Origin of the sequence: Methylotenera sp. N17, assembly GCF_000799155.1 — a bacterium.
Taxonomy (GTDB): Bacteria; Pseudomonadota; Gammaproteobacteria; order Burkholderiales; family Methylophilaceae; genus Methylophilus.
In genome coordinates, this window is sequence record NZ_JUGE01000001.1 from 171,677 (window position 1) to 633,049 (window position 461,373).

At 46.2% G+C, this 461,373-nt stretch carries 412 protein-coding genes, 7 tRNA genes, 3 rRNA genes, 1 pseudogene and 1 riboswitch (2 of these 424 only partly in view); of the genes and pseudogenes, 227 read left to right on the forward strand and 196 right to left on the reverse strand.

The genetic code is table 11. The features are described 5' to 3' along the window. The 3 genes from FG11_RS00950 to FG11_RS00960 all read left to right on the forward strand — a co-directional run. Nucleotides 1-1,267: the 3' portion of a proline--tRNA ligase gene (locus tag FG11_RS00950; RefSeq protein WP_047532603.1), read on the forward strand. 443 nt of this gene lie to the left of the window's left edge; only the last 1,267 of its 1,710 coding nucleotides appear in the window; its start codon lies beyond the left edge, outside the window; its stop codon occupies nucleotides 1,265-1,267. 20 nt (nucleotides 1,268-1,287) lie between these two features. Next, nucleotides 1,288-1,881 carry a lytic transglycosylase domain-containing protein gene (locus FG11_RS00955; RefSeq protein WP_020183760.1) on the forward strand — a complete coding sequence of 198 codons (594 nt, stop codon included), beginning with the start codon at nucleotides 1,288-1,290 and terminating at the stop codon, nucleotides 1,879-1,881. A gap of 211 nt (nucleotides 1,882-2,092) precedes the next feature. Beyond that, nucleotides 2,093-2,596, forward strand: a complete 504-nt coding sequence (locus FG11_RS00960; RefSeq protein ID WP_020183761.1) for a DUF1097 domain-containing protein — start codon at nucleotides 2,093-2,095, stop codon at nucleotides 2,594-2,596. Between the two features lie 66 nt (nucleotides 2,597-2,662). Here FG11_RS00960 and FG11_RS00965 read toward each other — a convergent pair whose 3' ends face one another. Next, nucleotides 2,663-3,520, reverse strand: coding sequence for a hypothetical protein (locus tag FG11_RS00965; protein ID WP_029647242.1), 858 nt, complete (start codon nucleotides 3,518-3,520; stop codon nucleotides 2,663-2,665). A 131-nt stretch (nucleotides 3,521-3,651) separates the two neighbouring features. Next, complete coding sequence (gene queA / locus FG11_RS00970) at nucleotides 3,652-4,683, reverse strand: tRNA preQ1(34) S-adenosylmethionine ribosyltransferase-isomerase QueA (RefSeq protein ID WP_047532606.1); 1,032 nt, start codon at nucleotides 4,681-4,683, stop codon at nucleotides 3,652-3,654. 49 nt (nucleotides 4,684-4,732) lie between these two features. Here queA and FG11_RS00975 point away from each other — a divergent pair. The 6 genes from FG11_RS00975 (at nucleotide 4,733) to FG11_RS01000 (ending at nucleotide 10,028) form a co-directional block, all read left to right on the forward strand. Continuing rightward, nucleotides 4,733-4,819 (forward strand) — tRNA-Leu (locus FG11_RS00975). Nucleotides 4,820-5,006: 187 nt separating this feature from the next. Further along, nucleotides 5,007-5,468, forward strand: a complete 462-nt coding sequence (locus tag FG11_RS00980) for a DUF2244 domain-containing protein (RefSeq protein ID WP_020183764.1) — start codon at nucleotides 5,007-5,009, stop codon at nucleotides 5,466-5,468. Nucleotides 5,469-5,490: 22 nt separating this feature from the next. Next, nucleotides 5,491-6,657 carry a cytochrome c oxidase subunit II gene (coxB, locus tag FG11_RS00985; RefSeq protein WP_025223730.1) on the forward strand — a complete coding sequence of 389 codons (1,167 nt, stop codon included), beginning with the start codon at nucleotides 5,491-5,493 and terminating at the stop codon, nucleotides 6,655-6,657. Nucleotides 6,658-6,700: 43 nt separating this feature from the next. Next, nucleotides 6,701-8,293 (forward strand): cytochrome c oxidase subunit I, encoded by a 1,593-nt coding sequence (ctaD, locus tag FG11_RS00990; protein WP_047532607.1) that lies wholly within the window; start codon nucleotides 6,701-6,703, stop codon nucleotides 8,291-8,293. 207 nt (nucleotides 8,294-8,500) lie between these two features. Then, nucleotides 8,501-9,046 (forward strand): cytochrome c oxidase assembly protein, encoded by a 546-nt coding sequence (locus tag FG11_RS00995; protein WP_020183768.1) that lies wholly within the window; start codon nucleotides 8,501-8,503, stop codon nucleotides 9,044-9,046. Between the two features lie 70 nt (nucleotides 9,047-9,116). After that, on the forward strand, nucleotides 9,117-10,028 hold the full coding sequence (locus FG11_RS01000) for a cytochrome c oxidase subunit 3 (protein WP_020183769.1): 912 nt from the start codon (nucleotides 9,117-9,119) through the stop codon (nucleotides 10,026-10,028). 62 nt (nucleotides 10,029-10,090) lie between these two features. Here FG11_RS01000 and FG11_RS01005 read toward each other — a convergent pair whose 3' ends face one another. Further along, on the reverse strand, nucleotides 10,091-10,291 hold the full coding sequence (locus tag FG11_RS01005; RefSeq protein ID WP_020183770.1) for a twin transmembrane helix small protein: 201 nt from the start codon (nucleotides 10,289-10,291) through the stop codon (nucleotides 10,091-10,093). A 120-nt stretch (nucleotides 10,292-10,411) separates the two neighbouring features. Between FG11_RS01005 and FG11_RS01010 the strand changes: the two genes are divergently transcribed. The 6 genes from FG11_RS01010 to FG11_RS01035 all read left to right on the forward strand — a co-directional run bounded on the left by FG11_RS01010 (nucleotide 10,412) and on the right by FG11_RS01035 (nucleotide 16,210). Further along, the gene (locus FG11_RS01010) at nucleotides 10,412-11,113 is read left to right on the forward strand and encodes an SURF1 family protein (protein WP_235276313.1); all 702 of its coding nucleotides are present in this window, start codon (nucleotides 10,412-10,414) and stop codon (nucleotides 11,111-11,113) included. A 3-nt stretch (nucleotides 11,114-11,116) separates the two neighbouring features. Beyond that, complete coding sequence (locus FG11_RS01015; RefSeq protein WP_047532610.1) at nucleotides 11,117-11,722, forward strand: SCO family protein; 606 nt, start codon at nucleotides 11,117-11,119, stop codon at nucleotides 11,720-11,722. A 7-nt stretch (nucleotides 11,723-11,729) separates the two neighbouring features. After that, the gene (locus FG11_RS01020) at nucleotides 11,730-12,713 is read left to right on the forward strand and encodes a COX15/CtaA family protein (RefSeq protein WP_047532612.1); all 984 of its coding nucleotides are present in this window, start codon (nucleotides 11,730-11,732) and stop codon (nucleotides 12,711-12,713) included. A gap of 35 nt (nucleotides 12,714-12,748) precedes the next feature. Beyond that, nucleotides 12,749-13,648, forward strand: coding sequence for a heme o synthase (gene cyoE / locus FG11_RS01025; RefSeq protein ID WP_051086479.1), 900 nt, complete (start codon nucleotides 12,749-12,751; stop codon nucleotides 13,646-13,648). 96 nt (nucleotides 13,649-13,744) lie between these two features. Then, a complete protein-coding gene (gene galE, locus FG11_RS01030; protein WP_047532614.1) occupies nucleotides 13,745-14,761 on the forward strand; it encodes a UDP-glucose 4-epimerase GalE in 1,017 nt (338 codons plus the stop codon). A gap of 57 nt (nucleotides 14,762-14,818) precedes the next feature. Next, the gene (locus FG11_RS01035) at nucleotides 14,819-16,210 is read left to right on the forward strand and encodes an undecaprenyl-phosphate glucose phosphotransferase (RefSeq protein WP_020183776.1); all 1,392 of its coding nucleotides are present in this window, start codon (nucleotides 14,819-14,821) and stop codon (nucleotides 16,208-16,210) included. A 9-nt stretch (nucleotides 16,211-16,219) separates the two neighbouring features. Here the strand turns inward: FG11_RS01035 and FG11_RS01040 are convergent, their stop codons facing one another. Beyond that, nucleotides 16,220-16,528 carry a hypothetical protein gene (locus FG11_RS01040; protein ID WP_020183777.1) on the reverse strand — a complete coding sequence of 103 codons (309 nt, stop codon included), beginning with the start codon at nucleotides 16,526-16,528 and terminating at the stop codon, nucleotides 16,220-16,222. A 72-nt stretch (nucleotides 16,529-16,600) separates the two neighbouring features. Here FG11_RS01040 and FG11_RS01045 point away from each other — a divergent pair, with 72 nt between their 5' ends. From FG11_RS01045 to FG11_RS01065, 5 genes are all read left to right on the forward strand, one after another. Beyond that, complete coding sequence (locus FG11_RS01045; RefSeq protein WP_081978162.1) at nucleotides 16,601-18,079, forward strand: sensor histidine kinase; 1,479 nt, start codon at nucleotides 16,601-16,603, stop codon at nucleotides 18,077-18,079. Nucleotides 18,080-18,116: 37 nt separating this feature from the next. Beyond that, nucleotides 18,117-18,806, forward strand: coding sequence for a response regulator (locus FG11_RS01050; protein ID WP_026361902.1), 690 nt, complete (start codon nucleotides 18,117-18,119; stop codon nucleotides 18,804-18,806). 85 nt (nucleotides 18,807-18,891) lie between these two features. After that, the gene (locus tag FG11_RS01055) at nucleotides 18,892-20,769 is read left to right on the forward strand and encodes a potassium transporter Kup (RefSeq protein ID WP_047532619.1); all 1,878 of its coding nucleotides are present in this window, start codon (nucleotides 18,892-18,894) and stop codon (nucleotides 20,767-20,769) included. A gap of 401 nt (nucleotides 20,770-21,170) precedes the next feature. Further along, a complete protein-coding gene (locus FG11_RS01060) occupies nucleotides 21,171-24,818 on the forward strand; it encodes an EAL domain-containing protein (RefSeq protein WP_235276314.1) in 3,648 nt (1,215 codons plus the stop codon). 201 nt (nucleotides 24,819-25,019) lie between these two features. After that, nucleotides 25,020-26,006 carry a sensor domain-containing diguanylate cyclase gene (locus tag FG11_RS01065; protein WP_047532623.1) on the forward strand — a complete coding sequence of 329 codons (987 nt, stop codon included), beginning with the start codon at nucleotides 25,020-25,022 and terminating at the stop codon, nucleotides 26,004-26,006. Nucleotides 26,007-26,013: 7 nt separating this feature from the next. On the opposite strand, the gene FG11_RS01070 is transcribed toward FG11_RS01065, so the two are convergent. The 4 genes from FG11_RS01070 to FG11_RS01085 form a co-directional block, all read right to left on the reverse strand. Further along, complete coding sequence (locus tag FG11_RS01070; protein ID WP_088177884.1) at nucleotides 26,014-27,201, reverse strand: HPP family protein; 1,188 nt, start codon at nucleotides 27,199-27,201, stop codon at nucleotides 26,014-26,016. A gap of 89 nt (nucleotides 27,202-27,290) precedes the next feature. Next, the gene (locus FG11_RS01075) at nucleotides 27,291-28,067 is read right to left on the reverse strand and encodes a ferredoxin--NADP reductase (RefSeq protein WP_047532626.1); all 777 of its coding nucleotides are present in this window, start codon (nucleotides 28,065-28,067) and stop codon (nucleotides 27,291-27,293) included. 11 nt (nucleotides 28,068-28,078) lie between these two features. After that, on the reverse strand, nucleotides 28,079-29,038 hold the full coding sequence (locus FG11_RS01080) for an electron transfer flavoprotein subunit alpha/FixB family protein (RefSeq protein WP_047532627.1): 960 nt from the start codon (nucleotides 29,036-29,038) through the stop codon (nucleotides 28,079-28,081). Beyond that, the gene (locus FG11_RS01085) at nucleotides 29,035-29,787 is read right to left on the reverse strand and encodes an electron transfer flavoprotein subunit beta/FixA family protein (protein ID WP_047532628.1); all 753 of its coding nucleotides are present in this window, start codon (nucleotides 29,785-29,787) and stop codon (nucleotides 29,035-29,037) included. Before FG11_RS01085 ends, FG11_RS01080 begins: the two co-directional genes overlap by 4 nt. A gap of 103 nt (nucleotides 29,788-29,890) precedes the next feature. Here FG11_RS01085 and FG11_RS01090 point away from each other — a divergent pair, with 103 nt between their 5' ends. From FG11_RS01090 to FG11_RS01105, 4 genes are all read left to right on the forward strand, one after another. Next, on the forward strand, nucleotides 29,891-30,817 hold the full coding sequence (locus tag FG11_RS01090) for a LysR family transcriptional regulator (protein WP_047532629.1): 927 nt from the start codon (nucleotides 29,891-29,893) through the stop codon (nucleotides 30,815-30,817). Nucleotides 30,818-30,855: 38 nt separating this feature from the next. Next, nucleotides 30,856-32,511 carry an electron transfer flavoprotein-ubiquinone oxidoreductase gene (locus FG11_RS01095; protein WP_047532631.1) on the forward strand — a complete coding sequence of 552 codons (1,656 nt, stop codon included), beginning with the start codon at nucleotides 30,856-30,858 and terminating at the stop codon, nucleotides 32,509-32,511. 215 nt (nucleotides 32,512-32,726) lie between these two features. Next, nucleotides 32,727-35,867 carry an EAL domain-containing protein gene (locus FG11_RS01100; protein ID WP_025223742.1) on the forward strand — a complete coding sequence of 1,047 codons (3,141 nt, stop codon included), beginning with the start codon at nucleotides 32,727-32,729 and terminating at the stop codon, nucleotides 35,865-35,867. A gap of 227 nt (nucleotides 35,868-36,094) precedes the next feature. Then, nucleotides 36,095-36,424, forward strand: a complete 330-nt coding sequence (locus FG11_RS01105; protein WP_047532633.1) for a hypothetical protein — start codon at nucleotides 36,095-36,097, stop codon at nucleotides 36,422-36,424. Nucleotides 36,425-36,499: 75 nt separating this feature from the next. Here the strand turns inward: FG11_RS01105 and FG11_RS01110 are convergent, their stop codons facing one another. Then, nucleotides 36,500-36,709 (reverse strand): hypothetical protein, encoded by a 210-nt coding sequence (locus tag FG11_RS01110; protein WP_025223744.1) that lies wholly within the window; start codon nucleotides 36,707-36,709, stop codon nucleotides 36,500-36,502. Nucleotides 36,710-36,763: 54 nt separating this feature from the next. On the opposite strand from FG11_RS01110, the gene FG11_RS01115 reads away from it, so the two are divergent. The 6 genes from FG11_RS01115 to FG11_RS01140 all read left to right on the forward strand — a co-directional run bounded on the left by FG11_RS01115 (nucleotide 36,764) and on the right by FG11_RS01140 (nucleotide 45,169). Next, complete coding sequence (locus FG11_RS01115) at nucleotides 36,764-37,849, forward strand: efflux RND transporter periplasmic adaptor subunit (protein ID WP_020183793.1); 1,086 nt, start codon at nucleotides 36,764-36,766, stop codon at nucleotides 37,847-37,849. Between the two features lie 33 nt (nucleotides 37,850-37,882). Further along, nucleotides 37,883-41,074 carry an efflux RND transporter permease subunit gene (locus FG11_RS01120; RefSeq protein WP_020183794.1) on the forward strand — a complete coding sequence of 1,064 codons (3,192 nt, stop codon included), beginning with the start codon at nucleotides 37,883-37,885 and terminating at the stop codon, nucleotides 41,072-41,074. 37 nt (nucleotides 41,075-41,111) lie between these two features. After that, on the forward strand, nucleotides 41,112-42,518 hold the full coding sequence (locus tag FG11_RS01125) for a TolC family protein (protein ID WP_235276315.1): 1,407 nt from the start codon (nucleotides 41,112-41,114) through the stop codon (nucleotides 42,516-42,518). A gap of 152 nt (nucleotides 42,519-42,670) precedes the next feature. Then, complete coding sequence (locus FG11_RS01130) at nucleotides 42,671-43,099, forward strand: Rrf2 family transcriptional regulator (RefSeq protein ID WP_020183796.1); 429 nt, start codon at nucleotides 42,671-42,673, stop codon at nucleotides 43,097-43,099. A gap of 77 nt (nucleotides 43,100-43,176) precedes the next feature. Continuing rightward, entirely contained in the window at nucleotides 43,177-44,370 is a 1,194-nt protein-coding gene (locus FG11_RS01135) for a globin domain-containing protein (protein WP_047532635.1), read from the forward strand. A 127-nt stretch (nucleotides 44,371-44,497) separates the two neighbouring features. Next, entirely contained in the window at nucleotides 44,498-45,169 is a 672-nt protein-coding gene (locus FG11_RS01140; protein ID WP_235276316.1) for a lamin tail domain-containing protein, read from the forward strand. Nucleotides 45,170-45,316: 147 nt separating this feature from the next. On the opposite strand, the gene pdxR is transcribed toward FG11_RS01140, so the two are convergent. Next, a complete protein-coding gene (gene pdxR, locus FG11_RS01145; protein WP_047532638.1) occupies nucleotides 45,317-46,771 on the reverse strand; it encodes a MocR-like pyridoxine biosynthesis transcription factor PdxR in 1,455 nt (484 codons plus the stop codon). Nucleotides 46,772-46,996: 225 nt separating this feature from the next. Here pdxR and FG11_RS01150 point away from each other — a divergent pair, with 225 nt between their 5' ends. Genes FG11_RS01150 through FG11_RS01175 form a run of 6 tightly spaced genes read left to right on the forward strand, consistent with a single transcriptional unit; the run spans nucleotide 46,997 to nucleotide 52,408 of the window. Beyond that, complete coding sequence (locus FG11_RS01150) at nucleotides 46,997-48,046, forward strand: AAA family ATPase (RefSeq protein ID WP_020183800.1); 1,050 nt, start codon at nucleotides 46,997-46,999, stop codon at nucleotides 48,044-48,046. Between the two features lie 28 nt (nucleotides 48,047-48,074). Further along, a complete protein-coding gene (locus FG11_RS01155; protein WP_047532640.1) occupies nucleotides 48,075-48,962 on the forward strand; it encodes a DUF58 domain-containing protein in 888 nt (295 codons plus the stop codon). Between the two features lie 23 nt (nucleotides 48,963-48,985). Next, on the forward strand, nucleotides 48,986-49,930 hold the full coding sequence (locus FG11_RS01160; RefSeq protein WP_235276317.1) for a hypothetical protein: 945 nt from the start codon (nucleotides 48,986-48,988) through the stop codon (nucleotides 49,928-49,930). Further along, nucleotides 49,930-50,895 carry a vWA domain-containing protein gene (locus FG11_RS01165; protein ID WP_047532642.1) on the forward strand — a complete coding sequence of 322 codons (966 nt, stop codon included), beginning with the start codon at nucleotides 49,930-49,932 and terminating at the stop codon, nucleotides 50,893-50,895. Before FG11_RS01160 ends, FG11_RS01165 begins: the two co-directional genes overlap by 1 nt. Next, nucleotides 50,892-51,455, forward strand: coding sequence for a hypothetical protein (locus tag FG11_RS01170; RefSeq protein ID WP_047532644.1), 564 nt, complete (start codon nucleotides 50,892-50,894; stop codon nucleotides 51,453-51,455). The genes FG11_RS01165 and FG11_RS01170 overlap by 4 nt, the downstream gene beginning before the upstream one ends. Then, nucleotides 51,452-52,408 carry a vWA domain-containing protein gene (locus FG11_RS01175; RefSeq protein WP_025223755.1) on the forward strand — a complete coding sequence of 319 codons (957 nt, stop codon included), beginning with the start codon at nucleotides 51,452-51,454 and terminating at the stop codon, nucleotides 52,406-52,408. Before FG11_RS01170 ends, FG11_RS01175 begins: the two co-directional genes overlap by 4 nt. Before the next feature lie 118 nt (nucleotides 52,409-52,526). Here the strand turns inward: FG11_RS01175 and FG11_RS01180 are convergent, their stop codons facing one another. The 16 genes from FG11_RS01180 to FG11_RS01255 form a co-directional block, all read right to left on the reverse strand. Further along, on the reverse strand, nucleotides 52,527-54,155 hold the full coding sequence (locus tag FG11_RS01180; RefSeq protein ID WP_047532646.1) for a TadG family pilus assembly protein: 1,629 nt from the start codon (nucleotides 54,153-54,155) through the stop codon (nucleotides 52,527-52,529). Beyond that, on the reverse strand, nucleotides 54,133-54,408 hold the full coding sequence (locus FG11_RS01185; RefSeq protein WP_047532648.1) for a DUF3613 domain-containing protein: 276 nt from the start codon (nucleotides 54,406-54,408) through the stop codon (nucleotides 54,133-54,135). Before FG11_RS01185 ends, FG11_RS01180 begins: the two co-directional genes overlap by 23 nt. A gap of 17 nt (nucleotides 54,409-54,425) precedes the next feature. Further along, nucleotides 54,426-55,115: a tetratricopeptide repeat protein gene (locus FG11_RS01190; RefSeq protein WP_025223758.1), complete on the reverse strand. Its 690-nt coding sequence runs from the start codon at nucleotides 55,113-55,115 to the stop codon at nucleotides 54,426-54,428. Continuing rightward, complete coding sequence (locus FG11_RS01195) at nucleotides 55,112-56,026, reverse strand: type II secretion system F family protein (protein WP_047532650.1); 915 nt, start codon at nucleotides 56,024-56,026, stop codon at nucleotides 55,112-55,114. Before FG11_RS01195 ends, FG11_RS01190 begins: the two co-directional genes overlap by 4 nt. 2 nt (nucleotides 56,027-56,028) lie before the next feature. Next, nucleotides 56,029-56,988 (reverse strand): type II secretion system F family protein, encoded by a 960-nt coding sequence (locus FG11_RS01200; RefSeq protein ID WP_235276318.1) that lies wholly within the window; start codon nucleotides 56,986-56,988, stop codon nucleotides 56,029-56,031. Next, a complete protein-coding gene (locus FG11_RS01205) occupies nucleotides 56,943-58,211 on the reverse strand; it encodes a CpaF family protein (protein WP_020183811.1) in 1,269 nt (422 codons plus the stop codon). Before FG11_RS01205 ends, FG11_RS01200 begins: the two co-directional genes overlap by 46 nt. Before the next feature lie 5 nt (nucleotides 58,212-58,216). Continuing rightward, complete coding sequence (locus FG11_RS01210) at nucleotides 58,217-59,431, reverse strand: AAA family ATPase (RefSeq protein WP_047532655.1); 1,215 nt, start codon at nucleotides 59,429-59,431, stop codon at nucleotides 58,217-58,219. A 5-nt stretch (nucleotides 59,432-59,436) separates the two neighbouring features. Continuing rightward, nucleotides 59,437-60,792 (reverse strand): type II and III secretion system protein family protein, encoded by a 1,356-nt coding sequence (locus FG11_RS01215; protein ID WP_235276319.1) that lies wholly within the window; start codon nucleotides 60,790-60,792, stop codon nucleotides 59,437-59,439. A gap of 24 nt (nucleotides 60,793-60,816) precedes the next feature. Further along, nucleotides 60,817-61,755, reverse strand: a complete 939-nt coding sequence (gene cpaB, locus FG11_RS01220; protein WP_047532660.1) for a Flp pilus assembly protein CpaB — start codon at nucleotides 61,753-61,755, stop codon at nucleotides 60,817-60,819. A gap of 38 nt (nucleotides 61,756-61,793) precedes the next feature. Further along, a complete protein-coding gene (locus FG11_RS01225; RefSeq protein WP_020183815.1) occupies nucleotides 61,794-62,285 on the reverse strand; it encodes a TadE/TadG family type IV pilus assembly protein in 492 nt (163 codons plus the stop codon). Beyond that, nucleotides 62,282-62,737, reverse strand: a complete 456-nt coding sequence (locus tag FG11_RS01230; protein ID WP_047535611.1) for a prepilin peptidase — start codon at nucleotides 62,735-62,737, stop codon at nucleotides 62,282-62,284. Before FG11_RS01230 ends, FG11_RS01225 begins: the two co-directional genes overlap by 4 nt. 53 nt (nucleotides 62,738-62,790) lie before the next feature. Next, nucleotides 62,791-62,967: a Flp family type IVb pilin gene (locus tag FG11_RS01235; RefSeq protein ID WP_025223766.1), complete on the reverse strand. Its 177-nt coding sequence runs from the start codon at nucleotides 62,965-62,967 to the stop codon at nucleotides 62,791-62,793. A gap of 427 nt (nucleotides 62,968-63,394) precedes the next feature. Continuing rightward, a complete protein-coding gene (locus FG11_RS01240; RefSeq protein ID WP_047532662.1) occupies nucleotides 63,395-64,540 on the reverse strand; it encodes a GGDEF domain-containing protein in 1,146 nt (381 codons plus the stop codon). Nucleotides 64,541-64,926: 386 nt separating this feature from the next. Beyond that, the gene (locus FG11_RS01245; protein WP_047532664.1) at nucleotides 64,927-65,466 is read right to left on the reverse strand and encodes a hypothetical protein; all 540 of its coding nucleotides are present in this window, start codon (nucleotides 65,464-65,466) and stop codon (nucleotides 64,927-64,929) included. An 84-nt stretch (nucleotides 65,467-65,550) separates the two neighbouring features. Beyond that, entirely contained in the window at nucleotides 65,551-65,976 is a 426-nt protein-coding gene (locus FG11_RS01250; RefSeq protein WP_152604027.1) for a hypothetical protein, read from the reverse strand. 69 nt (nucleotides 65,977-66,045) lie between these two features. Then, a complete protein-coding gene (locus FG11_RS01255) occupies nucleotides 66,046-66,726 on the reverse strand; it encodes a hypothetical protein (RefSeq protein ID WP_025223770.1) in 681 nt (226 codons plus the stop codon). Nucleotides 66,727-67,008: 282 nt separating this feature from the next. On the opposite strand from FG11_RS01255, the gene FG11_RS01260 reads away from it, so the two are divergent. The 4 genes from FG11_RS01260 (at nucleotide 67,009) to FG11_RS01275 (ending at nucleotide 69,974) form a co-directional block, all read left to right on the forward strand. Continuing rightward, nucleotides 67,009-67,608, forward strand: coding sequence for a TetR/AcrR family transcriptional regulator (locus FG11_RS01260; RefSeq protein ID WP_047532666.1), 600 nt, complete (start codon nucleotides 67,009-67,011; stop codon nucleotides 67,606-67,608). Between the two features lie 102 nt (nucleotides 67,609-67,710). Continuing rightward, a complete protein-coding gene (locus tag FG11_RS01265; RefSeq protein ID WP_047532668.1) occupies nucleotides 67,711-68,544 on the forward strand; it encodes an oxidoreductase in 834 nt (277 codons plus the stop codon). Between the two features lie 9 nt (nucleotides 68,545-68,553). Next, nucleotides 68,554-68,934 carry a hypothetical protein gene (locus FG11_RS01270; protein WP_047532670.1) on the forward strand — a complete coding sequence of 127 codons (381 nt, stop codon included), beginning with the start codon at nucleotides 68,554-68,556 and terminating at the stop codon, nucleotides 68,932-68,934. Between the two features lie 35 nt (nucleotides 68,935-68,969). After that, nucleotides 68,970-69,974, forward strand: coding sequence for an NADP-dependent oxidoreductase (locus FG11_RS01275; protein WP_327036990.1), 1,005 nt, complete (start codon nucleotides 68,970-68,972; stop codon nucleotides 69,972-69,974). A 401-nt stretch (nucleotides 69,975-70,375) separates the two neighbouring features. On the opposite strand, the gene FG11_RS01280 is transcribed toward FG11_RS01275, so the two are convergent. Both FG11_RS01280 and FG11_RS01285 read right to left on the reverse strand, forming a co-directional pair. Beyond that, nucleotides 70,376-73,375, reverse strand: coding sequence for a PAS domain S-box protein (locus tag FG11_RS01280; RefSeq protein WP_047532672.1), 3,000 nt, complete (start codon nucleotides 73,373-73,375; stop codon nucleotides 70,376-70,378). 19 nt (nucleotides 73,376-73,394) lie between these two features. After that, nucleotides 73,395-73,904 carry a chemotaxis protein CheW gene (locus FG11_RS01285; protein ID WP_047532674.1) on the reverse strand — a complete coding sequence of 170 codons (510 nt, stop codon included), beginning with the start codon at nucleotides 73,902-73,904 and terminating at the stop codon, nucleotides 73,395-73,397. Nucleotides 73,905-74,230: 326 nt separating this feature from the next. Between FG11_RS01285 and FG11_RS01290 the strand changes: the two genes are divergently transcribed. Then, the gene (locus FG11_RS01290) at nucleotides 74,231-75,922 is read left to right on the forward strand and encodes a sensor domain-containing protein (RefSeq protein ID WP_052184891.1); all 1,692 of its coding nucleotides are present in this window, start codon (nucleotides 74,231-74,233) and stop codon (nucleotides 75,920-75,922) included. 77 nt (nucleotides 75,923-75,999) lie between these two features. Then, nucleotides 76,000-78,282: an EAL domain-containing protein gene (locus FG11_RS01295; RefSeq protein WP_052184892.1), complete on the forward strand. Its 2,283-nt coding sequence runs from the start codon at nucleotides 76,000-76,002 to the stop codon at nucleotides 78,280-78,282. 77 nt (nucleotides 78,283-78,359) lie between these two features. Here FG11_RS01295 and FG11_RS01300 read toward each other — a convergent pair. Next, nucleotides 78,360-78,436: transfer RNA gene (locus FG11_RS01300), tRNA-Arg, on the reverse strand. Nucleotides 78,437-78,559: 123 nt separating this feature from the next. Here FG11_RS01300 and FG11_RS01305 point away from each other — a divergent pair. Together FG11_RS01305 and FG11_RS01310 are read left to right on the forward strand one after the other, a co-directional pair. Further along, nucleotides 78,560-79,075, forward strand: coding sequence for a c-type cytochrome (locus FG11_RS01305; RefSeq protein ID WP_047532676.1), 516 nt, complete (start codon nucleotides 78,560-78,562; stop codon nucleotides 79,073-79,075). Nucleotides 79,076-79,174: 99 nt separating this feature from the next. Then, entirely contained in the window at nucleotides 79,175-79,990 is an 816-nt protein-coding gene (locus FG11_RS01310) for a symmetrical bis(5'-nucleosyl)-tetraphosphatase (protein ID WP_047535627.1), read from the forward strand. A 31-nt stretch (nucleotides 79,991-80,021) separates the two neighbouring features. On the opposite strand, the gene FG11_RS01315 is transcribed toward FG11_RS01310, so the two are convergent. From FG11_RS01315 to FG11_RS01350, 8 genes are all read right to left on the reverse strand, one after another. After that, nucleotides 80,022-80,792, reverse strand: a complete 771-nt coding sequence (locus tag FG11_RS01315; RefSeq protein WP_025223775.1) for a lysophospholipid acyltransferase family protein — start codon at nucleotides 80,790-80,792, stop codon at nucleotides 80,022-80,024. A 2-nt stretch (nucleotides 80,793-80,794) separates the two neighbouring features. Continuing rightward, nucleotides 80,795-81,544 carry a GNAT family N-acetyltransferase gene (locus tag FG11_RS01320; RefSeq protein ID WP_025223776.1) on the reverse strand — a complete coding sequence of 250 codons (750 nt, stop codon included), beginning with the start codon at nucleotides 81,542-81,544 and terminating at the stop codon, nucleotides 80,795-80,797. 113 nt (nucleotides 81,545-81,657) lie between these two features. Beyond that, entirely contained in the window at nucleotides 81,658-82,110 is a 453-nt protein-coding gene (locus FG11_RS01325; protein WP_020183831.1) for a glycine zipper 2TM domain-containing protein, read from the reverse strand. A gap of 26 nt (nucleotides 82,111-82,136) precedes the next feature. Beyond that, nucleotides 82,137-83,093 carry a carbohydrate kinase family protein gene (locus tag FG11_RS01330; protein ID WP_047535628.1) on the reverse strand — a complete coding sequence of 319 codons (957 nt, stop codon included), beginning with the start codon at nucleotides 83,091-83,093 and terminating at the stop codon, nucleotides 82,137-82,139. A 79-nt stretch (nucleotides 83,094-83,172) separates the two neighbouring features. After that, nucleotides 83,173-83,733, reverse strand: coding sequence for a TetR/AcrR family transcriptional regulator (locus FG11_RS01335; RefSeq protein ID WP_025223778.1), 561 nt, complete (start codon nucleotides 83,731-83,733; stop codon nucleotides 83,173-83,175). Between the two features lie 61 nt (nucleotides 83,734-83,794). Further along, complete coding sequence (locus tag FG11_RS01340; RefSeq protein WP_047532678.1) at nucleotides 83,795-84,568, reverse strand: hypothetical protein; 774 nt, start codon at nucleotides 84,566-84,568, stop codon at nucleotides 83,795-83,797. 14 nt (nucleotides 84,569-84,582) lie between these two features. Continuing rightward, entirely contained in the window at nucleotides 84,583-84,993 is a 411-nt protein-coding gene (locus FG11_RS01345; protein ID WP_047532680.1) for a CopD family protein, read from the reverse strand. Then, nucleotides 84,993-85,490, reverse strand: a complete 498-nt coding sequence (locus FG11_RS01350; protein ID WP_442922018.1) for a TlpA disulfide reductase family protein — start codon at nucleotides 85,488-85,490, stop codon at nucleotides 84,993-84,995. Before FG11_RS01350 ends, FG11_RS01345 begins: the two co-directional genes overlap by 1 nt. Before the next feature lie 109 nt (nucleotides 85,491-85,599). On the opposite strand from FG11_RS01350, the gene FG11_RS01355 reads away from it, so the two are divergent. Continuing rightward, nucleotides 85,600-89,469 carry a DUF3683 domain-containing protein gene (locus tag FG11_RS01355; protein ID WP_047532682.1) on the forward strand — a complete coding sequence of 1,290 codons (3,870 nt, stop codon included), beginning with the start codon at nucleotides 85,600-85,602 and terminating at the stop codon, nucleotides 89,467-89,469. A gap of 49 nt (nucleotides 89,470-89,518) precedes the next feature. On the opposite strand, the gene FG11_RS13375 is transcribed toward FG11_RS01355, so the two are convergent. Next, nucleotides 89,519-89,641 carry a DUF3149 domain-containing protein gene (locus FG11_RS13375; RefSeq protein WP_020183838.1) on the reverse strand — a complete coding sequence of 41 codons (123 nt, stop codon included), beginning with the start codon at nucleotides 89,639-89,641 and terminating at the stop codon, nucleotides 89,519-89,521. Nucleotides 89,642-89,765: 124 nt separating this feature from the next. Here FG11_RS13375 and FG11_RS01360 point away from each other — a divergent pair, with 124 nt between their 5' ends. From FG11_RS01360 to FG11_RS01370, 3 genes are read left to right on the forward strand one after another with little or no spacing between them, the layout of a single operon-like run. Beyond that, nucleotides 89,766-90,551, forward strand: a complete 786-nt coding sequence (locus FG11_RS01360; protein WP_047532684.1) for a hypothetical protein — start codon at nucleotides 89,766-89,768, stop codon at nucleotides 90,549-90,551. A gap of 15 nt (nucleotides 90,552-90,566) precedes the next feature. Then, nucleotides 90,567-91,583: a quinone-dependent dihydroorotate dehydrogenase gene (locus FG11_RS01365; RefSeq protein WP_047532685.1), complete on the forward strand. Its 1,017-nt coding sequence runs from the start codon at nucleotides 90,567-90,569 to the stop codon at nucleotides 91,581-91,583. Next, nucleotides 91,583-92,194 carry a glutathione S-transferase gene (locus tag FG11_RS01370; protein WP_081978164.1) on the forward strand — a complete coding sequence of 204 codons (612 nt, stop codon included), beginning with the start codon at nucleotides 91,583-91,585 and terminating at the stop codon, nucleotides 92,192-92,194. The genes FG11_RS01365 and FG11_RS01370 overlap by 1 nt, the downstream gene beginning before the upstream one ends. 88 nt (nucleotides 92,195-92,282) lie before the next feature. Here FG11_RS01370 and clpA read toward each other — a convergent pair whose 3' ends face one another. From clpA to tgt, 7 genes are all read right to left on the reverse strand, one after another. Next, nucleotides 92,283-94,547, reverse strand: a complete 2,265-nt coding sequence (gene clpA, locus FG11_RS01375; protein ID WP_020183842.1) for an ATP-dependent Clp protease ATP-binding subunit ClpA — start codon at nucleotides 94,545-94,547, stop codon at nucleotides 92,283-92,285. 133 nt (nucleotides 94,548-94,680) lie between these two features. Then, nucleotides 94,681-94,992, reverse strand: a complete 312-nt coding sequence (gene clpS / locus FG11_RS01380; RefSeq protein WP_020183843.1) for an ATP-dependent Clp protease adapter ClpS — start codon at nucleotides 94,990-94,992, stop codon at nucleotides 94,681-94,683. An 87-nt stretch (nucleotides 94,993-95,079) separates the two neighbouring features. Further along, nucleotides 95,080-96,351, reverse strand: a complete 1,272-nt coding sequence (locus tag FG11_RS01385) for an HlyC/CorC family transporter (RefSeq protein WP_047532690.1) — start codon at nucleotides 96,349-96,351, stop codon at nucleotides 95,080-95,082. A gap of 93 nt (nucleotides 96,352-96,444) precedes the next feature. Further along, the gene (gene secF, locus FG11_RS01390; protein WP_047532692.1) at nucleotides 96,445-97,389 is read right to left on the reverse strand and encodes a protein translocase subunit SecF; all 945 of its coding nucleotides are present in this window, start codon (nucleotides 97,387-97,389) and stop codon (nucleotides 96,445-96,447) included. Nucleotides 97,390-97,449: 60 nt separating this feature from the next. Next, complete coding sequence (gene secD / locus FG11_RS01395) at nucleotides 97,450-99,294, reverse strand: protein translocase subunit SecD (RefSeq protein WP_020183846.1); 1,845 nt, start codon at nucleotides 99,292-99,294, stop codon at nucleotides 97,450-97,452. Between the two features lie 40 nt (nucleotides 99,295-99,334). Further along, nucleotides 99,335-99,655 carry a preprotein translocase subunit YajC gene (yajC, locus tag FG11_RS01400; RefSeq protein WP_047532693.1) on the reverse strand — a complete coding sequence of 107 codons (321 nt, stop codon included), beginning with the start codon at nucleotides 99,653-99,655 and terminating at the stop codon, nucleotides 99,335-99,337. 70 nt (nucleotides 99,656-99,725) lie between these two features. Further along, nucleotides 99,726-100,832: a tRNA guanosine(34) transglycosylase Tgt gene (gene tgt / locus FG11_RS01405; protein ID WP_047532695.1), complete on the reverse strand. Its 1,107-nt coding sequence runs from the start codon at nucleotides 100,830-100,832 to the stop codon at nucleotides 99,726-99,728. A 194-nt stretch (nucleotides 100,833-101,026) separates the two neighbouring features. Here tgt and pssA point away from each other — a divergent pair, with 194 nt between their 5' ends. The 5 genes from pssA (at nucleotide 101,027) to FG11_RS01430 (ending at nucleotide 106,753) form a co-directional block, all read left to right on the forward strand. Further along, nucleotides 101,027-101,812, forward strand: coding sequence for a CDP-diacylglycerol--serine O-phosphatidyltransferase (gene pssA, locus FG11_RS01410; protein WP_020183849.1), 786 nt, complete (start codon nucleotides 101,027-101,029; stop codon nucleotides 101,810-101,812). Nucleotides 101,813-102,191: 379 nt separating this feature from the next. Continuing rightward, the gene (locus FG11_RS01415) at nucleotides 102,192-103,748 is read left to right on the forward strand and encodes a 2-isopropylmalate synthase (protein ID WP_047532697.1); all 1,557 of its coding nucleotides are present in this window, start codon (nucleotides 102,192-102,194) and stop codon (nucleotides 103,746-103,748) included. A gap of 158 nt (nucleotides 103,749-103,906) precedes the next feature. Further along, nucleotides 103,907-104,782, forward strand: coding sequence for a drug/metabolite exporter YedA (gene yedA / locus FG11_RS01420; RefSeq protein WP_047532699.1), 876 nt, complete (start codon nucleotides 103,907-103,909; stop codon nucleotides 104,780-104,782). After that, the gene (locus FG11_RS01425; protein ID WP_047532702.1) at nucleotides 104,779-105,453 is read left to right on the forward strand and encodes an HAD family hydrolase; all 675 of its coding nucleotides are present in this window, start codon (nucleotides 104,779-104,781) and stop codon (nucleotides 105,451-105,453) included. Before yedA ends, FG11_RS01425 begins: the two co-directional genes overlap by 4 nt. Before the next feature lie 100 nt (nucleotides 105,454-105,553). Then, entirely contained in the window at nucleotides 105,554-106,753 is a 1,200-nt protein-coding gene (locus FG11_RS01430) for a DUF2235 domain-containing protein (protein ID WP_052184893.1), read from the forward strand. Between the two features lies 1 nt (nucleotide 106,754). On the opposite strand, the gene FG11_RS01435 is transcribed toward FG11_RS01430, so the two are convergent. Next, a complete protein-coding gene (locus FG11_RS01435; RefSeq protein WP_025223790.1) occupies nucleotides 106,755-107,576 on the reverse strand; it encodes a cytochrome C assembly family protein in 822 nt (273 codons plus the stop codon). Between the two features lie 78 nt (nucleotides 107,577-107,654). Here FG11_RS01435 and ffh point away from each other — a divergent pair, with 78 nt between their 5' ends. From ffh to FG11_RS01460, 5 genes are all read left to right on the forward strand, one after another. Continuing rightward, entirely contained in the window at nucleotides 107,655-109,019 is a 1,365-nt protein-coding gene (ffh, locus tag FG11_RS01440; protein WP_025223791.1) for a signal recognition particle protein, read from the forward strand. A 164-nt stretch (nucleotides 109,020-109,183) separates the two neighbouring features. Continuing rightward, nucleotides 109,184-109,259, forward strand: a tRNA-Lys gene (locus tag FG11_RS01445). A gap of 242 nt (nucleotides 109,260-109,501) precedes the next feature. Further along, nucleotides 109,502-110,005: an RNA polymerase sigma factor gene (locus FG11_RS01450; RefSeq protein WP_020183857.1), complete on the forward strand. Its 504-nt coding sequence runs from the start codon at nucleotides 109,502-109,504 to the stop codon at nucleotides 110,003-110,005. After that, nucleotides 110,005-110,979: a FecR family protein gene (locus FG11_RS01455; protein ID WP_047532704.1), complete on the forward strand. Its 975-nt coding sequence runs from the start codon at nucleotides 110,005-110,007 to the stop codon at nucleotides 110,977-110,979. The genes FG11_RS01450 and FG11_RS01455 overlap by 1 nt, the downstream gene beginning before the upstream one ends. Before the next feature lie 87 nt (nucleotides 110,980-111,066). Continuing rightward, nucleotides 111,067-114,858, forward strand: a complete 3,792-nt coding sequence (locus FG11_RS01460) for a TonB-dependent receptor domain-containing protein (protein ID WP_047532706.1) — start codon at nucleotides 111,067-111,069, stop codon at nucleotides 114,856-114,858. A 137-nt stretch (nucleotides 114,859-114,995) separates the two neighbouring features. On the opposite strand, the gene FG11_RS01465 is transcribed toward FG11_RS01460, so the two are convergent. Continuing rightward, on the reverse strand, nucleotides 114,996-115,928 hold the full coding sequence (locus tag FG11_RS01465; protein WP_052184894.1) for a DMT family transporter: 933 nt from the start codon (nucleotides 115,926-115,928) through the stop codon (nucleotides 114,996-114,998). A gap of 333 nt (nucleotides 115,929-116,261) precedes the next feature. Between FG11_RS01465 and rplU the strand changes: the two genes are divergently transcribed. The 7 genes from rplU to FG11_RS01500 all read left to right on the forward strand — a co-directional run bounded on the left by rplU (nucleotide 116,262) and on the right by FG11_RS01500 (nucleotide 121,665). Then, nucleotides 116,262-116,576 carry a 50S ribosomal protein L21 gene (gene rplU / locus FG11_RS01470; protein ID WP_020183861.1) on the forward strand — a complete coding sequence of 105 codons (315 nt, stop codon included), beginning with the start codon at nucleotides 116,262-116,264 and terminating at the stop codon, nucleotides 116,574-116,576. A 24-nt stretch (nucleotides 116,577-116,600) separates the two neighbouring features. After that, nucleotides 116,601-116,858, forward strand: a complete 258-nt coding sequence (gene rpmA / locus FG11_RS01475; protein ID WP_020183862.1) for a 50S ribosomal protein L27 — start codon at nucleotides 116,601-116,603, stop codon at nucleotides 116,856-116,858. 63 nt (nucleotides 116,859-116,921) lie between these two features. Then, the gene (gene cgtA, locus FG11_RS01480; protein WP_020183863.1) at nucleotides 116,922-117,998 is read left to right on the forward strand and encodes an Obg family GTPase CgtA; all 1,077 of its coding nucleotides are present in this window, start codon (nucleotides 116,922-116,924) and stop codon (nucleotides 117,996-117,998) included. Further along, entirely contained in the window at nucleotides 117,964-119,094 is a 1,131-nt protein-coding gene (gene proB / locus FG11_RS01485; RefSeq protein ID WP_025223795.1) for a glutamate 5-kinase, read from the forward strand. The genes cgtA and proB overlap by 35 nt, the downstream gene beginning before the upstream one ends. A gap of 60 nt (nucleotides 119,095-119,154) precedes the next feature. Beyond that, the gene (gene purE, locus FG11_RS01490) at nucleotides 119,155-119,655 is read left to right on the forward strand and encodes a 5-(carboxyamino)imidazole ribonucleotide mutase (RefSeq protein ID WP_025223796.1); all 501 of its coding nucleotides are present in this window, start codon (nucleotides 119,155-119,157) and stop codon (nucleotides 119,653-119,655) included. Next, a complete protein-coding gene (locus tag FG11_RS01495) occupies nucleotides 119,652-120,812 on the forward strand; it encodes a 5-(carboxyamino)imidazole ribonucleotide synthase (protein ID WP_047532708.1) in 1,161 nt (386 codons plus the stop codon). The genes purE and FG11_RS01495 overlap by 4 nt, the downstream gene beginning before the upstream one ends. Before the next feature lie 22 nt (nucleotides 120,813-120,834). Further along, nucleotides 120,835-121,665 (forward strand): prohibitin family protein, encoded by an 831-nt coding sequence (locus tag FG11_RS01500; protein ID WP_052184895.1) that lies wholly within the window; start codon nucleotides 120,835-120,837, stop codon nucleotides 121,663-121,665. A gap of 108 nt (nucleotides 121,666-121,773) precedes the next feature. Here the strand turns inward: FG11_RS01500 and rpsT are convergent, their stop codons facing one another. Beyond that, nucleotides 121,774-122,178 carry a 30S ribosomal protein S20 gene (gene rpsT, locus FG11_RS13380; protein WP_020183868.1) on the reverse strand — a complete coding sequence of 135 codons (405 nt, stop codon included), beginning with the start codon at nucleotides 122,176-122,178 and terminating at the stop codon, nucleotides 121,774-121,776. A gap of 158 nt (nucleotides 122,179-122,336) precedes the next feature. Here rpsT and murJ point away from each other — a divergent pair, with 158 nt between their 5' ends. From murJ to FG11_RS01535, 6 genes are all read left to right on the forward strand, one after another. After that, nucleotides 122,337-123,881, forward strand: coding sequence for a murein biosynthesis integral membrane protein MurJ (murJ, locus tag FG11_RS01510; protein ID WP_047532710.1), 1,545 nt, complete (start codon nucleotides 122,337-122,339; stop codon nucleotides 123,879-123,881). Nucleotides 123,882-123,943: 62 nt separating this feature from the next. Beyond that, nucleotides 123,944-124,846 (forward strand): bifunctional riboflavin kinase/FAD synthetase, encoded by a 903-nt coding sequence (locus tag FG11_RS01515; RefSeq protein WP_047532712.1) that lies wholly within the window; start codon nucleotides 123,944-123,946, stop codon nucleotides 124,844-124,846. Between the two features lie 22 nt (nucleotides 124,847-124,868). Next, the gene (gene ileS / locus FG11_RS01520) at nucleotides 124,869-127,703 is read left to right on the forward strand and encodes an isoleucine--tRNA ligase (RefSeq protein WP_047532713.1); all 2,835 of its coding nucleotides are present in this window, start codon (nucleotides 124,869-124,871) and stop codon (nucleotides 127,701-127,703) included. After that, nucleotides 127,696-128,160: a signal peptidase II gene (gene lspA, locus FG11_RS01525; RefSeq protein WP_020183872.1), complete on the forward strand. Its 465-nt coding sequence runs from the start codon at nucleotides 127,696-127,698 to the stop codon at nucleotides 128,158-128,160. The genes ileS and lspA overlap by 8 nt, the downstream gene beginning before the upstream one ends. A gap of 42 nt (nucleotides 128,161-128,202) precedes the next feature. Next, nucleotides 128,203-128,859 carry a sulfite oxidase-like oxidoreductase gene (locus FG11_RS01530; RefSeq protein ID WP_020183873.1) on the forward strand — a complete coding sequence of 219 codons (657 nt, stop codon included), beginning with the start codon at nucleotides 128,203-128,205 and terminating at the stop codon, nucleotides 128,857-128,859. Between the two features lie 108 nt (nucleotides 128,860-128,967). Further along, the gene (locus tag FG11_RS01535) at nucleotides 128,968-129,465 is read left to right on the forward strand and encodes a PEP-CTERM sorting domain-containing protein (protein ID WP_047532715.1); all 498 of its coding nucleotides are present in this window, start codon (nucleotides 128,968-128,970) and stop codon (nucleotides 129,463-129,465) included. On the opposite strand, the gene FG11_RS01540 is transcribed toward FG11_RS01535, so the two are convergent. Beyond that, the gene (locus FG11_RS01540; protein WP_047532717.1) at nucleotides 129,462-130,421 is read right to left on the reverse strand and encodes a DUF808 domain-containing protein; all 960 of its coding nucleotides are present in this window, start codon (nucleotides 130,419-130,421) and stop codon (nucleotides 129,462-129,464) included. The two genes, FG11_RS01535 and FG11_RS01540, sit on opposite strands and share 4 nt — an antisense overlap. 62 nt (nucleotides 130,422-130,483) lie before the next feature. Between FG11_RS01540 and FG11_RS01545 the strand changes: the two genes are divergently transcribed. From FG11_RS01545 to FG11_RS01555, 3 genes are all read left to right on the forward strand, one after another. Next, the gene (locus FG11_RS01545) at nucleotides 130,484-130,912 is read left to right on the forward strand and encodes a DUF2946 domain-containing protein (protein WP_020183876.1); all 429 of its coding nucleotides are present in this window, start codon (nucleotides 130,484-130,486) and stop codon (nucleotides 130,910-130,912) included. 65 nt (nucleotides 130,913-130,977) lie between these two features. Beyond that, nucleotides 130,978-133,320, forward strand: coding sequence for a TonB-dependent receptor (locus FG11_RS01550; protein ID WP_047532718.1), 2,343 nt, complete (start codon nucleotides 130,978-130,980; stop codon nucleotides 133,318-133,320). A 28-nt stretch (nucleotides 133,321-133,348) separates the two neighbouring features. Next, entirely contained in the window at nucleotides 133,349-134,713 is a 1,365-nt protein-coding gene (locus FG11_RS01555) for a PepSY-associated TM helix domain-containing protein (RefSeq protein WP_047532720.1), read from the forward strand. A gap of 64 nt (nucleotides 134,714-134,777) precedes the next feature. Here the strand turns inward: FG11_RS01555 and FG11_RS01560 are convergent, their stop codons facing one another. Together FG11_RS01560 and FG11_RS01565 are read right to left on the reverse strand one after the other, a co-directional pair. Continuing rightward, nucleotides 134,778-136,079 carry an HD-GYP domain-containing protein gene (locus FG11_RS01560; RefSeq protein ID WP_047532722.1) on the reverse strand — a complete coding sequence of 434 codons (1,302 nt, stop codon included), beginning with the start codon at nucleotides 136,077-136,079 and terminating at the stop codon, nucleotides 134,778-134,780. Further along, a complete protein-coding gene (locus FG11_RS01565; protein WP_047532724.1) occupies nucleotides 136,069-139,086 on the reverse strand; it encodes an EAL domain-containing protein in 3,018 nt (1,005 codons plus the stop codon). Before FG11_RS01565 ends, FG11_RS01560 begins: the two co-directional genes overlap by 11 nt. Before the next feature lie 200 nt (nucleotides 139,087-139,286). Here FG11_RS01565 and FG11_RS01570 point away from each other — a divergent pair, with 200 nt between their 5' ends. From FG11_RS01570 to FG11_RS01600, 7 genes are all read left to right on the forward strand, one after another. Further along, nucleotides 139,287-140,495: an exo-alpha-sialidase gene (locus FG11_RS01570; RefSeq protein WP_327036991.1), complete on the forward strand. Its 1,209-nt coding sequence runs from the start codon at nucleotides 139,287-139,289 to the stop codon at nucleotides 140,493-140,495. A 53-nt stretch (nucleotides 140,496-140,548) separates the two neighbouring features. Next, nucleotides 140,549-143,134 carry an ATP-dependent chaperone ClpB gene (gene clpB / locus FG11_RS01575; RefSeq protein WP_047532727.1) on the forward strand — a complete coding sequence of 862 codons (2,586 nt, stop codon included), beginning with the start codon at nucleotides 140,549-140,551 and terminating at the stop codon, nucleotides 143,132-143,134. Between the two features lie 42 nt (nucleotides 143,135-143,176). Then, nucleotides 143,177-144,133, forward strand: a complete 957-nt coding sequence (locus FG11_RS01580) for a transglycosylase SLT domain-containing protein (RefSeq protein ID WP_235276320.1) — start codon at nucleotides 143,177-143,179, stop codon at nucleotides 144,131-144,133. Beyond that, nucleotides 144,130-144,681: a hypothetical protein gene (locus FG11_RS01585; protein ID WP_047532731.1), complete on the forward strand. Its 552-nt coding sequence runs from the start codon at nucleotides 144,130-144,132 to the stop codon at nucleotides 144,679-144,681. Before FG11_RS01580 ends, FG11_RS01585 begins: the two co-directional genes overlap by 4 nt. 18 nt (nucleotides 144,682-144,699) lie before the next feature. After that, the gene (locus FG11_RS01590; RefSeq protein WP_047532733.1) at nucleotides 144,700-145,119 is read left to right on the forward strand and encodes a secondary thiamine-phosphate synthase enzyme YjbQ; all 420 of its coding nucleotides are present in this window, start codon (nucleotides 144,700-144,702) and stop codon (nucleotides 145,117-145,119) included. A gap of 9 nt (nucleotides 145,120-145,128) precedes the next feature. Continuing rightward, entirely contained in the window at nucleotides 145,129-145,515 is a 387-nt protein-coding gene (locus FG11_RS01595; protein ID WP_047532734.1) for an eCIS core domain-containing protein, read from the forward strand. 160 nt (nucleotides 145,516-145,675) lie between these two features. Then, nucleotides 145,676-145,966, forward strand: a complete 291-nt coding sequence (locus FG11_RS01600; protein ID WP_020183887.1) for a hypothetical protein — start codon at nucleotides 145,676-145,678, stop codon at nucleotides 145,964-145,966. A 176-nt stretch (nucleotides 145,967-146,142) separates the two neighbouring features. On the opposite strand, the gene FG11_RS01605 is transcribed toward FG11_RS01600, so the two are convergent. Both FG11_RS01605 and gpmI read right to left on the reverse strand, forming a co-directional pair. Next, on the reverse strand, nucleotides 146,143-147,399 hold the full coding sequence (locus tag FG11_RS01605; protein WP_081978166.1) for a murein hydrolase activator EnvC family protein: 1,257 nt from the start codon (nucleotides 147,397-147,399) through the stop codon (nucleotides 146,143-146,145). A 49-nt stretch (nucleotides 147,400-147,448) separates the two neighbouring features. Next, the gene (gene gpmI, locus FG11_RS01610; protein WP_047532739.1) at nucleotides 147,449-148,993 is read right to left on the reverse strand and encodes a 2,3-bisphosphoglycerate-independent phosphoglycerate mutase; all 1,545 of its coding nucleotides are present in this window, start codon (nucleotides 148,991-148,993) and stop codon (nucleotides 147,449-147,451) included. A 147-nt stretch (nucleotides 148,994-149,140) separates the two neighbouring features. On the opposite strand from gpmI, the gene FG11_RS01615 reads away from it, so the two are divergent. The 5 genes from FG11_RS01615 (at nucleotide 149,141) to FG11_RS01635 (ending at nucleotide 151,962) form a co-directional block, all read left to right on the forward strand. Continuing rightward, nucleotides 149,141-149,557, forward strand: a complete 417-nt coding sequence (locus FG11_RS01615) for a rhodanese-like domain-containing protein (RefSeq protein ID WP_020183890.1) — start codon at nucleotides 149,141-149,143, stop codon at nucleotides 149,555-149,557. A gap of 23 nt (nucleotides 149,558-149,580) precedes the next feature. Next, complete coding sequence (gene grxC, locus FG11_RS01620; RefSeq protein WP_020183891.1) at nucleotides 149,581-149,838, forward strand: glutaredoxin 3; 258 nt, start codon at nucleotides 149,581-149,583, stop codon at nucleotides 149,836-149,838. A gap of 92 nt (nucleotides 149,839-149,930) precedes the next feature. Further along, nucleotides 149,931-150,407, forward strand: coding sequence for a protein-export chaperone SecB (gene secB / locus FG11_RS01625; RefSeq protein ID WP_020183892.1), 477 nt, complete (start codon nucleotides 149,931-149,933; stop codon nucleotides 150,405-150,407). 4 nt (nucleotides 150,408-150,411) lie between these two features. Further along, nucleotides 150,412-150,861 carry an SH3 domain-containing protein gene (locus FG11_RS01630; RefSeq protein ID WP_026361914.1) on the forward strand — a complete coding sequence of 150 codons (450 nt, stop codon included), beginning with the start codon at nucleotides 150,412-150,414 and terminating at the stop codon, nucleotides 150,859-150,861. A gap of 108 nt (nucleotides 150,862-150,969) precedes the next feature. Then, nucleotides 150,970-151,962, forward strand: a complete 993-nt coding sequence (locus tag FG11_RS01635) for an NAD(P)H-dependent glycerol-3-phosphate dehydrogenase (protein WP_020183894.1) — start codon at nucleotides 150,970-150,972, stop codon at nucleotides 151,960-151,962. Nucleotides 151,963-151,982: 20 nt separating this feature from the next. Here FG11_RS01635 and FG11_RS13160 read toward each other — a convergent pair whose 3' ends face one another. Together FG11_RS13160 and trmL are read right to left on the reverse strand one after the other, a co-directional pair. Further along, nucleotides 151,983-152,417 (reverse strand): hypothetical protein, encoded by a 435-nt coding sequence (locus FG11_RS13160; protein ID WP_160277114.1) that lies wholly within the window; start codon nucleotides 152,415-152,417, stop codon nucleotides 151,983-151,985. An 82-nt stretch (nucleotides 152,418-152,499) separates the two neighbouring features. Further along, nucleotides 152,500-152,964, reverse strand: a complete 465-nt coding sequence (trmL, locus tag FG11_RS01645) for a tRNA (uridine(34)/cytosine(34)/5-carboxymethylaminomethyluridine(34)-2'-O)-methyltransferase TrmL (RefSeq protein WP_047532740.1) — start codon at nucleotides 152,962-152,964, stop codon at nucleotides 152,500-152,502. Between the two features lie 79 nt (nucleotides 152,965-153,043). Between trmL and FG11_RS01650 the strand changes: the two genes are divergently transcribed. From FG11_RS01650 to FG11_RS01730, 17 genes are all read left to right on the forward strand, one after another. Beyond that, nucleotides 153,044-154,762 carry a GspE/PulE family protein gene (locus FG11_RS01650; RefSeq protein ID WP_020183897.1) on the forward strand — a complete coding sequence of 573 codons (1,719 nt, stop codon included), beginning with the start codon at nucleotides 153,044-153,046 and terminating at the stop codon, nucleotides 154,760-154,762. Between the two features lie 5 nt (nucleotides 154,763-154,767). Continuing rightward, nucleotides 154,768-155,994 carry a type II secretion system F family protein gene (locus FG11_RS01655; RefSeq protein WP_020183898.1) on the forward strand — a complete coding sequence of 409 codons (1,227 nt, stop codon included), beginning with the start codon at nucleotides 154,768-154,770 and terminating at the stop codon, nucleotides 155,992-155,994. Between the two features lies 1 nt (nucleotide 155,995). Next, complete coding sequence (locus FG11_RS01660; protein WP_047532741.1) at nucleotides 155,996-156,283, forward strand: hypothetical protein; 288 nt, start codon at nucleotides 155,996-155,998, stop codon at nucleotides 156,281-156,283. A gap of 61 nt (nucleotides 156,284-156,344) precedes the next feature. Next, nucleotides 156,345-156,890: a type II secretion system protein gene (locus FG11_RS01665; RefSeq protein WP_047532742.1), complete on the forward strand. Its 546-nt coding sequence runs from the start codon at nucleotides 156,345-156,347 to the stop codon at nucleotides 156,888-156,890. Nucleotides 156,891-156,950: 60 nt separating this feature from the next. After that, nucleotides 156,951-157,397 carry a prepilin-type N-terminal cleavage/methylation domain-containing protein gene (locus FG11_RS01670; RefSeq protein ID WP_020183901.1) on the forward strand — a complete coding sequence of 149 codons (447 nt, stop codon included), beginning with the start codon at nucleotides 156,951-156,953 and terminating at the stop codon, nucleotides 157,395-157,397. Between the two features lie 21 nt (nucleotides 157,398-157,418). Further along, complete coding sequence (locus FG11_RS01675) at nucleotides 157,419-157,889, forward strand: pilus assembly FimT family protein (protein WP_047532743.1); 471 nt, start codon at nucleotides 157,419-157,421, stop codon at nucleotides 157,887-157,889. Beyond that, nucleotides 157,879-158,487: a type IV pilus modification PilV family protein gene (locus FG11_RS01680; RefSeq protein WP_047532744.1), complete on the forward strand. Its 609-nt coding sequence runs from the start codon at nucleotides 157,879-157,881 to the stop codon at nucleotides 158,485-158,487. Before FG11_RS01675 ends, FG11_RS01680 begins: the two co-directional genes overlap by 11 nt. Next, the gene (locus FG11_RS01685; RefSeq protein WP_052184896.1) at nucleotides 158,471-159,301 is read left to right on the forward strand and encodes a type II secretion system protein; all 831 of its coding nucleotides are present in this window, start codon (nucleotides 158,471-158,473) and stop codon (nucleotides 159,299-159,301) included. The genes FG11_RS01680 and FG11_RS01685 overlap by 17 nt, the downstream gene beginning before the upstream one ends. Beyond that, nucleotides 159,298-159,858 carry a hypothetical protein gene (locus tag FG11_RS01690; RefSeq protein ID WP_088177887.1) on the forward strand — a complete coding sequence of 187 codons (561 nt, stop codon included), beginning with the start codon at nucleotides 159,298-159,300 and terminating at the stop codon, nucleotides 159,856-159,858. The genes FG11_RS01685 and FG11_RS01690 overlap by 4 nt, the downstream gene beginning before the upstream one ends. A gap of 106 nt (nucleotides 159,859-159,964) precedes the next feature. After that, the gene (locus tag FG11_RS13165; protein ID WP_052184897.1) at nucleotides 159,965-162,949 is read left to right on the forward strand and encodes a DUF6701 domain-containing protein; all 2,985 of its coding nucleotides are present in this window, start codon (nucleotides 159,965-159,967) and stop codon (nucleotides 162,947-162,949) included. Between the two features lie 19 nt (nucleotides 162,950-162,968). Beyond that, a complete protein-coding gene (pilM, locus tag FG11_RS01700; RefSeq protein WP_020183907.1) occupies nucleotides 162,969-163,883 on the forward strand; it encodes a type IV pilus biogenesis protein PilM in 915 nt (304 codons plus the stop codon). Continuing rightward, entirely contained in the window at nucleotides 163,880-164,617 is a 738-nt protein-coding gene (locus tag FG11_RS01705; RefSeq protein WP_047532745.1) for a PilN domain-containing protein, read from the forward strand. The genes pilM and FG11_RS01705 overlap by 4 nt, the downstream gene beginning before the upstream one ends. Before the next feature lie 5 nt (nucleotides 164,618-164,622). Continuing rightward, a complete protein-coding gene (gspM, locus tag FG11_RS01710; protein WP_160277116.1) occupies nucleotides 164,623-165,297 on the forward strand; it encodes a type II secretion system protein GspM in 675 nt (224 codons plus the stop codon). Further along, nucleotides 165,282-165,761: a hypothetical protein gene (locus FG11_RS01715; protein WP_152604031.1), complete on the forward strand. Its 480-nt coding sequence runs from the start codon at nucleotides 165,282-165,284 to the stop codon at nucleotides 165,759-165,761. Before gspM ends, FG11_RS01715 begins: the two co-directional genes overlap by 16 nt. Further along, nucleotides 165,758-167,494 carry a secretin N-terminal domain-containing protein gene (locus FG11_RS01720; RefSeq protein WP_235276321.1) on the forward strand — a complete coding sequence of 579 codons (1,737 nt, stop codon included), beginning with the start codon at nucleotides 165,758-165,760 and terminating at the stop codon, nucleotides 167,492-167,494. Before FG11_RS01715 ends, FG11_RS01720 begins: the two co-directional genes overlap by 4 nt. A 2-nt stretch (nucleotides 167,495-167,496) precedes the next feature. Continuing rightward, a complete protein-coding gene (locus FG11_RS01725; protein WP_047532747.1) occupies nucleotides 167,497-168,393 on the forward strand; it encodes an ExeA family protein in 897 nt (298 codons plus the stop codon). Nucleotides 168,394-168,420: 27 nt separating this feature from the next. Further along, nucleotides 168,421-169,641, forward strand: a complete 1,221-nt coding sequence (locus FG11_RS01730) for a tetratricopeptide repeat protein (protein WP_047532748.1) — start codon at nucleotides 168,421-168,423, stop codon at nucleotides 169,639-169,641. Between the two features lie 13 nt (nucleotides 169,642-169,654). On the opposite strand, the gene FG11_RS01735 is transcribed toward FG11_RS01730, so the two are convergent. Continuing rightward, on the reverse strand, nucleotides 169,655-170,302 hold the full coding sequence (locus FG11_RS01735) for a ComF family protein (RefSeq protein ID WP_235276322.1): 648 nt from the start codon (nucleotides 170,300-170,302) through the stop codon (nucleotides 169,655-169,657). A gap of 131 nt (nucleotides 170,303-170,433) precedes the next feature. Here FG11_RS01735 and bioB point away from each other — a divergent pair, with 131 nt between their 5' ends. The 6 genes from bioB (at nucleotide 170,434) to FG11_RS01765 (ending at nucleotide 175,838) form a co-directional block, all read left to right on the forward strand. Beyond that, nucleotides 170,434-171,468, forward strand: coding sequence for a biotin synthase BioB (bioB, locus tag FG11_RS01740; RefSeq protein ID WP_020183915.1), 1,035 nt, complete (start codon nucleotides 170,434-170,436; stop codon nucleotides 171,466-171,468). A gap of 1 nt (nucleotide 171,469) precedes the next feature. After that, the gene (gene bioF / locus FG11_RS01745; RefSeq protein WP_047532750.1) at nucleotides 171,470-172,636 is read left to right on the forward strand and encodes an 8-amino-7-oxononanoate synthase; all 1,167 of its coding nucleotides are present in this window, start codon (nucleotides 171,470-171,472) and stop codon (nucleotides 172,634-172,636) included. 31 nt (nucleotides 172,637-172,667) lie between these two features. After that, nucleotides 172,668-173,432: a pimeloyl-ACP methyl ester esterase BioH gene (gene bioH, locus FG11_RS01750; protein WP_020183917.1), complete on the forward strand. Its 765-nt coding sequence runs from the start codon at nucleotides 172,668-172,670 to the stop codon at nucleotides 173,430-173,432. Continuing rightward, nucleotides 173,433-174,332, forward strand: a complete 900-nt coding sequence (gene bioC / locus FG11_RS01755) for a malonyl-ACP O-methyltransferase BioC (RefSeq protein ID WP_020183918.1) — start codon at nucleotides 173,433-173,435, stop codon at nucleotides 174,330-174,332. A 6-nt stretch (nucleotides 174,333-174,338) separates the two neighbouring features. Beyond that, nucleotides 174,339-174,953, forward strand: a complete 615-nt coding sequence (gene bioD / locus FG11_RS01760) for a dethiobiotin synthase (RefSeq protein ID WP_047532751.1) — start codon at nucleotides 174,339-174,341, stop codon at nucleotides 174,951-174,953. A 267-nt stretch (nucleotides 174,954-175,220) separates the two neighbouring features. Continuing rightward, on the forward strand, nucleotides 175,221-175,838 hold the full coding sequence (locus tag FG11_RS01765) for a PEP-CTERM sorting domain-containing protein (RefSeq protein WP_025223834.1): 618 nt from the start codon (nucleotides 175,221-175,223) through the stop codon (nucleotides 175,836-175,838). Nucleotides 175,839-175,920: 82 nt separating this feature from the next. Here the strand turns inward: FG11_RS01765 and nadD are convergent, their stop codons facing one another. From nadD to FG11_RS01825, 12 genes are all read right to left on the reverse strand, one after another. Continuing rightward, the gene (nadD, locus tag FG11_RS01770) at nucleotides 175,921-176,562 is read right to left on the reverse strand and encodes a nicotinate-nucleotide adenylyltransferase (protein WP_047532752.1); all 642 of its coding nucleotides are present in this window, start codon (nucleotides 176,560-176,562) and stop codon (nucleotides 175,921-175,923) included. A 79-nt stretch (nucleotides 176,563-176,641) separates the two neighbouring features. Further along, nucleotides 176,642-177,898 carry a glutamate-5-semialdehyde dehydrogenase gene (locus FG11_RS01775; RefSeq protein ID WP_047532753.1) on the reverse strand — a complete coding sequence of 419 codons (1,257 nt, stop codon included), beginning with the start codon at nucleotides 177,896-177,898 and terminating at the stop codon, nucleotides 176,642-176,644. Nucleotides 177,899-177,907: 9 nt separating this feature from the next. Continuing rightward, nucleotides 177,908-178,927, reverse strand: a complete 1,020-nt coding sequence (gene holA, locus FG11_RS01780) for a DNA polymerase III subunit delta (RefSeq protein WP_020183923.1) — start codon at nucleotides 178,925-178,927, stop codon at nucleotides 177,908-177,910. Between the two features lie 19 nt (nucleotides 178,928-178,946). Beyond that, nucleotides 178,947-179,429, reverse strand: a complete 483-nt coding sequence (locus FG11_RS01785) for an LPS-assembly lipoprotein LptE (protein ID WP_020183924.1) — start codon at nucleotides 179,427-179,429, stop codon at nucleotides 178,947-178,949. A 4-nt stretch (nucleotides 179,430-179,433) separates the two neighbouring features. Next, nucleotides 179,434-182,049 carry a leucine--tRNA ligase gene (leuS, locus tag FG11_RS01790; protein ID WP_025223839.1) on the reverse strand — a complete coding sequence of 872 codons (2,616 nt, stop codon included), beginning with the start codon at nucleotides 182,047-182,049 and terminating at the stop codon, nucleotides 179,434-179,436. A gap of 81 nt (nucleotides 182,050-182,130) precedes the next feature. Continuing rightward, nucleotides 182,131-185,163 carry a hypothetical protein gene (locus tag FG11_RS01795; RefSeq protein ID WP_152604032.1) on the reverse strand — a complete coding sequence of 1,011 codons (3,033 nt, stop codon included), beginning with the start codon at nucleotides 185,161-185,163 and terminating at the stop codon, nucleotides 182,131-182,133. A gap of 194 nt (nucleotides 185,164-185,357) precedes the next feature. After that, nucleotides 185,358-186,620 carry a hypothetical protein gene (locus FG11_RS01800; RefSeq protein ID WP_047532758.1) on the reverse strand — a complete coding sequence of 421 codons (1,263 nt, stop codon included), beginning with the start codon at nucleotides 186,618-186,620 and terminating at the stop codon, nucleotides 185,358-185,360. Between the two features lie 95 nt (nucleotides 186,621-186,715). Then, the gene (adk, locus tag FG11_RS01805; protein WP_025223842.1) at nucleotides 186,716-187,369 is read right to left on the reverse strand and encodes an adenylate kinase; all 654 of its coding nucleotides are present in this window, start codon (nucleotides 187,367-187,369) and stop codon (nucleotides 186,716-186,718) included. A 44-nt stretch (nucleotides 187,370-187,413) separates the two neighbouring features. Continuing rightward, nucleotides 187,414-188,178, reverse strand: a complete 765-nt coding sequence (rsmA, locus tag FG11_RS01810; protein WP_020183929.1) for a 16S rRNA (adenine(1518)-N(6)/adenine(1519)-N(6))-dimethyltransferase RsmA — start codon at nucleotides 188,176-188,178, stop codon at nucleotides 187,414-187,416. Next, a complete protein-coding gene (pdxA, locus tag FG11_RS01815; protein WP_047532761.1) occupies nucleotides 188,175-189,161 on the reverse strand; it encodes a 4-hydroxythreonine-4-phosphate dehydrogenase PdxA in 987 nt (328 codons plus the stop codon). The genes rsmA and pdxA overlap by 4 nt, the downstream gene beginning before the upstream one ends. A 29-nt stretch (nucleotides 189,162-189,190) precedes the next feature. Continuing rightward, nucleotides 189,191-190,501, reverse strand: coding sequence for a peptidylprolyl isomerase (locus FG11_RS01820; protein WP_047532762.1), 1,311 nt, complete (start codon nucleotides 190,499-190,501; stop codon nucleotides 189,191-189,193). Then, on the reverse strand, nucleotides 190,498-192,801 hold the full coding sequence (locus FG11_RS01825; RefSeq protein ID WP_235276323.1) for an LPS-assembly protein LptD: 2,304 nt from the start codon (nucleotides 192,799-192,801) through the stop codon (nucleotides 190,498-190,500). The genes FG11_RS01820 and FG11_RS01825 overlap by 4 nt, the downstream gene beginning before the upstream one ends. Nucleotides 192,802-193,077: 276 nt before the next feature. Between FG11_RS01825 and FG11_RS01830 the strand changes: the two genes are divergently transcribed. Genes FG11_RS01830 through FG11_RS01855 form a run of 6 tightly spaced genes read left to right on the forward strand, consistent with a single transcriptional unit; the run spans nucleotide 193,078 to nucleotide 199,210 of the window. After that, complete coding sequence (locus FG11_RS01830; protein ID WP_047532764.1) at nucleotides 193,078-194,070, forward strand: aminoglycoside phosphotransferase family protein; 993 nt, start codon at nucleotides 193,078-193,080, stop codon at nucleotides 194,068-194,070. Further along, the gene (gene murU / locus FG11_RS01835; RefSeq protein ID WP_047532766.1) at nucleotides 194,070-194,762 is read left to right on the forward strand and encodes an N-acetylmuramate alpha-1-phosphate uridylyltransferase MurU; all 693 of its coding nucleotides are present in this window, start codon (nucleotides 194,070-194,072) and stop codon (nucleotides 194,760-194,762) included. The genes FG11_RS01830 and murU overlap by 1 nt, the downstream gene beginning before the upstream one ends. Nucleotide 194,763: 1 nt before the next feature. After that, nucleotides 194,764-196,074 (forward strand): Xaa-Pro aminopeptidase, encoded by a 1,311-nt coding sequence (pepP, locus tag FG11_RS01840; protein ID WP_047535654.1) that lies wholly within the window; start codon nucleotides 194,764-194,766, stop codon nucleotides 196,072-196,074. Then, a complete protein-coding gene (locus tag FG11_RS01845) occupies nucleotides 196,071-197,228 on the forward strand; it encodes an FAD-dependent monooxygenase (protein WP_047532769.1) in 1,158 nt (385 codons plus the stop codon). Before pepP ends, FG11_RS01845 begins: the two co-directional genes overlap by 4 nt. Then, nucleotides 197,228-198,424, forward strand: coding sequence for an FAD-dependent monooxygenase (locus FG11_RS01850; protein ID WP_047532778.1), 1,197 nt, complete (start codon nucleotides 197,228-197,230; stop codon nucleotides 198,422-198,424). Before FG11_RS01845 ends, FG11_RS01850 begins: the two co-directional genes overlap by 1 nt. 57 nt (nucleotides 198,425-198,481) lie before the next feature. After that, nucleotides 198,482-199,210 (forward strand): DsbC family protein, encoded by a 729-nt coding sequence (locus FG11_RS01855; protein WP_020183938.1) that lies wholly within the window; start codon nucleotides 198,482-198,484, stop codon nucleotides 199,208-199,210. 83 nt (nucleotides 199,211-199,293) lie between these two features. Here the strand turns inward: FG11_RS01855 and FG11_RS01860 are convergent, their stop codons facing one another. Both FG11_RS01860 and pilB read right to left on the reverse strand, forming a co-directional pair. Next, nucleotides 199,294-200,508, reverse strand: coding sequence for a type II secretion system F family protein (locus FG11_RS01860; protein ID WP_047532780.1), 1,215 nt, complete (start codon nucleotides 200,506-200,508; stop codon nucleotides 199,294-199,296). 36 nt (nucleotides 200,509-200,544) lie between these two features. Beyond that, entirely contained in the window at nucleotides 200,545-202,263 is a 1,719-nt protein-coding gene (gene pilB / locus FG11_RS01865) for a type IV-A pilus assembly ATPase PilB (protein WP_047532784.1), read from the reverse strand. A 340-nt stretch (nucleotides 202,264-202,603) separates the two neighbouring features. Here pilB and FG11_RS01870 point away from each other — a divergent pair, with 340 nt between their 5' ends. Next, a complete protein-coding gene (locus FG11_RS01870) occupies nucleotides 202,604-202,807 on the forward strand; it encodes a cold-shock protein (protein ID WP_020183941.1) in 204 nt (67 codons plus the stop codon). Between the two features lie 77 nt (nucleotides 202,808-202,884). Here FG11_RS01870 and icd read toward each other — a convergent pair whose 3' ends face one another. After that, nucleotides 202,885-204,138 carry an NADP-dependent isocitrate dehydrogenase gene (icd, locus tag FG11_RS01875; protein WP_047532786.1) on the reverse strand — a complete coding sequence of 418 codons (1,254 nt, stop codon included), beginning with the start codon at nucleotides 204,136-204,138 and terminating at the stop codon, nucleotides 202,885-202,887. A 15-nt stretch (nucleotides 204,139-204,153) separates the two neighbouring features. On the opposite strand from icd, the gene FG11_RS01880 reads away from it, so the two are divergent. Genes FG11_RS01880 through FG11_RS01900 form a run of 5 tightly spaced genes read left to right on the forward strand, consistent with a single transcriptional unit; the run spans nucleotide 204,154 to nucleotide 208,404 of the window. Next, nucleotides 204,154-204,708, forward strand: coding sequence for a pseudouridine synthase (locus tag FG11_RS01880; protein ID WP_025223851.1), 555 nt, complete (start codon nucleotides 204,154-204,156; stop codon nucleotides 204,706-204,708). Between the two features lie 10 nt (nucleotides 204,709-204,718). Further along, the gene (locus FG11_RS01885; protein WP_025223852.1) at nucleotides 204,719-205,426 is read left to right on the forward strand and encodes a type 1 glutamine amidotransferase; all 708 of its coding nucleotides are present in this window, start codon (nucleotides 204,719-204,721) and stop codon (nucleotides 205,424-205,426) included. Between the two features lie 41 nt (nucleotides 205,427-205,467). Beyond that, nucleotides 205,468-206,559 carry a chorismate synthase gene (gene aroC / locus FG11_RS01890; RefSeq protein WP_020183945.1) on the forward strand — a complete coding sequence of 364 codons (1,092 nt, stop codon included), beginning with the start codon at nucleotides 205,468-205,470 and terminating at the stop codon, nucleotides 206,557-206,559. A 23-nt stretch (nucleotides 206,560-206,582) separates the two neighbouring features. Next, nucleotides 206,583-207,755: an MFS transporter gene (locus FG11_RS01895; RefSeq protein WP_025223854.1), complete on the forward strand. Its 1,173-nt coding sequence runs from the start codon at nucleotides 206,583-206,585 to the stop codon at nucleotides 207,753-207,755. A gap of 4 nt (nucleotides 207,756-207,759) precedes the next feature. Then, nucleotides 207,760-208,404, forward strand: coding sequence for a retropepsin-like aspartic protease family protein (locus tag FG11_RS01900; RefSeq protein WP_025223855.1), 645 nt, complete (start codon nucleotides 207,760-207,762; stop codon nucleotides 208,402-208,404). Between the two features lie 92 nt (nucleotides 208,405-208,496). Here FG11_RS01900 and folE2 read toward each other — a convergent pair whose 3' ends face one another. The 9 genes from folE2 to FG11_RS01950 all read right to left on the reverse strand — a co-directional run bounded on the left by folE2 (nucleotide 208,497) and on the right by FG11_RS01950 (nucleotide 216,424). Then, complete coding sequence (folE2, locus tag FG11_RS01905) at nucleotides 208,497-209,312, reverse strand: GTP cyclohydrolase FolE2 (protein ID WP_020183948.1); 816 nt, start codon at nucleotides 209,310-209,312, stop codon at nucleotides 208,497-208,499. A gap of 182 nt (nucleotides 209,313-209,494) precedes the next feature. Then, a complete protein-coding gene (dxs, locus tag FG11_RS01910) occupies nucleotides 209,495-211,351 on the reverse strand; it encodes a 1-deoxy-D-xylulose-5-phosphate synthase (protein WP_047532788.1) in 1,857 nt (618 codons plus the stop codon). 13 nt (nucleotides 211,352-211,364) lie between these two features. After that, entirely contained in the window at nucleotides 211,365-212,264 is a 900-nt protein-coding gene (locus FG11_RS01915; protein WP_047535657.1) for a polyprenyl synthetase family protein, read from the reverse strand. A 7-nt stretch (nucleotides 212,265-212,271) separates the two neighbouring features. Beyond that, on the reverse strand, nucleotides 212,272-212,505 hold the full coding sequence (gene xseB, locus FG11_RS01920) for an exodeoxyribonuclease VII small subunit (protein ID WP_029647287.1): 234 nt from the start codon (nucleotides 212,503-212,505) through the stop codon (nucleotides 212,272-212,274). Between the two features lie 90 nt (nucleotides 212,506-212,595). Further along, complete coding sequence (locus FG11_RS01925) at nucleotides 212,596-213,246, reverse strand: alpha/beta hydrolase (protein ID WP_047532790.1); 651 nt, start codon at nucleotides 213,244-213,246, stop codon at nucleotides 212,596-212,598. A 149-nt stretch (nucleotides 213,247-213,395) separates the two neighbouring features. Beyond that, complete coding sequence (locus FG11_RS01930; protein WP_047532792.1) at nucleotides 213,396-213,806, reverse strand: pilin; 411 nt, start codon at nucleotides 213,804-213,806, stop codon at nucleotides 213,396-213,398. Nucleotides 213,807-213,929: 123 nt separating this feature from the next. Next, nucleotides 213,930-214,340, reverse strand: a complete 411-nt coding sequence (locus FG11_RS01935; RefSeq protein ID WP_047535658.1) for a pilin — start codon at nucleotides 214,338-214,340, stop codon at nucleotides 213,930-213,932. A 458-nt stretch (nucleotides 214,341-214,798) separates the two neighbouring features. Beyond that, entirely contained in the window at nucleotides 214,799-215,323 is a 525-nt protein-coding gene (locus tag FG11_RS01945) for an SRPBCC family protein (RefSeq protein WP_047532796.1), read from the reverse strand. A gap of 186 nt (nucleotides 215,324-215,509) precedes the next feature. Beyond that, entirely contained in the window at nucleotides 215,510-216,424 is a 915-nt protein-coding gene (locus FG11_RS01950; protein ID WP_088177888.1) for a YVTN family beta-propeller repeat protein, read from the reverse strand. Between the two features lie 140 nt (nucleotides 216,425-216,564). On the opposite strand from FG11_RS01950, the gene FG11_RS01955 reads away from it, so the two are divergent. Beyond that, a complete protein-coding gene (locus FG11_RS01955) occupies nucleotides 216,565-217,080 on the forward strand; it encodes an RNA pyrophosphohydrolase (RefSeq protein WP_047532802.1) in 516 nt (171 codons plus the stop codon). Between the two features lie 44 nt (nucleotides 217,081-217,124). On the opposite strand, the gene asd is transcribed toward FG11_RS01955, so the two are convergent. From asd to ilvB, 4 genes are all read right to left on the reverse strand, one after another. Further along, nucleotides 217,125-217,976: an archaetidylserine decarboxylase gene (asd, locus tag FG11_RS01960; protein WP_047532804.1), complete on the reverse strand. Its 852-nt coding sequence runs from the start codon at nucleotides 217,974-217,976 to the stop codon at nucleotides 217,125-217,127. Between the two features lie 133 nt (nucleotides 217,977-218,109). Continuing rightward, a complete protein-coding gene (gene ilvC, locus FG11_RS01965; RefSeq protein ID WP_020183961.1) occupies nucleotides 218,110-219,126 on the reverse strand; it encodes a ketol-acid reductoisomerase in 1,017 nt (338 codons plus the stop codon). 72 nt (nucleotides 219,127-219,198) lie between these two features. Continuing rightward, the gene (gene ilvN, locus FG11_RS01970) at nucleotides 219,199-219,690 is read right to left on the reverse strand and encodes an acetolactate synthase small subunit (protein ID WP_020183962.1); all 492 of its coding nucleotides are present in this window, start codon (nucleotides 219,688-219,690) and stop codon (nucleotides 219,199-219,201) included. Continuing rightward, a complete protein-coding gene (gene ilvB / locus FG11_RS01975) occupies nucleotides 219,687-221,435 on the reverse strand; it encodes a biosynthetic-type acetolactate synthase large subunit (RefSeq protein ID WP_020183963.1) in 1,749 nt (582 codons plus the stop codon). Before ilvB ends, ilvN begins: the two co-directional genes overlap by 4 nt. 156 nt (nucleotides 221,436-221,591) lie before the next feature. On the opposite strand from ilvB, the gene FG11_RS01980 reads away from it, so the two are divergent. The 11 genes from FG11_RS01980 to FG11_RS02025 all read left to right on the forward strand — a co-directional run bounded on the left by FG11_RS01980 (nucleotide 221,592) and on the right by FG11_RS02025 (nucleotide 229,433). Next, entirely contained in the window at nucleotides 221,592-221,906 is a 315-nt protein-coding gene (locus FG11_RS01980) for a hypothetical protein (protein ID WP_020183964.1), read from the forward strand. Nucleotides 221,907-221,945: 39 nt separating this feature from the next. Next, nucleotides 221,946-222,563: a 30S ribosomal protein S4 gene (gene rpsD / locus FG11_RS01985; protein WP_047532807.1), complete on the forward strand. Its 618-nt coding sequence runs from the start codon at nucleotides 221,946-221,948 to the stop codon at nucleotides 222,561-222,563. 171 nt (nucleotides 222,564-222,734) lie between these two features. Beyond that, on the forward strand, nucleotides 222,735-222,956 hold the full coding sequence (gene hemP, locus FG11_RS01990; RefSeq protein WP_025223867.1) for a hemin uptake protein HemP: 222 nt from the start codon (nucleotides 222,735-222,737) through the stop codon (nucleotides 222,954-222,956). Between the two features lie 39 nt (nucleotides 222,957-222,995). Then, nucleotides 222,996-223,793 (forward strand): energy transducer TonB, encoded by a 798-nt coding sequence (locus FG11_RS01995; protein ID WP_047532810.1) that lies wholly within the window; start codon nucleotides 222,996-222,998, stop codon nucleotides 223,791-223,793. Nucleotides 223,794-223,854: 61 nt separating this feature from the next. Then, on the forward strand, nucleotides 223,855-224,616 hold the full coding sequence (locus tag FG11_RS02000) for a MotA/TolQ/ExbB proton channel family protein (protein WP_047532813.1): 762 nt from the start codon (nucleotides 223,855-223,857) through the stop codon (nucleotides 224,614-224,616). Further along, nucleotides 224,613-225,038, forward strand: coding sequence for an ExbD/TolR family protein (locus FG11_RS02005; protein ID WP_020183969.1), 426 nt, complete (start codon nucleotides 224,613-224,615; stop codon nucleotides 225,036-225,038). The genes FG11_RS02000 and FG11_RS02005 overlap by 4 nt, the downstream gene beginning before the upstream one ends. Before the next feature lie 34 nt (nucleotides 225,039-225,072). Further along, on the forward strand, nucleotides 225,073-225,219 hold the full coding sequence (locus FG11_RS13590; protein WP_020183970.1) for a hypothetical protein: 147 nt from the start codon (nucleotides 225,073-225,075) through the stop codon (nucleotides 225,217-225,219). Between the two features lie 108 nt (nucleotides 225,220-225,327). Beyond that, entirely contained in the window at nucleotides 225,328-225,810 is a 483-nt protein-coding gene (gene azu, locus FG11_RS02010; RefSeq protein WP_020183971.1) for an azurin, read from the forward strand. Nucleotides 225,811-225,846: 36 nt separating this feature from the next. Then, entirely contained in the window at nucleotides 225,847-226,992 is a 1,146-nt protein-coding gene (locus FG11_RS02015; protein WP_020183972.1) for a PepSY-associated TM helix domain-containing protein, read from the forward strand. 24 nt (nucleotides 226,993-227,016) lie between these two features. After that, complete coding sequence (locus FG11_RS02020) at nucleotides 227,017-227,205, forward strand: hypothetical protein (protein ID WP_020183973.1); 189 nt, start codon at nucleotides 227,017-227,019, stop codon at nucleotides 227,203-227,205. 89 nt (nucleotides 227,206-227,294) lie between these two features. Continuing rightward, on the forward strand, nucleotides 227,295-229,433 hold the full coding sequence (locus FG11_RS02025; RefSeq protein ID WP_047532814.1) for a TonB-dependent siderophore receptor: 2,139 nt from the start codon (nucleotides 227,295-227,297) through the stop codon (nucleotides 229,431-229,433). Between the two features lie 79 nt (nucleotides 229,434-229,512). On the opposite strand, the gene FG11_RS02030 is transcribed toward FG11_RS02025, so the two are convergent. From FG11_RS02030 to FG11_RS02045, 4 genes are read right to left on the reverse strand one after another with little or no spacing between them, the layout of a single operon-like run. Next, nucleotides 229,513-230,736 carry an ABC transporter permease gene (locus tag FG11_RS02030; RefSeq protein ID WP_020183975.1) on the reverse strand — a complete coding sequence of 408 codons (1,224 nt, stop codon included), beginning with the start codon at nucleotides 230,734-230,736 and terminating at the stop codon, nucleotides 229,513-229,515. Further along, entirely contained in the window at nucleotides 230,729-231,463 is a 735-nt protein-coding gene (locus FG11_RS02035) for an ABC transporter ATP-binding protein (protein WP_025223872.1), read from the reverse strand. Before FG11_RS02035 ends, FG11_RS02030 begins: the two co-directional genes overlap by 8 nt. Nucleotides 231,464-231,479: 16 nt before the next feature. After that, nucleotides 231,480-232,760, reverse strand: a complete 1,281-nt coding sequence (locus tag FG11_RS02040) for an efflux RND transporter periplasmic adaptor subunit (protein ID WP_020183977.1) — start codon at nucleotides 232,758-232,760, stop codon at nucleotides 231,480-231,482. 30 nt (nucleotides 232,761-232,790) lie between these two features. Further along, on the reverse strand, nucleotides 232,791-234,269 hold the full coding sequence (locus FG11_RS02045) for a TolC family protein (RefSeq protein WP_052185062.1): 1,479 nt from the start codon (nucleotides 234,267-234,269) through the stop codon (nucleotides 232,791-232,793). A 370-nt stretch (nucleotides 234,270-234,639) separates the two neighbouring features. Here FG11_RS02045 and FG11_RS02050 point away from each other — a divergent pair, with 370 nt between their 5' ends. From FG11_RS02050 to FG11_RS02085, 8 genes are all read left to right on the forward strand, one after another. After that, nucleotides 234,640-236,970, forward strand: coding sequence for a catecholate siderophore receptor Fiu (locus FG11_RS02050; protein WP_047532816.1), 2,331 nt, complete (start codon nucleotides 234,640-234,642; stop codon nucleotides 236,968-236,970). 73 nt (nucleotides 236,971-237,043) lie between these two features. After that, the gene (locus FG11_RS02055; RefSeq protein ID WP_047532818.1) at nucleotides 237,044-237,721 is read left to right on the forward strand and encodes a Fe2+-dependent dioxygenase; all 678 of its coding nucleotides are present in this window, start codon (nucleotides 237,044-237,046) and stop codon (nucleotides 237,719-237,721) included. Then, the gene (locus FG11_RS02060) at nucleotides 237,721-238,827 is read left to right on the forward strand and encodes an alpha-hydroxy acid oxidase (RefSeq protein WP_047532819.1); all 1,107 of its coding nucleotides are present in this window, start codon (nucleotides 237,721-237,723) and stop codon (nucleotides 238,825-238,827) included. The genes FG11_RS02055 and FG11_RS02060 overlap by 1 nt, the downstream gene beginning before the upstream one ends. 169 nt (nucleotides 238,828-238,996) lie before the next feature. Beyond that, a complete protein-coding gene (locus tag FG11_RS02065) occupies nucleotides 238,997-239,623 on the forward strand; it encodes a PepSY-associated TM helix domain-containing protein (RefSeq protein WP_047532820.1) in 627 nt (208 codons plus the stop codon). Nucleotides 239,624-239,659: 36 nt separating this feature from the next. After that, nucleotides 239,660-240,190 carry a DUF2271 domain-containing protein gene (locus tag FG11_RS02070; RefSeq protein WP_020183983.1) on the forward strand — a complete coding sequence of 177 codons (531 nt, stop codon included), beginning with the start codon at nucleotides 239,660-239,662 and terminating at the stop codon, nucleotides 240,188-240,190. Nucleotides 240,191-240,222: 32 nt separating this feature from the next. Then, nucleotides 240,223-241,023, forward strand: a complete 801-nt coding sequence (locus FG11_RS02075) for a DUF4198 domain-containing protein (protein ID WP_047532822.1) — start codon at nucleotides 240,223-240,225, stop codon at nucleotides 241,021-241,023. A 4-nt stretch (nucleotides 241,024-241,027) separates the two neighbouring features. Next, nucleotides 241,028-242,035: an FAD:protein FMN transferase gene (locus tag FG11_RS02080; RefSeq protein WP_047532824.1), complete on the forward strand. Its 1,008-nt coding sequence runs from the start codon at nucleotides 241,028-241,030 to the stop codon at nucleotides 242,033-242,035. Then, nucleotides 242,032-243,633: a sulfite reductase subunit alpha gene (locus FG11_RS02085; RefSeq protein WP_081978169.1), complete on the forward strand. Its 1,602-nt coding sequence runs from the start codon at nucleotides 242,032-242,034 to the stop codon at nucleotides 243,631-243,633. Before FG11_RS02080 ends, FG11_RS02085 begins: the two co-directional genes overlap by 4 nt. A gap of 36 nt (nucleotides 243,634-243,669) precedes the next feature. Here FG11_RS02085 and FG11_RS02090 read toward each other — a convergent pair whose 3' ends face one another. Beyond that, a complete protein-coding gene (locus FG11_RS02090; protein WP_020183987.1) occupies nucleotides 243,670-245,457 on the reverse strand; it encodes a GspE/PulE family protein in 1,788 nt (595 codons plus the stop codon). Nucleotides 245,458-245,505: 48 nt separating this feature from the next. Further along, nucleotides 245,506-246,381 carry a carboxylating nicotinate-nucleotide diphosphorylase gene (gene nadC / locus FG11_RS02095; protein ID WP_052184900.1) on the reverse strand — a complete coding sequence of 292 codons (876 nt, stop codon included), beginning with the start codon at nucleotides 246,379-246,381 and terminating at the stop codon, nucleotides 245,506-245,508. A gap of 44 nt (nucleotides 246,382-246,425) precedes the next feature. On the opposite strand from nadC, the gene FG11_RS02100 reads away from it, so the two are divergent. Further along, a complete protein-coding gene (locus tag FG11_RS02100) occupies nucleotides 246,426-247,049 on the forward strand; it encodes a glutathione S-transferase family protein (RefSeq protein ID WP_020183989.1) in 624 nt (207 codons plus the stop codon). Between the two features lie 4 nt (nucleotides 247,050-247,053). Here FG11_RS02100 and FG11_RS02105 read toward each other — a convergent pair whose 3' ends face one another. After that, a complete protein-coding gene (locus FG11_RS02105; RefSeq protein ID WP_020183990.1) occupies nucleotides 247,054-247,404 on the reverse strand; it encodes a hypothetical protein in 351 nt (116 codons plus the stop codon). A 132-nt stretch (nucleotides 247,405-247,536) separates the two neighbouring features. Further along, nucleotides 247,537-248,448, reverse strand: coding sequence for a LysR family transcriptional regulator (locus FG11_RS02110; protein ID WP_020183991.1), 912 nt, complete (start codon nucleotides 248,446-248,448; stop codon nucleotides 247,537-247,539). 116 nt (nucleotides 248,449-248,564) lie between these two features. On the opposite strand from FG11_RS02110, the gene metE reads away from it, so the two are divergent. The 3 genes from metE (at nucleotide 248,565) to FG11_RS02125 (ending at nucleotide 255,539) form a co-directional block, all read left to right on the forward strand. Next, on the forward strand, nucleotides 248,565-250,847 hold the full coding sequence (metE, locus tag FG11_RS02115; protein WP_047532829.1) for a 5-methyltetrahydropteroyltriglutamate--homocysteine S-methyltransferase: 2,283 nt from the start codon (nucleotides 248,565-248,567) through the stop codon (nucleotides 250,845-250,847). Between the two features lie 198 nt (nucleotides 250,848-251,045). Next, a riboswitch (cobalamin riboswitch) is annotated at nucleotides 251,046-251,268 on the forward strand. Nucleotides 251,269-251,434: 166 nt separating this feature from the next. Continuing rightward, the gene (locus tag FG11_RS02120; protein ID WP_047532832.1) at nucleotides 251,435-254,254 is read left to right on the forward strand and encodes a ribonucleoside-diphosphate reductase subunit alpha; all 2,820 of its coding nucleotides are present in this window, start codon (nucleotides 251,435-251,437) and stop codon (nucleotides 254,252-254,254) included. Nucleotides 254,255-254,405: 151 nt separating this feature from the next. After that, entirely contained in the window at nucleotides 254,406-255,539 is a 1,134-nt protein-coding gene (locus tag FG11_RS02125; protein WP_025223883.1) for a ribonucleotide-diphosphate reductase subunit beta, read from the forward strand. A 92-nt stretch (nucleotides 255,540-255,631) separates the two neighbouring features. Here FG11_RS02125 and mnmA read toward each other — a convergent pair whose 3' ends face one another. From mnmA to FG11_RS02140, 3 genes are all read right to left on the reverse strand, one after another. Next, nucleotides 255,632-256,726 (reverse strand): tRNA 2-thiouridine(34) synthase MnmA, encoded by a 1,095-nt coding sequence (gene mnmA / locus FG11_RS02130; RefSeq protein WP_047532835.1) that lies wholly within the window; start codon nucleotides 256,724-256,726, stop codon nucleotides 255,632-255,634. After that, nucleotides 256,723-257,154 (reverse strand): NUDIX hydrolase, encoded by a 432-nt coding sequence (locus FG11_RS02135; protein ID WP_033425165.1) that lies wholly within the window; start codon nucleotides 257,152-257,154, stop codon nucleotides 256,723-256,725. Before FG11_RS02135 ends, mnmA begins: the two co-directional genes overlap by 4 nt. 82 nt (nucleotides 257,155-257,236) lie before the next feature. Continuing rightward, nucleotides 257,237-257,872 (reverse strand): YchE family NAAT transporter, encoded by a 636-nt coding sequence (locus FG11_RS02140; protein WP_020183997.1) that lies wholly within the window; start codon nucleotides 257,870-257,872, stop codon nucleotides 257,237-257,239. An 88-nt stretch (nucleotides 257,873-257,960) separates the two neighbouring features. On the opposite strand from FG11_RS02140, the gene FG11_RS02145 reads away from it, so the two are divergent. Both FG11_RS02145 and rng read left to right on the forward strand, forming a co-directional pair. Then, nucleotides 257,961-258,548 (forward strand): Maf family protein, encoded by a 588-nt coding sequence (locus tag FG11_RS02145; RefSeq protein WP_047532838.1) that lies wholly within the window; start codon nucleotides 257,961-257,963, stop codon nucleotides 258,546-258,548. Beyond that, nucleotides 258,548-260,011, forward strand: coding sequence for a ribonuclease G (gene rng / locus FG11_RS02150; RefSeq protein ID WP_020183999.1), 1,464 nt, complete (start codon nucleotides 258,548-258,550; stop codon nucleotides 260,009-260,011). The genes FG11_RS02145 and rng overlap by 1 nt, the downstream gene beginning before the upstream one ends. Nucleotides 260,012-260,058: 47 nt before the next feature. Here the strand turns inward: rng and FG11_RS02155 are convergent, their stop codons facing one another. The 4 genes from FG11_RS02155 to FG11_RS02170 form a co-directional block, all read right to left on the reverse strand. Continuing rightward, nucleotides 260,059-262,053: a dynamin family protein gene (locus tag FG11_RS02155; protein ID WP_020184000.1), complete on the reverse strand. Its 1,995-nt coding sequence runs from the start codon at nucleotides 262,051-262,053 to the stop codon at nucleotides 260,059-260,061. 83 nt (nucleotides 262,054-262,136) lie between these two features. After that, the gene (locus FG11_RS02160; protein WP_047532841.1) at nucleotides 262,137-262,712 is read right to left on the reverse strand and encodes a YggT family protein; all 576 of its coding nucleotides are present in this window, start codon (nucleotides 262,710-262,712) and stop codon (nucleotides 262,137-262,139) included. A gap of 2 nt (nucleotides 262,713-262,714) precedes the next feature. After that, nucleotides 262,715-263,542 carry a pyrroline-5-carboxylate reductase gene (gene proC / locus FG11_RS02165; RefSeq protein WP_047532844.1) on the reverse strand — a complete coding sequence of 276 codons (828 nt, stop codon included), beginning with the start codon at nucleotides 263,540-263,542 and terminating at the stop codon, nucleotides 262,715-262,717. Between the two features lie 36 nt (nucleotides 263,543-263,578). After that, the gene (locus tag FG11_RS02170; RefSeq protein WP_047532846.1) at nucleotides 263,579-264,301 is read right to left on the reverse strand and encodes a YggS family pyridoxal phosphate-dependent enzyme; all 723 of its coding nucleotides are present in this window, start codon (nucleotides 264,299-264,301) and stop codon (nucleotides 263,579-263,581) included. A gap of 79 nt (nucleotides 264,302-264,380) precedes the next feature. Between FG11_RS02170 and FG11_RS02175 the strand changes: the two genes are divergently transcribed. Both FG11_RS02175 and FG11_RS02180 read left to right on the forward strand, forming a co-directional pair. Continuing rightward, entirely contained in the window at nucleotides 264,381-265,424 is a 1,044-nt protein-coding gene (locus tag FG11_RS02175) for a type IV pilus twitching motility protein PilT (protein ID WP_025223890.1), read from the forward strand. A gap of 46 nt (nucleotides 265,425-265,470) precedes the next feature. Continuing rightward, a complete protein-coding gene (locus tag FG11_RS02180) occupies nucleotides 265,471-266,607 on the forward strand; it encodes a PilT/PilU family type 4a pilus ATPase (protein ID WP_020184005.1) in 1,137 nt (378 codons plus the stop codon). A gap of 129 nt (nucleotides 266,608-266,736) precedes the next feature. On the opposite strand, the gene FG11_RS02185 is transcribed toward FG11_RS02180, so the two are convergent. From FG11_RS02185 to FG11_RS02225, 9 genes are all read right to left on the reverse strand, one after another. Then, on the reverse strand, nucleotides 266,737-267,495 hold the full coding sequence (locus FG11_RS02185; RefSeq protein WP_025223891.1) for an OmpA family protein: 759 nt from the start codon (nucleotides 267,493-267,495) through the stop codon (nucleotides 266,737-266,739). 14 nt (nucleotides 267,496-267,509) lie between these two features. After that, nucleotides 267,510-268,097: a hypothetical protein gene (locus tag FG11_RS02190; RefSeq protein WP_047532849.1), complete on the reverse strand. Its 588-nt coding sequence runs from the start codon at nucleotides 268,095-268,097 to the stop codon at nucleotides 267,510-267,512. Nucleotides 268,098-268,293: 196 nt separating this feature from the next. Continuing rightward, complete coding sequence (locus tag FG11_RS02195) at nucleotides 268,294-269,571, reverse strand: dihydroorotase (protein WP_047532852.1); 1,278 nt, start codon at nucleotides 269,569-269,571, stop codon at nucleotides 268,294-268,296. Next, nucleotides 269,568-270,524: an aspartate carbamoyltransferase catalytic subunit gene (locus FG11_RS02200; protein WP_020184008.1), complete on the reverse strand. Its 957-nt coding sequence runs from the start codon at nucleotides 270,522-270,524 to the stop codon at nucleotides 269,568-269,570. The genes FG11_RS02195 and FG11_RS02200 overlap by 4 nt, the downstream gene beginning before the upstream one ends. Next, complete coding sequence (gene pyrR, locus FG11_RS02205; protein ID WP_047532854.1) at nucleotides 270,517-271,074, reverse strand: bifunctional pyr operon transcriptional regulator/uracil phosphoribosyltransferase PyrR; 558 nt, start codon at nucleotides 271,072-271,074, stop codon at nucleotides 270,517-270,519. The genes FG11_RS02200 and pyrR overlap by 8 nt, the downstream gene beginning before the upstream one ends. Further along, nucleotides 271,071-271,556 (reverse strand): Holliday junction resolvase RuvX, encoded by a 486-nt coding sequence (ruvX, locus tag FG11_RS02210; RefSeq protein ID WP_235276395.1) that lies wholly within the window; start codon nucleotides 271,554-271,556, stop codon nucleotides 271,071-271,073. Before ruvX ends, pyrR begins: the two co-directional genes overlap by 4 nt. A gap of 1 nt (nucleotide 271,557) precedes the next feature. Further along, complete coding sequence (locus tag FG11_RS02215; RefSeq protein ID WP_020184011.1) at nucleotides 271,558-272,142, reverse strand: YqgE/AlgH family protein; 585 nt, start codon at nucleotides 272,140-272,142, stop codon at nucleotides 271,558-271,560. A 52-nt stretch (nucleotides 272,143-272,194) separates the two neighbouring features. Then, the gene (gene ribBA / locus FG11_RS02220) at nucleotides 272,195-273,313 is read right to left on the reverse strand and encodes a bifunctional 3,4-dihydroxy-2-butanone-4-phosphate synthase/GTP cyclohydrolase II (protein ID WP_047532860.1); all 1,119 of its coding nucleotides are present in this window, start codon (nucleotides 273,311-273,313) and stop codon (nucleotides 272,195-272,197) included. After that, entirely contained in the window at nucleotides 273,313-273,921 is a 609-nt protein-coding gene (locus tag FG11_RS02225; protein WP_047532862.1) for a riboflavin synthase, read from the reverse strand. The genes ribBA and FG11_RS02225 overlap by 1 nt, the downstream gene beginning before the upstream one ends. A 132-nt stretch (nucleotides 273,922-274,053) precedes the next feature. Between FG11_RS02225 and FG11_RS02230 the strand changes: the two genes are divergently transcribed. The 10 genes from FG11_RS02230 (at nucleotide 274,054) to kdsB (ending at nucleotide 285,189) form a co-directional block, all read left to right on the forward strand. Beyond that, on the forward strand, nucleotides 274,054-275,709 hold the full coding sequence (locus FG11_RS02230) for a hypothetical protein (RefSeq protein ID WP_152604033.1): 1,656 nt from the start codon (nucleotides 274,054-274,056) through the stop codon (nucleotides 275,707-275,709). A 55-nt stretch (nucleotides 275,710-275,764) separates the two neighbouring features. After that, nucleotides 275,765-277,042, forward strand: coding sequence for a lipoprotein-releasing ABC transporter permease subunit (locus FG11_RS02235; RefSeq protein WP_088177916.1), 1,278 nt, complete (start codon nucleotides 275,765-275,767; stop codon nucleotides 277,040-277,042). Next, a complete protein-coding gene (lolD, locus tag FG11_RS02240) occupies nucleotides 277,035-277,727 on the forward strand; it encodes a lipoprotein-releasing ABC transporter ATP-binding protein LolD (RefSeq protein WP_025223899.1) in 693 nt (230 codons plus the stop codon). The genes FG11_RS02235 and lolD overlap by 8 nt, the downstream gene beginning before the upstream one ends. A 3-nt stretch (nucleotides 277,728-277,730) precedes the next feature. Next, a complete protein-coding gene (locus FG11_RS02245; protein WP_047532872.1) occupies nucleotides 277,731-280,163 on the forward strand; it encodes a DNA internalization-related competence protein ComEC/Rec2 in 2,433 nt (810 codons plus the stop codon). Between the two features lie 85 nt (nucleotides 280,164-280,248). Next, a complete protein-coding gene (locus FG11_RS02250) occupies nucleotides 280,249-280,854 on the forward strand; it encodes a MotA/TolQ/ExbB proton channel family protein (protein ID WP_025223901.1) in 606 nt (201 codons plus the stop codon). 129 nt (nucleotides 280,855-280,983) lie between these two features. Further along, the gene (locus FG11_RS02255; protein ID WP_020184019.1) at nucleotides 280,984-281,406 is read left to right on the forward strand and encodes an ExbD/TolR family protein; all 423 of its coding nucleotides are present in this window, start codon (nucleotides 280,984-280,986) and stop codon (nucleotides 281,404-281,406) included. Between the two features lie 57 nt (nucleotides 281,407-281,463). Continuing rightward, nucleotides 281,464-283,221 (forward strand): lipid A export permease/ATP-binding protein MsbA, encoded by a 1,758-nt coding sequence (gene msbA, locus FG11_RS02260; RefSeq protein WP_047532883.1) that lies wholly within the window; start codon nucleotides 281,464-281,466, stop codon nucleotides 283,219-283,221. Nucleotides 283,222-283,231: 10 nt separating this feature from the next. Further along, complete coding sequence (gene lpxK / locus FG11_RS02265; RefSeq protein WP_052185064.1) at nucleotides 283,232-284,248, forward strand: tetraacyldisaccharide 4'-kinase; 1,017 nt, start codon at nucleotides 283,232-283,234, stop codon at nucleotides 284,246-284,248. Then, nucleotides 284,248-284,433: a Trm112 family protein gene (locus FG11_RS02270; protein WP_047532889.1), complete on the forward strand. Its 186-nt coding sequence runs from the start codon at nucleotides 284,248-284,250 to the stop codon at nucleotides 284,431-284,433. Before lpxK ends, FG11_RS02270 begins: the two co-directional genes overlap by 1 nt. 9 nt (nucleotides 284,434-284,442) lie before the next feature. After that, the gene (kdsB, locus tag FG11_RS02275; RefSeq protein ID WP_025223904.1) at nucleotides 284,443-285,189 is read left to right on the forward strand and encodes a 3-deoxy-manno-octulosonate cytidylyltransferase; all 747 of its coding nucleotides are present in this window, start codon (nucleotides 284,443-284,445) and stop codon (nucleotides 285,187-285,189) included. Nucleotides 285,190-285,191: 2 nt separating this feature from the next. Here kdsB and FG11_RS02280 read toward each other — a convergent pair whose 3' ends face one another. From FG11_RS02280 to FG11_RS02310, 7 genes are all read right to left on the reverse strand, one after another. Continuing rightward, the gene (locus FG11_RS02280; protein ID WP_020184025.1) at nucleotides 285,192-285,536 is read right to left on the reverse strand and encodes a DMT family protein; all 345 of its coding nucleotides are present in this window, start codon (nucleotides 285,534-285,536) and stop codon (nucleotides 285,192-285,194) included. 132 nt (nucleotides 285,537-285,668) lie between these two features. Beyond that, nucleotides 285,669-286,007 carry a P-II family nitrogen regulator gene (locus tag FG11_RS02285; protein WP_020184026.1) on the reverse strand — a complete coding sequence of 113 codons (339 nt, stop codon included), beginning with the start codon at nucleotides 286,005-286,007 and terminating at the stop codon, nucleotides 285,669-285,671. Nucleotides 286,008-286,075: 68 nt separating this feature from the next. Further along, nucleotides 286,076-287,680: an NAD+ synthase gene (locus FG11_RS02290; RefSeq protein ID WP_047532892.1), complete on the reverse strand. Its 1,605-nt coding sequence runs from the start codon at nucleotides 287,678-287,680 to the stop codon at nucleotides 286,076-286,078. A 9-nt stretch (nucleotides 287,681-287,689) separates the two neighbouring features. Next, entirely contained in the window at nucleotides 287,690-288,649 is a 960-nt protein-coding gene (locus FG11_RS02295; RefSeq protein WP_020184028.1) for an ankyrin repeat domain-containing protein, read from the reverse strand. A gap of 11 nt (nucleotides 288,650-288,660) precedes the next feature. Next, nucleotides 288,661-289,551, reverse strand: a complete 891-nt coding sequence (gene sucD / locus FG11_RS02300) for a succinate--CoA ligase subunit alpha (RefSeq protein ID WP_025223907.1) — start codon at nucleotides 289,549-289,551, stop codon at nucleotides 288,661-288,663. Beyond that, nucleotides 289,551-290,726, reverse strand: a complete 1,176-nt coding sequence (sucC, locus tag FG11_RS02305; protein ID WP_020184030.1) for an ADP-forming succinate--CoA ligase subunit beta — start codon at nucleotides 290,724-290,726, stop codon at nucleotides 289,551-289,553. Before sucC ends, sucD begins: the two co-directional genes overlap by 1 nt. A 193-nt stretch (nucleotides 290,727-290,919) precedes the next feature. After that, nucleotides 290,920-291,693 (reverse strand): cytochrome c, encoded by a 774-nt coding sequence (locus FG11_RS02310; protein ID WP_020184032.1) that lies wholly within the window; start codon nucleotides 291,691-291,693, stop codon nucleotides 290,920-290,922. 185 nt (nucleotides 291,694-291,878) lie between these two features. Between FG11_RS02310 and serB the strand changes: the two genes are divergently transcribed. Further along, complete coding sequence (serB, locus tag FG11_RS02315; RefSeq protein WP_047532896.1) at nucleotides 291,879-292,718, forward strand: phosphoserine phosphatase SerB; 840 nt, start codon at nucleotides 291,879-291,881, stop codon at nucleotides 292,716-292,718. A 2-nt stretch (nucleotides 292,719-292,720) separates the two neighbouring features. On the opposite strand, the gene FG11_RS02320 is transcribed toward serB, so the two are convergent. Genes FG11_RS02320 through FG11_RS02330 form a run of 3 tightly spaced genes read right to left on the reverse strand, consistent with a single transcriptional unit; the run spans nucleotide 292,721 to nucleotide 295,611 of the window. Further along, complete coding sequence (locus FG11_RS02320; RefSeq protein ID WP_020184034.1) at nucleotides 292,721-293,533, reverse strand: ferritin-like domain-containing protein; 813 nt, start codon at nucleotides 293,531-293,533, stop codon at nucleotides 292,721-292,723. Continuing rightward, nucleotides 293,523-294,944, reverse strand: coding sequence for a HAMP domain-containing histidine kinase (locus FG11_RS02325; protein ID WP_020184035.1), 1,422 nt, complete (start codon nucleotides 294,942-294,944; stop codon nucleotides 293,523-293,525). The genes FG11_RS02320 and FG11_RS02325 overlap by 11 nt, the downstream gene beginning before the upstream one ends. Then, on the reverse strand, nucleotides 294,937-295,611 hold the full coding sequence (locus tag FG11_RS02330) for a response regulator (protein WP_020184036.1): 675 nt from the start codon (nucleotides 295,609-295,611) through the stop codon (nucleotides 294,937-294,939). Before FG11_RS02330 ends, FG11_RS02325 begins: the two co-directional genes overlap by 8 nt. A gap of 143 nt (nucleotides 295,612-295,754) precedes the next feature. Between FG11_RS02330 and FG11_RS02335 the strand changes: the two genes are divergently transcribed. Continuing rightward, on the forward strand, nucleotides 295,755-295,943 hold the full coding sequence (locus FG11_RS02335; RefSeq protein WP_025223911.1) for a hypothetical protein: 189 nt from the start codon (nucleotides 295,755-295,757) through the stop codon (nucleotides 295,941-295,943). Between the two features lie 51 nt (nucleotides 295,944-295,994). Beyond that, nucleotides 295,995-296,135, forward strand: a complete 141-nt coding sequence (locus FG11_RS13595; RefSeq protein WP_155930866.1) for a hypothetical protein — start codon at nucleotides 295,995-295,997, stop codon at nucleotides 296,133-296,135. A gap of 93 nt (nucleotides 296,136-296,228) precedes the next feature. On the opposite strand, the gene FG11_RS02340 is transcribed toward FG11_RS13595, so the two are convergent. The 14 genes from FG11_RS02340 to FG11_RS02400 all read right to left on the reverse strand — a co-directional run bounded on the left by FG11_RS02340 (nucleotide 296,229) and on the right by FG11_RS02400 (nucleotide 310,602). Beyond that, nucleotides 296,229-297,101: an SMP-30/gluconolactonase/LRE family protein gene (locus tag FG11_RS02340; RefSeq protein WP_047532899.1), complete on the reverse strand. Its 873-nt coding sequence runs from the start codon at nucleotides 297,099-297,101 to the stop codon at nucleotides 296,229-296,231. A gap of 31 nt (nucleotides 297,102-297,132) precedes the next feature. Next, entirely contained in the window at nucleotides 297,133-297,717 is a 585-nt protein-coding gene (locus FG11_RS02345) for a hypothetical protein (RefSeq protein ID WP_020184040.1), read from the reverse strand. Nucleotides 297,718-297,756: 39 nt separating this feature from the next. Beyond that, a complete protein-coding gene (locus FG11_RS02350; RefSeq protein WP_047532901.1) occupies nucleotides 297,757-298,968 on the reverse strand; it encodes a PQQ-dependent sugar dehydrogenase in 1,212 nt (403 codons plus the stop codon). 52 nt (nucleotides 298,969-299,020) lie between these two features. Continuing rightward, nucleotides 299,021-300,319, reverse strand: coding sequence for an NAD(P)/FAD-dependent oxidoreductase (locus FG11_RS02355; protein WP_052184901.1), 1,299 nt, complete (start codon nucleotides 300,317-300,319; stop codon nucleotides 299,021-299,023). Next, nucleotides 300,309-300,686, reverse strand: coding sequence for a c-type cytochrome (locus FG11_RS02360; RefSeq protein ID WP_235276324.1), 378 nt, complete (start codon nucleotides 300,684-300,686; stop codon nucleotides 300,309-300,311). The genes FG11_RS02355 and FG11_RS02360 overlap by 11 nt, the downstream gene beginning before the upstream one ends. Before the next feature lie 88 nt (nucleotides 300,687-300,774). Then, nucleotides 300,775-301,263 carry an ankyrin repeat domain-containing protein gene (locus FG11_RS02365; protein ID WP_047535665.1) on the reverse strand — a complete coding sequence of 163 codons (489 nt, stop codon included), beginning with the start codon at nucleotides 301,261-301,263 and terminating at the stop codon, nucleotides 300,775-300,777. A 44-nt stretch (nucleotides 301,264-301,307) separates the two neighbouring features. After that, nucleotides 301,308-305,243: a phosphoribosylformylglycinamidine synthase gene (purL, locus tag FG11_RS02370; protein ID WP_047532904.1), complete on the reverse strand. Its 3,936-nt coding sequence runs from the start codon at nucleotides 305,241-305,243 to the stop codon at nucleotides 301,308-301,310. Nucleotides 305,244-305,370: 127 nt separating this feature from the next. Then, nucleotides 305,371-306,333 (reverse strand): glycosyltransferase, encoded by a 963-nt coding sequence (locus FG11_RS02375; RefSeq protein ID WP_025223917.1) that lies wholly within the window; start codon nucleotides 306,331-306,333, stop codon nucleotides 305,371-305,373. 122 nt (nucleotides 306,334-306,455) lie between these two features. After that, nucleotides 306,456-308,249, reverse strand: a complete 1,794-nt coding sequence (gene feoB, locus FG11_RS02380; protein ID WP_020184047.1) for a ferrous iron transport protein B — start codon at nucleotides 308,247-308,249, stop codon at nucleotides 306,456-306,458. A gap of 9 nt (nucleotides 308,250-308,258) precedes the next feature. Continuing rightward, nucleotides 308,259-308,486: a FeoA family protein gene (locus tag FG11_RS02385; RefSeq protein WP_025223918.1), complete on the reverse strand. Its 228-nt coding sequence runs from the start codon at nucleotides 308,484-308,486 to the stop codon at nucleotides 308,259-308,261. 121 nt (nucleotides 308,487-308,607) lie between these two features. After that, nucleotides 308,608-309,423 carry a peptidylprolyl isomerase gene (locus FG11_RS02390; RefSeq protein WP_025223919.1) on the reverse strand — a complete coding sequence of 272 codons (816 nt, stop codon included), beginning with the start codon at nucleotides 309,421-309,423 and terminating at the stop codon, nucleotides 308,608-308,610. A gap of 32 nt (nucleotides 309,424-309,455) precedes the next feature. Then, complete coding sequence (locus FG11_RS13385) at nucleotides 309,456-309,734, reverse strand: BolA family protein (protein WP_081623283.1); 279 nt, start codon at nucleotides 309,732-309,734, stop codon at nucleotides 309,456-309,458. Between the two features lie 3 nt (nucleotides 309,735-309,737). Continuing rightward, nucleotides 309,738-310,037: a YciI family protein gene (locus FG11_RS02395; protein ID WP_020184050.1), complete on the reverse strand. Its 300-nt coding sequence runs from the start codon at nucleotides 310,035-310,037 to the stop codon at nucleotides 309,738-309,740. 1 nt (nucleotide 310,038) lies between these two features. Continuing rightward, on the reverse strand, nucleotides 310,039-310,602 hold the full coding sequence (locus tag FG11_RS02400; RefSeq protein ID WP_020184051.1) for a septation protein A: 564 nt from the start codon (nucleotides 310,600-310,602) through the stop codon (nucleotides 310,039-310,041). A gap of 112 nt (nucleotides 310,603-310,714) precedes the next feature. Here FG11_RS02400 and FG11_RS02405 point away from each other — a divergent pair, with 112 nt between their 5' ends. The 6 genes from FG11_RS02405 (at nucleotide 310,715) to scpB (ending at nucleotide 315,585) form a co-directional block, all read left to right on the forward strand. Continuing rightward, nucleotides 310,715-311,569, forward strand: coding sequence for a 3',5'-nucleoside bisphosphate phosphatase (locus tag FG11_RS02405; protein ID WP_025223920.1), 855 nt, complete (start codon nucleotides 310,715-310,717; stop codon nucleotides 311,567-311,569). 38 nt (nucleotides 311,570-311,607) lie between these two features. Further along, nucleotides 311,608-312,231 carry an L-threonylcarbamoyladenylate synthase gene (locus FG11_RS02410; RefSeq protein WP_025223921.1) on the forward strand — a complete coding sequence of 208 codons (624 nt, stop codon included), beginning with the start codon at nucleotides 311,608-311,610 and terminating at the stop codon, nucleotides 312,229-312,231. Nucleotides 312,232-312,269: 38 nt separating this feature from the next. Continuing rightward, nucleotides 312,270-312,908, forward strand: coding sequence for a site-2 protease family protein (locus FG11_RS02415; RefSeq protein ID WP_020184054.1), 639 nt, complete (start codon nucleotides 312,270-312,272; stop codon nucleotides 312,906-312,908). A gap of 114 nt (nucleotides 312,909-313,022) precedes the next feature. Beyond that, a complete protein-coding gene (locus FG11_RS02420) occupies nucleotides 313,023-314,225 on the forward strand; it encodes a tryptophan--tRNA ligase (RefSeq protein ID WP_047532907.1) in 1,203 nt (400 codons plus the stop codon). 9 nt (nucleotides 314,226-314,234) lie between these two features. Further along, nucleotides 314,235-315,023, forward strand: a complete 789-nt coding sequence (locus FG11_RS02425; RefSeq protein WP_025223922.1) for a segregation and condensation protein A — start codon at nucleotides 314,235-314,237, stop codon at nucleotides 315,021-315,023. 10 nt (nucleotides 315,024-315,033) lie between these two features. Next, nucleotides 315,034-315,585, forward strand: coding sequence for an SMC-Scp complex subunit ScpB (gene scpB, locus FG11_RS02430; protein WP_020184057.1), 552 nt, complete (start codon nucleotides 315,034-315,036; stop codon nucleotides 315,583-315,585). Nucleotides 315,586-315,602: 17 nt separating this feature from the next. Here the strand turns inward: scpB and FG11_RS02435 are convergent, their stop codons facing one another. The 4 genes from FG11_RS02435 to nadB all read right to left on the reverse strand — a co-directional run bounded on the left by FG11_RS02435 (nucleotide 315,603) and on the right by nadB (nucleotide 318,841). After that, entirely contained in the window at nucleotides 315,603-316,052 is a 450-nt protein-coding gene (locus FG11_RS02435) for a hypothetical protein (RefSeq protein ID WP_152604034.1), read from the reverse strand. A 112-nt stretch (nucleotides 316,053-316,164) separates the two neighbouring features. Next, a complete protein-coding gene (locus tag FG11_RS02440; RefSeq protein WP_020184059.1) occupies nucleotides 316,165-316,644 on the reverse strand; it encodes an FKBP-type peptidyl-prolyl cis-trans isomerase in 480 nt (159 codons plus the stop codon). A gap of 71 nt (nucleotides 316,645-316,715) precedes the next feature. Further along, nucleotides 316,716-317,195, reverse strand: coding sequence for a thermonuclease family protein (locus tag FG11_RS02445; protein ID WP_025223924.1), 480 nt, complete (start codon nucleotides 317,193-317,195; stop codon nucleotides 316,716-316,718). Nucleotides 317,196-317,200: 5 nt separating this feature from the next. Continuing rightward, nucleotides 317,201-318,841 (reverse strand): L-aspartate oxidase, encoded by a 1,641-nt coding sequence (gene nadB / locus FG11_RS02450; protein ID WP_025223925.1) that lies wholly within the window; start codon nucleotides 318,839-318,841, stop codon nucleotides 317,201-317,203. A gap of 212 nt (nucleotides 318,842-319,053) precedes the next feature. Here nadB and rpoE point away from each other — a divergent pair, with 212 nt between their 5' ends. From rpoE to FG11_RS02475, 5 genes are read left to right on the forward strand one after another with little or no spacing between them, the layout of a single operon-like run. After that, the gene (rpoE, locus tag FG11_RS02455) at nucleotides 319,054-319,683 is read left to right on the forward strand and encodes an RNA polymerase sigma factor RpoE (RefSeq protein WP_081623312.1); all 630 of its coding nucleotides are present in this window, start codon (nucleotides 319,054-319,056) and stop codon (nucleotides 319,681-319,683) included. A 39-nt stretch (nucleotides 319,684-319,722) separates the two neighbouring features. Further along, entirely contained in the window at nucleotides 319,723-320,199 is a 477-nt protein-coding gene (locus tag FG11_RS02460) for a sigma-E factor negative regulatory protein (protein ID WP_020184063.1), read from the forward strand. A 2-nt stretch (nucleotides 320,200-320,201) separates the two neighbouring features. Next, a complete protein-coding gene (locus FG11_RS02465) occupies nucleotides 320,202-321,173 on the forward strand; it encodes a MucB/RseB C-terminal domain-containing protein (RefSeq protein WP_047532910.1) in 972 nt (323 codons plus the stop codon). A 17-nt stretch (nucleotides 321,174-321,190) separates the two neighbouring features. Continuing rightward, on the forward strand, nucleotides 321,191-321,682 hold the full coding sequence (locus FG11_RS02470) for a SoxR reducing system RseC family protein (RefSeq protein WP_047532918.1): 492 nt from the start codon (nucleotides 321,191-321,193) through the stop codon (nucleotides 321,680-321,682). Between the two features lie 24 nt (nucleotides 321,683-321,706). Beyond that, a complete protein-coding gene (locus tag FG11_RS02475; RefSeq protein ID WP_020184066.1) occupies nucleotides 321,707-323,128 on the forward strand; it encodes a DegQ family serine endoprotease in 1,422 nt (473 codons plus the stop codon). Between the two features lie 91 nt (nucleotides 323,129-323,219). Here FG11_RS02475 and FG11_RS13630 read toward each other — a convergent pair whose 3' ends face one another. Beyond that, nucleotides 323,220-326,030 carry an AsmA-like C-terminal region-containing protein gene (locus FG11_RS13630; protein WP_200884554.1) on the reverse strand — a complete coding sequence of 937 codons (2,811 nt, stop codon included), beginning with the start codon at nucleotides 326,028-326,030 and terminating at the stop codon, nucleotides 323,220-323,222. Nucleotides 326,031-326,471: 441 nt separating this feature from the next. On the opposite strand from FG11_RS13630, the gene lepA reads away from it, so the two are divergent. The 14 genes from lepA to sixA all read left to right on the forward strand — a co-directional run bounded on the left by lepA (nucleotide 326,472) and on the right by sixA (nucleotide 338,618). Beyond that, entirely contained in the window at nucleotides 326,472-328,265 is a 1,794-nt protein-coding gene (lepA, locus tag FG11_RS02485; protein ID WP_025223930.1) for a translation elongation factor 4, read from the forward strand. 36 nt (nucleotides 328,266-328,301) lie between these two features. Then, nucleotides 328,302-329,102 (forward strand): signal peptidase I, encoded by an 801-nt coding sequence (lepB, locus tag FG11_RS02490; protein ID WP_020184069.1) that lies wholly within the window; start codon nucleotides 328,302-328,304, stop codon nucleotides 329,100-329,102. 24 nt (nucleotides 329,103-329,126) lie between these two features. Next, nucleotides 329,127-329,492, forward strand: coding sequence for a DUF4845 domain-containing protein (locus tag FG11_RS02495; RefSeq protein ID WP_047532921.1), 366 nt, complete (start codon nucleotides 329,127-329,129; stop codon nucleotides 329,490-329,492). Between the two features lie 21 nt (nucleotides 329,493-329,513). After that, a complete protein-coding gene (gene rnc, locus FG11_RS02500) occupies nucleotides 329,514-330,182 on the forward strand; it encodes a ribonuclease III (protein WP_020184071.1) in 669 nt (222 codons plus the stop codon). Then, nucleotides 330,179-331,063 (forward strand): GTPase Era, encoded by an 885-nt coding sequence (gene era / locus FG11_RS02505; RefSeq protein WP_020184072.1) that lies wholly within the window; start codon nucleotides 330,179-330,181, stop codon nucleotides 331,061-331,063. Before rnc ends, era begins: the two co-directional genes overlap by 4 nt. A gap of 38 nt (nucleotides 331,064-331,101) precedes the next feature. Continuing rightward, nucleotides 331,102-331,557 carry a hypothetical protein gene (locus FG11_RS02510; RefSeq protein ID WP_025223932.1) on the forward strand — a complete coding sequence of 152 codons (456 nt, stop codon included), beginning with the start codon at nucleotides 331,102-331,104 and terminating at the stop codon, nucleotides 331,555-331,557. Nucleotides 331,558-331,583: 26 nt separating this feature from the next. Then, nucleotides 331,584-332,327 (forward strand): DNA repair protein RecO, encoded by a 744-nt coding sequence (recO, locus tag FG11_RS02515; protein WP_020184074.1) that lies wholly within the window; start codon nucleotides 331,584-331,586, stop codon nucleotides 332,325-332,327. A 35-nt stretch (nucleotides 332,328-332,362) separates the two neighbouring features. Next, nucleotides 332,363-333,097 (forward strand): pyridoxine 5'-phosphate synthase, encoded by a 735-nt coding sequence (pdxJ, locus tag FG11_RS02520; protein WP_020184075.1) that lies wholly within the window; start codon nucleotides 332,363-332,365, stop codon nucleotides 333,095-333,097. After that, nucleotides 333,094-333,471, forward strand: a complete 378-nt coding sequence (acpS, locus tag FG11_RS02525) for a holo-ACP synthase (RefSeq protein ID WP_025223933.1) — start codon at nucleotides 333,094-333,096, stop codon at nucleotides 333,469-333,471. The genes pdxJ and acpS overlap by 4 nt, the downstream gene beginning before the upstream one ends. 2 nt (nucleotides 333,472-333,473) lie before the next feature. Then, complete coding sequence (locus FG11_RS02530; protein ID WP_047532927.1) at nucleotides 333,474-334,277, forward strand: tRNA threonylcarbamoyladenosine dehydratase; 804 nt, start codon at nucleotides 333,474-333,476, stop codon at nucleotides 334,275-334,277. Nucleotides 334,278-334,287: 10 nt separating this feature from the next. After that, entirely contained in the window at nucleotides 334,288-334,461 is a 174-nt protein-coding gene (locus tag FG11_RS13735) for a DUF2256 domain-containing protein (protein ID WP_081978170.1), read from the forward strand. Next, on the forward strand, nucleotides 334,458-336,008 hold the full coding sequence (locus tag FG11_RS02535; RefSeq protein ID WP_200884555.1) for a cryptochrome/photolyase family protein: 1,551 nt from the start codon (nucleotides 334,458-334,460) through the stop codon (nucleotides 336,006-336,008). Before FG11_RS13735 ends, FG11_RS02535 begins: the two co-directional genes overlap by 4 nt. 71 nt (nucleotides 336,009-336,079) lie before the next feature. After that, a complete protein-coding gene (ppk1, locus tag FG11_RS02540; RefSeq protein ID WP_047532928.1) occupies nucleotides 336,080-338,122 on the forward strand; it encodes a polyphosphate kinase 1 in 2,043 nt (680 codons plus the stop codon). Nucleotides 338,123-338,135: 13 nt separating this feature from the next. Beyond that, nucleotides 338,136-338,618 carry a phosphohistidine phosphatase SixA gene (sixA, locus tag FG11_RS02545; protein ID WP_047532931.1) on the forward strand — a complete coding sequence of 161 codons (483 nt, stop codon included), beginning with the start codon at nucleotides 338,136-338,138 and terminating at the stop codon, nucleotides 338,616-338,618. 49 nt (nucleotides 338,619-338,667) lie between these two features. On the opposite strand, the gene FG11_RS02550 is transcribed toward sixA, so the two are convergent. The 3 genes from FG11_RS02550 to FG11_RS02560 form a co-directional block, all read right to left on the reverse strand. Beyond that, complete coding sequence (locus FG11_RS02550; protein ID WP_047532934.1) at nucleotides 338,668-339,225, reverse strand: hypothetical protein; 558 nt, start codon at nucleotides 339,223-339,225, stop codon at nucleotides 338,668-338,670. Nucleotides 339,226-339,364: 139 nt separating this feature from the next. Beyond that, the gene (locus FG11_RS02555; RefSeq protein WP_020184082.1) at nucleotides 339,365-340,891 is read right to left on the reverse strand and encodes a Ppx/GppA phosphatase family protein; all 1,527 of its coding nucleotides are present in this window, start codon (nucleotides 340,889-340,891) and stop codon (nucleotides 339,365-339,367) included. Between the two features lie 49 nt (nucleotides 340,892-340,940). After that, nucleotides 340,941-341,207 (reverse strand): hypothetical protein, encoded by a 267-nt coding sequence (locus tag FG11_RS02560; RefSeq protein WP_047532937.1) that lies wholly within the window; start codon nucleotides 341,205-341,207, stop codon nucleotides 340,941-340,943. A gap of 157 nt (nucleotides 341,208-341,364) precedes the next feature. Between FG11_RS02560 and htpG the strand changes: the two genes are divergently transcribed. From htpG to rrf, 9 genes are all read left to right on the forward strand, one after another. Further along, the gene (htpG, locus tag FG11_RS02565) at nucleotides 341,365-343,254 is read left to right on the forward strand and encodes a molecular chaperone HtpG (RefSeq protein WP_047532939.1); all 1,890 of its coding nucleotides are present in this window, start codon (nucleotides 341,365-341,367) and stop codon (nucleotides 343,252-343,254) included. Nucleotides 343,255-343,389: 135 nt separating this feature from the next. Continuing rightward, a complete protein-coding gene (locus FG11_RS02570) occupies nucleotides 343,390-345,900 on the forward strand; it encodes a glycogen/starch/alpha-glucan phosphorylase (protein ID WP_025223939.1) in 2,511 nt (836 codons plus the stop codon). 49 nt (nucleotides 345,901-345,949) lie between these two features. Continuing rightward, nucleotides 345,950-346,633, forward strand: a complete 684-nt coding sequence (locus FG11_RS02575; protein WP_020184086.1) for a DUF4197 domain-containing protein — start codon at nucleotides 345,950-345,952, stop codon at nucleotides 346,631-346,633. Between the two features lie 172 nt (nucleotides 346,634-346,805). Next, nucleotides 346,806-346,882: transfer RNA gene (locus tag FG11_RS02580), tRNA-Met, on the forward strand. A gap of 258 nt (nucleotides 346,883-347,140) precedes the next feature. Continuing rightward, nucleotides 347,141-348,681: ribosomal RNA gene (locus tag FG11_RS02585) — 16S ribosomal RNA — on the forward strand. A gap of 99 nt (nucleotides 348,682-348,780) precedes the next feature. Next, nucleotides 348,781-348,857: transfer RNA gene (locus FG11_RS02590), tRNA-Ile, on the forward strand. Between the two features lie 19 nt (nucleotides 348,858-348,876). Beyond that, nucleotides 348,877-348,952 (forward strand) — tRNA-Ala (locus FG11_RS02595). A 379-nt stretch (nucleotides 348,953-349,331) separates the two neighbouring features. Continuing rightward, nucleotides 349,332-352,212: ribosomal RNA gene (locus FG11_RS02600) — 23S ribosomal RNA — on the forward strand. Nucleotides 352,213-352,399: 187 nt separating this feature from the next. Continuing rightward, nucleotides 352,400-352,513 (forward strand): 5S ribosomal RNA (gene rrf / locus FG11_RS02605). The 16S, 23S and 5S rRNA genes sit together here with 3 tRNA genes alongside, the layout of an rRNA operon. Before the next feature lie 142 nt (nucleotides 352,514-352,655). Here rrf and FG11_RS02610 read toward each other — a convergent pair. After that, nucleotides 352,656-353,498 (reverse strand): GlcG/HbpS family heme-binding protein, encoded by an 843-nt coding sequence (locus FG11_RS02610; RefSeq protein WP_047532941.1) that lies wholly within the window; start codon nucleotides 353,496-353,498, stop codon nucleotides 352,656-352,658. Nucleotides 353,499-353,743: 245 nt separating this feature from the next. Between FG11_RS02610 and FG11_RS02615 the strand changes: the two genes are divergently transcribed. Further along, nucleotides 353,744-354,361, forward strand: a complete 618-nt coding sequence (locus FG11_RS02615; RefSeq protein WP_047532944.1) for a lytic transglycosylase domain-containing protein — start codon at nucleotides 353,744-353,746, stop codon at nucleotides 354,359-354,361. An 11-nt stretch (nucleotides 354,362-354,372) separates the two neighbouring features. Here the strand turns inward: FG11_RS02615 and FG11_RS02620 are convergent, their stop codons facing one another. The 14 genes from FG11_RS02620 to FG11_RS02685 all read right to left on the reverse strand — a co-directional run bounded on the left by FG11_RS02620 (nucleotide 354,373) and on the right by FG11_RS02685 (nucleotide 373,430). Beyond that, entirely contained in the window at nucleotides 354,373-354,858 is a 486-nt protein-coding gene (locus FG11_RS02620; protein ID WP_025223942.1) for a type II secretion system protein, read from the reverse strand. Continuing rightward, a complete protein-coding gene (locus tag FG11_RS02625) occupies nucleotides 354,833-355,228 on the reverse strand; it encodes a type II secretion system protein (protein ID WP_025223943.1) in 396 nt (131 codons plus the stop codon). The genes FG11_RS02620 and FG11_RS02625 overlap by 26 nt, the downstream gene beginning before the upstream one ends. Then, nucleotides 355,215-355,700 carry a type II secretion system protein gene (locus FG11_RS02630; protein ID WP_047532947.1) on the reverse strand — a complete coding sequence of 162 codons (486 nt, stop codon included), beginning with the start codon at nucleotides 355,698-355,700 and terminating at the stop codon, nucleotides 355,215-355,217. Before FG11_RS02630 ends, FG11_RS02625 begins: the two co-directional genes overlap by 14 nt. A gap of 6 nt (nucleotides 355,701-355,706) precedes the next feature. Beyond that, nucleotides 355,707-357,734, reverse strand: coding sequence for a secretin N-terminal domain-containing protein (locus FG11_RS02635; protein ID WP_235276325.1), 2,028 nt, complete (start codon nucleotides 357,732-357,734; stop codon nucleotides 355,707-355,709). A gap of 43 nt (nucleotides 357,735-357,777) precedes the next feature. Beyond that, on the reverse strand, nucleotides 357,778-358,395 hold the full coding sequence (locus tag FG11_RS13175; protein ID WP_020184093.1) for a hypothetical protein: 618 nt from the start codon (nucleotides 358,393-358,395) through the stop codon (nucleotides 357,778-357,780). Further along, complete coding sequence (pilO, locus tag FG11_RS13180; protein ID WP_052184903.1) at nucleotides 358,392-358,970, reverse strand: type 4a pilus biogenesis protein PilO; 579 nt, start codon at nucleotides 358,968-358,970, stop codon at nucleotides 358,392-358,394. Before pilO ends, FG11_RS13175 begins: the two co-directional genes overlap by 4 nt. Nucleotide 358,971: 1 nt before the next feature. Continuing rightward, complete coding sequence (locus FG11_RS13185; RefSeq protein ID WP_052184904.1) at nucleotides 358,972-359,532, reverse strand: hypothetical protein; 561 nt, start codon at nucleotides 359,530-359,532, stop codon at nucleotides 358,972-358,974. After that, on the reverse strand, nucleotides 359,529-360,341 hold the full coding sequence (locus FG11_RS02655; protein WP_152604035.1) for a hypothetical protein: 813 nt from the start codon (nucleotides 360,339-360,341) through the stop codon (nucleotides 359,529-359,531). Before FG11_RS02655 ends, FG11_RS13185 begins: the two co-directional genes overlap by 4 nt. After that, entirely contained in the window at nucleotides 360,322-362,028 is a 1,707-nt protein-coding gene (locus FG11_RS02660; protein ID WP_052184905.1) for a GspE/PulE family protein, read from the reverse strand. The genes FG11_RS02655 and FG11_RS02660 overlap by 20 nt, the downstream gene beginning before the upstream one ends. Next, the gene (locus FG11_RS02665) at nucleotides 362,025-363,200 is read right to left on the reverse strand and encodes a type II secretion system F family protein (protein ID WP_020184098.1); all 1,176 of its coding nucleotides are present in this window, start codon (nucleotides 363,198-363,200) and stop codon (nucleotides 362,025-362,027) included. The genes FG11_RS02660 and FG11_RS02665 overlap by 4 nt, the downstream gene beginning before the upstream one ends. A 15-nt stretch (nucleotides 363,201-363,215) precedes the next feature. Beyond that, nucleotides 363,216-363,653, reverse strand: a complete 438-nt coding sequence (gene gspG / locus FG11_RS02670; protein ID WP_020184099.1) for a type II secretion system major pseudopilin GspG — start codon at nucleotides 363,651-363,653, stop codon at nucleotides 363,216-363,218. 197 nt (nucleotides 363,654-363,850) lie between these two features. Then, a complete protein-coding gene (locus FG11_RS02675) occupies nucleotides 363,851-371,818 on the reverse strand; it encodes an Ig-like domain-containing protein (protein ID WP_160277119.1) in 7,968 nt (2,655 codons plus the stop codon). A 79-nt stretch (nucleotides 371,819-371,897) separates the two neighbouring features. Beyond that, complete coding sequence (locus tag FG11_RS02680) at nucleotides 371,898-372,542, reverse strand: SCO family protein (protein ID WP_081978172.1); 645 nt, start codon at nucleotides 372,540-372,542, stop codon at nucleotides 371,898-371,900. Between the two features lie 348 nt (nucleotides 372,543-372,890). Next, the gene (locus FG11_RS02685; protein WP_047535674.1) at nucleotides 372,891-373,430 is read right to left on the reverse strand and encodes a peroxiredoxin; all 540 of its coding nucleotides are present in this window, start codon (nucleotides 373,428-373,430) and stop codon (nucleotides 372,891-372,893) included. Between the two features lie 149 nt (nucleotides 373,431-373,579). Between FG11_RS02685 and FG11_RS02690 the strand changes: the two genes are divergently transcribed. Next, nucleotides 373,580-373,655 (forward strand) — tRNA-Arg (locus tag FG11_RS02690). Between the two features lie 106 nt (nucleotides 373,656-373,761). Here the strand turns inward: FG11_RS02690 and FG11_RS13400 are convergent. The 3 genes from FG11_RS13400 to FG11_RS13190 all read right to left on the reverse strand — a co-directional run bounded on the left by FG11_RS13400 (nucleotide 373,762) and on the right by FG11_RS13190 (nucleotide 375,610). Next, nucleotides 373,762-374,109 carry a GFA family protein gene (locus tag FG11_RS13400; RefSeq protein WP_081978173.1) on the reverse strand — a complete coding sequence of 116 codons (348 nt, stop codon included), beginning with the start codon at nucleotides 374,107-374,109 and terminating at the stop codon, nucleotides 373,762-373,764. Between the two features lie 195 nt (nucleotides 374,110-374,304). After that, a complete protein-coding gene (locus FG11_RS02695; protein ID WP_047535675.1) occupies nucleotides 374,305-374,784 on the reverse strand; it encodes a VOC family protein in 480 nt (159 codons plus the stop codon). A 247-nt stretch (nucleotides 374,785-375,031) separates the two neighbouring features. Continuing rightward, nucleotides 375,032-375,610, reverse strand: a complete 579-nt coding sequence (locus FG11_RS13190) for an FxDxF family PEP-CTERM protein (RefSeq protein ID WP_160277121.1) — start codon at nucleotides 375,608-375,610, stop codon at nucleotides 375,032-375,034. Between the two features lie 320 nt (nucleotides 375,611-375,930). Here FG11_RS13190 and FG11_RS02705 point away from each other — a divergent pair, with 320 nt between their 5' ends. Next, nucleotides 375,931-376,257, forward strand: coding sequence for a YkgJ family cysteine cluster protein (locus tag FG11_RS02705; protein ID WP_025223958.1), 327 nt, complete (start codon nucleotides 375,931-375,933; stop codon nucleotides 376,255-376,257). Here FG11_RS02705 and FG11_RS02710 read toward each other — a convergent pair. The 23 genes and pseudogenes from FG11_RS02710 to FG11_RS02820 form a co-directional block, all read right to left on the reverse strand. Beyond that, nucleotides 376,254-378,167 (reverse strand): ATP-binding cassette domain-containing protein, encoded by a 1,914-nt coding sequence (locus FG11_RS02710; RefSeq protein WP_047532959.1) that lies wholly within the window; start codon nucleotides 378,165-378,167, stop codon nucleotides 376,254-376,256. The two genes, FG11_RS02705 and FG11_RS02710, sit on opposite strands and share 4 nt — an antisense overlap. A gap of 112 nt (nucleotides 378,168-378,279) precedes the next feature. Then, on the reverse strand, nucleotides 378,280-380,193 hold the full coding sequence (locus tag FG11_RS02715) for a polysaccharide biosynthesis protein (protein ID WP_047532962.1): 1,914 nt from the start codon (nucleotides 380,191-380,193) through the stop codon (nucleotides 378,280-378,282). Between the two features lie 13 nt (nucleotides 380,194-380,206). Continuing rightward, nucleotides 380,207-380,776 (reverse strand): sugar transferase, encoded by a 570-nt coding sequence (locus FG11_RS02720; RefSeq protein ID WP_047532965.1) that lies wholly within the window; start codon nucleotides 380,774-380,776, stop codon nucleotides 380,207-380,209. Nucleotides 380,777-380,781: 5 nt separating this feature from the next. After that, on the reverse strand, nucleotides 380,782-381,675 hold the full coding sequence (locus FG11_RS02725; protein WP_025223962.1) for an NAD-dependent epimerase/dehydratase family protein: 894 nt from the start codon (nucleotides 381,673-381,675) through the stop codon (nucleotides 380,782-380,784). A gap of 3 nt (nucleotides 381,676-381,678) precedes the next feature. Beyond that, entirely contained in the window at nucleotides 381,679-382,812 is a 1,134-nt protein-coding gene (wecB, locus tag FG11_RS02730; protein WP_047532967.1) for a non-hydrolyzing UDP-N-acetylglucosamine 2-epimerase, read from the reverse strand. Then, a complete protein-coding gene (locus FG11_RS02735) occupies nucleotides 382,805-383,815 on the reverse strand; it encodes a polysaccharide biosynthesis protein (protein WP_025223964.1) in 1,011 nt (336 codons plus the stop codon). Before FG11_RS02735 ends, wecB begins: the two co-directional genes overlap by 8 nt. Before the next feature lie 15 nt (nucleotides 383,816-383,830). Further along, a complete protein-coding gene (locus FG11_RS02740; protein WP_025223965.1) occupies nucleotides 383,831-384,682 on the reverse strand; it encodes a dTDP-4-dehydrorhamnose reductase family protein in 852 nt (283 codons plus the stop codon). Further along, nucleotides 384,679-385,908 (reverse strand): glycosyltransferase family 4 protein, encoded by a 1,230-nt coding sequence (locus tag FG11_RS02745; RefSeq protein ID WP_047532969.1) that lies wholly within the window; start codon nucleotides 385,906-385,908, stop codon nucleotides 384,679-384,681. Before FG11_RS02745 ends, FG11_RS02740 begins: the two co-directional genes overlap by 4 nt. A 20-nt stretch (nucleotides 385,909-385,928) precedes the next feature. After that, nucleotides 385,929-387,356: a hypothetical protein gene (locus FG11_RS02750; protein ID WP_052184907.1), complete on the reverse strand. Its 1,428-nt coding sequence runs from the start codon at nucleotides 387,354-387,356 to the stop codon at nucleotides 385,929-385,931. After that, nucleotides 387,353-389,725 carry a hypothetical protein gene (locus tag FG11_RS02755; RefSeq protein WP_052184908.1) on the reverse strand — a complete coding sequence of 791 codons (2,373 nt, stop codon included), beginning with the start codon at nucleotides 389,723-389,725 and terminating at the stop codon, nucleotides 387,353-387,355. Before FG11_RS02755 ends, FG11_RS02750 begins: the two co-directional genes overlap by 4 nt. A 102-nt stretch (nucleotides 389,726-389,827) precedes the next feature. Further along, nucleotides 389,828-390,976, reverse strand: coding sequence for a glycosyltransferase (locus FG11_RS02760; RefSeq protein ID WP_047532972.1), 1,149 nt, complete (start codon nucleotides 390,974-390,976; stop codon nucleotides 389,828-389,830). Further along, nucleotides 390,973-391,923: an NAD-dependent epimerase/dehydratase family protein gene (locus FG11_RS02765; protein WP_047532975.1), complete on the reverse strand. Its 951-nt coding sequence runs from the start codon at nucleotides 391,921-391,923 to the stop codon at nucleotides 390,973-390,975. The genes FG11_RS02760 and FG11_RS02765 overlap by 4 nt, the downstream gene beginning before the upstream one ends. Beyond that, the gene (locus FG11_RS13195; protein ID WP_052184910.1) at nucleotides 391,920-392,810 is read right to left on the reverse strand and encodes a glycosyltransferase family 2 protein; all 891 of its coding nucleotides are present in this window, start codon (nucleotides 392,808-392,810) and stop codon (nucleotides 391,920-391,922) included. The genes FG11_RS02765 and FG11_RS13195 overlap by 4 nt, the downstream gene beginning before the upstream one ends. A gap of 4 nt (nucleotides 392,811-392,814) precedes the next feature. After that, entirely contained in the window at nucleotides 392,815-394,311 is a 1,497-nt protein-coding gene (locus FG11_RS02775; protein WP_047532977.1) for a lipopolysaccharide biosynthesis protein, read from the reverse strand. 16 nt (nucleotides 394,312-394,327) lie between these two features. Then, the gene (locus FG11_RS02780) at nucleotides 394,328-394,969 is read right to left on the reverse strand and encodes a hypothetical protein (RefSeq protein WP_052184912.1); all 642 of its coding nucleotides are present in this window, start codon (nucleotides 394,967-394,969) and stop codon (nucleotides 394,328-394,330) included. A 15-nt stretch (nucleotides 394,970-394,984) separates the two neighbouring features. Continuing rightward, nucleotides 394,985-395,719, reverse strand: a complete 735-nt coding sequence (locus FG11_RS13200) for a formyltransferase family protein (RefSeq protein ID WP_052184913.1) — start codon at nucleotides 395,717-395,719, stop codon at nucleotides 394,985-394,987. Beyond that, nucleotides 395,716-396,822 (reverse strand): DegT/DnrJ/EryC1/StrS family aminotransferase, encoded by a 1,107-nt coding sequence (locus tag FG11_RS02790; RefSeq protein ID WP_047532979.1) that lies wholly within the window; start codon nucleotides 396,820-396,822, stop codon nucleotides 395,716-395,718. The genes FG11_RS13200 and FG11_RS02790 overlap by 4 nt, the downstream gene beginning before the upstream one ends. Further along, entirely contained in the window at nucleotides 396,819-398,045 is a 1,227-nt protein-coding gene (locus FG11_RS02795; protein WP_047532981.1) for a class I SAM-dependent methyltransferase, read from the reverse strand. The genes FG11_RS02790 and FG11_RS02795 overlap by 4 nt, the downstream gene beginning before the upstream one ends. Beyond that, nucleotides 398,042-398,602 carry a dTDP-4-dehydrorhamnose 3,5-epimerase gene (gene rfbC / locus FG11_RS02800; protein WP_047532984.1) on the reverse strand — a complete coding sequence of 187 codons (561 nt, stop codon included), beginning with the start codon at nucleotides 398,600-398,602 and terminating at the stop codon, nucleotides 398,042-398,044. The genes FG11_RS02795 and rfbC overlap by 4 nt, the downstream gene beginning before the upstream one ends. A gap of 10 nt (nucleotides 398,603-398,612) precedes the next feature. Next, complete coding sequence (rfbG, locus tag FG11_RS02805; protein WP_047532987.1) at nucleotides 398,613-399,668, reverse strand: CDP-glucose 4,6-dehydratase; 1,056 nt, start codon at nucleotides 399,666-399,668, stop codon at nucleotides 398,613-398,615. Continuing rightward, nucleotides 399,668-400,441, reverse strand: coding sequence for a glucose-1-phosphate cytidylyltransferase (gene rfbF, locus FG11_RS02810; protein ID WP_047532990.1), 774 nt, complete (start codon nucleotides 400,439-400,441; stop codon nucleotides 399,668-399,670). The genes rfbG and rfbF overlap by 1 nt, the downstream gene beginning before the upstream one ends. A 32-nt stretch (nucleotides 400,442-400,473) precedes the next feature. Next, entirely contained in the window at nucleotides 400,474-401,928 is a 1,455-nt protein-coding gene (locus tag FG11_RS02815) for a mannose-1-phosphate guanylyltransferase/mannose-6-phosphate isomerase (RefSeq protein ID WP_047532992.1), read from the reverse strand. Between the two features lie 312 nt (nucleotides 401,929-402,240). After that, nucleotides 402,241-404,028, reverse strand: a pseudogene (locus FG11_RS02820) (UvrD-helicase domain-containing protein); the annotation flags it as partial. Between the two features lie 133 nt (nucleotides 404,029-404,161). Here FG11_RS02820 and FG11_RS02825 point away from each other — a divergent pair. Beyond that, nucleotides 404,162-405,331 carry a GGDEF domain-containing protein gene (locus FG11_RS02825; RefSeq protein WP_157355006.1) on the forward strand — a complete coding sequence of 390 codons (1,170 nt, stop codon included), beginning with the start codon at nucleotides 404,162-404,164 and terminating at the stop codon, nucleotides 405,329-405,331. Between the two features lie 10 nt (nucleotides 405,332-405,341). Here the strand turns inward: FG11_RS02825 and ylqF are convergent, their stop codons facing one another. Then, the gene (ylqF, locus tag FG11_RS02830; protein ID WP_047532999.1) at nucleotides 405,342-406,268 is read right to left on the reverse strand and encodes a ribosome biogenesis GTPase YlqF; all 927 of its coding nucleotides are present in this window, start codon (nucleotides 406,266-406,268) and stop codon (nucleotides 405,342-405,344) included. Nucleotides 406,269-406,662: 394 nt separating this feature from the next. Here ylqF and FG11_RS02835 point away from each other — a divergent pair, with 394 nt between their 5' ends. Then, a complete protein-coding gene (locus FG11_RS02835; RefSeq protein ID WP_235276328.1) occupies nucleotides 406,663-407,073 on the forward strand; it encodes a hypothetical protein in 411 nt (136 codons plus the stop codon). A gap of 176 nt (nucleotides 407,074-407,249) precedes the next feature. On the opposite strand, the gene FG11_RS02840 is transcribed toward FG11_RS02835, so the two are convergent. From FG11_RS02840 to FG11_RS02855, 4 genes are all read right to left on the reverse strand, one after another. After that, nucleotides 407,250-407,711 (reverse strand): DUF3106 domain-containing protein, encoded by a 462-nt coding sequence (locus FG11_RS02840; RefSeq protein WP_020181558.1) that lies wholly within the window; start codon nucleotides 407,709-407,711, stop codon nucleotides 407,250-407,252. A 125-nt stretch (nucleotides 407,712-407,836) separates the two neighbouring features. Then, on the reverse strand, nucleotides 407,837-408,235 hold the full coding sequence (locus FG11_RS02845; RefSeq protein ID WP_047533001.1) for a DUF3619 family protein: 399 nt from the start codon (nucleotides 408,233-408,235) through the stop codon (nucleotides 407,837-407,839). Further along, nucleotides 408,232-408,768, reverse strand: a complete 537-nt coding sequence (locus tag FG11_RS02850) for an RNA polymerase sigma factor (RefSeq protein ID WP_304412179.1) — start codon at nucleotides 408,766-408,768, stop codon at nucleotides 408,232-408,234. Before FG11_RS02850 ends, FG11_RS02845 begins: the two co-directional genes overlap by 4 nt. A gap of 48 nt (nucleotides 408,769-408,816) precedes the next feature. Then, nucleotides 408,817-409,245: a hypothetical protein gene (locus tag FG11_RS02855; RefSeq protein WP_025223979.1), complete on the reverse strand. Its 429-nt coding sequence runs from the start codon at nucleotides 409,243-409,245 to the stop codon at nucleotides 408,817-408,819. A 141-nt stretch (nucleotides 409,246-409,386) separates the two neighbouring features. Here FG11_RS02855 and FG11_RS02860 point away from each other — a divergent pair, with 141 nt between their 5' ends. The 4 genes from FG11_RS02860 to FG11_RS02875 all read left to right on the forward strand — a co-directional run bounded on the left by FG11_RS02860 (nucleotide 409,387) and on the right by FG11_RS02875 (nucleotide 415,707). Next, entirely contained in the window at nucleotides 409,387-410,205 is an 819-nt protein-coding gene (locus tag FG11_RS02860; protein ID WP_047533004.1) for a class I SAM-dependent methyltransferase, read from the forward strand. 23 nt (nucleotides 410,206-410,228) lie between these two features. Next, the gene (locus FG11_RS02865; RefSeq protein ID WP_200884556.1) at nucleotides 410,229-410,666 is read left to right on the forward strand and encodes a hypothetical protein; all 438 of its coding nucleotides are present in this window, start codon (nucleotides 410,229-410,231) and stop codon (nucleotides 410,664-410,666) included. Between the two features lie 128 nt (nucleotides 410,667-410,794). Beyond that, a complete protein-coding gene (gene hrpA / locus FG11_RS02870) occupies nucleotides 410,795-414,787 on the forward strand; it encodes an ATP-dependent RNA helicase HrpA (protein ID WP_047533007.1) in 3,993 nt (1,330 codons plus the stop codon). A gap of 5 nt (nucleotides 414,788-414,792) precedes the next feature. Beyond that, nucleotides 414,793-415,707 (forward strand): hypothetical protein, encoded by a 915-nt coding sequence (locus tag FG11_RS02875; RefSeq protein ID WP_020181565.1) that lies wholly within the window; start codon nucleotides 414,793-414,795, stop codon nucleotides 415,705-415,707. A gap of 61 nt (nucleotides 415,708-415,768) precedes the next feature. Here FG11_RS02875 and FG11_RS02880 read toward each other — a convergent pair whose 3' ends face one another. From FG11_RS02880 to FG11_RS02895, 4 genes are all read right to left on the reverse strand, one after another. Then, complete coding sequence (locus FG11_RS02880; protein WP_047533010.1) at nucleotides 415,769-416,785, reverse strand: CobW family GTP-binding protein; 1,017 nt, start codon at nucleotides 416,783-416,785, stop codon at nucleotides 415,769-415,771. A gap of 43 nt (nucleotides 416,786-416,828) precedes the next feature. Continuing rightward, nucleotides 416,829-418,043, reverse strand: a complete 1,215-nt coding sequence (zigA, locus tag FG11_RS02885; protein ID WP_047533012.1) for a zinc metallochaperone GTPase ZigA — start codon at nucleotides 418,041-418,043, stop codon at nucleotides 416,829-416,831. An 86-nt stretch (nucleotides 418,044-418,129) separates the two neighbouring features. Continuing rightward, the gene (locus tag FG11_RS02890; RefSeq protein WP_020181568.1) at nucleotides 418,130-418,588 is read right to left on the reverse strand and encodes a Fur family transcriptional regulator; all 459 of its coding nucleotides are present in this window, start codon (nucleotides 418,586-418,588) and stop codon (nucleotides 418,130-418,132) included. An 8-nt stretch (nucleotides 418,589-418,596) separates the two neighbouring features. Continuing rightward, nucleotides 418,597-420,183: a protein adenylyltransferase SelO gene (locus FG11_RS02895; protein ID WP_047533014.1), complete on the reverse strand. Its 1,587-nt coding sequence runs from the start codon at nucleotides 420,181-420,183 to the stop codon at nucleotides 418,597-418,599. Between the two features lie 103 nt (nucleotides 420,184-420,286). Here FG11_RS02895 and FG11_RS02900 point away from each other — a divergent pair, with 103 nt between their 5' ends. The 5 genes from FG11_RS02900 (at nucleotide 420,287) to FG11_RS02920 (ending at nucleotide 427,091) form a co-directional block, all read left to right on the forward strand. Beyond that, the gene (locus tag FG11_RS02900) at nucleotides 420,287-422,209 is read left to right on the forward strand and encodes a ribonuclease catalytic domain-containing protein (RefSeq protein WP_047533016.1); all 1,923 of its coding nucleotides are present in this window, start codon (nucleotides 420,287-420,289) and stop codon (nucleotides 422,207-422,209) included. Between the two features lie 9 nt (nucleotides 422,210-422,218). Further along, a complete protein-coding gene (locus FG11_RS02905) occupies nucleotides 422,219-423,034 on the forward strand; it encodes a polyamine aminopropyltransferase (RefSeq protein ID WP_047533018.1) in 816 nt (271 codons plus the stop codon). 49 nt (nucleotides 423,035-423,083) lie between these two features. Then, a complete protein-coding gene (locus FG11_RS02910; protein WP_020181572.1) occupies nucleotides 423,084-424,241 on the forward strand; it encodes a THUMP domain-containing class I SAM-dependent RNA methyltransferase in 1,158 nt (385 codons plus the stop codon). A gap of 202 nt (nucleotides 424,242-424,443) precedes the next feature. Next, nucleotides 424,444-426,720: a putative bifunctional diguanylate cyclase/phosphodiesterase gene (locus tag FG11_RS02915; protein ID WP_235276329.1), complete on the forward strand. Its 2,277-nt coding sequence runs from the start codon at nucleotides 424,444-424,446 to the stop codon at nucleotides 426,718-426,720. 8 nt (nucleotides 426,721-426,728) lie between these two features. Next, nucleotides 426,729-427,091, forward strand: coding sequence for a nucleotide pyrophosphohydrolase (locus FG11_RS02920; RefSeq protein ID WP_020181574.1), 363 nt, complete (start codon nucleotides 426,729-426,731; stop codon nucleotides 427,089-427,091). A 91-nt stretch (nucleotides 427,092-427,182) separates the two neighbouring features. Here the strand turns inward: FG11_RS02920 and tpx (FG11_RS02925) are convergent, their stop codons facing one another. The 3 genes from tpx (FG11_RS02925) to FG11_RS02935 all read right to left on the reverse strand — a co-directional run bounded on the left by tpx (FG11_RS02925) (nucleotide 427,183) and on the right by FG11_RS02935 (nucleotide 429,607). Continuing rightward, on the reverse strand, nucleotides 427,183-427,683 hold the full coding sequence (gene tpx, locus FG11_RS02925; RefSeq protein WP_020181575.1) for a thiol peroxidase: 501 nt from the start codon (nucleotides 427,681-427,683) through the stop codon (nucleotides 427,183-427,185). Nucleotides 427,684-427,831: 148 nt separating this feature from the next. Next, a complete protein-coding gene (gene tpx, locus FG11_RS02930) occupies nucleotides 427,832-428,335 on the reverse strand; it encodes a thiol peroxidase (RefSeq protein ID WP_047533020.1) in 504 nt (167 codons plus the stop codon). 111 nt (nucleotides 428,336-428,446) lie between these two features. Then, nucleotides 428,447-429,607 (reverse strand): FIST signal transduction protein, encoded by a 1,161-nt coding sequence (locus FG11_RS02935; protein WP_020181577.1) that lies wholly within the window; start codon nucleotides 429,605-429,607, stop codon nucleotides 428,447-428,449. Nucleotides 429,608-429,874: 267 nt separating this feature from the next. Between FG11_RS02935 and FG11_RS02940 the strand changes: the two genes are divergently transcribed. From FG11_RS02940 to tilS, 8 genes are all read left to right on the forward strand, one after another. Further along, entirely contained in the window at nucleotides 429,875-430,228 is a 354-nt protein-coding gene (locus tag FG11_RS02940; protein WP_200884590.1) for a response regulator, read from the forward strand. 29 nt (nucleotides 430,229-430,257) lie between these two features. After that, nucleotides 430,258-430,623 (forward strand): response regulator, encoded by a 366-nt coding sequence (locus FG11_RS02945; protein WP_020181579.1) that lies wholly within the window; start codon nucleotides 430,258-430,260, stop codon nucleotides 430,621-430,623. A gap of 3 nt (nucleotides 430,624-430,626) precedes the next feature. Then, nucleotides 430,627-431,145, forward strand: a complete 519-nt coding sequence (locus FG11_RS02950; protein WP_020181580.1) for a chemotaxis protein CheW — start codon at nucleotides 430,627-430,629, stop codon at nucleotides 431,143-431,145. A 45-nt stretch (nucleotides 431,146-431,190) separates the two neighbouring features. Then, entirely contained in the window at nucleotides 431,191-432,927 is a 1,737-nt protein-coding gene (locus FG11_RS02955; RefSeq protein WP_020181581.1) for a methyl-accepting chemotaxis protein, read from the forward strand. A gap of 39 nt (nucleotides 432,928-432,966) precedes the next feature. Continuing rightward, complete coding sequence (locus FG11_RS02960; protein WP_047533024.1) at nucleotides 432,967-438,189, forward strand: Hpt domain-containing protein; 5,223 nt, start codon at nucleotides 432,967-432,969, stop codon at nucleotides 438,187-438,189. A gap of 129 nt (nucleotides 438,190-438,318) precedes the next feature. Continuing rightward, entirely contained in the window at nucleotides 438,319-441,789 is a 3,471-nt protein-coding gene (dnaE, locus tag FG11_RS02965) for a DNA polymerase III subunit alpha (RefSeq protein ID WP_047533027.1), read from the forward strand. A gap of 27 nt (nucleotides 441,790-441,816) precedes the next feature. Next, nucleotides 441,817-442,812: an acetyl-CoA carboxylase carboxyltransferase subunit alpha gene (locus FG11_RS02970; RefSeq protein ID WP_020181584.1), complete on the forward strand. Its 996-nt coding sequence runs from the start codon at nucleotides 441,817-441,819 to the stop codon at nucleotides 442,810-442,812. Then, the gene (gene tilS, locus FG11_RS02975; protein ID WP_047533030.1) at nucleotides 442,781-444,181 is read left to right on the forward strand and encodes a tRNA lysidine(34) synthetase TilS; all 1,401 of its coding nucleotides are present in this window, start codon (nucleotides 442,781-442,783) and stop codon (nucleotides 444,179-444,181) included. The genes FG11_RS02970 and tilS overlap by 32 nt, the downstream gene beginning before the upstream one ends. Nucleotides 444,182-444,193: 12 nt before the next feature. On the opposite strand, the gene FG11_RS02980 is transcribed toward tilS, so the two are convergent. Then, nucleotides 444,194-444,826, reverse strand: a complete 633-nt coding sequence (locus tag FG11_RS02980) for an arylesterase (protein ID WP_052184914.1) — start codon at nucleotides 444,824-444,826, stop codon at nucleotides 444,194-444,196. A 2-nt stretch (nucleotides 444,827-444,828) separates the two neighbouring features. Between FG11_RS02980 and FG11_RS02985 the strand changes: the two genes are divergently transcribed. The 9 genes from FG11_RS02985 to FG11_RS03025 all read left to right on the forward strand — a co-directional run bounded on the left by FG11_RS02985 (nucleotide 444,829) and on the right by FG11_RS03025 (nucleotide 458,822). Beyond that, entirely contained in the window at nucleotides 444,829-445,581 is a 753-nt protein-coding gene (locus FG11_RS02985) for an ABC transporter ATP-binding protein (RefSeq protein WP_088177894.1), read from the forward strand. Then, nucleotides 445,578-448,106, forward strand: a complete 2,529-nt coding sequence (locus tag FG11_RS02990; RefSeq protein ID WP_081978176.1) for an ABC transporter permease — start codon at nucleotides 445,578-445,580, stop codon at nucleotides 448,104-448,106. Before FG11_RS02985 ends, FG11_RS02990 begins: the two co-directional genes overlap by 4 nt. Before the next feature lie 220 nt (nucleotides 448,107-448,326). Continuing rightward, a complete protein-coding gene (locus FG11_RS02995; protein ID WP_020181589.1) occupies nucleotides 448,327-450,723 on the forward strand; it encodes a TonB-dependent receptor in 2,397 nt (798 codons plus the stop codon). A gap of 27 nt (nucleotides 450,724-450,750) precedes the next feature. After that, a complete protein-coding gene (locus FG11_RS03000; protein ID WP_025223998.1) occupies nucleotides 450,751-452,151 on the forward strand; it encodes a sigma-54-dependent transcriptional regulator in 1,401 nt (466 codons plus the stop codon). A gap of 105 nt (nucleotides 452,152-452,256) precedes the next feature. Continuing rightward, complete coding sequence (gene purT, locus FG11_RS03005) at nucleotides 452,257-453,456, forward strand: formate-dependent phosphoribosylglycinamide formyltransferase (protein ID WP_047533038.1); 1,200 nt, start codon at nucleotides 452,257-452,259, stop codon at nucleotides 453,454-453,456. Between the two features lie 5 nt (nucleotides 453,457-453,461). Further along, on the forward strand, nucleotides 453,462-453,881 hold the full coding sequence (locus tag FG11_RS03010; RefSeq protein ID WP_020181592.1) for a group II truncated hemoglobin: 420 nt from the start codon (nucleotides 453,462-453,464) through the stop codon (nucleotides 453,879-453,881). Between the two features lie 104 nt (nucleotides 453,882-453,985). Next, nucleotides 453,986-456,298, forward strand: coding sequence for a sensor histidine kinase (locus FG11_RS03015; RefSeq protein ID WP_052184915.1), 2,313 nt, complete (start codon nucleotides 453,986-453,988; stop codon nucleotides 456,296-456,298). A 2-nt stretch (nucleotides 456,299-456,300) separates the two neighbouring features. Then, entirely contained in the window at nucleotides 456,301-456,675 is a 375-nt protein-coding gene (locus FG11_RS03020) for a response regulator (protein ID WP_020181594.1), read from the forward strand. After that, nucleotides 456,675-458,822, forward strand: coding sequence for a two-component system response regulator (locus FG11_RS03025; protein WP_020181595.1), 2,148 nt, complete (start codon nucleotides 456,675-456,677; stop codon nucleotides 458,820-458,822). Before FG11_RS03020 ends, FG11_RS03025 begins: the two co-directional genes overlap by 1 nt. Here the strand turns inward: FG11_RS03025 and FG11_RS03030 are convergent. Both FG11_RS03030 and FG11_RS03035 read right to left on the reverse strand, forming a co-directional pair. Continuing rightward, a complete protein-coding gene (locus tag FG11_RS03030) occupies nucleotides 458,819-460,240 on the reverse strand; it encodes a DEAD/DEAH box helicase (protein ID WP_200884557.1) in 1,422 nt (473 codons plus the stop codon). The two genes, FG11_RS03025 and FG11_RS03030, sit on opposite strands and share 4 nt — an antisense overlap. A gap of 21 nt (nucleotides 460,241-460,261) precedes the next feature. Then, nucleotides 460,262-461,373, reverse strand: partial view of a DEAD/DEAH box helicase gene (locus tag FG11_RS03035; RefSeq protein WP_047533042.1) — the 3' portion only. 565 nt of this gene lie beyond the right edge of the window; 1,112 of the gene's 1,677 nt are visible here — the last part of the coding sequence; the start codon falls outside the window, past its right edge; its stop codon occupies nucleotides 460,262-460,264.

Sequence of the window (461,373 nt, forward strand, 5' to 3'; positions counted from 1 at the left end):
CGTGATGCGCGCCCGTGAGTTTTTGATGAAAGACGCGTATTCGTTTCATACCAGCTACGACTGTTTGCAGAACACCTATAGCGAGATGCACCAAGCCTACAGCAATGTATTTACGCGTTTGGGGCTGAAATTCCGTGCGGTCAAAGCAGATTCAGGCGCCATTGGTGGAGATGGCTCACAAGAGTTTCACGTGCTGGCCGATAGCGGTGAAGATGCGTTGGCTTACTGTGAGCAATCCGATTACGCCGCCAATGTGGAATTGGCTGAAGCTGTGACGACGATAACCCGCGCAGCGCCCAGTGAATCCATGCGTGAAGTCGATACGCCAAAACAAACCGCCTGTGAAGATGTGGCAAAACTGTTAGGGGTTGGCATTGAACGCACTGTGAAAGCGGTGGCCTTTGTTGCACAAGAAAAGTTTTACCTCGCATTGTTACGTGGTGACCACATGCTGAATGAAGTAAAACTGACAAAATTGTCAGGTTTGACCGATTTTAGGCTGGCCACTGAAGAAGAGATTCGCGCCAATTTAAATTGTCCACCCGGCTTTATTGGGCCGGTCAATGTAGGCGCAAACGTGCATGTGATTGCAGATAGCACGGTTGCAGCCATGAGCGACTTTATTTGTGGGGCGAATAAACCTAAATTCCATTTGGCTGGCGTGAATTTTGCTCGTGATTTACAGGAGCCTAGCGTGGTGGCCGATATCCGCAATGTAGTTGCGGGTGATATCAGCCCAGATGGCAAAGGCACATTGTCTCTTTGTCGTGGTATTGAAGTGGGGCATATCTTCCAATTGCGTACCAAATATGCCAAGGCCATGAATGCGACTTATTTGGACGAGCATGGTCAATCGCAAGTCATGGAAATGGGATGTTACGGCATCGGCGTATCTCGTATCGTGGGTGCTGCCATTGAGCAAGGCAATGATGACAAAGGGATTATTTTCCCATTGAGCATGGCACCGTTTGAAGTGGTAATTTGTCCAATTGGGATGGATAAAAGCGATCAAGTGAAAACAACGGCTTTACAGCTTTATGCAGATTTAACAGCGGCCGGTGTCGATGTGTTACTCGATGATAGAAATGAACGCCCGGGCGTCATGTTTGCGGAAAGCGATTTGATGGGTATACCACATCGGGTTGTGATTGGTGATCGCGGTTTGGCTGAGGGTAATGTGGAATATAAATCACGTAAATCGCCTGATGCACAAACGATCGCGTTACCAGATACTTTAAATTTTATTCAACAGGTATTAATCAGTTAAAAAAGTGACTTAATAGATCCATGCGTAAAACTCTTTTCATTGTGCTGATGTGTCTCGTGGCTACTTGCTTTGCAGGTGGTCAGCGTGAAGAGCCGCTATCGAATAGTGTGAAGGCGGTGATGCAAAAATCCATCAGTGATTTGGCGGCGCCGCAGTTGATATTTGATAATCCGGCAGAGGGTGAGGCTTGGCTTGAGCAAATGTCAGTGAGGCTGCAAAAGCGTATTCCTGATGAGACATACAGAAGAGATTTCTTGAGATCAGTTCATTACGAGGCCACGCGGGCAGGGTTGGATCCGCAAGTGGTATTAGGGTTAATCCAGGTGGAAAGTGGGTTCAAAAAATATGCGGTATCGAGTGTGGGCGCGCGTGGTTATATGCAAGTGATGCCATTTTGGGTGCGTAGTATCGGCAGTCAAGATCATAATTTGTTTGATATGCGCCTAAACTTACGCTATGGATGCACAATTTTAAGGCACTATTTAGACATTGAGCGTGGTAATTATTTCCGTGCACTAGGTCGCTACAATGGTAGCCTTGGTAAGCCCCAATACCCTAATTTAGTTGTCAATACTTGGCGTAAGCACTGGGATTACGTAACCGCATCACGTTAAACACCTCGCTTCAAACTCTCCAACTCGCCCTAGATTGGGGCGGTCAAATTTAAAAAAACTTGCAACATGCACCAAAATGAGACTAGACTGCGTTTCAGTTAGCGCATGGCGTTCTTGTGCTTAAAGTTTTAAACAAGGGCTGTATGCACTAACGATTTAGCATAGAAGACTTTTTTAAAAATGAGCAGGACCAAAACAAAGGGAGAACAGAATGTCGAAGTTAACAGCATTGGCAGTAAGTATCGCGGTTTTAGGGGGCGTTTGGGCATTTTTAGCTTTTAATCCATTGGCAAGTGTTGCGCTGGTGTGGGTTGGGTTTATTGCATGGGGGTGTTTTTTCCATACGGGTGGAGACACAGCAGCATTACAAAAAACAATCGCAGGCATGGTGTATGGTGCAGTGATTGCCGGGGTTGCGCTGTACTTGGTGAACTCAGGTATGCTGGCTGGTTTGGGTGTATTGGCAGTGCCAGTCATTATTGCCGTCACTGTATTTTTGTTGGTAATTGTGGCGGGCTGTAACCTTTTGTCTGTTGTGCCTGCTAATGTCTACGGCTATGCAGCTGCTGCTGGTTTGGCGTTAACCGCTGGCTCTGCTGCCAATGTGACTGCATTAGATGCTACTAACCCTGTGATTATGGTGATTATTTCAACTGTCATTGGTGCGTTGTTCGGGCTGGCCTCTGGTAAGCTTGCAGGTGCGCTTGGTAAATAGCTTGTTCCTGTAACAAAAGAAAAACCGCATCTCGATGCGGTTTTTTGTATCTGTTGCGATTGCATTTTATTTGACGACTTTAAACCCACAATAGGTGCCAAACTCGCCTTCGGTTTCGTGATACACAAACAACATATCATTGGTATAGCCGAGTCCGTTGTAATGGTTTTGTGCACGCAACTTCATGTCTTTGGGTAATTCGCTTTTGGCAATAAATTTCCCGGTCAGGTCAAACACCAGCGCTGCTTTGTGATCGACATCCAGCAACACAAGCTCATGGCCTTTCACGCCGGTATACGCAATAAAATGATCGCTGATATCATCGTGCAGAACATTTGGGGTTTTAAAATCCAAGCTAATCTCACTCAGTTTTTCGCGATTCTTTGGATCTACAATCCACACAATATTGCTGCGCTCTTGTTTGGCAAAGTAGCGCTTATTCTCAGCGTCGTAGGTGGGCATGGTAGCAGCATCACCAAACGCAGGGTTAAATTGAATCACTTCGCCAGAGGTGTCTTTGACTTCACCGGTCTCAGCCAAATCGATCGAGTAAATGCCGGTGTTCGGTGAGAAGCCAACACTACTGGAAATATTGTAGGTCACCGTTTCTAGCTTGCCAGTATTGGGGTTGAAGTAGATCGAGCGATTGTCATAGCCTGGCTTTGCCGAGTTGATGTATTTGCCCTCTTTGGAGTATGCATGAATCTCAGACTTGGAGCTGGGTGCTTCAAACTCAGAGCCTATCGGCGCCAATCCGCCATCGGCAATGTAGTAAGTCTGATTGAAAGGGACATAGGCAACGGTCATCGGACGTGTGGTTGGTTTTTTAACCAATGGAATCTTAATGCCTAGTTGCGCCTCGGAGATAACTTCAGCTTGCAGAGACGGCGTGCATAGCGCGCCTGTTGAAATGAAGATAGCCATTAGGCTTGGCTTGAATACAGAGTGGCGCAATTTGAATCCCCGTGTAATAAATACGTATGATAAATAAATGATTGTGATAAATAGTAGTGCAATCGAATAGTCAATCGACATGGTTTAAGTCAACATAGTTCCTACAGTGTTGCACGTTCAATCAGCATGGCATCCCCATAACTAAAAAAGCGGTATTGCTGCCTAATAGCATGTTCATACGCCGACATGATGTGGGTATAGCCAGCAAAGGCTGACACTAACATCATTAAGGTGCTTTTGGGCAGGTGAAAGTTAGTCAGCAAGCGATCCACCACATTAAAAGAATAGCCTGGCGTAATGAAAATATTGGTTTCGCCACTGCCGGCTGACAGTGGTCCGTGTTGTGCTGCGCTTTCTAAAGCCCTCAGCGCGGTAGTGCCAACGGCCAAAATGCGTCCGCCATTTTGACGAGTGGATTGAATCAAGGCCACGGTTTCTTCTGGAATTTGGTAGCGCTCACTGTGCATTTTGTGGGCGCTAATCTCATCTACCTTGACTGGCTGAAAGGTGCCTGCCCCTACGTGTAAGGTCACATAAGCAATACGAACACCCATCGCCTGTATATTACTTAGCATGGTTTCATCAAAATGCAGACCGGCAGTTGGTGCGGCGACTGCGCCAGCATGTTTCGCATATACGGTTTGGTAGCGTGTTTCGTCTTCAGATTCGGCTGCATGTGTAATATAAGGTGGCAGTGGCAAATGCCCATACTGATCCAGCAGATTAAAGATAGACGATGCGTGATGAAATTTGAGTAAAAATAAATCATCTTGGCGCGCGGTGACTTCTACGTCAATGGCGTTCTCTAACAGTAGTCGCGCACCGGGTTTGGGCGCACGCGATGCGCGTACATGGGCTAGCGCTTCGTGGTCATTCAGTACACGCTCGATCATGATTTCCACAGCACCTCCTGTCGACTTTTGTCCAAACAGCCGCGCTTTGATCACGCGCGTGTCATTGAAGATAACGAGGTCATGCGGAGATAACCACTCTGTCAGGTGTGCAAATGTACCGTCCACCAGTTGACCGGAATTGCCGTCCACATGTAACAGGCGGCTACCATTACGTTTTTCTGCCGGAAATTGTGCAATTAACTCAGAAGGTAAATAAAAATCGAATTCTTGGGTTCGCATAATGCGAATAGCTTGTTATAATAGCGAAGTTGCACATTATATACCTCCTGCCGGGATGGCGGAATTGGTAGACGCACGGGACTCAAAATCCCGCGTTGGAAACAACGTGCCGGTTCGATTCCGGCTCCCGGCACCAGCAATCGTAAAATACATCTGCGATGGCTAGATATTAAGTAAATATAACCGCATAAAATCATCATGGTACGACGCAAGGGCTTGAAAAAGCCCTTTTTTTGTGCTATTTTTCACGGGCTTGTAACAGTTTGTAACAAGTCTTAAGTATGTTGTTACAAGATTGGTTGTCTGTCACTGGGATTTGTTCCATGCTATCAGTGTTTGATTACAAAATTATTGCGCGACCAAATAACTCCCTGACTTCTGAGGGTGCTTATAAGTTGTTAGCGATTCTTGCAGTGATTGCATTGATGGTTGCGGTGGGGTTTACGCATATTGGGGCATGGTTAGTGTTGCCGTTTGCTGGGTTGGAATTGTTGGCATTTGCGTTAGCGTTCTACTACATTAGGTTGCATGCTGCTGATTTTGAGAGCATTACAATCGATGGTGACCAAGTGCTGGTCGAAAAAAAACACAATCGAGATGTGAGTGCGACAGTGTTTCAGCGTTATTGGACACAGGTCAGTGTGAAAGAATCCGCAGGCGGTAAGCATGCTCTAATGATTGGATCGCATGGCAAAGAGGTGGAGTTTGGCAAGCATTTTATCGACGATGAGCAGCGACTTGCTCTGGTGCGAGAACTAAAAAAGAAATTAAGAAACATTAACTAAATTTGATTTTGGAGTAATGGAGATGCAAGTGTTTAAAAAAATTGGGGTAGGTTTAGCTGCATTGCTGGCTTCGCTCAATGTATATGCGGATTACAGTTGGAACTTTCCTGAGCCAGTGACCCCAATGGCGTTGGATACATTGCATGTGCACAACAAATTCATGATTATTACTGCGATTATTTTCTTCGCAGTGCTCGCAATTATGATCTATTCAATTTTTGCACACCGTAAAAGCAAGGGTTACAAAGCCGTTGCAGACAAAGCGCCATCTACAGCCGTAGAGATTTTTTGGACACTGATCCCTTTTGCAATTCTGCTCTTAATTGACTTTGTGATCATGGGTATTCCGGCGTACCACAGTGTGGTGATGATGGAAGACACGCGTGATCAATCGAATATGGTCATTAAAATTACCGGTTCACAATGGCGTTGGCAATATGAGTACTTAGATGGTGACGCAAAAGGCATTAAATTCGTCAGCAACTTAGTGACGACAGATGACCAACTGCACAATAAAGCAGAAAAAGGTGAGCACTACTTATTAGAAGTGGATAATCCTTTGGTGTTGCCAGTGGGTGAGAAGGTGCGTATTTTGATGACAGCATCTGATGTGCTACATAACTGGTGGGTGCCTCAGTTTGGTTCATCACGTGTGGCAGTGCCTGGTTTTATTCGTGAAACATGGGTGCAAGTGGAAAAAGCTGGTACTTACCGCGGCCAATGTAAAGAATTGTGCGGTAAAGGTCATGGTTATATGCCTGTAGTGGTCAACGCCGTGCCGATGGAAGAATACAAGGTTTGGGTTGCTAAAAAGCAAGAAGAACAAAAAGCGGCAAGCGAAGTCAAAGAAATGACTAAAGAAGACTTGGTTGCGCAAGGTAAAACTGTATACGAGAAAAACTGTGCTGTATGTCACCAAGTGACGGGTGCTGGTTTGCCTCCTGCTTTCCCTGCATTGACAGGCAGCAAAATCGCAACTGGGCCGATTTTTGGCGCAGATGGAAAATATTTAAAAGACAGTCATCTGGATCGTTTGTTAAACGGTAAAGGTGTCATGCCGGCTTGGAAGGCAACGTTGAATGATACTGAGATTGCTGCAGTGATTACTTACGAAAGACAAGCGCTAGGTAATGCAGCAACTGTAGACCCAATTGTTCAGCCTACGCAAGTTAAAGCGGCACGTGAATAATTAGTATTTTTTTAAATAGTTCTAAGGCGATTAGGAGAGCATTATGAGTACTACAACTGTAGCGCATCATGAAGAGCACAGCGATCACCCAACCGGTATCATGCGTTGGTTGACAACAACAAATCACAAAGACATTGGTACGATGTATCTTACCTTTTCTTTAATTATGTTCTTGGTAGGGGGCTCAATGATTTTGGGTATCCGTGCCGAGTTATTTAAGCCAGGTCTTCAGTTGATGAACCCTGACTTTTTTAACCAGTTGATTGGCGTGCATGCGTTGATCATGATTTTCGCAGCCTTGATGCCTGCAGCCACTGGGTTTGCTAACTGGATGATCCCGTTGCAAATCGGTGCACCAGATATGGCGCTTCCGCGTTTGAATAACTGGGGCTTCTGGTTACTTCCTCCTTCAGCAATTCTACTTACCTTACCATTTACCTTGGCTTTGTTTGGTATTGGCGATGGTGCACTGGCGACAGGCTGGACATTCTATCCGCCACTGTCTGTGCAAGGCGGTATCGGCGTAGACTTCGCGATTTTTGCCGTTCACTTGTTGGGTATCTCTTCTGTAATGGGTTCTATTAACATCATCGTGACGTTATTCAATATGCGCGCACCTGGCATGACGTTGATGAAAATGCCAATGTTTGCATGGGGCTGGTTGATTACTGCATTCTTATTGGTTGCTACTATCCCTGTATTGGCTGGTGCAGTGACTATGTTGTTAACGGACCGTCACTTTGGTACGCACTTCTTTGATGCTGCTGGTGGTGGTGACCCAATCATGTTCCAACACTTGTTCTGGTTCTTTGGTCACCCAGAAGTGTATATTTTGTTACTGCCAGTATGGGGTTTCATTCCACAAATCTTACAAACATTCTCACGTAAACCAATGTATGGCTACAAAGCACAAGTGTACTCACTATGGGCAATTGGTGCGTTAGCTGTGGTTGTTTGGGCGCATCACTTCTTTACAGCGGGTATGCCTGTGCCTGCATTGCTCTACTTTATGTATAGCACGATGGCGATTTCACTCCCATTGGCCGTGTTGTTCTTCTGCTGGATTAAAACCATGTGGAAAGGCTCCATGACCTTTGAAACACCGATGTTGTTTGCGGTGGGTTGGATTATCTTGTTCGGTATCGGTGGTTTAACCGGCTTGGTATTGGCGGACGTAGCAGCTGATGCGCAATACCACAACAGCTACTTCGTTGTAGCGCACTTCCACTACACACTGTTTGCTGGCGGTATCATGGGTATCATGGCAGGCGTGTACTACTGGTTGCCAAAAATGACTGGTCATATGTATAACGAGAAGTTAGGTAAACTGCATTTCTGGTTAACTGCTATTTCTTTCAACGTGACTTTCATTCCACAATTCTTTGTTGGTTTAGCAGGTATGCCACGTCGTATTCCTGACTATGCATTGCAATTTGCCGAGTTCAATATGATCTCGACAGTAGGTGCCTTTATCTTGGGTCTATCGCAATTGTTGTTTGTGTATAACATCATCAGTTGTGCTCGAGGCGGTCAAAAAGCAACAGATAAAGTGTGGGAAGGTGCAGAAGGCTTGGAATGGACATTACCATCTCCACCGCCATACCATAGCTTTAACGAACAACCTGTTATTAAGTAATTTATTGTTGAGTAACTAAGGAAATATGGGGCTTGGTACAGCCAAGCCCTGTTTTAAATGGAACAAAAAGAAGCTTTAAAAAACGCACGCAACAAAAAAATTGCCATCATTATTGGTGCCATTGTGTTCGTTTGGTATGTGGTTTCGATATTTACTGTTTGGCATCAGTGATTTTGACCGGTAAATGTCATTGTAGGTGTTGGTTCAATGGCTGAGCATCATTCGACAGAGCAGAAAGCTGCCAACAAAAAATTGGCCATCAAAGTACTGTATGTGGTCATTGGCTCGTTGCTGTTTGCTTTTGCATTAGTGCCTTTGTACGATGTGTTGTGTTCGATTACCGGTTTAAATGGTAAAACTGACAATACCGCGGCGACGTTGGCAAAAGCAAAAGTAGATGCTTCAAGAATGGTGACGGTACAGTTTGTGTCTGCAGTGATGCCTGGTTTGGGTTGGAACTTTTATCCCAAGCAAACGAGTGTGACGCTACACCCTGGTCAGATTGAAACGGTATTGTTTGTAGCAAAAAATACGACCAGTGAAACTGTGTCTGGTCAGGCGGTGCCAAGTGTAACGCCAGGTAAAGCATCAACGCACTTAAAGAAAATCGAGTGTTTTTGTTTCGTGAATCAGGCCTTAAAGTCTGGTGAAACAAAAGAAATGCCGTTAAGGTTTTTTATCAGTCCTGATTTGCCAAAAGATGTGAAGGAATTGACGCTGTCATACTCATTCTTTAAAGCACCGGGTAAGTAATGAAGCAGTAAAGTAATACGCAGTTTAATCGTTGTTAAATATAAATATTAGTATGCTTGGGAGTTAGCGCATGGCAACACATTCTGAAAATCAATATTTTGTGCCACACGGAAGTATTTATCCTTCAATACTTTCTGCTGGTTTGTTATCAATGGCTTCAGGATTTATATTTTCTGTCGCAACGGATCGTGGCGGCAAGTCGCTGGCTTACCTTGAAGGTCCTGGCCACTGGATGATGTACTTTGGTTTAGCCGTTGTGGTATTCATGATGTTCAAGTGGCTGGGCACTGTGATTACTGAGAGTATGACCGGTAAATACAAAAGCTGGGAAGACAAGTCATTCCGCTGGGGTATGGTGGTCTTTATTGCTTCAGAAGTGGCATTTTTCTCAGCCTTCTTCGGTGCTTTATTCTACATGCGCGTACTGTCTGTACCCGATTTGGCGAGTTACGCACCAGACATCACGCCCTACAAAGACTTTTTGGCTGTTTGGCCTTCACAAGGTCCGGGTGGTCATGTACTAGGTGCAGAATACACACCAAACCCTGCTTTTAAGCCAATGCACTGGTCTGGTTTGCCACTGATTAACACCATTTTGTTATTAACTTCTGGCGCGACCATTACTTGGGCACATTGGGGTTTGATTAAGAACAACCGTACGCAATTAATTATTGGTATGTTCTTAACAGTAGCACTGGGTATTGCTTTCTTGATTTGCCAAGGCATGGAATATCATCATGCGTATACTGAAATGGGTTTAACGCTTGGTAGCGGTGCTTATGGCGCTACGTTCTTTATGCTGACTGGCTTCCATGGTTTCCATGTGACCATTGGTACGATTATGTTGATTGTGATCTTATTACGTTGCATGAAAGGCCACTTTACGCCTGAGCATCACTTTGGTTTTGAAGGTGTGGCTTGGTACTGGCACTTTGTGGATGTGGTGTGGTTAGGCTTGTTTATCTTTGTTTACATGCTGTAATCAGTAGAATGAAAAAAGGGCGATGCAATGCATCGCCCTTTTTATTTATGTTGGCATTTGCGTTAAAGCGAGTGTCCGATAAGCCCAAAATAAGCGGCGATAATCAAGGCAGCAAATAAGGTAATGGATAACCCAATTCTCACAGTTAGCGCTTTTACTGTACGGTCATTGCCTCTTTTGTCTTTCATTAGAAAAAACAGTGCCGAGAACAGACTGCTGACAATGATGATTAACACGAGTACGGTTGCAATTTTAATCCACATGATAATGTCCAATATGTTTACTTTAAAGATTATGCGACTGGCTAATTAAAAATGCAATTTAACTTTCTGCACAATTCGTTTAACAGCAACTGGCGGTTTGAAACAAATTGGATCAGCACAATGATTGTGCTGGTGTGTATTCCACTGTTTATCAAACTTGGTTTATGGCAATACCATAAAGCGGCGACTAAACAGGCGATTCAAGACCAATATCAAACCAGCTTAACGAAAAAAATTGTCCAGTTAACAGATCATTTGAACGCGCCTGAAGCATTACAGTTTCAGCAAGTGCAGGTTTCCGGCCATTATGAGACGCAGTATCAGATACTGATTGATAATCAGGTTGAGGATAGTCAGGCCGGTTTTCATGTCGTGACGCCTTTTAAAATAGAGGGTACTGAGCGCTATGTGTTGATCAATCGTGGCTGGGTTGTAGGCGCTGCTGATCACCAAGCCTTACCTGTATTTGATACATCGACAACAACACAAGAAATTAAGGGCATGGTGTGGATTCCTTCTAGTAAAATATTTACGCTTGAAGAAAAACCGAATACGGCGGCTGAACAGAATAAACCATGGACGCTGGTGTGGCAGCATTTGGATATGAAAAAATATCATCAGCTGGCACCCATTCCGATATTGGATGTCATTATCAAACTGGACCCAACCGTGGCAAAAGATGGGTTTGTAAGAAACTGGCAAATGCCACCCAGTAAAATCATGACCAATCTGGGTTATGCCTATCAATGGTTTGGATTTGCTTTCGCTACCCTAGCGATTTATTTATATACCAGCGTGAAACGCGTGCAAACAAAAGAGTAGATTATGCAAAATGAATTGAATATAGAGGCTGCGCAGCAACGTCGCGGCCGCATGATATTTTTGATGATGGCGGTTTTCTTTATCGTGCCCATCGTTGTGGTCGTCACCATGATTAAAATGGATTGGCGACCTGGAGGCCAAAGTCTTGGTGAGTTAGTGCAACCACCACGCCTACTTCAGGCCGATGCACACTTATTGAATGTGAAAGGTACGGCGCTGCCCAAGTTTTGGGGCGACAAATGGAATATGGTGTATGTGGCCAATGCCTGTGAGCAATCATGCTTAAATAAACTGCACGATATGCGTCAAATCCATGTGTCGACGTATAAAGACATTATCCGTGTGCAACGCGTACTGATAACGCATCAAGCTGATGTGAATGCAATACAGACGATGTATCCGGATATGCTGATTTTGAATCAATCCGTAGAGAGTATTGATGCGCTTGCCAAACAATTTAATATTCAGGCCGAAGATGCCTTAGCGGGCAATCGCATTTATTTTGTGGATCCGCTAGGTCATCTGATGATGAGCTATCCGCAAACGACCCCAGCAGCCAATATTCGGAAAGATTTGGTTCGACTACTCAAATTCTCTTGGGCGGGATAAACGTATCATGATATTTAAACGATTAAGTCTTATCGCCATGCTCACTGCCCTATGTTTAGTGTCGTTGGGGGCGTATGTTCGATTGTCTGATGCCGGACTGGGTTGCCCGGACTGGCCAGGCTGCTATGGCGCTTTGACAGTGCCACAAAGTGTAGACGCTATTGCGCAAGCGCAAACGGTGTACCCCCATGCGCCGGTAGAGGCTGGGAAAGCTTGGAAGGAAATGGCACACCGTTATGTTGCTGCTGTATTGGGCTTGATGGTGCTTGCATTGTTTATATTGGGCTGGAAAAACAAATCATCCATTCGCACCTCGCCTTGGGTGACCACTGGCTTAGCTGGCCTCATTGTGTTTCAAGCCTTATTGGGCATGTGGACAGTCACCCTATTATTAAAACCAGTAGTGGTCAGTGCACACTTATTAGGCGGCATGAGCACGTTGGCCATATTAGTATGGATTGCGCACCGGCATTGGGGCACACAAATTGGACGCCATCTGATTCCAGCCAGCTATTACTGGCTGATACGGGTTGCCTTATTGGTCTTGTTTGCCCAAATCTTTTTGGGTGGATGGACCAGTACTAACTATGCAGCATTGGCGTGTACTGACTTCCCTACCTGTCACGGACAATGGCTGCCGGCCATGGATTTTAAAGATGCGTTTCACTTACATCGTGAATTAGGTGAAAGTGCGGATGGTGGAAATCTTACCTTAGCATCCCTTACTGCGATTCAATGGACACACCGTATCGGTGCAGTCATTACATTGATTTATTTAGGTTTTATGGCAGTAAATGGTTTAAAATACGGCCAATTAAAAACATTAAGTATTGCGTTGTTGTGCGTGCTGTTAGCCCAGATTAGTTTGGGTATCGCTAACCTGTTATTGCATCTGCCTTTGGTGCTGGCGGTTGGCCACAACTTTGGTGCGGCGTTACTCGTTGTGATGGTCGTATTGTTGAATTCAAAAATTACCGCGCAGTCGCGTTAGTGCAATGCGGCATTAAAGACAGAAAAGAGTTTGAATTGAGTGTGAGTTTTGCAAATCAGTTAGATGCGTTTGGCGTCAGTGTTAAAAATTTCTATGCGCTATGCAAGCCACGTGTAACAGCGCTGATTGTATTTACCGCACTCATCGGCATGTTTATGGCCACACCGGGAATGGTGCCGTGGGATATTCTTATCGCTACCACCATCGGCGTTGCATTTTCATCCGGTGCTGCTGCTGCTTTTAACTGTTTGATTGAACACAAAATTGATGCAGTGATGGCGCGCACGCGTGGCCGACCTTTGCCAACCGGACAGGTTTCCAATAAAGAAACCATGGTATTTGCCACCATTTTGGGTGGTGTAGGCTTGGCGATTCTATATCTATTCGTGAATCCACTGACCATGTGGCTCACTTTTGCCACCTTTGTTGGCTACGCAGTGATTTATACCGTGTTTCTTAAGCCCGCAACGCCCATGAACATCGTGATTGGCGGCGCCTCTGGTGCAATGCCACCGATACTGGGCTGGGCAGCGGTGAACAATAACGTATCACCTGAATCACTCATTATGTTCTTGATTATCTTTGCTTGGACGCCGCCGCATTTTTGGGCGTTAGCATTGTATCGCCGTGAAGAGTACGCCAAAGTAGGTATGCCGATGCTGCCGGTCACCCACGGCGAAGCATTTACCTTGCTGCACATCCTGCTCTACACCATTATTTTAGTGGTGGTTTCACTGATGCCGTATGGCTTAGGCATGAGTGGTCTGATTTATTTGGTGTCTTCTCTGGTATTGAATGCCGTATTTTTGGCTTATGTGATTGGCTTGTATCGTCAATATTCGGATGATCTGGCTAAAAGAACATTCAAATACTCGATTCTTTATTTGAGCTTGATCTTTGCTGCCTTGTTGGTGGACCACTACTGGAAATATTAATTCTGTTTGATTTCATACGATACAAACGGGCTATGGTAATTCAAAACAATTACTTGTAAGCTTTTGATTACTTATTACTAGAATTAGCATTTATCTATGACCGTATTAGTCACCGGCGGCGCCGGCTACATAGGCTCCCACACTTGCCTGCAATTGCTACAATCTGGCCAAGAGATTGTCGTATTGGATAACTTCTCTAACAGCCAATCTACATCGCTGGCGCGCATTCAACAGATATCAGGTGTCGAGTTCCCAACGATTATCGGCGATATTCGTGATAAAACCGTCCTGAGAGACCTGTTTAGCAAGTACTCGATTTCAAGTGTGATTCATTTTGCAGGCTTAAAAGCAGTGGGCGAATCCACTGAAAAGCCCATGATGTACTACGATAATAACGTGGCAGGTAGCTTGAGTTTATTGCAGGTCATGGCTGAGTTTGATGTCAAAACCATCGTATTTAGTTCATCTGCCACCGTGTATGGTGACCCCGCTTCGGTGCCGATTCGTGAAAATTTCCCTTTGAGTGCGACTAACCCGTATGGGCAAACTAAGCTGATGATTGAGCATATGCTCCGGGATATTTATCAGGCTGATAATACTTGGCGTATTGGGATCCTGCGTTACTTTAACCCAATAGGCGCGCATGAGAGCGGCATGATTGGGGAAGATCCCAATGGGATTCCGAACAACTTGCTACCCTATGTAGCCCAGGTTGCTGTGGGTAAGTTAAAAAAATTAAGAGTATTTGGCAATGACTATCCCACCCATGACGGTACCGGCGTGCGTGATTATATTCATGTGGTGGATTTGGCCGAGGGGCATTTGGCAGCGTTGCGCTACTTGGAAAAAGCGCCTAACCTATTGACGGTGAATTTAGGCACAGGTCATGGCTACAGTGTATTGGACGTGGTGAACGCATTTTCCAAAGAATCTGGCATTGAAATTGCTTATGAGTTCATGCCGCGTAGAGCTGGAGATGTTGCGTTGAATTATGCTGATCCAGCATTGGCAAAAACTTTGCTGGGATGGACTGCATCAAGAGATCTCGCGCAAATGTGTGCTGATACGTGGCGTTGGCAATCTCATAACCCATTAGGATATAAAACAGAATAATTGAAGCGGTGCGCGTAAAATAGATTCAACCGCACCAACTTGTTACTCAATAATATAATGAAGTCATCACAGCCGTTAGTTTATAGTAAAGAACTGACTATCCAGTCTTTGATCAAGATGCTGGCAGACCCAGTATTGATGATTGCTTCTCTCGTCATGCTCAGCGTGTACTTTGGTGAGGAGCTGGATGAAAAGTATTATCTGATCGCCATGCTGATTTTTGCCATTAGCTTTCCTGGCACTTGGTATAAAAACACCTCCATCTGGCAACAGTTTATAGGTATCCTCACCGACTGGTTTTTCATCGTTGCGGTCATTTTATTCTTCGGTTATTCCACCAGTTACCTCAATGTATTTCCACGCAATATGATTATGTATTGGGTGCTCATCACACCCATACTGATTTTATTGGTACATATTGCGGTCGATAGCTACCTGACCAGTAACCTGTATCGCGAAGCTGTCACGCGCAATGCGGTGATTGTGGGTGTGGGTAATCAGGGCATGCAATTACGTGACCGCATGGATAGTGATTTGGAACTAGGTCTACAATTCAAAGGCTTCTTTGATGACCGCGATCTCAGCCGTACTGTGCTGGAAGATCATAATAGTTTGCAGCTGATGGGAAGAATCAGCGAGCTGTCTGACTATGTGCGTAAAAACAGCATTGATATTATTTACATCGCGTTGCCGATGACTTCGCAGCCTCGGGTGCTCGATTTACTGGACGGCTTAAAAGACACCACAGTGTCTATTTACTTTGTGCCGGATATTTTTGTGTTTGATTTGATCCAAGCACGTATTGACGATGTCGGTGGTATTCCTGTGGTGGCGGTGTGTGAAACACCATTCTCTGGCTTCAACGGCTTTATTAAACGCGCGAGTGATATTGTGCTATCACTGATTATCCTGTTACTGATTTCACCCGTTTTATTGGCAGTGGCGATTGGCGTGAAGCTAAGCTCTAAAGGGCCGGTGTTGTTCAAGCAGCGCCGTTATGGCTTAGATGCCGAAGAAATTTTGGTCTATAAATTTAGATCCATGACGGTAGAAGAGAATGGCGATAAAGTCACACAGGCCACTAAAAACGATGTACGCATTACACGGTTTGGCCGCTTTATTCGTAAGACTTCTTTGGATGAATTGCCGCAGTTCATCAATGTGTTACAAGGCCGCATGAGTATTGTCGGGCCAAGGCCGCATGCGGTTGCGCACAATGAGATGTATCGTAAAGTGATTAAAGGCTACATGATTCGCCACAAAGTGAAACCGGGCATTACAGGCTGGGCACAGGTGAATGGCCTGCGCGGCGAGACAGATACTGTCGATAAAATGGAAGCGCGTATTGAGTTCGATTTAGACTACTTGAGAAGCTGGTCTTTGTCTTTAGACTTGAAAATTATCGTGCGTACCATCTTACTGGTATTTAAAGACAGAAACGCTTATTAGCGCAGTATTTTAGCGCTCTACACGTTGTTGGTATAAACGTTCGTAAGTATCCATTTCTGCATGTAAACGCACAATGTCATATACAGTAACAGTGCCCAAACCAATCGCCTCATGCGCATAATTTGCACGATGCATTTCCATGGCTTGTATGCGTTCATTTCTTAAATCACGTAACTTATTCAATAATTTCATCGTATTCTCCTGTGAAGTTTTCTTGTTGAATAGCGCCAGTCTACGTATCAATTGTTTCAGTTTGATGAGCATTTCGTCGATAGTCCGCTCTGTACTGCCTAAAAATTCTGCAAGACTTGATTGCATCGTATGGCTTGGCGTATGCTCATTGCATGACTGAACGAGAGCGATGATGTTGACTTGTATGAAAGATAAGCGTTGAAACCTCACCCTAGGCTAATTCAGTGGGCAGCCATATGCCTATTGCTAACACTCGCTACTTGGGTTGGCCATCATTACCAACAAGTGTTGAGTACCACAGGCGTGGTCATGATGTATTTACTTGTGGTGGTGGTCGCGGCTTATTTCTTTGAAATAGCCCTTGCACTGATCTCGGTTGGCGCCGCTTTTGTGGCGATTAACTATTTTTTCATTGCGCCTACCTATACATTCCAAGTGGGGAGTGTGGCGTCATGGGCAAGCCTCATCAGTTTTCTGGTGGTAGCTGTGGTCATTGCTTCTTTGGTTAAGCGGTTACAGTCTCAAACCGCCTTATTTATGGCAGCTTCTAAGCATGCGGAGTTTGCGAGAAAGTTATCTGAACGGCTAGCGGTGATGGATGATCTGCAACTGCTCGCGCAAGAAGCCTGTGAGCTGCTATCAGGGCAGTATCACATGGCATTTCAAGTGGTAGGCGCACAGCACGCACTCACTGATGTACTGCAAGGGCCAGATCCGCATGCATTGGCTTGGGTGACTTCGACTGGGCAAACGATTGGCCCATTTACACAGAACTGGCCAGAAAGTCGTTATTGGCTGATTCCATTTAGCCGATTGCCCAGTACCTTGCCGAGTATGTGGATTGCACATGAACAGCTCCCCGATGTGGCGGCGCTGAATAAAAGCACATTGGCTGCTATCCAGTCCCATGTCGAGCAAGTGTCACAAGCATATCAACGGGTGCAACATCATGCGCGTGCAAAACAAGCGGAGTGGCAGGCGCAGCAAGAGGCGATGCAAAATGCACTGCTCGCCTCTATTTCGCACGATATGCGTACACCATTGACAGCCATTTTAGGCGCATCGACCGCATTGCAGCAGTTTCCGCTGATTCAGCAAGACAAGCAGATCAGCCATTTGGCTACGATGATTGCCACGCAGGCGACGTATTTAAGTACCACGACAGAAAATATCTTATCGCTCATCCGTTTAGAGGCTTCTACGCCATTGAGTATTCCCATGGATTGGCAATCGCCGGAGGAAATTATTGGGATTGTAATGACCCATTATCAACAGCGTGGCGAGGCTTTGAATATCCAAACGCGCATAGATGTCAGCGATGCACTGTTCAAAGCCAATGCCCATTTATTGACACAAGCGCTTATTAACCTGGTTGACAATGCCAAGCAAGCCAGCACGGTGGACGCGCCAATTGTGCTGGAGGTGAGTGCAGAAGATGCATGGTTAGATGTGTCTGTAATAGACCAAGGCCCAGGCTTTGCTGCAGGGTTTGAAGTGACGCAGATTAAAAAATTTTCGACCAAGCGCGCACACGGGTTAGGCTTGGGCCTGCCGATTGTACAATTGATTGCAAAGTTACATGAGGCACAGCTCATCATTGAAAACCATCCGGCGGATTCAAGCCAGTCTGGCGCGCGCGTCACGCTGCGCTTTCAACGTATGCGGTTTGAGGCTTGACGATGCGACCTATAGTAGAGACTGAATGGCTGCTAACATGTTAGAAAAACCATTGATCCATGTGATTGAAGACGATGTACAAATCAGTGATTTTCTACAGCTCAGTTTGCAGTCGCAGGGGTATGTTGTGAAAACCAGCCGCACGTTAGCGCAGGCGACCGCCGCATTTTTTGAAACCAAACCCGCGCTGGTGATTTTAGATTTGAATTTGCCGGATGGCGATGGCCGCCAGTTTATCCGTGAAGCGCGACAGCAATCAGATATTCCCATTTTGGTGCTATCGGCAAGGCAAATGGAGCAGGAAAAAGTAGATTGTTTTACCGATGGTGCAGATGATTATTTAGCCAAGCCATTTGGGGTGCATGAGTTAGTCGCGCGCGTCAAAGTAGCATTAAAGCGCAGTACCATGATGTCTTTACGCGATCATATTGTGCGCATAGGTCCTTTGATGATTGATCGAGAGCATCAAGCGGTCACGCTCAACGATGAAGCCTTACACCTTACGCCGATAGAGCTGAAGCTGTTACTCATTTTGGCTAGAAAACCGGGTAAGGCTTATTCGCACCGACAACTGCTCACGGAGGTGTGGGGTGCAGAATATGTGGATGATACGCATTACTTACGAATACACATGGGGCGCCTGCGCGCGCGCATAGAAACCAATACGGCAGCGCCTAGTTTTATTCTGACAGAAGCGGGCGTTGGCTACCGGTTAGCGTCTGCCTAACGCACTTTAAAATATAGGCAATGTTTATGTGATTGATATATCTCCACTGATTGAATGGCATGGTCATCATTCATCAAGGAAATATATGCATACACAAACCGCATCCAAAGGGCTTGCCGGACTGACCTTAGGCGCCATTGGCGTTGTTTATGGAGATATCGGCACCAGCCCGCTGTATACCATTAAAGAAATCTTTAGCACATCGACCGGCATCGCCCTTACACAAACCAATATTATTGGTGCCATCTCAGCCGTGTTTTGGGCATTGATGCTGGTAGTCACGCTCAAATACGTGGTGCTGGTGTTGCGCGCAGATAATCGTGGGGAAGGCGGCATCATGGCGCTGCTGGCACTCGCCGTATCTAGTGCTAGTCAGACGCCACGTAGTAAAAAGCTCTTGCTAGGTTTGGGCGTGTTTGGGGCTGCCTTGTTTTATGGCGATAGCATTCTTACCCCGGCAATCTCTGTGCTATCTGCCGTAGAGGGGTTGAGTTTAATCACACCTAATTTAACTACCTGGGTAATGCCGATATCGATTGGGATATTGATGGCCTTATTTGCCATTCAACGGCACGGCACGCATACGGTTGGCAAGTTATTTGGCCCCATTATTGTGGTTTGGTTTGCTGTGTTGGGCGCGGTTGGGGCTTACCACGTCATGCAGAATCCTGTGATATTACAAGCACTGAATCCGTTGTATGCCGTACAATTTTTAGCAGCACGTGGCGCAGGTGTGTTTTTAGCAGTAGGGGCTGTGGTGTTGGCCATCACTGGGGCAGAGGCCCTGTATGCGGATATGGGGCATTTTGGCAAACCGGCCATCCGGATTGCTTGGACCGGCTTGGTGTTGCCAGGTCTTGCCCTTAATTACTTAGGCCAAGGGGCGCTGCTGTTAGCCAATCCGGCAGCAGTGAGTAACCCGTTCTATTTGGCATTTCCACCATCGTTACTTATCCCGGCAGTGATGCTGGCAACAGTCGCCACCATCATTGCATCGCAAGCTGTGATTTCCGGTGCGTATTCCATCACGCAGCAAGCCATTCAATTGGGCTTTTTGCCTAGAATGAAAATCACCCATACCTCTGCCAGTGCATCCGGTCAGATTTATATTCCTATGATCAACTGGCTGTTGTTGATTGCAGTGGTGGTCACTGCAATTGCCTTTCAAAATTCATCGGCGATTGCTGCTGCCTATGGCATTGCGGTGACCGGTACCATGCTCATCACCACAATCCTGACGTATTTTGTGTTACGCCATCAGTGGCATTATCCACTGTGGCTGACATTGAGCGCTACCAGTCTATTTATATTGTTAGATGTGTTGTTGTTGGCATCCTGTTCGGTTAAGTTTTTCAAGGGCGGTTGGTTTCCGGTGGCGCTCGCCATGTTGCTGGTACTGGTGATGTGGACATGGAAACAAGGGCGTGAGATATTGTTTCAACACATGCATGAGGGTGACCCAAAGCTAGAAGATTTTGTGCGCATGATTACACAAGATAAGCGGGTGAGAGTTGCACGCACAGCTGTGTTTTTAAGCGCCGATGTAGATGTTGTGCCACAAGCGTTGCTGCACAATATGAAACATAATCAGGTGCTGCATGAGCGTAATATTGTGTTGACCGTGCTGTTTAAAGACGTGCCCAAAGTAAACCCTTTACAAAGGATGCAGATACATGGCTTGGGTAATGGGTTCTGGCAAATTAAATTAGCCTATGGCTTTATGGAAATTCCGGATATTCCACAGGCGCTGACAGGCTGTGAAATAGGGGATTATCGTTTAGATGCTTTTAACACCTCTTATTTCGTGAGTCGCGAAACGGTAGTGCCTGGCCCTGGTGGAAAAATGGCCCATTGGCGAGATCAACTGTTTGCGACTATGTCGCGCAATGCAGGCAGTGTAGTGAGTTATTTCAATATCCCTAGCAATAGTGTGATTGAGTTGGGCACACGCATCCATATCTAACACATCCCTGATCTAATCACTCTCTAGGCTCAGACTTAAACAATTGGCATGTGTTGTTGTGGCACATGCCAATTGCATTCACATATCGGTTTCTTTGCCAAATTCTCATGATACAAAGTAATGCCAATAAATGACTTGTGCGGTAAACTATTTGCGCAATAGCTATATTAAGCAGGTTTTTCTGTAGCTATTCGATAAGACTTTGTGATGGAATACGCGTAAAGTCTTCACTGGTATAAGCAAATGGTTGGGTATGCCTATGGGTAGTGGTGGCGTGTTTAATTTATATCGTATTACATGTGATCAAAATTGAATGTACATCATTCATTAGGGTGCCTGAATCAATGCGCGTGTTGCAATTTAAGCTTTATTTAACTACTTGGTGTGTGGGTTGTCTGCTTATGGCTACTGGCATGCAAGCGGACGCGCGCAGTCAAGTGAAGCTGCAATTAAAGTGGCACCATCAATTTCAGTTTGCTGGTTATTATGCTGCCTTAGAAAAAGGCTACTACCGGCAAGAAAATCTAGATGTGGAGATTATTGAAGGTGGCAAGCAAAGGCCGCCTGTCAAGCAACTGCTGGCCGGTGCTGCAACCTATGCCATTGGCGATTCCGATATTCTGATTGACCGTGTGGCAGGCAAGCCGATTGTTGCAATTGCCTCTACTTTCCAACACTCTCCTTATGTGCTGTTGAGCTTGCGCGAGCAGCAAATATTTAGTCCTCAAGATTTAATTGGCAAACGCATCATGCTCTCGAATGGTTTGGGCGAAGCGCAGTTTATAGCCATGATGAATAAGCAGGGCATTGATATGAAGCTGCTGAAGATCGTGCCTCACACTTGGAACTTGAATGACTTAACGCAAGGTAAGGTGGATGTCATGTCTGCTTATGCTTCTGTTGAGCCGATACAGCTGGAATTACAAGGTTATTCGCCTGCCATATTAAGTACACAAAAGTTTGGGGTGGATTTCTATGGCGATATTCTGTTTACCACTGAGCAAGAAATTCGCACCCATCCTGAGCGTGTAGAAGCATTTTTGCGCGCCACCAAAAAAGGCTGGAATTATGCATTTAGCCATCCGGAGGAGTTGGCTGACCTCATTCTCAAAAAAGAAAGTGTTTCAAAAAACGGTATCACCCACGACACCTTATTGAGAGAGGCTTATGCCATGAGGCCATATGTGATGTCTGACATTGTTGAAGTGGGGCATATGAATCAAGAGCGTTGGGCGCATATAGCAAAAACACTGTCAGACCTCAACATGATCCCCAAACGCTATGTGTTGGATGGCTTTATCTATCACCCCAAAAGCAATATGGATGCAAGTGCTGCACGCTGGTTAGGTGGGTTAGGGCTGGCGTTACTTGCATTGATAGGTACTGTATCGGTATGGAATTTACAGATTCGTAGAAAAGTACGTATTAGAACAAAAGCCCTTCAAGACGAAGTCCTAAGGCGAGAGCACGCAGAGGAGCTACTCAAAATTGCCGGTGAGGCGGCAAGGTTAGGGGGGTGGATTTTAGAGCTAGAGGAACAGCGCGTGCTGTGGTCGGATGAAGTCGCGGCCATTCATGATTTGCCGGCCGGCTATACGCCCAGTATTGAAGAGGGCGTAAGTTACTTTGTGCCAGAGCATCGCCATATCATTCAAAAAGCTGTGCACGACTGTATTCACCAAGGCGAGCCATACGACTTGGAGCTGGAAAAAATCACGGCTTTAGGTCGCCGAATTTGGGTGCGCACTATTGGGCAACCAGTGCGCGATGCGTATGGCAATATTGTCCGATTGCAAGGTGCTTTTCAAGACATATCCGAACGTAAGAAATTAGAAGCATTTAAAATGGGGCAACGTGCCATTTTAGAAAAAATTGCCGTCGATGCAACTCTGAATGAGATATTGCATGCCGCAGTAGCATTGATAGAGGCGCAGTTCCCACACTGTTTGTGTTCTGTCATGTTGCTGGATCATGACGAAATGCATCTGGCGGATGGCGTCTCGATTAAGTTGGACTCTCGCTATGTGACACAACTGCACGGACTCACCATTGGTGCGCGGGCAGGCTCGTGCGGAACTGCCGCATATGAAAAAAGACGGGTCGTTGTCACTGACATTGCACAAGACCCGCTGTGGGAAAGTTATCAACACTTGGTGACAGACTTTGGTCTAAAAGCCTGTTGGTCCTCTCCTATCTTTTCGAGCAAACAAAAAGTACTAGGCACGTTTGCCGTGTATTACCAAACAGTGGCGGGGCCAACCGATGCTGAGCTTGAGTTAGTGGATGCACTTTCCCACTTGCTTGGTATTGCCATCGAGCGCCACCAGTCGCAACAACATTTACGGTTATTAGAGACCGGCATTGCTAGGCTCAACGATATTGTGATGATTACCGAGGCAGAGCCGATTGATGGGTTAGGGCCGCGTATTCTTTTTGTTAACGATGCCTTTGAGCGGGTGACCGGATATAGCCGCGAAGAAGTGATTGGTAAATCGCCACGCATATTGCAAGGCGAGCATACGCAAAAAGAAGAGTTAAGAAAAATCAAACAGGCACTTCAGGATTGGCAGCCAGTACGGGCCGAGGTGATTAACTATAAAAAGTCCGGCGAAGAGATTTGGCTGGAGTTGGATATTGTCCCAATCAGCGATGACACTGGCTGGTATACCCATTGGGTGGCAGTAGAGCGTGATATTACGCAGCGTAAGCAGGCCGAAAGCAAAATTCAGCAGTTGGCGTTTTACGACCCAATGACCAACTTGCCCAATCGGCAATTGTTGCTTGACCGCTTAGAACAGCGCCTTGCTTCCAGCACACGCACACATCATGCTGGCGCGGTTATCTTTATTGATTTGGATAATTTTAAATCACTCAACGATACGCACGGGCATGATGTGGGTGATTTATTACTGATTGAGGTGGCGCAGCGCGTGGTGGCGTGTGTACGGGAAACCGATACCGTGAGCCGGTTGGGCGGCGACGAGTTTGTGGTGATTATTGACGAGCTTGATGAAAACCTGCAAGAGGCGGCAGTACAGGCCAGCGCAGTGTGTGAAAAAATACTCAATAGCTTTAAAAAGCCGTTTCATTTAAAGCAATATGTGCATCACAGCTCGCCTAGTATTGGCGTTACGCTGTTTAACTACCAACAGCCCACCACTGTGGATGAACTATTAAGGCGTGCAGATTTGGCGATGTACAAAGCCAAAAGCTCCGGCCGCAATACCTACCGATTCTTTGACCCGCAAATGCAAGCCGTGGTCAATGACCGTGTATCTCTTGAGGGAGATTTGCATTTGGGGATTCGCTATCAGCAGTTTGAGTTGTATTACCAGCCACAGATGGATAGCGCACGGCATGTGATTGGCGCAGAAACTTTGATTCGCTGGCATCATCCTGACCGTGGATTGGTGATGCCAGGCCAGTTTATTCAATTGGCAGAAGACTCAGGCCTGATCTTGCCGATTGGCCAGTGGATACTTGAAACCGCCTGTAAACAGTTATTGGCTTGGGCCGCACAGCCGCATACTGCACACTTGGTGCTTGCTGTGAATGTGAGCGCGCGTCAATATTTACAAGCGGATTTTGCAGAAAAGCTGATTGCACTGCTAGATAGAACAGGTGTAGACCCTACCAAGCTGAAGTTAGAACTGACGGAAAGTATGTTGGTGGAAAATGTAGAAGACATCATTGTTAAAATGTCTGCACTCAAAGCCAAAGGCGTGGGCTTCTCTTTAGATGATTTTGGTACGGGTTATTCTTCGCTTTCTTACTTAAAACGTTTGCCACTCGATCAGCTAAAAATTGACCAGTCCTTTGTGCGTGATGTGATGACTGATCCCAATGATGCTAGCATCGTACGCGCGATTATTACCCTAGGGTTAAATTTGGGCTTGGATGTGATTGCCGAAGGCGTGGAGACAGAGGCGCAATTGCAAATATTGCTGGCCAATGGCTGTAAAGCATTTCAAGGGTATTTGTTTAGCAAGCCTGTGCCTATTGCACAATTCGATAGCTTGCTAAATGCAGCCACACTTCCAGCCAATTAATTTAGGCACACTGCTTAATCACTGAAATCACTATTGCAGCCGTTTTGTATCAGCACAACAATGCAATAATTTATACGGTAAATAAATAGTGAGCGAATATTTGATGGGCTCGCTAAAAATGTGTAAAGTAAAGCCATCAGCCGCGTCTGCGTTGGCTCGCACGCTGTTAAGTCTTTGTGACTGTGTTAAGGAGTGCTTTCAATGCGCCAATCAGTATCATGTCCAGTACCTGCCAATGAGCCTCAGCGCGTTGCGTCATTGTATGCGTATGATATTTTGGATTCGTTGCCAGAAATGGACTTTGATACGCTAGCCAGTGTTGCAGCCAATGCTTTGAAAATGCCAGCCGCCGTGATTGGGCTGATGGATTCCGAGCGATTATGGTTTAAGTCACAAATCGGTTTGGGTGTCACACATCTTGATCGTAGTATTGCATTTTGTGCGCATGCCATTATGCGACCAGATGAGGTGCTGGTCAGCGAAGATTTAACAAAAGATGCTCGGTTTGTGCATAACCCGCTGGTGACCAACGCCCCCAATTTAAGATTTTATGCGGGCGCGCCACTCATCAATCAACAGGGCTATGCGCTTGGGACCATTGCCGTAGCCGATACAAAACCCAGAACACTGTCCGATGCAGAAAAGCAGTTGTTAAAAGACTTTGCCAAACTTGTGATTCTGGCAATAGAAAGCCGTAAAACTGCCACGCAGCTGCAAAAATTGGCCATGACAGATCAATTGACCGGCTTACCTAATCGTGTGCACTTTGAGCGTGTGCTCAATGCGGAAATCTCACATGCCAAACGTAGCAAGATTGCCTTTAAGTTGTACTTGATGGATTTGGATAATTTTAAATGGATCAATGATACCTTTGGGCACCCCGCAGGAGATGAGGTGTTACAGGAAGTGTCGCAACGCATGCTCAATGAAATTAGGGCAGAAGATTTGCTAGCGCGTTTAGGTGGCGATGAGTTTGGTTTGATTGTGCGTGGCGACTGTAGTCAGTTTAAAGATACCATTACCTCGAGGATGGCCTATGCGGTATCTGCGCCACTGACGTTATCCAATGGCAACGAAGTGAATATAGGTATGTCTATCGGCAGCGTTGCGTTCTCTGATTCTGTTGATTCTATTGGCGAGCTATTGGGCGTGGCGGACGAGTTGCTGTACCAACAAAAGCGAAAGTAATCCGCTGTTAGGATGACAAGCCCAGCGTTCTGAGGTTGGCCAATCGCCCGTGATAGAGCGCAGAGACCAAATCTGACTGTGTAACGATACCCACAAGCCTCTGCTCACTATCGACGACCGGAATATGGTGCAATACTCGGCCTTGCGTCATCAGTGGAATCAGCTCAATGATATGCATATCGGCGCTCGCCGTGACTACGGGTGAGCTCATGATTTGACCGACAACTTCTGGTTTGTCTGCATGGTGGCCAGCGGTGCGCCGAATGAATTGCTTGAGTTTGACTTCAAAATTATCATACACCTCAAGGTTTGCATTTTTCATAAAATCAATTTGCGTGATGATACCAATGACCAAGTTGCTTTTATTGACCACGGGCAGCGCCTTGATTTTATGCTGGCGCATCAGCGCCCAGGCCTCTTCCAGTTCTGTACCAAACTCTACGCTAATTACCTCTGTCGACATGATGTCGCGGCATTTGATTTCACCAAAGCGTCTGCGATACGCATGCATCTCGGTTTGTTGAAACAGTTTTTCCAGATCATCACGGCTGATGTACAACAGCTCGTTATTTTCTTTCAATACTTCATTCAAGTCATCTGAGGTAAATCCAAACCGCAATTCTGGTGGAATGGTTTCGTTGGCCGTTTCTTTTTTTCTATGCCGAGCATGATGTGGGTATTCGTGCCGGGTGGTGGTATGAAAAACGATGGCGGTGATAATCAGAATGACAGAATTCAGTGCTACCGGCGCAGCTACAAACCAATACCCTAACGCATGAATGGCTGGCCCGCCCAACACTGCGGTGAGTGCAACCGCGCCACTTGGGGGGTGCAGGCAACGCATGCATAACATCAGTAAAATGGAGGCGCCCACAGCAATCGAAGCTGCCAACATGGGATTGGGAATCCATATGGCGCAGGTGACGCCGACTAATGCGGCAACCAGATTGCCACCTAATAAAGACCATGGTTGTGCTAATGGGCTGGCTGGTAATGAAAATAGTAGTACCGCGGAAGCCCCCATAGGGGCAATCAAGTAAGGCACACTGGAGAGTTCGCCGGTGATAAGGTATGTAGATACGGCTGTTAGCGCGATACCTGCAAATGCACCGATAGCAGCGCGCAAGCGCTCACGGTTGGAAATGACGATGGCTTCTGGTACAAAGCCAGACAGCCAATCATATAGTCTGATCATGTAAAGCTCGTTGGATTCAATAGACGCTGATTTTACACTGTGCACTTTTTCAGTGCATGTGTTATTTTCTGCGTCAGTTGATCTCCTGATTATTTTTCAACGAATGCGCGCTCAATCACATAGTCTGCCGGGTCGCCAATACGTGGCGATACACGGAAACCGCGTGCATCCAGTAGCGCTTCTGTGTCTTTGAGCATTTGCGGGCTACCGCATATCATGGCTCTGTCATGCTCAGGGCTTAATGGCGGCAGGCCAATATCGTCAAACAGTTTGCCACTGTTGATCAGATCGGTAAGTCGGCCTTGATTACGGAAAGGCTCTCTGGTGACGGTTGGGTAGTAAATGAGCTTTTGTTTGACTTCATCACCAAAAAACTCGTTATTGGGCAGTACGTTTTCAATAAAGTCTGCGTAAGCCAGTTCATTCACATTTCGCACACCGTGAATTAACACCACTTTTTCAAAGCGTTCATATACTTCAATGTCTTGAATCAAACTCATGAAAGGCGCCAAGCCAGTGCCGGTAGAAAGAAAGTAAAGGTGTTTGGCAGGCGTTAAGTCATGAATCACCAACGTACCGGTCGGTTTTTTGCTGACGAGCAACTCGTCACCGACTTTCAGGTGCTGGAGCCTTGAAGTGAGCGGGCCATTGGGCACTTTAATGCTAAAGAACTCTAAATGCTCTTCATAGTTTGGGCTGGCAATACTGTAAGCGCGGGTGAGGGGGATGCCATCCACCTCAAGCCCAATCATCACAAATTGGCCATTTTCAAAACGCAGGCCAAGGTCACGCGTTGTTGTAAAACTAAATAAAGTATCGTTCCAGTGGTGAACACTCAATACGCGTTCAGAAGTGTATTTGCTCATGAATTAAATTCTTATGGTTGTGATTGAATGGAGGCAGTGAGTGATGGCACGACTTCAAATAAGTCACCCACCAAGCCGTAGTCTGCTACTTGGAAAATAGGGGCATCAGGGTCTTGGTTAATCGCCACGACCACTTTGCTGTCTTTCATGCCGTAGGTATGTTGTACGGCACCGGAAACACCTACTGCAATATACAGCTCAGGCGCAACGGTAACACCGGTTTGGCCGACCTGAATATCATTCGGTGCAAAACCTGCATCTACTGCGGCGCGCGTAGCGCCGAGTGCAGCGCCTAATTTAGAGGCCAATGGCGCAAGAATTTGCTCAAAATGTTCTGCGCTACCCAATGAGCGGCCACCAGAAATGACCACTTTAGCGGAGCTGAGTGGTGGGCGTTCTGATTGGCTACGGAATTCAGAAACCCAGCGTGATGCATTGTTGGACGGCAATGCATTAATGCTATGAATTTCAGCCGGTGCTTGCGTACGGGCAGCCTGCGGAAAACGGCTGCTATGTATCGTCAGTATCTGCAATGTATCGCTACTTTGTACGGTGGTGTAAATATTGCCTGCATATACGGCACGTACATACGTTTGGTTCGCTTGAATTTCCAATACGTCAGAGATCATGGCGACATCCAGCAATGCGGCAGCACGCGGCAGAATATTGCGGCTAAAGGCAGAATGCGCAGCAAGGATAACGGAATAATCACGCCCTAATTGTGAAATCAGCTTGGCTGCATCTTCAGCGAGCGTGTGCGCAAATGCTGTGCTATCGCTGTAGATAACGCGGCTTACGCCTTGAATCGTGGCGGCGGCCTGTGCAATAGAGTTTGCATCATGCCCCAGTACCAATAACTCTACAGGCTGGTTCCAAAAAGCGGCCGCGGCCACGGCGTGATATACGCCCTCTGATAAGGAGCGGCCATCATGCTCTGCCAAAATCAATGCTTTGTTAGCGGTAGTGCTCATAGTGATATCCCTTCATGCGCGCGCAATTTTTCTAATAACTCAGTCACGCTATTGACCTTAATCCCCGCTTTTCTTGCAGGCGGTTCGGCAACACTTAATAAGCGTACGCGTGGTGTGATGTCGTCTGACAGCGTATTCGCTGCAAGCGTTTCAATCACTTTCTTTTTCGCCATCATTAAATTGGGCAGTTTGACAAAGCGCGGTGCGTTCAAACGTAAATCTGCAGTGACAACAGCGGGCAATTGCAAAGCCAGTGTTTCCGTGCCGCCATCTACTTCGCGCGTCACAGTCGCTTCATTGCCAGCAATCTCAATGGCAGAAGCAAACGTCCCTTGTGGGTAATCCAAGAGTGCGGCAAGCATTTGACCCACTTGGCCAGCATCATCATCCACAGCTTGTTTGCCCAGTAAAATCAGCTGCGGTTGCTCTTTTTCTACCACGGCTTTGAGTAACTTGGCGACAGCTAATGGCTGTACCTCGCTTTCGTTTTCTACCAATACGGCACGGTCAGCCCCCATCGCCAGTGCGTGTCTGAGCACATCTTGATGTGCAGCATTGCCGATGCATACCGCGACAATCTCGCTGGCGATGCCTTTTTCTTTGAGGCGAATTGCTTCTTCAATGGCATTTTCATCAAATGGATTGATGCTCATTTTTACGCCCTGCGTATCCACATCAGAGCCATCTGCTTTCACGCGTACTTTGACGTTATAATCAACCACACGTTTGACTGCGACCAGTATTTTCATGTCAGAAATCCTTTGTAATTGCTGCGTATTTTACAGTAGCGTATAATATTTACCAAATGGATTGTATTGATAAAATGTATCTATAAAATAGATACAAAGGACGATGAAATTTAGCTTAAGACAATTAGAGATATTTGTGGCGATTAGCCGCACTGCCAGTGTGTCACGCGCTGCAGACGATTTGTCATTGTCTCAATCAGCGACCAGTACGGCATTAAGCGAATTAGAACGCCAATTCGATTTGCAACTATTTGATCGTGGAGGTAAAGCGCTGCGCATCAATGAAACGGGATTGCAGCTATTACCACGCGCTGTGGAGCTGTTAGATCGTGCCAAAGAGATCGAACACTTACTACAAGGCCATGCTGGATTTGGCCATATGCGCATTGGCGCGACACTTACCGTAGGCAATTATTTGGCTACCATATTGGTTGCCAAGTTTTTACAAGATCATCCGGAAAGCCGTATTCAGTTGCAAGTGCACAACACGCAAACCATTGTGCAGCAAATTGCTAACCACGAGTTAGATCTAGGCTTGATTGAGGGCGATTGTAATCATCCGGATATTGCTGTGCAGCCATGGATCGCCGATGAGCTGGTCGTGTTCGGCGCACCCAATCACCCATTGGCCAATCAGAAAAAGGTGAGTGTGGAGCAACTATTACAAGAGCCCTGGATTTTGCGCGAAAAGGGATCTGGGACGCGTGAAACGTTTGATAAAGCTTTTCACAGCATGCATTCCAGACTCAAAATTCGATTAGAGCTTGAACATACAGAAGCGATTAAGCGCGCAGTTGAATCTGGCTTAGGCATTGGCTGTATTTCGCGCTTGGCGCTCAAAGATGCATTTAGACGGGGCAGTTTGGTACCGCTTGCCACGCCAAGTTTGGATCTCAGTCGTAATTTTTATTTTTTGTGGCATAAGCAAAAGTATCAAACAACTGGCATGCGCGAGTTTTTAGCGTTGTGTAATGCGTTTACCGCGGGGGTAACGCGCAGCGATCTAGTGAACTTGCCGGATGTAGCATAACGGTGATAGAAATACGGATATAGAAATAAGGAACAGCGATGGAACGTGATGTGATGAATTATGATGTGCTGATTGTCGGTGCAGGCCCCGCAGGCCTATCGGCAGCGATTAAAATAAAACAGCTGGCACAGCAACAGGGACAAGAGATCAGTGTGTGTGTACTTGAAAAAGCGTCAGAAGTCGGTGCGCATATCATGTCCGGCGCCGTCATCGATCCCATTGCACTGAATGAGTTGATTCCCGATTGGCAAGAGAAAGGTGCACCACTGAAAACTGCGGTGCAGGATGATCAATTCTTGATTTTGGGTAAAACCAAGCACTGGACGATTCCACACTGGCTATTACCACCGCTGATGAAAAACCACGGTAACTATATTGTGAGCCTTGGCGATGTTTGTCGTTGGTTGGGCGAGCAAGCTGAAGCACTTGGCGTGGAAATTTATGCGGGCTTTGCTGCGCAATCTATGTTGTACGATGAGAGCGGCGCAGTGGTGGGGATTATCACTGGCGATATGGGGCGTGATGCACAGGGCGAACCGACTGCACAATTTACACTAGGCATTGAAATCAGAGCTGCGTACACACTGATTGCTGAAGGTGTGCGTGGTTCGCTGACACGTGAGTTAGAAACCAAGTTTGATCTACGTAAAACAGCATCGCCACAGAAATATGGATTGGGCTTTAAAGAAATATGGCGTGTGCACGCGGAACAACATCAGCCAGGGCTGGTGCAGCACAGTTTGGGCTGGCCATTAAACGCAGATGCTGGCGGCGGCTCGTTTATCTACCACTACGGCGAGCAATTGGTGTCGATAGGCTTTGTTGTGCATTTGGATTACACCAATCCACATTTATCTCCTTTTGAAGAATTCCAGCGCTTTAAAACGCATCCGGCCGTCAAGGCACTATTAAAAGAGGGTAAACGTTTAAGCTATGGTGCTAGAGCGATTAGCGAAGGTGGCCTACAGTCATTGCCTCAATTGATCTTTCCGGGTGGCGCACTCATTGGCTGCAGTGCTGGGATGGTGAATGTGCCACGCATCAAAGGCAGTCATAACGCAATGAAGTCCGGCATGCTTGCCGCAGAGGCTGTATTGAATGCTATACAATCGCCCAATACGGCGGGTGAACGTTTATTGCATGCCTATCCGCAAGCGTTGCAAGATTCTTGGGTATGGCAAGATTTGGATGCCGTGCGTAATGTAAAACCTTGGTTATCTAAACTGGGGAGTTGGGGTGGCATGCTGATGGGCGGTATGGAGATGTGGTTGCGCGCACTGCACGTGCGTTTACCGTGGACCTTACAGCATCAACAGGCCGATCATACGTGCACACAGCCAGCCAACACAATGCCCGTCATCTCTTATCCAAAACCAGATGGTGTGTATAGCTTCGATCGATTGACTTCCATTAGTTTAAGCAATATTGCGCATGAGGCGAACCAGCCTTGTCACTTACAGCTACTAGATAACACTGTGCCCATTCGTATTAATTTGGCAACCTATGATGCGCCTGAGCAAAGGTACTGCCCAGCTGGTGTGTATGAAATTGTGCAGCAAGCATCAGCACCGGTATTGCAGATTAACGCGCAGAACTGCATCCATTGTAAAACTTGCGATATTAAAGACCCCACCCAGAATATTGTATGGGTACCGCCGGAAGGTGGCAGCGGCCCGACTTACACAGGCATGTAGTTTTCACTGGTATATAACTTCGTATTCAAGTAAAGCCGCCCCGATTTGGTGTTGAGCTTGTGGCTCAATACCTAGAGTCATGTAGGGGGATGCTTGAATGCGAGAAACAACCCCATATTTTGCATCTCACCTCGCTTTTGAATCCATGGAATATAGAGTAAAGTGGCTTAACAAGATTCACCATGAGAGAGATGTGATGGGGTACTGATCGGCTTATGAAAAATCTTTCATCATTTTCACGCAACATTTTACTGACACTGATCTGGTTTGTTTTTGTGGTCATTGCATTCTCTGTGTATGTGTACGCAGAGAAAAAAGTGGACAGTGTCAACGCGTTGCGCGTGAATTCCTTTAAGTTGGCAGAAGAGTTACGTCAATCATCGGAAGACCTTACCCGTATGGTGCGTGCTTACGTACTCACGGGCAACCCGGATTATAAAAAATACTTTCAAGAAATTGTCGATATTCGCAATGGGGATGCGCCGCGTCCGGTAAATTACCAAGGGATATACTGGGATTTAGTGTTGAAGAACGACCAGCGCCCACGCCCCTATAGTCAAAAAAAAATCCCATTATTACAACTGATGCGAGAGCAGGGTTTTACTGACGCAGAGTTTTCTAAATTGACAGAAGCCAAAGATAATTCTGATTTCTTGGTCAAGTTGGAGTTGGATGCGATGGCTTTGGTGGAAGCCAATCCGAATAACCCCGACAGCAAAGCACAAGCAGTGCAAATGTTATATAACGACGCTTATATGCAAGGCAAAGCCAATGTCATGCGGCCGATTGACGCGTTGAATCAAATGGTAGACAAGCGTACGCAAACTGCAGTTAACCAAGCGATGCAAGCGGCAAAGTATTTCAGGTGGATGTTTATTTTGTTTGGCGTGGTGCAGCTATGGATGCTGTGGCGTACTTACCGCTTGCTTGGTAACACCTTGGGGACTTCTGTTGACGCCTTGCATGAGCATATCGCGCGATTAGGCAGAGGCGATATTCATACGCCGATTCCCGTACCGGAGGATAAGGCAGGAAGCGTCATGGGATGGTTATCTGAAACGCAAGTGAATTTAGCAAAGATAGATGCTGAAGAAAAGGCTGCGAGAATCCATAATGAGCGACTCACGCAGTTGTATGCTGCTTTAAGTCAATGTAATCAGGCTATTGTGCGTTGCAATAACGAGTCCGAATTGTTTCCGCAAATATGCAATGTGGCGGTGACGTTTGGTGGTGTCAAAATGGCTTGGATAGGTTTGGTGGATACACATAGCCAGGATAGCCAAGTCATGCCAATTGCCTGTTATGGAGAAGGCGTTGAGTACTTGGAAGGGCTGCAAGTGTCTATCGATAGGCATCACCCTGCTGGGGGCGGCCCCATTGGTCAGGTGCTAAGAGAAGACCGTGCCTACTGGTGTCAAGACTTTATGCGCGACCCGGCCACTGTGCCTTGGCATCAGCATGCCGAGAAGTTTGGTTGGGGATCGTGTGCTTGTTTGCCACTACATAAGCGTGGCAAGGTGATTGGTGCATTTACGTTGTACTCTGCAGAAATCGATGCGTTTGATGATAGTGCGCGTAAGTTGCTTGAGGAAATGGCATCGGATATTGATTATGCGTTAGACCGCTTTACGGTAGAGGTTGAGCGTGAGTTGTATCGAGAACATTTAGCGCATAGCGAAGAAAGTTTTCGCTTGATGTTGGAAAACTCCCTAGATGCCGTCATTAATATGGGCGTCAATGGCTTAATCAGTGAGTGGAGTGGAGCCGCAGAAAAGATTTTTGGTTATCGTCGCGAAGAGGCTGTAGGCAGGCCATTGGGTGACTTAATTGTGCCACCGCAGTATCGTGAGGCGCATGCCAAAGGTATGCAGCGCTTATTGACCACGGGCGAAAGTAAAATCATCGGGCAACTTATCGAAATCATCGCCATACGGCGAGATGGCACAGAGTTTCCGGTAGAGATGTCGATTGCACAAGTGAACCGTGGCAATGAAGTGTTTTTTAGCTCATTTATACGAGACATTACTGAGCGTAAAAAATCTGAAGCACGTATCCAATATCTCGCTAATCATGACGCCTTGACCGGATTGCCAAATCGGAACCAGTTACATGAGCGTGTGAAATACTCTATTAGTTTGACCCATCGCACGCATGAAAAAATTGCGATCATGTTCTTAGATATTGATCACTTTAAAGATGTCAACGATACCTTAGGGCATAGCATTGGCGATTTGTTATTGCTTGAACTTGCTAAACGCTTGAAATCAATTTTACGTGAAGAAGATACCGTCTCACGTTTGGGCGGCGATGAGTTCATCTTTATGCTGCCTAATTCGGACGAATATGCGGCGGCACAGGTAGCCCAAAAGCTATTGCAGGTGATAGATCGGCCGATGCTGATTGAAAATCACCAACTATCAGTCACGGCTTCTATAGGCATAGCGCTGTATCCCAATGATGGTATGGATCTAGAAACCTTGCTGCGAAATGCTGATGTGGCGATGTATAAAGCCAAGCAAGAAAACCGCAACGGCTATCGTTTCTATACGGCCAAAATGCAAAGCCAATCGGCACGTAATCTTTTATTGGCCAGTGCGTTGCGGCAGGCGGTAGAGTTGAACCAGTTGGAAGTGCATTACCAGCCGCAGATGTCACTCAAGGGCCAGTGTGTTATTGGCGCCGAAGCATTGCTACGTTGGCATCACCCTGAGTTTGGATTGGTCATGCCTTCTGAATTCATCCCAGTGGCTGAGGCCAGCGGCGTTATCTTGCCGATAGGTGAATGGGTGCTCAGGCAAGCGGTGCGTCAAGCCAAGCACTGGTTACAAGATGGTTTTTCACCGCTGGTGATGGCGGTAAACTTATCGGTTGTGCAGTTCCGTGATCCGAATTTGCCAGATTTGGTGACGCGCATTTTGGAAGAAGAAGGCTTACCGCCGGAATATCTAGAATTGGAGCTGACCGAAGGCGTAGCATTGGCTGATCCACAAGGCGCTATTGCATTGATGGATGCGCTACACGCGCGAGGCGTACGTATGTCGATTGATGATTTTGGCACCGGCTACTCTTCATTGAGCCATCTTAAAAAATTCAAGGTCTATAAGCTTAAAATTGACCAATCGTTTGTACGTGACATCAGTACAGACGAAGAAGATAAGGCGATTGTCACGGCCATTATTAATATGGCACGCAGCCTCGGTTTAAAAACAATCGCAGAAGGGGTGGAGACTGCTGGTCAGTTAGCTTTCTTGCAAACGCAGAACTGTGATGAAGTGCAAGGCTACTACTTTAGCCGGCCATTGACGGTGGAAGCATTTGAAGCGTTTTTACGTAAGCAGCCATCATCGTTGAGCTAGGGCAATGCACTAAGGTATTGGACCAAGGTGTTGAACCAAGTAAGGCAATGAACTAAGGCAATTGACGTATTGTCAACTGCATGTGGATGGCTTTCAATGCATCATTGTAAGAACAGTTTATTTCAGATAGCATACGGTCCGGTTTGCAACCACTTGCGAAATAAGCAAGTACTTGATTGCAAGCGATAACTGGAATTCTGCGTAAATAACCCCTTGTTAAAGCCTATATGAAGCACAACTTCAATTCAGTGACACTCCAAATCAGACTGTTAATATTAACAGCGCTGATTAGCGTACTTGGATTGGCGGTGTTCTCGCATTATTCAGAAAAAACCTCCTACAGTGATGATACCGCGCGAGTGCGCGTGGCTGAAATACAAGAGATTTCCGGCGATGGTGAGTTGCCGCAGTATGATGACTATACGCCCGCTGCCATACTCAGCAGTGTCTTAATTCTTAGCATCAAAACGTTCATCACGCTGGTGCTGTTTCGCAGCAAGCGTATTGCACGTTATTCTTTTTTACACCATATCCGTCCTCGTTCTCCCCCGCTTTAATTTCGCTTCTACGCGTTTTGCCTAGGTCTCTAGAGTGCATCACATCACCAAGGTGCGCTCCCTCATTTGATTGCCTTATTCAATACCAGCTGTGTTGCTAGCCGCAATACAAGGTGTTATCCGGACATCTGTGATATTCAAAAAGATATTCAGATGTGACGGGCTAACGGTAATCGATGTGCGCCCAAGCAACGCGTTAGATTGATATTTCAGCGAAATACCATCTGCTGCACCTTGGCTAATGATTGTCGTGTTGTAAGCACCATGTAAGGTATGTGCGCTCAAAATATCAATCGTGTTATCACTTCTTTTATATTTTTACAGGCATTACGCACACTTATGATCAATAAATTAGTTACAGTTTTAGGCTTAACGACGATCGTGTTGTTAAACGGTTGCCACAAGACAGAGGCACCTAAAGAAGAGGCCCCCAAGCTTCAGGTCAGTTCACCACTACGCAAAGATACAGTCATTACCAAAGAGTACGTGTGCCAAATACATGCGTACAGACACATCGAATTAAGGGCGTTAGAAAAAGGCTATCTACAAAGTATTTTTGTAGATGAAGGGCAAACGGTGACGCAAGGCCAGCCCATGTTCAAGATCATGCCTAATATCTATCAATCTGATTTGCTGAAGGCCAAGGCTGAAGCCGATGTGGTTTCCATCGAATATCAAAATACCAAAGCACTGGCCGAAAAGAATATTGTTTCCGCCAATGAGCTAGCACTGGCAAAAGCCAAGCAGGATAAAGCGTATGCCGAAGTGAAGTTGGCTGAGACGCATTTGGGCTTTACCAATATCAATGCGCCATTCGGTGGCATTATGGATCACCTCAACGCCAGAAACGGCAGCTTGGTGGATGAAGGTGATTTGCTCACCACATTGTCTGACATCAGCAAAATGTGGGTGTATTTTAATGTGCCAGAGGCCGAGTATTTGGACTACAAAGCTAATAAGGGCGATCAGTCTTCCACAAAAGTACAGTTGAGAATGGCCAATGGCGAGGTGTTTGACCAAGCTGGCGTGGTGGAAACCATCGAAGCGGATTTTGACAACAAAACTGGCAATATCGAATTCAGAGCCACCTTCCCCAACCCTAATAAGGTACTCAGACACGGGCAAACCGGCAATATCTTAATGGCTAAGCCGTATAAAAATGCCTTGATGATTCCGCAAAAAGCTACGTTTGAAATTCTCGACAAAACCTATGTGTATGTGGTGAATAAAGACAACAAGCTAGAGCAACGGTTGATCACAATTGCTGCCGAACAGCCGCACGTGTTTATTGTGAAATCTGGCCTCAAAGACAAAGACAGAATTTTGTTAGAAGGTTTACGCCGTGTACATAGCGGTGAAGAGATCGAGGTCAATTATCAAGCGCCGGAGAAAGCCATGGCGTCACTCAACCTTTACGCAGAATAGTCGCGCAGAAAGTACACAGAGAGTACCTACATTATGCTGAATATTTTTATCAAAAGGCCGGTGTTGGCGATTGTGTTATCGCTGCTCATCGTCTTTTTAGGATTTTTATCCATCCGTACGCTGGCAACTTCACAGTTCCCAGATATTGCGCCGCCACGCGTGATTGTGTCACTGGCTTACCCCGGGGCAAGTGCCGATGTATTGGTGCAGTCTTCGCTCATTACCATTGAGCGTGCCATTAACGGTGTGCCGGGTATGAAATACATTGTGTCTGACGCCACCAGTGCCGGTGAAGCGACCATCCAGGTGATCTTTGCCTTGGGTACAGACCCCAATCAGGCCATGATTAACGTGAAAACACGTATCGACCAAGTGATGAGCCGCCTGCCAGAATTGGTGCAGTTAGAGGGTGTAGTGGTTGAGCGTGTGCAGCCAAGTATGCTGATGTACATCAACTTGTTTAGTAAAGATAAGAACGCGGACGAAAAGTTTTTATACAACTATGCCAACGTCAACGTGATTCCAGAGATACAACGTGTGAACGGGATTGCCAGTGCCAAGATTTTGGGTAGCCGCCAATATGCGATGCGTATTTGGTTAAACCCAGACCGCATGCGCGCTTACAAAATATCTATTGAAGATGTGATGAAAGCGATTAGCGAACAAAGCATTATTGGCCGCCCAGGTCGTTTAGGACAAAGTTCCGGTATTTCTGCGCAATCTAAAGAATATGTATTGGTATACAAAGGCCGCTACAACAAGCCGGAAGAGTACGAAAACATTATTATCCGTGCCAATTCAGAAGGGGAAATCCTAAAACTGAAGGATTTGGCCAAAGTGGAGTTGGGCAGTGAGTTCTTTGATATTTACTCCAATAAAGATGGCCTCCCGTCATCTGCCATTATCTTGAAGCAGAACTACGGTAGTAATGCGAGTGAGGTGATTGAGCAAGTGAAAGCCAAAATGAAAGAGCTGAAAACTTCTTTCCCAGAAGGCATGGAATACGAAATTGATTACGACGTTTCTAAGTTCTTGGATGCTTCGATTGACAAAGTATTACACACCTTAGTAGAGGCATTTATTTTGGTGGCCTTGGTTGTATTTATCTTTTTGGGCGATTGGCGCTCGACGTTGATCCCGATTTTGGCGGTACCGGTTTCGTTGATTGGCGCATTCTTTTGTATGCAAATGTTTGGTATCACCATTAACCTGATTACCTTGTTTGCGCTGGTGCTGGCGATTGGTATTGTGGTGGATAACGCCATTGTGGTGGTTGAAGCCGTACATGCTAAGTTTGAAGAAGATGCGCATATCACACCGTATCGTGCCACGCAGAAAGTGTTGGGCGAAATCGGTGGTGCGATTGTGGCCATTACCTTGGTGATGACCGCGGTATTTATTCCAGTCGCCTTTATGTCAGGGCCAGTGGGTGTGTTCTATCGCCAGTTCTCAATCACCATGGCGTCTTCTATTGTGATTTCCGGCGTGGTTGCGTTGTCACTGACGCCGGTGTTGTGCGCAATGTTGCTGAAAAATAATCACGGAAAACCGAAAAGCAGAACGCCGATTAGCTTTTTCTTAGACAGGTTTAACCGCATGTTCGACAAAATGACCGGTGGATACACGCGTTTCTTAAGCAGTATTGTGACCTTGCGTTCAGTCACCTTTATTGCGCTGGCAGCGTTTGTGTTTGGTACTTTTGTAGTGAACAAAACCTTACCTGCAGGCTTTATTCCAGGTGAAGACCAAGGCCAGATCTATGCCATTATCCAAACGCCGCCGGGTAGTACCTTGGAAGCAACAAATCAAGTAGCACGTGCCTTGCAAAAAGAAGCAGAAAAGGTTGAAGGTGTTGCCTCAGTTTCTTCACTGGCGGGCTATGAAATTCTGACCGAAGGGCGCGGTTCAAACGCAGGTACTTGTTTGATTAACTTGAAAGACTGGTCTAAACGCAAGAAATCCGTGCATCAGATTATTGAAGAGTTGGAAGAAAAAACCAAAAACTTTGGTGCGGTGATTGAGTATTTTGAACCGCCAGCGGTACCTGGTTATGGTGCAGCTTCTGGTTTGGCCTTGCGTTTGCTAGATAAAACCAATGGCACCGATTACCATGAGTTTGACAAAATCAACCAAGAGTTTATGGCGAACTTGGGCAAACGCAAGGAGTTGACTGGTTTATTCACATTCTATGCTGCCAATTACCCGCAGTATGAGCTAGAAATTGACAACAAATCGGCCATGCAAAAAGGCGTGTCTATCGGTAAAGCCATGGACAACCTGAATATCTTGATTGGTAGTACTTACGAGCAAGGCTTTATTCGCTTTAATAACTTTTTTAAAGTGTATACGCAAGCCAGTCCGGAATTCCGCCGTTATCCAAGCGACATTCTGAATTATTACGTGAAAAATGAAGAGGGTGAAATGGTGCCTTATTCTGCCTTCATGAAGCTCAAAAAAATCCAAGGCCCTAACGAGATTACACGTTATAACTTGTACAACTCAGCCACGATTCGTGCAGTTCCTGCCAAAGGCTACACCACGGATGATGCGATTAAAGCAGTGAAAGAAGTGGCCAAAACTACCTTGCCGCATGGTTACGATGTGGGTTGGGAAGGGTTGTCATTTGACGAGGCACAACGTGGGAACGAAGCGGTAGTGATTTTTGGCATCGTATTGATTTTCGTGTACATGGTATTGGCTGCGCAGTATGAAAGCTTCTTATTGCCATTAGCCGTGATTCTATCGCTCCCTGCTGGTGTGTTTGGTTCGTTCTTATTGCTTAAAACGCTTGGGCTTGCCAATGATATTTATGCACAGGTCGGGCTGGTCATGCTGGTCGGCTTGCTGGGTAAAAACGCGGTGTTGATTGTGGAGTTTGCCGTGCAGAAACATGAACAAGGCATGTCGGTAAAAGATGCGGCGATTGAAGGCGCTAAAGCGCGGTTCAGACCAATTTTGATGACATCGTTCGCCTTTATTGCCGGCCTCATTCCATTGGTGGTTGCCACTGGTGCTGGTGCTGTCGGCAATAGAACAATTGGTACGTCTGCGTTGGGCGGCATGCTGTTCGGTACCGTATTTGGTGTGATTTTGATTCCAGGTCTGTACTACGTATTTGCCAAAATGATTGAAGGTAAATCATTGATCAGACACGAAGAGTTTGAGCCATTAACCGAGCTATATCACTATAGTAGTAAAGAAGAAGATGACGATGAAGACAAATAACCACTATGTAAAATTAATCGCTTTGGGGTGCCTAAGCATGATGTTGCAGTCATGCGGCATTCCAACGCTGATCTCCAAAAAAGCGGATACGCATCTGCCTGAGCAATTTACGAGTACTGCACAGCAGGCTACTAGTGCGCAGGACACTACCAACGCTGCAGATGTGAACTGGAAAGACTTTTTTGACGACCCTAATCTGGCTAGCTTGATAGACACAGGCGTTGTGAACAATAAAGAGGTCAATATATTGTTGCAACGCATCAGTGTGGCGCAGAACGAGATCCAAGCACGCAAAGGTGAGTATTTGCCTTTTGTGAATTTTGGCGCCGGGGCCGAGATTGAAAAAGCTGCGCAGTACACACGTAACGGTGCGGTTGAGGAAAACTTGGAAATCAAAGAGGGTAAGAAATTTCCTAAGTATCTTGGCAATTATCAGTTCGGGCTCTACTCCTCTTGGGAGCTAGACGTTTGGAAGAAACTGAGAAATGCGACCAAAGTGGCGACGCTGGAATACATGGCATCCATCGAAGGTAAGAATTTCCTTGTGACTAATTTGGTGTCGGAAATTGCGCACGCCTACTACGAGCTGATCGCGTTGGATAATCAGCTGGAGAACTTGGATCAGAATATTCAGCTGCAACAAAACGGTTTGGATATTGTGAAAGAGCTGCAAAAGTACGCTAGATCCAATGCTTTAGCGGTGAAACGTTACGAGGCTGAGGTGAAGAAAAACCAAAGCAAGCGCTATGTGCTCAAACAACAAATTGTTGAGGCAGAAAACCGCATCAACTTTCTGCTGGGTAGAACACCACAGCCAATACAGCGTGCATCTATTGGGTTTATGGAGTTAAAGCCTAAACTGATGCAAGCGGGTATCCCGTCGCAGCTGTTAGCCAATAGACCAGATATCCGCAAAGCAGAGCTGGAGTTAAAAGCGGCGAGTCTGAATATTGATGTGGCCAAAGCCAACTTTTATCCTTCATTTGCCATCAAGGCCGGGGTAGGGTTCCAAGCGTTTAATCCTAAGTACTTGCTGAGCACACCTGAGTCTTTGGCCTTGTCTTTGGCTGGCGATGTCATGGCACCGTTGGTGAATCGTAATGCGATTATTGCGCAATATAAAAATGCCAATGCGGGACAAATTCAGGCGGCGTATGATTATGAGCAAACCATCATCAACGCCTATGCTGAAGTGGCTACCCAGTTGTCCAATATCGATAATCTGGATCAAAACTTCCAACTTAAAACCAAGCAAGTGGATGCGTTGACGCAGTCTATTGATGTAGCCAACCAGCTGTTTAAGTCTGCCAGAGCGGATTATTTAGAAGTGCTGCTGACACAACGTGATGCGCTGGAAGCCAAAATGGAGTTGATTGAAACCAAGCAAAAACAGATTGTTGCCATAGTCGATCTGTACAAAGCACTAGGCGGCGGTTGGAAGTAAACGCTAGAGATGTGCAAAGAGGGCAGTTTAAATAAGGCGGGTTTCCCGCCTTATTTTTTGATTAATGCATGTTTGTATGCTTTGTTAAAATGTTACTCCTTCCTACATTTACATATGTTGCATATAATATGAAACATATGTAAGATGCACCTATGCAGATCAATAAATTCACCGATTTAAGTTTAAGAGTGCTGATGTACCTTTCCAACGAGGAAGCAGGGCATGTCATCACGATTAGTGAGATTGCAGAGAAGTTTGATGCACCGAGAAACCATTTGATTAAAGTTGTCACCAATTTGAATAAACTAGGATTTATCTTAGCAACCAGAGGCCGGAACGGTGGATTGAAGTTAGCTAAACCATGCGCAGACATCAAGCTTGGCAATGTGCTGCAACTGTTAGAGCACGTGACGTTGATTGATTGTAATCACCCGGTTTGCCCCATTAGAGGCGTGTGTAATCTGAAGCATATTTTAGATAAAGGTTTAAGTATGTTTTATCGTGAAATGGATCAATATTCTCTCAAAGATATTCTGGATAATCAGACAGAAACTGCGCTGATTGCACTACATAGAAAGTAATGCAAACTGGTAAGAAACGGTTTGCTTTTTTTTTACTTAAAAGTTTCATTTAATATACAACATATAAGGAGATCAACATGTTATCACCTGCAGCAAAACCCTATATCGAAGCCAGTGTCCCAGTATTGAGAGAGCATGGGCTGGCGATTACCACCGTGTTTTATAGCAATATGCTTGCAGCGCACCCTGAGTTGTACAACCTGTTCAACTTGGGCAATCAAGCCAATGGTTCACAACAGCAATCGCTGGCTTCCGCTGTGTTTGCCTATGCAGCTAATATTGATAATCAAGCAGCGTTAACCCCAGTAATAGAGCGGATAGTACATAAGCACGTGTCGATTGGGATATTGCCAGACCACTATCCCATTGTCGGCAAGTATCTACTCGGCGCCATTAAGCAAGTGTTGGGCGATGCAGCCACGCCAGAGTTAATGGCTGCATGGGATGAGGCCTATTGGTTATTAGCTAGCGCGCTGATTGCAGCAGAGGCACGACTTTACGCAGCCAATGATGGTGTAGAACAGCAGTGGATGCAGATGGTGGTGACCCATAAAGCACATATTACGGAGGATATGATTGCGATTACTTTAGAGCCGGAGCAGCATCAAAAGTTACCTACCTTTAAACCGGGCCAATATGTGAGTGTGGCTGTGCATCTGGATGCGCTTAATGTGCGGCAAATCCGGCAGTATAGTTTATCGGATGTGGACGATGGTCAGCGTTACCGCATTACCGTTAAGCGAGAAAAAGGCGACGAGTTTAAACCCAATGGCATGATCTCACATTGGCTACACCAGCATGTGCGTGTCGGTAGCAAGTTAAATGTCAGCCACCCTTACGGCACATTTGTGCCAGATTTAGATAAAGCGGAACCCATTCATTTGATTTCAGCGGGGGTAGGCATTACGCCTATGATTTCTATTTTAAAAACATTGGCAAGCAAGCAAGCTAAACGGAAAGTAGTGTTTGCGCACGCAGCGAGAACGGTACACCACATTCCACATTTAAGTGAGATAGAGCAGGCTAAGACGAACAACCCTCAGCTAGCGCTTGCTATATTTCTCAACCAGCAGACAGATCATCAATACATTCAAGGCAGAATGGATTTAAAGACAATCGTGAGTAAGCAAGATTTGGAAGGCGATTATTATATTTGCGGGCCGATTGCATTTATGAATGACCAATGGAAAACATTGGTGGAACTAGGGGTGGATGCAAGCCGCATCAACCGTGAAGTGTTTGGGCCGGAAAGCTTAAATCATCTGCTTTAAGAACGGCTATGGTTACGCATCTATAGTCCAAGCGGACTAGATGCTATAACTTACTGAGTAATATTGGCGCAGTACATTCAGCTGTTGAATCATCTTAATCGATTTAATCATTCAATAATTGGAGCACATGATGAGAAAAGCATTACCTTACCTATTATTAGCATTCACGACGACAGTTTCATTTCAGGCCAATGCGGGCGTTGCCATTACAGAGGTAGCAGCATGGGGCAGCGGTAATGCACCTTACGAGGCTGACTGGTTTGAATTGACCAACACCGGTACTTCAGCTATTAATCTCTCAGGATGGAAAGTGGACGATAGCTCCAATGCCTTTGCTTCTGCATTGGCACTGAACGGCATTACCAGCATCAGCGCCGGCCAGTCTGTTATCTTTATTGAAAGTGCAGGCGGCAGTGCAATTCCTTCGTTTATCAGCACTTGGTTTGGTAGTGGCGCAACACCATTGGTTGGCTACTATAGCGGTAATGGTATTGGCTTGAGCACATCTGGCGATGCAGTGAATGTTTTTAATGCAAGTGGTGTAGTACAAGCCAGTGTGACATTTGGCGCATCTGACGCAACTTCACCTTATCAAACGTTTGATAATGCCGCAGGGTTGAACGGTGCAATTTCTACACTGAGCGTGATTGGCAAAAATGGTGCGTTTGTTGCGGTCAATGATGCGACTGAAATTGGCTCGCCAGGTACGATTACAGCAGTACCAGAGCCAGAGACTTATGCGCTGATGATCGCTGGCCTAGGCATTATGGGCTTGTCTGCACGCCGTAAACAATCATAGTGGTTTGCAAATTAGATGAAGTAGCTGAGTAAATAACTAAGCAGGATAAAACGATAAGAATGAGGTAGCGTTGCTACCTCATTTTTTTACTATATTCATGATAGCGTTTACTAAACACGAGGCCAGAATAGGGCTTATTGTTAAATTTTATACAAAAGCACGTTTTAGCCGTTGAATGCCCGTTGTAAGTTCAACTGCATTAAGGCTGCCAAACCCAAGCCGGATAGCATGAATGTCTGGAGGTGAGTCTGAAAATAATGACGCTGGTAGCACTCTTACTTTTTCAAGCAAAGCATGTTGAACGATTTTGTTAATTTCAATGCCGTCATTCAACCGTAACCAAATGGCCAAGCCACCGTTGGGCGAGTCAAAGTTTACAAACTCGCCCAATTCACTGCGAAGTAAATCTATTAAGATATTTCGGCGCTCATTGTATGTTTTTAAGATGCGTCGGATGTGGCGTTTGATTTCACCGGAATCCATTAATGCGGCAACCGCAAGTTCAGTCACAGAATTGCCTTGTCTATCAATAAGCATGACTTCAGCTGCGCATTGATCGATGATTTCTTTGGAGGCGACTAAGTAGCCAACGCGCAGGCCGGGCGCTAATACTTTGGAAAGCGACCCCACATAAATGACTCTACCCGCATGGTTAGTGCTGGCAAGTGGAAACACCGGATGATTTTGGAAATGAAATTCATGGTCGTAATCATCTTCAACAATCACAAAATCATATTGTTGAGCCAGCATCAATAATTTTAATCTACGTTCTGCTGTCATCATCACCGTGGTCGGAAACTGATGATGCGGGGTGACATAAATTGCGCGGATAGGATATGTTTTACATAACTGTTCCAATTCAATGACGTTGATTCCGTCACGGTCTAAGCCTACCGTCAGGATTTTTGCTCCGCATGATCTGAATGCTTCACGTGCAGGAGGATAACTCAGACTCTCCACCACCACATATTCGTTTGGTTTAGCTAGCACACGTGCAGATAAAAATATCCCCATCTGGCTACCCCGCGCAATACATATATTGTCGACCTCCACGCTTAGCCCTCTTTCCATGTTAAGCATTTCTGCAATCGAGTGACGTAAACTCAGTACGCCTTTAGGGTCGCCATAACCCAATTTATTGCTTCTGATCGGCTCTATTAGCGCGTGTCTAAAAGCTTTTGATAGCGTTTCAAATGGGATTAAGCGTGTGTCCGGTATACCGTCATTAAAGTCAATGATATGGGTCTCAGCGTTAGACTGAATGGTTGCCGCATAATGATCTAGTCTAGACGTTGGTAATTGGCTCACACTGGGTTTTGAGTGATTGGGCGCTAAAAAAAGCGGGAGTTTAGCTGACACAAATGTACCACGCCGACTTTCTGTAGTCAGCCAACCTTGTGCAATCAGCTCATCATAAGCCAGCACAACAGTCTTTCTGTTGACACCAAGGTTTTCCGCTAATTCTCTAGTGCCTGGCATGGCCGTGGATGGGGGTAAGCGTCCACGTTGAATTTCATCAATAATTTGTTGTGCAATTTGTAAATAGACCACTAAGCCAGATGCTTTAGTGATATGCAGCTTGAGATCCCATGAGCGTAACATTTATTCTTCCTAAAGATTTCTGGATTATTAAAACGCATTATTACACCAAATTTTACTGGACCACTAGAATTGTTCAATCTGGATGGCCAGCATTTAATTACACTCTGTTACATTTCTGTAAAGATTTGTTGCAACTCACAGTACATCACTACGAATAGTCGTGTGTCATTCAATAAATCAGGTTGATTCATCCTTCAAAACGATTAGAGATTACAGAGGAAATTTATGTCACCACCACTAGATCATCAATTAACGGACTGGCGTAGCCATGCATTAAAGCTAGAAAAAGAAGTTAAAAATGTCATCGTAGGCCAAGATAAAGCGATTCGGCTCATGAATATCGCCATTTTTGCACGCGGGCATGTATTGCTTGATGGTGGTGTGGGCGTAGGTAAAACGACATTACTGCAATCCATTGCGCGTGGCATTGGTGGGGCCTATGAGCGTATTGAAGGTACGGTCGATTTAATGCCCAACGACTTGATTTACCATACTTTTCTGGGGCCAGATGGTCGCCCACAAATTGATGAGGGCCCACTGTTGCGCGCTGGCGAAAAATTATCGGTGTTCTTTTTTAATGAGATTAATCGTGCTCGGCCACAAGTGCATGCGCTGATGTTACGGGTCATGGCAGAACGCCATCTCAGTGCTTTCAAAAAAGAATATCGCATGCCGCACATGATTGTGTTTGCTGACCGTAACCAAGTAGAAAAAAATGAGACATTTGAAATTCCTTCAGCTGCGCGCGATCGTTTTATGATGGAAATTCCGATTGAAATTCCAACGGATCGTGACTTAAAGAAATCTCTGATTTTCAATACTAAATTCCAACATGCAGAAAAACTGACTCAGCAAGTTGAAAGTGGGATTCTACAATTTGATCAACTGAATGCTTTCTCTGACCTGTTACAAAACCACATCAAATCAAGTGATGTATTGGAAGAGTATGCCCTAGATTTATGGGATGCAACTCAACATCCTGAGAAGTTCGGCGTGACAATGGAAAGTGTCGATGTTTTACGCGTTATTCAAAACGGCGCAAGTCCACGTGGTATGGGTATGCTGCTTAAAGCCGCACGCGTAAATGCTTGGTTAAATGGACGTGACAGTCTGTTTCCAGAAGATATCCATGCAGTATTCCATGAAGTGATTTCGCACAGGTTGGTATTTAACTCCATGTATGAAAACCGTAGAACCGCTCTGGCAAGGGAGCTCACGGCCAATATTATGAGTACCGTAGCTGTGCCTAGCACTACTTTTAGCAAAGCGGCTTAAGCCATTCTGGTAAAAATAGGGCAATCAAATGAGCTTATCTATACGTAATGCAGCAGACCCAACTTATGCCAAACCTTTTGAATATGTAGTCTCCTGGAAATCCACAAGCATACAGTTGGGGGACCATCGCGGCACTCAGCGCGGTCTAGGTTTGGAGTATCGCGGCAACGTTAACTTGGTGGATTACCCCGATGCAAGGCGTATGGATATCAGGCAAACGCTACGAGACCCTTTTGAGCAAGTGCAGGTACGGCAGTTTAATCAAGAGAGCACCACGCCGATCTATGCTGTTTGTGATTTATCTAGTTCCATGCAATTTAAGGGGCGCCAACGCAAGCTGGATAAAGCGATTGAGGTTTCGATGGCAGTCGCTAGCTCGGCCTATCAAACGGGCGACTTATTCAGTTTTATTGGCTACAACACCCATGTGCTTGAAGATTTCACGCTTCCGTTAAGTCGTAACTTGCATCAATCAAAAGAAGCAATTGCGCAGTTGCATCACTATCAAACAATGCGCGTTGGGGTAGAGGGTTTGAACGATGTGCCTAATTTTATCGGACAAAGCCGAGGCTTGGTGTTTTGGATATCAGATTTTCACATGCCACTGAGTTTGATTGAGAAAACACTGACTGCTATGTCCGCACATCAGGTGATACCAATCGTGCTGTGGGACGATGAAGAGTATAAAAAATTACCCAAGTTTGGCTTTGGCACCATGATAGACCCAGAAACTGGCCTGAACCGTACGTTGTTTTTTAGAGCAGAAGTCAGAGCGAAATTTATTTCAGTATTCAATGCACGTAGACACGCGCTGGAGGCTTTGTTTTTGAAATTTGATAGCCCAGCGCTTTTTATGCACGGTGATTACAAGCCAGAAACCATGACCCATTATTTTGAACAAAATATGAACCTATGAAATATAACCTGATGAAAAAATTGATGGCAACCATTCGCAATACAGCGCATTTCCCAGCGTGTCTATTAGCCGCAAGCTTGGTATTTAATGTATCTGTAGTCAGTGCAGAAAATAGCGTATCAGAACCAAAAATACGTTTGCTAAGCAATCCAAGCAAAAATTATAGTGTGCATATTGGTGATCAATTAAACCGAAAAATTGTGTTTGATGTGCCAGCGCCTTACCAACTGGTCAGTACTGCTTTACCCAAAAAAGGCACTAAAGATAAAGGGATTGAGTTGGTCGCAATCAGGATAGAAACTGAACAACAAAAAACTAGCACCACCTATACCGTTGATCTCAGTTATCAACCTTTTATCAACGCCAACTCACCAACAGTCATGCAATTGCCAGCAGAGAAATTCACGTTTACAGGTGCTGAGAAAAGCATGGCAATAGCGCTACCAGCTTGGGGTTTTTGGTTCTCGCCGTTAGTTACTGGCGGCATTGAAACCGCTATTAAGAGTATGCAGCCAGAGTTTAGGCCTCCACTTGTCGATATCAGCACACATCAAACTCGTCTCACTATATTTGCTGGCATGTTGATCATCAGCTTACTCACGTTGCTGTATATGAATGCCGATGGTCAGTGGTTACCATTCATGGGAGGCGCCTTTGCAAAAGCGCATAGACAATTAAAGCGCTTATCCAGAACATCCGCTGTGAAAACGACAGAAGATGAGAAACAGGCATTGGTTTATATCCACCAAGCCTTTAATCAGCACTATGGTGCAAATATTTTTGCACGTGATATAGAGCGGTTCATCACGTTACGTCCAAGTTTTAGGAAAATGAAAAATGACATTGAGCAGTTTTTTAATGACTCCAATCAATCCTTATACGCAGTAGAAACACGTGATAGTGCAAAAATCATCACAAATCTAGTGCTATTAAGTAAGCAACTGCGTGATTGTGAGCGAGGCATTTAATGGAAATTCTTAACCCTTGGGCTTTTGCGCTCTTACCCATTGCTCTGCTGCCGTTTTGGCTTAAAGGCCATCAAGGTAAGATGTACACGTGGCTGGAGATGCTGCCTGAAGATTTGCTTTCAGACAGGCTAAATCTAGCAGTGAAAGTCATTACCGCCTTGCTTCTGGTGACCATTGTCATTGCCTTGGCATCACCTCGTGGCCATGATGAAAAAATACAGCGCACAGGTAAAGGTGCGCAAACAGTCATGGTGATCGACCGCAGTGTGAGTATGGACCACCCTTTTGCTGGAGACTCCTCAGGCAATGCAGCGGAAATAAAATCTGACGCTGCACGTCGCATCATCACACAGTTTATTGATTCTCGCCCAGTAGACATGATGGGGGTCGTTGGGTTTACGAACTCTGCGCTATATGGCATAAAAATCACTACCAATCGTGATGCAATTCATGCCGCTATTCTAGCGGCTACTAGTCCATCACTTAACCAAACCAATATCGGTGCAGGGTTGACTGAGGCCGTAGGCTTGTTCGATAAAATTCAAAGTTCTGGTTCTAGGGCCATTATTTTGCTCTCAGATGGCGCAGGCAAGCTGAGTCCGCGCGTTAAATTTTTATTAAGCGAGCGTTTGAAAAGCCGTGGTTTAAGTATCTATTGGATTATGTTGCGTGAGCCAGGAGAGCCCAGCATTTTCTCAAAAGAAGAATATGAGGAAACGCGCGTACCCAACTCTATCGTGTTACACAAATACTTTCAGTCATTAGGTCTTAAGTACAAAGCTTACGAGGCAGATAACCCTGAAACCTTGCAATCGGCCATTAGCGATATTGATGCGCGTGAGAAAAAAGCCATTAAATACAATGAAACAATCGCGGGCTATGACTATTCAAGGCTGTTCATCATCATAGCGTTTGTATTGGGTTTATTTATTGTAGCAATCAAGAACTTGAGGGTGTATGCATGACGAATAGAATAAATCGTAAGAATCAGCTACTAGGTTTGGTATTGTTGGCAGGGTTATTATGCACTGCCTATGAATGCTATCAAATCAATAAAATAGGTAAAGTGAACCGTGCATTACTTTCTGGGGACGTGGTAAATGATGAAAGTTACCCATTTCATAAAAAATTCTCAGATGCCTACCAGCAAGGAAAAAACGGTCACTTTAAACATGCTATACAGGGGTTTGGTCAGTTGCTTGCACCACCTAAAATGCAGCAAGAAGACACATTTGCCATCAATCAAAATCTAAAGTCACAGATTCATTTCAATATAGCCAACAATCTATTTCGCTCTGGTTTACAGCGGTTAGTGACAGCAGAAGGTGAAATTCAAGAAGAGGCAAAATTTGATTATATGCAGGCAAAAGCCTCTTATGAGCAAGCGTTAAAGCTAAACCCTAATGCACAGGAGGCCAAATTTAACTTAAGTTTATTGCTCTCCGTCATTCCGGGAAATATAAAAACAGTCGCTCAAGATCCATCCGGTATGGAGATTAGTAATTTGCCACAAGGTTTGCCATGAAAAAACTTGTTTCCACGTTAAAAGAAAATTATGAAACAGCCCTGTTGGTGTTGGCTTTACTGTTCTTGTTGCTCGCGCTCATTAAACCGCAGATACAACTGAAGCAAGCCGTACATAACTACTTGTTAGTTGCCGATATATCGCAAAGCATGAATGCAGAAGATATGAAGGTCAATGATCAGCTAGTCAGCCGTCTGGCCTACACACAACACCTCATGAAAGAGGTTGTGAAAAGCTCACCTTGTGGTACTTATGTCAGTGTTGGTGTATTTGCTGCTGAAAATGTGGCCTTGCTATTTATGCCGTTAGAGGTATGTGCGAATTTCGATATCATTACCGACGCTATAGAGCATCTGGAATGGCGCATGGCGTGGAGTGGCAATAGCCGCATGACTTTTGGGGTAAAGGCAGCTGAGGCTACCTTTGAGTATCTAAATATCCCGGCACAAATGCTCTTTTTTACAGATGGCGACGAAGCCCCTAAAGCCAACGGTATTAATCGGCTCGATATTAGCAATGTGCGTATTGGTCAGCATGTTATTTTTGTGGGGGTAGGTGGCCATGAACCAGTGCCGATTAAACGCTTTAACGCCAATAACAAATTTGTAGGGTATTGGGGTACAGATGCCGCGGCTGAAAGTGCTGGTGGGGGCATTATGTATAACGATGCAAGTAAAGATGATCCGGATCCGCCAGTTGCTTATGCAGAGTTTGATCGCTTTCTATCAAAACTAGATGTAGAACATTTGAAAGATATGGCGAGTGAAATCAAAGGTCAATATATAGAAGCAACAGATAAACCAGAGTTTTATGCATTTGTTCAATCACAAACGCCCGCCGCAAAATTTGTAACGGCGTATTCTGTGCGTTGGATATTTTTATTGTTAGCTGCATTGCTGGTCATTGCTACTTATGTACCGTATTTACTCTCACATCACTTTGGTCGGCGCTAACCATCTATCAAAAGTTGGAGACCTGATCACTGACTAGATATCCCAGAATAAAAAAATGCATTTTATAGCGATTAGTAACTAGGTTTTCTAACTTAACTGCTTGAAATCTGTGTGGGATTTATATCACCAAGGGCTTGGCCTGACGGTATTGCAGATCATCAAGCGTGACATCCATACCACCCACACGGATACCTAGCAGACTGAGCAGTGGGTCTAGCAACACCCGTCCTATCTCTGACAATAGCGGCCTAACAAGCGTAGAAACAACATTATTGATCAGCCCTAGATTCAATACACTCAAGACAGTCACATTCACCGCGCTAGGCTGCCCTAACGCGTTTTCCAGGCTGCTGCCAATTGGGCTGGCAACTGACTGTGTTTGTGGCAAATGATCTTCCACCGGGTGTGCGACGGAATACTCAAGCATTTGTGGCGTGGGTGGCTGGATAGGCAGGTTCAATCCAATATCTGCAACTGGTAGATTCAACAGCGTTGATACTCTCGCAGGCCCCGTTCCGGCATTATTGGTGAGTGTGAGTGCAGCAATGCCAGGGCTAGCCTCTATTTCGACATCCGTTTCGCTACCATTTTGCTGAATGGAGCGCAGCCCGGCGGAGCCTTGTGCAACCTCTGCATTCAGCGCAAGGTCAATACGCGCAAGCAATGGAATGCTGACTAGCACACCGACGCGCGTTCTGATTTGTGCTGTCCGCGCGATGGTGCATACATTGCCATTACCTGCTGCAGGGCCGACCGTGAGTTGTGGTGGTTCAATGACGGTCACTTGTGCATTAATACTGGTGATGGAGGGCAGGTTAATCCCCAACGGTAGGTTTATGGCATTGGTGCCATTGGCAATCATTGCTGTCGTAGTAATCAGTGATAACGCATTGAGACCTACCGTGGCAGCGGCACTGGTATCAGGCGTGGTCACGGCAAGTACATCCCCTAGTGTTAACGTCGCATTTTTTACGGCTACAGCCGCAATACTTTGCATCGCTGACACTGCCTGTACATCAGCCGCACCACTTTGCCCTGCTGCGTTGGCAAACAGTTCGAGCAAGTCTGCAACTTGCATATTGGCATCTAATAAATCCTCTAAGGTGCCAACCTGCCCAGAAACAGCCAGCATGTCTTGCAATGTGATTTGGGTGCCTGCGATTCCGCGATAGCTCAGCACATCCAAGTTGAGTGGCCCACCCAGCATGCCACCTAACAGCCCATTCAATAGCACGGATTGTTGACTGCTAAGACTCACAGTAAAACTACCCACACCAAAAGCTGCCCATGGTGCATCTGCTACTGACACCGCCTCGGCACGCAAGGTGACTGTGCCACCCATCAGTCCGCCGGCAATCAGGCTACTGGGCACCTCTGTTGTTGTTCTAACGTAAACGGCTTCACTGCTGCCATCAGCGGTAAACTGCCGTATGCCTTGTACTGTATCGAGCCTGCCTAGCAAGACTTGATTGGGGTTGGCAGAAAGTTGCCCACCAAAGCCGTTATTGCTGGCCGCTAGCTGCGCCATTTGGATGATGTTTTGCAGGTTGGCGTTACAGCCAAGATGGCGTGAAGCATGGATGGCAGCCATATCCGCGATGGATTGCAGATGCCTTTGTTGCATCCAGAGGCGTCCACTGTCTACTACTAAGGCAGTTAACAGCAATACCGTCAGCAAAACCAATATCCCCGCGAGCCCAATAGCGCCGCGCTGATACTGGTACTTAGCGGCTGATCGGCGTCTCATGCTCGTAAAACTCCGGAATCGGTTTTTCAAAGCTCTTGAGGTAGCGTTTATGTACTTTATCCATCACCTCACCCGAGATTGGCTGTGCTTGGGGTGAGGCGGATTTTCCTGAGCGTTGTAGCTCCAACCATTGTTGCGTGGACGATGGCGCATGCGCTTCTATCGATGGCGTTAGCGTTGTCTGCACATCGTCTGCCATGGCGTTGTTCATACAGAACAATCCACTTAGCATGAGCATAATGATTCGTTTCATGATGACCTCCGTGCCGTTTAGGGCATTGCTTCGTTGTTTTCTTGCGCTAGTTTTTTCAATTGTTGCATTGCTTCCGAGGCGACCCCGAACTGCTTGGCAAACGCCTCAGCCTTGGCAGTGTCTCCCTGTTGGTAAAGCAGCATCACTAGATTATTGGCAGCCTGTCGATAATCCGGCGCAAGTTCCACAGCAGTAAGAAACTCATGCAAAGCAGCTGTGGATTCGCCAGATTGCATCAGCACATACCCATAATCATTGCGGATGGTGTGTTCGGTTGGCAGGGCATTGCTGGCTGCTTTGAGATGGCGAAGCGCTTCCTGTTGATTACCGGTTTCGCTGGCAATCAACCCCAGACCACGGTACGCATATCCGGATACGCAGCTATTCACCAACTGCGCATAAATGGTCTGTGCCTGTAACGCACGCCCGGTTTGGCGTAAAGCATCTGCACGCAGTAGTTCTGCGTGTTCATTTTTGATGTTGGCTGCATCAAGGTGTGCAATGGCGGCATGTGGCTTGCCTTCTGTTAGCATCTGTCGAATCAGCGCAAGCCTGGTCGCTTCTTCCGTAGAGATTTCTGCACATGCCTTACCAGTGCTGCCTTTTGTCTGCTGCACGGATGTTGTCTTATTATCGGCTGCCATTGCATGTGGCAAGCCATACGTCAATGCCCATGCGAGCGCCATCCATAGTGTGATCATTTTCATAAGCCACTCACTCCTTTTAATGCTTTGGCCAAGCCCATAAATCCGGGGCCTGCCAGAAATATCATCAGCGCCGGGAACAAGAATAGAATCATGACAACCGTCATTTTGGCAGATAGCTTGCTGACATATTCACGCAACTCCGATACTTGGCGTTGCTCCACCAATGTCGTATATTCTGCTAAAGAGTCTCGGATGTTACCGCCATAACGCGTGACCTGTTTAAGCATTGCAATCGTGTCATTCAGCTCAGGCACCTCCAGTGGTGCGGCCATCTCAACCAATGCATCTGCTCTGTCCTGACCAGTTTGTATGCGTTTGATGACCAGATGTAACTCATCCGCGAGATTCGGAATTAGATCTTTTCCCTGTTGCTCAATCACCAACAATATATGCTCCATCGATAGACCTGCTTCAAATAGCATACGCAGTAGATGCAGAAATGGAATGACTTCTTTGCGAATAGCATCACGCCGTTTTTGCGCTTGCCAACGTAGCAAGCGACGAATGGCTACGAACGTGGCTGCGAACACAAACAGAAAATGAAACAGTACATTCACCCAAGTGTCCTGATTCAAGATGGCATAAAACATTGCAATGACGCCAAGCGCGACAGGCAGTACCCATGCCATCAGTAGGAATATTAACCTTGCCTTTGCGCCATGCCATCCGGCTTGCACCAGTAAGCGATGTATTTCCGCCATTTCACTTCGGGACACTTTTTCTAAGACATCATGCAGCGCTTCTTCAAGGTCTAGCGGCCCGAGATGCGAGATGTGTATCCCTTCTTGCTGCAAGGCTTCCCGAAAACGGCGCTGAATATGCTTTGGATGGCTGTTCTGTTGTGTGCTGTATAGCAAGAGTCCTGCCGCCAGCAGCATGAGCGTTATGGTGATCCACCACAAAAGGCTCATCTTCAAACGCTCCGCAACATCCGCCAAAGAAGGAATGCACCGCAACCTTGCAGTGCCAGCGCGGTAATCATCATGGTTTTGCCTGTCTCGTCATGTAGCAGCATGTTCAAATAACTAGGGTTCATCACCATGATATAAGCTGCAATTGCAATCGGCGTTAATCCAAGTACCCATGCTGATATTCTGGTTTCTCCTGTCATGGCTGCCAGTTCTCGACGCGCCAGTTCCTGCTGGCGCACCATTTTTACCACGCTATCTAACATGTCACGCGGGCTGCTGCCGTAGTTGTTGCTGATACGCATGGCCAACGCAATCAGGTTAAGCTCACGTAGGCTATGTAGTTTGGCAGCCTCGGTGAGATTCTCCACCATGTCGGCTCCTAAGTCTGCTGCCCGAATCACGCGATCCAACACGTAGCGTAGCGGAGGTGGTGTTTCGTCCGAGGCAAAACGAATGGCATTTTCTAAGCTGCGACCAGTACTGAGGCTACGTAATATCTGATCAATAAACAGGGGGACTTGGGCAATGATTTGCATCTGACGGCGATGCAAGCGGCTGTATGGCAGCAAAAATCCAAAAATAAATATCGCCATGCCAGAAAACAGGACAGCACCAATCACACCATAAACAAGCCAGCCCACTATGCCAATAGAAACAAATGCAAGCGAGATGGTAATGACATGTTTTTTTTGTAATTCAAATCCAGCATAGATAGAGGCGCGCACTTTCAATCGATGCCAGTGACTCTGACGAATGCCCGGTGCTACACCTGATACAGTAGCACCTAGAGGTAGCACCTCCATGAAATGGCGCATCATACGTTCTCGCAGGCGCCTTTCCTTAATGCGACTATGTACGCCAATGGACAGTAGCAACATCACTGCTGCTATCAAAATCAATGATACTGCCATCGTATTCATAGCAGCCCTCTGATGGGTAAGTCCTGCAATTTTTGATTGCATGGGCGAACCCCAGGGTGTGCAAAACGCCCTGTCGTTGCGTCATAGGCATATAGCTCATTGAGTACAAAATGGCCATCGCGCACACCCACAACCTCAGTAATCGAAATGACTTTGCGCTGCCCATTGGGCATGCGGGAAATTTGCACGACTAGCTCAATCGCAGCTGCAATCATTTTGCGCAAGGTGCTTTCTGTACCTTGAAATTTGGCTAATCCAGCCAGCATTTCAAAGCGTAGCATGGCATCTTCGGGGCTGTTTGCATGCACCGTACTCATACAACCATCGTGCCCAGTATTCATTGCCTGAAGCACATCCATCACTTCTTCACCACGCACCTCGCCCAATATGATACGGTCGGGTCGCATGCGTAAAGAGTTTTTTACCAGATCGCGCGCAGTAATTTCGCCACTGTCATCTATATTGGGTGGTCTAGTTTCAAGCCGCACCACATGGTCGTGTTCCAGTTGCAGTTCAGCCGCATCCTCGATAGTGACAATACGCTCAGTATGCGGAATGAAACGGCTCAATACATTCAATAGTGTTGTTTTACCTGCACCCGTACCGCCACTCACAATGAGATTACAGCGACGATTCACTGCAGCTGTCAGAAAAGCCAGCATGTCATTGTCAAGCGTGCCGTACTGCAATAAATCGCCAGAAAGCAAGGGCTGCTTGCTGAATTTACGAATAGATAAACATGGGCCATCTAACGCCAAGGGAGGAATAATGGCATTCACACGGCTACCATCTGGCAAGCGCGCATCCACCATGGGGCTAGCTTCATCTATACGGCGCCCCAAATGGGCAAGAATACGTCGGATAACGCGCAAGACATGCTCATCATCAATAAATCGCAGTGTGGTGGTTTCAAGCCGTCCATCCCGCTCTATAAAGATCTTTCTAGGACCGTTCACCAAGATGTCATTAATGCGATCATCCCTGATCAAGCTTTCCAGTGGGCCATAGCCTGCCAGCTCATCTACCACATCTTCTACAAGGTTTTCTAGATCGTAGCCACTAATCGGTAGATGCCGTTCTGCAATATACGCAATCACCTTTTCTCTTACATAAGCCGCTATTTCACCGCGCGCCAGATCAAGCAGCCCAACATGGTCGCGCTCAATTTCTGCAATCAAGTGCTGATGTAGTTGAAATTTGAGCTCTTGATAGTCCTGTGCTTCTTTCAGGCCATAATCAACACCCTTTAGCAGAAAATTCATCATAAGCCTTAATGCCTTTCACTCGTGTGAGTGACTGCGGAAATCAATTTGTGAAGTAGGCCGTGTTTTTTCTCTGTATGCGAGGTAGGGGCATCCAGCAGTTTTTCTGCCAATTTGCGCACACTTAAGCTATAGGGATCATTGGGCGATAAATCAAACATGCTCTCGCCAGAGTTCATGGTGGCCAAGCGCGCCATACCGGAGGATGACAGGGTAGTAAGCAATGGCAGACCAAACGATTGCGCAATACTCTCAGCGTCTGGCGGCATTTTGGATAAGTAATGATCCACCACCACGCCTGCGTTATTCAATAGCACTTTTTCCTCGCGCAGATGCTTGATAAGGTGCATATTTTGGCGGCAACTGGGTACGCTTTGCTCAACAAGTAAAATGACTTGATCCACATTGCCCAATAACAGCAGTAGGAAATCAGAACCAGCCATACCGCCAAGATTTACGATGATTCTGGAAAAATGTCGGCGCAAACTGCGTAAAAGCACATAGACATCTGCTGCGGTAAATTGTGCGCCCGTCCAAGGATCTTCCGGCATGGAGAGCACGGTTAAGCCACTTTTGTGTTTACCAAAGCCGTTTTGAATAAGCGTGGAATCGATTCTTCGCAAGCTACGAATAGCATCAATAAAACTGTAAGAAGCAGTTAAGCCAAGGTATAACATGGCATCGCCATGTGGTATGCCTAGGTCTAGCAGAAGTGTAGGTTCTGTCTCTTGCACGGCTAAGGCAAGGTGTAGCGCAAGCATGGGGGAGTCGCTACCTGGTCGCGCGCTAATCACCGCAGTAATCTTACCTCCCTGATCTGCTTGCGTTGCATGCAGGGCAGCATCACGTGGAATCAAGCGTTTGACCACAGCGGACACTTCGCTTACTCGCGTGCCGATTTTAATAAAGTCACGCGCACCCAAACGCATCACGGTGAGTAGCAAATTCTGATCAAAAGAGTCAGCAACAATAATCACTGGCAGAAAAGGCTTGGCTGCAATAATGCCTTCTATCAGCAATGTTTCTTGTCGGTAGTCCAGCGGGTTAAGCTGCACAAAAATGGTAGAGGCACCAATGGCATCCGAGAGTTGTACCACGCGCTCTATGGAAGGTGCGTCAGCGGGAATCACCTCGCCCTCATCCTTGAGCGATTGGCTTAACCATTGCATGCATTCCTGCGTACTTGTAATGGCAATAAAGCAGTTGCGTTCACGTTCGCTCATCTTTATTACCTCGAAAAACCCGTGGCAGGGGTTCCAGTATCTGGTTTGATGCCTTTTTGAAAGAATAAATCACTAAAGCTAGGGTTGTATTCACGCAGATTTCCACCCGGCAATGCAGGCATCGCTGCGTCTTTGGCAATTGGCTTCACGAGATGAGGTGTCACAATCATCAGCAATTCCTTATCCTCACGATCGAATCGGGTAGAGCGGAAAAAAGCACCGATGATAGGCAAGTTACCTAATCCCGGAAACTTGTCCACGTTCTGCAATGTGTTGCGACTGACCAGCCCACTGATGACAAAGCTTTCGCCATCGCCAAGCGAGACACTGGTGTCGGTTCTACGTACACGCAGGCCCGGCACTGCAACCCCGCCGCTTTGCACCGCATTAGAAAAGTCTATTTCACTGACTTCAGGCGACACTTTAAGGAAAATTCTGTTGGTATCTAGCACCGTGGGGGTCAGCATCAGGCGCACACCATATTCTTTGTAACGAATCGTGACGGTGCTGTCACCACCGGCGCCTGCGCGAATCGGTACCGGAAACTCACCACCGGCCAAGAAGCTAGCACTTTGGCCAGAAAAAGCAGTGAGACTTGGTTCTGCCAATGTGTACGCAAACCCGTTGGCCTCCAGTATGCTCAACGTGCCGAGTAATCCTCGGCTTGCATTGCCTGCTACAAAATTAAATGCACTCGCATTAGGTAAAAATCCTGAAGCACTATCTAAGATAAATCCACCACCCTCGCTATGTACACCGCTAAGATTGCCTGGAGACCCAATGCCAAGCGTTGTATTTCGACTATTTTTTCCCAAGAAAAAGCCAGCGCGCATCATATTTTGGCGGCTGACCTCCACCACTTTGATATCAATCTGCACTTGATTGTCAAAGCTGCTCAAGGTCGCATCCATAGGGACTGTGCTCGCTTTATCAATGGCTTGGCGCGCTAGGGCGTGGTCTTCCAAAGACTCGGCCTCACCAGAAATGGCCGCCTGATTGCCAGCCGGTAGCAATTTGATTGCTTTTGAAAACTGCAGGCGCTGCTTTTCAAGCGCAGTATTGAGGCTGACAGCCACCTTAATTTGTCTGGCAGGTGCTGCCGCTTTTTCACTCTCCCAGATTGAAATCTCGGTCACACCCACTTGCTTGCCTGTAATCATGATATTGCGTGATGTCAGCATGGTGATGCCTACAACCTCTGGGCTTCCTACTGCAACGCGCTTAACTGGTTTGGCATGTACATAAACATGCTGTTCTCCAGTCACCAGCTGTAGTTCATCCGCATCTCCGGCCTGCGCATCCAGCGCAAAACTGCCTATGCAGGTAAACAGTATTAACCAAACATATTTCATATTCGACATGTTGAGCCCTTGGTTTTCTTGTTGTTATCTTGCCACGTTGACGACTTTTACTTGTTCGCCGCGATGCACAATGACGCGCGCGCGTTTAGTTGCCGATGTGGTTGTTTTCTTTTTCACCACAGGCACTGTGGCGGGTGACAACGTGGTATTGGCTGGGGTTGAATGCTGAATGCTTGATGAATGAGAGATATCTCCCAGACGAATAAACTGACTATCTGATACGACATGAGCGTTAGCGTTAGGCAATGATTCACCGCGTAGCGCCAAACGTAACACGCCAGTGCTTTCAGCCAGCATCAGTGTCGAAATGTGCTGCTCCGCTACCGCCAAGATGGCAGAACGGCTGTCTTTTTCTTTATTACTGTCAGCGCGGCTATTGCTGGTGCCCAGTTTGTTTGAGGCAGATGGCATCAACTCATTCTCTTGGCTGGGCTCCGTTTCTGTTGTTAGCGCGCCGTAGGCAAGCACTTTCACATTGGTGAGCACAACTTGGGCTGAACTGATATCACCAGTCTCGCGATCAGCACGCAAATACAGCAGTACATCCACATGGTCTCCTGGCTTGATAAACCCGCCGACCCCAATCACTTCATTTACCTTAATCGCTACTGCACGTTCATGGGGTGCAAGTGCCTGTCCCAGCAAACTGTAAGTAGGAAAATGCGATGTTTTGATTGGGGTGCCTTTTGTCACAGCCACAGATGTGACTTTCCCAACGAGATGTTGCGTGTCGCTAAAGGTCCGCTTATCTGGTTGTTGTGTAGTGACGCTCTCTAAATCTTCCGCAGTCAGTAGATGGCCAGCCGGAATATCATTTCGCGCGACAACTTGTGAAAAAGTAGGCACCACAACTTTTAATGTGTCCACAGGCTTTTTGTTGCTTATCTGATAGCCTAAATAGGCAGTCACAATGGCAGCAATCAACATCAATACTGCTAATACACGTAGAAATGTACTGTTCATGATGGCTCCGCTCTTTGATATTCTTCTTATTTATTTTTCTAAAGCTCAATCACTGCTGTGCCCGTCAAATCGGTAGGCACCTTGGGGATTTGCCCAATGATAGGTAATGTCAGCATCGGTATCAGTGGATCGTTCGCATAACCACTGTAAACAACGCGTACCGTGAGTTGATTACCATTCATGGCCAGTTGTACTTGGCTGTTACCGGCGCCAAGCACTTTACTTTTTGGTTTGGCAGGCAACCAGTTCAGCGAACTGCCAACAACACTGCGCACCCTTGGATCCACGCCATTGCTAAGGTAGGCCACATTACTGGCATACGCTAGGCGGTCTACAGCAATCGCAGCACGTGCACCTTCTTCAGCCGCATGGATAAATGCAGATTGCATCAGCATCACAACCGCATAATTCACCATGGCATAGAACAAGCCAAAGAACAGAAGGAATAGCATCACAAACTCAATCGCTACCGCGCCTTGTTGTGACCGTGAAAGCGGTTGACGATCAGTCGGCTTCACTGGCGTGATCATGTCGCCATCCCTATTGCGCACAGTAGTCCGGCACTTAGGGCTGCACCAAAAGGAATCCATCTTTTTGGCTTGTTTTGCTGTGTGTTAAATCGGGTGAAGAGGAGGTGAGCAACGCTTAATAGCATGGCTAAGATAGATGCAATCACAAAGGCAAACAGCGTTAGATACCAGCCCCCGATAAGTGCAATGGCCAGTATTATTTTGACGTCAGCAGCACCTAGTAGGCGTGCTGCATAAGCGGGTAATGTTAAAAGTAGGCTGACGCCTACGCCAATGGCTACAGACTGCCAGTTTGCACCGAGCAATGTATGCCCCGTAATCAATAAGCAAATGATGGCAATTAAGCAAGCCCCAAGTGCCAAGGTATTTGGGATACGTCTTGCGTAGAGATCGGCTAGGCCAACACTTAGGCACCAAGCGACCACGATCAATTCTACGGTGGTAATCATCATATGCATTCAACAATCAATCGCCTAATGTTGGTGGCGATTGCATGAGCGCTAGATTACGTGAGCGCACCTTGAATTTGTGTAAAGATGGCGCTAATGGCGAGATTGATAGGCTGGACGAATGCGACAAGTGCAATCGCCACCATCGCAGCAATCAATGCGTATTCGATGGCACTAGCACCTTCTTCGTCGCGCAAGAAGTTTAAAATAGCTGTTTTAATAAAGTGATTCATGTTGATTCCCCTGTAATTAATAGGGTGTAGCCTTGATTAATTATCGGCATAGCCCTAAATTAAATTCACCCATCACAAAACGGTATTACCTCAAGAAGTATTTCAATTACTCAAGTAAAGCGCTAAAAACAAGCTAGTTTGCCTTGCTAAAGTTTTCTACTCAGTATTTATTGCTTTTGTAAATTTATGTTAAGCAACTAGTGTGCCCGCTATCTATTTATATGATTGGTATTTAGCAAAAAATAATGTTAACTATTTGATTTTTAATTGATTTAAATTAAAACTACATTTTTCACATTCAAAAATAATAGCGGTTAGTGTATTCGCAAGGCTGTCTAAAATATAACAAAATGTGACGAAATATGACAGCGATGTATGTATAAGTTGTATATAAGTCTTCGTAGTGTTTATAGGTGTTGTAAAAAACTCAATTTCTTTTTACATTGCCCAAAATTTTCCACTCCGCACGATTGCGTCCATTCTCCTTCGCGCGATAAAGGGACTTATCCGCTTCTTCTATGAACTGTTGCACATTGTCATCAACTGTAGGCACAATAGTTGTAATGCCCATCGAAATGGTGACGATTTCATGTGACGATTGTTCGTGCCGGATATTGAGTTTTCGAACGGCTGCCAGCATGTTCTCACCGATATTCCGTGCCTCGTTCAGTGAGGTATGAAACAAGACCGCGGCAAACTCCTCGCCGCCGTAACGGGTAACCGAATCGCCAGCCCGGCGTGCGCAACCATCCAGTGCTGTTGCAACCTGCCGTAAGCACTCGTCCCCTGCCTGATGGCCATAGGCGTCGTTGAATTTCTTGAAAAAGTCCACATCCACCATCATGAGTGAGAGCGGCACTTTGGCGCGCGATGCTTGCGCCCAAGTAGTAGCCATATTGGCATCAAAGCTTCGGCGGTTACCAATGCCGGTCAAACGATCCTCCCAAGAAGCCTGTTCTGACGAAACCTGCTTGAGCAGTACATCAATCAGAATCTTGCGTATCTCTCGTGCCGTAGCCCACAGAGTAGCGCCAACCAACACGAGCATGAACAGCACCATGTGCAAGGTTTCATAATCCAAAAACGGGGTAGTCAGCAAAAGGGGGATGTATACACCAGCCGCAAAGGCAAAGAAAATAGGTAAAAATACCACCAGACGCGGCAGCGCCATAATCACGCCGATCAGCATGATCATAAGAACGGCCGCCTTACTCGGGCGGCTCAGTAAGGGCAGGGCAATTGAGAGGGCACCCCAGCCCAAGCCGGCAATGGCCGCAGCCATCACATGGCGATTGATACGCGCCAACTCGATACTGACATTGGCAGATGCCCAATCTAGGCGACCTAACCACCAGTGCCAGGCATGTGCGATTAACAGCCAGGCATACCAGACACCAGCATAAAACCAACCGATATCCCATGCCAACATGCCAGCGACAATAGCCCCGCTAAACAATACAATCAGCTTGCCGCTACTTTTGCCCCGGTAAACATGTCGTAACTCTTCGCAGGCAAGATCGTGCGGATCAAACTTCAGATCTTTGATGACGTTTTCTCTTATTCTGTTGATCAAGTTCAATCCTATCCCAGTACGTTCACTGTTTGAAAATCGATAGTACACGCTGCTGAATACTGCCTAATCTGAATGAGACTCGATGTTGTAGCAGGGCAGGTTTGATTATTATGCGGTATTTTGCGTCGTTGCGACTGTCAAGCTGAAGCGAATTGTGCAGGTATTTGAGTATTGATGTTCGTATAACTACAAAAGCGTGTGATTGGCACTTGGGACTGGGCACTGGATATTGGTCGAATCAATTACAATTGAATCGATAGTCTCAAAAAACTTTATCAGCTGACATTGTTGCTTGGCGAAGCCAACCTAAAAGTGGCATGGATGCTCCTTTAGATTGGCTAGGTGTGTTGGTAAAAGCCCAAATTACTTTCTGTACTAAATGCATATTAGGCTTTTTTAGCGGCATCCTCCATGGCTGCACGTAACACTCTACGACGCCCTGTTAGCCAATAAAAGAAACCTGCCGTAGCTGCTAATGGAATAATCGAACTGCCTATGCTTCCACCCAATAAACTAAATGCGCCAATCACACCCACAATTACAAATACGATAATCAACATGTTGTATAAATGCGGGCCGCATAAATCGTTCACGGATTTTGCAATATGCCCAATATTACCGGTGTCATGGTTGTAAACAGTGGTATATGGCCCCTTGTCTTTGTTGCCTAGAATTCCCCATAATACAGTGACCGTATTGCCCGACCGCACCGGTACACCGGCAGAAGCCACCTCTACGGAAATTTCCTTACCGTCTTTATCACGTAAAAATATCTCGTTATAGTGAGAGGTATAAGAGCTCACTTGGCCATTACTATGAGAGGTAATGCTGGTTTCAGATGAACGCTGACTATCGATAACCTCTCCAGTAAAGCGATATATGCTAATGCTTCGCCCACCCACGCTTACATTATTCACTGCTGCCATTTTCTTCTCCCTTGTTTAAAAAAGCTGAATGGACACGCAGATTCATTCTAATGATTGTGATGCGTGTGATTTTAAAATGTGCAATTAGCGCTCACATTTTTTATAAATATCGTATTGGGCTCCGTTCCAGCGCCAAATCGGAAAGCAACTGCCTGGACCACCAATTTCGATATCCGGGTAACCTTTATTTCGTGTCTTTAGGATGGAGTACGTCCCTGGAAATCCAAACTGTGCTATCCATTTTCCAGCATTGTTTTTAATATACAAGTCAACCTGCACTCCAGCAGCGCCGCCTATGCAAGTGCCATAGTAATTTGTAAATACTTCAGGTGTTCCATCTTTATTCAAGTCGATGACTTCTGTATCAAATGCTATTTCCTCGTTGCAGGATGCCTCAAAGAACTTTCCTTTCGTGCTTTTTAACACACCATTGGTGGCTTGAGCGACCACTTGGCTATTATCACTAGTCAATCTAGTCAATGGATGTGTTTCTGCAATAGCGGAGCTCATAAGCGTTAGCATGCACACGCCACAAAAGTGGTGCATGAGAGATTGATTCAAGCGGGTGTTCATCCTAGGTTAAGTTTTACAAGAAACAATAAAGTTAGCAACGCCAGATTTACTGCCCGCCACTTGCGTAATGCTATTCAAGGTCAATGCGCAATGCTGATTTTTTTCATTCGTGAAATAGGTGCCTTGTCCTGCTGTAAGATATTTATTTTTGGTATTGTCAGCTTGGTTAAGCGAAGTCAGCGTGACATAGCTCCCTTTGCGGAATATTGAATGTCCAAAGGACACCTGACTATCAATCTTAAAGCCAGATTTGTCTGGCACCATCAAGTCTACGCCCCCGTAAACACCTTTTTGCGACTTGAGCGTTTGCTTGAGTGATGCATTCTCTTCCTGCAGTGCCGCTAGTTTGATGGACAGATTCTCACTATCTTGCTTGATGCTACTCACTGCGTCTAATGCAGAATTTAAATAAGCTTTGTCCTGACCGCTGATGGCACTTTGTAGCTTTTTAAGATTTTCTTTCACTGCATCAAACTGCTGATTTTGATTCGCAATAATGGCGGCAGAATCATCTAATTGAGGAAAGAAATATTCGGTTGCTCTGCCAATTAAACTTTCGGCAATAGCAGCAAAGGAGAAGAGAATGCCGGCGAGCAGTACCGTTATCAGCCTATTTTCTTTGATAACGGCGATGAATGCTTGTAAGCCTCTGATTTTATGACCACAAAATGCAATGATTTTTTTCATTTTATTGCAGACACCCTATCATAAGGCCTTGATAAAACAATAAACTAAATCATTCTGCATTTCAAGTTTGTTCATAACTTACATCAGATAAAACTGCTTCAGCACAGAAATCACCAAAGCGGATGTTCAAGGGTAAAAATTTATCTGTGTGAATTTAGTTGCTTCCAATTAATGGTTAGAAAAATAGTTGGACTTCACCGCCAAAATAGATATTTGAAATGCTTATCAAATATTTTCTATTGACTAAGCTATTTTACTTGCTAATTATGATGGTCGTCATATATGATGATCGTCATGAAAAAATCTATTGGCAAACAAAATACTTCCAGCCGTAAGGAAATTACGCATATGCGAATTGTGGAAACTGCTGCTCGGGCTATCCGTAGAAGTGGTTATGATGGCACAGGCGTAGCCGATATTATGAAAGAAGCAGGCCTCACGCATGGTGGTTTTTACGCACATTTCGCATCTCGTGATGCAATGCTTGCGGAGGCTGCTGATAAAGCCGGTGAAGAAACGGTTGCTATTGCTGAACATATATTCGCTAATGTTCCTGAAGATCAGGCACTGCAAGCTTTGATGCATGCATATTTATCAAATGAGCATATGGGCAACATTGAAAAAGGATGTTCCTTCGCAGCACTAGGTTCTGAGATGCCGCGCCAAGCCCCTGAGGTGAGGAAGGCTTCTACTTGCCGCATCAAGGAAATGATAGGCCTAATTAAAAATAAACTAGCAGACGAATCGAATCCATATGAAAAAGCATTGGTCATGATGTCCACCATGGTAGGAGCATTACTATTATCTCGTGCAGTCGATGACAATACACTTAGCGAAGATTTCCGTCAGGCAGCGTTAAAACACTACGATGCCAAAGAGTGATTAATTACTTACTAAGCACTTAGGCTTTTTTTTGACCATAAATATGATGGTTATCATATTTAAGCAACATGTTTTTATTCACTGAATTAAAAGGAGATACATATGAAAAGCAAGATCGCAATTGTGACAGGTGCATCATCAGGAATCGGTGCGGCAACAGCAGCGTTGCTCGCAAACTCTGGTTATAAGGTTTATGGGACGAGCCGAAAAGGAGCACAAGCCGCCCAACGCGCATACAGGATGATTGCGCTAGATGTAAATAGCGAGGCATCTATAGAAGCTGCCTTAAAAGAAGTAGTGCAAATTGAAGGCAGGATTGATTTGGTGGTGAACAATGCAGGCTTCGGTGTAGCGCCTGGTGGTGCCGAAGAGAGTTCAATTGAACAAACCAAAATGATTTTTGATACTAATTTTTTTGGGATTGTCCGCATGACGCGCGCTGTTGTGCCCTATATGAGAAAGCAGGGCGAAGGACGCATCATCAACATCGGCTCGATACTAGGATTGATACCTGCACCATACATGGCAACTTATGCTGCTACCAAGCATGCAGTAGAAGGCTTTTCAGAATCGCTAGATCACGAGTTGCGAACAAGAGGTATCCGTGTTTCTGTGGTAGAACCCGGTTATACCAATACGCATTTTGAAGCCAACACACTAGAAGTAGACGCAAAAATAGATGAGTACAATATTGCGCGAAAAGCGCTCGCAAAATTAATGAAAGTAGCTGTGGCAAACGGTGATGATCCAAAAGTTGTTGCCAATGTGGTATTGAAAGCCGCCAATGCCAAGCATCCAAAGCTCCGATACGCTGCTGGAAAATTAGCTTGCCGCTTGAGTTTTTTGAGAAGATTTGCGCCTGCTGTATTAGTTGATGGCGGCATTCGTAAAGAACTGAAGCTTGATTCTCTAGATAAAGTTGCTAGTCAACTATAGGAGACAATCATGAAATTATTATCTTTTTACCGACTTTCAGTGTTCAGTTCAATCCTATTTACAGTATTGTCTATTATCTTGATGTTTGCACCAGTTGTTATGCTATCAGCCTGGGGAGTGGAGTTAACAGATTCGGTAGGCTTGGTTGCTAGACGAATAGCAGCACTCTACGCTGGCATCGCTGTGATGTATTTTTTTGCAAGGAATGCAGAGCATTCAGCAACCCGAACAGCGCTCATCGTGGGCACCATCACCGCCTGCTTAATATTGGCGCTACTTGGCGTTTATGAGTTTGTTGCAGGGCATGCGTCGGGTGGCATTCTAGGATCTGTCCTGATCGAAGTCGTTCTTGTACTAGCATTTTTATATGTTGGCGCGCGCAAGAAATAAGCATTATCAAAACATCACCAAAACACTGGGAAAATATGATGAAAGCACTTATCTTAAAACGTTATGGAAAATCCGATCAACTTGCGTTCTTGGATATTCCCCGTCCTACAATTAAGTCAAACGAAATGCTCGTTCAGGTTCATGCCGTCGGGTTGAATCCAATCGATTACATGATTCCGAAAGGAGCATTTAAGCCCATCCTCAAGTTTAAGCTACCGGCAACAATGGGTAGTGATTTGGCCGGTGTCGTGGTGGAAGTGGGAAGTCGCGTGACGCGCTTTAAGACAGGCGATGCCGTTTTCGCCAGCATTTTCGACCTAGGCACGGGATCGCTCGCTGAATTGGCTGTCGTGCCCGAGACTGCGGCCGCGATCAAACCAGCAAATCTGGATTTTGTACAAGCTGCTTCAATCCCAATGGTCGGGCTCACATCATGGCAAGCACTTAAAGAACGGGCGCATCTCAAACCCGGCCAGAAGGTATTCATCCCAGCTGGTTCTGGAGGCATTGGCACATTCGCAATCCAGCTTGCAAAATATCTTGGCGCAAAGGTGGCAACAACTACTAGCGCAGCTAATGTAGGCTTAGTGCAGCGCCTTGGAGCCGATGAAGTGATTGATTATAAGAAGCAGGAATTTGAAGAGGTGCTACGGGACTATGACGTAGTACTAGGTACCATCAGGGGCGACGGAATCGAAAAATCTCTTCGGATTTTGAAACCCAAGAGCTGTGTCGTTTCACTCATCGGCCCGCCGGATGCTGCGTTCGCTCGCGCTAGAGGCATGAACTTTTTAATGAAGTTTATATTCGGGTTGATTAGCAGCAAGATCATCCGCCAAGCCGGGAAGCGCGGTATCCATTATTCGTTCTTATTTCTACATCCTGACGGCCATCAGCTTGCAGAGATTGGCAAGCTTCTCAACGCGGGTCACATCCATCCGGTGATTGACAAGGTGTTTCCGTTCGATGAAGCAAAGAATGCTCTTGCCTATCTTGAAGCAGGTCGAGCCAAAGGTAAGGTGGTAGTAAAAATCATTTGATTGCTACTAAACAATCAAACTAAATTATAAGGAACTGTTGATATACAAGGTCTGCTTCGGCCGGTAACTTAATTCTGCATGCTTGATCTGAACGGAACTTTGCCCCTAAGTTGACTGTAATCTTTGTAAAAGTGCCCAAACTCATCACTTAGGGTGGCAAATAAAAAAGGCTGAAACCCTGTGTCGGAAGTAATATAAATTTTTAACAAAAAAATATCATAAACTCTCACTTAGAAATTAAGTGCTTTTATTTAAGCAAAAATTAAATTTTGGTTTGGAAGCATAATCCTAACTAAAGTCCTACATTAGAACCTTTAATGTGTCTTGATGATTTCAGTGAAAAGCTTTTACAGCTGATCTGCCGCTTTGGGAACAAAGCAGAAGTACAGTGAGCCCTTCTATTAAAATTCCTCCCACTCACCATCATCGGTTCCTGTTCTGGCGAATGATTTAGGGAATGCAATTTTCTCTGTTTTAAATTCGGATTTATGATGAGCCTTGCTTGCGTTCGCCCGCATTGGACTCTTGGGTGAGCGTCTTTCAAACTTTGCTGTATTTTCTAACTTAAACACACTTACTGCCTGAACTAGACTTTCTGCCTGATCGACGAGAGATTCAGATGCAGCAGCAGCTTGCTCAACTAAAGCGGCATTTTGCTGTGTCACTTCATCCATGCTTGTTACAGCTTGATTCACTTGATTAATACCAGTGCTTTGCTCAGCTGATGCAGCTGCAATTTCTCCCATAATGTCAGTAACGCGCTGCACGGAAGATACAACCTCTTTCATGGTTTTGCCCGCTTGTTCAACCAGTAGCGTACCTTCAGCAGTTTTTGTGACTGAATCATTAATTAAGTCTTTGATTTCTTTTGCTGCGGATGCTGAACGTTGGGCTAAGTTACGTACTTCTCCTGCTACTACAGCAAATCCACGGCCTTGCTCTCCAGCACGTGCAGCTTCGACAGCGGCGTTTAATGCAAGTATATTGGTTTGAAAAGCGATACCATCTATAACAGAAATAATGTCCTCAATTTTCTTCGCACTTTCATTGATGGCGCTCATTGTCGTGACCACCTCATCTACAACTTCGCCACCTTTTAATGCCACACCTGAGGCTGCTGTCGCCAGCTGATTGGCTTGTTTAGCATTATCAGAGTTCTGCTTCACTGTGGTTGCTAGCTCTTCCATACTTGCGGCGGTTTCTTCTAAGCTTGAAGCTTGTTGCTCAGTGCGACTTGAAAGATCGTTATTACCGGTAGATATTTCTCCGGCTGCAGTATTGATCGTTTCGCCGGCTTCTCGTACTTGTACAATGATTTCAGTCATTTTATCCAACAGAGCATTTACACCATCACATAAACTAGCAATGGCCCCAGTTTTACCATCCAATGAAACACGACTACTCAAATCACCAATTTTAGCGCTTTCAATAATTGCTTTAGTTTCTTCCACTGCGTTGGCTAGAGTTTGTGCATTATTATGTTGCTCTGTGATATCAGTTGCATATTTAACTACTTTGAATGGCTTTCCATTCATGTCTGTAATCGGGTTGTAGATAGCTTGCATCCAGATTGTATTGCCAGCTTTATCTATCCGTTTGACTTGCCCCACTTGTGCTTCGCCCCGATTCAGAGCATCCCAAAACGCTCTGTAGTCATTGCTAGACCTGTAAGCAGGCTCTACAAACATGCTATGATTTTTACCTGTAATTTCAGATTCAGAATAACCAGATAGCTTCAGAAAAATATCATTAGCAGAGAGGACTTTTCCTGACAAATCAAATTCGATAACGCCTTGGCTTTTATGGATACCAGAAATTTGCCCAGCATTATCAGCTGCAATTAATTTGGATTGGGTGATGTCCATCGTGTAATTCACGATTTTGAAGGGGTTGCCTTTTAAATCATAGATTGGATTGTAAGAAGCTTGAATCCAGACTTCATGCCCATCTTTTGCAATGCGTTTGTATTGTCCAATATCTGAGCCACCTTTCACCAATTTATTCCACAAGGTTTTATAAGCTTCGCTTGAGGCAAAGGCTGGATCCAACACTTTTGCAACGTTGTTCCCAACCAACTCACCTTCAGTATAACCAAGCATGTCTAAGTAGGTTTGGTTGACTTTTAGCACAGTGCCATCTAAGGCAATTTCAATCACGCCTTGTGATTTACCAATGGCCGTGATTTGACCTTCAAAGTCAGCATTTTTAAGCTTTTGTTCGGTGATGTCGGTGGCATATTTAACTACCTTATAAGGCTTGCCCTCTGCATTCAATATTGGATTATATGTGGCATCTAACCACACCTCTTTTCCATTTTTACCTTTGCGTAGGAATTGTCCTGTGATCGACTCACCTTGATTGAGTTTCTCCCAGAATTTTTTGTATTCACCACTTTTAATAAACTCAGGTTCAACAAAGTCACTATGCGACATCCCAATGGCTTCTTGAAGCGTAAACCCTAAGATATTTAAAAATATATCGTTGGCTGCAGTTACCTTACCGTCTAAAGAAAACTCAATAGCCCCAGTAGACTTATTAATGGCAGAAAGCTGATTCTCAAATAATGCAGACTGCTCACGAGTCTCAATAGCGGTTTCTTTCAGCGTATTTTCATTCACACTCAATAAAGTCTGCATTTTCTTTAACGCCAGCAGCACATTACTGATTTCGTTATTTCCTTTTACATCGATGGGAGTGGTGTAATTTCCTACAGCTATCTGGTTGATCGCCTTCAAAGCAAGAGATAATGGATTAATAATTGAACGCGTAACGATCAGCCCCAATGCAATAATTGCTGCCATTTCTAAGCCCAATAGAGCCAATGAAGGGCTCTCTCCTCCCAACCAGACTTGCATACCTACAACTGCAACTGTTAAAAATGGCAAACTCAACAAACGCTGCTTTACCGATGCAATGCTGAGTAAATTCTTAATCTTATTGAGATAAGATATTTTGACCACTTTCCCATCGACGATAGCTAGACCCTTTGCATTCCCATCTTTGAATAGTTGATAAGCAGTTGTTGCTTCTAGAATTTGCTGGCGAGTAGGTTTTCTGCGTGCGGAAAGATAACCAGTCACCTGATTGTTTTCCATTACAGGAGTTGCATTGGCGACAACCCAATAAAAATCACCATTCTTAGTTCGATTCTTCACTAAACCAGTCCAGGGTTTGCCAGCCTTTAAATTTCTCCATAAATCTGCAAAAGCCTCGGCCGGCATATCCGGATGTCTAACAATGTTATGACTACTTCCAACCAACTCAGACTCTGAAAATCCGCTAATTTGGATGAAGTCTTTATTTGCATACGTGATCACGCCTCTAAGGTCTGTTCGAGTGAGCATGAATTGCGAATCATCAAACTGAACTTCATTATTGGTAATAGGCATATTTAATTTCATGATTGTCTTCTTTCAATTGTTAGTTGATGAGTGTTGCATCAAGAAATGCGAATTCTTGTGGACTCATAAGTTTTTCTATATCAACAAGGATTAACATTTGCTCATCTATGGTGGCCAGACCCACCAAATGCTTGGTGTCGATTGTTGATACTAATGAGGGGATATTGCGAATTTGTTCTGCTTTTAGGTCAATCACATCGGAAACACTGTCTACTACAATCCCGACATCACGGCCATTGAGGTTTAAAATAATGACCACTGTTAATTCGTCGTATTCCGCTTGTTGTAAGCCAAACTTAACTCTGAGGTCTACAATCGGGACAATTTTCCCGCGCAAATTAACTACGCCTTTAACGAATTCCGGGGTGTTTACAATTTTTGTTACGGTATCGTAGCCTCGTATTTCTTGGACCTTAAGAATCTCCAGAGCGTAACTCTCACTCCCAAGTGAAAAGGTAAGATATTCACCCGACGCGTTTTCAGCGTTAAAAGTGGATTTGTTCGACACGACTGCAGGACGTAGTTCCATGATTAAACCTCTAGGATAGATTTATATTTAAATCATATAACCATAATTAAAAAATGGGAATTGGTGAATGTCTGTTATTAATTACAGCGTTCGTCTGACATCTATTTTTAAAACTTCCTTATAAAATATGCCCCATGTATATGATCGTTAATGTAATGGTATTTAGTTCACACATTATTGATCTATATCAAATGATTGATTAAAAAATACCTTAAATTTACGCTGTAAAAATCCGTAAGAGATTTATATTCTACTAACCCACACCTTATAAATTAAAACAATACAAAAGGTTTTCCGACAATATAATTGGCAAGGGATCTTTTATTATGCAAAGCGAATTAAGCACTTATACAGATGGCGACAGGGACGTCTTAGCTAGTCATTACGCTGCGATTATCAAAGACGCGGATGATGCGATTATTGCGAATGACTTAAATGGAGTAATAACAAGCTGGAATAGTGCTGCAGAACAAATCTATGGGTATACCGCTGAAGAAATCATGGGAAGATCAGTATTTGTCCTATTCCCACCGGACAAGTTAAATGAAGAGGCTAGTATTCTTTATGACATTTCAAATGGAAAAAAACTAAAACATTACTACACCACTAGGCTACACAAAAATGGTGAGCTTTTGAACATCTCACTCACTTTGTCTCCAATTATTGATACTGACGGTAAAATCGTTGGTATATCAAAGATTGCTAGAAAACTCTGCGATACATCGAATCAAGCATGGCTTGCTGATAACCTTACACAACATACGGACTACTATGCTGCAATTATCGAATCCTCTGAAGATGCAATCATCAGTAAATCTCTGGATGGAATAGTTATCACATGGAACAATGCAGCTGAGAGAATTTTTGGATATTCCGCTAATGAAATGATTGGAAAGCCGATCACCACAGTGTTCCCTGAAAATAAATATGAAGAAGAGGAAATGATCTTAAGAAAAATTTCCAACGGTGAAAGATTTAAACATTTCCGCACGCAGCGGATTACGAAAGGACAAAAAACTATTGATGTTTCTGTCACTATCTCGCCCATTAAGGATGAGGATGGGAAGGTTGTAGGGGTTTCTAAAATAGCCAGAGATGTTACAGAGCTCGTTTTAAGAGATTCTATGGCAACCAAGCTTGCAATCAGATCCAATCACTTCAGCGCGATCGTCGAGTCTTCGGACGATGCAATTGTCAGCAAAACATTAGATGGTGTAGTCACAAGTTGGAATTCCGCTGCAGAATCTATTTTCGGGTATACAGCAGAGGAAATGATAGGCGAACACATGACCAAGATATTTCCAATCGACCGGCTTCAAGAAGAAGAAGAAATCTTAGAAAAAATAAAAAATGGAAATAAAGTAAATCATTTTCAAACTGTACGTCTACATAAAGACGGGCATGAAGTACATTTGTCCGTCACCATATCACCCGTAGTAAATAACGATGGGAAAATCATAGGCGCATCAAAGATAGCACGCGATATCACTGAAAAAATAAAATCTGAACGAAAACTTTGGCAATTAGCAAATAATGATAATTTGACAGACCTTCCAAATCGGCGACTTTTTATGAAACGGATAGAGTCTGAGGTACTAAAGGCAAGCAGTGAGAATGATAAGTTTACTGTTATGTATATGGATTTGAACGGGTTTAAACAAGTCAATGACAGTTATGGTCATGCAGTTGGCGATCAGCTGTTAATTCAAGTAAGCAGTAGATTATTGAGTTGCTTTAGACAATCAGATACGTTAGCTAGATTGGGTGGAGATGAATTTGCTGCATTGTTACCAGGCCTATCTAAACAAGAAGATGTATTAAATATGCATAACAAGATACAAGCAGTAATTTTGACGCCGTTTGAAATCAATAATTACAAAATACAAATTTCGGTCAGCATTGGTATTGCTACTTTCCCAGATAATGGAGAAAGCGTAGAGGCATTACTTCATTGTGCAGATACAAGAATGTATTATGAAAAATCAACAATAAAAGAATACGCTTATTTAAAAAAGTAAATAGTAGAGAATCAACATCCCGATAGCGATAAAAAATAATTCTTACATTTAGTAAAAACATTATTAAGGATATTGCTTTGCTATATCGCTCGTCAGCCATCAATTTATCAACACTCTTAAGAGCTTCATTCATTTGTGCTATATGTATTAATTTACTGGTAAATACTCTCGCAAGAGCTCAAGGGCAACTGAGCTCGGAAATTGAATTAGAAGTTAAACAACTAAATCTCTCACAAGATGAAAAAGATTGGGTCAACTCTCATGGACAAGTGAAAGTTGGAGTAAAAAGTGGGTGGATGCCAATAGAATTTCAACTTGAAAGCGAAGTGCATCGAGGTGTTACAATCGATTATTTGGCTCGGATATCACAGCTTACAAACATCGATTTTAAGTTAATAGATTATGCAGATAGCATTGATTACAAATCCATTGAAATGATTTCTAGCGTTAGTGGCAGCAATGTCCGCGATAACCACTATCATTTACTAAGCGCGCCCTTCTTAAGCATTCCGAATGCAATTTACATTAACAAAAAAAATCACTCAAAACTCAACGGACTTGAATTAGGTGAAATGGGTGCAGTCAGGATAGCCATTTATAAAAATGGTCCTATAGCACAAAAAATTCGTGAAAATTACCCTGATATCAAGCTGGTTTACGTAGATATTGCGGATGAAGCATTTGAGTATCTCAAGAACGATAAAATCGATGCTTATGTTGGCAATGAGCTGGTCATTGACTACCATATTGAATTTCATCGTTTAAATTTTGCCGAAAAATCAGGATTAACACCATACAACTCTGATATTTCAATGGCAGTCAGGAATGACCTACCTCATCTATCATCTATCCTACAAAAATCGCTTGCAGTAATAGGGAAAAATAACGATAGCCTGATTAGTTACTGGAAATATAATACAACCAATGATGAGGTTGTTTTAAAGCAGACTTTATTAGCTGTAATAGTAATTTTTCTTATCGTGCTGTACTTTTTTTATCAAGTAAAAAAGAAAGCAAACTTACAAAACGCAGAAAATCAGCAACAACTATGGCGCCAAGCAAATTATGATGCATTGACCAATCTTCCCAACCGAGAGTTATTAATAGAAACATTAACATTTGCAATTAACGAGTCAAAAAAAACCAACACAAAGATCGGAGTGTTTTTTATTGATTTGGATAGCTTTAAAGACATCAATGACATTTCTGGTCACGCAATTGGTAGTAAATTACTACAGGAAGTCTCGGTTAGGATATCAAACTGCTTAAGGGTAAATGACTTTACAGCAAGATTTGGCAGTGATGAGTTTGTAGTTATCATCCCTAATGTCAGAGATTTACTAGTGCTGGAGGGGTTGTGTCAAAAAATTCTCAATATCTTGAGATTACCATTCCAGATAGATAACGAGCTGCTTTTCATTTCTGGCAGTATTGGCATTGCGATTAGCCCTGATGACAGCATTGATGCAGAAGAGGTATTAAAATTTGCAGATCAAGCAATGCGCGAAACGCAAAAAAATGGGAAAAGTGGTTACCAGTTCTTTTCAAAGCCAATCCACTTAGCGAAGACTAATAAACTCACTTTAATTAATGATCTCAGATCTGCTGTGCATGAAAGTCAGCTCGAGCTTTATTATCAGCCTGTAATAAGGTTGTTCGACAAAAAAATTGTGAAAGCTGAGGCCTTAATTCGTTGGAACCATCCTACACGTGGATTTATCAGACCTGATGAGTTTATATCCATCGCTGAAGAATCAGGATTGATTGTTGATATCGGGGAGTGGATATTCAACCAAGTGATTGCTGACTTTAAAACGATTAAAGATAACTTTCAGGCCCCATTCCAGATTGGCATCAATGTATCTCCCATTCAATTCTTTCATCCAAATATATTAACCGAGTTTTTGGATCAACTCGGAGCAAATGCCATTACTCCAACACATGTTTGTTTGGAAATAACCGAAGGATTATTAATGGAGTCAACTTTGGAGATAGAGGCATTAATCAGAAGATTAAAAGGATCTGGGATTAAGCTGTCAATCGATGACTTCGGTACCGGCTATTCCGCTCTCGCTTATTTGAAAAAATTTGATATTGATTTTATAAAAATAGATAAATCTTTCACTAAAAACATTGAATCTGACACATATGATCAAAAACTGTGTAGTTCAATCATTCAAATGGCACAGCAGTTGCAAATAAAATCTATAGCAGAGGGTGTTGAAAGAAACAGTCAGGAAGCTATATTGCAAAAATTGGGTTGCGATTATGTGCAAGGGTATTTATATGGGAAACCACAGCCGTTAAGACATTTGATTCAATTAATGAATCACGATACTTTGGATACGCATATGCACTAAAACATGTACGTTTAGCCAAAATGTTAAATTTAGACATATCTTATATCGTATGTATTGATAATTCACTCTTCAATTTGTGGCGCGCTCGGCGGGAGTCGAACCCACGACCTTTGGCTTCGGAAACCAACACTCTATCCAGCTGAGCTACGAGCGCAACCTGCGGATTATAACAAAATAGAACTGTATACATCGCCAATCTTTTATGCATTTAAAGTTAAATGTATAATGGGTGCTTATTTTAATATTCAACTTAATATTTATACGGGGAAGATAGGCGATGGCAAAAAAAGAAGAGGGTTATTCAAGTTCAAGTTTTTGGCAGTTAATGCTTGTCATTCCGGGCACTATCATTGGATTTACATTGCTAATTTCAATACTTGCTCACTTTTTTGGTAGTGGTGAGTCAGCGGCGCCAGCACCTGCGGCGGCTGCACCAGTGGCTGCTGTTGAAACCAAAGTGGATGAAGCGATTAAGCCAGTGGCTGAAGTGCAAGTAGCTGATGCTTCTGGTGCCAAAGTTGAGAAAACTGGTGAAGAGGTCGTGAAAGCAGTATGTTCTATGTGTCACGCGGCAGGCTTAATGGAATCTCCGAAACTGGGCGATAAAGGTCAATGGGCACCACGTATTGCACAAGGCTATGAAACTTTAGTGAAGCACGCAATCGAGGGTATTCGTAATATGCCAGCACGTGGCGGTAACCCAGATTTAAGCGATACTGAAGTGGCGAGTGCGGTAGCGCACATGGCAAATGCAGCGGGTGCAAATTTTGACCCAGCAACACTTAAAAAGTAATCAGTAAGGTCAGTGAATTGAAAAAGCCGCTTAGCAACTAAGCGGCTTTTTTTGTGGGCAGATTTCCCCACGGTATTACTTTTGGATTTACTATTAACTATGGCAACTTATGCAATTGGTGATGTACAGGGCTGTTTTTATGCGTTTCGGGCCTTACTTGCCAAGCTAAACTTTGATACCCAGTGTGATAGGCTGTGGCTGGTAGGCGATATGATTAATCGCGGTACAGGCTCGCTTGAAATGCTGAGGTGGTGTGTGGAGCATCAACACGCCATTGATGTGGTATTGGGTAACCATGATTTGCATGCTATTGCAGTCGCACATAGCGTGCGCCCACCTCACCGTAGTGATACTTTGCAACCGATACTTAATGCGCATGATGGCCCGGATTTGCTGGCATGGCTGAGACATCAGCCGTTGATGCTGCAAAAAGAGAATGTGGTGATGGTGCATGCAGGTTTGCTTCCGCAATGGACGATAGCAGATGCGCTTGGATACGCAAGGGAAGTCGAAGCTGTACTGCAACATGCTGAGTATGAAGAATTTCTCCATCAGATGTATGGAAACTACCCAAGTCTTTGGCAGGATGATTTAGGTAGTGTAGACCGACTACGTCTGATTACGAATGCATTTACCCGTATGCGTATATGTACACAAGATGGCGAGCTGGACTATGCGTTTAAGGGTGAGCTTGCTGATATCCCAGACGGCTATATGCCTTGGTTTACCGTGCCTAGTCGTCAATCAAAAGAGGCCACGATTATCTGCGGGCATTGGTCTGCATTGGGTTTGTATCAGCACAATAATATTCATGCATTAGATACTGGCTGCTTGTGGGGTGGGCAATTAACGGCAATGTGTCTGGAGGATAAGACCATTACCCAGGTCGACTTTGATCCGAGGGATAAAATCTAAGAGATAAAACCTAGGAGATAAAACCTAGCCATCATGGTTGCTGGTGGCTCAATCGCTGGTTAAAGGCTGCAGAAATCATCTGATATGCAAGCTGCGTCACATGCTGGCGCGTGTGGCCGACACAGGGGATAGGTGTGAGAAAGTGCAATTCCACCACTGGATTTTTTAAGCGCAAGATTTGATCCATCGATTCGATCATGCTGGTTTCTCCCGCATAGGCCATGGTTAAACTAGGCTGTCCATTAGGCTGCGGATAGTAAATGGCAATTGGCCACAACGTGGCTTGCGCATCTACGGCAGCTTGAACAATGCTGCTTTTAAACGGAAGCATGTGCGTCCCGTCTGTGGTTGTCCCTTCCGGAAAAAAGCAGACATTTTCTAAATTACGCAGACTTTCTGAGGTGATTTCCACAATCCTAGCGGCATCTCTGCGGATGGTCCGATTAATAAACAAAGTGCCGGACTTGGTCACCAAATAACCAAACACTGGCCAAGTCCTGATTTCTAATTTTGCAATAAACCGCACGGGTATCAGGCTATTTAGGGCATGAATATCCGTCCAGGAAATATGATTAGCAACAAACATGGTGCTGTGGGTTGTGCTGTCTGGGCGTACGCCAAACACACGTACTTGTATGCTAAAACACTTGAGTAGCGATTGACACCACCAGCGTATGATACGGCCACGCCGATACGCACTCACCAAAGGCAATACTGCTGCGGCAATGGCGAGACCTAATAGCGTGTGAACAATCACCCGTGCAATACGGAAATAGCGAATAAGCGTTGGTGTTTGTTGCAAATTTATTTTAAGAAATGCGCGGCATATCTTTTGTTGATTCTAGATAATGGCAACATTACCAGCATATCTGCGGTATTGAAATAGGCATCCCATGCTGGCTCGCTACAAATGTAGGCGCCCAGTCTTAAATAGCCTTTAATCAGCGGCGGGCAGGCTACTTGAATGTCTTGATTCAAGGCTTCGATCGGTAATGGGTTGTGTGGGAACACGCGATATTCTGGTGGTGATAGATAGTCATCTTTGAGGCGATTAAAGAGTGACGCGGCAGCATGGCCACCATCGTTCATCGGCACGCTAGCGCATCCAATCATATACTCGTAATGATGCATTTGCATATACTTGGCCAAGCCCGCCCACAACATTGTAATGGTGCCGCCGCTGCGGTAATCTTGATGCACGCATGCGCGACCGACTTCTACGGTACGATCAAATAAATGTGTAATCCGGCTCAAGTCAAATTCGCCGGCAGAATAATAACCGCCAGCTTGGGCAGCTTGATGTGGATTCAATATACGGTAAGTGCCAATTACTTGATGAGTGCTGCTTTCGCGCACTAATAAGTGATCGCAGAAGGCATCAAATCCATCAATATCTAATCCGCCGGTACCACTGACTTGCGCGCCCATCTCTTCGGCAAATACTTTGTAGCGTAAGCGCTGGGCTTCTGCAATCTCTGCAGGGGTGCGTGCAATAGATAGGTATAAGCGGCTTTGCGCTTGGCTGGATTCTTGATTGAGTGCTTTTTGAAACATATCATCTCTCCGTGAATTTGAAGAGATGATAGGTAGGCTAGATGAAATTTAAATGACGGCGTGGTGACAGTTTAATGAAACGCTATCACCACTGTTTGCAGTGTCACTGACGATTAGTGGGAGACTCTTGAAGTCTCGCCATTCTCTACGATGCGTACTTTTTCGCCCGGACTAAATGCTTCATCTGCTTCTTGCACAATTGCAATCAAGCCGCCGCCATCCAGTTTTACCGTGATTTCAATACCGTCTTTACGGGTCACGACTTCTTCAGCAGCTGAGCCGGCAAGGCCGCCTGCCACAGCACCAATCACGGCGGCAATTGCGCTGCCACGGCCACCACCAATTGAGCTACCAGCGATACCGCCGATGGCACCACCTGCAACCGTACCCACAGGGGATTTAGTGCCTTCCAATTTCACTTGGCGCACACTTTCTACAATGCCGGTTTTAACGGTTTGTACTTTGCGCGCATCGTCACGTTTATATACGCTACCAGAGTTTGAGCTTGCACAAGCAGCAAGGATGCTGGTGATGACGATGAGGCATGCTAATTTAATGTAACGCATACAGAACTCCTTTAACTATTGTTTCATTATTGAGTGAGTTTTTCTTTTGCTGCCACTTCTTTGACCAGTGCATGGCTATAGACGTTCTCAATTTCTTCGCGTGTTGGTCGATGATTTTGTCCGCCTCTACTTGCGATTTTAATTGCCCCCATAGTGGACGCCAGTCTGCCGCACGTTGGCCAATCCCAGCCTCTTACCATGCCATAGAGCAGCCCGGCACGGTACGCGTCTCCACAGCCAGTAGGATCTACAATCTTATCTGCGTTAACGCATGGAATCTCAAACAGTTGACCATCGGCATAGATTTGGGAGCCGTTGGCGCCTAATGTCACAATCAGCGCCTTCACTTTTGCCGCCAGCTGCTCCAGGTTCAAACCGGTTTTATCCTGAATGACTTGTGACTCATAATCATTGACGGCCAAATAATCGGCCATGTTGATAAAATGTAATAACTCTTCACCGTTGAACATGGGTAAACCTTGGCCAGGGTCGAACATAAACGGGATGCCAGCTTCAAAACATTCGCGTGCATGTTGGAACATGCCATCTCGGCCATCTGGAGCAATAATGGCAAGGCTCACATCCTGAGTGTTTTTGACACTGTTTTGATGTGATTCCACCATTGCACCCGGGTGGAACGCTGTAATCTGATTGTCCTCAGTGTCGGTCGTAATAAAAGCCTGCGCAGTAAAGCTATGATCAATGGATTTTACATGCGCTTGATTCAGCTGATTTTGCTCAAGCCATTTGGCGTAGGGTGTAAAGTCTTCACCCACGGTTGCCATAATAAGAGGGTTGCCTTCTAGCAATTGCAAGTTGTAGGCAATATTGCCGGCAGTACCACCAAACTCTCTACGCATCTCCGGTACATAAAAAGCGACGCTTAATTTATGAATTTTGTCCGGCAAGATATGGTTTTTGAATTGGTCTTGGAACACCATGATGGTGTCGTAAGCAAGCGAGCCACAAATAAGAATATGCATGATAAACGTACGGAATAATAATCCGTCATTATCGTGTAGCTTAATGGCGTAAAGCAAGCATTAAGCATTTAGTGTGGAATTATTTGCGTGCGCCGTCGATTAGAATTTTGGCAGCTTGTTTCGCGTACTTGATGGCGCCAGAGCCACGTTTCATTTGCTCAGCTTGTACAGCGCCTTCAAACAGCAGTGAGAGCTGCAATGCCAAGCCGTCTGCATCCTGAATATTGGCATCTGCTGCTAGTTTGGCAATATACAGTCTGAAATCTCTGGATTGTTGCGAAGAAAGTTGATGAATAGGGTTCTGCTCATCTGGAAATTCTGCAGAAGCTTTGATAAAGCCCATGCCTAAAAAGCTAGGAGAGCTGACCCACTCTTCAATGAAGTCAAATAATTGCTGTATTTTTTCTGTGGGTTTTTGATTGCTTGTGCTGAATTTAAGATCTAGCCAGCTTTGGAAATCAGACTGACTTTTTCTTAATACTTCTAAAATCAACTCTTCCTTGGTGCGGAAGTATTTGTACAGTGTCATTTTAGTAGTGCCAGCCTCGGCTACAATGGTGTCTACGCCAGTCGAGTTAATCCCTCTCGTTTGAAAAAGATCGGTCGCCGTACTTAATATTCGTTCGCGTAACACAGACATAATTTCATTATACTAATCTGTATATATAGTGCAAGTGTAATTTTAAAGTGTGATTTTAGGGTTAGTTTTTGGAGTTGGCCATTAGCATGGGTGTGTAATTACACCTCACCATGTCGAGTAGCTGATTGGTCAGTCGTTGATCTTCACGGTTCACGGAAATTTGGCCTAGTATAATATTTTCAAAATACACTTTTTTATAAGAATCAGGCAGTTGCAAAGCCTCTATTAATTGACAATTGCCTTTACGCATTTGTTCGATTCGGGCAAATAGTGCTGCCGTTTGCTCCGGGCTGGCGGTGAGGTGGCTGGCATCGGCCACCATGCCAGTGGCTGGACCCATGTTTGGCATGGTGTCACTTGCAAATTGCGCTGTGTGTGCAACTGGGTCAATGGCGTTGTATTTCCAGAACTGGTACCCAATCATGCTGCTAATAATGAGTATGGTGCTGGCCGCTACCGCATAGGCTGGTTTTTTAGGTACGTGAAACTCACGTTTGGTCTGCGCTGCAATCAAGGCCTTCGCCGCGCTTTTTGCATGCGATAAGCTAGCCGGGTTTTGGTGATGCAGCTTTTCTTGTGCGGCAGCAATCGCCATAAAATACAGTTGGTTTGCCAATAGCTCAGGCATGGCTGCACCTGCTTTGGCAGCTTCTAGCGTAAGGTAATGTACCAGTGGTGAGTCGCCTTGAGATGGTTTGAAGTCAACACGGGGCTGCATTTTGGGCGCATCCAGCCAGTCATCAAGCAGATCGAATAAATGCAGTAGACGGCTGTGTGGTGTGCTGCCCGATTTTTTAAGCATGGCGATTAACCATTCGGAGTTGAGTATATCCATGCTGTTCCTTTCACCTAAAAAGGTTTGACGACCACTAGAATCACGATTGCAAATAATACTAACACGGGGATTTCATTAAACCAGCGATACCACATATGGCTATGTTGATTTTTGCCAGCGGCAAAGTCTCGCATCAGTTTGCCGCAGTATAGATGATAAGCCACTAAGCCTATTACCAGCGCCAGTTTGGCATGTAGCCAGCCGCCCGTGATGCCATAGCCCAACCACAGCCATAGCCCAAATGCCAATGCAAGCACTGCAAGCGGCAGCATGAATCGGTATAGCTTCTGTTCCATCAGCGCCAATCGTGCTTTTGTATTGGCATCATCTACCATGGCATGATTCACAAATAGGCGTGGCAAATAAAACAGGCCGGCGAACCAACTAATCACAAAAATAATATGGAGCGCTTTAATCCACAGCATTAGTGCAGTTCTTTATCTAATAACTGACGCAATTCTGCAAAGTTTAGCTCGCCAATAATGCGTTGCACGCGATTTCCCTGCTTATCGTAAAGAAACGTGGTGGGGGTTAGGTTAACACCGCCAAACGCATGCACCATTTCGCTCAGTCCATCGTGCATCACTGGGAAAGGTAGCGATTTTTGTTGCGTATAGTTAAGTACTTGCGCGGGCGGGTCGTATGGCATTGCCACTGCAATCACTTCAAACCCTTTTTGTTTGTATTCATTGTATGTATTGATCAAATCTGGCATTTCTTTGATGCAGCCTGGGCAATCGGTGGCCCAAAAGTTAACCAGTACCACTTTGCCTTTTAATGCGGCCATGGGTATCTTTTCACCACGAATGGTCGTGAAAGTGACATCCGGAGATTGTGCTGTTTGCGATAAGCTGAATATCAATGCACCTAATAACGCAGCCAGCGCAAGTGGGATAAGAATTTTTTTAAAATGTGTCATCATAAAATTGTAACGTTTTTTGCTGAAATGGTGTCAATAACCACAGGCGGTTAGTAGTTTTTGTGCAGTCTACAGCATGCTATAATTGGTTTTTGTTTGTAATGAACTATCAATGAACGCACCGACACCTGCTGCTTTTCTTCAATCTGACGCATTGCCTGTCACGCGCTTGCGCGAGATCCCCTATAACTACACCTCATTCTCAGACCGCGAAATTGTCATTCGGTTTCTTGGCGAGGAAATTTGGGAAATCCTGAATACATTACGCGAACAGCGTAAGACTGGACGTAGTGCGCGCATGTTGTTTGAAGTGCTGGGTGATTTGTGGGTAGTGAGTCGCAACCCCTATCTACAAGATGACTTGCTAGATAATCCTAAGCGTCGTAAAGCCTTGATTGATGCGCTATATCACCGTATTGCTGCCATTGATGAGCGTAGCGCGGGCAATGCTAACGTACAAAAGCTGGTGGCAGCTGCCAAACAAGCAGTACAAAAATTTAGCGATGACTTCCGTCAAACGTACGATTTGCGTAAGAAAGCGTTAAGCAAGCTAAGCAAATATACCCGCAAGGACAATATCCAATTTGATGGACTGGCGCGTGTCTCACACGTGACGGATGCGACTGACTGGCGTGTGGAATATCCGTTTGTCGTATTGAATCCGGATACCGAAGCGGAAATTGCCTATTTGGTCAGGGCTTGTATCGAGCTCGGGCTAACCGTGATTCCACGCGGCGGTGGCACTGGCTATACCGGTGGCGCAATTCCGCTCACACCACTGTCAGCGGTAATTAATACAGAAAAATTAGACCAGCATACTGGCGTGCAAATGCGCACCTTGCCTGGCGTTGCGCGTCAGGTGGCGACCATTGAGTGTGGCGCCGGTGTGGTGACGCGTCGCGCCATGGAAGCGGCGACGGATGCTGGACTTGAGTTTGCATGTGACCCGACTTCTGCAGATGCTTGTTGTATTGGCGGTAACGTGGCCATGAACGCTGGTGGTAAAAAAGCGGTGTTGTGGGGTACTGCGTTGGATAACCTAGCCTCATGGCGCATGGTGACGCCCGATGCTACATGGATGGAAGTTGAGCGCTTAGACCATAACTTGGGCAAGATTCATGATATTGAAATGGCGCGCTTTAAAATTAGCCGTTATGACATCGACATGAAAACTTTGTTGTCTGAGCCGGAAATCATTGCGATTCCTGGGCCAAGCTTCCGTAAAGTAGGCTTGGGTAAAGATGTGACGGATAAATTCCTGTCAGGTTTGCCAGGCATTCAAAAAGAAGGCTGCGATGGTCTCATCACCAGCGCGACTTTTATTCTGCACCGCATGCCTAAGCATGTGCGTACGATTGCCTTGGAGTTCTTTGGCAATGTATCCCATGCAGTGCCTGCGATTGTTGAGATCAAAGATTATTTAGACGCGACTGCCAAGCAAGAGCCTGCTGTCATCATGGCTGGCTTGGAGCATATGGATGAGCGTTATATTAAAGCCGTAGGCTACGCTACTAAAGCAGCGCGTCAGCAACGCCCAAAAATGGTGTTGTTATGTGATATCGCATCGGACGACGAAAACGCAGTGGGGGAAGTTGCTTCTGCTGTAGTACGGATGTGCAATGCGCGTAATGGCGAGGGTTTTATTGCTGTTTCTTCTGAGGCGCGTAAAAAATTCTGGTTAGACCGCTCACGTACGGCTGCGATTGCTAAGCATACTAACGCATTCAAAATCAATGAAGACGTGGTGATTCCATTGCCAAAACTGGGTGAATACTCAGATGGTATTGAGCGTATCAACATTGAATTGTCAATTCAAAACAAGCTCAAACTGGTGGATGCACTAGAGACGTTCCTGCAAGGGGATTTGCCGATTCAGCCAGACGAAGAGGGCAATGCGGATGCTGAGAGCGTACAGTCTAAACAAGTGATTGCTTTGCAGTTGTTGCGTGATTTGCGTGCCAAATGGCGTTTAATTTTAAATACGCTGGATGAGCCTGTTGCTACATTGGGCGAGTTGGGCAAAGGCCACGCGCAATACGAAAATGTATTCCGCGCGGTACAGTCTTACGATTTGCGTATTTCTTGGAAGCGCGAATTAAAGCGCCCCATGGCCGATATTTTTGCTGGGCGTGAGTATCAAAAGATATTGAATGAATTGGACGTCATTCATAAAAAAGTGCTGAAAAGCCGCGTGTTCATTGCGTTGCACATGCATGCGGGTGATGGCAATGTGCATACCAATATTCCGGTCAATTCAGACGATTACGGCATGATGCAAGACGCACATGCTGCGGTTGCGCGCGTGATGGCATTGGCTAGACACTTGAATGGTGTGATCTCTGGTGAGCACGGTATCGGCATTACCAAAATGGAGTTCTTGGATCAATCCACTATTGATACTTTTACTACCTATAAAAATAAAGTGGACCCCAATGGTCACTTTAATAAAGGTAAATTGCTGGCTGGCTCTGGTTTAGACAATGCCTATACGCCAAGCTTTGGTTTGCTGGAACAAGAATCTATCATCATGGAGCAATCAGCCATTGGTGAGATTGCCGATGATATTTCTGACTGCTTACGATGCGGTAAGTGTAAGCCCGTGTGCTCTACGCATGTGCCACGCGCTAATTTGTTGTATTCACCGCGCAATAAAATTTTAGGCACTTCATTGCTGATCGAGGCGTTTTTGTACGAAGAGCAAACGCGTCGTGGTATCTCACTCAAGCATTTTGATGAGTTTAACGATGTGGCGGATCACTGCACGGTGTGTCATCGTTGCGAAAAACCGTGTCCGGTCGATATTGATTTTGGTGATGTATCGATCAAAATGCGTAACTTTTTGCGCGAGCAAGGCAAGAAGAAATTCAACCCTGGTACGGCGGCAGGCATGCTGTTCTTAAACGCAAAAGACCCGGCCACCATTAAGTTCTTGCGTACCACCATGATTGGTTGGGGCTATAAAGTGCAAAATATCGCGCATAGTCTCGCTAAGCGATTCGGCTTGCTAAAAGACAAAAAAGCACCGCCAGCGACAGTCGGTAAAGCGGATATCAAAACACAGGTGATTCATTTTATTAATCGCCCAATGCCAAGAAAAATGCAATCTAAGACTTCACGCGCGATGCTGGGTGTGGAAGATGATCACATGATCCCGGTGATTCGTAACCCGCAAAAAGTAACGGAAGATTCAGAAGCTGTATTCTATTTTCCTGGTTGCGGTTCTGAGCGTTTGTTCTCTAATGTGGGTTTAGCTACGCAAGCCATGTTGTATGAGGTCGGCGCCATTACGGTACTGCCGCCTGGCTATTTGTGCTGCGGCTACCCACAAACTTCAGCAGGTAATCATGATAAAGGGCAAGAAATCACGGCAGACAATCGCGTGTTGTTCCATCGTGTGGCTAACACCTTGAACTATCTGGATATCAAGACAGTGATTGTGTCTTGCGGTACTTGTATGGACCAATTACAGAAGTATGAGTTTGAGAAGATATTCCCGGGTTGCCGTTTGTTAGATATTCACGAGTACCTGATGGAGAAAGACCAGAAATTATCTGGCGTTACGGGTACGCGTTATATGTACCATGACCCATGTCATAGTCCAATGAAAACCTATAAACCGCTGGAAGTGACGAATAAACTGATGGGTCAGGATGTTGCGTTGAACGACCGCTGCTGTGGTGAGAGCGGCACGTTTGCAGCTGCACGCCCGGATATTGCCACGCAGGTCAAATTCCGCAAGCAAGAAGAACTGGCTAAAGGCATGGAGAAAATGGGTCTGACTGTGGGCGCGCCTGAGCAGCCTGTGAAGATCCTGACCTCATGCCCAAGCTGCTTGCAAGGGCTGGCGCGCTACGGCGATGACACTGGTATTGAAGCAGACTATATTGTGGTGGAAATGGCGAAGCATATTCTTGGCGAGAACTGGATGCAAGACTATGTAGAAAAAGCCAATAATGGTGGTATTGAGAAAGTGCTGCTGTAGATAGCTTAGCCGTACGCGTCAAATGACGGTGCGGCATCCTTGGGTGATGCTATTTCATGGCTTTGTATATGGCGTAACAGGCAAGGCCCAGCATGGTGAATGCGATAACTGCAATCACAATCAAGCTCATTAGACCGTAGTCTGTGGATAGTAGGTCACTGATTATTTTCATGATGGTCTCCTTCGGGTGCGTTCAGTGCATACTTTGACATGCTGCCTTTTGTTTGGCTTTGATGTAGCGCAAGAAATGCGAACTTTGCAACAATCGTTAACCTAATCAGTGATTAAGATAGCCTATGCCTCAATTAATACTTGGTGTTGTGTTGTGTGGATTTAGTCAATTGTTGTTTGCAGCAACGCAAGATGGTCGATGGCATTTAGGGATTGGTGACCCAACGGTCTGGGGATGGTTAACCGTTGTTGTGTACCTAGCGGCAGTAGCGCGCTGCTTTATAAAAGCCAAACGCGGTCGAGATGACGGCATGCCTTATCAATTTTGGTTATGGCTAGGTGTACTGCTGTTATTGCTTAGTATTAATAAGCAGTTAGATTTGCAAACCTGGCTGAGTCAAACCATACGTGATTTGTCAGTCGCACATGGTTGGTACGAACAACGCAGACTGTTGCAAATGGCATTTGTGGTGACGGTTGGAGCCGCTATGGTGATATTGCTACTCACATTGCGTATCTACTTATGGAATCTGTGGCGTAATTACAAGCTAGTGTGGTCTGGGCTTATTTTGCTGTGCGCGTTTATTTTAATCCGCGCAGCCTCATTCCATCATGTCGATATCCTGATTCGCCAGTCACTATTTGGGCTAGAGCTCAATGTCTTACTTGAAAATCTCGCACTTGTGATGATCATCCTCGGCACATTTATACACCGTAAGCCATCTTCATTTCCGCCTACGGTGCCCAATGAAAAAACGCTCACCAATACCGGCTATTACGAAGCTAAGGAAGAGGGTGCGGATGTGTATTGTCCGCGTTGTGCAACCAAAGCCGTCTCCAAAGCCGCACACGGGCGTGCATTTAAGTGCAAATATTGTGCACATAAATATCTGGTGTATGTTCCCCACTAACCATTGAAGTCATGTATGAATATCTACCCAATCCTTAAACCTTTATTGTTTCAGTTAGATGCCGAAGTTGCACATGATGTCACCTTGGCCAGCTTAAAATGGGCCGAGCGTTTGCACTTGCTAGGTGCTAATACAAACCAATATCACACTACGCCGCGTCAGGTCATGGGCCTTACGTTTCCCAACGCAGTGGGATTGGCGGCAGGCTTGGATAAAAATGCAGCCGTCATTGATGGCATGGCCACCTTGGGTTTTGGTTTTATCGAAGTGGGCACCGTGACGCCACGGCCACAGCCAGGCAACCCTAGGCCACGATTATTTCGCGTGAAACAAGCACAAGGCATTATCAACCGTTTTGGGTTTAATAATCTGGGTGTCGATCATCTGGTTGAGAATGTAAAGTCTGCCAAATACAAAGGCGTACTCGGTATCAATATAGGCAAAAACTTTGATACGCCGAACGAGCGCGCTGTAGATGATTATCTGCATTGCATGCGTAAGGTATATGCGCATGCTAGCTATATCACAGTCAATATTTCATCGCCCAACACTAAGAACTTACGCGCGCTGCAAGAGAAAGAAGCATTGTCCGCTTTACTGGCAAGTTTGAAATTTGAACAAACCAAACTGACGGAACAGCATAGCCAATACGTGCCTGTGGCTTTGAAAATTGCGCCGGATCTAACGCCTACCCAAGTCGCGGAAATTGCAGACCTATTGATGCAGCACCAAATCGACGGGGTGATTGCCACCAATACCACCTTATCGCGCGATGCAGTACAAGGCATGGCACATGCTGAGGAGACGGGCGGATTGTCTGGCGCACCGGTGAAGCATGCTTCCACCGCTGTCATACAGCAGTTATCACAACGCCTGCAAGGCGCATTACCTATTATTGGCGTGGGGGGCATTATGTCTGGTGCTGACGCAGTGGAAAAAATTGCGGCCGGCGCAAGTCTGGTACAGCTTTATAGTGGGCTTATCTACCAAGGGCCAAAGTTGGTAAACGATGTTTGTAAATCACTAGGTTGATGCAGTTACCTATTCTCTATTCTTATCGAAGATGCCCTTATGCCATGCGCGCGCGCATGGCGCTACATGTGTCCAATATTCAGGTCGAGATCCGCGAAATATCGCTACGTGATAAACCCACACATATGCTGCAAATGTCCCCAAAAGGTACTGTGCCTGTGTTGGTGTTGGAAAATGGATTGGTACTTGAACAGAGTCTGGACATTATGATGTGGGCATTGCAGCAACATGATCCGGAAGGCTGGCTGCACGCCAATCATGAGCAAACGATGCAGTGGATTACAAACAACGATGGTGATTTTAAGCAAGCCTTAGATCACTATAAATATCCGGAGCGGTTTCCTGAACAGCCACAGGTTGTGTATCGCGCGCAATGCGAGATATTTCTGCAAACACTAGAATCTGCATTACAAGCGCAGCCTTATTTAATGGGGCAGCAGGTCAGTATCGCTGATATCGCTATCTTTCCGTTTATCCGTCAGTTTGCTGCAGTGGATGTAACTTGGTTCTCGCAGTCGCCATACGTGGCTGTGGCACAGTGGTTAAGCGCGTGGGTAGAAAGTACATTGTTTGTAAGCATTATGCAGAAATACCCCGTTTATCAGTCTTAAACTATGTGTTTTAAGCTAAGCGACAGGCATTAAAAAAGGCGCATATGCGCCTTTTTTAATTTGAAACTCATCACGCAAACTGCGCTGTTTATACAGGTGCGGCGGCGGTTTCTTCTTCATTGAACACCAGTTTGATTTGGTCTTCGCTGTCGATATCCACATGCACTGAACCACCGTTTGCCAATTTACCAAACAGTAACTCATCTGCCAAGGCCTTACGGATGGTGTCTTGAATGAGTCTAGCCATCGGGCGTGCACCCATGAGCGGATCAAACCCCTTTTTGCCAAGGTAGGTTTTGAGTGCATCACTGAACGTTACGTCCACTTTTTTCTCATGCAACTGATCTTCTAATTGCATCAAGAACTTATCGACCACACGAATGATAATCTCGTGTGACAGAGCGCCAAATGACACAGTAGCATCCAAACGGTTGCGGAACTCAGGGCTAAAGAAGCGCTTGAGGTCTGCAGCTTCATCCGTCACATCTTTTGCATTGGTAAAGCCAATGCTGGCTTTAGACATGTTTTCCGCACCTGCATTGGTGGTCATGATAATGGTCACATTGCGGAAGTCTGCTTTGCGGCCATTGTTATCCGTGAGCGTACCATGGTCCATCACTTGCAACAGAATGTTGAAGATATCCGGATGTGCTTTTTCAATTTCGTCGAGCAACAGTACGCAGTAAGGTTGTTTGGTGATGGCTTCTGTCAATAAACCACCTTGGTCAAACCCTACATAGCCTGGAGGCGCGCCAATTAAGCGGCTCACTGCATGACGTTCCATGTATTCACTCATGTCGAAGCGAATGAGTTCAATGCCCATGATATAAGCCAACTGCTTGGCGACTTCAGTTTTACCCACGCCAGTAGGGCCGCTGAATAAGAAACTACCAATCGGTTTGTTGTTTTGACCTAGTCCGCTACGCGCCATTTTGACGGCTGAAGCCAAGGTATCAATCGCTTTGTCTTGACCAAATACGACTGCTTTCAAATCGCGTTCCAATGTTTTGAGCGCATTGCGATCATCGCTGGAAATGTTTTTTGGCGGAATACGTGCAATCTTGGCAATGATGTCTTCAATCTCTTTATTGCCAATGACTTTTTTCTGTTTGTTTTTGGGCAAGATGCGTTGCGCAGCACCCGCTTCATCAATCACGTCAATCGCTTTATCTGGCAAATGACGGTCGTTGATGTATTTGGCAGACAGTTCAGCCGCTACAGTCAAAGCACTCGCGCTATATTTAACACTATGGTGCTCTTCAAATTTAGATTTCAGACCTTTTAAAATCTCAATGGTCTCAGCCACACTCGGTTCCACCACATCGATTTTTTGGAAGCGGCGTGACAGGGCATGATCTTTCTCAAAAATACCGCGGTATTCTTGATATGTCGTTGCGCCAATGCATTTAAGTGTGCCATTGGATAGTGCTGGTTTGAGCAAGTTGCTGGCGTCTAAAGTACCGCCGCTTGCTGCACCTGCACCTATCAAGGTATGAATCTCATCTATAAACAGAATAGCGTCTGGTTTTTCGGCCAATTGCTTCATCACCGCTTTTAAGCGTTGCTCAAAATCACCACGGTATTTTGTACCTGCCAATAGTGCACCCATGTCTAAAGAGTAGACCGTGGCATTGGCTAAGACATCTGGAATGTCTTGTTCCACAATACGGCTAGCCAATCCTTCAGCAATCGCTGTTTTGCCCACACCAGCTTCACCCACCAATAGTGGATTATTTTTACGGCGACGGCAAAGCGTCTGAATCACACGCTCCAGCTCTTGACCACGGCCGATTAAAGGATCAATTTTGCCTGCGGCCACTTGTACGTTTAAATTGAGTGTGAAGTTTTCCAGTGCGCCTGCTGGGGTCGGTTCTGCCTCACTTTCAACATCGCTGCTGTCAGCCTTTTCTTCACCCTCAGGTAATTTTGCCACGCCATGCGAGATGAAATTCACCACATCTAAACGGGTGATGCCTTGCTGGTGCAAGAAGAACACAGCATGAGAATCTTTTTCACCGTAAATAGCCACCAATACATTGGCGCCAGTCACTTCTTTTTTGCCAGAGGATTGCACGTGCAACATGGCACGTTGAATCACACGTTGGAAACCTAGCGTAGGTTGTGTATCCACTTCACCCTCACCATTCACGGTAGGGGTGTGCTCCTCAATATATTGGTTGAGTTCGGAGCGTAACACATCAAATTTTGCACCACAGGCACGTAATACTTCAGCCGCGGTAGGATTATCTATCATGGCCAGTAAGAGATGCTCTACCGTAATGAGCTCATGGCGCTTTTGACGCGCATCCATGAACGCCATATGTAGGCTGACTTCTAACTCTTGAGCTATCATCTTATTACCTTAACTTTCACTTTATTTTGTCTATAAACAACTGCCACCATCAACACATACCATCTTAGCATCGGCAATTGATTGCAATTTAAATTTTAAGCCTGCTTTTCTCTACTTGTTCAACAATACAAGGTTAGGCGGGTTCAATGACGCATTGCAGTGGGTGCTGAGACTCTCTTGCATGCGTTAACACCTGATTCATTTTTGTTTCTGCAATGTCTAGCGGGTATACACCGCATACGCCCATGCCTTCTGTATGTACTTTGAGCATAATTTGTGTCGCTTGTTCACGGCTTTTATTAAAAAACCGTTCAATCGTTTCTACAACAAACTCCATAGGAGTGTAATCGTCATTTAGTAGCAATACTTTAAACATTTCAGGCAGCTTAGGTTTTACTGCGTTTGGCTTAATTGCGGTATCGCCGTCTGAATGTGGTTGTGCCATTTACTTTACTACTTAAGATTACTTGTTAACTCTTATTTTGAGCCGAATGCTAAAAAATTCAAGCCCAATTTGAATAGGGTTAAGCGATTATGGAAAGATTTTGACGATTTTGACGATTCTGTCTTGTGTTTGCACAATTTCTAGCGTGTGTTCGCCCATTCTGAAGCTGGTATTCGGCTCCGGAATATCTTCAAAATACTCGATGACTAGGCCGTTAAGTGTACGAGGCCCTTCGGTTGGCAGTGATAAATGTAGCTTTTTGTTTAAGTCGCGCAGAGAGCTACTGCCATCCACCAACCAACCGCCATCTTCGTCTTGGCGATAGCTGCCGATTCTGCTGGGGGATTGGGTCGTGAAGTCGCCAATCACTTCTTCCAAAATGTCTTCAAGCGTCACTAAGCCTTTAAACTCGCCGTACTCGTCAACAATAAGCGCAATGCGTTCTTGGTTTTCCTGGAATTGCTGAATTTGCGTATACAGAGGCGTTCCTGCCGGAATGAAGTAAGGCTCGCTGATAATCTCACGTAACGCTTCTTTATCAAGTGGGTCGTCATGTTGGTAACCGCGGATTTGATTCATCACTTTTCTGATGTGTAGAATACCAATCATCTCTTCGTTATCGCCCTCGCGTACGGGCAAGCGGGTGTGGTGGCTGGTAGAGATGCGCTGCAAAATATCTTCAATGGGCTGATCAAAGTCAATAATTTCAACCATGGTATGTGCCGTCATCACATCATCCACCGTGATTTTCTCTAAATCGAACAAATTCAGCAAAATAGTGCGGTGCTTTTTAGGCATAAAATGCCCTGCATCGGTGACGATGCTGCGCAGCTCATCCATGGTGAGAGATTGCGCGGACTCGCTGAAATTGACATTGACTCTGAATAGCTTCAGCAGTCCTTCCACAAACAGATTCACAAACCACACAGCAGGGTAGAGTAGTTTGAGTAGGGGATAGAGCACATAGCTACACATGATGCCCAATTTTTCGGGGTAAGCGGCGGCAATGACTTTAGGAGAGATTTCACTGAACACTAAAATGGCAAATGTCACTGACAATGTGCCGATCATCAGTACCCACTCACCTTCGCCAAACAACTCAACAATAATCACTGTAACTAACGTAGCAGAAGCGGCGTTGGCAAAGTTATTACAAAGCAAAATCACGCCGAGCAATTTATCGGTCTTAGCAAGCAGTGCGCTGGCCAGTTTAGCGCCGCGATTACCCTCTTTGACCAGATGCCTTAACCGGTAACGGTTGAGCGACATCAAACTGGTTTCGGCGATTGAGAAAAAACCTGAAATAAGCAGTAGCAAGGCCAATACGGCTAATTGCCAAGAGATAGGAATATTATCCAATGGGGGGTGACTGGGTGACTAAGAAGGCTTAGAGTCTAACTGAAGCAAGCCTTCTCAATCAAGTGTTTAGTGTAATTGGCGGGGGTTGAAAGTTTAAGGTGCGACTTCTGCAGAAGCATCCGTTGGTTTTTTCTCAACATCACCAATCAGGTTGGCGCGATTCACACCCAGCCACATGGCAATCGGGCAAGCCACGAGTACGGAAGAGTAAATACCAAACAAAATGCCGATGGTCAGCGCTAATGCAAAGTTATGAAGTACCTCGCCGCCAAATAGCAACATAGAGCCGACCATGGTTTGCGTCATCAAGTGTGTAATCACAGTACGAGACATCGTGCGCGTAATTGCATTGTCAATCACTTGTACCGCATTGGCTTTACGCATTTTACGGAAGTTCTCACGTACTCGGTCAAATACCACAACAGACTCATTCACCGAGTACCCTAGCACTGCCAAAATAGCGGCCAGTACAGTGAGGTTGAACTCCCACTGGAAGAACGCAAAGAAGCCCAAAATGATCACCACATCGTGCATATTGGCAATAATGGCGGCCACGGCAAAACGCCATTCAAAGCGGATTGCTAAATAAGCCATAATCCCCAAACAGACCAAAAGAAGCGCCAGCCCGCCGTTTTCATACAGTTCTTCACCTACTTGCGAACCTACGCTTTCCACACGGCGTACATCAGCTTGTGGATCAGCGGCTTTCAGTGCAGAGCTTACCTTTTCTGACAGTTGTGCAATCGACATGTCTTTTTTGATCGGTAGGCGAATCAACACATCATGGCTGGTGCCAAAATTTTGTACGGTGGCATCTTTAAGTCCGATGCTATCTACTGCCTGACGAATGTTATCGATATTGGCTGATTGCGGATAGTTGACTTCCATGACGGTACCGCCAGTAAAGTCCACGCCGTAATTGAGGCCGCGTGTGGCAAGAAAAAACACGGCTAAGATAAATGTCACGAGTGAAATAGTAGTAGTTAAACGACCATAGCTCATAAACGGGATGTCGTTTTTAATTCTAAATAATTCCATAGTCTTTACTCTTTAATTAATGGCGCTAAACGTCAGCGCCCATCGTTGTTAGGTCGCTGCTTATGCTTTATAAATTTGCCCGATGGCTAATTTTTCAATTTTTCTACGGTAGCCATAAACGAGGTTGACGATAGCGCGTGAGACCAAGACTGCACTGAACATCGAAGTCAAAATGCCTAGTACGTGCACCACCGCAAAGCCTTTAATTGGCCCGGTACCAAACATAAATAAGGCCAGACCAGCAATCAGCGTAGTGACGTTGGAGTCCACAATGGTATGCCAAGCGTTTTTATAACCTTCACTAATACTCGCTTGCGGCGTATTGCCATTGCGTAGTTCTTCACGGATACGCTCATTAATCAATACGTTAGCGTCAATCGCCATCCCTAATGCTAATGCAATCGCTGCCAAACCTGGTAAGGTAAGGGTAGCTTGTAGCATAGATAAAATAGCAACCAATAGTAATAAATTAACACCCAGTGCTAATACGGAAACACCACCAAATGCCATATAGTAGATGACCATCATGACTGCAATGGCAGCAAAGCCCCATAGGGTTGAGTGCACACCACGTTTGATGTTTTCCTCACCCATGCTTGGCCCAACTGTTCTTTCTTCGATAATTTCCATCGGGGCAGCGAGTGCGCCAGCGCGTAATAGTAGTGAGATGTCTGTGGCTTCTTGTGCGTTGGCCATGCCAGAGATTTGTACACGACCGCCGCCAATTTCTTCATTAATCACGGGCGCGGTAATCACTTCGGTATTGCCTTTTTCAATCAGCAAGATAGCCATGCGTTTGCCAACGTTGTCTCGGGTGACATTTTTAAAGATGCCGGCACCACGTCCATCCAAAGTCACATTCACTACGGAGCTGCCGTTTTGACCATCCACACCGGGGCCGGCATCGGTAATGCGGTCGCCAGTCAATACCACACTTTTCTTCACTAAGATTGGACGGCCGGAGCGGTCTTTATACAACTCATCACCAAATGGGACTTGGCCATTGCTGGCTTTTTCCATGGTGGCAAAGTCGGTTTTCTCTTCATCGACTAAGCGAATTTCCAATGTAGCGGTACGGCCTAAAATCTCTTTTGCTTTGGCGGTATCTTGCACGCCAGGTAATTGCACCACAATGCGATCAAAGCCTTGTTGTTGCACAATGGGCTCGGCCACGCCAAGCTCATTAATACGGTTATGCAGGGTTTGTAAGTTTTGTTTGAGTGCAAATTCTTGTGTGCGCTTTTGTGAGGCTAAGCCCATGTTGGCGGTCAGTGATAAATCTTTGCCAGAGCCAGTGACTGCATAGGTGAGGTCTGGATAGTCTTTGCTTAAGATACGAAGCGCTTTGTTAGCTTCTGCCGCGTTGTCAAACTTAACAACAACTAGCTGGCCTTCACGTGAAATACCAAAGTAGTTGATTTTTTCTTTACGTAACGCAGTACGGAAGTCACCCACGCTGCTTTCTGCCGCTTTATCCAAAGCCGCTTTCATGTCCACTTGTAATAGAAAGTGCACGCCGCCACGTAAATCTAAACCCAAATACATGGGTTTGGCACCAATGGCTAACAGCCAGTTTGGGGTTTGTGACAGCAAGTTAAGTGCAATGGTGTAATCTTTGCCTAAGCTTGCATTCAGCTTGTCTTTGGCTTTGATTTGGTCTTCCGGATTGGCCAGTCTTACCTTGACACCAGTGGCATCCAAATAGATGCCATTGAATGGAATGCTGGCAAGCTGTAAAGTGTTTTCCACTTTTTGCAGTAGTGCATTGTCTGATTTAAGGGTGGACTTAGCCGGGCTAACTTGTACAGCTGGGGATTCCCCAAAGAAATTGGGGATGGTGTAGAGCAAGCCAATCAAGATGACGATTGCAATTAAAATATACTTCCATAACGGGTAACGGTTCATAGCTTGGCTCGCTCAGGCGTTGAATGATTAAAACAACAGATTAAATGGCTTTAATAGTGCCGGGTGGCAGTAAAGTTTGCACGGTGTGTTTTTGCACATTCACCACAGTGTCTGCTGCAATTTCGATACTCACGAAGCTGTCGCCCACTTTGGTCACCTTGCCAATAATGCCACCTGAAGTTGCGACTTCGTCGCCAGCTTTCAGTGCATCTATCATGGCTTTTTGCTGCTTGGCTTGCTTCAGTTGCGGACGAATCAGCATAAAGTAGAACAGAATAAAAATAATGACCATCGGCAAAATGCCACTTAATAAATCCCCACCTGGTACGGATGGCGCTGCAAATGCATTACTGATAAACATAGACAAGCTTCCTAAAAAAATGAAACAAATGAACACACGATTCTAACATAGACTATTTTAGATAATCTGATTAGCCATTTAGTTGGGCACGTTTACGTGCAAATTCAAGTTTAAATGCTTCAAAAGTACCATTTTCAATGGCGCTACGCATAGACTGCATGAGTACTTGGTAATAATGCAGATTGTGGATGGTGTTCAAGCGCGCACCTAAAATCTCGCCCACTTTATGCAAATGGTGCAAATAAGCACGTGTAAAATGTTGGCAGGTGTAACAAGCGCAGTCCGCATCCAGTGGTGCAGTATCTTGTTTATAAAACGCATTTTTAATTTTGACATCGCCATATTGTGTGAACAGCCAGCCATTGCGCGCATTGCGCGTTGGCATGACACAATCGAACATATCCACGCCTTGGCTCACGGCCGCGACCAAATCCTCTGGTGTGCCTACGCCCATTAAGTAGCGCGGCTTATGTGCAGGCATTTGCGGCGCCGTGTGTGCCAAAATGCGCAGCATGTCTTCCTTAGGCTCGCCTACCGATAAGCCACCAATCGCAAATCCATCAAAGTCGATGTCCACCAGCCCATTTAGAGAGATGTCGCGCAAGTCTTCATACATGCCGCCTTGGATGATGCCAAACAGGGCGTTGGGGTTGCCTTGATGTGCTTGTTTACTCCGTTTGGCCCAGCGCAAACTCAACTGCATAGAGTCGTTCGCTTCTTTGTGTGTGGCTGGGTAGGGTGTGCATTCGTCAAAAATCATGACGATGTCGCTGTTTAATACCTTTTGAATGCGCATGGATTCTTCAGGGGTTAAAAAGCAGCTATCACCATTGATGGGCGATCTGAATTTCACGCCTTCTTCAGAAATTTTTCTTAAATCACCCAAGCTCCAGACTTGAAAGCCGCCTGAATCGGTGAGGATAGGTTTATCCCAGCCCATGAATGTATGTAGGCCGCCATGTGCGGCAACTACCTCTAAGCCTGGGCGTAACCAAAGGTGAAAAGTATTGCCCAGCACAATGTGTGCATCAATCTCGTTGAGTTCTTGTGGCGACATGGCTTTTACGGTGCCATAAGTGCCTACAGGCATAAAGGCGGGCGTTTGTACGTCGCCATGGGCAAGATGCACAGTACCGCGGCGCGCACGGCCATCTTGCTGGTGTAAAGTAAATTGCATGTGGTGAAGGTCGTTCAAAGTAGACTAAGTAATCCTTGTGATTTTAACATAGTCGCACTTGGCTCACTTTGAATCTTTCAACTTGGAATCTTTAGCTTGTGCCGAAGCCTTAGGCTTTGATACGTAAAATGATGTGGATGCGCCAGACTTGATTTATACTTAGCCCATCACGTTAATCTACGATTGTGTAAAACATGGCAGAACCAAGACAGCGTCTATCCAGAAGAAATGCAGATAACCCGAGCTTGCGCGAGCGCGGCATCTATTTATTGCCCAATTTATTTACCTCTGCGGCTTTGTTTGCTGGATTCTATGCGATTGTACAAGCCATGAACGGGCACTTTGAGCAATCGGCCGTTGCGATTTTTATTGCCATGGTGATGGATGGTTTAGATGGACGTGTTGCGCGTATGACCAATACGCAAAGTGCTTTTGGTGCAGAATATGACAGCTTATCGGATATGGTGTCGTTTGGTGTAGCGCCGGCGTTGATTATGTACGTATGGGCACTCAAACCCATGAATAAATTAGGATGGATTGCCGCCTTTATCTATTGTGCTTGCGCAGCTTTAAGGTTGGCACGATTCAACACTAAATTAGATGACCCGCATCAAGATAAGCGTTTTTTCCAAGGCTTACCTAGCCCGGCTGCCGCTGCCTTGTTGGCGGGATTCGTTTGGGTTTCTTATGAATACAATGTGGATGGCCGCGAGATATTTTTTGGTGCCTTACAAATGAAATGGATCGCTTGGGGAATTACGGTGTTTGCAGCAGGTTCAATGGTGTCGGATTTACGCTTTTACAGTGGTAAAGACATTAATTTAAAAGCCAGTATTCCATTTGTAGCCGTGCTGGCCATCATGCTGGCATTTGTGCTAATTTCTTACAGCCCACCAGAAGTGCTGTTTACCGTAGTATTTGTCTACTCGCTCTCAGGCTACTATTTGTGGCTTAAACAGAAGGTTAAAAAGGAAATTTAGCGCACGCAGCGATGGCTGCAGTGGTCTTGTCGGCCACGCGGATTTCATGATTTTTATGATTGAAGTTCTGCGCAAAGTCAGTTATAGTTAATCCATGTTCAATCCAAGCACAGATCAAACAGTGATTTCTCAGGCAGCCGCCTTGGCCGCTTGTACTGTTTCGCCTGCTGCAACTGAATTTCATTTAGCACACCTGTCAGTTACTCTGCTGCGCCGTATAAACGCGCTACACCCAGCTTTGCTGCTGCGCGCAAGCGCACACTAAAACCAACCCAAAATCTCTAAGTATTTCCGTGTCCGCGCCGATAAAACGCGTGACTTAAACTCGAAGTTTTTTTGCATTGCGAGTAAAATCGCTGCAACTGATTAGGAATCCTGTATGAAAGACCAAAACCAAATTATTATTTTTGACACTACCTTACGTGATGGCGAACAAAGCCCAGGCGCTGCCATGACCAAAGAGGAGAAAATCCGTATTGCGCGCCAATTGGAAAAGTTGGGTGTTGATGTGATTGAAGCAGGCTTTGCCGCTGCAAGTCCTGGTGATTTTGATGCTATCCATACCATTGCTGGCTTAATTACTAAATCCAAAGTGTGCTCATTAGCACGTGCGAGTGAGAATGACGTGCGCCGCGCCGGAGAAGCGATTCAACCCGCCATGCAGCACACGGAAAAAAATGGCCGTATCCATACCTTTATTGCGACCAGCAAAATCCACATGGAGAACAAACTCCGTATGACGGAGGAGCAAGTGTTAGCACGTGCGGTGCAAGCGGTGAAATGGGCGTTGGAATATACGCATGATGTAGAGTTCTCTGCCGAAGATGCAGTGCGTTCAGATATCAATTTCTTAGTGCGTGTGTTTGATGCAGTGATCGAAGCCGGCGCTAAAACCATTAATGTGCCTGATACTGTGGGCTATAGCATCCCAGCCGTATGGGGTGAGCGCATGGCGACGTTGATTCAACGCGTGAAGAATAGCGATAAAGTGGTGTGGTCGACGCATTGTCACAATGACTTAGGCATGGCCGTAGCTAACTCTTTGGCTGCCGTGATGAATGGTGCACGCCAAGTGGAATGTACCATCAATGGCTTAGGCGAACGTGCGGGGAATGCCAGCTTGGAAGAAGTGGTCATGGCGATTAAAACACGCAGTGATATCTTCAACTTAACTACACGTATCGATACCACACAAATTGTGCCTGCAAGTAAATTGGTTTCAACCATCACCGGTTATCCGGTACAGCCGAACAAAGCGATTGTGGGCGCCAATGCGTTTGCACACGAAAGTGGTATTCACCAAGATGGCGTGTTAAAACACCGCGAAACCTATGAAATTATGCGTGCTGAAGACGTAGGCTGGAATGCCAACAAATTAACATTAGGTAAATTGTCTGGCCGTAATGCGTTTAGAACGCGCTTGAAAGAGTTAGGCATTGAGTTATCGAGTGAAGATGCGTTAAATGCAGCGTTTGCTCGCTTTAAAGATTTAGCAGATAAAAAATCTGAGATTTTTGACGAAGACTTACATGCCTTAGTAAGCGATGAGTTTGTACATGAAGCTTCAGAAAGCTACAAATTAGTATACTTACAAGTGGCTTCGCAAACTGGTGAAACGCCGCATGCGTTAATCACTTTGTCGGAAGAGGGGGCTGAGAAACGCTCTGAATCCAACGGTGGTGGGCCAGTGGATGCAACCTTTAAAGCCATTGAGAAAATTGTGAATAGCGAAGCTGAGTTATTGCTTTACTCTGTGAACAACATTACCAGCGGCACGGATGCGCAAGGTGAAGTGACGGTACGTTTGGCTAAGGGCGGCCGTATTGTCAATGGACAGGGTGCCGATACCGATATCGTGGTGGCTTCTGCCAAGGCTTACTTAAATGGCTTAAATAAACTTTATGCTAAATCTGAGAAATTGAATCCACAGGTTTAATCAGCATGCTGAGCGACTGATCTATGGCGAGTGCCGATTGTGTAGCTACGGTCTCGCTTGTTGTCATCCGCTTGGCTTTTCTCACTTTGGTCAGGTGCAAGCTAGCATGGTTGACGCCATGTTGCTTGCATTTTTCATGACTCTAAAAATGCGTGACTATGTCTAGTAAAAATCAAACATTGTTGATCGTTGCCGCACTGTTCTGCACCTATTTTATTTGGGGGTCGACTTATCTCGCCATCCGTTTTGGCATTGAAAGTTTTCCGCCATTTTTGATGGGTGGCATTCGCTTTACGCTGGCCGGGATCATCATGTATATCGTCATGCGTTGTTTGGGTAGCCCAAATCCAACGCGCCAAGAATGGCTGGGTGCGACTATCGTCGGTATTTTATTGCCAGCCCTTGGCAACGGTACGGTGTGTTATGTACAACAAACCGTCAGCTCCAGCGTGGCGGCGCTTGCCATTGCCACCGCCCCCATTTGGATGGCAATATTCTCTTCGTTCTGGGGGCATAAAATTACAGGGCGCGAGTGGCTAGGCATCGCCATTGGGGTGCTAGGTATTGTGTTATTGAATATTGGCGGTAGTTTGCACGGTGATATTACTAGCGCGCTATTGTTAATTTTTGCTGCTGCAACGTGGTCATTCGGATCGGTCTGGGGTAAGCATTTGGCCATGCCTAAAGGTTTGATGGGCGCAGGCTGTCAGATGTTGGCCGGTGGTGTTGCCTTGATGTTGGCGAGTACTTACACTGGTGAGACTTGGCCTCAAACCATTAGTGTGAAGTCTTGGGGCGCTATATTGTTTTTAATCGTATTAGGTTCGTTAGTGGCTTACAGTGCTTATCAATACTTGCTTAAGACCGTGCGCCCATTAGTTGCCAGCAGCAATACATTTGTGAATCCAGTGGTGGCATTTGCACTGGGTATTTGGCTGGCCGATGAGCAAGTCACCCACAATGAATATGTCGCGCTAGCCGTAATTTTAGTTGGCGTGTTTTTAGTATTAACCACAGAGAATAAAGAAGTATGACCACACAGAATTTAGCCTTATTTGATTTAGACAACACCCTGCTGGCAGGCGATAGTGACTACAACTGGAGTTTGTTTTTAATAGAAGAAGGTTTGCTGGACGCCAAAACGCATCATGATCGTAACGAGCAATTTTATGTCGATTACAAAAACGGGTGTTTGGATATTTATGCATTTTTGAAATTCCAGTTACAGCCTTTGTCGCAGCACCCCAAAACATTTTTGGATAAACTGCACCTTAAGTATATGGAAAAAGTCATTCGTCCGATGATGACTGATAAAGCAAAAGCATTGGTGGATGCGCACAAAGCCAAAGGTGATTTATGCTTGGTGATTACTGCCACCAATAGCTTTGTCACTAAGCCGATTGCAACCGCCTACGGTATTGAGCATCTGATAGGTACAGATCCTGAAATGGTGAATGGTGAATATACGGGTGGGGTGAGTGGCATGCCTAGTTTTCAGGCAGGTAAAGTTACGCGCTTAAATCAATGGTTAACCGAGCGTGGTAAACAACTGAAGGATTTTCCTATCAGCTATTTTTACAGTGATTCACATAACGATTTACCGCTCATGCAATTGGTGACGAATCCGGTGGCGGTAGATGCAGACCCAACGTTGACTGAGTATGCCAATGCTCACCAGTGGCCACATATCAGCTTAAGAGACTAAATGTAATCTAGTCCCTCCAATTTAGGTGCTTGTGTTTTACGATAATTAGCCCTAGGCTTCGCATTATCAGTACTTCACGATTCACAATTGCGGAGGGTGTATGGCTAAGAATATTGTTTTCTGCGCAGATGGCACTTGGAATAACGCAGGCCAAGATGCAAAGAATGATGATGCCACCAATGTATTAAAGCTCTATCAGTTATTGGCGGGTGACATTGTCGGGGGGAGTGAGTTTTTACGGGGTGATCCGCCAGAGATTGTCGAAGGCGAGAAAGTGCTGAAGGCTGCAGACGGTAGCACGTTGCAGGTTGCCAAATACATCAACGGCGTTGGTAATTCAGCCAATATTATCAAAAAGCTATTCAGCGGCGCATTCGGCGCCGGTGTCGTGCAGCGCATTGTGCGCGGCTACACATATATCTCTAGAAACTATCAACCGGGCGATCATATTTTTATCATTGGCTTTAGCCGTGGCGCCTATACTGCACGCGCACTTGCAGGCATGATCGCCACACAAGGCTTACTCAAAACATCATTCAAAAGCGGTAGCCAGGAATCGTATCAAGCCGCCACAGATGCTTGGTTTTATTATCGCAATACGGTCAAAGTCAAAGATGAGGATTTATTGGCTGACTTGATGACGGCCGTATTGAACAAAGGCTTATGGTCTTTGGTAAAGAGTGTATTTAACCCGCATCTTTCATCCGATGATTTTATTGCGGTGGATCACATTGCCAGTGTGGCTGTCTGGGATACGGTTGGCGCGATGGGAATACCCAAATTCAATATACAGAATAAAGAATTGGTCGATGCCTTTAGGTTTGCAGATGAAGTACTCAGTAAAAAAGTGCGATTAGGTTTGCATGCGATTGCGTTAGACGAAAAGCGCGAGCTATTCAAACCTACGCTTTGGAATGCGGGTGGTAATGTGTTGCAACGTGTATTTATCGGCGGGCATGCCGATGTGGGTGGTGGGTATACAGAAACAGGTTTGTCAGACATTGCATTGGAATGGATGGCCACACAGTTGACCCAAGCGCCTTTGCTGATTGGCTCTCCCGCGCTATTTGCCCCAAACTACAATACAAAACTACAGCCTAATTTTAAAGCGCCTGCACACCAAGAGCTCCATAATCTGGCGAAATACATCCGTCAATTTAGACTGGCGAGCCAAATCGAAGCACATGCTTCAATCAAGCAGCGCAAGGGGGCTGGCAATGTGGTGCACCGACGAGACGATGAGCATAATAAAGATTATGATGTCAGGCCATACGATCCAACCAATTGGCCGCCGGTTTAGCTTATCTTCCGAGCAATATGTGGAGTACGAAACGGCTGCCGACGTAAGCCAATAGCAAGAGTACAAAGCCAAATAGCGTCCAGCGTATAGCGGTCTTTCCGCGCCATCCATAACGGTAACGCCCATAGAGTAGCCAAGCGTAAATTAACCAAGAGGCAATCGAGAAGATGGTTTTGTGATTCCATTGCAGCGGTTTACCAAACACTTGCTCTGAAAACAGCATGCCACTGATGAGCGTAATAGTAAGCAATACAAAGCCCAACTTAATGACTTTAAACAGCAGACTATCCATCACAATGAGCGGTGGAAAGCTGGGGAGTTTGATCAGTGTGGGTTGTTTGTGCAAGGTGCGTTCTGCAATGGTCATGAGTAATGCATGCAGCGCCGCAAACGTAAATAAGCTATAGGCGAGGATGGCAATCGCAATGTGCGCCATAAATAAATTCGCTTCTGCAGTCGGTAGGTAATAGTTTTCGATAGCAAATGCGGGTAACAATACAAATATTGCTGCTGGCGGTAACACAAAAGCCTGTAGGCTATGCAGCGCATGTTTCAAATCTGCTATCCAGTAAATCAGCACCGTGAGCCAAAGAATGGCAGAGAGTGCGTAATAAAACCCTAGGTTGAACCCACCTACTGCAAATATATCGCGGTACAACAAGTAACCATGCAGCATCAACCCCAGCGCAATCATGGCGCTATGTAGGCTGTGTGAACTGGCGCTGGCGCTCATATCTAAACTGGATTTGGCAGAACGCCAAAAATCAGCCGCTACGGCAATATAAATGAATGCGACGACAAGATAAGGAATGTATTGATGCATGGTGCAATTATGGCAAAAGTCGCGATAAACGCATAGCATGATGTAAAATTACTGCTCTTCAATAAGGTAACTATAGATATGTTAGAAAACTTAACGGGTCGTCTTCAGGGTGTGATTAAAAACCTGCGTGGTCAAGCGCGCTTAACCGAAGAAAATATCGCGGATGCGATGCGCGAAGTACGCATGGCCTTGTTAGAGGCAGACGTCGCGTTGCCCGTGGTGAAAGATTTTGTTGCCAAAGTGAAAGCGCGTGCGCAAGGGCGTGAGGTATTGCAAAGCTTGACACCTGGTCAAGCGGTGATTGAGGTGGTGAACGAAGAGCTGACCGAGTTGATGGGCAAAGCCAATACGCCGCTCAATTTATCTGCGGTGCCGCCGGTGATTATTTTAATGGCGGGCTTACAGGGCTCCGGTAAAACCACTACATCTGCCAAACTGGCTAAATTGCTGAAAGAGCAGAAAAAGAAAGTGCTGCTGGCCAGTGCCGACGTCTATCGTCCCGCAGCCATCACCCAACTACAAACGCTTGCCAAACAATTAGAAGTAGATTGCTTTGACAGCAATGCGCAGCAGAAACCGAGTGAGATTGCAGCGCAGACACTAGAGTACGCCAAAAAGAACTACTACGAAGTCGTCATTTTTGATACGGCAGGCCGATTGGGTATTGATGAAGTCATGATGGCGGAAATCAAAGCCTTACATTCACAACTGAATCCAACAGAGACTTTGTTTGTGGTCGATGCGATGCAGGGACAAGACGCCATCAACACTGCCAAAGCCTTTGGCGAAACCTTACCGTTGACCGGTGTGGTGCTGACCAAACTGGATGGTGATGCACGCGGTGGTGCTGCATTGTCCGTACGTCACGTGACGGGCAAGCCGATTAAGTTTATTGGCGTCAGTGAAAAGGTCGATGGGCTAGAGCCATTCCATCCCGAACGTATGGCGGGGCGTATCTTGGGTATGGGTGACGTGCTTGGGCTAATTGAGCAAGCACATAAAAATGTGGACATGGCCGAGGCGCAAAAAGTCGCCGATAAGATTAAGTCCGGCAGTAAGTTTGATTTAGAAGACTTTAAAAGTCAGATGATGCAAATGCGTAAGATGGGCGGCATGGGTGCGTTGATGGATAAGATGCCAGCGCAATTAGCAGGCATGGCACAAAAAGTGAATAACGAAGATGCGGATAAGTCTTTGCGTCGTATAGAAGGTATTATTAATAGCATGACGCCGTTGGAGCGTCGCAAGCCGGAGCTGATTAAGGCCACGCGCAAAAAGCGCATTGCAGCCGGTAGCGGTGTGCAAGTGCAAGAAGTGAACCGTTTGTTGAACCAGTTTGAAGAAACGCAAAAAATGATGAAGATGTTCAGCAAAGGTGGCATGGCAAAAATGATGCGTGGCATGGGCGGATTGATGGGCGGCAAGTTCCCGGGGATGCGCTAATGCCATTTCTAGCGCGTGCAGAATTTCTGCAAATATTAAAAAATATACGATTTACACAGAAAATGTGACAAAAAGCGAAAACAGCCATTGACCAGGTAGCCTCTTTAACGCATAATCGCGGTCTTGCATTTTTGGGCAACAACTCAAAAGCAAAGTACCAAAATGGGGTGTTAGCTCAGCTGGTAGAGCAGCGGACTTTTAATCCGTTTGTCGTGGGTTCGATCCCCGCACACCCTACCAAAATTTAAACGGGTTCCAGTAATGGAACCCGTTTTTCATTTCTGATGAATGCTACTTGATTGTAGTTCGCAAGCTTTTGAATCTAGCTGTATATATAAATGGCCAAAAAGTCAGTCAATAGCCAATAAATGGCTGAAATAAACCAGCCTTGGCTAAAGTCAGCCAATTGAAAATAGTGGATGTATAAAAATCAAGTGATTATACGCATCTAGGGTTGGCACTTTAATTGCAGTTATTCAAGTATGGATAACAAGTTATATTGGTGCGGTGTGGATTTGCTATGGGCATATAAAACGCTATTGCCCAGTATCGCCAGAAAAACGCAATGCAAGCATCATGCAAAAGATATACTACATGACGGTTTTTTGTGTTTTGCTTTATCCAGCAACCCTAGCCGATTGCAAGAGCCGCACGCATACTTACGCACAATCGTTCAGCATTTGGTGGTTGAAAAGTACCGTAAAGACACACGCTCACAAAATTATTTAGATTCTATCGAGTTTGAAGAGGCGAGTGTTCCATCTCCAGAGCACTTGGCGGATATAAAACAGCGACTCATGTTGTTAAACCAAATTATTCAAGATCTTCCACCGCGCTGTCGTGAAGCATTTATTCTTTTTAAAATCGAAGGTCTCAGTCAAAAGCAGATTGCAGTCAATCTTGGTATCAGTTTGAATATGGTAGAGCGTCATCTTATTCGTGCTTTATTAGATATTCGCTCTGCTAGAGAGCAATTGCTTAGCTGATGAGTAAGCAAACTAAATTAAGAACAACAGCTGCGCGTTGGTTTATTCGTATGCAAGAGGCAGAGCCAGATGCCCCCGAGCGCACACAGTTTGAAGCTTGGCTGCTACAAAGTCCGTTGCATCAACAAGAGTACGCAAGCTTCAGCCAAAGTTGGGATGATATAGACTCAATTGCAGAACTAAAGGCAATGGTGCATGCTAAAGAGGTGGCCCATTTTATTGGTAAAGATAAACGCGTAAAAAAAGTCAAAAATGCGGCAGCCGTACTCGGTACTTGTTTAGTGATGCTTGTGGGGGGGGTGGTCGGTCAGCAGCAATATAAAGAATGGCAAACTTCTCCCACTCTGCAGCTTGCAGCACAAACCACTGCATCGCAACTTACCACCAAAACTTTTGAGGATGGAACACAGGTAACCCTTAATGCAAGTAGCAGTATGGATGTAGCCTATTATCGCCATCAACGCCATGTGCAGTTAAATCAAGGAGAAGCCATCTTTGAGGTAACAAAAGATACCCAGCGACCATTTATTGTTGAAACGGATACGGCCAAAATAACAGTGCTGGGCACTCGTTTTGCTGTAAACAAACTAGATAACTTTGTGCGCGTCAGCGTGGATCATGGTCAAGTGCGCGTGGAATCTAAAGATTCGCTAAGCACGGTTTTGCTTGGCAATGGGCAGGTTGCCGAGGTACCAAAACATCAACCTATTCAGCGTAAGAATACACAAGCAAATGATTATTTTAAATTTGTAGATGGCTTAATTGTGTTTAATCAATCAGATATATATGAGATTGCAGAAGTGCTCTCTCGATATCGCGCAACGAAGGTCATTGCGCAAGGCACGCCCCATGAAAAGATCAGTGCAATTATAGAAGTTAAAGATATGGAAGTGTTTATAGATACGCTCCCAAAAATTGCCAACGTTAAAGTGGTGAATGCTGCAACGCAACGCGTTATTCAAGCAAAGGAATAATATTTAAAATTTTTTGATACCAATATCAGGGTTTTGCATTTTCAAACATCAAGCCAATAAGAACCGATTTTTCTGAAAGGCAATTCCTTGAAATCTACTCGCCCAACTGTGCGTGCAATCGTAGCTATCGCCAGTATTAGCACTGCTGGTTTTACGCTCTCTATCGCAAATGCCGCAACGCTAAATACAAAACTCCCCAGCGAGTCTCAAGCGATATTAAATTTACCGGTTACGGTTAATCAACCTAGTCAGCCCTTAGCCTCAGCGCTCAAAGTATTGAGTGCCGCCATGGGGGTGAATATCACGTTTAATGACGCTTTGACCTCTGGTAAAAATGCACCAGCCATCAAGGGAGTCATGACTAGAAAAGAGGCGCTGCAAAAGCTACTGGGTAACTCTGGGCTAGAGGCAAAACTCAACGAAACCACTATTTATATTCAGCAAGTAGCAGATACTACAGATAAAACACTTCAGCTTGATCAAATCAGTGTCCGTGCCAAGCGTTCTTATGATGTTGGGCCGTTGCCAGGCTTAGGCCTCACCAAAGAGGAGATCCCCGGTAACGTACAAAGCATCACTGCAAAAGAAATTAAAGAATCGCATTCGCTCAGTATTGCGGACTTAATGAATAGTAAGTTGCAGTCGGTCAGTGTGAATGATTACCAAGGCAATCCCTTTCAAATGGATGTTAACTATCGTGGGTTCACAGCATCTCCTCAATTAGGTACTGCACAGGGCATTTCAGTATTTTTGGATGGTATTCGAGTCAATGAGCCCTTTGGTGATGTTGTCAATTGGGACATGATTCCAATGAATGCACTAAGTAGTTTGGATATTTTTCCTGGTTCCAATCCTATATTTGGGTTAGGCACGCTGGGTGGGGCACTAACCATGCGTACCAAAAGCGGATTCGACGGAAAGAGTTTAGATGCAGAAGTGCTTGCAGGCTCATATGGGCGCAAACAACTGCAAATATCTGCGGGTGGTAATAACGGAGTGATTGCCGGTTTTGCTTCTGGCAACTTTTTTCTAGAAGATGGCTGGCGTGATAATTCACCGAGTAAAGTCAATCAGGTATTTGGTAAGGCGGAGTGGCAGAATGAGCGTGCTCGCTTAGGCTTATCCATGCTATATGCGGGTAATAAACTTACTGGCAATGGCTTGTTGCCAGAACAAATGGCGGCTGAAAACCGTAGTCAGGTTTACACTTCGCCTGACGAAAGCAAGAACGATCTATTGCAGTTTCAATTGAGTGGCATTTGGGATGTTTCAGACACCTTTAACATTTCGGGCATGGTTTACCATCGAAATAGTAAGCGTAAATCTCGTTCTACAGATGTTAATAATGATTTTGAAGGATATGCAACTGATAGAGCCACTGGTAGGCAGGTGCTAGCAGGTTTTCAAGATATTAATAAAGATGGTCTGCCAGATTACAATAATGTGGCATATAACGTTGCAGCAGACATTAATGGCAATCCTTTAGATAAAAACGGCAATGTATGCTTTGATCCCAATGATCCTTGTATCAATAATTTAGCGATTGGCACAGATTTTGGTACTAGAGCACTGGATGCTTTTGGTAACCCCCTTGCAGCACAGGCCGAGGTCGCCCCTGCAAATGATGGATTCGGAAATCCAGTCGTACCAGGTAATATATTAAATTGGACTTACGATCCAAGGCAAAGTCCATTTGAATTTACCGCTTCAACTCAACCTGGTGTATTCAATGGTGCATTATCAGATCAGTTTTACCAATTTGCGCTGGGTGTTTGGAAAAGAAAAGCGCTTGACGCAATTACGTCTTCTACCGTAGACCCACAAGCATATGGTGGATTGCATCCATCAAATGGATTTACAGCCAATCAATTTAAACCTAACCCAAATTCTAATAGCATTCAAGGTGCCAACTATACGGATGCTGTTGGTTTTTATCACGAACTTGCAATATTGGATGTGGCAAATCTAGCAATACTAGACCCAAGCTATAGACAGCTATTCGTCGGAGGTGTTCCTTATGGAGTAGCCGTGCTCCAGCCTAGCCCAACGGTGCCGGGTGATTTTATTCCAATTGCCAGAGATGGTGGACAAGCAGATATTTATACAGGAACACGAGGAGTGAATCCAGGTTATATAGATGGTACGCCTACTGCATTAATCACTAATACTCAAATTGACCAGATAGGTACAGGGGGTTCTCTGCAGCTTAATTGGAACCTAGACCAACATAAGTTTATGGTGGGGGGCGCTATAAATAAAGCTGACGCTAGTTATAAAAGTGCTGAGTATTTAGGCCTTTTGGATAGTAAGCGCAATGGTGCCGCCGCACCAGACCAATTAGGGTATGAGTTTTACGCGCGCGACAAAGATCATGCGATTAGCTTAAATGATTTTAAGGGAGATTCCATCACAAAAAGCTTGTATGCAAGTGAAACATGGGCACCTATTAAAAACTTGAACATAACTGCCGCTGCCCGCTACAACTACACAACTATTAGTAATCTACTAGCTGTTAACCGCTCATCAAGTGCAGGTGCTGGCACTTTTTTTAATATCTTGGACGCTTTCACGTTGTGTACAGATACTAACAATAATGGCGTGGTTGAAGGTACAGAATGCCCAACAGGTATTCCAACAGAAAATCTAATTAGTCCTATAGGTAATGAGGATTTTAGGAATCGCTCTTTAGTAGGTGATGCGAGGGAAACATTTCACTATCGCTCATTTAACCCTGCATTAGGTGCCACTTGGCAAGCTACCGAAGCTTTAAATATATATAGCAATTGGAATCGTGGTGCTAGAACGCCTACAGTAATTGAGTTGGGTTGTGCCCTTGATGATACGTTGATCCCAGTTGAAGGCGCGCTTGTCAATGGTGAGCAAGTCTATCAAGAGCGTTCTATTGTGCAAAGGCGCAATTGCAACTTACCAAGCACCATGGCAGGTGACCCCTATTTAAAACAAGTGCGTTCGGAAACTTTTGAGGTAGGTGCAAGAGGGAGTTGGACTCGCTATATAGAGTGGAATGCCAGCGTTTACCGTACTGATTTGCAAGACGATATCTATTTTGTCAGCGTGGCACCAAGTCGAAGTTTCTTCCAGAATATCGGAGATACCCGTCGACAAGGTATAGAGATGGGGTTTAAAGGCAAAATAGGTAAAGCTAGTTTCGGTTTGAATTATGCGCTTACCGATGCCACCTTTCAATCAGCCTTTAGACTAGATAGTCCTTATAACAGCTCGGCCGGCACGGTTATTCCAGACCCCACTAATCTTGCTGGCAATGACTATAAAGTTATTGATGGGAAATTGGTATATGTAAGCGATTATCAAAAAATTAAAGTTAAATCTGGCAACCGAATGCCAGGCATACCACTTCATAACCTAAATGCTAATTTTAGCTATGAGTTAACGGATAAGTGGGCGGTTGGGTTAAACGCCGTTACGCATTCTAGTGCGTTTGTACGTGGCAATGAAAATAACAAACATAAGGCAGGACCTGTTCCCCCAACTATAGCCCTGTGTAATTTATTTGATCCAAACACCGGGACTACAACTCAAGTTGCATGTGAAGTGCCGCATGCGAATTACAGAGGGGGTAAAACACCTGGTTACACTGTGTTTAATTTTCAAACCAGCTATAAGCTAAGCCCGGAGTGGACTTTCGGCTTATTAATTAACAATCTGTTTGATAAAAAGTATGCCAGTGCCGGACGCTTGGGTTTGAATGCATTTTCTCCATCAATCAACGGTGCGATCGGAACAAGCGGTTTTAACTACAACAGTACGGAGTGGGAAGGTGCCAGCTTTTTGGGGTTAGGTGCACCGAGATCAGCCTTTTTTACGTTGAGTTATCAGTTTAAACCGGATGCATTATAATTAAGTTGAGGGATGGTTTAATGGTGGAAGTGGTGGATGGTTAGTATATTTGTTATGAGTTACCTTCTTCACACCCTACCAAAATTTAAACGGGTTCCAGTAATGGAACCCGTTTTTCATTTCTACCTAGTCTGGCGTTAATTCTCCTGCTGTTGGGTTGGTAGCGAGATAGACAGAACTCCAGCCAATACTAAAGCAGTGCCAATTATCTGATTGAAGGTCACGGGCTCACCAAGAAATATAGCAGCCAGTAATATGGTGGAAACCGGTCCTATACTACCAATGAGCGATGCTTTGCTGCTGCCTACTCTCCGTATGCCAGCATTGAGCAAGATCACTGGAAGTATTGTGGACACAATTGCCATTCCCAGCCCTAATTGATATACACCCATAGGCAGTTTTAACGAGGCCACCGAATGTGTGAGGGCAAAGTGGGTGACACAGGCAGTGCAAGCAATAATCATCGTATATGCGGTAAATCGCTGCGTGCCAATCTTATGAAGCATGTTGCTACTTCCTACCAAGTAGCAGGCGTATGTCAATGCACTGAGTAATATAAACCCAGCCCCTAGCACGGTGGTGCTGGTACTGCTAAATGAAATGTCATGCATAGCAATCAAGATGATTCCAGCGTAGCTTAGCGCTAGCGCCAATATTTCGCGTTTACCTATGGGTCTCTTCGCCAGTAGCGCAGTAATGATGACGACAAATGTGGGATAAAGGAAAAGGATGGTGCGCTCTGTGCCAGCGGATACGTAGCTTAAGCCAATGAAATCGAACAGGGATGATAAGTACATTCCGCCTAAGCCCAATGCAAACAGGGAACCCCAGTCATTCATGCTCAAGCGTGAGGAGGAGGTATTGTTTTTAGTTGCAATCACTGCCATCACTATAAAAAATGGTGTCGCAAGTAACATTCTTAATGCGAGCAAGGTGACGGCGTCTACGGGATATTGGTAAGCCAGTTTGATAAAAATTGCTTTGGTAGAAAATGCAATTGCCGAGATGAATACGAAGGAAGCGCCTATGAGTGCCTGATTATTTTTTGACGTGATGGTGTTGTTGTGCATGTAGCCCCTTCTTTTGCGGGCCATCTCTGCAGAGGTCTTGTGTTCACCAACCGCGGAGAGGCTCGCGGTTGCTTGTTTAAAATACTAAGAAAAACAGCAGTTGTCGCGAGTGGAAACGGCCAGTAGCCATAGGGCCTGACGATATTGTTTGCTGACAACTTGAGTGCTGATAGACATGCCAATAATTCTACCTTTAAATGCTAGAGTGTCAAACTGTAGATGTCAGCAAACAAGCCGTAAAATAATGTGCTAAAAATGCAATTGAGATTTGCATTCTGTAGTGAATTGCGTATAATGCCCAGTTCTCTAAAAGATGATGTTTAAGGCTTTATTATGTACGCAGTAATTAAAACAGGCGGCAAGCAATACAAAGTGGCTGCTGGTGACAAGCTAAAAGTTGAAAAATTAGTGGGTGACGTGGGTAGCAAAGTAGTCATCGACAAAGTGTTGTTGATTGCAGATGGCGAAAAAACCACCATTGGTGCTCCGTTAGTTGCTGGCGCGAAAGTAAACGCAACAGTAGTTTCACACGGCCGTGCTGATAAAGTGATGATTTTCAAATTCCGCCGTCGTAAACATTATCGTAAAACACAAGGCCATCGCCAAAGTTTTACAGAAATTCAAATTGATACGATTGCTGCTAAATAAGCAGTTTAGAAATAAGGACTCGACATGGCACACAAAAAAGCAGGCGGTAGTTCACGTAACGGTCGCGACTCACAGGCTAAACGTTTAGGCGTTAAAGCATTCGGTGAAACAGTAGTTTCTGCAGGTAGCATTATCGTGCGTCAGCGCGGTACAAGAATGCATGCCGGTGAAAACGTAGGCATGGGTAAAGACCATACACTTTTCGCAAAAATCGACGGTAAAGTCACTTTTGCAGTAAAAGGCGCGTTAAAACGCCACACTGTTAGTATCGTTGCAGTTTAAGTTTGTTTGATTTTGCAAAGCCTCATCGTTTGATGAGGCTTTTTTATTTGGTACACTCTAATTATGAAATTTATCGACGAAGCAACCATTAAAGTCTACGCTGGGGACGGCGGTAACGGTGTTGCAACGTTTCGCCGTGAGAAATATGAGCCGATGGGTGGCCCCAACGGAGGCGATGGTGGTAAAGGCGGCTCTATTTATGTGGTTGCTGACCGCAACATCAACACACTTGTAGATTATCGCTACACACGTACTTTCCGTGCACAGCGCGGTGAGAATGGTCGTGGTGCAGAGTGCTATGGCGCCAAGGGTGAGGATACGATTTTACGTGTGCCAGTCGGTACGGTGATCTCTGACAAAGCCACTGGCAATATGTTTGTCGATCTAAATGTGCATGGACAAGAAGTGCTGCTGGCCAAAGGTGGTGCCAACGGCTTGGGTAACGTCCACTTCAAATCCAGTATTAACCGTTCACCACGCCAATGTACCAAAGGCGAGCCGGGCGAATCATTTGAACTGTATTTAGAGCTTAAAGTATTGGCGGATGTGGGCTTGTTAGGTATGCCGAATGCAGGTAAATCGACGTTTATTCGTTCAGTCTCTGCTGCAAAGCCTAAAGTGGCTGATTACCCATTTACGACCTTGCACCCTAACTTGGGTGTGGTACGCGTGGATGCAAACCGTAGTTTTGTGATTGCGGATGTGCCTGGATTGATTGAAGGCGCTGCTGAGGGCGCAGGCTTGGGGCACCAGTTTCTGCGCCACTTAGCGCGTACGTCCTTATTGCTACATTTGGTCGATATCGCGCCTTTTGATGATGCGGTCAGTCCAGTTGATGAGGCTAAAGCCATTGTCAATGAGCTGAAAAAATACGACGAAGACTTGTATAACAAGCCTCGCTGGTTGGTGTTAAACAAAATAGACATGGTGCCAGACGCAAAACAGGTGGTTGCCGATTTTGTAAAAGCCTATGGCTGGGAAGGTCGCGTGTTTTCGATTTCCGCCATTAGTGGTGTCGGTTGTAAAGAGCTCACTTATGCCATCATGGAACACTTGGAGCAAGTACGCGTACAACAACTAGAACAAGACGAAGAAATCAAAAGCAATGCAAGTATCCAAAGTATCGTTACTTCAGAATAGCAAAACACTGATTGTAAAAGTGGGGTCTAGCCTTGTCACCAATAATGGTGAGGGTTTGGATCGCAATGCAATTGCTGCTTGGGCTGAGCAAATTAGCGTATTGATCAAGCAGGGTAAGCATGTGGTGTTGGTGTCTAGCGGCGCGGTTGCAGAAGGGATGCAAAGGCTTGGTTGGAAAAAGCGCCCAGTAGAAGTGAATGAGCTGCAAGCTGCGGCGGCAGTCGGCCAAATGGGCTTGGTGCAAATGTATGAGAGCTGCTTTGCACAACATGGTCTGCATACTGCGCAAATCTTGCTCACGCACGAGGATTTAAGTGATCGCAAACGTTATTTAAATGCGCGTAGTACGCTTAAAACGCTGCTAGCGCTAAAAGTGATTCCGATTATTAATGAAAATGACACGGTCGTGACTGAGGAAATTCGTTTCGGTGATAACGATACCTTAGGGGCTTTGGTTGCCAACTTAATTGAGGCTGATGCGCTGGTAATATTGACCGATCAACAAGGGCTGTATTCTGCTGATCCACGTAAAGACAGTAATGCAATGTTTGTCAATTTTGAAATGGCGGGCAATCCACTGTTAGAGCAAATGGCGGGCGGTGCAGGCAGTAGTGTCGGTACCGGTGGCATGCTCACCAAGATACTGGCCGCTAAACGTGCAGCAAATAGCGGTGCACATACCGTCATTGCCTCTGGTAGAGAGCCTAATGTGCTGGTGCGTTTGAGTGCTGGGGAGGCTATTGGTACACATCTGGAAGCTGGGCAGATGAAGATTGTAGCTAAAAAACAATGGTTGGCTGATCATCTGCGTTTAGGCGGTAAGTTGATATTAGATGCTGGTGCTGCAACTGTGCTGACTAAAGAAGGTAAGAGCTTGCTAGCCATTGGCGTTGTAGATGTACAGGGTACGTTTGAGCGCGGTGATGTGGTGGCTTGTGTGAACGGTGATGGTGTAGAGCTGGCCCGCGGGATCGTGAATTATAATTCACAAGAAGTAGCGCGCATCAAGCGCAAACCAAGCCATGAGATTGAACAGATTTTGGGCTATGTAGAAGAATCTGAACTCATTCATCGTGATAACTTAGTCGTACTTTAGCAAGAATAAACTTTTGATTGATTTCGATAAAGCATGAAAGCCTCCTGATTAAGGAACAATATGGATAATAAACAAGCATTAGTAGCCATCATTATGGGCTCAGACAGCGATTGGCCAGTGATGAAAAATGCTGCGCAAATGTTGGCTGATTTTGGGGTGCCGTATGTGGCCAAAGTCGTGTCTGCACATCGCACACCAGACTTGATGTTTACTTTTGCAGAAAATGCAGCCGGTTTGGGCTATCAGGTGATTATTGCTGGTGCTGGTGGTGCTGCGCACTTGCCAGGAATGGTTGCAGCCAAAACGACTTTACCCGTGTTAGGCGTACCCGTACCATCCAAACATTTACAAGGGCAGGATTCTTTACTCTCTATCGTACAAATGCCAAAAGGTATTCCGGTTGCAACTTTTGCGATTGGTGATGCCGGTGCAGCCAATGCAGGCTTATTTGCGATTTCTATGTTGGCCAATCATGACGCAACTTTGGCCGGCAAGTTAGCGCAGTTTAGAGCAAAGCAATCAGAAAAAGTACATGCAATGGAGTTAAATGACCAACCATGAAGTCAGTAGAAGTTAAAAAAACAGGCGTGATTAACCCACCGGCTATGTTGGGTATGTTAGGTGGCGGTCAGTTGGGCCGCTTTTTTGTGATTGCAGCACACGAGATGGGCTACCAAGTGACCGTGCTGGATCCAGATCAAAATAGCCCAGCAGGCAACATTGCCGATGTGCATTTGTGTGCGAATTATGATGATGCTCATGCGCTTAAGCAAATGGCTGACACTTGCCAGGCGGTGACTACAGAGTTTGAAAATGTACCAGCGACTACACTAGAGCAGTTAGCGCAAGCAACCACCGTGCACCCAAGCGCACAGTCTGTGGCAATTGCACAAAACCGCGTGCTGGAAAAAAACTTTATCCGTGATGCGGGTTTGCCCGTAGCGCCGTTTGTGGTCATCCAACAGGTAGCTGACTTGCCGGCCGATGGTGATGCGATCTACCCTGCGATATTGAAAGTCGCGCGCTTTGGCTACGATGGCAAAGGCCAAGCGCGTGTCAAAAATCAAGCAGAAGCATTAGCTGCATTTGCCTCTTTTAAACAGGAGGTATGTGTATTGGAACATATGCTGCTGCTGGATTTGGAAGTATCTGTAGTGCTGGCGCGCGATGTGCATGGCAATATCGCTGCTTTCCCAACCGCTGAAAATAGCCATTTAAATGGTATTTTAGATGTGAGTATTGTGCCTGCGCGTTGCTCCGAAGTGATTAAAGCGAATGCGCAAGAGTTAGCCAAAAAACTGGCCAAAGAGCTAAATTATGTGGGCGTACTAGGTGTAGAGTTTTTTGTGGTGGGCACACAGTTGCTGGTCAATGAGATTGCGCCGCGTCCGCATAATTCTGGGCATTACACCATTGATGCTTGTGTGACCAATCAGTTTGAACAGCAAGTACGTGTAACAGCCGGTTTGCCGTTGGGTGATGCGCATCTGCATAGTGAGGCTGTCATGGTCAATATTCTAGGGGATAGCTGGGTGGATGGTAAAAATCCAGATTGGCATAAAGCGTTTGCACACCCCAACCTAAAATTACATCTATATGGCAAACATGAGCCGCGTAAGGCTAGAAAAATGGGGCATTTTACGGTGATTGGCAAAGACAAAGAAGCAGTATTGAACGTGGCAAGGATTGCACGTGGCGAATTACATATCGGGGTTTAACACATTCTAACAGGGGGCAACAATGGCAATCATCAGTCCGAATCTTCAAGTAAGCGCATTTCCGAATGTCATTAAATATGTTGTGCTGGCGATAGTGGTGTTAGTGTTGCTGTCTTGGTTGAATCCTTTTGTTGTGATTAATGCCGGGCATCGCGGCGTGATTACTACGTTTGGTAAAGTGAATCAGACAGTACTAGAGGAAGGACTGCACTTCCGCATTCCTATCGTGCAGCAAGTGCGCGAGATTAATGTGCAGATTCAAAAGGCGGAAGGTGATGGTGATGCAGCTTCACGCGATTTACAACAAGTGCACACCAAAATCGCATTGAATTACCATTTGATTCCAACCCGCGTGGCAGAGACATTCCAATTGGTAGGGGATTTAAGTTCTGTGGGGGACCGCATTATTGTGCCAGCAGTGCAAGAGGCCTTTAAAGCGACCACCGCAAAATATACGGCGGAAGAGCTCATCAGTAAACGTCCTGAGGTGCGCGATCAAATTAGTCAGTTTATGAAAGATCGACTATTGCGACATGGCATTGCGATTGATGAGTTCAGTATCGTGAATTTCCGCTTCTCAGAAAGTTTTAATCAGGCGATTGAAGGCAAGACCACGGCGGATCAGCTGAAATTAAAAGCTGAGCGCGATTTAGAGCGCATCAAAGTTGAAGCTGAGCAAAAGATTGCATCTGCAAAAGCAGAGGCGGAATCGTTAAGATTGCAAAAACAAGAGATCACACCAGACTTGCTGAAACTGCGTGAAATTGAAAATCAAAGGTTAGCGTTGGAGAAGTGGAACGGGCAGTTGCCACAAGTCACCGGTGGCTCTGTGCCGCTGATTAATATTAAGTGAGCTGATTCTTCTCATTGGCTCGAATATCGAACGCTTAATTGAGCATAATAAAAAAGCCGAACATTTGTTCGGCTTTTTTGAGTCTGGTTGTTTAATCCCAGTGCTACATTACTCAGCTTTTGCTTTTTTTGGTTTAGCAGCGGCTTTTGGTTTTGCTTCAGCTTTTGGCTTAGCCGCCGCTTTAGCTGGTTTTGCGGCAGCTTTAGGCGCTACCGCTTTTTTAACAGAAGCCAAAGTCACAGATGCGTCACCGGCTAATGCTTTGATTGCAGCAGTTAAACGGCTCTTATGACGAGCAGCTTTATTTTTATGAATGATTTTTTTATCGGCAATGCGATCAATGATGCCAACATTCTCTTGGTATGAAGCTACTGCAGCAGCTTTATCACCTGTTTCAATCGCTTTAATCACTTTTTTAATTGCAGTACGCAAAGTAGAACGCAACGCTGCGTTGTGCGCATTCACTTTTACGGACTGGCGCGCGCGTTTGCGTGCTTGTGCGGTATTTGCCATGTTTGATTATCCTAATGCTGTAAGGGTATAAATACGAAACCGTGCATAATAATGTTTTTGTGTTTGTTTTGCAAGGTTTAATTATGTTTCTGCATGCAGCAACAAAGCCTAGCATGATAAAATCTCGCCATTAAAATAATTATCCATTCCATCTCTTCATGAACTTGCTCAAAGTCCTCGCCAAAGTAGGGAGTATGACGTTTGTCTCGCGCATTTTAGGCTTTGTGCGTGATACGTTGATTGCGCGTGCTTTTGGTGCGAGCATGCTGAGCGATGCGTTTATTGTAGCGTTTAAAATTCCCAATCTATTGCGGCGTATTTCAGCAGAGGGCGCATTCAGTCAGGCTTTTGTGCCTATTTTGGGTGAGTATAAAACGCAGCGGGGGTTTGATGAAACGCATGCACTTATCAATCGGGTGGCCACTTGGCTAGGCCTGATTTTGGTGGTGGTGACGTTGCTGGGTATGTTAGCCGCACCGTTTATCGTGACATTGATTGCACCTGGTTTTCAAGCCAACCCAGTCAAAATGCAACTGACGATTGAGCTGTTGAGAATTACCTTCCCTTATATCTTTTTTATCTCGCTGGTCTCGATGGCGGGTGGCGTGCTGAATACCTACAATAAATTTGGTATCCCCGCATTTACACCAGTATGGCTCAATGTATCTATGATTGCGGCGGTATTGTTCTTTGCCGATTATTTTGCAGAGCCCATCAAAGTATTGGCATGGGCCGTGTTTGTGGGTGGCTTTTTACAACTGATATTTCAAATCCCATTTTTAAAACAAATTGGCTTATTGCCCCGCTTGGACTTTAAGCGAGACGATGAGGGTGTCTGGCGCATATTGAAACTGATGGGACCTGCGTTGTTAGGCGTGTCTGTGGCGCAAATCTCATTGATTTTAAATACCATTTTTGCTTCGTTCTTGGCCACGGGCAGTGTGAGCTGGCTGTATTATGCAGATCGTCTGATGGAGTTCCCGACAGGGGTATTGGGCGTTGCGTTGGGTACCATTTTATTGCCTAGTTTATCTAAAGCCTATGCTAGCAAAAACGAAAGTGAGTATGGCCAGCTATTGGATTGGGGTCTGCGGCTCACGTTTATTTTGGCGGCGCCAGCTGCAGTTGCACTTGCAATACTGGCAACGCCACTGGTCTGCACACTATTTTATTACGGTAAATTTACGCCAACAGACGTTGCTATGACACAGCAAGCATTGATTGCCTATAGTGTTGGTTTACTGGGGATGATTCTAGTCAAGATTTTAGCGCCTGGTTTTTATGCACGGCAAAATATTAAAACACCCGTCAAAGTGGCTATTTTTACTTTGGTATTAACACAAGTCATGAATGTGATATTTGTCTATGTGTTGCATTTGAATCATGCAGGTTTGGCCCTTGCGCTTGGCTTGGGTGCCTGCGCAAACGCTGCATTGCTGTATTACCATTTGCGCAAATCAAAGTTATATCAGCCCCAAGCTGGCTGGTGGGTGTTTTTATTCAAACTTGCTTTTGCTTTGGCAGTGATGGGCACAGTATTACATGTTGCAATGGGTGATGCTGCGACTTGGCTAGAGTTCAGTGTCATGAAACGGTTAATGCATTTGTCCTTATTAGTTGTGTTGGGCATGGGTGTCTATTTTGCGGTGTTATTTATCTTGGGCTTCCGCCCCAAAGATTTTTCGCGCAGAGCGCTCCATTAGCTTATGGACTTAACACTACGGACTTAACCTAATACTACGGACTTAATCTCAGGCCATTCATTTTGCAAGTATTCAGACATTCACCTACCACGCATCCAGCACCATTGGCATTGGCCATTGGTAACTTTGATGGTTTGCATTTGGGGCATCAGGCGTTATTGGCTAAATTGGTAGAGACTGCGCGTCAGTATCAAATCACACCTGCCGTGATGACCTTTGAGCCGCATCCACGCGAGTTTTTTACGCCACATAATGCGCCTGCGCGTTTATCCTCCATGCGTGAAAAGCTGGAATGTTTTGAAGAGGTGGGTGTGGAAAAAGTGTTCGTATGCCGCTTTAATCAAGCGTTTGCAGCCATTACTGCAGAAGCGTTTATGCAGGATGTTTTGCGCCATGATTTAAATGCCAATACGATTTTGGTGGGCGGCGATTTTTGTTTTGGCGCCAAACGTCAGGGCACTACACAAAGTTTTATTGATAACGGCTTTCAATTGGTTGATTTTCCACCAGTGCAAGTGGCGGGCCAGCGCGTGTCCAGCACCCTAGTGCGGGAGGCTTTGGCGGCGGGTGATTTAATACGTGCTGAAGCTTTACTGGGCAGGCCTTACAGTATTAGTGGCAAAGTGGTGCATGGCGCAAAACTCGGGCGCCAGTTGGGCTACCCCACGGCCAATGTGCATATGCGTCACGAACGGCCTGCATTAACCGGGGTTTATGCGGTAAAATTAGACGGTTTGAATGGCGTTGCTAATTTGGGTGTGCGGCCTACCATTGGCGGTGTGCCAAAGTTGATGTTGGAAGTATATGTCTTTGATTTTGATGGTAATTTGTATGATCGCCATGTGCATGTACAGTTTTTCCATAAAGTCCGCGATGAAATGAAGTTTGAAAGTTTAGATGCACTCAAGGCACAAATTGCGCGGGATGCAAGCGCTGCAAAAGATTATTTTAAAAACCGTAGTTAAGAATATAGTTAAGAATTAAGTCATGACTGACAACAAAGATACCAAATACAAACTCAACTTACCGGAAACCAGTTTCCCCATGCGCGGCGATCTCGCCAAACGTGAACCGGCATGGCTGGCGCAGTGGCAAGCAAAAAAGCTGTATGAAAAAATCAGAACAGCGCGCAAGGGTGCAAAAAAATTCATTCTGCATGATGGCCCGCCGTACGCGAATGGTGATATTCACATTGGTCATGCCGTCAATAAAATCCTGAAAGACATCATTGTTAAATCCAAAACCATGAGTGGTTTTGATGCGCCTTATGTACCAGGCTGGGATTGTCACGGGTTACCCATTGAGTTGGTGGTGGAAAAAGCGCATGGCAAAAATATTGAGCCAGCCAAGTTCCGCGAGCTTTGCCGTGCTTATGCGGCTGAACAAGTGGAAAGACAAAAAAAGGATTTCGTGCGTTTGGGGGTGTTGGGTGATTGGGATCATCCTTACCTGACCATGGATTTTAAGACCGAAGCCGACATCATGCGTGCTTTGGGCAATATCTATCAAAATGGCTATCTCTATCAAGGCAGCAAGCCCGTGCATTGGTGTGTAGATTGTGGCTCTGCCTTGGCTGAGGCCGAGGTTGAGTATGAAGATGTGAATTCACCCGCGATTGACGTGGGGTTTAAAGTGGCAGACACCGCAGCTTTAAGCAAAGCGTTTGGTGTGGAAGTGACAGATGATGCATTTGCAGTGATCTGGACAACGACGCCTTGGACATTGCCGGCGAATCAGGCGGTTAGTGTGCATCCTGAATTGACATATGACTTAGTGCAGACGAGTAAAGGCTTATTGATACTGGTACATGAGTTAGTGGAAGCGACACTCAAGCGTTATGGCGAAGAGAATACACAAGTATTGGCAAGCACCATAGGCGCGACTTTGAAGGGCTTGTTGCTACAACACCCGTTCGATAACCGCCAAGTGCCTATCATTACTGGCGACCATGTGACGACTGAAGCCGGTACTGGCTTAGTCCACACCGCTGCTGCACACGGTAACGACGACTGGCTGGTGATGCGTGCCAATTTCCCCAATGAAAAACCACGCGTATTGATTGGTGGCGATGGTAAATTCTTTACCAGTGATTTGGTCGAGTTTGCGGAAATTCGTGGCTTAAGTCGCCAAGAAGCGAACAAAGTGATTTTGGCCAAGATGCAAGAGAATGGCACCTTGTTGGCCAGTGCACGTTTGAATCACAGTTTTCCACATTGCTGGCGCCATAAAACGCCGTTGATGCAATTGGCCACACACCAATGGTTCATTGGTATGAATGCACAAGATGCAAACGGCAAGTCTTTACGAGAGCATGCCAATAACGCAGTGGATGCGACTGAATTTTTCCCAAGTTGGGGACGCGCACGCTTAGAGGCGATGATTAAAAACCGTCCAGATTGGTGTGTATCGCGCCAGCGTAACTGGGGCGTGCCAATGCCATTATTTGTGCATAAAGAAACAGGCGAATTGCATCCGCAAACGCCAGCGCTGCTAGAAAAAGCCTGCTTGCAGGTTGAGCAGCAAGGGGTTGAGGCTTGGTTTAGCCTGGATGGCGCCGCTTTCTTAAACGCCAACGCGCCAGAGAATGCAGATCAGTACAAAAAAGTAACGGATACTTTAGACGTCTGGTTCGATTCTGGATCCACGCATGCTGCAGTATTAAAGCGTCGCCCCGAATTGCAGTTCCCAGCTGACTTATATCTCGAAGGTTCAGATCAGCATCGCGGCTGGTTCCAATCTAGTTTACTGACGGGTTGTGCCATTGATGGCCGTGCGCCGTATCACGCATTGCTAACGCATGGCTTTGTGGTGGATGGCGCTGGTCACAAAATGAGTAAATCTAAAGGTAACGTAGTCGCGCCGCAAAAAGTGATGGATACCTATGGTGCAGATATTCTACGTTTATGGGTGGCCAGCACGGACTACTCAGGCGAGTTAACGATTTCTGATGAAATCTTAAAACGTGTGGCAGATAGCTATCGTAAGATTCGCAATACCTTACGCTTCTTGTTAGCGAATGTGGCTGATTTTGATGCAAGCACACAGTCCGTATCCTATGAACACTTATTAGAAATTGACCGTTATGCGCTAGGTTTATTGAGCGAGCTTTCCAATACCTGTCATGGCGCATATGACGTGTATGAGTTGCATCGCGTGGCGCAAGCCTTGCAGCATTTCTGTGCAGAAGATTTGGGGGCCTTCTATTTAGATATTCTGAAAGACCGTCTGTATACCAATGCAGAAAATTCGCATGACAGACGTGCAGCACAAACCGTGCTGCTAAAAATCACACAAGTGTTAGCTGGCTTGATGGCGCCTATTTTGAGCTACACCGCAGAAGAAATTTGGCAAACGCTGACACCTAATACCGAAGACTTTGTAGTGTTACACAATTGGGCAGATAGCCAAGATGTGATTAGTGCGACACAGCATGCCGACTATGTTGTATTAAAGACAAAATGGGATGCTATACGTGCACTGCGTGCGCAAGCGGCAAAAGAGATCGAAGTGTTGCGTGGTGCAGGGCAGGTTGGGTCGTCATTACAAGCTGAACTTGATTTCAATGTGACTGCAACAGACTTTGATGCGTTGACTAGCTTAGGTGAGGATTTGCGTTTTGTGACAATCACTTCCGCAGCAAACGTGTATAAAGTAGCAACTGACGCTGAACAAGCAATACTGGTCAAACCAAGCCAGCATACCAAGTGTGAGCGTTGCTGGCATTATGTGGCCGACGTAGGCAGTCATGCTGATCATCCCACCATTTGTGGTCGTTGCGTAAGCAATATCTCTGGCAAATCACAGTCACGTAAATATGCATAAATGGTTAAGTGTTAGCGCGGTGGTGATTGCGTTGGATTTATATACCAAGCACTTGGTGCAGCAAGCGTTTGCCTATGGTGAGCATCTAGCAGTGACGCCATTTTTTGATTTGGTGCGTTACCATAATGAAGGCGCTGCTTTCAGCTTTTTGGCAGATGCGGGTGGCTGGCAGAAGTGGTTTTTTACTGCAATTTCTGTCGTGGCGTCTGTCGTCATTGTCTATCTGTTAAAAAAGAATGCGAACAACAAACTTTTTTGCTGGGGGCTGGCCTTAGTATTAGGTGGCGCATTAGGTAATTTATATGACCGCATTACGCTAGGCTATGTAGTTGATTTTCTGTATTTTTACTATCAACAGTTTGCATGGCCGGCATTTAATGTAGCCGATAGTGCTATTTGTGTAGGTGTGGGGATTTTGCTGCTAGACAGCGTTGTTAACAATAAAACACAACAATAAGAATATTGCTAGGCTCGTACCAGGCGAGTCAAAAGGGGTGATATGCCGGATTGGAAAAAACTGATTGAAGGTAAGATCGCGCTAGCCAAAAAAGGCCGGTTGCTGGGGAACAAAACCAGCAAGCCTAGTGAAAATGCACGTATTCCATCAGGTCAAAAGCAAGTCACTAACTTTCCCGTACTTGATTTGGGCATTCGCCCCAATCTCAACACCACTAACTGGTCGCTGCGCATCTATGGCTTGGTTGAGCATGAGCTGAACCTAAAATGGATGGATTTCCGCGATCTGCCGCAAATTAAAGATACCTCAGACTTTCACTGTGTGACACGCTGGAGCCAATTAGACATGGATTGGGAAGGCGTTTCTGCACGCGAGTTGTTGATGCAGGCGAACCCGTTGCCGAATGCTAAATTTGTTACCTTGCATAGTTACGATGGCTATACCACTAACCTACCGTTGGAAGCCTTGTTGGACGATGATGTCATCATTGCGCATAGTGTATTTGGCAAATCGCTCACTGCAGAACATGGCGGGCCGGTGCGTATGGTAGTGCCAAAACGCTATGCCTGGAAAAGCGCAAAATGGCTAAAAAGTATTGAGTTGCATGAATTTGACCGCCCCGGTTTTTGGGAAGTGCGCGGCTATCACAATGATGCGTTTCCATTTTTAGAGCAGCGCTTTACGGATGACGATTATTAGTTGACGGTTTTGTGACAAGAAACTGCAAATCTTAGTCTGATTGGCGCATGGATTGATGTGTGTAGCGTAGGTAATATCAGAAGCTGTTTTGTCTTAAAGTCTCATGCCATGAAAGCTGTTTCCAAGCTTGTTTTTGTTGTTGCTATGACAATCTTTCCTGCCATCGCAACAGCTTCTATTGAAACATTGAGCCTTAGCTGCTCTTCTAATTTGGTAGTGTCCACAGAAAATGGCTATCAAGCAAACTGTGATGGAGATTTTATCTTTTACAGTGGTACGTTGAGGGATGATATATCTATTAGACTATTTTCTCTTGGGATGTTGAATATCAAGTCAAATGTTAGTCTGATTGCGCCGTTAATCGAGCTGTCTGGATCGTCTGGTTTTATAGAGCCAGGTGCTATCTTAGATGCAGGTTATACTGGTTTGCCAAATAACAATCCTGAAATTCTGATACCTCATGTGGGTGTTATCAAAGACCCTTTTATCCTATCTCAAGATTCCCTTATTCTATCTCAAGTCCCCGAGCCTACTAATTTAAGTATGCTAGCGCTGGGGTTGTTGGCTATTAGCTTAGTTAATCGTCGTAAGTTCCAGAAATCTTAAGCTTTACTCGGTATTAACTTCTTACCCAACTCAAAAAACGCAACACAAATCGCACCTACTTTTAAACCGATAATCCCATCAATGATGATCGGTGAAATTGCAGACAACGCGCCTCCCACCACTGGTAGTGTTTGTAAATAACCTGAGATGTCCTCGGTGAAATGGTGAAGCACGGGGATACCATGGCCGATAATGCTGCCACCCACCATAAACATGGCGGCAGTACCTAAAATAGAGAGTAAGCGCATTAAATAGGGTGTGACTGCGAGTAGCTTTTCACCCACTTTGCGCTGCACTTGGCGATACACGCTTTGCCCTTTTTTCAGCATTAAATGCAAGCCTAAGTCATCTAACTTAACAATGCCTGCCACCAAGCCATATACGCCAACCGTCATAATGATAGCAATGGCCGAGACCACAGCCACTTGTTTACCAAAGCTGGCAGCAGCTACTGTGCCCAAGGCAATGACAATGATTTCTGCCGATAAAATAAAGTCGGTGGTAATGGCGCCTTTGATTTTTTCTTTTTCCAGCGCAACCAAATCTACGTTGGCATCTTCAACCGCATGCGCCAATGCGGATTGATGGGCTGCGTCTTCCTCTTTGTGCAAGAATTTATGCGCGATTTTCTCAAATCCTTCAAAGCACAAAAATGCGCCGCCTATCATTAGTAGTGTTGGGATAATCCAATGAATGCCGAATTTAGCCGAGAAATAACTCAGTAATAAGGCTGTGGGGACTAAGATAAGTTTGTTGATAAACGAGCCTTTAGCCACGGCCCATACTACGGGTAATTCACGCTCTGCTGCCACGCCGGAGACTTGTTGGGCATTCAACGCCAGATCATCGCCCAATACGCCAGCGGTCTTCTTAGCCGCCACTTGGGTCATGACAGAAACGTCATCTAAAATCGTTGCAATGTCGTCTAAAAGTGCAAGTAAGCTACCAACGGCCATCATATTCCCAGGATTGATTATAGAAGTTTTGAATTTTACGCGACTAGGGCTAAAATGCGCGTATGTTGTCGCAAAAATTATTCCGCTGGATGCATCGTATCGCGTTGATCGCGATGATGTTTGCGTCGCTGGCACCTAGCGTATCGCACGCGCTGGCCGGACAAGGCAGCACGAGCGGATTTTTGCAGGAAATTTGTAGTACCGGCGGCAAAAAACTATTTATTCAAGTAGTGACCACGCAAGGCAACACCTTGCAAGCTGGTTTGGATGTCAAACCAAGTAGTCAGCCAGCGTCTATCAGTCATCACCTTAATCATTGTCCGTTTTGCCATGCCGGCACTGCGGATGTTGCGTTACCCAGCTTCAACCCAGCATTTGCACTGTATTTAGCAGCACAAGAAAAAGCCGTTCGCTTTGATTATGCTGCGCCAGTACAACTCCATTTTGTCCACACTGCGCATCCCACGCGCGCACCTCCCGTTTTACTCTAAAAATAAATCACTGCATTGCACCCGATGATTGTGGGTGCGTTTTATATTTTTTGGAGTAACACACCATGTTAAAACAACAAGGTTTAAACAAACAGATTTTAACGGCCGTATTAGCAGTGCTACCGGCGCTGGCATATGCCGACCACAACGAAGCCATTGAATTAGATGATATTCACGTGACTGGCACGATTGATAGCCGGATCATCAAACATCCTGCCACGGTAGAGACATACACCAAGCAGCAGATTCAAGAGTCTGTCAATGCGACTACCTCACAACAAACGCTCAAATACTTACCCAGTTTTCAGGTACGTGAGCGCTATATTGGTGATCGTAACGGGCCATTAGCCACACGTACTACAGGCACGCTCTCAAGCGCGCAAACCATGGTGTATGCCGATGGCATTTTGCTGTCCAATTTGTTGGGTAACTCGTTCAGCTTTCCGCCACGCTGGGGCATGGTCAGCCCAGAGGAAATTGAGAGTGTGAGCATTTTATACGGCCCATTTTCAGCGCTGTATGCGGGTAACTCGTTTGGCGGAGTGGTGAGCATGAACACCCGCATGCCGACCAAATTTGAGGCGCATGCCACAGCACAGGCATTTGCACAGAATTTTGAGTTGTACGGTACCGACAAAACCTTTAAGGGCAATCACGAGACCGCTTCATTTGGCGATAAAGTTAACGACTTGAGTTTTTGGCTAGGCGTAGACCGTTTGGAAAATGAGAGTCAGCCTATGCAGTTTGCCAATGCGCTGCTATCGACCACTGCGCCTGCTGGTGCGCCGGTAGTGACAGGTGCTTATTCGGACCGCAATGAGAGAAACCAAAACAGAGTAACCTTTGGTGCGACAGGCATAGACCATACCGAACAACTGAATGTGAAGCTAAAGGCAGCATACGATATTAGCCCGACCGTACGTGCGACCTATACGTTGGGGCTGTGGGATTTGGATAGCCGCACCGATGTGGACAGCTATATTAAAGATGCTGCGGGCAACCCGGTGTATAACGGGCGTGTCAGTGTTAATGGGCAGCGTTACGATATTTCAGGATTCAGTCCGGCAGAAGTTGAAGCTTTTCATGTGATGCAGGCCATTGATTTAAAAAGCAATACCAAAGGATTTTTTGACTGGAATCTGACGCTGTCTGACTACGATTATCAAAAAGATAAAAATAGCAGTGCAAATGCGCCTTCTACCGGCACAACTGCGGCGGGTAATCCTTATATCAATAAAATCGGCCGAGTGGTTGACCAAAGTGGCACTGGCTGGACAGTACTGGATGCGCGCGGCACATTGCGTCCTACGGATGGTAATGGTGACAAACATGAGATTGATGTGGGCTACCACGTTGACCTATATAAACTGGTCAGTGATACGAATAACACCGCGGATTGGTCTACTGGCAACAAGGGGACATTGAATGCAAGCTCGCGTGGTGAGACCCAAACGCAGGCGATTTATGCGCAAGATAAATGGCAATTGAATCCTGCATGGGCGGTGACGTTTGGCGGACGTTTTGAGCATTGGGAAGCTAATGATGGACTTAATCAAACGACGACTGGCACTGGCTTGCAAACTAGTCGCTATGCTGATAAGACTGACAATAAATTCTCGCCCAAGCTTTCCATTAGTTTTGAACCGATGCCAGAGTGGGGATTTAGAGCGGCATTTGGTCAGGCATTTCGCTTTCCAACGGTCAGTGAGTTGTATCAACAAATTACCACTGGTACTGCGCTAGTACAAAACAATCCGGATTTGAAGACGGAAGAAGTGATCTCCAGTGAGCTGACAGCAGAGCGTAGGTTTGCCACTGGCCTAGTGCGTGGCAGTTTCTTTCATGAGAATAAATATGATGCGCTCGTCTCGCAAACCACGACTAACGGTAACCCGGTTCCATTTGGCACCGGTACGTGTACGGCAGGGGCAGCGGGATGTACTTTTATTCAGAATATCGACCAAGTGCGTACTTACGGCGTGGAACTTGCCAGTGAGTGGCAAGACGTAGGCGTACATGGTTTGGATTTAATGGGCAGTGCTACGTTTACCCATGCTGAGATTGTGAAGAATGATGCCAACCCGCAGTTTGAAGGCAATAAGCCATTACGCATCCCAAGGGCGATGATCAAAGGCGTAGCTACTTACCACCAAGGCAGTAATATCTCCTATAGTTTGGCGGCGCGCTACAGTGGCAGGCAATATTTTTATCTAGATAATAGCGATAGCAACCCAGATGTGTTTGGCGGGGGTAGCAAATTTTTTATCATGGATGTGAAAGCCAATTACAAGTTCGATAAGCGTTGGACAGCTTCTGTTGGTGTGGACAATCTGAATAATTACAAAGCGTATATCTTTCACCCATATCCGCAACGTACCGGTTATGTGCAAGTAAAGTTTAATTACTAGCACGCAGCACAGCAGATTGGATGACATCATGAAGTTACGTCGCTGGCCGGCCCATCAAATTGTTTGGCGTTGGCATTTTTATGCAGGATTATTCTGTATCCCTTTTATGTTGTTGCTGTCGGTCACTGGTGGCATCTACCTGTTTAAACCGCAGGTAGAAGCTGCGCTGGATGCGCCTTACGAGCATCTAGTCCTGACAGGGGCTGCTGCATCTGCGCATCAGCAGGTGCAGGCAGCACTAGAAGCTGTACCGGGTGCTGTGTTGCATGCCTATGAATTGCAGGCCAACCCGCAATCGGCAGTACGGGTGTTGGTCAAGCAAGGGGCTGTGATTTCACGCGTGTATGTGCATCCGCAGACTTTGCAAATACTCAATATTGCACGCGAGGATAGCAAGCTGATGCGCATTGTGCACGAGCTGCATGGCAATTTATTGCTAGGCGCGCGCGGATCTTACTTGGTAGAGCTGGCTGCCTCTTGGGCAATTGTCATGGTCATCACTGGCTTGTATTTATGGTGGCCCAAAGCAGGGCAGGGTCTGGCGGGTGTGGTCTATCCGCGCATGCGCAAGAGCAGCAGAGTGTTTTGGCGTGACCTGCACGGTGTGGTGGGATTTTGGATATCGTTCTTCACCTTGTTTCTATTGATTTCCGGGCTGCCATGGACCAAATCTTGGGGTGGCATGTTAAAAGAAATCCGGCAAATACAAACGATGCATGTCCAAACGGGGAACATCAAAATACAGCCCCAAGACTGGACGGTAGGTGGCGTAGCCGCTGGCGAACATGCAGCGCATGAAGGACATGCCATGCAGTCGCATGCGCACCACCATGCACAGGATTATCGCCTGTTGGATCAGCTGGTGGCTACGGTCGCACCATTACAATTGGCGCCGCCAGTGCTGATTGCGCCACCTTCTAATAAATCTGCAGATTGGACAGCGCGTTCTGATGCGCAGAATAGACCTTTGCGTGTGAATATCCGTTTTGATACCGTCGGTAACATGATTGAACGGAAAAACTTTGCTGACAGACCATGGTTGGACCGCCTGATTGGCATGGGTGTCGCCATACACGAAGGCCAATTATTCGGGTGGTTCAATCAGTTGCTAGGTGTGGTCACCGCTTTGGGCTTGGTGTTGCTCTCCGTGAGTGCAGTGGTGCTGTGGTGGAAGCGCTTAGCCAACGCTTCGCTATTCCGTACGTTGGGAGCGCCACCCAATAGCCAACGTCCAGCACGCTTTGCTTGGGCAATGATCGCGGTAGTGCTTAGTTTGGGTGTATTGCTACCGTTTTTTGGGCTATCGTTATTGCTGGTGTTGCTGATGGAGCGCTACGTCATGCCTTATTTTCCAATGCTGGCAAACTACCTTGGGCTACGTCAGGCCAAATAAATAAAGGCTATCTTATTTGTTAGTAAGATAGCCTGTTGTTCGTACCAGAAATAGTAAAGCGAGTTTAAGCTGCCGCTGTTTCTGGCGCTTGATCCACAAAGTAACTGACCCGTTTGCGCGGATTGATTTGCTTCAATACCTCGGCTGGGATTTGCGCATGTTTTAAGCAAGCAGTAATGTTGATATTCACTTCTTCACGTAAATCCACAATTACATCCTCTTCATCCTTGCCTTGTTTTGAATGTATTTTGACATAAGGTTTCAGCGGGTAATTGGGGTTCACTGAGACTACCGTTGCATATTGCTCATTAGACAATTTGACTATGCTGCCTGGCGGGTACACGCCCAGTGATTTGATTAAGCGTTTGAGTAAGTCTTCATCAAACTTGGAGCGTTGGTGTGCAAACATATAGGCCAACGCTTCATAAGGCGTTTTAGCCCCAGACATATTTTTAGGGTTGCATAGGCTGTCGTAATTATTGGCCAAGACAATGATTCTGGCCAACGGATCCGTTTGTTCTGCCTTCAGCCCTGCAGGATAACCAGAGCCATCAGCCAGTTCATGATGTTGCAGTACAATTTTGGAGATTCTGGGCGAGAGGCCTATGGACTTGACCATGCGCGCACCAAATTCCGAATGCAATTGATAGTGGGCATGCTCGCCGTGGGTGAGCGGATCTTTCTTCAATAAAATCTTATCGCTGACTTCTAGCTTGCCGATGTCGTGAAGAATAGCGGCCAACCCAAGCAGTTGCGCATCTTCTCTGGAGATTTCAATCGATTTTGCCAAAATCATCGATAGCACTGTGACGTTGAGCGCGTGCTGATAATGCGCATCACTAGAACGATTGCCATTGAGTGCATGAATAGCAATATCACCTTCGCACAGTGTGCTTTCCACAATGTCATTGACGAGTAGTGTCGCTTGTTCCAGGCACTGCTTGGAGGATGACAGGATATTGCGTTGAATATTTTTAATGGTATCACTGGCGACGACAAACTTTTTCTCACTTTCATCAATTGCATGGTGTAATTGTTTGTGCCGCAATAACTTTGCGTCAATCACAGGCTCAGTTGTTTCTGCCAGTACGGCAGACTCTTCGGCATGCGCTAGTGCTTGCTCCGCTGCCAGTACTGGTTTGATCAGATTTAAATTGGATTTGACAGGGAGCGGTGGGCAATCACTTCGTTTTGGATCATAACGTAGCGTTTTTAAACCAATGCCTTTGATTTTTTGAATTTGTTCTTCATTGTGTAATTTAAAGTTGCTTAGTGTAAATGGGTGATCCATCCATCCTAAATCCAGATGGACGTACAATCCAACTCGCAGTTGATTCACATCAATGGTGCAAGTACTAGTAGACATGGTAACTTCCTTTTTCTTCTTTATTTTTATTAATCAATAGCGAAAATTCATCTGCTGTAATGGGTTTGCTATAGAGGTAGCCCTGTGCCTCAATACATCCCATTTTTCTTAAAAACTGTACTTGCTCTGCGGTTTCTACTCCTTCTGCAATCACTGAAAAACCAAGGCTGTTGGCCATGGCATAAATAGCGCTGGCAATGGCCGCGTCGTCTAAATCATCGGGTAAATCACGTACAAAAGATCGGTCAATCTTCAACTTGTCTAAGGGTAAGCGTTTAAGGTTGGAGAGCGAAGAGTAGCCGGTGCCAAAGTCATCAATAGCAAGGCGCACGCCCAAACTTTTAATGCGGTCAAAAGTGCTAATCACATGCTCGGTATTCTGCATGACCGTACTTTCGGTAATTTCTAACTCTAACATCGATGGCACGCAGTCTGAATGAATCAGCACACCGTAGACCGTATCGGCAAAATTACTTTGCATGATTTGAATGCCGGACACATTCACAGCAATCCGCTTCAGCGAGTTGCTGCCATCTATCCACTCTTTTGCGCGCATAGCCGCTTGTGTCAGTACCCATTCGCCTATCTGTAAAATAATGCCGGTCTCTTCTGCCAAAGGGATAAATTTGGCCGGTGAAACAAGACCATATTCCGGATGATTCCAACGCACCAGCGCTTCTGCGCCAATGATTTCCCCAGTCTGTAGAGAGACTTGCGGTTGGTAGTACACCTCAAACTGTTGGCGTTCTAATGCGCGCCGCAGTTGATTCTCAAGATTAAAGCGTTCCAGTACATCGGCACTGTGTTTTTTGGTGTAATAGCAATAGTTGTTTTTGCCCATGTTCTTGACTTGATACATGGCTATATCGGCCGCTTTAATCACACTGTCCACATCTTTGCCGTCGTCCGGATATAGCGAGATACCAATGCTAGCGCTGATATACAACTCTTTATTATCAATCAAAAACTCCGATTGCAGGGCGGTGAGAATACTCTTGGCTTTATGCGCAGCGTCGTCTATGTCATGCAAGTTATCCATCATGACAATAAACTCATCGCCGCCCAAACGGCCGACCACATCACTCTCGCGGATGGATTGCTTGATTCTGCGCGATACTTCAAACAACAACTGATCGCCTACCGGATGCCCCAGACTATCGTTGATGGCTTTGAAGCGATCCAGATCAATAAACAGCAACGCAATTTGGCGTGATTCACGTTCCGCGCGTTTAATGGCGTGTTCCAATAACTCGTTGATGAGTCGCCGATTTGGCAACCCGGTGAGTGGGTCATGATTCACCAACTCGTAAAGTTTGTTTTGTGACTGCTTCACCTCGGTGACGTCAGCAAACACCCCCACGTAATTGGTAATCTGGTGCTCGTGGTTTTTGACGACAGTAATCGTCAGCCACTCATGATATTCCTCACCGTTTTTGCGATGGTTAATCACTTCGCCGCACCATTTGCCTTCACTAGATAGGCTTTTCCACAAATCGTGTTTGCCTTGCTGAAATACAATCGGCGTAGCACCCAAAATCTCTTCTTCACTATAGCCGGTAATATCGCTAAAGCCTTTGTTGATACCAATGATGCTGCCGTTGGTGTCAATAATCATAATGCCTTCGCTCGCACTATCAAACGCAATTTTAGCCAAATTTAAGCTACGGCCAGTGTGTTCCCGCTGAATGGCTACGCTGAGCGAGCGGCCTATTGCCATTAGAGAGCCTAGTTCTTGCGAGCTGGTTTTGTCTGTATCGTAACAACGTTCAATGATGATATTGCCCCACCACTGATGCTCCACAAACAGCGGGACAATCGCAATGCAGATGCTGTCGTGTTGCTTCAGTAGCTGACGCTCTGCTTTGGGTAAATCGCTCATCTCGCTAAAGACCGGATTGCCTTTTTGCAGAATCTCTTTCCAGCGGCTCAAGCGCGTATCGTCAAAATTAATGGCTTCCAGGTTGTTCACTGGTACCATAAATCCAGGGGTAGACCATTGATACAGTAGCTTGGAGTAAGTATCCGTGCTCTCGTCATATGGTATATTTTTAAGGATAGCAGCGCGCGTAAAGCGTAGTGCCAGACAAGATTGCTGCAATACGGTTTTAGCGACTGAGTGCCAAGAATCCGCAGAGTGTAATAACCAGTCGCAAGAAATCAGCGCATCCAGAATCGCGCTGCGGTTGTGCAATTGCTTTTCAATAAACTTCTGTTCGCTGATATCCTGGGCGTACATCACCAAATGCTGGCGTGAGGCATCACTGTTAAACGTGGCAATCTTGCTCACATCCAATGTTTTTTCAGAGCCTTGCGGTAAATAGATGATTTCCTCATTGCGATACGCTTTTTGTGTTCGCCAAGTCGTTTCATCGGATTTTTCTGAGTACTCAAACGCGGTTTTAAATACCGGGTGAATGCCAGATGCAATATCAAAATTAGTTTGATACGCGTAATCTTGCATGGGTATTTGGAATAAGCTGAGTAACTTTTGATTGGCGCGAAGCCAGCGATTGTTGCCATCTTTGATGCAAATGTAATCCGGACTGGTATCAATCACGGTTTGTAATAATTGCTCGGTTTGCCGTAGCTTAATTTCAGATAGCACTTGGCCGGTAGTATCGAACATATACAGCAATTGCAAGTGCTCTTGCTGATTCAGCAGATCAATCACATAGACTTTGAGGGTGCGCACTTGCCGTTCTAGGGCATATTGCAACGTGAATTCAGATTGCCGTTCCTTAATCTTTTCCAGCAGATGCTCCAGCATGCTGGTGGCTGGATGACGCTTGCGTGACTTGCTCGCAGGTTGGTCAAGATTAAAAATTCTACGTGCAAATGTGTTGGTGTAATTAATCGTGCCGTCATCTCTGAGCGTCATTACCGCCACTTCATGCAAGGCATCCAGCAATTGCCAAGCCAATGGCTGACCATCCTGTGGTATCGCCTCAGCGTCCACCGGCTTGACCTTGTCGGTTTGAATCTTGTGAATTTTCTTTGAATGCTGCACTGCTCACATTGCCTCGTTAGATTGCATACTGCAAGGCTGCTAGTTAGCAATGCCTTGACGCCCATTTTTTTGATACTTGATATAGATAGCTTAACGGTGCAATTTACATAAAACTTTAGGCCACCAATCGATAAAATTACACAATTTAAAAACGTACATTTCTCTGAAAAAAGCAGATGAAATGCGTTACCATATTGACCATGTATACATCAATCCTTATCCCAGTATTGGCGCTGTTTATGGCCGTGTTTTGCCATGTCGCTAATGCGCATGAAGCCCATACCCAATATCAAGCCAATCACCTTGCCATTAGCGTGACCATAGACCCACAGGGCCAGCTATGGCGGGCAAGTGTTAAAAACGGCTATGTGTGGGTAGATAAAAGTGCAGATTTAGGTAAGACTTTTGCTGCTGCGGTGAAAGTAAATCCGGTTGCCATGAAAGTCGCTGCGGATGGTGAAGCAAGACCTAAAATTGCGGTTTCTCCAGAAGGGTTTATCTACCTGAGTTGGACCGAATCACTCAAAGCGCCCTATGCCGGCTATATCTGGTTTGCGCGTTCTACCAGCCAAGGCAAGCAATTTGATGCGCCCATCATTGTGCATCAAGACCGTGCTGAGATTACGCATCGTTTTGATGCCTTGCATGTTGCACCCAATGGCCGTATCACGGTGACATGGGTAGATAAACGCGACTTACTGGCGGCAAAGGCTGCGAACAAACCGTATGAGGGCGCTGCCATTTACTATGCAGTATCTACCGATAAAGGCAGCTCTTTCCAAGTAGAACAAAAGTTAGCGGATAACAGTTGCGAATGCTGCCGCATTGCCACCACACACAAACCCGATGGCACGGTGGTTGCCTTATGGCGACATGTGTTTGAGGGGAGCGAGCGCGACCATATGATTGCAGAGATTCCTATACAAAAACAAACGGTTATGCCGCATCGTGCAACGTTTGGACGTTGGAAAATCGACGGTTGCCCACATCATGGGGCAGCATTGGCCAGCGGTGGTGAGGGCGCTGATTGGTGGGGTTACCACATGGCTTATTTTGATGGTAACGATAAGAATCCTGGTTTGTATTACAGCCGCATGGATGGTGTTGCTTGGGTGTCTTCACCAGCCAAAAAGTTTGGCGACAATACCAAGCAAGCTGGACACCCGGCCGTGGTCAGTGTGGGTAAACAAGTGTGGCTAGTATGGCGTGAAATCAAAGACGGCCAATACAGCATCTGGGGCATGCAGTCAGATGATGAGGGCAAGACATGGCAAGCCCCTAAGTCGTGGTTGACCAGCAGCCAGAAATTAGACTACCCCGTATTATTGGTGCATCGGCAGCGACCTTATTTAGCCTGCAATGGCGAACAGTTTGGATTAACCCTACTTTCATTGTTGACATCGTATTGAAAAATGCAAAAACCGCCCCACCTTAATAACAGACAAAGATTAAGGAGGCGATAATGCGTTTCGATAAGTTAACCACTAAATTCCAACAGGCCTTGGCCGATGCACAAAGCATTGCGCTGGGTGCCGATAACCCCACCATAGAAGCACAGCATTTATTACTGGCCATGTTGAATCAAGATGACGCCAGTACTGGCGCACTATTGGCGCGTGCTGGTGTGCAAGTCAATCCACTAAAAGCAGCATTAAATCAATCCATTAGTAATTTACCTAAAGCCACAGAAGCCAATGGCGAAATTGCTATCTCTCGTGATTTAAACAACTTACTGAATGTGACAGACAAGCTCGCACAAAAGCGCAATGATGCATACATTGCCAGTGAGATGTTCTTATTAGCATTGGCCGAAGACAAAGGCGAGACGGGTAAGCTACTAAAATCTAATGGCCTGACCAAAGCGGCACTAGAAGCAGCGGTGCAAACGGTACGTGGCGATCACCATGTGGACAGCCAAGAAGCGGAAGGACAACGCGAAGCACTGAAAAAATACACCATGGATTTAACCGAGCGTGCACGCATGGGTAAGCTAGACCCAGTGATTGGCCGTGACGATGAGATTCGCCGTGCGATTCAAATTTTAGGCCGCCGTACCAAAAATAACCCCGTGTTGATAGGTGAACCAGGCGTCGGTAAAACTGCCATTGTTGAAGGCTTGGCGCAACGTATTGTGGATGGTGAAGTCCCTGATACCCTCAAAAACAAAAAAGTATTAAGCCTAGACATGGCCGCTTTATTGGCGGGTGCTAAATATCGTGGCGAGTTTGAAGAGCGCTTGAAATCCGTGCTCAAAGAGTTGGCACAAGATGAAGGCCAAACCATTGTGTTTATTGATGAAATTCATACTATGGTGGGCGCCGGTAAAGCGGAAGGTGCGATGGATGCTGGCAATATGCTCAAGCCTGCCTTGGCGCGCGGTGAGCTGCATTGCGTGGGCGCGACCACTTTGGATGAGTACCGTAAATACATCGAAAAAGATGCGGCGCTAGAACGCCGTTTCCAAAAAGTGCTGGTGGATGAACCTTCAGTAGAAGCCACTATTGCCATTTTGCGCGGCTTGCAAGAGAAGTACGAATTGCACCATGGCGTAGAGATTACTGACCCGGCGATTGTCGCAGCGGCGGAATTGTCACATCGTTATATCACCGACCGCTTTTTGCCAGACAAGGCCATTGATTTGATTGATGAGGCAGCCAGCCGCATCAAAATGGAAATCGACAGCAAGCCAGAAGTCATGGATAAGTTAGATAGACGCTTGATTCAATTGAAAATTGAGCGTGAAGCCGTGCGCCGTGAAAAAGACGAAGGTAGTAAAAAGCGTTTTGAGTTGATTGAAGAAGAAATCACCAAACTCGAAAGAGAATATGCGGATTTAGAGGAAATCTGGAAAGCAGAAAAAGCGCAGGTACAAGGTTCTGCGCATATTAAAGAAGCCATTGAAAAGATTAAATTTGAGATGGAAGAAGCCACACGCAAAGGCGAATGGCAGAAAGTATCGGAGCTGCAATATGGCAAATTACCAGCGTTAGAAGCACAGTTAAAACAAGCCTCTACCGCAGAAGCCAACGTGGGTGAAGTGAAACACAAAATGCTGCGTACCGAAGTCGGTGCTGATGAAATTGCCGAAGTGGTGAGCCGTGCCACAGGCATTCCAGTCAGCAAAATGTTGACGGGTGAGCGCGATAAATTGCTGACCATGGAAACCAAATTGCATGAGCGTGTAGTGGGGCAAGATGAGGCCGTGCGTTTGGTGTCGGATGCCATTCGACGCTCTCGCTCAGGTTTGGGCGATCCGAATCGCCCCTACGGCAGCTTTTTGTTTTTGGGCCCGACTGGCGTGGGTAAAACAGAGTTATGTAAAGCCTTGGCTGGTTTCTTATTCGATTCGGAAGACCATCTGATTCGTATCGATATGAGCGAGTTTATGGAGAAGCATTCGGTTGCACGTATGATTGGTGCGCCTCCTGGCTATGTGGGTTATGAAGAAGGCGGTACGCTGACCGAAGCAGTACGTCGCAAACCGTATTCCGTGATTTTGCTGGATGAGGTGGAAAAAGCGCACCCCGATGTATTCAATGTATTGCTACAAGTGTTGGATGATGGCCGTTTAACCGATGGACAAGGCCGCACGGTAGATTTTAAAAATACCGTGATTATCATGACCAGCAACTTGGGTAGTCAGATGATCCAAAGCATGACCGGCGATGACTATCAACTGGTGAAACTGGCAGTGATGGGCGAAGTGAAAAGTCATTTCAGACCGGAGTTCGTTAACCGGATTGACGAAGTGGTAGTGTTCCACGCACTAGGCGAAGCGCATGTGAAATCGATTGCCAGTATCCAGTTGCAATACTTGGCCAAACGCTTGAATGCAATGGATATGCAATTGACGGTGACTGATGCTGCCATGGCAGAAATCGCCAGTGCCGGCTTTGATCCGGTGTATGGTGCAAGACCATTGAAGCGTGCAATCCAGAGCGAAATCGAGAATCCATTGGCACGCGAAATTTTAAGTGGGAATTTTGTGGCCAAAGATACTGTCGTAGTAGATTGTAAGGCAGGAAAAATGATGTTCAGCAAAGGTTAAGCCACACGCAGTAACCACATAGGGGTGATACGCACGACGCATATGATGAATACGAAGGGCTATATCACCTCTATTTTATTGGCTGTGGGATGTGCCAGCGCACCGGCGTGGGCATTTACTTCTAGCCAGCTGGAAACATTCGATAATGAGCCGCCGCTGGTGCGCGGTATGCTAGAGCGCGCCAGTTTATTGTTAGATGAGGACGAAGAAGAGGCTGCCTGGAAAGCGGCCGATTTGTATTGTCAGGCTTCACGCTATGGTAGCGCAGAAGGCGCATACCGCTTAGGTATGTTGTACGCAGTGGGGCGTGGTGTGCCAGCAAACCGTGATTATGCCGCCAATTTGTTTGGCATTGCCTCGGCGCATGGCCATGCAGAAGCACAAAAAATGCTGGAAACCGTGGCGTTGACCACGCAACAAGCGCCTGCATGCGTACTGAGTGAAGTTTCCCCAGAAAAATCACCAGATACAACTGCACCGCGACAATCTGCAGCGATTGATGCCTACATTGCTACATTGCCCAGGCATAAACGCTGGGTGGTGGAGTTGGCAGACAAAATTGCCAGTTGGCATCAGGTAGATAGCAAACTGGTGCTGTCTATCATTACGGCAGAATCAAACTTTACCATTGCCGCACAATCCAACAAGGATGCACAGGGGCTCATGCAATTGATTCCGGCGACTGCAGAACGCTTTAATGTAAAAAATGCTTATAACGCTAGCCAAAATATTAAAGGTGGTGTGAAATATTTGCGTTGGCTGTTGTCTTATTTTAGGGGGGATGTAGCCTTAGCCGTGGCCGCCTATAATGCAGGAGAGCGTACCGTTGATCGCTACCATGGCATCCCGCCTTATAAAGAAACGAAAGCCTATGTGAAAAAAGTCATGGGCTTGTACCAGTCGCCGTACCACGTGTTTGATGCCAGTATTACAGCGCCATCGCCGATCATCAGCACATTAAAAACACAGTCCAAAGCAAAGAAAGCGAGAGTGTTATGAAACAACTATTATCGATATTGATGGCTACATCCGTACTCTTGATGCTGGCGGGTTGTGCCACCACAGGTAACAGCCCGACACAAGCTGAAGTAGAACGTATTTCGCCGGAGGAGCTGGAGAAGTTGATCCCACCGGCCGTTGCCACTGTAAGTTTGGAAGAGTTGGTGGCCGATGCCAAACAGGGGAAAACACCAGATGAGATTATCGAAAAAATTAAGTCCAGCAATTCGCGCTATGACCTCACGCCCGCGCAAAGTCTAGATTTGAACAAACGGGGCTTGGATATTAAAGTGTTAGAATATATTCATCAATCCAACGAGCTTGCACGCCAAAATGCGTTGGCAGATGAAATCAATAAGCGTGAACAAGCGCGTAGGCTGAGCGAGAAAAAGTTGAAACGTGAACGCGACCTTGCACAGATGCGTGGGTATGATCCCTATTGGGGCTTTTATTATGGCAGGCCTTGGTATGGTGGACCGTTCGGGTATTCTCCGTTTGGCTACCGCTATGGACCAAGATTCGGCTGGGGTATGGGTTATGGTTGGTAAGTCATTGTTTGGAGTCACATGCGTCAAAGTACAGAAACACTGGTAGTCAAAGCACAAGGCCGTCGCTTATACGATATCACACCGCAAGTCATGCAATGGGCGAATGCGCAAGGATTACAAACCGGATTGTTGACGCTGTATATTCAACATACGTCGGCCAGCCTGCTGATGAATGAAAATTACGACAGCGATGTACTGGTCGATATGGAAGCATTTTTTAATCGGCTAGTGCCAGATGGTGACGAGCTATTTATCCATACGGTGGAAGGCCCTGACGACATGCCTGCGCATGTGCGCACAGCGCTCACGCAAACCAGTCTATCTATCCCGCTATTAGAAGGCAAAGTGGCATTGGGGCAATGGCAGGGTATTTTTTTGTTTGAACACCGGCATATGCCAGCGACACGACGCGTGTTGATGCATGTGATTGGTGCGTAGCGTTTCTCCGTGTTAAATGGTTGGATAAGTGGGGTGCGACAGCAAGGGCGTCCGCTGACGGTTAGTGAGCGTGATACGTTTAAACCCTATTTTTCTAGTGTTGTGATTGAACAAGCGCGCATCATTGAAGGCGCCGTGCCAATGTGGCTAAGTCAGCGTATGTGTGCGGTGGTGTTGCAACATCGTATTTTTTTCAGGGCTGGCGTGTATCAGCCTAATACAAGGCAGGGTACAGAACTGCTGGGGCATGAGTTGGTGCATGTATCGCAGTTTCTACATGGCATGACACTATTAAAGTACCTTTGGTCCTGTCGGCGTGGTTATCGACATAGTGTCTACGAGCTAGAAGCTTATGCAAAAGGCGCGATGATAGCGCGAGATGTAGGAGCAATCTGACTTAAATTTAGAGAGTTCACCTACTGTTTTTGTGTGGTGCGCAATGTAGGATTGTTGATACTAATCACAATATCGTGGTATTGTGTTAGAAACATTGGCTAAGTCTTTGTATATAAATAGTATATAAATAAATATTTGCAATTATTTTTTTGGAGGGTATATGAAATTTACATCATCAGTTTTGGTTTCTGCATTATTGGCAAGCTTGTTATTAACTGCTTGTGGTGAGAAGGCGGAAGAAGCACCAGCGGCACCTGCTGCTGAGGCGGCACCGGCAGCTGCAGCGCCAGAAGCGGCTCCAGCAGCGCCTGTGGCAGGTGGTTACGAGCCAACAGCAGAAGAGCGCGTACCAGGCATCACATTAACTGCAGAAGAGTTGGCAGGTGCAGCACCAGCAGAAGCACCGGCTGCGGAAGCGGCACCAGCAGAGGCCCCTGCAGAAGGTAGCTAAGTATTAGCTTGCTGCAGTCTCACTGAGCTATAGTCTTATTTAGCAATATATCCACTTAATCGTCTCACTTAATCGTATTAAGTGGATATCGGTAATAAAAAAGCGCACTTGCAGTGCGCTTTTTTATGTGGGCTTTACTCAGTATGCATCGCACAACACCCATGCACTATTATCTACTAGCGCACATTGCTCCAACTCAACGGGTCAAACGGTACGCTGTTTCTGCGCAGCTCATAATACAGTCCATTGCTTTCATTGCCACCACTATTGCCTACTGCCGCAATCGTGTCACCACCGCTGACTTTCTCCCCCACGTTTTTGAGCAAGGCTTGATTATTGCCGTATAAACTCATATAGCCGCTGCCGTGATCCACAATGATTAAATTGCCAAAACCACGCATCCAATCTGCAAACACAATGCGGCCACTAGCAATTGATTTCACTTCATTGCCTTCATTGGCACGAATAAATAGGCCTTTCCAGCTCACACCGGTGTCAGAGCGTACCGCGCCAAAACGATTGCTTACTTCGCCGCGTACAGGCAACCGCAATTTTCCGCGCAAGCTGGGAAAGTGCACACCATCCACATCATTGTCCGGCAAGGTCTCGTTACGTGCGATGGTTTGATTTTCTGGTGCTGGTTGCGTTGTATTAGATGGCGTTGTGTTGGGTCGACCAGAAGCTTTTTTTGCGGATTTTGCTTTGGCTTTTTGCTGGGCGAGTTGTTTTTTCTTTTGTGCAGCCGCAAGTTTTGCTAACCGTTCAACTAGGTTGGACAGATTTTTCTCATCACGTTTGAGTTTGCTGATTTCACTGCGCTGCGCTGCGATTTTTTGTGAGAGTGATTGGACGACTTTGGCTTTTTCTTGCTTTTGTTGCAGTAACGCTTTCTTTTCTTCTTCCTGTTTTTGTTTGAGTGCGGCCACTTCATTCAACTTTGCCGCAGTTTCATCATTCAGGCTTTCTACTTTACGCAAATTGCCCTGCATCTCATTTATTAACTGGCTGCGTGCCTTGGCAATATAGGCAAAGTATTTCAAATCACGTGCGATTGCATTGGGGTCTTTGTTTTCCAACATCAGTTGCGTATAGCTTTGGTTGCCATGTAAATATTGTTGATATAGCTGTTGGCTTAACTGCTGTTGTTGGTCAGATAGCGCGTCATTGATGCGCAGCGATTGCTGCTTGAGTTGTGTGAGTGTGACACTATTCTGTTTTTGCTTGAGACTGATTTCGTGTAATTTTTTTTGCGCTTTGCTAATGGCAGTTTCTGATGCTTTGAGTGCGTCCGCCGCATCTTTATGCGCATCGGTAGACGCGTCTAATTCTTTCTTAAGCGACTCGATTTTTTCATGCACATCTTTTAAATCATCTTTGGCAGCATCTGCTTTCTTGGCTGCCAACACAGAGTGCGCAGCTAACAAACCAAGCATAAGCCAAGTACATCGCCAAAACACTTTTTTTAGTATCATCAACGGTGCTTCAACTACCGAAATGCACTAAACTTTTGCCTGTCATTTCTTTGGGCTGTGCTATCCCCATTAACTGCAACAGGGTAGGGGCAATATCCGAGAGAGCGCCCGTGTTTTGCAGCGTGGCCGGTCTACCCACGTAAATAAACGGTACTAAATTGGTAGTGTGCTGTGTGTGCGCCTGATCACTGCCTGGGTCATACATCATTTCTGCATTGCCATGGTCTGCGGTAATAATCACTTCCGCACCTGTAGCTTGTGCAGCAGCTACTACACGCCCTAAGCACGTGTCTAATGTTTCCACTGCCTGAATCGCCGCTTGCAGGTTGCCAGTGTGGCCGACCATATCGCCATTGGCGTAATTGCAAATCACGGCTTGGTAATGTTTAGATAAAATGGCTTCCACCAATTTATCGGTCACTTCTGGTGCGCTCATTTCCGGCTGTAAATCATATGTGGCCACTTTAGGGGATGGCACCATAATGCGGTCTTCGCCAGCAAACACCGTTTCTTCTCCACCATTAAAGAAAAAAGTCACGTGTGGATATTTCTCGGTTTCGGCAATGCGTAATTGGTTAAGTCCAAGTTGAGACACATATTCGCCAAAGGTATTCGGTACGCTAAATGGTGCAAATACGGGCAGTGCTTTGGTTTGATTTTGATCGTACTGTGTCAGCGTAAAATAGTAGGACAGAGCAGGCACACGACCACGCTCAAAACCATTGAAAGCCGGGTTAAGTAGCGCATCGGTCATTTGGCGCGCGCGGTCACTTCTAAAGTTCATATAGATCACGGCATCGCCATCCTCCATAGTGATGGCTGGGCTGCCTGCATCGTGAATCGCTGTACATTTAACGAACTCATCTGACTCATTACGTGCATAAGCTTGTTCTAATGCCGCGGTCGCCGTGGGCGCCACGAATTCCGCCACACCATCTACTAACATATGGTAAGCAGGCGCGACACGCTCCCAGCGCTTATCCCTATCCATGCTATAAAAGCGACCACTGACAGAGGCGATTTTGCCAACACCGATAGACTGAATGTGAGCCTCCAGCGCCGTGATATAAGGCTTAGCACTAATCGGCGGTGTATCACGGCCATCTAAGAATGCGTGTACATATACTTTTTGCAGGCCTTGCTGTGCTGCCATGGTCAGCATGGCGTGAATATGCGATTGGTGGCTATGCACACCGCCATCGGATAATAAGCCAAAAATATGTAAGGCTTTATTGCTGGCTTTGAGCGTTTGAATGGTATTGACGAGCGCGGGAATTTGATAAAACTCACCGCTACTGATGCTGTTATTGATGCGCTCGAAATCTTGAAATACGATACGCCCCGCACCAATGTTCAAATGCCCGACTTCTGAGTTGCCCATCTGTCCATCCGGTAGCCCGACATAATGCTCGGAAGCATTAATCAAGGTGTTCGGGTAAGTCTTTTTCAGCGCGTCCAAATGTGGCGTGTTGGCTTGTGCAACAGCATTGTTTTCCCATTGGGTGCTGTACCCAAAGCCATCTAAAATTAATAGAATTACAGGAGTGGTTTGCATGCGGTAATCTCGTCTGTTTCAGGTTATTTCCATTATAATGGTTAGCTGTGCTTAACGCATACTATCCGGCTAGGATTGCGCAATTTTCCTTGAAAATCTGCAGTGCCGTCACCATATTGAAATCAATCACACATTAAAGGATACGCGTTGGAATTTATTAAAGAAAATGCCTTGCTCATTGGCTTGGCGATTGGTTCTGGCCTGACATTGTTATGGCCTATGCTCAACCGTGGAGCAGCCGGTGTGCCCAATATCTCACCAACCGAAGCCGTGATGTTGATGAGTCGCTCCAAACCGTTGGTGTTGGATGTACGCGATGCGGCAGAGTTTGAAGCCGGTCATATCCAAGGTGCTAAGCATATTCCACTGGCTGAGTTGCCTAATCGCCTGAAAGAAATTGAAAAATTCAAACAAAAACCAGTGCTGGTGCATTGCCAAAAAGGTATGCGTGCTAAAACAGCATGTACCATTCTGCGTGCGCAAGAATTCACGCAGTTGCATCAATTGCAAGGTGGCTTGGCTGCATGGCAAGAAGCCAAACTGCCCATCGTTAAAACGGCTTAGTTTATTGGATATCGGAATCAGGTATGTCTAAAGTACGCATGTACACCAGCGCAGTTTGCCCATATTGCATCAATGCAGAACGTTTGTTGCGCAATAAGGGCGTCAATGAGATTGAGAAAATTCGTGTAGATTTACAGCCGGAACTTAGGCAGGAAATGATGGAGAAAACAGGCCGTCGTACTGTACCGCAAATCTACATTGATGAGCGCCATATTGGCGGCTTTGATGATTTGCGTGCCTTGGATTTGGCAGGCGAGTTAGACCCATTATTGACGGTGTAAATTTTAATAGTTTTGTCATGGATTAAACGTTAAAATACGGCACACTTTTTATCAACAAACAGCAGTAAAGAATTTAACTTCAGGGATTTAACATGGCAAAAGAAGATAACGCAAACCAAGCCGCAGTGAATGAACAACCAGCGTTTGGTATTGAAAAACTATACATTAAAGATGCTTCTATCGAAGTGCCTAATGCCCCACAGATTTTTACCGATCGTACACCACCGCAAGTGAGCGTTGAGTTGGCCAATGCCGCACAAAAGCTAGAAGAAGGCATTTTTGATGTGTCAATTAAAGTCACTGTGACCGCAAAAGTTGGTGACAAAACTGCATTCTTGGTAGAAGTGGCGCAAGCAGGTATTTTTGTCATTCGCAATATGCCAGAAGAAAATCTGGAGCCAGTGTTGGCTGTAGCATGCCCAAATATCTTGTTCCCATATGCCCGTGAAGCTGTGTCAGACATGGTGACACGTGCAGGTTTTGCGCCAGTATTGCTCAACCCAATTAATTTTGAAGCATTGTATATGCAGCAAAAGCAAGCGGCTGAAACTGGTGCGCAACTCAACTAAATACGTGCGTTCTGCGCTTTACATTGGCTTTGCTGCGTTAGGGCTATTGCTCGCTGTTCAGGTGCAAGCGCTGGAGTTCCGTTCAGTGGCTATCAGCAAAGCGGTGTTGTACGATGCGCCTTCTACCGAGGCCAAAAAGCTCTATCTGATTGGCAGTGGTTACCCGGTCGAAGTGATTGTGAATTTGGGTGAGTGGATTAAAATCCGCGATCACTTTGGCACTCTCAGTTGGGTGCAAGGCAAACAGTTGAGCGCTAAACGTACCGCATTGATTGTGGGCGAACAAGCGGAACTTAAACAAGCGGATGAAGACGGCGCGCCGCTAGTGGCCACGTTGGAAAAAGATGTAGTCGTAGAGATTATTACAGCGTCCACAAAAAGTGGCTGGATCAAAGTAAAACACCGCGATGGTCTCTCTGGTTTTGTGCGCACTACCGCCGTGTGGGGCAATTAATCTTTTAGCAGGTATGCGCAATCAATTAAGTACGTGCGCGGACATAGCACTACAGTCTTTACGTATAGTCGACATTAACAATAACGATGAATAGCAGGGGTTTCAATCATGGCTAAAGTGGCGGTGCTTGGCGCAGGCGCTTGGGGTACCGCGCTGGCGATGCATATCAGTCAGCAACATGATGTTGCGCTGTGGGCACGTAATAGCGGCCACGTTTCCGGCATGCGTAAAGCACGCGCCAATCCGCTTTATCTGGGCGATTTCACTTTTAATGACCGCTTGCAAGTGGAAGATGACTTGGCTACGGCCATTCAACATGCCGATATCGTGTTATCAGTGGTACCTACCGCTGGTTTTCGTCCGATACTTAAAGCGCTGGCCGATTTACATGCCACCCAACCGATTATTTGGGCACACAAGGGCTTGGAACCAGAAACTGCCAAACTCCCATTCGAGGTGGCACAAGAAGAGTTGGGTCATGACCGCCATTGGGGTGCACTCTCTGGCCCCAGCTTTGCTGCGGAATTGGTACGCGGTTTACCTACGGCTGTCACGCTGGCCGCCAACAATGCAGACTTTGCGCAACACGCGGCTAATCTGATTCATGGTGGCTGTTTGCGCGTATATAACAGCACCGATGTCGTTGGCGTGTCGGTGGGTGGTGCCATCAAAAACGTGATGGCGATTGCTGCCGGTATTTCCGACGGCATGGGGTTTGGCAACAATGCACGTGCCGCAATGATTACACGCGGGTTGGCCGAAATTACACGGTTTGGTATTGCACTAGGTGCAAAAGCCGAAACTTTTATGGGGTTGGCAGGCGCGGGCGATTTAATTCTCACTTGTACCGGACAGTACTCCAGAAACCGCGAAGTCGGTTTGCAATTGGCCACAGGCAAGCCGTTAGAGGATATCTTAAAAGGATTGGGTCATGTTGCGGAAGGCGTGAATACCGCACGCGAAGTGATGCGCAGAGCTGATTTAATTAAGGTAGATATGCCCATTACTTATGAAGTGAATCAAGCACTTACGCACGGTAAGTCGGCGCGTGATGCCGTGATGGATTTGCTGGGCCGCGAGCAAAAACCAGAGGGAATTTAAGGTTAGGCAGGGCTGCGTAACTAAATGCCGTGACTATAGCTTTTGGTAGAGCCTTTTAAAAAGTGGTTGATGGAGGCTTTTCTGCGGTCTTTGCGGATGCGTTTATCTGCATAAATCTTGGCATTCATCACTGCATCTGCGGAACGATCGCGGCGATCTTCACCAGAACGACGGTCATCAAATCGCAAAAATTTACAGTTACATTGCGCAACGTTGCATTCTGCCAAAGGCAATCTTGGCGCATCGTTGACCAAAATAGGTTTGGCTTGGTACATGTGCACTTGCTGGCACGCTTGTTGGCCAATTTCAATTTTCACACAACGGTAGCTCGGCTTTGCGAGCGAGGCTTCTGAAGCTTCAAGCATTTCGTTGAGGCGACGCTCAGCACTACGCATGGTGTGCCAATAATAGGCCACGCACAGTACAAATCCCCCAAGAATGATGACTTCGATCATATGTTGATGTGTAATAGCAAAAAGGCTCATAACATTAGCGAGATTTTTGAAAAAAATCAATGACTTTGCATCGTTTTAACAATTATTGACCATGGACAAAATCAATCTGCCGCCATGCCTCATACAGCAAAATGGCGGCGGAGTTAGATAGATTCAGGCTACGGCTATCGGGCAGCATCGGTAGGCGCACACGGTGCTCCGCTAAAAACTCATCTCTAATTTCCTGTGGCAATCCGCGTGTTTCCGGGCCAAATACAAACACATCGCCTGCTTTAAATTGCAGATTGGTATGGCGCGTACTGCCTTTGGTGGTGAGTGCAAACATGCGTTTACCAGCCAGTGCCACTTTGCATGCAGCCCAGTCTTCGTGCACCTGTAAACTGGCGTATTCGTGATAATCCAAGCCAGCGCGCTTGAGCTGTTTGTCTTCCAAACTAAACCCTAATGGTTTGACCAAATGTAGTTGTGCGCCGGTATTGGCACATAGGCGGATGATATTGCCTGTATTGGGTGGAATTTCCGGCTCATAAAGCACAATATCAAACACATTCAGCCCTTTGTTCTTGAAATTAAGATGGTAGTGAGAGCGCTATGATAATTCAGAGTGAACAATTATTGGGTGGATTATGGCGCGTCCGGAAAAAATTAGATTAGGCGAAATTCTGATACAACAGAATTTGTTGTCGCCTGAGCAGCTGGAACTTGCGCTGGTCGAGCAAAAACGTACTGGGCGTAAACTAGGTCGCGTATTTATAGACAGCGGCTTTGTCACGGAAAAGCAAATTTCCGAGGCATTAGCACGCCAACTCAATATTCCCTTTATCGATTTAAATGATTTCAATGTGAAATCACACGAAGTGCAGAAGTTGCCTGAGGCGCAGGCGCGTCGGTTCCGAGCCATTGTGTTAGAAGACAGGGGCGGTACTTATTTTGTGGGGATGGCAGACCCCTCTGATTTATTTGCTTACGATGAACTGACCCGCGTACTCAAGCACGAAATTGAGTTAGCTGTGGTGCAGGAAAGCATGTTGCTGCAGGTGATTGACCGCACTTATCGTTTGACTGATGAAATTAGCCATTTAGCCATGGAGCTGCAACAAGATCTAGGCGAGAACACCTTAGATTTTGTGAGCTTAGGCACAAGCAATAGCGCAGAGGAAGCGCCGGTTGTTAAGTTATTACAAACCATTTTTGATGATGCCGTACAAGTACGTGCATCGGATATCCATATCGAACCACAAGAAAACAAGCTACACATTCGTTTCCGTATCGATGGCGTGATGCATCTGCAGACACAATCGGATATGAAAATTGCGACCGCACTGGTGTTGCGGCTTAAGCTTATGTCTGGCCTAGATATCTCAGAGAAGCGCCTGCCACAAGATGGCCGTTTTGGCATCAAAGTGAAAGCCTTGCCTGTCGACATTCGTATTTCCACCATGCCCACGCAGTATGGCGAATCCGTAGTGATGCGGTTGTTGATTCAAAATGCAGGTAATTTTGCACTAGACAAACTGGGCATGCCAGCCGATATGTTGGCACGCTTTAGAAAATTGATTCATAGACCCAGTGGCATGGTGCTGGTGACTGGCCCGACCGGCAGCGGTAAAACCACAACCTTATATGCAGCGCTGAATGAGCTGAATTCACATGCCAATAAAATCATCACGGTAGAAGACCCGGTGGAATATCGGTTGCCTGGCATTAACCAAGTGCAAGTGAATGAAAAGATTGATTTGGATTTTCCGCGTGTATTGCGCACCACTTTACGTCAAGACCCGGACATTATTCTGGTGGGTGAGATGCGTGATGAAGCCACAGCACAAACTGGCTTGCGTGCTGCGATGACCGGCCACTTAGTGCTCTCTACTTTGCATACCAATGATGCCATCACCGCGCCGGTGCGCCTGATTGACATGGGTGCGCCACGATTTATGGTGGCCATGTCTTTGTTGGGTGTAGTTGCCCAGCGCTTGGTGCGCATCGTGTGCGATCACTGTAAATCATCTTATGTGCCCACGCCGAATGAACAGCTTTGGTTAAAGCAAGAACTCAGTCATCAGGCGCTCGGCAATCAGACACAGGAGCAGTCCTTTGTGCATGGTAAAGGGTGTAGTCATTGTAATCAAACCGGCTATCAAGGGCGCGTGGGCGTGTATGAGTTGCTAGAGATGACCAATGAATTGGTGGAAGCCGCTAATCATCAGGATACCAACACGTTTATTCAGCAAGCACGTGCGCGCATGCAGGGGCAAACCTTACGTAGCCAGTCTATCCAGCTTGCATTGGATCAGCGTACTACCGTGGCTGAAATCATGCGTATTAATAATCAATTGGATGCCTAAACTAAATGCCAGCATACGCATATAAAGGACGGGATGCCAACGGCGCGCAAGTGAACGGCGTCATGGAGGCAACGGATACCAATTCGATGGTGAACCTGCTGCTGACCAGCAATATTACGCCGATTGATATTGTGGCCACCAACAATAAAACTGCCGCTCCAAAAACTGCAAAGCAGGGCTTGTTTCAAGAGAAAATTACTTCGCTAGACATCATGTTATTTAGCCGGCAAATGTACACCTTGTTGAAAGCTGGCATTCCCATTATGCAGGCCTTAGGTGGTTTGCAGGCCTCTACCAAAAACGCGCGTATGGCCGCTGTGGTGGGGGATTTAAGACAGAGTTTAGACGGTGGGCGCGAGTTGTCCGCAGCCATGACAGAACACCCAACCGTATTCAGCGGTTTTTACGTCAGCATGGTGCGTGTGGGGGAAACCACAGGCTTGCTGGACAATATTTTCTTACGGTTATTCAACCACTTAGAGTTTGAGCGCTTTATGCACGGCCAAATCAAAGCGGCGCTACGCTACCCCAGTTTTGTGGTGATGGCGATGGCCGTGGCGATTGTGGTGATTAATATTGTTGTCATTCCGGCATTTGCCAAAGTGTTTGACAGCATGCATGCCGAGCTACCGTTACTGACACGCATGTTGCTAGGATTTTCTAATTTCATGTTGGCCTATTGGCCCATATTGATTGCAGCTAGCGTGGGCATCGCATTTCTATTCAAGCGCTATATCAGTACCACAACAGGTCGCTTTAAGTGGGACACCTTCAAACTCAATATCCCGATTGCTGGAAAAATTGTACAAAAAGGCACCATGGCACGCTTTGCCAGAAGCTTTGCGCTGGCCAGCAAAAGTGGGGTGCCCATTACCAACGCGCTAAAGTTAGTGGCGCAAACGGTCGATAACGAATATATCGCCAGCAAAGTGGACGGCATGCGCGCGGGTATTGAGCGCGGCGAGAGCATTTTGCGTACTGCGAATAATGCCGGGGTATTTAACCCCTTGGTGTTGCAGATGATTGCCGTGGGCGAGGAATCTGGTGCATTGGATGATCTGATGCAAGAAATTGCTGATATGTATCAACGCGATATGGAATACGAGATAAAAACATTAGGCGCACAGATTGAGCCGATTTTGATCGTGTTCCTCGGCGTGATGGTACTGATACTGGCCTTGGGTATTTTCTTGCCGGTATGGGATTTAGGCAAAGTAGCCTTGCATAAATAGTATGCGGTTACCGAGTTATTTAATGCGTGATTCCTTGGTGGGTGTAGCACGCGGGGTGTATGTCGCCGCCGGTGTGTTGATGTGCATCGTGATGGGCTATCTGCTGGTGTATATCGCATCACTCAATGCGGATATAGCACAGGCCAATACACAGGCAGATTTAGAACGGCAGTGCGCGCATGCGCTAGAAGCATGGGTACACCGACAGGTAGCACCGGGAGAGTTGACCCAGCCTGAGGCATTGGATGCAGTAAAGGATAAAGCTTGCAGAACGAAGTTAGTGCTGTAGGCAGCGTTTGATGGTGGCTTTTGATGACTAAGACTTTTGATTATTAAGTGGAGTAGGTGAAATGAAAAAACTGAGTGGCTTTACCCTGATTGAATTGATTGTGGTGATTGTGATTTTGGCGACGTTGGCAGCGCTAGCACTACCTAGATTTACCAGCCTGCAGCGCGATGCCCGCATTGCCAAACTGAATGCGGCACGCGGCGCTGTGGCTACAGCCTCTGCTTTGACGCATGCCACGGTCATTGCCAAGAACAATATTGCTGACCCTGCTGCCTGCCCTGCGGGTGGCGGTACGGCCAATAACTTGAATGGCGCAGCGGGCACACTGTGCACGGAAGCAGGCATTGTGCGCATGGTGTTCGGTTATCCGGATGTCACCGCGATTGGTACGGCTGGCTTACTTTCAGCCGCAGGCTTATCGGCAAGCTTTAACCCAACGTTGGCGGAATTGAATGCAGATGGTTACAACTATACCGCGACTGGTACAGCGGCCACCTTTCAGATTCAAGGTGCGACCACGCCAGCCAGTTGCCAGTTCACTTACACAGAGCCAGCTGCCGCCAATGCCGCGCCTGTGATTAGTGCGATTACGACGACAGGTTGCTAGGAATATCAATGTAGTGGATATGAGATGTTTAATGAAGTGTCATTTTTAAGGAGCAATATCATGAATAAGCAGTCAGGTTTTACGTTAGTGGAGTTAATTGTAGTGATTGTCGTATTGGGCATTTTGGCAGCGACTGCGTTGCCTAAATTTGTGAATGTGAGTAAAGAGGCTAGAGTCGCTTCAGTCAATGGTATCGCTGGCGCTCTCAGGTCATCGGTGGCTTTGGTGCAAGCTAAATATTATGCCTCTGGTGCTACTACTAGCCCAGTGACTATGGCTGACGGTGTAACCACTGTAGCCGTTGGAACTACCCCTACCACTGCAGGTATTCCAACAGGTGCATCAGCTGGTATTGGAAATGCATTGCAGTCTTTGGATGGATTTAGTCCTGATTACACTACAGCTACTGCAGTGACATTTAGTCCATCCAATGGTGGCGGCTCTGGATGTCAGGCTACTTATAACGGTAGTACTGGCTTAGTAACAGTGTCGACTGGTAATTGCTAGTTGTCACTTAGGTGAGAGCTTATGCACAGGTGCCACTATCAACATGGGTTTACCCTTGTTGAACTGATTGCTGTTATCACTATTGTCGGGATAGTGTCGGCGGTGGCTGGGCCAAAGTTTATCGGCAGCGCCACCTTTGAAACGCGTGGTGCGCAGGGTACATTGCTCGCGGCCTTGCGTTACGCCCAAAAAACGGCGGTGGCGCAGCGACGATATGTATACCTTAACTTGAATACCACTACGCGTACATTATGTTTGGGGTATACCAGTAATTGCAGTAGCGCAGTCACTGATCCATCCACGCAAGTGGCGTATAGCAAAGTGCTGCCGAGCACAGTTGCGCTTAGCACAACACAGGCGGCGTTGGCGTTTGATGGCTTAGGTCGCCCTGTACCCAACGCGAGTGCAAGTTATAGCCTGCAAAATGCCACTGACTTGAGCGAGGCGCCGCGCAACATCGTGGTGGAAGCAGAGACCGGTTATGTCCGCTAATCTGCTCAAGTCAACAAGTCGTCAGTCTGGTGTCACGCTGATTGAGCTGATTGTATTTATTGTGATTGTCGGTGCCGCTTTGGCTGGCGTACTCAAAGTATTGCAAGTCACTAATCGCGATAGCGTAGACCCGTTGGTGCGTAAGCAAGCCTTATCCATTGCAGAATCTTTGCTGCTAGAAGTTACCCAGCAACCGTTTACCTTGTGCGATCCGGATGATGCCAATGCTGCATCAGCGACTACGATGGCGGATTGTACCAATTCGCAAGACAAAGGCGGTGGTGCGTTAACTTCACCCACGCCTGCGGCAGAGAGCCGTTACAGTAGTGCAGACCCTTTTGATAATGTGGCCGATTATGGCGGTTTTGTCATGCCCGGCGGTGGTTGCGCGGGCATCTGCATACCGGGGGATAACACACCATTGGCAGGCCTCACTGGCTATGCGGTCAGTGTCAATATCGCACGCGCTGGCGGGGTAGCACCCTTTGCTGGTCTAGCTGCAGATGCTGTCCTTAAAATTACTGTCAATGTCACCGGCCCAGCCAATACGTTAGTGGCGCTAGTGGCTTACCGATTACGTTATGCGCCGACCATCTAAACCATACTTTGCTGCTGTAGCCAAAGGATTCACCATTGTCGAGATGATCGTGGTGATTACGGTAGTAGGCATTTTGGCAGCTGGTGCGGCCACGTTTATTCGTAACCCTACCCAAGCTTATTTTGATGTGGAAAATTACGCCAATCTGACCGACCGTGCAGATACGGCCCTGCGCCGTATGTCGCGTGAGATGCGCAATGCCTTGCCCAACAGCGTGCGCGCTACTACCAATGGCGCCGATAGTTTTATAGAGTTTATTCCAGTGACGGCTGCTGGACGTTACCGCGCAGAGGTTGGTACGAGTGCCAGTGATAATCCGCTGGATTTTAGTTTAAGCGCCGATAGCTTTGATGTATTGGGCACGCCGTTGCTGATTGCCGGTGGGCAGCAGTTGGTGATTTATAACTTAGGCGTGACGGGTGTAGATGCTTACGAAGGCACTAACCGGCGCGCACTGACCACTGCGGGCACACTTAGCACGCTCAGTTTCAGTGGGGGGGCTTTTCCTCAGCCATCTCCTTCCAGCCGTTTTTATGTGGTGGCTACTGCCACTACGTTTGCTTGCGATATGACCAATCGTCGACTGATGATGTATAGCGGATACGCCATTCAAAGCGCGCAACCCACAAATATTGGCGCACTGAATGCATTGACAACCGGTCGTCAAATTGCGGCCAATGTGGCCAGTTGTCAGATGCGCTATATTCCGGGGGCGCTACAACGCAGCGGTATTGTGGTGATTTATTTAGGTCTGTCACAAGATACGGCCAGAGTGAATTTGATGCATCAAGTCAATGTGGTGAACTCGCCATGAAAAACATCAATCCTGATTTAAGCACACCTATTGTTGTTGCACCTTGCCGTGCAAGACGTACTGACTTCGGTGCGCCGTCCCGCCTGCGCCTCAATCAGATTAGGCGGACAGCAAAATACGCACAAGGTTTTCTATTGCCCGCTGCCATTTTCTTGGTGGTCATATTGGCTGCCTTGGGTGCATATGCAGTCAATATCAGCACTTTGCAACAGGCGGGTTCCGCACAAGATGTGCAGGGTGCGCGCGCTTATCAAATGGCAAGGGCAGGGGTGGAGTGGGCGGCTTTTCAAGTGCTGGCGCCGGGTACGGCCAGTTTAGGTAATTGTCCGGCCAGCCCAACAGTATTGAATATGGAAGGGTTTGCTGTGAGTGTGACATGTACACGCTCGGCAGATTACTTTGAGCAAGGCGCCGACCATACCATTGCAATGTACGATATTGTGGCCACTGCAGATTTTGGTACTGTTGGAACCGCCGGTCATATCCAACGGCAAGTGATCGTGACATTGAGCAAATGCCGCGGTACCGATGCCAGCCCGGCATACCAATGCGGCTAAGGCTGCGCAGCTGATTTACGGCATAAACCTCCCCTTGTTTTAGGCTTTAATCTACACCGCCTAGTAGCATAATTTCTCAATCTACCATGATTGGGACTATGAGACTTTGGAAGCAACGCGATTACAACAGTGGCTGAACAGGCGTGCCGGCGATGCGCAGGCGGTGCAGCGTGCTGCCTGTTGGTTATTGCTGATGGTGTTATTTTGCGCGTATCAGCCTGCGTTAGCAGCTACCGTTGAATTCAATAGCACTGGCGGCACCTCTGCCACCAATGGTTTGCATTTCTATATCAATGACAATACACAGTTACAAGTGCGTCGCTTAAATAATACGGGGCAAGTGTATTCCCCCACCGTACTGCCAGCCAGCACCAACTTAGATAACGGTATTTTCTTGCGTGCAAACGGTAACATTTATGGGCCTGATCATAATGTCACCACCTTTGCTGCCACCGGTGGTATGTATAGCACGGCTACGATATCTGCTGTGTCTCCCCCAAACCCTTCTAGTGCTGGCGATCAGCAAATAGCCACTAGCAATTTTGGTATTACTTTAGGGCCACAAGTCAGTGTGGTTTGGAAATATACCAACCCCTATGATTTTATTACGGCAGAAGTCACCATCGTGATACCACTGCTATATGCAGTGAGTGCTTCCAACCCTGTGCGTTACTATCATGTGGTCGATACGTATCTGGGCGGGAGCGATAACGGTTGTGGTGTACGCTACACCGATAGCAATGGTAAACAGGTGGTAGGTACCTATCCACCGGCTTCTGGTACTACATGTCCTTCCAGTACTGCCATTCCAGCAGGCGTTAGCATTGTAGAATCGTTTCGTGAGCGCAGCGGTATGACGTTTTCTAATTATTGCGCCAACACTTGGAGCAGCTTTTGGGTCAACGGTGGTGTCAATTGTTCTATCTTGCAGGCGGCCAACCTAAGCAATGCTATCAGCTCCACTTATCAAGATACCGGTGTAGGGATTCAATACAACTTTACGGCACCAGGCACGTATACCTTTAGTTATGATTTTGTGGTGGGATCACCCGCTGTACCGCCTTACGATCATTTGGAGATTCGCCACCCCGGTAGCACCACTTTGTGCCCAACCAATGTCACCGTATTGGCCTGCACTTCCGCCACTGTGCCTTGCCCAGCGGCTAATATTGTCAGCTCCGGCAGCCTGTCTGGCAGTATTCGCGCTACGCCTGCCGCACCAACCATTAACGAAAATCCAGACCCATTTACCGTTGGTTCAGGCTCACCGATTACCACTGTCAGCTTGACCGGCACCGGTGCTGGCACTTTCACGTTGTCCAGTAACGGGCTCACTACAACTCCGCTCAATGGCACCAAATGCTGGAACACCAGCAACAACACAGCGAGCTGCGCATACACTATTAGCAATGTGGCATGCGTGAGTAATTTTGAGTGCTTGGAGACAGGTCTCACCTATCAAAATCTCAATAGCAGCCCATCCTCTCGCAATCCACTTTACACCGAAGTATCAGGCACTGGGTTTAAGTTTGATGTGGTGGCGCTGCAAAGTGATGGCTCGCAAGCCACAACCTATACCGCTAGCTCTGGTGTGACGGTAGAGTTGTTTGATGACAGCGTCACGCCGCAGCCTGCATGTAGTGCTTACAGTGGCGCCATTGCCAGCCAGAGCGTCACCTTCACCTCAGGCAATAGTGGCCGTATTACGGTGCCCGCCAATTTTGTCTTAAACAATGCCTATCGCAAATTACGCTGCCGCGTGCGCGATACCGGTGTTGCTGTGTCCGGCTGCTCTTCAGATCAGTTTGCAGTGCGCCCCTCAAACTTTACCTTGACGGCTACAGGTAGTGCCGATGCAGATGCCACTGGCGTGAGTACAACGGCGACACCACGCGTGCGTGCAGGTGCCAATTTTAGCTTGACTGCAAACAGTGGGGTGGTGGGCTATAACGGCATACCACAAATCGATACTAGCAAAGTATCTGCACATACTGGTGCAGTACAAAATGGCACGGTTGCAGGCACTTTTAGTACAGTCAACGGCAATACAGGCACCGCCACCGGCAGCGCATTTACCTACAGTGAGGTCGGCTATTTTAGGTTGTCCCAGTATGGCGTATTTGATAATACGTTTACCTCGGTAGATTCAACAAATGGTGATTGTGCCACCGGCTTTAACAGCAGTGGCAGCAAAGTGGGCTGTAGCTTTGGTAATACCGCCAACACATCTTATTTTGGACGATTTATCCCAGATCATTTTGCGGTGACTTTGCCAGCAGCAACCCCTGCTTGTGGCACGAGCTTCACCTATTTTGGACAAGACGGACTCGGCACAGGCTTTACGTTGACTGCACATACTGTGACCAACACCACCACGCAAAATTACACTGGCACTTATGCCAAGTTGGGTGTGAATAGTTGGTTAAACTTTAATTTTACTGCCGCTACATTGCCATCTGGCAGTGCGCTGAGTGGTAGTGCTAACGCGCCTATTGGTAGTTGGGCTGGTGGCGTGGCCAGTGTAGTAGCCAAACATATTGTGGGCAGACCCACCGCTGCAACTGCACCAACCAATATCACCATCAGTGCTGCACCTATCGATGCTGATGGCGTGACCATGCCAGTCACGGCTGTGGCGCCGGCTAGCCCATTCCGTTTTGGACGCTTATTTATAGCCAATAGCTATGGCTCTGAATTACTGCCCTTAACGGTGCCTGTGGAAGCGCAGTATTGGACTGGTTTGGCCTACCAGCGTAATCAAGATGATAGCTGTAGCGCTGTGCCCGCAACCAGTTTGGAAATGCGCAACTACCGCGTCAATCTCAATCCGTGTGAAACCCAATTAAGCGGTGCAGGCAGTATGAGTAATGGCAAGGCCAATTTACGTTTAAGCAAGCCGGGTGCTGGCAATAGCGGCAGTGTGGAGTTGAAAGCAAATCTGAATACGGCTACTGGCCAAACCTGTAATGGCGCTGTAGAAAGCTCGGCAATTTCTGCGGCAACCCCTTGGTTTGGTAACGTCAACCCAACGGCCCGTGCCACATTTGGTATTTATAAAAGCCCGGTGATTTATTTACGTGAGAATTTTTAGAGTTTGAAAAGGCAACGATATGCAATGGTTTAAACAACAGAAGCAGCAGGCATGGACCGCTATTCGTACCACCGGAGAGGTGACGACGATTGTGCAAGTGATGCGACGCACGGGCGAAAAGCCGCTGGTGAATTTTGCGCATATTGAGCCCAGCAATGCGCGTGAAACCAAAGACGCAATCGCCCTTGCCAAAAAGTACAAACTCAAACATGCACGTTGCAGCTTTGTGCTCAACGCCAAAGATTACCAATTGCTGCAAGTGGAATCGCCCAACGTACCGGAACAAGAACGTAAGGAAGCATTGCGCTGGAAGATCAAAGACATGGTGGATTACCCAGTTGAGCAAGCCACGTTGGATTATATGAAGATTCCGCAAGATCCGGCTTACCCCAATAAGCAAGACTATGTGTATGCCATGGTCGCTAAAAATGCATTGGTGAGTCAGTTATACAACACCTTTGCCGATGCCGATATTCATCTACAGGCAATAGATGTGCGGGTGGCCGCGCAACGTAATATTGCCGCGTTATTGGAAGAGAAAGACCGTGGATTGGCCATGCTGAGCTTTGGGCGCGATGGCGGCTTACTCACTTTTACATCGGGCGGAGAGCTTTACCACACCCGTTTTATTGAGATTGAAGAAGAACGCAGTGCCGGTGCGTATGAGCGCATTGCCTTAGAGCTGCAACGCTCGCTGGATAATTTTGACCGCCAGTTTCCATTCATTACGGTGAATAAGTTACTGGTCGCGCCTTGCGAAGACCGCGATGCTTTGTTACAGCATTTGAAAAGTGCGTTGTATACACAGGTAGCCAGCTTTGAATTGGAAGATGTTGTGGACTTTGCATCTGGTGTTGCTGTCGACGGATTGACCAAACAGGCTTTGGTGTTACACACCATAGGCGCGGCATTGCGTGAGGAGGTAGCAGCATGAGTCAACAGATTAACCTCATAAATCCAGCTCTTATCAAGCAAAAGGATTATTTGACAACGCTTAATATAGTAAGCGTATACGGCGCATTGGGTTTGCTGATATTGGGGTGGTATGGCTATACCGCACAACAGGTACACACACTCAAAACGTCAAGAGATCAGTTGGTGGGCCAGCTGCAACAACAGCAAGCCACTTTGGAAGCAATGAATGCCGCGAGAGCGCCAAAAGCGCCAAATCAGGCCTTGGTTGCAACGTTACAATCGTTAGAGGAAAAACACCGCATGCAAACGCAAATATTGCAGGTGATGCAGCAAGGCAAGCCCTCACAAGACAAGGGTTTGGCTAACTATATGTTAGGGCTGGCGCGCCAAAGCACAGATGGGCTATGGCTCACCGGCTTTAGTATCGATCAAACGCATCATGCGGTGTCTTTGCGTGGGCGCAGTTTAGATGCGTCCTTATTGCCTGATTATATGCATCAACTTGGGCGTCAAGCTGTATTTGCCGGCCAAGCATTCAGCGGATTACGTATTCAGCAACCAACAGAACAAGCCGCTAACCCTGCACCTGCTGTAGCGTCCACAAGCGCTGCATCTACACCTGCCGCAGCGCCGGTACCCAGTGCATTTGTCGAGTTTGAGTTACAAGCGAAAGAAATCCTACCTATCTCTGCTGCATCCTTACCAGCAACACTGGAAGCAGTAGCGCCTACACCAAACGAGGTGAAGTCTTGAACGCCATGCTGCAGACAGTTTCTACCAAGTTTGCTGCGTTAAACGCACGCGAACGTTGGATGGTGTTTTTTGCCGGATTGGCGCTGGTGTATGCCGTGCTCAGCAGTTTGTTGATGAGCCCAGTTCAGCGCCAGCAACAACAAATGCAAACAGAAATGGCGCAATCCAGTGCGCAATTGGCGGATATAGCACAGCAAGTGGCTACGCTATCAGAGCACCCGGTCATGAGTGTGGATGAAAGTAATACGCAAAAAATTGCACAACTCAATGCCAAGATTCATGCGCAACAAACAGAAATGTCTGCTTTGCAAGATACCTTGGTGAGCCCGGCACAAATGCCTAGCTTACTCAAAGATTTGATTGAGCATCACGCCGGCTTGCGGTTGATTGACATGAAAACGCTGCCACCGGAAAACTTCTTAACTGCTCAACCAATCACGGCACAAGATGCCGAAGCCACACAGACGCATAGCGGTCAGCCACTCATTTATCGCCATGCCATCACCATGACCTTGGCAAGTAACTACATGGAATTGATGCGTTATGCGCAAGCCTTGCAAGCCATGTCTGCACAAGTGTTGTGGGATAAAGCCGTGCTGGTAGCAAAAACTTACCCTGAGAATGAACTCACGATCACAGTGTATACACTGAGTTTGGATGCCACATGGCTAAGTATCTAATGGGTTTGATTGGGCTTGGCCTATTTACATCCACGCTGATGGCTGAGGTGTTGCGTGACCCTACCATGCCACCCCCACAGTCTGGCTTGGTGTCGGCGGAGCGTTTGCCAACTGTGGCGCCACCACCAATGTTGCAATCCATTACCTTAGGCTCTAGTGCCAAGTTTGCCATGATCAATGGACAAACTGTGATGTTGGGCGGTAGCTATGAGGATTGGACATTGATACGGTTAAGCGCTAACGAAGCGGTGTTGCGTGCAAAAGATGGCAAGACCAAAGTGCTAGTGATGGATTACGCCATTCAAAAGCGCAGTGCATCCGCACAGCCCGCCAAGCTACCAATGCGAAACAGCACCAAAGCCACTTCTCAAGAAGTGGTAGAAACCACGACACGAAATAACTTAACGGAACGTCCTCATGCGCAAGTGCGCGTGCAGGCAGAAAGTCTATGGGTGAAGCAATGAACACACATTTTAAACTAAGCACGGTGATGGCCATGTTGTTGCTGGTGGGTTGCGCAAGCAATGCCCCACAAAACAACGGGCAGCTCAATAGCAAAATGCAGCAAACCTTAAAAGAGGCGGCTAAAGCTAAACCTGCTGCGGCCTTGCCAGAAGTGGTGAATGAAGCGTTATTGCCACCGCTCAAAGTAGAGCTGCCTAAGAGCAATGCCAAAAAATTAGAGCCACGTTTTGATTTGGTGGTGAACAATGCACCCGCTGCACAAGTGTTGATGGGCATCGTGAGCGGTACGCGCTACAGCATGTTGCTACACCCAGACATGGCTGGCAATGTATCCGTCAATTTAAAAGATGTGACCGTATTTGAAGCGTTAGATGCCTTACGTGATTTATATGGCTATGAATATAAAGTAGACGGCACACGCATTATGATTGAGCCGCAAACACTGCAAACACGCGTGTTTCAGGTCAATTATATTGTAGGCCAACGTAAAGGTTCGTCTGATACACAAGTGACTTCTGGCTCATTGGGCGCATCCAATAGCAACACAGCGTCACAAAATCCATCCACGGCTACGACCTCTACACCAGGTCAAACCAATCAAGTGGCGCTGATTTCCAGCAGTATTTCCACTAATACCAGTAACGATTTTTGGACGGATTTAGGCTTGTCTTTAAACGGCATTGTCGGATCAGAAGCGGGTCGCAAAGTAGTGGTCAACTTGCAGTCTGGCGTCATCATGGTACGTGCCATGCCTAAGGAAATCCGTAACGTCGAATCTTTCTTGCGCTTGATGCAAGTAAACATTGAGCGCCAAGTGATTTTAGAAGCCAAGATCTTGCGCGTAGGCCTCAATTCAGATTCTCAAAGCGGTGTGAACTGGTCTGTATTAGGGAGCCGTGGCAGCAGCCGGGCGTTGGTAGGTAATATCAACAACAACAGCGTGGTCAATACCAATGGCAATGGCCCGCAAGTCTCTGGCTCGTTAGGTGCAGATTTGAATGGCGTTTTGGCGAATGCTGCTACCACTGCGATTGGTGGGCCTTTGTTTGCCGTGGCATTACAAGGCGCTAATTTTGCTGCGCTGATGCAATTTTTAGAAACACAAGGCGATGTAGAAGTGCTCTCTAGCCCAAGAATTGCCACCATCAATAACCAAAAAGCCGTGCTTAAAGTAGGTACGGATGAGTTCTATATTACTGGCGTGAGACAAAGCACCACAGCCTCTGTGGGCGCAACGACTACGATTCCGGAAGTCACTTTGCAACCATTCTTCTCTGGCATCTCGTTAGATGTAACGCCGCAAATTGATAAAGATGACAACATCATCTTGCATATGCATCCATCCATTAGCCAAGTGACGACCGTGACCAAACAATTTACCTTAGGCGGCACGTCTAATCAGTTTAACTTGCCACTGCCTTCCAGCAGCGTGAATGAGACCGACAGTATTGTGCGCACCCGTGATGGTAACGTGATTGCGATTGGCGGCCTGATGACAGAGAGCAATACCAAAACCGGATCAAAAGTGCCTGGTTTGGGCGATGTCAAAGGCATAGGCAAAGCCTTCCGCCAGCATAGCGAGCAATCCAGTAAATCTGAGTTGGTGATTTTACTGAAATCGACCGTAGTGCAAGGCAATGAGAGCTGGTCAGAAGACATGCTCAGCGCACAACAACGTTTAGAAGGTATGCGCCAACAACAATACGGACAAGCCAAAGCTGGAGGTAGCTAATTATGTACCTCGCGCATTTTGGTCTGAAAGAATTCCCGTTCAAGTTGACGCCGGACACCAGCTTTTATTACGCCACGCAAAGCTATCAAGAAGCATTGAATACGCTGCTGATTGCGATTAGTTCGGGTGAAGGCTTTATCAAAATTACTGGCGAAGTTGGCACTGGTAAAACCTTGCTATGCCGCAAGTTACTCAAAAGCTTGGGTGATGGCTTTAAAACAGCATTTATCCCCAATCCTTATTTAGACCCACAAGCATTGTTGATGGCGCTGGCGTCCGAACTTGGGTTGAGCTTGCCTGCACGCTTAAGCCACCATGAGTTACTAGACGCATTGTCTCAACGATTAATGGCATTGGCCAACGAAGACAAACAAGTAGTGGTGTGTTTGGATGAAGTGCAAGCCATGCCGATTGAAACGCTAGAAGCTTTGCGTTTGTTGAGTAATTTAGAAACCGAGAAACGCAAATTATTACAGGTGGTGATTTTTGGCCAGCCCGAGCTGGAAGAAAAGTTAGATCAGCCTTCGATTCGCCAATTGCGTCAACGCATTAGCTTTGAGTATCGCTTGGGTGCTTTGCAATGGCATGAGCTGAGTTTTTACCTCAATCACCGTATGCATATTGCTGGCTATAACGGCTGGCGTGTGTTCACACCGGCCAGCTTGCGCTTACTACACCAACATTCTGCGGGTATCCCCAGATTGGTCAATATTTTGGCACATAAAGCATTGTTGTCTGCCTATGGCAAAGGCTTGCGCGAGGTGACCGTGCGCGAAATGCGCGATGCCGTATTAGATACACATGCCAGTGTGCGTGCACAACATGGCTGGTCTTATTCAATCTTTAAATGGTGGCTTGCCATGGGTGTTGCGCGTGCCACGTTATTTTTATCTCACTAATTATCTAAGTGCGATAAGGCGGACAATATGAGCTTAATCAATCAAATGCTACAAGAGTTAGAGCAGCGCAAGGCCTCTTCGGATGCGCCTAGTGTACTGACGCAGATGGCACATCCAGTGCATGCAGTAGCGGTACCACGTAAAAACAGGGTGCTGCAATATGCAGTGCTCGGGGCCTTATGTATCGGCGGCGTCTATGGCGTGCAACTGTTGTCGCAACGTATGCTGTCTACACATGCAACACTGGATTTACCAAGTAACGCCGGCATGATTACGGAGGCCAATGCCAATATGATGCCTCCTGTTGCCGCTGCGCCTGTACCAACATCTGCCGAAATCACTGAAGACGTGGTAGAAGCCACAGTGAGTTTTACGCCAAGCTTGGAAAAGACATTGCATCTGTCACAACAAAGCGGTGCACTAGCAGCAGCCCAATCCAATCAGGTCACACAAGCAACAGCATTATCCAAGACCGTGGTGGCTGCTAATGCCCATGGTGCATCTGTCTTAGATGTGGCGGCACCTGCGGTACAGCCTAGCACAGTACAATCTGAAGTGGTGCAGCCTGCAGCGCGTGCGCAGGTGGCCATTGCCAATACAATGCCTTTGCCTAAACAAACTACGCCTAACGCCATAGAGTCTAAATCGGTGGTGAATAAATCCATGACTGCTGAGCAAAAATCAGCCCATGCTTATCAGCAAGCCATTAGCTATTTGCAACAAGGGCGTGTGGCCGAGGCACAAGATCAACTAGTGAGTGCGCTGGAGTTATATCCTCAGCATGAAGATGCGCGCCAGACTTTGGTGGGTTTGTTGGTCGATAACAAACGGTTAGACCAAGCCATGCAGGTATTAAAAAGCGGATTGCAACTGACCTCTAACCAAGCGCCCAACCATGGCAGCTATGCACAAACGTTGGCACGCTTACAATTGGATGCGGGTTTGGTGGAAGATGCATTGCATACATTGGAGACGCATAGCGCCTATGTGCAACAACCAGACGCTTATTACGCCTTAATGGCGGTGGTGCTACAAAAAACAGGGCAGCATGCGCAAGCCATTACACGTTATCAGCAGGCCTTGAGCCGTGGCGCTACTACACCTGCTTGGCTGATTGGCATGGCGGTATCGTTGCAGGCCGAAGGGCGTGCAGCAGAGGCTAAGCAAGCTTATCAACAGGCACAAGCCAGCCAGCTCAGTCCTGAGCTGGCGTTGTTTGTGTCGCAACGCCTCAAGCAAGTGCAATAGCGCAACTGTTGGCTCAATAAGTTCTCGCCATTACCCAACAAGTCACTTTAGCCGCACCAGCGGCTTTCAGTGTTTTGGCTAGCTCGTTTAAGCTGGCGCCGGAAGTCATGACATCATCCACAATCGCTACATGCTTACCCACAAAATAATCATCACAGGTAAACGCAGCTTTGATGTTGCTGACTCTACTTTTTAGCGGCAGGCTGGCTTGTGGCGGTGTATTTCTAATGCGCTGACAGTGATGCGTTGCCAATGGTTTATGCAACAACTTGGTGATACGTTTGGCCAGTTCTAATGATTGGTTGAATCCGCGTTGCTGTATTCTCGCTGGGTGCATTGGCATCGGTAACACACAATCAACATCGCTAGTACTCACGTGTTTTAAGCTGATGGCTGCAAATAGCCGCGCCAAATGCAATGCATGTTGATACTTGAGTGCTTGTAATAATGCGTTGATCGGGTATGCATACTCAAAGAGCGCATGCGTGGCATCAAAGAAAGGCGGATCAGTTAAGCAACTGCCACAGGTGTTGCCAGCAGCAGGCAGTCCGCATTGTGGGCAACCACTCAGTGCTTGCCATGGCAAATCTTGCCAACAATCTGCACAGATGCCGAGTGTGTGATGCGCTTTGGCCTCGCATAATATGCATGTGGGCTGCATGAGTTGGTTGAAAAATGGCTTAATATTGAACATATGATTAATTTTTAAACAGTTGTTTAATGTTTGCTTGGTTAAGCCTTAACAGCATATAATTCGGCATCTATTCAAATAACTACGTGTAAAGGGATGCCATGTTAGACACATCATCAGTCACGCCACCCACCGCTATTATAAACACAGATGCACTTACCCAAGGTAAAGGACAAAGTTGCCATACAGACCACGGCTACTCAGTGAATCGCTGGTCGGTCGATGAGATTGTGGCACTCTTTGAGTTGCCATTCAGTGATTTAATCCATCGCGCACAAACCGTACACCGTGAACACTTTGATCCAAATGCTGTACAAGTCAGCACATTACTTTCTATCAAAACTGGTGGCTGTAGTGAAGATTGCGGTTACTGTCCACAAGCGGCACGCTACCATACAGATGTAGAAAATGAGCCGCTAATGAAGTTAGATGACGTGTTAGCCGCAGCACAAGCAGCCAAAGACAATGGTGCCAGCCGCTTTTGTATGGGCGCAGCATGGCGTGGTCCAAAACAACGTGATTTAGAGCCAGTGTTGAAGATGATTTCTGAGGTTAAAGCCATGGGTTTAGAAACCTGCGCGACCTTAGGCATGCTGAAAGAGGGGCAGGCGGAACAGTTAAAAGATGCGGGCTTGGATTATTACAACCACAACTTAGATACCGCCCCTGAATTTTATGGCGATGTGATTACCACGCGCACCTATCAAGACCGTTTAGAAACGCTAGACCGCGTGCGTAGTGTGGACATCAACGTATGTTGTGGCGGCATTATTGGTATGGGTGAGTCACGCAACCAACGCGCTGGCTTGTTGGCACAATTGGCCAATATGGAGCGTCCGCCGGAAAGCGTGCCAATTAATCTGCTCACGCAAGTAGAAGGTACGCCATTGCATGGTACAGAAGAGCTAGACCCGTTGGAATTTGTACGTACTATTGCTGCTGCACGTATCACCATGCCACAGAGTTTTGTGCGTTTGTCAGCAGGTCGTCAAAGCATGCACGAGGGCATTCAAGCCTTGTGCTTTATTGCCGGTGCGAACAGTATTTTCTACGGTGAGAAATTGTTGACCACAGGCAATCCGGAAGCGGAAACGGATAAGAAGCTATTTGCCAAATTAGGCATTCACCCAATCTAGTATGTTACAGGCTCTACAACAGGAGTTAGATAAGCGCAAAGTAGATGGCCTGATGCGTCAGCGCCGCTTGCTGGATTCGCCACAAGCAGAGCACATCGTTGCAAATAATCAGGCATTTTTATCGTTTTGCAGCAACGATTATCTTGGTTTAGCCAATCATCCCAAGCTCATTGCTGCCATGCAAGAAGCAGCTGGTTTATCCGGTGTCGGTAGCGGTGCCTCTAACTTGATTACCGGCCATCATCGTTATCACGATAAGCTGGAAAAACGTCTTGCCCAATTTGTAGAAATGCCTGCCGCGTTACTATTTTCTACCGGCTATATGGCCAATATTGGCGTACTGGGTGCGTTAGCAGGCCGCGAAGATGCGATTTTTGCCGATAAGCTTAACCATGCCTGTTTAAATGATGGCGGTTATTACTCTTTGGCTGATTTCAAACGCTTTCCACACAACGATGTACAAGCACTAGAAATATTATTGAAAGCGAGCACTGCCAAGCATAAGCTGATAGCAGTCGATGCAGTCTTTAGCATGGACGGGGATATTGCGCCTTTGGCAGAATATCTAGCTTTATGTGAACGTTACGATGCCTATTTATATGTAGATGACGCGCACGGCTTTGGTGTGCTGGGTCAGCATGGGCAGGGGTCACTGAACCATTTAGGTTTAAAGTCACCGCGCTTGATTATGATGGCCACCTTAGGTAAAGCTGCTGGTGTGGCTGGTGCATTTGTTGCGGGTGAGCAAGTGGTGGTGGATTATTTGATTCAAAAAGCCAACAGTTATGTGTACTCCACACCTGCGCCGCCAGCATTGTCGGCCACGCTGCTTGCCTCTGTTGATTTGATTGCGCAAGGCGATGCGCTACGCAACCACTTGCAAACCCTCATTGCTACCCTCAAGCAGCATTTGCAGGTATCACGCTGGCAGCTCATGCCCTCCATCACAGCCGTACAACCTTTGCTGGTCGGCAATAATTACGAAACGTTGGCGCTGAGTGAACACTTGCAAGCACAAGGTATTTTGGTGCCAGCCATTCGCCAGCCAACTGTGCCAGTGAATACATCACGCTTGCGTATCTCGCTATCGGCAGCGCATCGTGTCGAAGACGTCATACGCTTGGCGGACACTATCAACCAAGCAGAAGCTGTGGTGCAAGTAGCATGAACTTTCTATTGATAACGACAAGGGATCAAGCATGAGTTGCCATGTAGAAATTATTGGTCAAGGGCAACCCTTGGTGTTGCTGCATGGCTGGGGTATGCACAGTGGTGTATGGCAACATCTAGTCAAGCGCTTGTCCGCACAATACATGCTCTATTTGATTGATTTGCCCGGCATGGGCAGCAGTCGTCCGGTGGAGCCATATCATCTGCATGCATTGGCAGATGAAGTAGCGCAAGTTATTCCAGGAGTTTCTGACATCATGGGCTGGTCACTGGGCGGTTTGGTCGCGCAACGTATTGCGCTCAATCAGCCAGACCGTGTGCGCCGCCTGATTTTGGTGGGCTCAACTCCTTGCTTTGTTTCATCGCAAGATTGGCCGCATGGTATCTCACCCGTGCATTTTCACAACTTTGCAGAAAGTGTGAACCGGGATTACAAGGCCACCATGTTGCAATTTTTAACCTTGCAATGCATGAAAGCCAGCGATGCGCGCGCAACGTTGCGTCAACTACGCGCTAGCTTTGAGCTGAAACCAACGCCTACGCAAACGACTTTAAATCGTTCACTCTCTATATTGCTAGACTCCGATTTACGCGAAGAGATCGTTACATTACGCAAGCCTACATTGTTAATTCATGGGGATCGCGATACCTTAGCGCCAGTCGCGGCGGCGCATTGGATGTCACAACATTTGCCGATCGCATTTTTACGTGTGATGGCGGGGGCTGCCCATGCGCCGTTCTTGTCGCATACCGATCAGTTTGTTGATACGCTTAACCAGTTTCTAGAGCCATAGATGCAAGATGCCTCAATGAAAGACGCCTATTGGATAGACAAAGCACGCGTACGTGCCTCGTTTGAGCGTGCAGCCCACACTTACGATGCCGCCGCCGTGCTGCAAAAAAATGTGCGGGAAGAAATGTTGGATCGACTCGATCTCGTCAATATCAAACCGCAAGCTATCTTAGATGCAGGTTGTGGTACTGGACACGGCAGCTTTGCCTTGCACAAGCGCTTTCCAGATGCGCATATGGTTTCTTTAGATTTAGCGATGGGCATGTTGCAACAAACCTATGCGCAGCAACCCACCTTAACACGCTGGATGTCACAACTCACCGGCAAAAAAAACTTGGTCTGTGCAGACATTGAGGCACTACCACTCGCCAGTGCCAGTGTTGATATCGTCTGGTCTAATCTGGCATTGCAGTGGTGTAATGATCTAGATCAAGCATTTACAGAAATCAAACGTGTGTTAAAGCCAAACGGATTGCTGATGTTCAGCACCTTTGGGCCAGATACGTTGAGAGAGTTGCGTATTGCCAGTGCGGAAAATGACACAACGACACACGTTAGCCGTTTTATTGATATGCATGACATTGGCGACGCCATGACGCGTGCTGGCTTTAATGCGCCAGTGCTGGATGTGGAGCATTTCACACTCACTTATGACGATGTGAAAAGTGTGATGCGCGATTTAAAATCTATCGGTGCGCATAATGCAACAGCAGGGCGGGTGCGTGGGTTGGTCGGCAAGGGATTTTTTCAGCAATTGGCCACACGTTATGAGCAATTCAGGCTACAAGATGGCAAGCTCCCTGCCACGTTTGAAGTAGTTTATGGGCATGCATGGAAATCAGCCGCTACTTCGGACCTCCCCTCTGGTGTGTCGCCTATAGCGTTTCGCGCACGCGGATAGTGAACAATGAAGCAGGCCTTTTTTATTACCGGTACAGATACAGGCATTGGTAAAACCTTTGTGGCATGCCAGTTAATACGCCAATATGTAGCACAGGGCTATCGTGTGGTGGGCATGAAGCCTATTGCCGCAGGCTGTGATCTTGTGGATGGACAATGGGTCAATGAAGATGTGAAGCTATTGATGCAAGCAAGTAATGTAGATGCACCGCTGCATTGGGTGAACCCCTACTGTTTTAAAGCCCCGATTGCACCCCATATCGCCGCGCAGCAAGAAAATATCGCTATTCAGCTTGAGGTCATTCTGCAAGCTTACCAAGCACTCACCGCATTGGCAGACATTGTGGTGGTGGAAGGCGCGGGTGGTTTGCTGGTGCCATTGCATGCTGAATTGACTATAGCCGAGTTAGCTGCTGCATTGAATATCCCGATTATTTTTGTAGTGGGGATGCGTTTAGGCTGCATTAACCACGCGCTACTTTCACTTGAAGTTATGCAAGCGCGTCATCTGCCGATACAAGGGTGGGTGGCCAACCCGATAGAGCCCGCCATGCAATGTTACGCAGAAAACCTTGCTACGCTACAGCAGCACTTTAAAGGCATTCCACAGTTGCAGTGTTAGTGCCTCGCACGCTTATATTGCAGTAGTGTGTACAACATGCGTGCTTGTCTTATTGCCTATGACCCATCAGGGCTATTGAGCGCGTAGCGTATGCCCATTATGATGCACCCAATCGCAGTTGTTACAGGTCAATCGTCAGCGAACCTAAGCACATAACAGTGATGATCAGTGAGTTTACCCGTATGGGCTATTGAGGGAAAAAGGGATAGCCCATATACTGGATTCAAGATTTTTAAATTTAACGTTTGTATAACTGGAGTAAAAAATATGAAGAAATTGTTGTTAGCGTTAACCATCGCGTTATCTGCAACTGCGGCGCAAGCAGAAGTGGTCAACCACTTAGCATTAAGCACAGCTGGTTCAGTAACATTCACAACAGAAGCAGCTGGCTACACACAAGGTCATGACGTCATTACTGGCGCAACTGGCGGCGTGTTTGGTCAATTATCTGCAACACAAGATACTGCTTTAACAGTAACGTTCTTGGGTAAAGAAGCTTGGAATGTAAACTTCTATATCGCTAACGGTTCAGAAGTTGCTGGTACATCTACTAGCGTAGTAAACGTAGGTGATTCATTCACATTCAACGTAGCAGCAGGTTTGATTGACTTTGGTTTTGGTGGTTCAAGTACTTCAGCTGCAGCTTCAAACTTAACAAACTACATCGGTAAAATTGCTTACATCGAAAACGACGGTTCTTACAAAGATGCGAACGGTAACCCATTTGCATTCTTAATCGGCTTCAATGACAGCGGTTCACCAGATGGCGATTACGATGACTACGTTGTTGGCGTAAGCGCAGTGCCAGTACCAGCAGCATTACCATTGTTGGCTTCAGCATTGGGTATGTTCGGTGTTGCACGTCGCCGTAAAACTTTAGCTTAATTCGCTAAAGTAATTAAAAAAACCTGCTACGGCAGGTTTTTTTACGTCTATATTTTGCGCAATGAATATTGCTTAGGGCGAATCAATCTCTATATAAGCCATGCTGCTGTATATATCCAATCACGGCTTGTGGGCATAGATAATCCGGATTTTTCTGAGCGCGGATAAGGCCACGAATCTGGCTGGAAGAGATATCTAAAGCGGTCACATCATGCATCGCAATCAGCCCATGTGATTGTTGTGATAATTGCGTGAGGTTGTGTGTTTGATGTTGTTGCAGCCATTGACGTAGCGGTTCACTTAGGTTGATCAAACTCCCACCATGTGGACGTGAAACGACGATGAGGTGGCAATACTCTAGAACAGATTGCCAGCGGTGCCATTGGTCAAAACGTGCGAATGCATCTGTACCGACGATTAAACATAGTGCATCTTGTGGATGTTCTGCATGCAAAGATATCAACGTGTCGATTGTGTATGACGGCCCGGTGCGCTCCAGCTCACGTGTATCCAGATGAAAAAGTGGGTTAGCTGCGATGGCAAGTTGCACCATCTCGGCCCTGTGCTTGGCCGCTACATCAGGCTCGGCTTTCAATGGTGGCTTGGCGGCGGGTAAAAACTTTACTTGGCTCAGTGCAAATGCCTCGGCAACCTCTTGTGCGATTCTCAAGTGTCCGTAATGTATCGGATTAAACGTCCCACCAAACACGCCAATGCGCTGCATGATTATCGTTACCCTTGCGCGGTGAGCCAGTGAAATGGTGCTGAAAGCTGACCCACCATCATCTTAGTTGCAGGATGGATTAGGCACGTACTTCACCATTACCAAACACAACGTATTTGAGTGAAGTCAGCCCATCTAAACCCACTGGACCACGCGCATGTAGTTTGTCCGTGGAAATGCCAATTTCAGCTCCTAGCCCATATTCAAAGCCATCGGCAAAACGTGTAGAAGCATTGACCATCACGCTGCTGGAATCCACCTCACGCAAGAACTGGTGTGCCTTGGTGTAGTTTTCCGTGATGATCGCCTCGGTATGTTGTGATGAGTGCTGGTTGATATGGGCAATCGCTTCATCTATGCCTGCCACTACTTTAGAAGAAATAATGGCATCCAAATATTCCGTGTAAAAATCCTCTTCCGTCGCAGGAATGGCTTCTTTCACAATTGCACAGGTTTCTTCGCAACCACGAATTTCAATGCCTTTACTCACCAGCATCTGTGCGAGCAATGGCAACGCTGTATGCGCAATGCTGCGTGCAACCAATAACGACTCTGCAGTATTGCAGGTGCCTAAGCGTTGTGTTTTTGCATTCTCTAAAATACGCACCGCTTTCTGTAGGTCAGCATCATCGTCCACATAGACATGACAATTGCCATCCAAGTGTTTAATCACTGGGATGCGCGCCTCATTGGAGATGCGCTCAATCAAACCTTTGCCGCCACGTGGCACAATCACATCCACAAAGGCTTTCATGGTAATCAGCTCGCCTACCGCGGCACGGTCGGTGGTCTCTACCACCAATACTGCGTTTTCAGGCAGCCCAGCTTTGGCAAGGCCTTCGTGGACTAGTTTAGCTAAGGCTTGATTACAATGAATCGCCTCAGAGCCACCGCGCAGAATGCATGCGTTTCCAGACTTGATGCATAAGCCTGCCGCATCAATCGTCACGTTCGGTCTGGCTTCGTAAATAATGCCAATCACGCCTAAAGGCACACGCATTTTGCCAATCTGAATGCCAGAAGGGCGGTACTTAAAATCACTCATTTCACCAATCGGGTCTGGCAGGCTCGCAATTTGTGTGAGGCCCTCTGCCATATTGGCAATGGATTTCTCTGTTAAGGTGAGGCGATCTAGCATGGCGTCATCCATGCCATTGGCTTTTGCAGCGGCGATATCTTGCTGATTTGCAGCCAGCAAAGCTTGTGCTTCGCGTTGAATCGCTGCAGCAATAAATAACAATGCTTGGTTTTTGGTCTGCGTATCCGCTTTAGCCATCGCGCGCGAAGCCTGGCGTGCCTCTTGCCCAAGTTGTTGCATGTAATGTTGAATGTTCATTCTGCCATTTTACCTTGTTCTTGATTTAATGCGAGCAAGGCCAAAACATAGCCGTGAAATTTCCAGCCAAGCATCCCCTTGCATCACGCCTTTGGCCATACGGTCAATGTCGCTGAGCTTTTGTAAAGCGGCTTCTACCTGACGCATGCTAAGTCGCTGCGCTGCTGATTTAATCAGGAGTTGCCTATCCCCAAACAAGCGCGCACTGGCCATGGCGGATTGTAAATTTTCACCTTGGGCTTCGGCTTGTTTAATGCGTAGTAACGGACGTATCAGCCAAATGAGTGGGTTCATCACGGCCACGGCTTGCTCACCTTCGTCTTGTAAGCCTTGCAATATGCGCACTGTGCGCTCGCTATCCCCTTGCAACATAGCCTCGCCCAATTGAAATGCATCAAAACGTGCTACATTCAGTACCGCTTCTTTGATTTGTGCAGCGGTGACCTCACCGGCCGGATATAACAACGCTAGCTTTTGAATTTCTTGGTGCGCTGCTAGCATATTGCCTTCTACCTGTTGCGCCATAAAAGCGAGCGCATCGTCATCCGTATGCTGCTGTTGTAACGCTAGCCGTTGTTTAATCCATGCAGGCAATTGACCAATCGTGACCTCTTTTAGTTCTACCACTAATGCGTGTGTCTGCAAGTTTTGATACCAAGCGCTATTTTTGCTCTCACGCTCTAGTGCAGGTAGGGTAATGATGGAGGTGGTATCCGGCATAGGCTGTTGCGCCAGTTCTGCCAGTACTTTTGCACCGTCAACACCAGGTTTTCCGCTGGGGATATGAATTTCCAGAATGCGGTGCGAAGAAAATAACGAAAAATGCTGATTAAATTGCGTGACGGTTTGCCAGTTAAATTGGCGTTCTACCAATAGGCTGGTGCGTTCTTCTGCACCGAGTTTGCGCGCATATTGTCTTATACAGTCTAGACATTCTGCTTTGGCCAGTGGCTCATCGCCGACCACAACCACCACTGGTGATACGGTGGTGGCAAGTTGTTTTGCTAAAGCGGCCGCGGAAATTTGCACGGATGTTGGTAGTTTCGGCTTATGGTTTTAGTTTGGATAGTCGACGAATGATGTTATTCATCACATCTTTTTGCATATTGAGATTGAGCTGCCTCTCCTCATTTTGCTTGGCCAATAAATTCGCATCGCTGTACGAAAAGTCCCTACGCGCTTCTACAGTTTGTGGTTGACTCCACAGTGCATCTTTCGCTGGTTTTGTACGGTAAATCACACGGTAATACAGCTCATACTCGCGTACCACACCATCGCCGCTCAATGAAAGGATGCGCTTCTCGCTTTCTTCCTTCATTAAATCAATTTCCATTTCGGCCTGACTTGGGTCGGTTGTCACGACTACGCCATTGGCTGTGATGGATTTCTTAAGCGCTTTGGTGATTTGCGTCTGGCCATTGACAAAAATGCTGGTAAACGCAAACTCGCTTGCACCGCGCAAATGAAATCCGCACGCAATCAGCGTTAAGCACAATACCGTTAGCGTTACATTTCGCATCCATTGCATCATCGTTTTATCCCACCACAATATTAATGAGTTTATTGGGTACTACAATAATTTTACGTACACTGGCATTTTCCAAATGCTTTTGCACAAATGGCTGGTTGACCGCAATCGCCTCAATTTGCGATTTTTCCATGCTCTTGGCAAGTGTAATGCTACCACGCAATTTGCCATTGACTTGCACCACGTACTCGACTTCATCTTGCACCATGGCGGATTGTAACGCTTCCGGCCAAGTGGCTTTGAGAATGTCCTCGCCAAACCCAAGCTCTTTCCACAATGTTTGCGTAATGTGTGGGGCAATGGGCGATAACAAGCGTAGCAAAATAGAAAAACCTTCAAATGCAACGGCTTGCCACTGTGGTTCGGCATCTTTTTGCACTTTTTCCAACGTATTGAGCAATTTCATGCTGCCAGAGGCCACAGTATTAAACTGCTGTCTGCCTAAGTCATAGCTGGCTTGTTTAAGTGTCATATGCACTTCACGTCTGGCTGCAGCTAGCCCGCCATTTAGTTTGCCGGAAATGGTTTGTTTTTCTTCGGGTGCTAGTGTGTAAGCAAAACTCCATACGCGTCTTAAAAAGCGATGCGAGCCTTCGACACCACTGTCTGACCACTCCAGCGTTTGTTCCGGCGGTGCTGCAAACATCATGAAGAAACGCGCGGTGTCTGCACCGTACTGTTCAATTAAGGATTGTGGATCGACACCGTTGCGCTTCGACTTGGACATGGTGCCCATGCCTTGGAAATCGACAGGCAAACCATCTTTAAGGGCTTTGGCGCCTGTAACTTTGCCATGTGCATCATGCAACAACTCCACTTCTTCTGGCGCAAAATACTCAATGCCGCCTTTGTCGGTACGGCGCGAGAAGATATGGTTGAGCACCATGCCTTGGGTCAGTAAGTTGGCAAATGGTTCGTCGTAATTCACCAAGCCTAAATCTCGCATCACCTTGCTCCAAAAACGGGAGTACAGCAGGTGTAAAATAGCGTGCTCAATGCCGCCAATATATTGGTCTACCGGCATCCAAGCGTTGGTCTCGCTATCCACCATCGCATCCGATTGAAAGCCACTGGCATAGCGTGCGTAGTACCAGCTGGAATCCACAAAGGTATCCATGGTGTCGGTTTCGCGCTGTGCAGGCTTTCCACAAGTCGGGCAAGTGCAATTGACAAAACTTTCTAATTTATTCAACGGGTTGCCTGAGCCATCAGGGACGCAGTCTTCCGGCAGTTTCACTGGTAACTGGTCATCGGGCACTGGTACATCACCACAGCTATCACAATGGATAATGGGGATAGGGCAGCCCCAATAGCGTTGACGTGACACGCCCCAATCACGTAGACGCCAATTGGTTTGCTTGTCGCCTAGGCCTTTGGTGTTGAGGTCAGCAGCAATCATGTCGACTGCCTCTATATAGTTTAAGCCATCGTAGGCACCGGAATGTACGCAAATACCTTTGGATTTATCGCCGTACCATTCCATCCATGCATAATCGGAGAATGTCTCACTCCCTACCTGCACTACTTGCTTGATGGGCAATTGGTATTTTTTTGCAAAGCCAAAATCACGTTCGTCATGCGCGGGCACCGCCATTACTGCGCCTTCGCCGTAGGTCATCAGTACATAGTTACCTACCCATACTGGGATGCTTTCCCCAGTGAGTGGGTGCGTCACAGTGAGGCCGGTGTCCATACCTTCTTTTTCCATGGTGGCCATGTCGGCTTCCATGACGGAGCCTTGTTTGCATTGCTCAATAAAAGCGGCCAATGCCGGATTGTTTTGTGCGGCGAGCGTGGCAAGTGGATGCTCAGCGGCCACCGCGCAAAATGTCACGCCCATGATGGTATCGGCACGGGTGGTGAATACCCATAGTTTGCCATCATCAATCAGCGCACCTTGTTTATCGGTAATGTTGTGGGTAAAAGCAAAGCGTACGCCCACGCTTTTGCCAATCCAGTTGGCTTGCATGGTTTTGACACGCTCTGGCCAGCCCGGTAGCTTGTCTAGGTCATCCAGTAATTGCTGCGCATAGCCGGTAATGTTGAAGTAATAGCCAGGAATTTCACGCTTTTCTACCAATGCACCCGTGCGCCAACCACGGCCATCAATCACTTGTTCATTGGCGAGTACAGTTTGGTCAACAGGATCCCAATTGACGACTTGGGTTTTTTTGTAGGCAATGCCTTTTTCTAGCATGCGTAAAAACAACCATTGGTTCCATTTGTAATATTCAGGTTGGCAGGTAGCGAGCTCTCGTGACCAGTCAATGGCAAAGCCAAGTGACTTGAGTTGCTTACGCATATACGCAATGTTGTCATAAGTCCACTTTGCTGGCGGTACATTGTTTTGAATCGCCGCGTTTTCAGCCGGTAAACCAAATGCATCCCAACCCATTGGCTGTAATACGTTGTAGCCTTTCATGTGATGAAACCGACTTAGCACATCGCCAATGGTGTAATTGCGCACATGCCCCATGTGTAATTTACCACTGGGGTAGGGGAACATGGACAAACAGTAGTATTTGGGTTTATCACTCGTGTATTTTGCGGCAAAACTTTGCTGCGTGTCCCACTGTTGTTGGGTTTGTTGTTCGATTTCTTTGAATGGATACTGCTGTTGCATGGTGGTTGAGCGCGAATTTGAATAAAACCGAATTATACCTTGAAACCCTTGCAGCGAATGAGGCTTGCAAGGCTAAATCCCTTAGTCTTGCTGGTAAGTCACTGTTAACTTTGTATCTGTGGGGAATGTGTTGGCCAATTTGACTGAAATCGGCTGATGGCCATCAATCACTACATGCATGGTGCCGTTGCGCCAATGCCAGTCTATGGTATATGCACCTACTTTAAGTCGCTCTACATCCATGTCGTGCGACATCCAATCTTGCGGAATACCACCGCCAATGACGAGTGTGTTTTTGTCGTGGCGGTGGTCAATATAACCCAGCATATCCATTTGCAGTAACGCCATTTCGGCTGCAGTCCAATAGTGTGGGTTGACGCCTTTGGGCTTGACCCAGCCGCGCACATTTTGCCAGATCCCAAAGCTGTTTTCTTCGCCATCGCCTTCCCACCAGCTATAGAGATTGGGTGCACTTTGGTGTGCCCAGAACCATGTTAATGTGGACCAAGCGCGCTCTGGGTGCCCCAAGTATAGCCATTGGTGTGACTCGGCTAGCTGGAAATATGTCCAAAGTGGGCGTTGCTTGAGTTGCTGAGCAGTGTCGTGCTGCGTGAGCCAGCGCTGCTCCAGTAGCGATTGCAATTTTGGTTCAACACCGGTAGCAATCCAGCTCGGCCAAAGTGCGCTGATGTAGGTGCGTTCATTGTCAATGTGAGGAGGAATAAAGGCTTTATCCCAAGCTGATTTGAGTTGTTTAGCGAGCCGTTGCCAGTGTTTTGCATCTTCATGTTTCTCTAAACGCGTTGCCAGATCTGCGGCCTCCATCAGTCCAAGATAGCTTACGGCATTCACAAACAACAGCGGACGGTGGTGATCCATAATGCCAATGATGAGTCCATCTTTGGCTGGTTCAGCAATCAGATGTTTATATGGGTCTCCCAGAAGTTGGGGGACCACTTTACCTTTAAAGTTTGCATCAATCTTGGTGGTCGTCGTTAGCATGCGCTCAATCAGTTGTGCTTTGCGTTGCACATGCGGCCACAGCCACTGGTCATAACTGGCATCATTGAGCTGCGCGGCGACCTGATTCAGTGCCCATATTGCTAAACCTGGCGCATCTGCCTCTGCACCAAACCCACCAAAGAAATCTGTTTCGGCAAACTCTTGCGCCAGCGCTTTTGCTTTTTTAAGTTGCCCGGCTTTGGTCAGTGCCACTAGTGTATATGTGCCATCTCGTTGCCAAGCCAGCGGGTAATTGGTTGGGTCGCCGGGGCGGGTTTCGTTGTTCACCAGTCCCATCATCATATGGGCAATTTGTGCATTCAGGCTCTCAGAAAAACGCGCGTCAGGTAGATTGAGCTTGATATTTGCGCCAATGGCTTGCGTTGGCAATGTGTACGTTGCGAGTGATTTCAACGCTTGCATATTGACAATCGTTGGCTGGCTGGTATCCACTTGGATGCGTGCGAAAGCCCAGCCATCGTCACTTTTGATGGCCGTACGTTGGTTGCGCCCATACCAGCTATCTATGCCTTCGAGTCCTAATGTCACAAACTGCGGCTGGGGATTAAAAGTGACAGCCCAAGTATCATTAATAATCAGCTGTTGTTGCTCCCAGCGTATGCTATGAATTGGACCACCGGCCGGCCCTACGCTTCTAATTAGCATAGAGGCATCCAGCGTGCTAGGGTTGAAAAAATGCGTCTCATATTGCCAAGACTGATTTTCTTGAACACTGGCCGTGTTTTTGTAATAGGGTGTTTGCGTGGTGATAGCAGGCATGCCGGTGGCTGACCAATTGAACGATTGTTGTGTTTGCGACGAGGGCAATGTATCGCTGCTAGCCACTAAGGCATGCTGGGCGTCATTTAGCCAAATCGATAAGCCAAAACTTCCGACTTTCGGGCTAAAGCTACCACCCGGCTCAATATAAGATTTATCGCCTTCTGTGCTACCGGGAATAGCCAAGATGGCGTGGCTATTGTAGATAGACCATGGGTCGTTGGGACGCAGTTCTCGATGGTTAAGAACATCCTGGCGCGGTGAGACAGCAATGTCACTGGCTTTTTTAAACTGCTGCCAATTGTTAATCATGGATAATGGAATAAGTGCCAGCGTAAGCGTAATGGCGACTGGACGCAGATTGCCAGTAAAGCTAAATGCAGCTAGGCCAATGAGCAGCGGAAGAAAGTGGAGTGAGTATAAAAAGGTTTCTTCGCCATAAAGAATATGCAGGCCAATTTGCCCTAGCAGGGTAAGCCCTAAGGTCAGTTTGTAAGCTTTGGGGATATTTGAAATTAAGCAAGCGCCAACGCCCAGCCCCAACAACCCAGCCCAAAGTACGGTAGCAACTTTGCCCTGTAGCGTGGCAGAACCTAAGCTGGCCTCTTGAATAGAGACCATGGTCCAGTTAAATCCACCTTCGCCAAATATATGCGTATTAGGGAGCGTCAAGATGTCTGGTGTGATCATACTGTGCGAGAAGATATTCACTAGCACCGCATAAATACGGTGAAAGTAGGGGTAGTACATATAATTGGCTTCTTCGTCATCGCCAATAAAAAAGCCGGCTGCGGGGAAAATCTGCTTTTCAACAAGCCAAAGTACTGTCACCAGTGCAAGTGCGGCAATCGTCAGCATAATTGCTCTGCGCTTAGGTTGCGTGGTGAACGTTGCAAGTAGCCCAGACATCCAGTTGGTAATGGTGACGCTCATGGTAAATGCACTCATCCCAATATACGCTAGGGGTGATAGGCGGTGCTTACTGGCTAGCATGGCTGCCATTAGTGCCGCCATGATACTGATTGAGCCCAGTGCGTAAGATTCTGGAGTTGGTAGCCAAAATAGCGTGGCGGCGCTGGACCACGCGAGCATGACGAGCAAAATAGCATCAATGCGACGACAGCCAAACACACACAGTAAGGCATAGAGCGTTAAACTCCACAACCCCGCAATGGCGGTGCTAACCAGCTGAATGGCCTCATAATCACTCAGGCCAAGTTTCATCAGAGTATAGGTAGGCGGGTAGGTTTCAAACGAGAGTAACGGATGCACTTTTAATCGATTGTGCCCCCAAGCAAACCGATCAGTCATATTGTCGGTGATGCGTGGCATATCGCCTTGAAACCAAACATCTTCACCGTCTAACAGTAGGTGTGTTTCATGTAGGTTGTATACATGAAAATAAAATAGGCAACTGAATATAAAAATCGCACAACAGATAGCAAAGTCTTTTCCGCTTACCAGCCGTTGTAGCCGTTTGCGTAGAGATATATTGTTATTGTTAGTTGGCATTCGTTAGGGTGTGTTTAACTGGGAGAGGGGGTGCCTACAATGAGTTGGGCATGATGATGCAAGGGTTTAAATGTGTCTGTGGCTTGGTAAAACTGGTTGAGGTTATTGCATAGCAATATCGGGATCAGTACCAGAGCAAACGTCATGGCAATCTTTCGATATTGCGTCAGTGTGGTCAATGCCGTCAGTACAATGAGCAATGGCAGGAAGTGCAGGGTGTACAAAAAGGTTTCTTCACCATAGATAGAATGCAACAAGAACTGGCACAGCAGTGTCAGGCCTAATGTGAGTTTAAACGCGTTACTCAGTCTACATGTGAATAGAGACCACGCGCCTAGGCCCAACATGACACTCCATAGGCTGGATGCAAGCGCACCTAATGTGCCAGACGAACCAATGGCAGAGGATTGCATGCTTAGCATGGGCCAATTAAATTGGTTGTATTGGGTAATATTGAGTGCAGGCGTAATGGCGGAGTGAAAGAAAAACGTACTCAACACCGCGCCTAAACGTGCCATGGTGGGAGCAAATAAAAATTTATGCTCTTCACTCTCGCCGATAAAAAATCCACTGGTGGGAAAAATCAGCTTTTGTAGCCCCCACAGCAGGGTGACCGCTAGTAGCGCAATCACAGAAACTTTCACCGCCCGTTTGAATGGAAGCGAGGTAAACGTACTAAATACGCCAGCCATCCAGTTGGTCACAGTGACGCTAAACGTGAATGCGCTGACGATGGCGTAAACCCGATCGGGGACCTTTCTGTGCTGCGAGATGACGGTTAGCGTCAGTGCCAGCATGATACTGATGGAGCCTAGGGCATAGGTTTCCGATACACTTAACCAAAATAAGGCAGCCGAGCTACTCATGCCCAGTAGCGAAAATACAAAGGCATCTGTTCTGATGCATCCCATCAGGCGCAACAAACGATATAAACAGTATAACCACAGCGTAGCAATGCCAACGGTGACATACTTAATGGCTTTAGCATCGTCGGAGAAGATGTTTTTTAATACAAAGGTGGGTGGGTAGGTTTGCAGTGAATAAAGTGGGTGAACTTTTGCGCGGTAATGGCCAAATGCTAGGCGATTATTCATGTTGCCATACACGCGCCCAATATCGCCCTGAAACCAGACATTGTCACCATATTGAGGCAGGTCCGTATCGTGCTGATCATATAAGTAACTGAAAGCAAAGAATAAGCAGAGCGTGGCCGCTAGCGCGAGCAATCGCTTTTGCCAGCGATTTTTTTCTAGCCAAGTAGTTAAATCAACAGTCATCAAAGAAGAACACTCCTCATGAATGGTGCGTACACTGTGTTGTTACATGGCGTTATGCACCATGGAAAATACGGTATTTCCCATGGTCGTCACGGCTATTTTAATTGCATAAAAATTTGATCGCGAATGGTATTCATGTCGCCAATGCCATTCACTTTTACGTACTTAGGCGCACCGCCAGTACCAGAATTTGCCCAGTCTGAATAATAACCTACCAATTGCTTGGTTTGTGCGTGATAAACGTTTAACCGATTCTTCACGACCTCTTCTTTATCATCCTCGCGTTGTACCAAATCTTCACCGGTGATGTCGTCTTTGCCTTCTACTTTAGGTGGGTTGAAAACCACGTGATACGTGCGGCCTGAAGTAGGATGTGAGCGGCGACCGCTCATGCGTTCTACAATCGCGGCATCAGGCACATCAATTTCAACCACGTAATCAATCATCACGCCAGCTTGCTTCATGGCTTCTGCTTGTGGAATGGTGCGCGGAAAGCCATCAAATAAAAACCCTGCTTGGCAGTCAGCATCTTTGATACGCTCTTTCACTAGGCCAATAATCACTTCATCTGGCACTAAACCGCCTGCATCCATAAACTTTTTGGCTTCTAAACCCAATGTGGTGCCGGCTTTCACTGCCGCACGTAACATGTCTCCGGTAGAGATTTGTGGGATGCTGAATTTTTCTTTGATGAAGGTTGCTTGAGTGCCTTTGCCCGCGCCTGGCGCACCTAGCAGAATTAAACGCATGATGAGTTCCTTAAATTACGATTGTTTACAAAAATACCATTATATCAGGCGAGGAAATTTGCAATAGCCACAAATTGGGCTACGCTTAAATTTTCAGCGCGTAACTGTGAGTCAATGTCCAGTTGTGCAAAGCCGGCATCGTCCAGCAATCCTTTCAGTGTATTGCGTAAGGTTTTTCTGCGCTGACCAAAGGCCGCCAATACCACTTTGGCAAATAATTGCGGATCTTTTGCCACAAAAGGTACGGTTTGATAAGGCACGCAACGCACAAACGCAGACTCTACTTTCGGCGCGGGGTCAAATGCTTCCGGAGGCACCGTGATTAAATATTCCATTTGCAAATGGTATTGCAGCATGACCGAAAGTCGGCCATACGCCGCAGTAGAGGGGGCGGCGACCATGCGCTCAACCACTTCTTTTTGCAGCATAAAGTGCATATCAATAATACCCGTTACGTTATCCAGTAAGTGAAACAGAATTGGGCTGGAAATGTTATACGGTAAATTACCTACTACCCGAATACGTTCGCCAATGCTGCGGAAGTCGAATTTCAGTACATCGGCATGATGGATGTTCACTTTGTCGGCTGGATAGGTCTTCTGCATCCATTGAATAATGTCGCGATCAATCTCCACCACATGCAGTTGCTGCAGTTGTTTCAGCAAGGGCTGCGTCAATGCGCCGAGTCCAGGCCCAATTTCCACCATCAAATCATTCACTTCAGGGTGAATTGCCTCTACTAGGCTATTGATAATGGCTTGGTCGGTCAGGAAGTTTTGGCCGAATCTTTTTTTAGCGAGATGTTTCATTGTGTGTGTTGTGCGATGTCGATGGCGAGTTGAATGGCTGCGAGTAAGCTACCCACTTCTGCTTTGCCTGTGCCGGCAATATCGAGCGCCGTGCCGTGATCGACCGAGGTGCGGATAATCGGTAAGCCCAAGGTCACGTTAACGCCCGCGCCGAAACTGGCATACTTCAATACTGCTAGTCCTTGGTCGTGGTACATGGCCAAGAATGCGTCAGCTTCTTCAATATTTTTTGGGGAATACATCGTGTCTGCAGGTAACGGGCCAATCAGTTGCATGCCTTGTGCGCGCAAGCTGTTAAGCACGGGAGTAATCGTAGTAATTTCCTCGTTGCCCAAATAGCCGCCTTCGCCGGCATGTGGATTTAATCCGGCCACAAAAATTTTGGGGGATGCAATGCCAAATCGTTGCTGTAAATCGTGATGCAGAATTTGAATCGTCTGCGTTAATGACTCAGTCGTAACAGCAGCGCTAACTTGTGTCAGGGGTAAGTGAATTGTAGCCAGCGCAACGCGCATGCCGCCACCTACCAGCATCATCACCACACGTTCCGTATGCGTATACTCTGCCAAAAATTCAGTATGCCCAGTAAACGCAATGCCTGCATCGTTGATAATACTTTTTTGTACGGGGGCAGTCACCATTGCATCGAAGCTATTTTCTAAACAACCATCCATCGCCACTTTGAGCGTATGCAATACATAAGGACTATTGTTTGCGTCGAGCTTGCCAGTCACAATCGGGGCTGCACTGGGTACATGCGATACACGCAATGTGCTGTTTCCGGAATGCTCAGGCTGTGATGCAGAGTAGGGATGAATCGTCAAAGGTAAGTGGAGTTGCGCTGCACGCGCTAATAGCGCATCTGCATCTGCAATGACGGTAACCTGCGCACTTAGCGGGGTTTGTGCCAGCATGACACATAAGTCTAACCCAATACCTGCAGGCTCCCCAGCGGTAACGGCGATACGTGGTAGTGCGTTCACAGGGCGCCTAAGTCGTGGTGATGAATGCGTTAAAATTTATCTTCAAGACGCATCTCAACGTAGGCTTTATCACGCAGTTCGCGAATCCAATCGTTGTAAGCTTCTTCTGCCTTGCGTGCGCGAATCTCTTGGCGTGCTTTTAAACGCGCCGCTTCTTTGGACATGTCTTGTTCGCGGCGCTCTAACACCTGGATAATGTGCCAGCCAAATGGCGTTAACACTGGCGGGCTAATTTCGCCTAAACCTAAGCTGTTCATTTCTTTTTCAAAGGCAGGTACGGTGTCGCCTGGGTTAACCCAGCCTAGATCGCCGCCATTACTGGCGCTGCCGTCTTCTGAATACTGTCTGGCCATTTCTTCAAACTTTGTGCCGTTTTCAATACGTTCTTTAATGCCTTCGATCTTGCGCTTGGCTTCGCTCTCGGAAACCACTTCACTTTGTTTGAGTAAAATATGGCGTACATGGGTTTGGTTGACCACTAAACTTGAGGCACCGGTACGTCTATCATTTAGTTTGAGAATGTGAATGCCGCTTTGGCTACGGAAAGGTGGTGAGACGGCGCCAACGGCTAATGTCTTTACCGCCTCAAAAAAAGCGGGGGGTACCTGACTTGCATTACGCCAACCAAGGCCGCCGCCATCCAATGCATTGGGTGCATCTGAGTAGGTGGCTGAAGCTTCGGAAAAGCTCATGCCGCCGTCAAGTGCTTTCAGCATTTCTTCTGTTTTTGTACGCGCTTTTTGAATATCTTCGGGTGTGGCGTCTTCTGGCAAGCGGATTAGAATATGAGAGATATCAAAATCGTCTTGCTCGCCCGTGCGGCTGGCTTGCGTGGTTAAGTAGTTATCCACTTCGCCTTCGGAAATCGTTACGCGATTATCCACTTCACGTTCTCTAAGTCGAGAAAGGGTGATTTCACTACGAATGTCTTCACGGAATTTAATGAAGCTGACGCCGTCAGCCTGTAATACTTTTTTGAACTCGGCCAAGCTTAATTTATTTTGTTCGGCAATGCGCTCCAATGTTTTATCAAGCTGCCCATCGTCGACCTTGATACCGGTTTGCGCTGCCAGTTGTAATTGCAGGCTATCTACAATCAAACGTTCCAACACTTGTTTTTGCAATACGTCTTTTGCCGGAAGCTCGCCGCCACGCTTTTCGATTTGAGAGGTGATGCTTTTCATTCGATCAATCAACTCTTGCTCAGTGACGACCGACTGGTCAACCACTGCGATGATGCGATCCATTTTTTCAATGTCAGCAGGCTTTGCAAACAACTGGTTATTTGCAATCAAGCCAAAAAGTAAGCCAATAGCGGCAATAGAATGTGTTAATTTCATTGGTTGTAATTTTGCTGTCTGTAATTACTCGGAATCTCGCCGCTAGATAGATAGCCCGGAATATCCCGACGTAATAAATTGAGTGGATTGGAGCCGATGGACGCTAGCCCACCTAACTCAAGTTGAAAGAAAAACCCATAGTTGGCGTCCGCTGTGGCGGTTTCTACACGTTGCACTACAGCACGCGCTTGCCAACAGCCAGCGTCATATTCTACCCCAGCCAAGCTCTCAATGGCATTTTTATCACGTATGGAGTAGTTGTAACGTCCAACGCCATACCAGCCCTTGCCCAAGGGCCATTGACCAGAGACGTTAATTTGTTCCAGAAAGTTTTGTGTGTAGCGGTAACCCATGTTCAATAGTTTGCCTGGCTCCGGATTGTAGCGGGCGAGTAAGTTAGACCGCGTCATACTTGAGGCATCCGGATCATATTGCCAGAATGCATCTAGATTCCACTTGCTGGAAAGCCTTGCCGTAAACCCAGCAATGATGTCCGATGTTTTGCGGTTTGTTGCGGTAACGCCCGGTAAATATACCTTTTGATCTTGGAAATAATAACGTTGACCAACCGTCGCAGAAATACGTTCAATGCCAGTATCGCTATCAATAAAGCGCGTGGTCATTGCAAGACTCACTTGATTGGCATTGTTAACGCGATCGCTCCCCGTGAACTGGTTCTCAGTAAACATTGTCGTCAGGTTAAGGTCGGCCAGCGATGAGTCAAAAACGGGAATGCGGCTTTGGTCATCATAGGGGATATACACATAGTACAGTCTTGGCTCTATGGTCTGCGTATATTCTTTACCCAAAAAAGTAGACTCTTTATCAATGTATAAGCCACTATCCAAGCTAAAAATCGGCAAAGTACGCGTGAGCGTGTTTTCACTCACGGTTTGCCCATTCACCGTAAAGTCGTTGTCCTTTAAATGATAGCTGGATGCATGTAACCCAAGTTTAGGTGTGATAAAACCGTAGCTACTGGTGAACGGTACGTTGATAGACGGGTAAGCGACAATCCGATTGCCGGTGGCGGCTTTAGGCGCGTTATTGTTGCGGTCAAAATAAGTCCATTGGCTAAACAACTCGCCATTGGCGTATTGCCATTCTTTATTGCCAGACAGTGTCAGCTGTGGCAGACGCTCGTACGGAAACGATAAATCATCCAAGGTTTGGTATTTTTGCGCCAAGGCGTTGAAGCTCCAGACGTCATCCTGATAATCCACAAAGCCTTCTTGTGGTAAGTTCACCCGGCTGGTGCTGACGATGCGCGTCGACATTTCAGAGAAGTATTGATCGTCTGATACTTTTTCAATGTTATAACCCGCTGACCACCCTCCGCCAAAAAGATGGCGATGCATGAAGTTGGCGTAGTAACGGTTTTCGTTGCTCAGGCTATCTTTATTCAGATATTCCAAGCTATTAATACCGGAGTAGGACTCATCCAAATAGCGGAACTCGCCTTGCAGTTGTAGGCCGCGCTTACTTAAATAGCGCGTAGCAAGTGTGGCGTCCATGTCTGGACGGATATTCCAGTAGTAGGGCGTTAATACCTCAAAACCGCTGCGGGACGTGGTACCAATCGTGGGTGCCAATAAGCCCGATTTACGCTGATTGTTAAATGAGAAGCTCAGCCAAGGCGTGTATAACAGCGGTACACCTTTAAATTCCACATATGCATTTTTGGCCACACCGGATTGCGTGTAATCGTCTAATTCTAAATCGTTGGCTTTAATATACCAATCATCCACCCCTGCTTCACAGGTGGTATAACGCGCACCTTTTAAGCGTTTTTTGTCTTGCCCTTCAAACAGCACCAGCTTTGCATCGCCACGAGAGCCTTCCAAATTGCGGGTCAGCGTTGGCGTGTTGCTTAAAGCGTTGTTGTTATCTAGATAACGTTTTGGATCGCTAAAAATAACCGATTGATCATTCAGCAGTGTGGAGGAGTTGCTAGTGTTGTCTGGTTGCGGGCTTTTGTTAAAGGTAATGGAGGCATCGCGCATTTCGCCGATACTTTCACTCAAGCGCATCTTAAGTGCAGGCCCTGTGATGTTGCCATTGTCGATCTCAATTTTTACATTGCCATTGACTTGCAACTCATCGTTTTGTACATCGTATTCAATTTGATCGCCATAGACTTTTTGATCGCCTCTGGTGATGACTGCATTGCCACTGGCACGCATTTTTCGGTCTAAGTATAAATCCAGCTTATCGCCTTCAATTTCAATGGCGCCGGGTAACGCAACGGATTCTTGTGAATCTTCAGAAGTGGCAGGCGTGTCTGTGCTCGTTTCTGCCATAGAGACACTGCTCATTGCCAGCGTCAGCATAGCAAGAATGAATAGCATTCCTTGATTGTGAAATTGAGATTGGTGTGTTAACAAAGCAGGATTTTTTAAATGACTGGTAATAAATAGTCGCGTTAATTTTTAAGAATAATACAGTGTATTTCGCATGAGTGATAAAATCGCATAAAACCTCGTTTTAATCAATAAAAAATTCGTGTTTCAGCATAAGTCAGGCTACTCAAATACTAGTCGGCAATGCTGATGTGGCTTACTTAAATAGGGCAAAGTGTGGATAGAAAACAGCAATTAGAAGCCTGGCTTCAACAAGTATTGGGTAATGATGATTTTACTTTGACGACAGCATCGGCGGATGCCAGTTTTAGACGTTATTTCAGAGTACATACTGCCAGTCGCACCATGATTGCCATGGATGCACCACCACCACAGGAGGATTGTCGGCCTTTTGTACGTATCGCTAAATTGCTGCTGGCCGCGGAGCTTAATGTACCGGAAATTTTGGCAGAAGAAATCCAATTGGGCTTTTTGTTGTTAAGTGATCTGGGTGATACGACATATCTTTCAGTATTAAATGTAGAGAATGCACCGCGCTTGTATGGCGATGCAACGCAAGCATTGATTAAAATGCAGTTGGCGAGTCAGCCAGACGCATTACCACTCTATGATGAGGCGTTATTAACCAGAGAGATGCAGCTGTTTCCAGACTGGTATTTGGTGAAGCATTTAAATGTAGTGCTCGATGAAGCGCAGACAAAAGTATTGCAACAGACGTTTGCTTTACTCAATCAAAATATTTTGGCACAGGCTAAGGTCACGGTGCACCGTGACTACCATTCGCGCAATTTGATGGTATGTGATCACAATCCTGGCATTCTCGATTTTCAGGATGCAGTCTACGGCCCAATTACCTACGATTTGGTGTCTTTGTTGAAAGATGCCTATATCGTTTGGGATGAAGAACAAGTGATTGATTGGGTTGCACGGTATTGGCAATCCGCCAAAAAAGCGGGCCTGCCAGTGTCGGCAGACTTTGGTGAGTTCTATCGCGATTTTGAATGGATGGGGGCACAGCGTCATATTAAAGTGCTTGGTATTTTTGCGCGCTTGTATCATCGCGATGGCAAAGATGGGTACCTAAAAGACATGCCATTAGTGATGGCGTATTTGCGAAAAGTGTGTGGGCGTTATGTGGAGCTGAAGCCAATGCTGAAGTTATTGAATGCATTGGAAGGCTTGGAAGACAAAGCAGGGTTTACGTTCTGATGAAAGCTATGATCTTAGCGGCTGGTCGTGGCGAGCGTATGCGTCCGTTAACAGATCACACACCTAAGCCCTTGCTCAACGTAGGTGGCAAGCCGCTCATTGTTTGGCATATAGAGCGTTTGGCGCATGCAGGATTTCGTGAGATCGTGATCAATCATGCCCATCTAGGTGCGCAAATTGAACAGGCGTTGGGGAACGGCGCACAATGGAACGTGTCCATTCAATACAGCCCAGAGGCAGTAGCGCTAGAAACAGCGGGTGGTATTGCTAATGCGTTGCCTTTGCTAGGAGATGCGCCGTTTTGTGTGGTGAACGGGGATGTATTTAGCACTTATGATTTCACGCAACTAAGCGTTAAGGCGCACGCCGTGTTGCGTGGCGATGCACTGGCGCATTTGGTGCTGGTCGATAATCCATCGCAGCATCCAAACGGTGATTTTGCGATTACGGATGGGATGTTGCAAAATGCAGGGGAGGCAATGCTGACGTTTTCTGGTATTGGCGTGTATCAGCCGACGTTATTTGCAGAGATTGTGAGGGGGCATGCCGCCAAGCTGGCACCTTTAATTAGGCAAGCCATCACACAAGGTAAGGCGACCGCTGAACACTATACGGGTATTTGGCATGATATTGGCACCCAGCAAAGATTAACAGAATTAGATATTTGGTTAACTAAAGATGACAATCAATAGCATGGCAATCAATAGCGAAGAATTTAAGCGGCGTCGGCAAGCACTGATGGCGCGCATGGGCGATGGGATTGCTGTGATTCCGACTTCGCCGGAAGCGATACGTAATCGTGATAGTCATTATCCATACCGGTTTGATAGTTATTTTTATTATTTAACTGGGTTTACTGAACCAGAGGCATTGCTAGTTGTAATTGCTGGTCAGCAGCCCAAGACCATCTTGTTTTGCCGCGATAAAGACATTGAGCGTGAGATTTGGGATGGTTTTCGCTTTGGTCCCGATGCCGCTAAAACAGAGTTTGCGCTTGATGAGGCCTATTCGATATCACAAATTGACACGCTGCTGCCACAATTATTGGCCAATCAACCCACACTATTTTACAGCTTGGGGGCAGATGCTATTTGGGATGCAAAGGTCACACAGTGGCTCAATACCGTCAAAATGCAGGCGCGTACTGGTGTGAGTGCGCCGGATACAATGATTGATATACGTCAGTATGTTGATGCGATGCGCTTGATAAAATCGCCCTTTGAAATTGACTTAATGCGGCGTAGTGCCAATATTGCAGCACAAGCACATAACCGTGCCATGCAAAAAGCCGCGCCAGGCAAAATGGAATATGAAATTGAAGCAGAATTTTTACATGAGTTTTACCGCCACGGTGCACAAGCACCTGCTTATACCAGTATTGTTGCAGGTGGCGCCAATGCCTGCACGTTGCATTACAACGCCAACAATTGTGTACTCAATGATGGAGATTTGTTGTTGATTGATGCGGGCTGTGAACTACATGGCTATGCCAGTGATATCACACGCGCATTTCCAGTGAATGGTAAATTCTCCGGACCACAAAAAACCTTATATGAGATTGTGTTGGCAGCACAATTGGCAGCGATTGAAGCGGCCAAACCGGGCAATCACTGGAACGCCCCACACGAAGCTGCATTGGACGTATTGGCGCAAGGCTTTATTGATGAAAAACTATGCCATGGTAGCAAAGAGGCTGTGATTGAAACTGCGAGCTATCGTCAGTTTTATATGCATCGCACCGGACATTGGCTAGGATTAGATGTACATGACGCGGGTGAGTACAAATCCAAGGCAGGTGACTGGGCGATATTGGAAGCGGGTAATGCGCTGACCGTTGAGCCGGGCTGCTATGTGCGGCCAGCTGAGAATGTGCCTGAACACTTTTGGAATATTGGGATTCGAATCGAGGATGATGTGTTGATTACATCGCAGGGCAACGAAGTGCTGACGCAAGCTGCGATTAAATCTGTCGCCGATATTGAAACCTACATGCAGGGTACATGAACACGACCGATACCATTGTGATTGTAGGCGGAGGGCCAGTAGGGTTGGCGTTAGCGCTGGCACTGCAACAAAAAGCGATACCGTTCAAAGTATTGGAGGCGCGCCCGCAAGGTGCTGCACATCAAGATACGCGCGCCCTTGCTCTCTCTTATGGTACTAAGTTGGTTTTAGAGCGGTTGGGCGTGTGGGCGCAGGTCGAACCACATGCGACGGCAATTCAAACCATTCATATTTCGCAGCGTGGCGGTTTGGGGCGCACCAAGCTGCAAGCGCAAGAACATCAATTGCCGGCGTTGGGTTATGTGGTTTCCTACGGTGCATTAATGCAAGCATTAGATAGTGCGATTGATCATCAGCATGTGTTGTATCAAGCAGCAGCGCGCGCAATTTTGCCGAGAGATCATCACGCCGAAGTAAGTTTTGAAGTGGCAGGTAAGACAGAGCAATTGCGTAGCGCCTTGCTAGTGATTGCCGATGGCGGGCGCAGCCTAGAAGAGGTTCCGGGATTGATGCGCGAAACCAAAGCGTATGGTCACGATGCATTGGTAAGTAAAGTCAAAGCTGAGATGCCTCACAACAATGTTGCCTATGAGCGGTTTACCGCTACCGGACCAATGGCGTTGCTACCAAACGGTGCAAGTGATTTCTCACTGGTCTGGACTGGTGAGAAAGACATGGTTGATCGTTTGTTGACATTGGATGATGCAACATTTTTATCTGAACTGCATGCAGCATTTGGCGATCGTGTTGGCCAGTTTTTGAGTATTGAAAAGCGCATGAGTTTTCCGCTAAAGCTTAGTAGCTTAAGCATGACGGATGCCGCGCATGTGGTGGTGATTGGTAATGCCGCACAGACCATGCACCCGGTTGCGGGGCAAGGGTTTAATGTGGGCATGCGTGATGCTTGGACACTTGTGGATTTGATTGCAAATACAAGTGCAGCGCAATTGGGCGGTGCACCCATGCTGGCAGAGTATCGTCAACGTAGACAAGCCGATACCCGTGGCGGATTGTTATTCACAGACTTTTTGGTCAATGTATTCACCAATCAAACACTAGGCGTTGCAAGCTTGCGTGGCTTGGGGTTGGCAATGTTGCAGCATTTCCCGCCTATTAAACGTGTATTGGTCAATAAAATGAGTTTTGGTAAATAATGACCAGCACAGCAAAAAAAACAGCGCAAATCATTGAAGCCGATATCGTGATTGTTGGTGCCGGTCTTGTTGGCTTGACTGCTGCGATTGCCATGGCAAAGCAGCACAAGCGTGTGGTGTTGGTGGATAGTCGTCCGCCAAAAAATGATGTGCCATCTTCTCATTCATGGGACGCTAGAATCTATGCCCTCACCGAAAACACGATAGCATGGCTGAAAACATTGGATATTTGGGCCAAGCTAGATACCGCACGTGTTAATTCTATTGACGCCATGGAGCTATGGGATCCGCAGCACGGTGCTCAACTGATGTTACGCGCTGAAGATGCCAACCTATTGCATATGGGCTGTATTTTAGAAAATAGCAATTTGATGCGTGCGTGTATACAAGCGCTGGCCGATTTGCATTTGGATGTCACAATCGCCAACCCTATCAGCATTCAACATCAAGCGCAGTGCGTAGATTTGCTGCTAGATAACAAGCAAACTGTGCGCGCCAAACTGATGATTGCTGCGGATGGTGTGCATTCCTGGGTGCGCCAGCAGATGCAGATCGGCGTGTCTTTGAAATCATTTCAACAAACAGCGATTGTGGCCAATTTTCATGCGGAACTCCCGCATCGCGATGTTGCCAAACAGTGGTTCCAGTCACATGAAACATTAGCCTTATTGCCGCTGCCTAATCAAGTGGTATCTATGGTGTGGTCTGTGACACATGCGCGCGCGCAAGCCTTATTGGTATTATCAGAAGAGGCTTTAGCGCAGGCAGTGAGAGGTAGTAGCCATGATGTAACCGGGGCGCTTACACTGAGTGGTGAGGTATTATCGTTTGATTTAAATCAGCAAACTGCGCAGACTTTTATCGGCGATCGTGTAGTGTTGGTAGGCGATGCTGCGCATCAGGTGCATCCTATGGCCGGGCAGGGCGTTAATTTAGGGTTTCGTGATGTAATGCAATTGACTGAAATGACGACTAAGCTAAGTGTCATGCATGATATGGGCGATAGTGGCTTTCTGCGTAGCTACGCGCGTGCGCGTCAGTTAGATATTACTCGCATGAATACACTAACGTCAGGTTTGGATGCCTTGTTCGCAACCTCTGCTGGCTGGCTGCAAGCACTGACAGGACATGGCATGCAGGCGATTAATCGCCAAGCATGGTTGAAAAAATATTTGGTGCAGGCGGCCACTTTATAACGCTATACTGGCTAATTACAAGATTGGTAGATGGCGAATTTTTTAAGAAAGTGAAGTATGAAATTTAAACAATATGTACTAGCCGCGTTAATGGCTATGAGCGTTTCCGGAATCAGTGTGGCGGATGAAGCTTCGCTTAAAAAAGCGATTGAAGCGGCTTACCCTAAATTTAAAATAGATAGCGTCACCAAAACGCCTTATCCTGGTTTGTACGAAGTCTTCATGGGCGGCCAAATTGTTTACACCGATGAACGGTTGAGTTTTTTAATTGCCGAAGGCCGCTTGGTGGACCCGAAAACAAAGAAAGACATCACTGGTGAGCGATTGGAAGAGTTGACTAAGATTGATTTTAATACACTGCCGTTGAATCAGGCAATTAAAGTAGTCAAGGGAAATGGTAGCCGCAAATTGGTCGTGTTTTCTGATGTGGACTGCCCATTTTGTAAACGTTTAGAGCAGAATGAGCTGACTAATATTGACGACGTGACCATTTACACATTCTTGTACCCAATCGAAAGCTTGCATCCAGATGCGGCCAATAAATCGAAAACTATTTGGTGTGCGCCGAACCGTGTCAAAGCTTGGAACGACTGGATTTTTAATAATCAATTGCCTGCCTCTGCTGCCAAGTGTGAGGTGCCACTGGAGCGTGTAGGTGAATTGGCGAGAAAAGTAGGGGTGACTAGCACACCTACGTTATTCTTTGCAGACGGCAAACGCATGCTGGGCGCGCAGCCGCATAAAGAAATTGAACGTTATTTACAAGCAGCAACTAAAGCAAAGTAATTGGTATTGTCGTCGGTAGATATAAAAAAGGCCAACTGAGAACAGTTGGCCTTTGTCTTTTTTGATGGTATGTCCTATTCGGATTAGCCGACTACTTGACCCAGTTTGAAGATCGGCATGTACATGGCAATCACCAAGCCACCAATGAGGCCACCAAGTACCACCATGATGACAGGCTCCATTAGGCTGGAAATGGCCGCTACCGCATCGTCTACCTCAGCTTCATAAAAGTCAGCCACTTTGGATAACATAGAGTCTAATGCCCCTGACTCTTCGCCAATGGCTGTCATTTGCAGCACCATGTTGGGGAAGACATCAGCATTTTGCATGGCTACGGTTAAGCTTGTTCCGGTACTGATCTCACTTTGGATACGCTTAGTCGCATCGTAATAGACACGATTTCCTGATGCGCCAGCTACAGAGTCCAACGCTTCGACCAAAGGTACGCCAGCCGCAAACATGGTGGAAAGCGTTCTAGCAAAACGTGCAATGGTAGCCTTTCTAATGAGTTCTCCAAAAATAGGTGCTTTGAGAATTAATCTATCCATGGTGTGTTGCATTTTTTCTGACCGTTTCCACGTGTAGAAAAAGAACCATAAGCCAAATCCAATGGAGCCGAAAATGGCCCACCACCATTCTACAAAGATATCGGAAATGTTCATGACAATTAGCGTGGGCGCTGGGAGCTCGGAACCAAAACTACTAAAGAGTTCTTTAAAAGCCGGAATCACAAAAATCATAATGACTGCAGTAATGATAAACGCCACTACAATAATGGAGATAGGGTAAACCAGTGCTGACTTGATTTTGCCTTTGATGGCGAGAATTTTTTCTTTATAAGTGGCTAGCCGGTCCAGTAAAGTATCCAAAATACCGGCTTGTTCACCAGCACCCACTAAATTACAAAACAAGTTATCAAAATAAAGCGGATACTTTCTAAAAGAAGCACTCAGGCTACTGCCGGTCTCAACATCAGCTTTAATGTCAGCCAATAATTTAGAGACTTGGGGGTTGCTATGACCTTTGCCCACAATATCAAATGCTTGTAGTAATGGCACGCCTGCCTTCATCATCGTAGCAAGCTGGCGTGTAAACAGGGTAATGTCTTTATCTGTAATTTTCCCCTTAGAGGTAAAGCTACTTTGTTTTTTGACTTTGGTGACCGTAATGCCTTGACGTCTCAAGGTTGCATTAACGACAGCCTCTCCAGAAGCGCGTATCTCGCCTTTGATAATTTTGCCTCTTTTGTCTTTGCCTTCCCACAAAAAGGTAATCTGTTTTACTGTCTTAGCCGCCATCTATTCTATCCTTCTCATCTTTGAGGTGTGCTAGTGTTATTCATTGGTCACAGCTTCCACTTCTTCAATGGAAGTGAGCCCTTGCTTGGCTTTAAGTAAGCCAGATTCACGTAAGTCTTTAACACCTTCGCGCTTCGCCTGATCCGCAATGTCATGCGCGTTACCATTGGTCATAATGATGCGGCTAATGGCGTCAGTAATGGGCATCACTTGGTAAATCCCCACGCGGCCTTTATAACCACCATTACACATTTCGCAGCCGCCTTCTTTGGGGCCATAGAGTTGCCAGCTACCATCTAAATCTGCTTCTTTATAACCCACGCTCAATAAAGCTTCTTTAGGCAGCGTCACCGGGACCTTGCAGTTTTTACATAGCCTTCTGGCTAAACGTTGCGCAGTAATCAGTGAAACCGCTGATGCAATATTAAACGGCGCAACGCCCATATTCATTAGGCGGGTCAGAGTGGATGGCGCATCATTGGTATGCAAAGTAGACAACACCATATGGCCGGTAGAAGCAGCTTTGATGGCCATATCGGCAGTTTCCAAGTCGCGAATTTCACCAATCATGATAATGTCAGGATCTTGGCGCAGGAATGATTTAAGCGCAGCTGCAAACGTTAAGCCTTGCTTGTCATTGACGTTGACTTGGTTAATCCCTGCCAGTGGAATCTCGGCCGGGTCTTCTGCCGTAGAGATATTCACACTAGGATTGTTAAGAATATTTAAACAGGTATAGAGCGAAACTGTCTTCCCTGATCCGGTTGGCCCAGTCACCAGTACTAAACCATAAGGGCGACTGACCGCTTTTAATAGCGCTTCTTTTTGTTCTGGCTCATAGCCCAATGCTTCAATCCCAAGCGTGGCACTGGTCGGATCCAGAATCCGCATCACAATCTTTTCTCCATGGATAAGCGGCAATGTGCTCACGCGGAAATCAATAGTACGGGTTTTGGATAGCGTCAGTTTCATCCGCCCATCTTGCGGAATGCGTTTCTCAGAGATGTCCAGATTTGAAATGACCTTGATGCGGGAGGCCAGTTTATCTTTAATCGCCAATGGCGGCTGTGCGATATCTCTTAATTCACCATCTACGCGGTAACGAATGCGATAAAACTTTTCATAAGGTTCAAAATGCAAGTCGGAGGCGCCCATGTTGATGGCATCCAATAACATTTTTTGTAGAAACTTAACAACCGGCGCATCGTCCACTTCAAGGGCGATCTCAACTTCATCTTCCTGATCGTTGCCGCCCATGTCCAAATCAAAGTCGTCCCCCACATCCAAAGATGACATAGAAGTGTCCTTGGATTCAACGATGCGGTCTATCCATTTGCTAAGCTTGTCATCTTCCACCACCACGGGTGAGAGTGTCATGCCCATCTGGAATTGCACACTATCTAAAGCATGCAGATTGGTGGGGTCTGAAATGGCTACATACAGCACATTATTGCGGTTTTGTAGCGCAAACACACGGTTGGCTTGCATCAGTTTCGGGTCTATCGACTTGGCTGGCAAGTAATCGGTATTGATGGCATCTAAGTTTATATAGGGAAAGCCAAAAGCGCGTGCAGAAGTTTCTGCGATTTTTTCCGCAGATATTTTTTTACTGGCAATAATTTGAGAGATAAATGGAGTTTTTTGAGTGTTGGCTTGGCTCTGCACAGTGTTTGCTTCTTCTTCGGAAATGAGTTTTTCCTGAACAAGCATGCGTGCAATACCGCTTAATTTACTGGGTGGTGATGTGGTCGCCATTCGTAATAATTCGCTTTTAATCTCTATTTTAATTCTTTGTTGTTAAAGAATATTTTAATTATCGAGCAATAATGCACTTTAACTTTTTTTTTGTAAAGTTAATGCCGTTGTTTTTACAAGGTTTTTGTATTTTAGCTACGATTTCACTTGACAAATTAGCAACACTGTAAAAAAGTCTTGACTTTTTACAATTTGTAACATATAAAGTTCGCAGGTGTTTGCGTTCGAGTTTTTTGTAGCCGTCTTTAATTTAAGTTTTTTGAATTTGCATTATTGCGACTTGAGTTCTTGAGACAAACTTTTTGGGGCGCCCCCCTATGTTTTATGTAAGGAAGTAGAAATGGCAACAGGTACCGTAAAATGGTTTAATGATTCAAAAGGGTTTGGTTTTATTACTCCAGATGATGGCGGCGATGATTTATTCGCACACTTTTCAGCAATTGTTGAATCTGGCTACAAGAGCCTAAAAGAAGGCCAGCGCGTGAGCTTTGAAGTGACCGAAGGTCCTAAGGGCAAACAAGCATCAAATATTCAAAAGGCTTAAGTCTTTTATAGCAATATCAAATAATAAAACGGCTCGCGATGCGAGCCGTTTTTTTCATTGCTACATTGCGTGGTCAATTACATATTGGCAATAATTTCATCGCCAAATTGCGCGGTGCCCACTTGTGTCGCGCCTTCCATCTGCGATGAAAAATCGATAGTGACATGTTTGCTGGCAATGGCTTTGCTTACACCATTGAGAATCAAATCGGCTGCTTCAGTCCAACCCATATGACGCAACATCATCTCGGCTGATAAAATCAATGAGCTTGGGTTGGCCAAATCTTTACCGGCAATTTTTGGGGCAGTACCATGTGTGGCTTCAAACATGGCAACTGTGTCTGATAAGTTTGCGCCTGGTGCAATACCAATGCCACCGACTTGCGCCGCTAAGGCATCGCTCATGTAATCGCCATTAAGATTAAGTGCGGTTACGACATCATAATCGCTTGGGTGTAACAAAATCTCTTGCAAGAATGCATCGGCAATACAGTCTTTAATTACAATGCCATTTGGCAGTTGACACCATGGGCCACCATCAATCGGCACCGCACCAAATTCTTCTTTGGCTAATTCATAGCCCCAGTCTCTAAAACCACCTTCGGTAAATTTCATAATGTTACCTTTGTGGGTGATGGTCACGGATTTACGATTGTTATCAATGGCGTATTGAATCGCCTTGCGAATCAAACGCTTACTACCATCGATAGACACCGGTTTAATGCCGATGGCGGAAGATTCTGGAAAGCGGATTTTCTTGAGCGTGCCCATATCGCTTAAAAAGTTGATTACTTTTTTGACTTGTTCACTGCCGGCTGCCCATTCAATGCCTGCATAGATGTCTTCCGTATTCTCGCGGAAAATCACCATGTCGGTTTTTTCTGGATGTTTTACCGGGCTAGGTACGCCGGTAAAGTATTGAATCGGGCGTAAGCAAACATATAAATCAAGCTCTTGACGCAGTGTCACGTTGAGTGAGCGAATGCCGCCGCCTACAGGTGTAGTCAACGGGCCTTTAATAGAAATGACATAGTCTTTCAGCACTTTCATAGTTTCGTCAGATAACCATGTGTCTTTGTCGTAAATCGTCGTGGATTTCTCGCCAGCAAATACTTCCATCCAGCTGATTTTGCGTGTGTTGCCGTAAGCTTTATTGACCGCTGCATCCACCACTTTAATCATGGGTGGCGTAATATCAATTCCAATGCCATCCCCTTCAATAAATGGGATAATAGGATCATTCGGTACGTTAAGCGTATTGTCGGCGTTGACTGTGATTTTAGTGCCGATAGCAGGAACCTGATACTTTGTAGATTGATTTTTTGATGCCATTACTAAATTCCTAATATGTTGATTTTGTTTAATAAGCCATTTAACGTTGTATGTCAGTTTAGCACTCATCGATTGCAAGATGGTACGGTCGGGCATCCAACGTTAAAAGACTTTATTGCTATCCCAAACGTCTACGCGGCAGGTAGGCTTGATACCGATTCCGAAGGATTGCTTATTTTAACTGATGACGGCGCAATACAACACCGTTTAAGCCATCCAAAACACAAAGAAATCAAGACCTACTGGGCGCAAGTAGAAGGCGTTCCCACTCAAGCAGATTTGATGCCACTTTTAAGCGGGGTGGATTTAGGCGATTTTGTCACGCAACCGGCACAAGTGCGGATAATTGAAACACCGGATCAGTTGTGGCCAAGAACCCCTCCGATTCGAGAACGCAAGGCAATTCCCACTACGTGGCTGGAAATCAGAATCAGTGAAGGTAAAAACCGCCAAGTAAGGCGGATGACGGCAAACATAGGCTTTCCAACCTTGCGTTTGATCCGATATGCAATCGGGCGTTATAACTTGGACGGAATCTTGCTTGGTCATTACAAAGTGATTGAAAGTTAAAAGGGTAACAATGAAACCGGTTTGTATTTTTAGGCATGCCCGAACGGAAGGTGCAGGCTATTTAGGCACTTTTTTGGAGCAAAATGCGATTCCTTGGTGCGAGGTGCGCATTGATTTAGGCGAGGTGATGCCACCTTCTGCCACTGCATTTAGCGGTTTGGTCTTTATGGGCGGACCGATGAGTGTGAATGATGATTTGCCATGGATTAAACATGCGGAGGTGTTGATTCAAGAGGCTGTGAGGCTGGATATTCCAGTGCTTGGGCATTGCTTGGGTGGGCAATTGATGAGTAAAGCGCTCGGTGGTGTGGTGAGTGCAAACCCTTATAAAGAAATTGGCTGGGGCAATGTAGTGGTGGGTGATCATCCAGAAGCGAAGAGATGGTTTGGTGACACCAAGCAATTTTTAAGTTTTCACTGGCATGGCGAAACCTTTACCCTGCCTGAGGGCGCAACACATTTGCTGACGAGCGAGCATTGCGCTAACCAAGCATACGCCTTGGGTAAGCATTTGGGCTTTCAATGCCATATTGAAATGACCTCAGACATGGTCAAAGTATGGTGCGAAACTGGCCGTGCCGAAGTGGAGGCCTCTATTACGAGCAATGGCGTGCAAGCACTTGACGAGATTCAGCGCATATTGCCTGAGCGGGTCACGGCTTTGAATGCTGTTGCGCAGTCTGTATATACAGTGTGGATACAAGGGCTGAAAAGCTGAGATATGCTAGAATAATCGATAAACGTTATCGAAAGTGATTTATGTCTGGCAATACCTTTGGCACCTTATTTACGCTCACTTCGTTTGGTGAATCACATGGACCCGCAATTGGCGGTGTAGTGGATGGATGTCCCCCAGGATTAGCGCTGTCTGCAGAGGATTTACAGATAGATTTGGATCGCCGTAAACCAGGGACCTCTCGTCATGTGACGCAGCGTAATGAGGCGGATACGGTGGAGATTCTATCGGGGGTGTTTGAAGGTAAAACCACAGGTGCGCCTATTGGCTTGTTGATTCGTAATACAGATCAACGCAGTCAGGATTACAGCAAGATCATGGACACGTTCCGCCCGGGACATGCCGACTATACCTACACCCAAAAATACGGCATTCGCGACTATCGCGGCGGCGGCCGTTCAAGTGCACGAGAAACAGCAGTGCGTGTTGCTGCAGGTGCGATTGCCAAGAAATGGCTCAAGCAAAAGTACGGCATACAAATTCGCGCATACCTCAGTCAGCTCGGTGAAATTGATATTCCGTTTGTTAGCTGGGATTGTTTAAATGATCCGGAAAATAAATTATTTTCGCCGAATATGGATATCATGCCTAAGTTAGAAGCGTATTTAGACACAATACGCAGTGAGCGTGATTCTGTCGGCGCTAAAATCACTTTGGTGGCTGAACATGTGCCAGTCGGTTTGGGTGAGCCGATATTTGATCGGCTGGATGCTGAAATTGCTTATGCCATGATGGGCATTAATGCGGTAAAAGGGGTGGAAATCGGCGCAGGATTTGCCTCTGTTGCTCAGCGCGGCAGTGTACATTCTGATGAATTGACGCCAACAGGTTTTGCAACCAATCATGCTGGTGGCGTATTGGGCGGCATATCCAGTGGGCAAGAAATCGTCGTCAATATTGCGTTTAAGCCAACCTCCAGTATCCCGCAGCCACGTAACTCCATCGATAAAACCGGTGAGCCGATACTGATGCAAACCACAGGCCGACATGACCCTTGTGTGGGTATTCGTGCGACACCGATTGTAGAGGCAATGCTTGCCCTAGTGCTGATAGATCATGCGTTACGCCATCGTGGCCAAAATGCAGATGTGGTGACGACCACACCAGTGATTTAAGCTAATCAGCGATTTTACTTGCTGTGAGTCACGCTCTCCACGCGAATCTTTCCCGCTTTTACTTTATCTACTATTTCTTCGTAGGTGCTTTTGTACCTTACTGGGGTTTGTATTTACAGTCCGAACAATTTTCGGCTGCTGATATCGGTATCCTGATGTCGCTATTTCAAATTAGCCGTATTTTTGCGCCCAATTTCTGGGGTTGGCTGGCGGATCATACTAAGCAGCGTGTCGTTTGGATTAAGCTCACGGCTTCGCTTGGGTTGATAGGCTTTATAGCAGTATTTTGGGCGCATGGTTTTTGGGCGTTATTTTTTGTGATGGCGGCGCTCAGTTTATTTACCAGTTCTACTTTACCTTTGTCTGAATCATTAGTGCTGGCACATTTGGCCACCACCAATGGACACTATAGTCGCATACGCATGTGGGGCTCGCTAGGCTTTATTGTGGCTGCGGTTATTTTAGGTTTTTTAATCGATGCCTTTGGCATTCAGAGCCTACTTTGGTTTTTATTGTCGGTGCAGGTTGTATTGTACCTGCTCACCTTCAAGTTACCCGAGGCTGTTGTTGCCCCGCATAGCCATGATCAGTTTTCAATGTGGCAAATTATCAAACAGCCTGCTGTCATTGCCTTATTGGTGGGTTGCTCGCTGATGGTGACTGCGCATGGCGTGCTCTATAATTTTTACTCCATTTACTTGGCCGAGCATGGTTACAGCAAAACGATGATTGGGTTTTTGTGGGCCATCGGTGTCATCTGTGAAATTGTGGTGTTTATGCTGATGCCAAAAATCATGGGGCGCTTTACGCTCAAGACCATTTTACTGATTAGCCTAGCGTTAGCCGTTATCCGCTTTAGTATGATTGGCTTAACACCGGATCATGTCTATCTATTGTTATTGGCGCAGTGTTTACATGCATTTACGTTCGGTAGTTTTCACGCTGCATCGGTAGAGGTCATCACCCAGTTCTTTAATGGACGCCATCAGGCGAAAGGGCAGGCCATTTATAACAGTGTTGCTTATGGCGTAGGTGGCGCTGTCGGTGGATTGGCAGGTGGCTTTGCCTTGCAATATTTAGGCGGGCAGTATACCTTTACGCTTGCTGCCGCGTTTCCATTATTAGGGTTTGTAGTCATTATGATGGGCTTGAAATTAGCGCAGCCATTTGCATCGAAGGGAATGTTCAGTGAGTAAATTAATGCAGTTCGGCATCAGCGCTGTTCTAGTGTTGGGTATGACAGGATTGGCCAGTGCTGATACACAAGTAAATGTAGTGGGACTGTTTGCTGGCAAGGCTTTGGTCACCATCAATGGCAGCGCTCCACAGACCTTGTCTGTAGGGCAGACAAAAAATGGAGTGAAGTTGGTAGCCGCTGACAGTCAGCAAGCCACACTGTTGATTGAAGGTAAGACTAAAGTGCTGGGAATGGGACAAGGCGTTTCGGCTGGCGGCGGGGCAGAGTCAACACAAAATCAACCAGTTAATTTGTACGCAGATTCTGCGGGCCATTTTTTTGGTAATGCGACGGTGAATGGTGCTAATTTACGCTATGTGGTAGATACCGGTGCAACTTCAGTCGCACTTAATAGTGCGGATGCGAAGCGTGCTAATATTAATTACTTAAATGGCGAGAAAGGCATCGCATCTACTGCGGGCGGTAGAATTGTGGTCTATCGTGTGACATTGAATACACTCAAAATTGGTAGCATTGTGTTGAACAATGTGGAGGCAGTAGTAAATGAGGGTGGATATCCGGAAGTGGTCCTGCTGGGCATGTCAGCATTGAACCGTATGGATATGAAGCGCGATAATACTACGATGACGCTTACAAAAAAATATTAGTGGTGCTCTTCGCTAGCAACCCAATTACCTAACAACAAATAAAACAAAAAAACGGGCATTCGCCCGTTTTTTTATTAGTCACAATGACCGACCTACTTAATGCGTTTGTCTTTCTCAATTAAAGCGTAAGCACTATGGTTGTGAATGCTTTCAAAGTTCTCAGACTCCACCACATAAGCATCGATGCGCTTCTCAGCATTCAATTGTGCTGCGACATCGCGTACCATATCTTCTACAAACTTCGGATTGTCATAGGCGCGCTCCGTCACAAATTTTTCGTCAGGGCGTTTGAGCAAGCCATATAACTCACAAGATGCCTGTTTTTCTACAAGCTCAATCATGTCTTCCAGCCACATAAAGTCATTGAGTAGAGCAGTAACGGTAACGTGTGAACGTTGGTTGTGCGCACCGTAATCAGAGATTTTTTTACTACATGGGCATAGGCTGGTCACAGGCACCAATACTTTTACCGTGATGCTGAATTCGCCATTTTTGATTTCACCGATGAATGTCACATCGTAATCCAGCAAGCTTTTTACGCCGGAAATCGGTGCGGATTTATTAATAAAATATGGGAAATGCATTTCCACGTAGCCTGACTCTGCCTCTAGGCGTTTGACCATTTCACGCAAAATGGTCTCAAAAGACTCAATCGAAATGGCATGTTCGTTCATGTTGAGAATCTCAACAAAACGTGACATGTGGGTGCCTTTAAAGTTGTGCGGTAGATGCACGTACATATCAAATACGGCCACAGTGGCTTGCTCGCCGCCAGATCTGTCTTTGACAATGACAGGGTGGCGGATAGACTTGATGCCAACTTTGTTAATATCAAGGTGGCGTACATCCGGCGTGTTCTGAACGTCTTCAATGCCTTGTAGTGTGGGTAGATTCATGATGTAGGTCATCTCCAAAAGCGGCGGCAGCTATTTTAATTGGGCCGCCTAAGTTAACGCGTTAATTCGGATGCGTCAACGTATTGTATGCGTTGTAATGTTAATTGAAACTATTTATCCGTTATATTGAGGCGTCTTCCCTAAACTCAATACCTATCGTGCAAATTATATTGGTGAAGCAATGATACTGCGCGTCATTTGATGTTCAGCACGCTTAGTTTTGTACGGATAGTTTCAATCATGGCTTCTGCGTTCAGACCGCATTGGGACAGCATAGTTTCATGTACGCCGTGCTCAATAAATGTATCGGGCAAACCAAGGCAAAGTGTAGGGCAATAAATAGATAGGCTTTGGAGTGCTTCCAAGACTGCAGCACCTGCGCCGCCCATGGCTGCATTTTCTTCAACCGTCACAATCAGTTGATGTTGCTTGGCCATAGATTCAATCATGGACATATCTAATGGTTTTACAAAGCGCATATTCACTACCGTTGCATTCAATGCCGCTGCCGCGAGTAGGCTCTCAGCCAGCATACTGCCAAATGCTAAAATAGCTACTTGCTTGCCTTGGCGTTTTAGCTCAGCTTTACCGATTGGCAATGTTGTTAACGCTTGATTAATAATTGCGCCAGTACCAGTGCCTCTGGGGTAGCGCACTGCTGCTGGCCCAGGGTGCATATAGCCTGTAGTCAGCATTTGTCGGCATTCGTTTTCATCACTAGGGGCCATGATGACCATGTTGGGGATGCAGCGTAAATAGCTTAAATCAAAGCTGCCAGCATGGGTGGGGCCATCGGCACCGACCAGCCCAGCGCGATCAATCGCCAGTAAAACATCTAGTTTTTGGATGGCGATGTCATGCACTAGTTGGTCGTAAGCGCGTTGTAAAAATGTGGAATAAATGGCCACGACAGGTTTCAGTCCATCACATGCCATGCCCGCAGCAAACGTGAGCGCATGTTGTTCAGCTATGCCGACATCAAAATAGCGATGCGGATATTTTGCAGCAAATGCATTGAGTCCAGATCCGTCACACATGGCTGGGGTAATGCCCACCAGTGCCGGATCCTGATCTGCCATATCGACCAACCAGTCTCCAAACACTTGCGTATAGGTTTTTTGGCTAGCACTGGCTGTTGTCAGGCCGTTACATGGGTCGAATTTGCTCACGCCATGGTATTTGTTGGGGTCGTCTTCTGCCGGGGTAAAGCCTTTGCCCTTTTGCGTCACAATATGCAAGAACTGCATGCCTTTGAGTTCGCGAATATTGCTTAAGGTGTCTAGTAGCGCTGGTAAATCATGGCCATCAATGGGGCCAATATAGTTAAAACCAAACTCTTCGAACAATGTGCCTGGTGTCACCATGCCTTTGGCATGCTCTTCTGCACGCTTGGCAAACTCTTTGACCGGCGGCACGATATCGAGCATTTTCTTACCACTGCGTCGTACGCTGTCATAAAAGCGGCCCGATAGTAGGCGTGCTAAATAGTTATTCAACGCACCCACATTGTTAGAGATACTCATGTCATTGTCATTGAGAATCACCAACAAATTGGCATCCATGTCGCCCGCATTATTCAGTGCTTCAAACGCCATGCCAGCTGTCATTGCACCGTCACCGATAATGGCCACGCTGCGTCTGTCGGACTTGGCTTCGCGAGCGGCTATTGCCATGCCTAAAGCGGCTGAAATAGAGGTGCTGGAATGCCCGGTGCCAAAGGTGTCGTAAATGCTTTCGCTACGTCTGGGGAAGCCCGCAATGCCATTTGGCTTGCGTAGATTATCCATCGCATCACGCCGGCCAGTCAGAATTTTATGCGGATATGTTTGGTGGCCAACATCCCATACCAAACGATCTTCAGGCGTGTTAAATACATAGTGCAGCGCAATGGTCAGTTCTACCACGCCTAGATTTGAGGCCAGATGCCCACCCGTTTTTGCCACACTTTCTACTAAAAAAGTGCGTAGTTCCGCAGCGAGTTCCGGGAGCTGGTGGCGCTCTAGTTTTTTGAGGTCTAGCGGGGATGAAATGTTGGCGAGCAGAGTAGACATAACTATATGCGGCTTAAAATTGACGTTGAGTGATGAAACTTGCCAGACTTCTTAGCATGTCCGCTTCTTGTGCGTACGCTTCTAGTGGCGCAAGCGCTTGCTGATACAACGATTGTGCCAGTGATTTGGCGGTGTCCAATCCTAACAGGGTTACATAAGTGGATTTATCTTGCACAGCATCTTTACCCGCTGTTTTACCCAAAGTAGCGGTATCTGCTTCAGCATCCAAAATATCGTCCACAACTTGAAATGCCAGTCCAATTGCCTTGGCGAATGTATCCACTGCTTGATACTTTTGTGTGTCAGCATTCGGCGCCGTATAAGCACCCATCATGGCGGCGGCATGCATCAAGGCGCCTGTTTTTAAAGCATGCATGTGCGCAAGTTGCGGTTGAGATAACTTGATGCCAGTACTTTCTAGGTCAATAGATTGTCCGCCAGCCATACCGCGAGAGCCGGTTGCAAAGGCCAAACAGTACAATATATTGACTTTTTGACTAGCCTCAATGGACAGTTGATTGCTAGCAATCAGTTCAAATGCCAAACTTTGTAGCGCATCTCCAGCCAGTAAAGCGGTGGCATCCCCAAATTGTTTATGGGTAGAGGGCTTGCCGCGACGTAAGTCATCATCGTCCATGCATGGCATATCATCATGCACCAATGAGAATGCGTGAATCAATTCTACGGCAGCCGCAGATAGATCAATATGCGCTAAAGTTGCGCCACAAAACTCGCCTGCTGCGTACGCTAATAAAGCTCTTACACGTTTACCTCCACCCAGCACAGCATAGCGCATGGCTTGATGCAAGGTTATAGGTGTTTCAGTGTCGGCAGGCATCGTAGTCGTCAACACGTGCTCAATGCGCGATTGCATGGCGTGTGACCACTGCTCAAACTGCAAAGGAGTCGTCATGGAAGGGCTATTCACTGGCAACATTGTAGGGCGCTAAAGCATTTGCTTCGGTCAGTATGCTGACTTGCTGCTCAGCCTCTGTCAGCGACTGTTGGCATTGCTTAAGTAGCTCAGCGCCGCGTTTATAGGCTGCGAGTGACTGCTCAAGCTGTAATTGACCGGACTCTAATTGCGTAACAATAGATTCCAATTCTGCAATGGCAGATTCGTAATGAAGGGGTTCGCTATTTGGCGCGCTCATGAGGTGCTTGGCAATATATTGACTTAGAATTTGTCTAGATTTTAACAAAACTCTCGCAACTTGCGGCGTTTATCACGCCATAAAGTCGGATTAGGGCAAAATCTTCAGTAAAAATTGACGAATATCCGCTATCTCATTGGCGTTCACGGAATGCGCCATCGGATATTCATGCCACTCCACAGCGTATCCGGCATCCTGTAGTTGCTGGCGGGAGCTCAACGCTGTATCGATGCGAATCACTTCATCTGCAATGCCATGCGCCATGAAAATCGCAATAGATTGATTCTCAATAGATTTTTGCGCAGGTAGGGTGTGTTTTAATGGCAAGTAAGTCGAAAGTGCCAGCACTCCCGCCAAAGTCTGTGTATGTCTGAGTGCTGTATGGAGTGCAATGGCACCACCTTGCGAAAATCCGGCAAGCGCAATGCGATTGGTCGGAATGCCAAGCGTGTTTGCATGGGCGATAAGTGCCTTAATTTCGGTTTGGGATGCCTTGATGCCTACAGCGTCTTGCGGACTGTCTTTGTCTAAACCAAACAAATCGTACCAAGCACGCATTTCATAACCATTGTTCATGGTAATTTTTTTGTAGGGTGCATGCGGCAACATAAAGTGAATGTGCTGCAGGTTTAGCATCTCTACAACAGGCTCAAAATCATACCCGTCAGCACCTAGGCCGTGTAGCCAGATAACGCAAGAGGTTGAATTGTTAATGGTATTTGTTTTTAAGTAGTCGAGCATTGTTGCATCATTACTGCATTATAAGTGTGCACATTGTATACCTCTAAATGCTGCTATTTAGCCTCGCCAGTAATCAGATTACATCTAGGGATTTACTTTTCAATCAATACCTTTAAGCAAATTGTAATACTTTAGCGTTTGCAGATTTCTTAAGTGCAACTTTTTGGTCTGTATTGTGGTGAGAACTCGGAAGAGTCGCAGCTCCATGGTGAAGATGCGGTTGGGCGTGATAATCGAATGGTCTTATTTAATACTTGACTTGGTGCGTTGAGAATCGTGCATGAGATTTCAGTATTAGTGACTTCAATATCGCAATTGAGAGTGTCTGCGTCAGATAGACCAATATCCGAAGGTGTTGTGACTGTTAATCCATCATTTCTTTTTAGCTCAAAAGCTACTTTTCCTCCAGCTATTTCCGCTAGCCCAACTGAGACTTTGGTTTTAGCTTGGTAATCAGAATAGCTAGGTATAGCTATTGCGGCGAGAATTCCGATGATTGCAACAACTATCATTAGCTCGATTAAAGTAAAGCCATTACACTTACCGTATTTAATAATCATTTGTGGTTTTTCGTGTTGGATTTATGTAACTATCTATTTTTAAGTGCTCTGTGATTAAAAGTACTTAAAAATAGAGCGCGATTTTTAGGTCGCGCTCATTGTTGTATCAGCTATATGGCTAAATTATGCTTGTGGGCAAGACTTCGGTGCGTACTTCTTGTCTGACGCGCCAGTCGTTGCGCATGACCACACACCGGTCGTAGCATTGCGTGTCCATGTGATAGTCGCAGATCCTACTTGCGTTGGGGCATTTTTAATTGCACATGATAGAGTGGTGGCTGCAGCAGTTAAGCCACAGTTAGCAGTATCCGTTGTTGGCATGCTGATATCACCGTTGCCAGAAACTGTTCCACCATCATTTGTAAATAATTCGTGAGCAGTTTTATAACCTGAAACCTCTGCTAAGCCAGCGGCTAATTTTGCTTTAGATTGATAGTCAGAATACGCTGGAATCGCAATCGCTGCCAAAATACCGATAATCGCAACTACGATCATTAACTCGATTAATGTAAAGCCTTTTTGTACTTGTTTCATCATGTTGATTTCCTTTATTTAATTAAGTGTTAGTGCATACACACTGTGTGTTGTTTAAATCAGTGCTTGTAAGGCTAAAAGCAATGGCTGTGCCAACTTCCAATTCTTTTTTTAAACTGTTGATTTGTAATCATAAGTTCAAGTTGAATGGCAACGTTGGTGTGGTTGTAGTAAGTTTTTAATTGGGAGAATAGAGACGAAAACTGCCCTCTTTTCAGTGTTTTGCTGACAAAAAGTGTCACTTTTCTACATTTAGGGCAGTTGCAATTGCGTATTAAATTTGCCATGAGTGCTTATATTGCGCACTTGTGGCAGTGGCTGAATGAAAAAAGACCGCAGTTGCGGTCTTTTTTTATCACTTCATTTAAATCTGTATTACCAAAATTTCCACCAAGGTTTGTTGGAAGATCCGGTTTGTTTTACATTGTTGGTTGAAGTTGCGCCAGTTGCCTGGCCAGTTACTTTGAGTTTTCGATGACCTTTTTCAAGTTAGCCAAACCGCTGTCGAATACGCCAGTAACAAACTTAACGGCTGTTTCATCATCTTGGCCGGCAGGAATCGGTGGATTGAGTTTGTAAGTGCGGTAAAAGCGGCCTACCCAAGTCACAGTAGACTCACCAGCGCCTGGGCCAGCGGTCACTTGCATGAATGCGTTGTAATCAGCTACTGGTGCAACGCCGTCTACAATTTCGTATCTCAGTTTCATGTCAGCATCATCGGCAGTACGTAATTTTTCGTAGATTGTGCCGCCATCTTTTAAGGTTAAGGTTCTGAATGTTTCATCGCCTTTTTTCTCAAGTTTTGTGCTTGCAATGGCTGGGTGCCATGCGTGTATATTGCCAAAATCTTTTACCACAGCCCAAACTTTAGCTGGCGCTGCTTTGATGACAATGGTTTTTTCAACTTTTTGTGGGCTTGGGCCGTGTGCAGCTGCGTTAAAAGAGAGCGCAGTAAGTGCGATAATCGCTAACAACTTTTTCATTCATATTCTCCACTAATGTACTTAAGCGTACTAAAGATACTTTTGGTAAAGGTACCGGGGTACCAAATTATGTAGTTTTAAGGTTGATTAAAACTACGATTCACTACAATCAACAATTATAAAACATTAAGTGTGCATTGCACACGCTTCATTTAACGTCTGACCTTGGCAGTGGTTGACCTATGCTTACTGCAAAATAAATTGTCCAAAAGCTCTGCTCTTGTCACCAGTTTTGATGGTGGAGATGACTTTTTTCTGTGCAACATCAATCACAGAGACGCTATTGGTTCCCCAATTGGCAACAAGTAGAAGGTTGTTCTCAGTGTCTAGGCTGAGGCCTTCTGGGGTCATGCCAACATTCATTGTGGTGATAACCTTGCGTGTGGCTAAGTCGATGACGCTAACAGAATCATCTTGTGTATTGGTGACATACAGCTGAGTGTTTTCTAGATTGGCGATGACGCAGTAAGGGTGCTCGCCGACTTTGATGGTGTAGAGTGGTTGGTCGGTATTAGTGAGATCCACGACGCTAACGGTGTTGTCATACACATTGACGCTAAACAATTGTTTGCCGTCATGGCTGAGCGCAATACCAAAAGGGTGCTTGCCCACATCGATACGCTTTTGAATACTGAGTGATGAGGTATCAATGGCGACAACCTGATTGCTATCCCTGGCTGCTACGTAGAGCGTTTGATTGTCTGGGCTCACGACCAGACCCGCAGGCGCTTTGCCAGCAATCACTGCGCGTTGAGAGTTGACATTGCTAGTGCTGATAGCGAGGATACGGTCGCTATACCAATCTGCTACATACAATGTTTGATTATCTGGTGAAAGAGTGATGCCTACTGGTGAGCCTTTCACTGGAATGGTTTGGATAACTTTTTGCTGAGTACTATCGATGACTGAAATCGAAGCGCCTTCTACATTCGTCACATAAACACGCTGTAGCTTCTTTGAAACCGCAATGCCAACAGGCGCTTTGCCTACCGGAATGGTATGCATTATTTTTTGCTGGCGTGTATCAATGACAGAAACAGTGTGATCTCCCTGATTGGTGATATACGCCAGTGTTTGATGCTGGCAGGCGCTTAGGCTCATGATTAAAGCCAAAAGCCAAACAAAATTCTTCATAACATGCCCGTAATGGTTGATTTGATTAGATTTTATTCAAAAAAGAATGCTTTCAATAATGCCTAAAATATGAAAAAATTGCACTAAATAATTAAGGTTGTTGCTAAATGTTAGATCGTGACGGATATCGCCCCAATGTGGGTATTATTCTTTGCAATTCGCACAATCAAGTGTTTTGGGGAAAGCGTATTCGAGAGCATGCTTGGCAGTTTCCGCAAGGAGGCATCAAGTATGGTGAGAGTCCAGAGCAGGCGATGTATCGTGAGTTGATGGAAGAAGTAGGGCTTAAGCCTGATCACGTCCAAATTTTAGGGCGTACGCGGGATTGGTTGCGTTATGAGGTGCCTACTAGCTGGATTCGGCGCGAATGGCGCGGTAGCTACAAAGGACAAAAACAAATTTGGTTTTTGTTGCGTTTAACAGGACGAGATAGTGATGTGTCTTTGCGCGCAACCAATCAACCTGAGTTTGATGCATGGCGCTGGAGCGATTACTGGGTGCCGTTAGAAGATGTCATTGAATTCAAACGAGATGTGTATAAATCTGCTTTGAACGAATTGGCTGTGCATTTGCACGTTAAGTCTGGTAAGGCTTGGCATAAGCGGATTGAGCGTCCAAGCTAAAACCTATGTGAGCAAGGCGATGCACCTTGCTCAGCAGGTGAGTGTCAGCACGTCCCCATCAACTCACCTAAAAGAATTTTTTTGCTTGGGTGCCAAGTGTCACTAAACGCAATGGACTTGGCTTGAAATAGCATCACCACGGTAGAGCCGAGTAAAAATTTCCCCATTTCATCCCCTTGTTTTAAGGTAATATTTTTCTCGCTATAGTCCCAGCGCTTGATTTTGCCTCTACGTGGTGGATTGACAATACCACCGGCCGCATCATGCCAAGCGGTCGCCATGCTGCCCACAATGGTTGCGCCTACCAGTACCATCACAAATTTTCCATGTTGCTGAGATTCAAACTCACATACAACACGTTCATTTCTAGCAAATAGATTGGGTACATTGGCTGCGGTAGTAGGGTTGACGGAAAATAAATCACCCGGCACATAGGTCATGCTGATTAATGTGCCATCGCAAGGCATATGGATGCGATGGTAGTCTTTAGGGCTCAGATATAAGCAAGCGAAATGACCATTGTCAAAAGCATTTGCCATTGCCTCGTCCCCTGCCAACAGCATTTGTGTTGTGTATTGATGGCCTTTTGCTTGGAAAATTTGGTTGTGTTCAATGGTGCCGAATTGGCTGATGGCACCATCCACCGGGCAAATGAAAGCTGTGTTTGCTAAAGGGCGCGCTCCAGTTTTGAGTGGGCGCGTGAAAAATTCGTTAAAGGTTGCGTAGCTTGCTGCATCTGTATTCAGTGCCTCCGCCATGTTGACTTGATAGCGCTTGATAAACCATTGGATCACATTGGTTGTTAGTTTGCCGCAACGTAGATTGGCAAGCTTCCCTGCAATAGCGGTGATGGCTTGTTTGGGGAGTAGATACTGAAGCAAAATAGCTGGTTTCAAGGCAAGTATTCCTGTGCGTAGTTTAGATATTCGTTAGACGTACTCAGTGGGAATAAAAAAGCACAGAACAGAAAGATTCTGTATCTGTGCTCAATTGATATATCCACTATGGTTTAGCTGGATAATGCAAAGATTAGTTTTTAGATTGATCAACCAATTTGTTTTTTGCAATCCATGGCATCATCGCGCGCAATTGACCACCCACTTGCTCAATTGGATGTGCTGCATTTAAGCGGCGGCGAGCAACCATTTCTGGGTAGTTGGTACGGCCTTCTAAGATGAATTGTTTTGCATAGTTACCATTTTGAATGTTTTTGAGACACTCTTTCATGGCTGCACGTGCTTGGTCTGCAATTACGCGTGGACCAGTGACATACTCACCGTACTCTGCGTTGTTAGAGATAGAGTAGTTCATGTTGGCAATGCCACCTTCGTACATCAGATCTACAATCAATTTCAACTCATGCAAGCATTCAAAGTACGCCATTTCAGGTGCGTAACCAGCTTCGGTTAAGGTTTCGAAGCCAGCTTTGACTAGCTCAACTGCGCCACCACATAGCACTGCTTGCTCGCCGAATAAGTCTGTTTCTGTTTCTTCACGGAAATCCGTCTCAATCACGCCACCTTTGGTACCGCCGTTGGCAGCTGCGTAAGACAGTGAAATTTCTTTCGCTTTACCTGAAGTGTTTTGATACACAGCGATCAATGAAGGTACGCCGCCGCCTTTAAGGTATTCTGAGCGCACGGTATGGCCAGGGCCTTTTGGTGCAATCATGATCACGTCTAAATCTGCACGTGGCACGATTTGGTTGTAATGAATGTTGAAGCCGTGTGCAAAAGCCAATGCTGCGCCTTTTTTCAGGTTTGGTGCAACTTCAGCTGCAAAAATGCCCGCCATCGTTTCGTCTGGTAATAAAATCATCACAACGTCAGCATCTTTCACTGCATCAGCAATCTCAAGTGTTTTATGGCCAGCTGCTTCTGCTTTAGCCCATGAGCCGCCGCCTTTGCGTAAGCCAATGGTGACGTTTACGCCACTGTCTTTAAGGTTAGCTGCGTGTGCGTGACCTTGTGAACCGTAACCTACGATGGTTACTTTTTTGCTTTTAATGATGCTTAAATCAGCGTCTTTGTCGTAATAAACTTTCATGTCTGCTTTTGCCTTTCAATACAAATGCGTATTAATTAAATTTAAATCAATCTATGGAATGCGGTGGTTTGATTACACTTTTAAAATGCGATCGCCGCGGCCAATGCCAGATGCGCCTGTACGCACAGTTTCTAGAATGGCGGTTTTATCAATGGCCTCTATAAAGGCGTCTAATTTGCTGCATGAACCGGTGAGTTCGATGGTGTAGCTATTATCTGCAACATCAATAATGCGACCTCTAAAGATATCGCACATGCGCTTCATTTCATCTTTGTAAACGCCAGAGGCTTTTACTTTGACTAACATGAGCTCGCGTTCAATGTGCTTGCCATCGTTGAGGTCGAGTACTTTGACTACATCAATCAGTTTATTGAGTTGTTTGATAATTTGTTCAATCACGTCGTCAGACCCTGTCGTGACGATGGTCATGCGTGATAGGGTAGGGTCTTCCGTCGCCGCGACGGTCAGTGATTCAATGTTGTAACCGCGTGCAGAGAATAAGCCGGCAACACGTGAAAGTGCGCCTGCTTCATTTTCCATTAAGAGTGAGATGATGTGTTTCATTGCTTCACTCCCTTGACTTTAGGCAGCTCCATCTCTGACAAGCCTTTGCCGTTTTCCACCATTGGGAATACGTTCTCTTTTTGCTCGGTAATAAAGTCCATGAATACAAATTTATCTTTTTTCGCAAACGCTTCTTTTAAAGCACCTTCTACGTCGCTAGGCTGCGTGATTTGCATGCCAACATGGCCGTAAGACTCAGCTAACTTCACAAAGTCTGGCAAGCTGTCCATGTAAGATTCTGAGTAGCGGTCCTCATAGAAGAATTCTTGCCATTGACGCACCATGCCCAAATAGCGATTGTTCAGTAGAATCACTTTAATCGGCAGGTGATATTGTGCACAGGTCGACAGCTCCTGAATATTCATCTGTATGCTGCCTTCGCCTGTCACGCAAGCCACTTGTGCATTTCTGTCCGCAAATTGACAGCCCATTGCATAGGGTAAACCTACGCCCATGGTACCCAAGCCACCAGAGTTAATCCAACGACGTGGTTTATCGAATTTGTAATATTGCGCAGCCCACATTTGGTGTTGACCTACATCTGACGTCACGTAGGCGTCACCTTTGGTGACTTCCCAAAGTTTTTCAATTACGTATTGTGGTTTGATAACAGTGCTGGATTGCTCGTAACGACCGCCATGTACCAAACGCCATTCGTTGATTTGTTTCCACCAGTCGCTGATGTCATTCTTTGCTTTTTCTTGCGCAAGAATCTCGTTCATCTCAGCCAGCACAGATTGCACGTGCCCAACAATTGGCACATCTACTTTCACGCGCTTGGAGATGCTAGATGGGTCCACATCAATATGAATAATGGTGCGTTTTACGCTGCCAAAGTGATTGGGGTTGCCAATGACGCGGTCATCAAAGCGCGCGCCAACGGCAATCAACACATCACAGTTTTGCATCGACATGTTGGCTTCATACGTGCCGTGCATGCCTAACATGCCTACATATTGCTTATCAGTAGCAGGATAGCCGCCTAAACCCATGAGGGTATTGGTCACAGGGTAGTTTAATGCACGTGCTAATTTAATCAGCTCTTCAGCGCCGTCACCCAATACCAAGCCACCGCCGGTATAAATCATTGGGCGTTTGGCTTCTAATAGTAATTTGACAGCTTTTTTAATTTGACCGCTGTGGCCTTTTAACACTGGGCTGTACGAGCGCATTTCTACCGTTTTTGGATAGATAAAGTCCGCGATGTGTGCTGTGATGTCTTTAGGGATATCGACAACTACCGGGCCAGGACGACCAGTTTTGGCAATGTAAAACGCCTTTTTAATGGTCGATGCGATGTCTTTCACATCTTTCACTAAAAAGTTGTGCTTAACACAGGGGCGTGTAACCCCCACCATATCGACTTCTTGGAACGCATCCATGCCGATTGCAGGTACTGGCACCTGGCCGCTGATGACAACCAAAGGAATAGAGTCCATATAAGCTGTAGCGATGCCTGTGACTGCATTGGTGGCACCTGGGCCGCTGGTGACTAGCGCTACGCCTACTTCACCCGTTGCACGTGAGAATGCATCGGCCGCATGCACAGCAGCTTGCTCGTGACGCACTAAAATATGTTTGAAACCGTTTTGTTTGTAGATTGCATCGTAGATGTGCAACACAGCGCCACCCGGATAGCCAAAGACGAATTTGACTTTTTCCTCATTCAGGCAGCGAATAACGATCTCTGCACCAGTAATTGACTTGGTGCTAGTTTCGGCCGGGGGATGGGCTTTTGAATCCATAAAACCTTGAATTTCGAAATAAATTGATGAACCCTCAACATTAACTGTTTACGTTAAATAGGTCAAGTTTGTAGCAATAATTGCAAATTTTACGATGGTGCAGTTGACAATACAAATGAGAATCATTATTATTTAGGTTCTTTGGGAGATGAGTGCATGATGATGCATACAAATCAGATGGCATATAGAAGTGGTTTGTACGATCCTGATTTGCCAACGGCAGGAGACGTCATGGCGTCGTTATGTTGTGTGGCAACACAGTATGCAAGTGAGCCGTCATTAGATTTGGCGTTGCTGGGGTATGGTTTGGCGCAGACGCTAACTGCCCCTGAGTATGCCGAGACAGATTTAATTGTGACGGTATCCAAGCAGTTGCTGGATCAGTGGCAATCGCTACTGCAAGCGCATCAGGAGTTTGAATTGCAGCAACACTCATCTGAATATGTGCCGCAATCGCTAACGGTGCAATAACAAGTATTGATAAAACAAGTTTCATAGAAAGTAGTCAAGATGTCGAGATTAACAGGCCCTAGGGTCAAAATTATGCGTGCGCTTGGTGTGGATTTGCCTGGGCTTTCACGCAAAACGATAGAAGCAAGACCAACGCCACCGGGCCAGCACGGCAACAAGGCTTCACGTAAACGCCGTTCCGACTTTGGTGTGAAGCTGGTGGAGAAGCAAAAGATACGTTTTAACTATAGCTTAACCGAACGTCAAATGCGCATTTTGATTTTAGATGCGCGTAAAGGTAAAGAGCCAACAGGTGAGCGCTTATTGCAGTTGTTGGAATTGCGTATGGATAACGTAGCGTTTAGAGCGGGCTATGCACCGACAGGTATTGCTGCTCGTCAACTGGTGAGCCATGGGCACATGCTGTTGAATGGTAGACGTGTGGATATTCCTTCTATCCGTTTAAAAGTGGGCGATCAAATTTCGCTGAAACCATCCAGCAAGCAAATCCCCATGGTGGTAGAGACGTTGAAAGCGCTACCGCTCGCACGTCCAGAGTGGTTAAGCTGGGATGAGCAACATAAAGTGGTGACCGTAGCGCATTTGCCGGCCATTGAAGATGTGCCGTTCCCGGTAGATGTACAACAAGTGGTGGAATATTACGCAAACCGCGTGTAATAAAGGATATGGAAGTTGTGAAGAATTTAAAGCGTCCCTAACAGCGCTTTAAGTGTAGTACCGCATGGAAACATGCATCTCCTTTTATGGCTGCCTTCAACTTGATGTGTATACATGGGTTGATGTAAGTCGGCCAACTTTTTAGGGTGCTAAGCTAAGGCGATTGTGAACATGAAGATTATTACAAGTATTGCTTCAAAAGCCCTGCTAGATATGGATATTGCAATGGTGACAGATGCTGATGGATGCAGTAATCCAATCAAAATTACCTCTATTAAAAAATTAAATAGTGAGAAGTTGTTTTGCGACGGTAACGAAGTAATGATTCAGCACCAAAATGAGACTTATGTACTGCGATTGACTAAACAAAATAAATTAATTCTGACAAAATAGCGATATGAATCAACAGTATAAAATAGGGTTAAGCTGCGCATGAAGTCAAATATTGCCACTCCAGTGACGTTGGTGTACTCGGCAGAGCACGTTGTGTCTGTGCAGAAAAAGCCTGTGAAAAACCTTATTGCAGTGCAGTCGGAAGTGTTGATGCCTGTGCAGCCAGTGCTTGAGCGCCCCTTAAAATCAAAGATCGCATTGCTGATGGTGGTGCTAGCACACGCAGCAAGCATTTATTATCTTGCCAAACAAAATCTAGAAACAATAGAGCCAGTAAAGCCAGCGCAACCGATGCAAGTGAGTTTGATTGCGCCACCTACGCCAGAGCCCGAAGTCGTGCCGATTATTGAGCCGCCTAAACCAGTGGTACAGCCCAAACCTAAGCTAAAAAAAGTAGTTGAGAAAATTCAGCCGCTAGAAGTGCCAGCAGAGCGTATGGTGGAAGCCACAACGGTGGAGGTGAAAGAAGCAACGCCAGACCCAGTGCCGCCAGTGCAAGAGGTGGTTGAGGCCAAAGCGCCACCAAAATCAGAGCCTGTGGTGGTGGAAGAAAAAATCGAGCCACCCAAATTTGGTGTGGCGTACCTGCAAAACCCAGAGCCTGAATATCCGCGCATGTCTAAGCGTTTAGGTGAGCAGGGGCGTGTGCTGTTGCATGTGGTTGTGGATACCGCAGGGAAGCCAACAGAGGTAACGCTCAAAAAATCCAGTGGACATGAGCGCCTAGATGAGGCGGCGATTGAGGCCGTAAAAGGTTGGCGTTTTATTCCCGCAATGCGAAATAAAGTAGCGTTGATTGCTGCTGTGGATGTGCCCGTTAAATTCTCATTACAGTAATTAGGTAGAGCGCTCAACATTTGTATGAACGATAGTTTTTTTAGTTAGAAAGTAGAATGAAATGAACCAAACCCAAGAATTTAACAGCTTAATGTTTATATTAGAGGCTGGACCTGTGGCGATTGCGGTGGCTGCACTGATGTTGGTGATGTCTGTGGCTAGCTGGTATTTAATGGTGACTAAATATGTGCAGTATGTGCGCATGAAGTCTGCTATTCAGCGCTATATTGCGCAGTTCTGGGCCGCGCCTAATTTGCAGACAGCACTGAACATTGAAGATGCACATTCAGCTGCCTATGCGTTGGCGCATCACGCAGCAACTGCGTCTCAGCATCACCATACGCATGTGCAAACGTCTGCCAATGCCTGTAGCCATGAAGAGTTTGTCGCACGCAGTATGCGTCGCGATATCGCAGCGACATCCAGCCAATTGGAGTCTGGTTTGTCTGTGTTGGCATCGGTGGGTAGTGTTGCGCCGTTTGTGGGCTTATTTGGTACGGTATGGGGTATCTACCATGCGTTAGCTGCAATCAGCGCCAGTGGACAAGCGACATTGGACAAAGTAGCCGGCCCAGTGGGCGAGGCTTTGATTATGACCGCGATTGGGTTGGCTGTAGCGATTCCGGCTGTATTGGCATACAACGCATTTGTAAAAGCCAATCGTACGATACTGGGTCAGCTAGATACGTTTGCACAAGATTTGCATGTATTAATGACGACAGGGGCTACCTTAGCAAAAAAGCATACTAGTCCACGACAAGCTGTTGTGGATGCCAATGCTACTACGCATGCTGCTAACAAAGTGAACGGAGTGCCTGCATGATTGGGAATAGTCAGCAATCAAGCATGCTGTCGGATGCGCATACGCAGCCGATGAGTGAAATTAATACCACACCATTGGTTGACGTGATGCTGGTGCTGTTGGTGATTTTTATTATCACTGCGCCATTGTTAACGCATGCGGTAAAGATTGATTTGCCACAAGCCACAAGCCAACCGTTGCCTGAAAAACCAGAAGTGATTTCATTGGCGATAGATGCAGCAGGCAAAACCTACTGGAACGATGCGCCGATAGAGCAAGCAACGCTTAAATCACGTTTAGAGGCCGCTGCCAAACAGACGCCGCAGCCAGAATTGCAAATTCGTGCGGATAAAGATACACGCTATCAATTGTTGTCAGAAGTGATGGCGGACGCACAGAACGTTGGGATTACTAAGTTAGGCTTTTTAAGTGAGCCGAAATAATCCTATTTTTATTGGCGTTTATTAGGAGCTAGCAATGACAGCGATGTTAACCAAATGGGCCGATACGACTATCGGATTTTCCATGCTCGCACTTGTTGTCATTGCGGCCTTTTGTTTAATGAGCTTGATCGCCATTAAAGTCATCGAGTTTTTTGCTTTTCGATCTGATACGTTTACTTAAATCTTGAGTTGTACGATATCCAATCTAAATCATTAGTGTAAGTAGCCAGCCAAGTAAGCATTGCTTTAGTAGCCAGCCAATTTTAATTATTCTTTAAAGGGGCAGGCAATGTTTAGTCAACAACGTAAATCCATTCAACGCATCATCGGTAGCAGCCTATTATTAGGCGCGATCACACTGTTGCCTCAAATTGCAATGGCAGCCGATGGCTGCGACATCGTGATTGAGGCCACAGATGCCATGACGTTTAGCAGTAAAGAAATCGCAGTCAAAAAATCCTGTAAAGCATTTAATATCACTTTAAAACATGTGGGCAAGCTCGGCAAAAACATCATGGGGCATAACTTGGTCATTGCAAAAGAAGCTGATCAAAAAGCTGTGCTGGAAGATGGTAGTAAAGCTGGTGCGGCCAATGAATATCTTAAGCCGAATGACACGCGTGTAGTTGCCTACACCAAGCTGATTGGCGGTGGTGAGCAGGCGGCCACGCAGTTTGCATTGACTAAGCTTGATACTAAAGCGAACTATGTTTTCTTCTGCTCGTTCCCAGGCCACGCTTTCATGATGAAAGGTGTAGTTAAATTCATTTAATGGTCAATTTTTTTATTGAATTAAACAAGTAATTAAATGCAAATACACGCTTTAAAAACATGGGCTTGGGTGCATAAATGGTCTAGTTTGGTCTGCACGGCATTTATGTTGTTACTGTGTTTGACTGGGTTGCCCTTGATCTTTAGTCATGAGATTAGTCATTTATTGGGCAACGAAGTCGACCCGCCAGAACTGCCAAGCAACACACCATTGGCTAGCATGGACAATGTATTGGCCAATGCCAAGGCGTTATACCCAAGTCGTGTGGTGCAGTTTGTGTTTCGCGATATCGATGAACATAATAGTTGGACGGTGAGCCTAGGCAAAACCGCTACTTCGGAAGACGATACCAAGTTTGTGAAGCTTGATGCACGCACGGCCAAAGTATTGCAAGAGCCTAAGTTTAACGAAGGCTTTATGTATGTGATGTTCAAGCTGCATGTGGATTTATTTGCCGGTTTGCCCGGCATGCTGTTCTTAGGCTTGATGGGCGTGTTACTCGTTGTGGCTATTATTTCAGGCGTAGTGCTATATGCGCCTTTTATGCGCAAGCTGGAATTTGGCCAAATTCGTAAAGACCGCGCGCCCAAATTAAAGCGTTTGGATACACACAACTTTTTAGGGATTGTCACCCTCGTATGGGCGCTGGTAGTCGGCACCACAGGCATTATTAATGCGTGGGCGGATTTAGTGATTAAGTATTGGCAGTTTGACCAAATGTCTGCCATGACTGCGCCTTATAAAGGCTTGCCGCCGCCAACCCACTATGCATCCTTGCAAGCAGCGGTAGACACGGCGCAAGCGCGTGAGCCTAATATGCGGCTTGGGTTTATTGCTTTTCCGGGAACAGATTTTTCCAGTCCGCATCATTACGGCATGTTTATGCGGGGCGATAGTCCAGTCACGTCACGTTTATTCAAACCCGTATTGATAGATGCGCAAACCGCCAAGCTGACGGATAGTCGCGAAGTGCCTTGGTATTTGGCGACATTACTGATTTCTCAGCCACTGCATTTTGGCGATTACGGTGGTATGCCGATGAAGATTATTTGGTTGATTTTAGACTTATTTACGATTGTTGTTTTGTGGACAGGCTTGGTGCTGTGGTGGAAAAAGCGTGCGCATTATCAGCACGATGTACAACAGCGCCTCGCCTTTAATGAAGCTTATGCATCACGCTAAATCAAGCGCAGATAGAAACTCAATATGCCCGCTAAAACCTTGATGCAAATCTTTATATGGCCAATCGTCTTGGGTGTGCTGACGATGGTTGGTCTGGTCGTGACATTGCTACTAGAAGGCGGTGTGCTTGAGCTGATTTCCATCGGCGCATTAGGCGTACCCGTCATTGTCATGGTCTATATGTATTATTTTCGTGATGTGATTCGACATTAACTCAGCTTAAATATTCACTAGCCAGCTAACGCATTTCTCGCCTGTAGCCAGCCAAAAAAACTTACTTTTTTGAACTACAGGGGAATCAAATGCAACATGCTTTGCGCGGAAAAACCGTGCGTCAACACATTATCCTTGCCGCAGTGATCGCGGTATTACCTTATCTAGCGCATGCGGAAGATGAACTGCCGGAAGTCGAGGTGAAATCTAAGGCAGTTCAGCCAGATCAGCCATCTGAAAAAACAAAATCCTATAGCGTAAAGTCAACGGCAACGGCAACACGCTTAGATACCTCGATACGTGAGACGCCACAATCCATTTCTGTCATCACCCGTCAAGAGTTAGATGATTTTCGTATCCTCTCAGTGAACGAAGCTTTGTCTTACGCAACAGGTATTAAAGTGGAACAGTTTGAAACTGACCGTACCGAATACACCGCGCGCGGTTTGAACATTACCAGTTTTCAAATAGATGGCCTCAATTCTCCGATTAGCTTTAGTGGCACCAACTATGGTGATTTGGATGTGGCTGTGTTTGACCGCATTGAAGTGTTGCGCGGTGCCAATGGCTTGGTAGCGGGCACGGGTAATCCTTCTGCCACCATTAACTTTGTACGTAAACGCGCAACAAAAGACTTTCAAGCCAAAGTGGATGTATCAGCCGGTTCTTGGGATAACAGACGCTTAGATGCAGATGTTTCATCGGCACTGAATGCTGATGGTAGCGTGCGTGGGCGGTTAGTAGGCGCGTACCAAAATAGGAACTCTTACCTTGACCGCTACAGCACAGAAAGAAATGTGGTGTATGGTGTCATTGAAGCAGATTTAAGCGATAGCACCAGTGTGGCGATTGGTCACACTTATCAGAAAAATGATTCCAGCGGAAATAACTTTGGCAGCCTGCCATTGCTCTACACCGATGGCAGTAAGCGCCATTACAAAGTGTCTGATTCCCCAGCGACAGATTGGGCCTACATGAAAGTGGATACCAATGTGAGCTTTGCCGAGTTGACTCATTATTTTAATAATGACTGGCAAGTGAAAGGGCAATTAACGTACAAAGATACGGGATCTGAAGGCCGTTATAACTATATTGACGGTTTCGAAGACCGTGCTACTGGCTTGGGTACTTATACAAGCTACCCTTACATTTACAGCTTTGCGACCAAAGACCACGTTGCTGATATATACGCCAATGGACCTTTTGAGCTAGCAGGCCGTAAGCACGAGCTAGTGGTGGGCGCTACCTGGAGTAAGTCGTATATGAAGGAGTACTCACGCATAGGGGACACAATAGGTAATATCTCTGTGGTGAGCTTTGATGACTTAGGCAATTTTCCGATGCCAAATTTTGGGCCTAAGAGTAAAGATTCCGACTACCAGAGTACCACTACCAATCTCTATACAGCGGCTAAGCTTAACCCAACAGATGCTTTAAAAGTGACTGTGGGTGGTAGTTTGCTGAGTTACAAATTAGATGGCGTTGCTTATGGCACAGACCAAGCTGCTAAGGAAAACAATAAGTTCACGCCATACCTTGGGGCTGTTTTAGATTTGAGTAACACAATTTCCTTGTATGCGAGCTACGCAGGTATTTACAAGCCGCAAGTGGAAAAAGGCGTTAACCTTAAACCATTAGCCCCGTTAAAAGGCAAAAACTATGAAGCGGGTATTAAGAGTGAGTGGTTCAATAAAAAATTGAATAGCTCATTTGCGCTGTTTAGAACCGAGCAAGAGAATCAAGCTCAGGCTGTGGGCACAAATGGCACCATCACAACCTATGAAGGCATTCAGGCTACCACCAAAGGCTATGAGTTTGATGTGTCTGGCGAGTTGACAGATAACTTAAATATCAATGCTGGTTATACGCGTTTGATGAGTGTTAAGGGCGATCACGATCAAAATGTAAATCCATTTGTCCCGAGACATCTCGTTCATGTAACGACTGTTTACACAGTGCCGTCTATTGAAAACCTGAAAGTTGGCGCGAGCTTAAACTGGCAGAGCGATACTCACGTGGATATTGGCACTGTGCGCTATGAGCAAGATAGCTATGCAACGCTTAATTTAATGGCCAATTATAAAATTGACGAGCATTGGAGCGCAGCAGTTAACCTGTACAACGTCACTGATGAAAAATATTTATCTAGCATGCGGTATGCGTATGCTGGACAAGCCTTTTATGCAGCGCCGTTTAGTGGCTTAGCAACAGTGACTTGGAAGTATTAAACTTTGAAATATAAGTAGTAGTGTAGTAACAAAAAAACCCAGCTTATGGCTGGGTTTTTTATTGCATCGCTGGTCTGCTTTACTGATAACGTAACGCTTCAATCGGGTTGAGCATCGCAGCTTTTTTGGCTGGATAGAAGCCAAAGAACACGCCAATGCTGGCGGCTACGCTAAACGCGATGATGACCGAATTGCTGGAGACAATCACCTCAGCTTGCGTGAAGGTGCTGACCAGTAAGGCACCCGCCACACCAATGGCAATCCCAATCAAACAGCCGACAATCGAAATCACAATCGCTTCTAATAAGAACTGCATCAAAATGTCACGTTGACGTGCGCCAATTGCCATGCGGATGCCAATCTCACGCGTACGCTCGGTTACCGATACCAGCATGATATTCATGATGCCGATGCCGCCAACTAGTAATGAGACTGAGGCGATTGCACCTAATAGTAGTGACATGGTGCGCGTGGTTTCCGCGGCAGAGTTGGCAATGGCCGTGAGGTTTCGCACTGAGAAATCGCTATCGGCACCTTCACGTATGTTATGACGCTGATTCAGCAAACTATTCAGACCTTCTTCCACCATGACCATGGCTTTGTCAGACTCTGCCTGCACGATGATTTGACGTACGCTACCTGGCAATTGATTGCCGAATAACTTACGTTGCGCAGTGGTCAGTGGCACAATAATCGTGTCATCCTGATCGCGGCCATCTAACGTTTGGCCTTTGCTGCTTAGCACGCCAAGCACCACAAAAGGGCTTTGCTTGATACGAATAGTTTTGCCAACAGGGTCAATGTCTTCGCCAAAAATATTGTCGGCCACTGTTTTACCAATCAGTGCAACACGTGTAGCAGAGCGTATGTCGGAATCTGAAAACGCATAGCCATCGGTCAAATCCCATGAGCGTACGTCCAAATAGCTAGGCGTGGTACCGATGATATCGGTATTCCAGTTGTTGCTGCCAAACACAATTTGCGCTTTACCCATAGTGACCGGGGCTACGCCTAGCACACCACTTAAATCCACAATGGCATTGGCATCTTTGACGTTAAGCGAAGGTGCATTACCGGTGGCTGAACGTGCGCCGCCCATATTGGGTGGCCCTGAAAGTACAACAAAAAGATTGCTACCCATAGCGTTGATGGAACGTTTGACCGAAGCTTCTGCACCTTGACCAATCGCCATCATCAATACGACGGCGCCCACACCAATCACCATGCCGAGCATGGTTAAAAAAGTGCGCAAGCGGTTTGCGCCCATGGCGTGCCATGCTTCTCCTAACATGGCGCTAAACATGATCAATCTCCTGTGGGTCTAATGTATCTGGTGTAGGGCGCTCTGTAAGGGTGTCTTCGACAATTTTGCCATCCAGAAATCGCACTTGGCGTTTAGCGTGTTCAGCAATATCTGTTTCATGCGTGACTAACACGATGGTGATGCCTTCTTTATTTAACTCGCCAAATAGCGCCATAATTTCTTCACTGGTTACGCTGTCTAAGTTACCTGTTGGTTCATCGGCAAGAATCAATCTTGGGTTATTCACCAACGCACGCGCAATCGCCACGCGCTGTTGTTGGCCGCCAGAAATTTGGTTGGGACGCGAGTTAATGTGTTTGCCTAAGCCCACTTTTTCTAAAAGCACTTTTGCTCTTCTATGCCGCTCAGGTTTTTCGATGCCTGAGTACACCAACGGCAAAGCAACGTTATCTAATAAGCTGGAGCGTGCCAGCAAATTAAAGCCCTGAAACACAAAGCCAATGGTTTTATTACGCACACCAGCCACTGCATTTTCTTCCATGGTAGCAACCGGGTGACCATCTAATACATATTGTCCTTTGGTTGGTTTATCCAAACAGCCCAGAATATTCATAAAGGTGGATTTACCCGAGCCTGATGGGCCCATGATGGCGACATAATCGCCGCTATCAATACGTAAATTGACATCTTTAAGGACGGGGAAAGGTCCTGCAGCTGTTTGATAGTCTTTAAACAGATGACTAACTTCAATCACACTTTTTTGCATGGCGACTCTATCTAACCTAGAACATTCTTGGTGCGCGCATACTGCCGCCAGCTTGGGGTTGTCCATTGGCTTGCAATTCGCCGACAATCACTTTGTCACCTACCGCTAAATCGCGCGCAGTAATTGCAGTAGAGCGGCCATCTGTGATACCAATATTGACTCTCACACGTGTTGGTTTGCCATCTCTTAACACATAAATTTTGCCAGCGCTTAAATCTTCGGATTTGTTTCTGTTCCTGCCGCCGCCATTTCTTCTTCTTTCGCCACCTTTACCGCCTTCAGCCCTGCCACCCTCAGCTCTGTTGCCTTCAGCTTTGCTACCTTCACCTTGGCCAGCTTCTTGTTTTTTGTCACCATTCGCACTGGCACTTTCATCAACTTTTGGTTTATAGCGCAATGCCGCATTTGGCACTAATAGTGATTGCTCTGCCTTGGAGACCGCAATATTCACATAAGCGGTCATGCCAGGCAGCAATGTTAAATCACTATTATCTACAGATACGACCACGTTGTAAGTGACCACATTTGAAGTGTTGGTTGAGTTTAAACGTACTTGTTTGACGGTGCCTTCGAAATTACGGTTAGGGAAAGCATCCACATTAAATTTAACTGCTTGACCGTCTTTGATTTTGCCAATGTCTGCTTCGGCAAAGCTGGTATCAATCTGCATTTTTGCTAAATCTTGTGCAATTTGAATCAATGTTGGCGTTTGGAAACTTGCCGCAACAGTTTGTCCAACATCTACCACACGATTCACTACAATGCCTGAAACAGGTGAGCGAATAATCGTAAAGTTCAGGTTGGTTTGATCACGTGCCAATAGCCCGCGCGCACTGTCTAGCTGCGCTTTGGCTGATTTGAGTACCTGTACTGCGGTGTCTAATTCTTGTTTGGATACAAATTCTTGTGAGTATAACTCTCGAATTCGTTTCTCATTGGCAATAGCCAGCTCAACGGAGGCTTGATTGTTACGCACGCTACTTTGTGATTGCGTGATTTGCGCGTTAAACAGTGCACTATCGAGCTCAAGCAGTATTTGGTCTTTCTCTACTCTATCGTTAAAGTCTACATACAGCTTTCTCACGATGCCTGAGATTTGTGTACCTACGCTCACCAAGCTTACAGGGTTAAGTGTGCCGTTGGCTGAAACTGTTTGTTCAATATCACCGCGGGTGACCTCATCTAATCTATATAAATCTTCAGGTTTTACCTGATGCGATTTTTGATAGAAGTAATAAGCACCGGCAGCGATTGCGAGTAACAGGACAAGTGGGATAATTTTCTTAAGTATTTTCATAGACGCTTAGTTCGTACAATTAAGTGAGATTTATTGAGATAGTTGAGTAGTGTTCGTTGCAGGCAATGATTGAATCATTGCATTATCAAGTGCGCCCATGGCTTGCGCCAAAGTGGCACGTGCAATATTGGCATTCAGTGTCGCCTGAATTTTTTGTTGCCGGGCAGTGGCAAGTGCACTTTGCGCATTCAGCGTATCAATAATATTACCTACACCCGCTTTATAACGCCCCAACGCAACGCGATAAGATTGCTCGGCGCTGCTCACCAATACTTCGGTAGCGGTTACAGACTGTAGCGAGGTCCGCAGATTCTGATAGGCAGTCCACACATCCAGCGAGATTTGTAACTTCAATCGATCGCGCTGTGCAGCACGCAAGTCAGCCGTGGCCTCCGCAGCACGGATACGGTAGGTGGGTGCATAGCCATTGAATAGAGGAATAGATACGGTGAGGCCCAATGTAGAGTTATTGCTGGACGAAAGACTTGAGCCATCCTGCAGGTTATTGGACATTGACACTGAAATGGTTGGCTTAGCCGCTGCTTTGCTTGCGTCGATACTTGCTTGCGCTGCTTTGAGTTGTGCCTCACTTGCAATCAAATCTGGCCGACGCGCCCCCGCTTGTTCAATCAATGTGCTCACATCTTCAAGAATATTTTGTGGCGCATTGACCAAGCCGCTGGCCAATGTAATTTTTTGATTGGCAGGCAAGCCCATGACATTGGCTAGGCTGCCGTAAGCTGTCTGTAGATTACCTTCATTGGTAATGCGCGCGAGCGTAAGTTGTGCATAAGCAGTCTGTGCTTGCAGCTTGTCCGCAGGGGTGGAGACGCCAGCCTTGTAGCGTGCTTCTGCTGCTTTGAAACTTTCTTCACTGGCACGCTCCACCTCGCGTGCCGCATCTAGTGCAGCAATATTGGCTTGTACCTGATAAAACGCTACAGTTGAAGCCAGCAGCACACTTTGTACGGTACTGCTCTGGCTGGCGCTTGCAGAGAGCAATAGCTGACGTGCGTTTTCTAATGTTGCATTCCTGTTGCCAAAATCGTACAGCAGATAATTAGCAACCAAGCTATTGCTTAAGTTGAGATAAGGATTGCTGCGTGTGCTGGACTCAGGTGATGAGATACCTACGCTGCTGGAAACGTTATCGCTTAATGAAGGTAGGTAAGCCGATTTTGCAATGCCTAACTGTGCGGCTTGCGCACGCGCGCTGGCCCAAATCTCACTGGTTTGCGGGTTATTGCAAAGACTCGCTTCGGTCACTTCAGTTAGCGTAATAGGCTTGCTTAGGTCTGTGCTAGTGCAAGTTGCATTGTCGGCCTGATACCCTGCTGGTATTTTGGGTAGGGCATCGATTTTGGTATTTAACGGGTCGCCGTTGCTGTACCAAATGGAACTATCAGCGTGCGCATACCCAGCAAAACAATAAAGTGTAGCAATCAGTACGAGTGCTGGTCTTTGTAAAGGTTTTGCTGCCTTGGTTTGGTTTTCTAATCGTTTAAACATGCTATTCAGTGATGGTGGATATTTTAGGTATGTATCATACATATTTCTTGCAATTGTAAATGAGAACGGTTATCATTCATCCAGTTTTTTACACAAAACACACAAAGTTTACACCGTTTAACAAGTTCGCCAATGAAGACAGTATCGCACTCTAATGGCAAGCCCACTAAATAGCGACAGTGTTGAGGCGCAGTAAGGTCTAAATGAATATGTGGTTGCGAGGCTATTATGCTTTCGCTAAGTGTGCATTAAGCATTTAAATATTTGCAGTTTTTTTTAACCACCATTTTTCAAGCAAGCCAACGGTACACCGCAACAGACGGAATGACCTCAGCCAGCCAGATACAATTTAAAACAGAGGGAAGAAACAATGAGTCATATCCGTAGTCGCAAACACAACTCCGCGCGTATCGCCGCCATGGTTGCTGCCACATTCTCTATTGCTGCAACTGCTGCTGATGAAGTCACAGAATTGCCAGAGGTGAGTGTTAAGGCGGCCAAAGAAGTGCCATTTAAAGCTGATGAGTCAGCCAATAATAAATTCACCAAACCATTGATTGATACGACACAAACGGTGCAAGTGATTAAAAAAGAATTATTGCGTGAGCAAGGTGTTTTCTCATTAACAGATGCACTGCGCAATACACCGGGTATCACAATTCAGTTGGGTGAGAACGGCAATACTTCTGCGGGTGATACTTTCTCTATGCGTGGCTTTAATGCTTCAAACCAATTGTTTTTAGATGGTATACGCGATTTGGGTGCGGTTTCACGTGATGTGTACAACTTAGAGCAAATTGAAGTGGTCAAAGGCCCATCTGGTGCGGATATCGGTCGTGGTGCAGCATCTGGTTATATTAACTTAATCAGCAAACTACCAACGCTTACCGGCAAAAACTATGCAACGATTGGTTATGGTACAGCTGACAGAAAACGCGCAACACTTGATGTAAATGAAGCAATTGGCGACTCCACTGCTGTGCGTTTAAATGTATTAGCTGCTGATGGCAATGTGCCTAAACGAGATGAAGTAGACAACCAAAACTTCTCAATCGCACCGTCCATTGGCTTTGGTTTGGGCACACCTACTCGCTTTTATCTATACTCACAACACGTTCGCCAAGACAATACCCCTGATGGTGGTATACCGACGGTTGGCAGAGATGGCTTTTACAGAGCGCCTAGTGTTACAGCGCCTGCAACTACACCAACAGCAGCACAAACTCTAGAAGCGCAGCGTATTAACGGATTGCAGAGAAAAGTGGATCGTGAGAACTACTACGGTAGCGATCGTGATTATGAAAAAGTCGATGCAGATATGATTACCGCAAAGTTTGAGCACGATCTCACTGGCAATACGACGATTCGTAATGTTACGCGTTACGGTAAAACGAATGTGGATCGCGTTGTTACAGGTATTAATGCCATAACTGCGCCTGCTGCTACAGGCACAGATCCAAACACTTGGACAATTTCTCGCTCACGCCAACGTATTGATCGCGATGACGAAATTCTTGTGAATCAAACTAGCCTGAATAGCGCATTTGATATTGGTGGCTTTAAAAACTCGTTTGTTGGTGGTTTGGAATTTATCTACGAGAACCAAAAAAGCAAAGGTTTTGGTACTAGTACGCAAACAGTTAACGGCGTAGCTTATACCGCAATCAGCAACCCAAATGCTAATTTGTACAATCCTAACGCTAATGATGTGTTGGGTATCCCTTACGCTATCCCTGGCACCAATACAGATGGTAAAACCACCACGGCTGCTATTTATGCGTTTGATACAGTAGATTTAACCGACAAATGGCAAGTAAATGCTGGTTTGCGCTATGAGCACTATAATACTAGAACGTCTGCCGGGACCATTGTAACTGCAACTAACCAAGCACAATTCCCTGGTTATGCAGTCGGTTCAATCGCTCCTTCAGGTGGTAATGCTTCTGATGATTTGTTGAGTTGGAAAACAGGTGTGTTATTTAAACCTGCTGCAAACGGTAGTATTTATGCGTCTTATGCTACGTCATATACTCCACCGGGCAGTGCAAACTTTGCGTTAACGTCTACTGCTAATAACCAAAATAACGGTGCGCTCGATCCGCAAAAAACAGACAACATTGAAATAGGTACTAAATGGGATTTGCTCAATAACCAATTGAGCGTTTCTGCTGCAGTTTTCCGTACTGAGAATGACAAGCAAACTTCATTTGATGATCAATTACGTGCTGCGCAAATTGGTAAAACGCGTGTGACTGGTGTTGAGTTAATGGCAATCGGTCAGTTGACAGAATATTGGCAATTGTCAGCTGGTATTACTAAGTTAAATGCTAAAGCATTAGATCAACAAAGTGATACGGGTTTAGATACGACGGCCGTACGTTGGACACCAGACTATAGCGCAACACTGTGGACGCAATACCAGTTCAGTGGCTTTACTATTGGTGGCGGAGCACGTTACATGGGTGAGCAAAAACGCCTAGTGACTACGCAAGATGCTGCTACACAAAATACGCCAGACATCGAATCTTATGTTGTTGCAGATGCTATGGTGGCTTACGCTGTGAATAAGAACCTTAACTTGCGCCTCAATGTGTACAACATTTTTGACAAAGAATATGTTGAGACTTTGAATAACGGCGGTTCACGCGTGCGCTTAGGTTTACCACGTTCTGGCATGCTGACTGCTGAGTTTGTATTTTAAATAAAGTAAGGTAAGCTAAACGCCCGTCAGTGTTTACTGGCGGGCTTTTTTATTGGTTAATTGCAGGAAACTTATGCTGTTACATATCCCTGAAGTGTTTACCAAAACGCAAGTGCTAGAACTACGCCGTGCCCTTGATGCGGGACCTTGGGTCGATGGCGCTAGTAGTGCCGGGCCATTGGCTGCCGAAGCAAAACATAACATGCAGTTTTCAACTGAATCCCCACATTACGCAGCGCTATCACAAACCATTATGACGGCTCTTGAACGGCAGCCATTATTCGTTTCTGCTGCTTTGCCGCAACACATACTGCCCCCCATGTTTAATCGTTATGCGGTTGGCAATACCTATGGTGATCATGTCGATAATGCGATTCAGATGGATAGGCGCACAGGTCTGCGTGTGCGTACGGATATTTCGGTGACGGTATTTTTATCGGAACCAGAAGAGTATGAAGGTGGCGAACTGATTGTTGAAGATACCTATGGTAGCCATGAAGTGAAATTGGCCGCAGGGGATGCCATTCTTTATCCGTCTTCTAGCTTGCATCGTGTTGAAAAAATTACTGCTGGTGAGCGCGTGGCTTCTTTTCTATGGGTGCAAAGCCTAGTGAGCGATGCTTGGCAGCGTAGTATGCTGTTTAATCTGGACATGACGCTGTTGAAATTGCGCAGTCAAGTGGGTAATACAGAAGAAATTGTTGCGTTAACAGGCCATTACCATAACCTCATCAGGCAATGGGCTGACTAATGGCAAGTGCACCGTTACAAGCTATTCCTGCGGATATCGTGTCTGTTGCCGACTATGAGCGGCGGGCTGTTGATCACATTGACCACGCGGCTTTGGCCTATCTGCAAGGCGGGGCTGCGGACGAATATACGATTAAAGCGAATCTTAACGCTTGGTCTAGTTATGACATTCAGCCGCGCGTATTGGCTGATGTGCGAGGTGGGCATACGCGTTGCACATTGTTTGGCGAGACGCTAGCGCATCCGATTATTCTTGCGCCGGTAGCCAGTCAGCGCTTATTCCACCCTGATGGTGAGTATGCGACCACGCTTGCTGCTGCTGTGATGCAGGGCGCTGCCGTCATATCAACCCAAGCCTCTCACTCGTTGGAAAATATTGCGAATCAAAGCCAAGGTTTGCTTTGGTTTCAACTGTATTGGCAGGGGGGGCGGGATGCAACATTGGCGTTGGTCCAACGTGCTGAGGCTGCGGGCTATCGCGCATTGGTGCTCACCGTGGATGCACCTGTTTCTGGTGCACGTAATCGAGAACAGCGTGCCGGTTTTGCTTTACCAGCTGAGATGGCTAATATCAATGTACCCCCTATTTCGTTACCGAGCGTGCCAGAAGGCAAGAGCGCCATATTTGATGGCGTGATGACAGTTGCGCCCACTTGGGAAGATGTGGCATGGCTAGTTAAACAGACCTCGTTACCTGTGTTATTCAAGGGAATTCTGCATCCTGACGATGCGAAAAGAGCGGTAGCCATAGGTGCCGCCGGCATCATTGTCTCTAATCACGGTGGCCGTGTGCTGGATGGTGTTTCCGCTACGTTAACTGCATTGCCTGTAATTGCCGCAGCTATAAATGGCGCAGTGCCTGTGCTAGTAGATGGAGGTATCCGTCGCGGTACAGATATCATGAAAGCCCGTGCTTTAGGGGCAACGGCTGTCATGATTGGCCGACCATATATCTATGCCCTTGCAACCGCTGGTGCATTAGGTGTTGCGCATCTTGTCCGCCTGTTGCGTGAGGAGCTTGAAATTGCCATGGCACTTTCTGGATGTAAAACACTGGATGATATTCACGGTGATATTTTGCGTAGAGTTACTCTCGAATCCACATAAAATCTTTAATTAACTTTACATCTAGCGAGCACTTTACGTATTGCTTTCTGATACAATGAGATTGGTTCTCATTTGCATTTGTAGCAATCCGGCACAGGCGAGCGCTTTGTGCCTTAGTTATCCATATTGCAAGTAACATTAAACTTAACGTATTCAATATCTGCCAGATATGCAAAATCAATTACATCAGAAAAATAGGGCGTTCTGGCTCAAGCATCTATATCGCTGGCATTGGATCAGCTCAGCTGCATGCCTTGTCGGCATGTTGCTGTTTGCTATTACGGGGATTACGCTTAACAACGCAACGCATATCGAATCGGTGCCTGTAGTCTCTAACAAATCAGCCACCGTGCCTCCAGCGCTGTTAAACCAGATTGAAGCTGCGCCCTCTAGTGATAAAGCCGTCTTGCCAAAGGCAACTGCTGATTGGGTGAGCAATGCGATCGGCGTTGAGTTGGCCAATGTGCCGGGTGAGTGGTCAGACGCTGAAGTCTACTTGTCATTGCCCCGCCCTGGCGGCGATGCCTGGTTGGTGATAGACCGCGCCAGTGGTGAAGTGAACTATGAGCTTACCGAACGTGGCTGGGTTTCCTATTTGAATGATTTGCATAAAGGTAGAAATACCGGAACAGCTTGGAGCTGGTTCTTAGATGTCTTTTCTGTTGCCGCGCTCGTATTCAGTATCACAGGGTTATGCATGTTGAGCATGCATGCTAATAACCGTCCATCAACATGGCCTTTGGTTGGGTTGGGTATTGTCTTGCCATTGGTGTTAGTGATTTTATTTATTCATTAAGTTGTTTATTCAATAAGTTATTAGGAGAGTTTGTAAATGCGTAATTGGGTTTCTGCACTGATTCCGGCTTTAGTGGCTGGCATGTTTGCTAATCAAGCTGGCGCGGGGGAGATTAATGTCAAAGTGACGCTGCCTCAAATCAACACGTCTGAATATCATCGTCCTTATGTGGCGATTTGGGTTGAAAAGCCTGACCAAAGTGTTCAAAAGAATTTGGCTGTTTGGTATAGCCAAAAGAAAACCGATAAAGGCGAGCAAAGCGATAAATGGCTCAAAGACTTGCGTCAGTGGTGGCGTAAAAGTGGTCGCGATCAGTCTTTGCCTATGGATGGCATCACAGGTGCTACGCGTGCGGTGGGTGAGCATGCCTTAACCTTTGTGGAAGGTAAAGAGCCATTGGCCAATCTACCTGCCGGCCAATACAACATTGCGGTGGAGTCTGCACGTGAAAAAGGTGGCCGTGAAATTGTCCGTGTGCCATTTACTTGGCCGGTGAAAAAAGCCGAAACGGTGAAAGCGGCAGGGCAGCAAGAGCTGGGCGATATTATTGTGGATCTGAAACCCTAATTTCTAAATATACATCTTTGAGGAACATAGCTATGAAACACATATACACCCTAGTATCTATAGCGCTAGCTGCAACGGCTTCTGTTGCGCATGCACATGGTGTTTGGATTGCACCATCTAGCACCGTACTTTCTGCACCACAGTTTGTGTCGTTTGACGCCGCCACATCCAGCGTTCCATTCATGATCGATCATCGCCCGCTTGTGATTGATGCCCTGAACATTATTGCGCCTGACGGCAGTAAAGTGACGCCTGTGAATGTGATGAAAGGTGAACTCCGCACCGTATTTGATGCCAAGCTAGAGCAGCAAGGTACTTATCGTTTAGAGCTGCTACGTTCTGGTTTCCGTGCAAGTTGGAAAGATGCCGAGAATAAACCTAAACGTTTTATGGGTACGGCAGAAGCATTGGCAAAAGAAGTCCCTACCGATGCAAAAGACCTGCAAGTATCTGAAACAGATAGCCGCATGGAAAACTTTGTGACCGTGGGCAAGCCGACGGCATTAAAGACAACGGGCAAAGGTCTTGAATTAGTGGTCGCTACACATCCGAATGATTTGGTGACTGGTGAGCCAGTTGAATTGACATTCTTGGTCGATGGCAAACCGACTGAAGGGGTGGAAGTTGCCATTATTCGCTCTCAGTCCCGTTATAGAAATAATACGGAAGAGAAAACCTACAAAACCGATAAAAATGGTAAGTTGAAAGTATCGTTACCGGAAGCTGGTATGTACTGGTTAGATGCTGATTTCAAAGATAACAAAGTATCGAACAAAGTAGCTAAAGAGCGCACGTTGGCGTATGTGGTTACGCTGGAAGTACTGCCACAATAAGCAGATGCGTCGTGTATTAATACCACAAAACCTGCAATCACTACCCTCTAAACTCCCTACGGGAGCGTTGCACACACTCAGCGGACAGTCTATGGGTACTACATGGACTATCCGCTACATCCATCCTGATCAATCATCACAAACAGTTGTTCAAACATTGATACAGCGTGAGCTTGATTTGGTGGTGGCGCAAATGAGTACGTGGCAAGCAGACTCTAACCTGAGCCTGTTTAATTCTGCAGGTGCCAATACTTGGCATACGTTGCCCAGCGCTTTTTTTCAAGTGCTGGATTGTGCATTAACAATAGCAGCAGATACCGACGGCGCATTTGACCCCACCATTGGTGCAGTGGTGAACTTATGGGGATTTGGTCCGGATGGTCAGCGCATATCTCCGCCTAGTCAGGCTGAGGTGGAAGCAGTGCATGCCCATACAGGTTGGCAAAAGTTACAACTAGACCAGTCAGGGATGCGTGTATTGCAACCGGGAAATCTGTATGTGGATTTTTCGGGCATTGCAAAAGGTTATAGTGTCGATTTAATCGCCCAAGCACTAGAGGCTGCGGGTATCGAGAATTATTTGATTGAAGTCGGCGGAGAGCTATCTGGTGCTGGTATCAAACCAGATGGGCAGCCATGGTGGGTTGCACTTGAGATGTCACCATCCGCATCAGGGATTTCGGAGTCCATTGTTGCGTTACATGGGTTGGCAGTAGCCACCTCTGGTGACTATCGACGATATTTCGATTACCAAGGTCAGCATTACGCCCATACCATAGACCCTAGAACAGGTTTCCCAATCAATCGCACATCGAATGCATTGGTGTCTGTTTCGGTGCTGCATGCGCAGTGCATGATTGCGGATGCACTAGCAACAGCTTTTACCGTGATGGGTACGCAAGCTGCGTTAAGTTATGCCGAGCAACATGATGTGGCTGCGCTATTGATGGAACAAACACCAGAAGGAGATAAAGAACACTTATCTCCTCAATTGATGGCGATGCTGGAATGAAATTTGTAATGAAACATGCGTTGGTTGGACTCACTTTTTTTCTGCCTAGCTTAGCCTACGCAGAAAGTTTTCATATGGCGCATCTTCTGAATGCGGCAGCTGTCGTTACGCTTTATCTACTGTTTTGTGGATGGATTGTCTGGCGATACAGAAAAACAGCAGCACAAGCGCGGCTAAGCAAAAATCAAGTGAACGCAAATCTAGGTGACGAGAGTAGCGTTCTGGTTGCCTATGCCAGCCAGACTGGCAATGCTGAGCAGCTTGCTCAAAAAACTGCAGAGTCACTCAGATTGGCAGGGTTGGCTGTTGAAATACACGCGCTTTCAGCAATCAACACAGATATGCTCAAACGCTTCACGCGTGTATTGTTTGTAGTCAGTACCACGGGCGAAGGTGACGCACCAGACAATGCTGTCGAGTTTCTACAAAAAGTAATGCTGGATGATACGCGTCTTACGCATCTTGCCTACGCTATTTTAGCGCTAGGGGATACCAGCTATACCCACTTCTGCGGCTTTGGGCACACGCTGGATACTTGGTTGCAACATACGCATGCTAATCCTTTATTCGATATGGTCGAGGTAGACAAAAGCGATGACGGGGCATTAAGGCATTGGCAATACCAACTCAGTGTGCTGGCAAAAGACACGGAAATGGCTGACTGGAAAACGCCGGAATACCAACACTGGCAATTAACTGAGCGTACATTGCTGAATGCAGGCAGTGCAGGCGCCCCCGTCTACCATTTAAGACTTTCTACGCAGCAAGACATGCATTGGCAAGCCGGTGATATTGTAGAAGTTGGGCCACGAAACGCACAGAAATCTATCGATACATTTCTTAAACGCCTTGGTTTAGATGGCGCGATAAGTGTGGGCGATGGGAGTATGACTTTTAATGAAGCATTACAAAACAAATTGCTGCCGCATGATGCTGCTGATTTTGACGGGTTAGTCAGTTTAGATGCCGAAGCAGTCTTGCTGAGGTTAACAACATTACCGCACCGTGAGTATTCGATTGCATCGATACCGCAAGATAACAGCCTGGAACTTGTGATTCGCCAAACCCATTACGCTGATGGCCGATTAGGTATTGGCTCCGGCTGGCTAACAGAATATGCAGCTTTGAATAGTGATATTGCCGTGCGCATACGCGAGAATGCAGCTTTTCATCCGCCAGCAAATGACATTCCATTGATTTTAATTGGAAATGGTACCGGGATTGCAGGATTAAGAGCGCATCTAAAGTGGCGTGCCCACACAGGGCAGCGTAATAGTTGGCTGATTTTTGGTGAGCGTAATGCCAAGCACGACGCTTACTTTAAAGACGAATTAGAGCGCTGGCGTGAACAAGGGGTATTAGCCAGGGTGGAAACGGCCTTTTCACGCGACCAAGGTGAGCATGTCTATGTGCAAGATGTATTGAGGATGGTAGGGCCTGACGTGTTGCAGTGGGTAAACGAGGGTGCTGCTATTTACGTGTGCGGTAGCGCCAGTGGTATGGCACCAGCCGTGCATGGGGTGCTGCTTGAATTATTGGGTGAGGCGAGATTATCTACATTGACTGCGGCTGGCCGCTATCGTCGCGATGTGTATTAGGCTTTTACCTTTTTTACCAACGAGTTAGTTTATTGATTATTGCTCAATCGGTGGCGCAACTTTCAGCACTTCTTCTACCGTCGTTAAACCAGCGGCAATTTTTTCCGCACCATTCAGCAGCAAAGGCTGCATACCTTCTTGGTAGGCAAGGTTTCTCAGTACGGCCAAATCGGTATCTGGCGTGATGAGTTTTCTAATTTTGTTAGAAAACGTCAACATTTCATAAATGCCACTACGCCCGCGGTAACCTGTATTACGGCATTCTAAGCATCCTACTGCTTTCATGGCTGTGGTTGGTTTATTGGCCCTGAATGGATAAGTGACCGATTTCCACTCATCATCGGTCAGCTCTGTAGGCACTTTGCAAGCTTGGCACAGGGTACGTACCAAGCGTTGCCCCATAATGCCTAAAATGCTGGAGTGAATTAGATAAGACGGCACACCCAAATCCAGCAAACGGGTGACGGCAGAAGGCGCATCATTGGTATGCAAAGTGGAGAGCACCAAGTGTCCCGTCAGCGCAGCTTGTATCGCCATGTCCGCAGTTGCTTGGTCGCGAATCTCACCCACCATGATAATGTCCGGGTCTTGCCGCATCAGTGTGCGGATACCTTCGGCAAAGCCCAAGCCTATGTTTTGCGTGACCTGCATTTGGTTAAATGCAGGTTCAATCATTTCAATCGGGTCTTCTACCGTGCTGACATTGACCTCGGGGGTGGCGAGCTGTTTGAGTGTGGAATATAGCGTGGTGGTTTTGCCTGAACCAGTTGGCCCTGTCACCAAAATAATGCCGTTGGGTGCTTTGGTCCATTGTGCCCAAAGCTCAGCTTGTTTTTTGGAGAAGCCAAGCTGTAAAAAGTCCTGCACAATCACGTCCGGCGTAAATACCCGCATCACCAATTTTTCACCAAATGCCGTGGGCATGGTGGAAAGCCGTAACTCAATTTCGGTGCCATCGCCGCTCAGTGTCTTGATGCGACCATCTTGCGGGCGCCGTTTTTCTACCATGTCCATCCGCCCCAGCAGCTTAATGCGGCTGGTAATCGCGTTCATGATGTTGCTGGGCAGTTGGTAGACTTGATGCAACACACCATCAATACGGAAACGCATGGTGCCAACATTGCGGCGAGGCTCTAAATGAATGTCACTGGCACGTTGTTCAAACGCATATTTAAGCAACCAGTCTACAATGTTGACCACATGTTGCTCGTTGGCATCTAAGTTTTTATCTTTACCCAGCTCAATGAGTTGCTCAAAGTTTTGTACGCCAACAATTTGGCCAGCCTTGGCAAGGTTCGCTTGATTGATAGAGGTGGCAAGATTGTAAATTTCCGGCAAGTAGCGATTGATTTCCAACGGGTTCGCCATCACCAGTTTGATTTTTAAATTGAGCACACGCTCTAAATCAGCAATCCACTCCACATGGAAAGGATCTGCCGTGGCAATGGTCGCAGTATCGCCTTTGACAGAAATCGGCATGATTTTTAGGCGTTCTGCATACGCCTTAGACATGACTTGTGCGGCAGAGGAGAAATCTAACTTGAGCGGGTCAATATGGTAAAAATCTACTTTGGCGTGATGCGCAATAAAGTGACTTAATTGCTCTACCGAGAGTGACTTATGTGGCGGCTTGAGATCTTTCCATTTTTGCTCTGCAATCACCACAATCGGGTGCAGATTAGAGCTGTCTTTTTTTCTGTCTTTGTACAGCTTTTCCGCTTGTACTTTATCAATATGGCCATCATTAACCAGCATGCGCAACACTTCACCCAGATTGAGTCTACTGGAGATTTTTGGGGCATGTGAACGAGTAACTGTGTTCATAGTGAGTCGTAAAAAATATTCATTCTATTATGAACGAAAAAGTGCAATTTAGTGCATTTTAATACGCATACTTAGGTCCACTGCGCGGATATGTTTGGTTAAACTACCAATCGAAATTCTATCTACGCCAGTTTCTGCAATCGCGCGTATTGTGGCTAAGCTCACATTGCCAGAAGCTTCCAACACAGCACGTTGTTGGTTAAGCTGCACTGCTACGCGCATTTGCTCCAAGGTAAAATTATCCAGCAGAATATTTTTTGCGCCAGCTTGCAATGCCTCTTCTAGCTGCGTTAAATTTTCTACTTCTATTTGGGTGCTCACGCCGGGGTGGAGACTAAACGCACTATGTAATGCGGCACTAATGCTGCCCGCCGTAGCAATATGGTTTTCTTTAATCAAAATGCCATCGTACAAAGCCAAACGTTGGTTTAGCCCACCGCCAATGGTCACTGCATATTTTTGCGCCAAGCGTAATCCGGGAATAGTTTTGCGCGTGTCCAGTACTGCGGTGGATAAGCCTTGAATCTCATCCACGTATTGCCGCGTGGCCGTCGCTGTGGCACTCAGCGTTTGCAGAAAATTTAGTGCGGTACGTTCCGCGGTGAGCAGTGCACGTGCTTGCCCTGAAATTTCGCATAACAGTTTATTAGGAGGCACCGTTTCGCCTTCTTTAACATGCCACACAATCTTGACTTGCGGGTCTAGTTGATGAAAGCAGGCATTCAACCAATCTTGCCCGCACACGACAGCTGACTCTCTAGCAATAATGGTGGCTTGTGCTTGTTGATGCTCAGGAATGAGCGATGCGGTTAAGTCTCCTGTGCCCATGTCTTCTTGCAGTGCTAGCGTGACTTGTGCATGCACTAATTGTAAAAATTCTGGTGAATGCGGGGGAAACTGTTGTGTAAAAAGCGGTGTCATCATAATTCTATTATAATGGGCATTCTTTACATTTATTCATCACTTTTATGCAACTTCTTTATACCGTCAATAGCCCGTATGCACGTAAAGTGCGTATCGTTGCGCTCGAAAAACATGTGGATATTGCGTTGAACGAGGTGGTGCTGTCCGATCCGGATTGCCCAGTGCGTCAGCATAACCCGTTGGGTAAAGTGCCGGTGCTGGTGTTGGATGATGGTGAGGCTTTGTACGACTCACGCGTGATTGTGGAATATCTGGATCACCGCACACCCTTGGCACAACTCATCCCGCACGATCATCTTGCCAAAATCAAAGTGCGCCGCTGGGAAGCGCTGGCTGATGGCGTGTGTGATGCAGCGGTAGCAGTTGTGATGGAACAGCGCAAGCCAGAGGTGCAACAATCACAGACGCAAATCGATAAGCAAATGAGTAAAGTGATGCAAGGGCTTGCCGTGCTAGATGCGGATTTGTTAAAAAAGAAATGGTGCGTGAACGAAACGTTTAGCTTAGCGGATATCGCTTTGGGCTGTAGCTTGGCTTACTTTGATTTACGCTTTAAGCAATTGCGCTGGGAAGGGAAAACCTGGCAAGATAAATTCCCTAACTTAGCCAAACACTACAATGTGTTGATTAAGCGCCCCAGTTTTAAACAAACCATGCCAACGCCGTAATGGCTTAAAAGTGCATAGGCAAGGGCAGCGTCATCTCGTCCTCGTCTTCCACAATCATAGACAGCCGATTTTTTGAGCGCATGGATTGACGGTCATTCAAGCGTTTTTGTGCAGCGGATGGGAAATCAGTAAATTGTATGAGATTGCGCTCAATCAAAATCTCAATCAAATCCTCTAGTACGCGGGCAAGTTGAATATCACTTTCGCGGAACGCCGCATGCTGTTTGAGTTCTGCCTCAATAAACGCAATATAGTCCGGATGTTTGTTTTCCAGAAATTGCCAATTTGTCTCCACCTGAACAGTGCTACTGGCGGCAATGATATTGCCTTGATCATTTCTTAATACGTAAGCCATAGGTTATCCATCGTCAATTAGCGCGAAATACATTATGCAACATGCTTTGATTGTATTTACGGCATAGCGAACACAATACTTTAATTAAAAGTACTATCGCATCTTAACTTCAATTTAACCTGATGGCTTGGATTATATGAGTTGAATCGCATCCAGTTGAGTTAGGCAGGTATTTCTGATAATTTCATTTAAATCAATCACATATTGCTTGGTAATGGTTTCTTGTGACGCAATCAGATATAAGTTTGACCACAAACCTTGCTTGCCGATGGACTTGGCCATCACATAGTCATGATCCACGTAACTACGAATGCCCCAGTTGGGCAGCGCAGCCACTCCGCGCCGACTGGCAACCAGTTGCATAATCGCGATGGTTAATTCTGCAGTGCGGCGGTGATACTGAATATCGGCAGGTGCTAGTACTTGCTGAATCACGTCTATTCTAGTATCGGCTACCGGATAGGTAATCAGCGTTTCGCCTTCAAAATCTTTGGCCTCTAACTTGGTTTTTTTGGCAAGCCGATGGTCATTTGGCAACACTGCCATGATTTCAAATTTGAATAAAGGCAGGTAAGGTAGGTGCGTATTCTTTTGCGGTAAACCGCCAATCACAATATCGGCTTTGCCTTCATCAATGAGTTGCCAAGGGTCACTGTGAAAACCGGCCACTAGATCAATTTCCACCTCGGGCCAAGCGCGTCTAAAGTTGTCCATCACTGGGGTGAGCCAATCAAAGCAAGTGTGGCATTCCAGCACAATCCGCAGTTCTCCAGACTGATTGCTTTTTAAGCGCACCAAATCGCGCTCTGCTTTTTCAATGGCGGGCAATAGCTCATGCGCCAACGCCAGTAAACGTTCGCCGGCCTTGGTAAACGTTAAGCCCTGCGGCATGCGTTTGAACAGCACAATATCGTAATGCTGTTCTAACGCTTTGATTTGATGCGACAGCGCAGACTGCGTTAAAAACACACGCTGAGCGGCCAAGCCAAGTTTGTTGGTTTCCGCAATGGCTTTGAGCGATTTTAGGTGGCGAATTTCTAGCATTTGAGTAGTTTAAATATCAGGTATGAATTAAATTCAAATTTACCATAAAAACTTTCGCTTTATTAATAAAGTTGTGTCATCAACAATAACGCTTTTTCAAAAGCGAAGGGTAGCACATGGCACAAACACATATTTTAGGGTACCCGCGTGTGGGTGAACAACGTGAGCTTAAGTTTGCGTTAGAGTCGTTCTGGCGTGGTGAAACGACTGCTTCGGATTTACAAAACACAGCAGCACAATTGCGTGCCAACCATTGGCAAAAACAGCAGGCAGCAGAGCTCACGTATATCAGTAGCAATGATTTTTCTTTATACGACCATGTGCTAGACCACGCTGTGTTGTTTGGTGCAACGCCTAAGCGCTTTGCCAAGCCACCGTTTGGTGAAAAAAATGCACCGCCGGAGACTGCATATTTTGCATTAGCGCGTGGCAATATTGAGCAACCCGCCATGGAAATGACCAAGTGGTTTGATACCAACTATCATTACATCGTACCTGAGCTGAATGCGGAAACACAGTTTTCGGTAAATGCGCATGACTTCTTAACCCAGCTAGACGAAGCGCAAAAGTTAAATGCCAACGTAAAGCCTGTGTTGTTGGGGCCGGTCAGCTTTTTGTATTTAAGCAAAGCTAAAGGCATCCATGCGCTGGATTTGTTAGATGGGCTAGCCCAGCAATACGCGCATTTGCTGCAAGAGCTACACATTAGAAAGATTGAGTGGGTGCAAATTGACGAGCCCATTTTTGCGCTGGATTTAGATGATCAATGGTTAAAAGCGTTTCAGCGTGCTTATGCTTGGTTAAGAACGCAGCGCCCTAAACTATTGCTAACGACTTACTTTGCCAACATCACGCGCTACCAAAGTGTGATTACTGATTTACCAGTGGATGGTTTGCATATTGATGCAGTGCGTGCGCCAGAACAATTGCTACCATGGGTGAACGCATTGCCTGCTTACTGGGTGCTTTCTGTCGGGGTGATTGATGGCCGCAATATTTGGCGTAACGATTTGGACAAAACGCTCACGCTCTTGGCAGTGCCCGCCGAACGTTTAAAAGAACGTCTGTGGATCGCACCAAGCTGCTCACTGTTGCACACACCAGTCACACTTAGACATGAGCAGCAGTTAGACAAGGAGCTTAAATCTTGGTTAGCATTTGCCGATGAAAAGTTAGATGAGCTTCATCTATTAGCGCAGGCGATTAATCAAGGGGATGCTTCTGTGGCTGAGGTACTTGCACAATCACGGCAGGCGATTGCTAGTCGCAAAGCATCTACCCGCGTGCATGATCAAACGGTGCAAGCTAGGATTGCCAACATTGATACTGTCAATGAAAACCGCGCCAGTACGTTTACAACGCGCCAGGCTATGCAAAAAACACGCTTGCAATTGCCGCTATTGCCTACCACTACCATTGGTTCTTTCCCGCAGACTGCAGATATCCGTGCTGCCCGTGCAGCTTTTAAAAAAGGCACGCTGCCACAAACGCATTATCACGCCAAAATGCTGGAGCATATTGAGTACGCGGTTCGCCAGCAGGAAGCACTGGAGCTGGATGTGCTGGTACACGGCGAAGCCGAGCGTAACGACATGGTGGAGTATTTTGGTGAACAGCTGGCAGGGTATGCCTTTACCCAGTATGGTTGGGTGCAGAGCTATGGCTCACGTTGCGTAAAACCGCCAGTGATTTATGGCGATGTGTATCGACCAACACCCATGACTGTGGAATATGCGCGTTATGCACAATCGCTCTCAGCCAAACCGGTGAAGGGGATGTTGACTGGTCCGGTGACGATGTTGCAATGGTCGTTTGTGCGTGACGATCAGCCACGTTATTTGACTGCACTGCAATTAGCGCTAGCCATCCGCGATGAAGTGGCCGATTTACAACAAGCGGGGATTGCCATTATTCAAATTGATGAGCCAGCGTTGCGTGAAGGCTTGCCGCTACAAAAAGCCGCGTGGGAGCATTACCTAAATTGGGCAGTGCGTGCATTTAAGTTATCTGCCAGTGTGGCAGAAGATACGACACAGATTCATACACACATGTGCTACGCAGAGTTTAATGATATTTTGCCAGCCATTGCGGCCATGGATGCGGATGTGATTACCATTGAAACTTCACGCTCAGCCATGGAGCTATTAGATGGCTTTGGCGCATTTGCCTACCCGAATGAGATTGGCCCTGGTGTGTATGATATTCACTCACCACGTGTGCCTACGGTAGCCTCAATGGAAAAGCTGATGCAGCGTGCGTTGGAAGTGATTCCAGCCGATCGTTTATGGATTAACCCGGATTGCGGCCTGAAAACGCGTGGGTGGCCCGAAACGATGGAGGCGTTAGCACACATGGTGCAGGTTGCAAAAAATCTGCGGACTTCTTTGGCAACTGCTTAGTGCAATTGTGTGAAATCTAGCGCATAAGGTTGTGTGCGTTAGGCCACATAAAAACCTCATGGAGACATGAGGTTTTTTTAATTTTAAATTAATTTAAAGCCAGTTTAAAACTTGAATAAAATCAAAGCGATAATCAATTTCAGATAAATATATTCAATATATTGTGTTTTTTGTATTGATAAACCACATTATATTGGGTTACATTAACGTCACTACGGTTTTCAACTTTTAATCAAACGTTGAAATAAAAGGGAATTCGGTACGGGTTAACATGTAATGTCTAACCTCAAGCCAAAGCTGCCCCCGCAACTGTAATTAGCGAGTTGTTTTGATTAGCTGCCACTGCATTGTTTGATGTGGGAAGGCCTAAAAACAATGAAGACCTAAGAGCCAGGAGACCTGCCGTCAGTATTTTCACCTTGATTGCGTGAATATTTTTGATAACGTTTGAGGCGGGGTGTCCTCGGCAGATAGAGTGTTGCACTTTGCACAAACACTCTGCCAGCTGGTCTTTTTTGAAGCTTACTGTTTAAACAAAATGTGAGCACATCAAAGGCATACCTGCCCCTTTTTTAAGGGAGCTATCCATGGATGATGTAAGAACATCAACAGTAGAAACATCACAATCTGGCCAACATCCGACTTTACAAGTCATCCGCCGTAATGGCGCAGTGGTGGCCTACCAACTCGACAAAATTGCCATTGCCATTACCAAAGCGTTTTTAGCGGTAGAGGGCAATCAAAGTGTGGCTTCGCAACGTGTGCGTGATCAAGTGGCTACACTCAGCCAATTGGTGAATACCGCATTGTTGCGCCGTATGCCAGCAGGTGGGGCAGTGCATATCGAAGATATTCAAGACCAAGTAGAGCTGGCCTTGATGCGCAATGGTAACCACGATGTCGCACGCGCTTATGTGCTGTATCGCGAAAAGCGCAATGCCGAACGTGCTGCCGAGAAAGCCAATGCGCCAGAGCAACAAGCCCATCACATCAATATCAATATCGACGGCAAGCTTAAACCGCTCAATATGACTATGCTAAATAACATGGTGGAAGAGGCGTGTGTGGGTTTGGGCAGCACAGTGAAACCGAGCGTGGTGGTTGAGCAAGCCGTACGCGATTTATACGATGGCATTGGGTTTAACGAGGTGCGTAAAGCGCTGATTCTTTCTGCACGTAGCCTGATTGAAACTGAGCCTGCCTATAACTATGTGACCGCGCGCCTGCAGTTGGATTTGGTGCGTGCGGAAGTGCTAGGTGGTGCGGTATCGCATACCGAAATGGCCACTGCTTACGCTGCTTATTTTCCACGCTATATCAAGATTGGTATTGAAGCCGATTTACTAGACCCGCGTTTAGGCCAGTTTGACTTGGAAAAACTGGGCGCAGAATTAACACATGACCGTGATTTTCAATTTGGTTATTTGGGTTTGCAAACCTTGTACGACCGCTATTTCTTACATATTGAAGAGCGTCGTATTGAATTGCCGCAGATTTTCTTTATGCGTGTGGCCATGGGTTTGGCCATTAATGAAATTGATCGCGAAGAACGCGCGATTGAGTTTTACCACTTGCTCTCCAGTTTTGACTTTATGAGCTCGACACCTACGCTATTTAACAGCGGAACATTGCACTCACAATTATCTTCCTGCTATTTGACGACGGTGAGCGATGATTTAGAAGGCATCTACCAAGGCATTAAAGAAAACGCCTTGCTACAAAAATATGCGGGTGGTTTGGGTAACGATTGGACGCCAGTACGTGCACTAGGTGCGCGTATTAAGGGCACCAATGGCAAGAGCCAAGGTGTGATTCCATTCTTAAAAGTCGTGAACGATACCGCAGTCGCCGTCAACCAAGGCGGCAAGCGCAAGGGTGCAGTGTGCGGTTACTTGGAAACTTGGCATCTTGACATTGAAGAGTTTCTGGATTTACGCAAAAACACTGGGGATGACCGTCGTCGTACGCACGACATGAATACCGCCCATTGGATTCCTGATTTATTCATGCAACGCGTGACTGAAAATGGCGAGTGGACATTGTTCTCACCTTCTGATGTGCCTGATTTGCATGATCTATACGGCAAAAAGTTTGCTGCGGCTTACACCGAATATGAGCGTAAAGCCGATAACGGTGAAATCAAATTATTCAAGCGCGTGCCGGCCTTGCAAATGTGGCGCAAGATGCTGTCGATGTTGTTTGAAACAGGCCATCCTTGGATCACATTTAAAGACCCATGCAATATTCGCTCACCACAGCAACACGTGGGCGTAGTGCATAGCTCCAATCTTTGTACCGAAATCACACTTAACACATCGGATACGGAAATTGCCGTGTGTAACTTGGGTTCGGTCAATCTATTGCAACATCTCACGCAAGAGGGAGATGCGCTGATGATTGACCAAGCCAAATTGGCTGCGACCACTAAAGTAGCGATGCGCATGTTAGACAACGTGGTGGATATTAACTTCTACGCCGTAGGCAAAGCGCGCAATTCTAACTATCGTCATCGCCCAGTGGGCATGGGCATAATGGGTTTCCAAAATGCACTGCATGCTATGCGTATTCCTTATGCATCACAAGCGGCAGTAGAGTTTGCGGATCGCACCATGGAAGCCGTGTGTTATCACGCCTATTGGGCATCGACCGAGTTGGCAGAAGAGCGTGGCGCATACTCCAGCTTTAAAGGCAGCTTGTGGGATCAAGGTATTTTGCCATTCGACACGCTTGATTTACTGACGACAGAACGTGGCGGCCATGTAGAAGTCGACCGTTCAATCACATTAGATTGGGCTGCATTACGTAGCCGTATTGCTGCAGTCGGTATGCGTAACTCCAATTGCGTGGCCATTGCACCGACAGCGACGATTTCTAACATTGTTGGCGTGTCTGCCAGCATTGAGCCGGAATATCAAAACTTGTACGTAAAATCCAACTTGTCTGGCGAGTTCACGATTGTGAATGAGCAATTGGTGAATGACCTCAAGGCCCGCGGTTTATGGGATGAAGTCATGGTATCGGACTTGAAATATTACGATGGCTCCTTGGCTAAAATCGAACGTGTGCCTGCAGATTTAAAAGCACTGTATGCCACAGCGTTTGATGTAGACCCGAGCTGGTTAATAGAAGCTGCCGCGCGCCGCCAAAAATGGATAGACCAAGCACAATCGCTCAACCTGTACTTTGCTGTGCCATCAGGCAAAAAGCTGAATGATATTTACATGTTAGCGTGGTTGCGTGGCTTAAAAACCACTTACTACTTGCGCTCAATGGGGGCAACGGCTGCAGAGAAATCGACCGGTACCGGTGGCGAACTCAATGCGGTATCTGCAGGTGCTGTGAGTGAACCAGAGCTGGCGCCTAAAATGTGCAGTATTGACAATCCAGAATGCGAATCATGCCAATAGAAAAATAAAACTTCGTCGCGATACGGCGTTGTGATCTAAATTTTTTCGCTTACATACTGAATGTATGCCGCGCTCATAATTTTCTCTCACGCCTAGTCTCGCTTAGCACTTTTAATTTTCTAGCAAAGTTAAATTAAGAATAGGAAAAAACATGCTTTCATTTGATGAAGATATTGTACAAGAAGCAGCAACACCCAACTTGACTGTGGTAGAGCGTAAACCAGCGCCGCCAGCACCCAGCCTGGCAGCCAATCAACCTGCATTCACAGGCCGTGTGAATGCTAATGACAAACGTATGATTAACGGTCAAACCGATGTGAATCAATTGGTGCCGTTTAAATACCACTGGGCTTGGGATAAATACTTGGCGGGTTGCGCTAACCATTGGATGCCGCAAGAGGTCAGCATGAGCCGCGACATTGCACAATGGAAAGACAGCACCGCGCTGACTGAAGATGAGCGCTTAATCGTTAAACGTAATTTAGGGTTTTTTACGACAGCAGACTCACTGGCGGCCAACAATATTGTGTTGGGTACATACCGTCATATTACTGCGCCAGAATGCCGCCAATATTTGCTGCGTCAAGGATTTGAAGAGGCCATCCACACGCATGCTTACCAGTATATTGTGGAAAGCTTGGGGCTGGATGAGTCAGAAGTGTTTAATGCTTACCAAGAAGTGGCGAGCATTAAGGCCAAAGATGATTTCCTGATTCCGTTCATCAATACACTGACGGACCCAGCGTTTAAAACCGGTACGCCAGAAGCCGACCAACAACTACTGCGCTCACTGATTGTGTTTGCCTGCATCATGGAAGGCTTGTTCTTTTATGTAGGCTTTGTGCAGATTCTAGCGTTAGGTCGCCAGAATAAAATGCAGGGCGCGGCCGAGCAGTATCAATACATTTTGCGCGATGAATCCATGCACTGCAATTTTGGTATCGATGTCATCAATACCATTAAGCTAGAAAATCCGCATTTATGGACCGCCGAATTCCGTGATGAAATTCGTAGTTTGATTCAACATGGCGTAGAGCTGGAATATCAATATGCGGAAGCGACCATGCCGCGTGGTGTCTTGGGTTTAAATGCTACTATGTTCAAAGAATATTTGCGGTTTATTGCCAACCGTCGTTGTCAGCAGATTGGTCTGGATGCGTTGTATCCGGGCGCGACTAATCCATTCCCATGGATGAGTGAAATGATGGATTTGAAAAAAGAGAAAAACTTTTTTGAAACACGTGTGACCGAATATCAAACCGGTGGCGCGTTAAGCTGGGATTAGTAGTCTTAGGTCTTAGCATTTGCAATGTCAAAAGGGTGGCCTAGCCACCCTTTTTGTTGATATCAATGATTGGTTTAGCCTATTGGCCTAACTTATAGCGCCCCAGTAATGATACCGCCACCCAAACATACATTGCTCTCATACACCACAGCGGACTGGCCGGGTGTAACCGCCCATTGCTTTTGACCAAAACGGATATCCACCTCTTGGGTATCTACAGCATCTATTTCACAGGGTGCATCGGGCTGGCGGTAGCGTGTTTTTGCTGCGTACACCCAGTTGGTCTTGGGTTCTTCACCGCTAATCCAATGTAACTGCCCAGCTTTGAGGCCGTCACTTTGCAATAACGGATGGTCGTGACCTTGCACCACAATCAGCTCGTTTTTGGCCATGTCTTTAGCCGCTACAAACCAAGGCTCGCCATTGCTTTCACGGCTACCACCGATTTTTAGCCCTTGACGTTGCCCCAGCGTGTAATACATCAAGCCTTCATGTTGGCCGACCAGCTTGCCTTCCGGTGTTTTCATATCGCCCGGTTGGCGCGGCAAATAGCGTTGCAAAAACTCTTGGAAAGGGCGCTCACCAATAAAACAAATGCCAGTGGAGTCTTTCTTTTCTGCGTTGGCTAAGCCTGCTTCGCGTGCCATCTCGCGTACTTCGCGCTTAAGATAGCTGCCCAGCGGGAATAATGTTTTTGACAGTTGTGCCTGATTCAAGCGGTGCAGAAAATAGCTTTGGTCTTTGCTGCCATCATCTGCTTTGAGCAATTGGTACTGACCAGCTTGTAATGGATTTTCACGCACTTTGGCATAGTGGCCAGTGGCGATTAAATCTGCCCCCATGCCCATGGCATGGTCTAAAAACGCTTTGAACTTGATTTCTGCGTTACACAGAATATCCGGGTTCGGCGTTCTGCCAGCCTGATACTCTTCTAGAAAATTGGCGAACACGCGGTCTTTGTACTCTTTGCTAAAGTTGACGGCTTCAATCTCAATGCCAAGCCTATCCGCGACAGACACAGCATCAATCAAATCTTGCTTGGATGAGCAGTACTCATCATTGTCATCGTCTTCCCAGTTTTTCATGAATAAACCGGTGACTTGATAGCCTTGTTGTTTGAGCAGCATGGCGGTGACGGAGGAATCTACACCGCCGGATAAACCAACAATGACATGCGGAGTTTTCATAATGCTTGACCTAAATGGGTGAGTAAGGCTAACGGATAACGTTTGCCTGCTAAATAATCTTCTACACACAGCAACACTTGCGGGCTACGCATCAGTGCAGTGTCTTTTGCGATTTCATCTTGGCTTTTCCAAACTGTGCCGATGATACCGTCATCCAACGTGCGCTCAGGGTAATGTGCACCCAACTTACCAGCAAAGGCGAAGCGCAAATAAGTAATCCCATTCAGTGGGTGTTGCCAATGGTAAATACCCACTAAGTATTCGGGCGTGAAGTCATACGCAGTTTCTTCAAGCGTCTCGCGAATCGCGGCATCAATAATCGTTTCATGTTCTTCCAAGTGCCCCGCAGGCTGGTTGAAACGATTGCCTCTGTCAGTGGTTTCTTCGACGAGTAAGAATTTCCCGTCTTGCTCGATGATGGCTGCCACCGTGACATTGGGTTTCCATTGGGCAGATTTGATAGGTTTGTTCACGCAGTACGTCTTTGAAAATAATATTGGTATTTTACCGTTAACTGGCTAATTGCGGAAATAAGCCAATCAATCCGTGCGCAATAAACTCTACCGCCATTGCAGCCAAAATCAGCCCCATCAGACGTGTGATGATATTAATGCCAATGGTACCCAGCCGCTGTGTGATGGCGTCTGCCAACTGCAAGACTAGCCAGATGACGCCAGCAATCACGGCGACAGGAATCACTAATGCGAGATGCCCGGTAAAGCTGGGGTGTTGCTGCGCACTTAAAATCATATGGGAGATAGCCCCGGGGCCAGCCAATAATGGAATGCTGAGCGGCACGATGGCAATGACATCACGTTCGGCCAAGCTTTGTGCTTCTTCCGGCGTTTGTCGCGTACCGCCTTGCTTGCCATGCATCATCGAAATGGAAATGAGTAAAATGAGAATACCGCCGCCTACCTGAAACGAGGGGATGCTGATGCCGAAGAAATCCAGAATGCCATCGCCAATAAATGCTGAGAGGCTTAATACAATGAATACTGAAAGTGCCACGGTACGCGCTGTACGCGCACGGTCGGTTTTTTGCCAGCCTTCGGTAGCGCTGATAAAAATTGGCAGGCTGCCAATCGGGTTCACAATCGCAAATAAGGCGATGGTGATTTTCACTAAATAACTATAATCATCCATAGACATCACTTCACTGGTTTACAATGTGTCAATCACATTGACGTGCCCATCATAGTCAATCTATCACACAGACACTAGTATTTTATTTATGCATATTATCCTCGCTTCACGCAGCCCTAGGCGTATTGAATTATTAAAACAGATTGATGTCAGTTGTACCGTCATGCCGGCAGATATTGATGAATCGGTCTGGCTAAATGAAGCAGCAGCGGATTATGTATTAAGGCTTGCTGTCGAGAAAGCAGAGGCGATCCGGGCCAGTGTTGATCAGTCAAACCAATTGTTTATCTTGGCCGCAGATACGACTGTTGCGCTTGCAGACGAGATTCTGGGTAAACCCGAAAACGATGCGGATGCTATGCGTATGTTAAAAAAACTCTCCGGGACAACGCACCAAGTGCATACAGCGATTGCCGTTTATGGTTACAATCGCACACTAAGGCTACTCAATACAACACAGGTTGAGATGATGCCGCTGACCGACACCATGCTAGAGGCTTATATCCAAGCAGGGGAGCACCGAGATAAAGCCGGTAGTTATGGCATTCAAGGGCTGGCAGGCGCTTGGATTCAACGCATTGATGGCAGTTATTCGGGTGTGATGGGGCTACCCCTGTACGAAACAGCGCAACTGCTTCACCAAATGAATGAATACTTAATAATTGAAAGATCATAGTGGCGCAAGAAATCTTAATTAATGTCACACCGCAAGAAACGCGTGTGGCGATTCTCGAACAAGGCATCGTGCAAGAGTTGCATATCGAGCGTAGCTCTTCGTTGGGGATCGTCGGCAATATCTATCGTGGCACAGTGGTACGTGTACTGCCCGGCATGCAATCTGCGTTTATCGAAATTGGCTTGCAGCGCGCTGCTTTTCTACATGTGGCAGACATCATGGAATGCCATATTGAAGATGGCGACATAAAAATTGAAAAGCCGATTCAAGAGGTATTGCACGAAGGTCAGTCCGTGATTGTGCAAGTCATTAAAGAGCCTATCGGTACCAAGGGCGCGCGATTGACCACCGAAATCAGTATTGCCGGCCGCTTTTTGGTGTTTCTGCCATACCAAAATCATATTGGCGTCTCACAACGTATTGAGATTGAAGAAGAACGTGAATTTTTGCGCAATCGTTTGCTCGGACTATTACCAGAACAGCGGGCGGGCGGCTATATCATTCGCACCATGTCAGAAACCGCAACAGATGAAGAGTTGCTGGCTGACATTGAGTATTTGCACAAAGTTTGGCAAAAAATTCAGGTGGAAAGTAAACAGGCCAGCGAACGCTCCTTAATTTTTTATGACCTAAGTCTGCCCAAACGTATTTTGCGTGATGTGGTATGCGCGGAAACTTCTACTATTCGCGTAGATTCACGCGAAATGTATGAGCGCCTAAAAGAGTTTGCCGAATTGTATGTAGCCAGAGCATTAAAGCCTTTGTTTCATTACAAAGGCGAGCGTGCGCTGTTTGATTTTTATGATATCGAAAAAGAAATCGAAAAAGCACTGGCACGCAAAGTGGAATTGAAATCTGGTGGTTATTTGATTTTTGATCAAACGGAAGCCCTCACGACTGTGGATGTGAATACGGGTAGCTTTGTCAGTGGCAAAAACCTTTCAGACACCATCTTTAAAACCAATTTAGAAGCAGCGCAATGTATTGCGCGCCAGCTACGGCTACGCAATTTGGGCGGCATTATCATTGTTGATTTCATCGACATGGATGAAGACAGTCAGCGTGAAACCGTGTTGGATGAGCTGAAAAAGGCGATTGCTACAGACCGAGCGCGTATTAATGTGAATGGCTTTACGCCGCTGGGCTTGGTGGAGCTCACACGCAAACGTACGCGCGAGAGTTTGGCGCATTTATTGTGTGAGGCGTGCGAGGTGTGTCAAGGCCGCGGTGAGTTGAAAACAGCACAAACCATTTGCTATGAAATTATGCGCGAATTACTGCGTGAGTCGAAGCAGTTTGACGCCAAAGAATTTAAGATATTGGCGTCTGCCGAAGTGATTAATATGCTGATGGATGAGGAATCACAAAGTCTGGCCAATCTGTCAGACTTTATTCAAAAACCAGTTTCATTACAGATCGAAACGCAGTGCGCGCGGGAAGAGTTCGATATTATTTGGATTTGACTTGGCCAGCTGCTTGCGCAGCGGCCTTAGTGATATAGCGCTTTACATCACATCAAGGGTAAACCTTCAAAGTTCAGCGCTTTCATTTGGTTTTCTTTTTCCAGCTTTTCTTGCTTGATTTTAGAGGCCTGCAAAATGGCTTTCATCAGTTGTAATAACGCATCGTCCAGTAATTTGCATTGACTGGCAATATGTTTATATTCTTCGCTGACTTGCACAATCTGTTTGTTGAGCGCTTCAGAACTGGACTTTGCCTCTACTAGGCCTTTGATGCGTTGATCTAGCGCTTCTTTATGCGTTTCAATTTGAATCTTCAATGTGACAATGACATTGTTGATCCAGCGCTCAGTATCATCATGCGCATTTTGGAAAGCACCTTGAGCTTCTGCCCCCAAACTCAAGAAAAAGCGTCGAATGAGAAAACGTTTTTCTGTGAGCACGTTAATTGGATCGGCACAAAAATCATGGGTAATTTTTTCTAAAGACTGCATTTTCTCCAGAAAGCTTGTCATGTTCAGTTCAGGTGGCGCGGAAATATCAAAGCCATGCTGCGTGCGGAATAGATCGTATATATGTTGTGTTAAACGACGAATGCTATTGCTTTCAGTGGTCACGTGAATCGCCAAATCATTGGCTTGTTTTATTAACTTACGTATGCTTTGATTCAAACGTACTGTCGTCCAGCTGTCATGCATTTCCTTGCGGCTTTCTGCAATCGAGTTATCTAAATAAGTCAGGCTAAGGTGGCGCAGCAGTTTTTTGCCGATACGGTTGATCTTTTCTTCGGCCTCTTTAAACACAGGTAGTGAGGCTTGATAACGCTGTTGGTCTTGCTGTGCTTTGGCCACCAAGTCATTAAATACGGTTTGGTGCTGCCCCAATAAGCCTTTTAATTCATCGAAACGAACACGAGAGTGATTGAGCTTTACCTGCATGAGTTTGCGTGACTCTTTCACCATTACACTGCATTCGGTAGCAATCGTGTTGCCAATAATTTCTTGTTTAGAGCTGGTGAGTTGATTGGAAAGCTCGGTTTCCAATACCTGAATATTGCTACGCTTGAGTAGCACTGGATCTTTTTTGATTTTGGCCAGCAGGCCTTTTTGTGCAGAAATCGTAAAAATTTGATTCTTGGGAATCATTAAATCGCGTGCAGTTTGCTCCACTTGGCGATTAATCTCTTTGGCAATTTCAAAGTCTGATTTCAGGTCATCCCATAACGTATCAATCTTATTCAGCACCACCAATTTATATTTGGCTTGGTCACGAATATATTCATTCCAAATTTGCATGTCGGAATGCGTCACACCGGTATCGGTAGCCGTGAGAAACAATACCGCATGTGCACCTGGAATGACTTTGTGGGTAAGCTCAGGCTCAGTCCCCAGCGCGTTAAGCCCGGGCGTATCAATGACAACTAAGCCATTTTTCAGCAGCTCATGTGGGTAGTTGATAATGGCATGGCGCCATACCGGCACTTCAATATGGGTACGGTTTTGTAGCGCATTGTTAGGATCTTTGGGGCTCCATAGGCCAAGTTTAATCGCTTCTTCAATGCTGACTTCTTTTCTATCAATCAGCTGACGCAGCGTTTTGCGCATTTGTTCAGGAAAGTCAGTTTCTAAGCGGAATTTTTTCCAAAGTTTTGGCAGCGTTTTAAGATAGGTAATGGAGTCGTCTGACAAGCGGGTTTCGATAGGTAGCAGCTTAATGCAGGGTTCTTCATCTTCATCCCATAACAACTCTGTCGGACACATGGTGGTGCGGCCAGCTTCGCTAGGCAATAAGCGTTGGTCATGGTCAGCAAAAAACAGCGCATTCACGGTTTCTGTTTTGCCCCGGGAAAACTCTGCCACTAGCGCCAAGGTCAGACGATCTTTTCTTAGCATGTCAGCAAAGTCGGTAAGGCGCAACTCTTGCAACGAGTTACTGCTGTCACTTCTCACTAACCAATCGCGGTAGCCGATAATGGTATCTGCAAGTGTATTACGCCATAGGTGATAGGCGGCGATTTTTTCTTGTAATGTTGTTTCTTGTGTCATGCGCAGTGAGTGTCTCTACATTTAAAAAGTCTGAAACCACGTGGCTATCAGCGCCATTAAATCATGAACATGGGCAGTTTTCATTAAAAAACTGCATTTAGTGACTGCTGAGCATAGCTTATGAAGGCAATGTTCACCATTTGCAACAAGATCATCGCCACCAGTGCCGAGAAGTCAATGCCATTCACGGGTGGAATCCATCTACGCAGCGGGGTGAGTATGGGGCGGGTGAGTGCACTTAATACGCCAGAGATAGGGGTATTTGGGTTCACCCAGCTTAACAACGCTTCAATCAGTATGGCGTAGAAAAATAAATCTAAACTCATGCGAATAATGGCTAACCCTGCGACTAGTAAGACATTTAGCCAGATGGCGCCCCCTGCCACGGCAAATGGAAAACCACGCAGGCTGAGTAAAATAAATTGCAGAATAATTTGCACAAGTAGAGCCAACACCAGCGTAGAGAGGTCTATTTTCTTATAGCTGGGAATCCAGCGCCTGGCTGGTTTGACAATGAAATCGCTGAGTGCAATGGTCATTTGTGCTAAAGGATTTTGAAACGGCGCTTTTAACCATTGCATAAAAAAGCGTAGCAATAGTACAAAGGTGAGGATATTCAGTACGGTGCTGATTAAAAAGCTAAATGCGGTATAGAGCATGTTTATGATTTTCCTAATTCATCGCCCATGATTTTAGCGCGTTTCTCTGCTTGTTGGGCTGCTAGAAAAATCGCGTCTTTGACTTTAGAGGTTTCCAAGCTCAGCAAGCCTTGCTCGGTAGTGCCGCCTTTGGAGGTGACTTGCGCGCGTAAGGTCTCTACCGGCGTTGTGCTGGTGGCCGCAAGCTGGCTGGCACCTTGAAAAGTGGCAATGCTCAATAGTTTAGCTTGTGCTTCGCTTAGGCCGAGTTTGATGGCGGCTTCTTGCAAGGCTTCAATCAGGTAAAACACGTAGGCTGGTCCGCTGCCAGAAATCGCCGTGACGGCATCTAGTTCGGCTTCTTGATTCAACCATACCGTGGCACCTACGGCATCTAAAATGCGTGTGGCCTGCTGTTGCTGTAATGCCGTCACTTGTGGTGTTGCATAAACGCCGGTCACTCCGACTTGAATTTGCGCTGGTGTATTCGGCATCGCGCGGACAATCATCGTATAGTCACCAAGCCAGCGACTTAAATCAGCAATGCGAATACCCGCTGCAATCGAAATCACCAGTTGTTGTTTGAGCAGCGGCGCCAGTGATTGCGCCAGAGTTTTTAACTGTTGCGGCTTCACGGCCAAAATAATCACATCGTTTTGGGCAATCTCGCTTAATTGATCGGTAGTGTTGACTTGATACGATGTGGTCAGCTGTATGCGCTTGTCAGCATCTAGCTCGACGACTTGTATGTGTTGGCTATCAAACTGTTGATGTTTTAAACCAATAATCATAGCGCTGGCCATATTGCCGCCGCCGATAAATCCTAGTTTGAAATGTGTGTTTGCTTGCATGCGATTGCACTTTCTCTGTATTGTTAACGCTCTGTGTTATTGATGCTCTGTCAGTGAATTTGTTGTGTTTGTCTGATGATAAACCCTTGCGCCAAACAGAGCTGAGCCAATGCGCACTATGGTAGCACCTTCTGCAATGGCGGCTTCAAAGTCATCGGACATGCCGATGGATAGTGTGTCTAGTGCAAACCCTTGTTGCTGTAATGTAAGATAAGCTTGGTGCACTTGTTTAAATTGTGCATGTTGCTGCGCAATGTCTTTTGTCGGTGCGGGAATCGCCATCAGGCCACGTAGCCGGAGTGCTGGCAGTCCGCGAATCACTTCGGCCAATGCAGCGATATCACTCAGGCCAGCGCCACTTTTGCTGGACTCTTCGCTACTGTTGATTTGAATGCAAACGTTTAATGGCGGTAATTGTGAGCCGCGAGCATTGGCTAAGCGTTCTGCAATTTTAATACGGTCTACAGAATGCGCCCATGCAAAGTGTTGGGCGATGGCTTGTGTTTTATTGCTTTGAATCGGACCAATAAAATGCCATTCAATAGTGCAGTCCTGCAGTTGCGCCTGTTTATCGATGGCTTCTTGTAGATAATTTTCACCAAAAATGGTTTGACCGGCTTCATACGCAATGCGTATTTTTTCTACGGATTGCGCCTTACTGACCGCACATAATTGTACTGTGTCATTACGTCCAACTTGTGCTTTGGCTTGGGCAATTCTTGCATGAATCGCTTGCAAACTGTCGTAAAAAGTGTTCATAATTCAAACATCTTAAAGATTAAACTTTGTGTAAAGTCTTAAGATAAAATTTAATTATAAAATAATGCTGGAGCTGATAGTGGATATTTCTGATTTACTCGCGTTTGCCGTCAAAAATAAAGCGTCCGATTTACATCTATCAGCAGGGTTGCCACCTATGATTCGCGTGCATGGTGATGTGCGCAAAATTAATGTGCCCGCCATGGATCATACCCAAGTACACGATATGGTGTACGACATCATGAATGATGGTCAGCGCAAAGTGTACGAAGAAACGCTGGAGTGCGATTTCTCATTTGAAATTCCCAATTTAGCGCGTTTCCGCGTCAATGCGTTTAATCAAAACCGTGGTTCTGGTGCGGTATTTCGTACCATTCCTTCCAAAATCCTCACCTTAGAGCAATTGAATGCGCCGGCGATTTTTAAAGAAATTGCCAATACACCACGTGGCATTGTGCTGGTAACGGGGCCAACTGGTTCGGGTAAGTCCACCACATTGGCGGCCATGGTCGATTATATTAACGAAAATGAAATGGGGCATATTCTCACGGTGGAAGACCCGATTGAGTTTGTGCATACCTCTAAAAAATGTTTGATTAACCAGCGTGAAGTAGGCCCGCATACTTTATCTTTCCAAAACGCCTTGCGTTCTGCATTGCGTGAAGACCCGGATGTGATTCTGGTGGGTGAGATGCGTGACTTGGAAACCATCCGTTTAGCCTTGAGCGCTGCGGAAACCGGTCACTTGGTATTCGGTACCTTGCATACCAGTTCAGCTGCCAAAACGGTGGATAGGATTGTGGACGTGTTCCCGGCAGCAGAAAAAGAAATGGTGCGCTCAATGCTGTCTGAATCTTTACGTGCCGTGATTTCACAAACCTTGTGTAAAACCAAAGATGAGCAAGGGCGTGTGGCAGCACATGAAATTATGATTGGTACGCCAGCGATTCGTAATTTGATTCGTGAAAATAAAGTGGCACAAATGTATTCAGCCATTCAAACAGGCCAAAACATTGGGATGCAAACGTTAGATCAGAACTTACAGGACTTGGTGCGCAGAAACATCATTAGTGCAGCAGAAGCGCGTGGAAAAGCGTCCAATCGCGATTCGATTGTTGGCTAGTTTTGTACATCATATTTAACCATCAAGCATTTAATTAGGATAAGCAATGGAACAAGGTCAGGCAGAAAAATTTGTATTTGATTTACTGAGGCTGATGATGACCAAAAAAGCCTCAGACATGTTTATCACCAGTGGCTTTCCGCCTGCGATGAAGATTGATGGCAAGATGACACCAGTTAGTACGCAAGTGCTCTCACCACAACAAACGCGCGAGATCTCACGCTCTATCATGAACGATAAGCAAACCGCAGAGTTTGACGCATCTAACGAATGTAACTTTGCGATTGGTTTGCCTGGTGTAGCTCGCTTTCGGGTGAACGCGTTTATTCAACGCGGTACGGTGGGGTTAGTGTTCAGAACCATCACGACTAAAATTCCTAAATTTGAAGATTTGGGTTTGCCCGATGTGTTGAAAGACATTGCGATGACCAAACGTGGATTGGTTATTTTTGTTGGCGGCACTGGCTCTGGTAAATCCACCTCGCTTGCAGCCATGGTGGGTTACCGTAACGAAAACAGTTATGGGCATATTATTACGATTGAAGACCCGGTTGAGTTTGTGCATGAGCACAAGAACTGCATTATTACGCAGCGCGAAATTGGTGTAGATACGGATAATTGGCACATCGCTTTGAAAAACACGTTACGCCAAGCACCCGATGTGATTTTGATTGGTGAGATTCGCGACAGGGAAACCATGGATTATGCAATTGCGTTTGCTGAGACAGGTCACTTGTGTATGTCCACGCTGCATGCAAATAGCACCAACCAAGCCTTAGATAGGATTATCAACTTTTTCCCGGAAGAGCGCAGACAGCAATTGCTGATGGACTTGTCTCTCAATTTGAAATCTGTCATTTCTCAGCGTTTGATTCCCAAACGTGATGGCATAGGGCGTACTGCTGCAATTGAAATTTTATTGAACTCACCTTTAATTTCAGATTTGATATTCAAGGGTGATGTGCATGGTATTAAAGATATTGTGGGGCGCTCACGTGAGTTGGGCATGCAAACCTTTGACCAAGCCTTGTTTGATTTACATGAAGCTGGTTTGATTACTTATGATGATGCGCTGCGTAACGCTGACTCTGTGAATGATTTGCGTTTGAAATTTAAGCTGCAAAGTAAAGATGCACATGCGCGCGATAACTCTTCTGGCCTGGATCATCTGGGGATTATGTAACGGCATTATGTAACTAAGTCATGGTGACTGTTTCAGTAATAAAAAAGCCAGAGAAACTCTGGCTTTTTTATGGGTGCGATGACGCACGCAATTGAATTAGCTAATTATATTTTTTACAGATATAGCATACTATTCAACAGCAATCTCCACCCGTCTTGCTTCCCCCTCGTTTCCTGTGCCTTCTGTTTCAATCGGTTTACGCATCTCAATTCTAGTCGATTCAACGCCTGCTGCAAGTAAAGCATCCATGCTCGCTTGTGCGCGTGCTTTAGCCAATTTTTGATTGCTTTCTCGACTGCCACGCGCATCGTGATAGCCAGAAATCACGGCTTTGGTATCTGGGTGTGAAATCAGCCATTCAATTGTGGGTTCCAGCACAGAGGCGCTATCCGCAGGTAGTGTAGATTTGCCCGTTTCAAAAAATAGCTTGGCAGCAGCAGGGGGCTCAGCACTCACAACTGCTTGCACGGCTGATGCTTGCAACTGATTATCAATAGTCACGCCAGGGCCAAAAAACGTTTGTAACTCTGCTGTTTTTTCTTGTTTGATTGCATCCGAAGCAACCGAACCCGTCAGCGTAACGACTTTGTCATCCCCGCTAAGTTGCCAGTCGCCCCCTGCCGCTAAAAACGTTTTTAAGCTATCGGCTTCGGCAAACCAGCTGACTTTTGAGCCATCGCCTTGATTGGAAAATGTGCTGGCGGTGACCTCAAAATGAAAAGGTTCGTCTATGGCGGTACTTGTTTCGGAAGTCGTGCTTGCACTGCCATCGTTGCAGCAAGCTTGGCTAGGGCCGCGACCCGTCAACAGCATCCAAGACAGCGTAAGCAATAGGATCAGTGTAATGATCCAAGTCCATCTATCATAGCCCGATTGATTGATATGCATGATTGTGCTCCCGTTTATTTTTTGATGCCGCCAGAAAGCTCATCCTGCAATGTTTTGAGTGCTGCCCACTTGTTATCTGCTGCTAATGCGCTCTGTTGCGCCCAAGTGGCTGGGTTGGCCATACGGTAGCGTGCGCCGCCTTTATCTAAGATTGCACGCATTTGTGGAACGGTTTGTTTGGCAAGTTGGGCAAACGTTTGCACGCCGTTTTCTTTGAATAGATCATTGATTTTTGGACCAATGCCTTCAATCACGGTCAAGTCGTCTGCTTTTTTGATGGCAAACCCTGCGGCTTTAGCAGCTGCTAGATCAAAGCTGACTTTAGGCGCCGCTGGTTTAGCTTTTGCGGGTATTTTAGGTTTAGTCGCTTTGGGTGTTGCTTTTGCAGGAGGCTTAGCTGTAGTTACTGCTGCATTGGTTGCATTAGCCGCTGGTGGGCTATCTAACAATGCACTGGTTTGAGGAGGAGGGGCGCTTACTGATGGTGGAGTGGTGGGTTTGCAGCAACAGCGACATAGCCAACGGTTGAGTAACCAACCAATGAGGACGCCTGCAATTAACCAAAACCAGCAACAAGATAAAGTGCTTAACAAATGACTCATTATTACTCCTCAATAACTGATGAATGACGAATGGTGCTGTTATAAATACAATAATTTTGTTGCGATTAATTGACGAATGCTTCGCGTTCTTTCTGCATGCTAACTACTTTGTTATGCGCACTATCGGCTCAAACATTTAAAACGTCAAGTGCTTCCGTTTTAAGAGGCACTTTTAGCGTCTAAATACTATCGAAATTTACAATGTTGAGTAGGTGATGAGCCCTTCGACTAGCGTGTAATGCACCTTGCCAGCCAGCTCCATGTTTAAGAAAGGTGTGTTTTTACCTTGGCTTTTCAAGTGCTGTGCTTCTACTTTTCTGTATTCATCGGGGTTAAATATCACCACGTCCGCGCACTGCCCAACCGTTAGGCTGCCGGCAGGGATACCCATGATGGACGCAGGCATGATGGTGATGCGCGCAATGGCATCACTGAGCGTTTGCTGCGTATTGCTTGCCCACTTCAGGGTAAGCGGCAGGAGCAATTCAACAGCAGAAGCACCTGTTTCTGCCTCGGCAAATGGTAATAGCTTGGCATCGTCATCCACAGGGCTGTGGTCTGAGCAGATCGCATCAATGGTGCCATCTTTTAGGCCTTCACATAGCGCATATTGGTCACGCTGGGTACGCAATGGCGGGCGTAGATGTGTCTGTGTGTTAAAAAAGCCAATATCAAGCTCAGTTAAATGCAAATGCTGTGTACTAACATCTGCCGTGACCGCTTGCCCCTGTTGCTTGGCTTGACGTACCAGTTCCACGCCCTCTGCGGTTGATAGACGTTGGATATGAAGCCGTGTGCCGGTTTCACGTGCGATGCGCAGTAAGCTAGCCAGTGCCAAGCTTTCTGCGGCAGCGGGAATGCCTTTTAGTCCTAAACGGCTCGCGACTTCACCATCATGTGCCACGCCGTCTTTGGCTAAGTAGGGGTCTTCCGCCCGTAAAAATAGGGTATAGCCAAAGGTGGCTGCATACTCACATGCGCGCCACAGTACTTGCGTGTCGATAATCGGGTGATCGGCTTGGGTAAAGCCTACACAGCCCGCTTCGGTGAGCTCGCACATCTCAGTCAATGTTTTGCCTTGTAATTGGCGGGTGAGCGCGCCCAATGGATACACATGCGCAAGATTCAGTTTTTTAGCGCGATATTTCAGCATTTCAACCAAGCCGGGTTCGTCCAGCGTAGGTTCGGTATCAGGCGGGCATGCCAAGCTGGTGACACCGCCAGCCGCTGCTGCTTGTAATTCACTATTGAGCGTTGCTTTATATTCAAACCCGGGCTCGCGTAAGCGCACAGATAAATCCACCAAGCCCGGCGCTACAACTAATCCGCTGGCATCAATGGTTTGATTGGCCTTAAACCCAGAGGGGGCCTGATCAATGGCTACAATTTTCCCATCGGCTATATACAGGTCATGCTGGGCATCAATGTGGTTGGCTGGGTCAATCACGCGGCCATGTTGAATCAAGATATTCATGCTTGCCCTCCGCCTGCCAAAATCGCCATGACCGCCATACGCACCGCAATACCGTAAGTCACTTGCGGCAGGATGACAGACTGCAATCCATCTGCCACTGCGGAATCAATTTCCACGCCTCGGTTCATCGGGCCAGGGTGCATCACAATGGCATCCGGTCTGGCTAAACTGAGTTTTTCTTGGGTGAGGCCATACGTTTTAAAATATTCTTGAGTGCTGGGTAACATTGCACCCGTCATGCGTTCATTTTGTAGCCTTAACATCATCACAACATCCACATCTTTCAATCCGGCGCGCATATCATGGAACACTTGCACGCCCAGTTTTTCTACATCGGTAGGCAGTAATGTTTTTGGGGCAATCACGCGCACTTCTGGCACGCCTAATGTCGTGAGCGCATGGATTTCACTACGCGCTACGCGTGAGTGCAGCACATCACCCACAATGGCAATTCGCAAGTTGTGCATGTCTGGCTTGTATTTGCGGATGGTAAATACATCTAACAAGCCTTGCGTTGGGTGTGCATGGCGACCATCGCCGGCATTGATGACGCTAATATGGCTAGGCACATGTTGCGCAATCAAATGGGCGGCGCCACTTTGGTTATGTCGCACCACAAACATATCGGCATGCATGGCAATCAGATTGTTCACGGTATCTAAAATCGTTTCACCTTTAGATTGAGACGAGGTGCTGACGTTGAGATTCAGCACATCGGCCGATAAACGTTTGGCGGCGATTTCAAAGGTAGTGCGTGTACGCGTACTGTTCTCGAAGAAGATATTGCACACGGTTTTGCCACGTAATAACGGTACTTTTTTGACTTCGCGCTCGGCGACACCGACAAAGGATTCTGCACTGTCTAAAATCTCATTCAGAATGCGTTTGGGCAGACCCTCTATACTGAGCAAGTGTTTGAGTTTGCCTTCTGAGTTCAGTTGCGGGTTATGCATGTGGCGTATCCAATGGCGCAGATTGATTAGATTGCATGTCTTGTGTGTCTTTACTTATATGGTCTTCAAGACTTAAATGGAATTTACCCGAGGTATCCAGCGATAGTTGAAACGCTTGATGTGCTTCTAATGGGATCTGCGCGCCAGTGATTTGGGGGGCAATCGGCAATTGCGCACCGCCACGGTTGATCAGCACTGCCAGTGTAATGCTGGCAGGACGCCCATAGTCAAACAACTCATTCATGGCGGCACGTGTGGTGCGGCCAGTATAGAAAATATCATCGATTAAAATGATATGTTTATCGTTGACGTCGAATGGAATCCAAGAAGGTTGATTTTTAGACTTCAGTCCACGTTTAGCATAGTCGTCGCGATACATCGCAGCATCTAGTTTGCCAAACGGAATTTCGGTGCCTACGCTTGCACGTATACGCTCTAGCATCCACACACCGCCACTATGAATGCCAACCAGCGCAGTATTGGCTTGAATTAAAGGCTGGATCTGCGCAGTGATGTCTTGGAGGAGTAACTCGGGATCAGGTAAGGTCATACGGCGTTTGTCGGTATTGAGTCAAAATAAGATTGTAATATAGTTTGCGCGGCCACTTGGTCTATCATTGCTTTTTGCTGTTGGCCGTAGATGCCGGAATCTCTGAGTGATTGCGCTGCTTCTGCCGAACTCAGGCGCTCATCTACCATCACCACTGGTAAATTAAAACGCCCCTCAAGGCGTTGTGCAAATTTCTTGGCTAACTGGGTCAGTAAATGCGCTTCGCCATCCAAGTGCATAGGCAAGCCGACAACGAGTAGCTGTGGCCGCCATTCCTGAATAAGAGATTCAATCTGCGCAAACTTAACTGCATTTTCTTCTGCACTGATGGTCGTCAGCGGATGCGCTAATTTGAGCATGGTTTCTCCCACTGCCACACCAATACGCTTTTCGCCAAAGTCAAAACCAATGATCGTACCTTTGATATTTGGGTAAGTGCGCTCTAGTATCGGTAGGTGACTTTGGTTGAGCGGTTTTTCCATATTATGCATGTCCTGCTACCTCGGATAAGGAGGCAAAATCCACACCAATCAGACGCATGGCCATGGGTAATTTTTCGTCGTACGGCAGGTTGAATATCAAATCGTTAAAAGCTTTGGGTTGTGACACGCTGACTGAAAGCCACGCGTTTTTGCTCATTTCTTCTTCCAGTTGACCGGCTGACCAACCGGCATAGCCTAATGCAATGAGTATTTTGTCCGGACCAGCAGATTGTGCGGTGGATTCAAGAATGTCTTTCGATGTGGTGAGTGCAACTGACTCATTAATCTGCATGGTGGAGTTGTATTCTATGCTGGGCGAGTGCAATACAAAGCCTCGCTCCGTTTGCACTGGACCACCAAAAAACACCGGAATATCTGAGATGGTGGGGTACTCACAAGGAATGTCAATTTGATTAAACAGGTGGTCGAGCGTGATTTGCATAGGGCGATTCAGTACTACGCCCATGGCACCGTCTTCGTTATGTGTGCAAATGAAGGTGACGGTTTTGGAAAAGAAAGGGTCTTGCATGGCTGGCATCGCAATCAGAAACTGCCCTGTAAGATTCATGTTTTCCAATGGCTTCATTGTATCACACTATCCCTGTCAAAATAGTCATTTATTCAACCCAATCAACGTGTTATTGCTTAGGTTGTGTGCTGGATGGATTTTCTAGATAGCCTGTAATTTCTAGTCCAAACCCCATCATGCTTGGCATTTTACGTGGGGTGGCCATCAGTTTCATTCTACGTACGCCTAAATCCAGCAAAATCTGTGAGCCTATGCCATAGGTACGTAGCTCTTGGTTGTAACGGATTTTCTGGTCAGCATGCTGAATGCGTTCAATCAGCTGCTGACCGCTTTCATCGTGATGAATGAGTACCATGACGCCGCATTTAGCCAGCGCAATGGTTTGCATAGCATTGAGAATATTCCAACTGTGCGAATGGTTGCTACTATCGAATAAATCAATCAGAGAGAGCGGCTCATGCACGCGCACCAGCACTTCATCTGCGCTGGCTGGATCACCCTTTACCAGAGTTAAATGCGTCTCTTTGGCAATCTTGTCGCGGTAAGCAATCAATTTCATCGCGCCATAAGGGGTTTGCACCATGCGCTCGGCAGCACGCTCAATCAGTTTTTCATTTTCGGCACGATAGTGAATCAAGTCAGCAATGGTGCCAATTTTAATCTGATGTTGTTTAGCTACCGTCACTAAATCTGGCAAACGGGCCATTTCGCCATCGTCCTTGAGAATCTCGCAAATGACACTGGCAGGCTCACATCCAGCCAACATAGCTAAGTCACATCCTGCTTCGGTATGACCTGCTCGCACCAGTACACCACCGTTCATGGCGGCTAATGGAAAAATATGGCCAGGGCTGACTACACTTTTTGCATTGGCGTGTTTGGCTACCGCCGCTTGGATCGTGGTTGCACGATCGGCTGCAGAAATACCGGTCGTCACGCCTTCCGCGGCTTCAATCGAGACCGTAAAGTTAGTACCCAATTTTGCATCGTTCTTTTGCACCATGGGCGGCAGATTGAGTTGCTGACATCTGGCTTCGGACAAGGTTAAACAAATTAAACCGCGGCCATGTTTGGCCATAAAGTTAATGTGCTCGGCAGTGACAAATTCAGCGGCAATCACAAAGTCGCCTTCGTTTTCGCGGTTCTCGTCATCCACAAGGATAACCATTTTGCCTTGTTTAATGTCTGTAATGATGTCTTGAATAGGGCTGATGTCGCGCTGTGGCATTACGTATTCTCTGCTGATTGGGTAGACCATTCCGCCATACGCTCTACATAGCGGGCAATTTGGTCGATTTCTAAATTGACGGGGTCGCCAATGGTTAAGTATTGCAAGGTGGTGTGTTCAACCGTATGGGGGATCAGGTTAACACTAAATGTGTCTTGCTCAATCGTATTCACTGTTAGGCTTACACCATTGATACAAATAGAGCCTTTTTGTGCAATATATTTTGAGATGGCATGTGGTGCCTGAACTGCTAGCAACCAGCAATCACCTATGGCTTCAAAGCGTTTCACTCGGCCAATCCCATCTACATGGCCACTGACCAGATGTCCGCCCAGTCGATCCGATAGGCGAAGTGCTTTTTCTAAATTGACGGATTGCGGCTGCGACAGACCTACTGTAACCGTGAGTGTGGCCTTTGAAACATGTGCAAAAAAATAAGGGGCTTGAATGTCAGTGGCCGTCAAACATACGCCGTTGACTGCAATACTGTCGCCAATGGCAACATCTTCTAAGCCTAATTGATTGGCATCAATCTTGAGTTTTACGTCATCCCCAGTTGGGGTGGCTTGCTCAATTTGACCGATGCTTTGAATGATTCCTGTAAACATGTGTGAATTTTAACAGTTGCGCGTGCGATTAAGTAGGCCTCTGTGTAAAAACAATCGCGATCATCTGACTCCTCTGGTTGGTACAAACTTTGCATTTAAAGAAACATGAAGTGGTAATAAGTGGAAATGGATATGAACGTGATCGTACCAATTGCAAAAAAAATTCAGGCGATGTTATCGCATGAAAACACACAACTACATGAAACAATATTGCATCAGTTTCAAGGATTGTCTGCTTCTGAACGCATCAAGCTAGCACTGCAAGTGCTGACCGAGCTCAGCACTAATGGAAAAATTTCGGCCGAGACTTTCTTAAAATGCCTGCTTAAATTAGATGAAGGGATGCAAGATAGCTTAGAGCAATTAACGGTTAAGCGATTGAAAGTAAAGCTATATAATCGTGATGTGGGGTTGGCGATTGATGCTGTAGTCTACCCTTATTACCGCCGTTTATTTTTAGAGTATTCTCGGGTCATCAGCTTAAGTCAGTCTACGCGTTTATCTTTATTAGAGCAGGCTGCCATTAAAGCTTTACTCTACTGCCGTACTTACAACGCCGGATTTAGCATGATGATGTGGCGTTATTTTGATGATCAACCGCCACCTGCTGACGCTTGGATGGCCATCCACGATTTATTCAAATATGCCGAGAATTCGTCAATATTGTATGAACGCGTGATGTTATACCCTGATGTTAAAAAGCCGGTAGACATGGCCGTGTTGATGGTGAATGGGTTAATGCTGAGTACTTTACAAAAGGAAAATTATAATGCTGTGGAGATACATATCGTCTCTAGGCTACTGAACGATTGGGTGCGTCAGGTGATGTTTGAAAAAGCCTATGCGCCAGAAAAGTATCAGTATTTTGTCAATTTGAATCAAGATAAAGGCGCGGAACGTATTCGCGCGTTTGACCGTACCGCCGATTATCGCTATTGGCGAACGGAAGCGGTGGTCACCAAGATTGCCGATCACTTGGCAGCGATTGGCGCGAATGCGGTTGGGCAGGACAGTGATATTCGCGGTTATGCGTCGATGCGGACGATGACCAAACTGTTTAAAAAGCTAAGCCAGGATTGGTCCGTGCATGACTATAAGCGTCAACGCAGAGCTGTTGCGCGCGAGAAAGCTAACAGCCGCTTACTGGTGACCAGCGGTTTGGAACAGATTTGTAAACAGCTCAGCAAATTTCAGCTGCAAGATACGGTGCAAGATAAACAGCCGATTTTTGATATTAAAGCCACCACCTTAGATCAAATGCATTTGACACAAACCAAACACTTGCTGATGGGCTTGGACGAATGGGTGTTGATGGATGTGAGTGATACTGGGTTTGGTGTAGATTTAGGTAGAGAGCCCAGCCCGTGGGTAGAGGCAGGCAAACTGGTTGGGTTTGCGCATCCACAACAAAAAGCATGTTATGTGGTGGCTGAAATTAAGCATATCAAACGGCAGAAAAATGGTGCCTATCGTGCTGGCTTACAAATCATTAGTCTGCATTCCTTATCGATGCAATTGATTAAGCTGGATCACACGCAAGTGGAGTTATCCAAAGGGTTTTATTTAGAGCTCGATGAATCTGATATTGAGATTAACCGTGTGGCCTGCGTGTGGGTGCCGCCGCATCATACGCAACCTAAATCATCCGTCATTATTCCCATCAATGAATACCAGCGTCATCGTCAATTTAAAATTGATATCAATGGCGAGGAAAAAACTTTAGTTCTAGGTGTTGCCATCGAAATGCAAACAGAATGGGTGCGTGCCTCGGTGGCGGCTATTCATTAATTAGCACGTTAGCATGGGTGGAAATTGGCAGCACAAAGCTGTTAAGATGCTACCCATGTTAAATTTCAAACAGTCATTGCCATTTGAGTTGTTGGTTGGTCTGCGCTATACCCGCGCAAAACGTAAAAACCATTTTATTTCTTTTATTTCATTTACCAGCATGATAGGCATTGCCCTAGGCGTATGGGCATTGATTGTGGTGCTATCGGTCATGAATGGATTTCAGGATGAGTTAAGAAATCGCATTCTGGGCGTTGCCTCGCATATCGAAATCACCGGCTTCAATAATCGCTTGTCTGATTGGCAAACAGTTGCCAAGGAAGTCACGCCAGCCACTCCACAGGGCGAGTCACGTGTATTGGCCGCCGCGCCCTACGTAATGGCGCAAGGCATGCTCAGTTACGGGCAAGCGGTGCAGGGCAGTATTGTTAGGGGGATATTGCCAGCGGAAGAAGCGCAAGTCTCTTCATTGTCCACGCACATGAAATCGGGCCAGCTGACGGACTTAAAAGCAGGTGAGTTCAATATTGTGCTTGGGTCAGATCTTGCCATGTTGTTAGGCGTAAGTGTCGGCGAGAAAGTGGTATTGCTCGCTCCGCAAGGCCAGTTTACGCCAACCGGGGTGGTGCCGCGTATTAAACAATTTAAGGTGGTGGGCATCTTTCAAATTGGCATGTATGAGTATGATGCCGGCTTGGCTCTGATACACATGGCGGATGCCGCAAAGCTGTACCGTATGGATGACCAAGTATCTGGCGTGCGTTTAAAGCTGAATGATTTATTTGATGCAACCGCGGAAACCGCGCGCCTCAATACGCAACTCAAAGGCGCGTATTACATTACCGATTGGACGCAGCAGCACGCCAATTTCTTTAAAGCGATTCAATTAGAAAAACGGGTGATGTTTATCATTTTGGCGCTGATTGTTGCCGTGGCTGCGTTCAATATTGTCTCTACCTTGGTGATGGCTGTGACAGACAAGCGCGCCGACATTGCGATTATGCGTACCTTTGGCGCCAGCCCTGCCTCTATTATGAAAATATTCATGATTCAAGGCGCGCTGATTGGCATGATTGGTACCGTGGCAGGGGCTTTCTTTGGCGTATTGACCGCGCTGAATATTGACACCATTGTGCCTTTCATCGAACGTACTTTTAAAGTGCAGTTTTTGGCAAAAGATGTCTATTACATCAGCGACTTACCTTCAAAACTATTGTGGACAGATGTCTGGACAATTTTGATTTTATCTTTTGTATTAAGTTTGTTTGCCACGCTGTACCCCAGCTATAAAGCATCCAGAATCAACCCAGCTGAGGCCTTGCGTTATGAGTAATACTAGTCCGCAAAATATTATTCAATGTGAAGCGCTGACCAAAACCTATACAGGGCTCGATGTGGCCGTACTCAATGGTATTGATTTGCAAGTAACGGCTGGTGAACAGATTGCAATCGTCGGTGCTTCCGGTTCTGGTAAAAGTACGCTGTTACACTTATTGGGTGGTTTGGATCAGCCTACTACGGGCAATATCAAACTGATGGGTCAAGCGCTCTCTAGCTTAAATGAAACACAAAAAGGTGTATTGCGTAATCAATCGCTAGGCTTTGTCTATCAGTTCCATCATCTTTTACCCGAGTTTACTGCGCTGGAAAACGTCGCATTACCACTCCTCATTCGACGAGAGTCACGCACACAAGCGATGGCACAAGCGGCCGAAATGCTGACCAGCGTAGGCTTGCAACATCGCTTGGAGCACATGCCGGGTGAGCTTTCAGGCGGCGAGCGTCAGCGCGCAGCACTGGCACGTGCATTGGTCAGTAAGCCACAGTGTATTTTGGCCGATGAGCCAACAGGCAATCTGGATCGTGTGACTGCGCATCAAGTATTTGATTTGCTGCTGGAGATTAATCGGGCGCAGAACACAAGCTTGATTGTGGTGACACATGACTTACAATTGGCTGCCAAACTACACCGACAATACCAATTGGTCGATGGCAAGTTACAGGATTTAAACGCTTAGACTATGGTGGTGATTGTGCTGGGTGTCGTATTGGGCGCTTGGGCATTACAACAGCAGGCCAGTTTGCCCCACGCGTTGCCACTTACCTTGGCTTGGTGTGTGTTGTTGGCACTCAATGTTGGGGCTCGCTGGTATCTGCGTCGTCATGGGTTATGGATATCCAAGTATCCACGACTAATCACGGCAAGCAAACGCGGATACTGGTTTGTCATTGCAGTGCTATTTGGCTTTACTTGGGCTAGCGTACTGGCTACTTATCGACTCGCTGATGCGTTGCCCAGTGCTTGGGAGCAGAAAAATATCACGCTGATTGGCGTAGTAGCCTCGCTCCCCGAGTATACGGAACATGGCCAGCGTTTTGTATTTGATGTAGAGCAGGTGTTGACGCCGCAAGCCCAAGTCCCTAAGCGCATTTCTTTAAGTATTTATCCACCTTATCCTTCACGTACAGCCACTACCAAATCAGTAGAGTCTACTCCACAAGCAAGCGTTGGTGAGCGTTGGCAATGGACAGTGCGACTCAAGCGCCCGCATGGCGTCATCAATCCGCACGGGTTTGATTTTGAAGCATGGGCGCTATCCGAGCGTATCCGTGCCACGGGTGCGGTGCGGCTCAAAAGCGATATGCGCAAACTTAGCACTAGGGTAAATCATCCCCGTTATTGGGTGGATTATGCGCGTGCAAAGGTAGCCTCACGCATTACGGATGTGTTGGCAGACAAACCCTATGCTGGTGTCATACGCGCATTGGTGATTGGCGATGACAGTCAAATCTCACGTGCCGACTGGGATATATATATGCGTACCGGTACCAATCATTTGATGAGTATTTCCGGGCTGCATATCACCATGCTGTCTGGACTGATATTTGCGCTGACCTATTGGCTATGGCGTCGATATACGCGTTTGCTACTGCGGTTGCCAGCCCGCAAAGCTGCTGCTGTGGCGGGGATGATAGCGGCACTGCTATACGCAGCACTCGCAGGTTTTTCGATTCCAACCCAGCGTACACTTTACATGTTGATGACGGTGACTGTGATGCTGTGGTTAGATCGACCGATTAACATGCCAAAAATGCTGGCAATTGCGTTGCTGGTAGTGGTTGTAATGGATCCTTGGGCCGTCAATGCCGCGGGGTTCTGGCTATCATTTGGTGCCGTGGCGGTCATTGCTTATGCCATGGGTGGCAGAATCGGGCGCCCACATTGGTTGATGGAAGCGGTGAAAGTGCAGTGGGTTGTCACCCTTGGTTTATTGCCATTATTGGTGGCGATGTTTGGGCAGTTCTCGCTCATCTCGCCGATTGCCAATGCATTTGCGATTCCCGTGATTAGTTTTCTTGTGGTGCCCGCAGCTATCTTGGGTAGCTTGCTGCCGATAGATGTAAGTTTGCAATTATCGCACGCAATATTAAGTGTGACTATGGCAGGACTCAACTGGTTATCTGCCATGCCATTGGCGACTTGGCAGCAGGCGGCACCAAGCATATGGACATTGTTGCTGGCAATGTTTGGCGTGATATGGTGGCTGCTCCCGCGTGGTGTACCCATGCGCTGGTTAGGCACAGTTTGTATGCTTCCCTTATTTTCTCCGCATGCCAATGGGTTGCATACAGGTGATCTGCGTGTCACCGTGCTCGATGTTGGGCAAGGGCTGAGTGTGTTTGTGCAAACTGCGCAGCACACCATGTTGTACGACGCAGGCACACGTTACGATGCACAATCTGACGCGGGAATGCGCATTGTTATTCCATTCTTACGCGCAGAAGGGGTGGGTAAGTTGTCGGGGGTAGCGTTATCCCATGATGATTTGGATCACTCTGGGGGCATTGCCTCTGTAGTAGGTCAAGTGCCTACCGCTTGGCTACTGAGTTCTTTATCGCCGCAAGCAAGCTTGCTGCAACAGCCACCGTTTGATACTTGGCCCCAGCAGAAAAAAATCACATGTCATGCGGGCCAGCATTGGCAATGGGATCAGGTACGGTTTGAAGTCTTGTACCCCACTATTGAACAACTACAAAACATCACCCATAAAGATAACGATAAAAGTTGTGTGATTAAAATTACCAGCCGATATGGTGCGGTATTATTGACGGGCGATATTGAACGTGGCGCAGAGTCTGCACTCATAGAAAGTGCAGCAGAACGATTAAATAGTGATGTATTGATTGTGCCGCATCATGGTAGCAAAACATCTTCCACGCCAGCGTTTATTGAAGCCGTTGGCGCGCAGCATGTGGTGATGACCAATGGTTACTTGAATCGGTTTGGGCACCCTAAACCAGTGATTGAGCAACGCTATTTAAATCATGATGCACACATCTATCGATCCGACCATGATGGCGCGGTACAGTTTGCTTTTCAAGCCAATCAGCCCATGACGGTGACACCATGGCGCAAAGTGTTTCCGCGTTATTGGCACGATCGCTATCCGTAATGCGTAGGAAATGCTGACTTAAACTTGCTGAAAGCAACACTTAACGCTAAAGTAGCGTTAGTTTTTATATGAAGGAGTTTTTACTGTGTGGGAAATTATTGTTGCTGCCGGATGGCCAATTTGGCCGCTTATTATCGCTTCAGTCATTGCACTTGCCATTATTGGTGAGCGTGCCTGGGCACTGCGTAGCGAGGTGGTTGCGCCCAGTAATTTGTTGCCAGAGGTGCAAAAATGGTTGGGCCAAGGCGGGGTGACTAGAGAAACCTTAGCCAAATTAGAAGCCCATTCTTTATTGGGTGAGGTGTTTGCCAGTGCTTTGGCTAGTGCAAAAAGCTCACGCGAAATTACTAAAGAGGCGATTGAAGAAACCGGCCGTGCTGTGGCGCATAAGTTGGAGCGTTATTTAGGTACATTGGGCACTATTGCCACGGTAGCCCCGTTGCTAGGTCTATTGGGTACTGTGATCGGTATGGTGGAATTGTTCGGCTCTTTTACTAACAGTGGTCACGATGTGGCGCAGTTTGCACGCGGGATTTCCGTAGCGCTGTATAACACGGCTGCCGGGATTGTGGTGGCGGTGCCAGCCATGATTGCTTACCGCTATTATCGCGGTAAAGTAGACGGCTTGCTGGTGGATATGGAGCAACAGGCGATTAAGCTAGTGGAAATCATCCACGGTGATCGCAAATAAATGTACCTGTTGTGTTCTAACGTTGTTACTTTCGCTAGCCGTACCTAATTGTACTGTCTGCGCTCAAGTGCCTAGTTAACACACAACATCCTGCATTTATTCAATATATAAAGTATTAAGAGGAAAATCATGAATTTTCAACGAGGTAAACGCCACGAAGATTTAGAAATGAATCTGGTGCCACTCATTGATGTGTTGCTGGTGATTATTATTTTCTTGGTAGTGAGTGCAACATTCTCGCGCACCAGTGAGCTGCAAATCAATTTACCAACAGCAGAAGCCAACGCACCGCAAGAAAAACCATTGACGATTACAGTGGAAGTAGATGCCAGCGGGCACTATGTGGTGAATGGCGCCGCTGTAAATGGCGATAGCGTAGAAGTCATTTCTAGTGCGCTGGTCAAAGCAGTAGGCGATGGTAAAGAGCCCACCATTATTATTAATGCGGATGCAAAAGCAACGCACCAATCTGTGATTAATGTCATGGAAGCGTCACGTTTGGCTAACTTCACCCATATCACATTTGCAACACAGGTGAACTCTGGCTCTTAACCTTCCATCTTGTATGGATCGCTTCATTGCGATTGAATTGAAGTATCCCTAATCACCATGTCGCGTCAGAAACGTAAACAAGATTCAATTATTCCAGTCGCAAATGCAAAGCTCTTGTATTTGCGACTGTTTCGTTATGCTTGGCAGTATAAAGTCTATTTTTTAATCACAGTGGTGACTACCGTGATTCTCTCTGGTAGCAATACCGCATTTCTTGCACTGATTAAAAAAGTCACGGATGAAGGCTTTGTAAAGCAGTCGACCGAGCAAGTATGGATGTTGCCTCTCATGTTGTTTGTCCTGATGACTGTCAGAGCCTTGTCGGGTTTTGCATCTGTCTATAGTTTAAAAGTAGTCGCGCGCAATGTAGTCGCGCAGCTTAGAGTACAAGCCTTTGAAAAGCTGATGCAATTGCCCGTTAACTTCTTTGATGCGAGTTCAACTGGACTATTGGTTTCAAAACTGACCTATGATGTGGAGCGCCTATCCAGTGTGACCACACGTTCTGCTCTGAATGTAGTGCGTGATGTGTTGACCGTCATTGGTCTGATCGGCTATATGCTCTACTTAGATTGGCGCTTAACCTTAGTCTTTGCCACCGTTACCCCGTTGATGGCGCTCTATTTACGCAAAATGACGCCCAAACTGCGTTCCAACGCTAAGAGAGTGCAGCAAGGCGTGGGCGAGATTACCAAAAGTGCAGAAGAGGCGATTGCAGGGCAGCGCATTGTCAAAATATTTGGTGCGGAGCCTTATGAAATCGAGCGGTTCAGCACAGTGGTCAATAAAAATGCACATTTTGAATTACGCTCCACGCGTATTGCCGGCCTCAGTAGCTTTGTCATTGAAATATTATCGGCATTGGCGCTCACGTTGGTGGTGTATTACGCCATGGGACAATTTACGGTAGGGGAGTTTGCCGCATTTGTGGGTGCATTATTGATGATGATTGCGCCGATTAAGCACATTGCAGCGGCCAATGAAGACCTGCAAATTGGCTTGGCTGCAGCGCAAAGTGTATTCGATTTGATTGATAGCCCGCATGAAATCAATGAAGGTGATAAGCAGATTGCGCGTGCACGTGGCGAAATTGAATTTAAACATGTATCGATTCGCTATGAAAACGCAAAACGGCTGGCCATTGACAATTTGAGTTTTAACATTCAACCGGGCGAGAAAGTCGCGCTGGTGGGGCGCTCTGGCAGTGGCAAAACCACGCTAGTGAATTTATTGCCGCGCTTTTACGAGCTGCAGCAGGGCATGATATTGCTGGATGGTGTAGATATTCGTGCACTGGAGCTGAAAAACTTACGCACGCAATATTCATTGGTGAGCCAAGATATCGTCTTGTTTAATGACACCATATTTAACAATATTGCTTATGGCGTATTACGTAACGCCACGGAGGCTGATGTGATTGCTGCAGCCAAAGCTGCGCATGCATGGGATTTTATTCAGCAGTTGCCAGATGGCTTGCAAAATGAAGTGGGGGATCGCGGTGTACGTTTGTCTGGTGGTCAAAAACAGCGGATTGCCATTGCACGCGCTATTCTTAAAAACGCACCTATCTTATTGTTAGACGAAGCTACTTCCGCACTTGATGGAGAATCTGAGCAGCACGTACAAGCCGCTTTGGATACCTTGATGCAAGGCCGCACGACGCTGGTGATTGCACACCGTTTAAGTACCATTGAGAACGCAGACAGGATTTTGGTGATGGACCATGGGCGTATCGTAGAGTCTGGCTCGCATCAATCGCTGCTGGCACAGAATGGCTACTATAGTAAGCTCTATCACAAAGAGTTCGACACTTAACGATATGGCTATGCAAGCGTGGTTTCAACAGCAATGGCAAACCAAAAGTCTGGCGCATCTGTTGTTAGTGCCAATGTCTTGGCTGTTTCTAGCCATCACGACGGTTAGACGTTTTTTATACCGTGTACGTATACTTTCTTCTTATCACTTAGCAGTGCCAGTCATTGTGGTGGGCAATATCACGGTCGGCGGTACTGGTAAAACGCCGTTTGTTATCTATCTGGCAGAACAGTTGAAACTGGCTGGCTATACGCCGGGGATTATCAGCCGCGGTTATGGTGGCAGTCAAACCGGGCAGGTATTTGCAGATAGCGCCCCATACATGACAGGCGATGAACCGGTATTGATGGCGAAGCGTACTGCTTGTCCGGTCTGGGTAAATCCAGATCGTGTGGCGGCAGGACAGGCCTTGCTACAAGCCTATCCGCAATGTGATGTCATTATTAGCGATGACGGCTTGCAGCATTTACGCTTGCAGCGAGATATCGAGATTGTGCTGGTAAATGCGCAGGCATTAGGTAATCAATACTTATTGCCGGCCGGCCCATTGCGTGAAAGTGTCTCGCGATTAAGCTCAGTGAGCTATATAGTAAATAGCGGCGAGCAGGCGCTGCCAATTGCTGTGATGGACTTGCCTCCGCAATATCATATGCAGGTGTATGGTGATGTGTTTCAGTCGCTCACTGGTGGGCAAACACAACACGCTACATTGTTTAAAGATAAGCCTATATCTGCGATTGCTGCCATTGGTCACCCTGAACGTTTTTTTAGCGCATTGACCGCGTTGGGGCTTAAATTTGAGCGTAAAGTGTTTCCGGATCATCATCCATTTAAACTACAAGACTTTGTGGATGTCTTAACCCATACCATCATCATGACAGAGAAAGACGCGGTAAAATGTCAGTCATTGCCACTGACAGATGCTTGGTATTTACCAGTGACAGCAGAGGTGACTGCCACACATGCACAGTCATTGCCATCCGCAGTCATTGCAACATTAACGCATATGCAACAAAGGAAATCATAATGGATTCTAAACTACTTCAGATTTTGGTATGTCCAGTGACCAAAGGGCCACTGGTGTACGATAAGGCGAAAGGCGAACTGATCTCAAAAGCAGCACGCTTGGCGTATCCGGTGCGCGATGGTATTCCAGTGATGCTGGAAGATGAAGCCCGTAAGATGGAAGAAAAAGAATATTTAGAAGATTGATGGATCGCAATGTTTAAAGTAGTCATTCCTGCACGATATGCCAGCACCCGCTTACCGGGTAAACCATTGTTGGATATTGCCGGTAAGCCTATGGTGATTCGCGTGGCCGACCAGGCGAGTAAAAGTCAGGCCGACGAAGTCGTGATTGCCACAGATTTTGAGAAGATCCTTGCTGTAGCCGAGCAATATACTTATGCAGCAGTGATGACGCGTATTGATCATGCTTCTGGCACTGACCGCATTGCAGAGGTAGTCGAGAAAATGGGGTGGCATGATGATGCGATTGTGGTGAACGTGCAGGGTGATGAGCCGCTGATTGATCCTAAGCTCATCAATGAGGTAGCGCTCACCTTAGCGCATAATCATGAAGCGGTGATGGCGACTGCCTGTCACCCGATTCACGATGAAGCTACTTTTCTAAATCCTAATGTCGTCAAAGTAGTGATGGATGCCAACGGCAATGCGCTCTATTTTAGTCGTGCGCCCATTCCTTACCCACGGGACGATGTGTATAAACAGGCGATTCAAGCGTACCGCCATATTGGTATTTACGCGTATCGCGTAGGGTTTTTAAAGCAATATGCCGAACTCACTGTGACGGCGCTTGAAAAGATTGAAAGCCTAGAACAGCTACGCGTGTTATACCATGGCTATAAAATTGCAGTCAGCGTGACCGATCATGCGCCAGCCAGTGGGGTAGATACGGAGCAAGATTTAGCAATGGTGCGTGACTTGGTTCAGAGCAGCACGGGTTAGCATTAACTTCTAAAGATAAAGTACACCGCGCCCATCAGGCAGAGTGCGGCCCACAAAAAATCCAGCTTGATCGGTTGCTGCATGTAATAAATGGCAAACGGGACAAACACTGCCAGCGTGATGACTTCCTGCAGAATCTTTAATTGCGCAAGGTTAAACTGCGTGAAGCCAATACGATTGGCGGGCACTTGAAACAGATACTCAATTAAGGCGATACCCCAACTGATGAGCGCGGCAATAATCCAAGGTTTGCTACTGAGGTTTTTGAGGTGACCGTACCATGCAAATAGCATGAACAGGTTAGAAATGCTAAGCAGTACGATCGTTTTAAGTAGGGTAGCGCTCATGAGTAATGCTTAAGTTTTTTCACACGTAATCTTTCTCAAAAGTGACGTGGTCAAGGTGTCTGAGCGAAGGTAGTACACATGGGTACGACGAGCGAAAGACAACGCAGACCACAGCAACTTTTCAGAAAGTATTTAAACGGCAGCTTCGCCAGTCTCACCAGTCCGAATACGAATCACTTGCTCTACGTTAGTGACAAAAATCTTGCCGTCACCAATTTTGCCTGTATGGGCAGATTTAATGATGGACTCTACCGCTGCATCCACCATATTGTCGGCTACCACTAGCTCAATTTTAATCTTAGGTAAAAAATCTACGACATATTCTGCGCCACGATATAGCTCGGTATGGCCTTTTTGACGACCGAAGCCTTTGACTTCTGTGACGGTTAAACCATTGGCGCCAATTGCAGACAGTGATTCGCGCACTTCATCGAGTTTAAATGGCTTAATAATGGCTTCAATTTTTTTCATGCGGACTCCCTCGGTATTCGTTATTTTGCTTCTAGCAATGATTAATTATTCTACGCATTAACCTTTGACTATTCAAACGTTAACTTGCATGTAATCGGGTAGCGTCTATCTTTGCCAAAGCCTTTTTGTGTAATTCTGACACCTACTGGCGCTTGTCGGCGCTTGTATTCGTTTCTATCAATCAGTTGCGTCACACGCAGCACGTCTTTGGTTTGATAGCCCAATTGCATAATCGCGTGGCGGCTCATGTCTTCTTCAACATAAGCCTGCATAATCGCATCTAGTATTTCGTAAGGCGGTAGGCTATCTTGGTCAGTTTGATTGGCACGGAGCTCAGCACTTGGCGCGCGCGTGATAATACGTTCCGGGATAATTTTGCTACGCGTATTGCGATATTCAGCCAGTCGGTACACCAGCGTTTTGGGCACATCCTTAAGCAAGGAAAATCCACCTGCCATATCGCCATATAGCGTGCTATAACCCACGGCCATTTCAGACTTGTTGCCGGTAGTCAGCACAATGCTGCCAAACTTGTTAGAAAGCGCCATCAGCAACATGCCGCGAATGCGTGCCTGCAGATTTTCTTCAGTGGTATCAAACGGACGGTTGCCAAATTCTGGCGCCAAAGCGGTACGGAAGGTATCGAACAGTGTTTTAATGGGGATGAGACTATGGTGCACGCCCACGCGATTGGCCATCTCAATTGCATCGTCCACGCTAATGTTCGATGTGAACTCTGATGACATTAGGACCACTTTCACTCGTTCGGCACCTAGCGCATCCACCGCGATCGCCAATGTCAATGCAGAATCAATGCCGCCAGATAACCCCAGTACCACACTAGGAAAACCATTTTTATTGACATAGTCTGCAAGGCCTAAGGTTAGCGCGTGATATACCGTGGCCTCCATGCTTAATAGTGGCACTAGTTCCACAGGTTGCGGTTGACCATTAAGCACCTCTACGTAGCTTAATGTTTCCACAAAAGCTGGCAGTTGCTGAGAGACTTTCCCTTGTTGATTGAGCACAAATGATGCGCCATCAAACACTAACTCATCTTGCCCGCCCACCATATTGGTATAAATGACAGCCAAGCTAGTTTCTTGGACCCGCTCCGCTAAAATCTCATAGCGCGTATTGAGCTTGTCCATATGATAAGGGGAGGCATTGAGTGAGATCAGCAATTCTGCGCCCGCATGCTTGGCACGCATAGCCGGCGCTTTCTCCCAGCCGTCTGCGCAAATGAGCACGCCAATTTGCAGACCATCCAGCGCAAACACAAAAGGGGTGTCTCCGCGCTCAAAATAGCGCTCTTCATCAAACACGCTGTAGTTGGGCAATACTTGCTTATGGTAAGTGTTTTGTATTTTACCTTGCTGAATGAGCGACGCTGCGTTGAATAGCTCACCATTCACTTGATGAGGATGGCCAATAAGCACACTTAACTCAGGTGGAATCGCATCACATAGGTAGGCCAGCGCACGCTGGTTTGCTTCTAAAAAATCATTGCGGTAGAGCAAGTCTTCCGGAGGATATCCGCACAATACCAGCTCTGGGGTGACCATGAGTGTTGCACCTGCCGCATAGGCCTGCTGGGCGTAGGCAATGATTTTTTTGGCATTGCCATGCATGTCACCCACCATGGCATTGATTTGAGCAATCGCAATTTTCATGTAGTTTAGTTAGTAGCGACCGCCAGCATTTTTAATCAATTCAACAATGGTTGGATTTTTAAGTTTCAGCGCGTAGACATAGGCGGTTAGGCCATATTGGTCACGCGCCTTTACATCAGCCTTGTTGTCCAACAATAATTTCACCATCTCTTCAGCGTTGCTATCCACCGCCAATTGCAGTAAGGGCGTGCCTTCGGAATCGTGGTGATTCACATTAGCGCCTTTGGCAATTAGCGCCGTGGCCACTTCTACCTGTGATTTTTTGACGGCCCAAGTCAAGGCCGTCCATTTGGAGTGGTCTTGCTCATCCACATCCGCACCTTTTTCTAATAGATAGCTAACTGCTGGGGCATGGCCTTCACGTGCTGCGATCATCAATGCAGTGGTCCCCAACTTGTCTTGGGTATCTAATTTTGCACCGTTATTGATTAAGCTGGTAATGGTAGGGATATCACCGCTTTTGGCGGCGTACATGAGTACGGGTTTCCCATCATCACTTTTAGTGTTGGCATCAATCCCACTTTTAATAATTAAATCAACGGTTTGGCTGTATCCCGAGGTGGCAGCTAATCCTAGTGCACTCCAGCCAGCGGGGTCGCGTACTTTGGCATCAGCGCCTTTATCGAGCAGTACTTTGACTGTTTCGATATTGTTTTTCTTGGCGGCAAACATCAATGCCGTCCAGCCGCCTTTATCTTTGGCGTTCACATCCGCGCCTTTTGCAAGCAGCGCGCTAGCTACATCTGCGCGGTTTTTGCGTGCTGCGTACATCAGGGCGGTAATGCCTTCGTTATCCCGCGTGTTTGGATTTACGCCGCTACTCAGCATGGCATTGACGGTTGCAATATCACCCTTGGATGCAGCTGTGAACAAATAGGCAACGTCAGCGTTGGCAGCGTTCGCCGTCATATTGGCACTGAAGGTCAAATAGCCTACCAGTAAGCATTGCACCAGCACATAAAAACGCATAAATAATAGCCTTAAGAATGAAACACTTGTTTGAGTTGCATGGCTTTGACAACAGCTTCGCCCAATTGTGCCGGTGAGTTAGCCACAACACATCCTGCAGACTCTAGCGCTAGGATTTTATCTTCCGCGCGTCCGCTGCCGCCAGAGATAATCGCACCAGCATGTCCCATGCGCTTGCCTTTGGGGGCGGTTAAGCCTGCAATATAAGCAGCTACAGGCTTGGTCACGTGGTGTTTAATAAAGTCGGCTGTGGCCTCTTCATCGCTACCGCCAATTTCACCCACCATGATAATCGCTTCGGTTTCTGGGTCTGCCTCAAACATGGTCAAGCACTCAATAAAGTTGAGGCCTTTGATGGGGTCGCCACCAATGCCTACACATGTGGTTTGACCTAAGCCTAGCGCAGTTGTTTGGTGTACTGCTTCGTAAGTGAGTGTGCCGGAGCGTGATACCACGCCGACTTTGCCGCGTAAGTGAATGCTACCCGGCATAATGCCAATCTTACATTCATCCGGCGTAATCACACCCGGGCAGTTAGGGCCAATCAGTTTGGTGCCATTGGCTTTGAGTGCCGCTTTCACATTGAGCATATCCAATACAGGGATGCCTTCTGTAATGCAAACCACCAACTCAATACCTGCATCAGATGCTTCTAAAATAGAGTCTGCGGCGTAAGGAGGCGGTACGTAAATCACGCTGGCATTGGCTTGTGTTTCACGCACAGCTTCACGCATGGTATTAAATACCGGTAGGTTCAGGTGCAGCTGTCCGCCTTTGCCTGGCGTCACGCCACCCACCATCTTGGTGCCATAGGCCAATGCTTGCTCAGAGTGAAATGTGCCTTGTTTGCCGGTAAAGCCCTGGCATAGCACGCGTGTATTTTTATTGACTAAAATGGCCATTATTTCACCGCCAGACTGTTTACTGATTTCACGGCTTGTTGTGCGGCATCGGTTAAGTTTTCTGCAGAGATAATATTTAAACCACTTTCACGTAACATTTGTTTACCTAATTCAACGTTGGTGCCTTCCAAACGGACGACAACAGGGATGGTCATGCCGACTTCTTTGACAGCAGTGATAATGCCTGAGGCAATAATGTCGCAGCGCATAATGCCGCCAAAAATATTGACCAAAATGGCTTTGACTTGCTTGTCTGCCAAAATGATTTTAAATGCCTTGGCTACTGTTTCAGCGGTTGCACCGCCACCTACATCCAAAAAGTTGGCTGGCATGCCACCGTGTAATTTAATTAAATCCATGGTGGCCATGGCTAGACCAGCGCCATTCACCATACAGCCGATATTGCCATTGAGCGCAATATAGTTCAGCCCGGCATGATGCGCTTCGGCTTCTTTTGCATCATCTTGCGACCAATCACGCATTTCCGCCAATGGTTTTTGGCGATACAGTGCATTGTCATCCACTGTCATTTTGCAATCTAAGGCCACCAACTTGCCATCGGTGGTGACGATCAGCGGGTTAATCTCTAACAGCGCTAAGTCATTCTCTTTAAATAACTTGTATAGCCCTTTGGTCAGTTTGGTAAACGCGGTAATTTGGTCGCCGACTAAGTCCAACGCAAACGCCAAATTACGTGCCTGATAATCGACCAAGCCATTCAGCGGATCACAGATTTCCTGTAGGATTTTTTCAGGCTGTGTAGTTGCGATTTCTTCAATGTCCATGCCGCCCGCGCTTGAAGCAACGATCACGACACGCTCCAATGTTCTATCGACTAACATCGAAAGATAGAGTTCACGTGCGATAGGTAAGGTTTGCTCTACCAATACTTGATGTACTGGCTGGCCATCTGGTGCATTTTGATAGGTAACTAAATGTTTACCTAGTAGCGCATTGGCAACGGTTTGTGCTTCTTGCCCGGATTTCACCAGCTTAACGCCACCTGCTTTACCACGACCACCGGCATGCACTTGCGCTTTGACTACCCAAGCACTTCCAGCAATTTCTTTGGTGGCTGCTGCGGCTGCCTCCTCTGATTGCACGACTTGTCCGATGGGGGTAGTGAGACCATAACGTTGTAGGAGTTGCTTCGCTTGATATTCGTGTAAATTCATTTTAAAAGTGGATTTTTGATTAATTTATTTTCAATCGCTATTTTCGCGCAAAAGCTGGATGGACGCTAGTAAAAAAGCCATTGCCGCTGCGTTGTTACGCATTGCTTACAGTCGTGGATGGCGAAGATGGTATGTGCATAAAAAAAGCCACGCAAACTGCATGGCTTTTTTGTGGGCAAACATTTAAAACATTCTATAAATCTTGTTCCCAAGCATTGCCGTACACTTTGCCATTGCGTGACAAAATGTACATCTGATACATGCTGATAAACCACATATAGCTAGACGCCAAACTGTAGCCTATGCCGCCAATAATGGTGAGCCAAGCAAAATTAGGTGAAAGCTTAGTGAGCCACCAGGACAAGATGTCGATAATTAAGAAGGCAAACGGGAACGCAATGGCCGTGACTTTGAGTGCTTTAGGCACATTCACTGCAAAGCTAAAAATAAAGCCAATAAAAAAGAAAATAAAGCTAATACCAAATAAGTGAATATGTGAAACGCGCGTTAAGCTTTGAATGGTTGCGCCTTCGCTAGTGGCCGCTACTTTTTGTACTTCTTCAAAGTTTTTAAAGTTAGGAATGCCCGGCAACGCGCTGTGGCAGACCACACAGTTTTGTGCAAATACATCTTTGTAATGTGCATCCCAAGCTTCTTTAGGGGCACCTTTTCTCACCCATTGAATAATGTCTGCACGTACAGCATCCGGGGCATTGGCTTTCATGGAGCCGTTTAATTTACTCTCTAACTTGCTGTGGGTGCGGTCACCGTAGTAGCTATACACAATGTCATTTTTAGATAAACCGACTTTGCCATCGGCCATACCATGGGTGAGCATGATTTGTAGCCCCGCCATACACAAGCCAACACCAATCACTAACAAATAACCGGTGAATAGCGCTTTTAAAGGCCATGGTAAATTGGGTAAGTTGAGCCATGCGAGATTGGCGGGGGGGGTTGTTTTCATTTTAATTCCCATAAAAGGTCAAACACAATAACGTATTTACAGCATAAACGTATTCACAGCATATCATTCAAGGCTTAAAAAATAAATTCGTAAACACCATTAAAAAGTAGGGTTAATTCTGTGCATTAAAACGAATCCCAATACGAACTGCTATAATTTTGTTTTTAAAATCATTCGAGTTGCTCATGCGTTTAGTTGTTCAAGGGCGTGCGATTTCCTTGTCGCACCTCACCCATATTCATCGAATCATCGGCGGTCATGCACAGTTTATTCAAGTGGGTGAGTTTGCCTATTACTTACCTATCCAGCAACAAGATACCGCTGAGGTAGCACGCTTTTGTGCAGAGCAATTGTTAGATTACGCAGTGGTGCCAGACCAGCAGCGCTTAAATCAATTTGGCTTATGTGTGATGGACATGGATTCCACGCTGATCAGCATTGAGTGTATTGATGAGATTGCTGACATGATGGGCATTAAGCCGCAGATTGCGGAGATTACTGAAGCCGCAATGCGCGGTGAACTAGATTTTGCGGCAAGCCTTAAAAAGCGTGTTGCATTGCTCAAAGGCTTACCAGAAAGCGCGCTGCATCGTGTGATTGAAGAGCGATTACAGCTGAATCCAGGTGCACAAGCGTGGATTACAGCTTGCAAAGCGCATCGCATTAGCACCATGGTGGTGTCGGGTGGATTCACTTTTTTTGCTAACCACGTTAAACAGCTACTTGGCTTGGATTACGCTGTGTCGAATACATTGGAAATTGTAGACGGTAAGCTCACTGGCAATATTCTGGGCGATATTGTTGATGCACAACGTAAGGCGGATGAGCTGGTGAAGTTACGTGACCAGTTAGGCTTGAAACCCGAGCAAACCATTGCGATAGGCGATGGGGCGAACGACCTGAAAATGATGGCTGCGGCGGCCATTGGCATTGCTTATCACGCCAAACCGGTGGTACAGCAACAAGCAAAATATGCCTTAAATCATACTGGGCTAGATGGCGTGATTAATTTATTGAGCGCTTAACCTCAAAGCAGCGCTAATTCATCTTCACTAAAACCAGCAAGGCGTCTGGCTTCTATATTGAAGGGTGGGCGTAATTTGGGGGCTTGGTATTGTTGGCATAGCCTCTCAAATGTTTCGATTGGTGCTAAGTCACGTTGCACACATAGCCAGTTGTACCAATGATTGCCAATGGCCACATGGCCAATCTCATCGCGTAGGATAATATCCAATATTTCTGCAGCCGCCATATCACCGGCCTGCGCCAATTTATTGCGTAATGCCGGGCTGGCATCTAAGCCGCGTGCTTCCATGGTTCTGGGCACGAGTGCCATGCGTGCCAGCACATCGTCTTGTGTGCGTTCTACCATCTCCCACAGGCTGTTATGGCCGAGAAAATCGCCATATTGATAGCCCATACTCTGCAAGTGCTGATTGAGCAGGCTAAAATGATAAGCCTCTTCTGCTGCGACTTTAAGCCAGTCCGTGTAGTATTGTTCTGGCATCTGTGCAAATCGCCAAATCGCATCCAGTGCAAGGTTAATGGCGTTGAACTCAATGTGGGCAAGTGCGTGAATCAATGCGGCACGGCCTTCTACTGTGCGCATGGAGCGCTTTTGTACCGATAGCGGTGATACCAGTTCCGGTTTGTCAGGACGACCTGGAATCGGCTCGCGATTGATGATCGATTGATCGATATCTAAGCTCAGCCCATCTGCAATAAACGTTTTTTGTAAAAGCAGTACGCCGTTTGCTTTGCGGGATGCATCGCGTGCAGTTAGCCAATTCAATGCAGTTTGGCGTAACTCGATTGGGTCTAATGTGCAATTATTCTTCATAGGCTAAAAAAGTGACGGTGACACAAGTGCCTGTTTGTGACGACTGCGTGCGCGTAAGTCCGTCTTTAATTTCAATGGTGGCATGATGCGCTTGTACAATTTCATTAACGATGGCCAAGCCCAGCCCGCAGCCTTGGCCCTGATTATCGTGCAAACGGTGAAATCGTTCAAATACCCGTTCACGCTCATGCTCCGGAATGCCAATGCCGTCATCCATTACGCTTAGTTGTATCGAGTGTGCATCCCCCTGAATCACTACGGTAATCACGCCCGGGGCAGGGGTATAGCATATTGCGTTATCAATCAGGTTTGACAGCATCTCCCGTAGCATCAAATCATCGCCCCATAGTGTGGCATGTGCTAGCTGGATATCCAGCCCCAAATCTAAACCTTGATGTCGTGCCGTATTCACAAACTGGCTGGTGACTTCGGTCGCGAGTGTAGCCAAGTGCACAACACGCATTTTGGGCTCGCGTCCAGAAGCAGAATCGACCGAGGCCATGGATAGCATGCGGTGGAGCAGGTGGGATAAACGTGCTGAGCTACTCAGAATCATCGTTAGCGTTTCATGCACCTTACCGGAAGTTTTTTCGCGTAAGGCCAGTTCTGCTTGTGTTTGCAAGCCCGCAATAGGGGTGCGTAGCTGATGTGAGGCATCGGCAATAAATTGCTGCTGCAATTCCACCACGGCACGTACGCGCAGAATCAAATTATTCATGGCTTGTAGCAAAGGCTGAATCTCGGTAGGGGCATCTGCGGTATTGAGCTCACTGAGATCGGTATGCGAGCGCTGGTTGATGGCCGCCTGAATGCGCTGCAATGGCAATAGCCCGCGTTTGATACCAATAAAGATCAACCCTGCGGCCAGTAGCAGAATCAAGAGCTGTGGAATAATCATTTCTTCCACAATTTCTGTCACCATGATTTCTCTTTTGGTACGCGTTTCCGCCACTTGTACCATGATATTGCCTTGAATCTGCGCATCCACAATGGGTAGCGCAAAGGCAACGACGCGTACCGATTGGTCGTTAAATTGGTCATCGTAATACGCATGTGCGGAGGCCGGTGGTAGTATTTTTGGTAAGGGCAGTGCGTCCTCGCCCAGTACTAAGGTGCCATTGGGGGCAGAAACACGATAATAAATCACATCATCTTTATCGTAATTTAATAAATCCTTTGCCACTTGCGGCAAGTTAATCAATATCTGTGACTCATGCACCTCAACCTGATCGGCCAGTGCCAATGCGGCACGGAACAACGAGCGGTCATAGGCTAAGTTGGCATAATGCAGGGCACGGTAATACGAAAAGATAGCGCTGACAATCAGTAGTACAAATAAAGGGATCAGCACCCATACCAGTAGCTGTTGCTTGAGCGATCTTGCTGTGTGCGAGTGAATGGGTTCAGTCACTGGATTCTGCCTCTAACAAATAGCCCAGACCGCGAATGGTACGAACACGCGCACCTGCGGGCTCGATTTTTTTACGTAGACGATGAATGTAAACCTCAATGGCATTGTCACCAATCTCTGTATCCCAATTACATAAAGCTTCTAATAGCTGCTCTTTGTTGACCACTTTGTTCATGCGTAACATTAACGCCTCGAGCAGTGCAAACTCTCTGGCCGAGAGCCCAAGTGGGTGCTCCAGATACATCGCTAACTTTCCGGCGACATCCAATGTCAGATTGGCGCATTTCAACGGCAAGTTACTGCCAAGCTGTCCACGCCGGATAAGCGCACGTACACGCGCCTCAAACTCATCTAGGTGAAACGGTTTGGTCATATAGTCGTCCGCCCCTAAGTCCAAACCCTTTACGCGGCTTTCAATGGCATCACGTGCAGTCAGTATCAACACAGACACTTTGTTGCCGGCTTGTCTTAACTTGCCAAGCACCTCCAGGCCATCCATTTTGGGTAGGCCCAAATCCAAAATCACCAAGTCATATACGGATTCTTGCAGCATTAAATGGGCTTGTGCACCATTGCTCACATGGTCTATCGCATGGTTTGCCTGCTCCAGTATGCGCACGATTCCGTTGGCCAATACGGCATCATCCTCGGCAATTAATATTCTCATAATTTAAATTTAGCTTTGTAAGTTTGGTGTAAGTATGTCTGCGTATATTGGCTATTGTGGGTTCGGCGAACAAGTTAATTGAGCAGAACGTGTCCGTGATGAGACCACATTAACATCATTTAATTTTATAGAGGATTATGACGATGAACAAAATTTTATTAGCCATGTTAGCAGGTTTATTTGCGGTGGGCGCTTATGCGGCAGATGCGCCTAAAGCTGAGAGCGTTAGCAATAAAGCGGAATCCGTGAAACACACAGCTGCGCCTGCCAAGAAAGCAAAACTTTTGAAGCAAGAAGCCAAAAAGGAAGCCGCAAGCGCAACCACCAAATAAACCATTAAAACAATATTGAATGATTAGTATTGAATTACATAGGAGATAGCCATGAAAAAGATTTCTTTAGTCATATTAACGGTGATGGTGGCGTTGTCAGCCAATGCATTTGCCGCTGGCAAGCACCACACTAAACACCATCATGCAACTAAGAGCACCGTGGCACCAGCCCCTGCTCCTGCAGCCAAGTAACTTTACTTTTTTATTTCCCCTCAAAAAAGTAGAGCCAAAGAAAAAAGCCATGCAATTTGCATGGCTTTTTTTGTGCAAGACACTTGCGAGTACTTATTTGGTTTCTGCCGGTTTAGTCTCTTCTGGTTTCGGCTCGCCTAATGGAATAAACACTAACTCGCCCACTTTCATCAAGGGCACTAGTAAATATTCCCCATTAGCACTTAACACCATATCGGCAGAACTGGTGAGGCCGTTCTTGAATAGTCTGGCTTTGCCGCCACTCAGTTGATTGATCTCGCCGTTTTTCCAGTCGCTGATGAATATTTTGCCTGACTTGGTTCTCACTAGTCCATCACCGCCACTAAAGCCATCCGCCACTTTGGAAATCGCACCGTTCCCTAAGTTGATGCGGTACAAAATGCCGGATTCAAAATCGACAGAAAGTAACTGATTGCGACCTTCGAATAGCAAGCCATTTGGGGCGAGTATTTCGGGACTTTTGCTATCGGCGATCACAGTCACTACGCCCCCTTTAGCAATTTTAAATATCTGACCGCCATCTTTGAGTGTACCGCTATCGCTCACATACAGGTTGCCTAGTTTGTCAGCTTCGATATCGTTGAGGAACACCGGCGTACTAGGGAATGCGGCTTTGGCTGCATATACTTGCCATGTGCCATCCATATTTACTTCTAACACTCTTGTGTTGTCAGCCACATAAAGCGTTTTGCCTACCAGCACGATCCCTTTGGGGTCATCCATGCCTTTGGCAAACACCGTGATATTGCCTTTTTTATCAACCTTGGTGATTTGTCCGTCACCGTCTTTACCAAACTCGCCGATTTCTGAGATGTAAATGGTGCCATCTTTATCTTGTACGACAGATTCTGGTGTTTTGAGTCCAGTGATTTTGGTAGGGATAGGCTCTTTTGCTTGAACATTGAATGCAGCCAATAGTGCAACAATGAGTGTTATATTTTTCATAGATTTCCTGCCAGTGTGTTGAAAAAGAGTGTTAGTAGTATAGTTTGCTGATTGGGAGCTCATCTAGCGCAGGGCAAATGGTTTCCACATTCTTGGCCATTTTTACATTAAGTGCATTGATAAACAGCTGATTTTTTTTCAATTCTGCAATCACTTTTTCCATGGCTTTGACGTAAGCTTTTTCCATATAAAAATCAGGTTTCACAGTCAGGCTGCCATTTTGTTCTGCCTGTTTTTTGATGCGCACAATTGCTGGCTCTATATTACCGATACCACCAGTTTGCGTGAATACTTTGGCAATGATTTCGCCATGAAACACTTGCATCTGCGGGTTGTAGAACATATGTGGCTCTAACAACAATACGACAGACGCATCATGGGCTTTGTCACACCACTGTGCGTTAGAAAAATATTTGTTGAGCGTACTGGTGGCCGCTTTTTGTGCCAACGGGCCTTTCATATGCCATACATCCAAATAAGGGTGCAGGATACGTACAGGATGCTCGTAATGCACTTGGGCGATATGCACTGCAATATTCCCCGGAATCAGGGTGGTATCTGCCAACGCCCAAGAGGATGCGAGCAGGGTAGAGAACAACGTCAATAATAATTTCATGTTAAAGCTTTCTGAGTAAATGCCCCTAGTAAGAGCCTGTTATTTTTTCTTATCAGCTTGATAGCTGATTTTATAAATATATCCCGTACGATCATCAGACACATACAGTGCGCCATCCGTTCCCACAGCCACATCTACCGGCCTGCCCCAAGCATTCTGCCCATTTAGCCAGCCAGATACAAAGTCCTCTACGCCTATGGGTTGATTGTCTTTAAATTTTACACGTACCAGCGCATAACCACTGGGCTGTTTACGATTCCATGAACCATGTAATGCAACAATCGCATCGGATTGGTATTCAACTGGAAATTGGCTTTTGTTTAAAAAGGTAATGCCAATCGGTGTTGAGTGAGAAACAAAAGTTGCTACGGGCGGGGTCGCTTCTGTGCAAAATTGACTAGGCGCAGTAAAGTTAGGGTCTTCTACCATCTGCGTTAAATTGCTAGGATTGCCCCAGCAATGTGGCCATCCATAATGTTTTCCGCCCACAATGATGTTTAAGTGTTCAGGGGGTATCTCATCATTCACGCGCCCACGTGCGGTATCGGAGCGGTTATCGGCACCTTCATTGGTTGCATAAAATGCACCCGTCACCGGGTGCCACGCAAAACCTTGGCTGTTTCTTAATCCGCTTGCCCAAATGGCGCTGGGTGCATGTTTACCAACTGTGATGAGGTGACCCGCCGGTTTTCCCTCTGTGGTATAGCGCAGAATCGTTGCGCGTGTAGCCTCTTGTTCATTACAGACATTACAAGTGGAGCCTACGTTGAGATATAAAAAGCCATCAGGACCGAGTCGTACCGTTTTGAGTGTATGCCCGCCATCGGCTAGCCCGGAGATAAAAGGCTGTGGCGCAGACCAGCCGTTACTGGTTTTTGTGAGTTTCACAATCCCGTCTTGATTAGAAACCAACATGGCATCTTGTACAAATGTCAGGCTGTTTGGTGCGTTAAGCTGACGGGCAATAATGATGGGTGGTTCGGCGAGGCCATCACCATTGCTATCTTGCAGCATCAAAATTTGACCGCTAGTAGGCGAAGCTACATAAAGATTGCCTTGGGCATCAAAGGTCATCATGCGTGGTTGGCCATACTGACCGCCAAGTTTGCTGTAAATCTGGATAGAGAAACCAGCGGGCAATTTAAGCGCACTAATATCTGGTTTAGGCGCAGTATCGCGCGCATAGCAAGCCCAATACATGCCGATAAACAGCCCGAATAACACAAAACTGGTCCATTTAATGGCTTTCATTGCTCACCTCTATTTAGTGAAATGATTTAGTGGCATACATGCAACAAGCCAATCAAGTCAGCACGTCGGACCAAATATTATTGGCCCAAGCAAACGCATACTGACCTTCTTGATCAGATGGAGCCGTAGACACGCCACCACCTTCTGCCGGTACCATGATTTTTTTCGCGGTATCGTATCGATACACATGCGCAACGTGGACTGCCTGACGGTCATCAATAAAGCTATAGCACGTGTTGGCAAACACTGGCGTTGGGTCCGGCTGATCTCCGCTCATCAGCGCAACAATGGCTGCAGCGCATACCCGTGCCTGAGAGGTAGCCATATGTGCGGATTTGGGTAATCCGGCAGACACGCTATCGCCAATGACATGGATATCTGAATGTAGTGTAGATGCATAACTTAAAAAGTCCACTTCGCACCAACGCTGATCTACATTATTCAGCCCGATACTTTGTGCTACTTTGCCCGCGCGCTGCGGCGGAATCACATTCAGTACATCGGCTTTGACTTGCTCAAACTCGGTGGTCACTGTTTTATGCGCTACATCCACAGATACAATGTCATTGTTAGGTCTGTAATCGACTATGCCCGCATAAGTTTTTATAAATGCTTGATTAAACAACCCTTTTTTAGAGATGATTTCAGGATTGGCATCCAGCACAATCACTTTGCTTTTGGGTTTATGGGCTTTAAAGTAACTGGCGACTTGGCATGCGCGTTCATAAGGACCAGGTGGGCAGCGGTAGGGTGCTTTTGGGATGGTCATCACAAATACACCGCCATCTGGCATGGCTTCTAACTGCGCGCGTAAGTTGACTGTTTGCCAGCCTGCTTTCCAAGCATGCGGGATAAGCGCTTGCGCTTCCGCACTGGCTAAATTGGGGGTTTTTTCATAATTGACATCAACACCGGGAGCAATCACCAGTCTGTCATAGCTCAGTTCACCTCGCGCCATGCGTACACGTTTTTTGTCAGCATCAATACTGGTGACTGTGTCATTGACCCACTGAATGCCGTGATTTTTTTTGACCAAATCATAGCCAAAAGTTAAGTCATGGATGGACTTGCTGCCACCTAGTACCAAGTTGCTGAGCGGGCAAGACACAAATTGACTAGATTGTTCGATCACGACAGTTTCAATATTGCCCATGCTCCACATACGAATGTATTTTGCCGCAGTCGTCCCTGCATAGCCACCACCAATAATCACGACTCGACCCAACGGTGGTTTGCTGGCACGCGCGAAACTGGTATTGGAAACAATTAGCGCACTGGTGTAAGCAGCTGCTTTTATTAAGCGGCGACGTGGGCGATTGATGGTTGTATTTTCCATTGAATTATCGTCCATGCGTATCTTTCAGTTGCTGCGGGATAGGAGAGATGCTGGTATGACGTTTTTGCTCGGAAAAGTAAGTGGCGAGTGCATTAATTTCATCTACATTGATGCCTTTTGCGTGATGGTGCATCACAGTAGAGCTACGTTCACCTTGTTTAAACGCCAGCATTTGCGTAACAAAGTAGCCAGCATCCAGCCCGGCCAAACTGGGGGTGATGCCTACGCTGTTACCTTGTGTGCCGTGGCAGGCTGCACAGGATGCAGCTAGTACCCGAATATGCGATTGTTGGACTGTATTGGGTGTTGGTTGCACAGTCTCTGCAGACATTGCCCCTGTGGGGATTAATAAACAAAGGGCAATAAAAAAGGCTTTAATCATGGCAACATCAATTATTGAAAATACCATCATAAAGCCTTTTACAGATTTGTATAGTGACCAATGTCACTATAGTCATCGCAAGATTAGACTAGAAACATTTGTCTTGGCAGCCTTCTTCGCTCACGCCTAATGAGATGAGTAATTTCACCATGTTTTCAGCGCGTGGACCTTCATCTTTCATTACGCGAATGAGTGATACGTCACCCTTCATTTTAATGTTCACGTCGGCACCTTTTGCAGCCAAGTATTTCACCACATCTTCGTAACCATCAAATGCAGCTAAGTGAAAAGCTGTCATTTTGCTGGCTGGATGTGCATAATTTAAGTCCGCGCCTTTTTCAACTAGGTATTTCACAGTTTCTAATTTGCCCTTAGTTGCTGCCATTTGTAATGGCTCCCAAGCAAAGAACTTTTCGTTCACCAGTTTTGGATCCGCTTCCACATATTTTTTAACGACCTTGGTATTGCCATCGCCCAGTGCTTGCGTAAATTCCATGTACTCTTCATCGGTCAGTGCAAAGCTATTGAGAGAAAAAGCAATAGCTACCACTGCAAATAACGCTTTAATCATGTTCATACTTATTATCTCCAAACCTTCTTTTTTTATGGCGCTTGATTGCATCAAGCAATAAATTTTCTTGCATTCCGGAACATACGCATCCAAGGACCGTCTTCTTGCCAATCATCTGGTCGCCATGAATACTGCACCGCCCTAAACACCCTTTCAGGATGAGGCATCATAATACTAAAACGCCCATCTGTGGTGGTAAACCCTGTTAAACCCTGAGGCGATCCATTTGGGTTAAACGGATACACTTCAGTTGGCGTTGACGCATGGTCGATAAACCGCATCGTCGCTAACTTTTCATTAAGCACTGTTGTGACAGCGCTTTTGTCAGAAAATTCCGTAAAGCCTTCGCCATGTGCTACTGCAATTGGCATGCGGCTGCCGGCCATGCCATTAAAAAACATAGATGGTGATTCCAGCACTTCCACCATGGCAAAGCGCGCTTCAAATTGTTCGGATTTGTTGCGCACAAAATGCGGCCAGTGCGCGCTACCCGGAATAATGCTGTGCAAATTACTCATCATTTGGCAGCCGTTACATACGCCCAGTGCAAATGAATCACTGCGATTAAAGAATGCAGAAAACTCATCACGTGCGCGTGTGTTGAACAAAATGGATTTTGCCCAGCCTTCGCCAGCCCCTAATACATCACCATAACTAAACCCGCCACAAGCGACTAGGCCCGCAAAGTCTTTGAGTGAGACACGCCCTGCAATCACGTCACTCATGTGGACATCAATGCTGTTAAAGCCAGCACGATCAAACGCAGCAGCCATTTCGGTCTGGCCATTAACGCCTTGCTCACGTAATACTGCCATGTTAGGGCGAGCACCCGTATTGATATAAGGCGCGGCAATATCTTCTTGCATATTAAAGGTCAGGTGTGCGTGCATGCCAGCATCCGCTTCATTCAGAATGCGGTCATACTCTTGCTGAGCACAAGCAGGATTATCACGCAGGCTTTGCATGTGGTACGTGGTTTCTGACCATGCGCGATGCAGGTTTACACGGCTATCTGCAAACTGTACTTGGTCTTTACTGATGTGAATTTGATGTCCATTGTTCACAGTGCCAATCAGGTGCGCGCAATGGCCAAGTGCATTGTTCAATTGCGCCAGAATCGCAGATGCATCACTGGCACGCACTTGCAACACAGCACCCAACTCCTCGTTAAACAATGCGCTGATGGCATCGCCTTGTAGCGTATTTAAATCCACATCAATACCACAGTGACCAGCAAAGGCCATTTCAGTGAGTGTAGCAAACAAGCCGCCATCACTACGGTCATGATAAGCCAGCAGTTTGTTGTCCGTATTGAGTGCTTGGATTTGTGTAAAGAACTGTTTGAGTTGCGCTGGGTTGTCTACATCAGGTGCTTGGTCGCCCAATTGGCTGTATACCTGCGCAAGTGAAGAGCCACCCATGCGGTTTTTACCATTGCCTAAATCAATTAAGATCAATGATGTGTCACCTAGCTGTTTATTATCAACGCTTGTACGCAATTGCGGCGTCAATGTCTTGCGCACATCTTGCGTATTGGCAAAGGCAGAAATCACAAGCGAGATAGGCGAGGTGACTGCTTTCTTAGCGCCATCTTCTTCCCAAACCGTTTTCATACTCATCGAGTCTTTGCCAACTGGGATGCTGATGCCCAAGGCTGGACACAATTCCATGCCCACTGCTTTCACTGTGTTAAACAAGGCTGCATCTTCGCCGGCATGACCTGCAGGCGCCATCCAATTGGCAGACAGTTTTAAATTGCCGATATCGCTGATCCAGCTGGCAGCAATATTGGTGATGGCCTCACCAATCGCCATGCGGCCAGAGGCTGGTGCATTGATCAATGCAATCGGTGCTTTTTCACCAATGGCAAACGCTTCACCCACATTGGTTTGATAGCCAGCCAAGGTGACGGCCACATCAGCTACTGGCACTTGCCAAGGCCCGACCATTTGGTCACGTGCGATCAGACCAGTCACAGAGCGGTCACCGATGGTAATCAGGAATGTTTTATCTGCCACGCCGGGTAAGCGTAGCACGCGTGCGGCTGCCTCTTTCAAATCAATCTTGCTAGTATCGAATGCTGTTAATTGTTTGGGGGCGCTCTTGACATCACGTGTCATTTTAGGTGGCTTGCCTAATAGCACAGAGAGCTCCATGTCTACCGGTTTATTGGCAAAGTGACTATCTTCTACCGTCAAGTGACGTGCTTCGGTCGCAATGCCGACAATCGCAAATGGGCAACGTTCACGGGCGCAAATGTCTTCAAACAACGCCAAGTTTTCTTTGGCTACGGCCATGACATAACGCTCTTGCGCTTCATTGCTCCACAGTTCGCGTGGGCTCATGCCGGGTTCTTCGTTATTGACATTGCGTAGTTGGAATACAGCACCCACTTTGGCGTCGTTGACTAACTCTGGAAATGCATTTGAGATACCGCCTGCCCCCACGTCATGAATACTCACAATAGGGTTTTGATCGCCCAGTTGCCAGCAACGGTCGATGACTTCTTGCGCACGGCGTTGTAATTCCGGATTACCACGCTGTACCGAATCGAAATCCAGATTTTCAGTATTCGCACCGGTATCCATGCTAGATGCTGCGCCGCCGCCTAAGCCAATCAGCATGGCCGGGCCGCCCAGTTGAATCAGTGCCGCACCAGGTGGAATAGCATCTTTGAATGCGTGCTGGTCAGAAATATTGCCTACACCACCTGCTAACATAATGGGCTTGTGATAACCACGCACTTCGGCATTACCTTGTGCATCTTGTGCTTCAAGCTCAAAGGTGCGGAAATAGCCGGCAATATTGGGGCGGCCAAATTCATTGTTGTAAGCAGCGCCACCCAATGGGCCGTCTATCATGATTTGTAGCGGGGTAGCAATACGGCTGGGTTTGCCGTAAGGTTTTTCCCAAGGCTGTTTGAGATCAGGCAAGTTGAGGTTAGACACAGAGAATCCGGTCAGTCCGGCTTTTGGTTTGGAGCCGATGCCCGTTGCGCCTTCATCTCGAATCTCGCCACCTGCACCAGTGGCAGCGCCAGCAAATGGAGAAATAGCGGTAGGGTGGTTATGCGTTTCTACTTTCATCAGGTAGTGCATATCATCTTCTACAAAGCGGTATTCGCCAGATTGGCTTGGGTAGAAACGTTGGGTTTTTTGGCCAGCCACAATAGATGAGTTGTCTGAGTAGGCAACCACCGTACTGCCCGGATTGAGCTTGTGCGTGTTGCGGATCATGCCAAACAGTGAGATTTCTTGCTGTACACCGTCAATCACCCAGTCTGCATTGAATATTTTGTGACGGCAGTGCTCAGAGTTCGCCTGTGCAAACATCATCAGCTCGACATCTGTCGGGTTGCGCCCCATTTTTTGATAATTTTCTAAGAGATAATCTACCTCATCTGGCGATAGCGCTAAACCCATCTCGTTATTGGCTGCCTCTAGCGCAGGTTTGCCGCCATGTAAAATATCAATCGTATTTAATGGTTTTGGTGCTGCGTGGTGATATAGCTTTTCTGCGTCTTGTAACTGGCTTACCACAGTTTCTGTCATGCGGTCATGAATCGCTGCTTTGAATGCGGCTTTTTCAGCATCGCTTAATGGTTGACCGTTTTGGGTGGTCACATAATACGCAATGCCGCGTTCAAGCCGTAAAATATTGTCCAGTCCACAATTGTTAGCAATGTCTGTAGCACGTGATGCCCAAGGCGAAATAGTGCCGATACGCGGGATGACCAAAAATAATTCACCGGCAGGTGTTTCGGTGGTGGTCGCCGGGCCGTAGGTCAAAATTTCTTTCAGTGTACTTTGGTCACTGGCCGATAATGCATTGTCACTAAAGGCAAAGTGCACAAATTCGGTATAGAGATGTTGAATGCTTGGGACAGATTGCTTAAGGGTTGCGTAAAGTTTTTCGAGGCGAAATTGTGATAGCGCAGCGCTGCCACGCAGACTTAAACAGGAGGTGCTTGATTGGGTGCTGGACATGAATGTAAGTATTTAACTGGATTGATGATTTACAACCATTATTTTAGCAGAAAGCAGCACCACACACACTGCTGAAAATCATCGATAAGCATGCCAGCGCAACAACCGTTGGCTGAAGCGCCGCTAGCTAGTTGTTACCGACAAAGCCAAGTAGATTTTTGTGCTTGAGTATCAATACAATCAAACTGAGTAAGTCTTTACGCCGATAAAACGCGTATCTATTTTTGAACAGAATATATAGTTTTTTGAGCTTGCTACTACCTTCAAACAGGTAGAGATATTCTGCGACCTGTTTCTTTGCAATACTTGTCCAATCAAGCGCACTAAAGTCTTGTTTAACATGGCGATAGTTGCTTAAACTCACCTGTAAAGTTGGGCTGATATCAGAAGATTCACTATCCTGTAATTTGGCGTCGTTACGTGCAATTGAGCTGGAGTTATGTTGACGGTAATACAGTAGATTGTCAGAGATAAATCCGCGTGCACCGGTCAGTTCCGCAATCATCCCCAAATGGTAGTCGTAAGGTAGTTTTGCGCTAATTTTTCTGGATTCGTTATTCAATGCACGATTGAATAGCGTGGAGCCACCTTGCACACTGTTGGCGATGATGATGCCGTTTAGCCCGGTTTTGAGGCCGCGTCTTCCAATGAATTGATCGCGTATGCTATTAAGTTGGCTATCCACAAAAGCAGAATCGGTGTGGACGAGTGCTGGTATTTTTTTTACGGTTTCAATAGATTGCAATAAGCGTAAGCTGCGTTCCAGCTTCTCTGGAAACCATACGTCATCTTGATCGCACGCAGCAATATAGGGCTCATCCACTTTGTTGAATAAATGAAAATAGGCTTGCACCACGCCCAAATTACCTAGCTGATCTTCCAGAAAAATAAAACGAGGATCTTGGGCAACATAGCGTTTGATGATGGTGATGGATTCATCTTTTGAGCCGTCATCCCGAATATAACAGCGCCAGTTTTGATACGTCTGCGCAATCAGCGAATCCAGCTGTGCGGCAATATAGGCTTCACCGTTATAGGTCGATAATACAATGGCAATACGTTGAGATGCGTCATCTGAAGAAGCGGACATGAGCAGTCATTTCTAATTGTTAATTTTGAAATTACATACTAGCAAAAAATCGATGTCCTGCTAAGCGCTTTTGGTCTATGGCAGTAGCCCCATATGGGTAGTGCTAACCTTGCTGTTGCTTGCTATAGCCCGAGTGCGCGGGCGCCTTGGTAAAAGATAAAGCTGATGAGCCATGCCAGTGCCAGCGACCACACAATGGATAACCACATGAATCCACTACTTTTTGATTCACTTTTCATGGTGGCGATAGTCGATAAACAAGGGGTGTAGATCAGGGTGAACAGCATAAAGCTCATGCCTTGCACCCAGTCGATGTTCATCGCAATTTGCTGGCTGAGCGCGTCGCCTTGCAAGCCATAAATCACGGCAAGCGAGCCCACCACAATCTCTTTGGCCACGAAGCCAAAAATCAGTGCAATCGCCAGTTGGGTATCAATGCCAATCGGATTAAGCACAGGAGCGAATAGTTGCCCGATTTGACCTGCCCAAGTAGCGCTACTGGCAGGCGCGACATTGGTTGGATAGTGCGTGAGCAACCAAACCAATACCACGCCAATAATAATAAATTTGGTGGCGCGACTTAAAAAGTGCTTCACCTCTTGCCAGCCACGTAGCCAGATTTGGCGCGGGGTTGGAAAGCGATAAGGCGGCAGCTCTAAGATAAATGGCTCGGTACTTTTGTATTGGTGTTTAAACAAGATGGCGGTTAAGAATATGGTAAAGAAGCTCACCATATACAGTGCAAACATGATGTAAGCGGCTTGGCTTGCGGCAAATAATGTCGCAATCATAAACAAGAATACTTGTAAGCGTGCAGAACACAATGAGAGCGGGATCACCAACATGGTGAGTAGGCGCATCGGGCGGCTACGCATCACGCGCGTGCCCATTAGTGCAGGAACGTTACAACCAAATCCCATCAGCACCATGACAAAACCGCGGCCATCCAAACCCATTTTGGCCATTAAAGTGTCCATTAAAAATGCGGCGCGAGATAAGTAGCCGCTATCTTCCACCATGCTCATTACTAAAAAGAACAGCACAATGATGGGCACAAATGCGGCTACGGTGCCGATGCCGTTGTAAATGCCATCCAGCAGCAATCCATTGAGCCAAGCAGGCAAGCTGGCGAATACAGGTTCTAAGGCTGTCGTTCTGAATAATTCCAGCAACCAAGCCATGCCATCTTGTAGCGGTTTGCCTGCGGTAAAAATAAATTGAAACAACAAAAACATAGCCAGAAAAAATAGCGGTAAGCCCAACCATGGGTGTAGCAATACACGGTCAATACGGTCAGTGGTTTCATCGTTCAGCTGGGTGGGCATTTGCACGGCATGTTTGACGATGTTATGCATGGTTTGCTCAATCTGAGTATCGACTTCGAGCAATTGCGCCACATGTGCGGGTGATGGCATGGTGCTGACTGGGGTGTTCAGCACCAGTGCGGCAGCCTGTAGGGCTTGTGGGCAGCCATCACCGTATTTAGCGCTAATGGTTTGGACGGGAAACCCTAATTGTGCCGCCATCGTTACTGTATCAATGGTAATGCCGGCGCGCTTGGCCTCATCTTGCATGTTAAGCAAGAGTAATGTGGGTAGGCCAAGCTGCTTAATTTGTAATGCCAGCGATAGTTGTCGGTCAATCTGCGAGCTGTTGAGCACAATCATGACCAGATCTACAGTGTGATTGCTTAAAAAATGGCGGACCACTTGCTCATCATCTGAGAAGCCATGTAAATCGTATAAGCCGGGCAAATCAATCAGCTCAGCAATGTGTCCGCCTAGCAAGATTTTTGCACTCATTAAATCAACGGTAATGCCAGGCCAGTTGCCCACGCGTGCTGATGCGCCACTTAAGCGATTAAATAATGTGGATTTCCCAGTATTGGGCATGCCCAGTAGTGCAATACGTTTCATGAGGTGTACTTAAGCTAGATCAAGTTGGATACGTTGTGCTTCGGACTCACGCAAGATGATATCTGTTGCACCAATACGCACATGGAGCGGACCGTTAAAGCTTGCGCGACGAATCAGCGCAATCTGTTTGCCAATACGAAATCCTAACGCGTTAAGCCGTTGGTATAACGCTTGCTCGGCATGAATCGCATGGATGGTGCCTTGTTGGCCCGGGGTTAATTGGCTTAAAACGGTCATACGGATTATGAATAATCTAAATGATAATAGTTCTTAATTATGGCATAAATTCATGGGGTACGGAAAATAAAAAAGCCTGCAGGTGCAGGCTTTTTTGATGGTAAGTGCTGTAGTACGGGTTTTATTTTTTCGCACCAGTGCTAGCGCCAGCCACTTCAATTTTTGCTTTGTCTTTAAGACCCAGCATCATTTTTTCCAGCTTACGTTGTTGCAAAGTACGCTCTAAACCTTCTTTTACTTTGTCGTACGGTGGCACTTGTGTTGCGCGGGTGTCCACCATTTTAATTACGTGCCAGCCAAATTGTGTTTGTACTGGCGCTGTTGTCAACTCACCTTTTTTAAGTGCAATCACTGCATCGCTGAATGGTTTCACCATGCCTGCTGGAGAGAACCAACCTAAATCGCCACCTTTTTCTTTAGAGCCAGGGTCCAGTGATTTCTCTTTGGCTAATTTGGCAAAATCCGTACCTTTTTTAAGTTGTGCTAACACATCATTGGCTTCGGCTTCTGTTTTCACCAAGATATGACGTGCGTTATATTCTTTATCACCCAACTCTTTTTTGTATTGCTCGTAGGCTTCTTTTTTCTCGGCTTCAGACACAGGATTTTTCTTCATAAAGTCAGCAAGAAAAGCATTTACTAGCAATTTACGACGCGCCAGTTCTTCGTTAGCAATAAAGTCAGCTTGTTTATCAATGCCTAGTTTTTGCGCTTCTTGGTAAGCCAGCTCAGAACCTACTAGCTCGTTAATGACTGCATTCTTCATGTTGTCATTTGGTTTTTGGCCACGTGCTTCCGCATCTTTTAATATGTAATCTACCCATGCTTGTTTGATGGGTTTGCCGTTGACCGTTGCAGGGTCCGCAGCCAGTGTTGGTAGTGCCAGTGCTAGCGTGGAAAGTGCGGCAGTGGTAACTAAAATGTGTTTGATGTTCATGAGAGGTCCTCAGGGTAAAAGTAAAGTCTTGATTAGTTAGACATTGTTGTTATGGGGTCGCTTGGTGAAATTGCAAGTATGCTAATTGCATGAATTTTATGCGGAATTAAATCATTGATTGCTTGATACACCATTCTGTGACGCACGATCTGTGATTGATTCGAAAAGTGGGAGCTTACGATTTTTAGTTGAAAGTGTCCACCCCCCGTATTTCCAGCATGTCCTTTGTGCAAATCGCTTTGGTCAGTAAGTTCGAGTAGGCTGGGTTCCAAATTGTTCAATCTGGATTTGATTTCTTCTATCAGGTGCATGGTTTATGGCAGCGTTTTTCTAAAAGGTGATACTTTAACACTGGCATAGACCTGTTCTGTGACAAAAGGATCCGCATCAGCCCATGCTTGTGCTGCTTCTATATCATCGAACTCTGCAATGATTAAGCTGCCGGTGTAACCCGCGGGTCCCGGGTCAATGCTATCAATAGCGGGAAAAGGGCCGGCCAATAGCAGACGACCGGTATTTTGTAATTCGGTGAGCCGTGCTAAATGCGCTGGCCTGGCTTTTAAGCGTTTATCCAGGCTGTTGGGGGTGTCCTCAGCCACAATTGCGTACCACATATTACTCTCCATCTTTCTGATTTGGGTCTTCATGATTCGGGTTAACCAAATAGGCTTTCAGCACCAAGGTTTGACCAATCATAAAAGCAAACATCAGTGAGGTGACGCCGAAGAGTTTGAAATTGACCCAAGCATTTTCGGTAAAGTGAAACGCAACATATAAATTAAGTATGCCTAATACCACCAAAAACAGAATCCACACCCAATTGAGTTTGTGCCAAACAGTGGCTGGTGGGTTTAATACTTTGTGCATCATTTGTTGAATCAAGTTTTTGTTAAAAAACTGATTCGAAACAAACAAGACCAAAGCGCCTATCCAATAAAGCGCGGTGGGTTTCCACATAATATAGGTCTTGTCATGCAGCAATAAAGTGATGCCGCCGAGTATGGAAATGATCGCGCCGTTGATGAGAAGCGCTTTATCTACGGTTTTGAATACTAGTTTGCTCCACAAAATAAGCGCGATGGTGGTGCCGATGGCGACTGCGGTGGCGACATAGATATCAAACAGCTTATAAGCCACAAAAAACAAAATGACGGGGAGTAAATCAAAAAAAATTTTCATGAATACACTTCAAAATACGTTGATATTGGATGGGGCTCAACTTTGGTTGCGCTATCGGTAATCCCTGTATTTTGCTATGATTTCTGCTTGATTGCAAAATACTTATGAGATTATGGCCGCATTAATTGATTTGCATTGCCATTCAACCATTTCGGATGGCTTGCTTCCACCAGAAGAGTTGGTAGCGCACGCCGCTGCGCGCGGGGTTAAAGTGCTTGGCTTAACCGACCATGATGATTTAGGTGGCTTGGCCATTGCCAGAGAAGCGGCCAAACGCTATGGCATCGCCTTTGTGAATGGCGTGGAAATCTCCGTGACTTGGAAGCGCCGTACCTTGCATATCGTTGGTTTAAAGGTGGATGCGGATAATCCGGCCCTTAAAAATGCGCTGGCAGGCGTGCGTGATGCACGCGATGGGCGTGCTCGAGAAATTGCAGCAGGTTTGGCAAAAGTGGGGATTGCCGATGCTTACGAAGGCGCAAAATCCTTTGCCAAACAAAGCATTATGACGCGCAGCCATTTTGCACAGTTTTTGGTGCAAGCGGGTCACGCAAAAAATGTAAAAACTGTATTTAAAAAATATCTAGTCAAAGGTAAGCCCGGCTTTGTAGAACATCAATGGATGAGTTTAGAAGAGGCTGTCACGCTCATCAAACAAAGTGGAGGTTTTGCAGTGATTGCACATCCAGGTCGCTATGACTTAGGGTTTGTGAACATGCACTTGCTCATGCATGAGTTCAGAGGATATGGCGGCGACGCGATTGAAGTCGTCACTGGCAGCCACACGCCGCCGCAATATGATCAGTTTGCAAAAATTGCCCATCGTTTTAGTTTAAAAGCCTCGCAAGGTTCGGATTATCATGGTCCGGGCTTGTCTTATATGGAAATGGGCTACCTGCCTGATTTGCCGCATGGTTGTGTGCCGGTTTGGCAAGATTGGGAAGAGGCGCGATTACTTAACGCTTAGCGGCAAGTGCTTGGCGGATATTCTTACACGCAATCCTTATGGCCCAGTATTTTGTGATTCATGCAGAAAATCCACAACCACGCTTGGTGAAACAAGCGGTGGATATTTTGCAAAACGGCGGTGTGATTGCTTATCCCACCGACTCAAGCTATGCCTTGGGTTGCGCGCTTGGCTTTAAAGAGGCGCAAACCAAGATTCGCAGCATTCGTGGCGTGGATGATAGCCATTTGTTTACATTAATGTGCCGCAATCTAAGTGAGTTAAGCACCTACGCCAAAGTGGATAATGCGCAATTCAGATTGCTCAAAGCCAATACGCCGGGCCCTTATACCTTTATTTTAGAGGCCAGCCGTGAAGTGCCGCGCCGTCTTTTGCATGCTAAACGCAGTACGATTGGGCTACGTGTGCCGGAGCATGCGGTGACACAAGCGCTGCTTGAAGCATTGGATGCGCCCTTACTCAGCATGACCTTGCAGTTGCCTGGCGATGATGCGCCGTTGAATATTGCCTGGGAAATCCGTGAGCAATTGGAACATCAATTGGATTTGGTGATTGACTCAAGCCTGGCGCAGGCGGGTGAGACTACTGTGGTGGATTTAACTGGTGCATCGCCGGAAGTGATCAGGCAAGGTATAGGCACCATCGACGTACTGGGGATATGAGTACGCTTGGTTTATAGATTAATTAGGGATATCAACACTTGGAACTGACCGTTGTACAAAAAATTGCCGTATACGCGCTACCTATCTTATTTGCCATTACGGTGCATGAGGCGGCACATGGTTACGCTGCCAAATATTTTGGCGATCTAACAGCCGAAAGAATGGGCAGGATTAGCCTGAATCCACTTAAACATATCGATCCATTTGGCACCATTATCTTGCCTGCGTTGACGGTGATGCTTGGCGGTATATTATTTGGCTGGGCTAAGCCGGTACCTGTTAACTTTGCTAATTTACGCAATCCAAAAAAAGACATGTTTTGGGTGGCAGCAGCAGGCCCGGCCTCAAATTTCGTCATGGCGATTTTTTGGGCATTACTACTGAGTTATGCTAATTATGCGCCCAATACGGCCATCAATTTTTTAGCGGAAATGAGCTTGGCGGGTATCTCGATTAACTTAGTGCTGATGGTGTTGAATTTGCTGCCGATGCCGCCTTTAGACGGCGGACGTATTGCAGTGAGCTTGCTGCCTACGCCGATGGCGATTCAATTGGCACGTTTAGAACAATACGGCTTTATTATTTTGATTGTGCTGATGTTCACCGGTATTTTGGGCAAAATTATTTCGCCCATCATTCACTTATTTGAACGACTTATTTATATGATATTTATGTAGTCGCATAGGTGTGGTTGTCGCTTTAATCATGTATAAAAGCATGTGTAATTAAATAAGCATAATTTATAATTGGCTTTATTTTCAGAATTTAATTTTCTTTGGGTTTGAATCACTATGGCGGTCGAACGCGTTTTATCTGGCATGCGCCCTACAGGGCAGTTGCATTTGGGGCATTATCATGGCGTACTTAAAAATTGGTTACGTCTGCAACACGAGCATGAGTGCTTATTTTTTGTAGCCGATTGGCATGCACTCACCACGCATTACGACACACCGGAAGTGATTGAAGAAAGCGTTTGGGACATGGTGATTGATTGGTTGGCGGCAGGGGTCGATCCGGCCAATGCCACCATTTTTATTCAGTCGCGTGTGCCTGAGCATGCAGAGTTATATACCTTGCTCTCTATGATGACGCCGCTCAGCTGGCTGGAGCGCGTACCCACCTATAAAGATCAGCAAGAAAAACTGAGTAACAAAGACTTATCGACCTATGGTTTTTTAGGGTACCCCCTGCTGCAAAGCGCAGATATTTTGATTTACAAAGCCACGCAAGTGCCGGTAGGTGAAGACCAAGTGCCGCATATTGAGCTGACGCGCGAAATTGCCAGACGGTTTAACCATATTTATGGGCGTGAAAAAGGCTTTGAAGAAAAAGCAGAAGCAGCTATTAAGAAGTTAGGCTCTAAGCGTGCCGCCTTGTATGAGGAAATGCGTGCCGCCTATCAAGAAAGCGGCGATGAGGAAGCGTTGGAATCGGCGCGCGCCATGATTGAAGAGCAACAAGGCATGAGCATGGGCGATAAAGAGCGCTTGCTGGGCTACTTAGAGGGCGGTGGCAAGATTATCTTGGTGGAGCCTGATTACAAGCTAACCCCGGCTTCTAAAATGTTTGGTTTGGATGGTCAAAAAATGTCCAAGTCTTACAACAACACCATTTCATTGCGCGAGCCGATTGATGTGGTTGCCAAGAAAATCAAAACCATGCCGACAGATCCGGCCCGTATTCGCCGTACAGATCCGGGTGATCCCGCTAAATGTCCGGTATGGCAATTGCATGAAGTCTATTCGGATGACAAAGTGAAAGAGTGGGTACAGCAAGGCTGTAAATCGGCATCCATAGGTTGTATTGAATGCAAGCAACCAGTGATTGATGGTGTGGTCAATGAGTTGAAGCCAATTCAAGAGCGTGCAGCTGAATATGCCGAAGACCCAACATTGGTCAAAAATATCGTCGCTGAAGGCTGCGAAAAAGCACGTAAATTAGCACGCGAAACCATGCGTGAAGTACGCGACGTCATGGGTTTGAATTACAGCTAGATTGTACGCATGATAGAAGCGTCGATTCATGCCAAAATCAACGGAGAAACGCTGAATGCGTTGCCTCAGGATTTATATATCCCGCCGGATGCACTGGAAGTCTATTTGGAGACTTTTGAAGGCCCGCTGGATTTATTGCTGTACCTGATTCGCAAGCATAATCTAGATATTCTGGATATCCCGATGGCACAATTGACCGTGCAATATATGGGCTATGTAGACAAAATGAAAGTCATCAAGCTAGAGTTGGCAGCAGACTATTTATTGATGTCGGCCATGTTGATTGAGATTAAGTCACGCATGCTCTTGCCTAAACCTACAGAAGTGGCAGAAGAAGACGATCCGCGTGCAGAGTTGGTACGTAGATTGATGGAATACGAAGCGATTAAACTGGCAGCGCAGCGTTTAGATGCTATGCCGATGGTGGGCGCGGAGATTCAGGTGGCTTCAGCTTACTATCAGCACATTAGCCAAGTAAAGCCGCCGGAAGTTAGTTTGGATGACCTATTGGATGCTTGGAAAAACGTATTGAAGCGCGCAAAGCTGAATCAGCATCATAAATTGGGGCGTGCCGAGCTTTCCGTGCGCGAGCATATGAGCCAGATTTTGCGCCGTTTGAATGCTGAGAAAATGGTAGAGTTTTCGGCGCTGTTTGTGATGGATGATGCCGCATTGCCTAAATTGGTCGTGCATTTTCTGGCTATATTAGAGCTGGCCAAAGAAGGGTTGATACGCATTACGCAACAAGCCGCATTTAGCCCCATTTATTTACAATTGCACTCAATAACAGTTGAATAGGCGCACTTGAATGAAAGAGCTGAATAATATTCAAGAAATGAAGCAAGTGCTAGAAGCTGCCTTGCTGACAGCGGGTTTGCCATTAAGTCTGGACGACTTACTGAAATTGTTTGCAGGCAAAATGGAGCGCACTACGCTGCGTATGTTGCTGGATGAGCTCAAGCAAGATTGGGCAGATAAAACCTTAGATTTAGTGCAGGTTGCAAGTGGGTATCGCTTTCAAGCCAAAGCACAATACAGTGAATACATTGCACGCTTGAATCCTGATCGGCAGCCTAAATACTCACGCGCGGTGATGGAAACATTGGCCATTATTGCGTATCGTCAGCCGGTAACACGCGGTGACATTGAGCAGATTCGCGGTGTTGCGGTCAACCCAAACGTGATTCGTCAACTACAAGAGCGCGAATGGATTGATGTCGTTGGGCAGCGTGAGGTGCCTGGACGTCCATCGCTGTATGCCACGACAAAATTTTTTTTGGATGATTTAAACCTGAGATCGTTGGCAGAGTTGCCACCGTTTGAAGAGTTTACGCAGGCTGAAATTCCATTAGCCGAGTAGTGCTGTGGAGTACGGCGCTATTTCCACTTAAAAAACAAGGCAAATGCAATCAAGCCGGCCGTAAGTAAAATCAGGGCTAATGCCAGTAAATAGTTGTTCTCTTGTTTATAGATTTTTTCCGCTTTAGCATCTTCCGCTTTTACCTCCGCAAGCACCTCCTCTTTGCTGTTGTTTGCATTGGCTGCGCCTAAGTCTGAACGGTTTTGAGAAGGTTGTGCGCGTGCGACGATATGTAATTCGTCACGTTCCGCTACAGGAGCAGTAACAGGCGCCTCAGGCAACGTGCTGCTCGACATATGCGTCGATAAGCTCAGTTTTGGGTTTGCAATATGGGGAGCCGCGATTTGGATGTTTTTTTCGGTCGCGGTGTTGCTGAGCGGGGCGCTGATATGCTCTTTGGAGAGCGCCGGTGTACCTAAATGATTTTTGACTGGTTCTAGGCTGGCATGGCTCAGTTGTATGCACAATATGAAGGTTGCACATAAGAAAAAACCATGACAGCAACACGTGGCAATCAAATTGCGCAGCGTGTGCTGTAATAGCTGGTGAAAGCGATTCAAGGTTAAAAAACCCTAGCGATTAATGGTGATGTCCACCTGCGCCATGTACGTGTTGATGTGATACTTCTTCTTGGTTGGCTGCCCTGACTGCAGTGATTTTAGCCGTAAATAACAAGCGCTCACCTGCCCATGGATGATTGCCATCTACCACTACTTTGCCGTCAGCAATTTCAGTGATTGTATATAAAATCACATCACCGGTTTCGTCTTCGCCTTCAAACTGCATCCCAACTTTTAAATCTTTGCTTGGGAAAGCAGCGGCAGGTTCAATTTGTACTAGTGCTTCATCATATTCGCCAAATGCATCCACTGGCTCTAGGCTTACTTCAACTGTGTCACCAATGTTTTTACCATGCATGGCTTCTTCCACTTTTGGGAAAATGTTGTCGTAGCCACCATGTAAATAAGCAACAGGATCGGTACTAGATTCGAGCACTTGGCCATCGCTGTTTTTAAGTTCATAGGTCATGGTAACAACTGTATTCATGGCAACTTGCATGGATTTTCCTAACTGATAATAAATGATATTGAAATATAAAAGGATTTTAATCTATTTGCGCTAAAAGTGCTTTAGTTGCGCGTATGTTTTTGTCGCCACACCCAAGGAGGTATAGGTCGTTTTTGCTTCCAAAGCCCGCGCCGCGCATGGCGCGCATCTTCTTCGGTGGTTTGTAAATAGAGGTTGCTGGAGTAACGCGCATTAAACCAAGCATGTCCTTCCGTAATCATAAATTCACTCACCGGGATATTGTTACAGGATAAATAACCAAGGTCACGCTGGTATTTATCTATGCCGGTAAGTTGTACCGAAATGTCTGCATGTTTGCATAGCTTGATGAGCGCGCGTCTGGCTTGCTTGCCATATTTCTGGTTGCGCTCTGGCGCGTCGATATCGGTAATTCTGAGTTTGTATAGACGATCACCGTCTTGGATTTTGACCGTATCGCCATCGTACACTTGCTTAATGACTGGCGTTGCCCAAGCGGCTACGCTGAAACTAAATAGCCATCCAATAGCTAGGAGAATCGTAAACCGAATAAATGCCGCCATGCTAGTTAATGTAAATGAGCCGCCGTGGTTGGATGGCCGTGCGTGCTATCCAGCAAGCTATAATCTGCTGCCGGTTCGAGCACGGTGGGGACTGCCTCAGCGAGTAACTCTGGATAATCTTTGCTGTAATGCAGACCGCGGCTTTCGTGGCGCTCAATTGCGCTCAATACAATGAGTTCGGCAACTTGTAACAAGTTGCGTAGCTCAATTAAATCGTTGCTGATTCTAAAGTTACTATAGAACTCGTGCACTTCGTCTCGTAGCATATAAATACGGTGCAAGGCACGGCTTAGGCGTTTGTTGGTGCGCACAATGCCTACATAGTTCCACATAAACCGGCGTAACTCGTTCCAAGTGTGCGTAATCAAGACCTCTTCATCCGCATCTGTCACACGGCTTTCATCCCATGCCGGTAATGGCATGAATACCTGTTGTGCGTTCTGCATGATATGGTTGGCTGCTGCTTGGCTAAATACCAAGCACTCCAACAATGAATTGCTGGCTAGGCGGTTTGCACCATGCAGGCCGGTACAGGCGGTTTCGCCAATGGCGTATAAGCAGTCAATATCAGTACGACCATGCGCATCTGTCATCACGCCACCACAGCTATAATGCGCAGCCGGCACAACGGGAATCGGCTGTTGCGTGATGTCGATACCTAGCTCCAGACAGCGTTTGTAAATAGTGGGGAAGTGGCTCTGAATAAACTCGGCTGGCTGGTGTGAAATGTCTAGATAGACACAATCCAAGCCACGTTTTTTCATCTCAAAGTCAATGGCGCGCGCGACCACATCGCGCGGGGCTAACTCTTCACGCGCATCATGTGCAGGCATAAACCGGGTGCCATCCGGCAATTTAAGTTGGCCGCCTTCGCCGCGTACTACTTCAGAAATCAAAAAGGATTTGGCGTGTGGATGGTACAAGCAGGTAGGGTGGAATTGAATAAACTCCATATTGGCCACTCGACAGCCTGCACGCCACGCCATGGCAATGCCATCGCCAGTGCTGACGTCAGGGTTAGTGGTATATAAATACACTTTGCCGGCACCGCCGGTAGCCAGCGCGGTGTGCTGTGCTGCAATGGTAATGACTTTGCCGGTATCGTTGTCTAACACATAAGCACCTAAGCACCGGTTGCTCGAGGCAGCTAGCCCTAGCTTTTTAGTGGTGATTAAATCGACAGCAATATGATTTTCTAACAGCGTAATATTGGCGTGCTCACGGATACGTTCCGTCAGTGTTTTTTGTACGGCGTTGCCAGTGGCATCGGCTACATGAAAAATACGTCGATGACTGTGGCCGCCTTCGCGTGTCAGGTGGTAGCCGCTATCATCAGATTCGCGCGTAAAGTGCACGCCTTGCTGGATAAGCCACTCAATGGTTTCACGGCCTTTTTCTGCCACCATGCGTGTCACTGCTTGGTCACACAATCCGGCGCCGGCAATCAAGGTGTCTTCGATGTGCGCTTCAATGGAGTCTTCACTATTTAATACTGCAGCGATACCGCCTTGCGCCCAACTACTGGCACTGTCGGTAATCTCACGCTTGCTGACTAAACACACCTTTTTGCTATCGGCAATTTTCAATGCCAATGTTAATCCGGCAAGGCCGCTCCCGATAATCAGGACATCAAATTGATTATTCATACATCTTAATTTTAGTGAACTATTGGAAGTTTAACTGTGTCTCTACATAAGAGCTAGCGATGCATGTTAAATCATGTGTAAATAAGATAGGGGAAGAGAAAATGCTACAAACAGGTAAAATTGAGGAATTAACCCGATCAGGCTTCGTGGAAAGCCCCGCGAAGGCGTATACTACTGGCTACAAAAAAACCACAAACGGGAGCGACGCCGCTATGGCGGAAAAGCCAGTGCAAAACCCAAGCGCTGAGAATCGAGAGTTAGACCAAGTGTTGGTCTTACGTGCACAGCAAGGCGATAAAAGAGCATTCGGCTTGTTGGTGGAAAAATACCATCGTAAATTAGGCCGGTTACTTTCACGCATGATTCGCGATCAAGCGGAAGTGGAAGACGTGGTGCAAGAGTCTTTTATTAAGGCCTACCGCGCTTTGCACAACTTTAGGGGCGATAGCGCGTTTTATACTTGGTTGTACCGTATTGGCATCAACACGGCTAAAAACTATTTGGTCTCCATGGGCCGCAAGCCGCAAGTGATGCAAGACGTTGAAATTGAAGATGTAGAAAATTTTGACGAAGGCATTGAAATGCGCACCATGGACACGCCGGAAACAGCGTTGATGACCAAAGAGATTGCGCAAACAGTGAATGATACGATTGCCAATTTGCCAGATGAGTTACGTACGGCGATTACTTTGCGCGAGCTGGAAGGGCTAAGTTACGAAGACATTGCCTCGATTATGCAATGCCCAATTGGTACTGTGCGCTCACGTATTTTTAGAGCACGCGAGACCATTGCATTAAAATTGCGTCCGTTGTTAGATACACCTGAGCACAAACGTTGGTAATTTTGTTGAATATGATAAAGATAGAAGTACGGGGTTAGTATGAAAGAACAGTTATCAGCCTTGATTGACGGCGAATTTGATACGCATAACGCGGATCATCTTTTGATTGTTGCAAAGTCCGATGGTGAGCTACGACGCGCGTGGAACGAGTACCATATGATTGGCGATGTGATGCGCGGGGATGTTGTGTTGCATCGTAACGTGGCCGGCCGAATTCTGGAGGCACTGGACGAAGAGCCTACTGTGATTGCGCCAGCCATGGTGAAGGCATCGCGTACGGATACCAAGCAACCATTTTTTAAGAAGACTGCATTTTGGTCAGTTGCTGCATCCGTCACGGCGGTGATGTTTGTCGGACTCATGTTGTTGCAACAACAAAAGGCGGAACAGACACTGGTCAATCCAATTGAAATTGCAGAAAGTATGCCCAGTGAATACTTAGCTGCGCACCAAACGTATGCGCCTAACAGTGCCGCGTACTATATTCAAAGCGCCTCATATACGGAGCAACGTTAATAATGCTTAGATGGATGTTGGCTTGCGGCTTGTGCTGCGCGAGCCTTAATATTCAGGCCTCCGAAGACCCTTGGTTAGCGTTACAGAAAACCGCTTTTGCAGCGCGCGAACTTAACTATCAAGGCGTATTTGTCTATCAAAACGGTAATCAAATACGCTCAGTACAAATCACCCACATGAACAATGCCGGACGCGAACTGACCCGTAATGTGGTGCTGGATGGTCAGCCACGTGAAGTATTTAGTGAAGGCAGTGATATTGTCATTTTTAATGCAAAAAATAACAAAGTGGTGATTGAAAAGCGCCGCGGTCAAAATTTATTTCCAGCCATGTTGCCCACTAATCTAGATGTGATTAAATCTAGCTATATCGCAAAACTTGGCGCTATAGAACGGATTGCCGGGCGCGATGCACAAATCATTGATTTGGTGCCCAATGATAACTTTCGCTATTCGTATCGAATATGGTCTGATGCCGAATTTGGTTTGCTGTTGAAAATGACGCTGCTGGATAATCAAAACCGTGCGATTGAGCAGATAGGCTTTACGCAGCTGAGCATGCTCAATACGCATGAATTAGATTGGTTTCAACCCAAAATCGACTTATCCAAACAGTATGTAATGGAAGACGAGACCACGGTTAACCATGTCTCCAACAATTGGGTAGTGGCGAATTTACCGCCCGGATATCGTAAGATAGATCATATTGAGCATATTGTGCCCGGCAAGTCAGGCATTGTGAATCAAGTCATTTTTTCAGATGGTATTGCCTCGGTTTCTGTCTTTATCGAACCCCTTAAAAAGGGCATGCGTGCCAAAACAGGTCACAAAGTAGTGGGGTCGACCAATATTTGTGCGCATGTGATAGATGGCTATCAAGTGATTGTGGTGGGCGAAGTGCCAGCACAAACCGTGCAGCAAATTGCAAAAGCCATCAGCTTTAACAAGCAACCTACCACCACTGCCAATAAATAATTGTTGTTGAGTACATCATGATAGAAGAACGCGCTGTCATTCTCTCGCTAGAGTCTAACTCCTCTCCCGCTGATACATCCTCGATTGCTACTTTAGAAATTGAGCGTAAAACTGCTTGCGGATTATGTGGTCAAACCCGCGGCTGTGGTAATGCCATATGGGGAAAATTGTTTGCACATCGCTCAACAGCATTTAAAGCGAATAACAGCATTCATGCATCAGTAGGGCAAAGCGTTATCGTTGGCATCAATGAACGCGCGCTGTTATGGGGTGCTTTGCTTTTATATATATTGCCACTTGTGACCATGCTGATTGCCTCCATATTGATCATGCAATGGACTGATTCAAATGGCATCACCATGCTAGCAGCCTTGATTGGGTTAGTGCTAGGACTGTTGTGGGTGAAAGGGTTTACGGCAACACATCAGTATTTTGTGTTGCAACAGCCTGTCATTCTAAGATTGGCAGATGATGACAGGCCAATTACATTTGCCAATCAACTTAATTAACCTTGAGGATAGAAGGAAATTTAGATGTTAAAACAATGGATTTCTAGCACGTTGTTAACGATTGCAATTGCAGTCAATGCGTTGCCCGTTTATGCAAAAGATTTGCCAGACTTTACCGAACTGGCTGAGAAGCAAGGCCCTGCAGTGGTCAATATTAGCATCACCTCAGTTGCGCATACCAATGGTATGGCGCCTTTTCCAGGTATGCCGGATGATGAAAATATTCAAGAGTTCTTCAAGCGTTTTGGTATCCCAGGCATGCCGCCAGGCCAAGGACAAGCGCCGGGTGGACAAGAATTTAAAACTCAATCGTTGGGTTCAGGTTTTATTATTAGCCAGGATGGCTATATTTTAACGAACGCACATGTGGTGAGCGAAGCGGACGAAGTGTTAGTCAAGCTGTCAGACAAGCGTGAGTTCAAAGCCAAAATCATTGGTGCGGATAAGCGCACTGATGTGGCATTGATTAAAATCGAGGCGACCAATTTGCCTAAAGTGACTGTGGGTGACCCCAACGCACTGAAAGTCGGTGAATGGGTGGCGGCGATTGGCTCACCTTTTGGTTTGGAAAACACCATGACGGCTGGGATTGTCAGTGCAAAAGGGCGCGCATTGCCACAAGAAAACTTTGTGCCGTTTATTCAAACCGATGTGGCGATTAATCCAGGTAACTCTGGCGGCCCATTGTTTAATTTGCGTGGCGAAGTAGTGGGTATCAACTCACAGATTTATAGCCGCAGTGGTGGGTCTATGGGTTTGTCATTCAGTATCCCGATTGACGTGGCGATTGATATTTCCAACCAATTAAAAGCCAGTGGCAAAATCACACGTGGCTGGCTGGGGATTGCTATTCAAGAGCTCACCAAGGAGTTGGCTGAATCCTTTGGCATGAAAAATACCAATGGTGCTTTGGTAGCGGGGGTGGAGAAGGGTGGGCCTGCGGACAAAAGTGGTTTAGAAGCTGGAGATGTCATCACTAAGTTTGATAGCAAACCGATTGTGACCTCTAGTGACTTACCTCGCGTAGTGGGTAGTACAAAACCGGGTAAATCTGTGCCGGTAGAAGTGGTGCGTAAGGGCGCGGCTAAAACTCTGAATGTCAGTGTGGGCGAAATGCCGATCGATCCTGCCGAGGCGAGTGCGCCCAGTAAAGCAGCGCCAAAAGCAGAGGCCAATAAAATTGGATTGACGTTGAAAGAGCTCACGCCACAGCAAAAGAAAAAGCTCAATGGCAAAAATGGTTTGCTAGTCATTGAAAGTACTGGGATTGCAGCGCAGGCAGGCATTCGTCGTGGTGACGTCGTGCTAGGCCTAAACAACAGTGAAAGCCAAAGCGTTGATTTGTTTAATAAACAGATTAATGCTGTACCAGCAGGCAAGACAGTTGCTATTCTGGTATTGCGTGGCGAGAGCACGCTTTATGTGCCGATTAAGGTGACGAAGTAACACAACAAATAGCTGGCGATTCAGTCGGCTATTGCTGTTATGCAAAACCCGCATTGCATCTGCATGCGGGTTTTTTCTTTTCTCAAGATTGTTATTTCGTTTGCGGGTGATCTGCCGTGCCAGTGAGCACGAGAGTGGATTTAATTTGACGTGAGGCTGTACTTAAGTTGACACGAATACTACCTTTGAGCTGTTGGCTTTCTGTCACGGTTAATGCGCCTGAAGCTTTCATGTTTCCGGATTTAAGCGCAAGTTGATCAACTGTCAATTGTCGATTTTTTGTAAAAAGCCGACCACTCAGCGAATCGAATCGGGTAGTACCATTAATCGCGGCATTCTTTTTAGCTACTTGGATTGCGCGCATGATGTCTATCCAGCCAATCTCGCCTTGTGAAATATTGAACTGACCCTGTAGATTCGGTTGGTCGAAGAGATGTTCAATGTCCACAGCATTCGCAGAGATATCAATGTCCGCATCTACATTGCCTTTGGCGCTCACCGTGCTAAAGGCAGGCATTAAGCTGTCCAAATCCGCATTGTGTACATTAATTTTGCCAGAGGTCTGCCAACCGTTTAACCAATCTAATGTAAGTGCCCCTGTCAGGGTGCCGTTGTAGGCAAAGCCTTGAATTGTGCTGAAATGAATGGCGTCATGGTTGGCAGTGCCCTCTGCTTTCAGATTGCTAATAACGATCGGTGCACCCATTGGTAATGTCAGTTTTTTTGCTTGCATCGTAATCGCGTAATCATTCGCCTGTGCAGACAGTACAATCTGTGTGCGTTGCTCATCAAACATCATTTCCGCATGGCTCAGTTGACCACTAGGATTGAATTGCAAGCTAGCATCAAAACTGGGTAGCTTGGATTGCGCCAACTGAATCGTGATATCACGTAGCTCAAACTGTTGTGTTTGCCATTGCATTTTCGATTGTCCATGCATCAGCCATTGTGCGCTACGCTTGGCTTGCGCTGGTGTGATTAGCATACCTTTCAACTCAATTTTCTCAATGGGACGCGCGTCTGTCGTCAGCATTGCCCAAGTAGGAAAAATCTTGGCTGATTGTACTTGGACATCCGATACGTTGCCGACATCTATATGTTCGAGTACTAAGTGTGGGCTAGGCAATAGCGCAGTGTGCATTTGATGAATCTTGACACGCTCGCCAATATGATTGCTTGCCAGTTGCTCTACGTTGCTCAGCCAAGGGCTCACCACAATCGGCAGATAAGTGAGTAGCGCCAACACAAGCACTAAGCCCGCGATAGTTAAGCCTGCAGGTACCAGCCATTGTGTGACAAATGTGACCGTATAATGTAGGCCAAAACTAAATGCTTTGAGTAAAGAGAAGTTAAATGAAGGGAGTTTGAATTTAGGCACATTAGGTGCCGGGTTTGCACTCGCAATTGTATCGAAAGCGTCCGCAGATACATGTCTATAATCATCATAGGCTCCTGGCGCAAATGTATCGCCAAATGCTTCTTCATCTATGTCAATATGCTGCTTTACTTTTAGCGGTGTTGGCTCGGGTGGTGTTGACTTAGATGATGCCGCCTTTTTTTGCTGATGTTTTTGTAAAACGGCTTCTATCTCCGCCTTGGCTTTCGCCTCAGCTTCTGCTCTGGCCTGCGCTTCCGCTTCTACTCTGGCTTTCGCCTCCGCTTCTGCTCTGGCTTTCGCCTCAGCTTCTGCTCTGGCCTGCGCCTCCGCTTCTGCCTTGGCTTTCGCCTCAGCTTCTGCCTTAGCCTGTGCTTCCGCTTCTACTCTGGCTTTCGCCTCCGCTTCTGCTCTGGCTTTCGCCTCAGCTTCTGCTCTGGCTTTCGCCTCCGCTTCTGCTCTGGCTTTCGCCTCAGCTTCTGCCTTGGCTTTCGCCTCCGCTTCTGCTCTGGCTTTCACCTCCGCTTCTGCTTTGGCTTTCACCTCCGCTTCTGCTTTGGCCTGTGCTTCCGCTTCTGCTCTAGCTTTCGCCTCCGCTTCTGCCTTAGCCTGTGCTTCCGCTTCTGCTCTGGCTTTCGCCTCCGCTTCTGCCTTGGCCTGCGCTTCTACTTCTGCTCTGGCTTTCGCCTCCGCTTCTGCTCTGGCTTTCGCCTCAGCTTCTGCCTTGGCTTTCGCCTCCGCTTCTGCTCTGGCTTTCACCTCCGCTTCTGCTTTGGCCTGTGCTTCCGCTTCTGCTCTAGCTTTCGCCTCCGCTTCTGCTTTGGCCTGTGCTTCCGCTTCTGCTCTAGCTTTCGCCTCCGCTTCTGCTTTGGCCTGTGCTTCCGCTTCTGCTCTAGCTTTCGCCTCCGCTTCTGCCTTGGCCTGCGCTTCTACTTCTGCTCTGGCTTTCGCCTCAGCTTCTGCTTTGGCCTGTGCTTCTGCCTCTGCTCTAGCTTTCGCCTCAGCTTCTGCCTTGGCTTTCGCCTCAGCTTCTGCTTTGGCCTGCGCTTCTGCTTCTAGTCTTAATTTAGTCTCAATGGCTGCTTGTACTTGAGCAATGTTTTCGGCTTCTTCATCAAGCTCTGCTTGCGCACGTGCTTTGCCATCTTGTTTTTGATTGGATTTGTGCAAGGTAGCCACAGGTGTTGGGCTAGCGGATCTTGTAATCGCACTGCCAAAACTGGTGTCGAAAAATTGCTTGGTTTGCAGTTCCTCCACTACCATGGGGTTTATGGTATTGGAGGCAAAAAAGGCAGTCTCGTCAAAATCGCTTTTTGCAATGATGAAGCCATCATTGATGAGCTGAATCAGGATTTGGGTGTATTGATATTCTGTGAGTTTGCCTATGGCTTGCATCACAGACTTGGCATCGAGTTTACTATCGGTTTTGGTGAGTACCTGGATGTGGCTAGGCGGTAGCACTTTGTTTTTTAAAGACAAAGCCCTTGCGCCCTTGCTGGTTCTGCAGTAAACCGTTGATAAATTCATGCGAGTCCTTGCTCCGTTAAATCGTCATTTAACGCACCAATTGATATCACTTAAGCGCACCTCTGTTGGCTGCAAACAGGGTAACGCACTTGATATTTTGCGCGAAGATTCAGCGTTTACTAAATCATCTATAACGCTTTTTTAGTTTACTACAGATGATTTACTAGAGGTAGTGAATCCACCGGCTGGCATGGAATATTGTAGGTAGCGTCTAGTTTTGTTGTGTATTCGTCTCTTTTGCATAGTATTCAATATAAGTACTCACGTTTTTTGTGGGTTTTGAACAGTACCATCAACTGACTTTATTGCATGCATAACGATAGATAAACAGTGGCTACGATGCAATTAATTACAACCTAATCAAGCCTTTGTAGTAAAATCACGCCAACTTAAAAAAGGCGCATTATGCGCCTTACCTGTTTTTAAACGCTAAAGTAAACAATGAAAAATATCCGTAACTTCTCCATTATTGCTCACATTGACCACGGTAAATCTACACTGGCTGATCGTATTATTCAATTGTGCGGTGGGCTGGCCGACCGCGAAATGGAAGCGCAAGTGCTAGATAGTATGGATATTGAGCGTGAGCGCGGTATTACCATCAAGGCGCAAACGGCGGCATTGCAATATAAGGCCGATGATGGGCAAGTATACAACCTGAATTTAATTGATACGCCTGGCCACGTGGATTTTAGTTACGAAGTATCACGCTCACTTTCTGCGTGTGAAGGCGCACTGTTGGTAGTGGACGCCAGCCAAGGGGTTGAAGCGCAAAGTGTAGCCAATTGCTATACCGCTTTAGATTTGGGTGTTGAAGTCACTGCTGTACTGAACAAAATTGATTTGCCTTCTGCAGATCCGGATCGCGTGATTCAAGAGATTGAAGATGTGATTGGTGTAGACGCAACCGATGCAGTGCGTTGTTCTGCCAAAACCGGCGAAGGCGTGCGCGATGTATTAGAGGCTGTGATTGCCAAAGTGCCAGCGCCTAAAGGGGATGTTAATGCACCTTTAAAAGCGCTGGTGATTGATGCATGGTTTGATAACTATGTAGGTGTTGTAATGCTGGTACGCGTGATGGATGGTGTGTTAAAACCAAAAGATAAAATCCGCTTAATGGCCACGCACTCAGAGCATTTATGCGAACAAGTTGGTGTATTTACCCCTAAATCAGTACAAAAAACTGCACTCTCTGCGGGTGAGGTAGGTTTTGTGATTGCTGGGATCAAAGAGTTAGCCAATGCCAAAGTAGGCGATACGGTGACCTTGGCTGGCAAACCCGCTTCAGAAGCATTGGCCGGATTTAAAGAAGTGAAGCCGCAGGTGTTTGCAGGCTTGTACCCGGTAGAGTCTAACCAGTTTGAAGCCTTACGTACCGCGCTTGAGAAGCTGAGCTTAAACGATGCGTCATTATTGTTTGAACCAGAAAACTCCACGGCATTAGGCTTTGGCTTTAGATGCGGCTTCTTAGGTTTGTTGCACATGGAAATCGTACAAGAGCGTTTAGAGCGCGAGTACGATATGGATTTGATTACCACTGCACCCACAGTGGTTTATGAATTGCTGCTTAAAGATGGCAGCGTGGTACAGATTGAAAATCCATCACGCCTGCCAGAGCCTTCGCGTGTAGAAGAAACGCGTGAGCCTGTCATTAATGTGAATTTATTGATGCCACAAGACTATGTTGGCCCTGTGATGACGCTTTGTAACAATAAGCGCGGTCTTCAAAAAAATATGCAGTACATGGGGCGTCAAGTGATGCTCAGTTATGAAATGCCATTAAACGAAGTGGTGCTAGATTTTTTTGATAAATTAAAATCGGTATCGCGTGGCTACGCTTCAATGGACTATGAATTTTTAGAGTTTCGCGCCGCAGATTTGGTGAAGTTAGATATTATGGTCAATGGTGAGCGTGTGGATGCGCTCAGTATGATTGTGCACCGTGCCAACAGTGTGCATCGTGGCCGTGAGGTCGCGGCAAAAATGCGCGAGTTGATTCCACGTCAAATGTTCGATGTGGCGATTCAGGCCTCTATTGGTGCCAATATTATTGCGCGTGAGACGGTCAAAGCCATGCGTAAAAACGTGATTGCCAAATGTTATGGCGGTGATGTATCGCGTAAACGTAAATTGTTGGACAAGCAAAAAGAAGGTAAAAAACGCATGAAACAGGTGGGCAATGTGGAAATTCCACAAGAAGCTTTCCTGGCGATTTTGCGCGTAGAAGATAAGTAAGATTCATTAAAACAATAAACACTAAAAGGGATAACCATGTATTTTGCTTTGTTTATGTTGGTCATACTGCTGGTCACAGGGGCTATTTGGCTGCTCGATATTCTAGTGCTGCGCAAACGCAGAAAAAACAATGTAGACCCTTGGTATGTGGAGTATAGCAAAAGCTTTTTCCCCGTCATTTTGCTAGTGTTTGTCATCCGCTCATTTTTGGTAGAGCCATTTAAAATTCCATCCGGTTCGATGATGCCTACGCTACTGGCCGGCGATTATATTTTGGTCAATAAATTTACCTATGGCTTACGTGTGCCTATTTTGAACAATACCTTTGTCGAGTTGAATCAACCTAAACGTGGTGATGTGTTTGTATTTCATTATCCACCTGAGCCAACGATCGATTACATCAAGCGCGTGGTAGGTTTACCGGGGGATGTGATTCAATATCACAATAAGCGTTTAAGCATTAACGGCAAAGTGTTAAACGTTAACGATGAAGATGACTTTATCTACACCTTGCAAACCAAAGATGAAAACAATCAAGACCGTGATGTGACCATTCAAGCGTTACGCTATCAAGAGACATTGGGTGAGGTGAAACACGATATTTTGGTTCATGATTTGGTGAATCAATATGAATCAGGGTCACCAGGCGCTAAGCTGATGAGCGGGCAATCTATTACGGTGCCAGAAGGCCATTATTTTGCTATGGGCGATAATCGCGATAATAGTTCGGATAGTCGCGTATGGGGCTTTGTGCCGGAGCGCAACTTGGTAGGCAAGGCATTTTATATATGGTTTAATTTTGATAACTTTTCCAGAATTGGGAATACAATCCAATAAGGATTGTTGATAAGGAGAACAGTGATGCAGCCATTCCAAAACGGTCTAATCCGCAAACAACGAGGCATGTCTTTTTGGGGCACGTTAGTGGTGTTGGCGGCACTCGTGTTTATTGGTACGTTTGTGATGAAATCCTTGCCAGCTTATTTAGAGTTTAATGCCATCCGTACCAGCATTAAAGCCATTGCCAAAGAGAGTTCAGGCGAATTAAATAAAAAAGAGGTAGCTGATGCTTTTGACCGTCAAGCCACTATCGACACTATTGATAGCATCAAAGGACGAGATCTGCGTATTGAGGGCGGGGCGATTGTGGCTGAATATCAAAAGGTGATTCCATTGTTTGGCAATATGAGCATTCTGTTGGATTTTCATGCGACTACTGCAAAATAACTTGGCGCAACATAATCCCGCATGTCTTTAGCATCACTTCATCCACTCATTGGCTATACGTTCAACGCACCATCACTACTACAGCTGGCCGTCACACACCGCAGTTTTTCTGGTAACAATAATGAGCGCCTAGAGTTTTTAGGTGATGGGGTGCTTAACTTTATCGTGGCACATCAGTTGTATCATCGCTTTCCTAAGTTGCCTGAAGGTGATTTAAGTCGTTTGCGGGCGCAGTTGGTCAAAGAATCCAGCTTATGTGAGATTGCGTTGACGTTAAACCTCAAAGATTACTTAAAATTAGGTGAGGGCGAGCTGAAAAGTGCAGGCTGGCGCCGTCCTTCTATCCTAGCGGATGCACTGGAAGCTATTGTGGGCGCGGTATATCTGGATGGTGGCTTTGTCGCGGCAGAAGCGGCGGTATTGAAGCTGTTTGCACAAAAGCTCAGTACGATCGATCCCAAAGCAATTGATAAAGACGCGAAATCACAACTACAAGAATACTTGCAGAGCAAAAAAATTGAATTACCCGATTATGTGGTGGTCTCGATTGAAGGCGAAGCGCATGCACAAAGCTTTAAAGTAGAGTGTGTGATTAAAAAATTAGAGATTACAACTTTAGGCGAGGGCACTAGCCGTCGCAATGCAGAACAACAAGCTGCACAACTAGCCATGGAAAAAATAAATCAATGACTCAACCCTTTAAATGCGGCACTGTCGCGATTGTAGGCCGACCCAATGTAGGCAAATCGACATTGCTGAACCATATTTTGGGGATGAAGCTCGCTATTACTTCACGCAAGGCGCAAACCACGCGCCATCGCCTGTTAGGCATTCACACCACAGAAGATACGCAGTTTTTATTTGTAGATACTCCGGGTTTTCAGCAAAAACATTTAAATGCTTTAAACAAAACGCTTAATAAAACTGTGACGCAAGTGCTCACAGAGGTAGATGTAGTGTTGTTTGTGATTGAGCCGATGAAACTGGGCGATGCGGATAAAAAAGTACTGAGTTTACTACCAAAAAATAAACCGGTGCTGCTTGTGGTCAATAAGTCTGACCTAATGGGCGACAAGGGTAATCTGTTACCACTTATTCAAGACTTTGATTTATTGCATCCATTTGCTGGCATTATCCCTGTCAGTGCTAAAAAGAATTTGAATCTGGATGAGTTATTGCTAGCCACGCGTGAGCATTTGCCAGAGCAAGAGGCCATTTATGGTGAAGACGAGCTGACAGACAAGAACGAGCGTTTTTTGGCGGCAGAACTTATTCGCGAAAAAATATTCCGACTGCTTGGTGATGAGGTGCCTTATTCGGTGGCAGTAGAAATTGAAAAATTTGAAACAGTGAAAAATTTGCGTCGCATTTTTGCTGCGATTATTGTGGATAAAGACAGCCAAAAACCCATGCTGATTGGTAAAGGCGGGGAGAAGTTAAAACAAATTTCAACCGAAGCACGCCAAGACATGGAAAAACTATTTGGTAGTAAAGTGTATCTAGAAACTTGGGTTAAAGTGAAAGGCGGATGGGCAGATGATGAAAGGGCACTTAAAAGCTTGGGCTACTAGCGCCCATTGGAAAGCTGCCGTGGCGAGGTAACATCAGCATGCAATCCTCGCCATCTATGCAATTTGGACAGCCTATCTCGTTAGATGATCAGGGTATTTACTATACGGTCAATCGTAAAACAGGCGGCATCAATAATGTATTTCAATTGGTTTATGAAGACGATGACTGGTATTTGTTCCAATTAAAAAACACCAGTAAAGACGGCGATATGGCTTGGGTGATTTTGGCTGACCAAGGCGACTATGCGTTGATGAGTGTGGATACTGGAACAGTGCGCCAATTGTTTGATAAACCTGAATTTTCAGAGCCTAAAGGGGCTTGGCAACTGATGCGGAATGACCGCTACGGCTTTGGCAAATTTACCCCGCTCTTACCTGCAGCACCTATACGCTATGCCATGGTTTTATTTTCTGGCGAAGAGATGCTAGTCCCCTTATTGATTGAAAAAGCTGAGGACGAGTTGCTACAGAGTCTAGCAAGTCTTGCACGGTAATTCGCACGGATTCTGATGGTATAAATATGGCATCCCCCCTTCATCTACATCGCCAAGATAATCAGCCTGTCTACGTGCTACACACCTATCCATTCAAAGAAACCAGTTTGGTGGTTGAGTTATTTACACAGCGATTCGGTCGTGTGGCTGTGCTGGCCAAAGGTGCGCGTCGGCCACGTTCCGCCATGCGTGGTATGTTGCAATCATTTCAATTGTTGACAGGTACTTGGTCAGGAAAAAACGAACTGAAGACATTACATAGTTTGGATTGGTCTGCAGGGCTGACCTTGCTCAAGGGTGAAGCGCTGATGTGCGGATTTTATTTGAATGAGCTGCTGCTGCGCCTGCTGCCTAGAGAGGATGCGCACGAAGACTTGTTTGCCTATTACGCCAATACGTTGAATGCGCTGTCAGGCATGTCGACAGCCAGTCAACCGCTTGAATTGGCCGTGATTCTCAGGCGATTTGAGTTAACGCTACTACAAGAACTGGGATACGCTATTCCGTTGCTGCAAGACGAAAATGGTGAGCCGATTGTTGCAGAAAAAAACTACCGCTACGAGGCGGAGTATGGCGCATGTGAATTAGGGGCAACTAAAAATGGCGTACAATTACGGGGCGGAACATTGCTGGATATGGCACGCGAAGACTATCGTGATGCACAATCACAGGTACAAAGTAAGCAACTGATGCGCTATTTACTGGCGCATTATTTGGGGGATAAACCCTTACATACACGACAGCTACTCATTGATTTACAAGGGTTATAAGCTGTTTTTGTGATTTGATAATAGAAAATTACTAAATGATTAAATTAGGCGTCAACATCGACCACGTCGCCACCATACGTCAGGCGCGTGGCACTAAATACCCCAGTGTAGTACAAGCTGCTTTGCGTGCTGAGCAATCAGGCGCAGATAGCATCACCTTGCACTTGCGCGAAGACAGACGTCATATGCAAGATGCGGATATCTTTGCATTACGTCCTTTGCTGCAAACCAAAATGAATTTGGAATGTGCGGTCACAGATGAAATGTTAGACATTGCGATTAAAGTAGCGCCGCAAGATGTGTGCTTGGTGCCAGAGCGTCGAGAAGAACGTACTACCGAAGGTGGTTTAGATGTGATTACGCACTATGCCAAGGTTGAGCATGCCGTCAAAAAACTGAGCGATGCCGGTATTCGTGTCTCACTATTTATTGCGCCCGATATTGCACAGATTGATGCCGCCGTGAAAATGGGTGCGCCCGTAATTGAATTGCATACCGGTACCTTTGCCGATGCTGAAACAGAACGTGCGCAAGAGGACGAACTCAGCCGAATTGAGCTGGCGTTGCATCATGCGCGTGATGCCAAGCTGGTCGTCAATGCAGGCCATGGCTTGCATTATCACAACGTGCATCACGTTGCGCGTATGTTTGGGTTTGAGGAGTTGAATATTGGCCACGCCATTGTTGCGCATGCCCTATTTGTGGGTTGGGATAACGCGGTGCGCGAGATGAAAGCGTTGATGAAAGAAGCGGCGACATTGACACGATGATTTACGGCATCGGTACGGACATTGTTGAAGTCGCCAGGCTTGAAAACTCTATTCAGAACTTTGGGGATGAGTTTGCTTTGCGTGTACTCGCTGAGAGTGAACTGGCTAGCTATCATCAAACCAAACTTAAGGCACGCTTTTTAGCCAAGCGGTTTGCAGCTAAAGAAGCATTTTCCAAAGCACTGGGCACCGGTATCCGTGGTGTGGTCAGCTTTCAAAATATTGCCGTGTCGCATGACGATTTAGGCAAGCCGGTACTAGTATTAGCGCAGGAATTGGCGAACTTTGTGCAAGAAAAACACATTACGCGTATGCACGTGACGATCAGTGATGAAAAAAATCTAGCGGCGGCCTTTGTGGTGCTAGAGCAGTAACCATGCAGTCTAACCTTCCGGATTACGAGCGTCGCTTTGGTGGTGTGCGCCGCTTGTATGGCGCAGCAGGATTCGATAAGTTACAAGCAGCGCATGTGTGTGTCATTGGAATGGGTGGGGTAGGCTCGTGGGCGGTGGAGGCTTTAGCGCGTAACGCCATTGGCACATTGACGTTGATTGATTTGGATAACATTGCCGAATCGAATGTGAATCGGCAATTGCATGCAGTGGACGATGCGTTTGGCTTGCCAAAAGTGACCGCGATGCAACAGCGCGTCAAGATGATCAATCCAGCTTGTGAAGTACACACGATAGAAGACTTTATTACCCCCGACAATATTGCTGCATTATTGGGCCAGGGTTTTGATGTGATTGTGGATTGCATTGATGATGCTAAGGCCAAAGTGGCCCTAGCCGCACTTTGTAAACAACAGCAACAACCGCTGGTGATGGTGGGCAGCGCTGGCGGACGCTTAGACCCCACGCGTATCCAAGTAGATGATTTAGCGTATGTCACAGGGGATCGCTTGTTGGCCAAAGTGCGCAATCAATTGCGTCGTGATTTTGCTTTCCCCAAAGCGAGTAACACTAAAAAGTCTGCAAAATTTGGTGTTTTAGCTATATTCTCTGACGAGCCTGCACTTAAACCAATACAAGTAGAAGGCGCCGGATGTGAGATCAATCCTATCAGTTCAACCAGTATCACTGGATTGAATTGTGCCGGTTATGGCTCCAGTGTGTGTGTGACCGCGCCGTTTGGATTTACCGCTGCGCAATATGCGTTGAACCACATTGTAAAACCATAGTCATTGAGGCATGACCTCTATACAATCGCCGGCCAATTTTAGAGGCAATAAATCCAACCTTCCCTACAAGTTATGTGTTCTATGTGGGCGCAGTATGGTGTGGCGCAAAGCGTGGGCAAACAACTGGGATGCTGTGAAATATTGTTCTACACACTGTAGCCGTGCCGCAAAATCAAAACGATGATTCGCCATTTAGTTATAGTGCTGGGGGATCAATTAACCCTTGATAATCCTGCGCTTGAAGGCTTTGACGTTGCTTGTGATCAAGTAGTCATGGCTGAAGTGATAGGTGAGGGTGCGCATGTATGGAGTCATAAAGCACGCATTGCATTATTCTTATCTGCTATGCGCCATTTTGCGGAAAGCCTTAAAACATCTGGTTTTCCAGTTACTTACTATCCATTAGGTGAGCACAGATATACTGAACTACAAGAAGTTTGGTCACATCATATTAAGCAACACGCGCCGCAGAAAATGATTGTTTGTGAGCCAGGTGAATACCGCGTGTTGCAACTGCTTAAGACGTGCGCAGAAAACACCAATATACCGCTTATTGTACGGGACGATACGCATTTTATGTGTAGCCAAGCCAACTTTAAACGTTGGGCTGGCCAAAGTAAAAGCTTACGCATGGAGTTTTTTTACCGCAACATGCGTCAGGAACACCAAGTGTTGATGCAGGGCACTCAACCCATTGGCGGTGATTGGAATTACGACCATGAAAATCGCAAAACCTTTGGTAAGCATGGGCCGCAATCAGTGCCGCAAGCCCCGGTGTTTGAGATTGATGCCATCACACACGAAGTATTTGCGGATGTAGAACACCATTTTGCAGAGCACCCGGGGACATTGGCACATTTTTGTTGGCCGGTGACACGTAACCAAGCCTTAACACTGTTAGATGTGTTTATCCAATACAAGCTTGCTGATTTTGGCGCACATCAAGATGCGATGTGGCAAGGCAGTGAGCAACCTCAATATGCTTTTTTGTGGCATTCATTGCTGGCTTCATCGCTTAATTTAAAGTTGTTGAACCCACGTGAGGTGATACAAGCGGCAGAGCAGGCTTATCACGCATATCAATTGCCTCTGGCCAGTGTGGAAGGATTTATCCGTCAAATTTTGGGTTGGCGAGAGTTCATTAGAGGAGTGTACTGGTTAGATATGCCGGCGATGGCAGAAGGCAATCATTACAAACATCAACGTAATTTACCTATTTGGTATTGGACAGCCAATACCCATATGAACTGCATGCGTCAAACCATCACGCAAACCATGCAGTATGGCTATGCGCATCACATTCAACGTTTGATGGTCACTGGGATGTTTGGTCTATTGGCGGAAATCGCGCCCAAACAAATAGAAGCTTGGTATCTGGCTGTGTATGTGGATGCAGTAGAATGGGTGGAATTGCCTAATGTGGCAGGCATGGCTTTGCATGCAAATGGTGGGCGCTTTACTTCTAAACCCTATGTGGCAAGCGGTGCCTATATTCAGAGAATGAGTAATTACTGCCAAGGTTGCCGCTATAAACCTGATATTAAAACGGGTGCGCAGGCTTGCCCTGTCACCACGTTGTACTGGCATTTTCTAATTAAGCATTGTCAGGACTTCGCACATCATCCTCGCACGGCCTTGATGGTGAAGCATGTCGATAAGATGTCACAAGAGAAACGCAATGCCATTACCGATTACGCACAAGGGTTATTAGCACGACTAGATAACCTCTAGCCAATGCTAAACTTGCATGCATGTCACAAATTTGTCATAAACGACATAGGGTTTCAGCATAAAATAAAGTCATGATAACTCCACTACTAGACCGTGATTTAAGCATTCTCAGTTTTAACCAGCGCGTACTCACCTTAGCGCAACGCGAAGACTATCCCTTACTAGAGCGCCTGCGTTTTTTATGCATTGTGGCTTCTAATCTTGATGAATTTTTTGAAGTGCGGATGCCGCAACAACTGCAAGCCGTGCAAGACAATGTGACGCAAGGTGTGGTTAGCACGCAAAGCTTTACGCAGATTGCCAGCAAGGCACATGCCTTGGTCGCCAAGCAATATGAGCTATTCAATGATGTATTGATGCCTGCGCTCGCCAAAGAAGAGGTGCATTTGGTCTCTGGCGGTGTACGTACGCCAGAGCAAAAACAATGGGTTGCGCAATACTTCAAGCGTGAGGTCAAGCCTTTGCTCATGCCAGTGGCGCTAGATCCCTCGCATCCGTTTCCGCAAGTCGCCAACAAATCGCTCAACTTTATTGTAGAGCTGGAGTATGCGCATAATCAGGAGCGCAATATTGCCATTGTGCGGGTGCCGCGCGTGGTGCCACGCTTGGTGCAGTTGCCCGCCAATATCAGCCAGAAAGCGCAGTGCTTTGTATCACTGACCAGTATTATCCGTGCCAATTTAGATGACCTATTCAGTGGCGCACGTATTTTGCATTTCTCACAATTTCGTGTGACGCGGAACTCAGATTTAGCTTTGGATGAGGATGACGTCGATAATTTACGTACTGCATTGCGCGAAGAGCTTGCGCATCGTCAGTATGGCGATGCCGTACGCTTGGAAGTCTCGCATGAGTGCCACGAAGAGTTGGCCAATTTCTTGTTGGAGCAATTTAAATTGCCGCAGCAAGCACTGTATCGGGTCAATGGCCCAGTGAACTTAGGGCGTTTGATTCAACTGCCAGATATGGCTGAAGGCGCACATCTTAAATTCGTTCCATTCTTGCCGCAATGGCCAAAAAGTTTGCAGCGTACTCAATCCATCTTGGCGCAAATCAAAGAAAAAGATGTGCTGATTCATCAGCCCTTTGAAAGTTTTGATGCTGTTATACAAATGCTGGAAGAAGCCGTAGACGACCCAAACGTGCTGGCGATTCGCCAAACCATATATCGCACGGGCGCAGACTCCAGAATCTTACGCTTACTGCAGTTGGCCGTACGTCGCGGTAAAGAAGTGCTAGTGGTAGTGGAGCTAAAAGCACGCTTTGATGAAGAGGCCAATATTAACTGGGCGGAAGCGTTGGAATCCATTGGCGCACAGGTGGTATATGGCGTGGTTGGCTTAAAAACGCATGCCAAAATGCTGTTGATTATGCGGCGCGAAGGGAAAGCGATTAAGCGCTATGCACATCTTTCTACCGGTAACTACAATCCCAAAACAGCCAAACTCTATACCGATGTCTGCATGCTAACGACAGATGCGGCAATCACCAGAGAGATGGAGCATGTGTTCAGGCATCTCACCAGTGAGTTGCCGTTGCCGCGGATGCAACAGTTATTGGTGGCCCCTTTTACTTTACATACCGCGATGTTAGCGCAAATTAAAAAAGCACAGTTGGCAGCAGGCCGCGGTCAGCCTGCCACTATCATTGCCAAAATGAACTCGCTGACGGACGAGACGCTGGTGTTGGCGTTGATTGCTGCGGCTAAAAAAGGAGTGGAGATTGATTTGATTGTGCGTGGTGCCTGCATTCTGCCAGTTGATTTACCAGCGTTGGCTGGTCGCGTACGCGTACGCTCAATAGTGGGGCGCTTACTAGAGCACTCACGCGTGTTTTATTTTAATGTTGCGGGCGAAACCCATCTTTGGTTATCTAGCGCGGATTGGATGAGCCGCAATATGCTACGTCGTGTGGAAGTGGCATGGCCGATTCATGACGCCAACATGCAACAACGTATTATGGATGATTTGCTGACGCCATATCTGCAAGACAACGTAGATGCGTGGACTCTAGGCGAACAAGGTGAATATCAACCGGTGCGAAAAATAAACACTGCAACGGTGCCATCGCATGCAATCTCTAGCCAAGCCATGTTAATTAAAAAACATAGCTAGGCTGAATAGCAGAATGCCAGACACTCAGTTAGTTAAAAACGTAATCCTTTGGCGGCACGCAGATGCCGAATTATGTGCGCCGGGCCAAACAGATATGGCAAGGCCACTAACGGCCAAAGGGCTCAAGCAATCTCGCGCAATGGCGCAATGGCTTCAACAATATCTGCCAAAAAATACCGTGGTATTGGTAAGCCCGGCTTTGCGTGCATTGCAAACTGCAGAGGCGTTGAGTGGAAAGGTCATCATCGAAGATGTGTTTCAGCCTGACACCCGCTTAACGGAAGTGTTGGCCTATTTGCATCAGCACACTGCCGAGAATGTACTAATCGTTGGGCACCAGCCGTGGCTGGGTGAGCTGGTGGCTGCTTTGCTGGGCTTAGGTGACACCCCGGCGGTCAGCGTGAAAAAAGGCGCAGTATGGTGGCTGCGCCTACGGCAACAGGGGGGAAGTACGTATCAGCTTTTTTCAGTACAAACCCCGCAGTTGCTAGATTAATCCCTAAAGTTGTTTTTTAGGCATTAGTTTCAAGTCTTATTTTTAAGCTTTATTTTTTAGGACGACCAGTTTTGATGACGGGAATTTTTTCCATGGTCATTTTTAATGTGTTGTCGCTCATCGCTGCCAATAATTTAATGCCTGCACGCAATAACTCACTTTTCTTTACCGGGTGACCCAGCGCGTTCATTCTGCTTTTCAGTGTGCCAATCGCCGCATACTCTTCTTTAGGCATGGTAAAGCTATCGCGTTCCATTTTAACTTTTTCTGGTTTATTTTTTTTGTCGTCTTTTTTATGGTCTTTTTTGCTGTCGGCCGCTTTTGCTTTGGTTGCAGGTTTGGCTTTCGTGGCTGTTTTTGCAATAGGCTTAACAGCAGCTTTTGCTGGCGCAGCTGACTTAGCGACGACAGATTTAGTCGCGGCAGGTTTAGTTACGACAGGCTTAGCAACAATAGCTGCGGGTTTGGCCGCTACCGGCTGATTCGGGATGGGTTTGCTCAGTGTAGGTTTGCTGACAGCTGTTTTTGCTGCGGTCGGTTTTGTTTGTGCAGGTTTGCTAGCTGGTTTAGCGGCTGTTTTTGGTTTGGATACAGGGGTGTTCGCCATGACGGGTCTCCTAAAAATAGTATAAACAGTTTATACCGTTTATTTTCATTGTCAATTGCTCCATTGGATTGCAGCGGCAGTGAGCCATTGCAATCTCATCATATGAAAACGGTATGACAGTTTGATGGAGGTTGCGCGTTTAATCCGGCGTGCTGACGACAAGTGTCCAATTGGTTTTTTGCCAGGCCAATACTTCTTCTTCTAGCAGGTAGCAGGTTTGTGGAAATGCCTTTTGCCATGCGCTTGGTAAGCTCAAGAAAAAACCATGGTGTTCGCGCGCTAATTGTAAATTTTTAAGCACAGGCATATTGCGTGAATGGCAGAATATGACAGCTAAACGCAACGCAAGAAGTTGGCAGATAAAAATCTCATCTTCAAAGTCGGCCTCTAGTTTTCTAAGCTTCCCATAATGCCCCAATACCAATAAGCTAAGGCGATGTAATTCGCTCTGTGCAAATCCCATGAGCTCGGTATTGTCCAGAATGTAAGCGCCATGGCGTTGTGATTCACTGTGAGAAATAGCGCAGCCAATCTCATGACTGTAAGCTGCCCAACCTAATATTTGCCGGTGCTTAATGACTTCATGCGCGTCTTCATCAGGGACATTCAAGGATGGTGATAGTAGATCAAAAAACCGTAGTGCTACTTTAGACACATTGCCTGCCTGCGTTTTATTGGCACCAAAACGGGTGGTCAGGCGATGGATGGAAGCGTCGCGCAAATCTTCAGTGGCGTCATCCTCAGCAATCATGTCATACAACAAACCATGTCTGAGTGCGCCTTTGGCCACCACTAAAGTATCTAGTTTTAAAATATCAAATACGGCAATCAAAATACTCAAGCCGCCGGCAATCACTGCTTTGCGTTCTTCTTTTAAGCCACCTAATTCCAAATTGCTCACATGTTTGGCTTTAATAAGTTGATGACGTAACCAAGTCAGGCCTTCCTGCGTTACGACATCTTCGCCAAATCCTGCGTAACTTAAAATATCTGCTACTGCACCCACCGTGCCAGATGCGCCGTAGGCAATATCCCAATGTCTGTGTTGATAGGTTTCTGCCACCATGTCTAAGAAAGACTCAGCGGCGATTTCGGCCCGTTGAAAGTTGCGTTCCGAGAATTGACCATCCGCAAAGTATTTAAGTGACCATGCCACAGAGCCCACGCGTAACGAGTCTGTGGTTTCGGTATTAAAGTGCTGGCCGATAATGAATTCTGTAGAGCGGCCGCCAATATCAATCACCAAGCGCTTTTCGTTAGATTGCGGTAGTAAGCGGCTCACTCCCTGATAAATCAGGCGCGCTTCTTCCACCCCGGAAATCACTTCGACATCGTAACCCAACGCTTTTTTGGCTTGTTTAATAAAGACATCACGATTTTTAGCTTCACGTAAGGTTTGCGTGGCCACAGCGCGTACACAATGCGGTGGAAAACCTTTCAGTGTTTCACCGAATCTTGCTAGGCATTTCAAGCCACGATCAATGGCATCTTGCGTTAAGTTGCGGTCTTCGTCTAGGTCGCCGCCTTGGCGTACCGCTTCCTTTAGGTAATCCACACGTTGAATTTGGCCATGCTCAATACGGCCGATTTCTAACCGAAAACTATTGGAACCTAAGTCGACAGCAGCAAGGAGTGTTTCTGAGGCGTTGGGGTGAGTTGCGTTCATGAGAGTGTTATAACCTGTTTATTTGAAATCTTGATGACTGTTTTGTATTTTATGCTAACGTAATCTGTTGTTCGTATTCGGGAAAGTAGCGTGCGATCACGCTGAGATCGAACTGTTGCAGAATGCTGGTGTTTGGCTCACGTGCTAATAAAAAGATGAACGACTGCTTGACCAATTCAGTGGTGGATATTTTGCCTTGCGTCAGTTTCTGTGCATACGCAGGCTGTACGCTCACCAAGTGTGAGGTCGTGCTGCGATCCCTTACCGTGACTTTAAATTGCACGGTATCCACTGCAACCACTTGAATATCTGCCATATTCAACTCCTACAAAATGTACATGCGCTCTTGAAATGGCAGAGGCCGACCCAATTTATGTAACAAAGAAATGCGTTGATCGCATATTTAAAATAAAAAATAATTAAACAATATTATTGTTATTGCCAAATTTAAGTTTAACTCAAAGAGAGACTCCATGACGACAGAAAAATTAGCTTTCCAAGCCGAGGTCAAACAACTTTTACAATTAATGATTCACTCTTTGTACAGCAACAAAGAAATCGTATTGCGTGAGTTGATTTCCAATGCATCCGATGCTGCAGATAAACTGCGCTTTGAAGGGCTATCCAACGGCGCGCTATACGAGAATGATAGCGAGCTAAAGATTCGCATTGGCTTTGACAAAGCAGCACGTACAGTCACCATTTCCGACAATGGCATTGGCATGAATCGCGAAGAAGTGATTCGCAATATCGGTACCATCGCAAAGTCTGGTACCAAAGAGTTCTTTCAAAACCTAACGGGTGACCAAGCCAAAGATGCCAATTTGATTGGCCAGTTTGGGGTGGGTTTTTACTCTGCATTTATTATTGCGGATAAGGTAACGTTGATTACACGCCGTGCTGGTGAAAAGGGCGCGGTGCAGTGGCAGTCAAGTGGTGAAGGCGATTTTACTATTGATACAGTAGAAAAAGCAGGGCGCGGTACCGATGTGATTCTGCATCTGCGCGAAGGCGAAGAAGAGTTTCTGAACGATTGGAAACTCAAAACGATCGTGCGCAAGTATTCCGATCACATTACCTTGCCTATCATCATGAAGAAATCAGAGTGGAAAGATGGTGAGAATGGTGCTGGCGGTGAGATGGTACCTACTGATGAAGATGAAACCATCAATAAAGCTTCGGCATTGTGGGCGCGTAGCAAAAGTGAGATTACCGAAGAAGAGTACCAAGAATTCTACAAGCATGTGTCACATGATTTTGAGAACCCACTTGCCTATTCGCACAGCCGTGTAGAAGGTAAGCAAGAGTATATTTCTCTGCTCTATATTCCAACGAAAGCGCCACTTGATTTGTACGACCGTGAGCGTCGTCAGGGTATTAAGCTTTACGTGAAGCGTGTGTTTATTATGGAAGACGCAGAAAAACTGATGCCACAGTATCTACGTTTTGTGCGTGGTGTGATTGATTCTGCTGACTTGCCGCTGAATGTCTCGCGTGAAATCTTGCAAGACAGCCGCGATGTAGAAGCTATTAAAAATGGTTCTGTTAAAAAAGTATTGGGCTTGTTAGAAGACCTAGCAGAAAACAAACCAGAAGCGTATGCAAAATTTTGGGATGCGTTTGGCCGTGTGATGAAAGAAGGGCCTGGCGAAGATTGGGCCAATAAAGACAAAATTGCTGGCTTGTTACGTTTTGCTTCCACGCATGCAGATAACGACACACAAAATGTATCCCTTAAAGATTACATTGCACGGATGAAGCCTGAGCAAGAGGTCATCTACTATATTACTGCGGACACTTTTGCGGCCGCGCAGCATTCGCCGCATCTGGAAATTTTCCGCAAAAAAGGCATTGAAGTATTGTTGATGTCGGACAAAGTGGACGAGTGGCTATTAGGTGGCTTAACTGAGTTTGAAGGTAAAAAACTGCAATCCATTGCCAAAGGTGATTTGGACTTAGGCAAGCTGCAAGACGAATCCGAGATAGAAGCACAGAAGAAAGTGGAAGAAGAAGCCAAGTCATTAGTCGAGCGTATTCAATCAACATTGGGCGATGCTGTGAAAGAAGTGCGTGTGACCCATCGTTTAACTGATTCACCGGCATGCTTAGTGGCCGGCGAGCACGATGTTTCGGGTAACTTGGCGCGTATTCTAAAAGCGGCTGGCCAAAAAGCACCGGAGAGCAAACCTATCTTGGAGATTAATCCAGCCCATCGTTTAATTGAGCGGCTAAAGAACGAAAATGATGATGCTAAGTTTGCGGATTATACCCACGTAGTGTTTGATCAGGCCTTGCTTGCAGAAGGCGGGCAATTAGAAGATCCGGCAAGTTTTGTACGACGCATGAATAGCCTGATTGTGTAAGTATTGACAGGCATGAGCGAAAAGCCCGCGAATTCTTCGTGGGCTTTTTTGTCTCAATTTTAAGTTCTCACGTTAGGTTGGCGTAGTATTTGCTAAAATTTAACTAACAACAACCAAATTACTTTTAAGGTTCCTATGGCTGCAACGAAAACATACAAAGCGACACAAATGGTTTTGCCAAAATTAACCACCATCAAACAGGCATTGCAAAATCATCTGGTGTACTCCTGTTTTAAGACAGATCAAGCAGCGACGCCGCGTAACTGGTATGACGCATCTGCTTATACAGTGCGAGATCATGTAGTAGAACGCTGGGTAAAAACCGCTTCTGCTTATGCCGAGCAAGATCCTAAACGTGTTTATTATCTTTCATTAGAGTTTTTAATTGGCCGTATGTTGACCAATGCCGCACTAAACTTGGGCATTAAAGATGAGTTAAGCGATGGTTTAGGTGCATTGGGGCACTCGCTGGAAGAAGCGGTGGAGATGGAACATGATGCTGCGCTAGGGAATGGTGGCTTGGGTCGTTTGGCTGCTTGCTTTTTAGATTCGATGGCGACGCTGGATATTCCTGCCACAGGGTATGGCATCCGTTACGAGTACGGCATGTTTAGGCAATCCATTGAGCATGGGCAACAAATTGAGAATCCAGATAACTGGTTACGCTATGGCAATGTGTGGGAGTTCCAACGCCCAGAAGTGACTTATATGGTGAAGTTCTACGGCAAAGTGGTGCAAGTGCCCTCGGCGCATGGCACCAAAAGTCATTGGGTAGATGAAGACCATGTGGTAGCCATGGCGTATGACATGCCAGTGCCCGGTTACGATACTGAAACGGTGAATAATCTGCGCCTTTGGTCAGCCAAGGCCACCAAAGAATTTGATTTGCGCCACTTTAACGAAGGCAATTATGAGCAATCGGTTGAGGTGCGTAACGACAGTGAAACCATCTCTAAAGTGTTATACCCCAACGATGCGTCGGCATCTGGTCGTGAATTGCGATTAAAGCAACAATACTTCTTTGTGTCCGCTTCCATTCAAGATATTTTGCGACGCTTTATGGCCTCCAAAACCAATATGACCAAATTGGATTGGAAAGACTTGCCTAATAAAGTGGCGATTCAATTGAATGACACGCATCCTGCCATTGGTGTGGCGGAAATGATGTATCAATTGGTCGATGTGCATCATCTTGATTGGGCATTTGCATGGGATTTGGTAACGCACGTGTTTGCATATACCAACCATACATTGATGCCGGAGGCATTAGAAACGTGGTCGGTAGAGTTGTTTGGCAGTTTGTTGCCGCGTCACTTGGAAATCATTTATGAAATCAATCACCATTTCTTGCAAATGGTGAATCATCATTTCCCAGGTGATACAGATTTGTTAAAACGTGTATCAATCATTGATGAGACACATGGCCGCCGTGTACGCATGGCACATTTGGCAGTGGTGGGTAGCCATACCGTCAATGGCGTTGCGGCTTTGCACAGTGAGTTGCTTAAAACCACCTTGTTTGCAGACTTTAACCGCATCTATCCTAAAAAACTCACCAACATGACCAATGGTATTACGCCACGTCGTTGGTTGAATCAGGCTAACCCTGGTTTAACTAAGTTGATAGCGCAAGCGATTGGCGATGGGTTTCAAAAGGATTTAACGCAGCTAGTGAAGCTTACACCGTTAGCAGATGATGCTGCATTCAGAAAAGCATTTAGAGCGGTTAAGTATGCCAACAAACAACGCCTAGCCAATAAAATCGCTTCGTTGACAGGCGTGCAGCTTAATCCCAACGCGCTGTTCGATGTGCAGATTAAGCGGATTCATGAATATAAGCGCCAACTGCTGAATGTGTTGCATGTGATTACGCTCTACAACCGCATTCGTCGTGGTGATGCAGGCAGTATCACGCCGCGTGTGGTGATTTTTGGTGGTAAAGCCGCGCCTGGTTATTGGTTAGCCAAATTGATCATCCGTCTGATTAATGACGTTGCCGCGATTGTGAATGATGACCCGGCTGTGGGCGATCAACTAAAAGTCGTCTACTATCCAAACTACGAGGTGTCTGCAGCGGAGATTTTATTCCCCGGCAGTGACTTGTCCGAGCAAATTTCAACGGCAGGTACTGAAGCCAGCGGAACTGGCAACATGAAAATGGCGCTGAATGGTGCGCTGACGATCGGTACATTAGATGGCGCCAACGTAGAGATTAAAGAAGAGGTGGGGGATGAGAATATCTTTATATTCGGACTCACTACACCGGAAGTCGCAGCCACTAAAGCTGCCAATTACAACCCGTGGGATATTTACCATAGCAATCCTGAGTTGAAACAAGTGCTTGATATGATTGGATCAGGCTTCTTCTCGGTAGAAGATCCAACTCGCTACCAAGCCATTGTCGATACCTTGCTACATAAGGGTGATCATTACTTATTGCTGGCCGACTATGCGAGCTATATTGCCAAGCAAGAGGAAGTCTCACAGGTATATCAAGATCAAGAGGAATGGTCGCGTCGTGCCATATTAAACGTAGCACGCATGGCCAAGTTCTCTAGTGATCGAACCATTGGCGAGTACGCCAACCAAATTTGGCATGTAAATTCTTTTAAAAACAGCAGCGTAAAAAGCCCAAAAAATAAATAGTTAAGCGTAAACTCTACTCTGTATTTTCAATATTAGGGTGGAGGCTGTGATGAAGAAAAGTTTAATGGCTGTGTTGTTTATGATGTTTGTAACACACGCAAATGCGCTCAGTGTTGCTGACCTTAGCAACACAGAAGCGAGCGGTGGCTTAAAGGAAGCGCTGACACAAGGCGTAGGTAAAGCCGTGAGCCTGTTGGGTAACACTGATGGGTTTCTGGGTAATAAAGAAGTTAAGATTCCATTGCCGGACTCACTGAAAAAAATTGAGAAAGGTATGAAGCTCATGGGCATGGGCAAACAGTCAGATGAGCTGGTGTTGAAAATGAACCGAGCAGCAGAGGCTGCCGTACCAGAAGCCAAAGCATTGTTGGTGGATTCGATTAAAAAAATGAGTGTGGCCGATGCCAAGTCTATTTTGACTGGACCGAATGATGCGGCCACGCAATATTTTAAAAAGACTACCTCTACCCAAATGGCTGCCAAATTCTTGCCTATTGTGCAAAAGGCTACAGAGAAAGTGCAGTTGGCGGAAACTTATAATAAGTATGCAGAGATGGGTAGTAAGTTTGGTGTCGTCAAAAAAGAGGATGCCAAGATAGAGCAGTATGTAACGAATAAGGCGCTAGACGGTCTATATTTAATGATTGCCAAAGAGGAGGCGGCCATTCGGCAAGACCCGGTTGGTCAGGCCAGCAGTCTTCTGAAAAAAGTATTTGGTGCTGTAAGTAATTAAAAAGCGTTTAAGTCTTTGAAAATAAAAGCGCATTGCAATGCGCTTTTATTTTCTGTCCTGAGTGAGGCAAGAAATCTTAAACAAAAATGCAAAGACTGTTTGACACATGCTCAAAATCTTTGCTATAGTCTCACCTCTCGACGCAACATGAAAAACGAAACGTCGATGCGGACGCGGGATGGAGCAGTCTGGCAGCTCGTCGGGCTCATAACCCGAAGGTCACAGGTTCAAATCCTGTTCCCGCAACCAGTTTAAACATAGCGATTTAAGCGGTAGTAATTTAAGTTCTTTAACAATCTGAATGACTGATAAGTGTGGGTGTTTGTGGTGATGGGTTAAGAGACTTCGGTTTCTTAGAGACTCAGAATATAAACGCTTACACTTAAATTTAAGACAAGTATGTACAGGTTACTTTAAGTAGTAACACATACCTTGAAATGAATTTGAGAAATAAAGCAAAGCGAAATAACCACCTCGTAAGAGGTAAACAAGTAATAGTCAGAAATTAAACTGAAGAGTTTGATCCTGGCTCAGATTGAACGCTGGCGGAATGCTTTACACATGCAAGTCGAACGGCAGCACGGGAGCTTGCTCCTGGTGGCGAGTGGCGAACGGGTGAGTAATATATCGGAACGTATCCAATAATGGGGGATAACTAGTCGAAAGATTAGCTAATACCGCATACGCCCTGAGGGGGAAAGCTGGGGATCTTCGGACCTAGCGTTAATGGAGCGGCCGATATCTGATTAGCTAGTAGGTGAGGTAAAGGCTCACCTAGGCTTCGATCAGTAGCTGGTCTGAGAGGACGACCAGCCACACTGGAACTGAGACACGGTCCAGACTCCTACGGGAGGCAGCAGTGGGGAATTTTGGACAATGGGCGCAAGCCTGATCCAGCCATTCCGCGTGAGTGAAGAAGGCCTTCGGGTTGTAAAGCTCTTTCGCAAGGGAAGAAAACTTAGTCTCTAACATAGACTGAGGCTGACGGTACCTTGATAAGAAGCACCGGCTAACTACGTGCCAGCAGCCGCGGTAATACGTAGGGTGCGAGCGTTAATCGGAATTACTGGGCGTAAAGCGTGCGCAGGCGGCCTGATAAGTCAGATGTGAAATCCCCGAGCTCAACTTGGGAACTGCGTTTGAAACTATCAAGCTAGAATATGTCAGAGGGGGGTAGAATTCCACGTGTAGCAGTGAAATGCGTAGAGATGTGGAGGAATACCAATGGCGAAGGCAGCCCCCTGGGATAATATTGACGCTCATGCACGAAAGCGTGGGGAGCAAACAGGATTAGATACCCTGGTAGTCCACGCCCTAAACGATGTCTACTAGTTGTTGGTGGAGTAAAATCCATGAGTAACGCAGCTAACGCGTGAAGTAGACCGCCTGGGGAGTACGGTCGCAAGATTAAAACTCAAAGGAATTGACGGGGGCCCGCACAAGCGGTGGATTATGTGGATTAATTCGATGCAACGCGAAAAACCTTACCTGGCCTTGACATGCCACTAACGAAGCAGAGATGCATTAGGTGCTCGAAAGAGAAAGTGGACACAGGTGCTGCATGGCTGTCGTCAGCTCGTGTCGTGAGATGTTGGGTTAAGTCCCGCAACGAGCGCAACCCTTGCCAATAATTGCCATCATTTAGTTGGGCACTTTATTGGGACTGCCGGTGACAAACCGGAGGAAGGTGGGGATGACGTCAAGTCCTCATGGCCCTTATGGCCAGGGCTTCACACGTAATACAATGGTCGGTACAGAGAGTTGCCAACCCGCGAGGGGGAGCCAATCTCAGAAAGCCGATCGTAGTCCGGATTGCAGGCTGCAACTCGCCTGCATGAAGTCGGAATCGCTAGTAATCGCGGATCAGCATGTCGCGGTGAATACGTTCCCGGGCCTTGTACACACCGCCCGTCACACCATGGGAGTGGGTTTTACCAGAAGTAGGTAGTCTAACCGCAAGGGGGACGCTTACCACGGTAGTATTCATGACTGGGGTGAAGTCGTAACAAGGTAGCCGTATCGGAAGGTGCGGCTGGATCACCTCCTTTCTAGAGCAAAACCTTTTGCTGCAAGCATTCACTCTTATCAGTCATTCAACAGTAGTACAACAAAGATTGGCCACAGGTAATATTAGAAACTACCTTATTGGGTCTGTAGCTCAGCTGGTTAGAGCACCGTCTTGATAAGGCGGGGGTCGTTGGTTCGAGCCCAACCAGACCCACCAGATTCACCTCGTAATATATGGGGGATTAGCTCAGCTGGGAGAGCACCTGCTTTGCAAGCAGGGGGTCGTCGGTTCGATCCCGTCATCCTCCACCAAGCTTTGTTGAGTAGAAATTAGAAGCAAGTATTGCTTAAGGATTGATTTAAACAATACTTGCTTCTAGTTTTTAACTAGACTGTTCTTTAACAAAATGGAAGAAGTAAAGAGAATGCACATTGTGTGATGACAATGTTGTATTCAAATGGGCAATATTATTTTTTAACCGGAGTAATATTGACTGATTGCAAAATCGAACATTTTGCTTGGCATGAGTTTCTGGAATGAAAGTTCTTGAAATAAATGTAAGTGAAATAAAAACCATCTTAATTTGTACAACCTTGCAGATTAAGAAAAGTTGCTTTAGAAAAACTATAACGCATGTCTCATGCATGATGAAATCTGGATTTAAAAAGGGTTTAGGTTTTAACGTTATAGGATCAAGTGAATAAGTGCATATGGTGGATGCCTTGGCGATTACAGGCGATGAAGGACGTGATAGCCTGCGTAAAGGTTCGGGGAGCTGGCAAATAAGCTTTGATCCGGACATATCCGAATGGGGAAACCCACCCGCAAGGGTAACCGCTCCTGAATATATAGGGAGATGGTGGCGAACCGAGTGAACTGAAACATCTAAGTAGCTCGAGGAAAAGAAATCAACCGAGATTCCGTAAGTAGTGGCGAGCGAACATGGAACAGCCTGTTATTTTTAGCACATGCGATAGTAGAACGGAATGGAAAGTCCGGCCATAGAGGGTGATAGCCCCTTATACGAAATCCCGTGTGTGGAACTAGGGTAACGACAAGTAGGGCGGGGCACGAGAAACCTTGTCTGAACATGGGGGGACCATCCTCCAAGGCTAAATACTCGTAATCGACCGATAGTGAACCAGTACCGTGAGGGAAAGGCGAAAAGAACCCCGGGAGGGGAGTGAAATAGATCCTGAAACCGTATGCATACAAACAGTGGGAGCCTCGTAAGGGGTGACTGCGTACCTTTTGTATAATGGGTCAGCGACTTACATTCAGTAGCAAGCTTAACCGATAGGGGAGGCGTAGCGAAAGCGAGTCCGAATAGGGCGTCTAGTTGCTGGGTGTAGACCCGAAACCAAGTGATCTATCCATGGCCAGGATGAAGGTGCCGTAACAGGTACTGGAGGTCCGAACCCACAAATGTTGAAAAATTTGGGGATGAGCTGTGGATAGGGGTGAAAGGCTAAACAAACTTGGAAATAGCTGGTTCTCTCCGAAAACTATTTAGGTAGTGCCTCGTATATCATTCTCGGGGGTAGAGCACTGTTATGGCTAGGGGGTTCATAAGAACTTACCAAACCATTGCAAACTCCGAATACTGAGAAATGCAATTACGGGAGACAGACCATGGGTGCTAACGTCCGTGGTCAAGAGGGAAACAACCCAGACCGACAGCTAAGGTCCCAAATGACGTGCTAAGTGGAAAACGAAGTGGGAAGGCATAGACAGCCAGGATGTTGGCTTAGAAGCAGCCATCATTTAAAGAAAGCGTAATAGCTCACTGGTCGAGTCGTCCTGCGCGGAAGATGTAACGGGGCTAAGCACGTAACCGAAGCTTCGGATACTAGTTTACTAGTATGGTAGGAGAGCGTTCTGTAGGCCTGCGAAGGTGTTCTGTGAGGAATGCTGGAGGTATCAGAAGTGCGAATGCTGACATGAGTAGCGATAAAGGGAGTGAAAAGCTCCCTCGCCGAAAGCCCAAGGTTTCCTGCGCAACGTTCATCGGCGCAGGGTGAGTCGGCCCCTAAGGTGAGGCAGAGATGCGTAGCTGATGGGAAACAGGTTAATATTCCTGTACCTCTATACAATGCGATGTGGGGACGGAGAAGGTTAGGTCAGCCGGGTGTTGGATGTCCCGGTTCAAGCGTGTAGACAGATTCTTTAGGCAAATCCGGAGAGTCAATGTCAAGGCGTGATAACGAGTCTACTTGTAGACGAAGTGATTGATACCATGCTTCCAAGAAAAGCCACTAAGCTTCAGTTGTATAAGACCGTACCGCAAACCGACACAGGTGGGCAGGATGAGAATTCTAAGGCGCTTGAGAGAACCCGGGAGAAGGAACTCGGCAAATTAGCACCGTAACTTCGGGAGAAGGTGCGCCTCGGTAATGTGTAGAGATTTACTCTCGAAGCATGATGAGGTTGCAGTGAAAAGGTGGCTGCGACTGTTTAATAAAAACACAGCACTCTGCAAACACGAAAGTGGACGTATAGGGTGTGACGCCTGCCCGGTGCTGGAAGATTAAATGATGGGGTGCAAGCTCTTGATTGAAGTCCCAGTAAACGGCGGCCGTAACTATAACGGTCCTAAGGTAGCGAAATTCCTTGTCGGGTAAGTTCCGACCCGCACGAATGGCGTAACGATGGCCACACTGTCTCCTCTCGGGACTCAGCGAAGTTGAAATGTTTGTGAAGATGCAATCTACCCGCGGCTAGACGGAAAGACCCCATGAACCTTTACTGTAGCTTTACATTGGACTTTGACAAGATTTGTGTAGGATAGGTGGGAGACGTTGAAGCGGAGTCGCTAGATTTCGTGGAGTCAACCTTGAAATACCACCCTGATGTTGTTGAGGTTCTAACCTAGGTCCATAATCTGGACTGGGGACCGTGTATGGTGGGCAGTTTGACTGGGGCGGTCTCCTCCCAAAGAGTAACGGAGGAGTGCGAAGGTAACCTAGGTACGGTCGGAAATCGTACTGATAGTGCAATGGCATAAGGTTGCTTGACTGCGAGACGGACAGGTCGAGCAGGTGCGAAAGCAGGTCATAGTGATCCGGTGGTTCTGTATGGAAGGGCCATCGCTCAACGGATAAAAGGTACTCTGGGGATAACAGGCTGATTCCTCCCAAGAGTTCATATCGACGGGGGAGTTTGGCACCTCGATGTCGGCTCATCACATCCTGGGGCTGTAGCCGGTCCCAAGGGTATGGCTGTTCGCCATTTAAAGTGGTACGTGAGCTGGGTTTAAAACGTCGTGAGACAGTTTGGTCCCTATCTGCCGTGGGCGCTGCAAGTTTGAGGGGACCTGCTCCTAGTACGAGAGGACCGGAGTGGACACACCGCTGGTGGACCAGTTATCATGCCAATGGTATCGCTGGGTAGCTAAGTGTGGAAGAGATAAACGCTGAAAGCATCTAAGCGTGAAACTCGCCTCAAGATGAGACTTGCCGGGGGTTTAACCCCCCTAAAGGGTCGTTCGAGACCAGGACGTTGATAGGTCAGGTGTGGAAGCGCAGTAATGCGTTAAGCTAACTGATACTAATTGCCCGTGAGGCTTGATCCTATAACCTTAAGACTTGACCAAAAAGTTAAGATTAACGGTTTGTTTTAAAGCACGATATGTAATCACCCCATTTAAATTCTTTACTTCTTCCAATTTGTTAAAGACGCCTCATGAAAATGAGACGGCAACACAGCATTTCTGCTGATGAAAACTCGTAAGAGTCAAAACATCAGTGATACCAGTTATGCTTGGCGGCCATAGCGGTTTGGAACCACCCCTTCCCATCTCGAACAGGGCCGTGAAACGAACCAGCGCCAATGATAGTATGCTCTTCGCATGCGAAAGTAGGTCACCGCCAAGCTATTTATACCAAAAAGCCTCAGATAATCTCTGAGGCTTTTTTATTGCAAAAACATTCTTCGAACATGAAGACTGTATAAAAACAAAAAGAGCACATTGATATGTGCTCTTTTGTTTACATCCAAAGCCTCGCTATAGAGTGATTAAGGCCCTACACTTTTAGCCGCTGGTAAGCCTGTCGGATTGGTTGTATTTGCACATGTCGGTTGCTCCCAACCATCGGTTTTGCCATTACTATCACCATTTAGATCATCAATCACCATATTGTCTGGTCTAGCAGCATCACCTGAAACGCCTGCAGGTACATAGTCTAAGTTAAGCGTGTTGCGTACACGCCAAGCGATATTATGATCAGCACAGGATGTATCACCTGATAAGCCAACTGCACCCACAAGTACACCACTGTTATTGTATAGCGCGAGTCCACCACCAAACACATTCACTCCACCAATACGATTGCCAACCATAGGGTCAGCATGGGTACCTACAAGTGCTGGGTTGCCACCATAAGCGACTGCAGGATCTACAGGATTACTAAACTGTAGACCATAAAGACTACCGCCTAATGGATTTGCTCCAGAAGTGCCTTGTACGGCAGAGTATAAATTAGCGGTGGATAAGGCCAGACCAGGTAAACTGAATGCATTGGCTGTATTGGCTTTTTGCGCAGAAATCACGCGGCTGCCGGGCCATTGTGCACCCCGGTCAGCGCCAGAAAAAGCGACAGCACATACGACGCCATCCCGATTCACTACTGTAGCCCACATTTGTAAATTGAAGCCTGAGGATTCTGAACCTACGGCGCTCAGCAATGCGGTTTTTAATTGTGCGTAACTGGGTAAATTGCTACACACGCCGCCTCTAGATTTATCATCTTGAGGGCTGCCGCGGTTTGGTTTAGTGTCAGCAATGGCGTGGCTACTTAACGCGGCGCTAACAAGCAGTGCAGAGGCTAGCAGTTGGATACGATGAGGCTGGTTGTTCATATTAAACACTCCAAAATAAGTATTGTTATTGGGGTTAAAGGGAGAGGTGTCAGTGTGTATTCAAATGCGACGAATAATGTGCGATGAATAACTTTTGAAGCATAACAAACGCAGTGCGTTTAAAATATCCCGCAAATTGGGGGCGTTAAGATGACAGTGTATGCAGTAAAATTAGTCCATTGGAATCATCTACTTTATTGCGGGATTGCGCTATGCTATGTGTAATACGCTAGGATGAGATGAGAATGCAGCAGTTATTTGAAACGCGCCTATGGGCTTTGTTATTAGCGTTGATGACAGCGCCGACTAGCTATGCAGCGAGTGTCTATATGGATGCATCGGACGCGGAAGAAATTACCTTGTCTTCTAATGAATTGTCCGGCGAGGCGGTGATGGAAATTGAGACCGAGGACAATTTTGCTGAGCAGGAAATACAGTCTTCAGTATCTGACAAATCCACTTTGCAGCACATGCCGTTTCATCAAGAAGTACTGGAGGCTGCAAATAAAACGACGCTAGACCCAGCGCTGATTCATGCGGTCATTACAGTGGAATCTAGGCATAACCCTAAAGCGGTTTCTAAAAAAGGTGCATTTGGCTTGATGCAGTTAATGCCTGCCACTGCGCAGCATTACGGTTTGACCCGTGTGCGATCCCAAGATAATCGGCAAAATATTCTCGCGGGCGCACAGTATTTGAAAACCTTATTGCGGTTATTTGATGGTAATTTAGAGCTGGCATTGGCTGCGTATAATGCGGGGCCAGCTTCTGTTAAAAAGTATCATGATCATATTCCTCCGTTTGAGGAAACCAAACTTTACGTGCCCAAAGTACTGAAATACTATCGAAAATACGCGAGTTAAAGGTTTGTTTACTAACTGTTGATGCCGATGAACTTCCATTCATCATAGGTAGTGGCCTCTGAAAAACTCTCATAAGCAGTAGGGAATCCCGATTTTTTGATAGCAGCTTGATGCGACTGGCTATACACCCCAATGATCAAACCTTGTTGTGTTACTAGCCCCCATGCTTGTTTTGAGATGGGATCTGCATACAGTTTGCGGAGGTGGCGTTTGACTACAGGAAAACGCTTGTCTAGAACCAAGTCTTCTAATGCTTTTGGGTATTGTTTTGCGCCGCCCGGTGTGGATTCATAGTAGCTTAAGATGGCGGTGCGGTACTGGTCACCAATAAACAACAGTTCTTTTTCATGCTCTCGCTGTAGTGATTGATGCCACACAATACCTACAACACTTAAAGCAATGCCAGAAAGCGCCACGATGATGAGGATGCCAATAAAGGTGAATCCCTGAGTCAGCTGGCCAGTACGCATATTACCAATCAGAGAACTTTGTGCCATCTTTTGCGATGCCTGTTGCACCGCTGTGGATGTTATATAGCCCACCTTCAAGTGGTGGCGTTGGCGGATCAATGACCCAAGTGTTCTCGCTTTCGGTGATGGGGTCTATCGGCAATCTGTTCATGTACTGCTTTTCTACAAGCTCTTCTAGGCTGGCTGGGTACTGGCTATGGTCGGCATAGTATTTATCAATACCTTCGCGCACTGTGTTCAAACTTTGCTTAAGCGCAGCTTCTCTAGCGCGCTCCACACTACTAAAATATTTTGGATAAGCCAAAGTGAGCAGTAATGCGAGGATCGACAATACGACTAATAACTCGACTAAAGTGAACCCGAGTATACGGCGGCTATTTGGCTTACCATTTGGCATAAGTAACTCCATTGGTACCCGTTAGCGGGCTTAACGAGTACACATCATATACATCTTTCCCAGCGACTGGTTGGTTGGCACTGCTTTCGTAGCTGCGCAAGCCCCAGCCTTGCGTTTGCTCAATACTGAGTGCATCAGTCTCTCGTTGTGCAACCATCGGGTCTAGAGGGATTCTACGTAGAAATTTGAGCTTATGTTTGTTGGGGTCTTTCAGGTCTTCAGCCCCTTCTACCAATATTTCTAAATTAGGAGGGTACCCGGTCTCGTCTATGTTTTTTTTGATACGGCCTTCATCACTTGCTTTCTTATAGGCATCAATGGCTTCGCGAATTTGCCGTAAATGGTGACGTAACTCGCTTTCTTTAGAACGTTGAACTGTCACCGAGACTAAGGGCATGGCCACACTCGCCAAAATTGCCACAATCGCCAACGTGACAATCAGCTCAATCAAAGAAAATCCGCGCAGACGCATATGGAATTAGAAACGCGAAGGCGGATTAGTGGTATCAATAATTGGTGCTGGTTGTGCCTGCGGATCAATAATGACAGAAGGCACGGGTGTCGGTGCGTTAGGGTCGATTACCTGACCGGGGATATCCTGCCCTGAGCTCTCAGTGGCTGGATAAACAGGGACTGCGGCCGGTGCTGGACTAATGGAATTTTCTGAACCATCGGCAGGTGTATTCAACTGCTGTTGTCGTTCACGCCGTTGGTCACGCAGTCTTTCCAGTGGCGTCAATGGGGCGGCAGAGCCACCAGAAAATGCGGGCAGTGCTTTTTGCGGTTTGTCCGTGATGATACTTTCGGTACCAGACCAATATTCGGAGACGTCCGCTTTAGGTAATTCTAAGTTGGTAATAACTCTTGGTGTAATGGCCAATACAATTTCCGTTTTACTTTTTTTGTCTTCTTGGTTCGAGAATAAACGCCCAATCAGCGGGATATCGCCCAAGCCTGGTAAACGGCTGGCATTTTTTCTTTCGTCATCCAAAATTAACCCGGCTAAGATTTGCGTCTCTCCATCTTTGAGGCGCAGTGAGGTGTTGGCATTACGCGTGCCAATGGTATAGATGGTGGCGCCATTTCTGGTCACGGTTTTTTCACCTAAAGAGCTTACTTCTAGGCCTACCTTGATGTTTACAAAATCATCCAAAGTGACATGTGGTTCAACATCAAGCTTTAAACCGACATCAATATAAGTCACATTTTCAGAGATGCCGACGTTAGCAGTCGAGGTGGTGGTGATAATGGGCACTTTATCGCCTACCAAGATTTTGGCTTTTTCATTGTTTTTGACGCGGATTCTTGGGTTGGAGAGCAAGTTAACATCGCCAATGGTTTTTTTAAAGTTGATGGCCGGGTTAGGAGATACGCCTATCCCGCTGGAGTTGAGGGTTTTTAGCGCTTGTAAGGTGAGCCCCGTGTCCGCACCAATGACGGCCAGTTGGTTCGGGTAAATAATCCCTAACTCTTGTAAACGGCTGCGGCTCACCTCTAACACTTCAATGTCCAGCATTACTTCAGAGTCTGCAATATCAGTGGCGGCCACTAATTTTTCGGCAATGCGCACGACCTCTGGTGTATCGCGCATGACCAGCATATTGATGCGTTCATCAATAAAAATATCTTTGGTTTTAAGCATGGACTTCAACATGCCGGCCACCTGCTTGGCATTGGTATTGTTTAAGTAAAAACTACGGATTTTTAAGTCTTGATAATCCTTTAACTTTTGCGGGTTGCTAGGGAACACCAGCGCTGTATTTTCAGACAATGCTTTTTTCTGTAGACCATTGCTGGCGAGTACCATATCTATCGCTTCTTCAATGGGTAGCTTTTTGATGAAGATAGTCGCTTTGGTGTCTGGCTTGATGTCTTTATCCAAAATAAAATTAATACCCGTTGCACGAGATAAAGCCTCAAATACGGCTTTGATATTTGCATCGCGTAGCTCTAAAGAAATAGGCTTATCTATACTGGATTTAAGCTGTGGCGGTTGCATATTGCTGTTGCCAATTTTTTGATTGATTTGCGTTTCCAGTTTAAGCGCTGCTTTGTTTTGCGGGTTCTCTAACAGCACTTCATGTACTTCGCGCTTTGCTTGTTCAAGTTGGCTGTTGTTGGCCAACTCGTCCGCTTTTTGTAACTGCTGATGTTGCTTAATTTCTCTAAACACTTCATTTCTGCTGGTCATCGCGCTTTGGTTATCTGGTGCAAAGCTGAGTACACGCTCATATAGGCGTTGTGCTTCTGCAAGATCGCCTTTTAGACGCGCTTGATCCGCTTGTACCAATAGTTCATTCACAGCAGATTCAGTATTTAAATAAAAGTCCTTACGTGCTTTGGCAGATTCCGGATTTTGCTTAAGGTCTTGTTGTGATTCATAAGCGCGTGTTTCTGGCGGTTCATTTTTATGCTTATTGGACTCCCATGGCGCAAATGCGCAGCTTGTCATGAGCGGTAGCCCAGACAATAACAGCATGGCTGTGAGCGCTCGTGTGTGTTGCATCTTTAGATGATTAAACAATGGCATTGCTGATCCTTTTACTGGTTTACTGCCCCGGCTGCGCCATCTGTCCATTGAAGGACGATTCCGGTGAAATTAATTTTTGTGTTTTTGATAAAGTTTGTGGCAGATTCAGCGGTAAAAATGTGAACAGCAATTGGTTGGCATCTTCACCATCCAAGCGCCAAAACGCATCTACTTGTTCACCTTTTGCCACGGTATACACTTTGTTGTTAGCCATCAAAAAAATTTGCGTGCCTTTGGGGCCATCGTCTAGTTTCCCCATATAAGTAAAAGGCGAGGGTGGCGCTACCGGCGGGGGCGGGGGCGCAGGTTTGATTTTGGGGGTAGGTGCGACGACGACCCATGAATGTACCGGGAATAAATCGGCAGGCTTTTCTGCGCTTGTGTCTCGATGCATGATGCGCCAGTTGGATGGTGCCGCTGGTGTCGTTTCGACTTTGTCTACAGGTGTTACTTGAGCAATTGCCAATGATGGCAGTTTAGCGGTACGTGCACTGTCTGCAGGCTCAGCAAGTAATGACTCATCTGACTGGCCAGACGTGAACGCTGTCCACGCAGTCAGCGCAACAGTCACAATCAGTACGGCCCATAGCCATCCATTTTTACCTGCGTTAGCCGTTGCTTGTGCTGTTAAATTCATGAGGGGTCAGCCTTCACATATAACACTAACACCAATTTTGCATCAACCACGGGGGTGAGGGTGCTATCTCTATGCATTTGAATATCCGCGATGGCCACCGAAGGCACTGCACTCAGCATGGCAGACATAAATTGACGCACTTGAGTGTAATGGCCTGTGACTGGAAGCACCATTTCATATTGGGTGAGCGCTGCCTGTTGTGGCACATTACGCGGTGTAATTTTGGTGAGTTTATAATCGCCGCTATTCAATACAATGCGTTGTTGCGCTGCTAATTGGTTGAGTTGCGCAAGTGTGTCTGGGATGGAATCTGCACGAGGAAAAATGCGGTAAAAATCCTGCAAGGTTTGCTGTGTTTGCTCGGCTGGTTTTTCTATGATGGCTACGTGCGTGTCAGGCTCTGCATGTTGGTTTAAATCAGTAGAAAAGCTATGGATTTCTTCTTTTATCTCTGCTGATTTAGAGGTGTAGTACACACCGCCGGCGCAAATTGCCAGCAAGGCTAATAGACCCCAAGTGCCTAGTTTTCTAGCCGTATGCGCTAGCAGCCACATCAGATATTGAGTGTTCACCATGTCAGTTTTTCCCTTGCGCCGCTTTTGATTGCGCTACATTCCATTGCGCCACAATAGTAAACCCGACTGGCTTGTAGGGGTCGCTTTGATCGATTTGATGTTTAAGTAAATAGACCTGCGCTAAGGTATTTAACTGTGCCAAAGCTTGCACGTACTGCAAGGTTGCGGCCATGTTTTTGGCCTGGCCGGTCAACACGACTTGTTGTTTTTTGCGATTAGGCGCTATGCTCAATAGTGCGATATCTTGTGTGCTGACTTGCTCCAGCGAAGTCAGTAGCGGATTCCATGGAGTGCTTAACTGCGTGACAATATCACGGGCATATAGGACTTCATCTTCCGATGCGGTTTCAATCGGTAGCTCAACTGGCTTATTGCGTAATGCAGGTGACATTCCAGAGGCAGAAACCAACGTGGATAATGTCCGCTGTTGTAGTTGATATTGCTGTACCCAATATAGTGTGCAGCCAATCGCTGTCAGTAGCATTGCCAACCCGAGTAAGCTGATCTTTTTGAAAGAAAATGCACTGGTTTCCACAAAGTCAATGTGTAATCGCTGGCTCATGCCATTACCTCCAACAGTGGATACGCCGTTTGTGGTAGCGCTTGTTTGTTGGAGAGACCTAAGCGTTTGATTTGCCAGTGCGTAATGGGCGCCAATGCGCTGGCCTTGTGCGCAGGTGCATAAATGGAGATCACGCGCGCTACATCGTCTTCTAACACCATGGTGCGCGCTAGAATCTCTGGCAGTTGCTGCTGCCAGTCTAATGCAATGGCTTGCGAGCGGATTTGGGTACAGATGCCATGATGAAAAGTTGCAAACACCAAACGGCTATGCTCCACCATTGCCACTATGCCCTCTATCTTGTGCAAGGCGTTGGCTAGACCATTGATGGCTCTTACAAAGTAGGGCTGCACGCTTTTTAAAACAATGGATTGCTTTTCGGCTAAGGCGTGTAATTCAATCAGTAATGTTTGATCAATGGCCGCGCACATGGTGGGCTTAGCGGGTGCAACATCATCACATTGTATGGCCCAGTTCAGCACTTCGGCCCCAAACACTTCGCGGAAAGCCGCTTGCGCATACGCGGTTTTTTCTGTGATGGAGATATGTTTTAAGGTAGGCGGCAACACTAAATAGCGCACCAAATCACTTTCAAGCGTCAACTGCATTGCAGTGTGGCGGGGTGCAGCAAGCTCTACCAATATACGTGCTAAGGTTTGCAATGATGCTTGCCAAATATGCTCTGGATTCGGGGTCACGGCATGTTCGTGCTGGGCTAGTACTTTCTTTGTCAGCCCGGTACGATGCAGCACCGCCACATGAGTGGCGCTGAGTGTGACCAACAGTTGATTAGGCCACAAAGGTAACACGGTTAATCTCCTGTAAGGTTGTCATGCCTTCGCCCACCGCTTCAATCGCGGCCTCACGTATGGTGCGCATGCCGCTACGTTTTGCGGCTTCTTTCAGTTTGCGAATAGGCTCGCGCGCGACAATCATTTCTCTTAATTCGTCGTTGAGGACTAACAGTTCGGCGACTGCTTTACGACCTTTATAGCCGGTACCCCGGCAATGACCACAACCTTTGGCATGTTTGAATTGCATGCGGCTGGCCATTTCAACGGTAATGGCCGATTCTTCTAATAGTGCGGCCGAAGGCTGCTCTGGCTCCATACAGTGTGGGCAAATCACACGAATCAGGCGCTGCGCCATGATGCCATTGACGGCTGAAACAAAGTTGTAGGGGTCTACACCCATGTGCATAAACCGTGCAATCACATCCAGCACATTGTTGGCGTGCACGGTAGTAAATACCAAGTGGCCAGTCAGTGCTGCCTGTACCGCAATCTGTGCAGTTTCTGAATCGCGAATCTCACCCACCATGATTTTGTCAGGGTCGTGTCGCAAAATAGAGCGTAGGCCGCGTGCAAAGGTCAGGCCTTTTTTCTCATTGACTGGGATTTGCAATACGCCGGGTAGTTGATATTCCACTGGGTCTTCGATAGTGATGATTTTGTCATGCCCAGTGTTAACCTCTGAGATGGCGGCATATAGCGATGTGGTTTTGCCACTACCGGTGGGGCCTGTCACCAATACCATGCCATAAGGCTCTGCGGCTAAACGACGAAATTGTGTGATGATATTGGGGTTGAACCCAAGCGCTTGTAAGCTTAAACCTTGCGCTTCTTCAGACAGCGATTTACGGTCAAGCACACGCAGTACGGCATCTTCACCAAACACACTGGGCATAATGGATACACGAAAATCCACTTCGCGGCCTTGTGTGATGACTTTAAACCGGCCATCTTGAGGAATACGGCGCTCCGCAATATCCAACTGCGCCATGACTTTGATTCTAGAGATGGCTTGGTCGGCATTGTCTTGCCCTTGAATGCCCCCCACGCTTGCCATGACACCGTCGATACGGTACTTCACTACTAGACCTGAATGTGCGCATTCCAAATGAATATCGCTGGCGCCTGTTTTTAAAGCATCGTACAGCGTGGAGTTCATCAGTTTGACAATCGGGTTGCTCTCTTCACTAATTGATTTTAATGAAAGATGTACCACCGACTCGTCATTGTCCGCCAGTAGGTTTTGTTCGCCCGTTGGTAAGCCATCCATGGCGCGCATGGTTTCTTCATGTCTAGCTAAAAATGCAGCAATATCAGTGCGATGCGCGAGCCGCCATGTGTATGACCGTTTAATGTATTCATTGGCCCATGTTTGCAAGTTATCATTAAACGGATCGGCAAACACTAAAATAAGCTGTTCGTCTTCGGTATAAAAGGCCAGACATTCTTTTTGTTGGGCTTTGGAAAATGGAATCGTGTCAAAGCCTGCAATTAGCGTGTGCATTTCTTTCATGGTGATGGGCGCATAATGAAAGCATGTGCCAAGCGCAGAAATGAATGTATCTTGCGTGCCGCCAATCAGCTCTTCCAGCACTTCAATCATGCGTCTTTGCTGAAGTTGCGCTTGTGCCTTCGCTTGCTTGATGGTGGCCGGGGTCATCATCACAGTGGCGCCGTCTAATGCAAAAGTAGGGGTCGCGATCATTGTATATTGCCTGCAAGCTCAAAGATGGGCATGTAAAGTAACAAGACTACCACACCTATTACCAAGCCAATCATCAACATTAATATGGGCTCAAACAAGCGCGTAAACCAGTCTATCCAGCGTGCGAGTTCTTCATCATAAAAGCCGGCAATGCGCTCCATCATATCGCCGATATTACCGCCGCGTTCACCCACTGCCAGCATGCGCAAGGCCACTGGTGTGGTCAGTCCGGTTTTGTCGAGCGCATCGGAAATCGGGTGGCCTTCGTTAATGGCTGCTGAAGCAAGCTTCATACTGTTTTGTAAGGCAGAATCTAACAAGCCGGACACCGATTGCAGTGCAAGTAGAATAGGCGTGCCGCCTTTGAGCAGCATGCCAAGCGTTCTGTAAAAACGTGCCAATTGGTAGATGCGCAGACGGTCACCCAATGCCGGGATTTTCCATAGTTGTTGCGCTAGCCATTTTCTGAATGCTGGTTGAGATAGGGCAACAATTAAAGCGGCAATGAGCCCGATGCTGCCTAGCATCATGGCAAAGCCATGGCGTTCAAGAAACACGCCCCATGCCAGTAATACTTGCGATAGAAAGGGGAGGTCGCCGCCAGTGCCTTCATAAATGCGACTGAATTTTGGAACGACAAAGCCGAGCAAAAACAGAATCACCAAACCGCCAACGCTCATCAACAGTATCGGATAGATGGATGCACTGACGATTTTCTTTTTGAGCAGGCCAATTTGTAATTCATAGGCGATATAGCGACTCAACGCTTGGGGCAGGTCGCCGGTTTTTTCACTGGCCCTGACCGTTGCAACAAACAACATAGGAAACGCTTGCGGCTGCTGCTCCAGTGCGGCGGAAAAGGTTTGTCCTTGGTAGAGCGCTTGTAACAGCGTATCTAAGGTAGATTTACCTTCGTTACGGTCGTCTTTGACTGCAAGCGTTTCAATCGCCTCTACCAAATTGAGGCCTGCTTCTAGCAAGGCCAGCAATTCTTGGCTAAATAAAATGAGCGGGAATTTTTTTCTGGAATGCTTGAGTGCATTGAGCGCTGTGGCCGAGATAGGCGTATAGCCTCTTGCCTGCGCCTGAGAGAGTGCATCATCCATATGCATGGCAGAAATGTTCAGGAGAACCATTTCTCTGTCACGGACCGCTTTTACTTGATAGTTCATCGCGTTTGAACAGCGTTACCAGTTCGTGACGTCTTCGGCTTCTTTGGTGCCGCCTTGCTGCCCATCTTTACCTAGCGAGTATAAGTCGTAGTCGCCATGCTCTCCCGGTGATTTGTAGAGATAGGGTTTATCCCACGGGTCATTCGGCACGTTTTTTTTAAGATATGGACCAGCCCATTTGGTATCGTTAGCCGGATTTTTATTGAGTGCCTCTAACCCTTGCTCGCTGCTTGGGTAGCGTCCGGTATCAATCCGGTATTGGTCTAAGGCTTTACCCAGTGCATCGATTTGTGCTTTGGCGGTTTTTGTTTCGGACTTACCAATTTGCTCAAAATATTTTGGGCCTACATAGCCGGCAAGTAGGCCAATAATGACCATAACGACTAGCAATTCGAGGAGTGTAAATCCTTGAATTTTAATATTTAATTTTAATTTTTGTGTTCTAGTGATCATGTAATCAATTCTATCAAAGCAACTATATATGTCAATTGTAGTGAATGTCGGTGACGGGTAAATTTCATTTTTGTGACAACTTAGTCACAATTCTTAGTATGTTTTTTCTATTGTTATGTGAGTCTACATAATAGAGGCCACCATTTGGTGGCCCCGTCGGCATACCGCAAACAGATATTGCTATCTGATTAAGCCGGTTAAGGGCTGATATACAACTGCAGCTTAGGTACCGCACTATACGTACTTGCACCCGGTGCTTTCCATAATAGCTGCATTACTGCACCCCCGGTAAACTCTAGAAACTCCACCCTAATTTGCAAGCGTTGACCAGCGGTCATACTGATTACCGCGCTGGTGTCCAAGGTTGGCCCATGTGAAGCCCAGTTATTGATGATGAGCTGGTTATTGAGATAGACCCTTACGCCGTCATCAGAATTGGTCTGGAACTGATAGTTGCCAGCAGCTAATGCTTCGACATACCCTGTCCAACGTGCAGTAAAGTTGTTTGCTGGAACGCCAGCACCCGGCGAAGCAGTGCCCCAGTTAAAGTTCACATCCTCCACACGTTGTAAAACCGCATTGCCGGATAAGTCTATCGAGTTGTAGTAACTACCATTCAAACCAGTGCCGGTCGAGGTCGTGCCATTGGAGGTCACAGTAATGGAGGCGACACTACTGATGCTGACCGCACCGCTATTGTCAGTGGCTCTTGCCGTCACAGAATGGGTACCGACCGCCGCATTGGTCCAACTGATGCTGTATGGCGAAGTCGTATCTGTAGCGATGAGCGTAGCCCCATCATAGAACGCGACTTGGGTGATCGTACCATCACTATCTGCAGCATTGGCGGATACCGTGATGGCCGTGCCTTGTATGATGTTAGCTCCTGAAGCGGGTGCTGTGAGCGCAACAGTAGGTGCATTATTGTTGACCGTACTACTGTTATACAACTGCACTTTAGGCACCACGTCATAAGTAGTGGCTCCTGGTACTTTCCAGAATAACTCCATCAACGCACCACCGGTGAACTCTTGGAATTCCACCGTAATCGGAATACGTTGGCCAGCCGTCATGCTGATCGCCGCGCTCGTGTCCAAAGTAGGGCCATGCGGCGTCCAGTTATTAATCACTAACTGATTATTGATATAGACTCTAAGGCCATCATCTGAATAACTCTGGAATTGATAAGAGCCCGTCACCGTGGCTTCAATAAACCCAGTCCAGCGTACTGAGAAGTTATCTGCTGGTAAGCCTGCTCCCGGTGACGCATTACCCCAATCAAAGTTAATATCCTCTACACGCTGTAGCACAATGCTGCCGGTTAAATCATTCGTTGCGTAGTAATCGGCATTCAATCCGGTACCTGTGCCCGGTGTGGTTGGCGTGCTGGAAGTCACCGTGATTGCCACGGCCGCACTGGTAGTCACCGTACCCCCATTATCCGTGGCTCTAGCGGTGATGGAATGAGACCCAACCGCCGCATTGGTCCAACTGATGCTGTATGGTGAAGTAGTATCTGTAGCGATGAGCGTAGCACCATCATAGAACGCGACTTGGGTGATCGTACCATCGCTATCCGCAGCATTGGCTGAGACCGTAATGGCCGTACCTTGCACTACACTCGCACCGGCAGATGGTGCAGTCAGTGAGACAGTAGGCGCTACATTGGTAGCCGTCACCGTGATTGCCACCGCCGCACTGGTAGTCACCGTACCGCCATTATCAGTCGCTCTAGCAGTGATGGAATGAGACCCAACCGCTGCATTGGTCCAACTGATGCTGTATGGTGAAGTCGTATCTGTAGCGATGAGCGTAGCACCATCATAGAACGCCACTTGGGTGATCGTACCATCGCTATCCGCAGCATTGGCTGAGACCGTAATGGCCGTACCTTGCACTACACTCGCACCGGCAGATGGTGCAGTCAGTGAGACAGTAGGCGCTACATTGGTAGCCGTCACCGTGATTGCCACGGCCGCACTGGTAGTCACCGTACCCCCATTATCAGTCGCTCTAGCGGTGATGGAGTGAGACCCAACCGCTGCATTGGTCCAACTGATGCTGTATGGTGAAGTCGTATCTGTAGCGATGAGCGTAGCACCATCATAGAACGCCACTTGGGTGATCGTACCATCGCTATCCGCAGCATTAGCGGAGACCGTAATGGCCGTACCTTGCACTACACTCGCACCGGCAGATGGTGCAGTCAGTGAGACAGTAGGCGCTACATTGGTAGCCGTCACCGTGATTGCCACCGCCGCACTGGTAGTCACCGTACCGCCATTATCAGTCGCTCTAGCAGTGATGGAATGAGACCCAACCGCTGCATTGGTCCAACTGATGCTGTATGGTGAAGTCGTATCTGTAGCGATGAGCGTAGCACCATCATAGAACGCCACTTGGGTGATCGTACCATCGCTATCCGCAGCATTGGCTGAGACCGTAATGGCCGTACCTTGCACTACACTCGCACCGGCAGATGGTGCAGTCAGTGAGACAGTAGGCGCTACATTGGTAGCCGTCACCGTAATCGCCACCACAGCACTGGTAGTCACCGTACCGCCATTATCAGTCGCTCTAGCGGTGATGGAATGAGACCCAACCGCCGCATTAGTCCAACTGATGCTGTATGGTGAAGTCGTATCGGTACCGATTAAGGTAGCACCATCATAGAACGCGACTTGGGTGATCGTACCATCGCTATCCGCAGCATTGGCGGAGACCGTAATGGCCGTACCTTGCACTACACTCGCACCTGCAGATGGTGCAGTCAGTGAGACAGTAGGCGCTACATTGGTAGCCGTCACCGTAATCGCCACCACAGCACTGGTAGTCACCGTACCCCCATTATCAGTCGCTCTAGCGGTGATGGAATGAGACCCAACCGCCGCATTAGTCCAACTGATGCTGTATGGTGAAGTCGTATCGGTACCGATTAAGGTAGCACCATCATAGAACGCGACTTGGGTGATCGTACCATCGCTATCCGCAGCATTGGCGGAGACCGTAATGGCCGTACCTTGCACTACACTCGCCCCTGCAGATGGTGCAGTTAACGATACTGTAGGGGCTACATTGCCACCCGTGCTGCTGGTATATAGCTGCACTTTTGGCACAACGTCAAATGTTGCGGTTCCCGGCACTTTCCAAAATAACTCCATCAACGCACCACCGGTAAACTCTTGGAATTCCACTGTAATCGGAATGCGTTGACCGGCTGTCATGCTGACCGCCGCACTGGTATCTAAGGTTGGTGCATGTGGTGTCCAGTTATTGATAATGAGCTGATTGTTAACATAGACCCGCACACCATCATCAGAATAACTCTGGAATTGATAGGCACCAGTGATGGTTGCTTCAATAAATCCAGTCCAGCGTACTGAGAAGTTATCTACTGGCACGCCTGTGCCTGGCGAGCCGTTACCCCAATCAAAATTAATATCTTCTGTACGTTGTAGCTTCACTGTGCCAGTTAAATTATTAGTGGAGTAGTAAGCTGCATTTAATCCGGTGCCTGTGCCCGGTGTGGTAGGTGTGCCAGAAGCCACGGTAATAGACACCACTGCACTGGTCGTGACCGCGCCACTGTTATCGGTGGCTCTAGCGGTGATGGCATGAGCGCCAACCGCTGCATTGGTCCAACTGATGCTATAGGGTGAAGTTGTGTCGGTTGCTATTAACGTTTCTCCGTCATAGAACGCCACTTGGGTCACCGTACCATCGCTATCCGCAGCATTGGCAGAGACCGTAATGGCAGTGCCTTGCACCACACTTGCCCCTGCGCTAGGCGCAGTCAGTGAGACAGTTGGTGGTGATTGTGTCACCGTACCAATGGTGCTGTATAGCTGGGCTTTAGGCACTAGACTGAAGGTGGATGCACCTGGCAGTTTCCAGTTAAGCGCTAACAATGCGCCGCCGGTTTGCTCTTGATACTCAATAGTGATAGGCAGTCTTTGACCTGCATTCATGCTGAAAGCAGCGCTGGCATCTAAAGTAGGGGGGTGACCAGTCCAGTTATTGATAATGAGCTGATTATTAAGATAGACCCTAACGCCATCATCTGAGTTGGTTTGCAGTTGATACGTCCCAGTGATGGTCGCTTCGATATAGCCTGTCCAGCGCGCAGAGAAGTTATCTACAGGGAGCGTTGCTGCTGGTGAACCATTGCCCCAGTCAAAGTTAATCTCCTCTACACGTTGCAGCACAATATTGCCAGAGAGATCGTTAGCGTAATAGTAAGCACCATTTAAGCCAGTGCCGGTAGATAGCTTAGGCCCTTCGCCCGCTTCTTCTACACCAATTTGCTGGACATAGCTCACAACATTGGTCATGTCTGTTGCTGAAAGGGTAATCCCGTTATGCGCAGTAATCGCGGCGTTCATCGTTGCTGCACTGCCATCATGCAGGTAGGGTGCTGTTGCCCAAACATCGCGTAATGTCGGGATGTCGATACCGCTCAATGTAGCATTCAGGCGTTTGCCGCTGGATGGTTTGATGGTGCCGATGTTTCTCAGCCCATTAGCACCATTGCTGGTCGTGAAATCAAACGAGCCATGACAGCTAATACAATTGTTTTGGAATACCGCTTTACCAGCAGTTGCAGCCGGTGTTAAGCCACCAGCGTTATCACGATAAGGCGTGCTATCAAATTTATTCAGCGATTCGACATAAGCGGCCAATTCATCCAACGAAGTACTGATACCAGATTTTCTATCGCCCAGTGCTTGATTGCGTGTGCCAGTCGCGTAATCAGCGTCTGCCATCAACCCTAAACCGCCGGATAATTCGCGGATTTGTCGTTCAAAATCTTGCACTTCATCAAAGTTTGCACTCCAATGCAAGAACCCATGTGACATGCCAGCACGGCCATTTAAGGCGATGGTATTGCGTAAACCTTCACCAAAGCCAGTCAGATCCCAAACACGGCCATCTTGACCGCCGTCGTTATGGCAGCTAGCGCAGCTCATGTAGTTATCTCTCGCAAGCCGTGGATCGCGTGCGTCATAGAACAGCTGTTTACCAAGTACTACGTTAGGGTCTAGCTTTTCAGTCTCAATGCTGTAGGTAATGGCACTGCGAGATACCGCAAGTTTGCCCTGATTTAAAAGTGGTGATAAGTCAAACACAGTCACGCTTCTATCCATAAATTCTTGCACATACAGCGTATTGCCATCTGCCGAGAGTGCAAGGCCTTGTGGTGCGCGACCTACTTCTAACCTAAACAGCTCTCTGCCGCCAATCGCATCAATTACGGCTACTTGGCGACTGGTTTCTAATGCAACAAACGCATACACGCCACTTGGGTGATAAACCGCAGCCGATGCCACACTCGAGTTGTCATGATCAATGCGTCTTGCATAGCTTTCAGTGAGTGTTGCCATGTTGATGTTTGAGCTAATTGCACGTACCGTGTTTTGGAAGTCTAATTGCTGGCCGCTACGCAGCAGTCCGCGCTTGATATTGTCCTGCTTGGAAGGAAGCCATGCTTGCGTACCATCTGGGGAAATAGCTGGCGCTGCTAGGTAGTTGGGCAAACCTCTGCCTTGAATCTCCGTGTCAGTCTTGTCGCTATGCGCCAATTTAACGGTGCTGGTCACCACCATGGTGTTGGCATTGACGACAATCACTTCGCCCCCTGCATTCGTGGTGTCGATAGTCGCAGTTGCTTCACCCAGTGCAGGTGGTGAGATAAAACGAGACACCAATACTAATGAGGCATCTGCATTAATAGCAACATGGCGCACGCTCGGTGCGACATCGACAATACCTTGTTGTGCACCTGAGGTGGCGTTCAGTTTAAGCAGCTGCCCAGTAGCTTCCAACGCCACAAACGCACTGGTACCATTGGGGTCAAATGCTAAGCCATGTGGTTGCGAAGCGCGCGGTAAAGTCAACGTTTGTACTACTGTTAGAGTGGTGGGGCTAATAATAGAAATGCTCGCACTTTTCTTATTGGTGACCCAAATCCGACCATCTGGAGCAACAGCGACTGTGCGAGGGGATGTGCCTACATCAACCGAGGTGACAAGTGCATTGGATACGCCATCCAGCACACTAACAGAATCATTATCCGGGTTTACTACCCAAATTCTGGACGGATTTCCGCTACGATTCTCTACCGTAATCGGGCTGGAGTTTGTTGGGCTTTTTGCCGTTTTGGCTGTGGCTACAGCCTGTAAGAACGTGCGTCTTGAAATAGCACCCACTGAATCTTGGGCGCTCAGTGTCACAACATATACACCAGGCTGCGCGTAAGTATGGCTCACAGCCGGATTGGCGTTGTAAGCGCTGTCTGGACTGCCATCACCAAAATTCCAGCTATAGGTAGTATTAGAAACAGCTGTCACGCTGTAGTTTGCAGTGCCGCCGGAGCCAATCACTGGTGCGTCGATTGTCCCGCCAATTTCAGGAGGATCGTACGGTGTGGTAGGTACATTAGGCGGGGCTACATTTTGCCCAATCGCAATGATGACCCCTAAAGAAGGCACGCCGTTGGCGTTGACCGCTACTACTTGGTAATAGCCAGGTGGGGTAAGGTTAGCATTTGGTGTAGTAGCTGTGAGTCGGTTACTTTGTTGTGAAAAACTTAATGGTATGCGGCGTTGCCCAGTATTGAAGGCATGCGTGCCTTTACTCACGCCAAGCAACACCAATTGCGTGACATTTTCTGTCGTGGTCATGTCCATCTGTAATGGCGCTTCGTGATCGTAGGACAATCCACTAATTGCCTGAATGACCGGGCGAGGTGCCAACTGTGCGCCACTTGTGCCGGTTCTGAATAAATACGGTGGGTAATACACCTCGGCATTCAGGTTGTTGACAGGGCCAGGAGCGCCGCCACCAAAAGACAGAATGGTGCCATTAGGCATCAATACGGTATTGGAGTGGTAGCCTCTATAAATGGCAGCGTTTGCACCCAATGACCATGTACCTGTGGTAGGGTCCCAGATTTCTGCGCCATACACAGCACTGCTACCGTCGTTATTCGCGCGTGCTGTACCACCGGTTACCACCACTTTGCCATTTGATAAAACGATGGAGTTTGGAAAGCGGCGCACATACGTCATGGCAGGCTGTTCCGTTAGCACTGGGTTGGCACCATTGATGTCAATGACGGTTGCTTTGTTACTGGCCGGTAAATCGTCCCCCACAAAACTACCATTACCGCCCGCAATCAAAATCTTACCCGGCGCATACATCACAGCGGTGTTGGTTGCACCTACGTTCACAGGGTTGGCAAAGGTGTAAGGCACTTTGTAATTGCCTGCAATGCGAATGGTACCGTTGCCGTTCGGGTCTAGGTACCACATTTTTTCGGATGACACGCCAAAAATTTGACCATTTGGCGCAACGAATGCACGTGGAAAGGATGCGCGCAAGTAGTCTGGGCCAAATGCCTCGCGGCTGTAGGCACCAAATAAAGAGCGCCAGCCAGTCGTTTCCAGTATCTCCGGCGTCATGGAGGCAAGACCTTGTGCAATCGCTTGGTCTGGATTGTTTTCCATGTCTTCCGAATACGGTACCATGCCACCCAGTATGATCGGGCGGCCATCCGGCAAATTCAGCATGGTGGCATACCAGCGATCTAACGCCAGATTGTATGAAGCCGTTTGCACAGTATTCGTCGATGGTGTGTAAATAGTGGTTGTTCTGCCGCCATTACCACCGGAAATAATCAGCCTACCATCGGTCAGGTAAGTAGAGTTTGAACAGAAACTATCTTGTTGTTGCGCGCGAAAGGTTGTTTGGTGGCTATTGATGCCAAAACCTATGGTGGGATCCCACAAGTCAAAATAACGGCCATCTTGGCCGGCACCATCCAGTGTGGAGCCGTAGCTGAGCACTTTTCCATCTGGTAGCACAGCTGCATGAATACTATTAAGCGGCCAAGATTTTACGCCGGACCACATGCCGCGTGTCGGTGCGTCTGATGGAATGGTGAGCCCCTGCATGATAGGGTCAGGGCTAATCGGCACCGTAACCCATAAGCTTGGGTCGACGTCCGCTGCCTGCGTGTTGTGCATCATCGGAATGTCCAGCGTCAGCAGCGATAACATCATCGCTGCGACGATGACTTTGCGAACCTGCGCGAGGTAAGCATGCTGCTTGAACACGAAACGATTGTGCGGTCGGCTTAATGATGGAGACGGTATGGTGTCGTGCATAAGAGACTCACAATCTTTTCGATAATATATTCTATGGCAATGCTTTATCATGCTATATCCCCTAATTGAGGGATGGGTATTACATGGTGTTCAGTTGCGCGATATCTTGCGCAATACGCGCTTTGTCGATTGGGTTGCCTATGTAGCGCATCATTAGCCGTCCTTGCGCATCTACTAGCCATAAGTGCGTGGTGTGATCGTCCGGACGTACCACTTGCTTCAATTTTTTGGGGTCGGTGCCAAACAGCTTTAAGCGTTCGGTCACGGTCACAATATCTGCCGGATTACCTGTGATAAATGCCCAGTTATTGGCCTCCGCATGCATGCGGTGTGCGAAGGCTTTGAGCTTGGTTGGGGTATCGTTCCATGGGTCTAACGAGACAGACACAAACACAACACGTGATTTGATATTATTTGGCAAACCTTCCAGTATCTCGGCCAAGGCTTTGGTTTGTACTGGGCACACGGCCGAGCATTGTGTATAGATGAAATTGAATAGAGTAATCTTGTGGTTCAGGTTAGCGATTTTAAACGGCTGGCTATGCTGATCTTTAAACGCTAAATCGCCAAAATTGCTATAAAAACTAGTGCTTGGGATTTCTGCACGTGGCTGAATAGCGTAGGTGAAAAAGGCGAGTGAGATACACAACAGTGCGCAAAATTTGTGGGGGAGTGTGAACGCCCTCACAACATCCAATGTGCGCGCTGATAAGTGTGTATTCATTTAATCAACATGGTGGTTTAAACACTGTAAAAGAAAGGACATTCTTGATGCTGCAAATTAAATGGAATCAGGGCCAATAAATCGCATCAATTAGGTATTCGATTCATCTTAGGTGACCGATATTTTGCTCTCAATAGCCCGAACGGGCTAATGGTGGGAACTAAATTGAAATTGCTGTCAATGCTTGAAAAGTAAAGAACGGTTAAGGTGTTGGTGATAAAAGTTAACTATATGATTTTTAATCTATATTTAACTTATTTTTACAATTTTCTCACTGGGCGCTATTGCTGGGTCTCGGCATGCTTAATCGCTATTTATTTTAAAAATAAATAGCGAAGTTGTTGCATATTAACCACGTTGGAGTCGTGTTAAATCATCAATGATTTCTTGCGAGTGTGTAGAGGCTTCCACATTGAAATAAGCTTTGGCAATATTGGCCGCCGGATCAATCAAAAAAGTATAGCGTTTGGCGATGTTGAGTGGGCCAATATGTGTGAGTGCGCCATACGATTCAGCCACTTTGCCTGATGTATCGGCCAGTAAAGGAAAGGGTAGATTGTACTTTTTGGCAAAGGCCGCGTGTGATGCGCTGTCATCCACGCTGATGCCGACCACTTTTGCCCCCAGTTTTTCTAAGTGATGCATATCATCACGAAAATGACAGGCTTCTTTGGTGCAGCCGGGGGTATCGTCTTTAGGGTAAAAATAGAGTACTAACCATTGCCCCTTAAATGCGTTCAAATTCACCAGCGTTCCTTTGGCATCTGCAAGTGCAAAATAAGGTGCGGCTTGCCCCACGCTTAACTGATGGTTGGGTGCGCTGAAATAACGGTATCCCCAAAAGGCCAGCACTAAGATTACGCTATAAAAAACAATTTTGATCAGCATCATGATTCACGATTGAGTACACAGATAGGTGTGATTGTGATATCAACCCGCAGATTTGTCTAATTGGAAATACCGCATTCTGTGAGAAAATAGCGCGAATATTTTATTTGTGGTTTTTATAGGGCGTTATTGCCTGCATAAAACCGTATGCCCCCGTAGCTCAGTGGATAGAGCATCCCCCTCCTAAGGGGAGGGTCACACGTTCGATTCGTGTCGGGGGCGCCACCTCTCTAGGAGTATGCAATAGCAGCCTAAAGTAGGATGCAAGGGCTAAAGATGAGCGGGAGTATAAAATAGCAGCTTAATGAATAATAGATTGGGCGTCTTGTATCTACCGCGAGCGACCATCATAATGAGTAACAGGAACACTCTCAAGGTCGATCCCCTCTAGGCAACGAATATTGATAGCTGCCATGCGGTTACCTTTTGGATCGGTAGCTTCACCGTATGGGTGAATGCCACATAATGCACAGAATTGGTGTTTGATGACGTGTTTGTTAAACTCGTAGGTGCTGGCGTTGCTCTCTGGCGTGAGTAGGCTAAGACTCTTTCGTGGAACAAACCACATGAGCGAGCCTTTACGTTGGCAGAAAGAGCAATTGCAAGACATCGCGCCAGTCAGCGTTCCTTCTACCTCAAACTTAATATGGCCACAGTGGCAGCTTCCTTGATAATTCATTTTGTCTCCAACTTGTTCTCAATTGAGTTTGATCACCTTCTTGCTTTACATATTCTAGACTGGTGCCTACAAAAGGGGTGGCGACCCCACTTCATCGATTTACGTTATTAAAAATAGTATCATCGAAGCACATTTCCACCAATTCTGCTTGGTGGATTAAGCGTATCTAGAGCCATACATAAACTACACTACAACTCAGCCATGCCTGGCTGCTTCAATCATGGCTATGTCGATTTTCCCCATTTGCATCATGGCTTCGAAAGCGCGTTTAGCAGCAGCGCTGTCAGGGTCTTCTATGGCGGCAATAAGCGCACGCGGCGTGATTTGCCACGATAAGCCCCACTTGTCCTTGCACCAGCCGCAAGCGCTCTCTTCGCCACCATTGCCTACAACTGCGTTCCATAAGCGATCAGTTTCAGCCTGGTCGTCAGTCGCAACTTGGAACGAAAAAGCCTCATTGTGCTTGAACGCCGGGCCACCATTTAGGCCGAGACAAGGGATACCAATCACAGTGAATTCCACCGTCAAAACATCGCCCTCCTTACCAGAAGGGTAGTCGGCAGGTGCATAATGAATCCTACCCACCGCGCTATCCGGAAACGTTTCGGCATAGAACTTTGCGGCCTCAAGGGCTGCGCCATCGTACCAAAGACAGATTGTGTTCTTGGGAGCCATATTCGTTCTCCATTCGTAGTTGTTTAGATGCATCTGAACTAAAACATAGTAAATACTAGCAATTGCGAATGCAACCATCCGATTGGTTAGGTTGGTATTGGCGCATCTTACAGTGACGATGACAGGTAGTGAGTATCTGCCTAGGGCAAATATGAGTCATTGATATGGATGGCTTAAAAAAACAAATGCCAAAATGCAAAAAGGGAGCCGTAGCTCCCATTGCAAATCTTAAAGCGATTATGCCGGTTTAAGCTTGTGTGTTTCTGCGTTTTGCCATAAACCCTATTAGCCCCATGCCACATAACAGCATTGCATAAGTCTCTGGCTCTGGCACAGGCTGTGCAATATTTAATACCCCTGCATATGAGCCACCGGCTGAACCTGAGACAATACCTTTGATTTGAAGCGTATAGGTGCCAGCACTCAACGTTAATGGATTTAGCACAACGGTTGTTGAGGAAACGGTTGGACTATAGTTTACCGTTGTTCCCCAAGCTGAGATCAATTCGTTAGGTGCAATCGCTGCAGTTTGGTGTGTGCTGCCCTTGTATAATCTTGCACGAAGATCGCTCACGCCCAATATGCTGTCTAGATTGATAGATGAAGTGACCGAATTGACCGAGCCATCTGTAATGGTAAATATATAATCATCCCAAAATGTTGTGCCCGAATCTGAGCTGGTGAATGTATTGCTATACGTTAATGATGCGGGCAATGCGCCAACTGCAAGAACAGTAGTGGTGTCAGCAAAAGCGCTGACACTAGAAATACTAAATGCGGCGGCTAACGAGATTGTCGTTAACATCCTACGAGTTGCTAATTTCATACCGACTCCTAAACAAATGTTCATTGGAAAATATTTACAATGAATATTAGTTAAAGCGCATTGCCAGAGCAGTTGATAATATAGTTATGTTGGACTATCAAAAGTTGTCAATTTATGAAATAAAATCGTTTAAGTACTAGATGTATAAGTGTTTTGTGGGTTTAATGCTATCAAGTGAATTCTGGTTCTTCATTTATATAAATATACGTATAAACTCCCAGTCGTAATTTTATATATCGTTGCCTGTATTTATCTGCATGATATTGTGAGATAGAGCCATAGGTGATATCAATATCGGCTCAATCAATCGTAAAGGATATATGTCGCAACATTGTTTATCTTGTGGTGCATGTTGCGCGGCGTTTCGCGTGTCTTTTTACTGGGCAGAAACAGACGCACATCCGCTCGGCCGAGTACCACAAGCGCTTACACAGGCGGTGAGCCCTCACCATGTATGCATGCAAGGGACAGCAAACAGTCCCGTTCATTGCATTGCGTTGGACGGGGAGGTGGGCAAACAAGTCAGCTGTCGTATTTATGCTGCACGTTCAAGCACTTGTCGTGAGTTTTCAGCGGGTAGTGAGGCGTGTAATCGCGCGCGCGCCATGCACAATCTGCCAGCTATTCAGGCAGAAGCGGAAGTTTAATTCGCTTTGCTGTCCAGCACTGCCCAGCGTTCCATTTTGGTTTCGATTTCCGCTTCAATTTGCGTTAAACGCAATTGTAGCGGTTTAACGTCATCCGCATGGTCACGATAAAAGTTAGGGTCTGCCAAGGCCTGATTCACTTGCACCTGCTCGGCTTCCAGCTGTTCGATTTGCGCAGGCAAAGCTTCCAGCTCTTTTTGTTCCTTAAAGTTTAATTTTGTTGCGGTTGTACTTTTGCTCGCTGCGGTGTTAGTTGTCTGTGTGCTAGTAGTACTGGCTTTGGCTGCGCTTGTCTTTTCTGCCAGACGTTGTGCGGTAAAGCGTTGCCAATCGTCATAACCGCCGCCAAATTCAGTCAGTATGCCATTGCCCTCAAAAGCGATGACTTGGGTGACCGTGTTTTCTAAAAAGGCGCGGTCATGGCTGACTAAAAACAGTGTGCCTGTATATTCTTGCAGCAAACTTTCCAATAGTTCTAGCGTGTCGATATCTAAGTCGTTGGTCGGTTCATCTAGCACCAATACATTGGCTGGCCGCGCAAATAAACGCGCCAGTAACAAACGATTGCGCTCCCCGCCAGACAGAGACTTCACTGGTGAACGCGAGCGTTGTGGCGGAAATAAGAAATCTTCTAAGTAACTGATGACGTGCTTACGCTCGTTACCGATTTCTACAAAGTCTGATCCTGGGCTGATCGTATCTGCAAGCGTGGCTTCTTCATTCAGTTGTTCGCGCATTTGATCAAAATACGCCACGCTGATTTTTGTACCACGTTGAATTTCACCACTGTCAGCTTCAATGTCGCCCAAAATGAGTTTGAGTAGGGTGGATTTACCAATACCATTCGGGCCGAGTAGGCCAATTTTATCGCCACGCAGAATGCGCGTGCTGAAGCCTTTAATCAACGCTTTATCGCCATAGGCTTTATAGACTTGGTCGAGTTCTGCCACCAGCTTGCCACTGCGTTCCCCAGCGTCCAGATTCAATTTCACATTGCCTTGGCGCTCACGTCTGGCTGCACGGTCTAAGCGCAATGCCTCGAGACGCCTCACACGTCCTTCATTACGCGTGCGGCGCGCTTTAATGCCTTGGCGAATCCACACTTCTTCTTGTGCTAAAAATTTATCAAATTTGGCGGCATGGGTTTCTTCCACTGCTAATAATTCTTCTTTTTTGAGCTGATATTGCGTGAAGTTTCCCACAAAATCAGTGAGATTGCCGCGGTCTAATTCTGTAATGCGGGTGGCGAGTTTGTCTAAAAAGCGGCGATCATGTGTAATGAATAACACGCTGCCACTAAACCCCAACAGCAAATCTTCTAGCCATTCAATCGCTTCTAAATCCAGATGGTTGGTAGGCTCATCCAGCAATAGCACTTCCGGTTCTGCCACCAATGCACGGCCCAACGCTACACGCTTGCGCCAGCCACCAGAGAGGGTAGAGACCAAGACATCTGCATCTAGCTTGAGTCTGCTTAATACCGTCTCCACACGTGATTGTGCGGCCCAGCCGTTTTGCACATCCATTTCATGCTGTAGCGCTTGCATATGCGTCAAGAGCGCTTCGATATCTGCATCTGGCATGCCCATATCATGGGTAGTTTGGTGATAATCAATGATGGTTTGTTGCAAACTGCCCAAGCCTTCTGCTACCGCCTCAAACACAGTATGCGTGTTGTCTAGCTCAGGCTCTTGTGGCACATAGACCACACGTACATTGGGAGCACGCCATACCGTGCCATCATCTAATTTGATGGTGCCGGCAATGGCTTTAAGTAAGCTGGATTTTCCTGCCCCATTGCGACCAATCAGGCCGACACGCTCACCAGGATCTAACTGAAAAGAAGCTTGCGCAAGCAGTGCGTGATGGCCAAAGGCAAGGCTGGCGTTATCGAGCGTGATGTGAGGCATAGATGACTAACGATGATATTGATTGGGTAGGAGCAGTATTGTAAACGACAACCAGCCATCCCCAATGGGTGACTGGTAAATAAGTCGCTGGTAAATAAAGAGGTTGTTTAACTTAATGGATGGTTTGTGACGGCTCAATGGCGAGTACTGGCGGCTCGCCCGCAGTTAATGCATTGGGTTGATACTCTTCTACCCAGTCTTTGAGCTGTACTTTGACCTGATGCTCGGCCATGTGCTGCACTTTCTCTAGCCAGTGTAACAAATCATCCAGCCATGCTGCACTTGCACTGCGCGCTTGCGCAATCCGCAGTTTTTCATGGTTGGTTGGCAAAGTATTTTCATCATCGGCCAGCAGTTCTTCATAGAGTTTTTCACCTGGCCTTAACCCGGTAAACTCAATCCGAATTTCTTCGTGATGTAATCCTGATAGCTTAATCATGTCTTTGGCAAGGTCGATAATTTTGACGGGCTCGCCCATGTCTAAGACAAAAATCTCACCGCCTTTGCCCATGGTGCCAGCTTGCAGTACCAACTGTGCGGCTTCAGGAATCGACATAAAGTAACGGGTGATTTCAGGATGAGTGATAGTGATAGGCCCGCCTCTGGCAATTTGTTCGCGGAATTTAGGAATCACGCTACCACTACTGCCCAATACATTACCAAAGCGCACGGTAATAAACTGTGTTTTAGGCGCGCTTTTAGAAGGCTTTTTAGGCTGGAGGCTTTGGCAAACCAACTCGGCTAAACGTTTACTTGCACCCATCACATTGGTGGGGTTCACCGCTTTATCGGTAGAAATCAGCACAAACTTATCCACTTGTGCCGTTTGGCAGGCGCTGGCAAACTGATAGGTGCCAAACGCATTGTTAATCAATGCTTCCGTGACGTTATAGTCTTCCATCATTGGCACATGTTTATAGGCGGCTGCGTGTAACACCAGTTTAGGCTGGTGCGTGAGTAGCACATGGTTGATGCGCGTTTTATTCTTTATATCTGCAACGATGTACAAAATTTGTGTGTCTGTCTTACGTTGACTGAACTCTTGTTGCAGCAGGTAAAGTGCATATTCAGAGACATCAATACATACCAGTTTTTTAGGGTGGTATGTCAACACTTGGCGGCATAACTCAGAACCAATCGAACCTGCTGCACCACTTACCATGACAGTATTGCTTGCAATCATGCTGCTTAAGCCAGCGTTGTCTAAACTCACTACATCGCGGCCCAACAAGTCCTCTACATCCACCTTACGTACTTGCGAGATACTGACTTTTCCACTCATCAAGTCACTCATGGCCGGTAAAGTCAGTACCTCCATCGCAATGCTGTTGGCCACATTCACCGCATGTTTTCTCGCCAGATGATTGGCAGAGGGCATCGCAATGATGCAGTGTTCGCAATCGTATTTTTGTGCAACTTTCGGTAATGCATCAATTGCACCTTCCACACGGATATGCATAAACTCACGGTTGTGCATCAGCGTGTTGTCATCTAATAGCGCAACCACACGCCACTCATGACTTTTGGTCAGCTCTTTAATCAGATTGATGGCTGCATCTTCAACGCCCAACACAATCACGGGTTTGCCTTGTTGCGCAATCGGGTTAAATAGACGGCGTTCTTTCCATGCACGATAAGCAAAGCGGCTACCGCCCATGATGAGCACCAACAGTAGTGGGTTAAGAATCAGCACAGAGCGGGGAATGATGATTTGCGGTTGGGCAATCAGGCTCGCAAAACCAATCACCAATGCAGAGAGCGCGACTGCGCGAATAATGCGTTTAAGATCTGGAATACTGGCAAAACGCCACATGCCTCTATATAGGCCAAAAAATACAAAGCAGACAAATTCAATGACTAAGACAATAGGTAATGTTTGCCCAATTGTAGCGACAAAATTATCGGGAATAGCAAAGTTAAAACGCAACAAAAACGCAAAATACCAAATGACTGATGCCACAATGACATCATGAAACATGGCAATGTAGGAAAGCCATCTCACTATATATTGACGATAAAATTGCATAATTGAGCTTTATTTAATGCGATATGCCATCGCGTTTAAGTACTTTAAATATGGTTAACAGAATGATATAGCAATCTAGCCATAATGACTGATGTTTTAGATAGTAAGCATCCAGTGTCACCTTTTCTGGAATAGGCAATTCATCACGACCATTCACTTGCGCCCAGCCTGTGATGCCTGGTTTTAATATATGCACCCCATGCTCGGTGCGTAAGCTAATTAAATCGTCTTGATTGAACAATGCCGGACGAGGGCCAATAATCGACATATCACCTTTGAGTACGCTCCAAAGCTGTGGTAGTTCATCCAAGCTGGTTTTACGGATAAAACTACCTACCGGTGTTAAGTACTGATTGGGGTCAGCCTGTTGATTCATGATATGTGTGGCGAGAGCAGGGGTATTCACTTTCATAGAACGGAATTTTGGCATACTAAACAACAGATTATGCTTACCAACACGTTTGCTCCAGTAGAGTGTCGGTCCGGTCGAAGTCAGTTTTACCAAAAAATAGGTGACTATGATTAGTGGTAATAAAAGCACTACTCCTATAAGGGTTAGGGATATATCTAATAATCTTTTCAAAATATTTACTTCCTTAGCGTCCGAAGAATTCCTTCATGAAAACTTATCTTTGGTTGCCAGCCAAGTAAAGTTTTGGCTTTGGAGACATCTATTTGTAACGTGCCAAGCAAGCGTATAGCCAAGCTTGATTTGCCGGATAATTTAAATATCCACTCTAAAATAAAAGGTGGTAGAGCAACGAGCAGTATATTTTTTTTACTTATTTGGCGAATAGTTATAATTAACTCTGCTGTAGAAACATCTTCATCATCTGAAATGAGAAAGGTTTGGTTGGCCGCCTGAGGATGAGAACTGCACAGTAGAATAAAATCTGCCAAATTGTCCAAACTAATAAAGCTCCGTTTGTTATTCACACATGCAAATGGCAACGGCAACGGCAGTTGGCAAAGTTTAATCAGTTGCTTGAAATTAGCTTTGACACCAGGCCCATAAATGAGGGGAGGGCGAATAATCACCAACTCTATTTGATTGTTTTGACAAAACACTTTCAATGCAGTTTCTGCTTCTAGTTTAGTTTGACCATAAGCATCTAATGGGGCAGGACTGTCTTTTTCTGTGAAAGGTTGGTTAGATGCTTCCCCATTCACTTTAATCGAGCTCAGAAAGACAAACCGCTTGATCTTGAGACGTTTAGCTAGTTCAGCGACCTTGAGAGTATAGTCAACATTAACCGAGGCATAAGCTTGGTAAATATCCTCGGCAGTTTCATGCATGATATGCGCGCGCCCAGCCAAATGTATTAAAGTGTTTGTGTTGTTGTATACCGCGGGGAAAGACTCTGATGCTAACAATTTTTCAGTCGTCTGCTGATCCAGCCTGAGTAAATCATGCTGTCCGTATAATACTTTTTGTAAAAATTGACCAACAAATCCGCTGGCACCGGTAACTAAAAGCTTCATTGATTAAACTTGAGGCGCGGACCACACAGTCCTATTGATATAGTCTACATAGCTCAATACTACTTTCAGTACCTGCGTGGAAACAAATGGATTTTCATAGTCCTCAACTGGAGAAACCTTACGATTCTTACCGTCGTGGTTGGCTATAGTTACTTTAATCGCATCCAGAACGCGTTCTTTTTTGAGTCCACTCATAATTAGTGTTCCAACATCCATGCCTTCAGGACGCTCATGCGCATTTCTAACAGTGATGGCAGGTAGATTTAATAATGACGCCTCTTCTGTTATTGTGCCGCTATCAGAAATGACACAAAGCGCTTCCATTTGTAGCTTAATGTAATCACAGAAACCAAAAGGCTTCATGAATTGAATTAGCGGGTGCAGTTTCTCAATTTGCAAATCATCCAACCTTTTTTTTGTTCTTGGATGGGTGGATACGATAATAGGCACTTGATAAACTTCAGCCACCGCATTCAATGTATCCACTAAATCGGTGAGATTTTGAGCGCTGTCTACATTCTCTTCACGGTGTGTGCTTACAATAAAAAATTGCTTCGATAGCAAGCCCATTTTACTTAGCACGTCTGATTCTGAAATCTTTGGCATGTAATAATCGAGTACCTCACGCATGTGCGAGCCAGTCTTGATAATTGTTTCCGGGCGTATGCCTTCTGCTAATAAATACCTTCTGGCATGTTCAGTCAGTACCATATTGATATCACTTAGATGGTCTAGTACTTTACGGTTTAGCTCTTCCGGCACGCGTTGATCAAAACAGCGATTACCGGCCTCCATATGAAATACAGGAATCTTGCGACGTTTGGCAGCAATCACTGCCAAACAGGAGTTGGTGTCACCATATAACATGATAGCGTCAGGATTCTCTTGAGCCATCACCGCATCAGCTTTCTCAATTACCCTGGCAATGGTTTGGGCAGCATTTTCACCAACGGCTTCCAAAAAATAATCAGGTTTGCGTATAGTCAGGTCCTCAAAAAAAACCTGATTTAATTCATAGTCATAATTCTGGCCGGTGTGTACTAATATATGCTGTGTATGCTTATCTAAAGCCGCAATCACTCGGCTCATCTTGATGAGTTCTGGTCGGGTACCTACAATGGTCATGACCTTAAGCATTTAATTCTTCCTGTACATAGTCAAGTTTAAGCAATAGCGACTTAACTTGTTCGACGTTCAACCTTAACGTGTTGTGAGAAGTGTAATCATCAAACTCTGCAATTTTCTCTTCACCTTCACTGAAGTATTTTGCATAATTAAGATCACGATTGTCCGCCGGAATGCGGTAGTAGCCCCCCATATCCTGCGCATGCGCCATTTCTTCTCTAGAAATAAGAGATTCATAAAGTTTTTCACCGTGGCGGGTACCAATTAGGCGAACTTCGTTGTCTTTATCGAAAACAGTCTTGAGTGCAACTGCAAGATCATGAACGGTCGATGCAGGTGCTTTTTGAACAAAAATATCTCCCTGTGAGCCATGCTCAAAGGCATACAAAACCAAATCCACTGAATCTTCAAGTGACATAAGAAACCTAGTCATATTGGGGTCAGTAATCGTCATTGGCTGACCTGACTTAAGTTGCGAGACAAATAGAGGAATTACAGATCCACGCGATGCCATGACGTTGCCATATCGCGTAGCACAAAATACTGTGCTGTTTTCAGGCTGTAAACGAGCCTTAGCTACCATTAATTTCTCAGCCATTGCTTTGGAAATTCCCATAGCATTAATTGGGTAAACCGCTTTGTCGGTACTAAGCACCACAACGCGGCTGACTTTGTTAGCAATGGCGGCATTCATTACATTTTCAGTACCCAGTACATTCGTCTTAACCGATTCCATTGGGTAAAACTCGCAAGAAGGCACTTGTTTGAGTGCAGCAGCATGAAATATATAGTCTACACCTTGCATCGCATGTGAAAGACTATCGTAGTCGCGAACATCTCCGATGTAAAACTTAAGTTTATTGTTGTTGAATGATATACGCATATCTTCTTGTTTTTTTTCATCACGGCTGAAAATGCGAATTTCGCGCACATCGGTAGATAAAAAACGCTTTAATACAGTATTGCCAAAGGATCCTGTGCCGCCAGTGATCATTAATGTTTTGTTTTTAAACATATTTTCTATCCAAAATCATTGATAATAATGCATTAACTTGATTAACTCAGGCCACTTGGGTGCTGTATAACCGGTTGCTATTTTAAACTTTTCTGCGTCTAGTGAGCGGTCAATGACTAAATTAGAGTCTGGCAAAATTTCGATTGATTTGCCGTAAATATCAGCTACCAAGCTCAACAAATCATATTTTGAAATTGGCTCCGCGGCGACGTGATACACGCCAGACAAATCAGTGTTAGGAATGACAATATCACGAATAACTTGGGCCAAAGCAACTGTCGGCAGGCCTGAAAATATTGCTTTTTTGTATCCTTTGCACTGTTGATTTTGTGATAAAAACCACCCAATTAACCCATGCGCACTTTGTAGCTCATGCCCAATAATTGAAGTCCGTAAGGTAATGGTATGCGGATAACTCACTTCACCAAGATATTTAGATTTTCCATATAGGTCTGTAGCATCAGAAGTATCTGTTTCGGCATAATTACCTTTGGTGCCAGAAAATACACAATCTGTACTTACGTGGATCAAACGTGCACCTGCTACAGCGCAAAGATTCGCTAATTGATGTGGCAACATTGCATTAATTGGCAAAGCCACCAGCGGGTCGTCAACCTCAGCTAACTGTTTAATTAAACCAATGCAGTTGATAACAACCTGCGGCTTTAATCTGGCAAGTATTTTGACTAATGAGTCATGATTTGACACATCAAAGCCAGTGATAATAGTTTGTGCTCCCTGAGAAAATATTTGGGGAGTGGTGTTTGATCGCACAGTACCAAACACTTCTAGATTTTGGTTTTCACGCAATATACGGACTGCAGCGTTGCCTAGCATACCGCTTGCACCTAATATTAAAACTTTCAACGTTTTTCCTTATTATTTATTACCATTTCAAAATGGCTAATGAGTTCACTCGTTAACTTTTCTTCGTCAAAATGTTTTTTGAAATAATCTCGCCCATTGACACCCATTTGCTCAAGTTCTGTTTGGGGCATTTTATAAAGGTTTATGATAGCTTCAGCTAAGCCTTCGCCATCTTCAGCTTTAACCGCAATGCCTGCTTTTGCTTTATTGATGATATTGGCCCCCTCGCCATTCAAACAGGCAACAATTGGCTTACCTACTGCAAGATAAGCTTGTATTTTACTCGGAATCGTCAATTCAAAAATAGGTTGCTTTGTTAAAGTTACCAATAATGCTGAAGCCTGCCTCATTACTGCAGGCATCACTCCTACAGGATAACGCCCCTCTAAAAACAGATTAGTTAATCTTTTGTCAGTAACTTGCTTTTGAACCCAATCAAACATACTACCCGTGCCAATAAGCACTAATTTAATTTCAGAATACGCAGCTAGCTTTTCTGCTGCCGAAACAATAGTCTCCATAGACTGGGCAATGCCGATATTGCCTGCAAACAAAATTGTAAATCCTGAGTTAAGTGAGTCTATTTCAGGCGCTGCAACACCACTGGGCTTATAAAATTCTTTGTCTACCGAGTTAGGGTAGTATTGAATAGGTACATTCTCTGCGAGGCTTTTCACTGGTTCGATAAACGCCTCAGACTGAACAAGTATCAGGTCTATATGCGAATAAGTAAAGCGAACAAACTTTTGGAGTAGCTTTAATAATAAAGGTGATTTTATATAGCCTGTTGCTTCTGCGCTTTGCGGCCAAAGATCCTGAACCCAAAGTATGACAGGGATGCCTTTAATCCATCCTAAAAAAGATGCGGGAATCACTTGAAAAATGGGGGAGGGTGCATAAACAAAGATAACATCATACTGCTTATTTCTAAGCACCCACGGCGCAAATACAAGGCCGGAAATAATAAACGAAATGTAATTAATAGCTAACTTTAGAGCGCTTTTGTTTCCTCTCGGGAGCATTGGAATGCGATGGATTTTAATATCTCTCCAGTGCTCTATAGTAACCCCTAAGCCTTTATAGCCTGCAAAAAAGCTTCCTTCAGGATAGTTAGGCTTGCCTGTTAATACTTCAATGTTGTGTCCGCGCGTTTTTAAAGCAGAAGCGATGTCGTTAATTCGAAAACTCTCAGGCCAGAAATATTGATTAAAAAATAGAATTTTCATATTTATAAGCTGATTTGTATTTATCTGTTTTGTAAAAAACGAATAATGCGTTCAGCAAAATAAATGATTAAAAGATTTAGGAATAACGAACCTAAAAGTAAATAGCTTTGTGCAGGAACGTACCCGAAACTGGCAAATCTGAATGCTACTACCTGTGCAAATAGTGCGCACAGAATGACATTCATCCCACCAAGTTTGTAAGTGCAGAACTCTATAACTGCAGCAAGGCCACCTAATGCAAACATGCTAAAAAACAAAAACAAGAGTGATCCAGGGTAGTAAAAAAATGCGACGATGCCTGGTAGTGATATGAAGTGATGTTTGGTTTTATCAGTATTTTCATATGCAGAATCGATGATGTTGTTGTCATAAAAACTTGTGTCGTTCTCATTATACTTTTCTTTAAGTGCTGTCTTAAATAAATCCCAGCCCAAGTTAGGATAGCTAGATACGGCCATAACGCCCTCCATTCCAACCCACCGATCAATAAACAAAGGCGTTGTCATTGCATGGGTATAAGTAAGGGATTCTCTAGTGGTAGAACTCGATCTGTCTATATGAGTTGTGGCGCGTAAATAATTTACGAATAAAACAGAACTGGCAAATAGTACAGAAAATATCAGGAAGGTGAACACAAAAAAGCTTAACTTTGTTTTAACTTGATATCGTTTTAAACTAATTAGTACGCCATATATGAGTGCACCACTATTAAGAATCATACCTCGGCTTAATAAAGAGACATTTGTAGTAAAACTTTCCAGCAAACTTAAAAACATCACTAAGAGCGAAGTCTTCTTTTTAATTTCAAACTCAAATCTTAGTACTAAGGCAGAAAATGATGCAAGGCCAAACAATAGCAACCATTTATAGACACCATTGAGCCCAAACGGCAAGGTAGTTTGTGTAATGCTGCCTCTTTGATAGATGACTAGCATTGCATTGGAAATAGCAATAAAAGTAAACAGCAAAACAAAGGCAGACAAAATGATTTTTCTATTATTTTTGTAAAAAGTAAAAAGGCTAGGATGATGAAGCTTTTCAATTTGATCTGGATAACTAAAAAACCAATTGCGTCGGATTAAACTTATCAAAAGCAGCCCCAGTATCCCACATGTAGTTACTATTAATGCCTGATCAAAAGCAGCCCCAGACCCATCAAAATTGCCAACAGGCTCATGAAATATGCCGCCAGAAAAGGCAACTCTAAGCGTTAGCTTTAGCCAAAAACCAAGCCAGAAAAAAGCACCTATAAAAGCATCAAAAAAAATCGCATTTTTATTAAAACCCATAAAGAGTAATGCATTAGAGACCAATGTAAATAAGATATAAATACTAGGGTTGCCTGTGTATTTAGATATAGCCATCCCACTTAATATTAAAACCAGCGTAACTAAGCTAATGAAAACTACTTTATTATATTTTTTTAACTCATTAACACTGAATATCATTTACTAACCTTTAAAAAATTTAGATGGAGTTTGCTAATCAGAATACCCCATATGAAAAAAGTAAATATCCCGGAGTATGGCTGTCTAAGACCAACCTTAAAGGAGTTATCTACTACAACTAGGAACAATACTATCGCGGATAGGCAAAGCAAATCTGTTGATGCCAATACACCATTCCTAAAGCGATAAAGTAGCACTAATGTATAGATAAGCATTACAAGCGTTGGTAACAAAGCCAAGAACCCAAAACTATAAATAATATCTAAATAATAGTTATGAGCGCTTGGGAATTGAGCTCTACTTGGTCGTTCCGCATGACCTAGAAGAAAAGTTTCAGGATCAGTGACTATGTTTTTTGCAAAATATTGTCTTCCAATCATATTAGATGCAATTTCATCTTGGTTAATAACATTGAAAAATGTAAGTTTAGACTCCATGAAATCGCTTTTATATTCAAGATACCCACCCATCAAGATTGTTACAAGCAACACTAGGGCTATTACAGTTTTGTCAAAAAAACGCCTCCACTGGTATAGCGCAAAACCTAGCAGGCCGGCAATTAGCATGACTATCGCTAATAGAGACATAGATGCTGCCGTGTAAATGCCCATCAAGGGGGTGAATGCTAAAAAGATATTCTTAAATTTTGAAATTGACCATAAGCCGCAAAATGCTACCAAAAACGCAGATACAAAAATGACTGGTACATATTGTACGTGTTGATAAATACTGAAGACATATAAATAAGGTGATAGTGATGTATAACCTTGTAGCCATGTGCTTGTTAACTGTAAAGGCACAATAAATAATAAGACGTACAAAAAAGATTTTTCTAAGCTATAAACTATAGATTGGTTTTTGGCATAGTACATTTGCCCAAGAACCAAACCAAACATTGGGAGGATAAACTGTATAAGCAATATGAATTTAGATTGTTGTTCAGCGTTAACTCCTTGCGAAATAGCTACTGTAGTAGTCACCATCAATAAACAAGTAAAGAATATGTAATAAAGGGAAGTAGTCGCGTAACGATATGCTGCAATCATCAGGATGCCGACATAACAAGCAATCACAGAAACTGGGATTGGAAGGAAATGAAGGTCTGCACCCGAATTAAAATTAAGTGATGCACTACGAAATATGCCATTACTTAATTGCAAATAGAGTGGAAATAAAATCATCACCGCGATAATGGAATAACCAATTTTTAAATTAAATTGACCTTTACTCGAACGTATTTCTGCCAATTGATAGCTCTTATAGAAAACAAGTGCTAATAGCGAGCTTAATAGGTAAAGGCCTGCCAAGGCTTGTAAGCCCAAGAGATAATAGATAAATGGTATTGAGGTGATGAGCAGGATATTCATCATCACATCTGGACCAAAAACGTCATGATACTCATCGTGCTGTATTAATCTGAAACGGACGCGTTGAGCATAAACCATTACTACGCCACCAATTAAAGAAAGGCCTGTTGCCTGCCAGAAAAAATAAGTTTTACCTAGCCAGGCTAATGTATCTAATTGGATTGTTGCAGCAACAAAAATTAGAGCACCAGCTAATAGTGATAAATTTAAAGGCAATCTCACCATTTTGGGAAAGTGGCGCTTACCGCTACGTTGTTCATGCAATGCGATACTTGCACCTAATGAATTTGCAAAGACTGAGCCTGTTAAACCGCCAATTGCAAATGCAGTATACAGATCACCGGCTATTTCTTTGCCGATAAGCAGCAAAATTAAAAGACGGAATACATAAACACCAATGCCAATAATCGCTGTAGAGCCCAAATGGGGCAGCATTTTAAATAACATATTTTTGGTTAAACTGGGAAAGTTTGCAAAACCACTGCAAATAAACTTGAAGCTGAACAGCAGTGGAAATAAGGCCCACACAGATAAGCCCAAATAAGAGATCTGTGAATCCATTACAAGCAATCCAAATGCAAGAACTAACAGTAAAGATTGTACTACGAAATATTGAGTGGCAAAAAGACGGTTATCTAGTCGCTCCATTTCACTTAAGTGTACTTCAGATAACCACTCTGCGACTCGTCTAGTAATAAGTAGAATAGCCAGTATGGGTGATACCGCTGTAGCGCTAACACTCAGCCAATAAGATATTACGGCGAGTGGTGTAAGCGTTAATAGCCGGAAAGCCATTACAGAGTTTGCGGATACTGCTGCAGACTTGTTTAGTATCAGGCTGCGTGCATTAGCTGAGAATGCGTAGAATAAAGCCAAAGTAGCACCTTGCACGATGCCTACTTCTGCCACCAAAGTACTATGTCCTGTTAAGCCTAACGCGATAAGCAAAACTGTCATAGCAAAAGCATTAGCCATATTGGCTAATGGAAATATATAGCTCATTTTAAACCCTTCGTTATTCTTAGTATTTTTGTTTAAAAAATGATTAGTTCATTAGCAATGACTACACTTTTTTATTAGTTATTATTACTGGTTGTTTTATTACTATTTAATGTTTTTTAACAGTTCTTGATAATACTGATAATATCGTTTGGCTTGCTGCTCCCATAAAAACTTCTCGTAGACTATATTTTTTAGTTGCTCACCGCTTTGTTGCAGGCTTGTTAAATCAGACAGCGATTTTATTAAGCCATCACGAATTGATTTTACCGAGGCTGATACCATCGTGCCTGCACCCGCCTTGGCAAAATCATCCAGGCCACAATTGTCAGTAAAAATAACAGGCGTTGCGCAAATGCCAGCCTCTAGTACTACAATTGACATTGCCTCGTTGCGGGAGGGGATGACCAAACATAAAGCTTTCCGAAGTGCATGGGTTTTATCAGCCCCACCTAAATAGCCAGTAAAATGAATTCTGCCCATTGCAGTTGATTGCTTAGCTAACTTTTGTAAACTTGGCAATAAGCCAGAATCTGGGCCCACAAGCACTAAGTGCAAATGGGGAAATTTATCGGCAATTTCTATAAACGCTTCTAGCAGCAAGTCTGGGCCTTTAATTGTATTTAAACGGCCCAGAAATAAAAGATAGGAATCTTGCTGTGTTAACCCAAAGTGGGTTAAGTCTATTGTCTCGCTATCAGATGGCGCTATATAAAGATCCGGGTCGATGCCGTTTGGAATGACCGTTACACAATCAGACTGAATTCCATAGTTAGCAAAATCCAGCTTTTCTGCTTCTGTTATCGCTACCCAACCACTGGCATATTTAACTATGCGTCGCCCAATCACTAAATCATATAGCGATTTTAACCAGCGTGAGCGACCAAAAGTTTTAAGTGCGCCAGCTGGGCAAACTATGTAAGGTTTACCTTGACGTATACATGACAAAGCAACCGCTGCATTTAGCATTGTCCAATGCCCTATTAAATGCACAATATCAAACTGTGAAATTAAATTTCTGATTCTAAATGGCCACGTTATGAACAAAAAGTAACGGTGATTCAAACAAGTTAGCTTAAAAATACGTGCACCTTCTAGCTCACTCTCAGAAGGAATTTTTCCTCCTATATCTAAAGTTAGCACAGCGGATTCTGCACCTTGCTTGATCAAAAAGCGTGTGAGCTGAATGGTGCGCTCAGCCGTGCCACCGCCAGTAATTGGATCTAACAAGTGATTAACATGTAGGATTTTCAAACGATTTTGCTCATCACTTTATTATCGCGATATGCCGAGGCTAGTTTACGCAGTTCTGTGGATAAGTCATATCTTGCACAGAAACCATGTTTTACAAGTTTTTCAGACGTATATATTACTTGTTGATCAATCGTCGCACGCTTTGATATTAATAAAACGCTTTTTAGCACAATATTAGGCACAGGTAATACCGGTAACCAATAATGTGGGAGTCGTAGTTCTTGTCTCAATAGCTGCTCTACATAATTAAATTGGTTTAATGGCTGGTCATCCGCCGTTACATTAAAAATTTCTGCAACATATCGTCGCTCGTCTGTACAGAAGAAATGTATTGCATCAGCCAGTATTCCAACTGGTACTAAATGTGTACGGCGTTTTCCAAATAATGTTGAGCGCATGTAATTAAACAAAGAGCTGCGCATAGTAAGTGACTGCAGTAAAGTTATTAATGCTTTTCCACCTATACCAAATATTTCTGATGGCCGTAATATAATTAACTCAAAACGACCTTGTGTCTTATCCAGCAATGTTTTCTCAATCGCTAGTTTAGTTTTACCGTATTCATCAGGCGGCATACAGACTGTATTTTCGTTAACAATACCATTTACTCGCCCATACACAGAAATAGAGCTGCAATGTATCAAGCGTTTAGCACCATTTACTGCACATGCCTCTATTAACTTCTCAGTTAATGCTATTGCATCTTCTGTAGTAGAGGTATTTGAAAAAGCAAGATTAATTAACGTTGCACCAGGCTCTATTAGACTATGAAGTGCTTTGCTATCAGACATATCACCTTGTACAAATACCACATTGCTAAAAGGTGTACTAGGTGACAGTTTTTTTCGCGTAAGTGCTCGAACTTTAACCTCAGTCAATGAACCGAGCTTTGCTATTACATGATTTCCGAGAAAACCTGTTGCACCAGTGATTGCAATAGTATTCATAATAAGAATTTGGCACGCCTTCCAGTCACCCAAAGTTTTATTTCAGTTTTAATCTGATGTAAAAAAGTGATGAAATTTATTTTAATCATTAAGTATGCAATTAAAACCTTATTCTTAAGTGAGAACGGCGCCGACAGCCTCCATATTTCGGCACTAAACTCATGCAATGGTAGGAACCAGTTTAATAAACCTGTTCGATAAGCTCTGTATATATTCCCGCTTCCGCTTACCCCGTCTCGACCTAGTTCAACATAGCCATTTTCAATTCGGTTAAATTTACCTTTGATAGTCATTTCAAGAGTGAAAGCGATATCTGAAGCAAGGTATGTTTGACGCCTGATGTTCTGGCTGTCAACGAGAAAATACCTTCTATACAAAGAATAAAAGCGGCCATTAGCACGCCAAGTGTTAAGGCAAGCAAGAAAACGCTCTTCAGCATTATTTTGGTCAAGTGTTTTATCACTCATTTTTAAAGGATCTGGTAAACCACCTTTAAATCTGACCGGTGATGTTGAAGCAACAAAATCTGGATTTTCTTGTAAAAATTTAAGGTTATATTCCAAGAAGTCGGGTGATTTAATATCATCGTGCGCTGCCCACATATAATATTCACCCAGAGCATTATCAAGAACAAACAAAGAATTTGCTGACGCACCGATATTTTTCGATTGCCTTATATAGCGAATTCGATGATCAGCGTTCGCGTACTCACGGCATATTGTCTCTGTATTATCCGTAGAGGCATTGTCAGAAATTATTAATTCAAAGTTTTTGAAGGTTTGATTCAGGATTGAATCGATTGCATCTCGAATACAGTCTTCACCGTTATAGACAAACATACCAATACTGACTATTGCCTGACTCTCAGCTGGGGATAAATTGTTCATGTTTTTATCTTAAAACAGGGTTGAAAAAACGCATAATTCGTTTGCGTATGCTAGGTATTATCATTAAAACAGATGTACTTACAAAGATACTAGCGGCCAACACCACAAAGGCAGCTTCCAAGCGCTCGTGCGCAACAGGCATTATAAAAGCTAGCCCAAACGCAAAAACTGCGCCAGAAAGTAAAGGCTTGGCAATAGACTCTCTGTACCAACGCCATTTTTGCTCTGGTAGCAATCGACGATACATAAAATGAACGCCTACCAACACATAGGCCGCATTAAGGGTAATCCATATCCAGGCAGCTCCAATAGCGCCATATTTGGGGACAACCCACAGAATTGCCGGAATAATAATCGCTACTGCGACTAAGTTTACACGTATTGCATAGCCGGTCCAGCCATAAGCAAGTTGTAACATATACGGTACGTTCATAAACCCATTAAACAGTGTACCTAGTACCAATAAACTGAGTATTGGGGCCACAGCAGTAGTCAGTGTATGATTACCTGTCCAAAGCAATAAAACTGGATTTGAGAAAGCGGCCAGTATGAGTGCCGGAGGTATAATAACTGCAGACATCAACTGACAGGCATCATGATACGTTTTGATTAATGCGGCTTCATCTTGATGGGTAACCAATTCAGTAAACTTGGGATATATTGCTGCATTCATGGGGGTAATGAGTTGGGCTAGACCTCCAGCAACTACGCCGGCAAGAGCATAATATCCAAACTGTTCTAGTGACAACAGCCCACTTAACAACAACTTATCAATTTGGGTAAGCAATAAGGCGAGTAAAGTAATTACCGCCATGCCACCAGCAAAACGTCCTACATCTTTAATTGCATGTAAACTGAACTGGCCATATCTGGTAGAGTCGGGTAGCCATTGATATGTTTTTCGTGCGTAAATAATAATGCTAATGATTGAAATCACGCCTTGCCATATAAAAAACGCTTGAACTGTTGGTGAGACCCAAACCAACACAGCTAACACTCCCGCCCACCTTAACGTTGCTAGTATGGCCTGCATACCATTCAACCACACTTGTTGCTGCATGCCGCGAATAGCACCGCGATAAATCTCTTCCCACAACCTGGTGGCTACTACAAATCCCATTACAACAATTGCCTGAATCACTGTGTTGATTGGCAACTTTTCCACCTTTAACCATGAATTTGCCAGTAAAGGTGATGCAAACCATATGATGCTAATAATTAACAGCGCTATACCGGCGCAAATCCACTCCATTGAACGCAGTAAGTCAAGTATGGACTCAATACTGATAGCCCCAGCTTTATAACGTGCTATTTCACGATTAAGCGTTGGTGTCATTCCTAGGTCAAGCATAGTCATCCATGCTTGTAAAATAGCAAAAAACCCAATTAATCCATAAGCTTCGATGCCAATGTATTGGATATAAAGCGGTATAAAAACAATCCCCATCAGAGCTGTCCAGCCCTGGCCGAGGTAGTTGGCAATGATATTACGCTTTAACAATTATTGATGACTCGTCTCACCCAGATATATCGAAATACTTTCGTATTTCATTTCTATCATTAGGCTTAATAACCAGTTTAGATCCATTTTCGTAAACTGTTGAATTAGGCGGTATGACCTTATTTATTAGTTTGGTTCCCGCACCTATTACGCTATTGCTACCAATGACTGTATTGCCAGCAACTATGGAGTTTGGATATATGACGACTTTTTCACCGATAGTAGGATATAAATTATCTTGAACAGCAATGGTTACATTTTGAAAAACTACTAAGTAATTACCATATGTAGAGTTACTAAAAACCGTGCCTAAGCCATGGCCGATAAGAAAAAATTCCGGCATTTCTATTTTATAAAATAAATCCAATCCATTAAGCATTCTGTTCAGTAAATATAATTTTTCACATAGGACGGCATGCGCATCATTTTTTCGAAGTAGTTGTGCGAGTTTATAGAAAAAAACAGCTGAATGATGTGTTTGGAGCAAGTTAAATGATTTCGGGATTTTGCTATATTTGCCAATAATTTTAGTTGTTTCGTTTACAGCATCTGTGAGATGAGAGGTAATAATTTCCCTTTCAAATTTTTCTAATCCACCAAATACCTGTAATCCACTAAAGACCTTGGGTGCTAGTTGTTCAATAATTTTTTTATCCATTATTTCTGTTATCGTCTAGGCTTTATTTATTTGTATTCTTACTTCATATTTTTTCCCATCTGCTTCCTCGAACCAACAAGATGGATGTCCTTTAAATGTTCTTGCGCGCAAAGTATTTAATAACTCACGTGCTGTATATTGATCGTCAAGATTAATTTTACTTGCATTATCTAACTCCGAAGCTAAGTGAAAAGATCCAAGTGCCAAGTCTTGAGGAACAGCATTGAAATTCCCATTGCGTATGGCTGGGTATGTAGCTTTAAACAAGCTCACTATTTCCTCTTGGGCTTTGTTATAAAGCGTTTCACCATTATCTTCCCAATCATAGTCAATTAATTTCTGGCTAACGATATTGCCTGTGTCGATACCGTTATCTACTTTATGTAGGGAAACGCCAAACGGGCACTGTTCTACCAATGCCCAAAAGTTATAGTGCTTGCCACGATTAAAAGGCAAGTAACTTGGATGAAAGTTTATAAAGCCTAGTTTAGGGGCACTTATAATAGGCTCTTTGATAATGTTAGGCCACCATGCAAGTATCCCTAAATCATAGTAGTTCTCTTCCAATGAAAATTCTCCAAGGTCTTTATTAAAAACCCGGGTTTGTATACTCTTTGATTGAGCCATAGTATATACAGGAGTTTCGCTGGAGGTTGCTATGACTGTATGTAAATCCTCAGGAAAAAAACTAATCAAATAATTGAGGACTTCCAAACCAACTTTATTATCAGCAAACAGAGCTAGCTTCATTGGATTAAGCTCTTTAATACTTGAATAACTCTTTCTAGCTCAACATCCGTTATATCATGATAGCTAGGCAGGTTGATTGCTCTGTTAGGAATATCCCATGCAATTGTATTGCCTGGGCGGTCTTCAAACATCGGTAAACTTGAAAGCGGGTGGAAGAACACGCGTGCATCAATGTTTTCTTCATTAAATCTTTGTTGCAGTTTCTCTCTTGTGATGCCTGTAGATACGTCAAAGATGACCGTGGGCATCCAGTACCCATTTTGGGTATTTATGTTTTCTGGGTTCATGGATAGGCCGGGAGTATCCGCTAGCGCACGCGCATAGTAATCAAAGATTTCCCTTTTACGTGACACTAATTCATGAATACGTTCCATTTGCCCATAACCAATAGCCGCCTGAATATTGGACATTTTATACTTAAAGCCTATTTCGTCAGGCCAAAATTGCTTGGTTTGCCCACTTGCGCGACCATGATTAGACAAGGTTAGTACTTTCTCATATAGAGCGGGGTCGTTGGTAATAAACATCCCCCCCTCTCCAGTAGTCAATGTTTTGGTGCCATGAAAGGAGAATGTGCCGAATTTACCCACAGTACCTGCGTGTTTACCATGCCAACGTGAACCAATCGCTTCAGCAGCATCCTCTATGACTGGGATGCCATATTTTTCACCAATAGCCAGTAATTTATCCATATCACATACATTCCCATAGATGTGTACGGCAATAATGGCTTTGGTACGCGGCGTGATAGCGGCTTGTACTTTTGCGGGGTCAATGCACCAAGTATCTTCTAAAACATCTACAAAGATAGGCTTAGCGCCCAAATATGTGATTGGAGAGGCAGAAGCAATCCAGTTGGTTTCGGCAAGAATAACTTCATCACCAGCTTGAACGCCCAGTGCTGCCAATCCCATATGTAACGCACCCGTGCAACTAGATGTTGCGATTGCAAACTTAGCACCAGTAAATTCTTTGAATTTTTCTTCGAATTTATGAATATAATCATAGCATTTTTCACCCCAACCATTTCTGGCCGCATCTGTGGCATAGCTTACTTCTAGCTCGGTAATTGAGGGTTTTGTATAGTGAATTTTAGATTTCATAATATTTTAATGTGGGGAATGGCCGTTACGAATTTTCCATCCCATTCACGGATGTAATTAAGTTGCTCTGTGACTTCGGTGGTTAAATTCCATGGCAGTATCAATACATAATCTGGTTTGCTGTCACGGATAACCTGTTCGTTCACAATCGGGATACGGCTGCCGGGTAAAAATTTATCTTGTTTTGCCGGGTTGCGGTCAACAACACAAGAGATTAGATCTTCTCTAATCCCAGCATAATTAATTAAAGTATTGCCTTTAGCCGCAGCGCCATAGGCGATTGTTGTTTTACCCTGTTTTTTAGCATTGATCAAGAATGCAATCAAATCATTTTTAATAGTGTTTGCACGGTCTTGAAAGTTTGCATAATAGCTTTCGGATGTAATGCCGGCAGAAGTCTCGAGTACAAGTAAATCATTTACTGCTGTTGTAGTGAGGCGCGTGCCAAGGTCTTTTCTTTGTGCAAACACGCGTAGGCTACCGCCATGCGTTGAAAGCTGCTCTACATCAAATAGCTGTAAGCCATTGAGATCAAAAATCCGTTGTACGGCACTCAATGACAGATAAGAGAAGTGCTCGTGATATATAGTATCAAACTGTGCATGTTGAATCAGTTGTAGCAGGTGCGGAAACTCAAAGGTCGCAACACCTTCTGGTTTCAGTAACAGCGAGAATCCTGATACAAAGTCATTAATGTCAGGTACATGCGCCAGTACGTTGTTTGCTGCGGTTAGGTCTGCCTGTTTACCTTGAGATATAAGTTTTTTCGCTAGCATTACACCAAAAAAATCTTCAACGATTTCTATGCCTTTTTCTCGTGCTGCTTGAGCAGTACTGTGTGTCGGTTCAACACCCAAACAAGGGATACCTTTTTGTTTTACATACTGTAGTAGATAGCCATCATTGGCAGCCACCTCAATTACAAATGATCGTGTACTCAGTTGGAAGCGTTCCGCCATTTGTGAAACATAACGTTCTGCATGCTTCAGCCAACTGTCAGAAAATGAGCTGAAATAAGCATAGTCTGCGTCAAACAGCTCATTTGCCCCGGCATAGTCTTCGGTTTGTACAAGCCAACAGCTTTTGCAAACTAGCACCTTGAGTGGAAACCATTTTTCCGGTGCTTTCAATGACTGAGTGGTTAAATATGCATTGGAAGGAGGGGAGCTGCCTAAGTCAATTAGAGGCAGGGTTAGTTCAGTGTCGCAGTGACGACATTTCATACAGCTAGTCCTAAAAAATCATTTGTAATCATTGCGTGCATGCGGTCTCGTTCTGATAAATCTGTTATTTCGAGAGGCAGTTGTATTCCAAGTAGTGAGTCGTGAATGTTGAGAGCGCCTTCTGAAGGTTGATGGTACGCTGCTGTATGCAGATATATCAATTCGCAATCATCAGTCAGTGTCTGAAACCCATGGGCGAACCCTTCGGGAATCATCAGGCTACGCTGATTCTGTGCATTCAATATCTCAGCGTGCCATTTTAAGAAAGTTGGTGAGCCTTGTCGAATATCGACAGCGATGTCAAAAATCTCGCCTTTGATACAACTTACAACTTTTGTTTCTGCAAACGGGGGGTGCTGAAAGTGAAGTCCTCTTACCGCACCTTTCTGGCGTGTATGCGTATGATTGATTTGTACAATTGGCTTATTTATGCCAATAGTCGAGAAAGCTTCTGAACAATAAAATCGGCTCAAAAAACCACGGCTATCCTGAATGGGTTTCCGTTGAATAATTTTTAAACCAATTAATGGAGTATTAAGACAATCGAATCTGGACATGCGCTAAATCTTATTTGGTCTCAACATAGGCATTAATTTGCTCCAAACAGACCTTGTGCATGTCATGGCCATTTTGCCAGAGTTGGTGCCACTCAATAATTTTAGTTAAGGTAGTTTCCAGATTCCAGCGCGATTGCCAATTGAGCATAGCTCGGGCTTTGCTACTATCTAGTTTTAAATAGTTAGCTTCGTGGGGCTGAGGGTTGTTGTCAATTTCCCATGATGCATTAGGTGTAGCAGAGACTAGTTTTTCTACAATCCATTGTACTGTTTTAGCGTCCTCTTCACGAGGGCCAAAATTCCATGCGGTAGCATATTTGCTGCCCTCTAAAAACAATCGCTCAGCCAGTAATAGATAGCCCGATAGTGGTTCCAAAACATGTTGCCAAGGTCTGATAGCATGAGGTGACCGGATGACTAATTTTTTTTTCTGATTTAACGAGCGCAAGAAGTCAGGAATTAATCTATCCTCTGCCCAGTCGCCTCCTCCTATAACATTACCAGCTCTTGCTGAGGCAAGGGCAACAACGCCGGACCCTCTAAAAAACGAGCGGCGGTAAGCAGAAGTAACCAACTCCACACAACCTTTGCTGCTAGAGTAAGGGTCGTAGCCGCCCATTGCTTCGTCTTCTCGGTATGACCAAACCCACTCTCGATTCTCGTAACATTTATCAGTAGTAACATTCACTACAGCACGTACCGATTGTGTCTGGCGGATTGCTTCAAATAAATTGACTGTGCCCATTACATTCGTACTGTATGTTTCAACTGGATCAAGATAGGATTTTCGTACCAAAGGTTGAGCTGCAAGATGCAGTACAATATCGGGCTGTGCGCTCAGCATTGCTTTTTTAAGCGAATCCAAGTTACGAATGTCTTGTATGTGATTTTCAATAAGGCAATCTGCAACGTTAGCAATACTAAAGATGTTAGGTGTCGTTGTTGCTGGTAAAGCGTATCCTATAACATTCGCGCCGAGCGATTTAAGCCATATTGTAAGCCAGCCCCCTTTGAAACCAGTGTGACCAGTTATAAAAACGCGTTTACCCTCCCAAAATCGTGACATTAGCCCCAGACCTTCCAAGGTGCTTTATTCGTTTCCCATAACTCTTCTAATAAATTTTTATCACGTAGCGTGTCCATTGGTTGCCAGAATCCGGAGTGTGTAAAAGCCATAAGCTCGTCATTTTTAGCTAGGTTGGTAAGAGGGTCTGCCTCCCAGCTAGTCTGGTCATTCGATATATAGTCTATGCATTTAGGGGATAGTATAAAAAAACCACCATTAATCCAACCGCCATCACCTCGTGGCTTTTCCGTAAAGCCAGTAACTAATTGTCCGTTCATATTTAGCGCGCCGTAACGGCCCGGTGGTTGTACTGCTGTTACTGTAGCCAATTTTTTGTGGTTTTGGTGAAATGAAATTTGTGCTTTGATATCTATATTGGCCACGCCATCGCCGTAAGTAAAACAAAATGCATCTTCATCCTTTAGGTAGCTTGCCACTCGTTTTAAACGTCCACCAGTAAGAGTGTCTTCACCAGTGTCAACCAAAGTGACTCGCCAGGGCTCGGCATTTCGTTGATGTACTTGCATGTTGTTATTAACCATGTCAAAAGTTACATCAGACATGTGTAAAAAGTAATTCGCGAAATATTCTTTTATGACATAGCCTTTGTAACCACAACATACAATAAAATCATTAATGCCATGGGCAGAATACAGTTTCATGATATGCCATAGAATGGGTTTGCCACCTATTTCAATCATTGGTTTGGGTTTCAGGTGAGTTTCCTCTGAAATTCTCGTGCCAAGCCCACCTGCTAAAATAACTGCTTTCATATAAGATACTTTCGTTTGCTTGTCAAAGCTCCCTAAGCTTTAACTCTTCCGTAGCTATCATTAAAGCGAACGATATCATCTTCACCCACGTAATCACCGCTTTGCACTTCAATCATCACTAAATCCAATACGCCAGGATTCTCTAGCCGATGGTGACATCCTGCCGGAATAAAAGTGGATTCGTTGGGCGCGACAAAAAAGACATTCTCACCGTTGGTCACGCGCGCCATACCACTTACCACTACCCAGTGTTCGCTGCGGTGGTGGTGCATCTGGAGGCTCAAGCTTTGCCCTGGTTTGACCACAATACGTTTGATTTTGAAGCGATCACCTTCTTCAAGTGTGGTGTAGTTACCCCACGGGCGATGTACAGTTTGATGTAGCTTGTAAGATTCGTTGCCTTGCTCTTTCAGAGTGTTATAGATATCTTTCACATACTGAGCTGAGTCTTTGTGCGAAATTAATACAGCATCCTGCGTGTCGACAACAATCAAATCCTCAACACCAACCATAGCTACTAAGCGTTTATCGCTCTGTACAAAGCAGTTTTTTGTGTGATTCAACATAGCTGAGCCACTGACACGGTTGCCATCTTCATCTGCCGCTGTGAGTGTGCTCATGGCATCCCAAGCGCCAATGTCGTTCCAGCCGATATCGCAGGGGATGACCGCTACATTGGCAGACTTTTCCATCACGGCATAGTCAATTGAATTGCTAGGTACATTGGCAAAGGTGTTGGCTTCAAATTCAACCTGCGTGATGTCTGTATTGTCTTTTAGCGAGGCCTCAAAACAGGCTTTGGCGGTATTTAAAATATCCGGTGCATGGCGCTGAAGCTCAGCCACTAGCGTGCTGGCTTTGGCACAGAACATACCGGAGTTCCAGTAAAATTTGCCAGAATCGACATAGGCTTGGGCTGTCGCTAAATTGGGTTTTTCTACAAAACGTGCAACTTCATACCCAATCGTGCTTTGGTTGGATGTAATGGGTTTGGCTTGATTGGCTTCAATATAACCATAGCCAGTTTCCGGCGCGTGTGGCTGTATGCCAAAGGTGACAATTTTGCCTGTTTGCGCAATTAAGCTGGCGTTGGTCACAGCTTGCTGAAATGCTGCTTGATTAGCTATCAGATGGTCAGCGGTCAGAATCAGTAAGATGGCGTCTTCGCCATGTTGTTTTGCTACATATAACGCCGCAAGTGCAACAGCCGCTGCAGTGTTGCGGCCAAATGGCTCTAGCAGAAAACTGGTTTTGGTATTGGTTTGGTTGACTTCGCGGTAATCATCTTTGGTTTTGAATAATAATTCGCGATTGGTGACGGTGAGTACTTCAGTCACATTCGGCAATATCGCGCCGCGAATGAATGACTTCTGTAAAAAGCTCTCGTTATCCGCAAGACGAATAAACGGCTTGGGGTGAAGCTCACGTGATACTGGCCACAACCGTGAACCAGCACCGCCACATAGTATCGTTGGGATAATATTCATGGATGGATTATATAATGAAGTGCCGGTAAAAACGATGCATATTGACGCATAATCATGTTGACTAGGTGGTTATGGCTTAGGTTGATTCAACATTGCACGGATACTAGCCATTTTAGACTTCCCAAAATCTTTACTGGCCAATAATTGGTCTGGGTCATTGAAAGGGTTGCCAAAATGCTTCACGTCGTCTTTGGGTAGCTCTCCAATAAAGCGGCTTTGCTCACACATTTGCATTTCGCCCGCACGTTTACGTTTTTTACACCAAGAGATATTCAACGATTTCTGCGCACGGGTAATGCCCACGTACATTAAACGGCGCTCTTCTTCAATTTGATCGTTATCAATCGATTCGCGGTGGGGGAGGATGCCTTCTTCACAGCCAATCAAGAATACATGGCCAAACTCCAACCCTTTGGCTGCATGCAGGGTAGAAAGTTTAACGGCATCCGGCTCCCCATTTTCTTTGCCCTCCAGCATGCTAATCAACGACACCATCTGTGTGAGCTCTAACAATGTTTTACCTTCAGCTTCATTGCCAAACTCGGTATTGGCTTCGCCTTTTTTGGTCAGCCAGGCAATAAATTCTTGCACATTACCCCATTTGCTCTCGGCGGCACGTGGTTCCTCGCTGTCGTACAAATAGGTTTCATATTGAATTGTATTCAATAAGTCTTGTAGTAATTCGCCAGCAGGGTCTTTGGTGGCGCGAGATTGTAACTTGTTAATGTATTGACAAAAATTAAGTAAGTCTTCTAGTTGGCGGCTACCCAGCTCGCGCTGAAAATCGCCCTCAAATGCAGCTGCAAATAACGATATCTGGTGCGCGCTGGCGTATTCACCTAAGCGTTCAAGCGTAGTGTTGCCAATGCCTTTTTTTGGAGTAGTGGCTGCGCGAATAAAGGCCGGGTCGTCATCTTCATTAGCGACTAAGCGTAAGTAGCTAACAATGTCTTTAATCTCGGCTTTATCAAAAAAAGACTGTCCACCAGAGATGGTGTAAGGGATTTTTTGATTGCGCAAATATTGTTCCATGATGCGCGCCTGATGGTTGCCACGATATAGAATGGCGTAATCTTTATAAGTGGTGCGGTGCTCAAACTTGTGCGCTTGTAATTTCATGACGACTGATTCTGCCTCATGCTCCTCGCTCATGGTAGCCGACACTTGAATCATGTCGCCTGTGCCTAAATCGCTCCATAGTTTCTTTTCAAACAGTTTGGGGTTATTGGCAATCACTTGGTTAGCTGCACGTAGAATGCGCACGGTAGAGCGATAGTTTTGCTCCAGTTTAATCACTTTTAAGCGGCTAAAGTCGACAGTGAGCTGACGTAGGTTTTCTACATCCGCACCACGCCAGCCATAAATCGCTTGGTCGTCGTCACCCACAGCCGTAAATTGTCCGCGCACGCCGGTCAGCATTTTAATCAGCTTGTATTGGCAGGCGTTGGTGTCTTGATACTCATCAATCAGCAAGTATTGTAGTTTGCGCTGCCACTTATCTAATGCTTCTGCATGGTTGGAGAATAACTCCACTGGTAATTTGATTAAGTCATCAAAATCAACGGCTTGATAGGCTTTTAACGTTTGTTGGTAAATTTGATACACTTTGGCCGCTGCGTGCGTTAAATCTTCTTCAGCCGTGGCTTTTGCTTGGTCTGGGTTGATGAATCCATTTTTCCAATTGGAGATTTGCCACTGCGTTTTACGCAGCAGCTGTTTATCTGTGGTGGCCAGCACATCACTTAAAATTTTGAAACTATCTGACGAATCTAAAATCGAAAACTGAGGTTTGTAACCTAAGTATGCACATTCTTGTCGCAGAATTTGTAAGCCTAATGAGTGGAATGTGGCAACGGTGAGCCCCTTGGTAGATTTACCTTCCATCAGTTTAGAGACACGTTCTTGCATCTCTAATGCTGCTTTGTTAGTAAACGTGATCGCCGCGATTTCTTTGGCGGAATATCCAGCCTCGTTAATCAAATAGGCGATTTTTTGAGTAATGACGCGTGTTTTACCGCTGCCGGCACCGGCTAATACCAGTAATGGGCCGTCTAAATACTTGACTGCTTCACGCTGTGGGGAGTTTAAAGTGTTTAACATAATGTGCGTACTGCTATTGGAGCTATAGAGTAAGCACGCAATAAGCGATATAGTGTAGTTCTATTCAATTGAAACCATTTTAATTCAACTATCTGAATCTATGCCAACCTTTGACTTAAAAACTATCATTTTTATGTCAATGCTCCTGACATTCATGTTGTCCATGCTGTTGGCGATTACCCGTTCCCATCACAAAGACATGAATGGTCCTGGCTATTGGGCCGTGGGTAATTTGGTGATTGGCTTGGGGATGGTGATTTTGTTCTCTAAGTTTGAGTCGACACAGTGGCACATTTTACCCGGTGTTGTTTTGATTGGGCTAGGCTTGGGCTTGTTTATTAATGGTATACAGGCGTTTTCTGGCAAAACTGTACGTCGCCTGTTGCCACTGATTATTGCTTTAGTTCTGACCGTTCTCAATGCTTTTCTCATCATGCATCAACAAGACTTACGTATGGTGGTTATCGGCAATGCATTTATCTTCGCCATTATCTACATGATGGGCGCCAGACTGACGTTTGGTAAGGATGATGGCTTGGTTGGCAATTTATATTGGATTGCATCTAGCCTGTTTTTTATGATGGCGTTACTGCTGGTGGCACGCGTGCTTTCTGCGTTTTATATGGAAAGTGACCTGTTTAAAAGCTTTCTAGACTGGCCGGTGAATGCTTATACGTTTATGTTGGCCTGTGTCATTCAGTTTTTTGTGTCGGTGCTGTTTGTCTTGATGCTGACGGCGCAAGTGAATCAAAACTTACAGTCGATGGCGACTGTGGATAGCTTGACCAATGTACTGAATCGACGCGGCTTGCAAGATGCTGCAGTCAAAATGCACGCAATATGTAAGCGTATTCAAATTCCGATGTCATTACTATTGGTGGATTTGGATCACTTTAAAAAAGTGAATGATACGCACGGGCACTTGGTAGGAGATGAAGTATTGGTGACGATTGCCAAGACCATTAAAACCACACTACGCGCAGGCGACGTAGTAGGGCGCTACGGTGGCGAAGAGTTTTGCGTGTTATTGCCTAATACGAGCGAAAAAGAAGCGGTGGCTTTGGCGGAGCGAATTAGGGAGATGATTCAGCACAAAAATATTTCTGTGCGTCATGTGAAGAAAACATCGCAGGCGCAAAATGAGGTGAAGTGTACGGTGAGTATTGGCGCGGCAGGGTCAGAGTCTAGCGGTTATGACGTGCAACGTTTACTGGCTTCTGCCGATAATGCATTGTATATGGCCAAAAACCGGGGTAGAAATTTGGTGGCAACGCACGCCGGCATTGCCACTAAAGTACATTAATCAAAGCACACTAATCTAGTTCGGGCTTTGTTTCAGGCGCTAAAGCTTCCGTGGGCAATGCGATCAAACTATCCAGTAATTGTTGTCGGCTCACTGGGGATTCTAAACTCACGCGACCAATGGCACCGCTGCGATAGTCAGTGAGCAAGGTCATGGCGGTGCGCTCCATATCCCATTCCCCATCGTGGCGCTTATACGCGCGACGTTTGGCAATGCCTTCCAGCAGGTCTATGCCATCAATCTGCTTCACATCTAACTTCATTGCATCCAGCTTGTAGCGAACATTCAGTAAATCCGGGTAGGCTTTAAGCAATACATTGCCTAAAAAAATCGCAACATCTTCATCAATCACTGCATTTCGTCCAATAGCGTGACTGGCCGCCAGCATGTAGCCATCGCTTTCTACGGCAATTTTAGGCCACATCATGCCAGGCGTATCGGTGATGCTCATGGTGTCATCCAAATCAAAGCGCTGTTGGCTTTTGGTGACGGCTGGTTCATCGCCCACTTTGGCCACGCGACGATTTAACAAGGCATTCATGAGTGTGGATTTCCCCACGTTTGGAATGCCCATGATCATCATGCGTAATGGTTTTAAGTGTGTGCCACGATGCGGCGCCAACTTGCGGCAAAGTGCTGGGATTTTTTTGGCATCACCGGCTTTTTTGCAAGAAAGCGCAACCGCTTTGGTATTGGGCTGAGCGTTAAAGTAATTCAGCCAAGCTTGCGTCGTCGTGGGGTCTGCTAAATCGGCTTTGTTTAAGATTTTAAGATTTGGGCGTTGCCTAAATAAGCGCATTTCATCAATCATTGGGTTATGGCTTGCAGCAGGTAATCTAGCGTCCAGCACCTCAATCACCACGTCGATAAACTCCATGGTTTCTTCCGCCTTTTTACGGGCAGAGGTCATATGTCCTGGGTACCACTGAATTGCCACTAGATGCTCCTAAGCCAAATAAAAAATGCGCAAACCCTACTAAGTTTGCGTATTTTAGCATCGGGATGACATATCTAAAGAATATTGTCTAATTTATCAAAATAAAAATTGTGCTAATGGCATATCTTGCACGTGCTCTTGGAATGTCGTGCATTGCTAGCTAAGGACTCGATGCACGCACCTTAGTGACTCGATGCATGCATCTTGTAGGTACTTAATTAATTTTTACTTTTTGATGGGTATGTGTATGGATATAATTATACACGTGTATAATTATTGGGTTTCCTAATATCCAATCTAATCCAATTCAATTTAACTTTAGTGTTAGGCACTCATGGCTTAGCCTAAACCCACAATCCACCCACCATATAACTTTAACTTTAAGAAAAATAATATGATCAATATAAAAAAATCTACTTTAGCCGTATTGGTTGCTGCTACATTGATATCAGCTTGCGCAACTAAACCACCTCATATCGCAAATAAAAAAACCTATAACGTTTCGGGGCAGGAGCTAGTATTTGGAGGAATATATTATCCAAGTAAAAATCAATTATCTATCACAGTGAATGAGGACCCTATCATGAAGGGATCTTTTCCTCCATTTACACCCACTAGAAGTTTTCAGACCAAATACAAAAACATACCTATATCAGCACATTGTTATTTTGGGTCAGTACTTAGTGCAGAGGGTGGTGCATTTGGTATTGTGGCCGAGGCTATCCAGTCTAAAAAAGGAGTCAGCTCCGATAAGTGCGATATTTCAGTGGATTCTAAGCAGATAGATACTTTATATTTTAATTAGTTGAAATATTCTTAATTAAAATATTAGCGTCTAGTCATAAAAATACATAAGCCCGTTGTAACGCGTAAAGTTAAACGGGCTTTCATTTGTAGCTGGCTAGTTAAATGCCAAACACCAAAATATGGCCGACATCTGACTCAATCGTGCTGGCCATTATCCGATCCGCCATTTTATTATTACCTCTGTTTGCCACGCGATTTTTTTTCTGGGTTCATGCGCTGAGAGCGTTCGCGTATTCTCTCTTTTTGTTCCGGCGGTACGTTTCTCCAACGCTCGCGTAGTTCGCTGCGTTCTTCTGGGGGCAATTCTCTAAACTCACGCATACGCTCTTTAATGCGGCCTTTTTCATCCGGGCTCATATTGTCATAGCGTTGCATTCTATCTTGCATGCGGTTGCGTTGTTCAGGCGATAGATTGTTCCAGCGCTCAGCCCCTTGGCGTAAACGCTCTTGGCGATTAGGGGGTAGGTCGCGCCAGTCTTCCCGCATTGGTGACAGTGTTTCTTGTTGTTGAGGAGATAGATTTTCCCAAGGCACGCCATCTGCATGCGCTAGTGAGTGAAACTGCGTGAGTATCACGAGTAGCGAGACGCTAAACACAGACTGCAAAAACCTGTGATGTATGGTGTAAATCTGCATGGTGTTTCCCTTGTTTGTTCCTTTATCACAATACTGTTGTGCGCCTCTTGTTTTGGGCGCTTTTGTTATGTTGGTGTCAGTGTGCATACTTTTCAGTTGCATTGTCAAACTCGCGTCAACAAGCCCTAAGCGGTATGCGCGGTTGCATCATTCATCGAATTAAGTTTATTCGGGCTGGGTTCGGTTTCATCTAACCATAAGTAAAATTCTGGATCTGTGATCGCATCTAGGTCGTCTGGGCTTTCCACGACTTCAAACATCGCTGTATATTCCCCAGAAACGGCTGCCGGGCTAGCGCTATGTTGTGCCGGCAAAATAAACATAATGGCCATCACACTACAAAACGCCACGCCGGCTACTGGTGCCCACACTATATTTTTCCACCATGCTTTTTGCGGTTTCTGCTGAAGCGCTTGGCGACGGATAGCGTGCAGACGGTGTTGCGTGTCTGCGTCAATCTCGTTGGTCGAGGCGGTCAGGCTGGATTGAATGCGGTCGGTAAATGTTTTTTCATCAATAGTCATGGTTGAAAGTCCTTTAAAGCAATCCGTAATTTCTCTAGTGCACGTGAATAATGGGTTTTAACGCTACTTTCTGAGCACTGCATAGCAGTTGCCGTGTCGCTAATGTCTAAACCTTCCCAAATGCGTAGCAAAAACACTTGCTGCTGGCGCAATGGCAATTCACTTAATGCGCTATTCAAGTGCCCCATAAACTCTGCATCCTGCAGTTGGATATCGGGAAAGCTTGATATCTCGGCAGGCTGCTGTTCCAGTAAATCTTCGCCGTCCTCTTCGTCTGATGGTCGATCTAACCAACTTCTAAATCGGTTACGGACGCTTTGTCGGCGATGAAAGTCCATAATCCGCGATTCTAAAATACGGTAGAACAGCGGTTTCCAAGACGCGGCTGGCTGGTCGCTGTACTTTTGTACCAGCTTAATCATGGCGTCTTGCACAATGTCCAAGGCATCATCACGATTACCAGTAGCCAATTGTGCAATGCGAAAAGCACGACGTTCAATCTCCGCTAAAAAAGCTTCCATTGTTTTATTTATTGATGCACATGTTTGTCATGCTTTTATTTTAAATCAGTTTCTCTTCAATTAACGACGGTCTGCACGGCGGTCTAATCGATTATTAATACGCTCACCTTTATTGTCTAGGCGATTGTCAACACGATCGCCACGCGCATCTAAGCGTTGGTCGATACGGTCGCCTTTATTGTCAAGGCGTTGATCAATACGGTCACCTTTGTTTCTTAAATGGTCTGCACGTTTTTCATGACCATTTGCATCGGCTCTATCCGCCTTGTTGTCTAACCGGTGTTCAATACGATCACCGCGGTTATCCAAACGATTTTCAATACGATCACCCTTGTTATCTAGGTGTTGTTCGCGACGGTCACCACGATTGTCTAAGCGCTGTTCAATTCTATCACCACGTTTGTCCAAATCTACTGATTTAGCATCATCAGCATAAGCTGAAGCACTGAAGACACAGGCTGTCGCTACAATCATCCAAGTTTTATTCATGTTGTTACTCCCAATGGTTGTTGTTCAATCTGGGGCAGTGTTGTCGCCCTTACTAGTCAAAACGCGGAACTGCTGGCTAAGACGACAGTCTCCCTCATATTTTTTCAGTGTATGAGGAGAATGCACGATAAAATATCGTCTATGACGATGCCACCCGAAATTAAACCGCACCAATCTATCGAGCTGCTGAAAGCGTTGCATATCTTAACGCGCGACGGCAAACTGAATCAGGATAGCCGCCGCAAGCTCAAGCAAGTGTATCACTTGGTCAATTTTATTGAGCCTTTACTCAATGACGTGTTAGCCAAAGTGCCTGACCCTACAGTGGTCGACCATGGCGCAGGTAAGTCTTATTTAGGCTTTATTTTGTATGATTTACTGCTTAAACAGCAGCCTGCCGGCCAAGTGATTGGCGTGGAGACACGCGCAGATTTGGTAGAAAAATCCAAAACATTGGCCGAGGTATGCGCATTCCCTAGAATGGACTTTCATCATTTAAGCGTGGCGGATTCGATGACGTCTACCTTGATTCCGGAACAAGTGCAGATTGTCACAGCCTTGCATGCGTGTAATACCGCTACAGATGATGCAATTCAGTTTGGCTTGAAGAAACAGGCCCAATATATGGTGCTGGTGCCTTGTTGTCAGGCTGAGGTGGCGGAAGTGATGCGTCAACATAAGGCAGATAGTTTAAGTAAAACTGAGTTAAGTGAAGTATGGCGGCATCCTATCCATACGCGTGAGTTTGGTAGCCATATCACCAATGTGTTGCGTTGTTTGCAGTTAGAGGCCCATGGTTACCAAGTCACGGTGACAGAGTTGGTGGGTTGGGAGCATTCCATGAAAAATGAGCTAATCATTGCCAAGTACACTGGACATGCGCGTAAAAACGCGCGTGATCGATTGAACAATATTTTAGAAACATTTAACTTAACCTCGCTGAGTGCGCGGTTTATGTGAGTGAGTTGGTCTGGAGAGTGAATATGAAGTCAATGCTATTAGGGACCCTGTTGATCAGTGCAGTTTTTAGTGCACATGCTGAAAAAAGCTTGCCGCGGACGGTACAGCCTTACGTAGACTTCAGTGGCGTGTATACCTGTACCGGCGATGATGCGCATGAAGGAAAGTACACAGGCAAAGTCACTATGCAGCTCAAGCCTGAACACAGTAAGGGTAGCTATGCCAGCTATGACTTTAAGCTAGAGGTGCCAGATTACGGTACTTATTTGGGACATGCCGCCGCTAATGGCAACGTTGCAGCCATGCATTTTGCATTGACGGATCAACTCACGAAAGATTACGGCACCGGCATTGCGCAATTTAAAGTGAATAAGCAAGGGCAGCTGACTTTTCATAAATTTTATTTTGAACCTGAATTTAAAGGCGGCAATACCGGTCTAGAGGATTGTGTCAGACAGTAAAAAGCCGTGTTTTGCCATAGTCCTTTTACCTAATCCATTTACAACGGGCGTGTTAAAATCACGCTTTTATGAGCCAAATCAACCCCTCTCAGCTAATCTCCCAATTAGAAAAGCAATTGCCGGCATGCATGCTGGTGCATCGCTTTGTTTTGCGTCGCCGGTTACAGCAAGCCAAGGATTTGCTTAAACAGCAAAAACCAATTGAAAAGTCACTGGTAGATATAGCAAACGCCATACAAAGATCAACACAGCAATATCAGCTACGTTTAGCGCAATTGCCTAAACCAGAATATCCGCTTGAACTGCCTGTCAGTGGCAAGAAGGACGAAATTGCTGCAGCGATTCAACAGCATCAAGTAGTAATTGTGTGTGGAGAAACCGGTTCAGGTAAAACGACCCAGTTGCCCAAAATTTGCTTGGCGTTAGGCCGTGGTGTGTCCGGCTTGATTGGACACACACAACCCCGCCGTATTGCAGCACGCTCTGTGGCAAGCCGGATTGCGCAGGAATTGAATTCGCCACTGGGTCAAGTGGTGGGCTACAAAGTGCGCTTTAACGATAAGCTGTCGGAATCTAGCTATATCAAGCTGATGACCGATGGTATTTTGTTAGCGGAAACGCAGGGCGATAAGTTTTTGAATGCCTACGATACGATTATTATCGATGAGGCGCATGAGCGTAGTTTGAATATTGATTTCTTGCTGGGCTATCTCAAGCAGTTGTTGCCTAAACGTCCTGATTTAAAAGTGATTGTGACCTCGGCCACGATTGATGCCGATCGTTTTTCTAATCATTTCAATGGTGCGCCTGTCATTGAAGTATCTGGCCGTACTTACCCTGTTGAAATCCGCTATCGCCCTCTGGGCAAATCCGGTTTTCGCGCTAAGGAAATAGCCGAGGCTGAAAATACGCAGTTTGATTTAGAAGATGAGACGGACTTTCTCTCTACTGAAAATATTACCAATGGCAATATTTTGGGTATCGCCCGCAAAGCCAAAACAGAAGCGCGTTGGCTGGAAGAGGATGACGAAGAGGAAGCGATTGAAGAAGCCATTTTAGATGCAGCTGATGACTTGCTTAGGCAGGGTGATGGCGATATTTTGGTGTTCTTGCCTGGTGAACGTGAGATTCGCGATGTCGCAGACCATTTGCGCAAGTATCAGGGTCGTTCAGCCAAGCTCAAGCATATTGAAGTGCTGCCATTGTTTGCGCGCCTCTCTATCGAAGATCAGCAGAAAATCTTTAAGTCGCACAGCACTCGCCGTATCGTACTAGCGACCAATGTGGCGGAGACCTCGCTGACAGTGCCGGGTATTAAGTATGTGATTGATGCAGGGCTAGCCCGCGTGAATCGATACAGCCCGCGTGCCAAAGTTGAGCAATTACAAATTGAAAAAATCTCACAGGCTGCAGCGAAGCAACGTGCAGGGCGTTGTGGCCGTGTTTCTAACGGTATTTGCGTAAGGCTCTACTCGGAAGAAGATTTCAACGGGCGGCCCGCGTTTACCGAGCCTGAAATTCTACGTAGTTCGTTGGCCTCGGTCATTTTGCGGATGGCTGCATTACGGTTAGGCGATGTGACTGAGTTTCCATTTATTGAAGCGCCGAGTTCGCGCTTGATTGCAGATGGCTATTTGCTCTTACAAGAGCTAGGCGCAGTCAACGAGCAACGGCAAATTACAGAAACGGGTTTGCAACTTTCCAAGTTGCCGCTGGATCCGCGTGTTGGACGTATGATTTTGGCTGCCAAACGTGAGGGATGTTTAAAAGAGATATTGGTCATTGCTAGTGTGCTCAGCATACAAGATCCACGTGAGCGGCCCATGGATAAGCGCGAAGCAGCGGATAGTGCACATGCCAAATTTGCGGGTGAGGGCTCAGATTTCATGAGCTATCTCAAATTGTGGGATTGGTTTGATCATGCACTCAAACACAAAAAATCGAATAAAGATTTGCTGAATCAATGCCATCAAAACTTTCTTTCTTTTTTACGCCTCAAAGAATGGCGTGAGTTACATGGGCAACTGTTGGATATTGTTGACGACATGGCGTTTAAACTCAACGATAAAGATGCAAATTACGAACAAATACATAAATCCTTATTGGCTGGTTTACTGGGAAACATTGGCTTTAAGGATGGGGACAGTGATTCTTATGCTGGTGCGCGCGGTATCCGCTTTCATGTGGCACCGGGTTCGTGCTTAAAGAAAACACGCCCCAAGTGGGTGATGGCAGCAGAGTTGGTCGATACCACCAAATTGTACGCGCGCTGTGTGGCTAAAATAGAACCTGATTGGATAGAGCCACTTGCGCAGGGGTTAACGCAAAGCCACTACTCAGACCCGCGCTGGGATAGAAAAGTGGCACAGGTTGTGGCATGGGAGCGTGTGAGCTTGTATGGTTTAACGGTGATACCCAAACGTCGCGTGCATTATGGGGTGATTAACCCAACTGAATCGCGTGAGATTTTTATTCGCGAAGCACTCGCTAATATGGAGTTTGATACCAGAGCGCCTTTTTTTGATGCAAATAGACGCATGATTGCAGAAATTGAAGAGTTGGAACATAAAGCACGTCGGCAAGATGTGTTGGTGGACGAACACCAGTTATTTGCATTCTATGATGCCATTGTCCCAGTTGGGATTGTGAATGGTATTGGGTTTGAGAAATGGCGCACGGATGCTGAAAAAGTAGCGCCCAAACTGTTATACCTCACCCGTGATGCACTGATGCGGCATGGTGCTGCTGCAATTACCGAGACACAGTTTCCGGAAACCTTGGTGATGGATGGTACGACACTTACATTGAAGTACCGATTTGAACCGGGGCACTTGCTTGATGGCGTCACGGCGACGGTGCCTTTGGCCTTATTGAATCAACTGGATGCTACGTGTGCTGAATGGCTGGTGCCGGGTATGATTCGTGAAAAAATCACTGCACTGATTAAAGCGCTGCCTAAAACATTGCGACGCGTGTGCGTGCCAGTGCCAGAGTTTGTGACTGGCTTTTTAGAGCAACACCATACGCAAGGTACATTGTTGCCGACATTAGCTGACTATATTCAGCGTAAAACCTCGTTAAAGTTGTCAGCGTCAGATTTTGAAGTGACTGCGGTGGCAGATCACTTACACATGAACTTTAGTGTGGTGGATGAGAAAGGCCGCGAACTTGGTATGGGGCGTGACTGGCATGCGCTCAAAAAACAATTGGGTTCTGCCGCGCAACTCACTTTCCGTGCAAACTCGCCCAGCATTGAAAAAACTGGCCTAAAACAATGGGATTTTGGGGATTTGCCGGAAACGCTGACGTTTACCAGAGATGGTCACCAGTTGACCGGATATCCTGCATTGGAAGACCAAGAAGAGAGCGTTGCGGTCAAGCTGTTCGATACTGTTGCTGAGGCGAGCGTAAATCATCGTAAAGGTGTTTGCCGACTGATGCGCTTTGAGTTAAAAGAGCAAATGAAGCAGCTAGAAAAAAGCTTGCCCAATTTTAATCAATACGCCTTGTTGCTGCGTAATATCATTTCCCCCGACGAGTTACGGGAAGATATGCTTACCGCGATAGCAGACCGTGCATTTATCGGTGAAGATGATTTGCCTAGGACGAATGATGCTTTTATGAAGTTAAAACAACGTGCGCGTGCGCGCTTACCGGCCGTGACGGAAGCTGTGACGCGACAAGCACAAGCGATTGCCAATGAGTATCAATCCTTGTTGCAACAACAAGCCAAAATGCCTGCAACGGTGAACCGCCTAAAACGCGACTGCGAGCAACAAATCGGTTTGCTGGTGTATCGCGGATGTTTTAGCCAAACACCTTGGGAGTATTTGCAGCACGTGCCCCGTTATTTAAAAGCATTGCGCCTGCGCATAGAAAAGCAACCTAGCAATGCTGACCGGGATGGTAAACATGCCGCCAGTGTTGGGCTGATTTGGCAGCGTTGGCAAGACAAGATACAGGTACTGCATGCTGCCAATAAAGCGATTCCACCGGCGTTGGCTGATTACCGCTGGTTGATTGAAGAGCTGCGCGTGTCCTTATTTGCGCAAGAGTTAAGAACGCCATCTCCAGTGTCGACCAAGCGTTTAGATAAAGTGTGGTCGGAATTAGCGAGTTAGTGTGTATGCGGCCAGATAAATCACTGATTCATGAAAGCGCGGCAGACCTGTTTTTGGCCAAACCACGCCGTGAGCGTCCCATACAAATTAGTATGAGTCGCAATACGCTGGTGGCTGTACTGGCCTCGCTGTTGCTACATGCTATTTTGTTTTTCTGGGTGATCCCTAAGCCGGAGATGCACCCGATTCCGGAATCTACGACGATAGAAGTCAACTTGGCACCTTTGCCGCAAACCGCACCTGTGATAGCAGAGCCGACGCCCTTGCCCGAGACGCAGCCTGAGCCAGTTAAGCCACCCACACCTAAGGTGATTGCGAAAAAACCTGCTGCGAAGCCAAGTAAACCTAAACCACAAGATTTTTCTGTGCCCGAAGTATTAACGCGCCCGACACCTAGCCCATTGCCGATGCCAGCACCTAGCAATAAGCCTCCCGCACCCAACGAAGCCCCAGTGGATATGATGGCGATGGTCAATCAGCGGCGTGCGCAACGCCAGTCTGCCGAATCTTATGCGGCACAACAGAATGCCGAGGCGGCGGCAAGAGAGCGTGGGCCGAGCGAAGACGAGAAACGTGATCAGCGTATCATGCAAAACCTTAAAGTAGGTACCAATGGTATATTTGAAGTGAAGCGTATGGATAGCAACAGTGCCAGCTTTAGCTTTAAAGGTTGGACCGATAACTACAACAACGCCAAAATGCAGTTCTTCCAGGTGGAAGCACGCAGTGGGCAAGATATACGTTTGATCATGATTCGCCGCATGATTGATTTGATTCGTGAGCACTATCAGGGTGACTTTGAGTGGGAGTCACATCGCTTGGGCCGTTCTGTGATGAAATCGGCCAGAGTAGAAGATAGCGCGGAGTTGGAAGACTTTTTAATGCAAGAGTTTTTTGGGCCGCACTATAAAACGCAGTAACAACACGCAATAACTAGCAGTTGCGATAACACACAACTGCTAACCTGAGGATGGCATTTAATTACACTTGCATTAACGCCTTTCTAATCTCTAACTCATCCAAGCCTTTGCCAATAAGCACGATACGGCTAATGGGCTCGTCCTCATCCCAACCTTCCAGCAAGGTAGGTGGGTAGGGGGTAAAATGCACGGCATGAATGGCCAACGGCGCAGGCTGATCTTCGGCATGAATAATGCCTTTTAAGCGCAACAAATGCTCGCCATAGGTTTGGCATAACCACAAAATCCGTGGTTTTAAATCTTTCCAATTCAACGGCTTAGGCATGGTGACTGTAAAGCTGGTAATGTCGTCATCATGCGCAGCTTGTGGCAACATGCCACGTGGCTTGGCCGATTTAACTGGTGCCCGCAGCCAGCGCTGTGGTTCTGCTTGTTTGCCGGTGGGGTCGAACAAGCCAACGTCAATAATAAAATCAGGGTCAATAGTGCCATGCAAAATCTTATGCTGCGTTGCGCCTGGATTTAATGCAATTAACTTTTCTTTGAGTGTGGCAATTTGCGCTGGGCTGGCCAAATCTGTTTTGGTGATGAGCAATACATCGGCCACGGCAGCCTGTTTGCGCGCTTCGGCATGCGTATCTATTTGCTCAGCACCATAAACAGCATCAATCGTTACCACGACAGCATCTAATCGATATACAGATTCAATCACCGGCTCATTCATTAAGTTGCCAAGAATGGGGCCGGGGTCTGCCATGCCTGTGGTTTCGATTACCAAGCGATTAAACTGGGGGATAGCTTCCATCGCACGTTTAAAAAACAAGTCGCGCATGGTGTCTGCTAATTCATTACTTAAAGTACAGCAGAGGCAGCCACTTTGTAATAACACAGTATTATCAGCCACATAGCTGCTCTCTACATTTTGGGCCAGAATATGATCCAAGCCAGCCTCGCCCAGTTCATTGATGATGACGGCGGTATCTTTCATGCCTTCATGATTGAGCAGTTTGTTCAGTAGTGTGGTTTTGCCTGAGCCTAAAAAACCAGTAAGTAAGGTGACGGGTATGCGTTTATCCATGGTGATATTTTAGCATAGTGATATTTTTTCGAGGTTAAGCACGTTAAGCAGCCTCTTGTGTTTCATACGTTGTTTGCCAGTTAGGGAATGGGTCCTCAAATGTTGCCCATTGCGCCATACCAAGGGCAATTTCGTCTTCCGTTAATAGGCAAGCATCAAACGCCATCGTGATGGCTTCTTGATGCATCTCGATGCCAATCACGACCAGTTCTTGTTGTCTGTCCCCATAAGGGTCTTGCCAGCGTGCTTTGATGTTCAAAAATGCAGCTTCGTCTTCAGGCCAATAGGCGTTAGGTGTTGCTGCCCACCAAAAGCCGGCTGGCTCTACACGTTTAATAGCACCGGCTTGTGACCAGTTTGCACAGACATCTGGACGGCTAGCAATCCAAAAATGCCCTTTGGAGCGAATGACGCCAGGCCATATTTGGTTAAACCAGTGCCACAGACGTACTGGGTGAAAGGGTTTGCTGGTGCGATATACGAAACTTGAGATGCCGTACTCTTCAGATTCTGGTAAATGTTCACCTCGCAATTCACTTAACCAGCCTGGCGCATCGGCAGCTTCTTCAAAGCTAAAACGTTTAGTATTTATGACGCGCTCAAGCGGCACTTGGCCATGCTGACTACGTACGATATCAGCGCGTGGGTTGAGCGTTTTCAATATTGCTTGTAACCGATCAATTTCAGTGAGTGACATCAAATCGGTTTTATTCAGCACCAATACATCACAAAACTCAATTTGCTCAATCAATAGATCTACCACGGTGCGCTCATCCTCTTCACCTAATGTTTCACCACGTGTCGCCAATAGGTCTTGAGAGGCGTAGTCTTTTAGAAAGTTATAGCCATCGACTACCGTGACCATCGTGTCTAATTCTGCAACATCAGACAGGCTGGTGCCATCGTCATCTCGAAAAGTAAACGTTTCAGCAATAGGGAGTGGTTCAGAAATGCCCGTGGATTCAATCAGTAAATAATCAAAACGTTGTTCGCGCGCGAGCCTTGTAATTTCAATCAGCAGGTCTTCGCGTAGTGTGCAACAAATACAGCCATTGCTCATTTCCACTAACTTTTCATCTGCACGCGATAAGTCAGCGCCGCCTTCACGTACTAGTTGTGCGTCAATATTCACTTCGGACATGTCGTTGACAATGACGGCAACACGTTTGCCCTCTCTGTTATTGAGGATATGGTTGAGCAGCGTGGTTTTGCCTGCGCCTAAAAAACCGGAAAGTACTGTGACTGGAAGTTTTTTCATGTGGTTAACCCAATTTAGCAACAATGTTGCATTTTATGGGTTAACCCTATTTTTTGCAACAATGTTGCCAAATTGAGAGGGTGGGATTATTTAAGAGATGCGCAGTCTGCGCAAACACCTTTGATGTTGATATCAATAGACGTGACTTGGTATTGCGCTAATAGTGGAGCAGGGAAATGCGGTTCTAACTCATGTACACAAGTCACTTTTCCACAGACCTTGCAGTGTAAATGTGCGTGATGGTGATTATTTGATAACACTGCGCTAGTAGCTTTGGGTGCAGTTGCTGATGTGAATTTCTGTTGTGATAGCTGAAATTTCCAAGCGCGGTTTTCACCTGAAATTTTATGTACGAGATCGTGCTCGGTTAGCCAATCCAATACGCGGTAAATCGTGACGCGATCAAACTCTTTTTGCGTGGATAAGCGCTCTAAAATTTCAGGATGGCTGAGTGCGCTGTCTGCATCTGCAATGGTGTTCAGTACTGCCAAACGTGCCTTGGTAGGCCTTAATCCGGCGATAATAATTCGTTCTTGAGCGCTCATGCTGATAATTATGAACTACAGGACAGCATAGAACAACCCGCTTTATGTCGCGCCCAATCTGGTCTTTTTTCTTCAAAGCGTTCCATACCGGCTTGCTCGGTATATGGGTTACGCAAGACTTGATGTAGTGTTTCTAGCAAGCTGGTGTCATCGTTTTCAGCTAAATCAATGGCTTGTTGTGCTAGGTAATTACGTAACACATAACGTGGATTGTGCATTTGCATTTGCGCTAGCCTTGCTTCCGCAGATTGCGATGCAGTTTGGATGCGTTGGCAGTAGAGTGACAGCCACTCTGTGAAATCTGCACCAAAATTGCTGTAGCCTTGTTCAGTATAGAACGCAATCTTGAGTGTTTCTAATTGTGGCGCGGCAATGTCCATTTTTGCTAAATGCGTGAAGAACAAAGTCATGTCCACCTCTGCGCGCATCATCAGCTCAAAGCAGCGATTGACCATTTCACCATCGCCATCTTGCCAATCACCCAAGCCGAATTTACCTGCAAATGCTTGCGTGAGTTGCGTCACGTAGGTGCTATCGTATTGTTCGATGGCGAGCGCTAAACCATTGGTATCAGGCAGTATGGTCGCTAAGGTATCGGCCAACCGCTCTAGATTCCAACGGCCAATATCAGGCTGGCGGCCAAAGCAATAACGCTTGCCTTGTGCATCCGTGGTGTTGGGTGTCCAACCTGGGTCAAAGTTATCTACCCAGCCATAGGGGCCATAATCGATGGTGAGCCCAAGTATCGACATATTGTCTGTGTTCATAACGCCATGCACAAAGCCTACGCGCATCCAGTGTGCAATCATAGTAGCCGTGCGTTCACAAATCTCCATAAACCATGCGTTAATGAGTTCAGGCGTGAGTTGATCGTCTGCCAGTTTGTACGGTTGCGTTGTGTACCAATCGCTAAAGTCACGGTCGATGGTAAACGTAATCAACTGCTTGAGTAGGTCGAGCTCACCACGGCTGGCTAATATTTCAAAATGGCCAAAACGGGTGAAGGAGGGAGCCACGCGGCAAACAATGGCGCCCGTTTCCAATTGTGGGTTGCCATCATAAAACATGTCACGTACCACTTGTTCACCAGTTGTGACTAAGCTGAGTGCGCGTGTGGTGGGTACCCCTAAGTGATACATAGCTTCAGAGCATAAATATTCCCGCAAACTGGAACGAAGCACTGCACGTCCATCCGCACGTCTGGAGTAAGGGGTGGCGCCTGCGCCTTTTAACTGCAACTCATAGCGCTTGCCATCGTTAATTAGTTCGCCCAGTAAAATGGCGCGGCCATCGCCTAATTGACCTGCCCAGTTACCAAACTGATGGCCGCCATAACGCGTGGCATAGGCTTGCATGCCTGGTAATAAATCATTACCGCTGAGTGCATTCAGCAGCGCTGGGTCTTGCATGTCAGCTATGCTAAGGCCAAGCATGCTGGCAACCTCTGGCGAGTAAGCCAGCAACTCAGGGGCACGCACTTGGCTAGGATTGACCATTGACCACAGTGCGATTGGCACTTGGCGCGTAAAGTTATCGGTCTCGGGGTCACCTGGTAGTTCACGTAACCAGCGATTGTCAAATTGCAGTGTTTTCATCCTGCTATTTTAGAGCGTTTAATCACATTTCAGTTGCAATTTTTGACAGGAATGCAGTCGCGACTCATGTATCATGGCGGCTATATCCAATGAAGTGTTTTGAATGAACGTATTTTATGAAGAAGATGGTGGTTTTAAAGTCGCCTCCATCATGACAGAAGCTGACAGTTCGCTACAAATAGAGTCCAGCAGCGGTAAGCGCTCTAAAATCAAAGTGGCGAATGTGTTGATGCGATTTGAACAATCGATCGCTGGATTTATGGACGCCGCCAATGCAGAAGCCGATACGCTAGATACCGATTTTTTGTGGGAATGTTGCGGCGAAGCCGAGTTTAACTTTTTAGCCCTTGCGCAAGAATATTATGGTGTAAAACCTACCCCAGTGCAGTCTGCAGCTGTCGCCACTAAACTGCATGCAGCCCCCATGTACTTTTACCGCAAAGGTAAAGGCAACTATAAATCGGCACCAGCGGATACCCTCAAAGCAGCCTTAGCTGGCCAAGAAAAAAAACGTCTGCAAGCTGAGCACGTTGCACAGATGACTGAAGCCTTGAAACTAGGGCAGTTGCCAGAGAGCTTTGCAAGTAAGCTAGATATGCTGTGCTACGCGCCGGACAAAAATACCTTGGAATGGAAAGCGCTAGAGCAAGCCACGCATGATTTGCACTTAATGCCGATACAAGTGCTGGCAAATGCGGGGGCGATTCCATCGGTACATGATTATCATTTGGGTGCATTTTTGCGGGAATATTTTCCACATGGTGGCGAGTTTGGCACATTTGACATTGCCGAAGCTCCCGGCGATTTAACAGTGTCAGAGGTTGAAGCATTTAGTATTGATGACAGTACCACCACAGAGATTGATGATGCCTTGTCTGTGACTTTGCTTGCAAATGGCAATACCCAAGTGGGCGTACATATTGCAGCGCCTGCTTTGGGCGTGCTACCCAATACGCCACTCGATACAGAAGTGATGAAGCGCTTGTCTACGGTATACATGCCTGGACACAAGATCACGATGTTGCCAGAAGCTGCGATCCGTCCGTTTAGTTTAGATGCTGGCGAGATTAAGCCTGTGCTATCGCTCTATATTGAAGTGGCGCCAGATTTTAGTGTGGTGAAGCGTGAAACTAAGATAGAGCGTATCAAGATTGCTGAAAATTTGCGGCATGACAGTCTTGAGCCTTATTTTAATGAAAGTACATTGGATGCAGATACCGGCCACCCGTTTTGGTCACGGTTGCTATACCTGTTTCAGTTTGCCGAAAGTTTAGAAAAAGCACGCGGCAAGTATGACCCCACGCGACCACCACAAGTGGACTACAATTTTTATGTCGATGACGGCAAAGTCAGTATCGTGAATCGCCAACGCGGTTCACCCATGGATAAATTGGTGGCAGAACTGATGATTGAGGCCAATAGCCAATGGGGCGCACTATTGGCCGAACACAAATTACCGGGCATCTATCGCGCGCAAAATGGCGGTAAAGTGTATATGACCACCAAGGCAGAAGGGCATCAAGGCTTAGGTGTGGCGCAATATGCGTGGAGCACATCACCATTACGACGCGCAGTGGATTTGATCAATCAACGCCAATTGATTGCAGCCGTGCAAATGACGCCGCCGGTGTACCCAGCCAACAGTGATGTGATTGTGGGACATATGCGTAATTTTGATTTGACCTATAACGCCTACAACGAATTTCAGACACGCATGGAGCGTTTTTGGTGCTTACAATACTTGATTCAAGAAAATATCACCGAGATTCAAGCAACGGTTTGGCGCGAAAACCTTGTACGTTTAGAAGCATTGCCCTATATGACCAAAGTGCCAAGCTTGCCAGAATTAAAAGCGGGTACGCGTGTGCAGTTGGCAGTACAAAAAGTAGATACCTTATTGATGGAATTGCATTGCCAGTTCAAAGGAGTGCTAGAAATTCAGCCAGAAGCGGTACAGTCAGAAACAACGCCATCAGAAGCAAGCGCTGAAGCTGAAACGTTTGAAGACACTGAAAGCGCCGAATAAGCACGCGCTATGTTTAGATTTAATCGAAAAATTCATAAAAGTGTCGCGGATAACAATGTGGTGGAGGTGACCGAGGTGGATGGCGTACGCTCCATGCATTTAGGTTCAGTCACCGTGCAAAGTAGCATGCGTGTGAAAGAGCCCTTTGCGCTAGAGTTGCCTTACTCTCGCGGCATGATGGGGTTTTTGTTATTTAAGCAAGATACACAGCAGGTGCTCACCATTGGTTTAGGCGGCGGATCCGTACCTAAGTATATTTGGCAATATTGTCCGACGATTGCGCAAACCGTGGTGGAAATTAATCCACAAGTGATGCAGATTGCGCGCAGCCATTTTTATGTGCCAGAAGACGATGCACGATTGCAAATACTGCAAACCGATGGCATTGCTTACATGCAAGAACATTTGAATATTTGCGATGTGTTGATGATAGATGCTTTTGATAGCGTGGGTATTCCGCCAGACTTTTGCACGCAGGCTTTTTTTGACGATTGCGCCGAGATATTGCGCTACGATGGCATATTCGTCATCAATTTATGGGGTAGCGACAAGAATTTTGATGTTTACTTGCAGCGTATAGAGCAAAGTTTTGATGGTCATGTGCTGATGTTGCCAACCGGTAAACCAGGCAATATTGTGGTATTTGGATTTAAACAAGCCAACACACCTGTCATTAAGCTGGCACAGCTACAAGCGCGTGCGCAACAATTAGCTTTGGAACATCGTATTGATTTTGTCGATCTGGTAGAGCGCTTAATATCCAATAACCCACACAACAAATTACAGCTTAGTTTCGACCATATGCGTGGTCAGCACGTCGATTAGAAGTCTAGATCATTAGCACTCAGGATTAAACCTAGGATTAGGAACACACATGAATCAATATTTTGCGACTTGCCCCAGAGGGCTGGAAGCGTTACTCGTAAACGAACTACACACGAGCGGTGCCCGTGACATCAAACCCACCGATGGTGGCGTAAGCTTTGTTGGTGAACTGGCGGTGTGCTATCACGCCAACTTGCATTCGCGCATAGCCACACGTATCTTGATTCAAGTAGGGCGTGGGAAATATGCCACTGAAGATGATTTGTATCAAGCCGCCTATAAGCTCAATTGGCCCAATTGGTTTGAAGTGAAGCATGACTTTATGGTGAAAGTGACGGGTGTTAAATGCCCACTCAAAAGCTTAGAGTTTGCTACATTGAAAATCAAAGATGCCATTTGCGATAAATTCCGCCAAGTCGTCAACTCACGCCCGTACATTGATACCAAAACGCCTGCAGTGCGTGTGCACGCATATCTGACAGCCGACAGTTATCAATACTATGTGGATACCTCAGGCAATGCCTTGTATCAGCGCGGTAACCGTAAAGCCAGTATTGAAGCACCGCTGCGTGAGAACTTGGCGGCAGGCATATTGCAACTGACCGGTTGGAAACCAGGACAGGCTTTACTGGACCCGATGTGTGGCAGTGGTACCTTTTTGTTAGAAGCCGCCATGATGGCTTTGCAGATTGCTCCGGGATTACACCGTAGTTTTGGGTTTGAAAAACTCAAAAACTTTGAATCCGATACCTGGAAAAAGATCAAAAATGCAGCCTTAAAAGCAGTTAAGCCGGCCAACTTCCAAAAACTGTATGGCAGTGATATGGATTTGCGTGCAGTGCGTGTGACCAAGCAGAACCTTACAGAAGCGGGTTTGCTAGAAGCCGTACAAGTTGCCCATGTGAACTTTACCGAGGCCGTGCCGCCTGCTGATGAAGGTGTGTTGGTGGCAAACCCCCCTTATGGCGTGCGTATTGGCGAAGATGAAGAATTGGCATTGCTCTACCCAAAAATGGGAGAAACACTTAAACGTAAATTTGCGGGTTGGAACACCTATTTTTTGACCAATGACTTACGTTTGCCAAAATTAATGCGCTTAACCCCAAGCAAGCGTACCCCACTTTTCAACGGGCCTTTAGAGTGTCGATTGTTTGAAATTAAAATGGTCGCTGGCTCTAATCGCAAAGAAGATAAAATTCCGTTGTAATTCAAATCACTTGCAAGGTAATATCTGCCTTGCAAGCTCATAATTATAAAAATAATCACAATCACCTCTGGTATCCATATTTTTTGATACCTCATACTTTGCACGTAGTGCACGATTCACCGTCTTGCTACATGCTCTGCGCGTAACACATGGTTTGTCATCCAATCACAAAAACATTAGTTGGGTAAAAAGGGGAGAGTGTGTGGAAAGTCTTTTAGGGTTATTAATTCCAAGCGAGTTCATGCCACACGGGCATTGTTATTTGTGGACGCCAGTGTTGTTGTGGCTATACGTAGTTTCCGATAGTGTGATCGCGCTCTCATATTTCACTATTCCGCTTGCACTCTTATATCTGGTCAAAAGGCGTGCCGATATTGAGTTCAACTGGATTTTTGTGATGTTCTCGGTATTTATCTTTGCCTGCGGCATGACCCATTTAGTGTCGATTGTCACGATCTGGATGCCTGCGTATTGGGTAGATGCAAGCATCAAGGGCATTACAGCAATCGCTTCTGCGCTCACTGCTTTCATGTTGTGGCGGTTGATGCCAATCGCACTCACCATGACCAGCACCAAACAACTTCAAAAGAACATCGATCAACTGCAATATGAAGTCAAACAGCGTTTGCAGGCAGAGTCTCAATTAGAGGAGCTCAATAACAATCTGGAAGCGATCGTGCAACAGCGCACGCAAGCGTTAACCAATGCAAATGCTGAGTTGCAGCATGAAATTGATCGCCGAAAAACGATTGAACACGCTTTATTTAAAGAGAAAAAGCAAGCACTGGTGACCTTGGAGTCCATTGCAGATGGCGTGATTACGACGGACATGAGCTCTAATGTCACGTATTTGAACCCTGTTGCAGAATCTATGACTGGATGGACGAAAGAAGATGCCATAGGTAAGCCTGTGCTAGAGGTGTTTAGAATTCTCAATGAAAGTACACGTAAATTGGCAGCCAACCCGGTTGATGTGGTGCTGGCGCATGGGCAGGTATGTGGGCTAGCCAATCACACCATGCTGATTGCTAAAACAGGCCAGGAGTTTGCCATTGAGGACTCAGCCGCGCCGATTAAAAGTGAAGGCGGAGAAATGCTGGGTGTGGTGCTGGTGTTTCATGATGTGAGTAGTGCTAAGCAAATGGCCGAAAAAATGTCCTACTTGGCAGAGCATGATTTCCTCACCGATCTGCCTAACCGACTATTGTTGACAGACCGTATTACTCAAGCGCTGGGCGCAGCCAAGCGTAAAAAATCTAGAGTGGCCATCATTTATTTAGATATTGATCACTTTAAGAAAATTAACGATACCTTGGGGCATGACGTTGGGGATCAATTACTTAAATTTTTAAGCAGAAAATTACAAGCTTGTATTCGCACGACAGACACCATTAGCCGCCAGGGTGGTGATGAATTTGTGATTCTGCTTTCTGAAGTCGATAGCCCAATGGCGCCTGCGGAAATCGCACAAAAACTACTGAATGCAACGAACGATTACTACCAGATTGGTACCCACGAGTTAAAGGTGTCGGCCAGTATAGGCATTTCAATTTATCCTGAAGATGGCAGTACCGCCGATATGCTGATGCGTAATGCCGATGCAGCCATGTATTATGCAAAAGGCTTGGGCAGAAACAATTATCAATTCTTTACTAAAGAGCTCAGTACGCGTATCGCCGATCAAGTAGCGCTCGAGAATCGTTTGCATAAAGCTGCCAAACAGCATGAGTTTATATTGATGTACCAGCCGAAAGTGTCACTCAAAACCGGTAAGATAGTCGGCGCTGAAGCGCTGATTCGTTGGCAGCACCCTGAAAATGGCATCATCGCGCCGAATGTGTTTATCCCAACCGCTGAGGATACGGGGTTGATTAAGGTGATTGGGCAGTGGGTGTTGTCAGAGGCTTGTCGTCAAAATAAAGCATGGCAAGCCATGGGGTTGCGGCCGATTCCTATTGCGATTAATGTATCGGCAGTCGAACTCAGACATTCAGGTTTTTTAAACGAAGTGTCAAAAGTCTTATTGCAAAGTGGCTTGAACCCGCAATACCTAGAGCTGGAAGTCACTGAAACAGTTGCGATCCATGGTGATAGCGAAGGTATTCGTGATTTAATTTCGCTTAAAGACATGGGCGTGAGGTTATCGATCGATGATTTTGGCACTGGTTTTTCAAGCTTGTCTTATTTGAAACGGTTGCCGATTGATACTATTAAAATTGATAAAAGCTTCATTCGTGATATTAAAACGGATGCCAATGATGCAGCGATTATTACGGCGATTATTAAAATGTCACACAGTTTAAACTTTAAGGTGATTGCAGAGGGCGTAGAAACTGCTGAGCAATTGGCTTATCTTAAACAGTATGAATGCGATGAGATTCAAGGGTTTTATTTTAGTCAACCACTCACGGCGGAAGATTTTTCAGCATTATTGCAGTCAGAAAGAATGCTAGAAGCCTTGCAGCCGGACACTGTTTGAGAGTATGCATGATAGAGACGAATGATAGTTTACAAGCGTTACGTACACGTGTGAATGCCTTTGTTGCCGAGCGCGATTGGGCGCAATTTCATACACCTAAAAATTTAGCCATGGCAATGATTGTAGAAGCTGCCGAATTAGTGGAGCAATTTCAGTGGGATACGCCAGCCGATAGCATGGTGTTAACACCCGAGAAACGCGAAGCCGTGAGCCATGAACTTGCTGATACCTTTGTCTATTTACTCAGAATTGCAGAAGTGTTGAATATCGATTTGATTGAAGCAGCTAACCAGAAAATTGAACTGAATGCACAAAAGTACCCGGTAGAAAAAGCCAAGGGAAGTAATGCTAAATATACGGCTTATGAGTAAGCTAATAAGTGCGTTGTAGCGATAAGCACCCTTAATAAAAAAGCCCTGCAATCGCAGGGCTTTTTTATATTACGTTTACGGCTTAGTTGGCTTATAACACAGCTAAAGCTGCGTCATAGTTTGGCTCGTTTGCAATTTCGCTCACCAGTTCGCTATGTAGCACTTTATTGTTTTCATCTAATACCACCACTGCACGTGCAGTTAAGCCAGCCAGGCTACTATCGACAATATTGACTCCAAAGTCATTGGCAAACTTTGCAGTGTCACGGAAAGTAGAGAGTGTTACGACGTTCTCAATGCCTTCTGCACCGCAAAAACGGCTTTGTGCAAAAGGTAGGTCAGCCGAAATGCAGAGCACAACGGTATTGTCTATCTTGCTTGCTTTTTGATTAAAAGTACGTACAGAAGTCGCACAAGTAGGCGTATCAATACTTGGAAAAATATTGAGCACTTTACGTTTGCCAGCATAAGCGCTTAATGATTGTAATACACGCTTTGCATCTGCTAATTGAAAGTCTGGTGCGGTTTGACCAACGCTAGGGAAGTTACCACCTACTGTTACTGGGCCGCCTTTAAGAGTGACTGTCGACATGAATATTCTCCTTAATAATGAATGAAATATGAATTGTTTATTGTTATGGTCAATATCCACATCGTGAATAAATCACTCAATGGATGTTGTGATTAAATCGTAGAAAACAGTAAGGTATCACTTAGATAGCATATTGAACATATGCCAATTACTTTAATGCTCTTAACGCTGCTTGATAATTAGGTTCGTTAGCAATTTCCGGAACCAATTCTACGTGTTTGACTACATTGTGTTCATCCGCAATGATAATCGCACGCGTGGCTAATCCAGCCAGTTTGCTAGTGACGATGAGTACGCCATAATTTTTAAGCATATCGCGTCCGCGCAGAGTAGATAAATTAATGACTTGGTCTAGGCCTTCAGCCGCACAGAATCTATTTTGGGCAAAAGGTAAATCAGCAGAAATATTGAGCACAACTGCATTTTTCATGCCGCTTGCGAGTTGGTTAAAGCGTCTTACAGAGCTGGCACAGGTAGGGGTGTCGAGGCTCGGAAAAATGTTAAGCACTTTACGTTTTCCGGCAAAATTATCTAAGGTCGCATCGTCAAGATTTTTATCGACCAATGTAAATTCAGGGATGTGCTCTCCCACTTTTGGTAAAACGCCCTCGATGAGAACAGGGCTTCCCATCAAAGTTACGGCATTAGGCATCGGTATTCCTTTTTCGACTTACTTAACACTGGATGAATAGCAAAAAAAGCATTTGCATGACACAAATGCTTTATAACATACTTTAACTGAGGCGCGCTATGTGCCGGCGATTCAGGCGAGTACGTTTTCGCTTAAATAGCCAATCGTCATGGTTTGATTATGTAGCACGCTGTCTGAGGTATTGGGGCGTGGCGCAAGCTCGCCATAAGAGTAAAAGCCAGTGATATTGGTTTTGGCCCCCAATATCAGTTGAACCTGTTTGACTTCATCCACCACCTGCTCAGCCATCACACCTTTGCGGCCTACGCAACTTACACATAAAGCTAAACCGGTTTGATTGGTTTTGTTCTCGCCCAAGCCATCCATTACTAGTTCAGCGGCTGCGCCAGCACCCTCCACTAGGCGATCATGGTTGGTTTGACATAAACGTACGGTTTCGCCTTCCTCCACGTTGCCTGCAAAGGTGAGGCTGTTGTTATCGGCATTCACGGCGAGTAATGTGCGGATTTTCTCTACATCGCGCTTACCTTCTTCGATGATGGCCAATGGGAATTTAAGTCCCGTACCCGGCAAGCCTTTGGAAAAGGCTTCACCAATATACATGCGGTACAGCGGTAGGGCAGGTTTTCCGTCCATTTCGTACACAATATTTTTTTCTGATTTGGTGATTTTTCGTGGGGGACCATACGGTTTCCAGCCACCCAAGGCACCACTGGATACAATCAAAGAGTCACCATATAAGCCCACCGCGATAATCATGCCGTCAGACACGGTCTCGTTAAATATCTGTAGTGTTTTTACAAAAGCACCGCCATCACCCGCTAAGCCACCAATAATGGGGACTTCACCCAATACGCTTTGGAAACCTTTGAGGAGTTCGGATCCGTTTACATTTAAACCATCTGAAATCACCAATAATGCTTTTAACGTGTTGTCTTTTAACTGCTTACCTAATAAAGCAGCTGTTTCAAATGAGTTTTGCATGCCAGACATTTTGGTTTGCGCTACACGTTGCACTACTTTTTCCCACATAATGGCAGTGATTTGAATGCTGTCATCAAAGACACCATTTGCATTAATTTCACCCGATGTGGTACAGCCGATGACTTGTGCAGTTGGGTAGCGCGCTTTTAAGTAGGATTGCAATTTACCTTCCGAAAATCGCTTCACTGAAGAGAAAGCGAGCACCAGATTAGCGGTTGGAAGTGGTGATGTAGCAGGTAGATCTTTGAGTGCGCCCTTGGCATCTACAGATTCTTGTCTGATTAACATTGATTGCAGCCCTTAAAAAAATTAACTTGAGGAATGTATCTAAATTACCCATTTTTAGCATTAAATGTTAAAGTGTTTTATCACAAATGTAAGCTAAGTGTTGCATTTCTGTTTAGATAATGTAATATTTTTCTACAAATGTAAAGGATTGTTACCGGAATTTAAAGTTAACCTAGATAAAAATGAGACAAGAGTTGACAGGTAAACAACGTACAACACAGGAGCGTAAATTAATTGTCCAACAGTGATTTAGCCGCAGTAAAAGTCATGGTAATTGACGACAGCAATACTATTCGACGCAGTGCTGAAATTTTTCTAAAAAATGCAGGGTATGCAGTTATCTTGGCAGAGGATGGTTTTGACGCGCTCTCTAAAATCGCCGACCAGCACCCGCAAATTATCTTTATTGACATTATGATGCCGCGTTTGGATGGCTATCAGACCTGTAGTTTGATTAAACGTAATGATCGATTTAAATCTACCCCAGTGATTATGCTTTCCAGCAAAGACGGTTTGTTTGATCGTGCTCGTGGCCGCATGGCCGGTTCAGATGAGTATCTGACCAAACCGTTTACGCAAGAAACACTGGTGGCAGCTGTTACTGAGTACGTAAAAGTTTAACCAGAATAATTCAAAAATAAGGATTCATTATGGCAATAGAAAAAATACTGGTAGTAGATGATTCGGCAACGGATCGTTTTTACTTAACAGAAATGTTGGAAGCTAATAACTTTGAAGTGCAAGCATTAGAGAGTGGCGAGGCCTGTGTAGAGAAGGCTGCTGGATTAGCCCCAGATCTAATCGTGATGGATATCATCATGACAGGTATAACAGGGTTTCAAGCGGCAAGAACGCTGACAAAAGATCCGGCCACAGCCAATATTCCTATTGTGCTCACCTCAGGTAAATTGCAGGTAACGGATTTGGCTTGGGCAGAAAAAATGGGCGCCAAAGGCTGTTTGCAAAAGCCGATTGATAAAGCTGAACTCTTGGCGATTATTGCTAAACTTGGATAGGTCATGGCGGCAAAAAACACACTTAAAAACTACCAAGCCAATATTCTAGAACGGCTGGAAGAAGCTAAAAAAGCGGGCTCAGCAGCACCCGCTGGCTATTTGGGTGTGGTGATTGCCGGTAAAAATGTGCTGGTCAATATGCAGGAAATCAGCGAGACATTACCGATGATGGAAATTTACCCGGTGCCCTTGGTGAAAAGCTGGTTTCTAGGGGTGGCCAATGTGCGTGGCGTATTGTATGCCATTAACGATATTGGGCAATTGATGAATGGCGTGGCCACATTAATCAGCTCAAGTGCGCGCGTGTTGCTCATGAGCGATGAAGTGACTTCGCATGTGGCATTTTTGGTAGAAAAGTTAGTTGGGCTACGCAAGCTTGAAGGAATGCAGAAGGTGACCGATACATTAGAGCATGCGTTTTGTATGCAACATGATGTATATGAAGATCAGGATGGCAATCAATGGATGGTGCTTGATTGTGCTAAGTTGGTGCAATCAAAAGAGTTTATTCAGTCATATTAATATTCGGTACTCATAAAAAATCGTAGGGAAAACAGAGGGATTCAAATGGCGATTAATGTAGGTTTTATAAAAGCAATTCCAGAAAAAGTAAAACAGCTCTTTGCAAAACGAGAGGCTGTATCTGGCGGTAAAACAAGTTACGCCCAGGTGTATTGGCCGGTGATTGGTTTCGTTGTATTTACTGCGTTGGCGGCGTATACGATTCACCAAGTGCGCGTCAACGGACCCGAATTCAACAAGATACAAAAGAACAATGATTTGCGTGCCGATATTTCTCCACCTTCACTCTATGCGGTGGATGCGTTTGCGGCAGCCAATGAAGCTTATGTAGCAACGACCAACGGCGATTATCAGAAACGTGATAAAAAACTGGAAGAAGTAAAGCGTTACGAGGTTGTGTTTAAAGAGCGTCTAGCGTACTGGAAAGCCAACGCGGAAGCCGGCAACATGACTGGCGCATTTGAAGCTGTGGCTAAATCTAACGAGAATTTTTATCGTATCTTTAACAAAGACTTTGATGCGGCGATTAAGTTAGGCGCGATTGCAGCCGCTAAGCCGCTGGCCGATTTAGCCAGTGCCTATGAGGTAAACAAGCAAACAGCCAATACACTTAAATATGAAGTGGAAAAGCTCTCAAGCAAAACATCAGAAGAGGTTTCAAGCTTGCTGGTGAGTATTTTGGCGGCTTTGGTCTTATTGGGCTTGGCGATTGTGTTTGCCATGATTTATTTCGGTATTCGTCAAGTAAAAGCCATTGATACTTCGGTGAAACGCTTGGAAGATGACGGACAGTCCAACCAAATGGCGGTTCTGAATTTGCTAGATGAGATGGGTGACTTGGCGGATGGTGACTTAACGGTACGTGCGCAAGTGCGTGAAAATATTACCGGGGCGATTGCTGACTCCATTAACTATACGATTGATAACTTGCGCGATCTGGTAACCGAGATTACGCGCGCGTCAGAGCAGGTGAACACGGCAACCGCGCAGGCGCAGCAGACTTCAGTATCCTTGCTTTCAGCGACTGAGCAGCAATACAAACAAATTACCGATACAACAGATGCGGTGACCACCATGACACGTTCTATCTTGCAAGTATCGAGCAACGCGAGTCAGGCGTCCGAGGTTGCGCAGCGTTCATTGCAAGCGGCGTCACAAGGGTCTAAAGCGGTACAAAATACGATTCAAGGTATGAACAGTATTCGTGAGCAAATTCAGGAAACCTCAAAACGGATTAAACGTTTGGGTGAAAGCTCACAAGAGATTAGTGAGATCGTGGACTTGATTTCTGACATTACAGAACAAACCAACATTTTGGCGTTGAATGCGGCGATTCAGGCAGCGTCAGCGGGTGAAGCGGGTCGAGGCTTTACGGTGGTTGCGGAAGAGGTGCAGCGATTGGCGGAACGTTCATCTGAGGCGACCAAGCAGATTGGTGCCATTGTAAAAACCATTCAGACCGATACTAACTCTGCGGTAGCCGCGATGGAGAAAAGTACCGAGGGTGTGGTAGAGGGTGCGCAACTGTCTGATGCGGCGGGCCGAGCACTGGCCGAGATTGAAAACGTGACCAACAACTTGGCGCGTTTGATTGAGTCGATTTCATCTGCAACAGAAGCGCAAACGCAAGTAGCGTCTACCGTGACGAAGAACATGCAGCAAATTCAAGAGATTACGACACAAACGACTGAAGGTACCAAAGTGACTGCTACCTCTGTGGGTCAGTTGACTTCGCTGGCGAAAGAGTTGCGTGAATCAGTTGCTGGGTTCAAGCTCGCTTAAGCTGTTGAGATAAATCTATAACTTTTGAGATGAATTTAAGTGTCAAATGATTTTGATATCGGCCCATTAACTTGGGTGAAGGACGAAATTGATAAGTCGCTGCATACTGTTTTAGATAATCTAAACAAGTATGGCGCCAACATCTCGGATACCGCGTTCCTCCGGTACGCGCAAACACATGCCTACCAAGCCAGCGGTGCGCTGGATATGGTGGGGTTGGAAGGGTGTAAGTTTTACTGCGCAAAACTGGAAAAATGTTTGTCTGCACTTGAAAAAGGCGAAATTCAAACCACGCCAGAACTCATTGAGCAGTTAATGCATGCAGTCAATGCCTTGTTGGCGTATATAGAAAGCCTGATGAAAGGCGCGCGCGACGTGCCATTGCGCTTGTATGATGCGCTTGCTCCAGTAGCTGCCGCGCATGGGGCACCAATTGAAAAAAGTGATTTATTCTTTCCGGATATCAGCTTATCTGCACCTAAAGATGTCGCTACTCTTGAGATGGACGAAGCGACATACCCTAAATTTATTGCAGAACAACGGCTTGGCTACCAGAAATCGCTATTAAGCTGGCTAAAAAGTAATGATGCAGATGCGCTCGGGCAGATGGTGAATGCGCTTGCCAATGTGAGCCAAGCGCAAACACGTAGCGCGCCTAAGTTGATGTGGTGGTCTGCAAGTGCATTCGCACAAAGCTTATATGATTCAAAAATTTCTACGCTGGCCGGTGCCAAACGTATCTGCAGAAAAATAGACCAAGAGCTAAAATTATTGTTGGAGGATGCACCGAAAGCCAATCCTCATATGCTGAAAGAAATGCTCTATTACGTTGCGGAGTCAGACGCTGACTATCCCGCGGTGAGCAAAGCCAAACATCTGTTTGATTTGCAAAGTTATATTGAAAGCCCGTTAGATCAGTTTGGTCACGGCGTGATTGAGCAAGCAGAAGTGAATACAGCCTTGCAATTGGCCGAGGTGGTGGCAAGTATTGGCGATGTCTGGAATGAGCTATCCAATAAAATTAATTTTAATGTAGAAGATCGCCAACATACAACGATTTCTATCGACAATATATTGATGACCAAGTGCGCCAATATTTTGGCTGAGCACCAGCCGCTATGTCAGCAATTAAGCCAAGTAGTAGTCATTGATTTGTATCAGGCACTGGCACAAGTCACTGGCTTTTTGAGAGACGGCTCAGGCCAAACCACGCATCCGATCTTAATTGAAATCGCTGCAGGTATTCATCTGCTCGAAACAGCATTGCAAGAATATACAGAGCTGGATGCAGGCAAAATCCAAAAACTACTGTCTGAAATTCAGCGTTTGGAGCATATTGCATCTGGCGCAGCCTATACGCAGCTGGCACAAGACAGAACCAATGAGTTGGATGCTGATACGATTAAAGTAGTGGTGTCACAGATCCAAGAGTCATTAAAGCTAGTAGAACAATCGCTGGATGGTTTCTTTAGGCAATCGGACGATAAATCAGCGCTTGCGCTCACAGTAAAACCGCTTAAAGAAGTGGCTTCTATCTTTCAAATGTTGGATATGGATACGCCAGCCAATATTGCCAAACTGAGCTTGGACTATATTGAATTTTTCCAATCGCCACAGTTTGTAAGCAATCAAGGCGAGTTTGAACTGCTGGCGGAGAGCTTGAGTATGCTGGGCTTGTATGCTGAAGGCATGCCTAAGGTGCGCCCAGAGTACGAATCAGCCATGGATGCAGCACTGACGAGAATGCGTACTACATTGACGCATGTGGTCAATACTCAATCCTCAACCTCGTTGGAAACTGCAGAGGCTACTGTTGAGGCAGTTGTAGCAGATACTCAGCCTGAGCGCTTAAGTGCCGACACGGCCTTGGATGATGAGTTGTTGGATATTTACCTGACAGAGGCCGAAGAAGTGTTGGCGCATATTGCCAATAATCTGCAGCTACTTAAAGTCAGTGCCAGCCATGAAGCTCTGGTGGAAGTCAGAAGAGGCTTCCATACCTTAAAAGGTAGCGGCCGCACGGTTGGATTAACTAATTTAGGTGAAGTGGCTGGCAAGGTAGAAACGTTTTTAAATGGCGTGTTGGACAATAAGGCTTTGTTAACAAGCGCGCAGTTACAAGAGGTTGAGCAGGTGACCGCTGAATTTGCTGATTGGTCTAACACCCTGCGCGAACAAAAAACGTTGACGTTTAATCCGGAAAAATGGATAGCACGCATTGAAGGCTGGGACAAACCTACTAAAAAAGCGGCGAAGAAAAAAGCAAGCGATGATGTGGTGCTGATAGGGGGCACACGTAAACTGAGTCGCCAGCTATATAATATTTTCTTAAACGAAAGCATGTTGAACATTACTACGCTAGAACAAGATTTAGCGAATATCAATGCACATGCGATGGCAGTTGCGCCCTCGGATGCTGCCAGACGTGCAGTACATACATTGGCCAGCAATGCATTGGCTGCAGGCTTTACGCACATGGGTGCACTAGGCCGCGCAGCAGAAGCTTGGTTGGATGAGGTTGGCGCGGAATGGTCGCCAGCCAACCACAAGTTGTATACACGTGTGGTGAAATCTGTTGCCAGAATGTGGCAGCGTATTTCTGAGCTCAATGAGCCTAAGGAAGAAAAAGCGCTGTTAAAAGCACTGCAAAAACCAGCCTCTGTTACCAAACGCAGTGCTAAGAAATCTGCAACGCCTGTTGAAGATGCGGCTAATCTGCTAACACCAGATGACACAATAGAGACGATCGTAGAGACTGCTGAAATACCTGCTGAAATATTGCCGAATGAAGTAGAGCCTCTGTCTGTAGCTGAGCCAGAACCTGCAGTGGAAGAAAATGAAATCGTGTTCATCCCGCCAGTGTTAGGAGAAATAGCGGAAGAGGCAGCGGAAGACGCACCTGCGACAATGCCTTGGGACAATACGGCAGATGTCAGCGATGAGCCTGTCGAAATTTATCCAGCTGCCGCTTCGGGCAATGATATTTCTGAAGATGGCTCAGATGTACTGGAAGATGTTGAGCACGTCGATGCAGAGATTCTCACTTTGTTCCAAGAAGAGGCAGATGAGTTGCTGCCAATGATTGGCGTTGAACTTAGAGCATGGCGCGCCAGCCCACAAGATTCTGAACATCCGGATGCACTTCAACGTGCCTTGCATACGCTTAAAGGCAGTGCCCGCATGGCAGGTAAACATAGCCTAGGCAATGTTGTGCACAATATGGAAGAGCGTGTAGTACAGGCGCTAAAAACCAAACCCAACGCACAAACGTTTGAGCATTTGTTTACCGATTTAGATGCGATAGGTGTTTATTTCGAAGAAGGCCATTTGCCTGAACACCTCACACAACTGATTCAAGTTGAGAACGAACCTACTGAAGATGCACCGTTAGAAGACGTAGCGGCAATTACGCCAGCGCATATTGATGTAGCGGCGCAAACCATTCGCCACAGCAACCGCAAAACACAGTTCTTGCGTATGCGTGCAGATGTGCTGGACCGCCTGATTAACGAGGCCGGTGAGATTTCGATTATTCGCTCCCGCATTGATAAAGAAGTGATTGGTTTCAAAAACACCTCGCATGATCTGACCGAGAGCGTATCGCGCATGCGTAACTATTTACGCGAGTTAGAGATTGAGGCCGATACACAGCTGCAATCACGCTTGACCTTATTGCAAGAGGCCAATGAGAAGTTTGACCCATTAGAATTTGACAGATTCACCCGCTTGCAAGAATTGACGCGCATGATGGCGGAGAGTGTGAACGATATTTCCACCATTCAAAATGGCTTGATTGGCAACTTGGGGCAAGCAGAAGCTGCACTGCAACAACAAACACGTATGAATCGTGAATTGCAACAAACGTTGATGAATGTGCGTATGTTGCCGTTCTCACAACTCTCTGAGCGCATGGATAGAATTGTGCGGCAAACTGCACGTGAGCTGAAAAAACGCGTTGAATTCACGATTACGGGTGATAAAACTGAAATTGACCGCAGCGTGCTGGATAAAATTGGTGCGCCATTGGAGCATTTGCTGAGAAATGCGGTAGCACACGGCATTGAGTTACCGGACAGCCGCCAAAAGGCTGGTAAAGCGGCTACTGGTAAATTACGCTTGCATGTGACAGCAGAAAATGACGAGATTCGCATTCAGGTAAGCGATGACGGTGCCGGCGTCAATTTGAAAAAAGTACGTGAGATTGCGGTCAAAAATAAACTGATTGATGCGAAAGCACAGATTAATGACCAAGCCCTCATGGCAGTAATTTTTGAGCCAGGGTTCTCAACCTCTGCCGAAGTAACACAAATTGCTGGCCGCGGCGTGGGGTTGGACGTGGTGCGTAGTGAAGTGACTGGCTTGGGTGGTCGTATCGATATTGATAGCCGTTTGGGCGAAGGCACACAGTTCTTTATTTATCTGCCAGTGACACTCACTGTGGCACAAGTGTTGATGGTGCGCGCAGGTAATACGCAATATGCGATATCTGTGGCCATGATTGAGCAAGCACAAAAAATCAAACAAGCCGAGCTTGCAAAAGCAAATGAGACAGGTGAGATTGTATGGGCGGGTAATACTTATCCATTTCACCATATTGCTAAGTTGCTGAATGAGTCAGGCTCAGATGACGCACATACCTATGCTTCTGTATTGCTATTAAGAAGCGGTAACTATCGTATTGCATTGCATGTGGATGAAATGCTGGGCAACCAGGAGGTGGTGATTAAGCCAATTGGCGTGGAGTTAGCACGCGTGCCCGGTATTATGGGTGCCACCGTGACTGGCGATGGTAGTGTGATTCTCATCCTTAACCCATTACTATTAGCCAACCGTGAAGTGCTTGCAGTGGGTAGCGTAAAGGTGAAAGTGCAAGATACGCCTATCACACTCAAGCCAAAAGCGCTGGTCGTAGATGATTCGTTGACCATGCGTAAAGTACTGGGGCGTTTGATGGAGCGTGAAGGCTATGAGGTGTTGGTGGCCAAAGACGGAATGGATGCCTTGCAGTTATTACAAGGCGTGACACCGGATATTATTCTGACGGATATTGAGATGCCGCGTATGGACGGATTTGGTTTGGCCCGTAATATTCGTGACGATGCGCGTACAGCCAACACACCGCTAATTATGATTAGCTCACGTACCGCAGATAAGCATCAAAACTTGGCCAAAGACATTGGTGTGGATGCGTTCTTTGGTAAGCCGGTGCATGATGATGAGTTGATTGCTAAAGTCAACGAGCTGGTCAATAAAAAACATTAATAAATCATTAAAAACAAGTGGTTATATATTAACTGCTTGTTTTTCTCCCATGTTGTCCAGCAAAAAAACTTTCACTTAATACCTCAATTAATGGGTGTCATTGTGGCCTGACAAAGGTAAAATGTGGGCATGCAAGATTCCGCACTCCAACCCATCACACCTGCCTTTGTGCATTTGCGCTGCCATAGCGAATACTCCGTTTTGGATGGCATTGTACGCATTGACGATTATGTCAAAGCAGCTAAACAAGACGGCATGCCTGCGCTTGCATTGACCGATTTATCCAACCTATTTGGCGCGATTAAATTTTATAAAGCAGCGCGTAGTGCAGGCATTAAACCTTTGGTAGGCTGTGATGTTTGGATAGAAAATACGACGAATCGCGACCAAGCGCATCGTGTACTTTTTTTGGTACAAAACTTGGTGGGGTACCGCCATCTCTGTGAGTTGCTGAGCAAAGCATATCTAGAAAATCAGTATCGCGGTCGCGCGGAAATCAAGCAAGAGTGGCTAACCGAGGCTAACGCAGGCTTAATTGTATTGTCAGGCTTTAAGCATGGTGATATCGGCCATGCATTGAGCCAAGACAATCTGCCCATGGCTAAAAAGTGTGCGGAGCAATGGGCAGCATTATTTCCTAACCGCTTTTATCTAGAAGTGCAGCGTACACATCCGCAAGGGCAACATGGCGCACAAGATAGATTGGTGCAAGCCACGGTGTATCTGGCGCATACACTGGATTTGCCAGTCGTCGCCACCCATCCGATTCAATTTATTACGGCTGACGACTTTATGGCGCATGAGGCTCGCACCTGCATTGCCGAAGGCTATATGCTGGCCGATAGTCGCCGCCCTAAACACTTTACTGAATCACAATATTTTAAAACGCAGGCAGAGATGCAAACGCTGTTTGCGGATATGCCAGAAGCTTTGACCAATAGTGTGGAAATTGCCAAGCGCTGCAACCTGAGCTTAACCTTAGGCAAAAATTACTTACCAGACTTTCCAACGCCCAATCAAGAAAGCTTGGACGTCTTTCTGGTGCAGCAATCCGAACTAGGGTTGGAAACGCGCCTGAGTGCTTTGTATCCCGATGAAAATATCCGTGCACAAAAGCGCGAGACTTATGAAAAGCGGCTGGCATTTGAGTGTCAAATCATCAACCAGATGGGGTTTGCTGGCTACTTTTTAATTGTGGCGGACTTTATTAACTGGGCCAAGCACAATGGCGTACCAGTAGGGCCGGGCCGTGGTTCTGGTGCTGGCTCTCTGGTGGCCTATAGTCTAGGCATTACCGATCTAGACCCGCTACGCTATAACTTACTGTTCGAGCGGTTCTTGAATCCAGAACGCGTCTCCATGCCCGACTTTGATATCGACTTCTGTCAAGAAGGGCGTGATCGCGTCATTGATTATGTCAAACAAAAATACGGGCTGGCGTCCGTATCGCAAATTGCTACCTTCGGGACCATGGCGGCTAAGGCCGTGATTCGTGACGTGGGGCGCGTGTTGGATTTGCCTTTTAACTTTGTCGATGGCATTGCCAAGTTGATTCCATTAGAGCTTGGCATTACCTTGCAATCTGCGTTAGAAAAAGAGCCGCAACTGCAGGAACGTCGTGAAAAAGAAGAAGAGGTGGCAGGCCTGCTAGAACTGGCTTTGCGATTAGAGGGTTTGGTACGTAACGTAGGCATGCACGCAGGTGGCGTGTTGATTGCGCCGGGTAAAATTTCCGACTATTCCCCAGTCTACTGTCAAGCTGATGGCAGCAGCTTGGTCAGCCAATACGATAAAGATGACGTGGAGGCGGTAGGCCTCGTCAAGTTTGACTTTTTAGGGCTACGCACACTGACCATTTTGGACATGGCGTTAGAAAATGCCAATGCACAGCGTGCGCAAGAGAATTTACCGCCATTAAGTTTTGAGACCTTGCCACTGGATGATAAAAAGAGCTATCAACTGCTCAAGACTTCCAACACAACGGCGGTATTCCAGCTAGAGTCTAAAGGCATGAAAGACATGCTCAAACAGGCCAAGCCGGACTGCTTTGAAGACATTATTGCGCTGGTAGCGTTGTATCGTCCAGGTCCAATGGATTTGATTCCGGATTTTTGTCGACGGAAACATGGCTTACAGCGTGTGGAATATCCACACCCGGCGACCGAAGCGATTCTGAAAGAAACTTACGGCATTGCGGTGTATCAAGAGCAGGTGATGCAGATTGCGCAGGTGGTGGCAGGATATAGTCTAGGCGGTGCGGATTTGCTGCGGCGTGCCATGGGTAAAAAGAAACCGGAAGAAATGGTGGCACAACGCGCTATTTTTAACGAAGGTGCGCAGAAAAACGGCTTGAACGAAAAGCAAGCCAATGATCTGTTCGACTTGCTGGAGAAGTTCGCTGGCTATGGCTTCAATAAATCCCATGCGGCAGCGTATGCACTAGTGGCGTATCAAACGGCTTATCTAAAAGCACATTATCCGGCCGCATTTATTGCAGCCACCATGTCGGCCGATATGAATAATACCGACAACGTACGCATATTCTTTGATGATTGCGCGCCAAACCAAATTGATGTGTTACCCCCAGATATTAACCAAAGTGTGTACCAATTTAAGCCATTAAATGCAAAACAAATGCTCTACGGTTTAGGGGCCGTTAAAGGTACTGGTTTGGCTGCGATTGATTTGATTTTAGCTTCACGCCAACAAGATGGACCATTTTCCGATATCTTTGATTTTTGTGCGCGTTTGGACTTGCGTAAAGTCAATCGTCGCGTCATTGAGTCTCTCATTCGCGCCGGCGCGTTTGATACCATTGAAGCAAATCGAGCAGCATTGTTGGCAACGGTGAGCACAGCAATCTCGGCCGCAGAGCAGAGCAGCTCTCATGCTGGCCAAAACAGCCTATTTGGCGAAGCCTCTGAAACCAAGCATCAATTGCCTGTGGTAGAACCGTGGTTGCCTGAGCAAGCGTTGCTAGAAGAGAAGGCGGCGCTAGGGTTTTATTTAAGTGGGCACCCGTTCTTGGGCTATAAAGAAGAGCTAGCCACGTTTGTGAGGGGCAGTTTGGCCGATTTAGCACCGCAGGAGCAGCCCAAGCTGATTGCCGGCGTGGTCATGGGAGTGCGTATTCGCATGACGCAGCGCGGGAAGATGGCGATTGTGACAATAGATGACGCAGTGGCGCGGGTGGATGTGGTGGTGGGTTCTGAATTACTGAACCAGCATGCATTGTTGATTAAAGAGGATCAGCTGCTACTGGTAGAAGGGCGCATCAGCAATGATGATTTCTCTGGCGGTATTCGCGTGAGCGCACGCAAGCTATTTGATTTGACGACGGCCAGAAGCCAGTATGCCAATATGCTTAAAATTTCTTGCAACGGACAGTCGGATGCACAAAAGCTCAGCGCGATATTAAACCCATATCGCAACCGCAATGCGGATAAAAGACTCTGTCCGGTCAAGATTGAATATCATAATGCACAAGGTCAAGCTAGCCTGATGTTGGGGGATGATTGGCGTGTGGAACTGCACGATGATTTATTAAAGCATTTACATACATGGCTTTCAAAAGAAAATGTAAAAATCCTTTATAATTAACCCCATTTGAATACGAACACCGACACAATGAAAAACAGGCGTCTTACCGATCCTAAATTAAGCTACCTTGATTTTGAAGCCTCGATTGCCGAGCTTGAAAAGCGTATTGAGGCATTGCAAGTTTCACACGATGAGCATGATGCCCTTGATATTTCCAAAGAGCTGGAACAGCTGCAAAAGAAAAATAGTAAGTTGCTGCAAGATACCTATCAAAATCTGACTGCATGGCAAATTTCACAAGTGGCACGCCATCCACAACGCCCCTATACGCTTGATTATATTGACGAACTCTTTACTGAGTTTGAAGAGTTGCATGGTGATCGCGCTTATGCGGATGATCCTGCAATTGTGGGCGGCATTGCTCGTTTTGAAGGTATCCCTGTCATGGTGATCGGTCACCAAAAGGGGCGTGATGTCAAAGAGCGCCAGTACCGCAATTTTGGGATGCCACGTCCTGAAGGCTACCGTAAAGCGTTGCGCTTATTCAAAATGGCCGAGAAATTTGGTCTGCCGATTATTACCCTGATTGATACACCAGGCGCTTATCCAGGCATTGGTGCCGAAGAGCGTGGTCAGTCCGAAGCGATTGCACGCAATTTATATGTGATGGCTGAACTCAAAACACCTATCATCGGTATCGTAATTGGCGAAGGTGGTTCGGGTGGTGCATTGGCGTTGGGCGTGGTCGATCAATTATTGATGTTGCAATACGCGACTTATTCAGTGATCTCCCCGGAAGGTTGTGCCTCTATTTTATGGAAGAGTGCGACTAAAGCGCCAGAAGCTGCAGAAACACTGGCGATTACTGCAGATCGCCTTAAAGTATTAGGTCTCATCGATGAGATTGTGTCTGAACCTTTGGGTGGCGCACACCGCGAGCCACTGGCGATGATGGAGAAAATGCGTCACGCTATTCGGGTGCAGTTAAAAACTCTGCAAGCCAAAAAATTAGATAAATTGCTTGAAACAAGGTATGCCCGCCTCATGAGTTATGGCAAATTCAAAATTACCGCCAGCAAATAAAACGCTAATCGCAACGCGTGTAGATACATTTTTTACACGCGTTTTTCAACTCCACCCACAACCCATCTACCGTATATTAGTTGCTTTTAGCGGTGGTATAGACTCCACCGTGCTGCTTCATGCCTTGGTTCATTTACAACGCACATTGCAGGCAGATGCGAGCGCACCATTTCAATTACAGTTATCAGCGATGCATGTGCATCATGGGCTCAGCCCAAATGCCAATCTATGGGCCAGCCATTGCGAAACCGTGTGTGCGCAATTTTCGGTTCCATTTGACTTACGCCGTATACATGTAGATAGCCAATCTGGCTTGGGTATTGAGGCCAGTGCCAGAAACGCGCGCTATGCAGTGCTGTACGCAGCTGAGGCTGACTTTATTTGCCTAGCGCATCATCAAAACGACCAAGCAGAAACGCTATTATTACAGTTGGCACGCGGTGCTGGCGCTAAAGGATTGTCAGGTATGGCGGCCATGGACTTTTCTAGGCGGCTGCTGCGTCCTTTGCTTGAGGCATCTCGTCCGGATATTGAGCGCTATGCCAAACAACATGCGCTGCAATGGGTGGAAGACGAGAGCAATTTAAACCTGCAATTTGACCGTAATTTTATACGCCAGTCGGTCATGCCGGTATTGGCGGGCAAGTATTCTGGCATTGAAAAAACACTAGGTAGAACAGCACAGCATCTAGCAGAAGCCAATACCTTGTTGGCAGAATTGGCAGAGATGGATGTTCGTGATGCGTCACTGGTCAATGTGTCTGATGAACAGAGCACGCTGGCGATAGATGGCTTACGTGCATTGAGCGCGCCTAGAGCCAAGAATGTGTTGCGCTGGTGGTTAGAGCTACACGCATTGCCTATGCCCAACACAGAGACGCTCACGCAACTACTGCAACAATTACTGCATGCCCGTGGCGATGCAACTGTATGCGTGAAGGTTGGGCCTCAGCATAGCGTGCGCCGGTACGCCCATCGTGCCTATGTGGTTATCGAGGAGACGGTTACCGAGCCATTCAGTTGCTGGTGGCAGGGAGAGTCCGTTGTGCCATTGACGGCGCATCATCGTTTGGTGTTTGAAACGTGTACTGGCAAAGGGATTGCAATGTATCAGCTAGGTGAAACTAAACTGCTGATCAAAACCCGTTTAGGAGGTGAGCGCTTTAAGCCAGAGCTAGGGCGCCCGAGCCGTACCTTGCAGCATGTGTTGCAAGCGCATGCGATTCCACCATGGCAGCGGGCACATTATCCTTTGGTGTTTGCCGCTGAGACTTTGGTATGTATTCCTAATATTGGTGTGGATGCCAATATGACTGCACAACCCAATGAGCAGGGGCTTTCAATTCGCCTAGAAGCAATTGATTGCTGAGGATGGTGCTGGCTAAGAAGCTTTAAGTAGCTTTTTAAGTTGTGGCCATATGTTTTCTAGCACGATTGGCTGTGCTTGTGCCGTGGGGTGAATGCCGTCATCCTGATTTAATGCAGGGTTGCCTGCTACGTTTTCCAGCAAAAAGGGCACTAAGTTGATTTTGAATTGTTGTGCCAAAGAAGAGAATGTTTGCTGAAAGGCTTGGGTGTATTGTGGCCCATAATTAGGTGGGATTTTCATGCCTACCAACAAAACGGTCACTTTTTGCTGCTTGGCCAGTGTCAGCATGCTGCTGAGATTTTGCTGCATTGCGTCTACCGGCAAGCCACGCAAGCCGTCATTTGCACCTAGCGCCAGAATCATGATGGTGGGTTTATGCTGCAGGAGCGCCTGATTTAAGCGTGTCAGCCCGCCAGCCGTGGTTTCGCCGCTTACGCTGGCATTCACCACTTGATATGGTAGTCGCTCAGTTTTAAGGCGCTGCGCCAATAGCGTAGGCCAGCCTTGCTCAGTCTGTAGCCCATAAGCCGCAGATAAGCTATCGCCAAATACTAAAATAGTCGAGCTTGCATGGCTGGTTGATGCAACCAATGGCATTAAAACAAGACTAACCCTGAGTACCCAAAACAATAAACGAGATTTCATTGATGTTACTTTCCTCTTCTGAGTTTGACCAACGACCGCAAACAAACGTTTCAACACATGCACAACATTCAGTGCATGCCACCATCATTCTAGCGACAAACTTGTGCAAAAGTGTAGGGAGTGGTGAACATACCTTGCAGATATTACGCGATTTGCAGCTGAACATTCGGCAAGGTGAACGCGTAGCGATTGTAGGGAGTTCCGGATCCGGCAAGTCTACCTTGTTAGGTATTCTGGCTGGGCTAGATATGCCTACTTCGGGCGAAGTTAGGGTGTTGGGCAAAGCCTTTAGCACCTTAGATGAGGATGCGCGCGCGGCCATGCGTGGGCAACACATGGGGTTTGTGTTCCAGTCGTTTCAATTATTGCCCACCATGACGGCGTTAGAAAATGTCATGATTCCGTTACAGCTCAATGGTCATGCAGCACCACTGGAAACTGCAAAAGAAAGCCTGACACAAGTGGGTTTGGGTGAGCGCATGCAACATTACCCCAAACAATTGTCTGGTGGCGAGCAGCAGCGTGTGGCTATTGCCCGTGCCTTTGCCGCGCAACCCGCAGTGCTGTTTGCAGATGAGCCTACCGGCAATTTGGATAGCGCAAATGGCGAAAAGATCATTGAGTTGCTATTCAAGCTCAACCAAGCGCATCAAACCACTTTAGTGTTGGTCACGCATGATGCACGTTTGGCAGCGCGCTGTGACCGCGTGCTCACGCTAGTGGATGGCAAGCTGACTGAGCGCAACCCGGCATGAGTACTGTGAATCCGTCTATCAATACCATGCCACTGTACCTATTGGCCTGGCAGCAATTACGCGCGAACTGGCGTGCAGGTGATTTGCGCGTATTACTCATTGCCTTAGTACTTGCGGTGGCTGCTATTACTTCGGTCAATGCGTTCTCGCAGCGGATTGCCATGCACCTGAATAGCCAAGGCGGTATTTTGTTGGGTGGGGATTTGGTCGTGATGAGCGATCATGTCATCCCGCAAGACTACGCTTTGCAGGCCAAACAGCTGGGCTTAGCTACCACGCAAACAGCTGAGTTTCCTAGCATGGTGGTACATCAAGCCAATAGTCAGATTGCCGAGATCAAGGCTTTGGGTGCTTCTTTTCCATTGCGTGGTGATTTTAGTGTGCAACTGGCAACTAACACACCTGCGCGTTTGGTCGCACATCCCCCGCCAGCCGGGGAGGTTTGGCTGGAGTCTCGCATCATGGGGGTGTTGTCACTCAAACTTGGGGATCGCATCCACTTGGGCGAACAATCATTTAAGGTGTCCGGTGTACTGGAACGTGAGCCTTCTCGTGGTGGCGATATGTTTAGCTTTGCACCACGTGCCATGATGAATGCACAGGATTTGGCGGCGACTAAATTAATCCAGTACGGTAGCCGTGTGAAGTATCAATTAATTGTGGCTGGTGATGCCGAACAACTGAATACATTTTCAGGCTGGCTGAAACCGCGATTACAGCGTGGCGAGCGCGTGGAAGATGTCAAAACTGCACGCCCGGAAATTAAAAGTGCCTTAGACAAAGCCGAGGTGTTTCTTGGCTTATCCGCCATGGTCAGTGTGATGTTGGCCATTGTAGCCATGTTATTGGCCAGTGGTCCGTACCTCAATCGTCAGTTAGATACCTTTGCCATGCTACGTTGCTTTGGTGCTACCACGCGCATGATACAAACCATTTTGTTATGGCAAACGGTATGGGTAGCTTTGCTGGGCGGTGTTTTGGGGTGTGCGCTTGGTTATGCCTTACAGCAAGGCTTGGCAACCTTGGCGGGCCGATTGTTTTTAGAATCGCTAGCCCCTAGCAGCATGTGGCCATTTGTATTAGGCATGGTGGTCAGCTTGTTTGTGATGTTGACTTTAATGTGGCCACATCTGCGCGCAATCCGTACCTTGCCGACAGTGCATATCCTTCGCCGAGAAGTCGAAGTGAACTTAAAGCAAGACTGGTTCAATTATTTGCCGATGGCCTTAGTCGTGGTATTGCTCATGGTTTGGCAAGCCAAGACCCTACAAATGGCATTGATCGTCAGCGGTGGTTTGGTACTCACTTGTGTGATTGTGGCCGTATTAGCCTATGCAGCAGTGCATTTGCTGTTTAAGTTGCGCCCCCGTCAAGGTCAGCTGGCGACCAGCATACACATTGGCCTAACTAATCTGAGGCGACGTTTGCGGTTATCGATTGCGCAGATGATAGCCTTTAGCCTAGGACTAATGGTGATTGTGTTACTGAGTATCGTCAAAACAGATTTGATGCAGAGCTGGCAAGACTCTTTGCCTGCAGATGCACCCAATCGTTTTGTGATTAATCTGCAGCCTGATCAGTTGCCCGCGTTTAAAAAAATGTTCGCGCAACAACATCAAGTCACACCACAAGTGCATGCCATGGTGCGTGCGCGTTTGGTTGCCATTAATCATCAAAAAGTGAATGCAGATAGCTATCAGGATGAGCGCGCAAAACGATTGGCGTCACGAGAGTTCAATCTATCCTGGGCTGCGCAGATGCAAGCAGATAATCATCTAATTTCTGGGCAGTGGTGGACAGACGAGGACGCCGGCAAGCCGTATATCTCATTAGAGCAAGATCTTGCACAAAATCTGAATATTCATTTGGGAGACACTTTAACTTATGACGTTGCCGGTACTGCGCTGACACTCAAGGTGACCAGTATTCGCAAAGTCGAGTGGGATAGCATGCGCGCCAATTTTTTTGCGGTAACGCCTCCTAAAACTATAGCGCATTTACCAGCCAGTTATATGACAGCTTTTCATTTGCCGCCCTCGCAAACTGCTTTTGTGCAGCAGTTGGTCAGTCATTTTCCTAACTTAACTGTGATTGATGTGGCTGCACTCATGGAACAGGTACGTGCCATTATGCAAAAAATGAGTGTGGCCGTGAGTTATGTATTTCTGTTTAGCTTGGTGACAGGCTTGGCAGTGCTATATGCTGCATTGATTGCAACACAACAGGCACGTATCCGTGAGTCCACATTACTCCGAGTGTTAGGCGCTTCAAGGCGACAAGTTAGCGTTGCCATGCTGGCAGAGTTTTTTGCCATTGCCCTATGTGCAGTGGTGGTGGCTGTCCTGCTGGCAAATGGGGTGGCTTGGTATGTCAGCATCTGGCTATTGGAAATCCCTTATCATTTTAATGTGACGATGAGTGCTATCGCTATCGTAAGTGCACTGATTCTGATTCCCGCTGCTGCGTGGCTTGCGCTGCGCAGCTATCTTAACCACTCCCCCAAACAGTTGCTCAACAGCATCTAAATTGGTTGTTTATAACCATTGGCAAAAATTATATTGGCTATAAACAACCATTAATATGGTTGTAATTGGTTGTATACAACCATGTTAATGGTTTAGAATCCATCAGTGATTGCTATGCCAAATATTGGGTATTGTTTTTAAACAACATTTTTACATGTTGATCTCTAGGAATGATTCTTGCGAATTAATGGGCACATATAATTCAATCCTAGGGAAAAATATGAAAGTCACTTTTCAACCAAACATCATGATGCTGGCCATTCTAACTGCCTATGCATCCCCACAATTTGCGTTTGCCGATGAAGCAAATGGCGTCAATATCGATAAAATTGAAGTCATTAGCACAACGCCATTAAAAGGCATCGGCTTGCCTTTGGAGCAGATTCCGGCATCCATCCAGACCGTGAAAGAAAAACAACTGATTGAGCAAAAAAGTATCAGTATTTCTGATTACATCAATCAGAACTTGAACGGGGTCAGTGTTAACGATACGCAAAACAACCCTTATCAACCAGATGTGAGCTTCCGTGGCTATTCTGCTTCTCCTTTACTAGGCACGCCACAAGGCTTGTCTGTTTTTGTGGATGGCGTGCGTGTGAATGAACCGTTTGGTGATGTAGTGAACTGGGATTTGATTCCAATGAACTCTATTCATTCGATTAACCTGATTCCTGGCTCTAATCCACTATTCGGTTTAAACACGTTGGGCGGCGCGCTGTCTGTGCAAACCAAAAGTGGTCGTACCAATCCTGGTGGTGCAATTGAGGCCTATATGGGCTCATGGGGACGTAAAGCAGGTTCCGCAGAGTTTGGCGGCGTAACGGAAGATGGGTCAATTGATTACTTTATTTCCGGCAATGTGTTCTCAGAGGATGGCTGGCGTGATTATTCCCCATCCGATGTTGGCCAAGTGTTTGGTAAAGTGGGCTGGCAAAATGAGAAAACCTCGGTAAACCTGAGCTTTACCGGTGCAGATAACAAGTTGATTGGTAACGGTTTAGCGCCTGCTGACTTTTTAGATCAACTGGGCCGTGATTCGATTTTGACGCGTCCTGATAAAACCGAAAACAAGCTGGCTTTTGTGAATTTAAATTGGAGTCATTTTTTCAGTGATGACGTGCAGTTGAGCGGCAATACTTATTACCGTAAAGCCAAAACCAAAACCTTGAACGGCGATGGTAATGATGACTTTGACGATGATGATGTCGACTTGGATGCAAGCGGTGATATTGATGCAGGTGAATTGGCGACAGCAAACGCCAACTGTCTTGCCGATAACGATGCAGATGAAAACTGTAGTGGTGCCATCAACCGTACCAATTCACGTCGTACCGGCTACGGCTTTAATGCGCAGCTTACATTTGGGCAAGATTTAGCTGGCCTAAAAAATCAGTTTGTGACTGGCTTGGGCTATGACTATGGCAGAACCAACTTTACACAAAGCACTGAATATGGCTTGGTCAATACCACCCGTGGTATTGATGGATCAGGTATTTTTAGTGATGATGCAGAAGTAAACTTGAAAGGTGTGAGCAAAACTTGGAGTGTATTTGCTACCGATACACTTTCACTCAGCCCATTGTGGCATCTGACTGGCTCATTACGTTATAACCATACCAAAGTGGAAAATGACGACAGACTGGTTGCACTGCCAGATCCAACTTCTTTAAGTGGTAACCATAGTTTTAACCGCATTAACCCTGCAGTTGGTGTGAACTTCACGCCAAGCAAAGACTTAACCGCTTTTGCCAGCTACAACGAAGGTAGCCGTGCACCTACTGCTATTGAGTTAGGTTGTGCCAATCCGGACATTGGCTGCCGTTTGCCAAATGCCTTTGCAGGCGATCCACCATTAAAGCAAGTGGTGGCTAAAACTTTTGAAGGTGGCTTGCGTGGTAATTTGACAGACAATATTTCATGGACTTTCAGTGCTTATCGCGCAGAGAATCATGATGATATTCAGTTTATTTCTTCTAGCGCAACTGGCTTGGGATACTTTGATAACGTAGGCAAAACACGTCGTCAAGGCTTTGATACAGGTATCAGTGGTCGTTTGGAAAAATTTAGCTGGTCTGCTGGCTATAGCTTTGTAAAAGCCACGTATCAATCTGGTTTGTTGATTGCAAACGAAGTGAACTCATCTGCACAAGACTTCGATGGCAACGGTGAAACCGAAATTCAAGTGAAGCGAGGCGACCGCCTTCCAGGCATTCCACAGCATCAAGTTAAATTACGTGCTGCTTATGACGTAACTCCTGCATGGAGTGTAGGCACAAACATCATCGCATTCTCAGATCAATACTCACGTGGTAACGAGAACAACGATCACGACGGCGACGGTGCAAAAGTGAGCGGTTATGCGGTTGTGAACCTAGATACACGCTATAACTTTGGCAATGGCTGGCAGTTTTTTGCTAAATTAAATAACGTGTTTGATCGCGAATATAACAACGCTGGCTTATTGGGCGAACATCGCTTTGATGCAAGCACCGGCCAGTTTACCGGTAACGAAGTGACCCCTGCATTCTATGCACCGGGTGCACCACGTGCAGGTTGGTTTGGCTTACGTTATGCATTTGGCGGTAATAAATCAGCCAGCAGTGTAGATTTAGACTAATGAAGGAACAGCGTGCTCGTACAACACATGGCCATTGAATCAAAATTTCGTCCACACCAAATTGTTAAAAAGGTATTGGTTGTTGAGGATGAAGTGCTATTTGCACGCGCAGTAGTCAAGCGTTTGCAAAAAGATGGCTATGAGTGCGAGCATGCTGAAACAATTGCGGATGGTCGACTCATCCACAAGCAGTTTCAGCCGGATTTGGTATTGTTGGACATGCGTTTGCCAGATGGTAATGGCTTGGACTTACTGGCCGAGTTTGTTAGCAAGGGCGCAGCGACCATTGTCATGACTGCCTTTGGTGATGTCAGTGACGCTGTCAACGCCATGAAATTAGGCGCAGTAGATTACTTGAAAAAGCCAATCGATCTGGAAGAGCTCTTACTGGTCGTCAAAAAAAATGAGCGTGCTTCCGAGTTACAAACCAGCCTAGACTATTCACGACAACGCAATACACATGCCACGGATGGCGTGCAGTTGATTGGGGATAGTACGGCGATGCAAAGTGTGCGTCAGCAAATCGGTCGTATCTCGCAATTAAGCGCGATTACCGATGTGGTGCCGCCTACCGTGTTGATAATTGGTGAGACTGGTACAGGCAAAGATGTGGTTGCCCGTTTTTTACATGCTGAGTGTGCAAATAGCGATAAACCGTTTGTACATGTGGATTGTGCCTCTTTACCTTCTGAGTTGATTGAAAGTGAGTTGTTTGGTCACGAGAAGGGCGCATACACCAATGCGGTCGGTGCGCGTCCCGGTTTAATCGAATCGGCGGAAGACGGTACATTGTTTTTAGATGAGATTGGCGAGTTGCCGTTGACCTTGCAAGCTAAACTGCTGAATGTGTTGGAGCGCAGACAGGTGCGTCGCTTAGGTTCAACCAAAGAGCGTTCAGTCCCTGCGCGTATCATTGCAGCGACCAACCGTGATTTGCACGACATGGTCAATGAAGGGCGCTTCCGCTCAGACTTATATTATCGTTTAAATGTGATTACGATGTTCATGCCACCATTGCGTGATCGTGGTGATGATATTATTCAGCTCTCAAATTACTTTAAATCGCTGACCGAAAAGCGTTATGGTTTAAAAAAGCGCGTCTTCAGCGCCAATGCGTTACAGGCAATTCAAACCTACAGTTGGCCTGGTAATGTGAGGGAGCTCAGACACCAAATTAGTCGTGCGGTATTGCTGAGTGCGGAAGAGCAAATCATGGTCAGCGATCTGGTATTGCCTAACCATCAGCAAAAACACATGGTGGCTTCAGATACGTCCGAAACGCAAATGACGTTAGATGATGCAGAAAAAGCCATTCTGCTCAGTGCCCTAGAGCAAGCACGCAATAATGTCTCGCAGGCGGCTCGTCAGTTGGGCATTACACGCATGACCATGCGCTACCGCATGGATAAACACGGTATCTCCGTCTAGTCAGCTTTATTCTTCGTGGTTGTACCACCTGCACCATGCTAGTTAGCATGTTTGCACCCCTCACATCATGCTATCATTTCACCCATTATCGTCTGGAGTTTTCTCATGGTTATTGGTTCGCCCCTCACCCCATCTGCAACAAAAGTCATGCTGCTTGGCAGCGGGGAATTAGGCAAAGAAGTCATCATTGCTTTGCAGCGTTATGGGGTGGAAGTGATTGCCGTAGATCGCTATGAACATGCGCCCGGTCACCAAGTGGCCCATCGTGCCTATACCATTGATATGACAGATGCCGCAGCGCTTAAAGCATTGGTACATGCAGAAAAACCGCATCTAATTGTGCCGGAAATTGAAGCATTGAATACGGATGCATTGGCCGATATCGAACGCGATGGCACCACTGTTATTCCTACCGTAAAAGCGGTGCAGCTGACCATGAACCGCGAAGGTATCCGCAAACTTGCGGCAGAAACACTCCAGTTGCCAACCTCACCCTATGCGTTTGCGCGCAGCGAATCTGAGTTGCAAGCCGCTATTGATGCGGGCATTGGTTATCCATGCTTTATTAAACCGACCATGTCCTCTTCCGGTAAAGGTCAATCCAGAATCACGCAAGCGTCAGAAGTGAAAACTGCTTGGGATTACGCGGCCAGCGGTGGGCGCGTGAATCAAGGCGTGGTGATTGTGGAGGGGCAAATTAGTTTTGATTATGAAATTACTTTGCTGACAGTGCGTGCAAAAAATGCACAAGGCGACATTCAAACTTACTTCTGTGAGCCGATTGGCCATGTACAAGAAAAGGGCGATTATGTTGAAAGCTGGCAACCACAAGCCATGACAGCTGGCGCACGCAATGCTGCACAACACATTGCAAAAACCATCACAGATGCGTTGGGTGGTTTGGGCTTATTTGGTGTGGAGTTATTTGTTAAGGGCGATCAGGTGTGGTTCTCAGAGGTTAGTCCACGCCCGCACGATACTGGCATGGTGACGATGTGCAGTCAGCGTTTAAGTGAATTTGAATTGCATGCTAGAGCCATTTTAGGTTTGCCAGTCGATGTGGCCATGACTAAGCCTGGTGCCAGTGCAGTGATTTACGGCGGCGTGGAAAGTAAAAATCTCACATTTACTGGCGTGGCCGAGGCTTTAGCGATTCCCAATAGCGATATTCGTTTGTTTGGAAAACCTGAGTCATTTGTGCGCCGTCGCATGGGCGTTGCGTTGGCAACGGCCGACAGTGCCGATGAAGCGCGAACACAAGCCAAATTAGCGGCTAGCTTGGTCAAACCCAAACATGCGGTATAAGTCTTATGTTGGATAAAATCGAAGAGGCTGGCAGTAGTAAATCCACTTTCTATGAGTTATTAGGTGGTGAAGAAGCTGGGCAGCAAGTTGTCCGTCAACTAGTCAATACTTTTTATGATGTGATGGATACAGACCCTAAGGCAGCGGGTATACGCGCTTTACATCAAGCAGACCTTACCGATGCACGTGAGAAACTATCTATGTTTCTCACTGGTTGGATGGGTGGGCCGCAACTGTATATCGAGCGCTATGGGCATCCGATGTTGCGCCGTAGGCACATGCCGTTTGCAATTGGTGAATCTGAACGTGATCAATGGATGTATTGCATGATACGTGCGATGCATACGCTACAACTTGATGAGGAAATCATGAAAAAGTTAGCCGCCCAGCTGTATGGGGTAGCGGATTTTATGCGTAACAAGTAATATAGTTTACAAACGTTAACAAATTAACGATTTGAAGTAACAAGTAGCACTGCATTAACATCATTAATTGAATACCCTCACAACATAAATAAAAGGTTGCAACCTTGGTATTTAAGCAGTTATTGCGCGTGGCATGTGTTGCCTCACTTAGCGTACTCGCAATTGCGGTTGTGAGCGCATTTCCTTTGTTTGAAGAAATGGCATTGACTGCCAACCGACTCGCCCATCACCCAACTAGCCTCCCCAGTCAAGCGCACGCACTGTTGGCGTGGGTGCAGGTCTATAAAATGGAACTTACACTCGGCATGTTCCTCACGCTGGGGGTTTTGACCTTCGCATTGTTTATTTTAGACCGTGAGTTTCGCGCACACTTACAGTATAAGTTATCCACCAGTATCGATCAGCGACGGTTCATGATCACAGATCCTGCATTGCTGCAAAAAATCAGGTTGTCTCGTATCGGTTTTATGATTGCCTTGGTCGCAATATTTATCTTAATTACCGTTACTTATCAGTCTTACCGTAATCAGTTGATCGTACAGTTCTTCGCGCTGGGGGTGTTTCTATTCAATATTAGCGGAACCTATTTTTTTGGTAGTTTAAAGCGTGCCGGTCAGATGGAGCGCTTGGTCAATAGGCTGAATTTGTATCATCAAAATAAAGATGAAGCACAAGAAAAACTAGTACAGGCTGACAAACGCTTACAAAGGCAGACAGCCAGCCTTGCCTATTTGGCCTCACATTTAAATAAGCAGACTTCTTCACAATTGTTTTATCAGGCGCTGATTAAGCAATCTGCGGAAACCTTAAGCGTGGCACGCGTGAGCGTATGGATGTATTCAGCAGACAAGCAACAACTGGTATGTGAGGCTTTATATGAGCTAAAAACACAAGCCTATACACAAGGCCAAGTGCTGGTGGCAAACGATTTCCCACATTATTTTGATGCGCTGAAGCAAGCGCGTGTGGTCGTGGCCGATGACGTATATCAACACAGTGCAACGCAAGATTTTGTGGTGGATTATTTTCCATCACAGCAAATAGGCGCGCTATTAGATGCAACGATTTGGCACGATGATGAAATGATTGGCGTGATTTGCCATGAGCATGTCGGCCCAGCGCGCGAGTGGACATTGGACGAGCAAAATTATGCAGGCTCTCTGGCCGACTTGGCTCGACTGACGGTTGAGTTACACAGGCGTCAAAAAGTAGAGACAGACTTGGTGGAGCATCAAGAGAACTTTGAGGACATGCTAAAAACTCGGACGGCATCGATTGAAAGTAATGCCAAGTTGTTCCGTTTCTTGGTCGAGCGTGCACCCGTGACGATTCTGTACATGAATGCGGCTAACGAAATTATAGAAATGAACCCTGAAGCCGAACGTATTACTGGCTATAGCCGGGACTACGCCATTGGCAGAACTTACCAAAGTTTATTTGTGCCAGAAGGCATGACAGGTGAGCACGAAGCGCTCTCTAGTGATGTGTTTTTTGGCAATAAAATTCAAGGCCAAGAGATGCTGATTCGCCGTGCAGATGGCTCCACCACTGAGTTATCTATTTCCAGAAGTATGGAGTTGGATGCGGAGGGTAATCCGGTCATTATTTCAATCGGGCAAGACATCAGCCAGCAAAAAGCGCTGGAAGCTTCGCTCATCAAAGCGCGCGAAGCAGCCGAGTCGGCAGACCGCATTAAGTCTATGTTTGTCGCGTCTATGTCGCACGAGTTACGTACGCCTCTTAACTCGATTATTGGTTTCTTGGGCGTGGTGTTGCAGGGCATGTCCGGCGAGTTAAATGTCAAACAAAAAGATCAGCTGGGACGCGCTTACGCTTCATCTAAACATTTACTGTCCTTGATTTCCGATGTGATTGATATCTCTAAAATCGAGGCAGGTTTTTTAGAAACCCATCAAATGACGTTTGATATCAAAGAGGTTATGCATGATGTGTCGCATGCGGTACAGCATCTGGTAATAGAGCGTAAGCTCAATTTACAGATAGAGTGTCCGGAGGGCATCACCCTTGATTCCGATCGCAAGCGCTTGTATCAGGTGGTTTTGAATGTGGTTTCCAATGCGCTGAAATATACAGAAAAAGGCCAAGTCAGCGTTAAAGTCATGCCTTTGCCGGAGCAGTTGGAAATTGTCGTAGAAGACACGGGCATTGGGATTGATGAGGCTGGTTTAGCCAAACTATTCAAGCCATTTGAACGGATTGATTCACGACTCAAGATTAAAACCTTGGGCACGGGATTGGGCTTGTATTTAACCCATAAGATTTTGACTTTGCTGTTGGGTGGTAGCATCACGGTCAACAGTAAAGTAGAGCAGGGAAGTACATTTACGATGCGTTTGCCTTACCAGATGCCTGAAGTGGAGGCCGGTAAATTAGTCAACATTTTAGAAGGGCAATAATAATGAGAACAGCCTTAATCATCGAAGATAATGACAATAACCTTGAGCTGATCCGGTTTATTCTACAGCAGGCCGGTTACCGTGTGCGCTTTGCCATGACTGGCGAAGAAGGCGTGCAGCAGGCGTTGACGATTCCGCCGGATTTTATTGTATTGGATATTCAGTTGCCGGATATCAATGGGCTAGAAGTGCTCAAGCGCATTCGTGCACATCCGGTAGGGAAAACAGTGCCAATTATTGCCATGACCTCGTATGCCATGTCTGGCGATCGCGAGCGCTTACTAGAAGCAGGCTGTACCAGCTATATTGAAAAACCCATTGATCCGATGACTGTGATTGCACAGATTCAAGCGGTGATTGGTAAGGAAACTTCTTAATGAACATTTTAATTGCGGAAGATGACGATAATTCTAGGCAATTGCTGGTGGATTTATTCCAATCTAAAGGTCATGAGGTTTCCAGTTTTGATAATGGGTTAAAAGCGCTTGCCTATTTACATTCCCATAGCGTTGATTTGATTGTTTCAGATATTTTGATGCCAGAAATGGATGGCTATGGCTTATGCCGCGCGGTCAAACAAAATATCTCCATGCAAAGTATTCCGTTTGTGTTCTACACCGCCACCTATACGTCTAGCCAGGATGAGCGCTTTGCCATGTCACTAGGCGCCTCTGCATTTTTAATTAAGCCAATGGACTTGCAAGCGTTTCTGGGTGTGATTGCTGAGGTGACCAAATCTGGTGCCAAACAACCCCGAGTGGCGAAGGGACGTGGCTTGTATCGCGTTGCCCCGGTGAAGTTTGATAAGCAACATACCGATATTGTCCGGGCAAAATTAGATAAAAAAATTATCGAGCTGAACCAAGAGCGTCAAAAACTGATTGAAAGTGAAGCGCGTTTTAGAGACTTTGCCGAAGCCTCGGCCGATTGGTTTTGGGAGGCAGATAGCGCGCTCAATATCCAAGCATTGAGTGGTGCACCAATGGGTTTGAGCGTATGTAATCTGCAAGATATTGCCAAAGCCTGCCAAAGTCACTTAGCTGATGACATGTTGAGCGTATTGCAACAACGGTTGCCATTTTCAGACTTTATTGTGCATTTTATCGATGCGCATGAAAAGCATATGTATTTGCGCGTATCAGGCAAACCAATCTTTGATGACCAACTTAAATTTATTGGTTATCGGGGAGTGGGGAAAGATGTCAGTGAAATGATTGCGCTCAATCGCAAAGTGGAGTTTTTGGCTTCGCACGATGAGCTGACAGGACTGCCTAACCGGAGTGTATTCAAAATTAACTTGGCACAAGCGCTCAAAAAGGCAGAGCGTCATCGCCAGCAAGTATTGCTTTTATATTTTGATATCGATCATTTCAAACTCGTGAATGACACATTGGGACATGAGGCGGGTGACCAACTGTTGATGATGTCGACCAAGCGCATTATTGAATGTGCACGTGAGATTGATGTGTTGTACCGCATGGGTGGAGATGAGTTTGTGATGGTGATTGAATCAGCCACGCCACAAGATGCGCATCGCATTGTGCGGGATATCGTCAAAGCGTTTTCCATGCCATTTGAGATTATGGAACAGCGTGTGTATACCACCGTAAGCATTGGGGTAAGCGTGTATCCAGATGACGCCACAGATTTGCAGACGCTGCTGACGTATGCAGATTTGGCCATGTACCGTGCAAAGCAAAATGGGCGTAATAGCTTTGAGTTCTATACCCCCAACATGAATTTCATCCCCAAAGAGTGGATGGACATGGAACATGGAATACGCCTTGCATTGCGTAAACATGAGTTTCATATGGTGTATCAACCGCAGTTAGATGCTGCGCGTAACGTAGTGGTTGGTATGGAAGCACTGATTCGCTGGACGCACCCGGATCACGGTTTAATTTCGACCATTGAGCTGATTCGCGTGGCTGAGCAATCCTCGTTGATTAATACGCTGGATGATTGGGTGCTAGAAGAGGTTTGTAGGCAAATGCGTGTTTGGCGAGAGGCAGGCTATGTATTGCCTCGCATGTCCGTCAATATGTCAGCAAGGCATTTAAGATCAGATAACTTAATGAATTTACTCAACAATATCCCTAAGCAATATGGCATTGAGCCAGAGATGTTATGCATAGAAATTACCGAGCATGCAATATTGGAAGAAAGCGCCACTGTTAAAAATAATATGCAGGCGATTAAAAAGGCCGGATTTGGTATATCGCTGGATGACTTTGGTACCGGACATTCCTCGTTGTTATATCTCAAGCGCTGGGCGGTAGACGAAGTGAAGATTGAGCGTACGTTTGTAAACGACTTAGTGAGCTCGGATGAAGATCGCGCCATTGTAAGGGCGATGGTGGCATTAGCCGAAGCGTTGGATTTGGATTTGGTAGGTGAAGGCGTAGAAAACCAGCATCAGGCGGACATTCTACTGGCTAGTGGTTGTAGGGTCATACAAGGCTATTTTTACTCGCCACCAGTGCCACCGGATCAGGTGACACAGTGGTTCAAAAAAACAGATTAAGGACGCTTGAGTCCGCCTAATAATGCAGCCACTGGAGCCTTGCGGCTTTGACTAGGGTTCGCTCTTGCCACTGCTTTTGCCTCGGCAGTATTGGGTTCATACGGTTTATTAAACCAAGCATCCGCAGATGACGCTTTCGATTTTCTGGGGGCGCTGCTTGGTGTGCTGCTATGGCTTGTGCGTACACGCTTATCGTGTTCTGCAGCACGCGTTTGCGGCTGAACTTGTGCAATTTGACGAGTAATATTTTTCTTAATGAGCTTTTCAATATCAGCAAAATACTTCTCTTCATCATCGCAAATCAATGAGATTGCAATCCCGCTGGCACCTGCGCGCCCGGTACGGCCAATTCTATGCACATAGTCTTCTGGTGCACTAGGGATCTCATAGTTAATGACCATGGGTAAATCACTAATGTCCAAACCACGTGCAGCAACATCGGTAGCTACTAGCGCTTTGACTTTACCAGCCTTGAATGCATCCAATGCTTCAATACGTTCTTTTTGCGATTTGTCACCATGAATGGCATCGGCCGAGATATCTTCTTTTTGTAGCGCGCGCGCCAGTCTGCTGGCTGTGAGTTTAGTTTTGGTAAACACAATCACTTGGTTGGTTTGCGCTTCTTTTAGCAGTTGTACCAAAAACGCTTGTTTTTGTGGTGCAGCCACTGTGTAGGCTTGCTGAGTCACATTGTCATTGGTCGCATTACTTCTGGCAACTTCAATCAATGTTGGGTTGGTTAAGAATTCATCTGCTAACTTTTTGATTTCATTCGAGAACGTCGCAGAAAACATTAAATTCTGACGTTGTTTTGGCAGTAACGCCAAAATGCGTTTTAAGTCTGGCATAAAGCCCATATCGAGCATACGATCCGCTTCGTCTAGCACTAAAATTTGTACCTGACTAAGTGAAAGCGTTTTTTGTTCGATATGGTCCAATAAACGGCCAGGTGTAGCCACCAATACTTCCACACCTTTTTTGAGTTGAGGCGTTTGCGATTTAATGTCTACGCCACCGTATACCACCAAGCTAGATAAAGGTGTATGTTTGGCATAGACCTTGACGCTTTCTTCTACCTGAATCGCCAACTCACGCGTTGGAGTGAGTACCAACGCGCGGATAGGGTGTTTTGCAGGTGATGTGCTGGTACTGGCAAACGGCAATAGTTTTTGTAAAACAGGTAATGCAAATGCTGCCGTTTTTCCTGTTCCCGTTTGTGCACCAGCCATCAAATCCAACCCCTGCAAAGCCAATGGAATTGCCTTGGCTTGAATCGGGGTAGGCGTGGTATAACCTGTTTCAGTAATGGCTTGCAGCAATGGTGCTGCAAGGCCTAGATTATCGAAGCTTGGAGTATCTAAGCTTGGAGTATCTAAGCTTGTATTATCAACAAAATTTACATCAGTATTGGTATTCATGTAAGGTGAGATTGGCCTTAATTAAGCAAAACTACGGTTACGTTTAGGTTTGTTGTCACCACTAAAGCCGCCGGCATTGGTTCTAGGCGCGCTGGTTCTAGGCGCACTACGCTGTGGGCGTGGATTGCCAAAGTTCTCACCGCTATTGGCTTTATGGCTTGGGCGACCTTCACGTGGTGCGTCAGTACGCGTATTTCTGTCTTGACGACCGCGACCACCGAACTCTTGGCTTAATGCGCGCGCAAATTGAAAGTCTGTATCTTTCGTGTAGTTACGGCTGTTACCGTTGACTTCACGTTGACCATCGCGAGGTGCTGCATCTGTATGACGTGGTTGACTGTCACGTTGACGCGAAGCGCCACCGTCAGCACGAGGTGCACCATCATTAAATGAACGCGTTGCTTGCGGTTTTGCGCCACGCTCGTTCATGACACGGTCACCAAAGCTAGAGCCACGTGTTGCGTTATCGCGTGATTGGTAGCCACCACGTGCACCTGGTTTGTGTGCACTGCTACGGTCATTGTTACGACCACGTTTGCCAGCAGGCGCTTCAGATTTCATCGCACGTTTGGGTTCAAAACCTGCAATGACAGAACCTTCTAATTTTTGGCCAGTATATTGTTCAATCTTACGCAATAAATGGCGGTCGATATTGGATGCAAATGAAATCGCAATACCTGTGTTGTTAGCGCGACCAGTACGACCAATACGGTGTACATAATCTTCTGCAAACTTAGGTAAGTCGTAGTTAATCACGTGGCTAATGCCTTGTACGTCAATACCACGCGCCGCTACGTCAGTCGCTACCAATACTTTTACATCACCATGACGCAGTTTAGTTAGTGTACGGTTACGTGCACCTTGTGTCATATCGCCATGCAATGCTGCTGTTTTATGGCCAGCTGCATATAAGTCTTCTGCCAATAAATCAGCGTGACGTTTTGTGCTGGTGAAAATAATGGCTTGATTGACATCAGGAGCAATCAATAAATGCTCAAGCAATTTGTTCTTGTGGTTCATGTCATCCACAAAGTGCAAACGTTGCTCAATGTTGGCATGTTTTTCTTTTTGGCCAGCCACTTGAATTGTCAGCGGATTGTTTTGGAACTGTTTAGCAATATGCATGATGCCAT

What these genes read in the sequence shown, in the direction of transcription:
- FG11_RS01140 (WP_235276316.1), top strand. Translation starts at nt 44,498, where the DNA reads ATGATGAGAAAAGCATTACCTTACCTATTATTAGCATTCACGACGACA.
- FG11_RS02145 (WP_047532838.1), top strand. Translation starts at nt 257,961, where the DNA reads ATGCATATTATCCTCGCTTCACGCAGCCCTAGGCGTATTGAATTATTA.
- FG11_RS01950 (WP_088177888.1), bottom strand. Translation starts at nt 216,424, where the DNA reads ATGAGCCTAAGCGCCTGCCAGCATCAAACACTGGCGTATATCACCAAT.
- FG11_RS01655 (WP_020183898.1), top strand. Translation starts at nt 154,768, where the DNA reads ATGCCAGCATACGCATATAAAGGACGGGATGCCAACGGCGCGCAAGTG.
- FG11_RS02570 (WP_025223939.1), top strand. Translation starts at nt 343,390, where the DNA reads ATGGCTGCAACGAAAACATACAAAGCGACACAAATGGTTTTGCCAAAA.
- FG11_RS01150 (WP_020183800.1), top strand. Translation starts at nt 46,997, where the DNA reads ATGTCACCACCACTAGATCATCAATTAACGGACTGGCGTAGCCATGCA.
- gspG (WP_020184099.1), bottom strand. Translation starts at nt 363,653, where the DNA reads ATGATCACTAGAACACAAAAATTAAAATTAAATATTAAAATTCAAGGA.
- FG11_RS02790 (WP_047532979.1), bottom strand. Translation starts at nt 396,822, where the DNA reads ATGAAATCTAAAATTCACTATACAAAACCCTCAATTACCGAGCTAGAA.
- FG11_RS01730 (WP_047532748.1), top strand. Translation starts at nt 168,421, where the DNA reads ATGAGCTTAATCAATCAAATGCTACAAGAGTTAGAGCAGCGCAAGGCC.
- FG11_RS02190 (WP_047532849.1), bottom strand. Translation starts at nt 268,097, where the DNA reads ATGAGTCATTTGTTAAGCACTTTATCTTGTTGCTGGTTTTGGTTAATT.
- FG11_RS02345 (WP_020184040.1), bottom strand. Translation starts at nt 297,717, where the DNA reads ATGAAATTATTATTGACGTTGTTCTCTACCCTGCTCGCATCCTCTTGG.
- FG11_RS02040 (WP_020183977.1), bottom strand. Translation starts at nt 232,760, where the DNA reads ATGAAAATACTTAAGAAAATTATCCCACTTGTCCTGTTACTCGCAATC.
- FG11_RS02715 (WP_047532962.1), bottom strand. Translation starts at nt 380,193, where the DNA reads ATGCAATTTTATCGTCAATATATAGTGAGATGGCTTTCCTACATTGCC.
- FG11_RS02865 (WP_200884556.1), top strand. Translation starts at nt 410,229, where the DNA reads ATGAAGTCAATGCTATTAGGGACCCTGTTGATCAGTGCAGTTTTTAGT.
- FG11_RS01235 (WP_025223766.1), bottom strand. Translation starts at nt 62,967, where the DNA reads ATGAATCACTTTATTAAAACAGCTATTTTAAACTTCTTGCGCGACGAA.
- FG11_RS02070 (WP_020183983.1), top strand. Translation starts at nt 239,660, where the DNA reads ATGCGTAATTGGGTTTCTGCACTGATTCCGGCTTTAGTGGCTGGCATG.
- FG11_RS02080 (WP_047532824.1), top strand. Translation starts at nt 241,028, where the DNA reads ATGCGTCGTGTATTAATACCACAAAACCTGCAATCACTACCCTCTAAA.
- hrpA (WP_047533007.1), top strand. Translation starts at nt 410,795, where the DNA reads ATGCTGGTGCATCGCTTTGTTTTGCGTCGCCGGTTACAGCAAGCCAAG.
- FG11_RS02035 (WP_025223872.1), bottom strand. Translation starts at nt 231,463, where the DNA reads ATGCAAAAAAGTGTGATTGAAGTTAGTCATCTGTTTAAAGACTATCAA.
- FG11_RS01245 (WP_047532664.1), bottom strand. Translation starts at nt 65,466, where the DNA reads ATGGCAGCAGTGAATAATGTAAGCGTGGGTGGGCGAAGCATTAGCATA.
- FG11_RS02440 (WP_020184059.1), bottom strand. Translation starts at nt 316,644, where the DNA reads ATGCAAGTTGCCATGAATACAGTTGTTACCATGACCTATGAACTTAAA.
- FG11_RS01095 (WP_047532631.1), top strand. Translation starts at nt 30,856, where the DNA reads ATGGAACGTGATGTGATGAATTATGATGTGCTGATTGTCGGTGCAGGC.
- FG11_RS01370 (WP_081978164.1), top strand. Translation starts at nt 91,583, where the DNA reads ATGCAGTTACCTATTCTCTATTCTTATCGAAGATGCCCTTATGCCATG.
- FG11_RS01275 (WP_327036990.1), top strand. Translation starts at nt 68,970, where the DNA reads ATGATGAAAGCACTTATCTTAAAACGTTATGGAAAATCCGATCAACTT.
- bioF (WP_047532750.1), top strand. Translation starts at nt 171,470, where the DNA reads ATGTTACAGGCTCTACAACAGGAGTTAGATAAGCGCAAAGTAGATGGC.
- FG11_RS02110 (WP_020183991.1), bottom strand. Translation starts at nt 248,448, where the DNA reads ATGCTAGAAATTCGCCACCTAAAATCGCTCAAAGCCATTGCGGAAACC.
- FG11_RS13735 (WP_081978170.1), top strand. Translation starts at nt 334,288, where the DNA reads ATGACCTCTATACAATCGCCGGCCAATTTTAGAGGCAATAAATCCAAC.
- FG11_RS13385 (WP_081623283.1), bottom strand. Translation starts at nt 309,734, where the DNA reads ATGCACCTGATAGAAGAAATCAAATCCAGATTGAACAATTTGGAACCC.
- FG11_RS01205 (WP_020183811.1), bottom strand. Translation starts at nt 58,211, where the DNA reads ATGATGAATTTTCTGCTAAAGGGTGTTGATTATGGCCTGAAAGAAGCA.
- FG11_RS01345 (WP_047532680.1), bottom strand. Translation starts at nt 84,993, where the DNA reads ATGCTGTGGATTAAAGCGCTCCATATTATTTTTGTGATTAGTTGGTTC.
- FG11_RS01195 (WP_047532650.1), bottom strand. Translation starts at nt 56,026, where the DNA reads ATGAGCCTTTTGTGGTGGATCACCATAACGCTCATGCTGCTGGCGGCA.
- FG11_RS01055 (WP_047532619.1), top strand. Translation starts at nt 18,892, where the DNA reads ATGCATACACAAACCGCATCCAAAGGGCTTGCCGGACTGACCTTAGGC.
- FG11_RS02900 (WP_047533016.1), top strand. Translation starts at nt 420,287, where the DNA reads ATGAACGTATTTTATGAAGAAGATGGTGGTTTTAAAGTCGCCTCCATC.
- secF (WP_047532692.1), bottom strand. Translation starts at nt 97,389, where the DNA reads ATGGAATTATTTAGAATTAAAAACGACATCCCGTTTATGAGCTATGGT.
- FG11_RS01260 (WP_047532666.1), top strand. Translation starts at nt 67,009, where the DNA reads ATGATGATCGTCATGAAAAAATCTATTGGCAAACAAAATACTTCCAGC.
- FG11_RS01535 (WP_047532715.1), top strand. Translation starts at nt 128,968, where the DNA reads ATGAAAGCTGTTTCCAAGCTTGTTTTTGTTGTTGCTATGACAATCTTT.
- FG11_RS02385 (WP_025223918.1), bottom strand. Translation starts at nt 308,486, where the DNA reads ATGACCGTTTTAAGCCAATTAACCCCGGGCCAACAAGGCACCATCCAT.
- nadD (WP_047532752.1), bottom strand. Translation starts at nt 176,562, where the DNA reads ATGCAGCGCATTGGCGTGTTTGGTGGGACGTTTAATCCGATACATTAC.
- FG11_RS02980 (WP_052184914.1), bottom strand. Translation starts at nt 444,826, where the DNA reads ATGAAATCTCGTTTATTGTTTTGGGTACTCAGGGTTAGTCTTGTTTTA.
- recO (WP_020184074.1), top strand. Translation starts at nt 331,584, where the DNA reads ATGGCATCCCCCCTTCATCTACATCGCCAAGATAATCAGCCTGTCTAC.
- FG11_RS02705 (WP_025223958.1), top strand. Translation starts at nt 375,931, where the DNA reads ATGTCGCAACATTGTTTATCTTGTGGTGCATGTTGCGCGGCGTTTCGC.
- FG11_RS01010 (WP_235276313.1), top strand. Translation starts at nt 10,412, where the DNA reads ATGATTGTGCTGGTGTGTATTCCACTGTTTATCAAACTTGGTTTATGG.
- FG11_RS01085 (WP_047532628.1), bottom strand. Translation starts at nt 29,787, where the DNA reads ATGAAAATACTGGTCGCAGTCAAACGTGTGGTTGATTATAACGTCAAA.
- FG11_RS01885 (WP_025223852.1), top strand. Translation starts at nt 204,719, where the DNA reads ATGAAACCGGTTTGTATTTTTAGGCATGCCCGAACGGAAGGTGCAGGC.
- FG11_RS02160 (WP_047532841.1), bottom strand. Translation starts at nt 262,712, where the DNA reads ATGCTCTATACCGCATTTAGCTTTTTAATCAGCACCGTACTGAATATC.
- FG11_RS02320 (WP_020184034.1), bottom strand. Translation starts at nt 293,533, where the DNA reads ATGAAGAATAATTGCACATTAGACCCAATCGAGTTACGCCAAACTGCA.
- FG11_RS02255 (WP_020184019.1), top strand. Translation starts at nt 280,984, where the DNA reads ATGAATTTTCAACGAGGTAAACGCCACGAAGATTTAGAAATGAATCTG.
- FG11_RS13190 (WP_160277121.1), bottom strand. Translation starts at nt 375,610, where the DNA reads ATGAAATTAGCAACTCGTAGGATGTTAACGACAATCTCGTTAGCCGCC.
- FG11_RS02950 (WP_020181580.1), top strand. Translation starts at nt 430,627, where the DNA reads ATGGCGGCAAAAAACACACTTAAAAACTACCAAGCCAATATTCTAGAA.
- FG11_RS02245 (WP_047532872.1), top strand. Translation starts at nt 277,731, where the DNA reads ATGGTGGTGATTGTGCTGGGTGTCGTATTGGGCGCTTGGGCATTACAA.
- FG11_RS02055 (WP_047532818.1), top strand. Translation starts at nt 237,044, where the DNA reads ATGCTGTTACATATCCCTGAAGTGTTTACCAAAACGCAAGTGCTAGAA.
- FG11_RS01305 (WP_047532676.1), top strand. Translation starts at nt 78,560, where the DNA reads ATGGCAAAAAAAGAAGAGGGTTATTCAAGTTCAAGTTTTTGGCAGTTA.
- FG11_RS01360 (WP_047532684.1), top strand. Translation starts at nt 89,766, where the DNA reads ATGCCTCAATTAATACTTGGTGTTGTGTTGTGTGGATTTAGTCAATTG.
- FG11_RS01180 (WP_047532646.1), bottom strand. Translation starts at nt 54,155, where the DNA reads ATGAGACGCCGATCAGCCGCTAAGTACCAGTATCAGCGCGGCGCTATT.
- FG11_RS02780 (WP_052184912.1), bottom strand. Translation starts at nt 394,969, where the DNA reads ATGGATAAAAAAATTATTGAACAACTAGCACCCAAGGTCTTTAGTGGA.
- adk (WP_025223842.1), bottom strand. Translation starts at nt 187,369, where the DNA reads ATGCGTTTAATTCTGCTAGGTGCGCCAGGCGCGGGCAAAGGCACTCAA.
- FG11_RS01210 (WP_047532655.1), bottom strand. Translation starts at nt 59,431, where the DNA reads ATGAGCGAACGTGAACGCAACTGCTTTATTGCCATTACAAGTACGCAG.
- FG11_RS01050 (WP_026361902.1), top strand. Translation starts at nt 18,117, where the DNA reads ATGTTAGAAAAACCATTGATCCATGTGATTGAAGACGATGTACAAATC.
- FG11_RS01320 (WP_025223776.1), bottom strand. Translation starts at nt 81,544, where the DNA reads ATGTTTCAAAAAGCACTCAATCAAGAATCCAGCCAAGCGCAAAGCCGC.
- rpoE (WP_081623312.1), top strand. Translation starts at nt 319,054, where the DNA reads ATGGCGGAAAAGCCAGTGCAAAACCCAAGCGCTGAGAATCGAGAGTTA.
- tgt (WP_047532695.1), bottom strand. Translation starts at nt 100,832, where the DNA reads ATGCAATTTACTTTACACCAGCAAGATGGCCGTGCGCGCCGCGGTACT.
- FG11_RS01125 (WP_235276315.1), top strand. Translation starts at nt 41,112, where the DNA reads ATGATGTTGCAGTCATGCGGCATTCCAACGCTGATCTCCAAAAAAGCG.
- FG11_RS02710 (WP_047532959.1), bottom strand. Translation starts at nt 378,167, where the DNA reads ATGCCTCACATCACGCTCGATAACGCCAGCCTTGCCTTTGGCCATCAC.
- FG11_RS02045 (WP_052185062.1), bottom strand. Translation starts at nt 234,269, where the DNA reads ATGTTTAAACGATTAGAAAACCAAACCAAGGCAGCAAAACCTTTACAA.
- FG11_RS01000 (WP_020183769.1), top strand. Translation starts at nt 9,117, where the DNA reads ATGGCAACACATTCTGAAAATCAATATTTTGTGCCACACGGAAGTATT.
- FG11_RS02750 (WP_052184907.1), bottom strand. Translation starts at nt 387,356, where the DNA reads ATGATATTCAGTGTTAATGAGTTAAAAAAATATAATAAAGTAGTTTTC.
- FG11_RS02860 (WP_047533004.1), top strand. Translation starts at nt 409,387, where the DNA reads ATGACGATGCCACCCGAAATTAAACCGCACCAATCTATCGAGCTGCTG.
- FG11_RS02470 (WP_047532918.1), top strand. Translation starts at nt 321,191, where the DNA reads ATGATAGAAGAACGCGCTGTCATTCTCTCGCTAGAGTCTAACTCCTCT.
- pilB (WP_047532784.1), bottom strand. Translation starts at nt 202,263, where the DNA reads ATGGCGACCACATCACCACCCAGTAAATTAAGCGGTATTGCACGCATG.
- FG11_RS02475 (WP_020184066.1), top strand. Translation starts at nt 321,707, where the DNA reads ATGTTAAAACAATGGATTTCTAGCACGTTGTTAACGATTGCAATTGCA.
- FG11_RS02985 (WP_088177894.1), top strand. Translation starts at nt 444,829, where the DNA reads ATGTTACTTTCCTCTTCTGAGTTTGACCAACGACCGCAAACAAACGTT.
- dxs (WP_047532788.1), bottom strand. Translation starts at nt 211,351, where the DNA reads ATGTCTACTCTGCTCGCCAACATTTCATCCCCGCTAGACCTCAAAAAA.
- rfbF (WP_047532990.1), bottom strand. Translation starts at nt 400,441, where the DNA reads ATGAAAGCAGTTATTTTAGCAGGTGGGCTTGGCACGAGAATTTCAGAG.
- galE (WP_047532614.1), top strand. Translation starts at nt 13,745, where the DNA reads ATGACCGTATTAGTCACCGGCGGCGCCGGCTACATAGGCTCCCACACT.
- FG11_RS13375 (WP_020183838.1), bottom strand. Translation starts at nt 89,641, where the DNA reads ATGAAAATAATCAGTGACCTACTATCCACAGACTACGGTCTAATGAGC.
- FG11_RS02330 (WP_020184036.1), bottom strand. Translation starts at nt 295,611, where the DNA reads ATGAGAATATTAATTGCCGAGGATGATGCCGTATTGGCCAACGGAATC.
- serB (WP_047532896.1), top strand. Translation starts at nt 291,879, where the DNA reads ATGCGTTTAGTTGTTCAAGGGCGTGCGATTTCCTTGTCGCACCTCACC.
- FG11_RS01495 (WP_047532708.1), top strand. Translation starts at nt 119,652, where the DNA reads ATGAAGTCAGTAGAAGTTAAAAAAACAGGCGTGATTAACCCACCGGCT.
- FG11_RS01550 (WP_047532718.1), top strand. Translation starts at nt 130,978, where the DNA reads ATGTTAAAACAACAAGGTTTAAACAAACAGATTTTAACGGCCGTATTA.
- FG11_RS01250 (WP_152604027.1), bottom strand. Translation starts at nt 65,976, where the DNA reads ATGAGCTCCGCTATTGCAGAAACACATCCATTGACTAGATTGACTAGT.
- FG11_RS01355 (WP_047532682.1), top strand. Translation starts at nt 85,600, where the DNA reads ATGAACGCACCGACACCTGCTGCTTTTCTTCAATCTGACGCATTGCCT.
- FG11_RS02180 (WP_020184005.1), top strand. Translation starts at nt 265,471, where the DNA reads ATGGAACAAGGTCAGGCAGAAAAATTTGTATTTGATTTACTGAGGCTG.
- FG11_RS02200 (WP_020184008.1), bottom strand. Translation starts at nt 270,524, where the DNA reads ATGCATAACCCGCAACTGAACTCAGAAGGCAAACTCAAACACTTGCTC.
- FG11_RS01075 (WP_047532626.1), bottom strand. Translation starts at nt 28,067, where the DNA reads ATGAGCAAATACACTTCTGAACGCGTATTGAGTGTTCACCACTGGAAC.
- cpaB (WP_047532660.1), bottom strand. Translation starts at nt 61,755, where the DNA reads ATGAACAGTACATTTCTACGTGTATTAGCAGTATTGATGTTGATTGCT.
- FG11_RS02675 (WP_160277119.1), bottom strand. Translation starts at nt 371,818, where the DNA reads ATGCACGACACCATACCGTCTCCATCATTAAGCCGACCGCACAATCGT.
- hemP (WP_025223867.1), top strand. Translation starts at nt 222,735, where the DNA reads ATGAAGATTATTACAAGTATTGCTTCAAAAGCCCTGCTAGATATGGAT.
- tilS (WP_047533030.1), top strand. Translation starts at nt 442,781, where the DNA reads ATGGCAAATTCAAAATTACCGCCAGCAAATAAAACGCTAATCGCAACG.
- FG11_RS01580 (WP_235276320.1), top strand. Translation starts at nt 143,177, where the DNA reads ATGATGAATACGAAGGGCTATATCACCTCTATTTTATTGGCTGTGGGA.
- FG11_RS01120 (WP_020183794.1), top strand. Translation starts at nt 37,883, where the DNA reads ATGCTGAATATTTTTATCAAAAGGCCGGTGTTGGCGATTGTGTTATCG.
- FG11_RS00980 (WP_020183764.1), top strand. Translation starts at nt 5,007, where the DNA reads ATGCTATCAGTGTTTGATTACAAAATTATTGCGCGACCAAATAACTCC.
- FG11_RS01130 (WP_020183796.1), top strand. Translation starts at nt 42,671, where the DNA reads ATGCAGATCAATAAATTCACCGATTTAAGTTTAAGAGTGCTGATGTAC.
- FG11_RS00955 (WP_020183760.1), top strand. Translation starts at nt 1,288, where the DNA reads ATGCGTAAAACTCTTTTCATTGTGCTGATGTGTCTCGTGGCTACTTGC.
- lolD (WP_025223899.1), top strand. Translation starts at nt 277,035, where the DNA reads ATGAGTAATACTAGTCCGCAAAATATTATTCAATGTGAAGCGCTGACC.
- rfbC (WP_047532984.1), bottom strand. Translation starts at nt 398,602, where the DNA reads ATGTCCAGATTCGATTGTCTTAATACTCCATTAATTGGTTTAAAAATT.
- FG11_RS01855 (WP_020183938.1), top strand. Translation starts at nt 198,482, where the DNA reads ATGAAATTTAAACAATATGTACTAGCCGCGTTAATGGCTATGAGCGTT.
- FG11_RS02000 (WP_047532813.1), top strand. Translation starts at nt 223,855, where the DNA reads ATGAACCAAACCCAAGAATTTAACAGCTTAATGTTTATATTAGAGGCT.
- FG11_RS02285 (WP_020184026.1), bottom strand. Translation starts at nt 286,007, where the DNA reads ATGAAAAAAATTGAAGCCATTATTAAGCCATTTAAACTCGATGAAGTG.
- FG11_RS02735 (WP_025223964.1), bottom strand. Translation starts at nt 383,815, where the DNA reads ATGTTTAAAAACAAAACATTAATGATCACTGGCGGCACAGGATCCTTT.
- FG11_RS02230 (WP_152604033.1), top strand. Translation starts at nt 274,054, where the DNA reads ATGAACGTGATCGTACCAATTGCAAAAAAAATTCAGGCGATGTTATCG.
- FG11_RS01060 (WP_235276314.1), top strand. Translation starts at nt 21,171, where the DNA reads ATGGCTACTGGCATGCAAGCGGACGCGCGCAGTCAAGTGAAGCTGCAA.
- FG11_RS02510 (WP_025223932.1), top strand. Translation starts at nt 331,102, where the DNA reads ATGCAATCCTCGCCATCTATGCAATTTGGACAGCCTATCTCGTTAGAT.
- FG11_RS13595 (WP_155930866.1), top strand. Translation starts at nt 295,995, where the DNA reads ATGAAAAAGATTTCTTTAGTCATATTAACGGTGATGGTGGCGTTGTCA.
- rfbG (WP_047532987.1), bottom strand. Translation starts at nt 399,668, where the DNA reads ATGTCACGATTTTGGGAGGGTAAACGCGTTTTTATAACTGGTCACACT.
- FG11_RS01585 (WP_047532731.1), top strand. Translation starts at nt 144,130, where the DNA reads ATGAAACAACTATTATCGATATTGATGGCTACATCCGTACTCTTGATG.
- FG11_RS01265 (WP_047532668.1), top strand. Translation starts at nt 67,711, where the DNA reads ATGAAAAGCAAGATCGCAATTGTGACAGGTGCATCATCAGGAATCGGT.
- rpmA (WP_020183862.1), top strand. Translation starts at nt 116,601, where the DNA reads ATGGCACACAAAAAAGCAGGCGGTAGTTCACGTAACGGTCGCGACTCA.
- FG11_RS01365 (WP_047532685.1), top strand. Translation starts at nt 90,567, where the DNA reads ATGAATATCTACCCAATCCTTAAACCTTTATTGTTTCAGTTAGATGCC.
- nadB (WP_025223925.1), bottom strand. Translation starts at nt 318,841, where the DNA reads ATGAATAATCAATTTGATGTCCTGATTATCGGGAGCGGCCTTGCCGGA.
- metE (WP_047532829.1), top strand. Translation starts at nt 248,565, where the DNA reads ATGGCACAAACACATATTTTAGGGTACCCGCGTGTGGGTGAACAACGT.
- FG11_RS02390 (WP_025223919.1), bottom strand. Translation starts at nt 309,423, where the DNA reads ATGAACATCAAACACATTTTAGTTACCACTGCCGCACTTTCCACGCTA.
- proB (WP_025223795.1), top strand. Translation starts at nt 117,964, where the DNA reads ATGCAAGTATCCAAAGTATCGTTACTTCAGAATAGCAAAACACTGATT.
- acpS (WP_025223933.1), top strand. Translation starts at nt 333,094, where the DNA reads ATGATTTACGGCATCGGTACGGACATTGTTGAAGTCGCCAGGCTTGAA.
- FG11_RS02005 (WP_020183969.1), top strand. Translation starts at nt 224,613, where the DNA reads ATGATTGGGAATAGTCAGCAATCAAGCATGCTGTCGGATGCGCATACG.
- murJ (WP_047532710.1), top strand. Translation starts at nt 122,337, where the DNA reads ATGAACTTGCTCAAAGTCCTCGCCAAAGTAGGGAGTATGACGTTTGTC.
- lpxK (WP_052185064.1), top strand. Translation starts at nt 283,232, where the DNA reads ATGCAAGCGTGGTTTCAACAGCAATGGCAAACCAAAAGTCTGGCGCAT.
- FG11_RS02050 (WP_047532816.1), top strand. Translation starts at nt 234,640, where the DNA reads ATGAGTCATATCCGTAGTCGCAAACACAACTCCGCGCGTATCGCCGCC.
- FG11_RS02090 (WP_020183987.1), bottom strand. Translation starts at nt 245,457, where the DNA reads ATGAACACAGTTACTCGTTCACATGCCCCAAAAATCTCCAGTAGACTC.
- FG11_RS01530 (WP_020183873.1), top strand. Translation starts at nt 128,203, where the DNA reads ATGCCGGATTGGAAAAAACTGATTGAAGGTAAGATCGCGCTAGCCAAA.
- grxC (WP_020183891.1), top strand. Translation starts at nt 149,581, where the DNA reads ATGTCTAAAGTACGCATGTACACCAGCGCAGTTTGCCCATATTGCATC.
- FG11_RS02755 (WP_052184908.1), bottom strand. Translation starts at nt 389,725, where the DNA reads ATGAGCTATATATTTCCATTAGCCAATATGGCTAATGCTTTTGCTATG.
- FG11_RS02955 (WP_020181581.1), top strand. Translation starts at nt 431,191, where the DNA reads ATGGCGATTAATGTAGGTTTTATAAAAGCAATTCCAGAAAAAGTAAAA.
- FG11_RS02420 (WP_047532907.1), top strand. Translation starts at nt 313,023, where the DNA reads ATGGCGGTCGAACGCGTTTTATCTGGCATGCGCCCTACAGGGCAGTTG.
- FG11_RS01945 (WP_047532796.1), bottom strand. Translation starts at nt 215,323, where the DNA reads ATGAAAAAGTTGTTAGCGATTATCGCACTTACTGCGCTCTCTTTTAAC.
- FG11_RS02635 (WP_235276325.1), bottom strand. Translation starts at nt 357,734, where the DNA reads ATGCAACACACACGAGCGCTCACAGCCATGCTGTTATTGTCTGGGCTA.
- FG11_RS02550 (WP_047532934.1), bottom strand. Translation starts at nt 339,225, where the DNA reads ATGGCGAACACCCCTGTATCCAAACCAAAAACAGCCGCTAAACCAGCT.
- FG11_RS01015 (WP_047532610.1), top strand. Translation starts at nt 11,117, where the DNA reads ATGCAAAATGAATTGAATATAGAGGCTGCGCAGCAACGTCGCGGCCGC.
- mnmA (WP_047532835.1), bottom strand. Translation starts at nt 256,726, where the DNA reads ATGAAAACTCCGCATGTCATTGTTGGTTTATCCGGCGGTGTAGATTCC.
- FG11_RS01600 (WP_020183887.1), top strand. Translation starts at nt 145,676, where the DNA reads ATGAAATTTACATCATCAGTTTTGGTTTCTGCATTATTGGCAAGCTTG.
- FG11_RS01330 (WP_047535628.1), bottom strand. Translation starts at nt 83,093, where the DNA reads ATGCATATTCTTATTTGTGGCTCGCTTGCTTACGACACCATCATGGTG.
- FG11_RS02795 (WP_047532981.1), bottom strand. Translation starts at nt 398,045, where the DNA reads ATGAAATGTCGTCACTGCGACACTGAACTAACCCTGCCTCTAATTGAC.
- kdsB (WP_025223904.1), top strand. Translation starts at nt 284,443, where the DNA reads ATGTTTAAAGTAGTCATTCCTGCACGATATGCCAGCACCCGCTTACCG.
- FG11_RS01185 (WP_047532648.1), bottom strand. Translation starts at nt 54,408, where the DNA reads ATGAAACGAATCATTATGCTCATGCTAAGTGGATTGTTCTGTATGAAC.
- era (WP_020184072.1), top strand. Translation starts at nt 330,179, where the DNA reads ATGACTCAACCCTTTAAATGCGGCACTGTCGCGATTGTAGGCCGACCC.
- clpA (WP_020183842.1), bottom strand. Translation starts at nt 94,547, where the DNA reads ATGATAGCTCAAGAGTTAGAAGTCAGCCTACATATGGCGTTCATGGAT.
- sucD (WP_025223907.1), bottom strand. Translation starts at nt 289,551, where the DNA reads ATGGCCATTTTAGTCAATAAAAATACACGCGTGCTATGCCAGGGCTTT.
- FG11_RS02825 (WP_157355006.1), top strand. Translation starts at nt 404,162, where the DNA reads ATGTCAATGCTCCTGACATTCATGTTGTCCATGCTGTTGGCGATTACC.
- FG11_RS01930 (WP_047532792.1), bottom strand. Translation starts at nt 213,806, where the DNA reads ATGATTATTAAATACGGTAAGTGTAATGGCTTTACTTTAATCGAGCTA.
- folE2 (WP_020183948.1), bottom strand. Translation starts at nt 209,312, where the DNA reads ATGACCTACATCATGAATCTACCCACACTACAAGGCATTGAAGACGTT.
- FG11_RS01200 (WP_235276318.1), bottom strand. Translation starts at nt 56,988, where the DNA reads ATGCAATCAAAAATTGCAGGACTTACCCATCAGAGGGCTGCTATGAAT.
- purT (WP_047533038.1), top strand. Translation starts at nt 452,257, where the DNA reads ATGGTTATTGGTTCGCCCCTCACCCCATCTGCAACAAAAGTCATGCTG.
- xseB (WP_029647287.1), bottom strand. Translation starts at nt 212,505, where the DNA reads ATGAGCGCGCCAAATAGCGAACCCCTTCATTACGAATCTGCCATTGCA.
- FG11_RS01660 (WP_047532741.1), top strand. Translation starts at nt 155,996, where the DNA reads ATGCGGTTACCGAGTTATTTAATGCGTGATTCCTTGGTGGGTGTAGCA.
- FG11_RS02845 (WP_047533001.1), bottom strand. Translation starts at nt 408,235, where the DNA reads ATGACTATTGATGAAAAAACATTTACCGACCGCATTCAATCCAGCCTG.
- murU (WP_047532766.1), top strand. Translation starts at nt 194,070, where the DNA reads ATGAAAGCTATGATCTTAGCGGCTGGTCGTGGCGAGCGTATGCGTCCG.
- FG11_RS01080 (WP_047532627.1), bottom strand. Translation starts at nt 29,038, where the DNA reads ATGAGCACTACCGCTAACAAAGCATTGATTTTGGCAGAGCATGATGGC.
- FG11_RS02990 (WP_081978176.1), top strand. Translation starts at nt 445,578, where the DNA reads ATGAGTACTGTGAATCCGTCTATCAATACCATGCCACTGTACCTATTG.
- FG11_RS01995 (WP_047532810.1), top strand. Translation starts at nt 222,996, where the DNA reads ATGAAGTCAAATATTGCCACTCCAGTGACGTTGGTGTACTCGGCAGAG.
- FG11_RS01800 (WP_047532758.1), bottom strand. Translation starts at nt 186,620, where the DNA reads ATGACTGTTGATTTAACTACTTGGCTAGAAAAAAATCGCTGGCAAAAG.
- FG11_RS01675 (WP_047532743.1), top strand. Translation starts at nt 157,419, where the DNA reads ATGCACAGGTGCCACTATCAACATGGGTTTACCCTTGTTGAACTGATT.
- FG11_RS01165 (WP_047532642.1), top strand. Translation starts at nt 49,930, where the DNA reads ATGGAAATTCTTAACCCTTGGGCTTTTGCGCTCTTACCCATTGCTCTG.
- FG11_RS02535 (WP_200884555.1), top strand. Translation starts at nt 334,458, where the DNA reads ATGATTCGCCATTTAGTTATAGTGCTGGGGGATCAATTAACCCTTGAT.
- FG11_RS02630 (WP_047532947.1), bottom strand. Translation starts at nt 355,700, where the DNA reads ATGCGTCTGCGCGGATTTTCTTTGATTGAGCTGATTGTCACGTTGGCG.
- FG11_RS02280 (WP_020184025.1), bottom strand. Translation starts at nt 285,536, where the DNA reads ATGAGCGCTACCCTACTTAAAACGATCGTACTGCTTAGCATTTCTAAC.
- FG11_RS01720 (WP_235276321.1), top strand. Translation starts at nt 165,758, where the DNA reads ATGAACACACATTTTAAACTAAGCACGGTGATGGCCATGTTGTTGCTG.
- leuS (WP_025223839.1), bottom strand. Translation starts at nt 182,049, where the DNA reads ATGCAACAGCAGTATCCATTCAAAGAAATCGAACAACAAACCCAACAA.
- FG11_RS00960 (WP_020183761.1), top strand. Translation starts at nt 2,093, where the DNA reads ATGTCGAAGTTAACAGCATTGGCAGTAAGTATCGCGGTTTTAGGGGGC.
- FG11_RS13590 (WP_020183970.1), top strand. Translation starts at nt 225,073, where the DNA reads ATGACAGCGATGTTAACCAAATGGGCCGATACGACTATCGGATTTTCC.
- FG11_RS01090 (WP_047532629.1), top strand. Translation starts at nt 29,891, where the DNA reads ATGAAATTTAGCTTAAGACAATTAGAGATATTTGTGGCGATTAGCCGC.
- FG11_RS02105 (WP_020183990.1), bottom strand. Translation starts at nt 247,404, where the DNA reads ATGGCTTACGTATTAAGAAATGATCAAGGCAATATCATTGCCGCCAGT.
- FG11_RS02835 (WP_235276328.1), top strand. Translation starts at nt 406,663, where the DNA reads ATGATCAATATAAAAAAATCTACTTTAGCCGTATTGGTTGCTGCTACA.
- icd (WP_047532786.1), bottom strand. Translation starts at nt 204,138, where the DNA reads ATGGCATCAAAAAATCAATCTACAAAGTATCAGGTTCCTGCTATCGGC.
- FG11_RS02125 (WP_025223883.1), top strand. Translation starts at nt 254,406, where the DNA reads ATGCTTTCATTTGATGAAGATATTGTACAAGAAGCAGCAACACCCAAC.
- FG11_RS01590 (WP_047532733.1), top strand. Translation starts at nt 144,700, where the DNA reads ATGCGTCAAAGTACAGAAACACTGGTAGTCAAAGCACAAGGCCGTCGC.
- FG11_RS02400 (WP_020184051.1), bottom strand. Translation starts at nt 310,602, where the DNA reads ATGAAAATTTTTTTTGATTTACTCCCCGTCATTTTGTTTTTTGTGGCT.
- FG11_RS01735 (WP_235276322.1), bottom strand. Translation starts at nt 170,302, where the DNA reads ATGCAGCCCACATGCATATTATGCGAGGCCAAAGCGCATCACACACTC.
- tpx (WP_020181575.1), bottom strand. Translation starts at nt 427,683, where the DNA reads ATGTCGACAGTCACTCTTAAAGGCGGCCCAGTAACAGTAGGTGGTAAC.
- FG11_RS02725 (WP_025223962.1), bottom strand. Translation starts at nt 381,675, where the DNA reads ATGAAGCTTTTAGTTACCGGTGCCAGCGGATTTGTTGGTCAATTTTTA.
- FG11_RS02355 (WP_052184901.1), bottom strand. Translation starts at nt 300,319, where the DNA reads ATGGACGATAATTCAATGGAAAATACAACCATCAATCGCCCACGTCGC.
- FG11_RS02815 (WP_047532992.1), bottom strand. Translation starts at nt 401,928, where the DNA reads ATGAATATTATCCCAACGATACTATGTGGCGGTGCTGGTTCACGGTTG.
- FG11_RS01570 (WP_327036991.1), top strand. Translation starts at nt 139,287, where the DNA reads ATGTATACATCAATCCTTATCCCAGTATTGGCGCTGTTTATGGCCGTG.
- lspA (WP_020183872.1), top strand. Translation starts at nt 127,696, where the DNA reads ATGCATAAATGGTTAAGTGTTAGCGCGGTGGTGATTGCGTTGGATTTA.
- FG11_RS01915 (WP_047535657.1), bottom strand. Translation starts at nt 212,264, where the DNA reads ATGACGACTCCTTTGCAGTTTGAGCAGTGGTCACACGCCATGCAATCG.
- FG11_RS02410 (WP_025223921.1), top strand. Translation starts at nt 311,608, where the DNA reads ATGGCCCAGTATTTTGTGATTCATGCAGAAAATCCACAACCACGCTTG.
- tpx (WP_047533020.1), bottom strand. Translation starts at nt 428,335, where the DNA reads ATGCCTAATGCCGTAACTTTGATGGGAAGCCCTGTTCTCATCGAGGGC.
- pdxJ (WP_020184075.1), top strand. Translation starts at nt 332,363, where the DNA reads ATGATTAAATTAGGCGTCAACATCGACCACGTCGCCACCATACGTCAG.
- FG11_RS01605 (WP_081978166.1), bottom strand. Translation starts at nt 147,399, where the DNA reads ATGCTTGGTTTGTTAGCTGCGCACTCTGTGTTGGCAGCCAAGAAAGCA.
- FG11_RS13175 (WP_020184093.1), bottom strand. Translation starts at nt 358,395, where the DNA reads ATGAATTTAACAGCACAAGCAACGGCTAACGCAGGTAAAAATGGATGG.
- FG11_RS03020 (WP_020181594.1), top strand. Translation starts at nt 456,301, where the DNA reads ATGAGAACAGCCTTAATCATCGAAGATAATGACAATAACCTTGAGCTG.
- FG11_RS02610 (WP_047532941.1), bottom strand. Translation starts at nt 353,498, where the DNA reads ATGAACAACCAGCCTCATCGTATCCAACTGCTAGCCTCTGCACTGCTT.
- FG11_RS02460 (WP_020184063.1), top strand. Translation starts at nt 319,723, where the DNA reads ATGAAAGAACAGTTATCAGCCTTGATTGACGGCGAATTTGATACGCAT.
- FG11_RS01935 (WP_047535658.1), bottom strand. Translation starts at nt 214,340, where the DNA reads ATGAAACAAGTACAAAAAGGCTTTACATTAATCGAGTTAATGATCGTA.
- FG11_RS01650 (WP_020183897.1), top strand. Translation starts at nt 153,044, where the DNA reads ATGGCGCGTCCGGAAAAAATTAGATTAGGCGAAATTCTGATACAACAG.
- FG11_RS01665 (WP_047532742.1), top strand. Translation starts at nt 156,345, where the DNA reads ATGAAAAAACTGAGTGGCTTTACCCTGATTGAATTGATTGTGGTGATT.
- FG11_RS01175 (WP_025223755.1), top strand. Translation starts at nt 51,452, where the DNA reads ATGAAAAAACTTGTTTCCACGTTAAAAGAAAATTATGAAACAGCCCTG.
- FG11_RS01955 (WP_047532802.1), top strand. Translation starts at nt 216,565, where the DNA reads ATGTTAGATCGTGACGGATATCGCCCCAATGTGGGTATTATTCTTTGC.
- FG11_RS01465 (WP_052184894.1), bottom strand. Translation starts at nt 115,928, where the DNA reads ATGCACAACAACACCATCACGTCAAAAAATAATCAGGCACTCATAGGC.
- FG11_RS01070 (WP_088177884.1), bottom strand. Translation starts at nt 27,201, where the DNA reads ATGATCAGACTATATGATTGGCTGTCTGGCTTTGTACCAGAAGCCATC.
- FG11_RS01225 (WP_020183815.1), bottom strand. Translation starts at nt 62,285, where the DNA reads ATGATCACGCCAGTGAAGCCGACTGATCGTCAACCGCTTTCACGGTCA.
- FG11_RS01785 (WP_020183924.1), bottom strand. Translation starts at nt 179,429, where the DNA reads ATGATGCAATGGATGCGAAATGTAACGCTAACGGTATTGTGCTTAACG.
- rnc (WP_020184071.1), top strand. Translation starts at nt 329,514, where the DNA reads ATGTCTTTAGCATCACTTCATCCACTCATTGGCTATACGTTCAACGCA.
- FG11_RS02155 (WP_020184000.1), bottom strand. Translation starts at nt 262,053, where the DNA reads ATGACACAAGAAACAACATTACAAGAAAAAATCGCCGCCTATCACCTA.
- FG11_RS02425 (WP_025223922.1), top strand. Translation starts at nt 314,235, where the DNA reads ATGATAGAAGCGTCGATTCATGCCAAAATCAACGGAGAAACGCTGAAT.
- FG11_RS01555 (WP_047532720.1), top strand. Translation starts at nt 133,349, where the DNA reads ATGAAGTTACGTCGCTGGCCGGCCCATCAAATTGTTTGGCGTTGGCAT.
- FG11_RS01005 (WP_020183770.1), bottom strand. Translation starts at nt 10,291, where the DNA reads ATGTGGATTAAAATTGCAACCGTACTCGTGTTAATCATCATTGTCAGC.
- ffh (WP_025223791.1), top strand. Translation starts at nt 107,655, where the DNA reads ATGTTAGAAAACTTAACGGGTCGTCTTCAGGGTGTGATTAAAAACCTG.
- FG11_RS02065 (WP_047532820.1), top strand. Translation starts at nt 238,997, where the DNA reads ATGCAAAATCAATTACATCAGAAAAATAGGGCGTTCTGGCTCAAGCAT.
- FG11_RS01160 (WP_235276317.1), top strand. Translation starts at nt 48,986, where the DNA reads ATGGCAACCATTCGCAATACAGCGCATTTCCCAGCGTGTCTATTAGCC.
- FG11_RS01880 (WP_025223851.1), top strand. Translation starts at nt 204,154, where the DNA reads ATGTTGATTTTGTTTAATAAGCCATTTAACGTTGTATGTCAGTTTAGC.
- FG11_RS01705 (WP_047532745.1), top strand. Translation starts at nt 163,880, where the DNA reads ATGAGTCAACAGATTAACCTCATAAATCCAGCTCTTATCAAGCAAAAG.
- FG11_RS02170 (WP_047532846.1), bottom strand. Translation starts at nt 264,301, where the DNA reads ATGAACACTTTTTACGACAGTTTGCAAGCGATTCATGCAAGAATTGCC.
- FG11_RS03010 (WP_020181592.1), top strand. Translation starts at nt 453,462, where the DNA reads ATGTTGGATAAAATCGAAGAGGCTGGCAGTAGTAAATCCACTTTCTAT.
- gpmI (WP_047532739.1), bottom strand. Translation starts at nt 148,993, where the DNA reads ATGCAAACCACTCCTGTAATTCTATTAATTTTAGATGGCTTTGGGTAC.
- zigA (WP_047533012.1), bottom strand. Translation starts at nt 418,043, where the DNA reads ATGAAAAAACTTCCAGTCACAGTACTTTCCGGTTTTTTAGGCGCAGGC.
- FG11_RS02030 (WP_020183975.1), bottom strand. Translation starts at nt 230,736, where the DNA reads ATGTTTAGCGCCATGTTAGGAGAAGCATGGCACGCCATGGGCGCAAAC.
- FG11_RS01350 (WP_442922018.1), bottom strand. Translation starts at nt 85,490, where the DNA reads ATGATGACACATTTTAAAAAAATTCTTATCCCACTTGCGCTGGCTGCG.
- clpB (WP_047532727.1), top strand. Translation starts at nt 140,549, where the DNA reads ATGCGTTTCGATAAGTTAACCACTAAATTCCAACAGGCCTTGGCCGAT.
- FG11_RS02665 (WP_020184098.1), bottom strand. Translation starts at nt 363,200, where the DNA reads ATGAACTATCAAGTAAAAGCGGTCCGTGACAGAGAAATGGTTCTCCTG.
- FG11_RS13185 (WP_052184904.1), bottom strand. Translation starts at nt 359,532, where the DNA reads ATGAGCCAGCGATTACACATTGACTTTGTGGAAACCAGTGCATTTTCT.
- secB (WP_020183892.1), top strand. Translation starts at nt 149,931, where the DNA reads ATGGCAAAAGAAGATAACGCAAACCAAGCCGCAGTGAATGAACAACCA.
- FG11_RS02270 (WP_047532889.1), top strand. Translation starts at nt 284,248, where the DNA reads ATGGATTCTAAACTACTTCAGATTTTGGTATGTCCAGTGACCAAAGGG.
- FG11_RS02880 (WP_047533010.1), bottom strand. Translation starts at nt 416,785, where the DNA reads ATGGATAAACGCATACCCGTCACCTTACTTACTGGTTTTTTAGGCTCA.
- FG11_RS02075 (WP_047532822.1), top strand. Translation starts at nt 240,223, where the DNA reads ATGAAACACATATACACCCTAGTATCTATAGCGCTAGCTGCAACGGCT.
- FG11_RS01455 (WP_047532704.1), top strand. Translation starts at nt 110,005, where the DNA reads ATGAGTAAGCAAACTAAATTAAGAACAACAGCTGCGCGTTGGTTTATT.
- FG11_RS01680 (WP_047532744.1), top strand. Translation starts at nt 157,879, where the DNA reads ATGTCCGCTAATCTGCTCAAGTCAACAAGTCGTCAGTCTGGTGTCACG.
- queA (WP_047532606.1), bottom strand. Translation starts at nt 4,683, where the DNA reads ATGCGAACCCAAGAATTCGATTTTTATTTACCTTCTGAGTTAATTGCA.
- FG11_RS01340 (WP_047532678.1), bottom strand. Translation starts at nt 84,568, where the DNA reads ATGGATATACTCAACTCCGAATGGTTAATCGCCATGCTTAAAAAATCG.
- FG11_RS02100 (WP_020183989.1), top strand. Translation starts at nt 246,426, where the DNA reads ATGCAACTTCTTTATACCGTCAATAGCCCGTATGCACGTAAAGTGCGT.
- FG11_RS13195 (WP_052184910.1), bottom strand. Translation starts at nt 392,810, where the DNA reads ATGAACAATTTATCCCCAGCTGAGAGTCAGGCAATAGTCAGTATTGGT.
- FG11_RS02855 (WP_025223979.1), bottom strand. Translation starts at nt 409,245, where the DNA reads ATGAATAAAACTTGGATGATTGTAGCGACAGCCTGTGTCTTCAGTGCT.
- FG11_RS01040 (WP_020183777.1), bottom strand. Translation starts at nt 16,528, where the DNA reads ATGCAATCAAGTCTTGCAGAATTTTTAGGCAGTACAGAGCGGACTATC.
- htpG (WP_047532939.1), top strand. Translation starts at nt 341,365, where the DNA reads ATGACGACAGAAAAATTAGCTTTCCAAGCCGAGGTCAAACAACTTTTA.
- rpsD (WP_047532807.1), top strand. Translation starts at nt 221,946, where the DNA reads ATGTCGAGATTAACAGGCCCTAGGGTCAAAATTATGCGTGCGCTTGGT.
- FG11_RS01820 (WP_047532762.1), bottom strand. Translation starts at nt 190,501, where the DNA reads ATGAAATTAACACATTCTATTGCCGCTATTGGCTTACTTTTTGGCTTG.
- FG11_RS02555 (WP_020184082.1), bottom strand. Translation starts at nt 340,891, where the DNA reads ATGAACGCAACTCACCCCAACGCCTCAGAAACACTCCTTGCTGCTGTC.
- FG11_RS02745 (WP_047532969.1), bottom strand. Translation starts at nt 385,908, where the DNA reads ATGAAAATTCTATTTTTTAATCAATATTTCTGGCCTGAGAGTTTTCGA.
- FG11_RS03025 (WP_020181595.1), top strand. Translation starts at nt 456,675, where the DNA reads ATGAACATTTTAATTGCGGAAGATGACGATAATTCTAGGCAATTGCTG.
- aroC (WP_020183945.1), top strand. Translation starts at nt 205,468, where the DNA reads ATGTCTGGCAATACCTTTGGCACCTTATTTACGCTCACTTCGTTTGGT.
- bioB (WP_020183915.1), top strand. Translation starts at nt 170,434, where the DNA reads ATGTTAGACACATCATCAGTCACGCCACCCACCGCTATTATAAACACA.
- FG11_RS02060 (WP_047532819.1), top strand. Translation starts at nt 237,721, where the DNA reads ATGGCAAGTGCACCGTTACAAGCTATTCCTGCGGATATCGTGTCTGTT.
- FG11_RS01765 (WP_025223834.1), top strand. Translation starts at nt 175,221, where the DNA reads ATGAAGAAATTGTTGTTAGCGTTAACCATCGCGTTATCTGCAACTGCG.
- rsmA (WP_020183929.1), bottom strand. Translation starts at nt 188,178, where the DNA reads ATGAAACATCTCGCTAAAAAAAGATTCGGCCAAAACTTCCTGACCGAC.
- ilvC (WP_020183961.1), bottom strand. Translation starts at nt 219,126, where the DNA reads ATGAAAGTTTATTACGACAAAGACGCTGATTTAAGCATCATTAAAAGC.
- FG11_RS00965 (WP_029647242.1), bottom strand. Translation starts at nt 3,520, where the DNA reads ATGGCTATCTTCATTTCAACAGGCGCGCTATGCACGCCGTCTCTGCAA.
- FG11_RS02235 (WP_088177916.1), top strand. Translation starts at nt 275,765, where the DNA reads ATGTTAAATTTCAAACAGTCATTGCCATTTGAGTTGTTGGTTGGTCTG.
- FG11_RS02140 (WP_020183997.1), bottom strand. Translation starts at nt 257,872, where the DNA reads ATGGATGATTATAGTTATTTAGTGAAAATCACCATCGCCTTATTTGCG.
- FG11_RS02935 (WP_020181577.1), bottom strand. Translation starts at nt 429,607, where the DNA reads ATGTTAATCAGACAAGAATCTGTAGATGCCAAGGGCGCACTCAAAGAT.
- lepA (WP_025223930.1), top strand. Translation starts at nt 326,472, where the DNA reads ATGAAAAATATCCGTAACTTCTCCATTATTGCTCACATTGACCACGGT.
- FG11_RS02120 (WP_047532832.1), top strand. Translation starts at nt 251,435, where the DNA reads ATGGATGATGTAAGAACATCAACAGTAGAAACATCACAATCTGGCCAA.
- scpB (WP_020184057.1), top strand. Translation starts at nt 315,034, where the DNA reads ATGAAAGAGCTGAATAATATTCAAGAAATGAAGCAAGTGCTAGAAGCT.
- FG11_RS02620 (WP_025223942.1), bottom strand. Translation starts at nt 354,858, where the DNA reads ATGGCACAAAGTTCTCTGATTGGTAATATGCGTACTGGCCAGCTGACT.
- purE (WP_025223796.1), top strand. Translation starts at nt 119,155, where the DNA reads ATGGATAATAAACAAGCATTAGTAGCCATCATTATGGGCTCAGACAGC.
- FG11_RS02375 (WP_025223917.1), bottom strand. Translation starts at nt 306,333, where the DNA reads ATGTCCGCTTCTTCAGATGACGCATCTCAACGTATTGCCATTGTATTA.
- bioH (WP_020183917.1), top strand. Translation starts at nt 172,668, where the DNA reads ATGAGTTGCCATGTAGAAATTATTGGTCAAGGGCAACCCTTGGTGTTG.
- sucC (WP_020184030.1), bottom strand. Translation starts at nt 290,726, where the DNA reads ATGAATTTACACGAATATCAAGCGAAGCAACTCCTACAACGTTATGGT.
- cgtA (WP_020183863.1), top strand. Translation starts at nt 116,922, where the DNA reads ATGAAATTTATCGACGAAGCAACCATTAAAGTCTACGCTGGGGACGGC.
- ilvB (WP_020183963.1), bottom strand. Translation starts at nt 221,435, where the DNA reads ATGGATTCAAAAGCCCATCCCCCGGCCGAAACTAGCACCAAGTCAATT.
- pyrR (WP_047532854.1), bottom strand. Translation starts at nt 271,074, where the DNA reads ATGACCTTACCTGATCCCGAGTTACTCCTCCAAGACATCACTGCGCAG.
- FG11_RS01500 (WP_052184895.1), top strand. Translation starts at nt 120,835, where the DNA reads ATGGCAATCATCAGTCCGAATCTTCAAGTAAGCGCATTTCCGAATGTC.
- FG11_RS01170 (WP_047532644.1), top strand. Translation starts at nt 50,892, where the DNA reads ATGACGAATAGAATAAATCGTAAGAATCAGCTACTAGGTTTGGTATTG.
- FG11_RS00995 (WP_020183768.1), top strand. Translation starts at nt 8,501, where the DNA reads ATGGCTGAGCATCATTCGACAGAGCAGAAAGCTGCCAACAAAAAATTG.
- FG11_RS02225 (WP_047532862.1), bottom strand. Translation starts at nt 273,921, where the DNA reads ATGTTTACAGGAATCATTCAAAGCATCGGTCAAATTGAGCAAGCCACC.
- FG11_RS13160 (WP_160277114.1), bottom strand. Translation starts at nt 152,417, where the DNA reads ATGATCGAAGTCATCATTCTTGGGGGATTTGTACTGTGCGTGGCCTAT.
- FG11_RS01670 (WP_020183901.1), top strand. Translation starts at nt 156,951, where the DNA reads ATGAATAAGCAGTCAGGTTTTACGTTAGTGGAGTTAATTGTAGTGATT.
- FG11_RS01825 (WP_235276323.1), bottom strand. Translation starts at nt 192,801, where the DNA reads ATGGCAGAAACGAGCACAGACACGCCTGCCACTTCTGAAGATTCACAA.
- FG11_RS01540 (WP_047532717.1), bottom strand. Translation starts at nt 130,421, where the DNA reads ATGGCCGTTGGTAGCTTACTTGCACTTTTAGACGACATTGCAACGATT.
- FG11_RS01795 (WP_152604032.1), bottom strand. Translation starts at nt 185,163, where the DNA reads ATGCCACGCATCACCGACAATATGACTGATCGGTTTGCTTGGGGGCAC.
- lepB (WP_020184069.1), top strand. Translation starts at nt 328,302, where the DNA reads ATGTATTTTGCTTTGTTTATGTTGGTCATACTGCTGGTCACAGGGGCT.
- FG11_RS02890 (WP_020181568.1), bottom strand. Translation starts at nt 418,588, where the DNA reads ATGAGCGCTCAAGAACGAATTATTATCGCCGGATTAAGGCCTACCAAG.
- FG11_RS02910 (WP_020181572.1), top strand. Translation starts at nt 423,084, where the DNA reads ATGAATCAATATTTTGCGACTTGCCCCAGAGGGCTGGAAGCGTTACTC.
- FG11_RS01135 (WP_047532635.1), top strand. Translation starts at nt 43,177, where the DNA reads ATGTTATCACCTGCAGCAAAACCCTATATCGAAGCCAGTGTCCCAGTA.
- FG11_RS02025 (WP_047532814.1), top strand. Translation starts at nt 227,295, where the DNA reads ATGCAACATGCTTTGCGCGGAAAAACCGTGCGTCAACACATTATCCTT.
- FG11_RS02445 (WP_025223924.1), bottom strand. Translation starts at nt 317,195, where the DNA reads ATGGCGGCATTTATTCGGTTTACGATTCTCCTAGCTATTGGATGGCTA.
- FG11_RS02365 (WP_047535665.1), bottom strand. Translation starts at nt 301,263, where the DNA reads ATGAACATGATTAAAGCGTTATTTGCAGTGGTAGCTATTGCTTTTTCT.
- FG11_RS02560 (WP_047532937.1), bottom strand. Translation starts at nt 341,207, where the DNA reads ATGGCAGATATTCAAGTGGTTGCAGTGGATACCGTGCAATTTAAAGTC.
- FG11_RS01925 (WP_047532790.1), bottom strand. Translation starts at nt 213,246, where the DNA reads ATGCTCGACTACTTAAAAACAAATACCATTAACAATTCAACCTCTTGC.
- FG11_RS02625 (WP_025223943.1), bottom strand. Translation starts at nt 355,228, where the DNA reads ATGCCAAATGGTAAGCCAAATAGCCGCCGTATACTCGGGTTCACTTTA.
- FG11_RS01545 (WP_020183876.1), top strand. Translation starts at nt 130,484, where the DNA reads ATGTTGTCGCAAAAATTATTCCGCTGGATGCATCGTATCGCGTTGATC.
- FG11_RS01845 (WP_047532769.1), top strand. Translation starts at nt 196,071, where the DNA reads ATGAACACGACCGATACCATTGTGATTGTAGGCGGAGGGCCAGTAGGG.
- FG11_RS02530 (WP_047532927.1), top strand. Translation starts at nt 333,474, where the DNA reads ATGCAGTCTAACCTTCCGGATTACGAGCGTCGCTTTGGTGGTGTGCGC.
- FG11_RS01850 (WP_047532778.1), top strand. Translation starts at nt 197,228, where the DNA reads ATGACCAGCACAGCAAAAAAAACAGCGCAAATCATTGAAGCCGATATC.
- gspM (WP_160277116.1), top strand. Translation starts at nt 164,623, where the DNA reads ATGCTGCAGACAGTTTCTACCAAGTTTGCTGCGTTAAACGCACGCGAA.
- ileS (WP_047532713.1), top strand. Translation starts at nt 124,869, where the DNA reads ATGACTGACAACAAAGATACCAAATACAAACTCAACTTACCGGAAACC.
- FG11_RS02340 (WP_047532899.1), bottom strand. Translation starts at nt 297,101, where the DNA reads ATGAAAAATATAACACTCATTGTTGCACTATTGGCTGCATTCAATGTT.
- bioC (WP_020183918.1), top strand. Translation starts at nt 173,433, where the DNA reads ATGCAAGATGCCTCAATGAAAGACGCCTATTGGATAGACAAAGCACGC.
- FG11_RS01980 (WP_020183964.1), top strand. Translation starts at nt 221,592, where the DNA reads ATGATGATGCATACAAATCAGATGGCATATAGAAGTGGTTTGTACGAT.
- rpsT (WP_020183868.1), bottom strand. Translation starts at nt 122,178, where the DNA reads ATGGCAAATACCGCACAAGCACGCAAACGCGCGCGCCAGTCCGTAAAA.
- FG11_RS01635 (WP_020183894.1), top strand. Translation starts at nt 150,970, where the DNA reads ATGGCTAAAGTGGCGGTGCTTGGCGCAGGCGCTTGGGGTACCGCGCTG.
- FG11_RS02395 (WP_020184050.1), bottom strand. Translation starts at nt 310,037, where the DNA reads ATGTGGTACGCAATTGTGGCTGAGGACACCCCCAACAGCCTGGATAAA.
- clpS (WP_020183843.1), bottom strand. Translation starts at nt 94,992, where the DNA reads ATGGCACAACCACATTCAGACGGCGATACCGCAATTAAGCCAAACGCA.
- dnaE (WP_047533027.1), top strand. Translation starts at nt 438,319, where the DNA reads ATGCAAGATTCCGCACTCCAACCCATCACACCTGCCTTTGTGCATTTG.
- FG11_RS01450 (WP_020183857.1), top strand. Translation starts at nt 109,502, where the DNA reads ATGGATAACAAGTTATATTGGTGCGGTGTGGATTTGCTATGGGCATAT.
- FG11_RS01560 (WP_047532722.1), bottom strand. Translation starts at nt 136,079, where the DNA reads ATGTCTACTAGTACTTGCACCATTGATGTGAATCAACTGCGAGTTGGA.
- FG11_RS01425 (WP_047532702.1), top strand. Translation starts at nt 104,779, where the DNA reads ATGACCACACAGAATTTAGCCTTATTTGATTTAGACAACACCCTGCTG.
- FG11_RS01870 (WP_020183941.1), top strand. Translation starts at nt 202,604, where the DNA reads ATGGCAACAGGTACCGTAAAATGGTTTAATGATTCAAAAGGGTTTGGT.
- FG11_RS02765 (WP_047532975.1), bottom strand. Translation starts at nt 391,923, where the DNA reads ATGAATACTATTGCAATCACTGGTGCAACAGGTTTTCTCGGAAATCAT.
- ruvX (WP_235276395.1), bottom strand. Translation starts at nt 271,556, where the DNA reads ATGGAAAAACCGCTCAACCAAAGTCACCTACCGATACTAGAGCGCACT.
- FG11_RS01020 (WP_047532612.1), top strand. Translation starts at nt 11,730, where the DNA reads ATGATATTTAAACGATTAAGTCTTATCGCCATGCTCACTGCCCTATGT.
- FG11_RS02920 (WP_020181574.1), top strand. Translation starts at nt 426,729, where the DNA reads ATGATAGAGACGAATGATAGTTTACAAGCGTTACGTACACGTGTGAAT.
- FG11_RS01435 (WP_025223790.1), bottom strand. Translation starts at nt 107,576, where the DNA reads ATGCATCAATACATTCCTTATCTTGTCGTCGCATTCATTTATATTGCC.
- FG11_RS02085 (WP_081978169.1), top strand. Translation starts at nt 242,032, where the DNA reads ATGAAATTTGTAATGAAACATGCGTTGGTTGGACTCACTTTTTTTCTG.
- FG11_RS13400 (WP_081978173.1), bottom strand. Translation starts at nt 374,109, where the DNA reads ATGAATTATCAAGGAAGCTGCCACTGTGGCCATATTAAGTTTGAGGTA.
- FG11_RS01900 (WP_025223855.1), top strand. Translation starts at nt 207,760, where the DNA reads ATGCAGTTCGGCATCAGCGCTGTTCTAGTGTTGGGTATGACAGGATTG.
- FG11_RS01690 (WP_088177887.1), top strand. Translation starts at nt 159,298, where the DNA reads ATGAAAAACATCAATCCTGATTTAAGCACACCTATTGTTGTTGCACCT.
- feoB (WP_020184047.1), bottom strand. Translation starts at nt 308,249, where the DNA reads ATGAAACGTATTGCACTACTGGGCATGCCCAATACTGGGAAATCCACA.
- pilO (WP_052184903.1), bottom strand. Translation starts at nt 358,970, where the DNA reads ATGGTGAACACTCAATATCTGATGTGGCTGCTAGCGCATACGGCTAGA.
- FG11_RS01415 (WP_047532697.1), top strand. Translation starts at nt 102,192, where the DNA reads ATGAAAGACCAAAACCAAATTATTATTTTTGACACTACCTTACGTGAT.
- FG11_RS02335 (WP_025223911.1), top strand. Translation starts at nt 295,755, where the DNA reads ATGAACAAAATTTTATTAGCCATGTTAGCAGGTTTATTTGCGGTGGGC.
- FG11_RS01715 (WP_152604031.1), top strand. Translation starts at nt 165,282, where the DNA reads ATGGCTAAGTATCTAATGGGTTTGATTGGGCTTGGCCTATTTACATCC.
- azu (WP_020183971.1), top strand. Translation starts at nt 225,328, where the DNA reads ATGTTTAGTCAACAACGTAAATCCATTCAACGCATCATCGGTAGCAGC.
- FG11_RS03030 (WP_200884557.1), bottom strand. Translation starts at nt 460,240, where the DNA reads ATGAATACCAATACTGATGTAAATTTTGTTGATAATACAAGCTTAGAT.
- pssA (WP_020183849.1), top strand. Translation starts at nt 101,027, where the DNA reads ATGGCAGAACCAAGACAGCGTCTATCCAGAAGAAATGCAGATAACCCG.
- FG11_RS02015 (WP_020183972.1), top strand. Translation starts at nt 225,847, where the DNA reads ATGCAAATACACGCTTTAAAAACATGGGCTTGGGTGCATAAATGGTCT.
- purL (WP_047532904.1), bottom strand. Translation starts at nt 305,243, where the DNA reads ATGTCCAGCACCCAATCAAGCACCTCCTGTTTAAGTCTGCGTGGCAGC.
- pepP (WP_047535654.1), top strand. Translation starts at nt 194,764, where the DNA reads ATGGCAATCAATAGCGAAGAATTTAAGCGGCGTCGGCAAGCACTGATG.
- FG11_RS02895 (WP_047533014.1), bottom strand. Translation starts at nt 420,183, where the DNA reads ATGAAAACACTGCAATTTGACAATCGCTGGTTACGTGAACTACCAGGT.
- FG11_RS02310 (WP_020184032.1), bottom strand. Translation starts at nt 291,693, where the DNA reads ATGAAAACAACCCCCCCCGCCAATCTCGCATGGCTCAACTTACCCAAT.
- ilvN (WP_020183962.1), bottom strand. Translation starts at nt 219,690, where the DNA reads ATGAAACACATCATCTCACTCTTAATGGAAAATGAAGCAGGCGCACTT.
- FG11_RS02465 (WP_047532910.1), top strand. Translation starts at nt 320,202, where the DNA reads ATGCTTAGATGGATGTTGGCTTGCGGCTTGTGCTGCGCGAGCCTTAAT.
- wecB (WP_047532967.1), bottom strand. Translation starts at nt 382,812, where the DNA reads ATGCTTAAGGTCATGACCATTGTAGGTACCCGACCAGAACTCATCAAG.
- FG11_RS01285 (WP_047532674.1), bottom strand. Translation starts at nt 73,904, where the DNA reads ATGGAACTACGTCCTGCAGTCGTGTCGAACAAATCCACTTTTAACGCT.
- secD (WP_020183846.1), bottom strand. Translation starts at nt 99,294, where the DNA reads ATGAACCGTTACCCGTTATGGAAGTATATTTTAATTGCAATCGTCATC.
- FG11_RS01215 (WP_235276319.1), bottom strand. Translation starts at nt 60,792, where the DNA reads ATGTCGAATATGAAATATGTTTGGTTAATACTGTTTACCTGCATAGGC.
- FG11_RS02995 (WP_020181589.1), top strand. Translation starts at nt 448,327, where the DNA reads ATGAAAGTCACTTTTCAACCAAACATCATGATGCTGGCCATTCTAACT.
- FG11_RS02575 (WP_020184086.1), top strand. Translation starts at nt 345,950, where the DNA reads ATGAAGAAAAGTTTAATGGCTGTGTTGTTTATGATGTTTGTAACACAC.
- FG11_RS01155 (WP_047532640.1), top strand. Translation starts at nt 48,075, where the DNA reads ATGAGCTTATCTATACGTAATGCAGCAGACCCAACTTATGCCAAACCT.
- FG11_RS01190 (WP_025223758.1), bottom strand. Translation starts at nt 55,115, where the DNA reads ATGAAAATGATCACACTATGGATGGCGCTCGCATGGGCATTGACGTAT.
- proC (WP_047532844.1), bottom strand. Translation starts at nt 263,542, where the DNA reads ATGCAAGCAAACACACATTTCAAACTAGGATTTATCGGCGGCGGCAAT.
- ribBA (WP_047532860.1), bottom strand. Translation starts at nt 273,313, where the DNA reads ATGCCACAGCGCGACATCAGCCCTATTCAAGACATCATTACAGACATT.
- FG11_RS01290 (WP_052184891.1), top strand. Translation starts at nt 74,231, where the DNA reads ATGCAAAGCGAATTAAGCACTTATACAGATGGCGACAGGGACGTCTTA.
- FG11_RS01430 (WP_052184893.1), top strand. Translation starts at nt 105,554, where the DNA reads ATGGCTAAGAATATTGTTTTCTGCGCAGATGGCACTTGGAATAACGCA.
- pilM (WP_020183907.1), top strand. Translation starts at nt 162,969, where the DNA reads ATGCAATGGTTTAAACAACAGAAGCAGCAGGCATGGACCGCTATTCGT.
- FG11_RS02875 (WP_020181565.1), top strand. Translation starts at nt 414,793, where the DNA reads ATGCGGCCAGATAAATCACTGATTCATGAAAGCGCGGCAGACCTGTTT.
- FG11_RS02905 (WP_047533018.1), top strand. Translation starts at nt 422,219, where the DNA reads ATGTTTAGATTTAATCGAAAAATTCATAAAAGTGTCGCGGATAACAAT.
- FG11_RS01860 (WP_047532780.1), bottom strand. Translation starts at nt 200,508, where the DNA reads ATGGCGGCTAAGACAGTAAAACAGATTACCTTTTTGTGGGAAGGCAAA.
- FG11_RS01325 (WP_020183831.1), bottom strand. Translation starts at nt 82,110, where the DNA reads ATGCGTTACATTAAATTAGCATGCCTCATCGTCATCACCAGCATCCTT.
- FG11_RS01335 (WP_025223778.1), bottom strand. Translation starts at nt 83,733, where the DNA reads ATGTCTGTGTTACGCGAACGAATATTAAGTACGGCGACCGATCTTTTT.
- FG11_RS02405 (WP_025223920.1), top strand. Translation starts at nt 310,715, where the DNA reads ATGGCCGCATTAATTGATTTGCATTGCCATTCAACCATTTCGGATGGC.
- FG11_RS02615 (WP_047532944.1), top strand. Translation starts at nt 353,744, where the DNA reads ATGCAGCAGTTATTTGAAACGCGCCTATGGGCTTTGTTATTAGCGTTG.
- FG11_RS02215 (WP_020184011.1), bottom strand. Translation starts at nt 272,142, where the DNA reads ATGAAGCCATTGGAAAACATGAATCTTACAGGGCAGTTTCTGATTGCG.
- sixA (WP_047532931.1), top strand. Translation starts at nt 338,136, where the DNA reads ATGCCAGACACTCAGTTAGTTAAAAACGTAATCCTTTGGCGGCACGCA.
- FG11_RS02940 (WP_200884590.1), top strand. Translation starts at nt 429,875, where the DNA reads ATGGTAATTGACGACAGCAATACTATTCGACGCAGTGCTGAAATTTTT.
- FG11_RS01255 (WP_025223770.1), bottom strand. Translation starts at nt 66,726, where the DNA reads ATGAAAAAAATCATTGCATTTTGTGGTCATAAAATCAGAGGCTTACAA.
- FG11_RS01105 (WP_047532633.1), top strand. Translation starts at nt 36,095, where the DNA reads ATGAAGCACAACTTCAATTCAGTGACACTCCAAATCAGACTGTTAATA.
- FG11_RS02660 (WP_052184905.1), bottom strand. Translation starts at nt 362,028, where the DNA reads ATGATCGCGACCCCTACTTTTGCATTAGACGGCGCCACTGTGATGATG.
- ppk1 (WP_047532928.1), top strand. Translation starts at nt 336,080, where the DNA reads ATGATAACTCCACTACTAGACCGTGATTTAAGCATTCTCAGTTTTAAC.
- pdxR (WP_047532638.1), bottom strand. Translation starts at nt 46,771, where the DNA reads ATGTTACGCTCATGGGATCTCAAGCTGCATATCACTAAAGCATCTGGC.
- FG11_RS02195 (WP_047532852.1), bottom strand. Translation starts at nt 269,571, where the DNA reads ATGAATATCTTGATTCAACATGGCCGCGTGATTGACCCAGCCAACCAC.
- FG11_RS01270 (WP_047532670.1), top strand. Translation starts at nt 68,554, where the DNA reads ATGAAATTATTATCTTTTTACCGACTTTCAGTGTTCAGTTCAATCCTA.
- FG11_RS02840 (WP_020181558.1), bottom strand. Translation starts at nt 407,711, where the DNA reads ATGCAGATTTACACCATACATCACAGGTTTTTGCAGTCTGTGTTTAGC.
- FG11_RS02685 (WP_047535674.1), bottom strand. Translation starts at nt 373,430, where the DNA reads ATGCTGATCAAAATTGTTTTTTATAGCGTAATCTTAGTGCTGGCCTTT.
- FG11_RS01280 (WP_047532672.1), bottom strand. Translation starts at nt 73,375, where the DNA reads ATGAAATTAAATATGCCTATTACCAATAATGAAGTTCAGTTTGATGAT.
- FG11_RS01685 (WP_052184896.1), top strand. Translation starts at nt 158,471, where the DNA reads ATGCGCCGACCATCTAAACCATACTTTGCTGCTGTAGCCAAAGGATTC.
- rplU (WP_020183861.1), top strand. Translation starts at nt 116,262, where the DNA reads ATGTACGCAGTAATTAAAACAGGCGGCAAGCAATACAAAGTGGCTGCT.
- FG11_RS02695 (WP_047535675.1), bottom strand. Translation starts at nt 374,784, where the DNA reads ATGGCTCCCAAGAACACAATCTGTCTTTGGTACGATGGCGCAGCCCTT.
- FG11_RS01100 (WP_025223742.1), top strand. Translation starts at nt 32,727, where the DNA reads ATGAAAAATCTTTCATCATTTTCACGCAACATTTTACTGACACTGATC.
- FG11_RS03000 (WP_025223998.1), top strand. Translation starts at nt 450,751, where the DNA reads ATGGCCATTGAATCAAAATTTCGTCCACACCAAATTGTTAAAAAGGTA.
- yajC (WP_047532693.1), bottom strand. Translation starts at nt 99,655, where the DNA reads ATGTTTATCAGTAATGCATTTGCAGCGCCATCCGTACCAGGTGGGGAT.
- FG11_RS01310 (WP_047535627.1), top strand. Translation starts at nt 79,175, where the DNA reads ATGGCAACTTATGCAATTGGTGATGTACAGGGCTGTTTTTATGCGTTT.
- FG11_RS13200 (WP_052184913.1), bottom strand. Translation starts at nt 395,719, where the DNA reads ATGAAGCTAGCTCTGTTTGCTGATAATAAAGTTGGTTTGGAAGTCCTC.
- nadC (WP_052184900.1), bottom strand. Translation starts at nt 246,381, where the DNA reads ATGATGACACCGCTTTTTACACAACAGTTTCCCCCGCATTCACCAGAA.
- msbA (WP_047532883.1), top strand. Translation starts at nt 281,464, where the DNA reads ATGTCGCGTCAGAAACGTAAACAAGATTCAATTATTCCAGTCGCAAAT.
- FG11_RS02360 (WP_235276324.1), bottom strand. Translation starts at nt 300,686, where the DNA reads ATGATTAAAGCCTTTTTTATTGCCCTTTGTTTATTAATCCCCACAGGG.
- FG11_RS01065 (WP_047532623.1), top strand. Translation starts at nt 25,020, where the DNA reads ATGCGCCAATCAGTATCATGTCCAGTACCTGCCAATGAGCCTCAGCGC.
- ctaD (WP_047532607.1), top strand. Translation starts at nt 6,701, where the DNA reads ATGAGTACTACAACTGTAGCGCATCATGAAGAGCACAGCGATCACCCA.
- FG11_RS02680 (WP_081978172.1), bottom strand. Translation starts at nt 372,542, where the DNA reads ATGAATACACACTTATCAGCGCGCACATTGGATGTTGTGAGGGCGTTC.
- FG11_RS01115 (WP_020183793.1), top strand. Translation starts at nt 36,764, where the DNA reads ATGATCAATAAATTAGTTACAGTTTTAGGCTTAACGACGATCGTGTTG.
- FG11_RS13630 (WP_200884554.1), bottom strand. Translation starts at nt 326,030, where the DNA reads ATGAATTTATCAACGGTTTACTGCAGAACCAGCAAGGGCGCAAGGGCT.
- FG11_RS02020 (WP_020183973.1), top strand. Translation starts at nt 227,017, where the DNA reads ATGCCCGCTAAAACCTTGATGCAAATCTTTATATGGCCAATCGTCTTG.
- FG11_RS02185 (WP_025223891.1), bottom strand. Translation starts at nt 267,495, where the DNA reads ATGCATATCAATCAATCGGGCTATGATAGATGGACTTGGATCATTACA.
- FG11_RS02945 (WP_020181579.1), top strand. Translation starts at nt 430,258, where the DNA reads ATGGCAATAGAAAAAATACTGGTAGTAGATGATTCGGCAACGGATCGT.
- FG11_RS02495 (WP_047532921.1), top strand. Translation starts at nt 329,127, where the DNA reads ATGCAGCCATTCCAAAACGGTCTAATCCGCAAACAACGAGGCATGTCT.
- FG11_RS02295 (WP_020184028.1), bottom strand. Translation starts at nt 288,649, where the DNA reads ATGCGTTTTTATGTGCTGGTGCAATGCTTACTGGTAGGCTATTTGACC.
- yedA (WP_047532699.1), top strand. Translation starts at nt 103,907, where the DNA reads ATGTCTAGTAAAAATCAAACATTGTTGATCGTTGCCGCACTGTTCTGC.
- FG11_RS01035 (WP_020183776.1), top strand. Translation starts at nt 14,819, where the DNA reads ATGAAGTCATCACAGCCGTTAGTTTATAGTAAAGAACTGACTATCCAG.
- FG11_RS01230 (WP_047535611.1), bottom strand. Translation starts at nt 62,737, where the DNA reads ATGATGATTACCACCGTAGAATTGATCGTGGTCGCTTGGTGCCTAAGT.
- FG11_RS02290 (WP_047532892.1), bottom strand. Translation starts at nt 287,680, where the DNA reads ATGAAAATTGCGATTGCTCAAATCAATGCCATGGTGGGTGACATGCAT.
- FG11_RS02970 (WP_020181584.1), top strand. Translation starts at nt 441,817, where the DNA reads ATGAAAAACAGGCGTCTTACCGATCCTAAATTAAGCTACCTTGATTTT.
- coxB (WP_025223730.1), top strand. Translation starts at nt 5,491, where the DNA reads ATGCAAGTGTTTAAAAAAATTGGGGTAGGTTTAGCTGCATTGCTGGCT.
- FG11_RS01775 (WP_047532753.1), bottom strand. Translation starts at nt 177,898, where the DNA reads ATGAACATTCAACATTACATGCAACAACTTGGGCAAGAGGCACGCCAG.
- FG11_RS02350 (WP_047532901.1), bottom strand. Translation starts at nt 298,968, where the DNA reads ATGAAAGCCATTAAATGGACCAGTTTTGTGTTATTCGGGCTGTTTATC.
- FG11_RS01725 (WP_047532747.1), top strand. Translation starts at nt 167,497, where the DNA reads ATGTACCTCGCGCATTTTGGTCTGAAAGAATTCCCGTTCAAGTTGACG.
- bioD (WP_047532751.1), top strand. Translation starts at nt 174,339, where the DNA reads ATGAAGCAGGCCTTTTTTATTACCGGTACAGATACAGGCATTGGTAAA.